This window comes from Bradyrhizobium sp. 215_C5_N1_1, assembly GCF_052075935.1.
Lineage (GTDB): Bacteria > Pseudomonadota > Alphaproteobacteria > Rhizobiales > Xanthobacteraceae > Bradyrhizobium > Bradyrhizobium barranii.
The window spans coordinates 4,009,632-4,460,847 of sequence record NZ_CP197228.1 but is presented as its reverse complement, the minus strand read 5'-3'; the positions used below and the strand labels follow the sequence as shown (position 1 = coordinate 4,460,847).

The 451,216-nt window shown below is 64.1% G+C and carries 436 protein-coding genes, 4 tRNA genes, 5 pseudogenes and 2 riboswitches (2 of these 447 only partly in view); of the genes and pseudogenes, 177 read left to right on the top strand and 268 right to left on the bottom strand.

From position 1 onward, the window contains the following. Positions 1–962: the 3' portion of a SagB/ThcOx family dehydrogenase gene (locus tag AB7G19_RS21510; RefSeq protein ID WP_283018873.1), read on the top strand. It extends 415 nt beyond the left edge of the window; the window shows 962 of its 1,377 coding nt (coding positions 416–1,377); the start codon falls outside the window, past its left edge; the stop codon is at positions 960–962. Between the two features lie 33 nt (positions 963–995). Here AB7G19_RS21510 and AB7G19_RS21505 read toward each other — a convergent pair whose 3' ends face one another. From AB7G19_RS21505 to pncA, 9 genes are all read right to left on the bottom strand, one after another. Continuing rightward, positions 996–1,856, bottom strand: coding sequence for an ABC transporter permease (locus AB7G19_RS21505; protein WP_283016512.1), 861 nt, complete (start codon positions 1,854–1,856; stop codon positions 996–998). Continuing rightward, positions 1,853–2,782: an ABC transporter permease gene (locus AB7G19_RS21500; protein WP_014495224.1), complete on the bottom strand. Its 930-nt coding sequence runs from the start codon at positions 2,780–2,782 to the stop codon at positions 1,853–1,855. Before AB7G19_RS21500 ends, AB7G19_RS21505 begins: the two co-directional genes overlap by 4 nt. Next, complete coding sequence (locus tag AB7G19_RS21495; RefSeq protein WP_208071328.1) at positions 2,782–3,774, bottom strand: ABC transporter ATP-binding protein; 993 nt, start codon at positions 3,772–3,774, stop codon at positions 2,782–2,784. The genes AB7G19_RS21500 and AB7G19_RS21495 overlap by 1 nt, the downstream gene beginning before the upstream one ends. After that, complete coding sequence (locus AB7G19_RS21490; protein ID WP_166105807.1) at positions 3,771–4,754, bottom strand: ABC transporter ATP-binding protein; 984 nt, start codon at positions 4,752–4,754, stop codon at positions 3,771–3,773. The genes AB7G19_RS21495 and AB7G19_RS21490 overlap by 4 nt, the downstream gene beginning before the upstream one ends. 3 nt (positions 4,755–4,757) lie before the next feature. Beyond that, on the bottom strand, positions 4,758–6,395 hold the full coding sequence (locus AB7G19_RS21485; RefSeq protein WP_208071326.1) for an ABC transporter substrate-binding protein: 1,638 nt from the start codon (positions 6,393–6,395) through the stop codon (positions 4,758–4,760). A gap of 30 nt (positions 6,396–6,425) precedes the next feature. After that, the gene (locus AB7G19_RS21480; RefSeq protein WP_063983251.1) at positions 6,426–7,241 is read right to left on the bottom strand and encodes a sugar phosphate isomerase/epimerase family protein; all 816 of its coding nucleotides are present in this window, start codon (positions 7,239–7,241) and stop codon (positions 6,426–6,428) included. 494 nt (positions 7,242–7,735) lie between these two features. Continuing rightward, the gene (locus AB7G19_RS21475; RefSeq protein ID WP_354233566.1) at positions 7,736–9,769 is read right to left on the bottom strand and encodes an NAD(+) synthase; all 2,034 of its coding nucleotides are present in this window, start codon (positions 9,767–9,769) and stop codon (positions 7,736–7,738) included. Between the two features lie 150 nt (positions 9,770–9,919). Then, positions 9,920–11,035, bottom strand: coding sequence for an alpha/beta fold hydrolase (locus AB7G19_RS21470; RefSeq protein WP_354123786.1), 1,116 nt, complete (start codon positions 11,033–11,035; stop codon positions 9,920–9,922). A gap of 16 nt (positions 11,036–11,051) precedes the next feature. After that, positions 11,052–11,678 carry a bifunctional nicotinamidase/pyrazinamidase gene (gene pncA, locus AB7G19_RS21465; RefSeq protein ID WP_354123785.1) on the bottom strand — a complete coding sequence of 209 codons (627 nt, stop codon included), beginning with the start codon at positions 11,676–11,678 and terminating at the stop codon, positions 11,052–11,054. Positions 11,679–11,935: 257 nt separating this feature from the next. Here pncA and glk point away from each other — a divergent pair, with 257 nt between their 5' ends. From glk to AB7G19_RS21450, 3 genes are all read left to right on the top strand, one after another. Further along, positions 11,936–12,922 (top strand): glucokinase, encoded by a 987-nt coding sequence (gene glk / locus AB7G19_RS21460; RefSeq protein ID WP_354123784.1) that lies wholly within the window; start codon positions 11,936–11,938, stop codon positions 12,920–12,922. 139 nt (positions 12,923–13,061) lie between these two features. After that, positions 13,062–13,265 (top strand): hypothetical protein, encoded by a 204-nt coding sequence (locus tag AB7G19_RS21455; RefSeq protein WP_014495215.1) that lies wholly within the window; start codon positions 13,062–13,064, stop codon positions 13,263–13,265. A gap of 146 nt (positions 13,266–13,411) precedes the next feature. Beyond that, positions 13,412–13,567, top strand: a complete 156-nt coding sequence (locus AB7G19_RS21450; protein WP_259257549.1) for a hypothetical protein — start codon at positions 13,412–13,414, stop codon at positions 13,565–13,567. Between the two features lie 94 nt (positions 13,568–13,661). On the opposite strand, the gene AB7G19_RS21445 is transcribed toward AB7G19_RS21450, so the two are convergent. After that, the gene (locus tag AB7G19_RS21445; protein ID WP_014495213.1) at positions 13,662–14,039 is read right to left on the bottom strand and encodes a response regulator; all 378 of its coding nucleotides are present in this window, start codon (positions 14,037–14,039) and stop codon (positions 13,662–13,664) included. Positions 14,040–14,150: 111 nt separating this feature from the next. Further along, positions 14,151–14,954 carry a Spy/CpxP family protein refolding chaperone gene (locus AB7G19_RS21440; protein ID WP_167767897.1) on the bottom strand — a complete coding sequence of 268 codons (804 nt, stop codon included), beginning with the start codon at positions 14,952–14,954 and terminating at the stop codon, positions 14,151–14,153. A gap of 483 nt (positions 14,955–15,437) precedes the next feature. On the opposite strand from AB7G19_RS21440, the gene AB7G19_RS21435 reads away from it, so the two are divergent. From AB7G19_RS21435 to AB7G19_RS21410, 6 genes are all read left to right on the top strand, one after another. Next, positions 15,438–16,778 carry an ABC transporter substrate-binding protein gene (locus AB7G19_RS21435; protein WP_283016516.1) on the top strand — a complete coding sequence of 447 codons (1,341 nt, stop codon included), beginning with the start codon at positions 15,438–15,440 and terminating at the stop codon, positions 16,776–16,778. Between the two features lie 148 nt (positions 16,779–16,926). Next, positions 16,927–17,865 carry a carbohydrate ABC transporter permease gene (locus AB7G19_RS21430; protein WP_063983244.1) on the top strand — a complete coding sequence of 313 codons (939 nt, stop codon included), beginning with the start codon at positions 16,927–16,929 and terminating at the stop codon, positions 17,863–17,865. Further along, positions 17,865–18,776 (top strand): carbohydrate ABC transporter permease, encoded by a 912-nt coding sequence (locus tag AB7G19_RS21425; protein ID WP_063983243.1) that lies wholly within the window; start codon positions 17,865–17,867, stop codon positions 18,774–18,776. The genes AB7G19_RS21430 and AB7G19_RS21425 overlap by 1 nt, the downstream gene beginning before the upstream one ends. Before the next feature lie 6 nt (positions 18,777–18,782). Then, positions 18,783–19,883 (top strand): ABC transporter ATP-binding protein, encoded by a 1,101-nt coding sequence (locus tag AB7G19_RS21420; RefSeq protein ID WP_283016517.1) that lies wholly within the window; start codon positions 18,783–18,785, stop codon positions 19,881–19,883. A gap of 34 nt (positions 19,884–19,917) precedes the next feature. Continuing rightward, complete coding sequence (locus AB7G19_RS21415) at positions 19,918–20,907, top strand: hydroxyacid dehydrogenase (protein WP_247309946.1); 990 nt, start codon at positions 19,918–19,920, stop codon at positions 20,905–20,907. Positions 20,908–21,075: 168 nt separating this feature from the next. Further along, the gene (locus tag AB7G19_RS21410) at positions 21,076–21,576 is read left to right on the top strand and encodes a hypothetical protein (protein ID WP_283016518.1); all 501 of its coding nucleotides are present in this window, start codon (positions 21,076–21,078) and stop codon (positions 21,574–21,576) included. Here the strand turns inward: AB7G19_RS21410 and AB7G19_RS21405 are convergent. After that, entirely contained in the window at positions 21,573–22,076 is a 504-nt protein-coding gene (locus AB7G19_RS21405) for a DUF1993 domain-containing protein (RefSeq protein ID WP_135213857.1), read from the bottom strand. The genes AB7G19_RS21410 and AB7G19_RS21405 overlap by 4 nt on opposite strands. Positions 22,077–22,189: 113 nt before the next feature. On the opposite strand from AB7G19_RS21405, the gene AB7G19_RS21400 reads away from it, so the two are divergent. Beyond that, positions 22,190–22,972, top strand: coding sequence for a transporter substrate-binding domain-containing protein (locus tag AB7G19_RS21400; RefSeq protein ID WP_283016519.1), 783 nt, complete (start codon positions 22,190–22,192; stop codon positions 22,970–22,972). 16 nt (positions 22,973–22,988) lie between these two features. Here the strand turns inward: AB7G19_RS21400 and AB7G19_RS21395 are convergent, their stop codons facing one another. Next, positions 22,989–23,975 (bottom strand): alpha/beta hydrolase family protein, encoded by a 987-nt coding sequence (locus AB7G19_RS21395; RefSeq protein WP_441268059.1) that lies wholly within the window; start codon positions 23,973–23,975, stop codon positions 22,989–22,991. A gap of 224 nt (positions 23,976–24,199) precedes the next feature. Here AB7G19_RS21395 and AB7G19_RS21390 point away from each other — a divergent pair, with 224 nt between their 5' ends. Together AB7G19_RS21390 and AB7G19_RS21385 are read left to right on the top strand one after the other, a co-directional pair. Beyond that, complete coding sequence (locus AB7G19_RS21390; RefSeq protein WP_283016521.1) at positions 24,200–25,087, top strand: DUF2147 domain-containing protein; 888 nt, start codon at positions 24,200–24,202, stop codon at positions 25,085–25,087. 180 nt (positions 25,088–25,267) lie between these two features. Continuing rightward, positions 25,268–25,624, top strand: a complete 357-nt coding sequence (locus AB7G19_RS21385) for a hypothetical protein (RefSeq protein WP_283016522.1) — start codon at positions 25,268–25,270, stop codon at positions 25,622–25,624. A 143-nt stretch (positions 25,625–25,767) separates the two neighbouring features. Here the strand turns inward: AB7G19_RS21385 and AB7G19_RS21380 are convergent, their stop codons facing one another. Together AB7G19_RS21380 and AB7G19_RS21375 are read right to left on the bottom strand one after the other, a co-directional pair. Further along, entirely contained in the window at positions 25,768–26,172 is a 405-nt protein-coding gene (locus AB7G19_RS21380) for a (R)-mandelonitrile lyase (RefSeq protein ID WP_135213661.1), read from the bottom strand. Between the two features lie 18 nt (positions 26,173–26,190). Further along, complete coding sequence (locus AB7G19_RS21375) at positions 26,191–26,889, bottom strand: ribonuclease activity regulator RraA (protein WP_071913810.1); 699 nt, start codon at positions 26,887–26,889, stop codon at positions 26,191–26,193. A 258-nt stretch (positions 26,890–27,147) separates the two neighbouring features. On the opposite strand from AB7G19_RS21375, the gene pxpB reads away from it, so the two are divergent. Genes pxpB through AB7G19_RS21360 form a run of 3 tightly spaced genes read left to right on the top strand, consistent with a single transcriptional unit; the run spans position 27,148 to position 29,716 of the window. Next, on the top strand, positions 27,148–27,879 hold the full coding sequence (gene pxpB, locus AB7G19_RS21370; protein ID WP_071913808.1) for a 5-oxoprolinase subunit PxpB: 732 nt from the start codon (positions 27,148–27,150) through the stop codon (positions 27,877–27,879). Then, on the top strand, positions 27,876–28,913 hold the full coding sequence (locus tag AB7G19_RS21365) for a biotin-dependent carboxyltransferase family protein (RefSeq protein WP_283016523.1): 1,038 nt from the start codon (positions 27,876–27,878) through the stop codon (positions 28,911–28,913). The genes pxpB and AB7G19_RS21365 overlap by 4 nt, the downstream gene beginning before the upstream one ends. 32 nt (positions 28,914–28,945) lie before the next feature. Further along, entirely contained in the window at positions 28,946–29,716 is a 771-nt protein-coding gene (locus tag AB7G19_RS21360; RefSeq protein WP_039148406.1) for a LamB/YcsF family protein, read from the top strand. Here AB7G19_RS21360 and AB7G19_RS21355 read toward each other — a convergent pair whose 3' ends face one another. The 5 genes from AB7G19_RS21355 to AB7G19_RS21335 all read right to left on the bottom strand — a co-directional run bounded on the left by AB7G19_RS21355 (position 29,717) and on the right by AB7G19_RS21335 (position 35,671). Next, a complete protein-coding gene (locus AB7G19_RS21355; protein ID WP_283016524.1) occupies positions 29,717–29,869 on the bottom strand; it encodes a hypothetical protein in 153 nt (50 codons plus the stop codon). 332 nt (positions 29,870–30,201) lie between these two features. Next, positions 30,202–31,809, bottom strand: a complete 1,608-nt coding sequence (locus AB7G19_RS21350) for a sulfite reductase subunit alpha (RefSeq protein ID WP_247309962.1) — start codon at positions 31,807–31,809, stop codon at positions 30,202–30,204. Beyond that, complete coding sequence (locus AB7G19_RS21345; RefSeq protein WP_283016525.1) at positions 31,806–33,587, bottom strand: NirA family protein; 1,782 nt, start codon at positions 33,585–33,587, stop codon at positions 31,806–31,808. The genes AB7G19_RS21350 and AB7G19_RS21345 overlap by 4 nt, the downstream gene beginning before the upstream one ends. 333 nt (positions 33,588–33,920) lie before the next feature. Further along, positions 33,921–35,084, bottom strand: a complete 1,164-nt coding sequence (locus AB7G19_RS21340) for a CmpA/NrtA family ABC transporter substrate-binding protein (RefSeq protein WP_166096613.1) — start codon at positions 35,082–35,084, stop codon at positions 33,921–33,923. Next, positions 35,081–35,671: an ANTAR domain-containing response regulator gene (locus AB7G19_RS21335; protein WP_027536156.1), complete on the bottom strand. Its 591-nt coding sequence runs from the start codon at positions 35,669–35,671 to the stop codon at positions 35,081–35,083. The genes AB7G19_RS21340 and AB7G19_RS21335 overlap by 4 nt, the downstream gene beginning before the upstream one ends. A gap of 111 nt (positions 35,672–35,782) precedes the next feature. Here AB7G19_RS21335 and rimO point away from each other — a divergent pair, with 111 nt between their 5' ends. Continuing rightward, positions 35,783–37,108, top strand: coding sequence for a 30S ribosomal protein S12 methylthiotransferase RimO (gene rimO, locus AB7G19_RS21330; RefSeq protein WP_441268058.1), 1,326 nt, complete (start codon positions 35,783–35,785; stop codon positions 37,106–37,108). A 206-nt stretch (positions 37,109–37,314) separates the two neighbouring features. On the opposite strand, the pseudogene AB7G19_RS21325 reads toward rimO, so the two are convergent. From AB7G19_RS21325 to AB7G19_RS21305, 5 genes and pseudogenes are all read right to left on the bottom strand, one after another. Next, positions 37,315–37,440, bottom strand: a pseudogene (locus tag AB7G19_RS21325) (hypothetical protein); the annotation flags it as partial. Further along, positions 37,437–37,856 (bottom strand): carboxymuconolactone decarboxylase family protein, encoded by a 420-nt coding sequence (locus tag AB7G19_RS21320; RefSeq protein WP_014495189.1) that lies wholly within the window; start codon positions 37,854–37,856, stop codon positions 37,437–37,439. The gene AB7G19_RS21320 and the pseudogene AB7G19_RS21325, both read right to left, overlap by 4 nt. Beyond that, a complete protein-coding gene (locus tag AB7G19_RS21315) occupies positions 37,789–38,220 on the bottom strand; it encodes a MerR family transcriptional regulator (protein ID WP_283016527.1) in 432 nt (143 codons plus the stop codon). The genes AB7G19_RS21320 and AB7G19_RS21315 overlap by 68 nt, the downstream gene beginning before the upstream one ends. A gap of 142 nt (positions 38,221–38,362) precedes the next feature. Beyond that, the gene (locus tag AB7G19_RS21310; RefSeq protein ID WP_441268057.1) at positions 38,363–39,130 is read right to left on the bottom strand and encodes an SH3 domain-containing protein; all 768 of its coding nucleotides are present in this window, start codon (positions 39,128–39,130) and stop codon (positions 38,363–38,365) included. A gap of 42 nt (positions 39,131–39,172) precedes the next feature. Beyond that, a complete protein-coding gene (locus AB7G19_RS21305; RefSeq protein WP_225048847.1) occupies positions 39,173–40,123 on the bottom strand; it encodes a hypothetical protein in 951 nt (316 codons plus the stop codon). A gap of 115 nt (positions 40,124–40,238) precedes the next feature. Between AB7G19_RS21305 and AB7G19_RS21300 the strand changes: the two genes are divergently transcribed. Both AB7G19_RS21300 and AB7G19_RS21295 read left to right on the top strand, forming a co-directional pair. Beyond that, positions 40,239–41,396, top strand: coding sequence for a tetratricopeptide repeat protein (locus AB7G19_RS21300; RefSeq protein ID WP_225048849.1), 1,158 nt, complete (start codon positions 40,239–40,241; stop codon positions 41,394–41,396). A gap of 285 nt (positions 41,397–41,681) precedes the next feature. After that, a complete protein-coding gene (locus AB7G19_RS21295; protein WP_283016528.1) occupies positions 41,682–42,872 on the top strand; it encodes an acetylornithine transaminase in 1,191 nt (396 codons plus the stop codon). A 148-nt stretch (positions 42,873–43,020) separates the two neighbouring features. On the opposite strand, the gene AB7G19_RS21290 is transcribed toward AB7G19_RS21295, so the two are convergent. The 3 genes from AB7G19_RS21290 to pcsA all read right to left on the bottom strand — a co-directional run bounded on the left by AB7G19_RS21290 (position 43,021) and on the right by pcsA (position 45,575). After that, positions 43,021–43,995 carry a quinone oxidoreductase family protein gene (locus AB7G19_RS21290; protein ID WP_014495182.1) on the bottom strand — a complete coding sequence of 325 codons (975 nt, stop codon included), beginning with the start codon at positions 43,993–43,995 and terminating at the stop codon, positions 43,021–43,023. Between the two features lie 81 nt (positions 43,996–44,076). Further along, positions 44,077–44,811 (bottom strand): TerC family protein, encoded by a 735-nt coding sequence (locus tag AB7G19_RS21285; RefSeq protein ID WP_071913788.1) that lies wholly within the window; start codon positions 44,809–44,811, stop codon positions 44,077–44,079. Further along, entirely contained in the window at positions 44,808–45,575 is a 768-nt protein-coding gene (pcsA, locus tag AB7G19_RS21280) for a phosphatidylcholine synthase (protein WP_283016529.1), read from the bottom strand. The genes AB7G19_RS21285 and pcsA overlap by 4 nt, the downstream gene beginning before the upstream one ends. A gap of 87 nt (positions 45,576–45,662) precedes the next feature. Between pcsA and AB7G19_RS21275 the strand changes: the two genes are divergently transcribed. Next, a complete protein-coding gene (locus AB7G19_RS21275) occupies positions 45,663–46,847 on the top strand; it encodes a UbiH/UbiF family hydroxylase (RefSeq protein WP_283016530.1) in 1,185 nt (394 codons plus the stop codon). Positions 46,848–46,853: 6 nt separating this feature from the next. On the opposite strand, the gene AB7G19_RS21270 is transcribed toward AB7G19_RS21275, so the two are convergent. Then, entirely contained in the window at positions 46,854–47,807 is a 954-nt protein-coding gene (locus AB7G19_RS21270) for an AEC family transporter (RefSeq protein WP_354123781.1), read from the bottom strand. Positions 47,808–47,913: 106 nt separating this feature from the next. Between AB7G19_RS21270 and hspQ the strand changes: the two genes are divergently transcribed. Next, complete coding sequence (hspQ, locus tag AB7G19_RS21265) at positions 47,914–48,246, top strand: heat shock protein HspQ (RefSeq protein WP_014495177.1); 333 nt, start codon at positions 47,914–47,916, stop codon at positions 48,244–48,246. 97 nt (positions 48,247–48,343) lie between these two features. Here hspQ and AB7G19_RS21260 read toward each other — a convergent pair whose 3' ends face one another. After that, on the bottom strand, positions 48,344–49,168 hold the full coding sequence (locus AB7G19_RS21260) for an invasion associated locus B family protein (RefSeq protein ID WP_063983219.1): 825 nt from the start codon (positions 49,166–49,168) through the stop codon (positions 48,344–48,346). A gap of 272 nt (positions 49,169–49,440) precedes the next feature. Here AB7G19_RS21260 and AB7G19_RS21255 point away from each other — a divergent pair, with 272 nt between their 5' ends. The 3 genes from AB7G19_RS21255 (at position 49,441) to AB7G19_RS21245 (ending at position 54,103) form a co-directional block, all read left to right on the top strand. After that, on the top strand, positions 49,441–51,288 hold the full coding sequence (locus AB7G19_RS21255; RefSeq protein ID WP_441268056.1) for an extracellular solute-binding protein: 1,848 nt from the start codon (positions 49,441–49,443) through the stop codon (positions 51,286–51,288). Positions 51,289–51,292: 4 nt separating this feature from the next. Further along, positions 51,293–52,795, top strand: coding sequence for a class I adenylate-forming enzyme family protein (locus tag AB7G19_RS21250; protein WP_354123779.1), 1,503 nt, complete (start codon positions 51,293–51,295; stop codon positions 52,793–52,795). An 84-nt stretch (positions 52,796–52,879) separates the two neighbouring features. Continuing rightward, positions 52,880–54,103 (top strand): GGDEF domain-containing protein, encoded by a 1,224-nt coding sequence (locus tag AB7G19_RS21245; RefSeq protein WP_354233586.1) that lies wholly within the window; start codon positions 52,880–52,882, stop codon positions 54,101–54,103. A gap of 55 nt (positions 54,104–54,158) precedes the next feature. Here the strand turns inward: AB7G19_RS21245 and AB7G19_RS21240 are convergent, their stop codons facing one another. From AB7G19_RS21240 to AB7G19_RS21230, 3 genes are all read right to left on the bottom strand, one after another. Next, positions 54,159–55,289 (bottom strand): acyl-CoA desaturase, encoded by a 1,131-nt coding sequence (locus tag AB7G19_RS21240; RefSeq protein ID WP_354123826.1) that lies wholly within the window; start codon positions 55,287–55,289, stop codon positions 54,159–54,161. Positions 55,290–55,595: 306 nt separating this feature from the next. Further along, positions 55,596–59,114 (bottom strand): transcription-repair coupling factor, encoded by a 3,519-nt coding sequence (mfd, locus tag AB7G19_RS21235; RefSeq protein WP_441268055.1) that lies wholly within the window; start codon positions 59,112–59,114, stop codon positions 55,596–55,598. Then, on the bottom strand, positions 59,111–59,401 hold the full coding sequence (locus tag AB7G19_RS21230) for an FAD assembly factor SdhE (protein WP_028147879.1): 291 nt from the start codon (positions 59,399–59,401) through the stop codon (positions 59,111–59,113). Before AB7G19_RS21230 ends, mfd begins: the two co-directional genes overlap by 4 nt. A 185-nt stretch (positions 59,402–59,586) precedes the next feature. On the opposite strand from AB7G19_RS21230, the gene recG reads away from it, so the two are divergent. Then, positions 59,587–61,695, top strand: coding sequence for an ATP-dependent DNA helicase RecG (gene recG / locus AB7G19_RS21225; protein WP_135213676.1), 2,109 nt, complete (start codon positions 59,587–59,589; stop codon positions 61,693–61,695). Here the strand turns inward: recG and panE are convergent. Then, on the bottom strand, positions 61,692–62,621 hold the full coding sequence (panE, locus tag AB7G19_RS21220) for a 2-dehydropantoate 2-reductase (protein WP_354123825.1): 930 nt from the start codon (positions 62,619–62,621) through the stop codon (positions 61,692–61,694). The two genes, recG and panE, sit on opposite strands and share 4 nt — an antisense overlap. A gap of 299 nt (positions 62,622–62,920) precedes the next feature. Here panE and AB7G19_RS21215 point away from each other — a divergent pair, with 299 nt between their 5' ends. Then, positions 62,921–63,358 (top strand): AAA family ATPase, encoded by a 438-nt coding sequence (locus AB7G19_RS21215; protein WP_224580756.1) that lies wholly within the window; start codon positions 62,921–62,923, stop codon positions 63,356–63,358. Positions 63,359–63,386: 28 nt separating this feature from the next. On the opposite strand, the gene AB7G19_RS21210 is transcribed toward AB7G19_RS21215, so the two are convergent. The 3 genes from AB7G19_RS21210 to glmS all read right to left on the bottom strand — a co-directional run bounded on the left by AB7G19_RS21210 (position 63,387) and on the right by glmS (position 67,036). Next, positions 63,387–64,244 carry an NAD(P)-dependent oxidoreductase gene (locus AB7G19_RS21210; RefSeq protein WP_354123777.1) on the bottom strand — a complete coding sequence of 286 codons (858 nt, stop codon included), beginning with the start codon at positions 64,242–64,244 and terminating at the stop codon, positions 63,387–63,389. 105 nt (positions 64,245–64,349) lie between these two features. Continuing rightward, positions 64,350–65,120 carry a DUF502 domain-containing protein gene (locus AB7G19_RS21205; protein WP_354265908.1) on the bottom strand — a complete coding sequence of 257 codons (771 nt, stop codon included), beginning with the start codon at positions 65,118–65,120 and terminating at the stop codon, positions 64,350–64,352. A gap of 89 nt (positions 65,121–65,209) precedes the next feature. After that, the gene (glmS, locus tag AB7G19_RS21200; RefSeq protein ID WP_063983209.1) at positions 65,210–67,036 is read right to left on the bottom strand and encodes a glutamine--fructose-6-phosphate transaminase (isomerizing); all 1,827 of its coding nucleotides are present in this window, start codon (positions 67,034–67,036) and stop codon (positions 65,210–65,212) included. Positions 67,037–67,255: 219 nt separating this feature from the next. On the opposite strand from glmS, the gene AB7G19_RS21195 reads away from it, so the two are divergent. Next, the gene (locus tag AB7G19_RS21195) at positions 67,256–67,474 is read left to right on the top strand and encodes a hypothetical protein (protein ID WP_028158733.1); all 219 of its coding nucleotides are present in this window, start codon (positions 67,256–67,258) and stop codon (positions 67,472–67,474) included. A 9-nt stretch (positions 67,475–67,483) separates the two neighbouring features. Here AB7G19_RS21195 and AB7G19_RS21190 read toward each other — a convergent pair whose 3' ends face one another. Both AB7G19_RS21190 and glmU read right to left on the bottom strand, forming a co-directional pair. Beyond that, positions 67,484–67,669 carry a hypothetical protein gene (locus AB7G19_RS21190; RefSeq protein WP_187387697.1) on the bottom strand — a complete coding sequence of 62 codons (186 nt, stop codon included), beginning with the start codon at positions 67,667–67,669 and terminating at the stop codon, positions 67,484–67,486. Positions 67,670–67,681: 12 nt separating this feature from the next. After that, positions 67,682–69,049: a bifunctional UDP-N-acetylglucosamine diphosphorylase/glucosamine-1-phosphate N-acetyltransferase GlmU gene (gene glmU / locus AB7G19_RS21185; RefSeq protein WP_063983208.1), complete on the bottom strand. Its 1,368-nt coding sequence runs from the start codon at positions 69,047–69,049 to the stop codon at positions 67,682–67,684. Between the two features lie 171 nt (positions 69,050–69,220). On the opposite strand from glmU, the gene AB7G19_RS21180 reads away from it, so the two are divergent. The 3 genes from AB7G19_RS21180 to AB7G19_RS21170 all read left to right on the top strand — a co-directional run bounded on the left by AB7G19_RS21180 (position 69,221) and on the right by AB7G19_RS21170 (position 71,998). Next, positions 69,221–70,591 carry a hypothetical protein gene (locus AB7G19_RS21180; RefSeq protein WP_063983207.1) on the top strand — a complete coding sequence of 457 codons (1,371 nt, stop codon included), beginning with the start codon at positions 69,221–69,223 and terminating at the stop codon, positions 70,589–70,591. 41 nt (positions 70,592–70,632) lie between these two features. Next, entirely contained in the window at positions 70,633–71,508 is an 876-nt protein-coding gene (locus tag AB7G19_RS21175) for a hypothetical protein (RefSeq protein ID WP_063983206.1), read from the top strand. Positions 71,509–71,617: 109 nt separating this feature from the next. After that, positions 71,618–71,998, top strand: coding sequence for a hypothetical protein (locus tag AB7G19_RS21170; RefSeq protein ID WP_028147889.1), 381 nt, complete (start codon positions 71,618–71,620; stop codon positions 71,996–71,998). On the opposite strand, the gene AB7G19_RS21165 is transcribed toward AB7G19_RS21170, so the two are convergent. Beyond that, complete coding sequence (locus AB7G19_RS21165) at positions 71,958–73,622, bottom strand: glycoside hydrolase family 17 protein (RefSeq protein WP_187387696.1); 1,665 nt, start codon at positions 73,620–73,622, stop codon at positions 71,958–71,960. The two genes, AB7G19_RS21170 and AB7G19_RS21165, sit on opposite strands and share 41 nt — an antisense overlap. 222 nt (positions 73,623–73,844) lie before the next feature. Between AB7G19_RS21165 and AB7G19_RS21160 the strand changes: the two genes are divergently transcribed. From AB7G19_RS21160 to AB7G19_RS21145, 4 genes are all read left to right on the top strand, one after another. After that, a complete protein-coding gene (locus AB7G19_RS21160) occupies positions 73,845–74,441 on the top strand; it encodes a beta-1-3, beta-1-6-glucan biosynthesis protein (protein WP_354265910.1) in 597 nt (198 codons plus the stop codon). Positions 74,442–74,655: 214 nt separating this feature from the next. Beyond that, the gene (locus AB7G19_RS21155) at positions 74,656–77,325 is read left to right on the top strand and encodes a glycosyltransferase (RefSeq protein ID WP_354112882.1); all 2,670 of its coding nucleotides are present in this window, start codon (positions 74,656–74,658) and stop codon (positions 77,323–77,325) included. 327 nt (positions 77,326–77,652) lie between these two features. Next, positions 77,653–77,728 (top strand) — tRNA-Lys (locus AB7G19_RS21150). 71 nt (positions 77,729–77,799) lie between these two features. Further along, positions 77,800–78,078 carry a hypothetical protein gene (locus AB7G19_RS21145; protein ID WP_354123755.1) on the top strand — a complete coding sequence of 93 codons (279 nt, stop codon included), beginning with the start codon at positions 77,800–77,802 and terminating at the stop codon, positions 78,076–78,078. A gap of 14 nt (positions 78,079–78,092) precedes the next feature. Here the strand turns inward: AB7G19_RS21145 and AB7G19_RS21140 are convergent, their stop codons facing one another. Beyond that, the gene (locus AB7G19_RS21140) at positions 78,093–78,290 is read right to left on the bottom strand and encodes a hypothetical protein (protein ID WP_354123754.1); all 198 of its coding nucleotides are present in this window, start codon (positions 78,288–78,290) and stop codon (positions 78,093–78,095) included. 474 nt (positions 78,291–78,764) lie between these two features. Here AB7G19_RS21140 and AB7G19_RS21135 point away from each other — a divergent pair, with 474 nt between their 5' ends. The 3 genes from AB7G19_RS21135 to AB7G19_RS21125 all read left to right on the top strand — a co-directional run bounded on the left by AB7G19_RS21135 (position 78,765) and on the right by AB7G19_RS21125 (position 80,094). Then, a complete protein-coding gene (locus AB7G19_RS21135; RefSeq protein WP_166096630.1) occupies positions 78,765–79,037 on the top strand; it encodes a hypothetical protein in 273 nt (90 codons plus the stop codon). A gap of 188 nt (positions 79,038–79,225) precedes the next feature. Beyond that, on the top strand, positions 79,226–79,513 hold the full coding sequence (locus AB7G19_RS21130; RefSeq protein ID WP_166096631.1) for a hypothetical protein: 288 nt from the start codon (positions 79,226–79,228) through the stop codon (positions 79,511–79,513). Positions 79,514–79,935: 422 nt separating this feature from the next. Beyond that, positions 79,936–80,094 (top strand): hypothetical protein, encoded by a 159-nt coding sequence (locus AB7G19_RS21125; protein ID WP_244623041.1) that lies wholly within the window; start codon positions 79,936–79,938, stop codon positions 80,092–80,094. 421 nt (positions 80,095–80,515) lie between these two features. Here the strand turns inward: AB7G19_RS21125 and AB7G19_RS21120 are convergent, their stop codons facing one another. Next, a complete protein-coding gene (locus tag AB7G19_RS21120) occupies positions 80,516–81,184 on the bottom strand; it encodes a hypothetical protein (RefSeq protein WP_441268054.1) in 669 nt (222 codons plus the stop codon). Between the two features lie 271 nt (positions 81,185–81,455). On the opposite strand from AB7G19_RS21120, the gene AB7G19_RS21115 reads away from it, so the two are divergent. Further along, positions 81,456–81,626, top strand: a complete 171-nt coding sequence (locus AB7G19_RS21115; RefSeq protein WP_354123752.1) for a hypothetical protein — start codon at positions 81,456–81,458, stop codon at positions 81,624–81,626. A 101-nt stretch (positions 81,627–81,727) separates the two neighbouring features. Here the strand turns inward: AB7G19_RS21115 and AB7G19_RS21110 are convergent, their stop codons facing one another. Then, positions 81,728–82,096, bottom strand: coding sequence for a hypothetical protein (locus AB7G19_RS21110; RefSeq protein WP_354123751.1), 369 nt, complete (start codon positions 82,094–82,096; stop codon positions 81,728–81,730). 217 nt (positions 82,097–82,313) lie between these two features. Here AB7G19_RS21110 and AB7G19_RS21105 point away from each other — a divergent pair, with 217 nt between their 5' ends. The 3 genes from AB7G19_RS21105 (at position 82,314) to AB7G19_RS21095 (ending at position 83,817) form a co-directional block, all read left to right on the top strand. Next, positions 82,314–82,484 (top strand): hypothetical protein, encoded by a 171-nt coding sequence (locus tag AB7G19_RS21105; protein WP_167541702.1) that lies wholly within the window; start codon positions 82,314–82,316, stop codon positions 82,482–82,484. 673 nt (positions 82,485–83,157) lie between these two features. Beyond that, on the top strand, positions 83,158–83,400 hold the full coding sequence (locus tag AB7G19_RS21100; protein WP_208086959.1) for a hypothetical protein: 243 nt from the start codon (positions 83,158–83,160) through the stop codon (positions 83,398–83,400). 177 nt (positions 83,401–83,577) lie between these two features. Then, positions 83,578–83,817 carry a hypothetical protein gene (locus tag AB7G19_RS21095; RefSeq protein WP_441268053.1) on the top strand — a complete coding sequence of 80 codons (240 nt, stop codon included), beginning with the start codon at positions 83,578–83,580 and terminating at the stop codon, positions 83,815–83,817. A gap of 138 nt (positions 83,818–83,955) precedes the next feature. Here AB7G19_RS21095 and AB7G19_RS21090 read toward each other — a convergent pair whose 3' ends face one another. From AB7G19_RS21090 to AB7G19_RS21080, 3 genes are all read right to left on the bottom strand, one after another. After that, complete coding sequence (locus AB7G19_RS21090; RefSeq protein WP_028152127.1) at positions 83,956–84,348, bottom strand: NUDIX hydrolase; 393 nt, start codon at positions 84,346–84,348, stop codon at positions 83,956–83,958. A 97-nt stretch (positions 84,349–84,445) separates the two neighbouring features. Continuing rightward, positions 84,446–85,531: an AI-2E family transporter gene (locus AB7G19_RS21085; protein ID WP_063983192.1), complete on the bottom strand. Its 1,086-nt coding sequence runs from the start codon at positions 85,529–85,531 to the stop codon at positions 84,446–84,448. Between the two features lie 190 nt (positions 85,532–85,721). Next, positions 85,722–86,447 carry an outer membrane protein gene (locus AB7G19_RS21080; RefSeq protein ID WP_354123749.1) on the bottom strand — a complete coding sequence of 242 codons (726 nt, stop codon included), beginning with the start codon at positions 86,445–86,447 and terminating at the stop codon, positions 85,722–85,724. Between the two features lie 229 nt (positions 86,448–86,676). Here AB7G19_RS21080 and AB7G19_RS21075 point away from each other — a divergent pair, with 229 nt between their 5' ends. The 3 genes from AB7G19_RS21075 (at position 86,677) to AB7G19_RS21065 (ending at position 88,116) form a co-directional block, all read left to right on the top strand. Next, positions 86,677–87,066 carry a hypothetical protein gene (locus AB7G19_RS21075; protein ID WP_063983190.1) on the top strand — a complete coding sequence of 130 codons (390 nt, stop codon included), beginning with the start codon at positions 86,677–86,679 and terminating at the stop codon, positions 87,064–87,066. Between the two features lie 4 nt (positions 87,067–87,070). Further along, complete coding sequence (locus AB7G19_RS21070) at positions 87,071–87,736, top strand: hypothetical protein (RefSeq protein ID WP_231142044.1); 666 nt, start codon at positions 87,071–87,073, stop codon at positions 87,734–87,736. Positions 87,737–87,888: 152 nt separating this feature from the next. Further along, positions 87,889–88,116, top strand: coding sequence for a hypothetical protein (locus AB7G19_RS21065; protein ID WP_063983188.1), 228 nt, complete (start codon positions 87,889–87,891; stop codon positions 88,114–88,116). A gap of 66 nt (positions 88,117–88,182) precedes the next feature. Here AB7G19_RS21065 and AB7G19_RS21060 read toward each other — a convergent pair whose 3' ends face one another. After that, complete coding sequence (locus AB7G19_RS21060; RefSeq protein WP_354123748.1) at positions 88,183–88,683, bottom strand: hypothetical protein; 501 nt, start codon at positions 88,681–88,683, stop codon at positions 88,183–88,185. 204 nt (positions 88,684–88,887) lie between these two features. Between AB7G19_RS21060 and AB7G19_RS21055 the strand changes: the two genes are divergently transcribed. After that, entirely contained in the window at positions 88,888–90,933 is a 2,046-nt protein-coding gene (locus AB7G19_RS21055; protein ID WP_441268052.1) for an acetoacetate--CoA ligase, read from the top strand. Positions 90,934–90,939: 6 nt separating this feature from the next. Here the strand turns inward: AB7G19_RS21055 and AB7G19_RS21050 are convergent, their stop codons facing one another. Then, positions 90,940–91,155, bottom strand: coding sequence for a hypothetical protein (locus AB7G19_RS21050; protein ID WP_245344255.1), 216 nt, complete (start codon positions 91,153–91,155; stop codon positions 90,940–90,942). Between the two features lie 204 nt (positions 91,156–91,359). Here AB7G19_RS21050 and AB7G19_RS21045 point away from each other — a divergent pair, with 204 nt between their 5' ends. Beyond that, entirely contained in the window at positions 91,360–91,662 is a 303-nt protein-coding gene (locus AB7G19_RS21045) for a hypothetical protein (protein WP_063983186.1), read from the top strand. Positions 91,663–91,667: 5 nt separating this feature from the next. Here AB7G19_RS21045 and AB7G19_RS21040 read toward each other — a convergent pair whose 3' ends face one another. Together AB7G19_RS21040 and AB7G19_RS21035 are read right to left on the bottom strand one after the other, a co-directional pair. Next, entirely contained in the window at positions 91,668–91,901 is a 234-nt protein-coding gene (locus tag AB7G19_RS21040) for a hypothetical protein (RefSeq protein ID WP_441268051.1), read from the bottom strand. 335 nt (positions 91,902–92,236) lie between these two features. Further along, on the bottom strand, positions 92,237–92,521 hold the full coding sequence (locus AB7G19_RS21035; RefSeq protein ID WP_354123747.1) for a hypothetical protein: 285 nt from the start codon (positions 92,519–92,521) through the stop codon (positions 92,237–92,239). A gap of 189 nt (positions 92,522–92,710) precedes the next feature. Here AB7G19_RS21035 and AB7G19_RS21030 point away from each other — a divergent pair, with 189 nt between their 5' ends. The 3 genes from AB7G19_RS21030 to AB7G19_RS21020 all read left to right on the top strand — a co-directional run bounded on the left by AB7G19_RS21030 (position 92,711) and on the right by AB7G19_RS21020 (position 94,341). Further along, positions 92,711–93,298, top strand: a complete 588-nt coding sequence (locus tag AB7G19_RS21030; RefSeq protein ID WP_063983185.1) for a formyltransferase family protein — start codon at positions 92,711–92,713, stop codon at positions 93,296–93,298. Positions 93,299–93,506: 208 nt separating this feature from the next. Next, positions 93,507–93,851 carry a hypothetical protein gene (locus tag AB7G19_RS21025; protein ID WP_014495138.1) on the top strand — a complete coding sequence of 115 codons (345 nt, stop codon included), beginning with the start codon at positions 93,507–93,509 and terminating at the stop codon, positions 93,849–93,851. After that, on the top strand, positions 93,796–94,341 hold the full coding sequence (locus tag AB7G19_RS21020) for a hypothetical protein (RefSeq protein ID WP_167767902.1): 546 nt from the start codon (positions 93,796–93,798) through the stop codon (positions 94,339–94,341). The genes AB7G19_RS21025 and AB7G19_RS21020 overlap by 56 nt, the downstream gene beginning before the upstream one ends. 59 nt (positions 94,342–94,400) lie before the next feature. On the opposite strand, the gene AB7G19_RS21015 is transcribed toward AB7G19_RS21020, so the two are convergent. Next, a complete protein-coding gene (locus AB7G19_RS21015) occupies positions 94,401–94,799 on the bottom strand; it encodes a RidA family protein (protein ID WP_071913733.1) in 399 nt (132 codons plus the stop codon). A 147-nt stretch (positions 94,800–94,946) separates the two neighbouring features. On the opposite strand from AB7G19_RS21015, the gene AB7G19_RS21010 reads away from it, so the two are divergent. Further along, positions 94,947–95,822, top strand: a complete 876-nt coding sequence (locus AB7G19_RS21010) for a DMT family transporter (RefSeq protein WP_135213695.1) — start codon at positions 94,947–94,949, stop codon at positions 95,820–95,822. A gap of 205 nt (positions 95,823–96,027) precedes the next feature. Further along, positions 96,028–97,455: a caspase family protein gene (locus AB7G19_RS21005; RefSeq protein WP_135213696.1), complete on the top strand. Its 1,428-nt coding sequence runs from the start codon at positions 96,028–96,030 to the stop codon at positions 97,453–97,455. Between the two features lie 67 nt (positions 97,456–97,522). Here the strand turns inward: AB7G19_RS21005 and AB7G19_RS21000 are convergent, their stop codons facing one another. Then, positions 97,523–98,482 carry a LysR family transcriptional regulator gene (locus AB7G19_RS21000; RefSeq protein ID WP_354123746.1) on the bottom strand — a complete coding sequence of 320 codons (960 nt, stop codon included), beginning with the start codon at positions 98,480–98,482 and terminating at the stop codon, positions 97,523–97,525. Positions 98,483–98,607: 125 nt separating this feature from the next. Between AB7G19_RS21000 and solA the strand changes: the two genes are divergently transcribed. The 5 genes from solA (at position 98,608) to AB7G19_RS20975 (ending at position 103,111) form a co-directional block, all read left to right on the top strand. After that, positions 98,608–99,777, top strand: coding sequence for an N-methyl-L-tryptophan oxidase (solA, locus tag AB7G19_RS20995; protein WP_441268050.1), 1,170 nt, complete (start codon positions 98,608–98,610; stop codon positions 99,775–99,777). A 76-nt stretch (positions 99,778–99,853) separates the two neighbouring features. Next, positions 99,854–100,666, top strand: a complete 813-nt coding sequence (locus AB7G19_RS20990) for a transporter substrate-binding domain-containing protein (RefSeq protein ID WP_028152112.1) — start codon at positions 99,854–99,856, stop codon at positions 100,664–100,666. 98 nt (positions 100,667–100,764) lie between these two features. After that, positions 100,765–101,508 carry an amino acid ABC transporter permease gene (locus AB7G19_RS20985; RefSeq protein ID WP_085404709.1) on the top strand — a complete coding sequence of 248 codons (744 nt, stop codon included), beginning with the start codon at positions 100,765–100,767 and terminating at the stop codon, positions 101,506–101,508. Beyond that, positions 101,505–102,347: an amino acid ABC transporter permease gene (locus AB7G19_RS20980; protein ID WP_283016562.1), complete on the top strand. Its 843-nt coding sequence runs from the start codon at positions 101,505–101,507 to the stop codon at positions 102,345–102,347. The genes AB7G19_RS20985 and AB7G19_RS20980 overlap by 4 nt, the downstream gene beginning before the upstream one ends. Before the next feature lie 11 nt (positions 102,348–102,358). After that, positions 102,359–103,111 (top strand): amino acid ABC transporter ATP-binding protein, encoded by a 753-nt coding sequence (locus AB7G19_RS20975; RefSeq protein ID WP_085404707.1) that lies wholly within the window; start codon positions 102,359–102,361, stop codon positions 103,109–103,111. Positions 103,112–103,154: 43 nt separating this feature from the next. On the opposite strand, the gene AB7G19_RS20970 is transcribed toward AB7G19_RS20975, so the two are convergent. Continuing rightward, complete coding sequence (locus AB7G19_RS20970; RefSeq protein WP_028152108.1) at positions 103,155–103,394, bottom strand: BrnA antitoxin family protein; 240 nt, start codon at positions 103,392–103,394, stop codon at positions 103,155–103,157. Between the two features lie 3 nt (positions 103,395–103,397). Further along, positions 103,398–104,375: a cysteine synthase A gene (cysK, locus tag AB7G19_RS20965; RefSeq protein WP_283016563.1), complete on the bottom strand. Its 978-nt coding sequence runs from the start codon at positions 104,373–104,375 to the stop codon at positions 103,398–103,400. Positions 104,376–104,599: 224 nt separating this feature from the next. On the opposite strand from cysK, the gene AB7G19_RS20960 reads away from it, so the two are divergent. Further along, positions 104,600–104,818 carry a hypothetical protein gene (locus AB7G19_RS20960; protein ID WP_085404705.1) on the top strand — a complete coding sequence of 73 codons (219 nt, stop codon included), beginning with the start codon at positions 104,600–104,602 and terminating at the stop codon, positions 104,816–104,818. Here AB7G19_RS20960 and tgt read toward each other — a convergent pair whose 3' ends face one another. After that, complete coding sequence (gene tgt, locus AB7G19_RS20955) at positions 104,819–105,967, bottom strand: tRNA guanosine(34) transglycosylase Tgt (protein ID WP_283016564.1); 1,149 nt, start codon at positions 105,965–105,967, stop codon at positions 104,819–104,821. 243 nt (positions 105,968–106,210) lie between these two features. Here tgt and AB7G19_RS20950 point away from each other — a divergent pair, with 243 nt between their 5' ends. The 4 genes from AB7G19_RS20950 (at position 106,211) to AB7G19_RS20935 (ending at position 110,358) form a co-directional block, all read left to right on the top strand. After that, a complete protein-coding gene (locus AB7G19_RS20950) occupies positions 106,211–107,365 on the top strand; it encodes a patatin-like phospholipase family protein (protein ID WP_283016565.1) in 1,155 nt (384 codons plus the stop codon). Between the two features lie 135 nt (positions 107,366–107,500). Beyond that, a complete protein-coding gene (locus tag AB7G19_RS20945; protein WP_283016566.1) occupies positions 107,501–108,247 on the top strand; it encodes a TetR/AcrR family transcriptional regulator in 747 nt (248 codons plus the stop codon). 252 nt (positions 108,248–108,499) lie between these two features. Continuing rightward, on the top strand, positions 108,500–109,102 hold the full coding sequence (locus AB7G19_RS20940; RefSeq protein ID WP_283018876.1) for a PepSY domain-containing protein: 603 nt from the start codon (positions 108,500–108,502) through the stop codon (positions 109,100–109,102). A gap of 218 nt (positions 109,103–109,320) precedes the next feature. Beyond that, complete coding sequence (locus tag AB7G19_RS20935) at positions 109,321–110,358, top strand: aspartate-semialdehyde dehydrogenase (RefSeq protein WP_441268049.1); 1,038 nt, start codon at positions 109,321–109,323, stop codon at positions 110,356–110,358. Between the two features lie 114 nt (positions 110,359–110,472). Here the strand turns inward: AB7G19_RS20935 and queA are convergent, their stop codons facing one another. The 5 genes from queA to coaD form a co-directional block, all read right to left on the bottom strand. Beyond that, positions 110,473–111,546: a tRNA preQ1(34) S-adenosylmethionine ribosyltransferase-isomerase QueA gene (gene queA / locus AB7G19_RS20930; protein ID WP_283016568.1), complete on the bottom strand. Its 1,074-nt coding sequence runs from the start codon at positions 111,544–111,546 to the stop codon at positions 110,473–110,475. Positions 111,547–111,689: 143 nt separating this feature from the next. Beyond that, a complete protein-coding gene (locus AB7G19_RS20925; RefSeq protein WP_071913717.1) occupies positions 111,690–112,154 on the bottom strand; it encodes a peptidylprolyl isomerase in 465 nt (154 codons plus the stop codon). Beyond that, entirely contained in the window at positions 112,151–112,561 is a 411-nt protein-coding gene (locus AB7G19_RS20920) for a hypothetical protein (protein WP_283016569.1), read from the bottom strand. Before AB7G19_RS20920 ends, AB7G19_RS20925 begins: the two co-directional genes overlap by 4 nt. 9 nt (positions 112,562–112,570) lie before the next feature. Then, the gene (locus AB7G19_RS20915; protein WP_063983168.1) at positions 112,571–113,146 is read right to left on the bottom strand and encodes a peptidylprolyl isomerase; all 576 of its coding nucleotides are present in this window, start codon (positions 113,144–113,146) and stop codon (positions 112,571–112,573) included. 37 nt (positions 113,147–113,183) lie between these two features. After that, positions 113,184–113,681, bottom strand: a complete 498-nt coding sequence (gene coaD, locus AB7G19_RS20910; protein WP_085404698.1) for a pantetheine-phosphate adenylyltransferase — start codon at positions 113,679–113,681, stop codon at positions 113,184–113,186. Positions 113,682–113,930: 249 nt separating this feature from the next. Between coaD and AB7G19_RS20905 the strand changes: the two genes are divergently transcribed. The 5 genes from AB7G19_RS20905 to AB7G19_RS20885 all read left to right on the top strand — a co-directional run bounded on the left by AB7G19_RS20905 (position 113,931) and on the right by AB7G19_RS20885 (position 120,365). Continuing rightward, the gene (locus tag AB7G19_RS20905; RefSeq protein ID WP_283016570.1) at positions 113,931–114,188 is read left to right on the top strand and encodes a hypothetical protein; all 258 of its coding nucleotides are present in this window, start codon (positions 113,931–113,933) and stop codon (positions 114,186–114,188) included. A gap of 192 nt (positions 114,189–114,380) precedes the next feature. Next, entirely contained in the window at positions 114,381–116,234 is a 1,854-nt protein-coding gene (locus AB7G19_RS20900) for a potassium transporter Kup (RefSeq protein ID WP_283018877.1), read from the top strand. 468 nt (positions 116,235–116,702) lie between these two features. Continuing rightward, complete coding sequence (locus AB7G19_RS20895; RefSeq protein ID WP_441268048.1) at positions 116,703–119,006, top strand: TonB-dependent siderophore receptor; 2,304 nt, start codon at positions 116,703–116,705, stop codon at positions 119,004–119,006. A gap of 4 nt (positions 119,007–119,010) precedes the next feature. After that, positions 119,011–120,174 (top strand): PepSY-associated TM helix domain-containing protein, encoded by a 1,164-nt coding sequence (locus tag AB7G19_RS20890; RefSeq protein WP_441268047.1) that lies wholly within the window; start codon positions 119,011–119,013, stop codon positions 120,172–120,174. Further along, the gene (locus tag AB7G19_RS20885; RefSeq protein WP_283016573.1) at positions 120,171–120,365 is read left to right on the top strand and encodes a hypothetical protein; all 195 of its coding nucleotides are present in this window, start codon (positions 120,171–120,173) and stop codon (positions 120,363–120,365) included. Before AB7G19_RS20890 ends, AB7G19_RS20885 begins: the two co-directional genes overlap by 4 nt. Before the next feature lie 88 nt (positions 120,366–120,453). Here AB7G19_RS20885 and gyrA read toward each other — a convergent pair whose 3' ends face one another. The 3 genes from gyrA to AB7G19_RS20870 form a co-directional block, all read right to left on the bottom strand. Further along, positions 120,454–123,192: a DNA gyrase subunit A gene (gyrA, locus tag AB7G19_RS20880; RefSeq protein ID WP_283016574.1), complete on the bottom strand. Its 2,739-nt coding sequence runs from the start codon at positions 123,190–123,192 to the stop codon at positions 120,454–120,456. 168 nt (positions 123,193–123,360) lie between these two features. Next, positions 123,361–123,759 carry a DUF2306 domain-containing protein gene (locus AB7G19_RS20875; protein ID WP_354097581.1) on the bottom strand — a complete coding sequence of 133 codons (399 nt, stop codon included), beginning with the start codon at positions 123,757–123,759 and terminating at the stop codon, positions 123,361–123,363. Between the two features lie 202 nt (positions 123,760–123,961). Continuing rightward, positions 123,962–124,459 (bottom strand): single-stranded DNA-binding protein, encoded by a 498-nt coding sequence (locus tag AB7G19_RS20870; RefSeq protein WP_283016576.1) that lies wholly within the window; start codon positions 124,457–124,459, stop codon positions 123,962–123,964. 449 nt (positions 124,460–124,908) lie between these two features. On the opposite strand from AB7G19_RS20870, the gene AB7G19_RS20865 reads away from it, so the two are divergent. The 9 genes from AB7G19_RS20865 (at position 124,909) to AB7G19_RS20825 (ending at position 134,837) form a co-directional block, all read left to right on the top strand. Continuing rightward, complete coding sequence (locus tag AB7G19_RS20865; RefSeq protein ID WP_354099707.1) at positions 124,909–125,670, top strand: outer membrane protein; 762 nt, start codon at positions 124,909–124,911, stop codon at positions 125,668–125,670. 233 nt (positions 125,671–125,903) lie between these two features. After that, entirely contained in the window at positions 125,904–126,593 is a 690-nt protein-coding gene (locus tag AB7G19_RS20860; RefSeq protein WP_085404689.1) for an outer membrane protein, read from the top strand. A gap of 223 nt (positions 126,594–126,816) precedes the next feature. Further along, positions 126,817–127,563: an outer membrane protein gene (locus AB7G19_RS20855; protein WP_208086988.1), complete on the top strand. Its 747-nt coding sequence runs from the start codon at positions 126,817–126,819 to the stop codon at positions 127,561–127,563. 228 nt (positions 127,564–127,791) lie between these two features. After that, a complete protein-coding gene (locus AB7G19_RS20850; protein ID WP_441268046.1) occupies positions 127,792–128,517 on the top strand; it encodes an outer membrane protein in 726 nt (241 codons plus the stop codon). Between the two features lie 145 nt (positions 128,518–128,662). Then, positions 128,663–129,418 carry an outer membrane protein gene (locus AB7G19_RS20845; RefSeq protein WP_441268045.1) on the top strand — a complete coding sequence of 252 codons (756 nt, stop codon included), beginning with the start codon at positions 128,663–128,665 and terminating at the stop codon, positions 129,416–129,418. Between the two features lie 304 nt (positions 129,419–129,722). Then, on the top strand, positions 129,723–132,701 hold the full coding sequence (gene uvrA, locus AB7G19_RS20840; RefSeq protein WP_354097584.1) for an excinuclease ABC subunit UvrA: 2,979 nt from the start codon (positions 129,723–129,725) through the stop codon (positions 132,699–132,701). Positions 132,702–132,746: 45 nt separating this feature from the next. After that, positions 132,747–133,079, top strand: coding sequence for a hypothetical protein (locus AB7G19_RS20835; protein ID WP_135213712.1), 333 nt, complete (start codon positions 132,747–132,749; stop codon positions 133,077–133,079). A gap of 144 nt (positions 133,080–133,223) precedes the next feature. Continuing rightward, positions 133,224–133,865, top strand: coding sequence for an HAD-IA family hydrolase (locus AB7G19_RS20830; RefSeq protein WP_354097585.1), 642 nt, complete (start codon positions 133,224–133,226; stop codon positions 133,863–133,865). A 36-nt stretch (positions 133,866–133,901) separates the two neighbouring features. Beyond that, entirely contained in the window at positions 133,902–134,837 is a 936-nt protein-coding gene (locus AB7G19_RS20825; protein ID WP_354097586.1) for a nucleoside hydrolase, read from the top strand. An 82-nt stretch (positions 134,838–134,919) separates the two neighbouring features. Here the strand turns inward: AB7G19_RS20825 and AB7G19_RS20820 are convergent, their stop codons facing one another. The 3 genes from AB7G19_RS20820 to AB7G19_RS20810 form a co-directional block, all read right to left on the bottom strand. Further along, positions 134,920–135,873, bottom strand: a complete 954-nt coding sequence (locus AB7G19_RS20820) for a YVTN family beta-propeller repeat protein (protein ID WP_135213715.1) — start codon at positions 135,871–135,873, stop codon at positions 134,920–134,922. A 2-nt stretch (positions 135,874–135,875) separates the two neighbouring features. Beyond that, entirely contained in the window at positions 135,876–136,445 is a 570-nt protein-coding gene (locus tag AB7G19_RS20815; RefSeq protein WP_063983150.1) for an SRPBCC family protein, read from the bottom strand. A gap of 955 nt (positions 136,446–137,400) precedes the next feature. Beyond that, positions 137,401–138,168: an AAA family ATPase gene (locus tag AB7G19_RS20810; protein ID WP_354097587.1), complete on the bottom strand. Its 768-nt coding sequence runs from the start codon at positions 138,166–138,168 to the stop codon at positions 137,401–137,403. A 265-nt stretch (positions 138,169–138,433) separates the two neighbouring features. Between AB7G19_RS20810 and AB7G19_RS20805 the strand changes: the two genes are divergently transcribed. Next, positions 138,434–140,506 carry a DUF1217 domain-containing protein gene (locus AB7G19_RS20805; protein WP_354097588.1) on the top strand — a complete coding sequence of 691 codons (2,073 nt, stop codon included), beginning with the start codon at positions 138,434–138,436 and terminating at the stop codon, positions 140,504–140,506. A gap of 16 nt (positions 140,507–140,522) precedes the next feature. Here AB7G19_RS20805 and AB7G19_RS20800 read toward each other — a convergent pair whose 3' ends face one another. The 3 genes from AB7G19_RS20800 to AB7G19_RS20790 form a co-directional block, all read right to left on the bottom strand. Next, positions 140,523–141,383, bottom strand: coding sequence for a PCC domain-containing protein (locus AB7G19_RS20800; protein WP_354097589.1), 861 nt, complete (start codon positions 141,381–141,383; stop codon positions 140,523–140,525). Between the two features lie 9 nt (positions 141,384–141,392). Continuing rightward, positions 141,393–143,000, bottom strand: coding sequence for an acyl-CoA synthetase (locus AB7G19_RS20795; protein ID WP_441268044.1), 1,608 nt, complete (start codon positions 142,998–143,000; stop codon positions 141,393–141,395). A gap of 105 nt (positions 143,001–143,105) precedes the next feature. Next, entirely contained in the window at positions 143,106–143,603 is a 498-nt protein-coding gene (locus AB7G19_RS20790) for a hypothetical protein (protein ID WP_354097591.1), read from the bottom strand. 94 nt (positions 143,604–143,697) lie between these two features. On the opposite strand from AB7G19_RS20790, the gene AB7G19_RS20785 reads away from it, so the two are divergent. From AB7G19_RS20785 to AB7G19_RS20775, 3 genes are all read left to right on the top strand, one after another. Further along, entirely contained in the window at positions 143,698–144,060 is a 363-nt protein-coding gene (locus AB7G19_RS20785; protein ID WP_354097592.1) for a hypothetical protein, read from the top strand. A 92-nt stretch (positions 144,061–144,152) separates the two neighbouring features. Further along, the gene (locus AB7G19_RS20780) at positions 144,153–144,668 is read left to right on the top strand and encodes a DUF3828 domain-containing protein (protein WP_441268043.1); all 516 of its coding nucleotides are present in this window, start codon (positions 144,153–144,155) and stop codon (positions 144,666–144,668) included. 11 nt (positions 144,669–144,679) lie between these two features. Beyond that, positions 144,680–144,955 carry a GNAT family N-acetyltransferase gene (locus AB7G19_RS20775; protein WP_354097594.1) on the top strand — a complete coding sequence of 92 codons (276 nt, stop codon included), beginning with the start codon at positions 144,680–144,682 and terminating at the stop codon, positions 144,953–144,955. A gap of 49 nt (positions 144,956–145,004) precedes the next feature. On the opposite strand, the gene AB7G19_RS20770 is transcribed toward AB7G19_RS20775, so the two are convergent. Continuing rightward, positions 145,005–145,403: an SPW repeat protein gene (locus AB7G19_RS20770; protein WP_166341913.1), complete on the bottom strand. Its 399-nt coding sequence runs from the start codon at positions 145,401–145,403 to the stop codon at positions 145,005–145,007. Between the two features lie 201 nt (positions 145,404–145,604). Continuing rightward, complete coding sequence (locus tag AB7G19_RS20765) at positions 145,605–146,540, bottom strand: tetratricopeptide repeat protein (RefSeq protein WP_354099711.1); 936 nt, start codon at positions 146,538–146,540, stop codon at positions 145,605–145,607. A gap of 104 nt (positions 146,541–146,644) precedes the next feature. On the opposite strand from AB7G19_RS20765, the gene AB7G19_RS20760 reads away from it, so the two are divergent. Further along, positions 146,645–146,914, top strand: a complete 270-nt coding sequence (locus tag AB7G19_RS20760; RefSeq protein WP_354097596.1) for a GNAT family N-acetyltransferase — start codon at positions 146,645–146,647, stop codon at positions 146,912–146,914. Positions 146,915–146,969: 55 nt separating this feature from the next. Here AB7G19_RS20760 and AB7G19_RS20755 read toward each other — a convergent pair whose 3' ends face one another. Then, positions 146,970–147,368 carry a DUF3597 domain-containing protein gene (locus tag AB7G19_RS20755; protein WP_028156132.1) on the bottom strand — a complete coding sequence of 133 codons (399 nt, stop codon included), beginning with the start codon at positions 147,366–147,368 and terminating at the stop codon, positions 146,970–146,972. A gap of 332 nt (positions 147,369–147,700) precedes the next feature. Here AB7G19_RS20755 and AB7G19_RS20750 point away from each other — a divergent pair, with 332 nt between their 5' ends. Next, on the top strand, positions 147,701–148,609 hold the full coding sequence (locus tag AB7G19_RS20750; protein WP_441268042.1) for a DUF2189 domain-containing protein: 909 nt from the start codon (positions 147,701–147,703) through the stop codon (positions 148,607–148,609). Between the two features lie 135 nt (positions 148,610–148,744). Beyond that, positions 148,745–149,569, top strand: a complete 825-nt coding sequence (locus AB7G19_RS20745; protein WP_063983140.1) for a lytic murein transglycosylase — start codon at positions 148,745–148,747, stop codon at positions 149,567–149,569. A 60-nt stretch (positions 149,570–149,629) separates the two neighbouring features. Here the strand turns inward: AB7G19_RS20745 and AB7G19_RS20740 are convergent, their stop codons facing one another. Next, positions 149,630–149,956, bottom strand: a complete 327-nt coding sequence (locus AB7G19_RS20740; protein WP_441268041.1) for a hypothetical protein — start codon at positions 149,954–149,956, stop codon at positions 149,630–149,632. Positions 149,957–150,596: 640 nt separating this feature from the next. Here AB7G19_RS20740 and AB7G19_RS20735 point away from each other — a divergent pair. The 4 genes from AB7G19_RS20735 to AB7G19_RS20720 all read left to right on the top strand — a co-directional run bounded on the left by AB7G19_RS20735 (position 150,597) and on the right by AB7G19_RS20720 (position 154,061). After that, on the top strand, positions 150,597–150,749 hold the full coding sequence (locus AB7G19_RS20735) for a DUF1127 domain-containing protein (RefSeq protein WP_007590701.1): 153 nt from the start codon (positions 150,597–150,599) through the stop codon (positions 150,747–150,749). 126 nt (positions 150,750–150,875) lie between these two features. Continuing rightward, the gene (gene trmFO, locus AB7G19_RS20730) at positions 150,876–152,303 is read left to right on the top strand and encodes a methylenetetrahydrofolate--tRNA-(uracil(54)-C(5))-methyltransferase (FADH(2)-oxidizing) TrmFO (protein WP_354097597.1); all 1,428 of its coding nucleotides are present in this window, start codon (positions 150,876–150,878) and stop codon (positions 152,301–152,303) included. A gap of 8 nt (positions 152,304–152,311) precedes the next feature. Further along, positions 152,312–153,406, top strand: coding sequence for an AMP-binding enzyme (locus AB7G19_RS20725; protein WP_354097599.1), 1,095 nt, complete (start codon positions 152,312–152,314; stop codon positions 153,404–153,406). A gap of 91 nt (positions 153,407–153,497) precedes the next feature. Beyond that, complete coding sequence (locus AB7G19_RS20720) at positions 153,498–154,061, top strand: CAP domain-containing protein (protein WP_085404753.1); 564 nt, start codon at positions 153,498–153,500, stop codon at positions 154,059–154,061. Between the two features lie 12 nt (positions 154,062–154,073). Here the strand turns inward: AB7G19_RS20720 and AB7G19_RS20715 are convergent, their stop codons facing one another. The 5 genes from AB7G19_RS20715 to AB7G19_RS20695 form a co-directional block, all read right to left on the bottom strand. Next, a complete protein-coding gene (locus AB7G19_RS20715) occupies positions 154,074–154,547 on the bottom strand; it encodes a VOC family protein (protein ID WP_063983137.1) in 474 nt (157 codons plus the stop codon). A 122-nt stretch (positions 154,548–154,669) separates the two neighbouring features. Then, the gene (locus AB7G19_RS20710) at positions 154,670–156,004 is read right to left on the bottom strand and encodes an MFS transporter (protein ID WP_354099712.1); all 1,335 of its coding nucleotides are present in this window, start codon (positions 156,002–156,004) and stop codon (positions 154,670–154,672) included. A 39-nt stretch (positions 156,005–156,043) separates the two neighbouring features. Beyond that, entirely contained in the window at positions 156,044–156,985 is a 942-nt protein-coding gene (locus tag AB7G19_RS20705; protein ID WP_354097601.1) for a hydroxymethylglutaryl-CoA lyase, read from the bottom strand. Next, positions 156,982–158,175, bottom strand: a complete 1,194-nt coding sequence (locus AB7G19_RS20700) for a CaiB/BaiF CoA transferase family protein (RefSeq protein ID WP_354097602.1) — start codon at positions 158,173–158,175, stop codon at positions 156,982–156,984. The genes AB7G19_RS20705 and AB7G19_RS20700 overlap by 4 nt, the downstream gene beginning before the upstream one ends. A 113-nt stretch (positions 158,176–158,288) precedes the next feature. After that, positions 158,289–159,245, bottom strand: coding sequence for a LysR family transcriptional regulator (locus tag AB7G19_RS20695; RefSeq protein ID WP_441268040.1), 957 nt, complete (start codon positions 159,243–159,245; stop codon positions 158,289–158,291). A 201-nt stretch (positions 159,246–159,446) separates the two neighbouring features. On the opposite strand from AB7G19_RS20695, the gene AB7G19_RS20690 reads away from it, so the two are divergent. Further along, entirely contained in the window at positions 159,447–160,616 is a 1,170-nt protein-coding gene (locus AB7G19_RS20690) for an aminotransferase class V-fold PLP-dependent enzyme (protein WP_354097604.1), read from the top strand. 13 nt (positions 160,617–160,629) lie between these two features. Here AB7G19_RS20690 and AB7G19_RS20685 read toward each other — a convergent pair whose 3' ends face one another. From AB7G19_RS20685 to yajC, 6 genes are read right to left on the bottom strand one after another with little or no spacing between them, the layout of a single operon-like run. Continuing rightward, positions 160,630–161,874, bottom strand: coding sequence for a threonine ammonia-lyase (locus AB7G19_RS20685; RefSeq protein ID WP_354097605.1), 1,245 nt, complete (start codon positions 161,872–161,874; stop codon positions 160,630–160,632). A gap of 45 nt (positions 161,875–161,919) precedes the next feature. After that, on the bottom strand, positions 161,920–162,783 hold the full coding sequence (locus AB7G19_RS20680) for a phytoene/squalene synthase family protein (protein ID WP_135213736.1): 864 nt from the start codon (positions 162,781–162,783) through the stop codon (positions 161,920–161,922). Next, positions 162,780–163,163: an Mth938-like domain-containing protein gene (locus AB7G19_RS20675; RefSeq protein WP_028152342.1), complete on the bottom strand. Its 384-nt coding sequence runs from the start codon at positions 163,161–163,163 to the stop codon at positions 162,780–162,782. The genes AB7G19_RS20680 and AB7G19_RS20675 overlap by 4 nt, the downstream gene beginning before the upstream one ends. Positions 163,164–163,223: 60 nt before the next feature. Beyond that, positions 163,224–164,243, bottom strand: coding sequence for a protein translocase subunit SecF (gene secF, locus AB7G19_RS20670; protein ID WP_283016594.1), 1,020 nt, complete (start codon positions 164,241–164,243; stop codon positions 163,224–163,226). Positions 164,244–164,254: 11 nt separating this feature from the next. Continuing rightward, positions 164,255–165,859 (bottom strand): protein translocase subunit SecD, encoded by a 1,605-nt coding sequence (gene secD / locus AB7G19_RS20665; protein ID WP_283016595.1) that lies wholly within the window; start codon positions 165,857–165,859, stop codon positions 164,255–164,257. Between the two features lie 46 nt (positions 165,860–165,905). After that, positions 165,906–166,280, bottom strand: coding sequence for a preprotein translocase subunit YajC (yajC, locus tag AB7G19_RS20660; RefSeq protein WP_071913636.1), 375 nt, complete (start codon positions 166,278–166,280; stop codon positions 165,906–165,908). 181 nt (positions 166,281–166,461) lie between these two features. Between yajC and AB7G19_RS20655 the strand changes: the two genes are divergently transcribed. Continuing rightward, positions 166,462–167,463 (top strand): ATP-binding protein, encoded by a 1,002-nt coding sequence (locus tag AB7G19_RS20655; protein WP_283016596.1) that lies wholly within the window; start codon positions 166,462–166,464, stop codon positions 167,461–167,463. Between the two features lie 131 nt (positions 167,464–167,594). Here the strand turns inward: AB7G19_RS20655 and AB7G19_RS20650 are convergent, their stop codons facing one another. Beyond that, entirely contained in the window at positions 167,595–168,611 is a 1,017-nt protein-coding gene (locus AB7G19_RS20650) for a SphA family protein (protein WP_283016597.1), read from the bottom strand. Positions 168,612–169,108: 497 nt separating this feature from the next. Here AB7G19_RS20650 and AB7G19_RS20645 point away from each other — a divergent pair, with 497 nt between their 5' ends. Together AB7G19_RS20645 and AB7G19_RS20640 are read left to right on the top strand one after the other, a co-directional pair. Then, entirely contained in the window at positions 169,109–169,291 is a 183-nt protein-coding gene (locus AB7G19_RS20645; protein ID WP_283016598.1) for a hypothetical protein, read from the top strand. A 214-nt stretch (positions 169,292–169,505) separates the two neighbouring features. Further along, on the top strand, positions 169,506–170,948 hold the full coding sequence (locus tag AB7G19_RS20640) for an outer membrane protein (RefSeq protein ID WP_283016599.1): 1,443 nt from the start codon (positions 169,506–169,508) through the stop codon (positions 170,946–170,948). Positions 170,949–171,150: 202 nt separating this feature from the next. Here AB7G19_RS20640 and AB7G19_RS20635 read toward each other — a convergent pair whose 3' ends face one another. The 3 genes from AB7G19_RS20635 to AB7G19_RS20625 all read right to left on the bottom strand — a co-directional run bounded on the left by AB7G19_RS20635 (position 171,151) and on the right by AB7G19_RS20625 (position 173,361). Continuing rightward, complete coding sequence (locus AB7G19_RS20635; protein WP_283016600.1) at positions 171,151–171,804, bottom strand: MarC family protein; 654 nt, start codon at positions 171,802–171,804, stop codon at positions 171,151–171,153. Positions 171,805–171,816: 12 nt separating this feature from the next. After that, positions 171,817–172,626 (bottom strand): MIP/aquaporin family protein, encoded by an 810-nt coding sequence (locus AB7G19_RS20630; protein ID WP_283016601.1) that lies wholly within the window; start codon positions 172,624–172,626, stop codon positions 171,817–171,819. A gap of 114 nt (positions 172,627–172,740) precedes the next feature. Next, the gene (locus AB7G19_RS20625; protein ID WP_283016602.1) at positions 172,741–173,361 is read right to left on the bottom strand and encodes a ParB-like protein; all 621 of its coding nucleotides are present in this window, start codon (positions 173,359–173,361) and stop codon (positions 172,741–172,743) included. 361 nt (positions 173,362–173,722) lie between these two features. On the opposite strand from AB7G19_RS20625, the gene AB7G19_RS20620 reads away from it, so the two are divergent. Continuing rightward, positions 173,723–173,974 carry a hypothetical protein gene (locus tag AB7G19_RS20620; protein WP_283016603.1) on the top strand — a complete coding sequence of 84 codons (252 nt, stop codon included), beginning with the start codon at positions 173,723–173,725 and terminating at the stop codon, positions 173,972–173,974. Between the two features lie 163 nt (positions 173,975–174,137). On the opposite strand, the gene AB7G19_RS20615 is transcribed toward AB7G19_RS20620, so the two are convergent. From AB7G19_RS20615 to AB7G19_RS20590, 6 genes are all read right to left on the bottom strand, one after another. Further along, the gene (locus AB7G19_RS20615) at positions 174,138–175,175 is read right to left on the bottom strand and encodes an HAD family hydrolase (protein ID WP_283016604.1); all 1,038 of its coding nucleotides are present in this window, start codon (positions 175,173–175,175) and stop codon (positions 174,138–174,140) included. Between the two features lie 77 nt (positions 175,176–175,252). Beyond that, positions 175,253–176,962 carry an arylsulfatase gene (locus tag AB7G19_RS20610; RefSeq protein ID WP_428841227.1) on the bottom strand — a complete coding sequence of 570 codons (1,710 nt, stop codon included), beginning with the start codon at positions 176,960–176,962 and terminating at the stop codon, positions 175,253–175,255. A 161-nt stretch (positions 176,963–177,123) separates the two neighbouring features. Continuing rightward, positions 177,124–178,800: an arylsulfatase gene (locus tag AB7G19_RS20605; RefSeq protein ID WP_283018879.1), complete on the bottom strand. Its 1,677-nt coding sequence runs from the start codon at positions 178,798–178,800 to the stop codon at positions 177,124–177,126. 114 nt (positions 178,801–178,914) lie between these two features. Beyond that, positions 178,915–179,910: a formylglycine-generating enzyme family protein gene (locus AB7G19_RS20600; RefSeq protein WP_283016605.1), complete on the bottom strand. Its 996-nt coding sequence runs from the start codon at positions 179,908–179,910 to the stop codon at positions 178,915–178,917. A gap of 401 nt (positions 179,911–180,311) precedes the next feature. Next, positions 180,312–181,691 (bottom strand): LysM peptidoglycan-binding domain-containing M23 family metallopeptidase, encoded by a 1,380-nt coding sequence (locus tag AB7G19_RS20595; RefSeq protein WP_283016606.1) that lies wholly within the window; start codon positions 181,689–181,691, stop codon positions 180,312–180,314. A 109-nt stretch (positions 181,692–181,800) separates the two neighbouring features. Continuing rightward, complete coding sequence (locus AB7G19_RS20590) at positions 181,801–182,451, bottom strand: protein-L-isoaspartate(D-aspartate) O-methyltransferase (protein WP_283016607.1); 651 nt, start codon at positions 182,449–182,451, stop codon at positions 181,801–181,803. 237 nt (positions 182,452–182,688) lie between these two features. Between AB7G19_RS20590 and AB7G19_RS20585 the strand changes: the two genes are divergently transcribed. Then, complete coding sequence (locus tag AB7G19_RS20585) at positions 182,689–183,060, top strand: response regulator (RefSeq protein ID WP_028152469.1); 372 nt, start codon at positions 182,689–182,691, stop codon at positions 183,058–183,060. Positions 183,061–183,063: 3 nt separating this feature from the next. Here the strand turns inward: AB7G19_RS20585 and surE are convergent, their stop codons facing one another. The 12 genes from surE to AB7G19_RS20525 form a co-directional block, all read right to left on the bottom strand. Beyond that, complete coding sequence (gene surE / locus AB7G19_RS20580; RefSeq protein ID WP_283016608.1) at positions 183,064–183,831, bottom strand: 5'/3'-nucleotidase SurE; 768 nt, start codon at positions 183,829–183,831, stop codon at positions 183,064–183,066. Positions 183,832–183,935: 104 nt separating this feature from the next. Continuing rightward, a complete protein-coding gene (locus AB7G19_RS20575; RefSeq protein ID WP_283016609.1) occupies positions 183,936–184,286 on the bottom strand; it encodes a hypothetical protein in 351 nt (116 codons plus the stop codon). A 197-nt stretch (positions 184,287–184,483) separates the two neighbouring features. After that, positions 184,484–185,815, bottom strand: a complete 1,332-nt coding sequence (gene serS / locus AB7G19_RS20570) for a serine--tRNA ligase (protein ID WP_283016610.1) — start codon at positions 185,813–185,815, stop codon at positions 184,484–184,486. Between the two features lie 193 nt (positions 185,816–186,008). Further along, positions 186,009–186,821 (bottom strand): twin-arginine translocase subunit TatC, encoded by an 813-nt coding sequence (gene tatC, locus AB7G19_RS20565; RefSeq protein WP_063983113.1) that lies wholly within the window; start codon positions 186,819–186,821, stop codon positions 186,009–186,011. Then, on the bottom strand, positions 186,818–187,363 hold the full coding sequence (gene tatB, locus AB7G19_RS20560; protein WP_283016611.1) for a Sec-independent protein translocase protein TatB: 546 nt from the start codon (positions 187,361–187,363) through the stop codon (positions 186,818–186,820). Before tatB ends, tatC begins: the two co-directional genes overlap by 4 nt. Positions 187,364–187,449: 86 nt before the next feature. Further along, positions 187,450–187,686, bottom strand: coding sequence for a twin-arginine translocase TatA/TatE family subunit (locus AB7G19_RS20555; RefSeq protein ID WP_028156107.1), 237 nt, complete (start codon positions 187,684–187,686; stop codon positions 187,450–187,452). A gap of 167 nt (positions 187,687–187,853) precedes the next feature. Beyond that, a complete protein-coding gene (gene scpB, locus AB7G19_RS20550) occupies positions 187,854–188,603 on the bottom strand; it encodes an SMC-Scp complex subunit ScpB (RefSeq protein ID WP_283016612.1) in 750 nt (249 codons plus the stop codon). Between the two features lie 21 nt (positions 188,604–188,624). Continuing rightward, positions 188,625–189,464 (bottom strand): segregation and condensation protein A, encoded by an 840-nt coding sequence (locus AB7G19_RS20545; RefSeq protein ID WP_063983110.1) that lies wholly within the window; start codon positions 189,462–189,464, stop codon positions 188,625–188,627. After that, complete coding sequence (nagZ, locus tag AB7G19_RS20540; RefSeq protein WP_283016613.1) at positions 189,461–190,489, bottom strand: beta-N-acetylhexosaminidase; 1,029 nt, start codon at positions 190,487–190,489, stop codon at positions 189,461–189,463. Before nagZ ends, AB7G19_RS20545 begins: the two co-directional genes overlap by 4 nt. Positions 190,490–190,535: 46 nt before the next feature. Next, the gene (locus AB7G19_RS20535; protein ID WP_283018880.1) at positions 190,536–192,137 is read right to left on the bottom strand and encodes an SPOR domain-containing protein; all 1,602 of its coding nucleotides are present in this window, start codon (positions 192,135–192,137) and stop codon (positions 190,536–190,538) included. A gap of 141 nt (positions 192,138–192,278) precedes the next feature. Continuing rightward, positions 192,279–194,069 (bottom strand): arginine--tRNA ligase, encoded by a 1,791-nt coding sequence (gene argS, locus AB7G19_RS20530; RefSeq protein ID WP_283016614.1) that lies wholly within the window; start codon positions 194,067–194,069, stop codon positions 192,279–192,281. Positions 194,070–194,078: 9 nt separating this feature from the next. Continuing rightward, positions 194,079–195,287, bottom strand: a complete 1,209-nt coding sequence (locus AB7G19_RS20525) for a deoxyguanosinetriphosphate triphosphohydrolase (RefSeq protein ID WP_283016615.1) — start codon at positions 195,285–195,287, stop codon at positions 194,079–194,081. A gap of 123 nt (positions 195,288–195,410) precedes the next feature. Here AB7G19_RS20525 and erpA point away from each other — a divergent pair, with 123 nt between their 5' ends. Beyond that, positions 195,411–195,740: an iron-sulfur cluster insertion protein ErpA gene (erpA, locus tag AB7G19_RS20520; RefSeq protein ID WP_014495044.1), complete on the top strand. Its 330-nt coding sequence runs from the start codon at positions 195,411–195,413 to the stop codon at positions 195,738–195,740. Between the two features lie 242 nt (positions 195,741–195,982). Further along, complete coding sequence (locus tag AB7G19_RS20515; RefSeq protein ID WP_283016616.1) at positions 195,983–196,885, top strand: hypothetical protein; 903 nt, start codon at positions 195,983–195,985, stop codon at positions 196,883–196,885. Positions 196,886–196,953: 68 nt separating this feature from the next. On the opposite strand, the gene AB7G19_RS20510 is transcribed toward AB7G19_RS20515, so the two are convergent. Beyond that, positions 196,954–199,284, bottom strand: a complete 2,331-nt coding sequence (locus AB7G19_RS20510) for a hybrid sensor histidine kinase/response regulator (protein WP_283016617.1) — start codon at positions 199,282–199,284, stop codon at positions 196,954–196,956. 133 nt (positions 199,285–199,417) lie between these two features. Between AB7G19_RS20510 and xth the strand changes: the two genes are divergently transcribed. Next, entirely contained in the window at positions 199,418–200,215 is a 798-nt protein-coding gene (xth, locus tag AB7G19_RS20505; RefSeq protein WP_283016618.1) for an exodeoxyribonuclease III, read from the top strand. Positions 200,216–200,297: 82 nt separating this feature from the next. On the opposite strand, the gene AB7G19_RS20500 is transcribed toward xth, so the two are convergent. From AB7G19_RS20500 to AB7G19_RS20440, 13 genes are all read right to left on the bottom strand, one after another. Continuing rightward, positions 200,298–201,128 carry a tetratricopeptide repeat protein gene (locus AB7G19_RS20500; RefSeq protein WP_071913596.1) on the bottom strand — a complete coding sequence of 277 codons (831 nt, stop codon included), beginning with the start codon at positions 201,126–201,128 and terminating at the stop codon, positions 200,298–200,300. Further along, positions 201,115–202,839 (bottom strand): dihydroxy-acid dehydratase, encoded by a 1,725-nt coding sequence (gene ilvD / locus AB7G19_RS20495; protein WP_247305303.1) that lies wholly within the window; start codon positions 202,837–202,839, stop codon positions 201,115–201,117. Before ilvD ends, AB7G19_RS20500 begins: the two co-directional genes overlap by 14 nt. 412 nt (positions 202,840–203,251) lie before the next feature. Next, positions 203,252–203,710 (bottom strand): GNAT family N-acetyltransferase, encoded by a 459-nt coding sequence (locus tag AB7G19_RS20490; protein WP_283016619.1) that lies wholly within the window; start codon positions 203,708–203,710, stop codon positions 203,252–203,254. 75 nt (positions 203,711–203,785) lie between these two features. Continuing rightward, entirely contained in the window at positions 203,786–204,940 is a 1,155-nt protein-coding gene (locus AB7G19_RS20485) for a ribonucleotide-diphosphate reductase subunit beta (protein ID WP_283016620.1), read from the bottom strand. Between the two features lie 10 nt (positions 204,941–204,950). After that, on the bottom strand, positions 204,951–207,854 hold the full coding sequence (locus AB7G19_RS20480) for a ribonucleoside-diphosphate reductase subunit alpha (protein ID WP_441268039.1): 2,904 nt from the start codon (positions 207,852–207,854) through the stop codon (positions 204,951–204,953). Between the two features lie 122 nt (positions 207,855–207,976). Then, a riboswitch (cobalamin riboswitch) is annotated at positions 207,977–208,194 on the bottom strand. A 113-nt stretch (positions 208,195–208,307) separates the two neighbouring features. After that, positions 208,308–208,886, bottom strand: coding sequence for a hypothetical protein (locus AB7G19_RS20475; RefSeq protein ID WP_283016622.1), 579 nt, complete (start codon positions 208,884–208,886; stop codon positions 208,308–208,310). 60 nt (positions 208,887–208,946) lie between these two features. After that, positions 208,947–209,957 carry a DUF6925 family protein gene (locus AB7G19_RS20470; protein ID WP_441268038.1) on the bottom strand — a complete coding sequence of 337 codons (1,011 nt, stop codon included), beginning with the start codon at positions 209,955–209,957 and terminating at the stop codon, positions 208,947–208,949. Between the two features lie 20 nt (positions 209,958–209,977). Then, positions 209,978–212,095, bottom strand: coding sequence for a TonB-dependent receptor domain-containing protein (locus tag AB7G19_RS20465; RefSeq protein ID WP_283016624.1), 2,118 nt, complete (start codon positions 212,093–212,095; stop codon positions 209,978–209,980). Between the two features lie 114 nt (positions 212,096–212,209). Further along, positions 212,210–212,423: riboswitch (cobalamin riboswitch) on the bottom strand. A gap of 75 nt (positions 212,424–212,498) precedes the next feature. Then, a complete protein-coding gene (locus tag AB7G19_RS20460; protein WP_063986347.1) occupies positions 212,499–212,720 on the bottom strand; it encodes a hypothetical protein in 222 nt (73 codons plus the stop codon). A 112-nt stretch (positions 212,721–212,832) separates the two neighbouring features. Beyond that, positions 212,833–213,090 (bottom strand): hypothetical protein, encoded by a 258-nt coding sequence (locus AB7G19_RS20455; RefSeq protein ID WP_283016625.1) that lies wholly within the window; start codon positions 213,088–213,090, stop codon positions 212,833–212,835. Between the two features lie 102 nt (positions 213,091–213,192). After that, the gene (locus AB7G19_RS20450) at positions 213,193–213,405 is read right to left on the bottom strand and encodes a hypothetical protein (RefSeq protein ID WP_063983092.1); all 213 of its coding nucleotides are present in this window, start codon (positions 213,403–213,405) and stop codon (positions 213,193–213,195) included. Between the two features lie 152 nt (positions 213,406–213,557). After that, positions 213,558–213,734: a hypothetical protein gene (locus AB7G19_RS20445; RefSeq protein WP_166341944.1), complete on the bottom strand. Its 177-nt coding sequence runs from the start codon at positions 213,732–213,734 to the stop codon at positions 213,558–213,560. Positions 213,735–213,860: 126 nt separating this feature from the next. Then, positions 213,861–215,597: an adenylate/guanylate cyclase domain-containing protein gene (locus AB7G19_RS20440; protein WP_283016626.1), complete on the bottom strand. Its 1,737-nt coding sequence runs from the start codon at positions 215,595–215,597 to the stop codon at positions 213,861–213,863. Between the two features lie 326 nt (positions 215,598–215,923). On the opposite strand from AB7G19_RS20440, the gene AB7G19_RS20435 reads away from it, so the two are divergent. Then, positions 215,924–218,110, top strand: coding sequence for a lytic transglycosylase domain-containing protein (locus tag AB7G19_RS20435; protein WP_354097608.1), 2,187 nt, complete (start codon positions 215,924–215,926; stop codon positions 218,108–218,110). 90 nt (positions 218,111–218,200) lie between these two features. Here AB7G19_RS20435 and AB7G19_RS20430 read toward each other — a convergent pair whose 3' ends face one another. From AB7G19_RS20430 to AB7G19_RS20420, 3 genes are all read right to left on the bottom strand, one after another. Next, on the bottom strand, positions 218,201–218,503 hold the full coding sequence (locus AB7G19_RS20430) for a hypothetical protein (protein WP_175618423.1): 303 nt from the start codon (positions 218,501–218,503) through the stop codon (positions 218,201–218,203). Between the two features lie 68 nt (positions 218,504–218,571). Then, entirely contained in the window at positions 218,572–218,760 is a 189-nt protein-coding gene (locus tag AB7G19_RS20425) for a hypothetical protein (RefSeq protein ID WP_084795121.1), read from the bottom strand. Then, positions 218,757–219,155, bottom strand: coding sequence for a hypothetical protein (locus AB7G19_RS20420; protein WP_014495024.1), 399 nt, complete (start codon positions 219,153–219,155; stop codon positions 218,757–218,759). The genes AB7G19_RS20425 and AB7G19_RS20420 overlap by 4 nt, the downstream gene beginning before the upstream one ends. A gap of 701 nt (positions 219,156–219,856) precedes the next feature. Between AB7G19_RS20420 and AB7G19_RS20415 the strand changes: the two genes are divergently transcribed. The 3 genes from AB7G19_RS20415 to AB7G19_RS20405 all read left to right on the top strand — a co-directional run bounded on the left by AB7G19_RS20415 (position 219,857) and on the right by AB7G19_RS20405 (position 223,431). Continuing rightward, the gene (locus AB7G19_RS20415; protein WP_354100070.1) at positions 219,857–222,283 is read left to right on the top strand and encodes a PAS domain S-box protein; all 2,427 of its coding nucleotides are present in this window, start codon (positions 219,857–219,859) and stop codon (positions 222,281–222,283) included. After that, complete coding sequence (locus AB7G19_RS20410; RefSeq protein WP_085404624.1) at positions 222,280–222,957, top strand: response regulator transcription factor; 678 nt, start codon at positions 222,280–222,282, stop codon at positions 222,955–222,957. Before AB7G19_RS20415 ends, AB7G19_RS20410 begins: the two co-directional genes overlap by 4 nt. An 87-nt stretch (positions 222,958–223,044) precedes the next feature. After that, on the top strand, positions 223,045–223,431 hold the full coding sequence (locus AB7G19_RS20405) for a response regulator transcription factor (RefSeq protein ID WP_208087041.1): 387 nt from the start codon (positions 223,045–223,047) through the stop codon (positions 223,429–223,431). Positions 223,432–223,510: 79 nt separating this feature from the next. On the opposite strand, the gene AB7G19_RS20400 is transcribed toward AB7G19_RS20405, so the two are convergent. The 17 genes from AB7G19_RS20400 to eno form a co-directional block, all read right to left on the bottom strand. Then, entirely contained in the window at positions 223,511–224,482 is a 972-nt protein-coding gene (locus AB7G19_RS20400; protein WP_354097610.1) for a tripartite tricarboxylate transporter substrate binding protein BugD, read from the bottom strand. Positions 224,483–224,609: 127 nt separating this feature from the next. Further along, positions 224,610–225,851 carry a threonine synthase gene (locus AB7G19_RS20395; RefSeq protein ID WP_354097611.1) on the bottom strand — a complete coding sequence of 414 codons (1,242 nt, stop codon included), beginning with the start codon at positions 225,849–225,851 and terminating at the stop codon, positions 224,610–224,612. 183 nt (positions 225,852–226,034) lie between these two features. Next, positions 226,035–227,456, bottom strand: coding sequence for a dihydrolipoyl dehydrogenase (gene lpdA, locus AB7G19_RS20390; RefSeq protein ID WP_208087044.1), 1,422 nt, complete (start codon positions 227,454–227,456; stop codon positions 226,035–226,037). Between the two features lie 17 nt (positions 227,457–227,473). After that, entirely contained in the window at positions 227,474–227,707 is a 234-nt protein-coding gene (locus AB7G19_RS20385; RefSeq protein WP_354097612.1) for a hypothetical protein, read from the bottom strand. Positions 227,708–227,715: 8 nt separating this feature from the next. Next, positions 227,716–229,059: a pyruvate dehydrogenase complex dihydrolipoamide acetyltransferase gene (locus tag AB7G19_RS20380; protein ID WP_354097613.1), complete on the bottom strand. Its 1,344-nt coding sequence runs from the start codon at positions 229,057–229,059 to the stop codon at positions 227,716–227,718. 57 nt (positions 229,060–229,116) lie between these two features. Continuing rightward, positions 229,117–229,569: a nucleoside deaminase gene (locus tag AB7G19_RS20375; RefSeq protein ID WP_014495015.1), complete on the bottom strand. Its 453-nt coding sequence runs from the start codon at positions 229,567–229,569 to the stop codon at positions 229,117–229,119. 2 nt (positions 229,570–229,571) lie between these two features. Continuing rightward, positions 229,572–229,874, bottom strand: coding sequence for a DUF5076 domain-containing protein (locus AB7G19_RS20370; protein WP_028149595.1), 303 nt, complete (start codon positions 229,872–229,874; stop codon positions 229,572–229,574). Between the two features lie 3 nt (positions 229,875–229,877). Beyond that, complete coding sequence (locus AB7G19_RS20365) at positions 229,878–231,278, bottom strand: pyruvate dehydrogenase complex E1 component subunit beta (protein WP_354100069.1); 1,401 nt, start codon at positions 231,276–231,278, stop codon at positions 229,878–229,880. Positions 231,279–231,307: 29 nt separating this feature from the next. After that, positions 231,308–232,330: a pyruvate dehydrogenase (acetyl-transferring) E1 component subunit alpha gene (gene pdhA, locus AB7G19_RS20360; protein WP_063983080.1), complete on the bottom strand. Its 1,023-nt coding sequence runs from the start codon at positions 232,328–232,330 to the stop codon at positions 231,308–231,310. Between the two features lie 254 nt (positions 232,331–232,584). After that, the gene (locus AB7G19_RS20355) at positions 232,585–233,937 is read right to left on the bottom strand and encodes a glycerophosphodiester phosphodiesterase family protein (protein ID WP_441268037.1); all 1,353 of its coding nucleotides are present in this window, start codon (positions 233,935–233,937) and stop codon (positions 232,585–232,587) included. 206 nt (positions 233,938–234,143) lie between these two features. Next, positions 234,144–235,661 (bottom strand): aldehyde dehydrogenase, encoded by a 1,518-nt coding sequence (gene adh, locus AB7G19_RS20350; RefSeq protein WP_441268036.1) that lies wholly within the window; start codon positions 235,659–235,661, stop codon positions 234,144–234,146. Between the two features lie 309 nt (positions 235,662–235,970). Next, positions 235,971–236,930: a helix-turn-helix domain-containing protein gene (locus tag AB7G19_RS20345; protein WP_354097616.1), complete on the bottom strand. Its 960-nt coding sequence runs from the start codon at positions 236,928–236,930 to the stop codon at positions 235,971–235,973. Between the two features lie 216 nt (positions 236,931–237,146). Beyond that, entirely contained in the window at positions 237,147–237,464 is a 318-nt protein-coding gene (locus AB7G19_RS20340; RefSeq protein WP_354097617.1) for an FtsB family cell division protein, read from the bottom strand. A 170-nt stretch (positions 237,465–237,634) separates the two neighbouring features. Next, positions 237,635–238,186, bottom strand: coding sequence for an NADPH-dependent FMN reductase (locus AB7G19_RS20335; protein ID WP_354097618.1), 552 nt, complete (start codon positions 238,184–238,186; stop codon positions 237,635–237,637). Positions 238,187–238,376: 190 nt separating this feature from the next. Further along, on the bottom strand, positions 238,377–239,372 hold the full coding sequence (locus AB7G19_RS20330) for an MBL fold metallo-hydrolase (protein WP_354096050.1): 996 nt from the start codon (positions 239,370–239,372) through the stop codon (positions 238,377–238,379). 111 nt (positions 239,373–239,483) lie between these two features. Next, entirely contained in the window at positions 239,484–240,623 is a 1,140-nt protein-coding gene (locus AB7G19_RS20325; RefSeq protein WP_354097619.1) for a zinc-binding dehydrogenase, read from the bottom strand. A 34-nt stretch (positions 240,624–240,657) separates the two neighbouring features. Continuing rightward, entirely contained in the window at positions 240,658–241,941 is a 1,284-nt protein-coding gene (eno, locus tag AB7G19_RS20320; protein WP_028149603.1) for a phosphopyruvate hydratase, read from the bottom strand. A gap of 174 nt (positions 241,942–242,115) precedes the next feature. Between eno and AB7G19_RS20315 the strand changes: the two genes are divergently transcribed. The 3 genes from AB7G19_RS20315 to AB7G19_RS20305 all read left to right on the top strand — a co-directional run bounded on the left by AB7G19_RS20315 (position 242,116) and on the right by AB7G19_RS20305 (position 244,496). Further along, on the top strand, positions 242,116–243,093 hold the full coding sequence (locus tag AB7G19_RS20315; protein ID WP_247305205.1) for a Vgb family protein: 978 nt from the start codon (positions 242,116–242,118) through the stop codon (positions 243,091–243,093). Between the two features lie 112 nt (positions 243,094–243,205). Beyond that, on the top strand, positions 243,206–243,682 hold the full coding sequence (queF, locus tag AB7G19_RS20310; protein WP_041960296.1) for a preQ(1) synthase: 477 nt from the start codon (positions 243,206–243,208) through the stop codon (positions 243,680–243,682). A 16-nt stretch (positions 243,683–243,698) separates the two neighbouring features. Further along, on the top strand, positions 243,699–244,496 hold the full coding sequence (locus AB7G19_RS20305; protein ID WP_441268035.1) for a substrate-binding domain-containing protein: 798 nt from the start codon (positions 243,699–243,701) through the stop codon (positions 244,494–244,496). 63 nt (positions 244,497–244,559) lie between these two features. Here the strand turns inward: AB7G19_RS20305 and AB7G19_RS20300 are convergent, their stop codons facing one another. Continuing rightward, on the bottom strand, positions 244,560–245,234 hold the full coding sequence (locus AB7G19_RS20300; protein ID WP_354096053.1) for a GntR family transcriptional regulator: 675 nt from the start codon (positions 245,232–245,234) through the stop codon (positions 244,560–244,562). Between the two features lie 102 nt (positions 245,235–245,336). Here AB7G19_RS20300 and AB7G19_RS20295 point away from each other — a divergent pair, with 102 nt between their 5' ends. The 5 genes from AB7G19_RS20295 to AB7G19_RS20275 are packed head-to-tail and all read left to right on the top strand — an operon-like array spanning position 245,337 to position 251,428. Next, entirely contained in the window at positions 245,337–246,455 is a 1,119-nt protein-coding gene (locus AB7G19_RS20295) for an ABC transporter substrate-binding protein (protein WP_354096054.1), read from the top strand. Next, complete coding sequence (locus AB7G19_RS20290; RefSeq protein WP_354096055.1) at positions 246,445–248,184, top strand: ABC transporter permease; 1,740 nt, start codon at positions 246,445–246,447, stop codon at positions 248,182–248,184. Before AB7G19_RS20295 ends, AB7G19_RS20290 begins: the two co-directional genes overlap by 11 nt. After that, the gene (locus AB7G19_RS20285; protein ID WP_354096056.1) at positions 248,177–249,280 is read left to right on the top strand and encodes an ABC transporter ATP-binding protein; all 1,104 of its coding nucleotides are present in this window, start codon (positions 248,177–248,179) and stop codon (positions 249,278–249,280) included. Before AB7G19_RS20290 ends, AB7G19_RS20285 begins: the two co-directional genes overlap by 8 nt. After that, a complete protein-coding gene (locus tag AB7G19_RS20280) occupies positions 249,264–250,526 on the top strand; it encodes a CaiB/BaiF CoA transferase family protein (protein WP_028156065.1) in 1,263 nt (420 codons plus the stop codon). Before AB7G19_RS20285 ends, AB7G19_RS20280 begins: the two co-directional genes overlap by 17 nt. Then, the gene (locus AB7G19_RS20275) at positions 250,523–251,428 is read left to right on the top strand and encodes an HpcH/HpaI aldolase/citrate lyase family protein (RefSeq protein WP_354096057.1); all 906 of its coding nucleotides are present in this window, start codon (positions 250,523–250,525) and stop codon (positions 251,426–251,428) included. Before AB7G19_RS20280 ends, AB7G19_RS20275 begins: the two co-directional genes overlap by 4 nt. Before the next feature lie 62 nt (positions 251,429–251,490). On the opposite strand, the gene AB7G19_RS20270 is transcribed toward AB7G19_RS20275, so the two are convergent. The 4 genes from AB7G19_RS20270 to AB7G19_RS20255 form a co-directional block, all read right to left on the bottom strand. Then, a complete protein-coding gene (locus AB7G19_RS20270) occupies positions 251,491–253,584 on the bottom strand; it encodes a methyl-accepting chemotaxis protein (RefSeq protein WP_441268034.1) in 2,094 nt (697 codons plus the stop codon). Between the two features lie 138 nt (positions 253,585–253,722). After that, on the bottom strand, positions 253,723–254,934 hold the full coding sequence (locus AB7G19_RS20265) for an MFS transporter (protein ID WP_085404603.1): 1,212 nt from the start codon (positions 254,932–254,934) through the stop codon (positions 253,723–253,725). Continuing rightward, the gene (gene kdsA / locus AB7G19_RS20260; RefSeq protein WP_354100063.1) at positions 254,934–255,785 is read right to left on the bottom strand and encodes a 3-deoxy-8-phosphooctulonate synthase; all 852 of its coding nucleotides are present in this window, start codon (positions 255,783–255,785) and stop codon (positions 254,934–254,936) included. The genes AB7G19_RS20265 and kdsA overlap by 1 nt, the downstream gene beginning before the upstream one ends. A 128-nt stretch (positions 255,786–255,913) precedes the next feature. Further along, positions 255,914–256,240, bottom strand: coding sequence for an NIPSNAP family protein (locus AB7G19_RS20255; protein ID WP_063983065.1), 327 nt, complete (start codon positions 256,238–256,240; stop codon positions 255,914–255,916). Between the two features lie 184 nt (positions 256,241–256,424). On the opposite strand from AB7G19_RS20255, the gene AB7G19_RS20250 reads away from it, so the two are divergent. The 3 genes from AB7G19_RS20250 (at position 256,425) to AB7G19_RS20240 (ending at position 259,244) form a co-directional block, all read left to right on the top strand. Beyond that, positions 256,425–257,099: a response regulator transcription factor gene (locus AB7G19_RS20250; protein WP_028156062.1), complete on the top strand. Its 675-nt coding sequence runs from the start codon at positions 256,425–256,427 to the stop codon at positions 257,097–257,099. Next, a complete protein-coding gene (locus tag AB7G19_RS20245; protein ID WP_354100062.1) occupies positions 257,096–258,472 on the top strand; it encodes a sensor histidine kinase in 1,377 nt (458 codons plus the stop codon). Before AB7G19_RS20250 ends, AB7G19_RS20245 begins: the two co-directional genes overlap by 4 nt. A 109-nt stretch (positions 258,473–258,581) precedes the next feature. Beyond that, positions 258,582–259,244: a class I SAM-dependent methyltransferase gene (locus AB7G19_RS20240; RefSeq protein ID WP_354100061.1), complete on the top strand. Its 663-nt coding sequence runs from the start codon at positions 258,582–258,584 to the stop codon at positions 259,242–259,244. Positions 259,245–259,248: 4 nt separating this feature from the next. On the opposite strand, the gene AB7G19_RS20235 is transcribed toward AB7G19_RS20240, so the two are convergent. The 3 genes from AB7G19_RS20235 to tpiA form a co-directional block, all read right to left on the bottom strand. Further along, the gene (locus AB7G19_RS20235; protein WP_014494987.1) at positions 259,249–260,880 is read right to left on the bottom strand and encodes a CTP synthase; all 1,632 of its coding nucleotides are present in this window, start codon (positions 260,878–260,880) and stop codon (positions 259,249–259,251) included. 166 nt (positions 260,881–261,046) lie between these two features. Next, positions 261,047–261,433, bottom strand: coding sequence for a preprotein translocase subunit SecG (gene secG, locus AB7G19_RS20230; RefSeq protein ID WP_063983061.1), 387 nt, complete (start codon positions 261,431–261,433; stop codon positions 261,047–261,049). Between the two features lie 140 nt (positions 261,434–261,573). Then, entirely contained in the window at positions 261,574–262,329 is a 756-nt protein-coding gene (tpiA, locus tag AB7G19_RS20225; RefSeq protein ID WP_354100060.1) for a triose-phosphate isomerase, read from the bottom strand. Between the two features lie 223 nt (positions 262,330–262,552). Here tpiA and AB7G19_RS20220 point away from each other — a divergent pair, with 223 nt between their 5' ends. Genes AB7G19_RS20220 through moaC form a run of 4 tightly spaced genes read left to right on the top strand, consistent with a single transcriptional unit; the run spans position 262,553 to position 266,825 of the window. Beyond that, positions 262,553–264,451, top strand: a complete 1,899-nt coding sequence (locus tag AB7G19_RS20220) for a SurA N-terminal domain-containing protein (protein WP_354130219.1) — start codon at positions 262,553–262,555, stop codon at positions 264,449–264,451. Positions 264,452–264,465: 14 nt separating this feature from the next. Then, positions 264,466–265,479: an anthranilate phosphoribosyltransferase gene (gene trpD / locus AB7G19_RS20215; protein WP_063983057.1), complete on the top strand. Its 1,014-nt coding sequence runs from the start codon at positions 264,466–264,468 to the stop codon at positions 265,477–265,479. Between the two features lie 7 nt (positions 265,480–265,486). Beyond that, entirely contained in the window at positions 265,487–266,305 is an 819-nt protein-coding gene (trpC, locus tag AB7G19_RS20210; RefSeq protein WP_231142079.1) for an indole-3-glycerol phosphate synthase TrpC, read from the top strand. A gap of 1 nt (position 266,306) precedes the next feature. Beyond that, positions 266,307–266,825 (top strand): cyclic pyranopterin monophosphate synthase MoaC, encoded by a 519-nt coding sequence (gene moaC, locus AB7G19_RS20205; RefSeq protein ID WP_354096066.1) that lies wholly within the window; start codon positions 266,307–266,309, stop codon positions 266,823–266,825. Between the two features lie 12 nt (positions 266,826–266,837). Here the strand turns inward: moaC and AB7G19_RS20200 are convergent, their stop codons facing one another. Next, positions 266,838–267,431, bottom strand: a complete 594-nt coding sequence (locus AB7G19_RS20200) for a CGNR zinc finger domain-containing protein (protein ID WP_063983054.1) — start codon at positions 267,429–267,431, stop codon at positions 266,838–266,840. A gap of 139 nt (positions 267,432–267,570) precedes the next feature. Between AB7G19_RS20200 and AB7G19_RS20195 the strand changes: the two genes are divergently transcribed. Together AB7G19_RS20195 and AB7G19_RS20190 are read left to right on the top strand one after the other, a co-directional pair. Next, the gene (locus AB7G19_RS20195; RefSeq protein WP_354096067.1) at positions 267,571–268,986 is read left to right on the top strand and encodes an amidase; all 1,416 of its coding nucleotides are present in this window, start codon (positions 267,571–267,573) and stop codon (positions 268,984–268,986) included. After that, positions 268,983–270,239, top strand: coding sequence for an MFS transporter (locus tag AB7G19_RS20190; protein ID WP_441268033.1), 1,257 nt, complete (start codon positions 268,983–268,985; stop codon positions 270,237–270,239). The genes AB7G19_RS20195 and AB7G19_RS20190 overlap by 4 nt, the downstream gene beginning before the upstream one ends. Here AB7G19_RS20190 and AB7G19_RS20185 read toward each other — a convergent pair. Beyond that, the gene (locus AB7G19_RS20185) at positions 270,220–270,384 is read right to left on the bottom strand and encodes a Flp family type IVb pilin (RefSeq protein WP_028149628.1); all 165 of its coding nucleotides are present in this window, start codon (positions 270,382–270,384) and stop codon (positions 270,220–270,222) included. The genes AB7G19_RS20190 and AB7G19_RS20185 overlap by 20 nt on opposite strands. A 311-nt stretch (positions 270,385–270,695) precedes the next feature. Here AB7G19_RS20185 and AB7G19_RS20180 point away from each other — a divergent pair, with 311 nt between their 5' ends. Beyond that, positions 270,696–273,428: a bifunctional diguanylate cyclase/phosphodiesterase gene (locus AB7G19_RS20180; protein ID WP_354100142.1), complete on the top strand. Its 2,733-nt coding sequence runs from the start codon at positions 270,696–270,698 to the stop codon at positions 273,426–273,428. A gap of 91 nt (positions 273,429–273,519) precedes the next feature. Here the strand turns inward: AB7G19_RS20180 and AB7G19_RS20175 are convergent, their stop codons facing one another. Further along, entirely contained in the window at positions 273,520–274,857 is a 1,338-nt protein-coding gene (locus tag AB7G19_RS20175) for a S41 family peptidase (protein WP_085404589.1), read from the bottom strand. 307 nt (positions 274,858–275,164) lie between these two features. On the opposite strand from AB7G19_RS20175, the gene AB7G19_RS20170 reads away from it, so the two are divergent. The 8 genes from AB7G19_RS20170 to AB7G19_RS20135 all read left to right on the top strand — a co-directional run bounded on the left by AB7G19_RS20170 (position 275,165) and on the right by AB7G19_RS20135 (position 281,827). Further along, on the top strand, positions 275,165–276,298 hold the full coding sequence (locus tag AB7G19_RS20170) for an alpha-hydroxy acid oxidase (protein WP_135213795.1): 1,134 nt from the start codon (positions 275,165–275,167) through the stop codon (positions 276,296–276,298). Between the two features lie 13 nt (positions 276,299–276,311). Continuing rightward, entirely contained in the window at positions 276,312–276,938 is a 627-nt protein-coding gene (locus AB7G19_RS20165) for an HAD family hydrolase (protein ID WP_208087075.1), read from the top strand. Between the two features lie 155 nt (positions 276,939–277,093). Then, the gene (locus tag AB7G19_RS20160; protein ID WP_354097626.1) at positions 277,094–277,288 is read left to right on the top strand and encodes a hypothetical protein; all 195 of its coding nucleotides are present in this window, start codon (positions 277,094–277,096) and stop codon (positions 277,286–277,288) included. Positions 277,289–277,519: 231 nt separating this feature from the next. Then, positions 277,520–278,731, top strand: coding sequence for a molybdopterin molybdotransferase MoeA (locus AB7G19_RS20155; RefSeq protein ID WP_354097627.1), 1,212 nt, complete (start codon positions 277,520–277,522; stop codon positions 278,729–278,731). A gap of 176 nt (positions 278,732–278,907) precedes the next feature. After that, on the top strand, positions 278,908–279,609 hold the full coding sequence (gene lexA, locus AB7G19_RS20150) for a transcriptional repressor LexA (protein ID WP_014494969.1): 702 nt from the start codon (positions 278,908–278,910) through the stop codon (positions 279,607–279,609). A gap of 207 nt (positions 279,610–279,816) precedes the next feature. Continuing rightward, positions 279,817–280,035 carry a hypothetical protein gene (locus AB7G19_RS20145; protein WP_354097628.1) on the top strand — a complete coding sequence of 73 codons (219 nt, stop codon included), beginning with the start codon at positions 279,817–279,819 and terminating at the stop codon, positions 280,033–280,035. A gap of 192 nt (positions 280,036–280,227) precedes the next feature. Beyond that, a complete protein-coding gene (locus AB7G19_RS20140) occupies positions 280,228–280,662 on the top strand; it encodes a hypothetical protein (protein ID WP_063983046.1) in 435 nt (144 codons plus the stop codon). A gap of 223 nt (positions 280,663–280,885) precedes the next feature. Next, positions 280,886–281,827 (top strand): GAF domain-containing protein, encoded by a 942-nt coding sequence (locus AB7G19_RS20135; protein WP_354097629.1) that lies wholly within the window; start codon positions 280,886–280,888, stop codon positions 281,825–281,827. Between the two features lie 9 nt (positions 281,828–281,836). Here the strand turns inward: AB7G19_RS20135 and AB7G19_RS20130 are convergent. Then, a pseudogene (locus AB7G19_RS20130) lies at positions 281,837–283,213 on the bottom strand (ComEC/Rec2 family competence protein); the annotation flags it as partial. A 625-nt stretch (positions 283,214–283,838) separates the two neighbouring features. Between AB7G19_RS20130 and AB7G19_RS20125 the strand changes: the two are divergent. From AB7G19_RS20125 to AB7G19_RS20110, 4 genes are read left to right on the top strand one after another with little or no spacing between them, the layout of a single operon-like run. Further along, positions 283,839–284,126 (top strand): hypothetical protein, encoded by a 288-nt coding sequence (locus tag AB7G19_RS20125; protein ID WP_441268032.1) that lies wholly within the window; start codon positions 283,839–283,841, stop codon positions 284,124–284,126. Then, positions 284,123–284,416 carry a hypothetical protein gene (locus AB7G19_RS20120; RefSeq protein ID WP_354113710.1) on the top strand — a complete coding sequence of 98 codons (294 nt, stop codon included), beginning with the start codon at positions 284,123–284,125 and terminating at the stop codon, positions 284,414–284,416. The genes AB7G19_RS20125 and AB7G19_RS20120 overlap by 4 nt, the downstream gene beginning before the upstream one ends. Beyond that, positions 284,413–284,568: a hypothetical protein gene (locus AB7G19_RS20115; protein ID WP_354102181.1), complete on the top strand. Its 156-nt coding sequence runs from the start codon at positions 284,413–284,415 to the stop codon at positions 284,566–284,568. Before AB7G19_RS20120 ends, AB7G19_RS20115 begins: the two co-directional genes overlap by 4 nt. 49 nt (positions 284,569–284,617) lie before the next feature. Beyond that, positions 284,618–284,857 (top strand): hypothetical protein, encoded by a 240-nt coding sequence (locus AB7G19_RS20110; protein ID WP_283016418.1) that lies wholly within the window; start codon positions 284,618–284,620, stop codon positions 284,855–284,857. Between the two features lie 641 nt (positions 284,858–285,498). Here the strand turns inward: AB7G19_RS20110 and AB7G19_RS20105 are convergent. From AB7G19_RS20105 to AB7G19_RS20045, 13 genes and pseudogenes are all read right to left on the bottom strand, one after another. Continuing rightward, positions 285,499–285,692: pseudogene (locus tag AB7G19_RS20105) on the bottom strand (hypothetical protein). A 478-nt stretch (positions 285,693–286,170) separates the two neighbouring features. After that, on the bottom strand, positions 286,171–286,446 hold the full coding sequence (locus tag AB7G19_RS20100) for a hypothetical protein (RefSeq protein WP_441268031.1): 276 nt from the start codon (positions 286,444–286,446) through the stop codon (positions 286,171–286,173). Next, positions 286,443–286,919, bottom strand: coding sequence for a hypothetical protein (locus AB7G19_RS20095; protein ID WP_441268030.1), 477 nt, complete (start codon positions 286,917–286,919; stop codon positions 286,443–286,445). The genes AB7G19_RS20100 and AB7G19_RS20095 overlap by 4 nt, the downstream gene beginning before the upstream one ends. Then, on the bottom strand, positions 286,916–288,223 hold the full coding sequence (locus tag AB7G19_RS20090) for an AAA family ATPase (RefSeq protein WP_441268029.1): 1,308 nt from the start codon (positions 288,221–288,223) through the stop codon (positions 286,916–286,918). The genes AB7G19_RS20095 and AB7G19_RS20090 overlap by 4 nt, the downstream gene beginning before the upstream one ends. Further along, entirely contained in the window at positions 288,220–288,507 is a 288-nt protein-coding gene (locus AB7G19_RS20085) for a transcriptional coactivator p15/PC4 family protein (RefSeq protein ID WP_441268028.1), read from the bottom strand. The genes AB7G19_RS20090 and AB7G19_RS20085 overlap by 4 nt, the downstream gene beginning before the upstream one ends. After that, positions 288,504–288,785: a TSCPD domain-containing protein gene (locus AB7G19_RS20080; RefSeq protein WP_441268027.1), complete on the bottom strand. Its 282-nt coding sequence runs from the start codon at positions 288,783–288,785 to the stop codon at positions 288,504–288,506. Before AB7G19_RS20080 ends, AB7G19_RS20085 begins: the two co-directional genes overlap by 4 nt. A gap of 132 nt (positions 288,786–288,917) precedes the next feature. Continuing rightward, positions 288,918–289,139, bottom strand: coding sequence for a helix-turn-helix transcriptional regulator (locus AB7G19_RS20075; protein ID WP_441268026.1), 222 nt, complete (start codon positions 289,137–289,139; stop codon positions 288,918–288,920). A 92-nt stretch (positions 289,140–289,231) separates the two neighbouring features. Continuing rightward, the gene (locus AB7G19_RS20070) at positions 289,232–289,621 is read right to left on the bottom strand and encodes a hypothetical protein (RefSeq protein WP_441268025.1); all 390 of its coding nucleotides are present in this window, start codon (positions 289,619–289,621) and stop codon (positions 289,232–289,234) included. Continuing rightward, the gene (locus tag AB7G19_RS20065; protein ID WP_441268024.1) at positions 289,618–290,913 is read right to left on the bottom strand and encodes a tyrosine-type recombinase/integrase; all 1,296 of its coding nucleotides are present in this window, start codon (positions 290,911–290,913) and stop codon (positions 289,618–289,620) included. The genes AB7G19_RS20070 and AB7G19_RS20065 overlap by 4 nt, the downstream gene beginning before the upstream one ends. 98 nt (positions 290,914–291,011) lie before the next feature. Further along, positions 291,012–291,938 (bottom strand): annotated as a pseudogene (locus AB7G19_RS20060) (ComEC/Rec2 family competence protein); the annotation flags it as partial. Positions 291,939–292,033: 95 nt separating this feature from the next. Further along, positions 292,034–292,267 (bottom strand): DUF2171 domain-containing protein, encoded by a 234-nt coding sequence (locus AB7G19_RS20055; RefSeq protein WP_028149639.1) that lies wholly within the window; start codon positions 292,265–292,267, stop codon positions 292,034–292,036. Positions 292,268–292,446: 179 nt separating this feature from the next. Beyond that, positions 292,447–292,833, bottom strand: coding sequence for a nuclear transport factor 2 family protein (locus tag AB7G19_RS20050; protein ID WP_354097655.1), 387 nt, complete (start codon positions 292,831–292,833; stop codon positions 292,447–292,449). A 13-nt stretch (positions 292,834–292,846) separates the two neighbouring features. Beyond that, the gene (locus tag AB7G19_RS20045) at positions 292,847–294,523 is read right to left on the bottom strand and encodes a glutamine--tRNA ligase/YqeY domain fusion protein (RefSeq protein ID WP_354097656.1); all 1,677 of its coding nucleotides are present in this window, start codon (positions 294,521–294,523) and stop codon (positions 292,847–292,849) included. A 143-nt stretch (positions 294,524–294,666) separates the two neighbouring features. Here AB7G19_RS20045 and gltX point away from each other — a divergent pair, with 143 nt between their 5' ends. The 9 genes from gltX to AB7G19_RS20000 all read left to right on the top strand — a co-directional run bounded on the left by gltX (position 294,667) and on the right by AB7G19_RS20000 (position 304,441). Then, positions 294,667–296,094 carry a glutamate--tRNA ligase gene (gltX, locus tag AB7G19_RS20040; protein WP_354097657.1) on the top strand — a complete coding sequence of 476 codons (1,428 nt, stop codon included), beginning with the start codon at positions 294,667–294,669 and terminating at the stop codon, positions 296,092–296,094. Between the two features lie 169 nt (positions 296,095–296,263). Continuing rightward, the gene (gene gltA / locus AB7G19_RS20035; RefSeq protein WP_071913479.1) at positions 296,264–297,568 is read left to right on the top strand and encodes a citrate synthase; all 1,305 of its coding nucleotides are present in this window, start codon (positions 296,264–296,266) and stop codon (positions 297,566–297,568) included. A gap of 169 nt (positions 297,569–297,737) precedes the next feature. After that, a complete protein-coding gene (locus AB7G19_RS20030) occupies positions 297,738–298,142 on the top strand; it encodes a GFA family protein (protein WP_354097658.1) in 405 nt (134 codons plus the stop codon). Positions 298,143–298,265: 123 nt separating this feature from the next. Then, positions 298,266–299,444: an ROK family transcriptional regulator gene (locus AB7G19_RS20025; protein ID WP_441268830.1), complete on the top strand. Its 1,179-nt coding sequence runs from the start codon at positions 298,266–298,268 to the stop codon at positions 299,442–299,444. 59 nt (positions 299,445–299,503) lie between these two features. After that, positions 299,504–300,790 carry an ABC transporter substrate-binding protein gene (locus AB7G19_RS20020; protein ID WP_014494953.1) on the top strand — a complete coding sequence of 429 codons (1,287 nt, stop codon included), beginning with the start codon at positions 299,504–299,506 and terminating at the stop codon, positions 300,788–300,790. Continuing rightward, complete coding sequence (locus AB7G19_RS20015) at positions 300,787–301,707, top strand: carbohydrate ABC transporter permease (RefSeq protein WP_063983039.1); 921 nt, start codon at positions 300,787–300,789, stop codon at positions 301,705–301,707. The genes AB7G19_RS20020 and AB7G19_RS20015 overlap by 4 nt, the downstream gene beginning before the upstream one ends. Next, positions 301,700–302,557 carry a carbohydrate ABC transporter permease gene (locus AB7G19_RS20010; RefSeq protein WP_014494951.1) on the top strand — a complete coding sequence of 286 codons (858 nt, stop codon included), beginning with the start codon at positions 301,700–301,702 and terminating at the stop codon, positions 302,555–302,557. Before AB7G19_RS20015 ends, AB7G19_RS20010 begins: the two co-directional genes overlap by 8 nt. A gap of 10 nt (positions 302,558–302,567) precedes the next feature. Next, positions 302,568–303,677 (top strand): ABC transporter ATP-binding protein, encoded by a 1,110-nt coding sequence (locus tag AB7G19_RS20005; RefSeq protein ID WP_441268023.1) that lies wholly within the window; start codon positions 302,568–302,570, stop codon positions 303,675–303,677. Next, positions 303,674–304,441 (top strand): SDR family NAD(P)-dependent oxidoreductase, encoded by a 768-nt coding sequence (locus tag AB7G19_RS20000; protein WP_354097662.1) that lies wholly within the window; start codon positions 303,674–303,676, stop codon positions 304,439–304,441. Before AB7G19_RS20005 ends, AB7G19_RS20000 begins: the two co-directional genes overlap by 4 nt. A 101-nt stretch (positions 304,442–304,542) precedes the next feature. Here the strand turns inward: AB7G19_RS20000 and lpxB are convergent, their stop codons facing one another. From lpxB to lpxA, 3 genes are read right to left on the bottom strand one after another with little or no spacing between them, the layout of a single operon-like run. Beyond that, positions 304,543–305,721, bottom strand: a complete 1,179-nt coding sequence (gene lpxB / locus AB7G19_RS19995) for a lipid-A-disaccharide synthase (protein ID WP_354097663.1) — start codon at positions 305,719–305,721, stop codon at positions 304,543–304,545. Continuing rightward, complete coding sequence (locus AB7G19_RS19990) at positions 305,718–306,575, bottom strand: LpxI family protein (protein ID WP_085404739.1); 858 nt, start codon at positions 306,573–306,575, stop codon at positions 305,718–305,720. The genes lpxB and AB7G19_RS19990 overlap by 4 nt, the downstream gene beginning before the upstream one ends. Positions 306,576–306,594: 19 nt before the next feature. Further along, the gene (gene lpxA, locus AB7G19_RS19985) at positions 306,595–307,389 is read right to left on the bottom strand and encodes an acyl-ACP--UDP-N-acetylglucosamine O-acyltransferase (protein ID WP_354097664.1); all 795 of its coding nucleotides are present in this window, start codon (positions 307,387–307,389) and stop codon (positions 306,595–306,597) included. A gap of 272 nt (positions 307,390–307,661) precedes the next feature. Between lpxA and AB7G19_RS19980 the strand changes: the two are divergent. Next, positions 307,662–307,984: pseudogene (locus AB7G19_RS19980) on the top strand (KTSC domain-containing protein). A 24-nt stretch (positions 307,985–308,008) separates the two neighbouring features. Here the strand turns inward: AB7G19_RS19980 and fabZ are convergent. From fabZ to AB7G19_RS19905, 15 genes are all read right to left on the bottom strand, one after another. After that, complete coding sequence (gene fabZ, locus AB7G19_RS19975) at positions 308,009–308,470, bottom strand: 3-hydroxyacyl-ACP dehydratase FabZ (protein ID WP_028151691.1); 462 nt, start codon at positions 308,468–308,470, stop codon at positions 308,009–308,011. Continuing rightward, complete coding sequence (lpxD, locus tag AB7G19_RS19970) at positions 308,467–309,534, bottom strand: UDP-3-O-(3-hydroxymyristoyl)glucosamine N-acyltransferase (RefSeq protein ID WP_085404573.1); 1,068 nt, start codon at positions 309,532–309,534, stop codon at positions 308,467–308,469. The genes fabZ and lpxD overlap by 4 nt, the downstream gene beginning before the upstream one ends. Before the next feature lie 128 nt (positions 309,535–309,662). After that, positions 309,663–312,203 (bottom strand): outer membrane protein assembly factor BamA, encoded by a 2,541-nt coding sequence (bamA, locus tag AB7G19_RS19965; RefSeq protein ID WP_354097665.1) that lies wholly within the window; start codon positions 312,201–312,203, stop codon positions 309,663–309,665. 174 nt (positions 312,204–312,377) lie between these two features. Then, complete coding sequence (gene rseP / locus AB7G19_RS19960) at positions 312,378–313,529, bottom strand: RIP metalloprotease RseP (RefSeq protein ID WP_028151694.1); 1,152 nt, start codon at positions 313,527–313,529, stop codon at positions 312,378–312,380. Positions 313,530–313,573: 44 nt separating this feature from the next. Further along, positions 313,574–314,797: a 1-deoxy-D-xylulose-5-phosphate reductoisomerase gene (gene dxr, locus AB7G19_RS19955; protein ID WP_063983032.1), complete on the bottom strand. Its 1,224-nt coding sequence runs from the start codon at positions 314,795–314,797 to the stop codon at positions 313,574–313,576. A gap of 4 nt (positions 314,798–314,801) precedes the next feature. Continuing rightward, positions 314,802–315,644, bottom strand: a complete 843-nt coding sequence (locus AB7G19_RS19950) for a phosphatidate cytidylyltransferase (RefSeq protein WP_354097666.1) — start codon at positions 315,642–315,644, stop codon at positions 314,802–314,804. Then, entirely contained in the window at positions 315,641–316,399 is a 759-nt protein-coding gene (locus AB7G19_RS19945) for an isoprenyl transferase (protein WP_014494938.1), read from the bottom strand. Before AB7G19_RS19945 ends, AB7G19_RS19950 begins: the two co-directional genes overlap by 4 nt. A 94-nt stretch (positions 316,400–316,493) precedes the next feature. Next, positions 316,494–317,057 carry a ribosome recycling factor gene (gene frr / locus AB7G19_RS19940; protein WP_014494937.1) on the bottom strand — a complete coding sequence of 188 codons (564 nt, stop codon included), beginning with the start codon at positions 317,055–317,057 and terminating at the stop codon, positions 316,494–316,496. 63 nt (positions 317,058–317,120) lie between these two features. After that, a complete protein-coding gene (gene pyrH, locus AB7G19_RS19935) occupies positions 317,121–317,837 on the bottom strand; it encodes a UMP kinase (protein WP_028151698.1) in 717 nt (238 codons plus the stop codon). 60 nt (positions 317,838–317,897) lie between these two features. Beyond that, positions 317,898–318,821 (bottom strand): translation elongation factor Ts, encoded by a 924-nt coding sequence (gene tsf, locus AB7G19_RS19930; RefSeq protein ID WP_028169462.1) that lies wholly within the window; start codon positions 318,819–318,821, stop codon positions 317,898–317,900. Positions 318,822–318,955: 134 nt separating this feature from the next. Further along, entirely contained in the window at positions 318,956–319,951 is a 996-nt protein-coding gene (locus tag AB7G19_RS19925; RefSeq protein ID WP_028151700.1) for a 30S ribosomal protein S2, read from the bottom strand. Positions 319,952–320,170: 219 nt separating this feature from the next. Next, positions 320,171–322,672, bottom strand: a complete 2,502-nt coding sequence (locus AB7G19_RS19920; RefSeq protein ID WP_354096072.1) for a caspase family protein — start codon at positions 322,670–322,672, stop codon at positions 320,171–320,173. Between the two features lie 174 nt (positions 322,673–322,846). Further along, positions 322,847–323,617, bottom strand: a complete 771-nt coding sequence (locus AB7G19_RS19915; protein WP_063983030.1) for a carbonic anhydrase — start codon at positions 323,615–323,617, stop codon at positions 322,847–322,849. A gap of 325 nt (positions 323,618–323,942) precedes the next feature. Then, the gene (gene dnaE / locus AB7G19_RS19910; protein ID WP_354112910.1) at positions 323,943–327,446 is read right to left on the bottom strand and encodes a DNA polymerase III subunit alpha; all 3,504 of its coding nucleotides are present in this window, start codon (positions 327,444–327,446) and stop codon (positions 323,943–323,945) included. A 484-nt stretch (positions 327,447–327,930) separates the two neighbouring features. Further along, complete coding sequence (locus AB7G19_RS19905) at positions 327,931–328,650, bottom strand: outer membrane protein (RefSeq protein WP_071913456.1); 720 nt, start codon at positions 328,648–328,650, stop codon at positions 327,931–327,933. Between the two features lie 254 nt (positions 328,651–328,904). Here AB7G19_RS19905 and AB7G19_RS19900 point away from each other — a divergent pair, with 254 nt between their 5' ends. Both AB7G19_RS19900 and AB7G19_RS19895 read left to right on the top strand, forming a co-directional pair. Then, positions 328,905–329,225, top strand: coding sequence for a DUF3551 domain-containing protein (locus tag AB7G19_RS19900; protein ID WP_063986338.1), 321 nt, complete (start codon positions 328,905–328,907; stop codon positions 329,223–329,225). Position 329,226: 1 nt separating this feature from the next. Then, positions 329,227–329,481, top strand: coding sequence for a DUF3551 domain-containing protein (locus AB7G19_RS19895; RefSeq protein ID WP_135213820.1), 255 nt, complete (start codon positions 329,227–329,229; stop codon positions 329,479–329,481). 89 nt (positions 329,482–329,570) lie between these two features. Here the strand turns inward: AB7G19_RS19895 and AB7G19_RS19890 are convergent, their stop codons facing one another. The 4 genes from AB7G19_RS19890 to AB7G19_RS19875 form a co-directional block, all read right to left on the bottom strand. Beyond that, complete coding sequence (locus tag AB7G19_RS19890) at positions 329,571–330,221, bottom strand: hypothetical protein (protein WP_283016661.1); 651 nt, start codon at positions 330,219–330,221, stop codon at positions 329,571–329,573. 29 nt (positions 330,222–330,250) lie between these two features. Next, on the bottom strand, positions 330,251–330,811 hold the full coding sequence (locus tag AB7G19_RS19885; protein WP_071913450.1) for a papain-like cysteine protease family protein: 561 nt from the start codon (positions 330,809–330,811) through the stop codon (positions 330,251–330,253). A 113-nt stretch (positions 330,812–330,924) separates the two neighbouring features. Further along, entirely contained in the window at positions 330,925–331,779 is an 855-nt protein-coding gene (locus tag AB7G19_RS19880; protein WP_283016662.1) for a phosphatase PAP2 family protein, read from the bottom strand. Positions 331,780–331,828: 49 nt separating this feature from the next. Continuing rightward, positions 331,829–333,706, bottom strand: a complete 1,878-nt coding sequence (locus AB7G19_RS19875; protein ID WP_135213824.1) for an adenylate/guanylate cyclase domain-containing protein — start codon at positions 333,704–333,706, stop codon at positions 331,829–331,831. A 666-nt stretch (positions 333,707–334,372) separates the two neighbouring features. On the opposite strand from AB7G19_RS19875, the gene AB7G19_RS19870 reads away from it, so the two are divergent. Further along, entirely contained in the window at positions 334,373–335,674 is a 1,302-nt protein-coding gene (locus AB7G19_RS19870) for an MFS transporter (protein WP_283016663.1), read from the top strand. 8 nt (positions 335,675–335,682) lie between these two features. Here AB7G19_RS19870 and AB7G19_RS19865 read toward each other — a convergent pair whose 3' ends face one another. Both AB7G19_RS19865 and AB7G19_RS19860 read right to left on the bottom strand, forming a co-directional pair. Beyond that, positions 335,683–336,321, bottom strand: a complete 639-nt coding sequence (locus AB7G19_RS19865; RefSeq protein ID WP_166341989.1) for an HD domain-containing protein — start codon at positions 336,319–336,321, stop codon at positions 335,683–335,685. A gap of 50 nt (positions 336,322–336,371) precedes the next feature. After that, positions 336,372–336,833 carry a carboxymuconolactone decarboxylase family protein gene (locus AB7G19_RS19860; RefSeq protein ID WP_259257335.1) on the bottom strand — a complete coding sequence of 154 codons (462 nt, stop codon included), beginning with the start codon at positions 336,831–336,833 and terminating at the stop codon, positions 336,372–336,374. 109 nt (positions 336,834–336,942) lie between these two features. Between AB7G19_RS19860 and pdxR the strand changes: the two genes are divergently transcribed. Together pdxR and AB7G19_RS19850 are read left to right on the top strand one after the other, a co-directional pair. After that, positions 336,943–338,352: a MocR-like pyridoxine biosynthesis transcription factor PdxR gene (gene pdxR / locus AB7G19_RS19855; RefSeq protein ID WP_441268022.1), complete on the top strand. Its 1,410-nt coding sequence runs from the start codon at positions 336,943–336,945 to the stop codon at positions 338,350–338,352. 138 nt (positions 338,353–338,490) lie between these two features. After that, positions 338,491–339,762, top strand: coding sequence for a hypothetical protein (locus tag AB7G19_RS19850; RefSeq protein ID WP_283016665.1), 1,272 nt, complete (start codon positions 338,491–338,493; stop codon positions 339,760–339,762). 51 nt (positions 339,763–339,813) lie between these two features. On the opposite strand, the gene AB7G19_RS19845 is transcribed toward AB7G19_RS19850, so the two are convergent. Then, the gene (locus tag AB7G19_RS19845) at positions 339,814–341,427 is read right to left on the bottom strand and encodes a winged helix-turn-helix domain-containing tetratricopeptide repeat protein (protein ID WP_283016666.1); all 1,614 of its coding nucleotides are present in this window, start codon (positions 341,425–341,427) and stop codon (positions 339,814–339,816) included. 287 nt (positions 341,428–341,714) lie between these two features. Here AB7G19_RS19845 and AB7G19_RS19840 point away from each other — a divergent pair, with 287 nt between their 5' ends. Next, entirely contained in the window at positions 341,715–342,716 is a 1,002-nt protein-coding gene (locus AB7G19_RS19840; protein WP_283016667.1) for a Bug family tripartite tricarboxylate transporter substrate binding protein, read from the top strand. Between the two features lie 327 nt (positions 342,717–343,043). On the opposite strand, the gene AB7G19_RS19835 is transcribed toward AB7G19_RS19840, so the two are convergent. From AB7G19_RS19835 to AB7G19_RS19820, 4 genes are all read right to left on the bottom strand, one after another. Then, complete coding sequence (locus AB7G19_RS19835; protein WP_441268021.1) at positions 343,044–343,637, bottom strand: DUF6647 family protein; 594 nt, start codon at positions 343,635–343,637, stop codon at positions 343,044–343,046. 330 nt (positions 343,638–343,967) lie between these two features. After that, positions 343,968–344,483, bottom strand: coding sequence for a hypothetical protein (locus tag AB7G19_RS19830; RefSeq protein WP_283016669.1), 516 nt, complete (start codon positions 344,481–344,483; stop codon positions 343,968–343,970). Between the two features lie 61 nt (positions 344,484–344,544). Continuing rightward, positions 344,545–345,006: a YybH family protein gene (locus AB7G19_RS19825; RefSeq protein ID WP_283016670.1), complete on the bottom strand. Its 462-nt coding sequence runs from the start codon at positions 345,004–345,006 to the stop codon at positions 344,545–344,547. A gap of 194 nt (positions 345,007–345,200) precedes the next feature. Continuing rightward, complete coding sequence (locus AB7G19_RS19820; protein ID WP_283016671.1) at positions 345,201–345,866, bottom strand: hypothetical protein; 666 nt, start codon at positions 345,864–345,866, stop codon at positions 345,201–345,203. A 982-nt stretch (positions 345,867–346,848) separates the two neighbouring features. Between AB7G19_RS19820 and AB7G19_RS19815 the strand changes: the two genes are divergently transcribed. Further along, positions 346,849–348,282 carry a DUF1254 domain-containing protein gene (locus tag AB7G19_RS19815; protein WP_283016672.1) on the top strand — a complete coding sequence of 478 codons (1,434 nt, stop codon included), beginning with the start codon at positions 346,849–346,851 and terminating at the stop codon, positions 348,280–348,282. Positions 348,283–348,488: 206 nt separating this feature from the next. After that, the gene (locus tag AB7G19_RS19810; RefSeq protein WP_063983013.1) at positions 348,489–348,788 is read left to right on the top strand and encodes a hypothetical protein; all 300 of its coding nucleotides are present in this window, start codon (positions 348,489–348,491) and stop codon (positions 348,786–348,788) included. Positions 348,789–348,871: 83 nt separating this feature from the next. Here the strand turns inward: AB7G19_RS19810 and AB7G19_RS19805 are convergent, their stop codons facing one another. Next, positions 348,872–349,651, bottom strand: coding sequence for a helix-turn-helix transcriptional regulator (locus AB7G19_RS19805; protein ID WP_283016673.1), 780 nt, complete (start codon positions 349,649–349,651; stop codon positions 348,872–348,874). A 109-nt stretch (positions 349,652–349,760) separates the two neighbouring features. Here AB7G19_RS19805 and AB7G19_RS19800 point away from each other — a divergent pair, with 109 nt between their 5' ends. Next, the gene (locus AB7G19_RS19800) at positions 349,761–350,840 is read left to right on the top strand and encodes a zinc-binding alcohol dehydrogenase family protein (RefSeq protein ID WP_283016674.1); all 1,080 of its coding nucleotides are present in this window, start codon (positions 349,761–349,763) and stop codon (positions 350,838–350,840) included. A gap of 130 nt (positions 350,841–350,970) precedes the next feature. On the opposite strand, the gene AB7G19_RS19795 is transcribed toward AB7G19_RS19800, so the two are convergent. From AB7G19_RS19795 to AB7G19_RS19745, 11 genes are all read right to left on the bottom strand, one after another. Next, a complete protein-coding gene (locus tag AB7G19_RS19795; RefSeq protein WP_028153958.1) occupies positions 350,971–351,675 on the bottom strand; it encodes an ABC transporter ATP-binding protein in 705 nt (234 codons plus the stop codon). Positions 351,676–351,682: 7 nt separating this feature from the next. After that, entirely contained in the window at positions 351,683–352,963 is a 1,281-nt protein-coding gene (locus AB7G19_RS19790; RefSeq protein WP_014494909.1) for a lipoprotein-releasing ABC transporter permease subunit, read from the bottom strand. Between the two features lie 73 nt (positions 352,964–353,036). After that, positions 353,037–354,356, bottom strand: coding sequence for a proline--tRNA ligase (gene proS, locus AB7G19_RS19785; RefSeq protein ID WP_283016675.1), 1,320 nt, complete (start codon positions 354,354–354,356; stop codon positions 353,037–353,039). Positions 354,357–354,507: 151 nt separating this feature from the next. Then, positions 354,508–356,082: a copper resistance CopC/CopD family protein gene (locus AB7G19_RS19780; protein WP_354112911.1), complete on the bottom strand. Its 1,575-nt coding sequence runs from the start codon at positions 356,080–356,082 to the stop codon at positions 354,508–354,510. Further along, on the bottom strand, positions 356,082–356,603 hold the full coding sequence (locus AB7G19_RS19775; protein WP_283016677.1) for a YcnI family copper-binding membrane protein: 522 nt from the start codon (positions 356,601–356,603) through the stop codon (positions 356,082–356,084). The genes AB7G19_RS19780 and AB7G19_RS19775 overlap by 1 nt, the downstream gene beginning before the upstream one ends. Positions 356,604–356,623: 20 nt before the next feature. Further along, complete coding sequence (locus tag AB7G19_RS19770; RefSeq protein WP_283016678.1) at positions 356,624–357,058, bottom strand: hypothetical protein; 435 nt, start codon at positions 357,056–357,058, stop codon at positions 356,624–356,626. Further along, positions 357,058–357,579: a copper chaperone PCu(A)C gene (locus AB7G19_RS19765; RefSeq protein ID WP_063983006.1), complete on the bottom strand. Its 522-nt coding sequence runs from the start codon at positions 357,577–357,579 to the stop codon at positions 357,058–357,060. Before AB7G19_RS19765 ends, AB7G19_RS19770 begins: the two co-directional genes overlap by 1 nt. Positions 357,580–357,607: 28 nt before the next feature. Further along, a complete protein-coding gene (locus tag AB7G19_RS19760; RefSeq protein ID WP_071913412.1) occupies positions 357,608–358,105 on the bottom strand; it encodes a TlpA family protein disulfide reductase in 498 nt (165 codons plus the stop codon). Then, entirely contained in the window at positions 358,102–359,313 is a 1,212-nt protein-coding gene (locus tag AB7G19_RS19755; protein ID WP_354123704.1) for a sialidase family protein, read from the bottom strand. Before AB7G19_RS19755 ends, AB7G19_RS19760 begins: the two co-directional genes overlap by 4 nt. Before the next feature lie 26 nt (positions 359,314–359,339). Next, a complete protein-coding gene (locus AB7G19_RS19750; protein WP_441268020.1) occupies positions 359,340–361,745 on the bottom strand; it encodes a TonB-dependent receptor family protein in 2,406 nt (801 codons plus the stop codon). 84 nt (positions 361,746–361,829) lie between these two features. Continuing rightward, the gene (locus AB7G19_RS19745; RefSeq protein ID WP_028155966.1) at positions 361,830–362,204 is read right to left on the bottom strand and encodes a DUF2946 domain-containing protein; all 375 of its coding nucleotides are present in this window, start codon (positions 362,202–362,204) and stop codon (positions 361,830–361,832) included. A gap of 498 nt (positions 362,205–362,702) precedes the next feature. Between AB7G19_RS19745 and AB7G19_RS19740 the strand changes: the two genes are divergently transcribed. The 4 genes from AB7G19_RS19740 (at position 362,703) to AB7G19_RS19725 (ending at position 366,819) form a co-directional block, all read left to right on the top strand. Next, complete coding sequence (locus AB7G19_RS19740; RefSeq protein WP_283016681.1) at positions 362,703–363,107, top strand: globin; 405 nt, start codon at positions 362,703–362,705, stop codon at positions 363,105–363,107. A 139-nt stretch (positions 363,108–363,246) separates the two neighbouring features. Next, positions 363,247–364,269: a sugar ABC transporter substrate-binding protein gene (locus AB7G19_RS19735; RefSeq protein ID WP_283016682.1), complete on the top strand. Its 1,023-nt coding sequence runs from the start codon at positions 363,247–363,249 to the stop codon at positions 364,267–364,269. Between the two features lie 6 nt (positions 364,270–364,275). After that, positions 364,276–365,778 carry a sugar ABC transporter ATP-binding protein gene (locus AB7G19_RS19730; protein WP_283016683.1) on the top strand — a complete coding sequence of 501 codons (1,503 nt, stop codon included), beginning with the start codon at positions 364,276–364,278 and terminating at the stop codon, positions 365,776–365,778. A 12-nt stretch (positions 365,779–365,790) separates the two neighbouring features. Further along, positions 365,791–366,819, top strand: coding sequence for an ABC transporter permease (locus tag AB7G19_RS19725; protein WP_071913403.1), 1,029 nt, complete (start codon positions 365,791–365,793; stop codon positions 366,817–366,819). 250 nt (positions 366,820–367,069) lie between these two features. Here AB7G19_RS19725 and AB7G19_RS19720 read toward each other — a convergent pair whose 3' ends face one another. From AB7G19_RS19720 to AB7G19_RS19705, 4 genes are all read right to left on the bottom strand, one after another. Beyond that, on the bottom strand, positions 367,070–368,113 hold the full coding sequence (locus AB7G19_RS19720; protein WP_166096979.1) for a medium chain dehydrogenase/reductase family protein: 1,044 nt from the start codon (positions 368,111–368,113) through the stop codon (positions 367,070–367,072). A 196-nt stretch (positions 368,114–368,309) separates the two neighbouring features. Next, entirely contained in the window at positions 368,310–369,014 is a 705-nt protein-coding gene (locus tag AB7G19_RS19715; protein WP_283016684.1) for an L-2-amino-thiazoline-4-carboxylic acid hydrolase, read from the bottom strand. 41 nt (positions 369,015–369,055) lie between these two features. After that, entirely contained in the window at positions 369,056–369,442 is a 387-nt protein-coding gene (locus AB7G19_RS19710) for a RidA family protein (protein ID WP_166096980.1), read from the bottom strand. Position 369,443: 1 nt separating this feature from the next. Then, positions 369,444–370,421 carry a VOC family protein gene (locus tag AB7G19_RS19705; RefSeq protein WP_283018882.1) on the bottom strand — a complete coding sequence of 326 codons (978 nt, stop codon included), beginning with the start codon at positions 370,419–370,421 and terminating at the stop codon, positions 369,444–369,446. A 20-nt stretch (positions 370,422–370,441) separates the two neighbouring features. Between AB7G19_RS19705 and AB7G19_RS19700 the strand changes: the two genes are divergently transcribed. Further along, positions 370,442–371,068: a LysR family transcriptional regulator gene (locus tag AB7G19_RS19700; protein ID WP_208087122.1), complete on the top strand. Its 627-nt coding sequence runs from the start codon at positions 370,442–370,444 to the stop codon at positions 371,066–371,068. 108 nt (positions 371,069–371,176) lie between these two features. On the opposite strand, the gene AB7G19_RS19695 is transcribed toward AB7G19_RS19700, so the two are convergent. Further along, the gene (locus AB7G19_RS19695) at positions 371,177–371,452 is read right to left on the bottom strand and encodes a hypothetical protein (protein WP_167767920.1); all 276 of its coding nucleotides are present in this window, start codon (positions 371,450–371,452) and stop codon (positions 371,177–371,179) included. Between the two features lie 362 nt (positions 371,453–371,814). On the opposite strand from AB7G19_RS19695, the gene AB7G19_RS19690 reads away from it, so the two are divergent. Beyond that, complete coding sequence (locus AB7G19_RS19690) at positions 371,815–372,216, top strand: methyltransferase family protein (RefSeq protein ID WP_346283363.1); 402 nt, start codon at positions 371,815–371,817, stop codon at positions 372,214–372,216. 1,050 nt (positions 372,217–373,266) lie between these two features. On the opposite strand, the gene AB7G19_RS19685 is transcribed toward AB7G19_RS19690, so the two are convergent. The 6 genes from AB7G19_RS19685 to AB7G19_RS19660 form a co-directional block, all read right to left on the bottom strand. Next, positions 373,267–373,485, bottom strand: coding sequence for a hypothetical protein (locus AB7G19_RS19685; protein ID WP_063982993.1), 219 nt, complete (start codon positions 373,483–373,485; stop codon positions 373,267–373,269). A gap of 208 nt (positions 373,486–373,693) precedes the next feature. After that, positions 373,694–374,746 (bottom strand): ABC transporter ATP-binding protein, encoded by a 1,053-nt coding sequence (locus AB7G19_RS19680; RefSeq protein ID WP_283016686.1) that lies wholly within the window; start codon positions 374,744–374,746, stop codon positions 373,694–373,696. Beyond that, positions 374,739–375,719: an ABC transporter ATP-binding protein gene (locus tag AB7G19_RS19675; protein WP_208087124.1), complete on the bottom strand. Its 981-nt coding sequence runs from the start codon at positions 375,717–375,719 to the stop codon at positions 374,739–374,741. The genes AB7G19_RS19680 and AB7G19_RS19675 overlap by 8 nt, the downstream gene beginning before the upstream one ends. Next, positions 375,716–376,537, bottom strand: coding sequence for an ABC transporter permease (locus AB7G19_RS19670; RefSeq protein ID WP_283016687.1), 822 nt, complete (start codon positions 376,535–376,537; stop codon positions 375,716–375,718). The genes AB7G19_RS19675 and AB7G19_RS19670 overlap by 4 nt, the downstream gene beginning before the upstream one ends. After that, positions 376,534–377,457 (bottom strand): ABC transporter permease, encoded by a 924-nt coding sequence (locus tag AB7G19_RS19665; protein ID WP_063982990.1) that lies wholly within the window; start codon positions 377,455–377,457, stop codon positions 376,534–376,536. The genes AB7G19_RS19670 and AB7G19_RS19665 overlap by 4 nt, the downstream gene beginning before the upstream one ends. 60 nt (positions 377,458–377,517) lie before the next feature. Then, positions 377,518–379,107, bottom strand: coding sequence for an ABC transporter substrate-binding protein (locus AB7G19_RS19660; RefSeq protein ID WP_094184000.1), 1,590 nt, complete (start codon positions 379,105–379,107; stop codon positions 377,518–377,520). A 252-nt stretch (positions 379,108–379,359) separates the two neighbouring features. Between AB7G19_RS19660 and AB7G19_RS19655 the strand changes: the two genes are divergently transcribed. Next, positions 379,360–380,235, top strand: a complete 876-nt coding sequence (locus AB7G19_RS19655; protein WP_283016688.1) for a hypothetical protein — start codon at positions 379,360–379,362, stop codon at positions 380,233–380,235. 13 nt (positions 380,236–380,248) lie between these two features. Here the strand turns inward: AB7G19_RS19655 and mtnK are convergent, their stop codons facing one another. The 26 genes from mtnK to AB7G19_RS19525 form a co-directional block, all read right to left on the bottom strand. Continuing rightward, positions 380,249–381,535 carry an S-methyl-5-thioribose kinase gene (mtnK, locus tag AB7G19_RS19650; RefSeq protein WP_354112914.1) on the bottom strand — a complete coding sequence of 429 codons (1,287 nt, stop codon included), beginning with the start codon at positions 381,533–381,535 and terminating at the stop codon, positions 380,249–380,251. A gap of 89 nt (positions 381,536–381,624) precedes the next feature. After that, a complete protein-coding gene (locus tag AB7G19_RS19645; RefSeq protein WP_014494873.1) occupies positions 381,625–381,972 on the bottom strand; it encodes a hypothetical protein in 348 nt (115 codons plus the stop codon). 36 nt (positions 381,973–382,008) lie between these two features. Next, the gene (locus tag AB7G19_RS19640) at positions 382,009–382,284 is read right to left on the bottom strand and encodes a DUF1467 family protein (RefSeq protein ID WP_063982987.1); all 276 of its coding nucleotides are present in this window, start codon (positions 382,282–382,284) and stop codon (positions 382,009–382,011) included. 11 nt (positions 382,285–382,295) lie between these two features. Next, positions 382,296–382,700 carry a methylmalonyl-CoA epimerase gene (gene mce, locus AB7G19_RS19635; protein ID WP_028149063.1) on the bottom strand — a complete coding sequence of 135 codons (405 nt, stop codon included), beginning with the start codon at positions 382,698–382,700 and terminating at the stop codon, positions 382,296–382,298. A 41-nt stretch (positions 382,701–382,741) separates the two neighbouring features. After that, positions 382,742–384,412 (bottom strand): ribonuclease J, encoded by a 1,671-nt coding sequence (locus tag AB7G19_RS19630; protein WP_135216789.1) that lies wholly within the window; start codon positions 384,410–384,412, stop codon positions 382,742–382,744. Continuing rightward, a complete protein-coding gene (locus AB7G19_RS19625) occupies positions 384,412–385,218 on the bottom strand; it encodes a biotin--[acetyl-CoA-carboxylase] ligase (RefSeq protein WP_283016690.1) in 807 nt (268 codons plus the stop codon). The genes AB7G19_RS19630 and AB7G19_RS19625 overlap by 1 nt, the downstream gene beginning before the upstream one ends. 1 nt (position 385,219) lies before the next feature. Beyond that, positions 385,220–386,656 carry an NADH-quinone oxidoreductase subunit NuoN gene (gene nuoN, locus AB7G19_RS19620; RefSeq protein ID WP_283016691.1) on the bottom strand — a complete coding sequence of 479 codons (1,437 nt, stop codon included), beginning with the start codon at positions 386,654–386,656 and terminating at the stop codon, positions 385,220–385,222. Positions 386,657–386,678: 22 nt separating this feature from the next. After that, positions 386,679–388,187, bottom strand: a complete 1,509-nt coding sequence (locus tag AB7G19_RS19615; RefSeq protein WP_071913375.1) for an NADH-quinone oxidoreductase subunit M — start codon at positions 388,185–388,187, stop codon at positions 386,679–386,681. Further along, entirely contained in the window at positions 388,188–390,260 is a 2,073-nt protein-coding gene (gene nuoL / locus AB7G19_RS19610; RefSeq protein ID WP_283016692.1) for an NADH-quinone oxidoreductase subunit L, read from the bottom strand. It abuts the gene before it with no gap. A gap of 8 nt (positions 390,261–390,268) precedes the next feature. Further along, complete coding sequence (gene nuoK / locus AB7G19_RS19605; protein ID WP_008547737.1) at positions 390,269–390,577, bottom strand: NADH-quinone oxidoreductase subunit NuoK; 309 nt, start codon at positions 390,575–390,577, stop codon at positions 390,269–390,271. Then, the gene (locus AB7G19_RS19600) at positions 390,574–391,212 is read right to left on the bottom strand and encodes an NADH-quinone oxidoreductase subunit J (protein WP_028149057.1); all 639 of its coding nucleotides are present in this window, start codon (positions 391,210–391,212) and stop codon (positions 390,574–390,576) included. Before AB7G19_RS19600 ends, nuoK begins: the two co-directional genes overlap by 4 nt. Positions 391,213–391,221: 9 nt before the next feature. Further along, positions 391,222–391,716 (bottom strand): NADH-quinone oxidoreductase subunit NuoI, encoded by a 495-nt coding sequence (nuoI, locus tag AB7G19_RS19595; protein ID WP_014494864.1) that lies wholly within the window; start codon positions 391,714–391,716, stop codon positions 391,222–391,224. Positions 391,717–391,724: 8 nt separating this feature from the next. Continuing rightward, entirely contained in the window at positions 391,725–392,792 is a 1,068-nt protein-coding gene (gene nuoH / locus AB7G19_RS19590; RefSeq protein ID WP_063982981.1) for an NADH-quinone oxidoreductase subunit NuoH, read from the bottom strand. A 4-nt stretch (positions 392,793–392,796) separates the two neighbouring features. Beyond that, positions 392,797–394,872 (bottom strand): NADH-quinone oxidoreductase subunit NuoG, encoded by a 2,076-nt coding sequence (nuoG, locus tag AB7G19_RS19585; RefSeq protein ID WP_283016693.1) that lies wholly within the window; start codon positions 394,870–394,872, stop codon positions 392,797–392,799. 5 nt (positions 394,873–394,877) lie between these two features. After that, entirely contained in the window at positions 394,878–396,203 is a 1,326-nt protein-coding gene (gene nuoF, locus AB7G19_RS19580) for an NADH-quinone oxidoreductase subunit NuoF (RefSeq protein ID WP_014494861.1), read from the bottom strand. A 15-nt stretch (positions 396,204–396,218) separates the two neighbouring features. Beyond that, positions 396,219–396,419, bottom strand: a complete 201-nt coding sequence (locus AB7G19_RS19575; protein ID WP_028149053.1) for a hypothetical protein — start codon at positions 396,417–396,419, stop codon at positions 396,219–396,221. Further along, a complete protein-coding gene (gene nuoE, locus AB7G19_RS19570) occupies positions 396,419–397,030 on the bottom strand; it encodes an NADH-quinone oxidoreductase subunit NuoE (RefSeq protein ID WP_028149052.1) in 612 nt (203 codons plus the stop codon). Before nuoE ends, AB7G19_RS19575 begins: the two co-directional genes overlap by 1 nt. A 10-nt stretch (positions 397,031–397,040) precedes the next feature. Further along, positions 397,041–398,003, bottom strand: a complete 963-nt coding sequence (locus AB7G19_RS19565) for an FkbM family methyltransferase (RefSeq protein WP_441268019.1) — start codon at positions 398,001–398,003, stop codon at positions 397,041–397,043. Next, entirely contained in the window at positions 398,003–399,199 is a 1,197-nt protein-coding gene (locus tag AB7G19_RS19560) for an NADH-quinone oxidoreductase subunit D (RefSeq protein ID WP_441268018.1), read from the bottom strand. The genes AB7G19_RS19565 and AB7G19_RS19560 overlap by 1 nt, the downstream gene beginning before the upstream one ends. Positions 399,200–399,201: 2 nt before the next feature. Then, the gene (locus AB7G19_RS19555) at positions 399,202–399,813 is read right to left on the bottom strand and encodes an NADH-quinone oxidoreductase subunit C (RefSeq protein WP_085400362.1); all 612 of its coding nucleotides are present in this window, start codon (positions 399,811–399,813) and stop codon (positions 399,202–399,204) included. A gap of 11 nt (positions 399,814–399,824) precedes the next feature. Next, positions 399,825–400,412, bottom strand: a complete 588-nt coding sequence (locus AB7G19_RS19550; protein ID WP_014494855.1) for a NuoB/complex I 20 kDa subunit family protein — start codon at positions 400,410–400,412, stop codon at positions 399,825–399,827. Further along, the gene (locus AB7G19_RS19545) at positions 400,403–400,768 is read right to left on the bottom strand and encodes an NADH-quinone oxidoreductase subunit A (protein ID WP_007603535.1); all 366 of its coding nucleotides are present in this window, start codon (positions 400,766–400,768) and stop codon (positions 400,403–400,405) included. The genes AB7G19_RS19550 and AB7G19_RS19545 overlap by 10 nt, the downstream gene beginning before the upstream one ends. 248 nt (positions 400,769–401,016) lie before the next feature. After that, positions 401,017–401,247 carry a hypothetical protein gene (locus AB7G19_RS19540; protein WP_063982974.1) on the bottom strand — a complete coding sequence of 77 codons (231 nt, stop codon included), beginning with the start codon at positions 401,245–401,247 and terminating at the stop codon, positions 401,017–401,019. Beyond that, on the bottom strand, positions 401,247–402,383 hold the full coding sequence (locus tag AB7G19_RS19535; protein WP_135216781.1) for a PepSY-associated TM helix domain-containing protein: 1,137 nt from the start codon (positions 402,381–402,383) through the stop codon (positions 401,247–401,249). The genes AB7G19_RS19540 and AB7G19_RS19535 overlap by 1 nt, the downstream gene beginning before the upstream one ends. A gap of 22 nt (positions 402,384–402,405) precedes the next feature. Then, on the bottom strand, positions 402,406–404,658 hold the full coding sequence (locus tag AB7G19_RS19530; RefSeq protein ID WP_208089450.1) for a TonB-dependent siderophore receptor: 2,253 nt from the start codon (positions 404,656–404,658) through the stop codon (positions 402,406–402,408). A gap of 175 nt (positions 404,659–404,833) precedes the next feature. Then, entirely contained in the window at positions 404,834–405,349 is a 516-nt protein-coding gene (locus tag AB7G19_RS19525) for a MarR family winged helix-turn-helix transcriptional regulator (RefSeq protein WP_038943030.1), read from the bottom strand. Between the two features lie 183 nt (positions 405,350–405,532). Between AB7G19_RS19525 and AB7G19_RS19520 the strand changes: the two genes are divergently transcribed. The 6 genes from AB7G19_RS19520 (at position 405,533) to pepT (ending at position 410,587) form a co-directional block, all read left to right on the top strand. Then, complete coding sequence (locus tag AB7G19_RS19520; RefSeq protein WP_135216779.1) at positions 405,533–406,723, top strand: aromatic ring-hydroxylating dioxygenase subunit alpha; 1,191 nt, start codon at positions 405,533–405,535, stop codon at positions 406,721–406,723. A gap of 116 nt (positions 406,724–406,839) precedes the next feature. After that, positions 406,840–408,135: a spinster family MFS transporter gene (locus tag AB7G19_RS19515; RefSeq protein ID WP_354112917.1), complete on the top strand. Its 1,296-nt coding sequence runs from the start codon at positions 406,840–406,842 to the stop codon at positions 408,133–408,135. A gap of 142 nt (positions 408,136–408,277) precedes the next feature. Further along, positions 408,278–408,481, top strand: a complete 204-nt coding sequence (locus AB7G19_RS19510; protein ID WP_028149044.1) for a hypothetical protein — start codon at positions 408,278–408,280, stop codon at positions 408,479–408,481. 159 nt (positions 408,482–408,640) lie between these two features. Beyond that, a tRNA-Asp gene (locus tag AB7G19_RS19505) sits at positions 408,641–408,717 on the top strand. A gap of 185 nt (positions 408,718–408,902) precedes the next feature. After that, positions 408,903–409,232 carry an HU family DNA-binding protein gene (locus AB7G19_RS19500; RefSeq protein ID WP_063982968.1) on the top strand — a complete coding sequence of 110 codons (330 nt, stop codon included), beginning with the start codon at positions 408,903–408,905 and terminating at the stop codon, positions 409,230–409,232. Positions 409,233–409,336: 104 nt separating this feature from the next. Then, entirely contained in the window at positions 409,337–410,587 is a 1,251-nt protein-coding gene (pepT, locus tag AB7G19_RS19495; RefSeq protein ID WP_014494845.1) for a peptidase T, read from the top strand. A gap of 175 nt (positions 410,588–410,762) precedes the next feature. On the opposite strand, the gene AB7G19_RS19490 is transcribed toward pepT, so the two are convergent. Next, positions 410,763–411,479: a cation transporter gene (locus AB7G19_RS19490; RefSeq protein WP_259257325.1), complete on the bottom strand. Its 717-nt coding sequence runs from the start codon at positions 411,477–411,479 to the stop codon at positions 410,763–410,765. 187 nt (positions 411,480–411,666) lie between these two features. Here AB7G19_RS19490 and AB7G19_RS19485 point away from each other — a divergent pair, with 187 nt between their 5' ends. Genes AB7G19_RS19485 through AB7G19_RS19465 form a run of 5 tightly spaced genes read left to right on the top strand, consistent with a single transcriptional unit; the run spans position 411,667 to position 418,515 of the window. Continuing rightward, positions 411,667–412,029 carry a hypothetical protein gene (locus AB7G19_RS19485; protein ID WP_354112918.1) on the top strand — a complete coding sequence of 121 codons (363 nt, stop codon included), beginning with the start codon at positions 411,667–411,669 and terminating at the stop codon, positions 412,027–412,029. Positions 412,030–412,084: 55 nt separating this feature from the next. Then, entirely contained in the window at positions 412,085–413,359 is a 1,275-nt protein-coding gene (gene ihpA, locus AB7G19_RS19480) for a divalent metal ion exporter subunit IhpA (RefSeq protein ID WP_354112919.1), read from the top strand. Beyond that, positions 413,356–414,333 carry a divalent metal ion exporter adaptor subunit IhpB gene (ihpB, locus tag AB7G19_RS19475; protein ID WP_354112920.1) on the top strand — a complete coding sequence of 326 codons (978 nt, stop codon included), beginning with the start codon at positions 413,356–413,358 and terminating at the stop codon, positions 414,331–414,333. The genes ihpA and ihpB overlap by 4 nt, the downstream gene beginning before the upstream one ends. Further along, positions 414,326–417,538, top strand: coding sequence for an efflux RND transporter permease subunit (locus tag AB7G19_RS19470; protein ID WP_354112921.1), 3,213 nt, complete (start codon positions 414,326–414,328; stop codon positions 417,536–417,538). Before ihpB ends, AB7G19_RS19470 begins: the two co-directional genes overlap by 8 nt. Positions 417,539–417,540: 2 nt before the next feature. Beyond that, a complete protein-coding gene (locus AB7G19_RS19465) occupies positions 417,541–418,515 on the top strand; it encodes a cation diffusion facilitator family transporter (RefSeq protein ID WP_354112922.1) in 975 nt (324 codons plus the stop codon). Between the two features lie 124 nt (positions 418,516–418,639). On the opposite strand, the gene AB7G19_RS19460 is transcribed toward AB7G19_RS19465, so the two are convergent. After that, on the bottom strand, positions 418,640–419,500 hold the full coding sequence (locus AB7G19_RS19460) for a class I SAM-dependent methyltransferase (protein ID WP_354112923.1): 861 nt from the start codon (positions 419,498–419,500) through the stop codon (positions 418,640–418,642). A gap of 180 nt (positions 419,501–419,680) precedes the next feature. Then, positions 419,681–419,872 (bottom strand): hypothetical protein, encoded by a 192-nt coding sequence (locus AB7G19_RS19455; RefSeq protein ID WP_441268017.1) that lies wholly within the window; start codon positions 419,870–419,872, stop codon positions 419,681–419,683. Between the two features lie 433 nt (positions 419,873–420,305). Between AB7G19_RS19455 and AB7G19_RS19450 the strand changes: the two genes are divergently transcribed. After that, positions 420,306–420,382, top strand: a tRNA-Val gene (locus AB7G19_RS19450). Between the two features lie 93 nt (positions 420,383–420,475). Here AB7G19_RS19450 and AB7G19_RS19445 read toward each other — a convergent pair. The 6 genes from AB7G19_RS19445 to AB7G19_RS19420 all read right to left on the bottom strand — a co-directional run bounded on the left by AB7G19_RS19445 (position 420,476) and on the right by AB7G19_RS19420 (position 428,086). Beyond that, positions 420,476–420,880: a GFA family protein gene (locus tag AB7G19_RS19445; RefSeq protein WP_354112924.1), complete on the bottom strand. Its 405-nt coding sequence runs from the start codon at positions 420,878–420,880 to the stop codon at positions 420,476–420,478. A 70-nt stretch (positions 420,881–420,950) separates the two neighbouring features. After that, positions 420,951–423,374, bottom strand: a complete 2,424-nt coding sequence (gene lon, locus AB7G19_RS19440; protein WP_354112925.1) for an endopeptidase La — start codon at positions 423,372–423,374, stop codon at positions 420,951–420,953. A gap of 324 nt (positions 423,375–423,698) precedes the next feature. Next, entirely contained in the window at positions 423,699–424,970 is a 1,272-nt protein-coding gene (gene clpX, locus AB7G19_RS19435) for an ATP-dependent Clp protease ATP-binding subunit ClpX (protein WP_014494834.1), read from the bottom strand. Between the two features lie 461 nt (positions 424,971–425,431). Beyond that, the gene (locus AB7G19_RS19430) at positions 425,432–426,064 is read right to left on the bottom strand and encodes an ATP-dependent Clp protease proteolytic subunit (RefSeq protein ID WP_063982958.1); all 633 of its coding nucleotides are present in this window, start codon (positions 426,062–426,064) and stop codon (positions 425,432–425,434) included. A 401-nt stretch (positions 426,065–426,465) separates the two neighbouring features. After that, positions 426,466–427,827 carry a trigger factor gene (gene tig, locus AB7G19_RS19425; protein ID WP_208087147.1) on the bottom strand — a complete coding sequence of 454 codons (1,362 nt, stop codon included), beginning with the start codon at positions 427,825–427,827 and terminating at the stop codon, positions 426,466–426,468. Positions 427,828–428,001: 174 nt separating this feature from the next. After that, positions 428,002–428,086, bottom strand: a tRNA-Leu gene (locus tag AB7G19_RS19420). Positions 428,087–428,240: 154 nt separating this feature from the next. Here AB7G19_RS19420 and AB7G19_RS19415 point away from each other — a divergent pair. Further along, complete coding sequence (locus AB7G19_RS19415; RefSeq protein WP_354112926.1) at positions 428,241–429,569, top strand: multicopper oxidase family protein; 1,329 nt, start codon at positions 428,241–428,243, stop codon at positions 429,567–429,569. Between the two features lie 5 nt (positions 429,570–429,574). Here the strand turns inward: AB7G19_RS19415 and AB7G19_RS19410 are convergent, their stop codons facing one another. Further along, on the bottom strand, positions 429,575–430,012 hold the full coding sequence (locus AB7G19_RS19410; protein WP_354112927.1) for a GNAT family N-acetyltransferase: 438 nt from the start codon (positions 430,010–430,012) through the stop codon (positions 429,575–429,577). Further along, positions 430,012–431,511: an NAD(P)H-hydrate dehydratase gene (locus AB7G19_RS19405; RefSeq protein WP_354112928.1), complete on the bottom strand. Its 1,500-nt coding sequence runs from the start codon at positions 431,509–431,511 to the stop codon at positions 430,012–430,014. Before AB7G19_RS19405 ends, AB7G19_RS19410 begins: the two co-directional genes overlap by 1 nt. A 383-nt stretch (positions 431,512–431,894) precedes the next feature. Here AB7G19_RS19405 and AB7G19_RS19400 point away from each other — a divergent pair, with 383 nt between their 5' ends. Then, positions 431,895–432,233 (top strand): P-II family nitrogen regulator, encoded by a 339-nt coding sequence (locus AB7G19_RS19400; protein WP_007603495.1) that lies wholly within the window; start codon positions 431,895–431,897, stop codon positions 432,231–432,233. A 152-nt stretch (positions 432,234–432,385) separates the two neighbouring features. Continuing rightward, the gene (gene glnA, locus AB7G19_RS19395; RefSeq protein ID WP_063982953.1) at positions 432,386–433,795 is read left to right on the top strand and encodes a type I glutamate--ammonia ligase; all 1,410 of its coding nucleotides are present in this window, start codon (positions 432,386–432,388) and stop codon (positions 433,793–433,795) included. A 114-nt stretch (positions 433,796–433,909) separates the two neighbouring features. Here the strand turns inward: glnA and AB7G19_RS19390 are convergent, their stop codons facing one another. The 4 genes from AB7G19_RS19390 to AB7G19_RS19375 form a co-directional block, all read right to left on the bottom strand. Then, a complete protein-coding gene (locus AB7G19_RS19390; protein WP_354112929.1) occupies positions 433,910–435,046 on the bottom strand; it encodes an asparaginase in 1,137 nt (378 codons plus the stop codon). Positions 435,047–435,127: 81 nt separating this feature from the next. Next, positions 435,128–435,889, bottom strand: a complete 762-nt coding sequence (locus tag AB7G19_RS19385) for a slipin family protein (RefSeq protein ID WP_063982951.1) — start codon at positions 435,887–435,889, stop codon at positions 435,128–435,130. Continuing rightward, the gene (locus AB7G19_RS19380) at positions 435,886–437,289 is read right to left on the bottom strand and encodes an NfeD family protein (protein WP_441268016.1); all 1,404 of its coding nucleotides are present in this window, start codon (positions 437,287–437,289) and stop codon (positions 435,886–435,888) included. Before AB7G19_RS19380 ends, AB7G19_RS19385 begins: the two co-directional genes overlap by 4 nt. A gap of 170 nt (positions 437,290–437,459) precedes the next feature. After that, positions 437,460–437,717: a tautomerase family protein gene (locus tag AB7G19_RS19375; RefSeq protein WP_354112931.1), complete on the bottom strand. Its 258-nt coding sequence runs from the start codon at positions 437,715–437,717 to the stop codon at positions 437,460–437,462. A 151-nt stretch (positions 437,718–437,868) separates the two neighbouring features. Between AB7G19_RS19375 and AB7G19_RS19370 the strand changes: the two genes are divergently transcribed. Beyond that, a complete protein-coding gene (locus tag AB7G19_RS19370) occupies positions 437,869–438,846 on the top strand; it encodes a GlxA family transcriptional regulator (RefSeq protein WP_354112932.1) in 978 nt (325 codons plus the stop codon). Positions 438,847–438,895: 49 nt separating this feature from the next. Here the strand turns inward: AB7G19_RS19370 and AB7G19_RS19365 are convergent, their stop codons facing one another. Both AB7G19_RS19365 and AB7G19_RS19360 read right to left on the bottom strand, forming a co-directional pair. Continuing rightward, positions 438,896–439,669 carry a gamma-glutamyl-gamma-aminobutyrate hydrolase family protein gene (locus AB7G19_RS19365; RefSeq protein ID WP_354112933.1) on the bottom strand — a complete coding sequence of 258 codons (774 nt, stop codon included), beginning with the start codon at positions 439,667–439,669 and terminating at the stop codon, positions 438,896–438,898. A gap of 90 nt (positions 439,670–439,759) precedes the next feature. Then, positions 439,760–440,476, bottom strand: coding sequence for a hypothetical protein (locus AB7G19_RS19360; protein WP_354112934.1), 717 nt, complete (start codon positions 440,474–440,476; stop codon positions 439,760–439,762). Between the two features lie 137 nt (positions 440,477–440,613). Between AB7G19_RS19360 and AB7G19_RS19355 the strand changes: the two genes are divergently transcribed. Next, positions 440,614–441,747, top strand: coding sequence for an AI-2E family transporter (locus AB7G19_RS19355; protein ID WP_354112935.1), 1,134 nt, complete (start codon positions 440,614–440,616; stop codon positions 441,745–441,747). A gap of 70 nt (positions 441,748–441,817) precedes the next feature. Here AB7G19_RS19355 and AB7G19_RS19350 read toward each other — a convergent pair whose 3' ends face one another. The 6 genes from AB7G19_RS19350 to AB7G19_RS19325 form a co-directional block, all read right to left on the bottom strand. Further along, complete coding sequence (locus tag AB7G19_RS19350; RefSeq protein ID WP_028155908.1) at positions 441,818–442,114, bottom strand: antibiotic biosynthesis monooxygenase family protein; 297 nt, start codon at positions 442,112–442,114, stop codon at positions 441,818–441,820. A gap of 99 nt (positions 442,115–442,213) precedes the next feature. Next, positions 442,214–442,450 (bottom strand): hypothetical protein, encoded by a 237-nt coding sequence (locus tag AB7G19_RS19345; RefSeq protein WP_014494818.1) that lies wholly within the window; start codon positions 442,448–442,450, stop codon positions 442,214–442,216. 70 nt (positions 442,451–442,520) lie between these two features. Continuing rightward, positions 442,521–443,741, bottom strand: coding sequence for a GGDEF domain-containing protein (locus tag AB7G19_RS19340; protein ID WP_135215988.1), 1,221 nt, complete (start codon positions 443,739–443,741; stop codon positions 442,521–442,523). Positions 443,742–443,971: 230 nt separating this feature from the next. Next, the gene (rpsI, locus tag AB7G19_RS19335) at positions 443,972–444,451 is read right to left on the bottom strand and encodes a 30S ribosomal protein S9 (protein ID WP_007611021.1); all 480 of its coding nucleotides are present in this window, start codon (positions 444,449–444,451) and stop codon (positions 443,972–443,974) included. A 1-nt stretch (position 444,452) separates the two neighbouring features. Continuing rightward, positions 444,453–444,917, bottom strand: coding sequence for a 50S ribosomal protein L13 (rplM, locus tag AB7G19_RS19330; protein ID WP_008137961.1), 465 nt, complete (start codon positions 444,915–444,917; stop codon positions 444,453–444,455). 158 nt (positions 444,918–445,075) lie between these two features. Further along, the gene (locus AB7G19_RS19325; RefSeq protein ID WP_135215987.1) at positions 445,076–445,504 is read right to left on the bottom strand and encodes a PaaI family thioesterase; all 429 of its coding nucleotides are present in this window, start codon (positions 445,502–445,504) and stop codon (positions 445,076–445,078) included. Between the two features lie 86 nt (positions 445,505–445,590). On the opposite strand from AB7G19_RS19325, the gene AB7G19_RS19320 reads away from it, so the two are divergent. From AB7G19_RS19320 to AB7G19_RS19305, 4 genes are all read left to right on the top strand, one after another. Beyond that, entirely contained in the window at positions 445,591–446,415 is an 825-nt protein-coding gene (locus tag AB7G19_RS19320) for an enoyl-CoA hydratase (RefSeq protein ID WP_135215986.1), read from the top strand. Positions 446,416–446,538: 123 nt separating this feature from the next. Next, complete coding sequence (locus tag AB7G19_RS19315; protein WP_135215985.1) at positions 446,539–447,123, top strand: CoA-binding protein; 585 nt, start codon at positions 446,539–446,541, stop codon at positions 447,121–447,123. A gap of 127 nt (positions 447,124–447,250) precedes the next feature. Next, positions 447,251–448,531 (top strand): O-acetylhomoserine aminocarboxypropyltransferase, encoded by a 1,281-nt coding sequence (locus AB7G19_RS19310; protein ID WP_028149015.1) that lies wholly within the window; start codon positions 447,251–447,253, stop codon positions 448,529–448,531. A 118-nt stretch (positions 448,532–448,649) separates the two neighbouring features. Beyond that, a complete protein-coding gene (locus tag AB7G19_RS19305) occupies positions 448,650–448,994 on the top strand; it encodes a hypothetical protein (RefSeq protein ID WP_063982941.1) in 345 nt (114 codons plus the stop codon). A gap of 5 nt (positions 448,995–448,999) precedes the next feature. On the opposite strand, the gene AB7G19_RS19300 is transcribed toward AB7G19_RS19305, so the two are convergent. Continuing rightward, positions 449,000–450,082 (bottom strand): COX15/CtaA family protein, encoded by a 1,083-nt coding sequence (locus AB7G19_RS19300; protein ID WP_354112936.1) that lies wholly within the window; start codon positions 450,080–450,082, stop codon positions 449,000–449,002. A gap of 110 nt (positions 450,083–450,192) precedes the next feature. Here AB7G19_RS19300 and AB7G19_RS19295 point away from each other — a divergent pair, with 110 nt between their 5' ends. Beyond that, a complete protein-coding gene (locus AB7G19_RS19295; protein ID WP_014494810.1) occupies positions 450,193–450,408 on the top strand; it encodes a DUF2842 domain-containing protein in 216 nt (71 codons plus the stop codon). Here the strand turns inward: AB7G19_RS19295 and AB7G19_RS19290 are convergent. Further along, positions 450,405–451,216, bottom strand: partial view of a polysaccharide deacetylase family protein gene (locus tag AB7G19_RS19290; RefSeq protein WP_354112937.1) — the 3' portion only. Its footprint extends 232 nt past the window's final position; only the last 812 of its 1,044 coding nucleotides appear in the window; its start codon lies off the right edge, out of view; it ends in the stop codon at positions 450,405–450,407. The genes AB7G19_RS19295 and AB7G19_RS19290 overlap by 4 nt on opposite strands.

Below are 451,216 nucleotides of genomic sequence, written 5' to 3'. Positions count from 1 at the left end.
CGCTGTCGCAGCCCCGGAAGATCGGCAAGCTCAACCAGAAGGTGGCTTCCTCCACCCTCCATCTGCTCGAACTGTTGCTGGACAGCCAGATCCTGCTCAAGCTCGATGCGAAAGACGGACAAGGCCTGCGGGTGAACGAAGGCGACGGCAACCTCGTACTCTGGGATTTCCACGATCTGGTGTTTCACACGCGGAGCACGGAGGGTCGGCAAGCCAATCCGGTCGGCGCCGCCTTCACCTATGCCGGCATCGTTCCGCCGTCGCCAGCGGTGCGTCCGCCCTGGGCCGGCAGCAAGATTGACCTGCGCAAATTCTCCTCCCCGGAGCCGAACTCCCGCTTCCCGAAGCTGTTGCGCGAACGCCATTCAACGCGGGATTTCGACGACAAGAATCCGGTCACGCTCGGCGAACTCGCGCAGTTTCTCGACACCAGCGCGCGCGTCTTGTCCGAGTGGAAGAGCGAGCCGTATTTCGAAGGCGGTTCCGACGTCACCTACAGCACAAGGCCTTATCCGTCGGCGGGCAGCGCGTACGAGCTGGAATTGTACCTTACCGTCGCGAACTGCGACGGGCTTGCGCGCGGGCTCTACCACTACGATGCAGGGAGCCACGCGCTAGTCGCGATCAGCGCCTCCCCCCAACAACTCCAGGCGCATTTGGCGGCTGCCCAGTTCGCCATGGACGCGCCGGGTCAGCCACAAATCCTCATCACGATCGCGGCGCGTTTTGGGCGGATCTCCTGGAAATACAGCTCAATCGCATATTCGCTGATCCTGAAGGATGTCGGCAGCCTGATTCAGACGCTCTACCTGACGGCAACCGATATGGGCCTCGGCGGCTGCGCCATTGGCAGCACCAACATCGATCTGTTCGCGAAAATGACGGAGTTGGAATTCCATATCGAGGGCCCGGTCGGTCAATTCGCGCTCGGGCGCGGCAGGACGCCGGAGGTCCAAGGCTAGAAGCGGGTGTCCGACGGCGTCAGGCCAGTCGCCCTATTGCAAGGTCGGATCGAGCCGGTCGCGCAGCCAGTCGCCGATCACGGAGACGGCCAGCGTGGTGATCACGATGGTGGTCGCCGGCGCCAGCATGATCCAGGGCGCCCGGGTCAGGTACTCCCGGCCATAGCCGACCATGTTGCCGAGGCTGGTCATCGGCGGCTGCACGCCGAGGCCGAGGAAGGACAGGCCGGATTCCATCAGGATCACCTCGGGGAAAACCAGCGTGGTCGAAACGATCAGGGTCGAGGCGATGTTGGGCAGGATGTGGCGCAAGTAAATCCGCGACGGCGTCGCACCGAGCTGGCGGACGGCCGCGGCATAGCCTTGCGCATTGGCGGAGATGGCGAGGCCGCGGGCGATGCGGGCATAGCGCTCCCAGCCGAACAGCCCCATCAGGCCGATCAGCAGCGGCAGCGAATTGCCGAAGAAGGCGAGCACCGCGAGCGCCATGATCAGGAACGGCATGCTGGCCTGGAAGTCGGTCAGCATCAGCACGAACTGCTCGACGGCCCCGCGGAAATGCGCGGCAAGGAAGCCGAGCGTGGTGCCGACGATCGCCGAGATCGCGGTCGCGCCGAAGGCGATCAACAGCGAGATGCGGATCGAGACGAGGAGCCGCGACAGCACGTCGCGGCCAAGCTCGTCGGTGCCGAGCCAGTGCGCGACATTGCCGGGAGCAGCCAGCCGGTTGCGCAGGTCGAGCTGGGTGAAGCTGTAAGGCGCGATTTTCTCGGCGAACGCCGCGATCACTAGCATCGCCACGATCCAGGAGATCGCTAGCCCGACCGAGACTGGAATGGCCGGCAGGCTGATGCGGCGGCGGACAGCCGTATCCTTCAGCGTCGCATCGGTCATGCGTGCGCTCCCTTGGCGCGGAGGCGCGGATCGAGGAAGCCGTAGAGGAAATCGACGATCAGATTGGACGTGACCATGGTCATCGCGACCAGCAACAGGATGCACTGCACGACGGCGAGGTCGCGGTTGGCGACGGCGACGACCAGCAGGCGCCCTACTCCCGGCCAGGCAAACACGCTCTCGACCACGACCGCACCGGCGATCAGCGTGCCCACCATGAAACCGAGAATGGTGACGGTCGGGATCGCCGCGTTCGGCAGCGCATGCGACGTCACCACCTTGCGCCACGGCACGCCCTTGGCCGAGGCGGTGCGGATATAGGGCTGGCCCAGCACCTCCAGCATGGCGCTGCGGGTGAAGCGCGCCAGCACCGCGGCGCCGCCGAGGCTGAGTGTCACGATTGGCAGGATGGCGTGACGCCAGCTGTCCTGCCCGCCCGACGGCAACCAGCCGAGCTGAACGGCGAAGACGAGCACGAGCAGCAGCGCAAGGACGAAACTCGGCACGGTGAAGCCGGCGACCGCCGTCATCATCACGGCGCGATCGATTCCCGAGCCGCGGTGCAGCGCCGCGTAGATGCCGGCGGGAATGCCGAGGGCGACCTTGAAGAAGAAGGCCGGCAGCGTCAGCGCCAGCGTTGCCGGAATCCGCTCCAGCACGAGCTCGATCGCCGGTCGCCCGTCGCGCATGGAGCGGCCGAGCTCGCCCTTGGCGATGGCGCCGAAGTAGTCGAGGTACTGGAACCAGATGGGATCATCGAGCCCCCAGGCCTTACGGAAAGCAGCGAGCACTTCCGGCGGCGCCTCAGGTCCCAGGATCATCAGCGCGGGATCGCCGGAGAGGCGCAGCACAACGAAGGCGAAGGTGACGACGAGCACGATCGTCAGCGCCGCGCGTCCAATCCGAATGGCAAGGTAGCGTCCCATCAGGCCGCGTCCCGCGTCTCGGCCTGCGGCCCCGTCACGAGATGGCAGGCGACTTGCCTGTCACCGCTGACGGCCGACAGCGCCGGGACCTCGCTCGCGCAGCGCGCGATAGCGCGCGGGCAGCGCGGATGGAAGGCACAGCCTTGGGGCCGCGCCGCCGGGTTCGGCGGATCGCCTGCCAGCACGATGCGGCCCGCGCTGCGGCGGCCGGGCGCGGGTGACGCCGAGACCAGCGCCTGCGTATAGGGGTGTTCGGGACGCGCGAAGAGATCATCGGCGCTGCCGATCTCGACGATGCGGCCGAGATACATCACGGCGACGACATTGCTGATCTGCCTGACAACGCGTAGATCGTGGCTGATGAACAGCAACGTCAACCCGAGCTGCGCCTGGAGATCGCAAAGCAGGTTCACCACCTGCGCCTGGATCGAGACGTCGAGCGCACTGACCGGCTCGTCGCAGACGAGGAAATCGGGCTTTGTCGCCAGTGCCCGCGCCAGCACAATACGCTGACGCTGGCCGCCGGAGAGCGCGCCCGGATAGCGCGCGCCATGCGCCGGCGTCAGCTCGACGGCGCGCAGCAATTCGCGGACACGCTCCTCGCGTTCGGCCGGCGTGCCGAGACCGTGAATGTCCAGGGGTTCGCGGATCTGGGCTGCGACCGGCAACCGCCGGTCCAGCGCCCCCAGCGGATCCTGGAAGATCATTTGCATGCGCGCCCGCTGCGCGCGCCACGCCTTCGTGCCTGGCGCGGCCATCATCTTGCCGTCGAACCGCACCTCGCCGCGATCGGGCGGCTCGAGGCCAAGCACGATACGACCCGTGGTCGATTTGCCCGAGCCGGACTCGCCGACGAGGCCCAGTGTTTCGCCCTTGCGGATCGCAAGTGACAAGCCGTCGACCGCGTGAACCGCTGTGCTGCGGCCGAACATCCCGGAGCGCATCGCGTAGCTGCGCGAGATCGAGGACATCTCGACGAGCGGCCCGCTCATTCGGCGGCGATCCCGAGCAGCGCACGGCGCGAAGCTTCAGCCCGGATGCAGGCGACCACGCGATCATTCGCGATCGGCGCCAGGCTCGGCACGGCAAGTCCGCACGGCTCGGCCGCCAGCGCGCAGCGCGGCGCGAAGGCGCAGCCGCTTGGCATGTGCGCGGGATCGGGAACGGTCCCCGGAATGGCCGTGAGACGTCGACGCGGTCCGTCGAGCGGCGGCAGTGCGCCGATCAGGCCCTGCGCGTAGGGATGCACCGGATCGGCAAAGAGCTGATTGGCGGGCGCCTGCTCGACGATGCGGCCGGCATACATCACGGCGACGCGGTCGCAGTTTTCCGCGACGACGCCGAGATCATGGCTGATCAGCACCATCGCCATGCTCATCTCGCGGCGGATGGTCGAGAGCAGCTCCAAAATCTGCGCCTGGATGGTGGCGTCGAGCGCCGTGGTCGGCTCGTCCGCGACGAGGAGATCGGGATTTCCGGCCAGCGCCATCGCGATCATGATGCGCTGGACCTGGCCGCCCGAGAATTCGTGCGGATAGGCTTCGAGCCGCCGCGCCGCATCGGGAATGCCGACGAGATCGAGCAGCCGCCGCGCTTCGGCTCTCACCGCCTCGCCCGAGAGAGCGCGATGCAGCGCCAAAGCCTCGCAGAGCTGCTTGCGAATGGTGAGCACCGGATTGAGTGCGCTTGCGGGGTCCTGAAAAATCATGGCGACCCGCCCGCCCCGCACCCGGTCAAGCTCACCCGTGGGTGCGCCGAGGATTTCGCGTCCGTCGAGCCGCACGGAGCCCGAGACTTTTGCATGCCGCGGCAAGAGGCCGAGCGCAGCAAGCCACGTCACTGACTTGCCGGAGCCGGACTCGCCGACGAGGCCGAGAGCCTCGCCCTTCTGCAAGGTGAGATCGACGCCGCGCAGGACCGGGACGCCGTTGAAGGCGACGCTGAGGCCCTGGATGCTGACCAGCGGCGTCACCACTTACGCCTCGAAATTGCCGGCGCGGAAATCCATCGCGAATGCCGGCGACGCCTTCCACTTGATCGACTTCGGCTTCGCGGTGAAGGTCGCGTTCTGGTGCAGCACCGTATAGGCGGGATCCTCGCGCTCGGCGATCTCCAGCATGCGGCGGAACGCCTTCTTGCGGGCGGCCCGGTCGGTCGAGGTCTCCAGGAACTCCGAAAGCTTGTTCAGTTCGGCGTTGGTCCACTCGCCGATCTGCTGCTGCTGGCCGTTCGGGCCGTGCTGGGCGACCAGCGACGAGACGGGATCGTTGAAGGCAGCCGAGTTCGACCAGTCGCGTACCGCGCGGGTCGGCGCGCGTTCCATGATCTGCGACCAGTTCTCCTTGGTCTCGATCTGGACGTTGAGGCCGACCGACTTCCACATCTCGACCAGCACCTGGGCGGTCGCAACCTGGTTGGTGTAGTAGTTGTTGAGCAGGCGATAGGGAATCGGATCGCCCTTGTAGTTGGCCTGCTTCAACAGATCCTGCGCGAGCTTCGGATCGTAGGCCGGCACGCTCCAGTCGGCGTTGAACATGTCACCGTAGAATTCCCACTGCAGGCCCTTCGGCACGCGGGTCCGGCCCGCCCACAGGCTGTCGACGATCGCCTGGCGGTCGATCGCGTGGGTGAAGGCGCGCCGCACCAGGGGATTGGCGAGCACGGCGTGGTTCTTGTCGAATACGGTCAGGCGGTGATTGAGGATGGTGCCGCCCTGCACTTCGAACGCTGCGTTCTTCTCGATTCCGGCAATCTGGTCCGGCGGGATGTCGCAGGCGAACTGGTATTCGCCCGACAGCAGGCCGTTGATGCGGCTCGCGACCTCGGGCACTTCGAGGAAACGGATGCGCTTGAGCGGCGGCCGGCCACCCCAATATTCGTCATGCGCCTCGAGGGTCAGCGACACGTCGGGCTTGAGTTCGACGACCTTGTACGGGCCCGTCGTGATCGGCTTGCGCGCCCAGTCGAGATAGCTCGCGGACTGCTCCCAGGCGCGGCGGTTCATGATGTCGGAGCCGTAGCGCGACAGCCGGCCCTCGATCGTGACGTCGGGCGTCGCGTTGTAGAAGCGCACCGTGTACTTGTCGACGGCATCGACGCGCACGAGGTCCGGCCAGATGCGGCGGGCAACCGCCGGCACATCAGGCGGCAGTTCCTTGCCCGGGCGCGGCGTCGGGATCTTCTCGAAGGCCTGGATGGTGGAACGGCTCTTGGCCTCGGTCTCGCCGAACATGCGCTCGCGGCTGAAGGTGAAGACGACGTCTTCGGCCGTCAGCTCGTCGCTATTGTGGAACTTCACGCCCTGGCGCAGCTTCACCTCGACGGTCTGGTCGTCGATGCGACGCCACTCGGTGGCGAGGCCCGGCACGGCCTCCAGGCTGCCACGCCAGTTCTTGGAGATCAGGCCCTCCCAGATCGAGGAGAAGAACACGCGCTCGCCGACGTTCGATTGCTCGCGCAGCACGTCGAGCACGTTCGAATTCGTCACCTTCTGCACGGCGATCGTCACCGACGGACGGTTGTCCGCCTGCCCGATCGCGAAGCGCGGCAGGAGAAGCGTGCCCGCGGCAGCGCCGCCGGACTTCAGGATGGTGCGACGGGTGAGTTTGCTCATGACGATAAGCCCTGACCTTTGTGATGCCGGTTATTCAGCGAGACCGAGCGCGGCCAGATGGGCTGCGCCGGCGCGAACGTCGTCGTGATTGCGGAGTTCGAGGATCAGCCGCGGGTTGGAGGTCAGCCGGCCCAGAGCGCGGAACACGGCCACCCACGGGATGTTGCCTTCGCCCGGCGCCCAGTGCCGGTCGGCAAAGCCGTCGGTGTCCTGGAGGTGCACATGCGTCAGCATGTCGCCGGCGGTCTCGACGTAGTAATCGACCGGCGGTGCGCCGGTGGAGATGTGGGCGTAGTTGGCGTGGCCGGTATCGAGGGAGACGCGGACCTTGTTGCTTTCGAGCGCCTTAGCGAGGCGCACGCGGTCGCGCGGATCCTTGTCCTCGATGTTCTCGATGACGACCTCGCAGCCGATCGTCTCGGCGCGCGCGATCACCTCGGCAAGCGTCGTCTTGACGCGTTCGACGAGATTGCCGCGGTTATCGGGATAGAGGTCGAGATTGTTGTGGTCCCAGGTCGTGAACGGTGAATGGATCACCATCTGCGTCGCACCGAGGAATTCCGCGGCATCGAGGCCCTGGAGCAGGCGCTTCGTCACCGCCTTGCGGATCAAGGGATCATGGCTGTCGATCTTGAAGCCCCAGAACGGGCCGTGAATGCCGAGCCGGCCGGTATGGCCCGAGAGCATCTGCTTGATCTCGCTGGCCGCACTCCGCCAATCGCCGTCGAGCAAATCCGCGCGGAAAAAATCCTGGATTTCGAGATCGCGCTGCCGTTCCAGAAGCCAATCTCGGTGAGCAGGGATCGATTTGATGGACAATGCTGCGCCCAGCACCGGCTTCGACATGGCTTGCTCCTTGACCGTCAGCGATGACGGGAGCAGCGCTAGACCAGTTAAGTGACAGGCCCGTGAAATGCAGGTGCCGGGGCGATGCGCTGATGTGGACATCCCCGCCGATCGCCTGCATCGAATTCAGGCAGCAGTGATCGCAGCAGATGCGGACGAATGCACCAGCGTGCAGCATCAAGCGCGTTCGTGTCCGTAGTGATCCGGAATGGAATCCTAACCATACTTCGCGTACATCGCGCGCATCGATCGGCGGCCTTCCAGGGGCATCACCTTCTGATCGCGCTACATGGGGTTGGGGGACCGCATGGGGCGGGGGGATCAAAGGCTGGGGCAAGGTGACGAGGTCCGGACTCCTAGGCACTCCGGACCTCGGCACTTTCTAGATTGAACGCAATTTCGCGCCGCCGGCCTTATGGGCCGCGCGGCGCGAAGTCGTTCTGGAGCTACCCTGCCCGCGTTCTGGAGCTACCCTGCCCGATCAGCCGTCTCAATCACTTCGGAACGTTCCGCTCGAGATCCTCAAGCCATGCCGCAGCGCTGGAATCCGACGGCGCGCGCCAGTCGCCACGTGGCGACAACGAGCCGCCGGCCGAAACCTTCGGCCCGTTCGGCATCGCCGAGCGCTTGAACTGGCTGAAGGCGAAGAACCGGCGCAGGAACACCTCCAGCCAGCGCCGGATCTCCGGCAGATCATAGGCCCTGCGCTTATCGGTCGGGAACGCCGGCGGCCATTCGCCCTTGGCGACATCATTCCAGGCGTGCTGCGCCATGAAGGCGATCTTGGAGGGCCGCATGCCGAACCGCAGCGTGTAGAACAGGTTGAAATCCTGCAGCTCGTAGGGCCCGACGGAAGCTTCCGTGCTCTGCGGCTTCTCGCCGGGCTTGACCGGAACCAGCTCGGGCGAGATTTCGGCCGACAGGATCGACGTAAGCGTCCGGTTGACGTCGTCGCTGAACTGTTTTGAGGCGATCACCCAGCGGATCAGGTGCTGGATCAGCGTCTTCGGCACCCCGGCGTTGACATTATAATGCGCCATCTGGTCGCCGACGCCGTAGGTGCACCAGCCGAGCGCGAGCTCCGAGAGATCGCCGGTTCCAATGACGATGCCGCCATGATGGTTGGCGAGCCGGAACAGATAGTCCGTGCGCAGGCCCGCCTGCACGTTCTCGAACGTGATGTCGTAGACCTTCTCGCCCTTGCCGAAGGGATGACCGATGTCCTTCAGCATTTGCGTCGCCGTGGGACGGATGTCGAGCTCCTGCCACTCCGTCTGCAACGCCTTCATCAACGCCAGTGCGTTGGTCTTGCTCTCGCTGCCGGTGGCAAAGCCCGGCATCGTGTAAGCCAGGATGTTGCTGCGCGGCAGTCCGAGCAGGTCGACCGCCTTGGCGGCGACGATCAGGGCGTGGGTGGAGTCGAGCCCGCCCGAGACGCCGATCACCACGCGCTTGGTTCCGGTCGCGCGCATGCGCTGCACGAGGCCGGCGACCTGGATGTTGTACGCCTCGTAGCAATCCTGCTCGAGCAGGGCTTCGTCGCTCGGCACGAACGGGAAGCGCTCGATCTGGCGCAGGAAGCCGATGTCGGTGGCCGGCGGCTTCAGGGCGAAGGTGATCCTCCGGAAAAAGGCTTCGCGTTGCCGGCGATTATCGTCGAACGTGCCCATCAGCGCGCGTTCCTGTCTGAGCAGATCGAGATCGACGTCGGCCAGCGTGATCTGGCCGTCCTGGCGGAACCGCTCGCCCTCGGCCAGCAGCACGCCATTCTCATAGATCGAGGTCTGGCCGTCCCAGGCCAGGTCCGTGGTCGATTCCCCTGCTCCGGCGGCTGAATAGACGTAGGCCGCAAGACAACGCGCCGACGTCGATTGGCACAGCAGTGCGCGCGAGCGCGCCCGGCCGATCGTGATCGGGCTGCCGGATAGGTTGATCAGCACGCTGGCGCCGGCAAGCGCGAGTTCGGATGCCGGCGTCACCGGAATCCACATGTCCTCGCAGATCTCGACGCCGATGATCAGGCCTGGAACATCCTCGGCCGCGAACAGGAGGTCGACGCCGAACAGTGCATGCAGCCCGCCAAACGCGATCGTCTCTCCGGCGATGCCGGCGCCGGAAGCGAAATGCCGTCCCTCGTAGAATTCGCGATAGGTCGGCAGATAAGACTTGGGCACGACGCCAAGGACGTTGCCGCGATGAATGACGACGGCGCAATTGTAGATGCGATGACCAAAGCGCAGCGGCGCGCCGACGATCAGGACGGTCATCAGCGCCGAGGACGCCTCGACGATCGTGACAAGGCCGCGCTCGACCGCATCGAGCAGCGGGTCCTGCTTGACGAGATCCTCAATCGCGTAGCCGGACAGGCACAGCTCCGGAAAGACGGCGACCGCCACCGACTGTTCATGGCAAGCGCCTGCCGCTGCCAGGATCGCCTTCGCATTGGCCGTGGGATCGGCCACGTGGGAGGCGGTGACACAGGCCGCCACGCGCGCAAATCCGTGGGCGTAGATCGAGTGGAAGCTCATCGAGCGCGGTACCCTTAATCTTGTCGCGGCCGCAGCCGCCAGTTCCGGATGATATGTAACCCATCGACCGGGCCCCGTGCAGGCCATCCGCCGTCATGCATAACGGATTTGCGTGTTCGCCGGCCCGGCCGGGCCAAGGTACTGACAAGGTCAGGCGCTGCGGGCCAGCACTCCGGAGAGGTCGTTGCGCAGCCACTCGGCGATCCGGGGCCAGGCATGGGCGTGGGTGCGCGCCCCCATGAACAGGCCGAGATGATTGCTGGGCTCGGAGGCCGCGGCAATGAAGGCCGGCGGTGTTCCGAGCAGACCGGCGGTCGCAAGCGCCTGTCTGGCCGGCACGACGTCGTCATCGAGTCCGGCCAGCAGGAAGACCGGCGCCTTGACGTCCCTCAGATCAACCTCGCGGCCGAGCGCCGTGAAGTTGCCGCCGGCAATCCGATTCTCCCGGAAGATTCGGTTGACGATCTCCAGATAATAGGTGCCGGGCAGGTTGAGCGTCTCGGTATTCCAGCGATCGAAACGCGCGAGCAGTGCCGCGCCCTCCTCGTCCGAGAGATCCCTCTGCAATGCCGCCGCAATGTCGTCGCGGCTCGGCGCCTTCGTCCAGAAGCGCAGCATCTCGTCGCCGCTGACATTGCCGCCGCCGCGCGCCACGAGCTGGTCGTAGAGCGCCTCAGGCGCATTGCGAGCTAGCTGGGACAGCGCGGAATCGATCGAGAGATCGACGGGCGCCCCCACCAGCACCAGCCGCCGCACCTTGGCGGGAAAGCGCGCCGCATAGAGCAGCGACAGCCAGCCACCCTGGCACAGGCCGACGAGATCGACCGGCGCGCCGATTTCGTCGACGGCGACGTTGAGATCGCCGAGATAGGCGTCGATCGAGAGATAGCGCATCTCCGGCGAGGCCGAGCGCCAGTCGGTGAGGTACACCCGATCGATGCCGCCATTTTGCAGGGACTGCACCACGCTGTGGCCGGGCGCGAAGTCGGCGATCAGGGCCCGATGCAGCGCATAGGGCGCGCAGACCAGTGCCGGCTGGCCGGATTGCGTCCGCGTGCAATCGCGCAGGCGCATGGTCGCAAGCTCCAAGGCGACTGTGTTGGGCGTCGTCCACGGCAGATTGCTCTCGTCCTGTTCCGGCGGACCGCGTTCCAGCCACCAGAAGCAGGCGTCCATCGCGAGCCGCGCTGCCGCAAACGGCCATAACAGCGGATCATCCGGAGGACGGTCCGACCCACCCAGCGGTTTGCCGCTCTTCTCCACCATGACTATCTCAGGGTCCTCACAGCAAGGCCTCCAGGCTGACGATCGAAATACCGCGCTCGCGAAAACTCCGATGGGTCGCGGCCACAGAGCCGTCGAGATCGATGCCGCGGCATGCGTCCTCGATGACGGCGACCTCGAACCCCGCCTTGCGGGCATCTTCCGCCGAGAAACGAACACAGAAATCCAGCGCCAGACCGGCGATGAAGACGGTCTTCAGCTCGCGCTCGCGCAAATAGCCGAGCAGCCCGGTCGGCGTCCGGTGGTCGTTCTCGAACAGCGCCGAATAGGAATCGATGCCGCGACGAAAGCCTTTGCGCACCACGAGGTTTGCCCTGGTAATTTCGAGCTGCCCATGGAATTCAGCGCCCGCCGTGCCTTGCACGCAGTGCGTCGGCCACAGCACCTGAGTGCCGTAGTCGAGCTCGATGGTCTGGAACGGCTGCTTGCCCGCATGGTTCGGTGCGAACGAGACGTGGTCGCCCGGATGCCAGTCCTGGGTCAGCACCACATTGGTGAATTTTGCGGCAATTCGGTTGATGGCCGGGACAACCTTCTCGCCGCCGGGAACGGCGAGCGCTCCGCCGGTGCAAAAGTCGTTCTGCACGTCGATCACCAGCAGCACGTCGCGGTCGGAAATCTGCATCGCAAGGTCCCGTTCCAGCCGTCCGGCGCGACGGGCGCCGAACGCTCCGTCCAATGTCGATCTTCCCGCGCGGCTTCGCAACCATCGACACATGCGGCGATATCGCGCCCGTCGCACCTGGGATGCAACGGTTTGGCGTTGTCCGAGTTGACTAGGCTCACCCAAGGACGGATTCTAGAGACGTTCGCAAATTGCGGATCTGATGGAGCGGAGGGAACGGTTCCCGCGAGCCTGCAGGGCGCGGCAGCCACAAGGTCATGAGTATCGGCAAGACAGGACAGATTCTTCTCGCCGATATCGGCGGCACCAATGCGCGCTTTGCGCTGAGCGAAAGCGCATCGGACAGCGGCGACCAGGCCGGGCCCATCGACTATGTGAAGGTCGCGGACTTCCCGACCGTCCGGGAAGCCATCGCCGACGTCCTTGCGCGCCGGTCCGGCGGCAAGCAGCCCAAACGCGCCGTGCTGGCCGTCGCGGGTCCCGTGACCAATAACCGCTGCGTCATGACCAACAGTCCGTGGGTCATCGACGGCAACGAGCTCCAGCCGGCCCTCGGCTTCGAGAGCGTGCATGTGCTCAATGATTTCGAGGTCGTGGCCTGGTCCCTGCCCGCCTTGAAGCCTGACGATTTGATCCCGCTCGGGGGCCAGGACGGCCTCCCCGGAGAACCGCTGCTGGTGGTTGGGCCTGGAACCGGCTTTGGCGTCTCCTGTCTGGTCGAACGCCACGGCGCCCGGCTGGCGGTCGTCACCGAGGCAGGCCACGCGACTTTGCCGGCGGAGACCGAGCGCGAGGAGCGCGTGATCGCGGCCATGCGCCGACGTCTCGGTCATGTCTCCATCGAGCGCGGCGCGCTTTCGGGCTCCGGCCTGCAAAACCTCTACGAGGCGCTGGCGGAGGTCGACGGCGCCCAAGTGCCGCACCGCGACGCCGCCGCCATCACCAAGGCCGCCCTGGAGGGCAGTTGCGAACTGAGCCGCGCGACGCTGGAGATGTTTTGCGCCATCCTCGGCTCGGTCACGGGCAATCTCGCGGTGACCTTCGGCGCCCGCGGCGGCGTCTACATCGCCGGCGGGATCGTGCCGCGCTTTCCGGAGTTCCTTGCCGCTTCCGCGTTCCGGGCACGCTTCGAAGCCAAGGGACGCTTCCAGGACTATTTGCGCAATATCCCGACCAGGCTGGTGACGAAACCCGACGCGAGCTTCGTCGGCCTGAAGATGTTCGCCGACCACAATCCGGATTGATGAGCCGCGATCGGCTCCGACGCCGTCCAGTCCGTTAACTATACACAGCTGATTGCAGCCAAGGCGCGGTTCCACGCAGGATCGTGCTTGCCCGACTGTGTCCGATGGGAAACAATTCCCGTAGTTGCGGGGGCGTGACATGCGTAAGCAGGACTTCGGTTTCGACTATCACCGCTATCACCGCCTGCTGACCGAGGCGGACGACGATGACAAGCGGCTGGCCCTGATCGAGCTCCTGATCGAGGAAAAGGCGCGCGACCGGCTGGCCGCGCAACGCGCCTCTGATCGCGCCGCCATGACGGCCCATACCATCGCCACTGTGCTGAAGAACGGCCGCAACTGAGACTTGCGGGACCGCTTGCTACTCGCGCAAACACGCGAGCGATGGCGATTCCGTTAACGATCCCTCGCAAGCTCGCGTCAAACTTTTTGCTCTAAGAGCTTCCCCTACCTGATGCAATTCAGGGGTCAACAAAGGGGGGAATGAACATGAGCATGATTTCGCTTGCCGCGATCCCGGCCGCCGTCGAAACCCGTTTTGCCGATTCTTCGTTCAAGATCATCTTGCTGTTCTGCTGCATGGGCCTGGTCGCCTCGTTCGGCGTGATGGCGCGCGGCATCGACCTCAGCGCCGGCCTGATCTGAGACGACGAGACATTCTTTCGCCAAATGGCCGCCCCTCACGGGCGGCCATTTTCGTTGGCGATCTCAGTACGGCGCTTCTCAGTGAGGAGCCTTCTCAGTGAGGAGTTTTGGCGACCGCGTCCGGAAACAGCGAATCGATCATCACCTTGAGCTGGTCGAGGGAAATCGGCTTGCGCAGGATAGGCCGCCGCCGGAGCAAGGACGGCAGCAGCTCCGGCCCGTAGCCGGTGGCGAACAGAAACGGCTTGCCGCGGCGCTCGATCAGGTCGGCGACTGGATCGACGTAGAGGCCCTTCAGGTTGATGTCGAGGATGGCGAAATCGTATTGCGCGGTCATCGCAAAGGCGCTCGCGTCCCGGACATTGTCCGCTTCCGCGACGACATGATGGCCGAGTTCCTCCACCATGTCGGCGATCATCATCCGGATCAACGCCTCGTCTTCGACCAGGAAAACGGAGAGTCCGTCCGCCATATCAACCCCGCAGTCAGCTTACGAAGCTAACCATACCCGAAATGCGGAGAGGATTCACGAATTCGTGGCGGGCGCCGTTAATTCAGACGCCCGCGATCGGATTCAACTTGATTAATCCAGCCCGCGCTCGTGGCTGAGGCGCACCATCTCCTGGATGAAGACCTGCTTCTGCTTGTCGTCGAGGCTCGAATAAAGCGGCTCGGCGGCATCGGCGACATTGCGCTGGTCGGCGGCGCGGTCGATCAGGAATTGCGATTCGTTGCGCATCTGCTCGATGATGTCGTCAGGCGGATCCCGCTTGGCGCGGGCGATCCGCAGGTTGAGCCGCTCCGCGCCATTATGCCCCAGATAGTGCATTGCGCTCGAGAAGCCGAACCAGTGCTTCTCCTGATCGGGCGTCAGGTTCAACTCGGTCTTGATCCGCTCGATATAGGAATCGCTGTTGGCGACGATCTGCTCGGCGGACTGTTGCGGCGCGCCGGGCTGGGTGAGGACGGTGACGTCCTTATTGTCCTTGTTGTCCTGCGGCGCATTCCTGGCTTCCTTGCTCGCCTTGGCGCCCTTGCCCGCCTTGGCGGTCTCCTTGGCGCCCTTGTCCTTGCCGGCGCCCGGCTGCTTGGAATCCTTGCTCGCGTCCTTGCTGGCATCCTTGCTCGCGTCCTTGGCAGCCGGAGCCGGCTGGTTGTTGACGCCGAGCACGCCGGTGAAGACACCGACCACGCCGCCGATCGCACCGCCCAGCACGCCGCCAACGGGTCCGGCCGCCTTGTTGCCGGCCGCAGCTCCATCCTGAACGCCCTTGACCAGGCCTTGCGCCTGCGCAACGGCGGCGGCGCCCAGCAGCACCGCGAGCACGGAGCCCAGCGCGAACCATCGCCGCAGGTGAAGCCGCGCAGGCGGCGCCGGGTTGATCATTCTGGTCTCCATCGTCGATCCGATTGTCCTGTCCGGGTGGGGGCCACCCGCCGGTTGCAACTCTATCGTTTTCGCCGCTTCGCGGTCCAGCCGCAGCCAATTGCTGTCCACGCCCGAACACTGTTTGGCGCGAAGCGGTTATGAAGGCTTATTCGAAACTGCGGCGTAATTGCGCACGAGATGTCCTGCGGTCCTTGACCCGAAGTGTGCGTCGCAAAATGCGCCTCCGAGGTTCACCGCTGGCGCGCGTCGCGCGACGGCGCCGCCGCGTTCCCGGACGCAACGTTAGTTCTAGACGGCGAGTCGTTCGGCTTCCTCGACAGACGGGATCAATCATGATCTGATCGCGCTACCAATTTGCTGCGCTTCGCGCGATTTCACGGCGAGGCGGTAGCACCAAGAAACGCGAACAAAAATCAAAAACAAAACTCGGAATGCCAGAGGAAACGCGAAAACAATAAAACATCCAGGTGAGGAAACGAGATGTCACGCAAGACACTGACGCGACGTCAATTTGTAGCCGCCACTGCAATGTCCTCCGCCGCGCTGATCACAGCGCCCTATGTCCGCGGCGCTTACGCCGCCGGCAAACTCTCGATCGGCTTCTGGGACCACTGGGTGCCCGGTGCCAACGACGCCTCCACCGCCATGGTCAAGGAATGGGCTGAAAAGGAGAAGGTCGAAGTTTCCATCGATTACATCACCAGCAACAACAAGAAGATCGAGTTGACGGTCGCGGCCGAAGCGCAGGCCAAATCCGGCCACGACATTCTTCAGATGTACACCTGGTGGCCGCATGCGTATGCCGAGCAGTTTGAACCGGTGAACGACGTGGTCGAGGAGGCGATCAAGCAGAACGGTGAGGTCAACGACACGGTCAAATATCTCGGCAAGGCCAACGGCAAATGGCTTGCGGTCCCGGCAACCCCGGGGAGCCAGATCAAGGGGCCCTGCTCGCGCATCGACCTCATGAAGAAGCATGCGGGGATCGACGTCCAGGAACTGTACCCCGTCGGCGCGCCGCCCAAGGCCGATAGCTGGAATATGGATACATTCCTGAAGGCGGCGGAAGCCTGCCAGAAGGCCGGTTTCCCATTCGGAATCGGTCTCGGCGAGACCACCGACAGCGTCGATACCGCGGGCGCCATCTTCCAGTCGTTCGGCGCCGAACTCGTCAACGCCAAGGGCGATGTCACGGTGAAGACCGATGAGGTTCGCCAGGCGCTCGAATATTACAAGAAGCTGATCGCCTTCCTGCCACCGGACGCGCCGTCCTGGGATGATGCGTCGAACAACAAATGGCTGATCTCCGGCCGCGGCGCCCTCATCATGAATCCGCCGAGCGCCTGGGCGGTCGCCAAGCGCGACGCGCCGCAGGTCGCCGAGCAATGCTGGACGCACGGCTTCCCCTCCGGTCCTAAAGGCCGGTATGCGCCGTTCCTGCCCTATTTCTGGGGTCTCTGGAATTTCTCCAAGAACAAGGCATCGGCCAAGAGCCTTCTGGCTTTTCTGTCACAGCCGTCATCGATCGAAAAGTTCGTCGCGGCGAGCGGCGGCTACGATTTGCCGGCCTATTCGAAGATGACGACCCTGAAGACCTGGGCCGAGGTAGGCCCGCCGAAGGGCACGCTCTATCACTATCCAAATCCCTACAATCATCAGACACTGTCGATTGCGGCCTCTCCGGCGCCGCCGAAGATCGCCCAGCAGATCTACGCGCAGGCCACGCTGACCAAGATGGCGCTGCGCTTTGCGCAGGGCGAAAAGTTGGAGACCGCACTCGCCTGGGGCGAAGGCGAGTGTGAAGGCTTCATGCGAACCTAAGCCGGGGTGTGCCACGGCGGTTCACGCATCCCCGCGTGAGCCGCTAGGGCACCCCACCGTTCGATGGAATGAGCAGATCGAGCCGACACGCGGGTGCCGGCTCCGCCGTTGGACATTCCGCAAGGAAGCTTGACCCAAGGACACTGACATGGCCGATGTCGTCGTTGAGGACGGTCGCGTCGCCCGCACGGCGAGCGCGCGCAAACGGACGGGCCTGCACAATGCGTTGAAGCGGAAATCGACCGTGGCGTTCTTCCTGACGCTGCCGCTGATCCTGCTGATCGCGCTGTTCGTGCTTTACCCTGCCCTGTTCTCGATCCACCTCGCGACGCTGAACAAGTCGATGCAAAAATTCGTCGGCTTCGGCAACTTCACCTTCCTGTTCAAGCGCGAGACGTTCTGGATGGTGGTGGAGCAGTCCTGCATCTTCGCGATCACCGCCGTGTTCTTCAAGGCGCTGATCGGCTTCATCGTCGCGCATTTGGTGCACAACATACCGGCCAAGGGCCAGCGCAAATGGCGCGGCATGCTGCTGGTGCCCTGGGTGATCCCGCCGGCGATGAGCACGCTCGCCTGGCTGTGGCTGTTCGACCCCTCCTACAGCGCCTTCAACTACACGCTCTCCTTCTTCGGCATCGGTCCCATCAACTGGCTCGGCAATGCCGCCTGGGCGCGCTTTTCCGTCATCCTCGTCAACGTCTGGTACGGCGCGCCGTTCTTCCTGATCATGTACCTGGCGGCGCTGAAATCGGTGCCGGACCAGCTCTACGAGGCCGCCGCAATCGACGGCGCCAATTGGTGGCAGAAGATGTGGTACGTGACGCTGCCGATGATGCGCAACATCATCGCGATCACGACGCTGTTCTCGCTGATCGTCACCTTCGCTAATTTCGACATCGTCCGCATCCTGACCTCAGGCGGGCCTCTCGACCAGACCCAGATCTTTGCCACCTATGCGTTCCGGGTCGGCATCGAGAGCAACGACATTCCGCTCGGCGCCAGCGTCTCGCTGTTCATGGTCCCGATCCTCGCCGTCGCAGCGATCTTCATCCTGCGCGACGTCAATAAACGCGGGAACGAATCCTGATGAGCACAATAGCGATCGACAAGGCCGGCCCCCGGCGCAAGGTTAAATATGGCAGCATGAGCCGCGACCGTACCTGGGCGCTGCGCTGGTCCTATTTCTTCCTGGTGCTGTTTGCGATCTTCTTTCTGACGCCGCCGCTCTACATGGTGATCACCTCGCTCAAGAGCAGCGCGGAGATCTCGGCTGCGACCAATCCGTGGTGGGTGTTCCACCCGACGCTGGCGAACTATGTCGAACTACTGACGTCGAACCAATTCCTCCGGTTCTTCTGGAATTCGACCATCGTGTCGCTGGTGGTTGTGCTCGTCACGATGCTGATCAGCATCCCTGCCGCCTTCGCGCTCGCGCGGATGAAGTTCTGGGGCTCGACGACGCTCGCCACCGGCGTGTTCCTGACCTACCTGGTTCCGGACAGCCTCCTCTTCATCCCGCTGTTCAAGATGCTGGCGCTGGTTCAGGACATCACCGGCATCACGCTCCTGAACCGATGGTACGTGCTGCTATTCGTCTATCCGACGCTGACGGTGCCGTTCTGTACCTGGATCATGATCGGCTATTTCGCCTCGATCCCGAAGGAGCTCGACGAGGCCGCGATCATCGACGGCGCCTCGTGGCTTCAGACCCTGACGCGGATCTTTATTCCGGTCGCGCTGCCGGGCCTGATTGCCGCGACCATCTTCGCCTTCACGGTGTCCTGGGCGCAGTTCCTCTATCCCCTGGTGTTCACGACGTCCATCGACCAGCTCGTGCTCCCGGTCGGCATCACCACCACCCTGATCAAGGGCGACGTCTTCAACTGGGGCCAGATCATGACCGGCGCGCTGCTCGGCGCAGCTCCGCCGCTGGTCATCTACGCCTTCCTGATGGACTACTACATCGCCGGCCTGACCGCCGGCGCGACAAAGGGTTGATGTCTCATGGCTGACGTTGCATTGCGGAAGGTGGTCAAGCGTTACGATGATGTCGAAGCCGTGCGCGGCATCGACTTGGACATCGCCGACCATGAGTTCATCGTGCTGGTTGGGCCTTCGGGCTGCGGCAAGTCGACGACGCTGCGCATGATCGCGGGCCTCGAGGACATCAGCGACGGCGACATCATGATCGGCGGCGACGTCGTCAATGACGTACCGCCGAAGGATCGCGATATCGCCATGGTGTTCCAGAACTACGCGCTCTACCCGCACATGACGGTCGCGGAGAACATGTCGTTCGGGCTGCGCCTGAAGCACTTTCCCAAGGCCGAGATCAAGGCGCGGGTCACGGAAGCCGCCCGCCTCCTCGACATCACCGACCTGATCGACCGCAAGCCGAAGCAGCTCTCCGGCGGCCAGCGCCAGCGTGTCGCGATGGGCCGCGCCATCGTGCGCAATCCGAAAGTGTTCCTGTTCGATGAGCCGCTGTCCAATCTCGACGCCAAGCTGCGCGTGCAGATGCGGATCGAGATCAAGAAGGTGCACCAGAAGGTACGCACCACCACGGTCTACGTCACCCACGACCAGGTCGAGGCGATGACGTTGGCTGACCGCGTCGTTGTGATGAACAAGGGCCGCATCGAGCAGATCGGCACGCCCAACGAGCTCTACCACAAGCCGGCGACGCGCTTCGTCGCCGGCTTCATCGGCTCGCCCGCGATGAATTTCATCCCGTGCCGGCTGGAGGATGTCGGCGGCGCGCTCCAGATCCGTTTGACCGACCGCATCGCCTTTGCGCTGCCACAGGCTCGCGCCGCGCGCTACAACGCGCTGCCGCGCACCGACAAGCTGCTGCTCGGCCTCCGGCCGGAGCACCTCACCGAGTCGCATGCGCATCTCGGGCCCGGCGTCGAGACCTTCGACACCGTGCTCGACGTCACCGAGCCGATGGGGATGGAGACCCTGGTCTATTTCGGCCTCGACGGCACGCCGATCTGCGGCCGCGTCGATCCCAACGCCGGCGCCAAGGACGGGGCACCCATGCGTTTGGCGATGGACCTCAACAATATGCACCTGCTAAACGAAGACACCGGCGTCGTGTTGTGACGCCGTCTCAAGAAACGCAAGCAGGCGGGGAGCGATGGCGACCAACAAGAAGAAGATTTTCGTTACACAAACTTTGTCGCAAGGGGCACGCGCCCTCCTCACCCAGCGGGACGATATCGAGCTCGTCGAGTTTCCGAACCTGATCTCGGCCAAGGATTTCGAAGCCTTGCTGAAGAACCACGCGCCGGTTCACGGCGTGGCGCTGGGTGCCACCGCCTTCGGTGAGACCGAGCTTGAGGCCTCGAAGGACATGAAGGTGGTGACCCGCATCGGCGTCGGTTACGACGCCGTCGACGTGCCCGCCCTCTCCCGCCGCAAGGTGCCGCTGATGGTGGCGGGCAGCGCCAACTCGCCCTCGGTCGCCGAGCAGGCGCTGTTCATGATGCTGACGCTGGCCAAGCGCGCCAATGAGATGCACGCCTGCGTCAAGGATGGCCAATGGGCCAACCGGCTCGGCATGCTGCCGTTCGACCTCTACGGCAAGACCGTGCTGATCATCGGCTTCGGCCGCATCGGCAGTCGCACCGCCAAGCGCTGCCAAGCGATGGAAATGAAGGTGCAGGTCTACGATCCCTACAAGCCTGCCGCCGAGATCAAGGCCGCGGGCTGCGAGCCCGTCGCCGATCTCGACGCAGCGCTGCCCAACGCCGACTTCGTCACCATCCATTGCCCGAAGACGCCGGAAACCGTCGGGCTGTTCGATGCGGCGCGGATCGGCCGGATGAAGCCGAAATCCTATCTCATCAACACTGCACGCGGCGGCATCGTGAAGGAGGCCGCGCTATACGACGCCCTGGTCTCCGGCAGGATTGCCGGTGCCGGGATCGACGTGTTCGAGGTGGAGCCGCCGCCGGTCAGCAACGCGCTGTTCGCGCTGCCCAACGTCATCATGGCCCCGCACGTCGCCGGCGTCACCGTCGAGGCGGTGAGCCGCATGAGCGAGCAGACCGCTCGCAATATCCTGAGTGTGCTGGACGGCGATCCCATCCGGCAGAACATCATCAACCAGGACGTGCTCGGCTGAGCCGACCTCCGGGCGGGCGGTTATCCGCCCGCCTCCGGAACGCCAGAATGCGTCCCATTTTGGTGCAGATCGAGCCCCAACTCAGCCTTAATCAAACCCGCGTAATAAGTCCGGCCGCGGCGGCAGTGGGACAGACTTGCCGGCCGCGTCGAGCTGGAGGATGAACCCTTGTCAGAGATCGACCCGACCGACCACGCGCTGGCAACCATCGCCAGCATTTTGGAGCACCCCGAGCCCGTCCGCGAGACCGAGACCGAAATGGTGGTCGACGGTGAGCAGGTCGTCGCCGACGAGCATCCGATCGCCGACGAGCATGTGGTGGTCGACGAGCATGCGATGGTCGACGAGCACGAGCATCCTCTGGTCGAGGAGCAGCCGCTGGTGCCGGAGCACACCGATGCCGATGGCTACAGCAAGGTCGGTCCGGGGCCGATGGTGGCGATCCGTCTGAAATGGACGGTCCATCGCGGCGATGACGGCCAGTTCTACGTCCACGAGACCATCGGCGAGCAGTCCGCGCCCGTGGTCAGCGGCCCGATGACGAGCGAAGCCGCGGTGCATTTCGTCGACGCGCACGAGGACGAGGCACATCGGCGCTTCGAGGAGCTGCGCAGCGAGATCGCCGGCCGCAGCTCGCTCGCCGATTACGAGCGCAAGGGCGAAGCCTAGCGCTCGCGGGGGCCGAGAAAATCCCGCTTCACGAGCTCGACCCCGGCATGCCGGAGCAGGTCGTAGGACGTCGTGACGTGAAAGAAGAATTGCGGGACGCTGAACGTCAGCAGCAGCGTCCGCCCGGTGAAGGGCAGCTCGGTCCCGTTTTTCAGCCTGAAGAAGACATTCCGTTCCGCCGCACTATCGATCTCGGCGCGCGACAGGCTTTCGATGAACTCGATTGACGTCGCAATGCGCGCCTGAAGCCCGGCGATGTCGTGCTCCAGCGCCGGCAGCGTCACCGGCTCCTGGTCGGCCAGCAAGGCCGGCGCGACCGTGGCATGGCGGCACGCCTCCCCTATCTGCTGCGCCAGATCGTACATATTCGGCGCCATGCGCATGCCGAGCAGGACGGCCGGATTGAACTTCCGGCTTTCGGCATAGGCGACGCCCTTGTCCAGCAGTGCCGACAGGTTGCGCAGATATGGCACGAAGACGCCGACCGAGGCGTCGTACATCGAGATCGTCACCCTAATTTCCCTTCAATTCCGCCTCGCCAGTGACGGGCATCTGGTCTAAATCCAAGTTTCAAGAGCTGCACAATGACAGCTCGGGCATGGGTGGAAAAGAGATGATCGTTCGAATCGTGGCGGCTTTGACCGCGGTCCTGCTGGCGAACTTTTCGGCATATGCGCAGCAGCCGGCGCCGTCGCGCCTCGACGAGATCGTCAAGCGCGACACTTTGCGCGTCGGTATGACCGGCGACTACAAGCCTTTCACCTACCTGGACAAGGCGACGCAGCAGTTCAGCGGCTTCGACGTCGACATGGCGGAGGCGCTCGGCAAGGCGCTCGGCGTCAAGGTCGAATTCGTGCCGACGGCCTGGCCGAAGCTCATGAAGGACTTCGAGGCCGACCAGTTCGACATCGCCATGGGCGGCGTCTCGGTCACGCTCGATCGGCAGAAGAAGGGCTTCTTCTCGATGCCGATCATGCGCGAAGGCAAGACGCCGATCGCGCGCTGCGCCGATGTCGGCAAGTACCAGACCATCTCCGACATCGACAAGAAGGGCACCCGCGTCATCGTCAATCCCGGCGGCACCAATGAGCGGTTCGCGCGCGCCAACATCAAGGACGCCGAGATCAACGTCTTCCCCGACAACACCGTGATCTTCGACGAGATCGCCAAGGGCAACGCCGATTTGATGATGACGGACGCCTCCGAGACCCGCTACCAGCAGAAGCAGCATTCCGGCGTGCTCTGCGCGGTGCATCCCGAAAAGCCGTTCGACTTCTCGGAGAAGGCCTACTGGCTCCAGCGCGACATGGCGCTGAAGGCTTTCGTCGACCAGTGGCTGCACATCTCGATGGAGGACGGCAGCTACAGGAAGATCTACGCCGCCTGGTTCGACTAGCGACCGATCTTGTCCGTCACTCCAGATGCTTGCGGAAGAAGCTCACAGCCGCGTCGTTGAAGGCGCTGTGAAACGCTTCCCTGTCGAACCCGGGCGGATCAGTGCACAGGATCGGCGCGGCTTCGGCCAGCTTGGGCGGACATGGCGCAAGAAAGGAAAAGTGCGACGAGTTCGGCACGATCCGGAAGTCAGGGCGCGCGGGAAGCATTTGTTCCAGCGTATCGACTGAAGCGGGCACGACACCGTCGCCGCCGAGCGCCGAACGCCATAAGAGAATTGGGATCGTCACATTGGCGAGGCGCTCCCGGTTGAAAAGGCCTTCATAAAGGGGCGGATCCGCCAGCACGGCAGCTCTGATGCGGGGGTCGTGTACGGCCGCCTCTGTTGGCACAAGGCCATCGCGAATGGCCTGGCATTTTGGCGTCGTGGCTCCATCTCTATCGCAGAGCGGAGCGAGCGCTCCGAAATCGGGATTGCCGCCGATCACGACGAGACCGGTATAGGCGCCGCGCGAGAACCCGAACAAGCCAACCCGCTTGGGGTCCAGGACCGCCGCTTCCTTCCAGGCGCCGAGCATGAAATCCGTAAGCCGCTTCATGTCGGCGAGGCGCTCGACCAGGACGGAGAATTCATCGGTCCGGCTGCTGTCTCTGGCAGTGTCGCCTGGGTGATTGATCGCGGCGACCACGAAGCCGGCATCGGCCAATGCGGTCGCCGTGTCGACGTGGCCCAAAAACGAGCCGCGCCGTCCGTGCGACACGACGATCAGCGGCAGTCGATTGCCCGCTACCGGACAGTCCTTCACACCCGGCAGGAAGACACCGCCGCCCAAAGCGACCTCGGAGGGCGCCGCCGCACAAGGTGTCCACACCATGCCAGTGAGCGCGGAGCGGCCGGCGTCCGCCGGCACTTCGATAAATCCGAGCCCGGCCGCGTGCGCCAGTGTCGCAGCAAGGCAAGCGACTACGATCAGAACAAGTTCGCCAAGGCGCGGCCATAGCATTTGCGTGTGCTTTCGGAAGCTTCAACCACAACGGTTTTACTTGCCCATCCCATACCCCGTCCAGAGCTGCGCCGCGCCGCCGTCCAACTCTGGACGGAGTTCAGCGTTATTGAACCCGCAACCGCCGGACCACGACTCATACGGTGACAGTGATCTAGATCACTTTTTGCGATCGAACCGACGCGTAAGCGTTGGTACGGGGACCAGCTGTTCAGGAGACGGAAATGAGGAAGCTGTTGGCCACGGCCGCATTCCTTTTGGCGAGCACCGCTGCTCAGGCGCAGTACACTTTCGAGTATGGCGGGCGCACCATCCGCATCGATCCGGACCGCGGCACGGTGCAGATCCCCGGCGTCTACGACAACACCGGCCAGGGCAAGGCGAAGAAAGCCAAGAAGAACGAGACGACCCCGGGCCAGCAGGCGCCGCAACAGGCCAAGGTTGATCCGCAACCGCCGGCCGCTCCGGCGCCAGCTCCCGCCCCTGTCGCAGCGCCGCCCGCAACCGAACAGGCGCCAGCCGCTGCAGCGCCGCCGCCAGTTCCGCCCCCGCCCGCTCCGCCGCCGTCTGCAACCGCCAGCAACGCGCCGGCTGAGGCGGCCGTGTTGCCGCCACCTGCACCGCCTCCGGCGCCCGCTCCGGTCGAGCAGCAGGCAGCCCCCGCCGTGGCGCCGCCGCCGGCCCCGACTGTGGCCGCTGTACCCCCGGCGCCGCCTCCAGCCCCCGCTCCGGCCCCCGCACCCGTTCAGGCGGCTGCCGTCGCACCGCCGGCTCCTGCAGCCGCGCCCGCGCGCGATCTCAATTCACCACTCGGCATCTGGCTGACCGAGGAGAAGGAAGGCAAGGTCCGCATCGAGCAATGCGGCAGCAATCTCTGCGGCTATTCGGTCGACAGCAAATCGAACCAGAACGGCGAACAGGTCCTCATCAACATGAAACCCGCCAAGGACCAGAACAAGGATCAGAAATGGTCCGGTCGCATCCTCGATCTCAACTCCGGCTCGACCTACGATTCCACGATCGCGATGAAGGGCACCGACCGCCTGCGCGTGCAGGGCTGCGCCTTCGGCGGCATGTTCTGCGGCGGCCAGACCTGGACGCGCGTGAACTGAGTCCGACTTCGACGTTCGAACCGAGACGAGGGGCCCGCGATCCGGGCCCCTTTGCTTTTGTCCGCGATCTCTTTGCGGAGTGCGCCACCTCACGGAGCCCCTTGCGCACGTGACAGCCCTCACATCGCGGGTTCCGCGCTCATGCCACGATCCCCCCATGGTCAACCAACGGGGCGTGTCATGAACGGATTTCGCAAAGGTCTCTTCGCCAGCATTGTCGCCATCGCCGTCCCGCTGACGCAGGCGGGCGCGGCGACCTCCACCTTCGACGGCGCATGGAATGTCCGCATCTCATCAACGAGCGAGACTTGCGGTAACGGCGCAACGGTCTCGATCGGCATCAGCAACGGTCAGATCGCATCGAGCAGCGCTGTGGTTTCAGCATCCGGCCGCGTGGCCGATGCCGGCAGCATCAACGTCACCTTGAGCACCGGGATCAAACGCGCCGTCGGCTTCGGCCGGCTCAGCGGCACTTCAGGCTCCGGCACATGGCGCGGCCCCCTGTGCACGGGCACGTGGACGGCGGAGCGGATGTGATTTGCCGCGTCCCGGACGCGCTGCAACGCGCAGCGTTGCTGCACTGAGCCGGGACCCAAGGGCACTTGCTTTGAGGAAGCTTGTGGGCCCCCGGATCGGCAACGCAGCGCTTACGCGCTGCATTGCATCCGGGGCACGAGAGATTAGCCGAGCGGCGCGCCGTACTCCGTGTCGGTCACCGGCTCCAGCCAGGTCGAATAGACGCCGTCGAGCGCCTCCTGCATGGCGATGTGGCACATGCTGTTGTTTGGCGAGGCGCCGTGCCAGTGCAGTTCACCCGGCGGAATCCAGACGGTGTCACCGGGACGGATCTCCTTGACAGGGCCACCCTTGGTCTGGACGCGGCCGACGCCCGAAATCACGTAGAGCGTCTGCCCAAGCGGATGGTGGTGCCAGTTGGTGCGCGCGCCCGGCTCAAAGGTGACGCGCGAGCAGTTCAGCCGCGCCGGCGCCGGCGCCATGATCACGGGGTCCTGCAACACGGTGCCCGTAAAATTTTCCTTGGGCGCGCGGCGGGTCGGCCGCGTGCCTGCGACGGTGATTTCCATGGGATACCTCGTTTCCTGTTACTTCTTGCTGGCGGCGTAGCGCGCCTTGGTTTCGGCGTTCATGGGATAGAGGCCCGGCAGCACCGCGCCGTTGTTCACCTCGTTGACGATCCAGGCTTCCATCCGCTCCTGCTCGACGCTCTCATTGAGCACGTGATCGAGCATCGCCTGCGGGATCAGCACGCAGCCGTCCTGGTCGGCGACCACGATGTCGTTCGGGAACACCGCAACGCCGCCGCAGCCGATCGGCTCGCCCCAGCCGACGAAGGTGAGGCCTGCAACCGACGGCGGCGCGGCATAGCCGTCGCACCACACCGGAAGATTGGTGCCGAGCACGCCCTCGACGTCCCGCACCACGCCATCGGTGACGAGTGCGGTCACGCCGCGCTTCATCATGCGCGCGCAAAGAATGTCGCCGAAGATGCCGGCATCGGTGATGCCCATGGCATCGACCACGGCGATGCAGCCATCCGGCATCGCCTCGATCGCGGTGCGGGTCGAGATCGGCGACGACCAGGATTCCGGCGTCGCCAGATCCTCGCGCGCCGGCACGAAGCGCAGCGTGAAGGCCGGCCCGACCAGGCGCGGCAAGCCCGGACGCAGCGGACGCGCGCCGCGCATCCAGACGTTGCGCAGGCCCTTCTTCAGCAGGACCGTGGTGATGGTGGCAGTGGTGATGCCGGCGAGGGTCTTGCGGGCTTCGGGGGACAGCGACATGGACGAGAACGAGCTCCGGATGGGCGGGAAAGAACGCGCGCATCTTGCGAGCCGCAGCCCTTGCGTCAAGGGCCAAAGAGCCGGCAAGAACGCAGGGCCGCTGGGCTGTTATGCGACGCGATAACAACGCTTTATCGTTTCCCCTTGCATTAATTTATTGGACTTGCGGGCGCATTTACGCGAAGCAAGGAAAAGCGGAACTCAAGGCTGAGCCCGCATTTCCTGAGAAGCCCGATTTCGACAGCCCTTCGACAGCTCATGGCCGCGACGCTTCCCCCGCCCCGCCTTCTGCCCAGTGGCGACAGCGCCGTCACGGTCGAATTCAGCCGCACCATCGATGACGCCGCCAACGAGCGCGTGCTCGCGCTGGACAAGGCGCTCGCAGCAAGCCCCATCGACGGCATCACCGAGACCGTTCCGACCTATCGCTCGCTGCTGGTGCATTACGATCCCGGCAAGATCGGCTTCGACGCGCTCGGCGAAAAGCTGCTTGCGCTCGCCAGCCAGCCGCTGCCGCCGGCCGCGAAGGCGCGGCGCTGGCGCATTCCCGTCGCCTATGGCGGCGAACACGGCATCGACCTCGAGGATGTCGCGAAGGCGCTGAACACAACGCCCGACGACATCGTCGCCCGTCACGTCGCCGGCGACTACCGTGTCGCCATGATCGGTTTCACCCCGGGCTGGTCCTATCTCAGCGGCCTCGACAAATCCCTGCACATGTCGCGGCGGCAGAGCCCGCGGCTGTTCACGCCCGCCGGCACGATCTCGATCGGCGGTATCCAGGCCGGAATCCAGTGCCTGGCCGCGCCAAGCGGCTGGCACCTGCTCGGCCGCACGCCGGTCAGAACCTATCAACTCCACCGGAATCCGACCTTTCTCACCGAACCCGGTGATCGCGTGACGTTTTTCGCCATCGACCACAAGACCTTCGAGGAACAGGATCGCGCCGCCGAGGCTGGCGAGATCATCGCCGAGCAGGTGGTCGCATGAGCCGGCTCGTGATCGCCAGCATCGGTCCCGCAAGCTCCGTTCAGGACGGCGGCCGCCACGGCGCGCAGCGCTACGGCCTGACGGTCAGCGGGGCGATGGACCGTCTGTCGCTGGCGGCAGCGAACACGCTGGTCGGCAATGAGCCGTTCGCGGCCGTGGTCGAGATCGGCCCTTTCGGCGCCACGTTCACTGCCAAAGACGGCGCCGTGCGCGTCGCGATATCAGGCGCGCCGCGCAATGCGGACGTCGCCGGTAAGCCGGTGGCCATGGACACGTCAGTGACGCTCAAGGACGGCGAGACGCTGACGCTGGGCTTTGCCCGCGGCGGCGCGTTCACTTATCTGGCGATCGAAGGCGGGATCAAAGGCGAACTGGTGTTCGGCAGCCTTGCGGTGAACGCCCGCGCGGGCCTCGGCAGCCCCTACCCGCGCCCGCTGCAGGCCGGCGACGAGTTCACGGTCGATGCCGCGCGCGGCGCGCCCGAGCTGCGCATCGAGTTGCCGAAGCCTGCAACAGGCCCGATCCGCGTCCTGCTCGGCCCGCAGGACGACGAGTTCGACGACGCCAACAAGGCGCTGTTCCTCGATAGCGAGTGGAAGATCTCGGCGACCTCCGACCGCATGGGCTACCGGCTCGAGGGCCCGGCGATCAAGCATCTGCATGGCCACAACATCGTCTCCGACGGCACCGTCAACGGCAGCATCCAGGTCCCCGGCAACGGCTCGCCGATCGCGCTGATGATGGATCGCGGCACGTCCGGCGGCTATCCGAAGATCGCAACCGTGATCACGGCCGACGTCGGCCGCCTCGCGCAGACCTCGGCGGGAACCGCGTTCCGCTTCCTCGAGGTCACCATGGCCGAGGCGCAGGAGGAGGCGCGCAAGTTCGCGCAACTCATCCGCAACCTGCCCGATCGCCTGCGCTCTTCCGACACCGTCGAGCTGAACATCGAGGCGCTCAGCGATGCTAATGTCGCGGGCTATGCGGTGAGCGCCATGGATGCCGGGACCTGGCAGGTCACGGCGGAGCCGTAAGCGACAAGACGACCAGAGGCGGAGAGCACCCCATGAAGACGATCGATCTCAATTGCGACCTCGGCGAAGGTTTTGGCGCGTGGGAGATGGGCAACGACGCCGCGATGATCGACCTTGCCAGCTCGGTCAACGTCGCCTGCGGCTTCCATGCCGGCGACCCCGACATCATGCGCCGGACGGTCGAGCTGGCGAAGGCGCGCGGCGTCTCGGTCGGCGCCCATCCCGGCTACCGCGACCTGCACGGTTTCGGCCGCCATCCGATCGCGGGCCTGAAGGCCTCCGAGATCGAGAACCTCGTCGCCTACCAGATCGGCGCGTTGCAGGCGATCGCGACCGCAGCCGGCCACAAGGTCACGCATGTGAAGGCGCATGGCGCGCTCTCCAACGTCGCCTGCGAGGACGACATGACGGCCAAGGCGATCGCCGCCGGCATCAGGGCGGTCGATCCCAATCTCATCTTCGTCGTGCTCGCCAACTCAAAACTGGTGAAGGCCGGCGAAGACGCCAATCTGCCGATGGTGCACGAGGTATTTGCTGACCGCGCCTATGAGGACGACGGCAACCTCGTCTCGCGCAAGAAGCCCGGCGCGGTGCTACACGATGCCAAGGCAATCGCCGATCGCGTGGTGCGCATGGTGCAGGATGGCGCAGTGGTTTCGGTGACGGGCAAGGTGATCAAGATGCGCACGGACACGGTGTGCATTCACGGTGACACGCACGGCGCCGTCGAGATCGCGCGCACGCTGCGTCAGGCGTTGAAGGATGCGGGGATCGAGGTCGCGCCGTTCAAGCGCGGGGCGTAATCAGAACGGGTGCACCGAGAGCGTGCCGAACACGATGGCCGCGATGACCGCGAAGGCGCTGTAGAGCCCAACGTGGTGCATGCTCGCCCCGGTCCGACGCGAGATTGAGCGCGCGTAGAAGTGCAGCCTGGCTTCCGCCGATAGTTCGCGCATGGTCGATCTCCAACGCCCCATTTGTGGGAGTATGAAGGATCAACCCTGGCGGGAGGCAAGATGGCGGAGAAAATAGCGATGGAGGTTCTCTGAAGGCGCCCCGTCGCAGGTGCAAATTCTCTGCACCCAAGGGTTCCGAGAATCTTATTCGTTAAGATCCGAGCCAGCTGGAACCGGCCCGGATGACGCTGGGATGACAGCCGGGCGGAGGCATTCAGACCCCCTTCCAAACAAAATTCTCGAAAACAACCCCATGCACAGTAGAAACGGCCCAGCGGCGCGACGCCCGGCGGTTGCGCCGCCGGGACGATTTGCGCTGATCGGCTCGCGCCTTAGTAGACGTCAGCCTGGAAGCGGCCCGTCTTCTTGAGCTCGGCGACAAAACTGACGGCCTCATCCGTCGAACGCGCCCCGAACTGCGCGACGATGTCGACCAGTGCGCGCTCGACGTCCTTGGCCATGCGCTTGGCATCGCCGCAGATGTAGAGATGCGCGCCTTCGGCGAGCCAGGTCCACACCTCGCGGCCGACCTCACGCATGCGATCCTGCACGTAGAACTTCTTCTCGCCGTCGCGCGACCAGGCCAGCGACATGCGCGTCAGCAGCCCCGAGGTCTTCATCGCGTTGAGCTCTTCCTGGTAGAAGAAATCGCAATCGCTGCGCTGGTGGCCGAAGAACAGCCAGTTCTTGCCGGGCGCGCCGGTTGCCTTGCGGTCGAGCAGGAAGGCGCGGAACGGCGCGATGCCGGTGCCGGGGCCGATCATGATGACAGGTGTCTTCGGATCCTGCGGCAGGCCGAAACCATGCGCCTTCTGCACATAGACCTTGAGCTTCTCGCCCTCGGCGATGCGTTCGCCGAGGAAGGTCGAGGCCACGCCGATCCGCTTGCGCTTGCCGATGACGTAACGCACGGAGTCTACCGTCAGCGACAGTTTTCCCGGCGTCGCATTGTGCGAGGACGAGATCGAGTAGAGCCGCGGCTGGAGCGGCTCCAGCGCCTCGACGAAGGCTTCGGGATGCGGCCGCGTGCCCGAAAACTTCTGGAGCGCCGCCATGACGTCGAGCGTGGCGGCGTCGCCATCGGGATCCTCGCCCTGTGCCAGCGCCCGCGCCTTCTCGCGCTGCGCGCCGCCGGTGATGAAGGAGATCAGCTCGAACAGCGTGTCGGGCGCCGGCGACAGCGAGACGTCGTCGATCAGCACCTCGCGCAACGTCTTGCCGTTGACCTTGGTGGTGTGGGAGGCGCCCAGCAGCGCGATGATCTGATCGACGAGGCCGACCTCGTTGCGTGCGAACACGCCAAAACTATCGCCGACGACATAGTCGAGCTTGCTCTCGGCGAGATCGAACTCGACGTGATAGGTCTCTTTCTCCGACTTCCCCTTGTTGAGCAGGCGCCGCGACAGGAATGTCGCCGCGATCGGATTGTCGCGCGAGCGGCCGGGCTCGGCGATCGTCACCGTCACGGCCGGCGCCGCCACCGCATCCACCTTGTCGGCCGCCTTGGCCGCCGGCGCCTTGTCCAGCTCCTCGTACAGCGACTTCAGCATCCGCGCGGTTTCCTTGCCGCCGGGGACGCAGAGATTGAGCCGTGCTTCGCTACGGGTGGCGATCGCCTCCGAATAGTCGTGACAATTGTAGCCGCACTGCCCGCAATCCTGCTGCGCCATCGCGGCCATCATCTTGCGGCGCACGGGACGGCCTTCGGCGAGCTTCATCCGGTCCGCAATCGGCATGGTCTGGTCGTGCCACGGCGCTTCACCGTCGTCGCCGTCGCCGGCTTGCATGACGGCTGCGCCCTGCTCCGCCGACAGCGGCGTGGCCACATCAGGCGACAACAGCCCGGCGAAGAAGCCGTTGAGCCAGGAGCGCTGCGCGTCGGAGAACGGGGCGCTGGCGGGAATGATGTCGAGTTTCGGCGGAGGCGTGATCTGGTTCATGCGGACACCTGTGCATCGGCAAGCTTACGCAGCGTTTCGCCGTCATGGCGGCGCGCAAAGGACAGGAAGGTCTCGTCGGGCGACGAGCGGTGGGCGATATAGGCCTTGAGCAGTCCCTCGACCGTCTTCGGCGCGTCCTCGGCCTTGAGGTCGTGATAAACCTCCTGCCCGACATCCGCATCGGGACCGAACCCGCCGCCGGTGAAGAGGTGATAGCCGTCCACCGTGTCTTCGTCGTTGATCGGCACGCGCGCTCCGATCAGGCCGATGTCGCTGATGTAATGCTGCGCGCAGGAATGATGGCAGCCGGTGACGTGGATGTTGACCGGCTTGTCCATGGCGACGCGCGGCTCGCACCAGTCGCCGATCTCGGCGGCATTGCGCTTGGTATTGGAAGCCGCGAAACGGCAGCCGGCACTGCCGGTGCAGGCGATCAGGCCGGCGCGGATGTGCGAGGCCTCGACCGCGAGCCCGATCTGCTTGATCGCTGCAATGGCGAGCTCGACATTCTCGTCGCGCACGCCCGATATCAGCAGGTTCTGCCAGACGGTCAGGCGGATCTCGCCGTCGCCGAGGTCCTGCGCCACTTTGGCCAAACCCCGCATCTGATCGCAGCTGATCTTGCCGAGCGTCAGCGAGACGCCGATCCAGTTCAAGCCGTCCTGCTTCTGCTTGTGCACGCCGATATGCGCCATGCGGTCCGCGGCTGGCCGCGGCGCAAACGCCTCTTCCGGCACGCGCGTGAACGGCGTCTTCAGCCGCTCCTCGACGAGTTTAAGGAAACCGTCGTGGCCCATGGCATCGAGCACGTATTTCAAACGCGCCTTGTTGCGGTTGGTGCGGTCACCGTGATCGATGAACACGCGCACGATGGCGTCGGCGACGGCGGTGGCCTGCTCCGGCTTGACGATGATGCTGGAGTATTTTGCAAAGTCCTTGTGGCCGGTGATGCCGCCGAGGCCGAGGCGGAACCAGACACCGGGCTCGACGCCAAAACCGTCCTTCACCTCGAACGCGGTGAAGGCGATGTCGTTGGTTTCCTCCAGCACCGCGATCCTGCCGGCGCCGTCGAAGGCGACGTTGAACTTGCGCGGCAGCCCGTAGAGCGAGCGGTCGTTGAGGATGTGGTAGTGCCACTCACGCGCATAGGGGCGCGTGTCGATCAGTTCCTGCGGGTCGATGCCGGCCGTCGGCGTCCCCGTCACGTTGCGGATGTTGTCGGCGCCAGAGCCGCGCGAGGACAGGCCGAGGTCCTGGATGCCCTCGATCAGCTTGATCGCGTTCTTCGGCGGGATCTCGCGGAGCTGGAGATTGGCCCGCGTCGTGACGTGACTGTACGGGCCGCAGAGATCGTCGGCGAGATCGGCAAGGCCGGACAGCTGCCAGTGCTTCATGATGCCGTTCGGGATGCGCAGCCGGCACATGTAGGAGTCCTGCGTCGGCGCGACGTAGAAGATGCCGTAATAGCGCCAGCGGAAATTGTCCGCCGGGCTCGGCGGCGCGTTGTCGAGCGCCTGCTGCCGCAGTCGCGGATAGGCATCGAAGGGATGCTCGTCGCGCTTGAACTTCTCCTGGTCGGCGAGCTTCTTGCCAGCTGCGATGACCTTGTCCTGCGCCTTGATGTGGACGGCGTCGGGGCCCGTGGCCTCGGTATTGGCCTTGCTGGCGCTGCCGCCGAGACCGCGACCGACCCGGCTGATCTGCAAACCGGTCGTGAAGCCTTCGAGATAGCGTTTCTGCTCGTCGGAGAAGTCGACTGAGAGCGTATCGATTTTCATGGTCGGTAACGAAGCTCCTGCAGCCACCGGGTGGCATCGACGGAAAATTGCGCGACCCGCGAGGAACTCGGCTGGCTCAAGAAGCCGGCTGCGCACCCAACGGTCCGGTCAGCTTCGTTGCTGCGGGACTTGGCTCAGCAGGCGTCTGTGACAAGCTGGCCGCACTGCAACATACAAGTTGCGTGCCAGCTTCAATGAAATGAAAATTTCTTTGATTTCAGATGGATACAGACGAGCCCGGAAAATCGCGGTCCGGAACTCTCATGAAATTCGAGCAGGCAGCCCAAAGTTTAGCCGATGATCTCTTCCGCCCAAAAACGATGCAGGACCGAATCAGGCCTTCCAGCGTCCGACCTCGAAGGCCTCCAGATGCCCCCGGATGTTGCCGGGATCGAAGGCCGGGCCCGCAAATGCCCCGAACGCCGCGGGGGCTTCAGCGGGCGATTGCTGACCGAGGGCTGCGTCGTAGAGGTCGGGCCTGAACACGGCCATCGCCGTCTTGACGCCGTCAGGCGTCAACGCCGTTTGCCCCCAGCGCACCATCTGCGCATAGAGCCAGGCCGCCTGAACCGGATCGGGGCGCCCTGCCCCTTCGCGTCCGACCAGGAGATAGCGACCGCTCTCGCGGAGGGTGCCGTCGGGAGAAATCTTCAGGCGCCCCGTGAGGGTTCGCTGGATAACTTCGGCATCGACGCCGATCCGTTCCGGCTGCGCCAGGATCCGCGCCGCCTCAGACAGGTTCGCGGGGTTCTCGATGAACTCGGCGCCCTTCACGGCCGCGCGCACCAGCGCTGCCACCACATCCGGATGCTTGTCGGCCCAGACCTGGCGAACCGCCAGCACCTTCTCAGCCGCGCGCACGAGAATGTCGGAGACGAAATGCAGGATGTGACCGATGCCGAGATCGACCGCGACCGAGTTCCAGGGCGCGCCGACGCAGAACGCATCGACATGGCCATTGGCGAGGCTATCGACCATGTAGGGCGGCGGCAGCACCACGAGACGCACATCCTCATCCGGATCGACGCCGGCCGCCGCCATCCAGAACCGCAGCTGGTAATTGTGGGTCGAGAACGGGAAGGTCATGCCGAAGGTCAGCGGATCGGCACCTAGCTTGCGACGCTTCGCGACGACCTTCGCCAGCGCTTTCGCCGTGACAAGCGGATCGAAGCGGTCACCGTCGATCTCCTCCATCAGCGCGGCATGGAGCGCCGGCGAGACCGTGATCGCGTTGCCGTTGATACCGAGGTTGAAGGGCGCCGCGATCGGCACCTTGACGTGGCCGAGCCCAAGCGAGGACGCGATCGCCACCGGCGCCAGCAGATGCGCGGCGTCGAACAGGCCGATATTGAGCTTGTCGCGCACGTTGGACCAGGAGACCTCGCGCACCAGCTCGACCTCGAGCCCTTCGGCGGCGGCAAAGCCCTTGTCGACGGCGACGATCAGGGCGGCGGCGTCGACCAGCGGGATGAACCCGATGCGGAGGGGACCGGTCATTTCAGCATCTCCGACGCGGTGATGATCGACTGCGCGATCTCGCCGATTTTCTTCTTCTCGCGCATCGCCGTGGAGCGCAGCAGCACGTAGGCCTCGTCCTCGGTGAGGCCCTTGACCTTCATCAAAATTCCCTTCGCCTTCTCGATGATCTTGCGGTCCTCGAGCTGCGACTTGGTGCGCTCCAGCTCCTCCTGGAGTTTTGCGAAGGCGTTGAAGCGGGACACGCAGAGGTCGAGGATCGGCTTGATGCGCTCCTTCTTCAGCCCGTCGACGATGTAGGCGGAGACCCCCGCTTCCACAGAGGCCTGGATCGAGGATGAATCACTCTGGTCCACGAACATGGCGATCGGCCGCTTCACGGCGCGGCTGACCTGGAACATCGCCTCCAGCACGTCGCGACTGGGGTTCTCCAGATCGATCAGGATGATATCAGGGTCCACCGCATAAATACGGGCAAGCAGGCTCTGCATCTCGCGGATATGGACAATCTGCGTGAATCCGGCCTCGCGCAACCCCTCCTCGAGGATCGCAGCCCGGATCGGGCTTTCGTCGACAATCACGATTTTAGGCGACTGTTCGGCGCTCATGTCCCACTCACGTCAAGCGATTCATCCATAGCATGCCGGAGGGCGATGCAAAGGGTTGTAATTATGGGCAATTGGGACTAGCTCAGGCCTGTCAATCAGGCAGATTTGGATATGGATCAGACGGCTGCGCCCAAGGTCAGCTTCGTGTCGCTCGGGTGTCCCAAAGCATTGGTGGATTCCGAGCGCATCATCACGCGCCTGCGCGCCGAGGGCTACGAGCTCGCCCGCAAGCATGACGGGGCTGACATCGTCATCGTCAATACGTGCGGCTTCCTCGACAGTGCCAAGCAGGAATCGCTTTCGGCGATCGGCGAGGCCATGGCCGAGAACGGCAAAGTGATCGTGACCGGTTGCATGGGCGCGGAACCCGAGCAGATCGAGCAAGCCTATCCCGGCGTGCTCTCCATCACCGGCCCGCAGCAATATGAGAGCGTGCTGGACGCCGTGCATCGCGCGCTGCCGCCCGCCCACAATCCGCATCTCGATCTGGTGCCGCCGCAGGGCATCAAGCTGACGCCGCGCCACTATGCCTATCTGAAGATCTCCGAGGGCTGCAACAACCGCTGCACCTTCTGCATCATCCCGAAGCTGCGCGGCGATCTCGTCTCGCGTCCGGCCAATGACGTGCTGCGCGAGGCCGAGCGCCTCGTCGGTGCCGGCGTCAAGGAGCTGCTGGTGATCTCGCAGGACACCTCGGCCTACGGCGTCGATCTCAAATACGCCGAGAGCCCGTGGAGGGATCGCCAGGTCCGCGCCAAATTCCTCGACCTCGCGCGCGAGCTCGGCGAACTCGGCGCGTGGGTCCGGCTGCAATATGTCTACCCCTACGCTCATGTCGACGAAGTCATCGCGCTGATGAACGAGGGCAAGGTGCTGCCCTATCTCGACATCCCGTTCCAACATGCAAGCCCCGAGGTGCTGAAGGCGATGAAGCGCCCCGCAGCACAGGACAAGACGCTGGCGCGGATCAAGCGCTGGCGCGAGGAATGTCCCGATCTCGCTTTGCGTTCGACCTTCATCGTCGGCTTCCCCGGTGAGACCGATGCCGATTTCGCCTATCTGCTCGACTGGCTGGATGAGGCCGAGATCGATCGCCTCGGCTGCTTCAAATACGAGCCGGTTGCCGGTGCGACGTCGAATGCGATCGAGAACCCCGTGCCCGAAGAGATCAAGCAGGAGCGCTACAACGCGCTGATGGCCCGCCAGCAGAAGATCTCCGCGCGCCGGCTGAAGCGCAAGGTCGGCACGCGCCAGCAGATCATCATCGACGAGGTCGGCCCGACGGTTTCAAAAGGCCGCTCCAAGGCCGACGCGCCCGAGATTGACGGAGCGGTCTATCTCTCCAGCCGCCGCCCGTTGCGCGTCGGCGAGATCGTCACCGCAAAGATCGAGCGCGCCGACCAATACGACCTGCACGGCAGCGTCGCGGGGTTCTGACGGCGCCAACGATCGCGTCACCTCTCTTGCGGGTCGCTGCAACCGGATATGAAGAAGGTCGTCATGCCCGGGCTTGTCCCGGGCATCCACGTTCTTCGTGCCACTGGGCAATGCGTGGATGGCCGGGACAAGCCCGGCCATGACGCTGTGGAAGCCTCTGTGCCTCAAGCTTGCAGGGAGCAGACCGTCGCTGGGCTACAGCTCCGTCAAACCAGCCATTTCGGCACCCAGCGCTCCGGGCGTCGGGCGCGGGCGAGATCGGCCTGGGCTTCGGTCAGCTTGGCGGGCTCGCCGTCGATGGTCGGGCGCACAACGTATTCGAAGTTCGTCATGTCGCTTCTCCCGATGCCTGCCGTCCGTCATGCGCGGAAAACACCTCCTTGGCTGCGAACAGCCCGTTCACCGCCGCCGGGAAGCCCGCATAGACGGCCATCTGCATGATGATCTCCACGATTTCGTCGCGAGACAGCCCGACGTTCAGACCCGCCTCGATATGCACTTTGAGCTGAGGCGCGGCATTTCCGAGCGCCGTCAGCGCGGCGATCGTCGCGATCTCTCGATCGCGCAGGCCGAGGTCCGGGCGGCTGTAAATGTCGCCGAAAGGAAACTCGATCACGTATCGTGCGAAATCCGGAGCGATGTCGGCGAGTGAGGCGACGACCTTTTCGCCGGCTCGGCCGTCAATGCGTGACAGGGCCCGCTGGCCGCGATCGAAGCGGCTTTCGGCTTGTGTTTGGGCGTGCGTCATTTTCCTTCGTCCTCTGTTCATCGCCGGCATAACCGGAGATCTTGGTATCAAGGACGAGCAGGCATTCCTGGAGTTCGGCAATCTGCGTGCGAACCTGTTCCCGGTGAATTTCCAGCATCTGCCGCCGGGCTGGCCCGGTGGCATCGCCTTCATCACGAAGCGCCGCATAACGCAACATGTCCCGGATCGGCATTCCCGTGGTCTTGAGCCGACCGAGGAATGCGATCCATGTGAGGATCGATGCGTCAAAGTAACGCTGGCCGGAACGATCCCGGTCTGCGTATGGCAGCAGCCCGACGCGCTCATAATAACGCAACGTGTGCGTCGACAAGCCGGTTCGTTTTGCGAGGTCGCCGATCTTCATGTTTGCCCGTTCTCGTACTGACGCACGTACAGATACCCCTTCGAGCGCACTCTAAGTCAAGGGGGATCGCAAGGGGGATCGAAGGTGCCGTTCCCGCGAGGTCAAGATGGCACGACAGCAGAAGAATACCGGTTCGACGCGACTAGTCGCCGGCAAAAAAGATTTCCTCGATGTCTTCCGCTTGCTGACCTCCGGCCAGACTGACCCAACCAGTCAGTCCATTCTTGTTCCGAACGAGGAAATGGTAGCGCTCGGACGAGTCCTCCTCACGTCGGTCGCTTGCGACGAGCACCTCAACGAACTCACCCTTCGGAATGGTGCCGACCGCATTCGTCGCAGCCTTATCGAAATAGAACGTCAAGTCATGCAGCGTCTTTGACTTGAGGCCGACGTAATGAAACGGCTGGTTAACCTCCTTCAACCGGTCGTCGTCAAGGCAGTACTTGCGTCGATGGTCGAACATCGTATTGACGTGACCGGAGGCGTAGACGCAACCGTCGCCGGGTATCTCGAATCGGAGGCCTTCGATCTGGTCTTGATAGAGATCGCCCGCGCCTCCAATCAGGTTAAATACGCAATTGTAGTCGGCACTACCGCCGGAGCTGCAGACAACCAGGAAGTACCTCTCCGACCGAAGGCGAAGCTTCGTTTCAAAAACGTAGGTGAGAATAACGCCGCCAGCATCGGCCTCATCGCTGTTTTTCTTTTCGTCCGGTGTGATCACGTGGGGCCGCGTGAGCGCGGGATCGGTGGCCAGCACGATCGGAAGGTCGGCAACGGCGCTTTCCACGAGCTCGGTTTGCGCGTCCGCGGCCGAGGCCGCTGACATCAGCAGGATCGCGACAATCAACCGGTGACAAAGGCCGCGCATCAGCGAACTACCCCGACGAGAAGCTAATTCAATCAGCAACCTGATTGCACGGCTCCGTGACGGGATTCTGACGGTGTTCCGTCACGCCAGCCATTTCGGCACCCACCGCTCCGGGCGCGGGGCGCGCGCGAGATCGGCCTTTGCTTCGGAGAGCTGCGCCGGCTCGCCGCCGATGATCGGACGCACATCGTATTCGAAGTTCGGCATGACGCGGCCGTCGACATAGAGGCCGAATTTCATCGCGTGCCACAGCCCGAGTTCGGGCTGTGCCTTGCGCATCTCCTCGCGCAGATCGCGCAGCAGCGATTCGATCGAGGCGGCCTCCTCGAACGGCTGCGGGCCGAGGGTCAGGACGCGGGCCTCGTACTGCTTGCCGACGATCGCGACCTCGAAGCGGGTCTTGTCCCAGGGCTTCTTGCCCTTGGGCAGATGCGCGGCGAGCCGCCAGCCGAGCTCGGCCATCAAGCGATGATTGGCCCAATAGTCTTCGCGATCCCGGCTCCATTTTTCCACGAAGCCGCGGAAATCGGGAAGCTCCGCGGCGCCGTCGTCACATGCCGCCTTGTCGCCGATCGGCTGCCCGGCAAGCCATTTCGCGAGCTCGTCGGTCTGGCACTCGACCTCGTCATGCGGCTTGAGATCGCTCCAGGCCTTGTCAAATTGCTGCGACGTCAGCTTCGCCAGCAAGCCGTCGAGGCTCGGCGCGAGCAGCTCGTAATCGCCCTCGGAGCCCAGCCCCACGATCGGCGGATTGTCGCGATCAAGACCCGCGCCATACCAGCCGCCGACGGCCGAGCCATCCGGCAGCCGCATGAACAGTGAAAACCTGTCGCGCAAGGGACTGCCGTCGAAGATCGGCGCCTGATCGGAGAACTGGCCTTGCAGGGAGAAACGGCCGACGCTGCCCCAGGGGCGCCCGTTCAGCCAATCGGCAAAGTCGACCAGCAGGGATGGCGCCTCGATGCCCGGCGGAAACGCGCCGCGAATGCTGTCGAGGTCGATCGGGTAAGGCGTATCGGACAAGGTCTTCAAACTATCTGGTTGGTCCCGCCTTCTTGGTCTGACCCGTGATGCATTCGGTTCGAACCAAGTCGCGTCCTTCGATCACAAACGCGCTAGAGGCGCAATGGTTTCGATGTGGAAAACAATGAAACACACTGAAACGTCAAGGATTCTCTTCAAGCTGTCTGCGATCGGCATCGCAATGGCCGTGTTCGCCCTGTCCGCCCCCGCCACCGCGCGATCGCCGTCAGCCGCGCAGGCACGCCAATGGTGCTATAGCGACGACGACGGGGACCGCGAGGACCAGCGCATCGCCGGCTGCTCGGCCGTGCTCAAGGCCGATCCCTCGAATGTGCGGGCGCTGGCCAATCGCGGCGAGATGTTTCGGCGAAAAGGCGACACGGAGCGTGCCCTGGCGGACTTCAACCGTGCCATCGATCTCGATCCGAAAGACGCCGACCTCTGGTACAATCGCGGCATCGCCCATGACGATCTCGGCGACACCGACCACGCCATTGCCGACTACACGCGCGCGATTCGGCTGAATTCCCGCGACGCGCTCTACTACAACAACCGCGGCAATTCCCACATCCACAAGAACGACTACGAGCATGCGATGGCCGACTACGATCAGGCCATCAAGCTCGACCCTAAATTTGCGCTGGCCTATTTCAATCGCGGCACTGCCTATCGCAACCATGGCGACGACGCTCGCGCACTGGCGGATTTCGATCTCTCGATCAAGCTCGACCCGAATTACGGCCCGGCCTACGGCAACCGCGCACGAGTCTTCCGCGACCGCGGCGACCGTGCGCGTGCGCTGGCCGACTTCGCAAAATCGCTTCAGCTCAGTCCGAACAACGATCGCGATTTCTTTGCGCGCGCGAACATGTATTTCGACACCCACGACTATGCGCAGGCGCTGGAGGATTACGATCGCTCGATCAAGGCCAATGCGAGCTATCCGGGCGTGTTCAATTCGCGTTGCATGACGCGTGCGATCCTTGGCCGCCTGCAGGAGGCGCTGGCCGATTGCGAGCAGTCGCTGCGGATGGCTCCCAACGACCCCTATACGCTGGACAGCCGCGCCCTCACGTATCTGAAGCTCGGCAATCTCGACGCGGCGATTGCGGATTACGACGCGGCGCTCAGCGCAAAGCCTGAGCTCGACGGCTCCCTCTACGGCCGCGGACTGGCGAAGCGAAAGAAGGGCGACAGCGAAGGCGCTGAGCAAGACATCGCGGCCGCCAAGGCAATCAACGCCGGCATCGCGGACAGTTTTGCGCGCTACTGCGTTCAGTGACGTGCTCCCATCTCGCCGATGCACGCCGGACGGGTGTTCTTCAAAACGCCCGCTTGACAAGCCCTGCCCTTCGGCTGTAGGGACCCGCCCCATGATCAACGCTCGGACCCATCAGCGCACCGAAATGCTCCGCCGTCGCTTCCGCGACGACGAGAGGGTGCGCCATGTCCGACGACGCCGCTGAACCACTGAATTCAGCTGAGTTTTCGAGAAAGGCCGCACCCGCAAGGTGCGGCCTTTCTGCTTTTTGCGCTCCATTTCCACCCGCCTCCAGAGGAGTTCGACATGACCACGCATCCGTTTGACGCGCTGATGGACATCACCGCACGGCCCAAGGCGGTGTTCGTCCGCGGCGCGGGCTCCTACCTCTGGGACGACAGCCGCAAGCGCTATCTCGATTTCGTGCAGGGCTGGGCCGTGAACTGCCTCGGTCACTCCCCGCCCGCGATCGCCGATGCGCTTTCCGCGCAGGCCAAGCGGCTGCTGACGCCGAGCCCGGCGTTCTACAACGAGCCGAGCCTGAAGCTTGCCGAGCGGCTGGTCGCAAACAGCGCGTTCGACCAGGTGTTCTTTGCCAACTCGGGCGCGGAAGCCAACGAGGGCGCGATCAAGCTCGCGCGTAAATACGGCAGCCTGCACAGGAACGGCGCGTTCGAGATCATCAGCTTCGCAGGCGGCTTCCACGGCCGGACGCTGGCGACGATGTCAGCCTCGGGCAAGAAGGCGTTCGAGCCGCTGTTCGAGCCGAAGGTCGCCGGCTTCAAGAAGGCGAAGCTGAACGACATCGCCTCGGTCGAAGAGCTGATCAACGACAACACCGTCGCGGTGATGCTGGAGCCGATCCAAGGCGAGTCCGGCGTGTGGCCCGCGACCGATCAGTTCCTGAAGGAACTGCGCGCGCTCACCGACGCGCACGGCCTGCTGCTCATTTTTGACGAGATCCAGACCGGCATGGGCCGGACCGGAAAACTCTTCCACTACGAGCACACAGGCATCGCGCCCGACATCATGACGCTCGGCAAAGGCATCGGCGGTGGCGTGCCGCTCGCAGCCCTGCTCGCAACCGAACGTGCCTCCTGCTTCGAGCACGGCGATCAGGGCGGGACCTTCAACGGCAACCCGATCATGTGCGCGGCGGGGCTCGCGGTGCTGGAAGAGATCAGCAAGCCCGACTTCCTGAAGACGGTCACCGAGACCGGCCTGCTGCTCGAAAGCGAGTTGCAGAAGGTCTCGGCCCGGCACGGCCTCGGCGGCGTGCGGGGACGCGGCCTCCTGCTCGCGCTCGACCTCAAGCTGCCGATCGCGCCAGGCATCGTCGCGCAGGCGTTCGAGGCCGGCGTGCTCCTGAACGCGCCGCAGCTCGACACGCTGCGCTTCATGCCGGCGCTGAACGTCACGCGGGCCGAGATCGTCGAGATGATCGATTGTCTCGACGGGATTTTGACCAGGGCCGGCGCGGCAAGACGCGTCGCGTGAGGCCAGTCTCGTGCCCCGGACGCAGCGCAGCGCCCCTTCGGCGGTGCGCTGCAGAGCCGGGGCCCAGCCGGGGAGATGGTCCCGGCCCTGCGCAGCAGCGTTTCACGCTGCGGCGCGTGCGGGACACGGGAGCAGAGGATGACGAAGACTACGGCTTCAGAATCGACGCGCCGGTGGTCTTGCGGCTTTCGAGATCGATATGCGCCTTGGCGGCGTCCTTGAGCGCGTAGGCGTGGTTGATCGGCACGTGCAGCTTGCCGTTGATGACGGCGGCGAACAGCGTGTCGGCGCCTTCCAGCAGCTCCTTGCGCGTTCCGACGTAGTCATTGAGCTTCGGCCGCGTCGCAAACAGCGAGCCGTGATTGTTGAGCTCGGCGATCGAGAACGGCGGCACGGGCCCCGAGGCATTGCCGAACGAGACGAACATGCCGCGCGGCTTCAGGCAGGACAGCGAGCCCGGGAAGGTCGCCTTGCCGACGCCGTCATAGACGACGTCGCAGCCCTCGTTGCGGCTGATCTGCTTCACGCGGGCGACGAAATCCTCCTCGTTGTAGAGGATGACGTGGTCGCAGCCATTTGCCTCTGCAAGCTCCGCCTTCTCGCGCGAGCCGACGGTGCCGATGACGTGGGCGCCGAGCGCCCTCGCCCATTGGCAGGCGAGCAAGCCGATGCCGCCGGCCGCGGCATGGATCAGCACGCGATGATGCGGCTCGACCTTGAAGGTCTTGTGCAGGAGATACCAGACCGTCAGCCCCTTCAGCATCAGCACGGCGCCCTGCTCGTGCGTGATGTGGTCGGGCAGCTTGACCAGCTTCTCCCAGGGGATGTTGCGCTCGCCGGTATAGGCGCCGAGATTGTGGTAGTAGGCCACGCGATCGCCGGGATGGAAATGCGTCACGCCGGGCCCGACGGCGATGACCTCGCCCGACGCCTCGTTGCCGGCGATGAAGGGCAGCCCCGGCGCCTTGTAGAGGCCGGTGCGATAGTAGACGTCGATGAAGTTCAACCCGACCGCATGCTGGCGGATGCGCACCTCGCCGGAAGCCGGCGCCGGGACATCGACGCTCTCATAGACCAGGGCTTCGGGGCCTCCGACCTTGTGCACTCGGACGGCTTTGGTCATCACCTGACCTCCTCTCGGTCTTCTCGCCGCTGAGCGAAAGACATCGCGCCCGCCTTGTCAACTCGACCCAGATTGGAACGGCTAAACGGACGACTTGCGGACTTTCCTGCGGTTGCGCTTCGCCAGCACGTTGAAGAATTCCACCGCCGCCGAGAACGCAATTGCGAAGTAGATGTAGCCGCGCGGAATGTGGAATTGGAATCCGTCCGCGACCAGGGCGACGCCGATCAGCACCAGGAACGCCAGCGCCAGCATCTTGGTGGTCGGATGCTCGGCGACGAATCGCGACACCGGCCCCGACGAAATGTACATGATCAGGCAGGCGATCACGACCGCCGCGATCATGATCTCGATGTCCTGCGCCATGCCGATCGCGGTGATGATCGAGTCCAGCGAGAACACGATGTCGATGACGATGATCTGGACGATCACCCAGAAGAACGCGCTGCCGCCGGACTCCCGGTCACCCCCGCCGTCATCGGCTTCGACCTCGGCGTGGATCTCATGCGTCGCCTTGGCGATCAGGAACAGGCCGCCGCCGATCAGGATGAGATCGCGCCAGGAGAAGCCGTAACCTGAAAATGAAAACACCGGCGCGGTCAGGCCGATCAGCCAGACCAGCAGGCTGAGCAGGATGATGCGGAAGATCAGCGCCAGCGCGAGCCCGATCTGGCGGGCGCGGTGGGCCTGCTTCTCGGGGATGCGCGAGACGATCACCGACAGGAAGATGACGTTGTCGATGCCGAGCACGATCTCGAGCGCGGTCAAGGTGAGCAGCGCGGCCCAGGCTTCAGGACTAGTGAGGAGGTGCATCATGCGAAGGATCTTGCCAGGCGGATCAAGGCGTCGCTGAAGCTGATCCAGAGCGCGATGGCGCAGAGCACGATTGTCACGCCGGTGCCGACGCGAAAATCCATCTCCAGCACATAGAGGCCGAGCACGGCCCAGATCGCGATCAGCGACATCGTCAGCCAGCGCAGCCGAACCACCCGCACCGGATGCAGCACGTGGAACGGCACGAAGGTCAGCACGACAAGCGCCGCGACCAGCAGCGTCGATACTAGCGGCGGCCAGTGCAGCAGGAACAGATAGAACGCCGCCGCATTCCACAGCGCCGGAAAGCCGCGGAAATGATTGTCGTCCGCCTTCATGCGCAGATCGGCGAAATATAACGCGCTGGTGACGATGATGGCGATGCCGAGCAGCGGCGCGGCCACCGGCAGCAACAGCCCGCTCGCCACGATCGCATAGGCCGGCACGAACACATAGGTGACGAAGTCGACCACGAGATCGAGCACGTCTCCCGACCAGTTCGGCTGCACATCCTTGACCTTCAGCAGGCGGGCGATCGGCCCGTCGATCGCATCGATGATCAGGGCAACGCCCAGCCACTGAAACATCGCCGCCCAATGCTCGCGCACGGCCTCCAGCATCGCCAGCAGCGCGATGGCCGCGCCGAATGCGGTGAAGATGTGCACCGAGAAGGCCGCGGCGCGGATCGCCGGTCTCGGCTTCAGGGAATCCTCTTGGGTATCCATGGCTTCTGCTATCAGAATGGGACCGGTTTGCACATCCGCCATTGCGGCGCGCGGTCGCACAATTCGCCACAAAATCAAGGAAATATAGCCGGGCTTGAATTTGCCGCGCAGCATGTCAATTGTCGTTCCATGACAGATGCATCGACACTCCATGACGCGGCCGTGATCGGCGGCGGACCGGCGGGACTGGCGGCCGCCATCGCACTGGCGCAGGCCGGCGCGCGGACCGCGCTGGTGGCGCGGCGCATGCCCTACGCCGACAACCGCACCACCGCCCTGCTCGGCGCCTCCATCGATCTCCTGGAGAGCCTCGACGTCTGGCCGCGCTGCAAGGGCAAGGCGGCCGCGCTCGAAATCATGCGCCTCGTCGACGACACCGGCCGGCTGTTCCGGGCGCCGGAGGTCCGGTTCTCCTGCCACGAAATCGCGCTCGACGCCTTCGGCTACAATATCGACAACCGCTCGCTGATGCTGGCGATGGAAGAACGCGCGGCCGAGTTGCCTAACCTCGTCCGTTGCGATGACGAGGCCGAAAGCGTCGTCATCGAAGCCGACGACGTCGCGATCCGCACGGCGTCCGCTCAATTCCTCACGGCCCAGCTCGTGGTCGGCGCCGACGGCCGGCACTCGCTGTGCCGGGAAGCCGCCGGCATCGCGGTGACGCGACGCGACCTGACGCAGACCGCGCTGACCTTCAACGTCGGCCACGCGCGCCCGCATCGCAACGTCTCGACCGAGTTCCACACGCCGCATGGCCCTTGCGTGTTCGTGCCCCTGCCCGGCGACCGCTCCAGCATCGTCTGGGTCTCGGCCCCCGCCGAGGCCGAGCGGCTTCGCGGATTGAGCGACGCGGAGCTGTCCGCCGCGATCGAGAAGCAGTCGCATTCCATTTTGGGACGCATGACTGTCGAGCCGGGCCGCAACCTATTCCCGCTGACGATCGAACGTCCAAAATCCTTCGGGCGCGACCGCATCGCGCTGGTCGGCGAAGCCGCCCATGTGGTCCCGCCGATCGGCGCCCAGGGCCTCAACCTTGGTCTGCGCGATGCCGCTGACATCGCCAGGCTCGCGGGCGAAGCCATCGCCGCGGGCCAGGATCCCGGCGCACCCGACGTGCTCAAGCGCTACGACCGGGCGCGGCGTCCGGACATTCTGAGCCGCACGTTTGCGATCGACATCGCCAACCGCTCCCTGCTCAACGATTTCCTGCCGCTCCAGCCGGTCCGCGCGGTCGGCATGCACCTGCTCGGCGCCATCGGCCCGCTGCGGCGCTTCGCCATGCGCGAGGGCCTGACCCCGACGTGGCGGCGGTAGGCTCGCTTACGGAAACGCCAGCCGGCCGGTCTGGATCGCCCACATCACGCCGGTCAGCGTGACCACCGACGCGAAGGTCCCGAGCAGCACCGCGACAGAGGCGGATTCGATCCACGCGTCGTTCTGCCGCGCGATCACGAACACGTTGAGCGCCGGCGGCAGCGAGGCCATCAGCACGGCGGTCGCGGCCCAGGGCTGCGCGAACGGTCCGAACGCCAGCATCAGGCCGAACGCGGCGAGCGGGTGAATCAAGAGCTTCACTGCGATCACGCCCGGCACCTCCCACGGCACCCGGTTGAACGGGCGGAGCGCCACGGTCACGCCGAGCACGAACAGCGCGGTCGGTGCGGCTGCGTTCTGAAGGAACGTGATGGTGCGATCGAGTGCGACCGGTAGCTCGATATGAAGCGCCGCCACGGCCGCGCCAAAGCAGGCCGACATGATCAGCGGGTTGAGCACGATCTGTTTCAGCACGACGCCGAAGGCATGGACCAGCGAGGGATGGTCGCGGTCGGAGAGCTCGATCAGCAGCGGCACGATCGTGAACAGGAAGATGCTGTCGCAGCAGAAGATCAGCGCGGTCGGCGCCGAGGCCTTCGGCCCAAGCACGGCGAGCGCCAGCCCCGGCCCCATGTAGCCGATATTGCCATAGCCGCCGGAGAGGCCCGCAAGCGTCGCCTCGCGCAGCGTCAGCCGTCCCAAAACCTTGCCGACGACCAGCGCCAGGGTGAACGCCGCAACCGTGGACAGCGTGGTCGCGACCAGGAACGGCGGGTTGTTCAATTCCGCAAACGGCGTCTTCGACATGATCGCAAACAGCAGCGCCGGCAGCGACACGTAGAGCAGGAAGAAGTTCATCCAGGCGAGGCCTGATTCCGGCAGGGACTTGGCCTTGCCGCAAGCGAATCCAACAAAGATCAAGCCGAAATAAGGTAGCGCCAGATTGAGGATATCGATCATTGATGAAGTGTTTTCTGAAGATTTGGGGGCTATCCACCCCTTAGTCGAAGGTCAATTCCAGGTCAGGGCACTAGCATCGGCCACAATCCTGGTCTATCGACGGGGAATGATTAAAGCGAGGACCGCCAAATTCCAGATCGGACAGGTCGTTCGCCACCGGATCTTCTCGTTCCGGGGGGTGATTTTCGACATCGATCCGGAATTCAACAACACCGAGGAGTGGTGGCTGTCGATTCCCGAAGAGGTGCGGCCTCACAAGGACCAGCCGTTCTACCACCTGCTCGCGGAGAACGCGGAGTCGGAATACGTCGCCTATGTCTCCGAGCAGAATCTGGTGCCTGACGATTCCGGCGAGCCGATCCGCCATTCCCAGGTCGCCGAGATCTTCATCAAGGACAAAACCGGCGGCTATCGCCCGCGCAATCCGTCGCTGAACTGAGCCGACCGCGCTTGAAGTGAGTTTTGCCGCCATCAAGCGGCCAGCAAAAAAGGCGCTCGAACCGAGCGCCTTTTTCATGTCCGGGATTTTAGCCCGCTTACTTCTGACCGGTCGGAGCCGCGCCGGGCGCGCCACCGTTCTGCTCGAGCTTCTTGCGCTGCTCGTCGGCCTTCTTCTGAAGCTCTTCCTGAAGCTTCTTCTGGGTTTCCTCGAACACCTTCGGATCAGTCGGCGGACCGTCATAGGCCTTCTGGAATTCGCCAGCGAGCGGCAGCGGCAGCGTCAAGGGCGCACCGTTGGCATTGATCGCCTGGACAACGAGGTTCTGGCCCTTCTTCATGTTGCCGATGAGCTCGGGCGTGGCCTCGTAGTCGGACATGCAGCCATTCTGGAAGCAGATCACGTAGGGGCTCTGCAACGGCGCATTGTTGTCCACGATGATGCGGGTGCCGTGCACGAGCTGCATGCCGAGCGGCAGCGTCACGCGCAGGATCTTCTTGGGCTCACCTTCGGGCTCGATGATCACGGCCGCGATGACCGGCTGGCCCGACTCGATGCGGCCGTCCTTGCCGGTGAAGCAGACCTGCTTGGCGTTGGCGTCCTGGCCCTTGAGGCAGAACTTGGTCCAGGGGGCGTAGATCAGCTGGATCTGCTGATCGGCCGGCTGGGCCGCGGCGCCCTGCTGCGCCGGAGCGCCCTGCGCGGGAGCCGGCTGGGCGGGAGCCTGGGCAGCCGGCGCCGGAGCCTTGGGGGCAGCCTTCGGAGCGGCTTTCGGGGCCGCCTTGGGCGCGGCGGGGGCACCGGGGGCCGGCGCCGGGGTCTGGGCCTCAGCGGCAAACGGAACGGCCAATGCCGTCGCCGTCAACAAGGCGAGAAGTCGCCCGCGCGGCCGGACGGACGCGGCCAAGTAACGGAAATTCATTGCGGAAAACCCTTTCTGAACGGGAAGTGCCCGAACCGCTCCGAAGCGACGAACCTGGCCGCGTTGGGCGCGGCTCTCTCCCCGTCAATTGAGGCGGATAAGTGACGGGCTCGACGCTCTTGCGCGATTGCGTGCCTTCTTAACGTGGCCGACGAAAAGATCAATGCCGACAAGCGTCTTTGACCACGCCTTGAACCGCTCCCTGGCCTGCGATCCGTGAAATTCCTTGTGATAGGATTCAGGCCCGCAGGTCCTCGAATCAACGTGTGCCGATGTCCATGTTCCAGCGCCTTCTCGAGGGCCTTCGTGAGGGCCTTGACACCCGCCTCTGTCTTCTCGCCTTCGTCGTCGCCTCCGCGCTCTCCGCAAGCGGCGCACGGGCTGGGGAAGCCCATGCCATCGCGATGCACGGCAAGCCGGCGATGCCGGCCGATTTCACCCACATGCCCTACGCCAACCCTGATGCCCCCAAGGGCGGCCGGCTCACCTGGGGCATTCTCGGCACCTTCGACAGCCTCAATCCCTTCATCGTCAGGGGATTGGCCGTGCAGCCGGTGCGGAACTACGTGGTCGAGAGCCTGCTCGCACGCGGCAATGACGAGCCGTTCACGCTCTACGGCCTGCTCGCCAGATCGGTCGAGACCGATGACGCGCGGAGCTTTGTCACGTTCCGCCTCGATCCCCGCGCCCGCTTCTCCGACGGCAAGCCGGTCCTGGCGGAGGATGTGCTGTTCTCCTGGCAGCTGCTGCGCGATCACGGCCGCCCCAACCATCGGCAATATTACGCCAAGGTCGCCAAGGCCGAGGCGCCCGACCCTCTCACCGTCCGCTTCGACCTGGCTGGCGCCAACGACCGGGAATTGCCGCTGATCCTCGGCCTGATGCCGATCCTGGCGAAGCATGCAGTGGATGTCGCGACCTTTGAGGAGACGACGCTGACCGGCCCGATCGGCTCGGGCCCGTATCGGATCATGGCGGTAAAGCCCGGCGCCAGCGTGACCTTGACCCGCAATCCCGACTATTGGGGCCGCGACCTGCCCATCAATCGCGGGCTCTACAATTTCGACGAGATCAGGCTCGACTATTTTCGCGAGGCCAACGGCCAGTTCGAAGCCTTCAAGCGCGGCCTCTATGATTTCCGCGTCGAGCACGAGCCGCTGCGCTGGCACGACGGTTACGACTTTCCAGCCGCCAAAAGCGGCGAAGTGATCCGCGACACCATCAAGCCCGGCGTGCCGCAGCCTTCCGAATTCCTGGTGTTCAACACGCGCCGTCCGATCTTCGCCGACATCCGCGTGCGCCGGGCACTGACGCTGCTGTTCGATTTCGAGCTGGTCAACCGCAACTACTTCTTCGGACTCTATTCGCGCGTTGCCGGCTATTTCGCCGGCTCCGACCTGTCGGCCTATGGCCGGCCTGCGGACGCGCGCGAACGCGAGCTGCTGAAGCCCTTCGCCGCGCAGATCCCGCCCGACGTCATGGACGGCAGCTACCGCCTGCCCGTCACCGACGGCTCGGGGCGCGACCGGACGACGCTGCGCGCGGCACTCAAGCTCCTGTCGGACGCCGGCTACGATCTCGACGGCACCGTGCTGCGTAACCGCGCGACAAAGGCCCCCTTCACCTTCGAGATGCTGGTGACGACCCGCGACCAGGAGCGCATCGCGCTCGCGTTCCAGCGCGACCTCAAGCGCGCCGGCATCGAGCCGAGCGTTCGCGCGGTCGATCCCGTGCAGTTCGACCAGCGCCGGCTCGGCTACGAGTTCGACATGATCCAGAACCGCTGGGACCAGTCGCTGTCGCCCGGCAACGAGCAGTATTTCTATTGGGGGAGTGCGGCCGCCGACAATCCGGGCACCCGCAACTACATGGGCGCCAAAGATCCCGCCGTCGACGCCATGATCGACGCCCTCCTCGAGGCCCGTGATCACACGGCCTTCGTCTCGGCGGTGCGGGCGCTCGACCGCGCCTTGATCTCCGGTTTCTATACAATCCCCCTGTTTAACGTATCCGAGCAATGGATCGCGCGCTGGAATCGGATAGAACGGCCAAAGGCCACCGCGCTGTCCGGATACCTGCCGGAGACCTGGTGGTCGAAGGGGCAGCCGCAAGCGAAGTGACGCCGTGAATCAGCCAGCCGTATCGCCGACGCTCGACACGCTGTTTCAGCGCACGCTGATGCGGCAACCGCACGCGCCCGCTCTGCTCGATCCCCTCAACAAGGCCCGCGTGACCGGCCACCAGCCGCGGCGGATGACCTATGCCGAGGCCGACACCACCATCGAGGCCCTGTCGGCGCATTTCGTCGAATCGGGCCTGCCGGCCAATTCCGTCATCGCGATCCAGCTGCCTGCTACGGTCGAGTTCGTGCTGACAGTGCTCGCCGCGCATCGCGCCGGGCTCGTCGTCGCCGTGCTGCCGCTGCTCTGGCGCCATGCGGAACTGACCGCCGCGCTGAACCGCACCGCCGCGCGCGCCATCGTCACCATGAGCAAGGTCGACGGCGTCAGCTATTCCGACCTCGCAATGCACGCCGCCGCGGAGGCCTTCTCGATCCGCTACGTCTGCGGTTTCGGCGCCGACCTGCCCGAGGGCATGGCCTCGCTCGACGACGTGCTGGCCCGCCCGCCGGGCACCACGCGCGCCGTGATCCAGGACGGCCGCAAGGCGGCGATGATCTCCTTCGACGTCACCGCGGAAGGCTTTCGCCCGGTGCCGCGGCCGCATTTCAGCCTGATCGCCGGCGGGCTCGCGATGTCGCTGGAAGCCGACATCAAGCAGGGCGCGACCGTGATGGCAGCGTTCACGCCGATGTCGTTCGCGGGCCTCGCCTCCTCGCTCGCGGTGTGGCTGCTCTGCGGCGGCACGCTGGCGCTGCATCATCCCTTCGAGAATGACGTGCTGGAACAGCAAATCAACGCGCACGAATGCGAGGTGCTGATCGCCCCCGCGCAGCTCGCGCTGCGGCTCGGCGATGCCGATCTCGCGGCGCGGATGCCGAGCTTGCGCAACGTCATCGGCCTCTGGCGCGCGCCCGAGCAGGTGGCGGCGAGCGATGCCTGGATCGCGCCGCATGCACCGCTGACCGACGTCTATCTGTTCGGCGAGGCCGGGCTGTTCGGCGCCCGCCGCGGCGAGGACGGCATGCCTGTTGCGGTGATGCCCGGACCGCACGGCGCCCCGCGCGAGCAGTCCGGTTCCTCCATCGCCGGCGAGATCCTGCTGACGCCCAGGGGCACGCTCGGCCTGCGCGGAGCGATGGTGCCGATCGCGGCCTACGCGCCGCCGCAGCCGGTCGGCGACACGCTGACGGCGCAGCCGCCGCGCGATTATGTCGACACCGGCTATGCCGCGCGGCTCGACCGTCCGAGCGGCGCGATCTGCATCACCGCACCGCCCTCCGGCATCATGGCCGTCGGCGGCTACCGCTTCCTGTCCAACGACCTCCAGGAATGGGCGCGCCGGCTCGGCCAGGGCGCCCTGCTCACCGCACTGCCCGACCGGCTCTCGGGTCACCGGCTCGCAGGACGGGCGCAAGACAATGCCCGCGCCCGCGAAGCGCTCAATGAACTCGGGCTTAACCCCCTGATGGTCGAGGCTTTTCGCGACCGCTCCGGGCCGGTTTAAGCCCAGTTTCGACCCATCCATTGACGCTGCATTAAGGCAACCGGACTAGATTGCGCAGCATCTGTTGCGTGATCAGAGTTTGCGATGTCCCAGGCGGGCCCGATCCTGTTTGTGTCCAACGCCCAGCGGCCGCCTTTCATTGCGGCACTGGACGAGGCCCGTCTGTTTCCCGTCGTCGACACCGACTGGGCCAGCGCGGCGCGCGCGGTCGAGCAGGTGCAGCCGTCCGCGGTTCTCGCCGCGATGCATGTCGGGCACGAGCCCCATCTGGCGACGCTCGCCAGGAAGATCGCGGACCAATCGCCCTACCTGCCGTTCGTGGCGCTCGATGCTGCGGGCACGCTGCCGCAGAACGCCCTGCCCTTCTCCTCGCGCGGCGGCAATTCCGACCGCCTCGTCGCGCGGCTCCGCGCGGCGCTGCGCGTACGGACTCTCCATGCGACGGTTCTGCGCCGGCTGCCGGACGCGAAAGTCGGTTTGCCGGAGGGGGATCCGGCACGCGATGCAACGGTGCTCCTGATCGGCCGCGGCGCAGCTTATCCTGCGCTCTCCGTCGCGTTCGGCGAACGCGTCGGGGTCGTCGGCGCGCTCTCGATCGAGGCCGCGGCCAAGCATCTCAACACCCGCGATATCGATGGCGTCGTGCTCGCCGAAGGTTTTACCGCGCGCGTCACCGACGCCTTCCTCACGGTGCTCGCGGAAGACACCCGATTCCGCAGCCTGCCAGTGGCCGTCACCGCGCACCAGCTCGCGCAGACTTACGACCTGCCCAATCTCGAGCTGATCCCGGGCGAGCCGGCGATGGTCGCCGCCAACGCGCTGCCGCTAATCCGCCAGCACGCGATGGAAGCGCAACTGAGCCGCACGCTGCGCTCGATCGATGCCGGCGGCTGGCTCGACCCGCGCAGCGGCCTGCTCACGGTGGAAGCTTTTGCCCGCGATTTCGCCAAGGCGGTCGAGCAGGCTCTTGCCCGCGGCGGCGGCCTCTCCGTGGCGCGCTTCGCCTTCGAGCCCGGCAATTCCCGTGCCCAGCTCGACGCCGCGCGGATCCTGAGCCGCCTGATGCGGCAGATGGATTTTGGCGTGGCGCAGAAAGACGGCTCCGTCGTCGTCGTGTTCGCGGAGACCGACTTCCGCACCGCCCACATGATCGCCCGCCGCCTGTCGGCGGTGATGCGGCACACCTCCAATGGCAAGCACGAGATGCGCAGCGATCCCGTCGTCAGCGTGGACTCGCTGTCGCCGTCGGATACGGCGCGGTCGCTGCTCGGGCGTCTCTCAGCCGACGCGTCGCGCGCGGCGTCGTAGTCGCGCGTCAGCAATCCCCTATCACGAGCGCGCCCCTTGTACGGGGATCGTCGCGCTAAGCGCCGCCATTCGCGCCCGATTTCGGGGCGGTCGCCAGAGCGGGAGTGGCCAGGAGAAAGCCGACAGTCTCGTTCAGGAGCTCGTGGGCCCGGTCGACGATGTCGTCCAGCGACATCGTCTTTGCGAACATGCGCTGCGCTTCGGCCAGCAACTGGTCGCGAGTCGGCATGCTGGACAGACGCAAATCGGCACGCTGCTGCAACAGAATGATCGCGTCCCGGACCGACAATTCGGTCTCATGAATCGACGTCTTGATCGCCTGTGCGATGTGTTCAGGATTGAAGCGAGCGGCGAGCTGCTCGGCCGCTTGCTTGATCGCGCGTGATCCCAACCGATGCTCATTGCGCAGGACCTGCTTGGGCGGCATCTTCAGATCCCGGACAATCCCGAGCCAGGACAAGGCCACCAGGATATAATAGGTGAGATCAATCTCGTACCAGTGGAAGCCCTGTCGAGCACTGGCCTGATAGGCGTGGTGATTGTTGTGCCACCCCTCACCCATCGTGACGAGCGCGAGCAGCCAGTTGTTGCGGGAATCGTCGCCGGTCACATACCGCCTGCGGCCGTGAACATGTGCAAGGGAGTTGATGCAGAACGTGCCGTGATACACGAGCACCGTGCTCCAGAGGAAGCCGACCACGAGCCCTGACCACCCCGCAATGAGGAAGCAGAGGCCCGCGAGCACGAACGCCGGCAGAAGTTCCAGTTTGTGCAGCCACATCAATTCGGGATACGACGCCAGATCCGATACTTTCACCAGGTCGGTTGCATCGTGCTGCCGGTAGAAGATCCAGCCGAGATGACTGTAGAGGAAGCCCTTGTGCCGGGGCGAATGCACATCCTGCGCCGTATCCGAGTGAAGATGATGATGGCGATGTTTGGCAGCCCACCAGAGGACGCTTTTCTGAGCGCTGCTCTGGGCCAGGAAGGCCAGGATGAACTGAAACACCCGGCTGGTCGCGTAAGCCCGATGCGAGAAATACCGGTGATAGCCGGCGGTGATCGCAAACATGCGCAACCAGTACAGAACCGCGCAAATGGTAACGGCTTGCCACGAGACGCCCGACCAGATCGCCGCGAAGCATCCCGCGTGGACCAATATGAACGGCAGGACCTGCGGATACATGACGTCGTCGTGTTCGTCACCGTGTTCCTGGCCTGAATCGATATTGATAGACACGCTCGCGACCTCAGAAGTTCCAATGGGCGGGCAGCCCCGCTTTGCGGTACAAAAAACCCGCGGCCGGTAAACCAGTCGCGGGTCACACGAATCAGGTCATTAGTCAGGCACGCTATCAGCGGCGAGGCCAAGTCGGAGGCCAAGTCGTCGGCCCAACTCGACGAATCGAACATGGCTGTCGTTCGATCATTCCGCAAGTGGCCATATGCCGCTGTTTTGTATCCAAGTACCGCTCGGTGGCGCTCGGAACAATTACGCCGCCTTCTTGCTCTGCGCGAGCTGTGCCAGCTGGCGCATGATCTCCGTGGTGCCGGCGAGCCGCTCTTCCGGCGTCTCCCAGTCTTGCAGGAACACCACCTTCATGTCGGGCCGCACCTTGGCGGCCTGGCCGTAGCTGCGGATGAACGACACCAGGCGGTCGGGATGGGCGAACGAATTATCGCGGAAGGCGATGACGGCACCCTTCGGGCCGGCGTCGATCTTCCCGACATTGGCCGTGCGGCAGAACGCCTTGATCGCGGCGACCTTGAACAGATAGCGCACCTCGTCCGGTAACACGCCGAAACGGTCGCGCATCTCGGCGCCAAAGTTCTCGATCTCCTCCTCAGTGTCGAGATCGGCGAGCCGCCGGTACAGCGACAGCCGTACCGAGAGGTCGCCGACATAGTCTTCCGGAATGAGCACGGGCATGCCGATGGTGATCGAGGGCGACCAGCGGTCGGCGGCAGGCTCGGACACGCCGGCCTTGAGATTGACGATCGCCTCCTCCAGCATCGACTGGTAGAGCTCGAAGCCGACCTCCTTGATGTGGCCGGACTGCTCCTCGCCGAGCAGGTTGCCGGCGCCGCGGATGTCGAGATCGTGCGAAGCGAGCTGGAAGCCCGCGCCCAGCGTCTCCAGCGATTGCAACACGGTGAGCCGGCGCTCGGCCTGCGCGGTGATCTTCTGCTGCGCCGGCAGCGTGAACAGCGCATAGGCTCGCAGCTTGGAGCGGCCGACGCGGCCGCGGAGCTGATACAGCTGCGCCAGGCCGAACATGTCGGCCCGGTGCACGATCAGGGTGTTGGCGTTGGGAATGTCGAGGCCGGATTCCACGATGGTGGTCGACAGCAGGATGTCGAACTTGCCGTCGTAGAAGGCGGTCATGATGTCCTCGATCACCGCGGGCGGCATCTGGCCGTGCGCGACCGCGACCTTCATCTCCCGCACGTTCTTGTCGAGGAAGTCCTTGACCTCGGCGAGGTCGTCGATGCGCGGCACCACGTAGAACGCCTGGCCGCCGCGATAGCGTTCGCGCAGCAGCGCCTCGCGGATCATTAGCGGATCGTGCGGGGCAACGAAGGTGCGGACCGCGAGGCGATCGACCGGGGGCGATGCGATGATCGAGAGCTCGCGGACGCCGGTCAACGCCAGTTGCAGCGTGCGCGGGATCGGCGTCGCCGACAGCGTCAGCACGTGCACCTCGGAGCGAAGCGCCTTCAGCCGTTCCTTGTGGGTGACGCCAAAATGCTGCTCCTCGTCGACGATGACGAGGCCGAGATCGCGGAACTTGATCGCCTTGCCGAGCAGCGCGTGGGTGCCGACGACGATGTCGACCGAGCCGTCGGCAATGCCCTTCTTGACCAGGTTCAGCTCTTTGGTCGGGACCAGGCGCGAGGCCTGCGCCACGTTCACTGGAAAGCCCTTGAAGCGGTCGGTGAAGGTCTTGTGGTGCTGGCGGGCGAGCAGCGTGGTCGGCACCACGACCGCGACCTGCTTGCCTTCGAGCGCGACGGCAAAGGCCGCGCGCAAGGCCACCTCGGTCTTACCGAAGCCGACGTCGCCGCAGATCAGCCGGTCCATCGGACGGCCGAGCTCGAGGTCCTTCAGCGTGGATTCGATGGCCCCTAACTGGTCCTCGGTCTCGTCGTAGGGGAAGCGCGCGCAGAACTCGTCATAGAGGCCCGGCTGCACCGGCAGCTTTGGCGCCTCGTGCAAATGGCGCGCGGCGGCGATCTTGATCAATTCGCCCGCGATCTCGCGGATGCGATTCTTGAGCTTCGCCTTGCGGGTCTGCCAGCCGCTGCCGCCCAGACGATCCAGCTCGACCGCGGTCTGGTCGGAGCCGTAGCGCGACAGCAGCTCGATGTTCTCGACCGGCAGAAACAGTTTTGCGTCGGCGGCGTAATGCAGCTCAAGACAGTCATGCGGCGCGCCGGCGACGTCGAGGGTTTGCAAGCCGATGAAGCGGCCGATGCCGTGGTCGGCATGGACGACGATGTCGCCGGCGGTGAGGCTCGTCACCTCCGAGATGAAATTGTCGAGCTTGCGGCTGGCCTTGCGCGGCCGCACCAGGCGGTCGCCGAGGATGTCCTGCTCGCTGATCAGCGCGATCTCATCGGTCTCGAACCCGGCCTCCAGGCCGAGCACGGCGAGCATGGTCTCGTTGCGCGGGGTCGCCTGCACCGTCCGCCAGGCGTTGACGCTGGTGGTATGGGTCAGCTTGTGGTCGCGCAGCATCGAGGTCATGCGGTCGCGCGATCCCTCGCTCCAGAGTGCGATCACGACCTTCTTGCGCTGGGCATGCAGCGCCATCACGTGGCCGACGACGGACTCGAACACGTTGACGGTGGCGTCGTTGCGTTCGGGTGCGAAGTCGCGGCCCTTGCGCGCGCCGGCATCGACGATCGACGCACCATCGGCCGGAACCGAAAACTGCGTCAGCCGCACCAGCGACATCTCGCTTTCGCGCCTGGTCCATTCCTCGTCGGTGAGATAGAGCCTGTCGGGCGGCAGCGGCTTGTAGATGGCACCGCCGCCGGGATGCTCCATCGCATCGCGGCGGGCTTCGTAGTAATCCTGGATCTGCTTGAAACGCTCGCGAACGGCGTCCTCGGCCTGCGGCTCGATCGCTATGGCTGCGCCTTGCAGATAGTCGAACAGCGTGTCCATCCGGTCCTGGAACAGCGGCAGCCAGTGCTCCATGCCGGGATGGCGGCGGCCCTCGCTGACGGCCTCGTACAGCGCGTCGTCGCGCTCGGGCGCGCCGAACTCGGCGACATAGCCCATGCGGAAGCGGCGGATGGTGTCGGTGACGAGCTGGAATTCCGAGATCGGCACGAGGTCGAGCGAGCGCATGTCGAGCATCGTGCGCTGGGTCTCGGCGTCGAAGGAGCGGATCGATTCCAGGCTGTCGCCGAAGAAGTCGAAGCGGACCGGCTGGTCGAGGCCGGCCGGAAACAGATCCAGGATACCGCCGCGCACGGCATATTCGCCGGGCTCGCGCACGGTCGAGGAGCGGTTGTAGCCGTTGTGCTCGAGCCAGGCGATGATGGTGTCCATCGGCACCACATTGCCCGGCGCAACCGACAGTGCCTGCGCGGCGACGAGTTCGCGCGCAGGGACGCGCTGCACGATTGCGTTCACCGTGGTCAGCACGATCAGCGGCTTGTCGCTGCCGGTCAGCGGCGCAAGCCGCGCCAGTGTGGTCAGGCGCTGCGCCAGGATGCCGCCATGCGGCGAGACGCGGTCATAGGGCTGGCAGTCCCAGGCCGGAAAGGTCAGCACCGGCAAATCGGGCGCGAAGAATTGCAGCGCGCGCTCGAGCTGCTGCATTCGCGCACCGTCGCGGCAGACCACGGCGAGGCTGACGGCCGGTTTCTTCGGCCGCGCCGCGATGGCGCGGGCCAGATCGGAGATGACGAGGCCCTCGGCGCCCTCGGCAACATTGGCAAGCGTCAGCGCGCGGCCGGGCGTGAGCAGCTCGGCCGGCGACTTCATCCCCTGTTTCATAAATCGCCGTCCGTAATCGGGAACGCCTTGATGCGGGCAAACAGCGCGCCGGTGACATCAGCTGGCAGCACCTTGTCACCGGTGATGGCGGCATAGAGATCGGGATCGGACTCCTCGAGCAGGGTCTCGAGCTCGGTCAGCTCGTCATCGGACAGATTGCCGATCTCGGCATCCGCGAAGCGGCCCAGGATCAGGTCCATCTCGCGCGTGCCGCGGTGCCAGCAGCGGAACAGAAGCCGCTTGCGGCGATCGTCCAGCCCGTTGCTCGATCGTGTCGTTCCCGTCATGTCTCAGATCCAGTCAAACGCAGAAAGCCCGGACGTGCCGGGCCGGGGTGATATAGCCACTCGGACCGCCCCTGTCAGCCCTCGATTTGGCATGGCCCGCTGCCCGCGCGGGCGCCGCGAAAAAAGCCGTGGATGCCCGGCATAAAGCCGGGCATGACGGGCCGAAACGATCCTAGATTCGCCTGATGCGCCCCAGCCTGCTCAATCCGCTGTTTGCTCCCGTGACCAGCCTGCCCGGCGTCGGTCCGAAGCAGGACAAGCTGCTGCAGTACCTGCTCAGCCGCAATGAGACGCCGCGCCTGATTGACCTGCTGCTGCATTTGCCGAGCCAGGTCATCGACCGCCGTGCGCGGCCAAAGATCCGCGACGCCGTCCAGGGAACCATGGTGACGCTGGAGGTCACCGTCGATCGCCATCGCCCGCCTCCGCCGCGCAACGCCCGGGCGCCCTATCTCGTCTACGCCAGCGACGACACCGGCGACGTCGTGCTGACCTTCTTCCGCGCCAAGCCCGGCTATGTCGAAAAGCTGCTGCCGATGGGCGAGAAGCGCTACGTCTCGGGCACACTGCAGATGTATGACGGCATCCCGCAGATCGTGCATCCCGACCGCGTGCTCGACGAAGAGGCGATCTCGAAGCTCTCGGGCATCGACCCGGTCTATCCGCTGACCACGGGTCTGGCGCTCGGCTCGCTGCGACGCGCGGTCGCGCAAGCGCTGCAGAAGCTGCCCGCCCTGCCGGAATGGATCAGCCCGGAGGTGATGCGCCGCTGCAGTTTTCCGACGGTCACCGAGGCGCTCAGCCGCGTGCATCAGCCGGTCGAGCTCACCGACATCCTGCCCGAAAAGCCCTACTGGTCGCGCCTCGCCTTCGACGAGCTTTTGGCCGGCCAGCTCGCGCTGGCCCTGATCCGCGCGCAATTGCGCCGCCCGGCCGGCGTCCGCAACGCCGGCGACGGTCACTTGCGCAACAAGATCATCGACGCCCTGCCCTATGCATTGACGTCGTCGCAGCGAGAAGCGACCGCCGCGATCGCGAACGATCTGCAACAACCCGTGCGCATGCTGCGCCTGCTTCAGGGCGATGTCGGCTCGGGCAAAACCGTGGTGGCGCTGCTGGCGGCCGCCGCCGTCGCCGAAGTCGGCAAGCAGGCCGCGCTGATGGCGCCGACGGAAATTTTGGCGCGGCAGCACATCAAGACCATCGCCCCGCTCGCGGAGCGCGCAGGGCTGCGCGTGGCCATCCTCACCGGCCGCGAGAAGGGCAAGGAGCGGCGCGAGCTGTTGGCACAACTCGAAGCCGGCGAGATCAATCTCCTCGTCGGCACCCATGCGCTGATCCAGGACGACGTGATCTTCAACGATCTCGCCCTGGCCGTCGTCGACGAGCAGCATCGGTTCGGGGTGCGCGAACGCCTCGCGCTGACCTCGAAGGGCGCCGCCGTCGATGTGCTGGTGCTGAGTGCGACGCCGATCCCGCGCACGCTGGTGCTAACCTATTTCGGCGACATGGACATCTCCGAGTTGCGCGAGAAGCCCGCCGGCCGCCAGCCGATCGAGACCCGCACCATATCGATGAGCCGCCTCAATGAGGTCACGGACAGCATCGGCCGGGCCTTGGAGGCGGGCAAGCTGGTCTACTGGATCTGCCCGCTGGTCGAGGAATCCGAGGCCGAAGGCACCGAGCACCTGACCAATGCGACCAAACGCTTCGAGAGCTTGCAAAAGCGTTTCGGCGACCGCGTCGGCCTCGTCCACGGCCAGATGAAGGGCACCGAGAAGGACCGCGTGATGGGCCAGTTCGCCGCCCATGAGATCGGCCTTCTGGTTGCGACCACCGTGGTCGAGGTCGGCGTCGACGTGCCGGCCGCGACCATCATGGTGATCGAGAACGCCGAACGGTTTGGCCTTGCCCAGCTGCACCAGTTGCGCGGCCGCATCGGTCGCGGCTCGGAAGCCTCGACCTGCCTCCTTCTCTACTCGGAGCCGCTTGGCGAGATGTCGAAGGCACGTCTGAAGGTGATCCGCGAGACCACCGACGGTTTTCGCATCGCCGAGGAAGATTTGAAGCTGCGCGGCGAAGGCGATGTGCTCGGCGTGCGCCAGAGCGGCCTGCCGGGCTACCGCATCGCGCGGTCGGAGGTGCACGGCCAGCTCATCACCCAGGCTAGAGACGAGGCGCTGCGGATCCTCAAAGACGATCCGAAGCTGAAGGGCGAGCGCGGCGAGGCGCTACGGTGCCTGCTGTATCTCTACGAGCGGGACGAAGCGATCCCGCTGATCGGGGCGGGTTAGCCTGCTGCTCTTCGGCGTCCGACCTCATAAGCCGCCACATGCGCGCGGGCCAGATCCAGCAGCGGCGTATCGATACCGAGCGTGCGGGCGCGATTGGCCATATCGCCCAGGATATGCTCCGCTTCGGTAACCGAACCACGCTCGATATCGCGCAACATCGAGGCCTTGAGCGGCGAGTCCAAGGTGGTGAAGAGCTTTCGGTCAAACTCGATGAACGGAGCGCGCGGCTCAAAACCCGACGCCGTTGCAACGGCACAGCATTCCGCGAACAGCCGGAAAATGGACTGCTCGCCGTTCGGCACCGCCAGGATGTCGCCGATACTTGCGCGCATCAGGCAAGTGATGCCAGCGAGCGTGCTGAGCTGGACGAACTTTTCCCACATGTCCTGCATGATCGCTTCGCTGGCGCGCACGTCGATGCCGGGGACATGGAGCAATGTTTCCAGCGCGAGCGCACGCTCGCTCAGCGCCCCGTTGGTCTCGCCGAAGACGATGGTCTGATTGGCCATGAACTGAACGACACGACCATCCGCATCGAGGCCGGCGCTGACGTTCGCCAACCCGCCGAGGACGCGCGCTGCACCGAACTTCGCGGTCAAGGTGTCGATATGTTTCAACCCGTTGAGGATCGGCAGGATCATCGTATCGGCGCCAACTGCCGGGGCAAACTGGGCCATCGCATCGTCGAGCGAGTAGGATTTCACCCCGACGAGCACGACGTCGAATGTCTCCTTGAGATCGTCTGCCAAGATGATCTTCGGCTGTACGGCAAAGTCGCCATGCGGACTCGCGACCTGCAATCCATTCCGCCGCAATTGCTCGGCACGCTTCGCTCGCACCAGAAAGGTCACGTCGCCGCCCGCTCGGACCAGGCGAGCTCCGTAATAGCCTCCAAGCGCGCCTGCGCCGATCACCAGCACTCTCATTCGAACTCCGATGCATCCATCTGTCTCCGCAGAAACGATAGCAGACGGGGCGTGCGGCGTCTCCTCCCCGTCATTGCGAGCGCAGCGAAGCAATCCAGAATCTTCCCACGGAGACAGGCTGGATTGCTTCGCTGCGCTCGCAATGACGAAGTGGATAGAGCCGCTTCAGAAGACTCACCCTTTCGCCGCGGTCGACTTTATGAAACCTTGCGCTCATGCGCAGGGTCATCGTCGTCGGTTCTCAGGGAAGCGGAAAGACGAGCCTCTCCCGAAGTCTCGGGCGGAAGCTTGGACTGCCCGTGGTGCATCTCGACGTGCTCTACTGGCGGCCGGGATGGAAGCCATCCGACAAGGCCAGCTTCCGTCTACGCGTCGCGGAGGAGATCGCGGGCGACGCATGGGTCATCGACGGCAGCTTCTCGGGGCTCGCCTTCGATCTCACGCTTGCGCGTGCCGACACCCTGGTCGTCATCGACCGCCCACGCTGGCTCTGCCAGTGGCGCATTCTCTGGCGCTCCGCGTTCGATCGCGACACGACGCGACCCGATCTGCCCGAGGGATGTCCGGAACAGTTCGACTGGAAACTGATGAAGGAGGCGTGGCGCTACGACACCGAGCGCGTGCCCGTCATCGAGGCCGAGCGCCTTCAATATGGCCCCGATGTCCCGGTCGTGCGCCTGAGACGCGACCGGGACATCCAGGGTTTTCTGGAGTCGGTTTCAGTGCACGGCGAGTGATCCATCGCCGTGACGTCGGACTGGACGGTCAGGCCTTCTTCTGCGCGACACGCGCTGCGAAGGCCTTCAGCAGTGCCGCATCCACCGCTTCGCCATTCGCATCCGCGGCGAGGTGCTCGAACCAGCGTGCAAAGCCTTCGTAGATCTGGCTCGCCGGATGGTCGGGCCCGAGGAAACCCGAGATCTCCCGCATCTCCGCGACCCAGCGATAGGCCTTCGGGATCATGTCCGGCAGCGCGACTTCGAGCCGGGCCAGGACCGCGGGCTGGCTCAGCGCGAGCTCGTCGCGCAGCGCGTCGGCCGCGCCCGCTTTCGTGGCCGCGACCACCATGGCCGAGCCGATGCCGGCCAGGCCCTTGACGATGCCGGCATAGGACATCTTCAGCGCGGAGGCCGCGCCGACGGGTCCCTCGACAATCCGCACGTCGAGCCCGAGATCCTTCAGCACCGCGAGATCCCCAGCGTACTCGCCGGACAGGTAGAAGGCCGGGCTCTTGCTGCCGGGCTGCGGCGGGAAGCCGATGATGCCGCCATCGACGAACGGCGCCTGCGCCGAGCCGATGATCTCCTCGATTCTTTGAACGGTATCGACATTGACCGCGTTGCAGTCGACGACGATGGGTTTCTTCTCGCGCCGGACGATCAGCGCCGCCAGGCGTTCGGCCAAAGCCACGGCTTCGCCCGGCGGCACGATCGAAAGGATGATGTCGGCCTCCGCGATCGCGTCGTCCTCGGCGCCGATCATGCCGGCATCCGCGGCGCGCTTTTGCGTCGCCTCGCTGCGCCCCTTCAACGACGTCAGCACGCGCGCACCGTTTTCGCCGAGGCGGCGGGCCACGGCGCTGCCCATGGCGCCGGGCGCGAGGATCGCAATGGTCTTCGTCATCATGCACTCCAGGTCGAATTCCGAGCGAGGTGCTCGATTCAACCGGAAGACTAGCAGAGGACGAAAGTGCTTGCGTGAATGCGGCCATCCGAAACGGGAATGGCCCTACTCCACCTTCGCAGGCTGGGGCTGGAGCGCGGACGCGTTGGCAATGCGCGCGGCGTTCGCCATGCCCGTGAGCGCGGCGGCCTTTTTCGGGTCGGGCGCCGAGCCCGGCTGCACAACGCCGGCCGACATGATCAGGGTCGCGGCATCTTCGGTGCTCATGTCAACCTCGACGATCTTGCTCTTGGGCACGTAGAAGAAGAAGCCCGTGGTCGGGTTCGGCGAGCACGGCAGGAACACGGAGACGTGCTCCTCCTGCCCCGGCAGGCTGCGCGCGACCTCTTCGTTCGGCGACTGCGAGATCAGCACGATCGACCACATTCCCGGCGACGGAAACTCGACCAGGCCGACTTTGCGGAAGCTCGAGCCCTTGCCCGAGAACAGCGTCTCGAACACCTGCTTCAGGCCGCGATAGATGGCGCGCACCGCCGGAATCCGGCCGAGGAAGGTCTCGCCGATATCGACCAGCGTCCGGCCGATCAGATTGGCGGCGAGGAAGCCGACCAGCGTCAGCGTGAAGAATGCGACAATCAGTCCCCAACCTGGAACGACATACGGCAGATAGGTTTCGGGCCGGTAGGCCAGCGGCACGAACGGCCGCACCACGCCGTCAACCCAGGTGACGAACCACCAGACCAGATACAGCGTGATGGCAATTGGCCCCGTCACGACGAGGCCGGTCAGAAAATAATTGCGGAAGCGGCCCATCAGGCCGGTATGCGGTTCCGGGATGGGATCAAGCGGCGCAGGCGCGTCGTCGCGGGGGGTCATTCGGGTTCCAGGTCGGTCGCTGCACTCAAGCTAGGGTCTTCTAGCAGGTTTTGGAAGACTACCTAGCGTTCCGGCCTGATCCCTTCTGCCTATTCCACGGTCACCGATTTCGCGAGGTTGCGCGGCTGGTCGACATCGGTGCCCATGATGACCGCCGTATGATAGGCGAGCAGTTGCACGGGGACGGCATAGACCATCGGCGTGAACGCCGCCGCCATGTCGGGCATGACGATGGTGACGAGGGACTCGACGGTCGCCTCCTCCGCGCCCTTGGCGTCGGTCATCAGGATGATCCTGCCGCCGCGGGCGGCAACCTCCTGCATGTTGGAGACGGTCTTTTCGAACACGCGGTCGTAGGGGGCGATGACGACGACCGGCATGGTCTCGTCGATCAGCGCGATCGGCCCGTGCTTCAGCTCGCCGGCGGCATAGCCCTCGGCATGGATATAGGAGATCTCCTTCAGCTTCAGCGCGCCTTCGAGCGCGAGCGGAAAGCTGGTGCCGCGGCCGAGATAGAGCACGTCGCGCGATTTGGCGATCTCACGCGCGAGCTTCTCGATCTGGAGCTCGGTGGTGAGCGCGTCCGACATCAGGCGCGGGATCTCGACGAGGCCATGAACGAGCTTGGTCTCGTCCTCGTCGGACAATTCGCCGCGGGCCTTGCCGGCCGCGATCGCTAGGTTTGCCAGCACCATGAGCTGGCAGGTGAAGGCCTTGGTCGAGGCGACGCCGATCTCGGGACCGGCCAGCGTCTGCAGCACGGTCTCGCTCTCGCGCGCGATCGTCGAGGTCGGCACGTTGACGACGGCCACCGTGTGCACACCCTCGGCCTTGGCATAACGCAGCGCGGCCAGCGTGTCGGCGGTCTCGCCCGACTGCGAGATGAAGATGGCGAGATCGCCCTTGCGCAACGGCGCCTCGCGGTAGCGGAATTCGGAGGCGACATCGACCTCGACCGGCACGCGCGCAAAGCGTTCGAACCAGTATTTCGCGACGAAGCCGGCATAGCTCGCGGTGCCGCAGGCGGTGATGTTGATGCGCTGGATGCTCTTGAAGTCGAAGGGCAGCTTGACCGGCAGCGAGACGCGCTCGGTCGCCATGTCGACATAGCGCGCCAGCGTGTGGCCGACCACTTCCGGCTGCTCGTGAATTTCCTTCGCCATGAAGTGGCGGTAATTGGCCTTGTCGACCAGCGAGGTCGAGGCGGCGTGCTTGATCTTCTCGCGCTGGACGGCGTGGCCGTCCTTGTCGAAGACCGTGGCGCCCTTGCGCGTCAGCACGACCCAGTCGCCGTCTTCGAGATAGCTGATCGTGTCGGTGAAGGGGCCGAGCGCGATGGCGTCGGAGCCGAGATACATCTCGCCGTCGCCATATCCGATCGCGAGCGGCGGGCCATTGCGGGCGCCGATCATGAGATCGTCGTCACCGGCGAAGATGAAGCCGAGCGCGAAGGCGCCGCGCAGCCGCGCCAGCGTCAGCTTCACCGCTTCCACGGGCTTGTTGCCGCGCGTGAGCAGATCGTCCACGAGATGCAGCACGATCTCGGTGTCGGTCTCGGTGTGGAACACCGTGCCCTTTTTCTCGAGCTCCTCGCGCAGCTCGCGGAAATTCTCGATGATGCCGTTATGGACCACGGCAACGCGTTCGGTCGCGTGCGGATGGGCATTGTTGACGGTCGGCTTGCCGTGGGTGGCCCAGCGGGTGTGGCCGATGCCGGTCGTGCCCTTCAACGGCTCGGCTTCCAGCCGCTTCTCCAGGTTCTTCAGCTTGCCCTCGGCGCGGCGGCGCGCGAGATGCTTGCCTTCGAGCGTGGCGACGCCAGCGGAGTCGTAGCCGCGATATTCAAGACGTTTGAGCGAATCCACCAATTGCTCTGCAACCGGCGTGCGCCCGAGAATGCCGACAATCCCGCACATGCGGATCAATATCCCCCAAATCGTCGAAAAATCGCCTAAACGATCCGCTCGGTCTTTAGCGAAGTTCCTAAGGAACCAGATACTCAATAATTATTGCGGATTGAGACAGCGCCGGTTCGCTTCCGATTTCGACTGCGTCGAATTGGCCGGCCTTAAACCGCGCGAATTAACTTGTTGTCAATAAGTTTGACCAACGATTCCCGGCCAGGGAGTAAGGTCATGAAAAGCTCGTCCGGCCGCAAAGGCCTGTCATCGATGTATGCCCACGCCAGCGAGACCACTGGCACGCACCTTGCGCATTGGCCGCCGCCCCAGCGCGGCAAGGAAAGCAAACCCGTCTTCGTCAAGCACGCTGCCGGAGAACCTGCGAAACGGGCCAAGCCGCGCGGCTGGCGCCTGACGCGCGCGATCTTCTCGGAATTCTCCGACGACGAATAGCGGCGCGCCCTACCACCCCAGCATCACGGCCCAGACGAGGAAAATGAGGAGCGCCCAGAACGCTAGCCCGATGACGAGGGCCAAAATCTCGGGCGGATCGTACTCGTTCATTTCCCGCAGCAGCAGTCGCCCCATCCCCGTGACGAATGTGTCAATCAGAAAACTGCTCAGATCGCGCACAAAGCGAGAGGACACCGCAGTTGGCGCTCAGTTCTCCGGCTTCTTTTCCGGCTTCTTGCCGCCGGTCTTCATCTCGCGATAGCGCGCAGCGCCGCCTTCCCGGATGGTCTGCTGATTGCGCTCCAGCGCCATGGCGTCGTCGGGCACATCGCGCGTGATCACCGAGCCTGAGCCGATATAGGCGCCGTTGCCGATCTTCACCGGCGCGACGAGAGAGGAGTTGGTGCCCACGAAGGCACCCTGCCCGATGATCGTCTTGTGCTTCTTGAAGCCGTCGTAGTTGCAGGTGATGGTGCCGGCGCCGATGTTGGAATTGGCGCCGATGGTGGCGTCTCCGATGTAGGAGAGATGGTTGACCTTGACGCCGGCCTCCAGCGTCGCGGCCTTGGTCTCGACGAAATTGCCGATGCGCGCGCCGTCGCCGAGCGAGGTGCCGGGTCGCAGTCGCGCATAGGGGCCGATCGAGACGTTCTTGCCGAGCGTGGTCTGCACGATATGCGAGAAGGAATGGATCACCGTGCCGTCGGCGATCGACACGCCCGCACCGATCACCACGAACGGCTCGATGGTGACGTCATTGCCGAACACGGTATCGGCGGACAGATAAACGGTCTCGGGCGCGATCAGCGTGACGCCTGCTTCCATCGCCGCTTTGCGCAAGCGCGCCTGCATCACGCCTTCGGCCTCCGCGAGCTGCGCCTTGGTGTTGATGCCGCGCACCTCGTCCTCGCTGGTCTCGATCACGACGGACTCCCATCCCTGTTCACGAACGACGCCGACCGCGTCAGTCAGATAATATTCGCCCTTCGAATTCGCATTGCCGATCTTGTCGAGGATCGCGAGTGCACGGCGCCCGTCGATCGCCATCAGGCCGGCATTGCACAGATCGATCTTGCGCTCGTCCGCGCTGGCATCGGCATGCTCGCGGATCGCGACCAGACGGTCGCCCTCGACGATGAAGCGGCCATAGCCGGTGGGATCGGCGGCGCGAAAGCCGAGCGCGGCGATTGCTGCGCCCTTCGCGAGCGGCGCGCGCAGCCGCGCAAAGGTCTCGGCTGAGATCAGCGGCGTGTCGCCGAAGGCAATCAGCAGATCGTCCGCGCCCCGCGCAATCGCCTCGCGCGCCGCCAGCACCGCATGCGCGGTGCCGAGCCGTTCTGCCTGCACGAAGGTGAGCGCATCGGGACGGATGCGTTTCGCCTCGTCCGCGACCGCCTGATGGTCGGGGCCGATCACGACGGCGAGCGAGGTGCCGGTTCCCTTCGGTGTGGCGGCGAGCACGTGCGCGAGCAGGCTCTGGTGGGCGACCGGATGCAGCACTTTCGGCAGGTTCGATCGCATGCGCGTGCCTTCGCCGGCGGCGAGTACGATCGTGAGGCTGGAACGGGCGGTCATCGAAATCCTGTCAAACATGGCCGAATCAACGGGCGGCGGCAGGCCGACGCCGTCATGAGCTGTCGCCTTGCTACCCCCGCAAACGCCCGGAATTCAAGTGCGACGGGGTTTTCCTGTTAATGTTCCCTGATTGATTCGGGGAAGCAGTTCGGGGCTGGGCACTTAACGTTCATGGCAAAGGATTCCGACCCACTGGCGGACGCCTTCGGGGCCAAGGAGACCGGCGGGCTGTTCTCCGGACTTCTGGCCGAGGAAAGCGCGGTCGACCGCAGCACGATGTGGCGGCTGGGCGCGTGGGGCGTGGTTGCCGTCGGCGCCGTCGTGATGGCCGTGATGGCCAATCAGGCCCAGCTCGGCTGGCGCCGTGACCAGGTTGCGTCGGCCGATCTGTCGCGCCAGGCCGACCGGCTCCAGATGCTGACCAAGGAGAGCCAGAACGAGGCCCGCCGCCTCGCCTCCGCCATCGAGACGCTGAACACCGATCGTGACCGGCTCTATTCGCGCGTCACCGTGCTCGAGCAAGGGATGGATTCCGTCACCGGCGCCATCGCCAAGCAGAGCGCGAAGCCGCAGGACGCGCCGGCGCCTGACACCCAGCCCGCGGCGCCGACCGTCGCGCCGGTCGCCTCGACGCCGGCTCCCCCAAGTGACAAGCCGCGCGCGGCAGCCGCGAAGGACCAGGCGAAGGAGCCGACAAAAGACGCCCTGAAGGAGGCCGCAAAGGATCAGTTGATCCCGCCGCCGCAGAACGCCGCCATGGCCTCGCTGGTATCGCAGTCGCCGCTGACAACGTCGGCACTGCCCATGCTTCCGCTGGTGCCATCCAAGTCGATCATGGCGCCACCCGATCCCGCCGCATCGAAGCTGACGCAGCCCGAGACGACGGAGAAGGCCGCCGAGAAGAAGCCCGAACAGGCGCCCGCCCCGACCGAGGTCGCCGCGGCGCCAGCCAAGCCGCCGGAGACGGCCGAGAGCGAGGCCCCTGCAATCGCGGTCCAGCAGACGCGCTTCGCCATCGACCTTGGCGGCGCCAACTCGCTCGACGGCCTGCGCGCGCTCTGGCGCGGCCTGACCAAGTCCAATCCCGAGATCGCGGCGCTGCGGCCGATCATCATGATCAAGGAAGGCAATGCCGGCCTCGGCATGCAGCTCCGCTTGGGGGCCGGCCCGCTGATCAATGCCGCCGCCGCCGCAAAGCTCTGCGCGGGCCTCGCCGAGAACGACCGCCATTGCGAGACCACCGTGTTCGACGGCCAGCGGCTGTCGATGCGCGGCGGATCGGAGAAGGGACAAGAGAAGACTCAGGACCGGGTTCAGGAGAAGAACGCGGACAAGAACCAGGACTCCGTCCCGCAAGCCGAGACTGCGCCGGCGCCCGCTCCGGCCGCCAAACCGGAGAAGCGCCGCCGCAGCTACTCCTCAAAACGCTCGTCGAAGCGCGAGGAGCCCGCGCCTGCCCCCGCGCCTCAGCCGCCGGCCGCACCGGCGAAGCCGGAGACGGCCTCGACGGGATCGACGCTGTCGTCGTTCTTCAGGCGGTAGGAACGCTCAAATAACAAGCATCAACGCAGGGGTGATCGACAATGGTTGATGCTGGAATCCGAGCGCGCGTTGTTCGTTTCCTGAACGGAGACTTTGTGCCGGAGGATCTGGCGCGTATTTTTCTATTTGCCAGAGATCGCTGCGATGGAAGAGAACCTGTTCAGGAAATCGGCGACTTCGTCGCTCATAAGGCCGAACGCAACAAAGGGATAGTTACTCGGGAAGTGCGCGATTGGGCTCTGATCGCCTTCTTCATGTCTTTCTTCAATAGACACCCGCCTGGGGCCAATCCGTACATCACGAACAGATCACTGCCATCCCAGTTCGTGCCTTGGCTGCACGCGACCCTCAGACGCGCTCCGCCGCGCCTCCGAAAATTCCCGATGGCGAAGGCAAAAAAGCTAGTCGAGACGATCGAACAAAAGATCGTCCGCACTAACTTCGGAACGATAAGCGTGGAACGGCTCAACGCGGAAGAGCTGGATTATATTGACAAATTGACGAGTAGCTTTGTCGTCCGGCCTGCATTTACGTCTGATCGACTGTTCACCGATCTGAAGGCAACCCTGAGAAGCAGCGGAGTGCTCGAACCCAAGGAAAGCAACGCTTTCGATCAACAAAAGCGCCTGACTGAGCTCTTCGCGGTAACGCTCATGCACGGTTGCGCTGTCGATCTAGGAGACGGCTTGAACACGACTCTGATGGCATCCGATCCAATAAATGGCGGCCCAATCAGCGTTGATGCCGGAATTCCAGTGCCCAATCCAGGGGGAGTCCCACTGGCCATCGCGACGGCGATGTACAAGACTGAGCTTTCGCCTCAGGGCAATATGGAGGAGGACCTGATTAACGCACCACAACCTTGGGCATTCGAGCTGGAATTGAGGCCCAATGGTCTCCTGTGTCGCTTGGGTTAGCCACAGCGCGCGCGAGCTCGGTCTCATCGCCTAATTGGCGATTATGCAATGGGCAGAAATATCCACCTCGCCTGTTGCCCCCTCCCGTCATCCCGACCATATTGCGCCCATGACAAAAAAGCCCTTCCGCCTCACGCCCTACCAGGTGCAGTTCCTGATCGTCGTCGGCTTCGTGTCCGTCGGCTACGCGATCTATCTGCGCTATCTCGGCATCGAGAACTCGACCGTTGGCCTCGCCTGTGACGCCGGCCTGCAGACTCTAATCTGCAAGGCGCGCACAGTCTCGACGGTGCTGTTCAAGAATTCGGTGTTCGGCATCGTCGCGCTGGTGGTTGCGACGCTGAACCTGATGCGGCCGTCGATCGTGCTGCTGACCGTCGGCATCGTCGCCGCCGGCCTCGGCATCGTGCTCTACAATGTCGTGCTGTCGGGCCTTGCGATCGGCCTGTTCATTCTTGGATTTGCTCGGCCCGCGCCCGCCACAGCGTGAACGCGAACAGCAAGTAGATCGCGCAGGTCCACAGCGACTGCCAGTTCTCGCGGCCCTCGTTGAACAGCACATAGGCGGCCGCCAGCGTGAGCAGGCCCGCGAATACCGATTCCGCAATCGGACGCTGGCCGATCTGCGGCCGGTTCAGCATCAGCACCGCGAACGGCACCACCGCCATCGTCAGCGAGGCGTAGGGGAAGTCGTGGTAGCGCGAGTCGAACACGAAGGCGAGCGCGGTCTGCGCCGCGATCACCGCGGTCACCGCCAGCGTCAGGCCGAGCACGGCGGTGAGCTTCGACCATTTGCGGCCCTCGCGCGGGCCGAGCAGATCGAGGAAGGTCGGAAGGCTGCGGCCGATCACCATCGCCTGCGCGCAGAAGATCGGCGACAGGATGCCGGCCAGAAGCAGCGCGCCCCAGTGCAGCCAGCCGCCGATGCCGTAGCTCTCATAATACATCTTGTCGACGCCGATCCCGAGCAGGGTGCCCGCTGACGTCGCCGAGATCGCGACGCCGAGCCAGGCCGAGAAGCGCGGCGTCCACGGCCGCCTGCGCAGCGTGAGGCCGGCGACCGCGAACACCAGCACGCAGAGGCCCATGCCGGCGCCCATGTACCATTTCCAGTACGGGAAATTGCTGATCGGCTGGCCCGGCGGATATTTCAGGTTCCGGCGCACCGAGTCGTACAGGCCCCAATAGCCGCCGACGGTGCCTTCCAGCTTGCGCTTCCAGGGCTGGTCATAGGACTCGATCAGATTGACGCGAAACTTGTTCGCTTTCGCCAGGCCCAGGATTTCCGAGACGACGCGCGCCTGGTTGGTGCGCGACGGCAGCGCGCCCTCGCGCATGCGCCCTTCGCTGGGCCAGCCGGTTTCGCCGATCAGGATCTCCTTGCCGGGGAACGCGACCGCCATGCGCTCGCGGATCGCCTCGACATGGCTCGCTGCGAACTTCGCCTTCACCGGAACATCCTCCCAATAAGGCAGGATGTGGATCGTGACGAAGTCGACGGCGTCATAGACCTCGCGATTCCTGAGCCAGAACTCCCAGACGTCGGCATAGGTGACGGGCACGCTGACCTGCGCCTTCACCGAGCGGATGATGGAGACGAGGTCCGCGGTCGTCATCTCGCCGCGCAACAGCACCTCGTTGCCGACGATGACGCTGGTGATGATGCCGGGAAATTCCTTGGAGAGGCGGACGGCGAGCGCGGCCTGCTCAAAATTCTTGGCGCGGTTGCTGGAGAGCCAGATGCCCTGGAGCACCTTCAGCCCGCCGACCTTGGCGGCGATCGCCGGCACCTGGTCGAGCCCGTTCTCCATCGAATAGGTGCGGACGCAGTCGGTGATCTCCTTGAGCTGGCGCAAATCCTGCTCGATTTGGTCGGCCTCGATATGGGTCCACGCGTTCAGCGGCGACTGTTCCCCGCGGAACGGCGCATAGGAGACGCATTGGACCTTGTCGGCCGGGTCGATCGGGGCGCGCGCGAGCGTGATTGGCGTGGCCAGCCACCACCACACGGCAGCAATCGCACCCAGTGAAACGAGCAGAAGCGCCAGTGGCGTACGAAGAGAAATCGGTTCCGTCCTCCGCGAGGTGCCGTCGATTACCTGCTCACGCGCCATCTGCCAAGGGGTGTGTCCGGGATGGATCCTTCCCTCCCCCGAGGAATTTACCTGCGGCCGTTCGACAGAGGCCTAGGATCGTGACTTTGCTGGACAAAATTTCAAATTCAGGTCATGGACTCGGCAGGACTTTGCCGCCGCATTGGGGACCCATTTGGACGCCATCACCGGCGAGTCCGCGAGGTCCTGGCGCGGGCGGTCAGCTGATATATTGGGGAATTCATGCGGCAACGGGTGTTCGAGTTACGAAATGCGGTCCTGCGGCAGTTCGCCGCCACCTTGGCCGTCGCCTCCCTGGTCGTGATGGTCGGTCTCGGTGGCGCCTCCGCCCAGAGCGGCACGCCCGCCCCGGACCAGGGCAAGGCAGCCGCCCAGCCCGCCGATGCCGCCGCCAAGGACGCCGCCCAGAACCAGCGCCGCACCGACGAGTTCGCCGAAGCAGCCCAGGTCATCAACGGCCCGGCCGGCAACCCCGAATGCGTCTGGCTCGGCCGGCGCGTGGTGCGGCTGATGTGGCGCGACGACCTCGATACCGCGTTCCGCCATCTCGACCTCTACGACCGCTTCGGCTGCCCCGGCGGCCACATCCAGGCCGCCTTCCGCTGCCTGACCCGCTTTGGCGGCCAGATCGATCCCAAGGTCGCCGAGACCCTGGACAGCCGCGTGCACGCCTGCTGGATCAACCCGGCATCCCAGCCGCAGCAGGCGTCAGCCAGCGCCTCCCAGCCGGCGGCGCCAACCACGGGCAATTCGCAGGCCCCGCAGCCGGCCGCGAGCCCCGCGCCTGCGGCAAGCCCGACACCGGCGCCCTCGAAATAGCCGCGATCGTTTCAGCCGCCGTTCAGGAACGATCGGCGATAGAAGCGGTTGGCACTGCCGCACATTCCGAAACTGTCATGCCCTCATACGGTCATGAGGCCATGACAGTTGTGAAACCGCGCGGCAGAGGTATGCTCCATTTGCCGCGGACTCGGTCGGATCTCGGGGTCGGATCCGCTTCCCTGCCACCTCAGCCCCTTTTGGTTTAGCCGCGATGCGCGTTGTCGCCGCCGTTCTGTTGCTTGTGTCCGTGCTTCACGCCGGCATCTGGGGAGTCCTGCGCGACAAGGAACCCGCGCCCGACTTCAAGGGCCTGCTGCCCAGCGTCTCCTACGCCCCGTTCGAAGGCGCGGCGCACCCCGACATCGACAACATCCCCACCGTCGAGAAAATCCGCGCCGACCTGAAGACGCTGTCGACGATGACGCGCGCGATCCGTCTCTATTCGTCCACCGGCGGCGTGGAGCTGGTGCCGCCGATCGCGGCCGAGTTCGGCCTCAAGGTCACCGTCGGCGCCTGGATCGACAAGGACAAGGATCGCAACGAGCGCGAGATCAAGGCCGCCATCGAACTCGCCCGCAAGAACAGCAACGTCGTCGGCGTCGTGGTCGGCAACGAGGTGATCTACCGCGGCGAGCAGAAGGTCGAAGACCTCATCGACATGATCAAGAAGGTGAAGGGCTCGGTCCGCGTGCCCGTCACGACCGGCGAGATCTGGAACATCTGGCGCGACAATCCCGACCTTGCCTCCAACGTCGACTTCATCGCCGCCCACGTGCTGCCCTATTGGGAAAACTTCCGCTCGGACCAGGCCGTCGACCAGGCCGTCGATCGCTACAACCTGCTGCGCAACCTGTTCCCGGGCAAGCGCATCGTGATCGCCGAATTCGGCTGGCCGAGCCAGGGCTACAACCTTCGCAACGCCGACCCCGGTCCGTTCCAGCAGGCGCTGACCCTGCGCAACTTCGTCAGCCGCGCCGAAGCCATCGGCATGGAATATAACATCGTCGAAGCCATCGATCAGCCCTGGAAATATTTCGAGGGCGGCGTCGGCCCGTACTGGGGCATCCTCAACGCCAGCCGCGAGCCGAAATTCGCCTGGACCGGCCCGGTCGAGAATCCCGACTACTGGAAGCTGATGGGAATTGCGCTGCTGGTCGGCATCCTCCTGTCGCTGCCGATCCTGCGGCTGGAGCAACCGACCGCCAGGCAGGCGTTCCTGCTGTCGGCGACCGCCAACGGCGTCGGCGCCTGGGCCGCGACGGTGTTCGCGTTCTGGAACGACCACTATTTCATCTTCGGCTCGGCCTTCGCGCTCACGCTCGGCATGATCCTGCTTGTTCCCCTGGTCCTCATCGCGATGGCGCGCGTCGACGAGATCGCGGCGGTGGCCTTGGGCCGGCCGCCGCAGCGGCTGCTCTCCAAGACCAAGCCGGTCGAGAACGTTCCCGAGAATTACTACCCGAAGGTCTCGATCCACATCCCCGCCTATTTCGAGCCGGTCGAGATGCTGAAGCAGACGCTCGATGCGCTGTCGCGGCTGAACTATCCGAACTACGAATGCGTCGTCATCATCAACAACACGCCCGATCCCGCGTTCTGGCAGCCGATCCAGGACCATTGCCGCGCGCTCGGTGAACGCTTCAAGTTCATCAACGCCGAGAAGGTGCAGGGCTTCAAGGCCGGCGCGCTGCGGATCGCGATGGACCGCACCGCCGTCGATGCCGAGATCATCGGCATCCTCGATGCCGACTATGTCGTCGATCCCGACTGGCTGAAGGACCTCGTGCCGGCTTTCGCCGACCCGCGCGTCGGCCTCGTGCAGGCGCCGCAGGAGCATCGCGACGGCGACCTGTCGATCATGCACTACATCATGAACGGCGAATATGCCGGCTTCTTCGACATCGGCATGGTCCAGCGCAACGAAGCCAACGCCATCATCGTGCACGGCACGATGTGCCTGATCCGCCGCGCCGCGATGGACATGGCCGGCGGCTGGTCGTCCGACACGATCTGCGAGGACAGCGATCTCGGCCTTGCGATCCAGGAGCTCGGCTGGACCACCCACTACACCAATCACCGCTACGGCCAGGGCCTGCTCCCCGACACCTACGAGGCCTTCAAGAAGCAGCGTCACCGCTGGGCCTATGGCGGCCTCCAGATCGTGAAGAAGCACTGGCGGCACTTCCTGCCCGGCCGCAGCCGGCTGACGCCCGACCAGAAGCGCGAATATGGCTTGGGCTGGCTGAACTGGCTCGGCGCCGAAAGCCTCGGCGTGGTGGTGGCGCTGCTCAACCTCATCTGGGTGCCGATCGTCGCTTTCGCCGACATCGCCATCCCCGACAAGATCCTGACCCTGCCGATCATCGGCGCCTTCATCGTCTCGCTCGCGCACTTCCTGTCGATGTACCGCGCGCGCGTCGCGATCAAACCCGGCCAGATGATGGGCGCGATGATCGCCGCGATGAGCGTGCAATGGACGGTGTCGCGCGCGGTGGCACAAGGTCTCATCACCGAGCACATCGCGTTCGCGCGCACCTCCAAGGGCGGCCTGTCCAGGATGTCGATCGAGTTCCAGGCGTTCTGGGAGGCCGTCATCGGCACCCTGCTGGTGATCGGCGCCGGCGTGCTGATCGCCTCCAACAGCTATCGCCAGATCACCGAGATCTACATCTTCGCCGGCGTCCTGGTGCTGCAAAGCCTGCCGTTCCTGGCCGCGGTCGCGATCGCGATCCTCGAGCTCAGCCGCATCAACTCGTTCCAGTTCTGGCGCGACAGCGCGATCCGCACCGCCGAGCTGATCGGCCTGCGCCCGGTTGCGCTGCCGACCCCCGCCGGCACGCCGCAACCGGTGCCGAGCGAGGTCCGGCGGGAAGCGAACTGACGAACGAACGGCCTCTCGGCGCGGGTGAAACCTCCGCGCCGGCAAGCCACCGGCGCTGTTCGGCGTGGATAGCGGGCCGCCAATCGAGTTGAAAATTCTGGCCTAAGCGGCGGAAAGCGCGAGCGAATCCCCGCCTCCGCCAAGAGTTTGGGCCGCCACTCGCACTATTGACCTCAGCGCCCCGTCCCCCTACACAGCGCGGGCCGAAAGCATGATCCGGAAACAGCCGGTTTTTCCCCGCGACGCCAGTTGAGGCAGCGGCAAGACATGCTTCTCGAATGTCCGAAGACGATGGCGATCGATCTTGAAAGCCATCAGCGGCCATGGGAGCGCGTAGCTCAGCCGGTAGAGCACGTGACTTTTAATCACGGGGTCCTGGGTTCGAGCCCCAGCGCGCTCACCAAGCCGAAACAATAACTTAAGCGAAATCACAAGCCGACCGAAAAAGCCGTGTGAGGGCACTGTGTTGGCAAATTGATTGCCGATCAGAGCGTCGAGGATGGCAGCGCGGCAATTGCGCGCGATCGCCATGAGGCCGGCGCGCTCAAGCGGCAGCGCGCCCTCCCCGTCCGCCAGATCCGGGCAGATGCGCTCCATGCGCGCGAAAGAGCCCCACTAGGGCCGGCGCAACACCCCAAGCAGGTCGGCGACATCGATCACATCAAGGTCTTCGCGACGGTGGGCGCCGCGGAACGATGGTTTGAGGAGAACGACCCGGAGGGCGTCGCCTTCGAATACGATGTGATCGAGTGATGTGGAGCGGATAATCAGCGCCACATCGTTGGTGGGCTCAGGGCCTTGCGACCCGCTGCTTTCAACGCGTCGGTTGAGAACTGTCCATGTGCCGCGGCATCGAGCAGCTTCGAAGCAACGTACGCTCTGGCGCCCGTCTCGCTTACAGGAATATTTTCGCAAACTTCATCGAGCACCGCCCTGAGCAGCGCAGTCATTTCAGCATCAAACACGCCGAACTCCCGAAATTGAGAGGATACTGAACGCTGCACAAGCGGAATATATTCGCTTGGCAGCGTTCGCCGCGTATTCCGGTCTGGGCTCTGAAATCCCAGCGCCTTCCAAATTGGCACCTGTCTGTCAAAGTAATGTGACAGCTTCCTCGGCCACATCAACAGGAGTTTGCAGGGCCTGCCAAGGCCCGCCAGCGTGAACCGGCAGCCTGAAACCTTCCCAGGTTTCGTACGTAAAATCTCTATCCGAGGTTTTTGTTAGTTCCCATCTCGGGGCTGGAAATGAACACCGCCGCCGGGACAATGTATTAGAGCCCGGCGGCGTATTTGTTAGCGCCTGAACCGGCGCGCGCCTCGAGCGGCGGCTTCCACCTGAATTTGTAGGGCAGATTTTTTTCTAACCTGAGTTAGTTTTTTCTATGCCCAGCGTCGACTACCCCAATTTTTCTGCGCGTAGAGCAAGGGGTCGACCGGGTGGTTCAACAACTGGGACTGGAGGATTGGGCCTGGCAAATCGCCGCCGACGTGTATCGCTTGAATCTGTATAGCCGACTCACCGGACGAGCGGCCCCGGGAGACGCCGTTTCAGACGAACAGCTTGCCAGAGCAATCCACGAAAGCTTCACTCAAACGAACGACGGCGCCTATCGAGAAATGGTTGAGTTAGCGACCGATGCCGCTTTATCGGCCTACGATCGTGTCGTCTCACGCAATGTCAAACAGGCGCGCGCTCAACTAGCGAACTAACGGCTCGTCGGCGGATGATGACTAGCCTGCCCCGCAAGAGAACCCCGCCGACCTTGTGAGTCGGCGGGCTTATCTCTACCGCTTCAACCGGCGGCGATGCGTCATCAGCCGTTACCGGACGCCGCTCCGATGCATTGATGCCGCAATCGGCGCGATGTTATGCTAGTCACAGAACCGGGAGTTTCTCGATGCGCAAAATCGCCGTCGCTGTCATGTTCGCCCTGATCGCACAGACCGCATTGGCTCAGGACCATGTTCCAATGTACGGCGAGTCCAAGGACAAGACGGAGGCCGAGAAGGCGGACGACATTCGGGCCGAGCGCGCCTATCAACGCTCCCTCGGCAATGTTCCCAACCAGAAGGCAGTCGATCCGTGGGGAACTGCCCGCGGCGACGAAGCGAAGAAGCCGGCCACGCCGGCCAAACCGGTAGTGAAACATTCGTCCAAGGCCAAGAGCGGCAGCCCCCCCAACTAGCGAATTCTAAAGGGGGGCCGCCAGCGCGAACCGGCGGGTCAGCGCTTCGCTGCGTTGCCAGCTAATTCCATCGCGAGATCTAGGGCTGCGATTCCAATTTGGTCGGTCGGACGGGATCTACAGCGCTGTAAAGTCACCGCCTCCAACAATCGCCTCTATCATAGAGCGACGGCCGGCGAGGCTGCCATCGAGCATCCAGCCAAAGCTTATGCCGTGGCGACGGCAATAGCCGGCCAATTCTTGTGAAGCGCAGAAGCCTGGTGCGTGCGGAGCCGGATCCTGAGCGCGGTGGCTCAAGGGCTACGAGTGTTGGTCCACGGGTCTGCAACCTTGGGGAAAACGCTCCCTAGGTCAGTCGGACTGCATTTTCCGAATCAACCAGATGTGCGCGCCCTCGTGTGTGATCTTGCTTGGGGGTATGCGTGAGCCAGTTTCTGTCGGTGCTGCTATTGCTGACGACATTGACGCTGACGGTGTGTTTCGGCGTGGCGGCCTGGCGCCAGTCCGCCGGCAGAGACGTCGATATCACCGCCACCATTTCACATCGGGAAACCGGCTGGAGGTCGGAACGGAGCAACTGAGACCCCGCGCTCGCTCTCGCGAGAGAGTTTTGAAGTCACCGTTGGCGCGCGCCAGCTCGATTGCGATGCCCCCCGGGCTTGATCTCGAAAATGCATCGGGGCGCAGCAGCCCCTGTTGCGGCCTCTAAGTGGAGCGGCCCCTCACGGATAACGTCTCGGTGAATGAAACCGTTCGCCGCATCACGCGAAGCACTCAGGAAACAATCCGGGTCCAGTGTCTCGTCACCCACGAGGGGATCTCAAAATGATTATTCTCAAGGTCTCTGCTGTTGTTCTTGGCGCTGGCATCCTTTTCACGATGTACTCAGGGGAGCTAAGCGCAGACGTCGTGCTTGCCATCGTGTCCTGCTTGGCATGACAAGAAGACCGGCCAACGTGAACTCGAGGGCCAGTACTGCCAACTGCTTCGCTTGAACTATCTTCAGCTTTCCGGAGCCGACGTCGCAGCCGGCACACTCAGCGGCGCTCCCCCAACTGAAACCGGCCCGACAGACTTCGACTGCCGAACCATCCGCTTCCGCATCGCGGCCGACAGTCCATAGCGCGCGTTCGCTTTTCGGATCGAGGACGTGACGTCCGACATCATTGCATTCTGCAGCGTGTCGACCTTCGCGATGAGCGTGGACAGCTGTGAAGATATCTTCCTCACATCCACCCGTTCGTCCGTGATGCTCTGTCGCAGAGACAACAGCACCATTGAATCCTGCTGCAGCAGGGCTGCATTTTGCTGCAAGGCGTGGTTGTTCTCCTGCAGCGAAGCCGTGTGTTGCTGCTGGGCCGACTGAATGTCCTTCAAGGCAGCGACAACCGGATCCGCCTTTGGCGCGGAAGCTTCCCGGCGCGGAAGCAGTTCAGCCAGACTGCTGAGATTCGGCGACGGAAGATCGGCCGGCAATGTATGGATCGCCGCCGCACCATTGATGGCCAAGGCACACACCGACAGTGCCAGGACCGATTTCCGGCTGGACCGCTTGCTCGATGCCGGAGCTTCCGGGGCTGCGGGCTCGAGTGCTGCGACTGCGAGCGCGAGCGCCGCGGGGTCGAGTTGTTCGACGAGGCCTTGCGCCTCGGATGTCGTGGTCATGTCCATTGACCTCAAATGAGCGAGCAACAGGAAGCCGACGCCGGAACGTCCTCGCGACGGCTCCTCTACGCAGCACCCACCTACAACTGCCTAAAATTGTGGGCATTTTGGATTAATTCCACGTTAGCGACATGGCCGCCTGGCAGGCCCGGCCGCCCCGGCCGATTACGGGGGGCGAAGGGACGGAATGAGTCACGCGGCAGCCTGCTTCGAAGCACCAAAGCCGAGAGACAAGGCCCCTGAAAGGTGTAAGATTCACGAGAACCGGAGGAACGGCATGTTTGAAATCAGCGGTTTCGACACGGCAGGCGTCGTCAGCCTCAAGCGGCTGTCACTCGCGGTCGCCCTCAAGAAGGCCCGAGAGCTTGTCGAAGACGGGTGCTGGGACGTTCAGATCGTCGATCCAACCGGGCGCGTACACACCTCGTTTGAGGAGCAGGCCGCTTAGCGTAGCGCTGGACCGGCTCCGCGGCTAGCTCATCAAGAGCACGCTGATCAGGAGCACACTGATCCGGAGCACACCCGGTCTCACGCCTGACGGCCCGTCTCTCAGTACCGCCGATAATAATTCTCTGGCCGGTCCTGGAATTGTAGTGGAACCGTGCCGTTGGGGTAGCAGACACCGTCGCGGATATCGACGTCAGCGCGGTGGCCGCATGGCACCGGACGCCGGCGCATTCCATAGTAAGGCCGCGGGCCCTGATAGTATCCCTGCAGCGCCGCCTGGTCTTCGGGACGGAGATAGCCGTTGGGATAGCACATCCCGTCGCGGGCGCTCTGATCCCAATGATCGCCGCACGGCGGCGGATGCCTCGGTACGCCGCGATACTGCACCTCGAGCGGGCGTTCGACAGCTGCGGCAGGCGCCGTTGCACCGCCATGAAGAGCAAGGATTGTCGCAATAGTGGTGATCAACATCGAAGCGGTCCTCCAAGGCCGCAAGATAGACAACCCCTCGGAATGACGCCTGAACGCGACGAGAGCGCCACGACCATCAGGGTCGGCCGATGGCACGACGGCGGCCACCGCGCTGCACTGGACGCTGCAGCTGTCTGCAGTTCCAAGGGCCTTGCCACAAAAGCCGGGAGACAACGCCCTCGAAAGGTGTAAGATTCAGGAAAACCGGAGGAACGGCATGTTTGAAATCAGCGGTTTCGACACGGCAGGCGTCGTCAGCCTCAAGCGGCTGTCACTCGCGGCCGCCCTCAAGAAGGCCAGAGAGCTCGTCGAAGACGGGTGCTGGGACGTTCAGATCGTCGATCCGGCTGGGCAGGTCTACACCTCGTTCGAGGAGCAAGCCGCTTAGTCGCGCCCGCCCCTCGGCACTTTTCAGAAATCATCCGCCCGATCACGCTTCGCGAGCCGTGGCCGTGACCGCGATCGAAATGAAAACCCCAGCGCCTGGTAGGGAGCGCTGGGGCGTTTTCAAAATATCAATCGGTAAAAGCAATGAGGCCTTCATAGCACCGGTCTCGAAGCGCGAGTGTGAACTGGTTCACACGGCTCCGCCGATCTTCGCGTACCGCGTCCGGGTATAGCTATCCGCCTCGGCCGACGTTGGACGAGGCATTATTGAGCCAGCGCGCCGTTGCTTCATCGCTCCAGCCGGGGACCGCGAAGCGCACGCGAGGATTCGCTTCCGTGCCGAAACGATCGACCGGAGGATGGCGTGTCGCAGGACTGTGCGCACGAGCGTGGTGCGCGGCGTCTGCAGACGTGCACAAGACGATCAAGAGGCCCAGGGCCAAAACTAGACGCATCATATCGGCTCCAATCGAGTCCGCTTCCGCTGATGTAGTACGCCGACCGTCCCACCGCGATCTGACGCGGCTTCACAGCTAGGAGAGCGAAGCGCGAACGCGACGCTCTTGCGATGGAGCGAACCGCCGCTCAACTCCCGCGCGCCGCACCGTTGCCAACCAATTCGTTTGGGAGCACGCTCTCTCCAGGCGCTCAAGACGCCGCACAGGGAGAACCACATGAAGGAACCGGGCCTGGACGGCCGCCATCGGGACAAGGATGGCGCGATCAGCAAGAAGCATGGCAACACGCTGGTCGGTACGTTGCGGAAGATCTACGGAAAGGCATTTGCGGCCGGTTATCCCGATGCGACGCCGCTCAGCGAGGTCTTGCATCAATTGAACGAGACCTCGCTGAGCCAATTGCGTCGCGATCACGACACCGGGCATCTCGTGCACAAGATCGACCACGCCTCGAAGTGAATGGACTTCACTGGCCGATTTCGCTTGGCCGATTTCACATAGCCGACTTCAGGTCGTCGAAACCGACTCCGCCGACAGCCTCTCGGACGCAGGCTGCGCGATCTGTCGCCTCACCGTACTTGCCGTTTGAGCCCTCGCTACCCTCGCGCTAGCATGAGCCCTTTTACGGAGGCTCATTTGAAGCAGCTCATTATCATCGCCGCCATCGCGCTCGCCGTGACCGCTCCCGCCCGCGCGCAGGCGCTGGTCGATCCCAACAAGGTTGCCCCCGAATATCGCGAGGCGGCCGAGAAGCGCCGGGCCGAGCAGGTGCGGCAACGCGAATGCGCACTGAAGGCGGATCTCGACAAGGTGCTGCCCAGGGATCGCACCGTCTATCTCAACCACTGCCTGGACACGCTGGCGGTCAAGCAATAGCAGCGAGCTGGGGCCGTCTCGATCAGACCACGACCGTAGGCCGACCTGACCGCACGATGATCTGTCGATTTCGGGCTCGTGTTGTGGACCAGCGGGCGATTTGTCGCACCGGCGCCGCGAAGACGCGGCCCCCCCTCCTCACTGGCGCCGCGGCTTGCTCGGAAACAGCCGATCGCGGATGTAGCGCGAGGTCGGCGTCAGGCGGATGCCGCGCGGCTTCTGCCAGGCGGCGCGGTCGATCTCCTTCTTGTCGCCGATCTCGAGCCTGCCCTTGGCACCCTTGGCGATGAAGATCGCGTCGCTCATCTTGCGACCGGAGCGCTTATTCCTGGCCGTCACTTCCTTCCACAGGCTGATCCGGCCGAGCTTCAGCTTGGGCAGCTCCTCCTTGATCTCCCGCCGCAAGCAGTCCTTGTCGGACTCGCGCGAACGCTTGCGGCCGCCCGGGAACATCCACAGGCCGTCCGACCGCCGTCTGACCAACAATACCTTGCCGCGTTTTGCGGCAACCAGCTTGGAAGACTTCGCCATTACTGCCGTAGATCGAAAACAGAATCGCCCTATCGTAACTTGTCTAGTTGAATAGACAAGTTCGCGGGGCGCTTTGACCACAGCCCGTGCGAGCAGCTCAGCTTTCGCTCGCCGCCGCCCGGTCCTCGGTCCTGATCCAGGCCATCATCAACTCCCAGGCCACCGACAGGATGATCGGCCCGATGAACAGGCCGACGATACCGTGGGCGAGCGTGCCGCCGATCACGCCGACGAAGATCACGATGGTCGGCGTGGTGAGGCCGCGCCCCATCACCAGCGGCTTCAACATGGTGTCGATGAAGCCGACGAGGACGAGAAACACGGTGAGCAGCAGCGCCGTGGTGACGTCCTTGGCGGTCCAGATCCAGATGATCACCGGCAGGATCACCAGGAACGCGCCGATCTGCACGATCGACAGCAATAGCACGATGAAGGCGAGCAGGCCGGCGCTCGGCACGGCTGCCATCTTGAAGCCGATGCCGGCGAGCAGCGCCTGCACGATGGCGACGCCGATCACGCCTTGCGCCACGGCGCGGATGGTGGCGCCCCCAAGCTCGAGAAAATGCTCGCTCTGCTCGGGCACGATGCGAAACAGGAAGCCGCGCCCGGCCGCAACCAGCCGCGGCCCATGCGGAAACAGGAAGCCGGCGACGAACACCGAGACCAGAAACTGGAGCGTGCCGAGGCTCGCATCGCCCGCAAGCGACAACAGGGGTCCCGCCAGCGGCTGGAGATAGGGCGCGACCTCGCGCAGCACCGCACGGATGTTGTTATAAGCCTGATCCCAGAGATCGTAGAGCCAAGGGCCGACCACCGGCCACGACTTGAGCTGCTCCGGCGCCGACTGCAGCGCGAGATCGCCGGTGCCGAGCTGCTTCGCCAGCTCGCGCGCACCGTCCACCGCGCTGAGGCCGAGCCAGGTCGCCGGGCCAATGACGATGCCGAGCGTGATCAGGGTGAGGATCGCGGCCGCGGTCTTCGGGCGGCCGCCGAGGATCTTGGCGACCCAGCTGAAGGCCGGATAGAACGCGACCGCGAGCACGGCGCTCCAGGCCAGGATCGGCACGAACGGGCGGATGATCAGGAAGGTCCAGATGATCAGCAGGCCAAGCAGGCCGACCCGGATCAGGAGCTGGATGATGTCCTCTCCCGTCAGGAGCTGACGGAGACTTTTCACGGGCACGCCTTTCCTTGCGGCATTGACGCGGGTTCCGGCACTTGCGCGGCAAAGCGTTATTGCCAGCCGCGCATCCGGCGTCAAGACGACCGGGCCTGCGGCGGCCCAAGGGATCGGACCGCTGCGCCGCCCGGCGCGGCATCAGCTGTCGTCGAACGGGTTGGTCCAGTCGGCCGAGCGGTGGCGCTCCGTCCGCTCAGAAGTGATAGTTCACGCCCACCGTGCCGGTCTGGATGTTCAGCTTCACATTGGCTGGAGTCGCCACCAGATTGCCTGTCGTCACCAGCTGCTCGGTGATCGTGCCGAAGCCCATATAGTTGTACTCGGCCCGCACCGACCAGTTCGGCATGAACATCCACTCGATGCCGCCGCCGGCAAGCCAGCCGGTGCGATTGAAGCTGCCCGAGGCGGAACCGGCGAGCGGGCCGGCAAGGCCGTTGTTGACGCTATACTTGTCGCGGGTGAAGGCCGCGCCACCCTTGGCGTAGAGCAGCACGCGGTCGAAGGCGACGCCGAAACGGCCGGCGACCGTGGCGATGTAATCGTTCTTCAGCGACAGGTTGAAGCCGGCACCGCCACCGAACGGGCCGCCGGCATTGAGTGTGACGCTGGACCAGGCGCCGGTGCCTTCGAGACCGATCACGAAATTGCTGATCTGGTAGTTGCCGCCGATCTGGCCCCCGACGATGCCGCCGCTGGCCGTGGCCGAGCTCCAGGTCGCCGTCGGATCGGTCGGGTCGATGCCGGTCCATTTGCTCCAGGCGCCGCCGCCATGCGCGCCGATGTAGAAGCCGGTCCAGCTGAAGATCTGGGCCGGCACGATCGGCGCCTTCACCACCGGCGCAGGTTCGATGATGTCGGCCGCAAAGGCCGGAGTTGCCAGCGACAACAGCGCAGCTGTCAAAATCAGTTTCTTGCTCATGATCCCACCCCCAATGACTTTTGCCCTGCTCGACCAGGGCGATGGGGTGAAATCTAGCTGTCCGATCAAGGGGGCGCTTGGACCGACCGGCGGCGCGATTTGGACTGACGGGCGCTCGTCGCAAGCTTAACCGGCTCCACTGGGGGGCCAGGCCTTCGCGCGGGATAGACGCCATTGATACAACTAAAGGTAAATATTATACTCGGACATTTCCAAAGGGGAGGATACCGTGGATCCTTTACTCGCGCAGTCATACTTCAAATTGTTCATGAATTACGACACGAGGAACATAGCTGTTCTCGATCAAATCAAAGCCGCCCTACTGCAAAACCAAATGTCCACATTTCGATCTGACGCTTTGCTCTGCGTGCTGTCGCTTTTCGACCAGATGATCGTTCAACCCTACCAGGATCGATTGAGCCAGGGGAATCTCTCGTCTCCAAATAGCACCGTCGTTCTCACAGCACAGAACCTGGATGCCCAGGTGATGGATAGCTTCTATGAGTTGGTAAAAACAACGAACAACAACAAGCGCGAGTCACTTGCATCTTCCCACGACGTCATCAAAGCGATCGACGCAGCCTGGGGTACCATCTCAACTTATCTTTTGTGGGGGTGACGCCGTGCCAGCTTTCGATCCTCTGACTGCAATTGCACATTTGGAGGCCAACAAAGCGACGATTTGGCCCGACGTCACGACGCAAGATGCCTTTCTATCGGAGGCGAAGGCTCGCCTTGGCGGCCGAAGTTCGGACGACAAGAAGGAAGCGACGAAGCTGGCGGTCGAGACTGCTAAGACGCTTCTCACAATTGCTGTCGCGCTTCTGGTTGCTTCAGGGACATTGCTTCAGTTCACGCGCTCTAATGGCGTTCCGTGGCTGTCTTGGACCGTCGCCTTCTTCACCTTCAGCGTGATCCTCTTGTTCATCAGCATGAGCGCCGGCCTCTCTGCAATCAGCGGGGTCTATAAGCGTGCCGACGGACGAACGTTCCCAACCGAAACCGCTTGGTCAACGCTCCCCGTCTCGAAACGCTTGAACGTGCAGTCTCTAACGGGGGTTTTTGCTCTTCTAGCCTTGCTGATCGGGCTAGGACTTTCGGCGCACAGTACACAAACACCGGGACTGAGCCTCACGATCCCCGGCACTCCACAGTCCGCGCTGCCAGCGGGCCCCCTCATGATCGACGGAACATGGACCGAACTGCGCCTAAAAACGGCAGGAAACCAAGAGCTAAAACTGCCGCCGAACTCACCAACTAGCGGCCCGCTCGCGATCAACTGCAAATAGCCTTGCCATCGTGCCAGTCCTATTTCCGTGGCAGACGGCAAGTCGCCAACTTGGCTAATCGGAATTAACGGATTTTGCGTCATTCGGTTTACTTCGAAGCAAATGCTGAATCCTACGCTGGTCAGCGTGACCTAACCTGTGATTGCGGTGCAATGGCCAACAGCATCTGGACGATCGAAGAATTCACCTGCCCCGGTTGCAGCATGAACTACATTGCGACAAGGGAAGAGCACGCCGAGCCGCATTCGGGCCACTTCAAATGCAGCATCTGCAGTGGCGTGGTGCACTCCTGGTCGGGGAAGCATCACTTCTTCGGCTGGTCCGCGGTGAAGACCAAGCCGCCGGTGTTCGGGAGACGGTGGGCGGGAGTGGGTTGGTAGGCCGAGGCAAGGTTCTCACTGCCGTCGCCTGGATGGAGCGAAGCGAAATCCGGGACCAGTGTCGCTCTATTGCACGAACCCCGGATTGCGCTTCGCTCCATCCGGGCTACGAAACCCCATCGCCACTCTCGCCGTCATTGCGAGGAGCTCTTGCGACGAAGCAATCCAGAGCGCCTCCGCGGAGGGATTCTGGATTGCTTCGCTGCGCTCGCAATGACAATGTTGAAGCAACGACGCACAATGCATCGACGGAGTTCGCAGTGACACCTTGCCCGTCGTCGGGCAAAACACTTCACGCAAAATTCCCACTGCGATTGTCAGCCCTGCCGCTGTGCGGAACAATAGCGATCCTTTGATCATGGCAACTGCTGCGACATAAAAAACCCGCGGCAGGTTTCCCCGCGCGGGTGTTACGAATTTCCGATGATGCCACTCTGCCAGAGTTTTGCCCGACGTGTCAAATCCGGACGAGGCGATGCGTCGCGCCATCGAGATATCGGTAGGCTGTTCGCGTTGGACAAGTCCGAAAAGGACCTGCTTGGCACCAACTGAAAACGACGAATGCATTCAATAGCTCCGCTACTGTGTATGGGGTTGTTTTTCAGCTTTTGCTTTGAGGGCGTTTGAACGCCAGCTTCAGCGCCGGCCGCGCGGCATCAGGCCGGGATCGGCGGCGAGCGCTTTGCCGTGACGCAGGGATGAGGAACTGACGCTTCTGCTCAGCCGCGACACCGGTTAGACTCCCCTCCCCGCAACAGAATCCGACACGCAATGACCGCACCCTTCGTTCCCCAGATCGCTCTCTACCGCAACTGGCTCGCCGAGCAGCGTGGCCTTTCCTTCGCGAATTACGAGGAGATGCGGCAGTGGTCGGTGCGCGATCTCGACGGCTTCTGGCGCAGCATCTGGGACTATTACGATCTGCAATCGCCGACGCCGTTTGCGGCCGTGATCACCGAGCGCAAGATGCCGGGCGCGGTGTGGTTTCCCGGTGCGCAGGTCAACTATGCGCGGCAGGTGTTCCGGCATGTCGAGGCCGCCGACGCCGCCGGCCTGCCCGCGGTCGTCAGTAGCGGCGAGGACGGCAAGCTCAACGAAACGAGCTGGCCGGAGCTGCGGCGCAAGGCGGCGGCGCTCGCGCTGCATCTGAAGGATCGGGGTATCAAGCCCGGCGACCGGATCGCGGCCTACCTGCCCAACATCCCCGAAACCATCATCGCGTTTCTGGCGAGCGCCAGCATCGGCGCGGTCTGGAGCGTCTGCGCGCCCGACATGGCTGCGCCCGCCGTGATCGACCGCTTCAAGCAGATCGAGCCGAAGGTGCTGATCGCCTGCGATGCCGTCACCTATGCCGGCCGCCGGCATGATCGCAAGGACGTCGTCGCCGAGCTGCGGCGATCGCTGCCGACGGTCGAGCACGTCATCCTGCACAGCGAGACCGCGCCCGCAGCACCGGACGCCCTGCTCGTCGACATCGTCGCAAGGACAGGCGCCGCGATCGACGCGTTCGAGCCGGCCTGGCTGCCGTTCGATCATCCGCTCTGGATTGTCTATTCCAGCGGCACCACCGGCCTGCCGAAACCGATCGTGCACGGTCATGGCGGGATCGTCATCGTGGTGCTGGCGCTGCTGGGCCTGCACAACGACCTCGGCTGCTCCTACCACGCGAACTCGTTCGGCGAGCGCTATCACTGGTACTCTTCGACCGGCTGGATCATGTGGAATTCGCAGGTCGGCGGCCTGCTCAGCGGCACCACCTGCTGCATCTTCGACGGCAGCCCGGGCGGCACCAAGGACAAGCCGGACTGGACCACGCTGTGGCGGTTCGTGTCACAGTCGAAAGCGACCTTCTTCGGCGCCGGCGCGGCGTTCTTCGCCAACTGCGCCAAGGCCGAGATCGATCTCACTGCGGCCGGCGATCTGTCGCGGCTGCGTTGCCTCGGCTCGACCGGCTCGCCGCTCAGCGCCGATACGCAAGCCTGGTTCAACGATCGCTTCGCGGCGTTGTCGAAAATCAACGGCAGCAAGGCGCAGGCCGACATCTGGTGGGCGAACATCTCCGGCGGCACTGATTTCGCCGGCGCCTTCATCGGCGGCAACCGCGAATTGCCGCAGACGCCGGGCGCGATGCAATGCCGCCTGCTCGGCGCGGCGGTCGAAGCCTTCAGCGAGCAGGGCCGCGCCGTCATCGACGAAGTCGGTGAGCTCGTCTGTACCGAGCCGATGCCCTCGATGCCGCTCCGTTTCTGGAACGACAAGGGCGATGCGCGCTATCGCTCCAGCTATTTCGAGACCTATCCGGACAATTTCGACGGCAGCGGCCGCGGGCCGGTGTGGCGGCACGGCGACTGGCTCAAGGTCAATCCGGACGGCTCCTGCATCATCTATGGCCGCAGCGATGCGACCATCAACCGGCACGGCCTGCGCATGGGCACGAGCGAGCTCTATTCCGCGATCGAAGCGCTGCCGGAGGTGCTGGATAGCCTCGTCGTCGACCTCGAATATCTCGGCCGCGACAGCTACATGCCGCTGTGCGTGGTGCTGCGCGAGGGGACAGCCTTCGACGCTGCAATGCAGGCCAGGATCAACAAGGCGATCGAGGCCGGCCTGTCCCGGCGATTCCTGCCGAACGAGATCTTTGCCGTCGCCGAGATCCCGCGCACGCTCTCGGGCAAGAAGCAGGAGCTGCCGATCAAGAAGCTGCTGCTGGGCCAGCCCGTCGAAAAGGTCATCAACAAGAAGGCGATGGCCAATCCCGCCTGCCTCGACTGGTATCTCGCCTTCGCCCGCGATTATCTCGCCCGAACCGCGGCGTAGCTTCGATCAACCGCCGCCGAAATTGGAGGGATCGAGATTCCTGTTCTCCGACGGCGGGATCGGCGGCCACCCGGGAAATTTGTACCAGCCGGGCGGGACCGGCGCGTCCTCGGGCAGTCGGACGGCGACGTGATGGCGCGGGCGGGCATGATGCGCCGGCGCGGCAGCCGCCGACGCGCATGTTGCAATCAGGAGGACCAAAGCCAGGATAGACCGCATCATACGTGCTCCAGACGTCCACCCGGAGCTCCATGTGGTGCGGGAACCACGCTGGGACGACGCATCGCACCGTCACGATGTCTCACATCGGCGGCATCGCTGCTGCCGGGAGACGCCGGAGATCAACCCAATTGCGCCAATGGCGTTTGGATTCCGTTCACCGATCGCCGCTAGATCAGGATGGATCCTCCGCGACGAACAGCAGCTATGGCCGATCTCAACGCAGTCCTCTCCAGGCTCAACGACCGCCTGCTCCGCCTCGAAGGCGAGCTGTTCGTGCTGCGCTCGCTGGCGCGCGCGACGCTGACGGCGGGCGACGACCATGCGGCGCGCATGCGCAAGCTGGTCGAGGCCGCAAAGGTCGCGCTCGACGACGAGGCCAAACGTGAGCTCGACAAACCGACGCGCAAATATGTCGATGCGGCAACCGCGCTGGTGGAGGAACTGCTGGTCGAGCCGACCCAGGCACGGCCGCTGTTCACCGTCATCGACGGTGGCCGGCGCGACTGAGCGCGTCAGATCGGACGTATCCCGCGGGGATCCGGAGACTGAGCCTTCAGCCGGCTGAGCCCCTCCTCGATGATCGCGATCTCCTCGTCGATCTTGCCGATCGGCAGGCTGAAATCATAGCCGGACCTGTTCTTCAGATCGACCGCGAGCCGCTGCCTGTGCATCATCAGCTCGTCCAGCCCACGGCGGTTCTTCAGCCGCACATAGGCGTCCACGATCTGCTCAATTGCGCTCGGCATGAAATCGGTCCCGGCAAAAAAGCCCGCGGCGCACCCACGCCGGCGGGACATTTTTGGTGTCGCGGTACGCAATACAAATCCGCGACGGATTCGTCGATACGACAGGCAGGTTGAGAACGCGTTACCGTTTGATGATTTCGTGATGGCGCCGGCATGAAAAGCCGCTGGCGATCACTCGCCAGCGGCCAAAGCCGGGTTCGAAAACGGATTCGGAATCAAATTTGGCCAGCCCCGGTTGGTGCATTCTAGCGGCACACGGGGGCTGCTTATGTTAGAAATGAAACAGAGGAACCGGCGGATACATCATTTGCTATCGATGTGGCCGCCCGGCAACGCTAGTCCGTGACGCAAAAATACTTGCGCGGCAGCCTGCGGTAGGCGCTGTAGCGGTAGTACGACCTGTAGGCGTAACCGCGATAGAGCGCGGGCGGCTCCTCGCCGTAATAGGCGCCGTGGTAGAAATTATAGACCGGCCCTTCGGCGCAACGATAGGCATCCCACGTCGGACCGATGAACGGCGCCACTCCGACCTCGGGCGGGACCGCCGGGTACGGCCCGCCGGCGCGCGCGGGCGTGGCTACGCTCAGTGCCGCGAGAAGGAAAAACCACGCACTTCGCATGCGCTCGCTCCTGAAACGGTGCAATACGCGCATGGAAGCACCGGAACGGCCGGCTGCGCAATCGCGGAGTCCGTCGCGCCCCGCGCCCGGTGCATAGTTGATAACCGGCACAAACCGCCCGCGGCTGGTGACAGGACGCACCGACGTGTTATCGGGGGATGACGCAGTTGCGAGACGGATCGGACACCCATGCGCATTACCCTCGTCGGCTCCCGCCATTTCGGCGTGACCACCCTGAACATGCTCCGGGAGCACGGCGTCCCGATCGTGCGGGTCGTCGTGGCCGACGCCGAGGATCGCCTCGCCGCGAGCGCCAAGGCGGCCGGCATCGAGGTGACAGTCCAGGCCAATCCGAAGCTGGTGGTCGCCTCCGAAATCGGCCCCGACACCGACCTGATCATCACCGCCCACAGCCACGCCCGGATCGGCAAGGACGCCCTGGCCGCCGCGAAGTACGGCGGGATCGGCTATCATCCCTCGCTGCTTCCGCGTCATCGGGGCAAAGCCGCCGTGGAATGGACCATCAAGGAAGGCGATCCGATCGCCGGCGGCACGATCTATCATCTTGCCGACCGCATGGACGCCGGCGCCATCGCCGCCCAGGACTGGTGCTTCGTCAGGAAGGGCGAGACGGCTCGCGAGCTCTGGGAGCGTGCGCTCGCTCCGCTCGGCCTCAAGCTGCTGGCCGACGTGATCGACTACGTCAAGGTCCACAAGGCGCTGCCCTCCAAGGTTCAGGACGAGCAGTTCGCCACCTTGGCGCCAAGTCTTTCGTGAGTCCCTTCCGCAGTCCTTCCCCTGAGTCTCTCCTGACGTTTACCCTTAACGTGAAGGCGCGTTGATTCTGCTTCGAAAATTGGAGCCGGAAACACAAATAAACTATTGTTTCCACTGGAACAATTTTCGCTTTGGCAATGCAACAAATTTCCGTCACATTTGGGCCGAATAAGCGTCAGCATATCAGACAGATTCAAGGACGGAATTCATGCGTTTTGGTCGCATTACGGCATTCTGTGCCGCTTCAGTTATCACCCTCGCCGCTCCCGCTTTCGCCCAGACCCCCTATGACGGCAACTGGCATGTCACCATCGTGACCAAGAGCGGTACCTGCGAGCCGACCGCGAGCTCCATGCTGACGGTTGCCGACGGCAAGATCACCGCGCCCGGCGCTAACGTTTCCGGCACCATCGGCAGCGGGGGACTTGTGAAAGTTTCGATCAATGGTGCATATGCCAACGGTCAACTCAGCGGCAACGCCGGATCGGGGAAGTGGAATGGAGCATCTGCAGGCATACCGTGCAGCGGGCGGTGGGAAGCATCGCGCCAGTAAGAAATTCGGGATCAGCGTCGTAAGCCGGCGGCTGCTGATCGCGGCCGCCGTTTTGTTTGCGGCGGGGATCGCCAACTCTGAGAGCAAGGCCCAGTCCGGCCCGTTCGCCCCGCTGGCGGGGAGCTGGAGCGGTGCCGGCACCGTCACGCTCGATGACGGCTCGACCGAGCGGATCCGCTGCCGGGCCAGATACGCCCCGATCGGACCGACGATGGAGATGTCGCTGACCTGCGCCAGCGACGCCTACAAGTTCAATCTCGGCGCCAACGTCAGGGCTGAAGGCGGCACCATCGCCGGCAGCTGGTCCGAGGCCAGCCGCAACATCTCCGGCTCGCTCCAGGGCCGCGGCGCCGGCGGAAACTACGACCTGGTCGCCTCGACCGCCGGCTTCAACGCCAACATCTCGCTGAAGACGTCCGGCAACAAGCAGAGCGTCACGATGCGCGCGGACAGCCAGTTCCGCGGCGCCAACATCTCGCTGTCGCGCTAAGGCGGACCGCGTTCAAGCCAAAAGCCCCGGCGATTCCGCCGGGGCTTTTTTTATCCGTTTTATACGTTCGGCACGAACGCCGTGACCTCGATTTCGACCTTGGCGCGCTCGTCCACGAGACCGCCGATGTAGAGCAGCGTCGAGGGCGGAAAATTGCGCCCCAGCGTTTCCTTCCAGGCCGCGCCGATGCCGGCGCCCGCGGCCTCATATTCGCTGCGGCTGGTCAGGTACCAGGTCAGGCGGACGATGTGCTCCGGACCGGCTCCGGCCTCGCCAAGGAGCTTGATGATCCGCTTCAGCGCGGTTGCGACCTGCGCCGCCATGTCAGGCGCGTAATTGCCGGTCTCGTCGCCGCCGGTCTGCCCGGCCAGCACCACCCAGCGGCCCGGCCCTTCGGCCACCACGCCGTGAGAAAAGCCCCGCGGTTTCTTCCATTCGGCCGGCTGCAAGATTTGCATGAGCGAAGATCTCCCTTTTCTTGTTGTTCAATGATGCCTTAGCACGCCGCCCTGCATCGCTGCATCCGCAGTTTTGGCCGTTGCAAACGCCGGCGATGTCGCCGATACCGGCCCTCCCCTCGGGCTCGATCACCCGCACCAGCAACGATGACCGCGACACCGTCCAAAACGATGGCTGCACTGTGGATGGCCGGCTGGCTGGCGCTGATGCTGGTCATGGCGGTTGCCGGCCGCGAGACCACGCGCGAGCTGAACGTCTTCCAGATCATGGAAGTGCGCTCGGTGATCGGCTTCACGCTGCTGCTGCCGATCATCTACCGGGCCGGCGGTTTCAAGGCGGTCGCGACCAAACGCCTGCCCCAGCACCTCGCGCGCAACGGGGTCCATTATTTCGCGCAGCTCGGCTGGTTCTACGCACTGACGCTGATCGGGATCGGTCAGGTCGTCGCGATCGAATTCACCATGCCGATCTGGACTGCGGTGCTGGCCGCAACGTTTCTGTCCGAGCGCATGACCGTTTGGAAGATCGCCGCCATCGCGCTCGGCATCGTCGGCGTCGTCATGATCGTGCGGCCCGCCACCGGCGAGATCAATCCGGGCCAGTTGATCGCACTCGGAGCCGCGATCGGCTTCAGCATTTCCATGATCTTGGCGAAATCGCTGACCCGGACCGAGAGCGCATTGTCGATCCTGTTCTGGATGATCGTCGTGCAGATGGTCGTGGGCCTGCTGCCGACGCTCTATGTCTGGACCTGGCCGTCAACCACTCTCTGGGGATGGCTCTTCGTCATCGGGGTCTGCGGCACATTCTCGCACTATTGCCTCGCCAGCGCGCTCCGCTACGCGGATGCAACCATCGTGGTGCCGATGGACTTCCTGCGGGTGCCGCTCACCGCGACTGTCGGCTGGCTGCTGTATTCGGAGCGGCTCGACGCCTGGACCGTGCTCGGCGCGACGCTGATCCTGTGCGGCAATCTCCTGAACCTGAAGCCGACTGCCCCGGTTCCCGCCCGCGCGCAGTGAACCCGCGCGCAGCCTCACGCGACAAAAACGAAGTGGCCGTGTGATCTGGATCACGTTGGAGGGTCTTTCCATCGTGCACATTCGGCCACACAGCAGCGGGTTGAATACGACGTACTGCCGTTTTGGTGGCGCGAAGTCGGGCACTTCGTGTAGGTTCGTTGCCAATTTGTTGCTGCCTGCAATTCGATTCTGTTGGGGATTTCAGATGCGCACTCTCACCCTGCTCGTTTCGCTGATGTGCATGGCACTGTCGGTCAGTGCCGCGAAGGCCGACCGCCGTGTCGCCTTCGTCGTCGGCAACGGCTCCTACAAGAACGTCGCACAATTGCCGAACCCGCCGATCGACGCCAAGGCGATGGCGGCGACCCTGCGCAATGTCGGCTTCGAGGTGATCGAAGGATCCAACCTCACCCGCGACCAGATGACGGAGAAGCTCCTGGACTTCGGCCGCAAGGCGCAAGGCTCCGATGTCGCAGTGTTCTATTACGCCGGCCACGGCATCGCCGTCAGCGGCAGCAACTACCTCCTGCCCGTCGACGCCGACATCAAGTCGGAGATGGACGTCAAGCTCGGCGCAGCCATCAATATCGACCTGACGCTCGAGCAGACCATGGGCGACGCCAAGGTCAAGCTCGTCTTCCTCGATGCCTGCCGCGACAATCCGTTCGCCGCCAAGATCAAGTCGAACTCGGCAACGCGCAGCGTCAACGTGCAGAGCGGTCTTGCCGAGATGAAGTCGGGCGAAGGCACGCTGATCGCGTTCGCCACCGGCCCGGGCCAGACCGCGCTCGACGGCCAGGAGGGCAACAACAGCCCGTTCACACGCGCACTGATCGACAACATCACCAAGCCCGGCGTCGAGATCCAGCAGGCGATGACGTCGGTGCGCGCCCAGGTCAACGAAGAGACCCGTAAGGGCCAGCTTCCCTGGGGCCACACCAACCTGATCGGCGCGGTCTATCTCAACCCGTCGCAGCAGACGCAGGTTGCCAACGCAGCCCCGACCGCTTCCGGAAACGTGCCGGCGGCAGCGAGCAGCTCCGACGGTGTCGAGCTCGAGTACTGGCGCTCGGTCAAGGAATCCAACAAGCCGGAAGAGCTCAACGCCTATCTCTCGGCCTATCCGAACGGCCAGTTCAAGGCGCTGGCGCTGGCGCGGCTTGCGGCGATCAAGAGCGGCCCGTCCACGGCGACCCGCAATCTGAACTCCGGGATCGATCCCGCCACCTTCACCGACGACTCCACCCAGCTCACCGAGGACCAGATCGGCCTCGACAAGGGCCAGCGCCGCGACGTGCAGCGCCGCCTGACCGGGCTCGGCTTCGACACCAAGGTGACCGGTGCCTTCACCGACGAGACCCGCTCGGTGCTGAAGCGCTGGCAGGCCGCCCGCGGCTATCCGTCGACCGGCTACCTCAACAAGCTCCAGCACAAGGCCCTGCTGTCCGAGATCGTGGCGGCCGCGCCGGCCACCGCGAGCGACGACAGCGCGAAGCCGGCCCGGCGTGCTGCCCCGGCCCAGGCCCAGAGCGGCGCACCGGTTCAGCATCGCAACAGCGGCGGCGGCGATGCCGGCGCGGCCTTCGTCGGCGGTGTCGTCGGCGGCATGATGGGCGGCATGTTCCGCCGCTGAGGCGGGACCCGGCTCCAAAACGCAAAAAGGCCCGGCGAGAGCCGGGCCTTTTTCGTGGTGGCAATGGCTAGTAATCTTGGGTGAACCAAGGCACTAGCGTCCGGATCCGCGGCATCGCCTGCATCGTAATGCTCGTCCGAGCCATCTCCGCGATGCGCGGCGCCAGTGATGAGAGATCGCCACGGCGGGTCACCAGAAGCAGCTCACGAAAAAATCCGGGGCCCGGCAGAGGGAGAGCGCTGACTTGACCAGCGTGAGCGAGCCCCTGCAACAGACACAGCGGCGTGGTGATCGCTACGCCCATCCCGGTGGCGACCATGGCGACCAGGCTGTCCGAGGTGTCAAACTCAAAGGCCCGCGGTGGGCGAATGCCCAAACGGCTCAGGTGGCGCTCGACCTGAGCGCCTGCATAGGAGCGTTCGCTGTACCGGACCAGGCGATGCCGGGTCAGGATCTCCCGCAAATCAAGGTCAGCAAATTCGGCTTCCAATCCGCGCGGCACCACCAGCAGATTTGGCTCGCGGAAAAACGGGAAGCGCTCGATATCATACAGGTCATCCATCGCATCGCATGTGATCGCCGCGTCGATCGTTCGGTGGACCAGCGCCTCGGCATGCGAGTGAGCAAGGCCCGACCAAACGGACAGACTCAGTGCGACCTCGCCCGTCATGAGCTCCTTGACGAGGTGTGCGCCGACCGTGGCGGCATAGGAGTCGATGAGGCCGAGCCTCAGATCGACACGCTCAGGCAGTTTCGCTGCGTCCCGGAGTGCGCTGAGTAACGTGTCAAAGTCGCGATTCAGATCGCGAACACGGCCAGCAAGGATGCGACCCGCCCGCGTCAATGTAAGCGGCCTCCGGCTACGGTTGAAGAACGCGACGCCGATCGAGGCCTCGGCCCGCCGCACAGCCTGAGAAACCGCTGATTGCGTCATCCCGAACTGACGGGACGCCTGAAGCATGCTGCCGGACTCCGCGACGGCAGCGACAATCTGCAAGCTTCGCAAGTCTGGAACAGGTGGCGTCATATCCATAGCTTAAGCGGAAGTCATATTAACATGCAAATTGCCTTCATTATATGAATTATCCTTGTAGGAGAGCCGCATCCGAAAGCAGACTTCGGATCGTCCTAACAATTGAGCAGTCCCGATCCATGAGCGAGCAAGCGGATATTCTGGTGATCGGCCTCGGTGCCATGGGCAGCGCGGCCCTCTATCAACTGGCCAAGCGAGGGGTAAAGGCGGTTGGCCTCGATCGCTTTGCCCCGCCCCACACGATGGGATCCAGCCACGGCGAAACCCGCATCACCCGGCAGGCGGTCGGCGAAGGCCGCGATTACGTGCCCCTGGTGCTGGATACGCACCGGATCTGGCGTGAGCTCGAAGCCGAGACGTCTGCCGAGCTGCTGAACCCATGCGGCCTCGTCGTCATAGCGCCCGGTGTCGGCGAGACGTCGCACCACGGCAAGCCGGATTTCGTCGCGCGCTCGATTGGGGCCGCGCGTGACTTCGGCATCGCGCATGAAGTGATCGACGGGCGAGAGGTGGCTCATCGCTTCCCGCAGTTCCTGAATCTCCAGGGCAACGAGAAGGCCTATTACGAACCCGGCGGAGGGTACGTTTTTCCGGAGCGCTGCATCAAGGCGCAGCTGACGCGCGCGGAGCAGCTCGGCGCAACGATCCGCACGGGAGTCGAGGTTCTCTCGATCGCGCAGCGCGGCCCCGCCGTTCGGGTGGAAACGTCCTCGGGCACATTCGAGGCGGACCAGGTGGTGGTGTCGGCAGGCGGCTGGAATTCCCACCTGCTCGGCGCGCCGTTTGATCGCGTGCTCACGGTGAAGCGGCAGGTGCTGCATTGGTACGAGCTCGACGATACCAGCGCGTATCGCGCCGACGCCCCTGTGTTCATCTGGATGCATGGCGCGACGGATGTCGACTACCTCTACGGCTTCCCGCCGCTGCCTGGCGATCGTCGTCTCAAGGTCGCGACCGAGCAGTACGAGACCAACACGACGGCCGACGCCATCGACCGCACCGTCGATCCCGCGGAATCGGCTGAAATGTACCGGAAGCACGTCGCGGGGCGGCTCGCCGGCGCCACGCCGCGCGTCGCGCAGGCGGCTGCCTGCATCTACACGGTGACGCCCGATCGGGGCTTCATCATCGACCGCCATCCCGACCAGGACCGGATTTGTGTCGTCTCGGCGTGCTCGGGCCACGGCTTCAAGCACTCGGCAGGTATCGGCAACCTCGTCGCCGGGATGGTGACCGGCGGTCGAAGCGCGATCGACCTCAGCCCATTCTCCATCTCCCGTTTTTCGTGACGTTTGGCACGAGCCTTGTATCTTGAACAAGCGCGCTCAACGCGCGTCGTGATCACAATCCTGGAGGCGTCATCCGATGAGAGACATTGTCCGTTCCATGATGACAGGCATCGCGGCGCTGCTGATGCTTGGCAGTGCCCAAGCCGCCGATGGCGTCGATGCCATCAAGCAGCGCGGCACGTTGAATGTCGGCGTCAAGGCTGACTACAAGCCCTTCGGCTTCCGCGATCCCACGGGAAACGTGGTCGGCATCGAGCCGGATCTCGCCGCAGACATTGCCAAACGCCTCGGCGTCAAACTCGAACTCGTTCCGGTCGCGGCCTCCAACAGGATCGAATTTCTTCAGCAGGGAAAGGTCGACCTGCTGATCGCGACCATGTCGGACAGGCCGGAGCGCCGTCGCGTGGTTCAAGCCATCGAACCGCTATACTACTCGGACTATGTGAACATCCTTCTCAACAAGAAGTCCGGCATCAAGGACTGGGCCGAGCTCAAGGGAAAACCCGTCTGTGCAACGTCGGGGGCCTGGTACAACAAGGACGTTGCCAAATCCTACGGCCCCGAAATCGTTGCGTTTGACGGCTCGGAGAAGCCTCTGTTCGCCATGAAGCAGGGCAACTGCATCGGCTATGTCTACGATCAGACCTTCCTGCAAGGCAAGCTGCTCGAGGACGAGTGGAAGGCGGACTACGACTTGCCCCTGAAAGGTATTTTGCCATCGCCATGGATGATCGCTGTCGCGCTCGACAATGCCAGCCTTCAGAAGCTGCTCGAAGATACGACAAAGGACTGGATGAAGACCGGCTTCATCGTGGCAGCGGAAAAGAAGTGGGGCATTACGCCGACCGAGTATTCGCTGCTCATGCACGAGCAATACAAGGACAAATAGACGCGTAAGGCGGAGCGCCAGATCCGTCTTGCGCTCCGAGCAGGTCGAGCCAATGCACTGATACGAGGCATCGCCTCAACAGTTTGGTGTCGCGCAAAATGCACGAAATCGGCGACTGGTTTCAACGGCTCTACGAAACGACGGGGCTGAATTTCTCCGTATTCTACGATGCCTACGATTGGGACCGCTATTTCGGCGGGCTCAAGATGACGTTGCTTCTGAGTGTCACGACCATCCTGCTGAGCCTGATCATCGGCGCGGTGGGCGCCTTGCTGCAGGGCAGTCCGTCGATGCTGTTGCGGTTGCCCGTCAATGCTTTCGTGGTGGTGTTCCGCAACACGCCGCCGCTGGTCCAGATCTTCTTTTTCTATTTCGGCCTCGGCACCATGCTCCCAGCCGTCGAGGCGGCGGGCATGCGCGTTCCGCTGCTGAGCAACGTCCAATGGGCCATCATTTCGCTGTCGCTGTTCGCGGGCGCCTTCAACGTCGAAATCTTCCGCTCCGGCATCGAGGCGGTGCCGAGGACGACGCTGGAAGCCGCGGAGGCGCTCGGATACACGCGCCTCAAGGCTTACGTCCATATCGTCCTTCCGCTGGCCATTCGCGTCTGCCTTCCCGCACTGAACAACAACCTCGTCAACCTGCTCAAGACGACCACCCTCGCCTACGCGATCGCCGTTCCCGAGACGCTGTATGCGGTCAAGCAGATCTGGTCGGAATCGCAGAACGTCTTCGAAATGATGGTCGTATTGCTGGCGACCTACGGCATCCTTGTCGGCGTCCTCGTCTGGCTGATGCATCGCTGGGAGCGGGCGATGCGCATCCCGGGATATGCCCGATGAAAGGCGCCCAGCCCGAGCACAGGCTTGCCGTCCTTCTGCCGTACCGTCCCGCGCCGCCCCGGATGTCCGTGCGGATCGGCCCGCTGGCCGCCGCGATCCTTTGTTTCTGCGCCATCATGGCCGCGTCCACCGCGTGGGCGCAGACCGGTCCGGCGGTGCTGTCCCCGCTGCAAATCATCGTGAAGTGGTCGCCGCTGCTGCTGCGCGGGTTCGCCTTCAACATCTTGATCTCCCTGCTCGCCATGCTGCTGGGGACCGTCGCCGGGCTTGGCCTGGGTCTGGGGTTGTTGTCGGAGTTTCGACCGCTCGCCGCCGTCAGCTGGCTCCTGACTCAATTCTTCCGCAACGCGCCCTGGCTGGTGCTGCTGTTCTTCGTCATGTTTCTGGTGCCCTTCCAGGTCACCCTCTTCAAGACGACCATCCCCTTGCCGGACTGGATCAAGGCAACGGTCGGCTTCGCATTGCCTGTCATGGCGAATGTCGCCGAGGTCGTGCGCGGTGCCGTCCGCTCCATTCCGTCGACGCAATGGGAGGCGGCGGAATCGCTCTCGTTCACACGGCGCCAGACGATGTGGCTGATCATGCTGCCACAGTGCATCAAGCGCATGCTGCCGCCCTGGATGAACGTCTATGCGCTGGTCGCGATGTCGACGGTGCTGGCATCGATCGTCGGTGTTTCGGAGATGCTCACGCTGACGGCGCAGGTGCATGCCGCCGAAGGCGGCAGGCCGGAGCTGTTCGCGCCGCTCTACGGTTTCGCGCTGCTGTGTTTCTTTCTCTACTGTTATCCGATCAACCTCTGGACCGCTCGTCTCGAGCGTCGGTTCCGCATACGCTGAGGAAGCAGAGCATGGCCACGAGCTGGACTCCGGATCAGCCCATCGTCCAATGCGTCGACGTCAGAAAGTCGTTCGGAGCTCTCGAGGTTCTGAAAGGCATCAGCCTGTCGGTCAAAAAGAGCGAGGTGATCTGTATCATCGGCCCGTCCGGATCAGGAAAATCCACGCTGATCCGCTGCATCAATGCGCTCCAGCCGATCACGTCCGGCAGCATTCAGATCGAAGGCATCGAGGTGTCCGATCCCAGGCTCGACAAGCTGGCGCTTCGCCGCAAGGTCGGGATGGTCTTTCAGCAGTACAATCTTTTCCCGCACAAGACCGCGCTCCAGAACGTGATGATGGCGCCGATCCATGTTCTCGGCCAGAAACGTGCCGAGGTCGAAGCGCGCGCCCGGGCGCTGCTTGCCAAGGTTCGGCTCGCGGGGAAGGAGGATACCTATCCCGGCGAGCTCTCCGGCGGACAGCAGCAGCGCGTGGCTATCGCCCGCTCGCTGGCGATGCGACCGGACATCATGTTGTTCGACGAAGTCACGGCCGCCCTCGATCCGGAAACGGTCAAGGAGGTCCTGGTCACCATCCGGGAGCTTGCCGAGGATGGCATGACATGCCTCCTCGTCACCCATGAGATGAACTTCGCGCGTGAGGTCGCCGATCACGTCTACTTCACCGACCGCGGTGTGATCGTCGAGCACGGGCCGCCGGAAGCCTTGTTTACGGCGGCCAAGGACGAGCGAACGCAGCGGTTTCTGTCGCAGGTCCTCTGAGTTCGCCGGCGCGCCGCCCTTCGGCGCCCCTGGGCAGGAGGCGCTACTTCCCCGCCGCCTTGCGCAACGCCTCGTTGATGCGGTCCTGCCAGCCCGGACCGCCCTGCTGGAAGAACTCCAGCACATCCTGGTCGATGCGCAGCGTGACCTGCTCCTTGATTCCCGGCGCTACGTTCGGCTTCGGTGGCGCCACGGCGACCTTGGCGGTCACCTTCTTGAACGCCGCCTCGGCCTCCGACCGCGCATCGCCAAGCGTGCGCGGCCGCCTCGGTTGATCCGTCATGTCCTAGATTCCCTCAAATAGAGCCGTCGAAAGATACCGCTCGGAGAAGGACGGCACTATAGCCAGAATGGTTTTTCCCGCAGCTTCCGGCCGCTTGCCGATCTGGAGCGCAGCTGCGATCGCCGCGCCCGAGGAAATGCCGCCGGGGATGCCCTCATGCCGCGCCAGCGCCCGGGCGGTCTCGATCGCGGTCGTCGAGTTGATCTTCACGATCTCGTCAATCACCGAGCGGTCGAGGATGTCGGGCACGAAGCCGGCGCCGATGCCCTGGATCTTGTGCGGCGTGTGCTGGCCGCCTGAGAGCACCGGGCTTTCCTCCGGCTCGACCGCCACGACCCGCAAGGACGGCTTGCGCGGCTTGAGCACCTGGCCGACGCCGGTGATGGTGCCGCCGGTACCGACGCCGGCGACGAAGATATCGACGTTGCCGCCGGTGTCGTTCCAGATCTCCTCGGCGGTGGTGCGGCGGTGCACCTCGGGATTGGCGAGGTTCTTGAACTGCTGCGGCATGACCGAATTCGGCGTCGTCTTCAGGAGCTCCTCGGCGGTTGCGATCGCGCCCTTCATGCCCTGTGCCGCCGGCGTCAGCACCAGCTCGGCGCCGAGAAAGGCCAGCATCTTGCGCCGCTCGATCGACATCGATTCCGGCATCACCAGCTTGAGCCGGTAACCGCGCGAGGCCGCGACGAAGGCGAGCGCGATGCCGGTGTTGCCCGAGGTCGGCTCGATCAGCACGGTGTCGGGCTTGACGATGCCGGCCTTCTCCATCGCGATGATCATGGCCGCGCCGATGCGATCCTTCACGCTCGCGGCGGGATTGAAATATTCAAGTTTTGCCAAAATCGTCGCGTTGACGCCGTGCATGCCCGGCAGCCGCTGCAAGCGCACGATCGGCGTGTCGCCAAAGGCCTCGACGATCGAAGAGTAGATCCGGCCGCGGCCGGGCTGGTGCGCTGCACCCGTGTTGGACGATGCGTCCATGATGAACTCCCTGTGACGACAATTTCTGTTTCTGCAGCGTCTCTTGTGCAGTAACGGACAGCTTGGGACGACACGCAAGCGACAATGCGGCACATGTTAAATACGCTGCATCGCAAAATCGCGTGAGCTGTAATTATCAGAAAACCAACGCATTTGTGTTGCGACCTCGTCAACTGATTCGGTCTATGTTAGACTTAGGTCTCAAAGCCAGAGAGGTCACCACGATGTCAGCAGTCGCTGAAGTGTTGTCGACCGTCGCACATCACCGCGCCCCGCGTTGCAGCGAGTTGCCGACCTGCCCGGTCTGCGCCGACTCGATGGTCGCCGCCGAAGCATCCGCCTACATCTCTGACCATATGATCAGCTATCTCTGGACCTGCGACAATTGCGGCTATGGCTTCGTGACCAAGCACGCCGTCAAGCAGCGGATCGTCTGCAACTGACTAGCGCGGGGCGATGTCGCCCCTCGCCCAGTCTTGGCGCGTACGCTGGTAGAACTCGTCGAACGTTCCGTGTGCGATCGCGTCCCTGATGCCCTGCATCAGGAACTGGTAATAGGCGATATTGATCTCGGAGAGCAGCATGGCGCCCAGCGTCTCGCCCGCCTTGACGAGATGATGCAGGTAGGCGCGCGCGTAGTTGCGCGCCGACGGCCAGGAACTCTCTTCGTCGAGCGGACGCGGATCGTCGGCGTGGCGCGCGTTGCGCAGATTGACCTGACCGAAGCGGGTGAAGGCGACGCCGTGACGGCCATTGCGCGTCGGCATCACGCAATCGAACATGTCGATGCCGCGCTTCACGGCTTCGAGGATGTCATCAGGCGTGCCGACCCCCATCAAATAGCGCGGCCGCTCTTTCGGCAGCAGCGGCGCGGTCTCGTCGATCATCGCCAGCATCACCGCCTGCGGCTCGCCGACGGCAAGGCCGCCGATCGCATAGCCGTGAAAGCCGATTGCAACGAGGCCCTCGGCGCTGGCGTGACGAAGCTGCGGCACGTCGCCGCCCTGCACGATGCCGAACAGCATGTAACCGTCGGGCGCACTCTCGAATGCGCGCTTGCTTCGCTCTGCCCAGCGCAGCGACAGCCGCATCGCCCGTTCGATGTCGTCCCGCTCGGCCGGTAGCCGCACGCATTCGTCCATCTGCATGGCAATGTCGGAGCCCAGGAAGCGCTGCACCTCGATCGAGCGCTCCGGTGACAGCTCGACCTTGGCGCCGTCGATATGCGAACGGAATGTGACGGCGTTCTCGGTGACCTTGCGCAGGTCCGACAGCGACATCACCTGGAAGCCGCCGGAATCCGTCAACATCGGCCCGTTCCAGCCGGTGAACCGCTGCAGGCCGCCGAGCGCCGAGATCCGCTCGGCGCCGGGACGCAGCATCAGATGATAGGTGTTGCCGAGCACGATGTCGGCGCCGGCCTCGCGCACCTCGCGCCAGTGCATGCCCTTCATGGCGCCGGCGGTTCCGACCGGCATGAAGGCCGGCGTCCGCACCACGCCATGCGGCGTGGTCAGGCGCCCGGTGCGCGCGGCGCCATCGGTGGCGAGCAGCTCGAAGTGATTGGGTAGACCGACGTCAGGAAGATTCATGGTCGTGCTTATTGCGTGTCGGAAGAGGCTGATCAACCCGCTCGGACCACGCCAGAGCCGGCTTGTGGCTCAGAGCGGGACACATTTGACGCCGACTTGATCGCCCGGCGCGCTTGCCAAACAAAACGATACAGTGTAGTTTTTGCGCGGGGCTGGACGAGATGCCGCGGTGAATTTTGCCGGCGGCAGTATTTGCGTGATCGCCAGCCACCGACAATGCCCTCCGCTTCATGTTCGACCAAAATGTCCGGCCCCTCGCGCGGCTGGATCAGACAGACAGGCGCCCGCCTGACCGGATTCCTGGTTCTGGCGTGCAGCCTGGCACTCGGCGCCTGCACCTCCCTGCCCCGCACGCCCTATGCGGCCGCCGAGGCCAGCACGTCGCGCGTGCTCGATATCGACGGCTTGCGCCGCTACGCCGACGAGCCCGTCACGAAATTCAGCTTCGAGAAGGACACCAGCACCGCGACGAAGTCCTATCTGGCGCTCTCCGGCGGCGGCGCCGATGGCGCCTATGGCGTCGGCGTGCTGAGCGGTTGGACCGCTGCCAGAACCCGTCCCACCTTCTCGGTCGTCTCGGGCGTGAGCACCGGCGGCCTGATCGCACCCTTTGCGTTCCTCGGCTCGCAATATGACGACACGCTCAGGGAGGTCTACACCAGCGGCATCGCGGAGAGCCTCCTGAACGATCCCAGCATCATGCGTGTGCTGTTCGGATCCGGCCTGTTCGGCAACACGCGGCTGCGCGAGCTCGTCGCCCGCTATGTCGGGCCGGAGATCATGGCGCAGGTCGCGCGTGAAAACGCCAAGGGCCGAAAGCTGCTGGTGGTGACCACCGATCTCGACACCCAGCGGACCGCCATCTGGGACATGGGCAAGATCGCAGCGGTCGGAACACCCGAGGCGCTAAAACTGTTTCGCGACGTGATGGCGGCCTCCGCCAGCATTCCCCTGGTGTTTCCGCCTATCATGATCGACGCCGAAGGCCAGGGCCGCAGATTTCAGGAGATGCATGTCGACGGCGGCGTGACGGCGCCGGTGCTGACGCTGCCGGAAGCCCTGCTCTCCCAGGACCGCCTGCCCGGCAACGCGCGGATGAACATCTACATCCTCGTCAACAAGAAGATCGAACGCAATTTCGAGCTCGTGTCCAACAGCACCATCGACGTCGCCTCGCGCAGCCTGTCGTCGATCACCCAGTCGCAGACGCGCTCGATCATCTTCTCGACCTATGATTTCGCCAAGCGCAACAATCTCGGCTTCCACCTCTCCTACATCGCGCGCGATTATCCCGCGCCGCCTTCGGAAGGGTTCGACACCGCCTATATGCGGGCGCTGTATCAGTACGGATATGAGAAGGCTGCCTCCGGCCAGGCCTGGACTTCGAAGCTGCCGTGATCTCTCGTGACGGAACGAGACCGCGCCGAAACCGTTGACGATATGGCCAATTCGGCCAGATTCGCGATGACGCCCCCGCTCCCGCGCGATATAGAGCAAATGACGACGATTAGAAGCGCGCAGGAATCATTGGGCATGGGATTGACTGCGACCAGGACAAAACCGGCAGCGCCACGGCGCGAGTTGCCGAAATCACGCGGCGGCCGCCCGACGAAAACCGCCGCGATCGAGCGCGATCAGCGGCTGATCGAGGTTGCCACCCGCCTGTTCCTGGATCGCGGCTTCGACGCGACCTCGCTCGACGCGGTCGCGGAAGCGGCCCGGGTCAGCAAACCCACCGTCTATTCCCGTTACGGGGACAAGCGCGGCCTGTTTGCCGCCGTGCTGAGGCGCGAAATCGCGCGCTGGCTTGCGCCGCTATCGGCAGCCGCCGAGACCCAGCTCTCCAGCGCCTCGGACATTTCGGTCGAGCAGCGGCTGGTCGAGATCGGGCGCGAGATGCTGACCTTCACCTGCGGGCCCGATGCCGTCGCATTCAGCCGCATGATGACGTCACAGGCCATCAACTTCCCCGACATCGCCAAGCTCGGCAAGGAGGAAGGCTGGCTGAAGGCCGTCGCCACCACGGCCCGCTTCTTCGACCGTCTGGTGGCGCAGGGCGCACTCGACGTCGACGACACCACGATCGCGGCAGAGGTGTTCCTCGACGTCGTCGTCGGTCACACCCACCGCCTGGCGACGTTCGGCACGGCGCTGGAATTGAAGGCCGCCGAGAAGCGCATGCGCGCGGCGATCAAGCTGTTCCTGGCCGGCGCGCTGGGACCAGCAGACCGCATCCAGAGCGCCGCAAAGGGCACACCGCGGCGGCGCCCGTCCCGTTGACAATTCCGTGAGGTAGCGACGTTTCCCCCTTCGAGATTACGCCCGCGTCATTGACCAAAACAAAACGATACGGTATGGTTTAGTTATAAGCGATACGGACCGCTTTTTCACCAGCCCCAAAGGGGTCCGTACCGCCCAAGATCGCCGTGCCGGGTCCAGCCCGCTGCGACGCTCCGCGGCCGGCCGATGCCCAAGGTCGGCCGCGAATTCTTTACGATCATCCGGCACACTCGCTGGCCGAGGGTTTCGAGCATGACGACAGCCAAACGATTGACCGCGCGATTACTTGCGATCGCATTGCCCGCGCTGCTCCTTGCCGCGCCGGCGCAGGCGATCGTCACCACGGGCACGCCAACCGCGGTTCACGGCGACACAGATGGTGATGCCGAAGCAGACCGCCAAGCGGTCAGCCGCGAAATCGAACGATTCCGCAGCTCGTCGATCTCGATCAGCCAGGCCATGGCGATTGCGGAAGCCCGTCATGCCGGCGCCACGACGGCGGATGTGAGTTTCGACGGAGCCTCCGGCGTGCCGGTCTACCGGGTGAAGACCCTGCATAACGACCGTATCTGGCGCCACACCATCAATGCCGCCACCGGCGAGCTCGTCGGCGGCGAAGCCGCCCTCCCCCTCGCCGAACTCGATCTCGACGACCGCAGCAACCTCGCGGCGCTCGGTGCGATCAAGCACCGCCTTGCGGATGCCGTGCACGTCGCCGAACGTGCGGCCTCGGGCAAGGCGATCAGCGGCGGACTGGTGCGCGAACGCGGCCGGCTGAATTTCGCGATCGTCGTCATCAGCGGCGACAACCTCAAGGAGGTCATCCTGGAGCCGCCGGGCGCCCGGGCGAAATAGCGGCGGCCACAATCCCGCCGAAAAGCCATTGACGGGCGCGAAACTCTCACGCATAAGTCGCCGCCATGTTCACGACCACCAAACGCACGACTAAAACCACCACGGCCTTCGGGGCCCGGGGAGGCGTGCGCGCGTAGGTCGTCGACTTAAACGCAATCCACTCTACCGAAGCTCCGACCTCTGGTCCGGGGCTTTTTTGTTGTCTTCAGCTCAATGCAATGGAGGAGAATGTGAGTAACGATCCCGTCGTCGCGATTGTCGGCGTCACCGGTGCGGTGGGCGCCGAATTCATCGCCACCATGGACAAGCGCGGCTTTCGCGTCGGCAAGCTCAAGGCGCTGGCCAGCGCCCGCTCGGCCGGCAAGACGGTGTCGTTCCGCGGGCAGGACGTCGTCATCGAGGAATTGACCGAGCGCGCTTTCGAGGGCGTCGACATCGCGCTGTTCTCGGCCGGCGGCAGCATCTCCAAGAAGTTCGCGCCAATCGCTGTCAAGGCCGGCGCCGTCGTGGTCGACAACTCCTCCGCCTTCCGGATGGACCCGAACGTCCCGCTGGTGATCCCCGAGATCAACGCCAACCGGATCCGCGACCACAAGGGCATCATCGCCAACCCGAACTGCGCCGCCATCACCGCACTGGTGCCGCTCTGGCCGATCCACCAGACGAACCGCATCAAGCGCGTCATCATCTCGACCTACCAGGCGGCCTCGGGCGCCGGCGCCGCCGCGATGGACGAGCTCGTCGAGTCCACCCGCGCCAGTCTCAACGGGCAGGTCTATACGCCCAACGTCATGCCGCACCCCTACGCCTTCAATCTCTTCAACCACAACACCGCCGTCGACCCTGAAACCGGCTACAACGACGAAGAGACCAAGGTCATCAAGGAAACCCGCAAGATCTTCGAGGACGAGAAGATCGCGATCGGCGTCACCTGCGTCCGCGTGCCGGTGCTGCGCGCCCATTGCGAGGCCATCACCTTCGAATGCGAGAAGCCGATCAGCGAGGACCAGGTCCGTGCCATCATGGCGCAGGCGCCCGGCGTGAAGCTCGTCGACGACCGCGTGAAGAACTACTTCCCGATGCCGATCGACGCTTCGGGCCAGGACGACGTCCTGGTCGGCCGCATCCGCAAGGATCTCAGCGATCCCTCAGGGCATTCGATCTCGATGTTCGTGGCGGCCGACCAGCTGCTCAAGGGCGCCGCGCTGAACGCGGTGCAGATCGCGGAGCTGTTGCCGCAGCGCGTGATGGCGTAACGGAAGGTGCCGTAGGGTGGGCAAAGGCGCGCAAGCGCCGTGCCCACCACTTCTCTCGCGCATTTGAGAAAGATGGTGGGCACGCTTCGCTTTGCCCACCCTACGACGCCGAAATTAGTCGCGCGCCCGAAACAACAAGCACGCATCGCCGTACGAATAGAACCGGTACCCTTTCGCGATCGCGTGCGCATACGCCTGCTGCATCGCCTCGAGCCCGGAGAACGCCGACACCAGCATGAACAGCGTCGACTTCGGCAAATGGAAATTGGTCAGCAGGATATCGACGGCACGGAAGCGATAGCCGGGGGTGATGAAGATCGACGTCTCGGCCGCGAACGGCTGGATCGTGCCGTCCTCGCCGGCCGCGCTTTCCAGCAGCCGCAGTGACGTCGTGCCCACGGCGATGATGCGGCCGCCGTTCTGCCGTGCGGTGTTGAGCCGCTCCGCCGTTTCGGCCGAGATCGTGCCCCACTCGGCATGCATCTTGTGGCCTTCGGTGTCGTCCACCTTCACTGGCAGGAACGTCCCTGCCCCGACGTGCAGCGTGATGCGGTTGATGCCGACGCCGCGGTCGCTCAGCGCCTGCTCCAGCGCCGGGGTGAAATGCAGGCCGGCGGTAGGCGCCGCGACAGCGCCTTCATTCGCCGCGAACATGGTCTGGTAGTCCGCGAGGTCCTGATCGTCGGGCGTGCGCTTCGAGGCGATATAGGGCGGCAGCGGCGGGCTGCCGAGATCTTCGATCGCCTGATCCAGCGCCGGGCCGTGAAACGAGAATGACAGTGTCACTTCACCATCGGTGCCCTTGGCCTCGACCTCGGCGTCGAGATGGCCGAGCAGGCAGACCTTGCCCTCGTTGCCGAAGCGGATGCGGTCGCCTGCCACGAGCTTTTTTGCCGGCTTCACCAGCGCCTGCCAGCGCGAGCCGTCGAGGCGCTTGATCAGCGTCGCCTCGATCTTGGGCTCGGTCTCGCGGCCAATGCGGCGGCCCTTGAGCTGCGCCGCGATCACCTTGGTGTCGTTGACGACGAGCTGGTCACCGCCCTTCAGCCATTGCGGCAGCTCGGAAATGAGCTGGTCGCGCAGCGCGCCACCTTCCACGACCAGCATCTTCGCGGAGTCGCGCGGGCTCGCCGGGCGCAACGCGATGCGCTCGGCGGGCAGTTCGAAATCGAAGAGATCAGTGCGCATGTCGAGCTCTGCGCCACGCAGTCAGACCCTCATGGTGAGGAGGCGCGTAGCGCCGTCTCGAACCATGAAGGCCGAGCTGCAACAGCGGGGCCTTCATCCTTCGAGGCGCGCGTTCCGCGTTCCTCAGGATGAGGGTTGAGCGGTTACTCCGCGTCCGCGGCCATCCGCGCCTTGACGATCTTGTCGGGGTTCTGGACGGGCTCGCCGCGCTTGATCTTGTCGACGTTCTCCATGCCCTCGGTGACCTTGCCCCACACCGTGTACTGGTTGTCGAGGAAGCGGGCGTCGTCGAAGACGATGAAGAACTGGCTGTCGCCGGAATCGGGGCTGGCGGCGCGGGCCATCGAGGTGGTGCCGCGCACATGCGGTTCCTTGTTGAATTCCGCCTTCAGCTTCTTGCCGGAGCCGCCGGTGCCGGTGCCCTGCGGGCAGCCGGTCTGCGCCATGAAGCCCTCGATCACGCGGTGGAACACGATGCCGTCGTAAAAGCCCTCGCGGACCAGTTCCTTGATGCGCGCGACGTGGCCGGGCGCGAGATCGGGCCGCATCTCGATGGTGACGGGGCCCTGCGTGGTCTCGAGGATCAGGGTGTTTTCGGTGACGCTCATGCTCGTCTCTCTTGCGTTGGGGGTGAAGTCTTCCGGTTACGGAACTGGATCGCGAATGGACGTCCCGCGGCGGCGCCGGCCATTGCATCGGTAAATGGCATCGGCGTGCAGCGTTGCAGCGCCTCCATCACCGCGACCCGGTATTGCAGCCGGTCATTGTCGGAGGCCTCCGCGGATTCATAGGTAATCCTCGGGTGGCCCAGAATGTTTCCGGCCCGGTTAAAGCTCACGACGACGGTGATGTCGATAGGGCGAGCCTTGCTGAGCGGCGGCGGCTTCCAGCAGGTCCGCAAGTGCTGGAAGATGTCCTGGATGGTGTTGACCTCTGCGTCTCCGGCGGCCGCGCCGGAAACGCCTGAAAGCAGCAGCGCGGCAGCCAGCAGAAGCCTATTGCCATAGCGCGCCATGGCCCCATCCTATTTGATGTCGGAAGCGACCTGGACCTTCACCATCTTGTCGGGATCGGTGACGGCACCGCCGGCCGAACCGGGCGGTGCCTTCTTCAGCTTGTCGACGACGTCCATGCCCTGCACGACCTCGCCGATCACGGTGTACTGGTTATCGAGGCTGCCGCCGTCCGCGAACATGATGAAGAACTGCGAGTTGGCGCTATCGACGCTGTCGCCGCGCCGCGCCATCCCGACGATGCCGCGGGCGAAATGAACCTTGGAGAATTCCTGCTTCAGGTTCGGATATTTCGAGCCACCGGTGCCGTTGAATTTCTCGCCGTCGCCGGTCTGCGCCATGAAGCCGTCCATGACGCGATGGAACGGCACGTTGTTGTAATAGCCCTCGCGCGCGAGCTGCTTGATGCGCTCGGCATGCTGAGGCGCAATGTCGGTCCGCAGCTTGATGACGATGCGGCCCTTGGTGGTGTCGATGACGATGGCGTTGGCCTTGTCGAGATTCGCCGGCAGCTGCTGCGCCACCGCCGGGACCGCGCTGAAGAGCGCGGCAAAGATCGTGGCAAGAATTGCGAGACGACGGATCATGAGAACTCCGGATCAGGTAGGATGGAGAATTGCGCCGTTATCCGGCGAATTTGGCCTTGAGCAGGTTGGCGACGAGCGGCGGCACGAAGGTCGAGATATCTCCGCCCATGGCCGCGATTTGACGCACCAACGTGCCGGTAATTGGGCGGACGGCCGGAGAGGCCGGCAGGAACACGGTTTGGACGTCGGGCGCCATGGCGCCGTTCATCCCGGCGAGTTGCATCTCGTAGTCGAGGTCGGTGCCATCGCGCAGACCCCGAATCATGACAGTCGCGCCGTGCCTGCGTGCCGCGGTGACCGCAAGATCGTCGTAGGTCACGGCCTCAAGCGTACAGCCGACCTGGGCCGCGACCGGCCCGCAGACGTCATGGAGCATCTTGAGCCGCTCCTCGGTTGAGAACAGCGGCTTCTTGCCGGGATGGACCCCGATCGCGACCACGAGCCGATCGCACAGGGGTACACTGTTCCGGACCACGTCCAGATGGCCGTTGGTGATGGGGTCAAAGGAACCCGGATAGAAGGCGATACGCGGCATGCCCCCGTCCTACCGCGCCCGGCCCGGCCCGGCAAGCCAGACGGGTTCCCTGCCGGTTTTTCGGCGGCGCCGAGTCGGAATCCCCCGAATTGTTTCGTCCTCGGGACGGCCATGAAACAAAACGAAGTGCGAACGAAACCATTTCGGGCGTCCGCGAAGACGTCCGGAAACTGGCCATGGTTACTAATCCACCCAACGAATGACGGGCCGCACAACTGGGCGTAGCGGCCGCATCACAGGGGACCGTCAATGATCAAGACCATCTCGGCCGTCGCTATTGCCGCGTTTGTTGCCGCCGCTCTCACCGTCCTTCCCGGTTTCGCTCCGTCCGTCGAAGCGAGCGTCCCGCAGCCGCTGGCCAAGAGCGACCGCCTCGATATCCGCACCGTCGGCAAGGACTGCTCGCAGCATGCCTGGCCGAACTTCGAGGCGTCTTGCCTGCGTCAGGCCGGCACCAAGGCCAATATCCGCGAGGCGCGTCTCGTGACCGCCGACCGGACCCCGTAGTCGAACCTGTCAGCTTCGCGTCATATAGACCCCGAGATAAATCCCATGGATATTTGCGACGTCTCGTCGCAGACTGTCTGATATTCGCGCCCGTCGGAATGGCCCGGCGGGCGCGATCCCATCGGGGGGTCGACCTTGTCCAGTACGCCCGCAGTCGTTTCCGGCCATCACCCTGACCCTCTGCCAATTGCCATGACCATGGGCGCCCTCGGGGTGGTCTATGGCGATATCGGCACCAGCCCCCTCTACGCCCTGAAGGAAGCCGCCAAGGCGGCCGCCCATGGCGCTACGCTGACTCCCGAAGCTGTCCTGGGCGTTGCCTCGCTGATCCTCTGGGCCCTGCTGCTGATCATCTCGCTGAAATATGCGCTTCTGATCCTGCGCGCGGACAATCGCGGCGAAGGCGGCATCGTCGCGCTGCTGGCGCTGCTCCACGCCCGCCACGCCCAGTCCGGCACCTGGCGCGCGCATCTCCTGGTGGTCGGCCTCGTCGGCGCCGCCCTACTCTATGGCGACGGCGCGATCACCCCGGCCATCTCGGTGCTCTCAGCCATCGAAGGCCTCAAGGTCGATGCGCCCTCGCTCGCGCCGGTCGTCGTGCCCATCACCGTCGCCATCCTGATCGGGCTGTTCATGATCCAGAAGCAGGGCACGGGCTTCATCGGCCGCATCTTCGGGCCGGTGATGCTGGCCTGGTTCTTCGTGCTGGCCGCGCTCGGCGTCCACGGCATCGTCAAGGCCCCGGCCGTGCTCGCGGCACTGAGCCCGCTCTATGCCTTCAACTTCCTGATCCACCAGGACTTCCACATCTCCTTCGCGATCCTCGGCGCCGCCTTCCTGGCGGTGACCGGCGGCGAAGCCATGTACGCCGACATGGGGCATTTCGGCCGCTTCCCGATCCGGCTCGCCTGGTTCGCGATCTGCCTGCCCGCGTTGGTGCTGAACTATTTTGGGCAGGCCGCGCTGCTGATCACCGATCCCGCGATGATCGAGAACCCCTTCTTTCAGCTCTGCCCGGACGCCCTGCACTATCCGCTGGTCGCCTTCTCGGCGCTCGCGACCGTGATCGCCTCGCAGGCGATTATCTCCGGCGTGTTCTCGCTGACCCAGCAATCGATCCAGCTCGGCTTCCTGCCGCGCATGCAGATCCGCCACACCACGAGCCATGCGATGGGCCAGATCTACGTGCCGCTGGTGAACTGGCTGCTCGCTGCCGCAACGCTCGGCGCGGTCCTGAGCTTCGGCACCTCGGAAGCGCTCGCCGGCGCCTACGGCATCGCGGTGTCGCTGCTGATGGCGATCACCACGCTGCTCGCGGCCCTGGTCGCGATCCAGTGGGGCTATTCGCCGTGGATCGTGGTCGCCGTCAACGGCTTCTTCTTCGTGATCGACGTGATCTTCTTCTCCGCCAATTCGATCAAGCTGTTCGAGGGCGGCTGGTTTCCGCTGCTGCTCGCGGCCCTCGTCGCCTTCATGATGCTGACCTGGCGCAGCGGCGTGAAGCTCGTCGAGGCGGCGCGCGCGAAGCTGCGCCAGCCCGAGGAGGACCTGATCGAGACCGCGGTCAACAAGTGCCGCGCCAGACTGCCCGGGACCGCCGTCTTCCTGGCCTCCGCGCCGCGCGGCGTGCCGCTGGCGCTGACGCAATTCGTCAAGCACAACCACGTGCTGCATGAGCGCATCGTCCTCGTCACCGTGCTGATCGAGGAATCCCCGCACATCACCGATGAAGACCGTGCCGAGGTGATCGAGATCGTTCCCGGCATCACCCGCGTGGTCCTGCATTACGGTTTCATGCAGAATCCGACGATCTATGCGGGCCTGACGCTCGCCTGCCGCCAGGGCAAGCTGCCCGGCATCGACCTCTCCGACATCACCTACTATGTCGGCCGCGAGACCATCATCCCGAGCGAGGACATTCCGGGCATGTGGGTCTGGCGCGAAGGCCTGTTCGCCTTCCTCCAGCGCAACGCCGAACGCTCCGCCGCGTTCTTCGGCGTGCCGACCAGGCAGGTGGTGGAGTTCGGCACCGAGCTGGAGATCTGATCGTCGTGCGGATCGCCCATTCAGGGCAAGGCAGGCTTCGCACCACGCGTCTCGATGAGATGCCGATCACCGACAGGTAGAGCTCGTCACGCCCGCTTACCCGGGAGTGTGCGACATTCGCGCGCACCTCAATCTTGTCTGGCCCATCACCAGACATACGCAGCAACAAATTCCAATGCTTTGTCGATCAGTTAGCTTCGCTTTTTTAGAAGTTCTAAGAATGCTTCCAATTATGACGTTTCGAGTGATTCAAAATTCGTCCAACTCGACGCTCGCAATGTCGCGATCTAACACGCGCGAGGGTGCGAAGTCGCGTGAGGTCAGAAGGATCATCCCGCCGGCGCGGCGATCGCCGGATGGGGCGCTGACATGGAATGCGATGGACACGACCTGCGTGGTCGTGCGGACTATTTTTTAAGGAACACTTTCAAGAGCACAGCCAGCGCACTCGCGCTTGGCTGCTTGCTGATGGCCGTCACGCCGGTGAACGCGCTGACCGCCGGCCAGTCCGGTGCATCCGCGTTGCCGCCGGTGACGGTCGACGCACCCGTTCAGCGCGCGCAACGTCCGGTCCAGGTCCGGCGCAACGCATCGGCGCGGCGCAGTGCGAGCCAGCGGTCCGCTCAACAGGCCAACCGTTCGACAGTACAGCCGGAGCCCCAAGCGCTGGTGGGAACAGCAGCGCGCGTCAACGCCGGCACCAACGGGTTCGTCGCCACCCGCGCCTCCGGCGCCACCAAGACGGATGCGCCGATCATGTCGACGCCGGCATCGATCGCCGTCATCACTCGCGACGAAATGAATGTGCGGCAGGCGCAGAGCATCCGCGACCTCTTGCGCTACGCGCCAGGAATCTATTTCAGCAACGATACCGATTTCCGCTTTCAGAACGTCAGCGCTCGCGGCTTCAGCCTCGAAACATATCTGGACGGGCTGCGGCTCCAGGGCGGACCGTTCGGTGCGCCGCGGGTCGATCCCTATTTGCTCGAGCGCGCCGAGGTGATCACCGGGCCGGCATCAATTCTCTACGGCGCCGCCTCGCCCGGCGGCATCCTCAACCTCGTCAGCAAGCGCCCGACTGAAAATCCGTTCGGAGAAGTCTCCCTGCAAACCGGCTCGTTCAACCGGATCCAGGGCGCCTTCGATGTCGGCGGCCCCGTCGACAAGGACAAGACGCTGCTCTACCGCGTCACCGGTATCGGCCTCAACGCCGACACCCAGGTCGACAATATCGGCGAGCAAAGATTTTCGATCGCGCCGGCCTTGACGTGGCGTCCGAGTATCGACACCACCATCACCTTCCTGACGAGCTACCGGCAGGACCCGAAGGGTGGTGCCTTCGCGCTCTTGCCGATCCAGGGCACGCTGGTGCCGGGGACGTTCGGGCAGATCCCGCGCAATTTCTTTGCCGGCGATCTCAACTACGAGACTCTCAAATACAAGCAGGCAACCGCAGGCTACGAGTTCGAGCATCGTTTCGACGACGTCTTCACGGTGCGCCAGAACGTACGCTACCTGCACAATGAGCTCAGCTATGTCGAGGTGCAGCCCGGCGGGTTCACGACGACGGGCGCGGGCGGCACGCTCCGGCTGGTCGACGGCCGCACGATCAACCGGAGCTACTTCTCGACCAACGAGAACCTCGACACATTCGCTGCCGACAACCAGCTCCAGGCCAAGTTCAACATGGGACCGCTGCAGCACACGGTGCTTGCCGGCCTCGACTACCAGCGGTTCGACTTCAACAATCTCGCCCGCTTCGCGGCCACCAACACGCTCGACATCCTGGCGCCGAATTACACGCAGAACATCGCCGTCCCCACGGCGCTCTTCCAGAACCTCGACCAGCACCTGTCGCAGCGCGGCCTCTACGTCCAGGACGAGGCCAGGCTCGGCCGGCTCACCGTGCTTGGCGGAATCCGCTACGACTGGGCCGAGGGCAATACGCTGGCCCAGAACACCGGCGTTCGCGTCCTGAACGACGACCAGAAGCCAACCGGCCGCATCGGCGCGATCTACAATTTCGACAACGGCATCGCGCCCTATGTCAGCTACTCGACCTCGTTCCAGCCGACCTCGGTCGGCACGCTGCTCAACGGTCAGCCCTTCAAGCCGACCACCGGCGAACAGTACGAAGGCGGCGTGAAGTATCAGCCGGTCGGGACCAATCTGATGTTCACGGCCGCGGTCTACGACTTCAAGCAGCAAAACGTCGCAACCGTCATCAGTGGCCCCGGCATTCCGGCCAACACAACGGCGCAGGTCGGCGAGGTCAGCTCGCGCGGGTTCGAAGGGTCCGTCGTCGGCAGCCCCCTGCCCGGCTTGAGCCTGCGTGGGCAGTACTCCTATCTCGACAACCGGATCAGTTCGCCCCAGGACGTCAATTTCGGCAAGCGGCTCGCCAACGTCCCGATGCACACCGCCTCGCTCTGGGCCAACTATCTGGTGCAGGGCGGTCCTGCCACCGGCTTCCGCTTCGGCGGCGGCGTCCGCTACGTCCACGACATGTACACGACCAACGCCAACAATCTGACGGTTCCGACCATCGTGCCGGGCGTCTTCCTGCCCGCCGCCACGGTGCCGGCCAGCACGGTGTTCGATGCGGTGCTGTCCTATGATTTCGGGATGCGATATCAGCAGTGGAAGGGCCTCAGTGCGGCGGTGAACGTCAACAACGTGTTCGACAAGACCTATGTCTCGTTATGCACCGCCGGCGGCTGCCGCTGGGCGCTGGGGCGCACGGTGCTGGCGACGCTGACCTACCGGTGGTGAGAGGATGACAGCACAGTCAGTCAAATGGTGGTCGCTGGTCCACAAATGGACCAGCCTGGTCTGCACGCTATTCCTCCTGATGCTTTGCATCACCGGGCTCCCACTGATCTTTCATGACGAGATCGACGAGCTCTTCAAGTCGGAAGCCTCGGCCCGAGAGCTCCCGGCGGATACTCCGCAGGCTCCGCTAAGCCGGCTGGTCGACGCCGCCAAGGCGCGCTATCCGCAGCGCTACCTCCAGGTGCTCGGCTGGGACGACGATCGCGCCAACGTCGTCAACGTATTCCTCTCGGCTACGCCCGAAGCTCCCCCCGGCCAACGTTTCCTGAAGCTGTCATTCGATTCCAGGACCGCGGAACTGATCGGCGAAGACACGCAGCAGGGCGGCCTGATGAGCGCCATCCGCATATTCCACCGCGACATGTTCTTGGGGTTGCCGGGTGAACTGTTTCTCGGCGTCATGGGCCTGCTGTTTGTCGTCGCGATCGTTTCCGGCATCGTGCTCTACGCGCCCTTCATGCGCCGGCTCAACTTCGGCACGGTGCGTCGTATCGGCGCGTCGCGGGTCAAATGGCTCGACCTGCACAATCTGATCGGCGGAGTGACTCTCATATGGCTGCTTGCCGTCGGCGTCACCGGTGTCATCAACACGATATCGTTGCCGCTGTTCTCCGCCTGGCGCGCGGAGGTGATGCCGGAGCTGATCGCGCCGCACTTGGGCAAGCCGCCGCTTGCGAAATGGGCCGACGTCGACGACGTCATGGCCGCAGCACGTCGGGCGCTCGACGGCAATACGCCGGCCAGCATCATCTTTCCGACGGTCGCACGGTTCGGGACACCACGGCACTTCATCGTCTGGACCAAGGGCACGACGCCGATCACCTCGCGCCTGTTCACGCCCGCGATGCTCGACGCCGAAACCGGGCAGCTCGTCACCGCGCGTGGCCTGCCGTGGTATCTCAGGGCGTTGCAGGTATCGCGCCCGCTTCATTTCGGGGACTACGGCAGCCTGCCGCTGAAGATCATCTGGGCGCTGCTCGACCTCGCCGCCATCGTCGTGCTCGGAAGCGGCGTCTATCTCTGGCTCGGCAAGCGCAAATCGCCTCGCCTCACCGCGCACGCGCAGGACCGGCCGCCCGTCGTCGCGACATCCGGGCTTCGCCCATGAAACGCGAGCGTCACACCGCGGACGAGATCTTTCGCTGGCCGTTCCTGCTCGGGGTGCTCACCCTCGTCGGGCTGGCGTCGGCGCTGCTCGGGGACGATGGCTGGGACGCGCTGTCCTGGGCGGCACTGGCCGTTCCGCTGGCTGTGCTCGGCTGGAAGGCATCGCGCCGGCCGCAGCTTCCGGGATCATAGGCCCGCAGCGGCGCGTTGTGGCACGCCGGTCCTGTCCGATCGACAGCAACCGTCAGCCGGAGACGGCACCCGACAGGAGCGGCTCGATCTACGAGCCGTTCCCGTTCTCGCCATTGCCGCTCTCGGCCTCTTCCGTGATGTGCTCGACCGAGACGACGTGCTCGTCCTCGGCGGTGTCGAACACGATCACGCCCTGGGTCGAGCGACCGGCGACGCGGATGCCTTCGACCGGGCAGCGGATCAGCTGGCCCTTGTCGGTGACCAGCATGATCTGGTCGGCGTCTTCCACGGGGAAGGAGGCCACCAGATTGCCGTTGCGGTTGTTGACGCTCATGGCGACGATGCCTTTGCCGCCGCGGCCGGTGGTGCGGTACTCGTAGGACGAGGTCCGCTTGCCGTAGCCGTTGACGGAGACGGTGAGCACGACCTGCTCGGCCGCCGACATCTCGATATAGCGCTCCTGCGGAAGCTGGAAGCTGCCGGAGGTCTCCTCGGCCTCGGCATCCACTGCGGGCTCCTCGGTCGCGGCCTCGCCAGCGACGGCGCGGCGCATCTTCAGATAGGCCGAACGTTCGTCCGAGGTGGTCTCCATGTGGCGCAAGATGGCCAGCGAGATCACCTTGTCGCCTTCGGCAAGTGCAATGCCGCGCACGCCCATCGAAGTGCGGCCGGTAAACACGCGCACGTCGGGGACAGGGAAGCGGATGCACTGGCCGCCGGCGCCGGTCAGCAGCACGTCGTCGCGCTCGGTGCAGATCTGCACGTCCACGATCGCTTCATTCTCATCGAGCTTCATGGCGATGATGCCGGAGCGGCGGACGTCGACGAAGTCGGACAGCTTGTTGCGCCGGACGTTGCCGCCGGTGGTGGCGAACATCACGTCGAGGTTGCCCCAGGTCGATTCATCCTCCGGCAGCGGCATGATGGTGGTGATGCGCTCGCCCTGCTCCAGCGGCAGGATGTTGATGAGCGCCTTGCCGCGCGCGTTCGGCGCGGCCATCGGCAGGCGCCAGACCTTCTCCTTGTAGACCTGGCCGCGCGACGAGAAGAACAGCACCGGCGTGTGCGTCGACGCCACGAACAGGCGGCTGACGAAATCCTCGTCGCGGGTCTGCATGCCGGCGCGGCCCTTGCCGCCCCGGCGCTGCGCCCGGTAGGCCGACAGCGGCACGCGCTTGACGTAGCCGGCGTGGGAGACGGTGACGACCATGTCCTCGCGCTGGATCAGGTCCTCGTCCTCGACCTCGCCCTCCTGCTCGATGATCACGGTGCGGCGCGGGGTCGCGAACTCGGCCTTCACCTCGGCGAGCTCGGTCTTGATGATGCCCAGCACGCGCGCGCGCGAGCGCAGGATGTCGAGATAGTCGGCGATCTCGCCGGCGAGCTTGTCGAGCTCGTCGCGGATTTCGTCGCGGCCGAGTGCGGTGAGGCGCTGAAGGCGCAGGTCGAGAATGGCCCTCGCCTGTTCCATCGACAGCCGGATCGTGCCGTCCTCGCTGATGCGGTGGCGCGGATCGTCGATCAACGTGAGCATGTCCTCGACGTCTCGTGCCGGCCAGTCGCGCGACATCAGGGTGTCGCGGGCAGTGGTCGGGTCGGGCGAGGTCCGGATGACGCGGATCATCTCGTCGATATTGGCGACCGCGATCGCCAGACCGACCAGGATGTGGGCGCGATCGCGCGCCTTGGCGAGCAGGAACTTGGTGCGCCGCGTGACGACCCGTTCGCGGAAGTCGACGAAGATCGCCAGCAGGTCCTTCAGATGCATGATCCGCGGACGGCCGCTGTCGAGCGCCACCATGTTGACGCCGAAGCTCGTCTGCAGCGGCGTGAATCGGTACAGCTGATTCAGCACCACATCCGGCACGGCGTCGCGCTTCAATTCGATGACGACGCGGTAGCCGTCGCGGTCGGATTCATCGCGCAGGTCGCCGATGCCCTCGATCTTCTTTTCCTTGACCAGCTCGGCGATGCGCTCGACCATCGTCGCCTTGTTCACCTGGTAGGGAATCTCGGTGATGATGATCGCCTCGCGCTCCTTGCGGATGGTCTCGATCGCGACCTTGCCGCGCATGACGATGGAGCCGCGGCCGAGGTGGTAGGCGGCGCGGATGCCCGCGCGTCCGAGAATGACGCCGCCGGTCGGGAAATCCGGTCCCGGAACGATGTTGATGAGTTCCTCGATGGTGAGCGCAGGATTGTCGATCAGCGCGACGCAGGCGTCGATGACCTCGCCGAGATTGTGCGGCGGGATGTTGGTGGCCATGCCGACCGCGATGCCGCCCGCCCCGTTGACCAGGAGGTTCGGGAACTTGGCCGGCAGGACCGACGGCTCGGTTTCGTTGTTGTCGTAGTTCGGCTGGAAGTCGACGGTGTCCTTGTCGATGTCGGCCAGCAGAGCCAACGCCACCTTCGTCAGTCGCGCTTCGGTGTACCGATAGGCGGCCGGGGGATCGCCGTCGACCGAGCCGAAATTGCCCTGGCCGTCGATGAGCGGCACGCGCATCGAGAAGTCCTGCGCCATCCGGACCATGGCGTCGTAGATCGACTGGTCGCCATGCGGATGATATTTACCGATCACGTCACCGACCACGCGCGCCGACTTGACGTACTTCTTGTCGGGCGTGTGCCCCTGCTCGTTCATCGAGTAGAGGATGCGACGATGAACCGGCTTCAACCCGTCGCGCGCATCAGGCAGCGCACGCGCCACGATCACGCTCATCGCGTAATCGAGGTAGGACTTCTTCATCTCCTCGTAGATGGAAACGGGACGAATGTCCGAGGGTTGCGCCGGCTGGTCGCCGGGCTTGTTGTCGTCGTCAGCCAAGGGGAAATCCGGTGAGATTTTATCTGGGAATCATATAGCGCATCGCCCCCCTGATAACCACCCTTGCGAGGTCTGGGGAAGCGGTTTTTCCGACTGTTTTTCCAGAGACTTACGAGCTCAGCACGATCGCTTCGAACGGAGCTGGAATGAGCCATTGGGAACCACGTCTCAGGCCCCGAAAATCACCCGGTGCATGATGCGGCCGGGCACCAGCGTGAACAGGCCCGCCACGACCAGCGCCCCCGTGAACAGGAGGATCATGGCGCGGCGATGATCGGTGATGCGATGGGTATGCGCCCGCCACACCGCGAGCGGTAGCATCACCAGCGTGAAGATCGACAGGAGATGGATCGGGCTGAACGGCCCGACCAGGCGGATCTGGTGGATCCAGAACGACGAGGCCGCCACCACCGCCATCAGCGCCACCCAGATCCAGCCGATCGTCCGGTGCGGCAGCGTGCCCTTGGGGGCGGCAAACTGAACGAGGCCGAGCACGAAGGCGGCCATGGCGGCAAAGGCATGCAGCGGGATCGCCGGAGCAGCCTCAAGCAGTGGCGCAACGCTCATGCAGGGCTTCCTCTAATCGACGGCCGACCCATGTGAATAGGATTAACATCAAGTTAATACCATTCACATCACTCCTCGTCAAAGGCTTGAGGCAGCACATGAGGCAAGCCCGGAAAAACCGAGCTTTGCCCGCCAATTGGTAAGAAATCCTGTCGTTTCAAGCGAGCAAGGTGACATCAGGGGCGAAGCGCCCCCGCCCGCCTCAGAACGGGATATCGTCGTCCATGTCGCTGTTGCGGCCACCACCGCCACCGCCGGCGGCAACTGCGCGGCGCGGCGCGCTGCTGACGGGACCGGAGGAGCCGAAATCGCCGCCCGGCTCGTCGCCGAAGCTGCCGCCTCCACCGCCGCGGCCGTCGAGCATCGTCAGGGTCGAGTTGAAGCCCTGGAGCACGACCTCGGTGGAGTACTTCTCGGCGCCGCTCTGGTCGGTCCATTTGCGGGTCTGGAGCGCACCCTCGATGTAAACCTTCGCGCCCTTCTTCAGGTACTGCTCGGCGACCTTGCAGAGCCCTTCATTGAAGATCACGACGCGATGCCACTCGGTCTTTTCCTTGCGCTCGCCGCTGTTCTTGTCGCGCCAGGTCTCCGAGGTGGCGATGCTCAAATTCGCGATCGGCCGCCCGTCCTGGGTGCGGCGGATTTCGGGATCCTTGCCGAGATTTCCAACCAGAATGACCTTGTTGACGCTTCCCGCCATCGCCGCTCTCCACTCCGAATGCCACTGAATTTTAGAAGGCCCGGGACGCGCCCGCGTCCTCTGCAACCTGTTGACGCGACCCTATACGCTTGCGCGGACGGATCGGCCCGTCACCCCTCCACTTATCCCCATATATAGCACCCCTGGCGGGTTCGTTCCAGATTTGTTCTTATGACACCCCTCACCTTGTTGCGTTGGCAAGACGACACCGCGCTGCACAAAGACGGCCTGCGCCAAATGGAATTTCCCCGAATTCCTGAGGACGGCGAAACAGCTTAACATTCATCAAGTTAGAAGCAGTTCAGATGCCGCCCGACTGTTGCATTCCGGAGACGGACTCCGCCTCCCGCCTAAGCTACGCTTGCCGCGGAATTAGATTCTTATAGGCGTCGCGCCTGATCAGCCGCTTCGGGGACTTCGAAAAGCGGTCAGAAACTGGGGGGACTGCAATGAATAAGATTTTGATTGGTACTATTGGTGCAATCGCGTTGGGGCTGTCGGCTCCCGCAATCGCGGCAGATCTCGCTGCGCGTCCCTACACCAAGGCTCCGGCACCGATGATCGCGACCATCTACGACTGGAGCGGCTTCTACATCGGTATCAACGGCGGCGGCGGCACCAGCCACAAGTGCTGGGACGTCGATATCGGCGGTGGCGTTCTCGTAGGCGAAGGCTGCCACAACGCGACCGGCGGCACGGTCGGCGGCCAGGTCGGCTACCGCTGGCAGTCAGCCAACTGGGTGTTCGGCTTCGAAGGCCAGGGCAACTGGGCCGATTTCTCGGGTGACAACATCAGTGCGATCAGCGGCCTGCGCGATCGTTCGAAGATCAACGCCTTCGGCCTGATTACCGGTCAGGTCGGTTACGCATGGAACAACGTCCTGGTCTACGTGAAGGGCGGCGGCGCCGTCGTCAGCGATCGCTACCGCAGCTTCGACGTCGCCAGCGGCCTCGAGTTCGACCGGGCCAACGAGACCCGTTGGGGCGGCACCGTGGGTGCGGGCGTCGAGTTCGGATTCGCCCCGAACTGGACCGTGGGCTTCGAGTACGACCACATCTTCCTCGGCAACCGCACCATCGGCTTCACCGGATCCGGCAATTTCGCCCCGCTCGGCGTTGCCACACGCTCCGATCGCATCAGCCAGGACGTCGATATCGGCCTCGTCCGCGTGAACTATCGCTGGGGCGGTCCGATGATCGCAAGATACTGACATCCCTCTGAAATCGCTTGGAGATCAAAGGCCGGCCTCGCGCCGGCCTTTTTGCGTGGGCAACGGGAATTATAGGTCAGTCACCGTTACGTTTTGCGATTATTGTGGCTTTTGGGAGACGCAACTTGCGGCTTTGCTCGTGTAAGCACGACATCAGTTGGACCACGGCGTCCGATGTCCTTCCGAACGCACGGAAGGCAAAAACAGAAACCGGGACTGGGATTAGTTTGAAAATGAAGAAGGTTTTGTTGGCTTCGGCCTGTTTGTTCGCTCTCGCTGCTCCGGCTTCGGCCGCTGATCTCGCGGCGCGCCCCTACACCAAGGCTCCGGTGGCGGTGGCCTCGGTCTACAACTGGACCGGCTTCTACCTCGGTATCGTCGGCGGCGGCGCCTGGGAAAACGGTTCCGGCGACCCGAAGATGAAGGGTGGCTTCGTCGGCGGCACCGCCGGCTACAACTGGCAGACCGGCAACGTCGTGTTCGGCGTCGAGGCTGATGGTTCCTGGGCTGACGTCAGCGCTTCGGCGACCGGCGCCACTGTTGTTCCCGGATTCGGCGTTGTGACCGCAACGGCGAGCTCGAAGACCGATGCCATGGGCACCGTGCGCGGCCGTATCGGCTACGCCGTCAATCAGGTCCTGTTCTACGGCACCGGCGGCTACGCCTGGATCGACAACAAGATCACCCTCTCCGCTCTCGGCCTGACCGCGTCGGACAGCAAGTGGCACTCCGGCTGGACCGTCGGCGCGGGCGTCGAGGCGTTCTTCGCTCCGCAGTGGTCGGTCAAGGGCGAGTACCTCTATCGCAGCCTCGGCGGCGAGACCTACTTCTCGGGCGCCCTGCCCACCGGCACGCTCAACTTCCACACCGTGCAGGTCGGCGTGAACTATCACTTCGGGGGCCCGGTGGTCGCGAAGTACTGAGCTTCGCTTCCAACGCACCGCGTTACGAAAGGCCGGCCTTGCGCCGGCCTTTTTGTTTTCGCGCGTCCAGATCCAGGCCAACCGATTCCCAACGTTTTCGGGGAAAGCTGTGGTATCCCGGCGACACAACCTTCGGCTTTAATGGTGTAGAGCAATGACATCGGTTGGGTCATTGGGTCGGCCGTTTTTGGTCGACAAAGAGAAACGAAACTGGGGAATTGAAATGAAGAAGGTTTTGCTGGCCTCGGCCAGTCTGTTCGCACTCAGCGCGTTGGCTCCCGCCTCGGCGGCCGATTTGGCGGCCCGCCCCTACACCAAGGCGCCCATTGCTGTGGCCTCGATCTACAACTGGAGCGGGTTCTACCTCGGCATCAACGGCGGCGGCGCTTCGAGCCGCAACTGCTGGGATGTCAACAATATCTTCGGCGTTGCGGGTCCGGACACGGCTGAAGGCTGTCACAATGCGACAGGCGGCGTCGTCGGTGGCCAGGTCGGTTATCGCTGGCAGTCGGCCAGCTGGGTGTTCGGCCTTGAAGCCCAGGGCGACTGGGCCAATCTGAAGGGCTCGAATACGAGCGTGGCGCTTGCTCCGCTGGTCAACGAGACCAAGATCGACGCGATCGGCCTGTTCACCGGCCAGGTCGGCTATGCCTGGAACAATGTGCTCTGGTACGTGAAGGGTGGCGCGGCGGTCACGCATGCCAAGTACAACGGCACGGTCGTCGGCGTGGTCCTCGACAGCGCAAGCGAGACGCGCTGGGGCGGCGCGGTCGGCACCGGCCTCGAATTCGGCTTCGCGCCGAACTGGTCCGTTGCGATCGAATACGACCATCTGTTCATGGGCAAGCGCAACAACTCGTTCACGATTCTCGGCATCAACGACCGCATCGACCGTATCAAGCAGGACGTCGATATGGGCACGGTCCGCGTGAACTACACCTTCGGCGGCCCGGTTGTGGCGAAGTACTGACCTTCGCCATCAACGCCATCGCGTTACGAAAGGCCGGCTTTGCGCCGGCCTTTTTGTTTTCGCGCGTACGGCGCGAGCGCTTGCGGACAAGTTCCATTTTTCGGCGCGCTGTGACCCTCCGGTGACAGACTGTCGCACCTCAAAGGTTGTATCGAAGATCGCAACAACTTTGGCCTTGGGGGGTCCGTCTTGAACAAGTTTATGCTTGCCGCCGCCGGCATAGTCGCGATGACCACTTCCGTTTCGGCGGCCGATCTGGCGGCGAGGCCCTACACCAAAGCTCCTGCCCCGATGATCGGCGCGGTCTACGATTGGAGCGGCTTCTACATCGGCGCCAACGGTGGTGGCGGCTGGAGCCATAATTGCTGGGACATCGTCACCAACATCCTCGGTGCGCCGATCACTCCCCCCGCATCGGAGGGCTGCCACACCGCGACCGGCGGCGTGGCCGGCGGCCAGGCCGGCTTTCGCTGGCAAAGCGCGTCGTGGGTGTTCGGCGTGGAAGGCCAGGGCGACTGGGCTCACCTTAGCGGCTCCAATGGACCGAGCTTGGCTGCCGGCGGCGTCGGCTCAGACCGCTCGAAGATCAACGCCTTCGGCCTCGTGACCGGCCAGGTCGGCTACGCCTGGAGCAATGTGCTGTTCTACGCGAAGGGTGGTGCGATGGTTGTGAGCGACAAATACGAGGGCTTCACCACCGCCACCGGCTTCGTGTTCGACAGGGCGAATGAAACGCGCTGGGGCGGAGCGGTTGGTGCTGGCCTCGATTTCGGCGTAACGCCCAACATCGTGGTCGGCGTCGATTATGTGCACGGCTTCATGGGATCGCGCGACAACCGCTTTACGTTCAACAACGGCACGTTCTCGCGCGCCGATCGGATCCGCCAGGACGTTGACATTGCAACGGCCCGCGTCAGTTACAGGTTCGGCGGCCCCCTCATCGCCAGATACTGATCTTCGTCTCCAACGCCATCGCGTTACGAAAGGCCGGCCTTGTGCCGGCCTTTTTGTTTTCGCGCGAGGGTGCACCCAACCGTCTTGGAGTCGTGAGGCGCGCGCAATGCGTCCGCGAATGGCTTTGGCGAGTTGGGGACGTGACATGAAGACGTGGATGCTGGCTGCGGTCAGCCTGTTCGCACTCGGCGCGGTCGCGCCGGCTACCGCCGCCGATCTCCCACTCTACAAGGCGCCGGCGGCCGCCGTTCCCGTCTATGACTGGAGCGGCATCTATGCCGGCATCAACGGCGGCGGCGGCTTGGCCCATGCATGCTGGGGCGTGACCCGCGCGCTCGGCATCGCTGTCGATCCGGCCGTTGGCGAAGGCTGTCACAATGCGGACGGTGGCACGGTCGGCGGACAACTCGGCTATCGCTGGCAGAAATCGCGCTGGGTGTTCGGCATCGAGGGCCAGGGCAACTGGGCCGACTTCAAGGGCAGCAATGTCAGCGTGGCGCTGCCGCTGTTCACCAACCAGACCAAGATCGACAGCTTCGGCCTGTTCACTGGCCAGATGGGCTACGCCGTCAACAACCTGCTCTTCTATGGCAAGGCTGGCGCCGCGGTGGCGCACGACAAGTACGACACCTTCGTCCCCGGCGTCCCGGCCGCGGTGTTCAACAGTGTCAACCAGACCCGCTGGGGCTACGCGATCGGCATCGGCGTGGAATGGGGTTTTGTGGAGAACTGGTCGGTCGGCGGCGAGTACAACCATGTCTTCCTCGGCCATCACAGCGCCGACTTCGCAACTCTCGTCGGCGGCTTCGCCCCGCGCACCGACAGGATCGGCCAGGATATCGACATGGGCCTGATCCGCATCAATTACCGCTGGGGCGGCCCGGTCGTCGCCAAATACTGAGACAAAGCTTCCCTCAGGAACCTCCAAGTCCTGATCACGTGCGGATTGCCCCAAATCCGCATTCAAACGCGAACGAAGGGCTGGCCTCGCGCCGGCCCTTCGCATGTTCCGGGCGCCCCGCTCCTGCCAGATGCCGCCAGCGCGCCAACAATCCGTTGACGATTCGCACACGCCACTGGAAATCCGTCCCCGTTCTTCCTACGTTCGCTGCCATACCCATCGGCGCCGATCCCGGTTCCGGGCGACGCGCGCCTTTTTTGTTGGCGCGATCGCGCACCTTTGGGATTCGTTGAGGGCAACTCGGATGGATGAAGTGATCAAGGCGAAGCGCCAACAGCAGAACGCGGGATCCAGCCTGCGCGCAATTACGATCCGTGGCGCGCGCGAGCACAACCTCAAGAATGTCGACGTCGAGATTCCCCGCGACAAGCTGGTGGTGTTCACGGGGCTGTCAGGCTCCGGCAAATCCTCGCTCGCCTTCGACACCATCTATGCCGAGGGCCAGCGCCGCTACGTCGAATCGCTGTCGGCCTATGCGCGTCAGTTCCTGGAGATGATGCAGAAGCCTGATGTCGACCAGATCGACGGCCTGTCGCCGGCGATCTCGATCGAGCAGAAGACGACCTCGAAGAACCCGCGCTCGACCGTCGGCACCGTCACCGAGATCTACGACTACATGCGCCTGCTCTGGGCGCGCGTCGGCGTGCCCTATTCGCCCGCCACGGGCCTGCCGATCGAGAGCCAGACCGTCTCGCAGATGGTCGACCGCGTGCTGGCGCTGCCCGAAGGCACCCGCCTCTATCTGCTCGCCCCCGTCGTGCGCGGCCGCAAGGGCGAGTACCGCAAGGAGCTCGCCGAATGGCTCAAGAAGGGCTTTCAGCGCGTCAAGATCGACGGCACCTTCCATGAGCTCGCGGAGGCGCCGACGCTCGACAAGAAATTTCCGCACGACATCGACGTCGTGGTCGACCGCATCGTGGTGCGCGCCGACATCGGCCAGCGTCTCGCCGAGAGCTTCGAGACCGCGCTTAAGCTCGCCGAGGGCCTTGCCGTCGTCGAATTCGCCGACGCGCCCGCCGCCGCTGCGCCTGCCGAAGAGAAAAAGAAGACCGCAAAGATCCACGACAAGAGCGGGCCCGAGCGCATCCTGTTCTCGGAAAAATTCGCTTGCCCCGTCTCCGGCTTCACGATTCCGGAGATCGAGCCGCGCCTGTTCTCGTTCAACAATCCCTACGGCGCCTGCCCGGCCTGCGGCGGCCTCGGCGTCGAGCAGCATGTCGACGAAGACCTCGTCATCCCCGACAAGGAGCTCGCCATCGGCAAGGGCGCGATCGCGCCCTGGGCCAAGTCGTCGTCGCCCTACTACGTGCAGACGCTGACCGCGCTCGGCAAGCACTACAAGTTCACGCTGACCACCAAATGGAAGGATCTGCCGAAGAAGACGCAGAACGCGATCCTCCTTGGCTCGGGCGAGGACGAAATCAAGTTCTCCTACGAGGACGGCGTCCGCTCCTACGACACAAAGAAGCCGTTCGAGGGCGTCATCACCAACATCAACCGCCGCTATCGCGAGACCGAGAGCGAGTGGGCGCGCGAGGAGCTCGCAAAATATTTTCACGACGTCCCCTGCGAGGGCTGCAAGGGTTTCCGGCTGAAGCCCGAGGCGCTCTGCGTCAAGATCGGCGGCAAGCACATCGGCGAGATCTCGGAGCTGTCGGTCAGGAAGGCCGGCGAATGGTTCGAGACCGTGCCCGAGGCGCTGAACACGCAGCAGAACGAGATCGCAGGCCGCATCCTCAAGGAGATCCGCGAGCGTCTCACCTTCCTGCTCGATGTCGGCCTCAACTACCTCACCCTGTCCCGCTCCTCCGGCACGCTGTCCGGCGGCGAGAGCCAGCGCATCCGCCTCGCCTCGCAGATCGGCTCGGGGCTGACGGGCGTGCTCTACGTGCTGGACGAGCCCTCGATCGGCCTGCACCAGCGCGACAACGCACGCCTGCTCGATACCCTCAAGCGCCTGCGCGACCTCGGCAACACCGTGATTGTGGTCGAGCATGACGAGGACGCGATCCTGCTCGCCGACTACGTCCTCGACATCGGCCCCGGCGCCGGCATGCATGGCGGCAACATCGTCGCCGAAGGCACGCCCGCCGAGATCATGCGCAACCCGAAATCGCTCACCGGCAAATATCTCACCGGTGAGCTCGAGGTCGAGGTGCCGGAGCGGCGCCCGCCGAACCATCGTCGCACCATCAAGGTGGTCAACGCGCGCGGCAACAATCTCAAGAACGTCACGGCCGAAATTCCGCTCGGCCTGTTCACGGCCGTCACCGGCGTCTCCGGCGGCGGCAAGTCGACGCTGCTGATCGACACGCTCTACAAGGCCATCGCCCGCAAGCTGAACAACGCCAGCGAAGGCGCCGCGCCCCACGATCGCATCGAGGGCCTCGAGCACATCGACAAGATCATCGACATCGACCAGTCGCCGATCGGCCGCACGCCACGTTCGAATCCCGCGACCTATACCGGCGCCTTCACGCCGATCCGCGAATGGTTCGCCGGCCTGCCCGAAGCGAAGGCGCGCGGCTACGAGCCCGGCCGCTTCTCCTTCAACGTCAAGGGCGGCCGCTGCGAGGCCTGCCAGGGCGACGGCGTCATCAAGATCGAGATGCACTTCCTGCCCGACGTCTACGTCACCTGCGACGTCTGCAAGGGCAAGCGTTACAACCGCGAGACGCTGGAGGTCCTGTTCAAGGGCAAGAGCATCGCCGACGTGCTCGACATGACCGTCGAGGAAGCCGCCGACTTCTTCAAGGCGGTGCCGCGCGTGCGCGAGACCTTCCAGACCCTGCACCGCGTCGGGCTCGATTACATCCATGTCGGCCAGCAGGCGACGACCCTGTCGGGCGGCGAAGCCCAGCGCGTCAAGCTCGCGAAGGAGCTGTCGAAGCGCGCCACCGGCCGCACGCTCTACATCCTGGACGAGCCGACCACCGGCCTGCACTTCCACGACGTCAAGAAGCTGCTTGAGGTGCTGCACGAGCTCGTCGCACAGGGCAACACGGTCGTCGTCATCGAGCACAATCTCGAAGTCATCAAGACGGCCGACTGGGTCATCGACCTCGGCCCCGAAGGCGGCGACGGCGGCGGCGAGATCGTCGCCTGGGGCCCGCCGGAGGACATCGCGAAAGCGCCGCGGAGCTACACGGGGAAGTTTCTGGAGCCGGTGCTGAAGAAGGCACGGAAGCCGAAGCGGAGGAGCACGAGCGAGGCGGCGGAGTAGAGTTCATTCCGCCTCGTCCGCGGGATCATCGGGGAAAGGCTGCAAGTGTCCGCGATGCCCAGCCGCACCTACATGCTCTTCCGCAAGGCAATCCTCGCCGAGCAGCAGGTAACCTGCATCTACGAGGGGCGTTATCGCGAGCTCTGCCCCCACATCATCGGCACCAACAAGATGGGTGAGGAAGCCGTCCTCGCCTGGCAATTTGGCGGCGAGAGCAGCGGACCGCTGCCGCAATGGCGATGCCTGAAGCTCGCCAATATCACCAACGCCCGCACGCGCGATGGCCCCTGGCACGAGGGCGGCTCTCACCGGACTACTCAGACCTGCGTCAGCAACATCGATCTCGACATCAATGTTCACGTGCGCAGGTTGCGGTGACGCACATGCGTCCCACGGCTGACGGGCTTGCCGGCCATGATCGCAGGGTTGATTTCAATGCGCTCGTGTCGCATGGGTGTCCTCGAATTCTTCTAAATAATAGCCGCCACGTCTCGTTTGTCAGCGAACTCCAAAACCTCCTCCATGCACTACTCCCTCGCCATCTTCGATCTCGACGGCACACTGGCCGACAGCTTTCCGTGGTTCCTGCGCACCATCAACGATGTCGCCGATCGCTTCAATTTTCGCCGCGTCGCGGATGACGAAATCGAAGCGCTGCGACATGCCTCGTCGCGCGAGATCCTCGCCCGGCTCGAGGTGCCGCTGTGGAAGCTGCCGGCGATCGCGCGGCATGCGCGGCGGCTGAAGGCGGAGGCGGCGGCGGAGATTCCCCTATTCGCCGGCGTCGAGACGATGCTGCAGACGCTGGCCGGGAACGGCGTGCAGCTCGCGCTGGTGACGTCGGATAGCGAAGCCAATGCGCGCGAGAAGCTTGGCGAGTCCGCCGCCCTGTTCGCGCATTTCGACTGCGCGGCGTCGCTGTTCGGCAAGCCCGCGAAATTCCGCCGCGTGATCCGGCGCGCGGGCGTGGAGCCAGGCCGCGTGATCGCGATCGGCGACGAGGTCCGCGACATCGAGGCGGCGCGCGCGATAGGGATTGCCTGCGGCGCGGTGAGTTGGGGCTACGCCGCGCCGGCGGCGCTGCGGGCGCTTGCGCCCGATCACATGTTCGCGCAGATGGATGAGATCGCAGACGTGGTCTGCCGGATTTCGCTCAAGGCCTGATCCGCAATCGGCCCCCCCCGGCCCAAGGAGACGGTGATGACACTCTCGGACGCAGCCCGCCTCAAACTCCTGGAGCCGCCGGTCGGCAAGGTGCGCGTGGTGCTCGACACCGACACCTACAACGAGATCGACGATCAGTTCGCGCTGGTGCAGATGCTGCTGTCGAAGGACCGGTTCGACGTCGAGGCGATCTACGCCGCGCCGTTCTTCAACACACGCGCCGACAGTCCCGGCCACGGCATGGAGCTGAGCTACCAGGAAATCCTTCGCCTGCTGGAGCGCCTCAACGTCGCGCCGGACGGCCTCGTCCATCGCGGCGTCACCGACTATGTCGGTCCCGGTAAGACGGCGCAGGCGGCCCCCGCCGTCAACGACCTCGTGGCCCGGGCGCGCGCAGGCTCCCCTGACAATCCGCTCTACGTCATTGCCATCGGCGCCATCAGCAATGTCGCCTCGGCACTGCTCGAGGCCCCCGACATCATCGACCGCGTGGTGGTGGTCTGGCTTGGCGGTCACGCGCTGGAATGGCCGCACACGATCGAGTTCAACCTCAAGCAGGACGTCGGCGGCGCGCAGGTGCTGTTCGACAGCGGCGTGCCGCTCGTGCTCGTGCCATGCAAGGGCGTCACCTCGCACCTTCACAGCACGGTGCCGGAGATCGAGCGCTACGTCGAACCGCATGGCAGCATCGGCGCATTCCTCGCCATGCGCTTCAAGGACTATTCGTCCGACCATCTGGGCTGGGCCAAGGAGATCTGGGACATGGCGCCGGTCGGCTGGCTTCTCAATCCCGATTGGGCGCCGAGCGTGATCGTGCCGGCTCCGGTTCTCACGGATCAGATCACGTGGAGCATCGATCGCCGGCGGCATCCGATCCGCTACGTGACCTATGTGGATCGCAACCCGATCCTGAAGGACTTTTTCCTGAAGTTGAAGGCGTTTGCCGGATCTAAGAGTGGTTTAGCGCCGTAGCCCGGATGGAGCGAAGCGCAATCCGGGAAAGTGTCCCCGCATTCCGCTTCGCTCCATGCAGGCTACAGATGCTCCGCGCCCCCTACTCCGTCCTACGCAGGAACGCCCCGAACGCGCGCGGGCCGTCGCCGGTCTTGACCTCGCCGATCACCTTCAGCTCGGTGGCATCGATGATGCTCAATGTGTTGCTCTCCCAGCAGGCGACGATGACGCGCTTGCCGTCGGCGGTCACATTGATGCCTTCGGGATAGTCGCCGACATTGATCCGCTTGACCGGCTTCAGCGTCGCCAGGTCGAACACGCTGACGGTGCCGCCATATTGGTCGGTGACGAAGCCGCGCCCTTGCGTCAGCGCCACCGCATAAGGACGCATCCCGACCGGCACGCGGCCGATCTCTTGGCTCGCGGCGATGTCGATCACCGAGACGTCGTTGGAGCCGACATTGGCGGTGTAGGCGCGTTTTCCCTCGGCATCGATGGTGACGCCGAACGGACGGGTCCCGACCTTGATGGTCGCCCTGCGCTCACGCGTCGCGGTATCGACCACCGAGACGCTGTCGTCGTCGCGGTCCGCCGAGAGCAGCAGCCTGCCATCAGGCGTCACCGCGAGGCCGGACGGGGATGCGCCGACCGCGATGCTGGCCGTGATACTGCGCGAGGCCGTATCGATCACCCGCACTGCCGCCGCATACCAGTCCGCGACGTAGACCGTCTTGCCATCGGGCGTCACGGCAATGCCGAGCGGCCCGCCGCCGACCTCGATCCGCCCCGAGACCTGCCGCGTTGCGGCGTCGACCACGGTCACCGCCTTGGCGTCGGGGCTCGTGACATAGGCAAAGCGCCCATCCGCGCTGACGGCCACGCCGGCCGGCTTGCCGCCGATCGGGATGGTCGCGACGCTGCGCGATGTCGCGAGGTCCACGACCATCAGATCGTCGCTGAGCTGGTTGGTGACGAACGCCTCTTCGGCGGACGCGCTGCCAATACTGGCAGCGCAAAGGCTGGCGGCGAGCGCCGCCAGGATCCGCGCCCGCACGGTCAGCTTCCGCTCTCGATCTTCTTCTTCAGCGCTTCGAGGCCGGCCTGATAGAGCCCCTTCACCGCCTTCACCGCGGCCTCGTCGCTGAGCTCCGGCGGCGGATCGTTGTTGGGGAAGCCGCGGTAGAACGCGCCCGCCCATTCCAGCGTCGCGCCCTTGCCGTCGGCGCTCGGCGTCACCGTCAGCGTCGAGGAATAATTGGTGACCGGCAGCACCTTCACGTCCACCTTGGTGATCCGGTAGGAATAGGTCATCGCGGCAGCGTCGAACTTGTAGAGTTCCTCATCGACGGTGGCGCCTCCCGTCAGGGTCAGCCGCCGCGTCGCTTCGATCTCATTGCCCTTCTCGCCCTCGGTCTTGGTGACAGGCGGCAGCCAGCTCATGTCCTGGAAATTGCCGATCGCGGCCCACACCTTGGCCGGCGGCGCGTTGATCTCGATGGATTCGCGCACCTTCTGCCGGGTCGGCCCATGTGCCCAAGCCGGGCCAAACGCCGCCGTCAAAGCCACCGCGCCCGCGGCAGTCAGCACCGCGCCCATGACCATGCGCCGTCCAATCGTCACCCTCATCTCGTTTCCTCATGCGTCTCGTGGATCGTGCGCGACTTGAGGCGCGCTGCGATCATGGTAGCGCATTTTGCGGCCGTGGGGAGACCTGTTCATGGCGGCGTTGCGGCGCGCGCTCGCGCGTCCCACAACCCCTTGCGCCGCCCGTCGGGCAAAACACCCAATGGGCGGGTCAACCGCACCACGCAGAAATAATTCTCTTTATCCGCATTTCGGATTATCATATAGAAAGCCATCCCACCCCGGGCCGAGGGGCGTTATCGCGATCGTCACGACACGCGGGGTGGGACGTGGTGGACGCAGGCGGCGTCGGCGCGAAGGTGGTTTGCAGGGCGGGCAACCGTGAGCGAACGCCGCGCGCACACGACCGGTGCAGCCTGTGTACGGTAAAACCGTGCCGTCCTGGCGCCCGGAGCCTGTGCGCCAAGTCTTGCGGTGATGTGGCGGCCCGACCGGGCCCGCACATCAGTCATCCGCAAGGCGACGGGGGCAATAGTGCATCGCTCCCCGGGGGAGAGCTCGGCATAAGCCGTAAAACCACTGCGCAGGGAAGGCCGGATGTTTGGCTTCACCTGTATGCCACTGTGCAAACTTCGTAGCGCAATTTCCGCACAGTGGACCGCGGGTGCCAGCCGGCACCCGGCCTTCCCCGCGCCCTCGGCACTTTTGGGGGCGATGAATACAGCAGAGCTCGGGCAGATCTTGCCGCGAGGATGCGAATCCGTCCGTGCGATTTGAATTCGAATGCAAAGATAGAAGCTGCTCGCGTGCCCCGGACGCAGCGCAGCGCTTCCCTGGCGATGCGCAGCATCGTCCAGTGCGGCGGTGCGCTGCAGAGCCGGGGCCCATGCATCAGCGAGCGTGTGACTGCGTGAGTCCCTGCTCTGCGCCGCACCGCTACGCGCTGCAGCGCGTCCGGGACACGAGAAGAGCGAGTGCCGTGGGAGCGCGCCCTCGCCTACTCCGCCAGTGTCGCCTCCACGAACCCGCGCGGATCGTCACAGAACTCGCGCATCACCCGGTAATGATCGGTTTGCTCCACCGTCGTCGGCTCCAGGCCGTATTTGCCCAACCGCAACAGTCTCGCGTTTGGATAGGCCATCAGCAGAGGCGCATGGGTTGCCATGATGACCTGGCAGATGCGGGACTCGTCCATGCGTCGCAAGAGCTTCAGGAATTCGATCTGACGCGCCGGCGACAGCGCCGATTCCGGCTCGTCGAAGATGAAGATGCCCTGGCGCTGGCAGCGCTCCTCGAAGAAGCGCAGAAAACCTTCGCCATGGGAATGCGACAGGAAGTCGGGGCCGGCCTGGCCGGCATCACGTGCGGCCTCGTCGAGATATCGCGCGACCGAGAAAAAACTCTCGGCGCGAAAAAAACAGCCGTTGGCGATCTTCGGCAGCCAGCTTGCGCGCAAGGCCCTGGAAAGCTGGCCGCCCATCTTCTCCCGCGCTTCGGAATGGTCGACGGGCATGTAGCCCTTGCCTCCACCCGCATCGTCGTAGCCGGCAAGCGCTGCGATACCCTCGAGGATCGTCGACTTCCCGGTGCCATTCTCTCCGACGATGATCGTGATGGCGGCGTCGAAGTTGAGCTCGAAATCATCCGGGAAGATGGGCAGGCAAAACGGATATGCCTCGCGATCGTGAACTCGCGACGGATCGAGCCAGACCCGCTTCAGATACGGCGCCGGCAGGTTGATGGTGCGATTGCTTCGTCGGCTCATGCTCTGCTTCCAACCCACTCCGGTCGATATTTCGACTGGAACATATCAGGAACACAATCCTCGCGAAAGCAGCACCTGAGAAACATAAAGCAACAAAACCCGGCATGCGTCACTTGGACGCAAATTAAAACCTAAGATTGCAGCGAAGAATCGCCTTAAGAAAACGTTGCTGCGAGACAGCTTGCTGGCATGAGGCCAGCCCCCACCCCGCGACCCGGCAATGATTGACGGAAGTCCAGGACCGTAGAGCCGCGAGGAATGCGCGATGGTATCAACGTATTTCAGCTACAACTACATTGCGCACCATCTCAAGCAGTCCCTGACGCGGGTTGAACAGCAACCCGATGTCGCGCGAGAATCCGCCTATTACAAAGCCAACATCGGCAAGGTGCGGACCGTCGATGATCTTATGAAAGATTATCGCCTGTATCATTATGCGATGAAGGCATATGGCCTGGAAGACATGGCCTACGCCAAGGCTTTCATGAAGAAGGTGCTTGAGAGCGACCTCTCCGACCCAAAGAGCTTCGTCAACAAGTTGGTAGACAAGCGCTACCGGGAGTTTGCCGCGGCATTCTCCTTCAATGGCAGTGCCACGCCAGTTGCGCAATCGGGAGACCAGACCGACGAGATGATCGGTCTGTACACGACGACCAAGAAGAGCCAGGTCGATGCGCTTGCCGCAGACTCGAATTACTACAGCGCTGAAATCGGCAAGATCAGCAGTGCAGACCAACTCCTGAACAACGACCGTCTTCGCAACTATGTCTACTCGGCATACGGGATCGATCAAAGCAAGTGGCCGGGTGACACGATAAGTCAGGTCTTGCGCAGCGATCCGTCCGATCCAAATAGCTACGTCAACACCACCTTCGCTTCTCAGTTGACCGGCCTCAACGCCCAGCTTGCTCAAGCCAAATCGGACGCCAGCGCCGCTGATCTAAAGATAACCGGTTACAAGGCCCAACTATCGCAACCGGGCGCCGACGTGACCCAGTTGAACATCCAGATCCTGGTCGAAAAAAGTCACCTGGAGTCATATACGAAAAGCATTTCCAGCCTCAGTGACCAGATAGCGACGATTGGCGGGTTTGTAGACCTGGCCGGCGCGTTCGAGTTCTCGCCCGACGGGTCGCTTCCGTCAGGCGTGTCCGCCCAGACTGCCGCAAATGTCGCGATCACGAAAAAGCGGTTCGACGACAGCAAGGCCGCCGTCTATTCGGCGGCAAGCCCGATATACGAAGCTTTGGCGATCAAGCAATTCAGAACGGACCTCAGCAAGATCAATTCAGTCCAGGCGTTCGTATCGACACCTGGCGTGTATGATTTTGCGCTGGGCGCCGTCGGCCTCGATCCCGGAATGGTCTCGAAGGCGACGATCAAGGCAGTCCTCGAAAGCGACGTCAACGACCCCAAGAGCTACGTCTATACCCTCAAGGACAATCGGTACGTAGAGCTCGCACGCGCCTTCAACTTCGACGCAAAAGGCAATCTGACGACCCCCTTGGTGGCTCAAGACTCGGCTCAGGTCCTCCAGATCGCGAGAGAATACGTCGTTGCCGCGCTGAAACAGGCAAGCCCTCAGCAGGAGAAGGCAATTCGGGCACTAGCCACGAAAGATGCGACGGCTTATCAAGAGGCAATCGCAGGCATCGACAGCGTTTCCGAGCTTCTCGCAAACAGGCCGATGGTCGATTTCATTCTCTTGGCCAAGGGTTTGGACCCTAAGAAGGTCAGCACCGAATTTCTCAAGAAGATCTTCAGCTCCGACCTGAACAACCCAAAGAGCTTCGCGAACACGCAGAGCGATCCTCGCTTTGCCGAAATCGTTGCGTCGTTCAACTTCGACAGCAAGGGCAACGTCGCGCGCCTCCCGATGATGGGTCCTCAGAAGAGAGATCAATTCCGGGAAACACAGGCGAACTATCTCCAGCAAAGCCTGGAGCAGCAGCAGGGGGATACGAATCCCGGCGTACGCCTTGCGCTCTATTTCCAGCGAAAGGCGGGAGAAATCACGTCCGCATACGACATCCTTGCCGACAAGGCTCTTTCAGAGGTGTTCAGAACCACCTTCGATTTGCCTGACTCGATGGCCTCGATGCAGATCGATCAGCAAGCCAAGGTCGTGGACAAATTCATGAAGATCAAGGATCTTTCCGATCCGGCGAAGGTTGAAAAACTGTTGAGCCGGTTCTCCGCCATGTATGACGTCAGAAACGGCGAGAGCATCGGCCAGGGTCAATCTCCCTTGCTCAACCTCTTTCAAGGATCGAGCTCGGGCATATCAGGGATAAGTGAATCCACGTTCTTGGCCATCGCCAAGCTACGTGCTCACTGATGATCGCTCGCCGATACTAGCCCAACACCTCGAGCGCCAGCTCCATGGTCATCAGCACGGGATTGTCCCCACGGATCAGACGGCCCTCAGCGATGCCGCCAGTGTAGTCGATCAGGGCAATGTCGAGCGCCGCCTCCGGTGCACCCGAACTGCCCTGTACAATCGTCCCCGCTGTCACAGCGAGCTCGGTCGCGAACGGTTCGGTCACGCCGCCATGGGTGAAGCGCGCGCCGATGGTCGAGCCGACGCCGCCGTGAATCTTCGCGCGTGCGATGCCATGCGCGCGGCAGAACGCTTCGAGGCAGCCGGCAAAATCCTGGTTGGGCCGCAGCCGAAGTGAGAAGGCGCGGCTCGTGGTGCGCGCGCCGGTGCTCACACCAGGCACCGGCCCGAACAGCTTGAAATTGGTCTCGGGATCGGGCTCCGCGGTGAACATCGCGCCGTCGATGCCGAACGCTTCGACCTCGAACGGCTCGGCGACAACCGTCTCGTCCGGGAGCATGTGGCCGCCGCTTGCCTTGCCGTCCGCCTCCGTCCAGAGCCCGTGGCAATGAAAGAACGGGGCGCCATCGCGCATACCGAGCGTCATGCTGCCGAGTTTCGTGCGCATCACGCCGCTGGGGCGAAAAGTGTCACTGTAGAACGCTGCGTTCTCACCTGTCTTCGACAGCGCCGGCATCACATATGCGAATGGTCCGAGCGCAGCGCTGCCAAAATTCAGCACGCCACTGGCAAACCCCTCCGCCGCAAAACCACGCCGCGCGGCTTCGAGCAGCGGCAGACCCGCTTCGAGCCTGAACGAGAACGCGCGCCCCCTCGCCTCGACCCATTGGATGCGTTCGGCGACAGGCGCGCCCGGCTGCTTGATACTTCGCATCGCGTATGCTCAGCCCGCCTGCTTGTTGTCGAGATCGAGCAGCCCGCGCGCCTCGAGCTCATCGCGCACCATGCGCTTCGGGATCTTGCCATAGCCGGACTTCGGCAATGCATCCCAGAAGAAGAACCGCTTCGGCATCTTGTAGCGCGGCACCTTCTGCAGGAGGAACGCCGCCATCTCGGCTTCGCTCACCGGCGTCTCGCCTTCGCGCGCGACGCAGACGGCGACGCCGACCTCGCCCCAGGTCGCGTCGGGCACGCCGAGCACGGCGACCTCGCCGACCGCGGGATGCGTCAATATCTTCTCCTCGATCTCGCGCGGATAGATATTGGAGCCACCGGAGATGTACATGTCCGAGGCGCGTCCCGTGATGTAGACAAACCCCTCCTCGTCCATGTGTCCGAGGTCGCCGGTGCGGAACCAGCCGTTGCGGAACGCCTTCGCATTGGCCTCGGGGTTGTCGTAGTAGCCGGCGAGCACGGCAGGCCCGATCACGCAGATCTCGCCGCTCTGGTTGGCGGCCAGCTCGCAGCCCTCGTCGTCCTGGATCGAGACCTGCATGGCCGTGCGCTCGAAGCCGCAGGTGCCGATCTTCGCATAGGGCCCGTCCTCGGGATCATGCAGCGCCGCCGGCAGCACGGTGATGTTGCCGGTGACCTCGCCGAGGCCAAAATACTGCACGATGACCTTGCCGAGCTTCTTCAGCGCGGCCTTCTGGTCCTCGCGGTACATCGGCGCGCCGGCATAGATCACGTGACGCAGCGAGGAATGATCGTATTTGTCGGCGGCCGGATGCTCGACCATCATCTTCAGGATCGTCGGCACCGTGAAGAGATTGCTGACCCGATGCGCCGCGATCAGGCGGAACGCCTCGTCGATGTCGAATTTCTCCGTCGGCAGCAGCACGGTGCACACACCGCGGGCGGTCTGCACCAGCTGATGGACGCCGGCGCCATGCGACAGCGGCGCCACCACCAGCGACGCATCCGCTTCCGTGACGCCGGGGGTGAGATCGGCGAGATGGTTGGTGACGACAAAACCCATCTGGCCGTGGGTCAGCACCGCGGCCTTGGAGCGGCCGGTGGTGCCGGAGGTGAAGAAGAACCAGCAGGGATCGTCGTGCTCGACGGCGACGTTCGCAACACTTGCACCGGCCTGCGAGGCGATGGCTTCCGCCACCGAGCGCTCGCCGAACGAGCCCTTGCCGTCGACGCTCCAGGTGAACTCGAGCGCACCGCCCTTCACGGCTGCAGCGTGCTCGGGAAAATCGACGTGGCACAGGAATGCCTTCGCGCCGGAGGCCTGCGCGAGATAGGTGACCTCATCCGGCATCAGGCGGAAATTGGTAGGCACCCAGACCGCACCGAGCCGGAACGCGGCGAACATCGAGAAGAACATCTCGTCGCCGTTCTTGGAATGGACGAGGATGCGGTCGCCCTTGGCAATGCCGCGCGCGGCGAGTGCGGCGGCCAGCGCCGAGACCTGCGCATCGATCTCGCGCCAGGTCCAGGATTTGTCCCCCCATACGAAACCGGGACGCGCCCCATGCCGCCGCGCATTCTGGGTCAGCATGTGAGCGAGATTCATGACGCGGCGGGACATGCGCAGGGGCTGCATCGGGCTTCCTCTTCGACGGCGGACGGCGCACGAGCCGCCCGCTCCTTGCAGCCCATTTATCGCCATCGAATGCGGTGTAGCAAGGCCGCCGGTCGCGCATCTGCCCTACGGCTGCTTGAACGCAAAGGGCGTCGCCGTGATGGCCTTCTCCTTCCAGCAGGCCTGCGCACCGAAACCACCGCAATAGCTACCGTGCAGATCGAAGCGAATGGTGCGCGCCGCGCCACGCTTCATCGCCGGCGGCAAAATCTTGTAGCCGCGGACAGAGCCGTCGAACACGGGGCGCACGCTGCCGTCGGGCAAAGTCACCAGGACGTTCATGACGCAGCCGCCGGTTCCGCAATAGGTGGTCTCGCGCTCCCCGCATTTGGTGTCGCGGAAATCGACGATGTAGTCCTCACGGCCGTCGCCGGTCAGATCGATCTTGCGCACGGTGTCCGGCGCGAAGGTCACCAGGCCACCATCCTGGCTGTCGCATTCCTCATTGGCGTAGCGCAGCGCCTGCTGCACGGCGGGCGGATAATCGGAGGGATTGAACGGTTTTGCATCGTCGGCGCGCGCAGCGGTGGCGAGCAGTATGAGCAGGAGGATCAGATAGCGCATTCGCGTTTGTCGCCGGCGCAGCCGCGACCGTTCAGGGAATTTTAAACATGATCGGCGCAACCTCAGCCAGTTCTCGCGTACAGAGTGCCGCATCATGGTCAAAGCGCCCGCCTTCCTCCTGTTGTCGCTGGTGCTCGCCGGATGTGCCGTGGCGCCTCAGGCGCACCTCTCCGCCGACCCCGCCTTCAAGCCCGCGCGCTATGCCTGGGATGGCGCCGGCGAGGATCCCAACCAGCCACGTTCCGGGGCTCCGCGTGCCACGCGCGCCGACGCCGGCTCCGAGCGCAACAGGTCGCAAGCCGGACTTCAGCCCTATTCGAAGGAATGGTGGCAGGCCCAGGACGGCATCGAGGCCGAGCAGGACGCCAGGGTCACCCGCTCCCTCGTCATCTGCCAGGGTTGCCTCCGCCCGCAGCCGCAATCTGAAGATTCCAGGCTCGCCAAAGCGACCGATTGAACCGAGCGGCCGCGCCATCGGTCTACAGAGATACGCGCTGACGCCGGCCGCTCCGGCCCTGCGATCGCACGTCATTATCTCAGGGACATTTCATGCTCACCCGTCGGACCTTCGTCGCCGCCTCTCTGCTTGCCTCCGCCGCTCCGGCATTCGCCGTGATGCCTGCCTCCAGCGACCCCGTCGCGATCCTGACCGCCATCTACACGCGCGCAGCCAAGGGCAAAGGCGATGGCGGCGGCGCCTTCGTCATCGAGAACAAGGCGGCCAAAACAAAATATCTCTCCAGGGCGCTGGTCGCGCTGTGGGCCAAGGCGGATGCGCATACGCCGAAGGGCGACGTTGGTCCGGTCGATTTCGATCCTGTCACCAACTCGCAGGAACCGGACGTGAAATCCTTCAAGGTTGACGCGGAGAAGGTGGAGGCCGACAAGGCGACGATCGCGGTGACCATCACCGGCCACCGCAACGACCGCAAACCCGCCGACCAGATCGTGCGCTATGACTTCGTGCGCGAGGCGAACAGCTGGCGGATCGACGACATCAAGGGCTCGTCCGACGGCGAGGCCTTGTCGATCCGCAAGATGCTGACGGACTCGTTGAAGACCTGACGGGAGACACCATGAGCGACGTCATCGATAACAAGGCCGATCATCGCTTCGAGCTGGAGGTGGAGGGCCATCTCGCGACCGAACACTACAAGCTCGACGGCAACGTCATCACCTTCGAGCATACCGGCGTGCCGAAGGAGCTCGGTGGCAAGGGCGTCGGCTCGAAGCTGGTGCAAGCCGCGCTCGACCAGGTCCGCGCGGCCGGCTTGAAACTGATCCCGCAATGTCCGTTCGTGAAGGCGTGGATCGAGAAACATCCGGAGTATGCGGATTTGGTGAAGAGTTAAGCGAGCGCAGGCCCGCCGAGCGCACGGCAGGCCTGCTCAAATCTACCGCCTATTGCCCATGCTTCAGCATATCCTGGTCACTCAGACCCCAGTCCTGCCACAGCTGGAGCACGCCGAGGATCACCGCCACCGCTCCGAGACTCGTATGGTAGATCCGGAGAAAGCCTTCGCCGGAATAACCGAACACATAGGGCGAGACGATAAGCCACAGCCCGACCAGGATCGTCGCCACCTCCTGCCAGCGCTGCAACGCGACATATTCGAGCTGGCTCAGGCCGAATACGACGAGGCCGATTGCGACCGTGTTCAGGATCATCGTCTGGCGTTCGACGATCGGCGAGTGATCCTGGATGGGGAACCACGGCGATGCGACAATCAGCGCGCCGAGCAGCATCCCGCACCAATCTTCCCATGTTCGATGAGTCTTGATGAAACTAAAGTCCGACATCGTACCCTCCTCCAAAAGAGGCATACGTCAGCGGCTGGCGATCATGACACTCCGAATGTCTAGCGACCGTGCCGGCCGCATTCGGGCGTATGTCCTGTAACGAGACGTGGGGAACCGGGTGCACGATTGCAAGACGGACTGATGTTTTTTGCCAGCGAGGCGGCATTAGGAATTATGGCTCACGCGTTGATCGAACGCTCGCTACAGAGCCCCAAGCTTCTGCAGTGCATCATGGGCGGACGGCAGGCCTGGACGCAATTCCAGCGCCTTCCGGAAATCGGCAATCGCGCCCTGCCTGTCGCCGAGGCGCAGCCTGGCCTGGCCGCGGTTGTTCCAGGAGAACACGTCGGAGGGATCGTATTGCAGCGCCTTGTCGTAGTCGGCAAGGCCGCGCTTGTTGTCGCCCCGATAGAGCCGGATCATGCCGCGATTGCGCCAGCCGCGTGCGTCGGTCGGCGCGACGCGGATCGCCTCGCCGTAGTCGGCGGCGGCCCGGTCGAGCTGCTCGCTGTCGCGGTAGACGTTGCCGCGGTCGATATAGGCAATCAGATCCGGCGCCAGCCTGATCCGCATGCTGTAGTCGGCGAGCGCATGCGCCGTGTCATGCTTGCGGGCATAGACGAAGCCGCGGTTGGCGTAGGCGGTAACATAGTTGGGATCGCGCTTGATCGCCGCGTCGAAATCGGCAATGGCGCCGTCGAGGTCGCCCTTGTTGAAACGGGACTCTCCGCGGTTGCTGTAGGCCAGCGTCAGCGACGGATCGAGCTTGATGGCTTGGTCGTATTCGGCGATGGCACGATCATAGTCGCGCTTGAAGCTGTAGACGCGGCCGCGATTGTTGTAGGCGCAGGCATAGCCGGGAGCGAGCCGGACCGCCTCGTCGAGATCGGACAACGCGGCGTCGAGCTCGCGTTTCTCGGTGAGCCCATGGCCGCGATTGCAATAGGCGCCGGCAAGCCTCTGCCCGCTCTCGCTCCTGGTATCGATCACGGCCGAGCAGGCTTTGATCCGCGCGTCCGGCGTACTGGCCAGCCCGACGCAGGCATCCCAGGCCGGGGCGCCTTCGGCCGCAGCCGACACCGGCGCGGTCGAGACGAGCGCCGCAAGCAGCGCCAAGAGGCTGAGCGGGACACGCATTTTCCGGATATCTCCCCTGCGGCAACCTCCCTTGGTCGCACCTTGGCAAGGGCCGGTTCAGGCGCCTAGATCAGAGAACACGCAGCGCTTCGAAGGGATCTGGCATGGCGGTACGGGACAACAAGGACAGGAGTCGCTTCGAGCTCGATACGGGCAACGAAATCGCCTTCGCCAATTACCGGCTGACGCCGTCGGCCGTGATCATCACCCATACCGAGACGCCGCGCGCGCTGCGCGGCCGCGGCATTGCGTCCGAGCTGATCAAGGGTGCGCTGGACTTGATCCGCCGCGACGGCAAGAAGGTGATCGCCGGCTGTGGCTTCGTCGTCGACTATCTCGACAGGCATCCGGAGGAAGCAGACCTCGTCGCCTGAATGCAAAAGGGCCCGCGAGATCGCGGGCCCCCTTGGCTTACGACCGAACAATCGGTCAGTGCTTGATCTCCGGCGGCAGCTTGCCGCCATTGGCGGCGAGCTTGGACATCACCTGCTTGTGCAGCCAGACGTTCATGCTCGCCGAGTCGTTCATGTCACCGCTGTAGCCGAGCTCCTTGGCGAGGTCCTTACGCGCGGCAAGGCTGGAGTCGATGTCGAGCGCCTTCATGAGGTCGACGATCGAGGTGCGCCATTCCAGCTTCTCCTTCTGGGCAGCGACCAGCTTGTCGACGATGGCCGCAACGTCCACGGTTGCCATCGGCGCGGCAGCAGGCGCCGATCCGCCCGGCGCGGCGCTGGCGGGTGCGCTACCCGAGGGTGCGCCACCTGCGGGCGCGGCGGAAGCCGGATGGCTGCCGAAGATCGCGCCCATGATTTTCCCGAAAATGCTCATGTCTTCTCCCCGAAAAGGATCCGTTGGAAGGGCCTTGAGTGGCACTTATAAACGAAGTTACTGCGTTACGCCCGCGAAGTTCTGCGAACCGACAACCAGCATCAGCTTATCTGCGGCGAAATGACGACCGAATGACATCGTTGAGGTTGCGGTGCGGCATCGAATCTCAACCAAGCGTGTGGGACAGGACTCGGAAATGGGCGTACGCTCCACTTTCAGTTCGCGATGACGTCCGGAATTCGCGTCTGGCCGGAATCGCGAAACTCAGAAAAGCGGCCGCTTGCGCCGTTGCCGGCGCCGAATTCGGCTGCATGGCAAGGGAGCTAGCGACCATGGCCACACTCTACCCGGGCAATGTCCCCACTGTGGCCCAGCCCGCGGATGCGGCTGGACCGGTGATCCGAACCATCCAACTGTCCGATCTGCACGACGCGCTCAGGCGCGGCTGGGAAGATTTCAAGGCGGTGCCGAGCCACGCCATGATCCTCTGCGTGATCTATCCGGTGCTAGGCCTCGTGCTCGCCCGCGCGGTGATGGGCTATTCGGTGCTGCCGCTGTTGTTCCCACTGGCCGCAGGCTTCGCGTTGATCGGCCCGTTCGCCGCGCTCGGTCTCTATGAGCTCTCCAGCCGGCGCGAACGTTATGAGGAGGCCAGCGCCTGGAATGCCATGGAGGTGCTGCGCTCGCCTTCGTTCGGCGCCATGCTCGGTCTCGGCACCCTGCTGCTCGCTCTGTTCGTGACCTGGGTTGCGACCGCTCAGGCGATCTATGTCGCGGCGTTCGGCTATGAGGGCGCGACCGGTATCTCTGATTTCATGACGCGCGTTCTGACGACCCAGCAAGGCTGGTGGCTGATCGTGGTCGGCTGCGGCACCGGCTTCCTGTTTGCGCTTGCCGCGCTCTGCATCAGCGCCGTGTCGTTCCCCTTGATGCTCGACCGCCATGCCGGCGCGTTCGAGGCCATGGTGACGTCCCTGCGCGTCGTCGCCAAGAACCCGGTGCCGATGGCGGCCTGGGGCCTGATCGTGGCGGTGCTGCTGGCGCTAGGTACGATTCCGGCGTTCCTTGGCCTTGCCGTGGTGATCCCCCTGCTCGGCCACGCCACCTGGCACCTCTACCGCAAGGTGATCGTCTCGGAGCCCGGTGCACGTCCGGTGCCGCCCCCGCCGCATCGCCCGCGCAAGCCGGCCGCCGACTTCCCCGCCAACCTCTTCCCCTGGCGCAATCGGACGGACGCCTGACGATATCGTGACATGCGATCCTGCCCGGGCTCGGCTCGGGCAGGATTGCGTGCTGTCATACGCCTTGCTTTGGCCGCGGTTACAATCGAAATTGCGCCCGCCGGTCAGATCACTTCACGGAATCCATTTCATCTGATGACCCCGACGATTTCTCGTCTCGCTCTCGCAGCCCTCGCCCTCTCCGCGTCAATCCTAACCGCCCAGCCAGCCCTCGCCGCTGTTGCCTGCGGCTCGGGCAATTTCGACGCCTGGCTCGCGGACTTCAAAGCCGACGCCGCGGCCAAGGGCGTCTCGCAGCAGGCCGTTGCCGCCGGGCTTGCCGGCGTGACGCTCGACCAGAGCGTGCTCAACCGGGACCGCTCGCAAAAAGTCTTCACCCAGACCTTCGAGGAGTTCTCCGGCCGCATGGTGCCGCCGCGCATGCAGCGTGGCTCCAACATGATGAAGCAATACGGCTCGGTGCTGTCCCGCATCGAACAGACCTATGGCGTGCCCGGCGAGGTGCTGGTCGCGATCTGGGGTCTCGAGACCGATTTCGGCGTCAACACCGGCAAGTTCGCCACCATCCGCTCGCTGGCAACGCTGGCCTATGATTGCCGTCGCTCCGACCAGTTTCGTGCCGAGCTGCTGGATGCGCTGCGCATCGTCCAGCGCGGTGACCTCGCCCCCGCCGACATGAAGGGCGCATGGGCCGGCGAGCTCGGCCAGACCCAGTTCATGCCGTCGTCCTGGATGAAATACGCCGTCGATTTCGACGGCAACGGCAAGCGCGACCTCTTGCACAACGCGCCCGACGTGCTCGCCTCCACCGCCAATTATCTCGCCGGCTACGGCTGGCAGCGCGGCAAGGATTGGCAGCCGGGCAGTCCGAATTTTGCGGTATTGCAGCAGTGGAATAAGAGCGAAGTCTACTCCAAGACCGTCGCCTATTTCGCGACCCAGCTCGCACGCGCCCCTTAAATAGCGCCCGACAGGACGCGTAGGGCCGATCGCCCGGCGATCGGCCCTCTCTTGGTGCGTTTACTTCCCCATGGTGGCGTTCATCGCCTTGTTCAGGTGCGCGCCGCACACACCCATTTTGCCGTTGAGAAGCGCGTCCTGCGCAGCCGCGATCTCCTTCTGCGCCACGAACTTGCTGTCGCCGTCGGCCATGTTCTCGATCGCGGTCTCCGTCTTCTCCAGATTGGCCGAGCTGCAACCGCCCATGGCGTGCTTGGCAGCCTGGGCCGGCGCGACGGCGAACGCAACGGCGGCAATTGCGATAACCCCGAGTAACTTCGTCATGATGTTACTTTCCTTCTCTTGTTCTTGGGACAGAACCAGCAACATTGCCAGAATCTGCGACATGACTTTCCTCCGGGCGCGGCAACTTGCCGCAATAAATTCCTCGCGAGAATTGCGTGATGTTGCGTGCGGCGCAGAGGCACCATGCAAAATTTCTGATTTTCATTACACCCTTGTAATGAACGCCACACGTTCGGCGTGTGTGCACCGCACCAGAGAGGCGGTTGCGGTCTGAAACGAGGCTTGGTGGGTTTCGGCAGGCTTCACGCCTGGCCGTCTGGTGATCCGCCAGCCCAAAGCGAGTTGGATCGTCGGGACCCGGTCGCATAGTGCCCCACATATGAATGAATTTATATTCATATCTATAGTTCCGCTATCATGCGATTCGCGCATGCGAGACTTGGGCGCAGGCGCTGACTGATCGCCTTAAGAACAGTTGGAACCCTACCTATTTCCATTTCACCGGTAGCGAGAGTGGTTGCAGTAAACCCGTGAATTCACGGTGATTTCTGGCAAAGCATTCCCTATTTCGCCTACCCTTTAGGCGAGAGTGTTCCCGGGTTAATCGTCCGTTACCACCGCTATGCACCTCGCGCTTAGCTGCATCGCAACATCGGAACTTTCGCACTGCACCACTCTCACCTATATTCATTTCAACGATGAGGCTCGGGCAAGGGCTGAATCGAACTACAGGAGACTACCAATGCTGCTCTCGCTCATCCGCATGATCCAGGCTTTCCGGGACTATCAGCGCAATGTTGCCGAGCTGTCCCAGCTCAGCGATCGCGAACTGGCCGACATCGGCCTCGATCGCTCGGACATCCCGCGCGTTGCCGCCGGTCAGTATCAGGGTTGATTCCGTTCAGCCCTTCACCGGACGAACCGATAGCGCCCGCCTCGTGCGGGCGTTGTCGTTTCTGATGGCAGAAAACTCCATCTCGGCGATTCCACTGACCGCCGAAAAGCGCTACCTGTCCGCCCCATGACAGGACCCCAATCCAACATTGTCCACGTGATCGGCGCTGGCCTTGCCGGTTCCGAAGCCGCCTGGCAGGTCGCCAAATCCGGCGTGCCCGTGGTGCTGCACGAGATGCGGCCGGACCGCATGACCGAGGCGCACCGCACCGATGGGCTCGCCGAGCTCGTCTGCTCCAATTCGTTCCGCTCGGACGACGCCGCCAACAACGCCGTCGGCCTGCTGCACGCTGAAATGCGCCGGCTCGGCTCGCTGATCATGCGCGCGGCCGACGCCAACCAGGTGCCCGCCGGCGGCGCGCTCGCGGTCGACCGCGACGGCTTCTCGGCGGCCGTCACCAAGGCGCTCAACGACCACCCCCTGATCGAGATCGCCCGCGGCGAGATCGCAGGCCTGCCGCCGGCCGAGTGGAGCAACGTGATCGTGGCGACCGGTCCCCTCACCTCCGCCCCGCTGGCCGACGCCATCCGCGAATTGACCGACGAGAACGCTCTCGCTTTCTTCGACGCGATCGCGCCGATCGTGCATCGCGAGTCCATCGACATGTCAGTGGCCTGGTTCCAGTCGCGCTATGACAAGGTCGGCCCCGGCGGCACCGGTGCCGACTACATCAACTGCCCCATGACCAAGGAGCAGTATGACGGCTTCGTCGCCGCGCTGATCGCGGGCGAGAAGACCGAGTTCAAGGAATGGGAGACCAACACGCCCTATTTCGACGGCTGCCTGCCGATCGAGGTGATGGCGGAGCGCGGCCCCGAGACGTTGCGCCACGGCCCGATGAAGCCGGTCGGCCTCACCAATCCGCACGATCCCACCACGAAGGCCTACGCGATCGTGCAGCTGCGCCAGGACAACAAGCTCGGCACGCTCTACAACATCGTCGGATTCCAGACGAAGCTGAAATACGGCGAACAGCAGCGCATCTTCCGCAGCATTCCGGGGCTGGAGAAGGCCGAATTCGCCCGCCTCGGCGGCCTGCATCGCAACACCTTCCTCAATTCGCCAAAGCTGCTCGACGGCCAGCTGCGCCTGCGCGCGCAGCCGCGGCTGCGCTTTGCCGGTCAGATGACCGGCTGCGAGGGCTATGTGGAATCCGCCAGCGTCGGCCTGATCGCCGGTCTCTATGCGGCAGCGGATGCGCGCGGCGAAACGCTGGCGAGCCCGCCTGCTACGACAGCACTGGGATCGTTGCTCGGTCACATCACCGGCGGCCATATCGAGACCATTGAGCCCGGTACGCGCTCGTTCCAGCCGATGAACATCAATTTCGGCCTGTTCCCGCCGCTTGCGAATGCTCCGACGAAGAAGCCCGACGGCAGCCGCCTGCGCGGCAACGAGAAGACGGTGGCCAAGAAGCAGGCGATGAGCGCGCTGGCGCTCGCCGATCTCGATCGCTGGATCGCCGATCACCTGCGCATCGCCGCAGCAGCGTGAGTTTTTCGATGAGTCTTCCCAAAGACGACGCCGCGACACTGTCGGCGCGCTGGACCGAGGGCGTGCTGCTCAAGCGCGACGTGTTCTCGACCGTCGAGCGCGGCCGCTTCCGCGGTGACAGCGGCGAGGTCGACGCCGTGCTGCGCCGGCTCGACGAAGTGCCGTGGTGGTCATTTCCCTTGGCGCGCCACCTGTTCGCGCGTGAGAAGCACGCGCTGGCACTGGCCAAAGGCCTCAATGTCGGCCCCGATTTGCTGTGGGCCGGCCGCCGGGCGCTCGTGCGCGGCTTTGTCGACGGCGTCGCGCTCCATCTCGCCAAGCCGCATGGCGACCTCGCCTATTTCCGCTCGGCCAAGGTGGCGCTACGCCGGTTGCGTCGCGCTGGCATCTGCCACAACGATCTCGCCAAGGAGCAGAACTGGCTGGTCGGCCGCGACGGCCGCGCCTATGTGACCGACTTCCAGCTCGCGGCCTGCTTCAACCGACGTGGCCGGCTCTACCGCATCCTCGCCTACGAGGACCTGCGGCATCTGCTCAAGCACAAGCGTTCCTACGCACCCGAGGCGCTGACGCCCCGCGAGCGCAAGATCCTGGCGAAGAAATCATTCGCCGCCAGCCTGTGGCTCGCGACCGGCAAGAAGGTCTATCGCGCGATCACGCGCGGCCTGTTCAACTTCACCGACCGCGAGGGCGGCGGCCGCCGGCTGGTCAACGACGCGCCGGTGCTGGCCGAGCTGATACGCAAGAACCCGGCCGTGCGCGACACCGCCATCGTCGCCTTCGCCGACCGCCGCTCCGGCGTCGGGCTTTATGCCTTCGTCGAGGCCGATCAGGCCACGCTTGAAGGCGAGCTTCGCAGCGAGCTTTCGGCCGCCAAGGGCCCAAAGCCGCCGGAACACATCCAGGTCGTACACGCGCTGCCCCGCGATACCAGCGGCAAGCCGCGAACCGAGATCCTGCAACTGGTCGCCATGAACCAGCTCGACCTGATCGAACCGATGATGAAGAACGACCAGGACCGCGCCTTCCTCAAGGACATCCTGGAACAGCGGAAAAACCTGCGCGACCGCTTCAATTTCGAGGCGGACCTGCCGGCGAGCTGACGGGCTGCTCGCGCCTTGAAGCGTCCACATTGGCGATAGAGAACCGATCGGATCATTCGGGCGGCGGGTCATGGGCATTCGGGGGATGATGATGCATCGTGTGGTTGGCGGCGTGATCGCTGGCCTTCTGCTGCTCGCAGCTGCGCCCGCGATGGCCGAATCCCCGGCCGAGCTGATCTCCGGCTTTCGCCTCAAGAACGGCGAAGTCCGCGTCGTCCGCGATTCAACCCTTGACCGCATCGCCATGGACCAGGCCCGCGCGATGGCGGCGAAGGACGACCTTAGCCACGACGCGCTCGGCCCGTTCAACCGGCGCGTCGCACCGGCCGGCGCGGGCCGCGCGGCCGAGAACATCGCCTACGGCTACGACAATTTCGAGAAGACGCTGGGACAGTGGATCGACTCGTCCGGGCATCGCAAGAACCTGCTGCTGCACAACGCCTCCCGCGTCGGCATCGCAAGCGCCAAAAATGCCAGTGGCAAGCGAACCTATTGGGCCATGGTGATCGCGGGCGACTACGAGCCGAAGGGCAAGGGCAAAGGTAAAGGCAAGAAGGACGAGGAGCCGCTGGTTGCCGTGAAGCGCGAGGCCGCGCCCGCCAGCAAGCCGAAATCCAGCGGCTGCCACGTCAAGCTGCTCGGCCTCTGTATCTGAGGCGAGATGATTTCAGCCGCGGCGCGCGGCCTCGATCGCGGCGACATCGATCTTCGTCATCCCCATCATTGCATCGAAGGCGCGCTTTGCCTCGGCACCGCCGGCCGCCAGTGCCTCGGTCAACACCCGCGGCGTGATCTGCCAGGAGAGGCCCCATCTGTCCTTGCACCAGCCGCAGGCGCTCTCCTGCCCGCCATTGCCGATGATGGCGTTCCAGTAGCGGTCGGTCTCCTCCTGATCGTCGGTCGCGATCTGGAACGAGAAAGCCTCGTTGTGCTTGAAAATCGGACCGCCGTTGAGGCCGAGACAGGCAACGCCGGCAACCGTAAACTCGACGGTCAGCACATCGCCCGCCCTGCCGGAGGGGTAATCGCTGGGCGCGTGATGGACGGCGCTTACGGCGCTATCGGGAAATGTTTCGGCATAGAAGCGGGCGGCCGCCTCGGCGTCCTTGTCGTACCAGAGGCAAATCGTGTTCTTCGCCATTGCGCGTCCCCTTCGGTTCCGGGCCATCACACCGCCATCCATTGAGAATGGACGGCGGTGTGATGTCTTTCGCCTAGATACCCTCTTGAATGCGCCTCACCAAGGCGCGCCAATGCCGCGGCCTATGCGACCCGGGGTTCCGCCACGTCCCTGGCTTTCAGGTCTCGCGGAAGCACCGTCAGCAGCAGCAACGCACAGAGCACGCACAAGCCGCCAATGACATAGAGCGCGGGTGTCGTGCTGCCGGTCACATCCTTGACCGAGCCAACCATGACCGGGCTGACGATGCCGCCGACCTGCCCCAGCGTATTGATGAGTGCGATCCCGCTCGCCGCCCCCGCACCGGTGAGAATTTTCGGAGGCAGCGTCCAGAATGTCGGAATGGCCGCAACCACGCCGGCACCAAGAATGGCAAGCGCGCCAACCAGCGTGACGACATTCCTGTCGAATGCACCGGACGCGAAGAATCCCACGGCCGCGGTCAGAATCAAGGCTGCGACAAATTTCGGGCGCTCGCCCGATGCATCCGACAATCGGCCTACGATAATCATGCAGATGGCGCCGCAGATATAGGGTACGGCGGTCAGGAAGCCGATCGCGGCTGCACTGCCTCCGCCGGCCGCCTTGATCAGGTCGGGCGCCCAGAAATTGAGGCCGTAGGAAGCGATCTGGATCAGGAAGTAGATGAATCCAAGCAGCAGGACGCCGGGCATGAGCAGCGAGCGCCATGCCGAATGCTCGCCGATCTCGGTCTTCTGACGGTCCAGCTGAACCGAGATCAACCGGCGCTCGTCGTCGCTCAACCATTCGGCGTGCTCGATCCCGTCGTCGAAGCGCAGCAGCACGACGAAGCCAAGCGCAACGCAGGGAATGCCGCCAGCCAGAAACAGCCATTGCCAACCGGCCAGACCGTGCAGCCCGTTCAGATAGTTGAGGATGAGACCCGAGATCGGCGAGCCGATGATCCCCGAGAATGCAGTGGCGAGAAAAAACACGGACGTCATGCGGCCGCGATGCGATTTTGGAAACCAGAGTGTCAGGTAATAGAGAATGCCGGGCGCAAATCCCGCCTCCATGGCGCCGATCACAAAGCGCAGCGCATAGAACTGCCACTCGCTATGAACGAAGACCATCGCCGCCGTCGCCAGCCCCCAGGAAATCATGATGCGGGCGATCCAGCGCCGCGCGCCGAAGCGATAGAGCAGCATGTTGCTCGGCACTTCCAGCAGGACGTAACCAACGACGAACAGGCTGGCGCCAAATCCGTAGGCGGTGTTGCTGAGGCCGAGATCGGCCTGGAGCGCAGCCTTGGCGAAGCTGATGTTGACGCGGTCGAAGAACGCAAAGAAGTAGCAGACAATGATCAGCGGCATCAGCCGCCACGCAATCTTCTTGATGACCTGATGCTCTGTGAGTCCAGTATCGAGGTCGGCAGTCGCCGCCGTGGCAATCGTCATGGTTTCCTCCAATGTGTTTTGAATTTTGATAGCGGTCGATCAGCCCGAGCGTCGCAGCCGCTCGGGTATGGGATGCAGATCGAGGGGACGGCCGGCCTTGGCGACCTGCCCCGGCACCTCGTGTCCGATCAGTCCAGGCAACCGGAACGAGAGATCGATCAAGCGCTGCAGGTCGAGACCGGTCCGCAGGCCCGTCTCGTGGCAGAGATTGACGAGGTCTTCGGTACAGACATTGCCGGTGGCACCCGGCGCAAATGGACATCCGCCGAGGCCGCCCAGCGCGGCGTCAAAGCGGCGCGCGCCGGTGTCATAGGCCGCGAGGACGTTAACCAGCCCGAGACCGCGCGTGTTGTGGAAGTGAAGCGTGAGCATATCAGCAGGGACCAGCATCAAGACCTCGGCAACCAGCTGCGAGACCTGATTGGGATTGGCCATGCCCGTGGTATCGGCGAGCGTGACGCCATCGACCCCGAGATCGAGATAGCGCGTGACGATGTCGAGCACCTTCTCGAAAGGCTGCAGGCCTTCGAACGGACAGCCGAACGCCGTCGCAACCGTCGCGTTGACCAACGCGCCGCCTGCATGGGCTGGCTTCACGATCTCGCTGAGCGACGCCAGCGACACCGCATGCGTCATGTTCATGTTGGCACGGTTGTGCGTCTCGCTCGCCGACATCACGAAATTGAGCTCGTCGGCGCGTGCGGCCAGCGCCAGCTCAGAACCCTTCCGGTTCGGGATCAACGCCGTGTAGATCGCGCCGGGCCGCCGCTCGATGCCGGCGAAGACGTCCGCGGCGTCGCGCAGCGACGGCACGGCCGCCGCTGACACGAATGACGAGACCTCAATGCGGCCGAAGCCGATCGCAGAGAGCGAATTGATCAGCCGGATTTTTTCGCTGGTTTCGACCCATTTCGCTTCGATCTGAAGGCCGTCGCGCGGAGCGACCTCCTGGATCAGGACGTCCGGTGGCGTTGCCGTCATTGCACCGCTCCGCTCCGGCGCAGCTGCGCGATATCGCCTGCCTGCAAGCCGAGGCCCGCGAGCACCTCGTCGGTATGCTGTCCCAGCGTCGGGCCAGGCCATTTGACCGCGCCCGGGGTGTCGGAGAGCTTCGGCGCGATGCCCGGCATCTTTACGGTGACGTCGCCCGGCAGCTCGGTCGGCAGGATCATGTCGCGGGCGGCGTAATGGGGATCGTCGACAATATCGGCGACGGAATAGATCCGGCCCGCGGGGACGTCGGCCGCATCGAGGCGTGCGAGGATCTCGTCCATCGTTCGCTCCGAGGTCCATGCAGCGATGGCAGCATCGAGCAAGGCGTTGCCGCGGACGCGCCCATCATTGCTTGCGAACGCTGGATCGTCTGCAAGGTCCGGCCGCCCGATGACCAGCATCAAGCGCTTGAAGATCGCGTCGCTGTTGCCGGCGATCACGACATGGCGCCCGTCGGAGCTGGGATATGTATTGGATGGACTGATGCCCGGCAGGGCGCCGCCGGTGCGGGTCCTGACATGACCCATGAGGTCATATTCGGGGACGAGACTCTCCATCAGGTTGAACACGCTCTCGTAGAGCGAGACGTCGACCACCTGCCCTCGCCCCTGCCCTGTCTTGACTCGGAGCAGCGACATCAGCGCGCCGATCACGCCATGAAGCGACGCAAGGCTGTCGCCGATACTGATGCCGACCCGGGCCGGCGGGCTGTCGGGATCGCCGGTGGTGAAGCGCAGCCCACCCATAGCTTCGCCGATCGCGCCGAACCCGGAGCGATCGCGGTAAGGGCCGGTCTGCCCGTAGCCGGAGATGCGGACCAGTGTCAGGTCCGGATTGAGCTTTGAGAGCACATCCCAGCCGAGGCCGAGTTTCTCGAGGCTCCCTGGCTTGAAATTCTCGATCACGACGTCGGCTTGCGCGGCCAGCCGCAGCGCGACGTCGCGGCCGTCAGGCGATTTCAGATCGATCGCGATCGACTTCTTGTTGCGGGATTGCAGGTACCACCAGAGCGAGGTGCCCTGATGCAGCTTGCGCCATCTGCGCAGGGGATCGCCACTGCCAGGTTGCTCGATCTTGATGACCTCGGCGCCGAACTCGGCAAAGAGCCGCGCGGCAAATGGTGCCGCGATCAAAGTTCCGAGCTCGACGACTCGTATTCCGGATAATGGTCCGTCCACGTCTGGCGCTCCTCGATCGTCTTTGATCGTGGTGTCGCCGAGCGCAGGGCCTTAAGTCCAATATCCTTTGATGAACACGCGTTCGCGGATGACGAACGACACGAAGGCCGTCATCAGTGAGGTTTGGTTCCGGGCAATCGCAGATGATCGAGCATCAACTGGCTCGTCGCCGACAATCCCGCGGGATCCCTGGCCACCAGCACCAGTTCGCGATCGGCCCAGTCGTCGCTTAACTCGACGGCCGTCAGATTCATGCCGTGACTGAGGACCTCGAACGCTCGGTCGGGAATGAGGCCGATGCCCATGCCGGCCTGCACCATCCGGCACACCGCATCGAATCCCGGGACGTGGACCCGCAACCGGATCGACTTGCCGATCTGCTGCGCGGTGTATTGCGAGCGCAGATAGATCGAGCTGGTCGCAAACAGGCCGACATGGTCGTAGTCGAGCGTGTCGGCGAACGAAACGTCTCTTGCCGACGCAAGCGGATGATCGGATCGCACCACGATGACGAGGCGGTCCCGCCGATAGGAGAACCGCTCCAGCCCGCGGGTCGACACGTCGGCCGAGCAGATGCCGATTTCGGCCACACCCTCCTCGACGCCGCGAACGACATCTTCGCTGGGGCGCTCCTGCAGATCGAGCCGCACCAGCTCGTGGGAGCGAAAGAAGCCGGGCAGATCGTCGGGAAGGAATTCGACGATCGACGACAGATTGGCCAGCATCCGCACATGCCCGCGCACGCCGCGCGCATGCTCGGCCATGTCGACGGCGATCTTCTCGACGTTGAGCAGCGTCACGCGCGCATGATGCAGCAGCGATTCACCGGCCGGCGTCAGCGCCATGCCGTTCGGATGCCGCTCGAACAGCGCGACCTCGAGCACCTCCTCGAGATCATGCATGCGCTTGCTGACAGCAGAGGGCGCGATCGCTTCGCGCTGCGAGGCGCGCGTCAAATTGCCCTCCTCACAGATGGCGATGAACAGCCTGAGGGTCGTGAGGTCGATCCGTCGGGTGATGTTGGTCCTGGGCGTCCCGGTCATTGAGCGGGATTGCGTCTTCTCTTGCATGGTCTGTTTCCCGATCCGGGAAGATATAACGTCCGAAGTCACCGGGTTTCTCAAAATCCGGGGAGAAAGGCCGCCGATTTGGAATCCGATACCAAGACGAGGCAATAATCCGCCATTTTGTTCCAAGCAGCACATAAGCTTGCTCGCGCTCGTCAACGCGCCTAATTCATGGGATCGGGACAGCAGAGGCGGAGACCAGCATTGATCGACATCGACCGGATACGTTCCGACACCCCGGCCGCCTCCCGCCTCGCTTATCTCCACAATGCCGGCGCGGCCCTCATGCCAACTGCCGTCGTCGCGGCAATGAAGGACCACATCGACCTGGAGAGCGAGATCGGAGGTTATGCCGCTGCCGACCGCGAGTCCGATCGGCTCGATGCGGTCTATGGCTCCGTAGCGCACCTGCTGAATGCCGCCCCCGATGAGATCGCCCTCATGGAGAACGCGACAATTGCCTGGCAGATGGCGTTCTACGCGCTTCCGTTCCGCCAGGGCGACCGGATCCTGACCGCCGAAGCGGAATACGCTGCCAACTACGTCGCGTTTCTTCAGGTCGCAAGGCGCACGGGCGCGATCATCGATGTCGTGCCGAGCGATGCCAGCGGCGAGCTCGACGTCCACGCGCTCGAGCGCATGATCGACGAGCGCGTGAAGCTGATCGCGGTTCCGACCAATGGCGGATTGGTCAATCCCGCGGCGGCGATCGGCAAGATCGCGCGGGCGCACGGGATTCCCTATCTGCTCGACGCCTGCCAGGCGGTCGGCCAGATGACGGTCGACGTCGAAGCCATCGGCTGTGACATGCTGTCGGCGACGGGGCGCAAATTCCTCCGCGGCCCGCGCGGCACGGGCTTTCTCTACGTCCGCCGCGAGATGTTGCAACGGCTCGAGCCGCCGATGATCGATCACTTCGCCGCGCCCTGGGTCTCGCGAGGTGAATATCGGCTCCGTGACGATGCCCGCCGTTTCGAGACATGGGAGAACAATTACGCGGCACGTCTCGGTCTCGGCACTGCCATCGATTATGCCCTCGCGATCGGCCTCGGCCCCATCGAGCAGCGCTGCCGTCTGCTTGCGGACCGTCTTCGCGGCGGCCTCGCCTCGGTTCGCGGCGTGACCATTCGCGACCTCGGACGCGCACCGGGCGCCATCGTCAGCTTCACGCTGGATGGGTATGGGGCGGACGCCATCGTCAGCAGCGCCGCTGCGGCGGGCATCACCATCGGCGCTTCAGATCCGGGGAGCACCCGTATCGATGCCGAGATCCGCTCGCTGCCGCCAGTCGTGCGGGCGTCGCCGCACTACTACAACACGGAAGCCGAGATCGACCGGCTGATCGGCCACATCGCGGGTTTGGCGCCGCGATAGCGGCGCGCGCCACTCAGGTGCAGCGCGCGCTCAGTCCGGATGCACCAAGCTTGGCCATGACCTCGTCGAGATGCGCGTTGTCGCGGGTCTCGATGACGAGCTGAAGCAGCGTCGCCTTGGCCGGCAGGTCGGAGAAGGTCCGCTGATGCGAGACCTCGATGATGTTGGCACCGGCCTCGGCCAGCAGTGAGGCGACGGCAGCCAATTGCCCAGGCCGATCGGGGATGTCGAGCGACAGCTGGGTCAGCCGACCCTCGCGCGCCAGCTCACGCGTCAGAACGGAGGCGATCAGCCGCGTGTCGATGTTGCCGCCGCTCAGGACGAGACCGACCTTCTGGCCGGCAAAGCGGGACGTATCCGACATCAGCGCGGCAAGTCCGGCGGCGCCGGCGCCCTCGACGACGGTCTTCTCGATCGAGATTAGGGTCGCGACCGCACGCTCGAGCTCGGCTTCGTTCACCAGCGCGATGTCGTCGACGAGGCGGCGGACGATCTCGGTCGTGATCTTGCCCGGCGATTTCACCGCGATGCCTTCGGCGAGCGTGTCGCCGCGCGCCGGCAGATTGCCGTCATGGATGGCGTTGTACATCGAGGGGTAGAGCCAGGCCTCGACGCCAAGAATCCGCACCGTCGGCTTGATCGATTTCGCGGCAATGCCGATGCCGCTGATCAGGCCGCCGCCGCCGATCGGGACCACCAGCGTATCGAGCTCCGGCACCGCCTTCAGCATCTCGAGCCCGACAGTGCCCTGCCCCGCGATGACGAGCGGGTCGTCGTAGGGGTGGACGAAGATCATGCCGCGGGCCTCGCCATGGCTGCGCGCATAGGCGGCCGCCTCCTCCAGCGTCGCGCCCGTCACCACCACCTCGGCGCCGTGGTGCTTGGTGTTCTCGACCTTCACCATGGGCGTGCCGACCGGCATGACGATGGTGGCGGGAATGCCGAGCCGCTTGGCGTGATAGGCGACGCCCTGCGCGTGGTTGCCCGCCGACATCGCGATGACGCCGCGCGCACGCTCCTCCGGCGTCAGCGCGGTGAGCCGGTTGAGCGCACCCCGCTCCTTGAACGAGGAGGTGAACTGGAGGTTTTCGAATTTCAGCCAGATGTCGCAGCCGCAGATGTTGCTCAGCGTGCGGCTGTAGCTACAGGGCGTCTCGACGACGGCGCCGCGGATGGTGTCGGCGGCGGCAAGAATGTCACCCAGAGCGACCGGCAAGCCGCTGAGATCGGAGGACGTGTTTTGGGACAACTCAGCCATAGGACAGCATAGAGCATTTGGCCGTTTGAGGCGATAAGCCGGCCGCTATTTGGTAAATTCCCGGGAACGTGAAGCCCGCCACAGCGTCCATAGCGTGCGCAGCCGCGACGGGGGCTGCGGCGCAAACGGATTGCGCCCGGGTTGCGACAGGCGCTTGAGGTCACCCCGCACCTGGCTCAGCAGCAGAAACGCTGGCCGTGCCGGCGCCGGCACCTCCGGCAACAACGACAAGGCCGTCGTCAAATGCTGCTCGGCTTCGCCCACGAGCTGGCCCAGCACCGCATGCAGATTTGGCGTCTCCTTGCCGGCGAACACGTCCTCCATCTGGCAGCCATGGGCCGCCAGCAGCTGCTGCGGCAGGAACAGTTGCCGGTGCGCCGAGTCGCGCGGCAGATTCGCAATCACCTGCGCGATGCCCTGGGCGAGGCCGGCATGCCTTGCGACATGCTCGGCCGCCTCCGAAGGTGGCGCCATGACCCGCGCCGCGAGGGCAAACAATGCCGAACAGGTCGCGTCCAGATAGCCCTCCAGAGCCGCCATGGTCGGCATCGGATCGTTGTAGAGATCGAACTGATGCTCGTCGGCGAGCAGCGACAACGGCTCGACCGGCAGGTCGAAATCGCTGATCGCACGCAATAGCTCCGCCGCCACGGGGTTGCCCTCGGCGCTGCCGTGGACGTGGCCGGACAGCATGTCGGTCCACCATTGCAGGCGGATTTCGCCGGGCAAGGGCTGGCTCACCTGGTCGCGGACGCGGACGATCTCGACATTGAAGGCATAGAGCGCCAGCAGCGCCTGGCGCTCGGCGGCCGGCGCAAACAGCGTTGCGGCATAGCGCGGAAAGTCATGGCTGCGCACGAGGCCGGCGCAGAAGGCGACGGAATCGGCCGGAGGCGCAGCGCTGCTCATGGCACGGCGATCAGCGCGGCCGCGACGCGGCGCCGCTCGCCGATCATGATGTTGTAGGTGCGCACGGCGGGACCGGTCTGCATCGTATCCAGCACCACCCTCACCGCCTTCAGCGCCTGCCGCAGGTCCGGCGGCGGCAACCAGACGCCGGTTCCGGTACCGATCAGAAGCGTGTCGATGCTGTTGGCCGCCGTGAAGACGCGATCCAGCGAATAGCGGTCGATCTTCGTCGGGTCCGTCACGTCCCAGGCCCAGATCGCGTCGGGCAGGCAGAGCAGCGATCCCCGATGCGACATGCCGGCAAAGGCGAAGCCGCCCTTGCCATAGGCTTCGATCGGCGCCGAGCGGGGAAAATGCGGTGCGTTGGGATCGCCGGCCATGTGCTTCGTCCGAATGAGCTTACTGCCCTCGCAAACGCCTGCGAGGGCATGCGGTTCGGATCATGCCTTGTTTTTCTTCGCCGGCGTAGCCGTATCGGGCGCATCTTCGCGATGCTCGCCGACGCCGAGATAGATCAGGATCGGGGCCGCGATGAAGATCGAGGTATAGGTGCCGACCAGCACCACGCCGAACATCATCACCGCGGTGAAGCTGTGGATGGCATGGCCGCCGAACAGCAGCAGAGCCAGCAGCGCCAGCGTCACGGTGAAGTGGGTGATGATCGAACGCGACAGGGTCGAATTGATCGACTCGTTGAGCAGCTGCGGCATCGGCATCTTCTTGTAGCGGCGCAGCATTTCGCGGATACGGTCGTAGATGACGACGGTGTCGTTGAGCGAATAGCCCAGAATGGTCAGAAGGGCCGCGATGCTGGTCAGGTCGAAATCGACCTGGCTGATCGACATGAAGCCGATCGTCAGCACGATGTCGTGCACGTTGGCGATCATGGCACCCAGCGCGAACTGCCATTCGAAGCGGAACCAGAGGTAGATCAGGATCGAGACGATCGCGAGCATCAGGCCGAGCATGCCGTAGGCCAGCAGCTCGCCGGACACGCGCGGTCCCACCACCTCGACGCGGCGATATTCGACGGTATCGCCGAGCGCACCGCGCACCTTCTGCACTGCCTCCTGCTGGGCAGCGTCGCCGCCCGGCTGCTCCGCGACGCGAATCAGGACGTTCTCGGGGCCGCCGAACTGCTGCAGCTGGACTTCGCCGAGATGCAAGGCATCGAGCGTCGTGCGCATCGCGGCGATGTCGGCGGCGCCGGACTTGGCCTGCACCTCCAGCAGCGTGCCGCCGCGGAAGTCGATGCCGAAATTCAGGCCGTGGGTGAAGAACAGTGTGATCGCGACGATCGACAGCGCCGCCGAGATCGGGAAGCTGATCCGGCGGAAGCGCGTGAAGTCGAAATGCGTATCGTCCGGGACGATGCGCAGCGACGGCAGCAGCCCGAGCGCTGCGACCACGGTGAGAACGGCAATGAGAATGCCAAGCCCGATGAGAACGTAGTGAGTCACGGTCTTAGCTCCTAGATCGGCACGCTCTGCGGCCGCTTCCACCGCACCCACCAGGCTACGATCAGCCGGGTCAGCGTGAAGGCGGTGAACACCGTGGTGATGATGCCGATGCCGAGCGTCACGGCAAAGCCGCGCACCGGACCGGTGCCGATGTAGAACAGCACGGCAGCGGCAATGAAGGTGGTGATGTTGGAATCGAGGATGGTCGCAAGCGCCCGCTTGAATCCGGCGTCGATCGCCGAAATCGCATTGCGGCCACCGCGCAGCTCCTCACGGATGCGCTCGTAGATCAGCACGTTGGAGTCGACCGCGATGCCGACGGTGAGCACGATGCCGGCGATACCGGGCAGCGTCAGCGTGGCGTTGAGCAGCGACAACAGGCCGAAGATCATGGCGACGTTGATCGCCACCGCGATGTTGGCGAACACCCCGAACAGCCGGTAGGTCAGCAGCATGAAGACGATGACGAGGATCGAGCCGACATAGGCTGCCAGCTCACCCTTCTCGATCGAGTCCTGGCCGAGGCCCGGACCGACGGTGCGCTCTTCGACCACCGTGAGCGGCGCCGGCAGCGCGCCGGCGCGCAGCAGGATCGCGAGGTCATTGGCCGATTGCACCGTGAAATTGCCGGAGATCTGGCCCTGGCCGCCGGTGATGGGCTCGCGGATGACGGGCGCCGAGATCACCTTGTTGTCGAGCACGATCGCGAAGGGCAGCCCGACGTTTTCCTGCGTGGCCTGCGCGAACTTGCGCGCGCCCGAGGTGTTGAACTTGAAGCTGACGACCGGCTCACCCGTGCGCTGGTCGAAGCTCGCCTGGGCGTCGGTCAGGTCACCACCGGCTACCAGCACCTGCTTCTTGACCACATAGGGCGTGGGCGGCGGCGAGGCGCTCATCAGCAGCTCGGATTCCGGCGGCAACCGTCCCTGCTGCGCCTGATCCGGCGGCACGGACGCATCGACCATGCGGAATTCCATCTTCGCGGTCTTGCCGAGCAATTCCTTCAGGCGGGTTGGATCCTGAAGTCCGGGGACCTGCACCAGGATGCGGTCGTTGCCCTGGCGCTGGATGACGGGCTCGACGGTGCCGAGCTCGTTGACGCGGCGCTCGACGATCTGGATCGACTGCTCGATGGTCTTGCGCATCCGGTCGAGCATCGCAGCCTGCGGGATCGCCAGGCGGATCACGCCGCCGCCGGCATCGGTCACCTCAAGGTCGCGCTGACCGCTGGATCCCATCAGTCCGCCCAGTGGCTGGGACAGCTCGCGAAGCTTGGCGAGCGCCGGCTGCACGTCGGATTCCTTGGTGATGCGAACCTCGGCCGCGTCGTTGCGCACGGTCACGCCGCCGGTGAATCCGATCTTGGCATCGCGCAGCGTCCGGCGGACGTCGTCGCGGACCTGGTCCAGCCTCTCCTTCTTCACATAGCTGGAATCGACCTCGAGCAGCAGATAGGAGCCGCCCTGGAGGTCGAGGCCGAGCACGAGCCGGCGCTGCGCCCAGGCGGGCCAGGTCTTGACCTGCGCTTCGGGGAAGAAGTTCGGCACCGCGCAGAGGCACACGATCAGCGCCGTCAGGATAATCCCGAGCGCCTTCCACCGCGTGAAATACAACATCGACTGGACCTGTCAGATCAGGAGATTGGGATGCTCGCGGAAGCGCTCACTTCGACGCGGCGTCGTCCTTGGCGGCTTCCTTGCTATCCTTGGATTCCTTGGCCGGCTCGCCCTTGGCGCGCACGCCGGAGATCATCTGGCGCATCTGCCGCACGCGCACGCCGTCGGAAATCTCGAACTCGATCTGGTCGTCGTCGACGACCTTGGTGACCTTGCCGACGAGGCCGCCCGAGGTCACCACGGTGTCGCCGCGGCGGATGTTCTTCACGAGGTCGGCGTGGTCGCGGACCTTCTTCTGCTGCGGACGCAGAATCAGGAAGTACATGATCACGAAGATCAGGGCGAACGGCAGCAGCGACATCAACATGCTGTTGGTGTCGCCGGCGCCCGCGGCCTGGGCATACGCAGGGGTAATGAACATTCGGACGATCCTCGTGGAAACGGGGGAAAACCGGTCAGGCCCTCAAAGGCGACCGGTTCGGTCAAATTCGCGCGGACTATAGCGGCCATTGCCCCAATTGCAACGCTGCCAGACCGTCGATTTGGCCACCTTGCGGCGCGGCCTCAGGCCCGATAAGGCTGCATTCTCAGGAACTTCGGACATGCCCAAAAAACCAAGCAAAAGCCCGGCCGGCAAAGGCCCCCGCACCCCTGCCAGGACGCCTGCCCGCGTCGCGGCAAAACGTCCCAAGGCACCCTCCAAGGTCGATAAGGCAGTCGCTAACCCAGCCCCGGACCTCCCCCAGGATCGCATCGTCCGCGCGCTGGAGACGATCGCGGCGCACCTCGCCGCCCAGGGCAAGCCGGCCGTCGAACGCGAATCGTTCGAGCGGACGGACGCCTATGTCTGGCACCCCGACGGCCGCCTCGCTGCGGTGCCGCGGGTCAGCCGCGTCGAGCTGTTCCTGCTGAAGGGCGTCGACCGGATGCGCGACATCCTGATGGAGAACACCGAGCGTTTCGCCAACGGCCTGCCGGCCAACAATGCCCTGCTCTGGGGCGCGCGCGGCATGGGCAAGTCGTCGCTGGTGAAGGCGGCGCATGCCAGCATCAACGCGGAGCGCAAACCGTCCGACAAGTTGAAGCTGATCGAGATCCACCGCGAGGACATCGAGAGCCTGCCCGCGCTGATGGAGCAGCTTCGCGCCTCGTCCTTCTACTTCATCGTGTTCTGCGACGACCTGTCCTTCGACGGCAATGATGCGTCCTACAAGTCGCTCAAGGCAGTGCTCGAAGGCGGCATCGAGGGCCGCCCCGAGAACGTCATCCTCTACGCCACCTCCAACCGCCGTCATCTGCTGGCGCGCGAGATGATCGAGAACGAGCGTTCGACCGCGATCAATCCCGGCGAAGCGGTCGAGGAGAAGGTCTCGTTGTCGGATCGCTTCGGACTGTGGCTCGGCTTCCACCGCTGCAGCCAGGACGAATATCTGGCCATGGTGCGGGGCTATTGCAGCCATTTCGGCATTGAGGTCGACGACGAGGCGCTGGAGCGCGAGGCGCTGGAATGGTCGACGACGCGCGGCTCCCGCTCGGGCCGCGTCGCCTGGCAGTTCGTGCAGGAGCTTGCGGGGCGGCTCGGCGTAAAGCTGACGGTGAATTAGCGGTCGGATCGCAACCCGGCTACGTACCGCCCTTCCCCGAAGGCGGGGGTCAACGCGTGCCTTGCTGCCACCGGTTGCCCGCGCGTTGCAAAGAATGATCAGCAAACTGACAAGCCGCGGCTTGATTGCTGCTAATATTTTCTGACGATGGGTTTTGTCGTCGGAGGTGCTCCGGGCGCGGGCGGCGAGATAGAGAAGGTGACCCAGGTATTCCAGCCTGATGGCCGGTTTTCCGCAGCGAACTCGCCGTAAGCTTTCAAATTGAGATAACCCTGCAGGTCGCCGACCGGAAACAGGAATCCAATCTGGGGGCCGATGCCGACCACCTGGGACTGAAAGCAGCCGACGCGGTCGCCTGAACCACTGTCGCAGCCGAGCTCCTTGTAGACATAACCCACGAGGCCAACCATGACCTGCTTCGACAGGAATTGCGATGCACCCCAGTCGAAGTGCATGTCGACGCCATTCTGATACTGCGTTGCAGTGTTCTTGAAATTGTAGGTGAAGCCGAGCACGCCGGAGAATTCGTGGCCGGTCTGCGGATTGAAATAGGTGTAGCCGCCGCCGACGTCGATCGCGGCGTGTCCGATGCCTATATTCGACAAGCGATCGGATTGGTAAGCGCCAATCGGGATGTCGCCCATGATATAGGTCATGTAATTGTGGACGCCGGCGTTCCAGCGCAATTGGAATACCGGCGCCACATCCCCAAAGCCCCATGTCGTGTCGCTGATCGTGTCAGACCGCGCGAAGGGGACGTTGTTGCCGAGCGGGCCCGTGAGCACGCCTGACAAGGTGCCTGCCAGGCTGGTGCCGACGACGCCATAGGCTGCTAACAGGGACACGGACGCCTGGCCGCCGAGCACCGGCGTTTGGAATACATAGGACGGGATCACAAAGCCAAGATTGCCGGTGGCGTTGACGTTCAAATTCAGTTTTGCGTCGACGGTAACATTGGCCGGGACTCGGTTGAGCGTGAACTCGCGCGCACGCGCGACGTCGGCGCCGGCGGAGACAGAGGTGTGATAGTAGATGTTTGCCAGCGACCAACCCGGCTGCAGCGGCGTAGCCGCCAAGCTTCCAAAAAAACCGGGGACCCAGAAGCTGACGCCGCCTTCATCGGCCGATGCACAATGGGAAAAAAACATGATCGACGGCGCCAAGACGAATGCAGCAACGCCAAGTCTGCGCCGACGTGCTGATTTCGGTCGCTCACTCCCCGCCGCAGCCAGTGCAACTTCCGCTGTCATGTCGTGCCTCGTAAGATGTGTCGCCTCCGAATACAACTCGGCGACAGCGTACCTCCCGAGGCGACCGGGCTCATCATGTAAAATTCAACGGGGATAGATCTGTCGTAAAAAAGATTAACGCTGCGACCAAAGAGCCACATTCGGTAACCCAAGTCCGATCGGGTGCCACGGCAGACCTACTGCAACCCTCTCATAGCTGGAAATGTTGAGTATGCAGTTTGTGCCACTGATTCCATTTTCGGCCCCCCACCACCGGGTGAGAAAAAAGCAAGCTCGCGTTACCGTTCGCCGGCGTCTCTTGCTGCAACGCGATGCCAGCCGATGTTAGGTCGCATATTGAACCTCACGACTGCTTATTGGTAATCGAGTGTGACCAAGAGCAAAGTTGCCAGACGATGAACCTCAAACTCACGCTCGTCGGCGTCGTTCTAGCGTCAGCCTTCGCCGCACCTGTGGCCGCTGGCCCATTCGAGGATGGAGTCGATGCTCACGCCAGAGGCGATTACGCCAAGGCACTGCGCCTTATTCGTCCGCTGGCCAATGATGGTGACGCCGCAGCCAATTCAATCTTGGGTTAATGTATGTGGCGAGCCACGGAGTGCTGAGTTTGCGAGGCATCGCGAACTGAGGCATGCGGCGCGGTTAGGGAGAGGGACTCAACCTCGTTGTTGCCGGAATGTCACCGCATCAGAAATTGCACGAATGGTTTGATCTGCATCAAACAAGTCGGTTGGCCGCAGAGTGCCTCTGGGAATAAGTTTCGGACTTGTGGCCTACCTTGAGGAGGCGACAGTGCAGAAAATTTTCCTTGCAGGTATTGCTGCTGCAGGATTGTTGAGCGGCTCTGCTCTTGCATCCGACTTGCCCACCAAAGCTCCCCTGTACCAAGCGCCGATCGTCGCGCCACCCTATAATTGGTCAGGGTTCTATGTGGGCGCCAACTTCGGCGGTGCATGGTCCAACGGCGGCCTGAACATTCCCGGCAACAATCTTTATGGCGGGCTCAGCGAATTCGTTGGAGGCATGCAGGCGGGCTATAACTTCCAGGCCGGTCACTTTCTGTTTGGTGTCGAAGGTGAGTTCGATGGAGCCGGCTTCGGACATCCGGTCCTTCCTGCTCCGACATTAGGCTTTGTAGACCAGCACTGGATCGGCACCGTGGCGGGCCGTGTCGGCCTCGTGGATGATCGATGGCTCGTATTCGCCAAGCTTGGCGGCGGCTGGGTCAACAGCAGCGCTACTTTGAACCTCCCCGGCGCCGCTTGGAACGGGACCAGCACGAACACCGGCTGGTTGGCGGGCGCTGGCATCGAATACGGATTCAAGTCGCATTGGACCGTCAAACTCGAATACGATTATCTTGGGCTATCGAACTGGCGTTCTCCCACCGTCCCCTCGGTCGCTTTGAACCGCGACCTTCAAATGGTCAAAGCTGGCATCAATTATAAATTCGAAAGCGGCCTTCCCGCGGAGGCCGAGGCGCCAAAGCATTCCCACGAGCCTTCAGACGACGAAGATCTACAGAAGAAATCACAAAATCCGATCGCGGATTTGGTCAGCGTGCCGTTTCAGAGCAACACCAATTTCAATACCGGACCATTCAATCGCACCCAGGAAGTACTCAACATTCAACCCGTCGTGCCCATGCATCTAAACGACGACTGGAACGTGATCTCACGTACTATCATTCCGTTGGTGAGCCAGCCGAGTCCGTTCTTCGACAGCAACACCAACGGGATTGGAGACATTACTCAGTCGTTGTTTCTTTCCCCGACGAACCCGGGCAAGCTCATCTGGGGCGTTGGTCCAGTCTTCACTGTTCCGTCCGCCAACGATCCTATCCTCGGGACCGGTCGATATCTGTTCGGCCCGACGGCCGTGTTAGTGGTCACGCCCCCGCATTGGGTGATCGGCGTACTGCTCAATAACCAGTGGTCGGTCGGTGGCAATCCACTGCGACCGCCCGTGAACGCCTTCCTCGCCCAGCCCTTCGCCAACTACAACATGCCGCACGGCTGGTACCTGAACACATCACCCATCATCACCGCGGATTGGCTCGCGGCGTCCGGGGAGCGGTGGACAGTGCCGGTCGGCGGCGGTATCGGTCGGGTTTTCAGAGTGGGTGATCAACCGGTCAACGCATCGATTCAAGCCTATTACAACGCGATACGTCCGACTGGCGCTCCGGCCTGGTCACTGCGAACTACCGTCGCGCTTCTGTTCCCGGTGAAATGACGGGGCAACCTGGCGCGCAACGAGACGTGTGTCTCGGTTTCCGAAGTGGATGATCGCGTCCCTTGTACTGTGGGCCGACAACTTCCCGACGCCGCGTAATACGGTCCACCTCGGACTCGGTTCGGTTCAGACCAAATCTCCGATTGGCAGAATGCATCCGCGGTCAAGATCGCCCCGGAATTTGCGTGGCGCCACCAACAGCTCAACGCAGAATCGTCACACCATGCGTCTGCAGTGCCTCGATGACACCGTCGAAGATCAGCGCAACGCCCATCGCAGAGACGAAGAAGCCAACTATTCGGGTGATAGCATCGATCCCCATTGCGCCGAGCTTGTCGAAAAGTTTCCCGGCATATGCCAGACACAGGTAGGTGACGACCATCGTCGCGAAAATAGCCACGACGATCGCTACGAAAGAGGCCAGTTCCGCTGATGATCGCTTAATCGTGGCAGTCATGCCGAGGATGGTGGCGATGGCGCCTGGTCCGCACATGAGCGGCATCGCAAGCGGCACGAAAGCTATGTTGCCGCTTTGATCCGCACCGCTGGCTGGAATCACGCCACCGGAAGCGGATGGTGAAAATAGCTCAAAGCCGATCTTCATCAGGATGATCCCGCCGACGATGCGGACCATGCTCAGCGGCACGCCGAACAAGCGTAGGATCAGCGTTCCGAAGATCAAAAAAAAGAGCGATAGGAGCAGCGCATAGAGGCAGGCTTTCCATGCCACTTGGCGATGCGTGGCGGCGTCCTTGCCTTCCAACATCTTCAGATAGACCGGCAGGACCTCGAACGGATTTATTATCGCGAGCAATGTCGCGAACGTACCCACGAACAGCGAGAGTTCATGACCCATTATGCCTGCGCCTCACCCCTTCCCCGGGTGTTCGACTTCGGTGAAAAGGCTTCCCTGGGCGGCGCCTGAGCCTGCGCGGCCGCCGCCGGCACCGCGGAGCACCCATGCCGCACCCACTGCGAGAACTGCACCCACGAGTGGGCCTGCGACATACACCCAGTAGCTCATGAAGTCGGTTGCGACTAAGTTCGGGCCGAACGTGCGCGCGGGGTTCATCGACGCTCCCGAGATAGGGCTCCCCCACAGCCCGGCGAGCGCAATGTACGCGCCGACGCCGATCGCGCCCAATATCCCGATGTTCTGGGCGCCGGACGCCGTGCCGAGAATGACGCTGACGAGACCGAAGGTCAGCACGGCCTCCATCAGGAACGCATCGGACGCCGAGTATCCCGACGCGGGATAGTTCGACCCGTAGCTGGCCGACACGTTGATCACGGCGTGCAGGAACAGTGCCGCGAGCGTCGCCCCGATCAACTGCACGGCGATGTATCCCGGCACGCGACGCCACGGGAAGTCGCCACGCAGCGAGAACGCGATACTGACCGCGGGATTGAGGTGAGCGCCGGACACCTTGCCCATGAAGAGGATGATCGCCATCACCATCAGACCGGGTGCGACGACCGCAGCGGCACGGCTGATCGTGCCGGGAAAGGCCTGCCCCATCATGCCGCCACCGGCGGCCACGAGGACGAGGAAGAACGTTCCGAGCAGCTCCGAGAAGAGGCGGCGCCACTCTTGGCTCGGATCGTGGAAGTCGTTTAGCGATGCGACAAGCTCGTGATCCAGATGGCTCAGTGCTCTGTCGGCCTCTGCTTGCGCCATGATTGCTCTTTCCTCTGGTCGATGCCGCTGTCCGTTAGCCTCTCGCACCGGGCCAGCACGGCTCCTCGGGTCCTCGGCGGGCTTGCGGATTTTTCGAGCGGGCCAGGCATGCCTTCAATCCTCCAGGACGGGACCACACCAGCCGGGCAGGTAGCTCGCCTCCTCGTTTTTGGACAATTCCAGGGCTTGCTCGAGCGCGGCCTCGAAGTGGGTCTCTACGGTTTTGCGCTTGACCCGTCGACGCAAAAAGTCCGCCCACAAGAACTCGCTGAACGGCGTCGTGTCTTTGGCGTACCCCCCGGCGCGCCGCAGTTCTCCCGCCAACGAGCGGAACGGATCGTCAACAAGCCCGGCCACGGTCTTCGGTAAATCCTTGTAAGGGCGCAGACGGCCCTCGTCGTCGTACGAATGCATCCAGCTGTGATTGTCCAGGACGAACCAGAACGAATCGGGCTCCAGCGTCCTGAGGTTTTTCACCACGGTAACCAGTACCTCTTCGACCCCTTCTTCATGGAGCGCACGCGCCAGGTGGTGATGATCGATGACGTAGTGGCGGTCCTTCGGGCCAAGCACGACCGGGATCATGTGCTTGCCCAAGAACTCGGCTCCTTTGTTTTTACTCTCGTCACGCCAGCGCTTGCGCTTCTCCTTGACCTCCCGAATGCCGACCGTCATCTGGGTCGGGCGCAGGTCTGCGATCGCAACGGGCTTGAGAATGGGTTCGCGAACCGACATCGTGCAGACTTCTTTGATCACTAGTCCGGAAATGTTCGCTTTTAGAAGAAGACGTCGTCGCCTCGTCAGCAACCCACCGCGGGGCCAGCCGCGTCCGGTCGGTCCCGATCACCAGACATTCTCAGCGCCCGTCGGCAAAGCCCGCCTTTCTAACAACGACCCTTCATTGTGCTCACGGTGGACTATTCCATTGATCTGGATCAACGGTCGGCCAAGACCCTTGACGCGCGCCCGTACCGGGGCGACACGGACATGATGGCGCTTCGTGATTGTGGTCGATGACGATGCGGCCATCCTGAAGCGTATGACGAATGCTGTTCGCAGGTTTAGCTTCGAATAGTCAATTCGAGGGAGTCTGACCATGAACATCACTCCCACCATGCGCGCATTGGTATGGTCGACCTCCGTTCTGGCTCTCAAAATTGGTCCGACCTTCGCCCAGCAGACCTCGGGAGCGCCGGGCTCACCCAGCGCCACGACGACGATAGACGGCAAATATCTCCCAAACCCGCCCGCGCCGTTCGGCGGAACGATCAATATGGATGCCAAGGATTCCAAACCCTATTGGCCACCGACCGTGGTGCCGCCCAAGGGGCGCCCAACGTCCTGCTGATGTCCGCCTTGCGTTAACAGCGGACGTCCGCGCCTCGAACGCGGTGCCGCAGGCGACAAAGATGGTCGGTGTGCAAATCCGGAATGCGTTGCGTGCCTCATGCCGGCAACCATGTCCACTGGCTATAGCCGTCCAGATAGCGCTTATGGGTCCTTAGAGGATGTCAGTCGAAGGCAAAGATGCGCTTCCAGTCCTTCTTCATGTCGACGACGGTCCACTTGTTGACGGCCGCGGCGTCCAGCGCGACGTCGAGTTTCCCGAAATGCGAGTCGCGGTCGTAGGCATATTCGCGTTCCGCATCGGTATGGTGGACGATCAGGCCGAACCGCGCGCCACTGGCGCCGAGCGTCGTCCATTGCAGCATTTCGAGATCGCCGTCGGAATTGCCGAAGGCGGCGATCGGACGCCGGCCGATGTGCTCGTTGATGCCGATCGGCTTTCCCGTCTTGTCATCGATAAAATTGATGTCGGGCAGCCGGAAGAGCGTTGGCGCACCGTCCTTGATCTCAAATCGGGTCTTGATCGACGATCCGACAACCTGTTCCGGCGGTATTCCGTAGATCCGCTCGGTCCAGGGCCGCATGAATTCGATGCCGCCTCCTGACACAATGAAGGTCTTGAAGCCGCTGGCCCGGAGATAAGCGAGCAGTTCGAGCATCGGCTGATAGACCAGTTCGGTATACGGCCGCTTGAAGCGGTGATCGTGCGCGGTCGCCAGCCAATCCGTGACAATCTTCTCAAACTCCGCCGTGGTCATGCCAGCATGCGTCACCGCAATCAGTTCGACCAATCCCTTTTCGCCGGATGCCATCACCGCCTTCAGATCACCGTCCAGCACCCCCGCGAACGGTTGCTTGGTCTTCCATTCCGGATTCATTGGCGCCGTAGCCTTTACGCGGTCGAGTACGAAGGCCAGTTGCACGTACATCGGCTGCTCGATCCAAAGCGTCCCGTCGTTGTCGAAGGTCGCGATGCGTTGGTCGACCGGTACGAAGAAGGGCCCGCCTTGCATCGTGACGCGGGCGACGAAGTCAAGAATCGAAGCCTTGGTCGCTCCCTCGTTCCAGGACGGCAGAGGATCGCTCTGCCCTTGTGCCACCGCGGAGGTGGAACGGAGTGAAACGGACAGTACCGGAAGCATCGCCAGGGACGAGAGAAGGACGCGACGATCGATAGCAGGTAAACGGATGATCGGCTTCATGGTCGACACCTTTCCATTGCCCAGCGGGCGCACGGAAATTCGGCGCGCCGGCCATAAATCAGTCGAAGCCCTGGCGACTACCTACTCACTGCCGCCCGGGCCGCCTCGATTTTCGCCTTCACGGCATCGAGGTTGAAGCTCGCGCCCTTTTGCATCGGCGGAAACTCGATCGCCGTCATCGCCAGCTTTTCCACCTGCTGCTGAACAAACACAAAGCGCCAAAATTCGTATTTGAACCAGTCGAAGTACTGTTGCGCGCCTTCTTTGGTCCCATTGTCGGGCCAGCCCGTGCGCTCGAACGGATCGAGGCGAAGGTTGGTCAGGTACGGCACGTCAGCCTTGGTCTTTTCGCCGAGCCAGCCTCTGGGCTGGTCGATGAAACGATACTTGAAGTCGTCGATGCGAACGGCACCGAGTTCGCTCTCGCCGAAGTAAAAGATTTCGTGCCGGTTCGACGGTCCCTTGCCGGTAATCATGTCCATCTGGTTATAGCCGTCCAGATAGCACTTATAGGTCGTGTCACCGATCTGTTTGCCCTTCTTCAGTTCCTCTGCAATGTTCGGGTTGCCGGCCGCCGCCAGGAAAGTCGGAAACCAGTCCAGACCGGAAATGATGCCGTTTTCGACCTTGCCGGCCGGCACCTTGCCCGGCCAACGGATCATGCAGGGTACGCGGAAGCCACCTTCCATGACGGTGCCTTTGCTCTGCGCGAAGGGCGTCTGTCCGCCATCAGGCCAGGTGAAGACCTCGGTGCCGTTGTCGGTGGTGAAGACCACGATGGTGTTGTCGTCCACGCCCATATCCTTGAGCTTCTGCATCACGAGGCCGACGTCGTCATCGAGCTGCGCCATGCCGGCTTCATGTATCGACCAGCCGTTCTTGGAGTTTCGTAGGGCCTGGTATTTGGGGGCGAGGTGGGTGACGATGTGCATCCGGGTGGGATTGAGCCACAGGAAGAACGGCTTGTTGTCGGCCTTGGCCTTCTCGATGAACTTGATCGCCAGGTCGCGAATTTCGTCATCTACGGTTTCCATCCTCTTGGGATAGAGCGTTCCGGCATCCTCGATCCTCTGTTTACCGACCTTGCCCCAGCGCGGATCGACCGCCGGGTCATCCACGTTGGTCGCATAGGTATGAAGCATGTTGCGCGGACCAACGACGTTCAGCAGGTCCTGCGGGTAATTGGGGTGCGCGGGGTCTTCCATTGCATCGAGGTGATAGAGATAACCGAAGAACTCGTCGAAACCGTGCATCGTCGGCAAGAATTCATTCTTGTCGCCAAGGTGATTCTTGCCAAACTGGCCAGTGGCGTAGCCCATTCCTTTCAACGCCGTGGCGATGGTCACGGCCTGCGCGGGTATCCCGATCGCTGCGCCGGCCTGGCCGACCGTGGTCATGCCGGTGCGGATTGGCAATTCACCGGTGATGAAGTTGGCGCGACCCGCCGTGCAACTTGCCTCGGCATAGTAATCGGTAAACAGCATGCCTTCGGCGGCGAGCTTGTCGAGATTGGGCGTCCGCCCCGCCATCAGGCCGCGGTGATAGGCGCCGATATTCCACATCCCAATATCGTCGCCCATGATGACGACGATGTTCGGCCGCTGCCCCGCTGGCGCGGGTGACGGTGTTGGCTGCTGCGCCTGCGCGGAACTTGTCAGCCCGACCGCGGCGAGTGCCGAGGCGGCGACAAGAGAACTCCCGCTCAGCAAGAGATCGCGGCGTTTCATTCCACTGCCCGATTGCGGAGTAGCGTCGTGGGAATCTCCAGGCGGAAGCTTGTTGCTCATGACGCGCTCCTCTTTGTTGTAATGCAATTGGTTCTGTTCGCTTAACGTGTCGGAAGCGGACGTGGCTCGCGGAGGTGCCGCGGGCCTTTATCGCTTTGCTCGCTATTCCGTTGGCGGGCGCCCCTTCGTGAGGCGCCCGCTTCGTCAGATCACGCTCGCGGCTAGTCGCTGCGACCGGCAGTTTTGGCCTGCTTGATCTGTTGCAGCACCTGATCGAGGTTATAGCTGGCCGGGTCCTGGAGCGGCGGGTACGCCTGATAGGTCTCCAGTTCCTTCAGCCAGAGCGCCTGGCCGATGGGCAGCATGTTCCAGTCATAGACGTAGGCGGTAGAAGGGGAGCCGATTACGCCGCCGAGGCCCATGAGCGTCTTGTATTGTGAACCGATCGAGGTCTCGAACGGGTCTCGCTTGATATTGACGACCTGGGCCCAGTGATAGGGAGCCGCTCCAGAAATAAAGCCCTGCGGGGCGTCGGACACCATCGTGAAGTAGATCTTCCAGTTCTTGTACCGCACCGCCGACGGGTCCTTGCCCGAATAGTAGAAGAAGGTGTCGCGCGCCGACGTTTCCGAACGTCCGGAAAGGTACTCGGTCTGATCGACGCCATCGAGCGTCGTCTTCACGATGCCGGGATATTGGCCGGCCTCGATCCGCTTCTTCAGCGCGTCTCCCTTTGCGCCGCCAGCGATGTTGACAAACGTCGGCAGCCAGTCGAGTGACGCGAAGATGTCGTTCTTGATGGTGCCGGGCTTGATGACGCCCGGCCAGCGAATGAGCGCCGGAGCGCGCATACCGCCTTCCCAGGTGCTCAGCTTGCCGCCCTTGAACGGAGTCGTGCCGCCGTCCGGAAAGGTGATGGTCTCGGCGCCGTTATCGGTCGTGAACACGATGATCGTGTTGTCGAGCTGACCCATGTCCTGGAGCTTCTTCAGCACATAGCCGATATTGTCATCCAACTGCTTCATGCCGGCCTCGTTGAGGCCCCAGTCCTTGCCGCCGGGCTCGCCGACCATGGCCGCGTACTTGTCATTCAGCACGGTCGTGATGTGCATGCGCGCGGGGTTGTACCAGACGAAGAAAGGCTTGCCCGTCGTCTTCGGATCATTGCGATCCATGAAGTCGATGACCTTGGACGAGATTTCCTCGTCGACACCCTTCGATCGCTCAAGCGTTAGCGGGCCCTGGTCGATGCATTGCTGAGTCCTGGATGTTCCATCGGACTTGCAGAACAGGACGTTGCGCGGAGGCGTCAGGCAAACCGTCGTTTTCGGATCGACCGCGCCCGGTACCTCCGGGATGCCGGGGATCGGCGTATTCTTGCAGGGCGGGGCAACCGACTGCTGGCTCGGAGTCTTGTTGATGTCCGGGAAGCTCACGCCCTGCATGGCGTCGAGGTGATACAGATAGCCCCAGTATTCCTGGAAACCATGCGCGGTCGGCAGCGCGTCGGTGTGGTCGCCGAGATGGTTCTTGCCGAACTCGCCGGTGTTGTAGCCGAGATCGAGCAGGAACTTGGCGAGCGCCGGGGTACCGGGCCGCAGATAGGACGGGCTGCCGGGCAGTTGCGGAGGAATCATGCCGGTGCGCAGCGGATGCATTCCGGTGAAGAAGGCGTTGCGACCGGCCGTGCAACTCTGCTCGGCATAGTAATGCGTGAAGATCGCGCCTTCATTGCCGATGCGATCGATGTTGGGCGTCTCGCCGACCATCAACCCGCGATGGTAGATGCTTGGCTGGTAGAGGCCGATGTCGTCACCCATGATAAAGAGGATGTTGGGCTTTTGCGCCGGCTGGGCGGCCACCGGCGTGCTGATCAATCCCGCCGACGGTATCATCATCGTCGCACCGAGCAGCGCCGCGCTGGACCGCTTGAGCCACCCTTGCTTCTTGCGTGGCATTGTGACCGAAAGCTCATCATTGAATACGCAATTCAACATGGCATCGCTCTCCCATTAAGATGCGTCAGAGGCTCCTCGCCTGATGCACCGAAATCCAAGATGACTTGTGGAAGTGTCGACCGGCTCCGCATGCCGCGCAGCCGGCCGGTAGCGTCGGCAGTAATTCGGCGCGCACAAATGCGAGCCGCCTTTGATGACCTTGCGTGGAATCTTGACGTTGGTCGTTCTTGGGTCGTAGCTATCGGCCTCGCGGCCGCCGCGCGGGTTCTCCGGAATGCAGCAGGCTTTTGCGGCGTCGGCTTCATGCTGAGGCGAGTACCAGTCGGACGTCCACTCCCAGACGTTGCCGATCAGATCGTGCAGCCCGTAACCGTTCGGCGGGAATGCCGTGACCGGCGATGTCCGTTCGAAGCCGTCGTCCCGGGTGTTCTGGCGCGGAAATTCACCCTGCCAGGTGTTGGCCATATGACGGCCGTCGGGCGTAAACTCATCTCCCCATGCGAACTCGGCGCCGTCCAGTCCGCCGCGCGCCGCAAATTCCCATTCGGCTTCGGTTGGCAAATCCTTGCCGGCCCATTTTGCGTAGGCGACCGCATCGCTGAAGGCCACATGCACGACGGGATGATCGTCCAGCCCACGGATATCGCTGCCCGGCCCGTAGGGATGCCGCCAGTCCGCGCCCTTGGCGAAGGTCCACCACTGGCTGAAATCCCGGAGACTGACCGGATACGCGGGCGGCGAGAACATCAGGGAGCCCGCATAGACCATGTGCGGAAGCATTCCCGGATAGTCCTTTGGATCGGGCACGATCTCGGCAACGGTGACGTGGCCGGTAGCCTTGGCGAACGCCTTGAATTGCCGGTTGGTCACTGGATGGCGATCCATCCAGAACGCATCCACGGTGACGCGGTGGACCGGCGCTTCCTCCGGATAGTGCCGATCCGAACCCATGCGAAACGTGCCGCCCGGCACATACAGCATCCCCTCGCCTGCAGGATGCTGGAGCGATTGCCCGCGATCAGGCGACGATTTCGTATCAGCCAGCTTCATGCCGATCTCCGGACCCGTGCGTCATTACCCAGCGCTGACACGGAGCCGGAACGGCAGATTTCAGAATTGATCCAAATCAAAGAGTCCTGGTCGCGTCCCTCATGACGGAGCTGGGCCACCAGCAAGCCCTGCCATGTCCGCTGCGCCATCGAAACCGAAGCAGCTTCAGGACATTAGGACATCTCCCCGGCAGCCATCGGCTACTTTGCATGGGGTTGTTTTTCGAAAATTGATTGTCCGGACACAAAAGCCTCAGTACGCCACGGTTCGAGGCAGCTTCTCGGCTTGGCGACCGCCGCCTCTGGAATACTGGATCGCCCGCACCAGTGCGCAATGCGCGCAAGGCGGGCGATGACAGCATACTCGTGGTGATTGCGTGCCCTACTCTGTGGGCCCGCGCGTCACGCCCCGTTCAGGAATTGAAGCGGGTCAACCGGGCTCGATCCCTTACGGATCTCGAAGTGGAGCTGCGGCGACGCCACCTCCCCGGATTGACCCGACTTGGCAATGACCTGACCGCGCTTGATGGTATCGCCGCGCTTCACCATCAGCTCACTCGCATGGGCATATGCGGTGACGTAGCCGTTGGAGTGCCGAACCAGGACCAGATTGCCGTAACCTTTGAGCTCGTTGCCTGAATAGGCGACGACGCCGTCTTCTGCCGCCTTGACCGGCGTACCCTCGGGCACCGCGAGATTGATGCCGTCATTGGACTTGCCATTGGTCTTGGCGCCGTAGCTCGTGACCACCTTGCCGCGCACCGGCCAGCGGAAGGTCGGCAGCGCGCTGGTGGTCTCCGCAGCTTTCGCCGGAGCCTCGGCGGCCTTCTCTTCGACATTGGCCGTGGCCTGGGCCAGACGCGCGCTTTGCACGGGTGCGGCGACAGCGGCCATCTTGGTGGCGGGCGCGGGAGCAACTGCAACGGGCTGCAGCGTGCCCGCGACAGGGGCCGCAGCAACCGGCGCCGCGACGGCGGCGGTCTTGGCACCCGGCACGGTCAGCCTGGTGCCGAGCTTGAGCTTGGCCGACGGAGCGAGACCGTTGGCACGGGCAAGCTCAGCCGACGAGATGTGGTTCTTGCGGGCAATGCTGGCGAGCGTGTCGCCGTGGTTGACGAAGTGCGTGCTCGGCGGCGCGGCGGCTGCAACCGGCTTCGCAGCAGGCGCCATCGCGGGAGCCGCCGCGACAGGAGCCATCGCCGGTGCGGGCGCAGCCGCTGTGGCCGGATGCGGGATGATCAATTGCTGGCCGGGCGAGAGCGCGCGCGGGCCCTTGTAGCCGTTGGCGGCGAGGATCGCCTGCGGCGTGACGCGATAGCGCTTGGCGAGCACGTCGAGCGTGTCGCTGGTGCCGACGATGATTTTGGTCCCGCCGGCCGGCTGGGCGGCCGCGACCGAGCGCGGCGGCACGGTGGCCGTGGTCTCCAGATGCGGCTGCGCCGGGGGCGCGTAGGAACTCACGCCGCGACCACCTCCGGACACCCCGCCACCCGCCGCAACCGGATAGGATTGCGGCGCGGAGACCGCCGGCGGCGGCAAGGGCTGTGACTGATAATAACCGGGCTGCGTCTGCGGCCGCGAATATTGCGGCAGCTCACGCTGCGGCGGCGGTGCCTGCTGCACCGAGCCGGTCTGCTCAGACGCGAAAGGATTGGAGAAATTCGACTGGGACAGCCGCGACTGCATGTCGGCGCTGCACCCTGCGAAGCTGAACGAGATCAGCGCCAAGACCGCAACCTGCGGCACGCGGCGCGAGTAAAGCAACTCGGCGACTACAGACATGGTTACTCACTCGTACGCAACAGAACTGGTCTTTTAAGTAAACACGTCGCGAGTAAATAACGGCTTAACCCTCCCAATAAGATGTTGGCGGCACAACCGATCCGGAAATCTACAGCTCCCGCGCCACCCCGGGCAGCGCCGGCACGAAGCGGACCTCGACGAGTTCCTTGCGCTCGATCCCGGCTTCGGTCCGGCTGAAGCGGACCAGCGTCTGCACACCATGGTGCGGGCCGATGGGTGCGATCAGGATGCCGCCGACCTCCAGCCGCTCGACCAGGTTCTCCGGAAGCTGCTCCATCGCGGCGGTCACGATGATGCGGTCGAACGGGCCGATATTGGCCGGCAGGTTGAGGCCGTCGCCGAGCATCACCTCGACATTGTGACAGTCGAGCTTTTCGAGCCGGGCGCGTGCCGCCTCCGCGAGCTTGCGGTAGCGCTCGACGGTCAGCACCTGGCCTGCGAGCCGCGACAGCACGGCGGCCTGATAGCCTGAGCCGGCGCCGATCTCGAGCACGCGGTGCTTCTTCTGGAGTTGGAGCTGCTCGGTCATGTAGGCGACGACGAAGGGCTGGCTGATGGTCTGCCCGCAGGCGATCGGCAGCGCGCTGTCACGATAGGCGGCGTCGCGATCGGTCTCCTCCACGAACAGATCGCGCGGCACCTCCTCCATGGTCCGCAGCACCGCCTGATCGCTGATGCCCCGGCGCCTCAGCGAGAGCTGAAACATCATCTTTTCCGGCGGGTGCTGATCGGAGGTCATCGCTGCTTATCGTCTCGTCGGGTCCGGGGCCACGTGTCTCGTTAAGACCCGGGGCAGGAATCCTGTTCCTACCCAGGAACCCATGATAGCCGTTCGGGCGCGATATTGGACCATAAATCGGCTTGCAACGGGTTGGCTGCAAAGAGCATTTTCGGGTGTCCGCTCGCCGAAACGCGCATTGCGTCGATTCGCGTTATCTGCGAACGTTTTCCGCAAATGGGCAAGGACTCAACGACTATGACCGCGACCGGACCTTCGGGCCGCTCTGTATTCCTCGTCGAGGACGAGGTGATGATCAGGATGATGGTCGCGGATATGCTCGAAGAGCTCGGCTACAAGGTGGCCGCCGAGGCCGGCGATATCACCGAGGCCCTGCGGCTCGCCCAGGCGACCGAGTTCGACATCGCCATTCTCGACGTCAACGTCAACGGCAAGGTCATCTCTCCGGTCGCCGATGTCATCAGGGCGAAGGGCTGCCCGTTCATCTTCGCCACCGGCTACGGCTCCTCCGGCCTGCCCGAGCAGTACCGCGACCGGCCGGCCCTGCAGAAGCCGTTCCAGCTCGACGCGCTCGGCAAGACCATCGAAGCCGCCCTTCGCGGCGGCTAGCGATTACTTCAGCGTCGCGCTCAGCGCTTCGGAAAACGCCTCATTGGTGCGGTCGAGCCGGAGCGGCGTGACGGAGACATAGCGCTCGCGCAGCGCCGCCAGATCGGTGCCTTCGGCAGGCGTGTCCATCATCGCGGCGCGCTCGAAGCCGATCCAGAAATAGGGATTGTTGCGGCCGTCCCTGCGCTCGTCGATCCTGAGGAAGCCGAGATTGCGCTTGCCCTGGCGGGTGACGCGGATGCCGAGCACCTCCTCCGGCGTACAGGCCGGAAAATTGACGTTGATGACGGTGTCCTTCGGGATGCCGGCGGCGATCACCTTGCGCAGGATGTCGGGTCCGAATTTGAGCGCGGTATCCCAAAGCGGGCGCTCGCGCGCCTCGACGCTGAACTCCTGCGACAGGGCGAAAGACGGCAGCCCCAGGATGGTGCCCTCCAGCGCGCCGGCGATGGTGCCGGAATAGACCACGTCCTCGGCGACGTTGCGGCCCTTGTTGACGCCGGACAGTACGAGGTCCGGTGGCTTGGTGCCGAGGATATGGCGCGCGCCCATGATGACGCAGTCGGTCGGCGTGCCGCGCACCGCGAAGTGGTTTGGTCCGACCTCGCGCAGCCGTAGCGGATCGTTCAGCGAGAGCGAATGCGACACGCCGGACTGGTCGAGCTCGGGCGCAACGACCCAGACGTCATCGGACAATGCGCGCGCGATCTCCTCGACGACCTTGAGGCCGGGGGCGTGAATGCCGTCGTCATTGGTGCAGAGAATGCGCATATTAAAAATCGTTCCTGAAGCGGGTCTGAGCCGTCTTATCCGGCCGGGGCCGATCAGGCAAACCGGCCGACTGGGTCCGGCGGCGGGTTCCCAGCCTAGTCCTGCTACCTGCGGATGCGCCATTGCGGCAGGAAGCGTGCGAGCCTGCCTTCCGCGCGCAGCTTCATCGCCGGCACCACCGGAGCCTCGATCATCCCGAGCGCCTCCAATTGCGCGAGGATCGGGTCCGGCTCCGGCGTCTGCGGAAAGCGTTCGCGCGCCACGGTCAGCGCCTTGTCGAAATCCGCAGCATTCACGCCGGGCTTGGCCCGCCGGCTGCACACGAGATCGTCATCCCAGAGCCGCGCGATCGCGATGTCGAGCACACCACGCAGACGCTGATCGACAGCCTGGATACCGGCACCTGTCACCGCCCATTGTCTGCCGACCCAGAAGATGTCGCGGTGCAAGGCCATGAACAGTGAGTTCGCATTGTCGGATGGCCGGCAGAATAACCAGCCGCCCGATCTTCGCAACCAAACGTTTCTGCGTGACAGCCGGGCAACACGCGCCGGGTTCGCGTTCCGATAGAATCGGAACGGGACTTCAGATTTTTATCTTGTTTGACGCGCTTTCTCGACGCGAACCGGTATCCACTCCGCTCGAAAACGCCCTACTCGCGCGCGACCACCTTCAGCCCGCCCATATAGGGCTGGAGCACGTCGGGGACGGCGATCGAGCCGTCCTCCTGTTGATAAGTCTCCATCACGGCGATCAGCGCGCGGCCGAGCGCGGTGCCGGAGCCGTTCAGCGTGTGCACGAATCGTGGCTTGCCGTCCGGACCGCGCGAGCGGGCGTCCATGCGGCGGGCCTGGAAGTCACCGCAGACCGAGCAGCTCGAGATCTCGCGGAATGCGCCGCCCTCGCCCTGCCCGGGCATCCAGACCTCGATGTCATAGGTTTTTTGCGACGAAAAGCCCATGTCTCCGGTGCAAAGCGTCATCACGCGGTAGTGCAGATCGAGCCGGCGCAGCACTTCCTCGGCGCATGCCAGCATCCGCTCATGCTCGTCCTTGCTGGTCTCCGGCGTCGTGATCGACACCAGCTCGACCTTGGTGAACTGGTGCTGGCGGATCATGCCTCGGGTATCACGTCCTGCGGCGCCCGCCTCCGCGCGAAAACACGGCGTCAGTGCAGTCAAGCGCATCGGCAGCTGCTTCTCATCGAGGATGGATTCTCGAACGAGGTTGGTGAGCGCTACCTCCGCTGTCGGAATGATGCCGAGACGCTCGGTCCGCAGCCGCTCCAGATCGGGTGCGGCGAGCAACTCGCCCTTGATCGCCCAGAACTGGTCGTCCTCGAATTTCGGCAATTGTCCCGTGCCGAACATGATCTCGTTGCGGACCAGCAGCGGCGGATTGATCTCGGTATAGCCGTGCTCGTCGATGTGCAGATTCAGCATGAACTGGCCGAGCGCGCGTTCGAGCCGCGCCAGCCCCTTCTTCAGCACGACGAAGCGCGCGCCGGAGAGCTTGGCCGCCGTCTCGAAATCCATGTCACCGAGCGCGCCGCCGAGATCGTCATGGGGCTTGGGCGCAAACGCGTAGTTGCGCCGGTTGCCGAAGACATGGCGTTGCACATTGCCGTGCTCGTCGACGCCGTTGGGCACTTCGCCGAGCGGCAGATTGGGGATCGCCGACAGCGCCGTGGCAAGCTCTTCGTCGGCGGCTTTCGCAACGGCTTCGAGCTGCGGCATAGTGGTCTTGAGCTCGGCGACCTCCGCCATCAGCTTGGCGGCGCGCGCGTCATCCTTCGCCTTCTTGGCGTCGCCGATCTCCTTGGAGGCGGTGTTGCGCCGTGCCTGCGCCTGCTCCGAGGCCAGGATTGCCGCCCGCCGCCTCTCGTCGATCGCGAGCAGCGACGCCGACAACGGCTTCAGGCCACGCCTGGCGAGGCCGGCGTCGAAGGCTTGCGGATTGTCGCGGATCGATTTGATGTCGTGCATGGCGGTGGTCCTGGATCAGCGCATAAACCTACAACGGCGAACGTTGTACGTCAGCGCGTTCCCCCTAGCACAGCTGTCATCGCCCGCGAAAGCGGGCGATCCAGTATTCCAGAGGCGCCCGTGATTCCCCGAGAGGCTGCGGCGTACTGGATTCCCCGCCTTCGCGGGGAATGACACCGGTGGACGTGGCGCCCTACTCTGCCGGATTGGCCGGCGTCGACACGTCGGTGCCGGTGGCGGCCTTCGACGCCGCCGCCTTCTTCTCCACCATACCGACCGCGATGATCGAGCCCTCGTAGAGCAGGAGCAGGGGAATCGCCAGCGAGCACTGGCTCAGCACGTCGGGCGGGGTCAGCACGGCTGCGATGACGAAGGCGATGACGATGAAATAGCGGCGCTTCTCACGCAGCATTTTCGAGGTCACGATCCCAATGCGGCCAAGCAGCGTCAGGATCACCGGAAGCTGGAAAGCGATGCCGAAGGCGAAGATCAGCGACATCATCAGCGACAGATATTCGCCGACCTTGGGCAGCAGCTGGATCTGCGCGGTCTCGTCGCTGCCGGCCTGCTGCATGCCGAGCGAGAAGCGGACCAGCATCGGCAGCACCACGAAATAGACCAGCGCCGCGCCCAGCACGAAGAAGAACGGGGTTGCGACCAGGTACGGCAGGAAGGCCTGCTTTTCGTGCTTGTAGAGCCCGGGCGCGACGAACTTGTAGATCTGCGTCGCGACGATCGGGAACGAGATGAAGCCGGCGCCGAACAACGCGAGCTTGAGCTGGGTGATGAAATATTCCAGCAGCGCCGTGTAGATGAACTTCGAATTCTCGGGACCCGCGACCCACACGAACGGCCAGACCAGCACGTTGTAGATCTGCTTGGCGAAGAAGAAGCAGAAGATGAAGGCCACGCCAAAGCCAAGCAGCGCCTTGATCAGCCGCGATCGCAGCTCGATCAGGTGGTCCATCAGAGGGGCTTTGCTGGCCTCGATATCGGCGTCGCTCATGACGCTTTGACGTCCTTGATCGCCTCAGGTGGCGCAGTGTCTTGCATAACCTGGGCCTGCTCGACCTCGCGGGTGATCGCGAGCGGCTCGTTCGCGGCCGCATGCGCCTCGGCTTCCACGAAGGTCTCGGGCGTCGGCGCTTCCGGCGTGGTCGGTGTCGCCGGCGTTTCGCTTGAAATCGCCAGCGCTTCGCTTGAAGTCGCCGGCGCTTCGACGGCGGTGGTCGTGGTGGTCTCGGCCGGCTTGTCCAGCGCATCGACGCGGAGCGCGTCGCTGACATCCTTCTGGAGCGAGGTCATCAGATTGTTGCCGGCAAAGCCGGAAGCGGCTTCCTTGACCTCGTCAAAGCTCTTCTTGAGGTCGGCCATTTCGGCCTCGCGCATCGCTTCCTGGAACTGGCCCTGGAATTCGGCAGCCATCTTGCGGGCCTTGCCCATCCACTGCCCGACCATGCGCAGCACGCCCGGCAGCTCTTTCGGGCCGATGGCGACCAGAGCCACGACCCCGATCAGGACCAGTTCACTCCACCCGATGTCGAACATGAGGCCTTCCGTTCACGCCAGCCGCGACCGGCCCAATCCTTCGCGCTTAGGATCGGCGCCGTCACCCGCGTCTCGCGTACGCTTACTCAGACGGCCTTGCTGCCGACGTCGGACCGGGCCGCGGTCGGCGGCGCGGCGGCGTGCTCGATCGACTTGGCCGGCTCGGGCTTGTCGGCGACCTTGTCGTCGTCCTGCATGCCCTTCTTGAAGGCCTTGATGCCCTGGGCCACGTCGCCCATCAGATCCGAAATCTTGCCGCGGCCGAACAGCAGCAGGACGACTGCGATCACCAGGATCCAGTGCCAAATGCTAAGCGAACCCATCCTGCAACCCTCCAAACACACCTGGCCGGGGACCCGGCCGATCTTCCCGGAAACGTAGGCTTGGCAGGCCTCAAAAACAAGGACCAAGGCAGCGCCAATTCGCTGTTGGCGCTACGTAATCTTGCCAGTGTTAACTGGTCGCAGGGAGCCTCTAAACGGCCGGGACGTCAGTCCTCGCTGCCACCCTCGCCGCCCTCATTGCCGCCTTCCGGCGTCTCGGGCTCGACCGCAGGCGCCAGCGCCAGATCCAGGTCCTCGCCCGGTTCCAACGGATCCTCGTCCTCGCGCAGCTGCGGGTCATCCGACGGGGTCGGCACGCTGAATCCGGTCGGCAGGCGCGAATCCAGCAGGCCCGTGCCCTTCAGCTCCTCCAGGCCCGGCAGATCGCCAAGCTGTTCCAGGGTGAACTGCGACAGGAAGTCCTCGGTGGTTCCGAAGGTCAAGGGGCGGCCGGGCGTCTTGCGACGACCGCGCGGCTTGATCCAGCCGGTCTCCAGCAGCACGTCGAGCGTGCCCTTCGAGGTGACGACGCCGCGGATCTCTTCGATCTCGGCGCGCGTCACCGGCTGGTGATAGGCGATGATCGCCAGCACCTCGATCGCGGCACGCGACAGGCGGCGGGTCTCGGTGCTCTCCCGCGTCATCAGCCAGGCGAGATCGCCGGCCGTGCGGAAGGTCCATTTGTTGGCGACGCGCACGAGATTGACGCCGCGCAAGGCATAGTCGGCCTGGAGCTGTTCGAGCGCAGCCTTGACGTCGACCCCATCAGGCATGCGCTTGGCCAGCGTCGCGGTGTCCAGCGGTTCATTCGAAGCAAACAGCAGCGCTTCCAGCAGCCGGAGCTCTTCAGGACGTGCCTGGGACTCGTTCCCCATCGGCTCGGCCTCTTCTACCCGCACTTCAGCCAGGCTTGCCATGGTAGCTTCTCCTTCTTGCACTTAACCGACCGGCGCATCAGGCGCAGGAGCTGCGTCCACGACCGGTTTCGGGCGCCCCTTCCGGAAATAGATGGGCGCGAACGCCTCTTTCTGGTTCAGCTCGAGCTGACCTTCACGCACCAGTTCGAGCGCAGCCGCAAAGCTCGAGGCGAGCACCGTCGCGCGCTGCGTCGGATCGGCAACGTGCCGGAGCAGAAAGTCGTCGAGAACGCCCCAGTCGTCCTGTTCGCTGATGCTGCCGACAAGCCGCTCCAGCGTGGCGCGCGCCTCGGCGAGCGACCACACCGTGCGCTTGGCCAGATGCACGCTCGCAAGCACGCGCGACTGGCGCTGCGCGGCATAGGCGGTGAGCAGGTCGTACAGCGTCGCGGTGTATTTCGGGTGCTTGATCTCCGCGATCTGCTCGGGCTCGCCGCGCGGAAAGATGTCGCGCAGCAATTGCTGCCTGTTCATCAGCCGGTTGGCGGCTTCGCGAATGGCTTCCAGCCGGCGCAGGCGGTTGGCGAGCGCGGTCGCCATCTCTTCTGCGCTCGGGCCTTCCGCACTCGGCGGCTCCGGCAGCAGCAGGCGCGACTTCAGGAAGGCAAGCCAGGCCGCCATCACGAGATAATCGGCAGCAAGCTCCAGCCGGATCTTTCGCGCGGCTTCGATGAAGTGGAGGTACTGGTCGGCCAGCGCCAGGATCGAGATCTTGGCGAGATCGACCTTCTGCTGCCGCGCCAGCGCGAGCAGCAGGTCGAGCGGGCCCTCATAGCCCTCGACGTCCACCACCAACGCCGGCTCACCCTCGGCGAGCTCTGCAGGCCGCCCGGTTTCAAACGATAGGATTTCTGCGGTCATGCGGATGCCGTGTTTGCCCGTGCGATCAATGCGTCCAGTTCGGCGCGTGCGGCCGCCCGGTCGAACGGCTGCGGTGCCTTGCGCGACGCAAGTGCGGCCTTCGCGCGCGCCAGCGCCGTGCCGGACAGCTCAGATGTCTGGCCGGCGACCTCGCGCATCTCTTCAATGTTGCCGTTGCAATGCAGGGCCATGTCGCAGCCGGCCGCGAAGATGGCGCGGGTCCGTTCGGCGATATTCCCCGACAGCGCGTTCATCGACACGTCATCACTCATTAACAAACCCTGGAACCCGATCACGCCGCGAATCACCTGAGTGATCATTGTCGCAGAAGTCGTCGCCGGATGGGCGGGGTCGACCGCGCTAAACACAACATGTGCAGTCATGGCCATCGGCAGGTCGGCCAGCGGCTTGAATGCCGCAAAGTCGGTCCGGTCGAGCTCGTCCCTCGGAGCATCGACCGTCGGCAGTTTGAAATGGGTGTCGGCGGTGGCGCGTCCATGTCCGGGAATGTGCTTCAGAACCGGCAGCACGCCGCCCTGCTCCAGGCCCTCGGTGACCGCGCGCGCGATCGCGGCGACCTTGCCCGGCTCGGTGCCGTAAGCCCTGTTCCCAATGACGGCATCGGCACCCGGCACCGGCACGTCAGCCAGCGGCAGGCAATCCACGGTAATGCCGAGATCGGCGAGATCCGACGCAATCAGCCGGGCGCTGAGGCGCGCAGCCGTCAATCCAAGTACCGAATCAGCGTCGTACAAGGTCGAGAAAATCGCGCCCGGCGGATAGACCGGCCAGTGCGGCGGGCCCAGCCGCTGCACCCGGCCACCCTCCTGGTCGATCAGGACAGGCGCGTCAGCTGCGCCCGCAGCCGCCCGCAATTCCTCAACCAGCGCAGCAACTTGAGCCGGCGCCTCGACATTGCGCTTGAAGAGGATGAAGCCCCATGGGCGTTCGGCACGGATAAACTCCCGCTCGGCGGCTGTTAGTTCCGTTCCGGATACACCGGTAATGAAGGCCCGCGTGCTCATAACGGCCGATTAACCCTGCCCCGCGAGGGGGTCAAGGAAACGGCCGTTAATTCCTCTGGACGAAGCAGGCGGACAGGCCAGCGGACTTCAGGCTGTTGCAAGCCTGCGTCGCTTCCTCGGCCGAACCATAGGGTCCGGCGAAAGCGCGATAGACGACCCCCTTGCCCTTGTCGGTCAGATCAACCCGCTTGATCACCGGCGAGCGCGATCCGAGCACGCTGCCATATTTGCTCTGAAGCACCCGGTAGGACGCGGCTGCGCTGTCCTCGCTCTGCTGCGAGGAGACCTGCACGACGTAGCCGCCACCACCATTGCTGGCGGGCGTGATTTGAGTCGGGTTGGTCGCAGCCATCCGCTGCGGCACCTCCGCAACCGGCGTCGATTGCGGCGCAAGCGAGAGCGGCTGGGTGGCACTGGCATTGGCCGAAGTCGGCGGATTGCGCGGCGCAGGCGGTGCGGCGGGCGCGGCAACGGGCTTCGGCGCGGCTGCCGCCGACTTGGCGGCTGCGGATTGCGGCGCGGTGCTATCGGTCTGATCGCCCCTCACGGCCACAGTCCTGATCGAGCGTGGCGTGTTGGCCGGCAGCGTGCCGTTGCTCGGGATTGGACCCGCGCTTGGCGGCGGGATCGTGGACGGCGCGACGCTCGCCACCGACGGCGGGTTCGCGTTCTGGTTCAGTGGCGGGAACACCACACGCGGACCGCCCGCCTTGGCAGCGACGTCGACAGGTGCCTCTTCACGCGGCACGATCTTCTCGGAGCCATCGCCGCTCGCCATGCGATCCGGCACCTTGGCCGAGGAGTCGGTCGGCGCCGGCACGATCTTGGTCGGCGTGTTGTCCGCCTTGATGATCGGCGGCTCGCCGCTGCGGGGCGAACCGACATAGGTCTTGTAGGCGAAGGCCGCGCCAGTGCCGACCACGGCAAGCGCGAGGATCGCCGCGACCGTCATCATGCCGCCGCGCGGCTTCTTCGGCTCGTCGAGATCGGCCTCGGGATAGTCGCTCTGGAACGCGTAAGGATCATCCGGATAGGCGGGATCGCGCTGATAATCCTGCTCGCCACCCTCCAGCCGTCCATAGAGCGCGTCGTCGTAGCGTGCCGGATCGGGCGGCTGATGCGGCTCCTGATAGGCTTGCTCCTGGTAAGCCTGATCATGCTGCTGGTGAGCGCGGCCCTGATGGGCCTGATCCTGATAGGCCTGCGCTTGATGGGCCTGATCCTGGTAAGCGTGGTCCTGATAGGCCTGCGGCTGATGGAAATCAGGCTCGGGCGCGGTCGGCTGGGCTGAATAGCGGTGCAATGGATGAACCGGGTTCACAGAAACGGGATAGTCGGGCTGCTCGGGCGCGGGCTGCGGCTGCACGTTGGCGCGCCGCATCCATGAGGGCGGCCCGGGTTGAGCCGGCGGCGCCTGCTCGGCATAATCCTGCCGATAGTCGTCCTGCGGATAGTCGTGGTCCTGATAGCTCTGCGTTGGCGGTGCCGGCGGCTGCGCGCTCGGCCGTCCCTGCGCTGCAAATGGATCGGTCTGTCCGATCAGGCGGGCGAGTTCGGCCAAGGGATCGTTTTCCGCCTTCCCATGCTGATCGCCACCGCGACCATAGCCATCGGAAGGAAACGTTCTGTCCTGATATCGTTCGGCCATCGTGATGATGCGTCCCTTCGGGAAAGCCGCGCGCCCCTCGACCAAGGCGCGGCTTTCGACCCACAAGGCATTCAACCAAGTCTAAGCGGTCCGGCTTCTGCCGGTTACCCCCAAAATTCCCCTTAAGTAGTTCGCCCCAAACTACCGCATCTCGTCCGGAGCATGGACGCCGAGGATGGCGAGGCCCGATGCCAGGACAGAGACGACGCCCTGGACCATGGCCAGTCGCGCCTTTGTAAGATCTGCATCATTATTGATAATGAAGCGTAAATAGGGCAAATCGCGCCCCTTCGTCCAAAGTGCGTGAAATTCGCTCGCTAAGTCATAGAGATAGAAGGCAATTCGGTGCGGCTCATGGGCCGCGGCGGCGGCCTCCAGCATGCGCGGAAAAATTGCGAGGCGCTTGAGCAGCTCGAGCTCGACCGGGTCCGATAGTCGTTCCACCGCCGACTCGCCCAGCCACGCGATGCGCTTGCCGGTATCCTCAGGCAGTTCCGGGAACACTTCGGCCCGGGCGTTGCGGAAGATCGAGTGGCCGCGAGCGTGGCCGTACTGGACGTAGAATACCGGGTTGTCGCGCGACTGTTCCATGACCTTGGCGAGGTCGAAGTCGAGCACCGCGTCGTTCTTGCGGTAGAGCATCATGAAGCGGACGGCGTCCTGACCGACCTCATCCACCACCTCACGCAAGGTGACGAAGTCCCCGCTCCGCTTCGACATTTTCACCGGCTCGCCGTTGCGCAGCAACTTCACGAGCTGGACGATCTTGACGTCGAGCGCGCCCTTACCTGATGTCGTCGCCTTCACCGCCGCCTGCATGCGCTTGATGTAGCCGCCATGGTCGGCGCCCCACACGTCGATCATCTCGGCAAAGCCGCGGTCGAACTTGTTCTTGTGGTAGGCGATATCCGAGGCGAAGTAGGTATAGGAATTGTCCGACTTGATCAGCGGACGATCGACGTCGTCGCCGTAAGCGGTCGCCTTGAACAGGAGCTGCTCGCGGTCTTCCCAATCCTCGACCGGCGCGCCCTTCGGCGGCGGCAGGCGGCCCTCGTAGATGTCGCCCTTGGCCTTCAGGAAATCGATGGTCTCGGCGACCTTGTTGTTGCCGGTCTCGATCAGCGAGCGCTCCGAGAAAAACACGTCGTGGCGGATGTTGAGGGCTGCGAGATCGTCCTTGATCTCGTCCATCATCATCGCGATCGCCTTGGCGCGCACCGTCGGCAGCCACTCGGCCTCGCTCATCGCACGGAGCTTGTCGCCGTGCTCCTTCGCCAGCGCCGCGCCCACCGGCTTCAGATAGTCGCCGGGATACAGCCCTTCCGGGATCGCGCCGATGTTTTCGCCAAGTGCCTCGCGATACCTGAGGAAGGCGGAACGCGCGAGCGCGTCGACCTGGGCGCCAGCATCGTTGATGTAGTATTCGCGGGTGACGTCGTGGCCGCCGAACTGAAGCAGGCTCGCCAGCGCGTCGCCGAACACGGCGCCGCGGCAATGGCCGACATGCATCGGTCCGGTCGGATTGGCCGAGACATATTCGACATTGACCTTGGTGCCGCCGCGGACGCGGCCGTAGTCAGCTCCCTCGCGCAGCACGGTGCGCAGCGCCTCCGCCCAGGCGGCGGGCTTGAGCGTCAAATTGATGAAACCGGGACCGGCGACATCGACCTTGGCGATCAGCGCATCGGCGCGCAGCCGCTCGGCGATCTGCTCGGCGAGATCGCGCGGCTTTGCCTTTGCCTCTTTTGCAAGCACCATCGCGGCGTTGGTTGCCATGTCGCCATGGGAGGCATCGCGCGGCGGCTCGACCACCACGCGCGAGAAATCGATACCCTCGGGCCAGTTGGCGTCCGCCGCAAGCGTACGGCAGGCGGCGTGCACGCGTGCGAGCACGTCGGCGAACAGGTGCAGTGCTGAGGATGTGTCGGGCATGGCCGCCGCCTAACGCAAATCCGGGGTCGAGTCAAAGAGCCGCTGGTGCTCGGTCAGGGCGAAACGGTCGGTCATTCCGGCAATGAAATTGCCGATCCGGCGGGCCCGGTCGCCCTCATTGTCCGCCTCCGCCCCCAGCAGCCATTCCGGTGGCAGCTCTCCGGGCGATGTCAGGTATTTTGCGAACAGGTCGAACAGGATCTGTTCCGCCTCCCCCATCACCCGCATCACCCGCTTGTGACGGTACATGTGCTGATAGAGAAAGCGCTTGATGGCGGCCTCCTCCTCGGCAACCGCCGCCGGGAACGCGACCAGCGCCCGGCTCTGCCGGCGCACGTCCTGGGCCGATTGCGGTTTTACGACGGCGAGGTTCTTCTGCGCCTCCGAATACACCGCACCGATCAGGTGCGAGATCAGCTCGCGCACCAGCTCGGCGCCGCGCCTGACGTCTTCGAGATCGGGATAATGCGCCGAGGTCTCGGCAATGATCTCCGCGGTCAGCGGCATCACCTTGAGATCATCGAGATGGAACAGGCCGGCGCGCAGACCGTCATCGATGTCGTGGGCATCATAGGCGATGTCGTCGGCGATCGCGGCAACCTGCGCCTCCAGCGAGGCGAAGCTCCACAATTCGAGATCGTAGGTCTTGACGTAGTCGGCGATGCCGACCGGAATGCCGTGCTCGCGATAGGGCCCGACCGGCGCGCCGCTGCGATCCGTCAGCGGGCCGTTGTGCTTGACGATACCCTCCAGCGACTCCCAGGTCAGGTTGAGACCGTCGAACTCCGGATAGCGGTGCTCGAGCGACGCAACGACCCGCAAGGTCTGGGCGTTGTGGTCGAAGCCGCCGAAATCCTTCAGGCAGGCATCCAGCGCCCGCTCGCCGGCGTGCCCGAACGGCGGATGGCCGAGATCATGAGCCAGCGCCAACGTTTCCGTGAGGTCCTCGTCCAGTCCGAGCTGCCGGGCCAGGGCGCGAGCGATCTGCGCCACCTCCAGCGAATGGGTCAGCCGGGTGCGGTAGTGGTCGCCCTCGTGGAACACGAAGACCTGGGTCTTGTACTTCAGGCGGCGGAACGCAGTGGAATGGATCACCCGGTCGCAATCCCGCCGGAACGGGCTGCGGGTCCGGCTCGGCGGCTCCACGACCAGCCGGCCGCGGCTGCGGTCGGGGTCGCAGGCATAGGGCGCACGGGGGGCTGCCATTCCGACGGACACGACGAATTTAGTCCCTATCCATTTGATTCTGCGTATGCTTGCACTTAACTATGCCGGACGCGGGATACCAAATGAATTGGGCAAGTGAACTTGGTATGACCGCGGGACTATCGGAGACGAGCAATGACGACTGACGTGACCATCAGTGACCGCGCCGCACGCCGGATTGGGGAGATCCTCAAGGGCGAAGGTTCTGGCGCGATGCTGCGCATCTCCGTCGAGGGCGGCGGCTGCTCGGGCTTCCAGTACAAGTTCGACATCGACCGCGACCGCACCGACGACGATCTCGTGATCGAGCAGGAGAATGCGGTTGTGCTGGTCGATTCCGCCTCCCAGCCGTTCCTGGCGGGCTCGCAGGTCGATTTCGTCGACGATCTGATCGGCGCCTCGTTCCGCGTCAACAATCCCAATGCGACGGCGTCCTGCGGCTGCGGGACCAGCTTCTCGATCTAGCCCGACTTAAAATCTGAAAAACAACCCCATGCAAAGTAGCCGGGAGCCGGCACGATGCATTTCGGATTTTACGAAAATCGTTTGACGCGTCGGGCAAATCAGGGGTAATTTGTGATCATCGCGAGGTCCCCAAGGGGGGCTCGGCGGGTCCGATACAGTCTGACGCCGAAGCGGCCCCTGTCCAATCATTCTAGAAAGCTTAAATCTCGTCAGCGGCGCCAGTAGCGGTATTAAATTATCGAATGCGCATTTTCGATCGTCTGTTCTCTTGCCTCGCTCTATTCCTTGCAATCGCAGCCGTCCCGGTGCTTCCCGCGCGCGCGGCCGAAACCTGCCCGTTCATCAGCGCCCAGGAGCTCGCCCGCGCGATGCCGGCGCTCAAATGGTCACTGATTTCAAATCAGGACGGCCGCGGCTGCATCTACCAGGGCGGGCGCGGCGACACGATGATGTTGACCGTGTTCCGCAATCCCGACAAGGACCGCGCCAGGGAATTGTACGCGACCTTCGTCAAGACGCTTGGTGAGCGCATGCCGCTGAACGCGGTCGCGGGGATCGGCGACGAAGGCCAGGGCGGAACGAGCGCCGCCGGCGCGGAACGCCAGGAAGCCTCGGTCGTCGCCTTGTCCGGCGATTACATTCTGCAGATCAGCGTCTATCCGATCGGCCGCCGTGCCGACGACGCGCTGCTCGGACCGCTCACAGATGCCGCGCGCGTTGCCATCGCCAACGTGAGCAAGAGCAGCGAGCGGTTTGGCAATTGCGAGTGGCTCACGGCCGCCGATGCCGACGGCTTTCTCGACAAGAGCACGCTGACGGTCCAGCGGACCGGCGCCGGCAGCTGCATGATGTTCGATCGCGAGGCCAATACCATGACCGTCGCGGTGATCGCGATCTCGCGCGACACGGTCATCAGCATGATGAAGCGCTCGGGCCCGTGCAAACATTTGGCGATACCCGAGCTCGGCAGTGAAGCGTTCGGCGAGCATTCCTGCACCAAGGGCAACGGTAACGCCGTCAACATCTATGTTCGGAAGAACGGCAGGCAGGCTTCGATCCTGTTCGCGCCGGTCAAGCCGCATCCCGAGTCCGGCTCGGTCGAGCGCCTGAAGGCGGTCGCCGGGCGCGTCTATGGAAAACTGTAGCGGCGCCGCGTTACATTGCCGGCGCACGCGCCAGTAGCTCAGCGGGACCAGCTTCTCGATCTGACCGGCTAGACGCCGGTCATCTGCCTTTCCTCGTCCGTCCACGCGACGTCGATCGGCGTCAGCTCCGGCTGAAGCGGCGCGTCCTCCGACATCGTGTGGCCGTCGAGCGCGCGCAGCAAGACGGCGGCGAGCGCGGGCTTACGCAGCGGCTTTGCCAAAAAATCCGACATGCCGGCCTCGCGGCAGATCTTGACGTCCTCGGGGAAGGCGTTGGCGGTCAGCGCGACGATCGGCAAGGCTTCGAAACGCCCGCCCTGCGCGCGGATCGCCCGCGTCGCGGCAAGGCCGTCCATGTCCGGCATGCGCACGTCCATCAGCACGACATCGTAGTCGCTCTCCGAGGCAGCCTCGACCGCCTGGACGCCGTCGGTGACGACGCGCAGCTCGACCTCGAACGCCCCCAACATCTTGGTCACGACCATGCGGTTGACGGCATCGTCCTCGGCCACCAGCACCTTCAGCGGCCGGTCGAGCCCTGCGATCCGTGCCTTCAGCTCGTCGGCTTCATCGCTGCCCGCCGCCTGGTCGGAGACCTGCGCCTGGCTCCAGGGCAGCACCAGCGTGAAGCGGAAGGTCGAGCCCTCGCCCGGCGTCGAGGTGACGCCGATGGTGCCGCCCATCTGCTCGATGATGCGTCGGGAGATCGCAAGCCCAAGCCCGGTGCCGCCAAAGCGGCGGCTGATCGAGGCGTCGGCCTGCGCGAAGTCGGAGAACAACTCCCCGAGCTTCTCGGGCGCGATGCCGATGCCGCTGTCGGTCACGGTCCATTCGACGGTCGCAAGCAGATCGCGGCGCGCCTGGCAGGTGGCCTTGATCGTCACCTCGCCTTCGTCGGTGAACTTTACCGCGTTGGAGGCGAGGTTGAGCAGCACCTGCCGGATCCGCGCGACATCACCGCGCAGCGTCGGCGGCAGGTTCGGATCGAGCTCGACCTTGACGGCGAGCCCCTTGCTCTTGGCGCCTGCGCGCACGACGGTCGCAACCGTCTCGACCAGCGCCTGCGGCGCAAAGTCGATCGCCTCGAACGCGAAGCGTCCGGCCTCGAGCTTGGACAGATCGAGGATATCGTTGAGGATGCGCTGGAGATTGTCGCCGGACTCGCGGATCGAGGTGACGGCCTCGTGCTGCTCCGGATCGAGCTTGGTTTCCAGCAGCATGCTGGCAAGCCCGAGCACGCCGTTCATGGGCGTGCGGATCTCGTGGCTCATCACCGCGAGGAAGTCGGACTTGGCGCGGCTCTCGGCCTCCGCCTTTTCCGCGCGCCAGCGCTCGGTGACGTCGCGGCCGAAGCCGCGATAGCCGAGGAACAGGCCGTCGCGGTCGTAGGCCGGCTTCGCGGTGAGCGACCACAGCCGCGCTTCGCCGCCGGCGACGACCTTGAGGTTCATCTCGTGCAGCGGCTCGCTCTGCTCCATCAGGCCGACGACGTTGTAGGCTGCGCTCTTGTCGTCGGGACAGAGCATGTCGAGCACGTCGACGAAATGCGAGCCCTTCAGCAATGGAAGCGGAAGCTGCGCCACTTCGGCGAAGCGTTGGGGCACGTCGACGAGATGCCCTTCGGCGTCGGTCTGCCACAACCAGTCGCTGGCGTTCTCCTGAAAGTCCTTCAACAGCAGCGAGATGATCTCGGTCTGACGTTCGAGCTCGAGCCGGGCCTTGAGATTGCCGAGGAACAGATTGCCCTGCGAGACGATGTTGCGCGCCATGAAGAACGCGAACAGCAGCAGGAACACCGCGGTCAGCAGATACGGCCCGGTGCCGCAGAGGAACAGCGCGCCGGCACAGGCCATCGTCACGGTCGCGAGATAGACGAGGCCCGCGCGCGGGAAGGTCGACAGCGTGAAGGCGCCGCCGGACATCATGCCGACCATCAGGCAGGCCAGGATGAGCTGACTGGTCGGCTCGACCCGGCTGAACAGCGCGAGCGGAAGCGTGCCCCAGATCGCCGCGAGGAAGAACGCCTGCCGCAGCATCTGCCGCGCGGCGCGCGGTGATGCTTCCTGCGGCGGGTTTTGATGCGACCGCCGCCACGCGCGCACGGCAAGCGAGGCGGTGACGGCGAGGGTCATGCCCCAGATCGCGAGGAAATCGTTCCAGCCCCTGCCCCAGAACAGGATCAGCACGATGGCGACGTTGAGCATGGTGACGGCCATGGTCACCGGGATCGCGCGCATCACCGCGTCGATCTGCTTGGCGCGGATGCGGCGCAGCTCGCGCTCGCTGAGATCGGCGGTCAGGCCGTCCTCGATCTCGAAGCCGCCGAGCCAGTACAGGAACGCGCCGATCAGGCCGTCGCGCGGCTCAGCTTGCTTCATGGATTTGTCCGGCCATCCCATTCGAAAAACCTTTTCGGCATCAATGGCCCGAGCCCGGCTTAAGCCGGGTTAATTTTGTGGGAGATTTTGCGGCGTCCTTGACGGGCGCGTTTGCAGTTTGTTCTAACCATGGCCCCTGCCCGGAGCCCCACCAATGCCCATCAGAATTGCTACCTGGAACGTGAACTCGGTCCGGCAGCGGATCGACCTGCTGCTGACCTGGCTGAAGGAATGCCAGCCGGACATCGTCTGCCTCCAGGAGATCAAATGCGTCGACGAGGCCTTCCCGCGGCTGGAGATCGAGGCGCTGGGCTACAACGTGGTCACCCACGGTCAGAAGACCTTCAACGGCGTTGCTTTGCTCTCGAAGCTTCGCTTCGACGAGACCAAGTCGGGCCTCGCCGGCGACGACGAGGACGCCCATGCCCGTTTCCTCGAGGGCGTGGTCACGCTCAAGCACGGGGTGCTGCGCATCGCCTGCCTCTATTTGCCCAATGGCAATCCGGTCGGGACCGAGAAATATCCCTACAAGCTCAAATGGATGTCGCGGCTTCTTGAGTATTCGAGGGAGCGCCTCAAGGCCGAGGAGCCGCTGATCCTCGCAGGCGACTTCAACGTCATCCCGCATGCCCGCGACGTCCATAATCCCGCCGCCTGGACCGAGGACGCCCTGTTCAAGGCCGAGACGAGGGAGAGCTTTCAGTCCCTGCTGGGCCTCGGCCTCACCGACGCCCTGCGCGCGGTCACCGACGAGCCCGGGCTCTACACCTTCTGGGACTACCAGGCCGGCGCCTGGCAGAAGAACCATGGCTTGAGGATCGACCATCTGCTGCTGTCGCCGCAGGCCAGCGACCGGCTCGCCAATGTCGGCATCGACAGCTATGTGCGGGCTTGGGAGAAGCCGTCGGACCACGTGCCGGTATGGGCGGATCTGAATCTGGAGGCGGCTTAAGCTGGTGCGCGGAGGTGCTGGATGGAGCTTGCGGACTGCGCTTTGCGCAGCCGCGGGCTAACCTACCCGGCTGGGGTACCTACTACCGGCGGCCCTGAACGCCCTGCACCCACTGTTCCAGCATTTGCAGGCACATAGCGCGGTCGTCGTCCGAGGCCTTGGCGAAAGCGCGATTGTAGCTTTCCTTGATCCAGGTTTCCTCGATACCGGCGCTGTCACGCGCCAGCGTCAGCCACATCAGGCCGCGCGCGGCCTGCCGCGGCAGGCGGTCGCCATTGAACAGCATCTGGCCGAGCAGCGCCTGCGCCTCGTGCTGGCCCTTCTGAGCGGCAAGGCCAAGCCAGCGCGCGCCATAGCGGAAATCCTCGCGTGAAGCGTCCGGAGTCTTCAGATACAGCCGGGCGAGATCGTACTGCGCATCCGCATTGCCGAAATAGGAGGCCGCATAGGAGAACATCTCCCGCGCCCGGTCCGGATCCGACTTGATCTTCGAGTTCGGGATACCGCTCAGATAGTAGCGGCCGAGCGCGACGAAGGCGTTGGCCACGACCTGCGCCTGCGGCGCCGACGGGCTGTCCTCGGCATGCGCATTGGCGATGCGGCTGAAATATTCGAAGGCGCGCACATCGTCCTGGGCGACGCCGTCGCCATCGGCATACATGCGGCCAAGCTTGAACTGAGCGCCGGGATGACCGCCTTCGGCGGCATATTGCAGGGCGCTGAGCGAGGTTTCCTGGGGCGTGGTCGCCGGTGCCGCCACCTTGCTGCGCACGGCACCCGCGGCGCCCGGCAAGGTGGTCACGACCGGGAGGGCCGCATCCTTGCTGGCCGAGCCGTCAAAGGCGAGCGCCGGCGCGGCCAGCGCACCGACCCCCAACACAAACGCAACTATGGCACGCCTAGATGTCCGCATAGCACTGTTTCTCGTGCGCGCCGCCCGGATGGGTCACTGCCCCACCGACCGCTGGTCCAACCTGCTGAGCATACTTCCAGAGCGCACCCGACGTGTGGTTAGTCGCGCGAGCGCTCCATTTGGTCTTGCGCTGGGCGAGCTCTTGGTCGCTCAATTTTACGTTAAGGGTACCTACGACCGCGTCGATCTCGATGATGTCGCCATCCTCGAGCAGCCCGATCGGGCCGCCGATGGCGGCTTCCGGCCCGACATGGCCGATGCAGAAGCCGCGGGTGGCGCCGGAGAAGCGGCCGTCGGTGATGAGCGCGATCTTGCCGCCCATGCCCTGGCCGGTCAGCGCCGCGGTGGTCTGGAGCATTTCCCGCATGCCGGGACCGCCCTTGGGGCCCTCGTAGCGGATCACGATGACTTCGCCTTCGCGGTAGGTGCGGTTCTGGACGGCCTCAAAGGCGTCCTCTTCCCGGTCGAAGCATCGCGCCGGACCGGTGAACCTCAGGTTAGACATTCCCGCGACTTTCACGATCGCACCTTCTGGCGCCAAATTGCCCTTCAGACCAACCACACCACCGGTGACGGTGATCGGCTTGTCTGCCGGGTGCACCACATCCTGGTGCGGATTCCACTTAACGCTTTTGAGGTTTTCGGCGATCGTTCGACCGGTGACCGTAATGCAGTCACCGTGGAGAAATCCGTTGTCGAGCAGCGTCTTCATCAGAAGCGGTATGCCACCTACTTCAAACATGTCTTTGGCGACATAACGGCCACCCGGCTTCAAATCCGCGACATATGGTGTCTTTTTGAAGATTTCGGCGACGTCGAACAGGTCGAACTTGATGCCGCACTCATGCGCGATTGCCGGCAGGTGCAGTGCAGCATTGGTCGAGCCACCGGACGCCGCGACCACGGCGGCGGCGTTCTCAAGCGCCTTCCGTGTCACGATGTCGCGCGGCCGGAGGTTGGAGGCGATCAGGTCCATGACCTTCTCGCCCGCGGTCATGCAGAAAGCGTCGCGGATCTCATACGGTGCCGGGGCGCCGGCCGAGTACGGCAGCGCCAGGCCGATCGCCTCGGAGACGGTCGCCATGGTGTTGGCGGTGAACTGCGCACCGCAGGCGCCCGCCGAGGGGCAGGCCACGCGCTCGATCTCGTCGAGGTCCTCGTCCGACATGGCGCCGACCGAGTGCTTGCCGACCGCCTCGAACATGTCCTGCACGGTGACCTGCTGTCCGCGGAAATTGCCGGGCAGGATCGAGCCGCCGTAGATGAAGATCGAGGGCACGTTGAGACGGACCATCGCCATCATCATGCCCGGCAGCGACTTGTCGCAACCGGCAAGGCCCACGAGCGCATCATAGGCGTGGCCGCGCACGGTCAGCTCGACGGAATCGGCGATGCACTCGCGCGACGGCAGCGACGAGCGCATGCCGTCATGGCCCATGGCGATGCCGTCGGTGACGGTGATGGTGCAGAATTCACGGGGGGTGCCGCCGGCCGACGCGACGCCCTTCTTCACCGCCTGGGCCTGGCGCATCAGGGAGATGTTGCAGGGGGCGGCCTCGTTCCAGCAGGAGGCGACGCCGACGAAGGGCTGGTGGATCTGCTCGGTAGTCAGACCCATGGCGTAGAAATAGGACCGGTGCGGCGCGCGCGTCGGGCCTTCCGTCACGTGACGGCTCGGCAGCCTCTGCTTGATGTCGGTCTTTGCGTCCATCGCAAACCAGTTTCCCCGGCCAACCCTTTCAGACCCGAAAAATCAGAGCCAAGATTTGAATCGACCTTGGGATTTTCCGTCCTTCGAAGACCGCCGATGCCCTTCAAACTTTAGAGCGATTTTATTCATGTTCGGGTGTGGCTAAAAAGCGGCGCTGATGCGAACGGACGGAGATAAGGGTTTAATCCAAGATGAGTGTTGCAGAGACAGCACAATCGTTACCGGGAAGACACGGGTTGGCTTACTGTAATACCCTCGTGATTATACCAATCCACAACTTGAGATTTCAAAGCCGCTCCGGCGCGCCCCAGCGCGGGTCTCGGGAACGGAGCGTGCCTCACCTGAGTCGCGGCGGCCCACAGTACCAACCCCGTCATCCTGAGGCAGGAGTGATGAGCGCGAAGCGCCCAGTTCAATCCGTCAGGTCGAGCCGCATGAACTGGTTGTGCGGGCTTGTCTCATAGTCAGCGAACGGCGCGCAGGAGACGAAACCGGCGCTGCGGTAGAGCGAGATGGCGGGCGCGTGCAGGGCTGCCGTGCCGGTCTCCAGGCTGAGGTGCACATAGCCCCGCTTGCGGGCTTCAGCGATGATATGGCTCAGCAGTGCGCGCCCTACCCCGGTGCCCCGCGCAGCCGGCGCGGCACGCATCGACTTCACCTCGCCATGCGTATGATCCAGCTCCTTCAGCGCACCGAACCCGAGCAGGACATCGTCCTGCCAAGCCGTCCAGAAGGTCACGGTGGCAGCCGAAAGGCCGGTGGCATCGAGAGCGAACGCGCGCTCGGCCATCACGCTGCGCAGCTCCTCGAGATGATGTGCCAACAAGTCGGCGACATAGGGCGCCGTCGGATCGTCTCGTCGGATCTCCACCTCATCCCCCTGCTGTCGCACGCGTGCCACCGTTTAAGCACAGGTGACACGCCCGCGGCATAACCATGATCGGTGCTATTCCCAAGTCAGCGCACCACCATTCTGGTATTCGATGACGCGGGTCTCGAAGAAGTTCTTCTCCTTCTTCAGATCCATTGCCTCGGACATCCACGGGAACGGGTTCTCGACCTCGGCGAACACCGGAGCGAGCCCGATCTGCGCACAGCGGCGGTTGGCGATGAAGTGCATGTACTGCTCGCACAGCGCCGCGTTGAGCCCAAGAAAGCCGCGCGGCATCGTATCGCGTCCGTAGGCGGCTTCCAGCTCGGCCGCATCACGGATCATGCCGCGAACCTCGTCCTGGAATGCCGCCGTCCACAGATGCGGGTTCTCGATCTTGATCTGGTTGATCACGTCGATGCCGAAGTTGAGATGGATACTCTCGTCGCGCAGGATGTATTGATACTGCTCGGCGATGCCGACCATCTTGTTGCGGCGGCCGAGCGACAGGATCTGCGCAAAGCCGGTGTAGAACCACATCCCCTCGAACACGACATAGAAGGCGACGAGATCGCGCAGGAAGGCGCGGTCGCTATCCGGCGTCCCCGTCTGGAACGACGGATCGTCCAGGTGCTGCGTGTGCTTGAGCGCCCAGGCCGCCTTGTCCGTGATCGACGGCACCTCGCGGTACATGTTGAACAGCTCGCCCTCGTCGAGGCCGAGGCTTTCGACGATATACTGGAAGGTGTGGGTGTGCACCGCCTCCTCGAAGGCCTGCCGAAGGAGGTACTGCCGGCACTCCGGATTGGTGAGGTGACGGTAGATCGCCAACACGATGTTGTTGGCGACGAGCGATTCAGAGGCTGCGAAGAAGCCGAGATTGCGCTTGATCGCGCGCCGCTCGTCCTCCGTTAGCCCGTCCCGCGACTTCCATAGCGCGATGTCGGCCTGCATCGAGACTTCGGTCGGCATCCAGTGATTGTTGCAGCCTGAAAGATACTTCTCCCAGGCCCATTTGTACTTCAGCGGAAGCAGCTGGTTGACGTCGGCGCGGCAGTTGATCATCTGCTTCTCGTCGACCGAGACGCGGCCGCCGGCGCGATCGATCGCACCTAAGCCGGTCGGGTCGGCCGGCTCGAGCTTGAGCTGGGTCTGCGGACGCAGTGCGGTGGCGAGACTTGAGACGGCCGGAGCGGCCGCTGTGGTTTCGGTATCGGACCAGTCAAGCATCGTCATCTCCTCACTGGCACGCTTCGCATTCGGGATCGTCGATCCGGCAGGCCTTGATGCCGTCGAGGTCCGGCACCGCAGAGGTCGGTATCATGATCGGCGCGTGCGACACCGCCACAGACGCGGACACCGCATTGAGCTTTCCGTCGGTGCCCTTCAACGTCGATTTCTCGACATGCGTGGCGCTGTGCGAGCGCAAATAGTAGGTCGTCTTCAAGCCGCGCCGCCAGGCCAGCCGGTAGAGCGCATCGAGCTTCTTGCCGGAGGGATTGGCGATGTAGAGGTTGAGCGACTGCGACTGGTCGATCCATTTCTGCCGGCGCGCGGCCGCCTCGATCAGCCAGGCGCTGTCGATCTCGAAGGCGGTGGCGTAGAGCGCCTTCAGATCGTCAGGAACGCGGTCGATCTGGCCGACGCTGCCGTCGAAATATTTGAGGTCGGAGACCATGACCTCGTCCCAAAGCCCCCTCGCCTTGAGGTCGCGGACCAGGAACTCGTTCACGACCGTGAAGTCGCCGGACATGTTCGATTTCACGAACAGGTTCTGATAGTTCGGCTCGATCGACTGCGAGACGCCGCAGATGTTGGAGATCGTCGCCGTTGGCGCGATCGCCATGACGTTCGAGTTGCGCATGCCGCTGGACGTGACCTTCTTGCGGAGGCGATCCCAGTCGAGTGTTGCGGAGCGATCGACGTCGAGACCACCGCGCGCGTCGGCGAGAAGCTGGATGGAGTCGAGCGGCAAGACGCCCTTCGACCACAGCGAGCCCTCGAAGCTCGGATAGCGTCCGCGCTCCGCGGCGAGATCGGACGACGCTTCGATCGCGTGGAACGAGATTGCTTCCATGCTGGTGTCGGCAAACATCACGGCAGTGTCGGACGCAGTTGGAATGCGCTGGACCTGAAGCGCTTCCTGAAATCCCATCAGGCCGAGCCCGACGGGACGATGACGCATGTTGGAGCGGCGCGCTTCGGGGATCGTGTAGAAATTGATGTCGATGACGTTGTCGAGCATCCGGACGGCGGTGGTCACCGTCCGCTTCAGCTTGGCCTGGTCGACACCATCGGGCCCGACATGGTTGAGCATGTTGATGGAGCCGAGATTGCGGACCGCGACCTCGTCGGCCGAGGTGTTGAGCGTGATCTCGGTGCAGAGGTTCGAGGAATGGATCACGCCCACGTGGCGTTGCGGCGAACGCAGATTGCAGGGGTCCTTGAAGGTGATCCAGGGATGACCGGTCTCGAACAGCATGGTCAGCATGCGACGCCAGAGGTCGCTCGCACGCACGGTCTTGAAGACGCGCATGCCGCCGGCTTTCGCCCTGGCCTCATAGGCCTCGTAAGCCGTCTTGAACGCCTCGCCATAGAGATCGTGCAAATCGGGCGTCTCGTCAGGCGAGAACAGCGTCCATTCGCCATCGGCATCGACGCGCTGCATGAACAGGTCCGGCACCCAATTGGCGGTGTTCATGTCGTGGGTGCGGCGGCGGTCGTCGCCGGTGTTCTTGCGCAGGTCGAGGAATTCCTCGATGTCGACGTGCCAGGTCTCCAGATAGGCGCAGACCGCGCCCTTGCGCTTGCCGCCCTGGTTGACGGCAATCGCGGTGTCGTTGGCAACCTTCAGGAACGGGATGATGCCCTGGCTCTCGCCGTTGGTGCCCTTGATGTGGGCGCCGAGACCACGCACCGGCGTCCAGTCGTTGCCAAGGCCGCCGGAATATTTTGCCAGCAGTGCGTTGTCCTTGATCGACTTGAAGATGCCGTCCAGGTCGTCGGACACCGTCGTGAGGAAGCAGGACGACAATTGCGGACGCAGCGTACCCGAATTGAACAGCGTCGGCGTCGAGGCCATGAAGTCAAACGATGACAGCAGATCGTAGAACTCGATCGACTTGGCCTCTCGGTCGATCTCGCGAACCGCAAGACCCATCGCTACGCGCATGAAGAAGGCCTGCGGCAATTCGATCCGCTTGCCTCGGACGTGCAGGAAGTAGCGGTCGTAGAGCGTCTGAAGCCCGAGGAACTGGAAGTTCAGGTCGCGCTCGGGCTTGAGTGCAGCCGCGATCCGGCCGAGGTCGAAGCGGGCCAGTTCAGGATCGAGCAGTTCGGCAGCGATGCCGGTCTTCAGATAGGCCGGGAAATATTCGACGTAGCGCATCGTCATGTCGGCCTGCGAGGCGGACGTCGGCACGCCATGGACGTAGGACAGCACCTCGCCGCGCAGCTTGTCCAGCAGCAGGCGCGCGCTGACATAGGCGTAGTTCGGCTCCTGCTCGACCAGCGTGCGCGCGGCCATGATCGAGGCCAGTGCCAGTTCGTCCTGGCTGATGCCGTCGTAGAGATTGCGGGTGGTCTCGGTGAGCACGGGTGCCGCGGAAACGCCGTCGAGGCCGGCGCAGGCTTCGCCGATAATCAGCGCGAGCCGCTTGGTGTCGAGACCAACGCGCGAACCGTCGGCGAGCGTGACATGAAGTGCCGGCGCGACAGCGGGCGTCGCTTCCGCGGCCGCCTCCTCGGCGCGCTGGCGCGACCGCTCCTCGCGGTACAGCACATAGGCGCGTGCGACCTTGTGGTGCTCGCTCCGCATCAAGGCGAGCTCGACCTGGTCCTGCACGTCCTCGATATGGAAGGTGCGTCCCTCGCCTGCCCGCCGCATCAACGCAGTGACGACTTCGGCCGTCAGCTGCTCCACGCTCTCATGGACGCGGCGCGAGGCGACCGCGCTGGTGCCTTCGACCGCAAGGAAAGCCTTGGTCATGGCGACCGCGATCTTGGCGGAATCGAACGGCGAGACCTTGCCGTTGCGACGGATGATCTGCATCGCCGGCTCGCTCGAAGCAAGCGCAAGCGATTGTGGACGCAAATGAACGATGGGTGCGGAAGCGGTGTCCGCGTCGTGCAGGTTCAGTGACATCAATGGGCCCCGTGATGCGCGCGTTGTGTTTGAACGGGGCTGTAAGGAAGGACGCTGCAGAAACGCCGGCGGCAGAGTTGCCGGGCGGTGCATGCAAGCGACCGCCGGACACCCCGCCCGTGGACGTTCAGATCGTCGCGGCAGGTCTCCTGGCTCGCAGGTCGTCGCCCACTTCCCGTCTTCCCGGCGCGAAAGGCACCAGTGACGATTGTTCGGAAGCAGCTCGCTGCTGACAGTTGCGGGGGCAGCGCCGGAATTCCACGCTCTCACGCGGTTCACCGGCTTCCCTCTTAGCCACTAAATCTTGCGATCCAGCGGAACCGTGACGCCCACATGTGGTGACATATGCAGCCGGGTGTCAACGATTCGTTGCGGGTCATGAGCCCTGTTCCCTGTGGAATGCGGGAATTCCCGCCGGGCTCGCGCAACCCTTGGGATGACGCACATCCAGCATTACGCGTTCCGCATCGCGCGCCCGAACGGATCGACCAGGCGGACGATCTCGCAGGCGGCGACGAGGCCGGCGAGCCAGACGGCGCTGGTCAGCCCGATGCGCGTCACGATGGCCGCAGTGAACGCGCCCTCTCCGCCAAGGAACGGCGTCGCGGCAAGCAGCGCGAGCTCATAGGCGGCGTAGGCGGCGACGAGCGCGATGGCCAGCATCAGCGGCGTGCGGCCCTGCGGCAGCAGGCGGAGAACGGTCGATGCCGCTGCCGTCGACAGCAACGCGGCAGCACCGATGACAAAGCCCCAGGCGATGGTGCTGCCATCGATGGGATAGTGCAGCACGCCGAAGCCGATGGTCTGGTTCACGAGCCAGGCGCCGGTGACGACGAGCAGCGCCGGACGCATCGGCAGCATCGCGGCGGCGACGACGGCGAACGCCGCAAACGGCGTCGCGCAGGCAAGCGCGAAGCTCGCGAGCGCGCATGACACCGTCAGCAGCGCAAAGCAGAACATCGGCGCAAGGCGCGAGGTGACCGGATGAAGGCGGAAACGGTCGGCGTGGGGCGGCAGGATGGTGACAGTCATGGAACGATCTCCTTATGGGATTTGTAGCACATTTTGTTGGAACGCGGCATCACGTCTGACTCAGTGAAGAGCCTCCATGGGATCTTCAGTCTCGGCTGGATCGCGACGGTCGTAGGCGGCAAGCCAGGCGGCGAGTGTCGCGGTGTGCGGCTCCATGGCCGCCAATTGGCGCAAGGCCACGCGAACAGTGGCGCGCGCCGTGCGATCGGGCGGAAGCGTCGCCATCTCAGGTCCCCGCCCCTTCTCGATCGCTTCGACCGCGGCCCTCTTGCACGCCGTCAGCTCCGGCAGCCCATAGAGTTCGAGCAGCGCCTGGAAGGCTGCGTGAAGATCCGGCCGAAAAGCGCGCTTGCGGCCGAGCTGATCGCGCAGCGGATGGGCCGGATAGAGATGCGCGCAGGGGATCCACCCCTCAGGCAGCGGCTCGGTGGCGGCATGGGTGCGGCGATGCGCGAGCAGCTTTGGCAGGACGTGGGTGTGCGGGCCGTCAGGGCTTCGCCCGCCCGGCGGCGGGATCGGCTGGAATACCTCGGCGCGCCCGATGCGGCTGATGAAGACGCGGTGCGGATTGGCGGCCAGAATGATCCGCATGGCGTCGCTTTCGGGCGCGAACACGGATTTGCCCGTGCGGCTCCTGAGCGCGGCGACGGCATCGGCATCGCTGACACGGATGCAAGCGTCGACCTGCAACGTTCCGAGGCCAAGGTCGAACAGGATGCCGCTGCGATCCCTCGTCAGGAGCGCCTCGACATCCGGGCCGAGCTCGGTCAGCACGGTACGACCGCTCATGGCGCTGGCTTCATGCGGGAGACACAGCGCGATGCGGTGGCTCCAGCTCTCCGTGGTCGGCGATTCCGATGCGATCAAGCGCAGGCCCGGGTGGAAGACAACGCGCATCCCACCCTTCTGCGTCACGACGCTGACCCCGTTGCGCGACTGCTCCATATCGAAGGCCTCACCGGGCTCGCGTGTGAACTCGGCAATGGCACCGAACGTGCCGACGCTCCAGCCGGCCTCAGCGTCGGCAAGCTGGCTTGCGATCAAGTCCATGAGCGGATCGGCCGTCGTCATGAGGCTCTTTCTCTCTCTCGCTATCTGACGTCGTAATTCGCCAGGCGAATGCCGCCATAGACGCCCAGTCCCGGCTGCAGAAAGCCGGTCGGATTTTGATAGTGCACATTGGCGAGATTATCGACCCGGCCAAACACCTTCACCTGGTCGGTGACCAGATATTCGGCTGCGACGTTGACGACGGTGTAGGCCGGAGCCAGCAGACGCGGAATGCTGAAGTCGCGGTTACCATCGACGAAACTCCCGACGTGCAACACGGTTGCGGAAAGTGTCAGTGGATCGATCGGATTCCAGATGACATTTGCGCTCCACTTCTCCTTCGGACGCCTCAGCAGCTCCAGTCCCGCCGTCGCATCGACCGCGCGGGTAAAAGTGTAGTCGGCACGAACGCGAAGCCGGTCCGTGATCGCAGCCGCGACGAAGCTCTCCGTGCCCTCCGTGATCGCCTTGCCGATATTGGTGTTGGTGCTCGTGAATGTCACGGGATCGAACGTGCTCTGGATCAGGTCCGTGATGTTGTTGCGGAAGTAGGTCGACCCGAAGCGAACGCGATCGCCAAACAAGGGTTGCTCGAAGCCGGCGTCGTACCCGACGCTTTCCTCCGGCCTGAGGTTGGGATTTGCAAAGAAGAAGAACGCGGGAAAGCTGACGTAAAGCTGGTTGAGCGTCGGCGCCTTGAACCCCGTGCCGTAGCTTCCCTTGAACTTCGTATCCGTGACCGGCACGATCACGGCAGACGCCAGACGAAAGGTCGGATGCTCTCCAAACCGCTCGTTGTCGTCCTGCCGGACATTGGCCGTGAAGAAGATGCGATCCCGGAACTGGGACTGCAGCTCCATATATCCGGCCTTGTTAACGTTTTGCGCCGAAACCGTCGCCGTTTGCAGTGTTTCGGTCTCATGCTCCGCGCCAATGATGACATTGTTGTTGGGCGCGAGCTGGGTCGTGGTGTGCCAATCATACTTGACGCGGTCGCCGGTCGTGATCGTGGCCATCGCGTCGCCGGGCGAGATGTTGTAGTTCCAGTGATTGGTGTAGTTGACGCCGAAATAGCTCTTCATCCGGTCGTCGAGAGCGGACCAGACCGCCTCCCCGCGCGTGAAGAGCTGGTGCACCGTCTGCGTGCTTTGCGCGGCCGCGGGAAAGCTCGCGGATGTGACGGGATCGAAGGTGTCTCCGGTAAAGCGCAGGGTGGCGTCGGTGTACCGCGCCACGCTATTGAGCGTCAGGTTTTCGCTCAATTCGACGCCAAGCTTCGTCGAATAGGTCATGTTGTCGTAATAGTTGCCGATCGCCTTCTGCCCCGGCGGCAGCAATTCGACCGGTGTCACCGGCACGTCGTTCGCGTGGAAATGCGCAACGTTGAAGGCATAGTTGAAGTGGTCCTGTGAACCGCTCAGGCCTGCGGTCTGGTTGAACGTTCCGAACGAGCCTCCCTCGACCGAGCCGGTCGCGCGGGCGGGACCGTCACCCTTCTTCGTCACGATGGAGATCACGCCACCCAGCGCGTCTGCGCCGTAGAGACCGCCCTGCGGACCGCGCAGGACTTCGATCTGCTGAATGTCGGAGGTGAGCAACTGGCCGAAATCAAACGAACGGTTCGGGTTGCTGGGATCGCTGACGTCGATGCCGTCGATCAGGACCTTGGTGTGGTTGGAATTCGTTCCGCGCATGAAGATCGACGTCTGTCCGCCGGGGCCGCCGGTCTGCACGAGGTTGAGGCCGGGAACCGCGCTCAGTGCATCGGATGCGGTCCGGCGCTGATCGCGCTCCATGTCTCTGGCGGTCAGAACCGTCACCGAGCTCGCAACCAGATTGGTCGGAGTGACGATACCCGTCGGACTGACGACGACCGTCGGAAACAGGTTGGCGGCGGATACCCCGGCAACCGGGGGCGACGCCGGCACCAGCCCGGGCTTCGGCACCCGAGCGACGCGCCGCTGCTCGGGCTGGTCGGGCGCAGGCCGCGCGGCTCGCGGCTTGGCCGGACGCTCGGTCGGCGCGACCTCGACCGGCGGCAGCAGATCGGGCGATGCCGACTGCTGGGCCTGGGCAATGGACAGATCGAGCGAATACAGGGAAACGAACGCGACAAGGCCGGCGCGGAAGCGCCTGGCGGCAAAGACATTACGGGACACTCTTGTAACCTCGGTATGACGTCAGTGGCACGTCACAGCGAACGAGGTTTCACGGCGGAGCGTTCGATTGCTCCGGTGAAGCTAATGTCTGTACTCCCCGACCGACATCTTCGCGTGTGACCACGGCTGACGGCAGGTCTCCTGGCTCGCGGGTCGTTACCTTACGTCGCCTTCCCAGGACCGAGATTCCCAGTGGCATATGACGAAAGATTCACCGCTTACAGTTGCGGGGGCAGCCGTGGCGTTGAGAATATCCCGGTATCGGGAAAACCTCGCACCACGTTCCCTTTTGATCTCCGTGAGGAGAACCGTCACCGACCAATCTAGGGGGCAGGCAAGCGGAGAGTCAATCGGCCGGTTGCATGGCGGTCAAAGCACCGCACCGGAGATTGAGCTGGCGCAATCAGGCCGGCTCCCGCTCCGAACGCGTCCTGATCATCGCCCGCTCGCCGGCATCGACGAGTTGGCCGATGCCGGTGCGGCCCGTGAGCGCGCAGCGGATGATGTTCTCGGCAACGGACCTGCGAAAGCAATGGTCCTCGCCGACCGGGCGATTGCGGCAGACCCGATCCAGCGCCAGCTTCATGTTGATCCGGGTGCGGGTGTCGAAATGCTCGCTGATCATTCGCAGGGCCTCGATGCGTTGATGTCGGAGCGGAAACGCGTCGGCGTAGGCCGGGTTCCAAAACTTGCGCAGAGCTGACTACGCCCGCCCTCTTGGCCCTGTGACGGGCGGGCTACGCCCGACCTCTTGGCCGCTGGGCCTGAGCCCAGGCCGCGGTGACGTCGCGCAGCGGAGCGTCGATGCGTCGGATCGGGGTCAGCTCACCGGAGGCCGAGATGATGGCGGTCTCCTCGCAGCGACAGCGCGGGCATACGAAGCGGACCTCGTGCGGCGACGAAGACCAGCTCGAACGTTTGACGTTGGCCGCCATCGGGCTTGCATCGCAATGCGAGCACGACACCAGGAACCGACCGGGATCGAGCATACCCATTCCATAGGACTCCGCGTCCTGCCTGCCGCTTCAATGACTAACCCATGTGAATCGTTCCGGTGCCCGAGCACCCTCAGCGCTAGCTCCAGCCAGCGCCGCCGCTCAGTGGGCACCCTTGAGGGTGCATGACGTGGTGCAGGTGACGGTGTTGCCGTGGTCGCACGCCTTGCAGGCGGCAACGCACTGGTTCATGTCGCGGGGATTGTAGGAGCTGTAGTTCCGCATCGCACAGACCGGGGTCGAGCCGGTGATGTCCTGCTCCTGGTTGCAGGCGGCCGTCATGAGCGCGAAGATGAGGACTGCGAGAAGGCGCATGGGATTGCCCTGGTGAGGAGCGGCAAAGCGACGTCAGCGAGATGCGCTGCACCGCAACGGACCTCGGCATTCCCAATGCGAGCAATCATGATCGCGACGCTCGCATCCTCAAAGGATGCGCGCCAAACATTAAGAACGGATTGCAGGCGGCGTCAGGCCGCGGCCTTGGTCGCGATCGCCTTCCGCATATCCACCGCCAGCTGACGATACTGCTCCGAGAGTCTCAGATAGAACTCGCGCTTGGTGCTGTCGGTGGCGAGCTTGGCAATCAGCTCGCATTCGGCGGTGAGCGTCTCGAACCGTTCCAGCCTGTCATGAAGTTCTGTCATCGGCGTGTCCCCATCAAACGCCACAAGGGACGTCAAACCTAAGCCTGAGAAATAGGTCACGGCGAACATCGTTATCGAGTAGAAACGTTTTTTCCAGCAAGGGCGGTGCAAGCCCAGCAAGAACGGCTATTTCTGCTCCAGCCGCCAGGCACCATCCCAAGCTGCGTCCGGCGGATTGGCCTCGAACTGCGCGATGCGGCCGAGCAGCGTGCGCGAGGGACCGTCGCCGGGCACGGCTTCGAGCGCTGCATTGAACGCGGCGCGAGCCTCGTCGAAGCGCTGCGCGCGGTAGGCGGCGAGGCCTTCGGCGTAGCGCGCGCGCAGGCTCTCCTGCGGGACGCTGAGCCCGTGCGCCTTGCTCATCACCTCGAAAATGGCCTGCGATGCGCTTTGGCCGGCCACCGCCAGACGATCGATCTCGCGCAGCTCGAGGTTCGAGCCGATCGCGTCCGCCGTGGCCTGCGCGATCAGGATCCGCGTGCCGTAGATCTTGTTGACCAGCTCGAGACGCGAGGCGAGGTTCACGGCGTCGCCCATCACCGTAAAGCTCATCATCAGCTCGGAGCCGATGCTGCCGGTCAGGACCTCGCCGGTGGCAATCCCAATGCGCAGATCACAAGGGCCTGGCATGGCGCGGATGCCGAGCAGGTCAGGCAATTGCTTCTGCAACGCCGGCACCTCATCGGCCATATCGATGGCGGCGTAGCAGGCGAACAGCGCCGGCTCGTCCTCCTCAATGAAGGGAGGGCCCCAATAGGCCATGATGGCATCGCCGATATATTTATCGATGACGCCGCGATGGCTCCGGATCGGCGCGGACATCACCGTGAAATAGTGGTTCATGACCTTGACGAGGCCGCGCGGGGTCATGCCCTCGCTCATCGAGGTGAAGCCGCTCATGTCGGAGAACATGATGGTCATCACCCGGCGCTGGCCGTCGATGGCGACCTCCGGGCGGTCGATCAGCCCCTGCGCCACCTTGGGATCGATATAGCGGCCAAAGGTCTCACGGATCCGCTCGTTGTGCCGCAGCTGCTCGATCATGCGATTGAAGGCGGCGGCGAGTTCGCCGATCTCGTCCTGGGTCGAGACCGTGATGGTCTTGTCGAAGCGGCCCGCCTCGACCTCGCGGGTGCCGGCGAGCAACAGCCGCACCGGTCGCGTGATGCCACTGGAGACGAGGAGCGCGAAAGCAAATCCGACCACCGCCGCGAGGATGGTGACGATGCCCGAAATGATCATCGCCTGGTGCTGGCGACCGATCACTGTCGCCGTACTGGCGAAGACCTGCTTCAGCATGTCGGCGCGGATCGCGTCGATCTTCTGGTTGAACTGGTCGCGTATGGTGTCGAGATGCTCCAGGGTCCCGCGCGCCTCCGTCATCTGCTTGCCTTCGACCTGCTTGAGGAGTTTTGCGTGGTCCTCATTCATGTCGTGACGCAGCTCGGTGAGAGCGGTTTCGATGCGGGTCTCGATCCGCGCCAGCCCGGCATTGTCGGAAGGCGTCCTCTTGTCGTCGATGATCGCGTTGATGTGCGTGCGCGCGGCCTCGGCTTCCTCGTCGATCTTCCGATCGGCCTCCTCGAATTCGCGCAGGCGCGCCGCGTAGGCCTCCTCCTCCGAGGGGGCCTGCATCTTCATCATGACCATCCGCCGCAGCGCCACCGAGCGCTCCAGCGAGCGGATGTTGGCGCGCGCCAGATGGCCATAGGCCGGAATGTAGCGATCGGTCAGCTCGTCGAGCAGGACACCGACCTGGCTCGACATCACCATCGAAAGAATCGCGGTGACCAGCATCAGGACGATCAATCCGAGGGCGATCCCGACGATCTTGCGCCTGATCGACTGGTTGAAAAGTGGCATGAGCGGTGGGGGTAAGAGCTGAAAGGACCGGTTGGGAACTCAATACACCGGTTTTGGCGGCGGGAACACGCGCAATCTGGCCCGTGCGACGCCCCTGACCGCGCGCAACCGTCGCGCGAGCCCTATTCGTTAACAAAGATTGAAGGCATTGCCCTTCCCGCCTTTTCGGAAGTTCCCGAGTTCCCATCGGTATTTTGCCGCATTGTTGAAGGAGCGTGAGGACTGCGAAACGATGTCGTGGCATCGTTTGGGGTGTCGTCTTTGATTCTCAAGCCGCATGTCGTCGCGGACCTTGGTTTGTAGTGGTTTCGCAGGGGGACCATCGAATGAACCAGTGCCTACGCTCGCTCGCGTGTGTCGTTGCCGTGGCCGCATTGGCCCTTCTTCCTGCCGAGCTGGCAGCGAAGAGCAGTCACAAATCGTCGGCGTCAAAGAAAACGCATGAGACGAAAGCCGGCGGCAAGCAGCGTCACGCTGCCGCGAAGTCGCGCCACGGCAAGCATGCCGACGCCAAGCGCAAGTCCAAGAAGGACGACGAGCCCTCGGACAAGCCGGCGCCGCCGCCGCTCACCGGCGACCTCGCCGCGCTGAAGGACGCCATCGATCTCGCGCGCAAGGGCAAGACCGACGATGCGAGCGCGGCGCGCGACCGCATTGCCGACCCGGCCGGACAGAAGCTCGCCGACTGGTTCATGCTGCGCCATTCCGAGAGCACGGCACCATTCAAGCGCTACGCCGGCTTCCTGGCCGCCAATCCGGACTGGCCGAGCAGCGCCCTGCTCCGCCGCCGCGCCGAAGCGCGGCTGTGGCAGGAGAAGAGCGACGCGGCGACCGTGCACAAGTTCACGATGGACCGGCCGACCAGCGCCAAGGGCAAGTTCGCGCTCGCCCGCGTGCTCCTGAGTGAAGGCGACAATGACAGGGCTACGCGCCTGGTGCGCGAGGCCTGGCGCACGGACGAATTGTCCGAGCGCAGCGAGGAGGATTCCTACGAAGCGTTCCGCGATCTCCTGACCGCTGACGATCATCGCGCCCGCATGGACAAGCGCCTCGGCGCCAAGGACTATGCAGGTGCGCGTCGCGCGGCCAAGCGGCTTGGCGAAGATGAGCTCGCGATCGTCAAGGCCTGCTCGGCGGTCACCGGCAAGGCCAACAAGGCCAAGGATTATCTCGAGGACGTCTCGACCGAAGCACGCCGCGATCTCGGCTACGTTCTCTGCCGCGCGCAGTGGCATCTCCAGAACGACCGCATCGACGACGCCGCCGAGGTGATCCTCGCCGCCGCGCCCGACACGATGGCGGCCCAGGACACCGATGCCTGGTGGCGCGAGCGGCGCCTGCTCGCGCGAAAGCTGCTCGACCAGGGCAAGTTCAAGACCGCCTACGACGTGGTGCGTGCGGCGGCGGTGCCCGCGATGGAAGTCTATCGCGTCGACTACCACTTCATGTGCGGCTGGATTGCGCTGCGCTATCTCGACGATCCCAAGGCGGCCATGGTGCACTTCGCCGCGATCGACGAAGGCTCGGCCAATCCGATCGCGCTGTCGCGGGCGCATTACTGGCGCGGCCGCGCGGCCGAGGCGATGGGGGCGACGGTGGATGCCCGCATGAGCTATCAGGCGGCGGCGCGCTATCCGACCGCCTATTACGGCCAGCTCGCACGCGCCAGGCTCGGCCTCGACGGGATCGAGCTGCGCGCGCCCTCGCCCGTGCTGGCCGCGGCCGATACACAGCCCGCGGACGAGCGCGTCCGAGCCGCCGAGATGCTCTACGGCACCGGCGAGCGCGACATGGTGTTCTATTATGCCGAGGATTTCGCCAAGGAGAGCACCGACGTCGCAGCGCTGGAAGCGCTCGGCGAGCTCGCCGGCCGGCGCAACGATGCGCGCGTGATGCTGGAGGTCGGCAAGTCGGCGCTGGCGCGCGGGCTTGCACTCGACCATTACGCCTTCCCGACCATCGGCATTCCCGAGCACAAGCAGGTCGCGCCCGCAATCGAGACCAGCGTGATCTATTCGGTGGCGCGCACCGAAAGCTCATTCGACCAGCGCGACAAGTCACCCGCCAACGCGGTCGGCCTCATGCAGGTGACGCCGGAGGCGGGCCGCGATACCGCAAAGCGCTTTGGCCTGACCTATGACTGGGACAGGATGGTGTCCGATCCCGTCTACAACACGCAGATGGGCGCGGCCGAGCTCAGCGCGCTGCTGTCGGAATATCGCGGCGACCAGATCATGACCTTCGCGGGCTACAATGCCGGCCGCGGCCGGGTGCGCGAATGGGTGCAGGCGCGCGGCGACCCGCGCGACCCCAAGGTCGATCCGGTCGACTGGGTCGAGCGCATCCCGCTGTCGGAGACGCGCAACTACGTCCAGCGCGTGATGGAGAATGTGCTGGTCTACCGCGCCCGGTTCGAGGGCAGCGGCACAGCCACGGCGAAGTCCGAGCAACGCGTCACGACGCACGAAGTCAGCGCGGCACCCACGGCAGCGGCCGCAGCCGCCGCGCCCTAGCTTCGCAACGCCGGGGCTGGACGCGGCGCGAAGCTGGATGCAGTGACTGCGGCCGCCGACTCTGCGCGGCCCGCATCGTTAGGCTAGCCGTCACCTCCTTCCGTGGTCAGAAGGTTCGTGCGCGCGCAGAAATGCTTCCGTCAGCGCGCCCGAGAGCGCGCCGAATTGCATCATCCAGCTCCAGCTCGAAATGGCCGCCAACACCGTGACCATCTCGAGCGAACTGCGGTAAGGCCAGAGCGCTTCCATGCTCGTCTGCTGATATCTGCGGTAGCAATCATACTCGCAGTACTGCCGTTGCGTGGACACATGCCGGACGTAGCTCGAACCGAGCGGCCGGGCGCACGCGCTGCAAGTGACGCCATGGCGCGGTTGGTCCTGGTTGACGAGCATGAATTTCAACGTCCTGTCCTCCCCTGCCAGCAGCCGCGTCGGCCGATGCGCCTCGCCCACCCGTCAGCTCAAGACGCCGCTTGCGCTCGCCTCTCGATCAACGGCGCCGCTTCGTGATGGAGCGCGTAACACTCGTAGCCGCAATAGGGCAGCAGCGTCTTCGCGTCGCGCAGATAGCCGCCGCTGATCTCCTCGCAGCACCATAGACAGAATGTCTTGCGGAAAGGGGTCCTGCCGTTCACCAATATGAATCTCACGTGGCACCTCCCAACGCGAAGCAGTAGACCGTGTCGACCAGAGAGGCGGACGGCGGCGGCGCGCAAAGATGGTTGCGGCCGTCGGGATTGTCCCTGTTTCGCTCGACCTTCTGGGATGGAATGAGGATGTACTTCCCGTCCTCCCGGCGCCGCGCGTAGATCCGGCCGTCGACATATCGCACCTCGGTCGGGTAGCAATCCGCGCTGTTGCAGCAGCTGAGCACGGGATTATCGGGCATGTGCCAGCTGGAATAGAACTTCTCGTGCAGGAGCTGATCCTGGAGCGGATGATGACGATGTGCACCATCCTGTCCGAGCTCGTCGGCCTTCACTCCCGTTACCAACGGAAGCGGCAGCGCGATCATCAAGAGGAGCTTGCAAGCACGGTTCAGCACGCAGCCTCCGGTTCAGAATTGCCGAATGGAGCCGATCGAAGGGCTAATCCTCATGCCGCCTGAAATCGAAACAACCATCGGCGGTCGCGTTCGCGGCGCGCCCTGAAGCGATCGAGACATTTTCTGGAGCACAGCGGCGCTCGCCAGGAATAATATCGGATCAGGCCAAACTTGCCGCTACAGACAGCGCAAGCTTTTACGGCAGGGCCACGCTCGGAGTGTTCAGGCGTATCGCACATCATGCTCTCCTCCCGGCTCTCATGGTCGTGGCTTCGCGCGTACGCTGACGCCCGGCCATCCACGCTCGTTAGTGAAATGCGGCCTCTCAATCGCGACCAGCCAATCGTGCGGCAAGTCGGGCAATGGACGGGGAGCCATCAGCAGCACATCGAGCTAATCGCCGGCTTGTGGCCTTGCACATCGCGTCCCTTCGATGGTTGTGAGACTAATCCGCATGCAACGGACGACTCAATTGTACGGAGGTAAATGTGCGCTATGACTTGGGATGCGCGAGCTATACGTAGGTTTGTCCCGTAGTTTTCCGGGCCTTCGCCGCACCTTCGCAACGAGACGGCGCAAGGCCGGCAGGCTGCACGGCTGCCGCGAGTTTCGGCGCAGAGTCTACTTTGGTCGGAGGGAATTGCTCCCCTGATTGCAAAGTGCTCTACTTGCTTCGACCCCTGCGAGCCGGGACGCCCGCGATGATGCCTGGCCAAATCGCGAAATTTGGTAATTCGGCCGCACAATTGCTGCTCGGCGGCCTCGCGGCGCTTCGATCTTTCGGCACCGGCGAGAAGGACAGTTCCGCGGTCGGTGATGACTCGCGACAGGACATCGTCGATCTACGCGACGCCGTGAAGCAGTGGCGCGAGGTGTTCGAGCATAATCCGGTCATGTATTTCATGGTCGATCCGGCCGGGACGGTGCTCAACGTGAACACGTTTGGCGCCGCACAATTGGGTTACACGGCGACCGAGTTGACCGGCCAATCCGTGCTGAACGTCTTTTTCGAGGAAGACCGCGACTTCGTCCGTCAATGCGTAGGGTTGTGCCTGGAAACCGTGGACCAGTCGCACACCTGGGAGATTCGCAAGATCCGCAAAGACGGCTCGGTTCTCTGGGTCCGTGAAAACGCCAAGGCGATGCTGCGCGGCGACGGCACGCCGGTCGTGCTGGTCGCCTGCGAAAACATCACCCAGCGCAAGGAGGCGGAGGATGCGCTGCGGCAGAGCGAGGCCTACCTCGCCCAGGCTCAGGAACTGAGCCGCACCGGCAGCTTCGGCTTGAGCCCCACGACCGACGAGATCTTCTGGTCGAGGGAAACGTTTCGCATTTTCCAATGTGACCCGGCCATGCAGCCGAACCTGGGCTTCGTGTTTCAGCGCATCCATCCGGAGGACCGCGATGCGGTCCGCAAGACTCTTGATCGAGCCTTCCGCGAGGCGGAGGATTTCGACCATGAATATCGCCTGTTGATGCCGGATGGATCCATCAAATATCTCCATTCCGTGGCACGCGCGGTGAGACGTGCATCCGGGCGCATCGAGTTCGCCGGCGCTGTCACCGATGTCACGATTGCAAAGGAAACAGAGAAGAGGCTGCGCCGCAGTGAGGCCTATCTGGCCGAAGCCCAGCGCCTCAGCCATACGAGCAGCTGGGCCTGGGACGTGCGTCGTCAGGAGTTTGCCTACCGATCGGCTGAGCTCTACCGCCTGTTCGGATTTGAGCCGGACCAGATCGATGTCCCGGCGCGGGCTTTCCAGCAACGGATCCTCGCCGATGACTTTCGACGAATTGCCGACGTGGAACGTCGCGCAATCCACCAAGGGGAGCCCTTCGAAATCGACTTTCGGATTGCACGTCCGGACGGTTCGATACGACGTGTCCATACGGAGGGACATCCTGTCAAAGGCGGCGATGGCGATGTGATGGAAATCATCGGCACGCACGTGGACGTCACCGAGCAGTTCGCCGCAAAAGAATCACTGCAAAAGGCCTTTGACGAGCTCAAGCAATCCGAGCAGCGCTTCCGCGACTATGCCGAAACCGCATCGGACTGGTTTTGGGAGACCGGGCCGGATCACCGCATCACCCGGATATCGGAACACGCCGACACGGCCAGTCCGGTGCCGACGGGCTTGATCGGGCTGACCCGTTGGGACATTCCGCCCGATGCCGAGTTCGAGCCCGAGAAGTGGGAGCAGCATCGCGCGGCGCTCGATGCCCACCTTCCGTTCCGCGACCTGGTTTACCGCAGCAGGGATCGCAACGGATCTCAGATTTACGTGCGCACCAGCGGCAAGCCCTTCCATGACGAGAATGGTAACTTCCTCGGCTATCGTGGCGTCAGCAGCGATGTGACGGCGGCAATCCGCACCGAGCAGGCCGAAGATGCCCTGCGCAAAGCGCAAGCCGAGCTCGCGCATGTCACGCGCATCACGACGCTCGGCGAGCTCACCGCCTCGATTGCCCACGAAATCAATCAGCCGCTCGCCGCCGTCATTTCCAATGCCGACGCCTGCATCGGTTGGCTCGGCCGCGACCCGGCCGATCTCGATGCTGCGCGCCGTTCCGTCGAATGGATCGTGGAGGACGCCAATCGGGCCAGCGAGGTGATCCGCCGGATCCGGGCGCTCGCGAAAAAGACCGAAATCGAGATGGTCCCACTCGACATCAATCAGGTCGTGAGGGAGGTGATGGCCCTCGTTCGGCGCGAGCTCGCTACCCATGCCGTGTCGGTGCGGATGGAGTTGTCGTCGGGCCTGCCCAACATTTGCGGCGATCGGATCCAGCTCCAGCAGGTGCTGATCAACCTCGTCATGAACGGGATCGAAGCCATGCAAGCCAATGTCGAGCTCCCGCGCGAGCTGGCAATTCGCTCCAGTCGAGACGGCGACGAGCACCTGCTTCTTACCGTGACGGATCGCGGTCTCGGCCTTGACAGCGACGTGACAGACCGCATGTTCATGCCGTTCTTCACCACAAAGTCGAGCGGCCTGGGGATGGGACTATCGATCTGCCGATCGATCATCGAGGCTCACGCGGGCCGGCTTTCGGCATTCCCAAATGAGGGGAGCGGTGCAACATTCCAGATTGCCCTGCCCTTCCCACACGAGGCCGCGTCGTGACCGACCACGCCAAGCCAACGCAGGCGCAGGCACAGGCGGGGGCCGATGATCCGATCGTCCTGATCGTCGATGACGATCCGTCGATGCGGCGTGCGCTCACCAATCTCTTCCAATCGGTCGGCCTCAGGGTGGAGGCCTTCGGCTCGGCGGCGGAGGTCATGGAAGCCAAGCCGCCGGTGGTCCCCAGTTGCCTCGTGCTCGACATCCGCCTGCCCGGCTCGAGCGGCTTCGACCTCCAGGCGGACCTCGTGAAGGCCGACATTCGCACGCCCATCATCTTCATCACCGGTCATGGCGATATCCCCATGACCGTCCGGGCCATGAAGAGTGGCGCCATCGATTTTCTGACCAAGCCGGTGCGCGACCAGGACATGCTGGACGCGGTCCAGGCTGCGATCGAACGCGATCGCAAGCGGCGCGATGCCGAGAAGTCGGTGTCGAGCGTGCGGACTCGCTTCGAAGGCCTGACGCCGCGTCAACGCGACATTCTCGCCCTGGTTGCGTCCGGCCTGATGAACAAGCAAGTCGCTGCCGAGCTTGGATTGGCTGAGATTACCGTCAAGATCTATCGCGGGCAGATCATGCGGAAAATGGGTGCGAAGTCATTGGCCGATCTCGTCAGAATGACCGAGGTGCTCGGAATTCCACGCCCGGGGGGAAAGGTGCAAACCTAAGTATGCTTTCCAAGGTCGCTCCGGGGGCCCATTTTCCGATGGGCGGCTGCGCCGCGCGCGGCCGCTCCCCGATCAGGAGCGATCATCTTGTCAGTCCCTTCGGTCATTTCCGTCATTGACGATGATCCATCCGTCCGCCTTGCGACCAACAATCTGCTGACGTCGCGGGGATACACCGTCTACATCTTTGGCTCCGCTCTCGAATTTCTCCAGTCGGCCGAACTGAGGACGACGTCCTGCGTGATCGCGGATGTGCAGATGTCGGTCATGAGCGGCGTTGATCTCCTGATGCATATGCGCGGCCTTGGTCACCGCACGCCGTTTATCTTCATGACCGCCTTTCCCGACGATGCCGTGCGCGACCGCGCACTGAAAGCTGGCGCCATCTGCTTTCTCGCGAAGCCGTTTTCCACGCCGGCTCTGATCAATTGTCTGGAGACGGCCCTGTCGAAGCACAGCGAAGCCAAGACGTAACGCGGCGCCGCGTGAACCTGATTGTTCCACAGGGTGCGGCCACTTGACGTTGTGGCCCCATCCGAAGAGGCAATCCGCCTCAATCCACCTTGATGTCGGCGGCCTTGATAATCGGCCACCATTTTGCGATTTCCGCCTTCTGGCGCGCGCCGAGCGCTTCGGGCGTGAGCTGATCCTTGGGCGTCATCTCGAGGCCCTGGCTTTCGAGCTGCTTCTTCACGGCGGGATCGTTCAGCGCTTCCACGGCGGCCGCATTGAGCTTGGTGACGATCTCCTTCGGCGTGCCCTTCGGCACCCACAGGCCCGACCACAACGTCATGTTGAAGCCTTTCAGCCCCGCCTCGGCTGCCGTCGGAATGTCCGGCGCCGACGAGAGCCGCTTGTCGTCGGTAATGGCATAGGCGCGGATCGTGCCGGCGCGGACCTGGTTGATGGAGTTGGAGGTCTGATCGATGATGACGTCGATCTGGCCGGCGATGAGATCGTTCAGCGCGGGAGCCGTGCCGCGATACGGCACATATTGCAGCTTGATGCCGCTGACGCTCTCGAAATAGACACCGGCGATATGGCTGCCGGAGCCCGCGCCGGCGGTGCCGGCGGTCGGCGGCGACGGCCGCGACTTCAGCCACTCGATGAGCTCCTTCAACGAGGTCGCGGGCACCGCGTTCTTGCTCACCACGATCATCGGATTGCTCGGCAGCAGCACCACCGGCTCGAGATCGGCGACGAGGTCGTATTTGAGCTTGTAGACGGCGCCGTTGGCAACATGGGTGCCGAGATGACCGAAGGAAATGGTGTAGCCGTCCGGCGCCGATTGCACGGCGCGACCGACGCCGATCGAGCCGCCCGCGCCGGTGACATTCTCGATCACCAGCGGCTGGCCGAGCGTCACCCGCATGCGCTCGGCGAGCACGCGCGCCATCGCATCCGACGGGCCGCCGGCGGCGAAGGGAACGATGACGGTGATGGGATGCGAAGGATAGTCGTCGGCGCGCGTGGCGCCGGTCACAGCGAGAATACCGAGCAGCCCGGCCCAGATGGCCTTCTTCATTGTCTTCTCCCCAGCGATGTCTTTGTTGTTTTTTGTGCCCTCCCGCGTACGGGAAGAGGGATCGGTCGTGACGAGACGAAATGACGCGCCAGAGCGCGATCATCGCGCTCCGGCGGTCTGGTCGTGCCTAGAACTGCGTGTAGTCGATCGGCTTGTGGCGATCGAGCGTGCGGGTGACCGGCGGCAGCGGGTATTTCAGGCCGGTCGCGCAGTTGAACAGCATCACGCGGTCGGTCTTGCTGACGCGGCCGTCGGCGAGGCTGTCCTTGTAGGCGGCGTAGGTGGCGGCGCCCTCGGGGCATAGCAGCAGCCCCTCCTCGCGCGCGACCTCGTTCAGCGCCGACGAGATCTTGTCGTCGTCGACCGCGATGGCAAAACCCTTGCTCTCGCGCACCGCGCGCAGGATCAGGAAGTCGCCGATCGCCTGCGGCACGCGGATGCCCGACGCAATCGTGTGGGCGTCCTCCCAGCGCGTCGCATGCTCGGTGCCGGCGTCGTAGGCCCGCACCATCGGCGCGCAGCCCGACGCCTGCACCGCGACCATGCGCGGGCGCTTGGAGCCGATGAACCCGATCTTCTCCAGCTCGTCGAAAGCCTTCCACATGCCGATCAGGCCGGTGCCGCCACCGGTCGGATAGAAGATCACGTCGGGCACGTCCCAGCCGAGCTGCTCGGCGAGCTCCAGGCCCATCGTCTTCTTGCCCTCGATGCGGTACGGCTCCTTCAGCGTGGACGTGTCGAACCAGCCGACTTTTGCCTTGCCTTCGCCGACGATCTTGCCGCAATCGTCGATATAGCCGTTGACGCGATAGACGGTCGCGCCCTGAAGCTCGATTTCGCTGACGTTCACCTCCGGCGTGTCCGCCGGGCAGAAGATCGTGGTCTTGATGCCGCAGGAGGTCGCGTAGGCCGCGAGCGCTGCGCCGGCATTGCCGTTGGTCGGCATCGCCATGTGCTTGATGCCGAGCGCCTTGCCCATCGACACCGCCATCACGAGGCCGCGCGCCTTGAACGAGCCGGTCGGCAGGCGTCCCTCGTCCTTGACGATGATCTCGCCGCCGCCAAGCTTGGTGCCGAGCTTCGGTAGCCGGATCAGCGGCGTCGTGACCTCGCCGAGCGAGACGATGTCCTTGCATTTGCGCACGGGCAAGAGCTCGCGGTAGCGCCACATGTCGCCAGGACGCTGGGCAAGCGCGTCCTTGGTCAGCGCCTTCTTCACGCCCGCGAGGTCGTAGCGCACCAAAAGCGGCTTGCCGGCCTTGGAGAGATTGTGGACCTGGTCGGCAGCGTAATGATCGCCTTCCATCGCGCATTCGAGATGAGTGACGAAGGTCGGGCGTTCGATGGTGAGATTGTCGTTATCGTGCATGGGTTGACCCCTCTTGTTGTTCTGCTTGGTTACTATTGAACTCGTCACCCTGAGGTGCCGGAGCGAAGCGGAGGCCTCGAAGGGCGACGAGCCCGGCTGCTGCATCTCGGCCGTTCACCCTTCGAGGCTCGCTTTGCTCGCACCTCAGGATGACGGATCGGGCACGGCGCCGCCGTCCAATCCTCAAATATTCAACACCCTTCCATACGCATCGAGCACGGCTTCCTTCATCATCTCCGACAGGGTCGGATGCGGGAACACCGTGTGCATCAGCTCTTCTTCGGTCGTTTCCAGGTTCATGGCGACGACGTAACCCTGGATCAGCTCGGTGACTTCAGCACCGACCATGTGGGCGCCGAGGAGCTGACCGGTCTTCTTGTCGAAGATCACCTTGACCAGGCCCTGATCCTCGCCCAGCGCAATCGCCTTGCCGTTGCCGACGAAGGGGAAACGGCCGACGCGGATCTCTCGGCCACTTTCCTTGGCCTTGGCTTCGGTGAGGCCGACGGAGGCGACCTGCGGCTGGCAATAGGTGCAGCCCGGGATCAGGTTCTTGTCCATGGGATGCGGATGCAGGCCCTTGATGGCCTCGACGCAGATCACGCCTTCATGCTCGGCCTTGTGCGCCAGCATGGGGGGACCGGCGACGTCGCCGATCGCGTAGATACCGGGGACGTTGGTCTTGCCGTAGCCGTCGATGACGATACAGCCCCGGTCAGTCTTCACACCGAGCTTTTCGAGGCCGAGATTCTCGATATTGCCGACGACGCCGACCGCCGAGATCACCCGCTCGAACTCGGTGGTGACGGGCTTGCCCTTGCCGTCGTCGATGGTGGCGACGACGCTGTCGGCCTTCTTCTCCAGCTTCGTGACCTTGGTCGAGGACATGATCTTGATGCCCTGCTTCTCCAGACGCTTGCGGGCGAGGCCTGCGATCTCGGCGTCCTCGACGGGCAGGATCTGCGGCAGCACCTCGACCACGGTGACCTCGGAGCCCATGGTGTGGAAGAACGAGGCGAACTCGATGCCGATCGCGCCGGAGCCGACGACCAGCAGCGACTTCGGCATCTTCTCCGGGACCATCGCTTCAAAATAGGTCCAGATCAGCTTCTTGTCAGGCTCGAGCCCGGGCAGCACGCGCGGCCGCGCGCCGGTTGCAATAATGATGTGCTTGGCCTGGTAAGCCCCCTCGCCCAGCGCGCCCTTCGGGCCCTCGACGTCGGACTTCTTCACGGTGACCTTGCCGGGCGCGTCGATCGAGGCCGCGCCCCAGATCACGCTCACCTTGTTCTTCTTCATCAGGAAGCCGACGCCGTCGTTCAGCCGCTTCGAGACGCCGCGCGAACGCTGCACCACGGCCTTCGGGTCGAACGAGACCTTCTCCGCCGACAGGCCGTAATCCTTGGCGTGCTGCATGTAGTGGTAGATCTCGGCGGAGCGCAGCAACGCTTTGGTCGGGATGCAGCCCCAGTTCAGGCAGATGCCGCCGAGATAGGACTTCTCGACGATCGCGACCTTGAGGCCGAGCTGGGCGGCGCGGATCGCGGTGACATAGCCGCCGGGGCCGGAGCCGATGATGATGACGTCGAAGGATGTATCGGCCATGGCGGCTCCCGTTCAACTCAAGCGGTCGTTGCGCCGCGGGCGCGGCGATTGCGGATGTAGCTTCTGATCAGCCATTCCGAGAGAATGGCGGCCGCCACGACGGCGAAGATGGTGAGCGCGATCGGCGCCCAGATGTTGCGCGACAGCGCCTCGCCGGCGAAGAAGGCGGCGTCAACGATGTCGCGGCCGAGCGGGCTGAGCGTGAGGATCAGCGAGACCAGCATCGAGATCCAGGGCCAGCGCGTCCTCATGCGCCATCTCAGACCATCATCATGACGGGATTTTCGATCAGCTGCTTGAACGCGCCGATCAGCTCGGCGCCAAGCGCGCCGTCGATGGCGCGGTGATCGCAGGACAAGGTCACGCTCATCATGTGCGCAATCTCGATCTTGCCGCCACGGACGACGGGCCGCTCCTCGCTGGTGCCGACCGCGAGGATCGTCGCATGCGGCGGGTTGATCACGGCGGTGAAGTGGCTGATGCCGAACATGCCGAGGTTGGAGACCGCGGTGGTGCCGCCCTGGTATTCCTCCGGCTTCAGCTTGCGCGAGCGGGCGCGCGCGGCAAAATCCTTCATCTCGTTGGAGATGGTGGAGAGCGTCTTGGTCTCTGCCTTGCGGATGATCGGCGTGATCAGGCCGCCGGGCATCGCCACGGCAACACCGACGTCGGAATGGTGGTGCTTGACCATGCCGCTTTCGGTCCAGCTGACGTTGCAGTTCGGGATTCTCTGGAGCGCAACGGCCATCGCCTTGATAACGAAGTCGTTGACCGAGATCTTGTAGAGCGGCTTCTTCTCCTTGTCCTTGGGAGCAGCCGCATTGATCTCCTCGCGCGCGGCGAGCAGCTTGCCGATATCGCAGTCGATGGTGAGGTAGAAGTGCGGGACGTTCTGGATCGACGCAGTCAGGCGCTGCGCGATCGTGCGGCGCATGCCGTCATGCGGCACGATCTCGTAGGAGCCGGGCTCGAACAGCGACAGGATCTGCTTGTCCGACATGGTCGGCGCGATCGAGGGCGCCCCGGACGGCGCAGCGGCAGGCGCCTTCAGGCCCTTGCCGGACTTGGCTTGCTCGACGTCACGCGCCACCACGCGGCCGTGCGGGCCGGTGCCCGTCACCATCGACACGTCGATGCCTGCATCCTTGGCGAGACGGCGCGCCAGCGGCGATGAGAACACGCGGCCGCCATGGCCGTTGCTCTGCGCGGCCGGAGCTGCGGCCTGCGGCGCCGGTGCAGCGGCAGGCGGCGGTGCTGCCTTGGGCGCGGCAGGCGCAGCCGCGGCGGCGGGCGCCTCAGGAGCTTTCGGAGGTGCGGCCGAGGCGCTGGGCTTGGCGGCACCAGCCGCCTTCACGTCCTCGCCCTCGCCGGCCAGCACGGCGATCACGTCGTTGACCGGGACGTCCTGCGTGCCCTCGGGCACGAGGATCTTGGCGATCGTGCCTTCGTCGATCGCCTCGACCTCCATGGTCGCCTTGTCGGTCTCGATCTCGGCGATGACATCGCCGGATTTGACCTTGTCGCCTTCCTTCTTCAGCCACTTGGCGAGGTTGCCCTTCTCCATTGTCGGCGAGAGAGCGGGCATCAGGATGTTGATGGGCATGCTGACCTCAAGAAGAACTTTGCAATACGTCGTCTCCGACAGCGAAGACGACCAGGTTTAGTTGCCGATGTCGCCCTGCCAAAGGCGCTCGTTGGCAGGGATGGAACGCCAATTCTTCATCATGGTGATGGAGCGGTCGTCGGCAAGGTCGATCCAGGGGATGCCGAACTTGTCGAGGATGTCCTTGGAGCCCGGGAAGGTGACGGATTCTCCGATCACCACCAGCTTCACCTTGAACAGAGCGAGTGCGCCGGCACACATCGAGCATGGCGACAGCGTGGTGTACATGACGGTGTCGTGGAACGAGATCACGCCGGCTTCGCGCAGGCAGCTCATCTCGCCGTGGAGGATGACGTTCTTTTCCTGCACGCGGTTGTTGTGGCCGCGGGCGATGATCTCATTGCCGCGCGTCAGCACGGCGCCGATCGGCAGGCCGCCCTGCGCGATCGAGGCCTCCGCCTCACGGATCGCCTCCAGCATGAAATCGAAATGATGGGCTTCGATCGCCACGATCAGTGCCCCTTCCCGCGCGGTGTCGTCGTGCCCGTATCGGTTGGCCGTTCAATCTCCGCCTGGAACATCTCGAGGATCCGGCTCAGCGCATCCTCCTCGGTGTATTCGCTCTCGCGCGCATAGGCGCGCGCCGCGTGACGGGCGAGATCGACGAGCAGGAGGCCCCACATGTCGGGCTCCTCGAAGGCGCGCTGGAACGCCATTGACAGCCCGCCGTCCAGCACGAATACGCGCAGGATCTCGACCGCATCGTCGCGGGCGAGGACGTCGGGTGGCAATGGCTGCTCCTTCGGGCCCGCCATGATCTACCTGTAGCAGACGGCTTTGGCGGCCTCGACCACTTCGGCTGCCGACGGCAGCGCGAGCTTCTCCAGGTTCGCGGCATAGGGCATCGGCACGTCCTTGCCGGAGACGCGCGCGACCGGCGCGTCGAGATAGTCGAAGGCGTTCTCCATGATGCGCGCGGCGATCTCGGCGCCGACGCCGCTCTGTGCCCAGCCCTCTTCCACCGTGACCGCACGACCGGTCTTCTTGACCGAGTTGACGATGGTCTCGGTGTCCATCGGCCGCAGCGTGCGCAGGTCGATCACCTCGGCTTCGATACCGTCCTTGGCGAGTTCGTCGGCGGCCTTCAGCGCATAGGTCATGCCGTTCGACCAGGAGATGATGGTGACGTGGCTGCCCGAACGCACGATGCGCGCCTTGCCGATCGGGATCACGAAGTCATCGAGCTTCGGCACTTCGCCGGTATGGCCGTAGAGCACCTCGTTCTCGAGGAAGATCACCGGATTGGGATCGCGGATCGCGGCCTTGAGCAGGCCCTTGTAGTCCGCTGCGGAGAACGGCGCGACCACCTTGAGACCCGGGACGTTGGAATACCAGGACGAGTAGTCCTGGCTGTGCTGGGCGGCGACGCGCGCGGCGGCGCCGTTCGGGCCGCGGAACACGATCGAGCAGCCCATCTGGCCGCCGGACATGTAGAGCGTCTTGGCAGCCGAGTTGATGATCTGGTCGATCGCCTGCATGGCGAAGTTGAAGGTCATGAACTCGACGATCGGCTTCAGCCCGGTCATGGCAGCGCCGACGCCGATGCCGGCAAAGCCGTGCTCGGTGATCGGCGTGTCGATGACGCGCTTGGCGCCAAATTCCTGCAACAGGCCCTGGGTCACTTTGTAGGCGCCCTGATATTCAGCGACTTCCTCGCCCATCACGAAGACGTCGGCGTCGCGGCGCATCTCTTCGGCCATGGCGTCGCGCAGCGCTTCGCGGATGGTCTGTGTCACCATCGCGGTGCCGGCGGGCACTTCGGGATCGGGTTCGGCGACGGCCTGGGGTGCAGGCGCGGCCTTCGGCGCCGAGATCATCGGCTTGCCTTCGCCGACCGGCGAGCGGGATTCGGCGACTTCCTGCGCGACGCTCGGCGCGGGCGCGGCCGGCGCCTTGGCGAGATCGGCGGCCGTCTCGCCATCGGCGAGGATGGTCGCGATCGGCGTGTTCACCGCAACGTCGGCGGTGCCCTCGGGGATCAGGATCTTGCCGAGCGTACCTTCATCGGTCGCCTCGACCTCCATGGTCGCCTTGTCGGTCTCGATCTCGGCGATGACGTCGCCGGACTTGATCGTCTCGCCCTCTTTCTTCAGCCACTTGGCAAGGTTGCCCTTCTCCATCGTGGGCGACAACGCGGGCATCAGCACTTGAATTGGCATATCGACTCCAAAAGAAAGCTTGCGCGCGTTCAGCGATAAATGTCGGTCCAGAGCTCGGCGGCATCCGGCTCGGGATCGTGCTGGGCGAAGTCGGCGGACGCATTGACGATGTCGCGGACCTCGGCGTCGATCGCCTTGAGATCGGCCTCGCTCACCTTGGCCGCGAGCAGGCGGTTGCGCACCTGCTCGATCGGGTCCTGGTCGTGGCGGACTTTTTCGACCTCTTCGCGCGTTCTGTACTTTGCGGGGTCGGACATCGAGTGGCCGCGATAGCGGTAGGTCTGCATCTCCAGGATGAAGGGGCCCTTGCCGGCGCGGCACCAGGCGGCCGCCTCCTCGCCCGCGGCCTTCACGGCGCGGACGTCCATGCCGTCGACCTGCATCCCGGGGATATTGAAGGACGCGCCGCGCTTGGAGAAATCCTGCTGCGCCGAAGCACGCGACACCGAGGTGCCCATGGCGTAGCGGTTGTTCTCGATGACGTAGATCACCGGCAGCTTCCAGAGCTCCGCCATGTTGAAGCTCTCATAGACCTGGCCCTGGTTGGCCGCGCCGTCGCCGAAATAGGTGACGCTGACATTGTCGTTACCACGATAGTGGTTGGCGAAGGCCAGACCCGTGCCGAGCGAGACCTGGGCGCCGACGATGCCGTGGCCGCCGTAGAAGTGCTTCTCCTTGCTGAACATGTGCATGGAGCCGCCCTTGCCCTTGGAATAGCCGCCGCGCCGGCCGGTGAGCTCGGCCATGACGCCGTTGGCCTCCATGCCGGTGGCAAGCATATGACCGTGATCGCGATAGCCGGTGATGACCTGATCGCCCTGCTTCAGGGCCATCTGCATGCCGACCACGACGGCCTCCTGGCCGATATAGAGGTGGCAGAAGCCGCCGATCGCGCCCATGCCGTAGAGCTGGCCGGCCTTTTCCTCGAACCGCCGGATCAGGAGCATGTCGCGGAGCGCTTTGAGCTCCTGCTCTCTGGTGAATTCCGGGGGCGAACCGCCGTCGGTCTTGTCCTGTGGAGTGCTTGCGGCGGCTTTCTTGGGTGCGGCCATGGGAATTCCGGGTCAGAGAAAACTTCAGCCCTCTCTAACCCAAGTCAAACGCCCTTGGAAAGGACCGCGGCGGCATGGCGCGACTTTCATTATGCCGCACTGCAACGTGACCGAAACTTTGCAAAACCTTTGGCGCCGATCGGGCAACTTTAGCTCACCGGTCAGCGAAGGGAACGTGAGCAGCCAACGCAGAGAAATCGGACGCGCTGTTTTGTATCCGAAATCCCACGCGCGTCCGATTCGCCGTACCGGCCTTACCAGCCCAACTCGCGCAAATACGCAGCCCGGGCGGCAACGCCGGTATGCGTGAAGTCGCTGAAGACCCCATCGACGCCGAGCCGGTAGAATTTGAGATATTCAAGGCTCGGGTCGCCGCGATAGTCGGCGGCAAGATATTTCTTCTCGTTCCGAAACGTGAAGACATGGACGAAAAGACCGAGCTTGTGCGCGTCCGCGACAAGGCTGGTCGCGTCCTGCGTCGAAGCCTCCGGCGTCGATCCCTTGTAGGGCGTGCCATCGGCGTTGCTGTCCTTCCACGGCGCGATCTTGAGCGGAACGATATAGGCCTTCCACGGACCGATGCCCTCGGCATAGGTCTTGATCTCGGCAAGCCCCTCGGGCGTCAGCATCGCATCGTACAGGCGGGCCTCACCCGCAACGGTCCAGTCGAACGGGCGCGAATTCGTGATGTTGTTGAGGAGAACCTTGCCGGTTTTGAAGTCGATTCCGTTGCCGTCGACGAGTTGGACCTGCCGCGTCTGAAGGCCGTGGCTGCGCATATATTTCAGGCTGCCGGGCTCGAAGCTCTGAACCAGGATGGGAGCGTCCTTGGTGTTGAGGCCGTTATCCCCGATGATCTTGATCAGGGCATCCTCGAGCGGACGGCTGCCGGCCGCACCGCAGCCATTGGCGATCGCCTGGGCATTGTTCCAGGTCGGGTTCTTGGTTTCGGGATAGACGAGGATGGACCGCCCGGTCTCCTTGCTCTTGACCTTGGCGATGTCGATGACGTCCTGGAAGCTGATGATCGGGAGTTTGCCGTTGAAGACTTTCGGCCGCTCGTTGGCCGCGTCATAGGTGGTGCCGCCGATCCATTGCTTCAGCTCGGCCATGGTGAAATCGCTGATCGACCAATCGTTGGTATGATCCTCGCCGTCGACGATCAGCGACTTCAGCACCGATTTGGGATCGGCCGGGTCGCTGAGATCCGTCAGGTAGTCGGCAGGCACGCCGGTGGCCGACGGCGCCTTGACGCGCACACCGGGCACGGTCCGCTTGCGGGCAGCGACGGCCGCATTGATCTTCGCCACCTCGGCAATGTTGGTGTTGTCGCTCAGCCAGGGGTTATGGCGCACGACCAGAACGCAATCCTTGGTCAGCTGCAAATCCTCTTCGAGCGCATCGGTCCCGAGCGCAGCGGCGAGGTCGTACGACGCCTCGGTCTCTTCAGGTACCAGGCCCGGCAGGCCGCGATGGCCAAGGACCAGCGGCGCCTTTCCATCGACGGTCAGGAAGGGCTTGGCGCCGGCTGGCGCCGGGCCGGACTGTGCGAAGGCCATCGACAGCGGCAGCACCGCCGCGCCGAACAGCATCGCTGCGACACCCATTGTCCGTCCTGAACGACTGTTCCGCATCACCGAGCCTCCGTCTTTGCGCGGCATCGCTTCGAATGCTGCGGGCGCCGAACCGGATACGGTCGGCGCTGTCGTCTTGTCTCAAGACTCTGACAGACAGATGACGGCGGAGAGGGCAGCGCAAGGTTGCGCCGCCCTCTCCTGCCCGATCAGATCTTGCCCCATCAGATCTTGCCCGATCAGAAGAAGCCAAGCTTCTTCGGGCTGTAGCTGACCAGGAGATTCTTGGTCTGCTGGTAGTGATCGAGCATCATCTTGTGGGTCTCGCGACCGACGCCCGACTGCTTGTAGCCGCCGAACGCGGCATGCGCGGGATACGCATGGTAGCAGTTGGTCCAGACCCGGCCGGCCTGGATAGCCCGGCCGAAGCGGTAGCAGCGGTTGGCATCGCGACTCCAGACGCCGGCTCCCAGGCCATAGAGCGTGTCGTTGGCGATCGCGAGCGCTTCGTCATCGGTCTTGAAGGTCGTGACCGAGACGACGGGACCAAAGATCTCCTCCTGGAAGATTCGCATCTTGTTGTGGCCCTCGAACACCGTTGGCTGGACGTAGAAGCCGCCGGACAGATCGCCGCCGAGCTCGGCACGACCGCCGCCGGCCAGCACCTTGGCGCCCTCCTGCTTGCCGATGTCGATATAGGAGAGGATCTTGGCGAGCTGCTCGCTAGATGCCTGCGCGCCGATCATGGTGTCGGCCGCACGCGGGTCGCCCTGCTTGATCGCGGCGACGCGCTTCAACGCCCGCTCCATGAAGCGGTCGTAGATGTCGGCGTGGACAATCGCCCGGCTCGGACAGGTGCAGACCTCGCCCTGGTTCAGCGCAAACATCACAAAACCTTCGATCGCCTTGTCGAAGAAGTCGTCGTCCTCTGCGGTGACGTCGTTGAAGAAGATGTTCGGCGACTTGCCGCCGAGCTCGAGCGTGACCGGGATCAGGTTCTGGCTGGCATATTGCATGATCAGCCGGCCCGTCGTGGTCTCGCCGGTGAAGGCGATTTTCGCGATCCGCGGGCTGGACGCGAGCGGCTTGCCGGCTTCGAGGCCAAAGCCATTGACGATGTTGAGGACACCGGGCGGCAGGAGATCGCCGATGATCTCGGCCCAGACCATGATCGAGGCCGGCGTCTGCTCGGCCGGCTTGAGCACGACGCAATTGCCGGCGGCAAGCGCCGGCGCGAGCTTCCAGCATGCCATCAGCAGCGGGAAGTTCCAGGGGATGATCTGGCCGACCACGCCGAGCGGTTCGTGGAAATGATAGGCGATGGTGTCGTGGTCGATCTCGCCGATCGAGCCTTCCTGTGCGCGCACCACGCCGGCGAAATACCGGAAATGATCGATCGCGAGTGGCAGGTCGGCGGCGCGGGTCTCGCGGATCGGCTTGCCGTTGTCCCAGGTCTCGGCAATCGCAAGGCGCTCCAGATTCTCTTCCATCCGGTCGGCGATCCGGTTCAGGATCGCGGCGCGCTCGGCGACGCTGGTGCGTCCCCAGGCGCCCTTGGCGGCGTGCGCCGCATCGAGGGCGGCCTCGACGTCCTGCGCGTCGGAACGCGCGATCTTGCAGACGATCTGGCCGTTCACCGGCGAGGCGTTGTCAAAGTACTTGCCGGAGATTCGCGCGACGAATTTGCCGCCGATGAAATTGTCATAGCGTTCGGCGAAGGGAACCTGGGTGACGCCGAGGAATTCCACCTTGTTCATTGATCACTCCCGATGTTTGCTGTTTGCGCAATTCGTCGCGTGTTCACGACTTGCGCCGACGATGTCGCGGGAGCGTTTTTCTGTCAGCCCGGGCGTGAGCGATGGCCGGGGTAACCTGTCGCAGTTCTGCGACAGGTGACGCAGCTCCCCCCACACACTCAGCCCTCATCCTGAGGAGCGCGCTCTTGCGCGCGTCTCGAAGGATGGCCGCGGGCACAGCCAGGCCTGCATGGTTCGAGACGGCCGCTTCGCGGCCTCCTCACCATGAGGGTCGAGTTGGTGGGCGCGGAAGAAAAATAGAGCCGCAGCTCAGTGCTTCAGCTCGAACCGCTTCAGCTTCCTGTGCAGCGTGGCGCGGCTGACGCCGAGGGCTTTGGCGGCGGCCGAAACATTGCCGCCCGCGCGCAGCAGCGCCCGCTGCAGCACCGCGCGCTGGCCGCCCGCAAGATGGTCATGCGCGGGTTCGCCGCCGAGGAGGTCAGCCGCGGGAACAGGCTGCAAGAGACGGCCGGGCGCAATCCCGAGTCCCACCCGCGCGGACCGGGTCGCGCCGATCACGAGATCATCCGCATCGACCGCGACGAGGCCGCCGGTCTGGCCGTCGGCGCCTTGCGTCAGCACGATGCGGGCATGGGCGAAGGCGCGGCGAAACAGATCAGCTTCGATGCGCCTCGCCGCCTCACCTGCCGCGAGCGCGATCAGATTGGAAAACGCATCGGTCCGGTCGGCGCGGCAGGAGGAGACATCGAGCACGCCCGCAAACGCCGCCTCGTGGTCGTAGATCGGAACGGCGGTGCAGCTCAGAAGCGTGTTGCGGGTGAAGAAATGCTGGTCGCGGTCGATCGTCAGCGGGCGCTGCTCGACGACGCAGGTGCCGATGCCGTTGGTGCCTTCATGATCCTCGCTCCAGAGCGCGCCGGTCCACAGGCCCCAGGATTGGAACGTCGCATCGTCCACCGCTGTGCCGCGGCGGTCGACCGGCACGCCCGCGCCGTCGGCGAGCAGCACGCAGCAGCCGCTCGCGCCGACCGCCTGATAGAGCCGGTCCATCGCGCTTTGCGCGGCGGCGAGCAACGGCGCGACGCGCTCGCGCGCCTGCCGCAACTCGACATCACTCAGCCGCATCGGCGCACTGCGGCCGGCGGGATCGAGATGATGCAATCGGGACGAACGGCGCCATGAGGCCACCAGCGCGGAGCGCGCGGCCTGGCCTGACGCAATGGCGGCCTCGACGCGGGCCGCGTGATGCCGGGACATTGGCCCATTCATCACTGTTTCCTCCGGGTGGCAGTCTAGGCTGCGCCGGCACGGCCCGGTTGATCTGCGTCAACTCAGGCAGACGGCGGCAGAAGCCATGGGGCCGTTGCCGCGTTGCCGTCAAGGCGGCAGCCCGGTTCCAAGCCTAAGACTTTCGGTAGAATTGCTACACGGTTGCGGGATTTCGGCAGCGGCTTTCGATGCCGGTTTCGAATGCAGCGAAAAGCGCTACTTGGCCGGGATCATCCGAACGAGATCGCGCGGATTGACATAGTCGAGCTGATAGCGCGCCCGCTCGTCCAGCATGTCAGGATCGATCCGCGATGTCCGCAGCAGCGACACGCGCTGCTCGCTCTTCGCGCGCTCGCGCTTGAGCTGGGCCAGCTCGCTCGTCAGCGCGATGATCTCCTGGTCGAGTTCCTGACGGGCGTTGAGGCCGTATTTGCCGGTGTAGGCGTTGACGCCGAAATAGCCGACGATAGCGGCCGCCATCGCATAGAGGGCAAGGCCGGTCAGGATCGATTTCAGGCGCGCGCGGGAGACCATCTTGGGAAGATGCGGCAGGTTGGTTAAGGGAGTGCTAATCGCCCCCCTTCGCGTTCCAATCCCTACTCCCAGCCGCCATGCCCGGCCTTGTGCCGGGCATCCACGTTTTTCGTCACCGCGAGCCAAGACGTGGATGGCCGGGACAAGCCCGGCCATGACGAAGAAAGACGTCAGCCGTGGTGTTTGGCCACGTGCGCAGCAAACGCGTCGATATAGGCCTGGAGGACGGGCTTCAGAGATTCCTTGATCAGGTTCCCCTCCGCATCGAAGGCATCGCCGACCGCGTTCAGATAGATCTCCGGCTGCTGCAGGATCGGTCCGGCAATGCCCGGCAGGATGTTCTGCAGCGTCTTGGCGGCGCTGACGCCGCCGAGCGGGCCCGGCGAGTTCGAGATGATGCCGACCGGCTTGCCGTTGAACGAGCTCTTGCCATAGGGGCGCGAAGCGACGTCGATGGCGTTCTTGAGCACGCCCGGGATGGCGCGGTTGTATTCGGGGGTGACGAAGATCACGCCGTCCGACTTCTGCAGCTTCTCGCGGAAGGACAGCCAGTCCGCGGGCGGCGCGCCCTCGAGGTCCTGGTTGAAGAACGAGATGCCTGCCAGCGTGATGACCTCGAGCTTGAGCGAGGCCGGCGCGAGCTTTGCGAGCGCGTTGGCGACCTTTAGCGAGAAGCTGTCCTTGCGCAGGCTGCCGGCGATCACGACGATGTTGTAGGCCATGGATTGTCCTTGAGGGCTTGAGCGGAAGTTCCGGGGCGGCACTTAAGCGATCCCGACCGATGGATGCAAGTGCATGAACCGGTCCCGTTTGGAAACGCTGAGTTTCTCGAAAGCAGATGGTCGCTACGATCCAAAAACAATCAGGCCGCCCGAAGGCGGCCTGATGTTTCTCGCAAACCCCTGGCCCGGTTCAGATCGTCGGATTCCAGGCCGACGGGATCAGGCGGTATTTCGCGCCGTCCTTCTCGACATGCCCCACCGAGGGGAAGGTGAAGTGGAATCCGATCACGGTCGCTTTCTCGGCTGCTGCCATGTCGTAGAATTTGTGGCGGGTGGCCTGCGCCAGTGCCGGATCGTTGTCGAACGCCACGTGCCAGTCCGGATTGCGCAGGAAGAACTCCGGAATGTTGGTGACGTCAGACTGGATCAGCACCTTCTTGTCGCCGGAGGCCACCGCGAACGAGGTATGACCCGGCGTATGGCCGGGCGTCGCGATCGAGGTGATGCCCGGCGCGACCTCCTTGCCCCACTCGTACTTCGTGACCTTGGATTCGAGGCCGGCAAAGGTCTTCTTCACGTTGGCGAAGTAGTTCTTCGTCATGTCGTTCGGAGCCTTGGCCGCGTTCTCGTCGCTCGCCCAGAACTCCCAATCCTTCGCCGGCACCATGATCTCCGCATTCGGGAACGCCAGCGCGCCGTCGGCCAGACGAATGCCGTTGGTGTGATCGGGATGGAGATGCGACAGCAGCACGATGTCGATGTTCTTCGGGTCGACGCCGGCAGCGGCGAGGTTCTGCAGCGTACGGCCGACCGCGCCCTTGCTCGGCTCGAGATTGGCAACGCCGTTGCCGGTGTCGATCAGGACCAGCTTCGAGCCGGTGTTGATGAGCTGGGGGTTGAACGGCACCGTGACCATGCCCTTCGGCATGTACGCCGCCTCGCCTGCGGCCAGCGCTTCCTCCTTCGGCAGGTTGACCACGAACTTGTCGGGCATCGGGAAGGTGCGCGCGCCGTCGTTGATCGAGGTGCACTCGTAGCTGCCGACCTTGTAGCGATAGAAGCCGGGCGCCTGCGCCCCGCTTTGCGGCACCGAGGCACTGGCAGTGGTCGGTCCAAGTCCGGTTACGGCCGCCGCGCCCATAGCGGCAGCGCCCGCGAGCAAGTCGCGGCGATTCAGATCAGTCATGGAAGTGTCCCCTTCTGTGCTTTGCGGTTGCCCCGCTTTCAATTGCGGCGCGAATGTTCCCGCGCTTCGCTCAGAAGGCAAGTCCTTCTTTGGATGGTGTGCCGTGGCACATCACGAAGATTTATTCGGGTTGATGAGGAATTTTTCGCCGGTGGCCCGTTTGGCATAGACCGCGATGTTGGCGGGATCGAGCGCCTCGGTCAGCGACACCACCTTGGTGTAGTGGCTGGCGAAGGTCGTCTTCAATTCGTCGACGACGCGCTGGCGCAGCCTGGCTCCGTCCGCCTGCCCGATCTTCATCAGGAACGGAAACAGCAGCCAGCCGCCGACGCCCCAGGCCATGCCGAAGCCGCGCGGCAGCTCGATCGGGCGGATATCGAGCGCGCCGTAGACGTAGACCTGCTTGTGCACGTTGGAGCCGTAGCGGCTGTATTCCTTGGCGGTCTTGTTGATCGCGGCTTCCATGCAGTTGAGGATGTCGCCGGCCAGCTTGCCGCCGCCGATGGCATCGAAGGCGATGGTGGCGCCGGTCTCGACCAGCGCATTGGTGAGATCGCCGAGGAAGCTCGGTGCGGTGGAATCGACGACGTATTTGGCGCCGATCTTGTGCAGGATGTCGGCCTGCTCCTTGCTGCGCACGATGTTGACCAGCGGAATGCCGTCCTTGATGCAGATCTTGTTCAGCATCTGGCCGAGATTGGAGGCGGCCGCAGTATGCACCAGCGCCTTGTGCCCCTCGCGCCGCATGGTCTCGGTCATGCCGAGCGCCGTGAGCGGATTGACGAAGCAGGAGGCGCCTTCGGCCGGCGTGGTGCCCGCCGGCAGCGGCAGGCACTCGCGCACTTTCAGCGTGCGGTACTGCGCGTACATCGCTCCGCCGATCATCGCGACGGTCTTGCCCATCAATGCTTTCGCGGCATCGGACGAGCCGGTCTTGATGACGACGCCCGCGCCTTCGTTACCAACCGGCATGGCTTCGTCGAGCCGGCCGGCCATCGCCCGCATCGCGCCCTCCGGCACCTTCGCGGTGATGACGGGAGCGTCCTTGGTGCCGGACGCTTTCGCCGTGCTCATATCGGCCGCGCCGACGAGGAGGCCGAGGTCGGACGGGTTGATCGGCGCCGCCTCGACGCGGACGACGACCTCGTCCGCCGCGGGCTCGGGAGTCGGCACGTCGACGAGCGAGATTTCCAGTTCACCGCTCTTCTTGATCAGCGAACGCAGTTGCAGTCCGGTCTTGCCGTCGCTCATGTCGATCCTCCCCTGTCCTAGCTGGAGCGCCGGCTTATGCCAGCGCCTTCAATGCCGCCTTACCGCCGTAGAGTGCCTGCTTGCCGAGCTGTTGTTCGATGCGCAGGAGCTGATTGTATTTGGCGGTGCGGTCGGAACGCGCAAGGGAGCCGGTCTTGATCTGCCCGCAATTGGTGGCGACCGCGAGGTCGGCGATGGTCGAATCCTCGGTCTCGCCGGAGCGGTGCGACATCACCGAGGTATAGCCGGCCTTGTGCGCCATCTCGACGGCAGCGAGCGTCTCGGTCAGCGTACCGATCTGGTTGACCTTGATCAGGATCGAATTGGCGCGGCCGGCCTTGATGCCTTCGGCCAGGCGCTTGACGTTGGTGACGAAGAGATCGTCGCCGACAAGCTGGCACTTCTTGCCGATGAGGTCGGTGAGCTCCTTCCAGCCGTCCATGTCGTCTTCCGACATGCCGTCCTCGATGGTCACGATCGGATAGCGCGACACCAGGTCTGCGAGGTACTTGGCCTGCTCGGAGATCGAGCGGGTCTTGCCCTCGCCTTCATAGACGTATTTGCCGTCCTTGAAGAACTCGGTCGAGGCGCAGTCGAGGCCGATCACGATGTCGGTGCCGGCCTTGTAGCCGGCCTTGCCGATCGCGTTCATGACGAATTCGAGCGCGGCGTCCGCCGACGGCAGGTTCGGGGCGAAACCGCCCTCGTCGCCGACATTGGTGTTGTGGCCGGCCTTCTTCAATTCCGACTTCAGGGTGTGGAACACCTCCGCGCCGTAGCGCAGGCCCTCGGCAAAGGACGACGCGCCCACGGGGAGGATCATGAACTCCTGGAAGTCGATCGGATTGTCGGCATGAACGCCGCCATTGATGATGTTCATCATCGGCACCGGCAACAGACGCGCCGAGGTGCCGCCGACGTAACGATAGAGCGGCATGTCGAGCGAGTTTGCGGCAGCCTTGGCGCAGGCAAGCGAGACGCCGAGGATGGCATTGGCGCCCAGCCGGCTCTTGTTCGGCGTACCGTCGAGGTCGATCATGATCTGGTCGATCTGGGCCTGCTGCTCGACATCGAGGCCGCTCAGGGCCTCGAAGATCTCGCCATTGACGGCGCCGACGGCCTTGGTGACGCCCTTGCCGAGATAGCGGGCCTTGTCGCCATCGCGCAGTTCCACCGCCTCATGGGCGCCGGTGGAGGCGCCCGACGGCACCGCGGCACGGCCGAGCGCACCATCTTCCAGCACGACGTCGACCTCGACGGTGGGATTGCCACGGCTGTCGAGAATTTCGCGGCCGATGATGTCGATGATGGCGGTCATGATGTGCACTTCCGTTCGTTAGGGCTGATCGGTGCCGGGGGTCTTACACGGGCCGCAAGCAAATGTGAACGCTTGGACGGCGTGCTTCGACTGACGCGTGAGCGGGCTCGGACTATCCTTGAAGTCGCCTGCTCTGCGCGTCCAACCTCAATCTGAAACAGTCGGGGTAACGCCATGAACCGCCGCCAGTTTCTTGCCTCGAGCGCCGCCCTCCTCGCCGTTCGCCCAAGTTTTGCGCAGGAAGGCCTGTTCCGGACAAAATATTTCCCCATCAGCGCCGGCATCGGCCTGCACGATCTCGCCCCCGCTCGCGACGGCACGGTCTGGTTCACGGCGCAGGGCAAGGGCATGCTGGGTAGGCTCGACCCCCGGGATGGCAGTTTCAAGACAGTCAGCCTCGGCCAGGGCGCCGCACCGCACGGCGTGACGATCGGCCCCGACGGTGCCCCCTGGATCACCGAGGGCGGCCAGAACGCGATCGCCCGGGTCGATCCCGGCGATCTCAAGGTCACGCTGTTCCGCCTGCCCGAGAAATTCGCCTCCGCCAATCTCAACACCGGCGTGTTCGACAAGGACGGCACCTACTGGTTCACCGGCCAGTCCGGCTATTACGGCCGGCTCAAGCCGGGATCGGGCGAGATGGACGTGTTCAGGGCGCCCAGGGGTGTTGGCCCCTACGGCATCGCGGTGACGCCCAAGGGTGAGGTCTGGTACGCCTCGCTGGCCGGCAGCCATATCGCGAAGATTGATCTTGCGACCGGCAATGCCGCCATTGTCGAGCCGCCGACGCCGAGCCAGGGGTCGCGGCGGGTCTGGTCAGATTCGCAAAGCCGGATCTGGGTCAGCGAGTGGAACAGCGGTCACGTCTCGGTGCACGATCCCGCCAACGGCTCCTGGAAAACCTGGAAGCTGCCGGGCGATCGCCCTCGCACCTATGCCGTCTATGTCGACGACAAGGACAAGGTCTGGCTGACCGATTTCTCCGCCAATGCCATCGTCCGCTTCGATCCCGCGACAGAGCGGTTCAACGTTTTCGCCAGCGACAAGGCCAATGCCAATGTGCGCCAGCTCGACGGCCGCCCGGGTGAGCTCTGGGGCTGCGAGTCCGGCAACGACCGGATCGTCATGATCCAGACGATCGCGGCTGGTTGACGACGGCGACATTTGCGTCCATCCCGGCACCCTCTGGAGCGCGATCTTATCGCGCTCCGGTTTTTTAGTTGAACATGATCTTTCGGAAAACCGGTGCCCACTTTTCCGGATCATGCTCGAACAGGATGTGACGACGATGGCGAAGAAATCCCTCCAGCTCGGCCGCGCGGTCGAATGGCCGCACACACCGGAAGAAGCCCAGCTCGACCGCGTGCCCAATCCGCAAAAGGGCACGGACTATCTGGTGCGCTTCACCGTGCCGGAATTCACCTCGCTTTGCCCGGTCACGGGACAACCGGATTTCGCGCATCTGATGATCGACTACGCGCCCGGCCCGTGGCTGCTGGAGTCGAAGTCGCTCAAGCTCTACATCGCGAGCTTCCGCAATCACGGCGCATTCCACGAGGACTGCACCGTCATGATCGGCAAGCGCATCGCGAGCGAGATCAAGCCGAAGTTCTTGCGCATCGGCGGCTACTGGTATCCGCGCGGCGGCATCCCGATCGACGTGTTCTGGCAGACCGGCCGCGTACCGAAGGGATTGTGGGTGCCGGAGCAAGGCGTCGCGCCGTATCGTGGACGGGGTTAGTTGGAGACGAATGACGATGACATCGATATCAGCAACATTCCGCAACATTGCCTTCGGCGTTCTAACCGTCCTGTGGCTGACCGGCGTGGCCGAAGCTGCCGAGGTCCATGTGATGATCTCGGGCGGATTGACGGCTGCCTACAAGGCGCTCGTGCCGGAATTCGAGAAGGCCACCGGCAACAAAGTGCTGACGGAATATGGGCCGTCGATGGGGACGACCACCAATGCGATCCCGGTCCGGCTGGAGCGCGGCGAACCCGCCGATGTCCTGATCATGGTGGGCTATGCCCTCACTGACCTCGCCGGCAAGGGCAAGGTCGTGGCCGGCAGCCAGGTCGACCTCACCAGATCGCCGATCGGCGTTGCCGTGAAATCGGGTGCGCCGAAGCCGGACATCGGCTCGGTGGAGGCGGTCAAGCGCGCGCTGCTGGCGGCGAAGACGATCGCCTATTCCGACAGCGCCAGCGGCGTCTACGTTTCGACCGAGATGTTTGACAAGCTCGGCATCGCCGACGTCATGAAGGACAAGGCACGAAAGATTCCGGCAACGCCGGTCGGCGAGATCGTCGCGCACGGCGAGGCCGAGCTCGGCTTCCAGCAGATCAGCGAGCTGAAGCCCGTGAAGGGCATCGACATCGTCGGACCGCTGCCGAACGAATTGCAGAAGATCACGATCTTCTCGGCCGGAATCGCGGCCGGTTCGAAGGAGCCCGAAGCCGGCCGTGCCCTCATAAAATTCCTCGCCTCCCCCGCCGCGCGCGAAGCGATCATCGCAAGCGGGATGGAGCCGATCCCGGCGGGGGGCGCGAAGTGAGGCAGGCCTACTCCACGCGCTGCTCCTGACACGCCCTCAACAGATTGGCTTCGCCACTCTTAGTCAATCGGAGGCTGCTGAGGTCTTCTTGACCGGACCGAGATCGCGCGCCGGATAGTTGGCGCCGGATTCGACGATGTGTCGTCGCACTGCTGCAACGAGCGCGGCGAGATCGCGAGACTCGATCGCATCGACGATCTCGACATGGTGTGCAGCACTTCTCTGCAGCTCGGCGTTCGAGGGCCACAAAGCAATCGGCCCTGGTCTGGCGCGATTTCTGATTTCCACGATGAGGCTGGCGAGCGATTGGTTCGTTGCATGGCGATAGATCTCGTCGTGAAAGGCTGCGTTGGTATTTGCCTGATCCGCCTTGCTGCCGCGCGCCACAGCATCTTCGAAGATTTGCTGAGCCTGCTTGATCTTCTCGAGTTCGTCGGGACCGATATTCGGTAGCGCCTGCCTTGCCGCTTCAACTTCGAGCAGCGTGCGGATCGCCAATATCTCGCGAACGACGTTCAAGTCGGGTTGCGCGACCCGGTATCCACGATTTTCGACGTGCGTCACCATCCCGCTTGCGGCGAGCTGAGTCAGCGCACTGCGAACGTCAAACCGTTTGGCAGCGAAGGCTTCCTCCAGGTCGATCTGGCGCAGCCATTCGCCGGGCCGGTAGTCGCCTTGCAGGATGGCGGCACCGATTTCCGCCGCCAACAGCCTCTTCTGCTCCTTCCGTACTTTCATGGCTGCTTCCCTTTTTGGAGCGCTTGACTCACCGCAACTATTGCGCACAAATTGGCGCCAATAAATGTACATAACAAATCGCGGCGGCCGGAGGAACAGTAGATGTCGAGCATCGATCGTAGAAGCTTAATGGTGATGTCGGTTCTCGGCGCCACGATGGGGCTCCGGGGCACGGCCCAGGCGGCGCCGAACGGGTATCCCGAGAATTATCAGAAGATCATCGACGACGCTCATAACGAGGGCAGCCTCCTCATTTACTCGATTATGTCGCCGGAAAACTGGCGTCCCGTGATCGAGGGCTTCAACAAGCTCTACCCGAAGATCAAGGTCGAGACCCTGGATCTCCCCGCCTCCCGCGAGAGCTTCGAGCGATATCTGGCCGAGCGGAGCACCAACAGCCGCACCTGCGACCTCATCGCGACGGCCGATCCGGGCGGATGGATCGATTTCCAGGAGCGCGGTGAAGTCCTCGACTACGTATCGCCTGAAGCGAAGGCCTGGCCGGATTGGTCAAAGCCGTTTCCCGGCGTCTACACCGTCTCGTCCGACCCCATGGCGCTGATCTGGAACAACACGCTGGTGGCCGACGGCAAGCGTCCCAAGACACTTGCCGAGTTCGTCGAACTTGCGGTCGCAAACGAGAAAACCTGGCGCAACCGCATCACCAGCTACGGCGTGCATCAAACAACTTTCGGCTACGGCATCAGCTACGCGTTCGTGAAGAAGCACGGCGAAAAGGCCTGGGACTGGTTCGCCCAACTTGCAAAGCTTTCGCCCCGATTCGAGCGTTCCGGCGGCCCAATGACCGAGAAGGTCACCTCCGGCGAATACACCATGGGCTTCTTCGTTTCGGCCATCACCTTCTGGCCGCGCCTGAACGATCCGGCGCGGGCAAAGATCCTCGGCTGGAGCTTCATCGGAGACGGTCAGCCGGTCGTGCTGCGTGGCATCGCGATTCCGAAGGGATCGAAGAACGTCAACGCAGCAAAACTGATGCTCGACTACGTCGTCTCGGAGGACGGTCAGCGCGCATTCGGACGGGGCGGCCTGACGCCGGCACGCCCCGGTGTGAAGCCGGGTGACGGAATCCGCCACACCTACTCGTCGATCGTGGAAGCCGTCGGCGAGCAGAACATCTGCTACATCGGCTACGATCGGGACGCGGTGCGGGACTACGACAGCTTCCTCGCGCGCTGGAAAAAGACCTTCAATGTCGCTTGACGCAAGCAGCGCGCTGGGGTCGTCGGCCGCGGACGCCCTGCCGAAGCCGCTGCCCGGCCGCGATACCGTCATCCAGTACGGCATGGCGCTGCTGACAATTGTCCTGATCGCAGCGCCTCTCCTGCCCGTTCTCTATCAATCCTTCCTGGATCGTGCGCTCTACGATTCCGGCCAGCAACTGACGCTGGGCAATTTCGGGCGCCTGCTTCGCACCGACGGCTTCGCGCTCGTCATCTGGAACACGTTCGTGTTCGCCACCCTCACCACTGTGATTTCGCAGACGCTGGGCACGCTGGCGGCGGTGCTGTTCGGCCGCACCGACATGCCGTTTGCCCGGTTGTTCGGCGAGCTCTTCCTGTGGCCGATCTATCTCTCGGCGCTGGTACTGTCGTTCGGCTGGTACACGATCTACGGACCGGCCGGCTACCTCACGCTTCTGGTTCAGTCGATCTTCGACGGCGCGCCCTGGAATCTCTACTCGCTGCCGGGCATGGCGATGATCGCGGGCGTCTCGCAAGCACCAGTCGCTTACATCTACTGCATGTCGTCGGCCTCGATCACCGATCCGACTTTGGAGGAAGCCGCGCGCGTGACCGGCGCCGGCACCTTGAGGACCTTGTGGCGGATCACGCTGCCGCTCCTCATGCCGGCAATCGCCTATAGTGCCGTGCTGAACTTCACTGTGGGACTGGAGCTCCTCGCAATTCCGCTGGTGTTCGGAGATCCCGCCGGCATCACTGTGCTGACCACGTTCCTCTACAACAACGGCGTAGCGTCGGCCCGCCCCGACCACGGGCTGGTGGCAACGGCTGCCGTGCTGATGCTTGCCGTCGTCTGCGTGTTGGTGTGGCTACAAGGACGCCTGCTCGGCAATACAAGGCGCTTCGTCACGCTCGGCGGCAAGGCCACGCGACCGCGCCCTTTCCGCCTGAACAACCTGCGCTGGCCGCTTTGCATCGTCTCGGCGATCTACATCACCGCAACTGTCGTGATGCCGATCGGCGCGCTGCTGCTGCGCGCCTTCACGAGCCTGCTGTCGCCGATGGTGCCGATCAGCGAGGTGCTGACGCTCGGCAACTTCGCCAACATGCTCGAATACCCGGTCTACCCGCGTTCGATCTGGAACTCGCTGATCGTCAGTTCGGTCGGTGGCGTCGTCGCCACTGCGATGGTCGCCCTGATCGCCATCATCGTGCTGCGGTCCGACTTCCGCTGGCGTGGCGCGCTACACTACGTCGCGCTGTTTCCCCGTGCCGTGCCCGGCGTCGTCGCCGGCATCGGTTTCTTCTACGCGTTTGCGCTCGTGCCTGGCCTGGGCGGCCTCCGAAACACGATCTGGATTCTGGTTGCCGCCTTCACGATGCACTTCATTCCTGTGGGGCTCGGTGCGGTTGCTCCGATGTTGTTGCAGATGAGCCCGGACTTCGATCGCGCCGCCCGTACGCAGGGCGCGGATTGGTGGACGACGAGCCGGCGCATCGTTTTGCCCTTGCTGCGCCCGGCGCTGGTGGCCTGCTTTATCATCCTCTTCATCACGTTCTTCAAGGAATACACGACAGCGATCTTCCTGTTCGCACCCGGCAGCGAAGTGATCGGGACCACGCTGCTCCAGGCATGGACGCAGGGCGAGGTCGGTCTGGTGTCCGCGCTGGCGACCGTCCAGATCCTGGTCATCGGAGTCTGCGTCACGGCGGCGCGCGCTTTTCTCGGAGTGAAGCTTTATGGCTGATTTGCTGATCGAGAACCTGCACAAGCGGTACGGACCGGTCAAAGCGATCGACGACGTCAACATCCACGTTGCCGATGGCGAGTTCGTCACGCTGCTGGGGCCGTCAGGGTGCGGCAAGTCAACAACGCTCGGCGCCATTGCCGGACTGGATCAACCGACGAGCGGACGCATCCGCGTCGGCAACAAGACCTATTTCGACGGCGAAAAAGGAATCTTCCTGCCGCCGGAAGCGCGCCATTGCGGGCTCGTGTTCCAGAGCTACGCTTTGTGGCCGCACATGACGGTCTATGACAACGTCGTGTTTCCGCTCAAGCTGCGCAAGGTATCGACTGCCGACTGCAAGCGCCGCGTCGAGGAGAGTCTCGCTCTCGTCGAGATGGAGCGCTTTCAGGACCGCTATCCGCATCAGCTCTCGGGCGGCCAGCAGCAGCGTGTCGCGCTCGCACGAACGCTGGTCTACCAGCCCGAAATCCTCCTGCTCGACGAGCCCCTGTCGAATCTCGACGCAAAGCTGCGCGATCGCGCCCGGACCTGGCTTGCCGAACTGCGCACGCGCCTCGGCCTGACGACGATCTACGTGACGCACGACCAGGTCGAAGCGCTGGCACTGTCCGACCGCATCGTGGTCATGAATGGCGGCCACATCAGCCAGATCGGCTCGCCCCAAGAGATCTACACGCGGCCGGCAGACAGTTTCGTCGCCGACTTCATCGGAACGACCAATTTCCTGAACGGCGACGTGGTCGGGGCGCCCGACGGCGATGGACAGACACTGGTCAGTCTCGCCGATGGTCAGCGCGTTCTGATCAAGTCCGACAAACGTCCATCCCTGGGCGACAAGGTCACGTTTGCCTATCGCCCCGAGCAGATGCGCCTGGCGGCGGCCAACGATCAGGCGATCGGAGGTTCGATCGTTGAAGCCGACGTGGTCAGCCATTCCTATGTTGGCGGCCGATGGCAAATCGGATTGAGCGTCGGCGGAAATCAGATCCGCATCGAAACCCAGGAGGCAACGACTGACCGCCAGTTGCGCCTGTGGCTGCCTGTCACCGGCGGCATCCTGTTTACAGAACGGAACCATGGCAAATCCCACTGACGCCACCTCTCCCGAAAGCGGACTGCATCAGGCCGATTACACCCCCGGTGTCCGCGGCCCGCTGACAGGGCTCCGCGTCATCGACCTCTCGAGGCTGGTCGCAGGCAATCTGCTCACCCAGCATCTCGCCGACTTCGGCGCCGACGTCATCAAGGTCGAGCCGCGCGAAGGCGATACGCTGCGCGGCTGGCGCACCAAGGGTGTCGAGACCAACTGGAAGATCCATTCGCGCAACAAGCGCAGCATCTGCCTGGAATTCCGTCACGACGAAGCGGTGCCGCTGATCCGCAAGATGATTCCCGGCGCCGCGATGCTGGTCGAGAGTTTCCGTCCCGGCACGCTCGAGCAGATGGGGCTCTCGCCGGAGGAACTGCTGCGGCTAGAGCCCAAACTCGTGATCGTTCGCATATCGGGATGGGGGCAGACCGGCCCCTATCATCGCCGGCCCGGCTTTGGGACGCTGGTGGAGGGCTTCTCCGGCTTCGCCGAGATGAACGGCTTCCCCGATCGTGAGCCGGTATTGCCGCCTATGTATCTGGCCGATGCCCTGTCCGGTCTCACCGGAGCGTTCGCCGCGATGGCGGCCCTTCGGGAGGTCGAGATCAACGGCGGAAAGGGACAGGTGATCGACCTGCCGCTGCTCGACCCGATCGTCAACTCGCTCGGGCCTCAGGCGGCAAATTACCGTTTGACCGGCGTGGTCAAACCGCGCAGCGGGAGCCGCTCGAGCGGCTCGGTACCGCGCAATGTCTACCGCACGCTCGATGGCGGCTGGGTTTGCCTGTCGGCATCCACGCAAGGCATGGCGATGCGGGTGCTGCGTTCGATCGGCCGCCCGGAGCTCTGCGAGGATCCAAAGTTCAAGACCAACGAGCAGAGGCTCGTCCATGTCGCCGAACTCGACAAGATCATCGGCGATTTCATCGCGACACGAACGGTCGACGACAACGTCGCCTTCTTCGAGGCGGCCGAGGTCACGATCGGTCCGGTCAACGACACCGTCCGCTTGATGAACGATCGCCACGTGCAGGCCCGGGGACTGCTGGCCGACTATCCCGACGAGGACATGGGAACGTTCCCGATGCACGCCGTCCCGGTTCGCCTGTCCGAGACGCCCGGAAGCATCCGGACGCCTGCGCCACGCCTCGGTCAGCACAGCCGCACCATCCTGGCCGAAGCCGGCCTCAGCCCTGACGACATCGATGCCGCCCTCGCCTCGGGCGTTGTGAAGGAAACCAGCACATGACAGTTGAACGAAAATTCCCGGTCTGGCGCTCTGCGCTGTTCGTACCCGCGAACGTCGAGCGGTTCGTGGTCAAGGCCGTCGAGCGCGGCGCGGACGCGCTGATCATCGATCTCGAGGACAGCGTGCCGCTGGCTGAAAAGGCCAACGCTCGAAAGCTGATCCCGGGCATCGTGAAGCGCTTTCGCGACACCGGAAGTTCGGATGTCATGGTGCGGATCAACCAGCCGCTCGAATTGGCGGTGCCCGATCTGGAAGCGGCTGTCATCGCCGGCGTGGACGCGATCAAGATCACCAAGGTCGAAGGCGCCGAGCATCTGCGCCTGCTCGACGAGATGGTGACCAGACTGGAGATCGAGCGCGGATTGCCCATCGGCAATATCTGGTTTGTCGGCCTGATCGAGGCGCCCGGTCCTCTCTGTAGGGCTCACGAGATCGCGCGATCGATCCCGCGGCTGGCCGGCATTTCACTGGGTGCGGAAGATTATGCCACCGCCATCGGCGCCAAGCCGACGGAGGAAACCCTGTTGATGCCGAAGCAACAGGTCGTGCAGGCAGCCCGCGCCGCCGGCATCATGCCGCTCGGCACCATCGGCTCAGTCGCCGATTTCTCCGATCTGGAAGGATACACAAGGATAGTCAGGCGCTCTGCGGACTTTGGCTTCGTGGGCTCTGCCTGCATCCATCCGTCGCTGGTGCCGATCCTCAACGAGGGTTTCAGTCCCTCCGCCAAGGAGGTAGCGGACGCCGAGCGTGTCGTTGCGCTCAACAAGCAAGCGGCCGCCGAGGGACGCGCATCCTTCGCCATCGACGGCAAGATGATTGATATTCCGATCGTGCAGCGAGCCGAAGCGCTGCTCGAGCGCGCGCAAGCAATCGCCGCCCGCGCGCATCGCCCTCGTTGATTGTGCTACCCCAGCGCGGCGCGAAGCGCCGTCTCTGGTGGCCAAGGAGAGCGCGCGCCAGCTTACGCCACCGCCCTCACCTTGCTGATAAAGCCGTCGACCTCCGACGTCAGCGAGGTCGACTGGCTCGACAGGTTGGCGGCGGCCTTCAGCACGCCGGACGCGGCGCGGCCGGTCTCGTTCGCCGCTGACGACACGGTTGCGATGTTGCGGGTGACAGTCGAGGTCGCTTCCGCCGTGTGCTGCACGGTGTTTGCGATCTCGGCGGTGGCCTTGTTCTGCTCCTCGATGGCGGCGGCGATGACGCGGTTGATGCTCGAGACCTCCTCGATGGTCTTGACGATGCCGTCGATCGCCGAGACCGCCTTCTGCGTCGCCCCCTGGATCTCCGTGATCTGGGCGCTGATCTCTTCGGTCGCCTTCGCCGTCTGGGAGGCCAGGTTCTTCACCTCGCTCGCCACCACCGCAAAACCCCTGCCGGACTCGCCGGCTCGGGCTGCCTCGATCGTTGCGTTCAGCGCCAGCAGATTGGTCTGGCCGGCGATCGAGGTGATGAGGCCGATAACCTCGCCGATGCGATCGGCGCCGTCGGCAAGCGCGCGCATGGTGCTGTCGGTTTCCTTGACGGTGACGACCGCCTGCTCGGTGGCGCGCGTCGCCTGCTCGACCTGACGGTTGATCTCGCGGATCGAGGCGTTGAGCTCCTCCGCCGCGGCCGCCACGGTCTGCACGCCGCCGCCGACCTGGTCGGCCAAGGTCGAGGCCGAGCCGGCCTGGGTCTGGGCCTCGGCCGCCGTGCCCGACATCGAGCGCGCGGTCGTCTCCAGCTCGCCCGACGCGCTCGACAGCGTCTGTACCATCTGGCCGATGCGGCTTTCGAATTGCCGCACGAGGCCGGACAATTCGGCTGCACGCTTCTCCTTGTCGGCGCGCTCGACGGCCTGGTCGCAGGACAGGCGCTCGGCGTTGATCATGGCCTCCTTGAACACCTGGAGCGCCGCGGCCATGCGGCCGATCTCGTCGTTGCGGCCGAGACCCGGCACCTCGCCGGCGAAATCATGCGCCGCGAAACGGGTCATGACACCGGTGATCGCGGTCAGCGGCTGGGTGACGCGGTTGCGCATCAGCATCAGCCCGCCGACCGTCAGCGCCAGCGAGGCCGGCACCAGCAGGCCGAACAGGATCAGGCTGACGCGGGCGCGCGAGGCACCGTCTTCGGCCCGCGAGATCATGTTGGCGAGCGCGGTTTGTGTGACGATCACGACATTGTTGGCGCCGACAAGCTGACGATCGCGGTAGTCGATGCCTGCGACGCCGGCGGGCTCGCCGGCGAGCAGCTTGGTCGCAATGGCATTGCGTTCGTCGCTGAGCGCGCCGGAAATTTCCGGCTCGGCGTTACGGATCGCCTGCAACAGCTCGGGCGAGGCCACATTCGGGCTGAGATCGCGCACGACCACCCAGGACTGCTGGATGCGGCCGCGCAGATCGGCGAAGGTGACACCATCGGCCGCGGTCCAGGTCTTGTTGGCGAGGATCGAGGAGAACTGGATCAGAATGGTTTGGCCGGCATTGGCGCGGGCCTGCCAGGAGGCCTGCTTGGCGATCAGGAGGCGATCGACCACGGGATCGATCAGCGTCATCGCGTTGTCGACATGGGCGGTGACGTCGCCGATCGCGTCCATATAGGCGTCGCTGATCCTGGCCCAGCTCGGTTGCAGGTTCGCGTCACGCGCCGCCTTCTCCTGCTTCAGGGCAGTGACCGCGCGCGGCCGCAACTCCTCGAGCTGCGCCCAGATGCCGCGGAGCTTGTCGAGCTTTTCGGCAAGACCGGGCGCTTCGGCAGAGGCGAGGCTCTGCAAGGCCTGCGCGCAGTTCTTTTGCACCGTGGCTCGCTGCTCGGCGAGGCTGCTCATGACGCTGTCGGGCGCGGGGGCAGCCGACGCCAGATAGCTCAGCGTGTCACCGCGCTCCAGGCGGAAAATCACGAGCGTATTGGTCAGGTCGCGGCTGGCGACCGCGAGCGAGACGATGCGGTTGCTGTCCGAGTAGCGGGTGACCGCGAGCTTCAGCGCATAGGCGCAGATGACGACGAGGACGAGACCGAGAGATCCAACCACCGCCCCGAGGATGCGGGCGACCGAACGCTGCTTTTGCATCGACTGATCCATATTGCCGCCAAGACGCGGTTCGCGGGCAATCTACGGAGCGAACGATGAGATTTGATTTAAGATTGAACGGCTTTGGCTACCAATCTCTTCCGGGAAAATACGGAAACCGGTAGTTCGATACTCCCCTCAGACCCGTGCGTCCGAGGGTGCCCGCTGCTTGAGCAGCCGGGCGCAGACGAGACCAAGCGCCACCATGATCGCGGCGCTCGTGAGCAGGGTCGAGACCTTGCCACCGTGCTGGAGGCCAAGGCCATAGGCGATCGGGCCAACGGTCTGCCCCATGAAGAAGAAGAACGAATGCAGCGACATCGCCGTTGCCCGCGCCCCGATCGACAGCTCGCTGGCAAACACCTGCAGGCAGCCGTGGATCATGTAGAACCCCCAGCCCATCGCCAGCATGCTGGCGAATTGCAGCTTCCATCCGGGACCGAAGGCGAGCACGCCGAGCTGCAGTCCGACGAGGCCCGCGCCCGCAATCATCATGCCTCTCACGCCGAGCCACGGCAGGAAGCGTGAGACCGTGAAGGTGTAGAACAGTCCGCCGATCGCAAAGCCCGCGATCACGATGCCCGCGATCGACGGTGACTTCTCGCCGAGATCGAACAGCAGCGCGGCGATGAACGGAAACAGGCCGAATACGCAGCAGCCCTCGACGAAGACCGCCGAGTAGCAGTAGCGCGTGTTGGGGTTGGCGAAGATGGTCCGGTAGCCCTGCCGCAAGGCCTTCAGATCCGTCTTCGGCGGCGCCGTCAGCGCGGCACCGCGAAAGCCCGCCGCCACCGCAACGGCCGCGATCAGGCCGAGCGCGCCGAGCATCATGAGCACACCGCGCCAGCCGATGAGTTCACCGATGATGCCGGAGGCGGTCGCACCGAGCAGATTGCCGGTCATCGAACCCGCAAGCGTGCGGCCGATCGCGACCTGCCGCTTGGCGGGAGCAACGAGGTCGGCGGTCAGGCCGAGAGCAACCGGAAACACGCCACCGGAGGCGATACCAGCGAGGATGCGGCTCGCGAACAGGCCCGAGAAGGTGGTCGCGACCGCGCCAAGAATGCAGGAGACGCCAAGCAGCGCCAGGCACAGTGTCATCAACCGCGCCTTGCCGAACAGATCGGCGGCCGCTCCGATCACCGGCTGAACCAGCGCGTAGATCAAGGCGTAGCCGGCCGCGATGCTGGCGGCCGTCGTGATACTGATCGAAAAATCTTCCGCGACATGCGGCAGGACGGGATCGAGCGCGCGCGTGGACAACGCCGCCGAGAAGCTCGCGAGCGCGATGATATTGATCGCGGGCGGAAACTTCTGGTCGGACGATGGCCCGGTCGCAGGCTGGGACATCAGCGCGTTGTGCTTTTCGTCACCGCGTCGAATGCCATCAGCGTGCGGATCAGTCCTTCGAAGTCGCGCAGCGGCACCATGTTGGGCCCGTCCGAGGGCGCGCGATCAGGGTCGGGATGGGTCTCGATGAAGACGCCGGCAACGCCGACCGCGACGGCTGCGCGCGCCAGCACCGGCACGAACTCACGCTCGCCGCCGGAGGACGTCCCCTTCCCGCCCGGCTGCTGCACCGAATGGGTGGCGTCGAAGATCACGGGCGCACCGGTGGTGCGCGCCAGGATCGGCAGCGCGCGCATGTCGGAGACCAGCGTGTTGTAGCCGAACGAGGCGCCGCGCTCGGTGACGAGCACGTTGGGATTGTTCGCGGTCGTGATCTTGGTCACGACATTGGCCATGTCCCAGGGCGCGAGGAATTGCCCCTTCTTGACGTTGACGACCTTGCCCGTCGCGGCGGCCGCCAGCAGCAGATCGGTCTGCCGGCACAGGAAGGCCGGGATCTGGAGGATGTCCACGGCTTGCGCCACCTCGGCGCACTGCGCGGCGTCATGTACATCGGTCAGGACCGGCAAGCCGAGGGAGGCGCGGATCTCGGCGAAGATCGGCAGCGACTGTGCGAGCCCGAGACCGCGTGCCGCCGACGCGCTGGTGCGGTTGGCCTTGTCGAACGAGGTCTTGTAGACGAGTCCGATCTTCAGCCGCGCGGCGATCTCCTTCAGCGCGGAGGCCACCTCCAGCGCATGTTGGCGGCTTTCGAGCTGGCACGGCCCGGCAATGATCGAGATCGGCAGATCGTTGCCGAACCTGACTGTGCCAATGGTGACGACCGGCGCCGCTGAATTCGAAGAGCTCAAGGCCAATGTCCCTCGTTTCGGCGCGACCATAGCCGCCATCAGGGTCGGATCAACCCCATTCGCCCCGGGCCACCCGAATATCAGGGTTGCGCCGGGGTTCCGTGCGAGGCCCTTGCGCCGGCGGCCCCTTACTTCACCGCCGAGAAGGCGGTCGGCGTCAGGAGCTGGCTGACGATGTTGCCGACGATCTGGCCGTCCGCTTCGCTCTCGGCACGCGCCTTCATCCAGTCCGGGTCGGTCATGAACTTGCCCCACTTCGCTTCGCGGTCGGCGAGCGAATCCCACGCCAGGAAATAGGTCAGCTCCTGGTTGGATTCGCCGATCAGCGTGGTGAAGAAGCCGGCCTGCTTGATGCCGTGCTTCTCCCAGAGCTTCAGCGTGACCGTCTCGAACCGCTTCAGGAGCGCCGGCAGGCGGCCGGGCACGCAACGGTAGATGCGCATTTCATAGATCATTCTTGTTCCTCCCTGATGACGTCGGGGGTTATAACGGCTGGCCGTGACGGTGTCTTCGGCCCTGCCCGATACCGCCCGCGGCGTCTAGCGCATGGCTTGCCGGCCCCGATCGCACCCGGTTCCCGTAATGCTGCCGCAATGATACTGCCGCTACAACGCCTCGGTTGAGGCTCAGGTGCGGATCATGCGGATTTTGCTCGTCGAGGATGAAGCGGAGATGGCCGGAGCGCTGGCCTCGGCGCTCAAGCGGTACGACATGATCGTCGATCACGTGCCAACGCTCGCCGAGGCCGAAGAGGCCATTTCCGCCGACGTGCACGCCGCCGTGCTGCTCGATCGCCAGCTGCCCGACGGCGACGGTCTTGCCCTGATTCCGAAACTGAGAGCGCGCGCCGACGGTGTGCCGATCATCGTGTTGACGGCACGCGGCGAGCTCGCCGATCGCGTCGCCGGGCTCGACAGCGGGGCGGATGATTATCTGGCAAAACCGTTCGCGGTGGAGGAATTGCTGGCGCGCCTGCGCGCGGTGTTGCGACGGCCCGCCGGGCTTCAGCCCGACATCATTCGCGCCGGCCGCCTCGCCTTCGACTTCGGCCATCGCGAGGCGAGCGTCGACGGGGCTCCGCTCGAACTGCCGCGGCGGGAGCTCCTTGTGCTCGAAGCCCTGGTCCGCCGCATGGGCCGGACCGTGCTGCGATCGGCGCTGGAGGAAGCGGTTTACAGTTTCGACGACGAGATCCAGTCGAACGCACTCGATACGCATGTCTCGCGGCTGCGCCGCAAGCTTGCCGAAGCCGACGCGCACGTGGAGATCCACGGCATCCGCGGCGTCGGCTATCTGCTGAAGAAACTGCCGTGAGCAGGCACTCCGACCCATATTGCCTGCGCTCTCGGCTGAGCTGGCGCCTGCTTTCGCTCCAGGCCGCGCTGTTCGTCGCTTTGGTCGTCGTCATCATCGGCGCACTGTGCGCTACAGGCTTCGTGCTGGTCCAACGGGACGAAGACCGCGTGATCGACGTCGTGCAGAGCGCGCTCGCGCGCGACGCAGCCGGCGGCCTGACGCTGCGGCCGACGGCTGAGCTGAAAGCCTTGCGCGAGGAGACCCCCGACCTCTGGTTGCTGGTTCGCGACAGGCAGGGGCATTCGCTCAGTGAAGGCTCCGTACCGGCTGAATTCGCCGGGATCGGCGGCGCCCTCGACCAGATCAGCCAGGCGCGGCTCGGCTGGCAGCTCTTCGAGGACGATCCACGCAAGCCGGCGGCGCGGTTGAAACGCATCGACACGGCCGTCGGCAACGTGCAGGTCATCACGGCGACGCAGGGGAAGCTCAGCGGCGCCAAGGCGGTGTTCACGACGTCGCTCGTGTTGCTGGGCATCGCGCTCCCCGGCCTGCTGTTGATGGGGACCGCGACGTTCATCGCGACGCCGATGGTCGTGCAGCGCGCTTTCAGAGGATTGGACGCGACCGCAGACCAGGCCCGGCGGATCGATATCCATCAGCGCGGCGCGCGGCTGTCAGTGGAGCAAATTCCGCTTGAAGTCGTACCGCTCGTGGCCGCGGTCAATGACGCTCTGGCGCGGCTCGATCAGGGTTACGCCCGCCACAAGCGCTTCGTTGCCGACGCCGCGCACGAGCTGCGTACGCCGATCGCGATCCTGAACACGCGCCTGGAGTCATTGCCGTCGGGACCGGACAAGACCCGCCTGATCGAGGATGCGGCGCGGCTCGCGACGCTTGCCGAACAATTGCTGGATATCCAGCGGCTCGACCGTTGCGGGCATCCATTCGTGCCGGTCGACCTGGTCTCCGTCGCGCAAGGCGTTGCCGCCGACCTCGCACCACTGGCGATTGCGGCTGGCTATGAGCTGTCCTTCGACGCGCCTGCGGCGCGGATCGACGTACTCGGCGACGCGGCCGCGCTCGAACGCGCGCTGACTAACCTCGTGCAGAATGCCATCCAGCACGGCCCTCGCCGCGGCACGATCGTCATTCGTGTCAGCCGTCCCGCCAGCATCGAGGTCACCGACGAGGGCGCGGGCATTCCGGCCGATCAGCGCGAGCTGATCTTCGAGCCGTTCTACCGGCTCACGCCGCTCGATCGCGGCGCCGGCCTCGGCCTCAACATGGTGCACGAGATCATGCTCCTCCATGGCGGTCACGTTTCGGTCCTGGACGGACCGAACGGCGGTGCGTGCTTCAGGATGACGCTGCCGCCCCTGCAACAGGGCTGATTCAATTCGTCTCTGCGTCTCAAGCGCAATGCTGTCGCAATGCGCTCAGGCGACTCTTCGACCGCCTCACCTCTGCTTTGCGAGGCGCAATCGAAATGCCGGAGTGCGCATGCCCAACGATTTCCTCTCATTCTTCCTGTCCTGGATGTCGGCCCCGCGGCGGGTCGGCGCGATCGCGCCTTCGGGCGCAGCCCTTGCCGATCTCATCACCCGCGAGATCACCGCAACGACCGGCCCGATCCTCGAGCTCGGCCCCGGCACCGGCGCTTTCACCTACAAGCTCCTGAAACGCGGCGTGCACCAGCAGGACCTCACGCTGATCGAATACGGCTCGGACTTCACCAAGCTCCTGCAAATCCGTTTTCCCGGCGCGCGCGTGTTGTGGATGGATGCAGGACGGCTCACGACGGAGCGGCTCTATGACGGCGCGCCGGTCGGCGCCGTGGTCAGCGGCCTGCCGCTGCTCAATATGTCGACGCGCAAGGTCGTCTCCATCATCGGCGGTGCGTTCCGTTACGTCCGCCCGGGAGGCGCGTTCTATCAGTTCACCTACGGGATGAGCTGCCCGGTGCCGCGGCCGGTGCTCGACCGGCTGGGCTTGCGTGCAAAGCTGGTGGATCGCGCCTTGCTGAACGTGCCGCCGGCCGCCGTCTACAAGCTGACGCGACGGCCGCAGATGAAGATCGTCACGGGAACGCTTGCGCCCGATGCCTCAATGCCGGTCGCGCCGGCGCCGATGCACCTCGTGCGCGACTACACCGCTGCGCCCTGAGACATCACACCAGCCGCGACTGCACCATCGCCGCCTGAATGAACGAGGCGAAGAGAGGATGAGGCTCAAAAGGCCGCGACTTCAGCTCGGGGTGGAACTGAACGCCGATGAACCAGGGATGATCCTCGTACTCGACGATCTCCGGCAGCACGCCATCGGGCGAGAGGCCGGAGAATTTCAGCCCGTGCTGCTCGAGGCGGTCCTTGTAGGCGGTGTTGACCTCGTAGCGGTGGCGGTGGCGCTCAGAAATCTCGGTCGCGCCGCCATAGACCTGCGAGACGCGGCTGCCGCGGTTGAGCGCCGCGGGATAGGCGCCGAGACGCATCGTGCCGCCGAGATCGCCGGCCTTGGAGCGCTTCTCGAGCTCGTTGCCGCGCAGCCATTCGGTCATCAGGCCGACCAGCGGCTCCTTGGTCGGGCCGAACTCGGTGGAGTTGGCGTCCTCGATGCCGACGAGGTTTCGCGCGGCCTCGATCACCGCCATCTGCATGCCGAAGCAGATGCCGAAATACGGCACGTCGCGCTCGCGCGCGAACTGCGCCGCGCGGATCTTGCCTTCGGCGCCGCGCTGGCCGAAGCCGCCCGGCACCAGAATGCCATTGACGTGTTCGAGGAACGGCGCGGGATCTTCCTTCTCGAAGATCTCGCTCTCGATCCAGTCGAGATTGACCTTCACCTTGTTGGCGATGCCGCCATGCGAGAGCGCCTCGATCAGCGACTTATACGCATCCTTCATGCCGGTATATTTGCCGACGATGGCGATGGTGACGTTGCCTTCGGGATTGCGGACGCGCTCGTTGATCTGCTGCCAGCTTCGCAGCTCCGGAGGAATCCGCGAGCCGATGCCGAAGGCGGCGAGCACTTCGTCGTCGAGGCCCGCGTTATGATAGGCCTCGGGCACGGCGTAGATGTTGTCGACGTCGCGCGCCTCGATCACGGCGCTTTCGCGCACGTTGCAGAACAGCCCGAGCTTGCGCCGCTCTTCCTTCGGGATCTCGCGGTCGGTGCGGCAGAGCAGGATGTCCGGCTGGATGCCGATCGAGCGCAGCTCCTTCACCGAGTGCTGCGTCGGCTTGGTCTTCAGCTCGCCCGCGCTCGGGATGTAAGGCAGCAGCGTCAGATGAATGTAGACGGCATGATCGCGCGGCAGCTCGTTCTTGAGCTGACGAATCGCCTCGAAGAAAGGCAGGCCCTCGATGTCGCCGACGGTGCCGCCGATCTCGACCAGCACGAAGTCGTAATCGTCATTGCCGGAGAGGACGAATTCCTTGATGGCGTTGGTGACGTGCGGAACCACCTGGATGGTCGCGCCGAGATAATCGCCGCGCCGCTCCTTGGAGATGATGTCCTGGTAGATGCGCCCGGTGGTGATGTTGTCCTGCTTGGTCGCAGGCCGGCCGGTGAAGCGCTCGTAGTGACCGAGATCGAGATCGGTCTCCGCGCCGTCATCGGTCACGAACACTTCGCCGTGCTGATACGGCGACATCGTTCCGGGATCGAGGTTGAGATAGGGGTCGAGCTTGCGGAGGCGGACCTTGTAGCCCCGGGCTTGCAACAGGGCACCGAGTGCCGCTGAAGCCAGACCCTTGCCGAGCGAAGAGACCACGCCGCCGGTGATGAATATGTACCGCGCCATGGGACTTAACCTCTAATCCCTCGAATTCGATTCGCCAAAGCGATTCGTATTCCGCCCCAAATATTTTGCGGGCCTGTGGGTGAGCCAAAACTAAGAGTGGTGACAGAGCCTTGATGGGGATTCTTGATGCAGGACGGTAGAAGCCGCCCTGCATGGCCCCCCTGCTTTATTGCGAGCGCGGCACCTGCGGGCCGGCTGGCGCCTGGTTCTGCTGCTGTTCGTCGGCCTTCTTCAGCGAATCCAGGATGCCGCCCGAGGTCGGCGGCGCGATCGGGGCGCCTCCGGCCGGCTGGGTCTGGGACGCCGGCGCGCCGATGATCGACGAAGGCGCCCGGTTGTAGCCGGCATGCCAGGACAGGAACAGGCTGGTGAGGAAGAAGCCCCCAGCCAGGATCGCGGTGGTCCGCGTCAAAAGGTTCGCGGTGCCGCGGCTCGACATGAAGCCTGCGCCTCCGCCCATGCCGAGGCCGCCGCCTTCCGACTTCTGAAGCAGGACGGCGCCGATCATGACGGCGACGATCATGAGGTGAATGACGATGACAACAGTCTGCATAGTGTCCTTCCGTCACAAGCCGACAGCGCCGAGACGGCGGCCGATCGCGCTTCGCGGGTTTTCCTGAAGTTGCGCGGTGTTACACGATCGGAAGAGGCATTGCCACCCCCCGATCGGCCACGGCCGCGCTTTGAGATTAGCTAGGGGCAGCCCTTCGCAATCGCAAGGAAATCGGCCGCCTTCAGGCTGGCGCCGCCGACCAGCGCGCCGTTGACGTTTTTCACGGACATCAGCTCGGTCGCGTTCGACGGCTTGACCGAGCCGCCATAGAGGATGCGCATCCTGGCCCCGTCCGCCCTGAACCGGGAGGTCAGGAGTTCCCGGATAAAGCTATGAATCTGCTCGACATCCTGGGCCGTCGGGGTCAGGCCGGTGCCGATCGCCCAGACCGGCTCATAGGCCACGACCAGGTTGGCGGCGGTCGAGCCGTCCGGCAGCGAGCCGTCGAGTTGGCCGCGCAGGATGTCCAGTGTCTGGCCGGCATCGCGCTGGCCCTGCGTCTCACCGATGCAGACGATCGCGGTGACGCCGGCGCGCCAGGCGGCCTCGGCCTTCTGCCGGATCAGGGCATCGCCCTCGCCGTGGTCGGCGCGACGCTCGGAATGGCCGACGATGATGGCGGTCGCACCGGCATCGGCCAGCATTTCGGCAGCGATATCGCCGGTATGGGCGCCGGAGGCCTTGGGGTGGCAATCCTGCGCCCCCACCGCGACCTTGCTGCCGCGCGCCTTGTCGGCGAAGGCCGCGATCAGGGTCGCCGGCGGGCAGACCAGCAGGTCGGCCTTGGCGGCCACCTCTGCCGCGCCTTTGAGCATGGCGTCGAATTCGGCAGCCGAGCCCTTGAGGCCGTTCATTTTCCAATTGCCGGCGATCAGCGGTCGGATGGCGTCGGTCATGTCAATTTCCAGCAAAATGAGGTTTGTGCATCCGCTAGCAGAGCTGTCGCGGCAGTTCCAGAGAGCCCAGGGCTTTTAACCGCAGCGTCGAGGGACCGCGTGGCCTGAGGTTGCGGGGGGAAAGCCACCACTTTATGATGATTGATCAATTTGGTGACGCGCTTTTGCGGAATCTGCATTAAGACGCGCTCCCGTTCCCCTCCTGCCAAACAAGTTGGACCAAATGCTTCGAGGAATGCGCAAGGCCTCATCAAACTGGCTCGGCAAGACCATTATGGCCGTGGTGATGGGCGTGTTGATCATCAGTTTCGGCGTTTGGGGCATCGCCGACATCTTCAAAGGCTTCGGGCAGTCCACGGTGGCCAAGGTCGGCAGCACCGAGATTTCGTTGAACGAGTTCCGGCAGACCTATACCGACCGGCTGCAACAGATCAGCCGCCAGTTCGGCCGGCCGCTGACGCCTGACCAGGCGCGTGCCTTCGGCCTCGACCGCCAGGTGCTCCAGCAGACGATCGCGGAAGCCGCCCTCGACGAAGAAGCCCGCCGGCTCGGGCTCGGCCAGTCCGACGAGCAGATCCGCCAGGTCATCATGAACGACCCCAACTTCAAAGGCGTCGGCGGCAGCTTCGATCCGAACCGCTTCCAGGCCGTGATCCGCAATTTCGGCTATACCGAGCAGCGCTACGTCTCCGAGCAGCGCAAGGTGTCGCTGCGCCGGCAGATCACCGGCACGATCGGCGCCGGCCTCGAACCGCCGAAGGCCATGATCGACGTGCTGACGCGCTTCCAGAACGAGCAGCGCGCGATCGAATTCGTCAGGCTCGACGCCGCGCAGGCCGGCACCATCGACGCTCCCTCGCCCGAAGCCCTCGCCGCCTATTTCGAGGATCACAAGGTCCAGTTCCGCGCGCCCGAATATCGCAAGATTTCCTTTGTCGTGGTCTCGCCGGAAGAGATCGGCAAATGGAGCGAGGTCTCCGACGGGGACGCCAAGAAAGTGTTCGACCAGCGCAAGGACCGGCTCGGCACGCCGGAGAAGCGCCAGATCCATCAGATCGTATTCCCCAACGTCGCCGAGGCGCAGGCCGCACGCGAGCGTCTCGCCGGCGGAATGTCGTTCGAGGACCTCGGCAAGGAGCGCGGGCTGAGCAGCTCCGATGTCGACCTCGGGCTCGTGACCAAATCGTCGCTCGACCCCGCGGTCGGCGATGCCGCCTTCGCGCTTCCCGCGGGCGAGATCAGCCAGCCGATCCAGGGCCGTCTCGGCACCTCCATCGTCAAGGTCGACAAGATCGAACCGGGCAGTGAAGCGAACTACGCCAGCCTCGCCGGCGACATCAAGCGCGAGATCGCCACCGAGCGCGCCCGCGTCAAGGTCAACGATCTCCGCGACAAGATGGAAGACGAGCGCGGCGGCGGCGCCAGCGTGATCGACGCGGCGCAGAAGCTCGGCCTCACTGCCGTGACCATCGACGCCGTCGACCGCTCCGGCCGTGCCCCGAACGGCCAGCCAGTCACCAGCATCCCGCAGGGCCTCGACGTGGTGTCGCAGGCCTTCAACACCGATGTCGGCGTCGACAACGACGCGATCTCGTTCAAGGGCGGCTATGTCTGGTACGACGTGCTCGCCATCACGCCCTCGCGCGACCGCAATCTCGACGAGGTGCGCGACCAGGTCGAGGCGCGCTGGCGCCAGGACCAGATCGCCGCCAAGCTGAAGACCAAGGCGACCGAGATGGTGCAGAAGCTCGAACAGGGCGGCAAGCTCGCTGACGAGGCCGCCGCGATCAACGCCAAGGTCGAGACCGCCTCCGGCTTCAAGCGCGACGACTCGCCCGCCGGCGTGCCCGCCAGCGTCGTTGCGGCCGCCTTCCGCACCGCCAAGGACGGGGTCGGACAGACCGCGGTGAGCGGCGGCAGCGAGGTGATCGTCTTCCGCGTCACCGACATCGTCGAACCCGCGGTCGACGCCGCGTCCGACGCGGTGAAGAAGCTGAAGGACAGCCTCGACCGCGCGTTGACCGACGAGCAGGTCGCCTCCTACGTCAACAAGCTTGAAACCGACATCGGGACCACCATTAATCAGGCCGCCTTCGCGCAGGTGACCGGCGCGAACCAGTGAATTGAAAGCACGCGATGGACGACCTGAAATCGATCATTGGAAAAGTGGCGACCGGCGCCAGCCTGTCGCGTGACGAAGCGGCTTCCGCCTTCGACGCCATGATGTCCGGCGAGGCCACGCCCTCGCAGATGGGTGGCCTCCTGATGGCGCTGCGGGTGCGCGGCGAGACCGTGGACGAAATCACCGGCGCGGTCTCGGCGATGCGTTCCAAGATGCTCACGGTCGACGCGCCCGCGGACGCCGTCGACATCGTCGGCACCGGCGGTGACGGCTCCGGCTCGGTCAACGTCTCGACCTGCGCGTCCTTCATCGTCTCGGGCACCGGCCTGCCGGTGGCCAAGCACGGCAACCGTGCGCTGTCGTCGCGCTCGGGCGCCGCCGACGTGCTGGCGTCGCTCGGCGTGAAAATCGACCTCAGGCCCGAGCAGGTCGGCCGCTGTGTGCGCGAATGCGGCATCGGCTTCATGTTCGCCCCTGCCCACCATCCGGCGATGAAGAACGTCGGCCCGACCCGGGTCGAGCTTGCGACACGCACGATCTTCAATCTGCTCGGCCCCCTGTCCAACCCGGCCGGCGTCAAGCGCCAGATGGTCGGCGTGTTCTCGCGGCAATGGGTGCAGCCGCTTGCGCAGGTGCTGAAAAACCTCGGCTCGGAATCCGCCTGGGTGGTGCATGGCTCCGACGGCCTCGACGAGATCACCCTCACGGGCCCGACCTTCGTCTCCGCGCTCCATAATGGCGAGATCCGGAATTTCGAGGTGACGCCGGAGGACGCCGGCCTACCGCGCTGCGATCCCGGTGCGCTCAGGGGCGGTGACGCCGACGCCAATGCGATCGCCTTGCAGAGCGTGCTCGACGGCAAGCCGAGCCCCTACCGCGATGTCGCGCTGATCAACGCCGCCGCAGCGTTGGTCGTGGCCGGCCGCGCCAAGGATCTCAAGGAAGGCGTTGCGATCGGTGCGAAGTCGCTCGACAGCGGCGCCGCGAGCGCGCGGCTGAAGCATTTGATCGCGATCTCGAACGGCTGAACCTGACATGTCTGACATCCTGACCAAGATCGAAGCCTACAAGCGCGAAGAGATCGCAGCCGCCAAGCGCGCGCAGCCGCTCTCGGAAGTCGAGGCCAAAGCCAAGGCGCAGGGAGCCCCACGCGGCTTCGTGCGCGCGATCAAGGCCAAGCACGCCAATGGCGACTACGCGCTGATTGCCGAGGTCAAGAAAGCCTCGCCGTCGAAGGGGCTGATCCGCGCCGATTTCGATCCGCCGCTGCTCGCCAAGGCCTATGAGGCCGGCGGTGCGGTCTGTCTGTCGGTCCTGACCGACACGCCCTCGTTCCAGGGCCATCTCGATTTCATGGTGGCGGCGCGCGCGGCAACGTCGCTCCCGGTGCTGCGCAAGGATTTCATGTTCGACACCTATCAGGTGATTGAAGCGCGTGCGCATGGCGCCGACTGCATCCTGATCATCATGGCCGCGCTCGACGATGCCACCGCCAAGGATCTCGAGGACGCCGCCCTCGCCTACGGCATGGACGTACTGATCGAAATCCACGACCGCGCCGAGCTCGACCGTGCGCTGAAGCTGCGTTCGCCGATGATCGGCGTCAACAACCGCAATTTGCGCACCTTTGAGACCACGCTCGCGACCAGCGAGACGCTGGCGCCGCTGATCCCAGCGGAACGGCTGATGGTCGGCGAGAGCGGCATCTTCACGCCCGCCGATCTCGCCCGGCTCGAGCGCGTCGGCATGTCGACCTTCCTGGTCGGCGAGAGCCTGATGCGGCAGGCCGACGTGACCGCCGCCACGCGCACGCTGCTCGCGCGTGAGACTGCGCGCGCGACGAGTACGCGCTGACATGGCGCGCAAGCCCGCCAAGGCCAGGCAATCCAAGACGAAAGCCGGCCCTGCCCTCACCCATATCGGCGCCTCCGGCGAGGCGCGGATGGTGGACGTGTCGGACAAGCCCGCGACCGAGCGGCTCGCGGTCGCCGAAGGCCACGTCATCATGACCAAGGCGACGCTTGATCTCATCGTCTCGGGCAACGCCAAGAAAGGCGACGTGCTCGGCACCGCGCGCATCGCCGGCATCATGGCCGCCAAACGCACCTCGGAGCTGATCCCGCTCTGTCATCCCCTCGCGCTGTCGAAGGTCACGGTCGACATCGAGCCCGACGCGAAACTGCCAGGCTGCCTCGTCCGCGCCAGCGTGAAGGTGACGGGCCCGACCGGCGTCGAGATGGAGGCGCTCACGGCGGTGTCGGTCGCCTGCCTCACCATCTACGACATGATCAAGGCGGTCGAACGCGGCGTGCGCATCGAGGGCATCCATCTGGTCGAGAAGCTCGGCGGCAAGTCGGGCCACTACCGCGCCTGAACGCCGCGTGATCTATTTCGCCTCGCGCTGCCGCTCGCGATAGGCGCGCGTCTTCATCCGGTTGCCGCACAGCGTCGACATGCACCACCGCCGCGTCGATGGTTTCGAGCGGTCGAAGAACACCCGGCGGCATTCCTCCGACGCGCACATCTTCAGCCGGTCCAGCGTTCCCACAAGCGTTGCGTCATGAAGCTCGATCGCGATGGCCGAGAGGCCTGCGAGCGCATCCTCGCGCGCTGCCGACAGCATCGCGCCACGGCCTGCGCGCGCCTCCACCCGCAACGGAAACGGCGCGAGCGCCTCATTGAGCGTGCCGAGAACGCTCCTGTTCCGGGGCCGCTCGGCGGGCTCACATTGCAGATAGGCGCGCAAGGCGCCGCGCAGTCGTAGCGCGGTCTCAAACATCGCGGGCGTGACACGCCCGCCCTCGGCGCCAAGGCCGCGTTCCCGCATCCAGTCCGCAAGTTCCTTCGGCCCGCCAAGCTCATCGCTCTCCGGGTGCTCCACGCCGAAATGCATGAAGTGGCGAACATCGAGCGTGTTGGCGAAATCGTAGACGTTTGCCAGCGTGTCGGGAACCTGGAATTTGCGAGACTCTTTCGACATCGGGACACCAAAGATTTGAACACCAGTAAAACAGATTTACTGGTTGACAGCAAGCGACACCTGTATCCTAATTATACTAGTGTCGAATCCTTCGGGATCGAGCGCCCATTGCGATCACCAGAACGGAGACCCCGAACCGATGGCCGACGCCCTGCACTATCTCGAACTCACCGCGCTCGCAGCACGCCTCAAGGCGCGCGACATCTCCGCGCTGGACGTGACGCGCGCGCAACTCGACCGTATCGACGCCATGGACCGGGATCTCGGCAGCTACGTTCACGTGATGGCAGAAACGGCCATCGCCGAGGCAAAAGCCGCGGACGCCGAAATCGCACAGGGTCGGTATCGGGGGCCGCTGCATGGCGTGCCGATTGCGCTCAAGGACCTGTTCTGGACCAAGGGCATTCCGACGGCGGCCGGCACCATGCTTCATCGCGACTTTCGTCCCCACGAAGACGCAACCGTCGTGCGCCGGCTCAAGGACGCGGGCGCCGTGATACTCGGCAAGCTGCAACTCACCGAGGGCGCCTATTCCGATCACCATCCGTTGGTGACGCCGCCGAAGAATCCGTGGAATGCGAGTTACTGGCCGGGCATTTCGTCCAGTGGCTCGGCGGTCGCAACCGCTGCCGGGCTTTGCTTCGGCTCGCTCGGCTCCGACACCGGCGGTTCGATCCGCTGGCCGTGCGCCGCCAACGGGCTGACCGGATTGAAGCCGAGCTGGGGTCGCGTCAGCCGACACGGCGCCTTCGAGCTGGCCGCGACGCTCGACCATGTCGGACCGATCGGCCGCAGCGCGGCCGATGCGGGCGCACTGCTCGGCGTCCTTGCCGGACACGACCCCAACGACCCGACCTCGGTATTCGATCCGGTGCCCGACTATCTGGCCGCGGCCGCACAGGACGTGCGGGGCTTGCGGATCGGCGTCGATGCCGCCTGGAACAGCGACGACGTGGACGTTACGACACAGCACGTGCTGGCAGACGCCATCGATGCGTTCCGCGCGCTAGGCGCCGGCATCGTCGATGTCAGATTTCCCGACGTCATGCAGGCGATTGCCGACTGGACACCGAATTGTGCGGTAGAAGCTGCGGTCGCGCACGAGGCGACCTATCCTGCCCGCAAGAACGAGTATGGCCCGATGCTCGCCTCGCTGATCGAGGCCGGTCGCGCGCTCTCCGCTCTCGATTATCAGAAGATCCTGCTGCGGCGGCTGGCGCTGCGCGGCCGCGTCACCGCGCTGTTCGAGACCATTGACCTGCTGCTGATCCCGGTACACCCGTTCCCGCCGGTGACGCTCGCCATGACCCAGACGCTCGGCGAGCAGCCGGATCTGATCGCGAAGCTGCAGCGATACACCTGCCCGTTCGACGTGACCGGTCATCCCACGATCGCGCTACCGGGTGGTGCATCAGCAGACGGACTGCCGATCGCGTTCCAGCTCGTCGCCGCTCATCTCGACGAGGCCATGCTCGTGCGCGCCGGCGCGGCGTTCCAGCGTGCCACGTCCTGGCATCGTCGCCATCCTTCCCTCAGCTCGCGGAGGCAGCATTGACCGTTCAATCCACGCTCGCTCAGCGAAGCATTTTCCATGGCTGGTTCGTCGTCGCGGCGGCATTTGCCGTCATGTTCGTCGGCTTCGGCTCCGCCTACACGTTCAGCGCATTTCTGGAGCCGCTCCAGCACGATTTCGGCGCCTCGCGCGGTTCGATCTCGCTCGTGTTTTCCATTGCGGGCTTTCTGTACTTCGCGCTCGGACTCGTCAGCGGTCCCCTCGCCGACCGGTTCGGCTCGCGTCCGCTGGCCATCGCCGGCATGATCCTGATCGCGGTCGGACTTGCGGCGGCGAGCGCGGCACGTTCCCTTGTCGAGGTCTATCTCGCCTACGGGCTGGGCGTCGGCCTCGGCCTCGGCTGCGCCTATGTTCCCGCGATCGGCGCGGTGCAACGCTGGTTCGTCAAGCGCCGCGGCTTTGCCTCCGGGCTCGCGGTGAGCGGCATCGGGCTCGGTACGCTGGCGATGCCGCCGCTGGCCTCATTGTTGATCGCATCGGTGGGCTGGCGCGGCGCCTATCTGGTGCTGGGCGCGATCGCCCTGGTGCTGGGCGGCGGAGCGTCGCTGCTGATCGAGAACGATCCGAAGCACCGCGGCCTCGGACCCGACGGCGATCCGCCTCGCGAGGCCGCGGGCGCAGGCAATGCCGGCGGCGCTTCGGTGCGCGAGGCCGTCCGGTCGACGCGGTTTGTCGCCCTCTACGTATCGTGTCTGGTCTGCTCGTTCGGCGCCTTCGTCCCGTTCGTCCATCTGGTGCCTTACGCGCGCGACCACGGGGTCACGGCGTCCTCTGCGGTGCTGCTGCTCGGCGTGATCGGGGCCGGCAGCACCGCAGGCCGCTTCTTTCTCGGCGCGCTCGCCGACCGGATGGGCCGCGACCGCTCGCTCATCATGGTCCTGGTCGGAATGGCGTTCGCGATGGCGATCTGGGCCATCGCCGCCGATGTCTGGACCCTCGCCGCTTTTGCCTTCGTCTACGGCGTGTTCTACGGCGGCTGGGTCGCGGTGCTGCCCGCTGTGATCATGGATTATTTTGGCGGACGCAATGTCAGCGGAATCATCGGTATTCTCTACACCAGCGTGGCGTTCGGCACGCTGGTTGGCCCGAGTGCGGCCGGCTTCGCCTATGACGTCAACCACAGCTATACGTTGCCGATCTTGATCAGCGCCGCCGCGAACGTCGTCGCGGCGCTGATCGTGGCGGCGATATTAGCGCGCAGCGGAGCCCACGCGATCAGCGCAGCGAAGAGCTGATCGACCCGAATTTGGCGTTAAGCTTGGAGCCCATGCCGTTCACGACGGAAATGATGGCCAGCGCGATGCCGGCGGCAATCAGGCCGTATTCGATCGCGGTCGCACCACGCTCGTCGGCGAGGAAGTTCTTCAAGGTGTTTGTCATCGTCGTGTCCTCTCTGTGTCGTCGGCAGGCATGTTCGCAAGTCACGTGCCAATGCCGACTCGAGGATCGCCAACATCTTAGATGGTTAAGCCTTGGTTGACCGTGGCACGACCGGCAGGAATTGACCGGCATCGCGAGAGAGTCCGGCAATTCCTGCACGTCTTGCGTCGCGCGCATCGATTGCTTTTGTACGCGGCCGTTCATGTCGCATTAACTGCGCTTCCTAACTTCGCCTCCATATCGTTTCCGTAAACCAACGGATGTTCTCGGGATCAAGAAGCGATCCTGACGTGTGCGCGGCAACGATCGACATGATGACGAAATACGGCAGTCGCCTCTTTGACCAGGTCTTCGTGCGCAGCGGACCGATCCGCTGGCTGGTGGTGGGCGGCACGTTGCTGATCGCGGCCATCGCCATTGGCTCGGTCCTGATGGCGCAGAATTTCCGAGAGCGCGCGCTGCGCAACAGCGGCCGCGAGCTGGAAAACACCGTCCTTCTGCTCGCTCATCATTTCGATCAGCAGTTGCAGGATTTCGCGGTCATCCAGAAGGATTTCGTCGACCACGTCCGCGCAACCGGCATCGCAAGCGCCGAGGACTATCGCAAACGCCTCTCCGGCCAGGACGTCCACCGGATGCTGCGCTCGAAGATCGAGGCGCTGCCCTACATGGGCGGCGTCAACATCAGCGATGCCGAAGGCAATCTCATCAACTCGTCGACGGCGTGGCCGGCCCCCAAAGTGAACGTCGCCGATCGCGCCTATTTTCGCACTTTCAAATACGATCCTTATTCGCCGAACGTGCTGATCGAGCCGGTGCACAGCCGCGTCTCCGGCGCCTGGACCATCCTGATCGTGCGCAAGATCGTGGGACCGAACGGCGAGTTCATGGGCGTGGTCGGACGCGGCATCGAACCGGCCAATTTCGAGAAGTTCTTCGCCTCCGTCGTGCTCGGCGAAGGCGCCACGATCTCGATGCTGCATCGCGACGGCACGCTGCTCGCTCGCTATCCCCATTCCAGCGAGCAGATGGGCAGAAATTTCAAGACCGGCCCGTTCGAGCAGCAGAGGATCTTCGGGCTCGATCACTTCGCCGGCCGCATCATGAGCCCCGTCGACGGCGAAGACCGTCTGATCTCCTCGCGTGCCCTGCCCCACTTCCCGATCCTGATGATGGCAACCACGACGCGCGCGGCGGCGCTAACGGACTGGCGCGAGCAGATCGGCATCCTGATCTCGGTTGCGGGCGCCTCCGCGCTCGCCATCGCGGGCGTGCTGATCGCGATTGTGCGCAAGCTGCTGGAGCAGCACCGCGCCTCTCGCGAGCGGCTGACGCTGGAGAAGCAGCGCCTCGACCGCGCCGTCAACAACATGACGCAGGGCCTGCTGCTGTTCGATGCCGAGCGGCGGCTGGTGATCTGCAACCAGCGCTACATCGAGATGTACGGCCTGTCAGCCGAGGTGGTGAAGCCCGGCTCCAGCTTCCACGACATCATCGCCCACCGCAAGGCGACCGGCTCGTTCACTGGCGACATCGGCGACTATGTCGTCCGTGTGCTGCGCGACATCCATGTGCGCAACTCCATGGTGGTCGACACCTCCGACGGGCGCTCGATCCACATCCTTAACGAGCCGCTCGCGGACGGCGGCTGGGTGGCGACCCACGAAGACGTCACTGAGCGCCGGCGGACCGAGGAGCGCATCACCCACCTCGCCCATTACGACGCGCTGACCGACCTGCCCAACCGCACCATGTTCCACGAGCACCTACGCGCGGAGCTCGCCGCCATCGCCGGTGGCGAAGAGATCGCGGTGCATTACATCGACATCGACGAGTTCAAGGGCGTCAACGACGCGCTCGGCCATCTCGTCGGCGACGAGCTGTTGAAATCGATCGCGACGAGCCTCAGCCGCTGCGCGGGTCTGCAGGACTTCGTGGCGCGGCTAGGCGGCGACGAATTCGCCATCGTACAGAGCGCGGTGACGTCGCTGGAGCAGGTCAACGAACTCGTCGCGCGGGTCTTCCAGGCCATCCGCGCGCCGTTCGACTGCATGGGCCATCATCTCACCACGGACGCCAGTATCGGCATCGCGCTGGCGCCACGACACGGCACCGCGCTGGACCAGATCCTGAAGAACGCGGACATGGCGATGTATGCCGCCAAGGCCGCCGGACGCCGCACCTATCGCTTCTTCGAGCCGGAGATGGACGCCAAGGTCCGCGAGCGGCGGCAGCTCGAGATCGATCTGCGCCACGCCATCGCCCAAGGTGGGCTCGAAGGAGGGCTCGAGGTCTACTACCAGCCCTGCCTCGCCCTGAAGGACGACCGCATCACCGGCTGCGAGGCGCTGGTGCGCTGGCGCCATCCCGAGCGCGGCATGGTCTCGCCCGCCGAGTTCATCCCGATCGCCGAAGACACCGGCCTGATCAACGAGATCGGCGAATGGGTGCTGGCCACGGCCTGCCGCGATGCCGCCAACTGGCCCGACGACATCCGCCTCGCCGTCAACGTCTCGCCGGTGCAGTTCAAGAGCGGCACGCTGGCGCTGAAGATCATGGCGGCCCTTGCCGCCTCCAATTTGCCGGCGAGCCGGCTCGAGCTCGAGATCACCGAGGCTGTGCTGATCCGCGACGACGACACCGCGCTTGCGATCCTGCATCAGCTCCGCACCATCGGCGTGCGCATCGCGCTCGACGATTTCGGCACCGGCTACTCCTCGCTGAGCTATCTGCACCGCTTCCCGTTCGACAAGATCAAGATCGACCGCTGCTTCGTCAGCGACATCGCCGGTCCCGACGGCTCCGCGAGCATCGTGCAGGCCGTCGTCAACCTGGCTGCCGCCCGCCGCATGACCACCACAGCCGAGGGCGTCGAGACCGAGGAGCAGCAGCGCCTGCTCCGTGCGCTCGGCTGCTCCGAGATGCAGGGCTATCTGTTCAGTGCCGCAAAACCGGCCGACAAGGTGCTGGAGCTGTTCGCGCTGCACCGCAGCCGCCTCGCCCAGCGCGGCGGCGAGGAAAGCCGGCACCGCGAGGCCAGCTAGGGCGGTCTTCCCAACAATTGGAAGCGTCACCGCACGAATTCGCCCGGGAGCGGTCATCCGCTCCCGGGCGATATCTGGACGTCGTAAGGTTTTAGTTCGGTACCGCCGCCTTCGGCGCGGGCTTGGCGGCGACCGCATTCGCGGTCACGCCGTGCAGGAAGTCGTAGGCCGCATGCAGGGCCTTGTCGTCCTTCTCTTCCGGCGGGACGTAGGACTGCGATCCGGTCTGCTCGGTGCCGTCGGCGGCCTGCAGATGGCCGCGCATCTGCGACTCCGCCATCGTATCCATCCGGCCCTTCAGCTCGGGTGGCACGTCCTGCAGGATCTCGATGTCGGGCGCGATGCCCTGGGCCTGGATCGAGCGGCCCGACGGCGTGTAATAGCGCGCCGTGGTCAGCGCCAGCGCGCCATTGCCGGCGCCGAGCGGAATGATGGTCTGCACCGAGCCCTTGCCGAACGAGCGCGTGCCGATGATCGTGGCACGCTTGTGGTCATGCAGCGCGCCGGCGACGATCTCCGAGGCCGAAGCCGAGCCGCCATTGACCAGAATCACCAGCGGCTTGCCCTTGGTGAGGTCGCCGCCATGGGCGGTGAAGCGCTGGGTCTCTTCGGGATTGCGGCCGCGGGTCGAGACGACCTCGCCGCGCTGAAGGAAGGCGCTCGACACCGAGACGGCCTGGTCGAGCAAGCCGCCCGGATTGTTGCGCAGGTCCATCACGTAGCCGACCAGCTTCTCCGGCGGAACGTCCTTGGAGATCGACGCGATCGCCTTCTTCAGGCCGTCGGTGGTCTGCTCGTTGAACGAGGTGACGCGGATATAGCCGATGTCGCCGTTCTCGACGTGGAAGCGCACCGGACGCACATGGATGATCTCGCGCTTGATCGCGACGTCGAGCGGAGCGTCGGCGCCCTTGCGCACGATGGTGAGCTTGGTCTGGGTATCGACCGGCCCCTTCATCTTGTTGACGGCCTGCTCGAGCGTCATGCCCTGCACGGCATCGCCGTCGATCTTGCTGATGAGGTCGCCGGACATGATCCCGGCCTTGGACGCCGGCGTGTCGTCGATCGGCGAGACGACCTTGACCAGGCCGTCCTCCATCGTGACCTCGATGCCGAGCCCGCCGAACTCGCCGGAGGTGGTCTCCTGCATCTCGGTCCAGGCCTTGTCGTTCATGTAGCGTGAATGTGGGTCGAGCGAGGTCACCATGCCGGTGATCGCACCCTCAATCAGCTTGGAATTGTCGGGCTTCTCGACATAGCTCGCCTTCACCCGCTCGAACACTTCGCCGAACAGATTGAGCCGGGAATAGGCATCATCCGCGCTCGCTGCCGCCCGTGCCGCCCATACTCCACCGTGCGGGCTGGCGACCAGAAGGGTTAGACACGCTCCCGTGAGTGCGCCCAGGGGGAACAGCAGGTTTTTCCGCATGGATAGACTGGCCTTCTTGCTTGGAGCTTTGCTTTGGGCTTGTGAGGCGCCATGCAAATGGCGATCCAGCCCGCTGTTCACAATACCATTCTGGTTTCTTCAAGGCCGGGACGCCACGCTGGCGGGTACATCGTAAAAATCTCTTCGCCCGGGCCTAAACTTTTGGCAACGTTCCGAAACCGTTTCGCGCAACGCGGGAATCGGCCGGCCGGCCCACGCCTCTCAGCTATGCGATTTTAGGATGGTTTTGGAGGGCCGGACACGATAGGCGATGACAATAACGCTTCAAATTCTCGGGAGGACAACAATGAATGACGCGCCCCGCATCCGGCCGGAAAGGAACGTCGAACTCGGCGCCAGCGCCGAGCCATTCCAAAACCTGCACGAATTCATCCGCAAGGCGCGCGCCAACCTCAACCAGAACGCCTGGGACTATATCGTCGGCGCCGCCGAGACCGAGACCACGATGCGCCGCAACCGCATGGCGCTGGACGAGATCGCCTTCCGGCCGCGCGTGCTGCGCGACGTCCGCGAGGTCGACGGCTCGGTCGAGCTGTTCGGGCGCCGGATGCGGCTGCCGGTGGTGCTGGCCCCTGTCGGCGCACTGGAGATCTTCGATCCGGATGGCGCGGCGAGCGTCGCCCGCGCCTGCGGCACCTTCGGCGCGGCGCACATGCTGAGCTCGGTGTCCGAGCCCGGCCTGGAGAAGACCGCCGAGGCCGCCCCTGATGCGCTGCGGCTCTATCAACTCTATGTGCGCGGCGACGACGATTTCGTCGCCGATGTCGTCAGCCGGAGCGAGAAGAACGCCTACGCCGCCTTCTGCCTGACCGTTGATACCGCCCATTACAGCCGTCGCGAACGTGACATTGCCAAGCGCTATGTTCGCGAGAGCCGCCTGCGCGCCACCGGCGGCGATTACCAGAAGGGCCTGGAGTGGCGGACCGTGAAGATGATCAAGGACAAGTTCAAGATCCCGCTCATCCTGAAGGGCATCGCCACCGCCGAGGACGCCCGGATCGCGGTCGACCACGGCGTCGAGTGGATCTACGTCTCCAACCATGGCGGCCGCCAGCTCGATCACGGCCGCGGCGCCATGCATGTGCTGCCCGAGATCGTCGACGCCGTGAAGGGACGCGCCAAGATCATGGTCGACGGCGGCTTCTGCCGCGGCACCGACATCGTCAAGGCGATCGCGGCGGGCGCGGACATGGTCGGCATCGGCCGGCTGCAATGCTGGGCATTGGCCGCAGCCGGCGAGGCCGGCGTGAGGCGAATGCTGGAGTTGCTCGAGGACGAGGTGCTGCGCTGCCTAGGCCTCTTGGGCGCCACCTCGTTCGCCGAGGTCGACAAGTCCTGCCTGCACCAGGCGACCGCAACGAATGCGCCGAGCGTGTTCAGCGCGTTCCCGCTGTTCGACCATGACCCCTATCGATATTGAGTGAAAGGATGCAATGAGCTCGCTCTCTCCCGGCAGCGCGGACGCGCTCCTGTTCGATCTCGGCCGCGTCGTGCTCGACATCGATTTCTCCAAGGCGATCGCCTGCTGGGCGGGACATGCCGGCTGCAAGCCGGAAGCCATCGTCGCGCGCTATGTACGGGACAGCGAAGCCTATCGGCTGCACGAGGTCGGCAAGATCAGCGACGAGGCCTATTTTGACTCGCTGCGCGTCTCGCTCGGGATCGGCATCTCGGACGCGCAGTTCCTGGAGGGCTGGAACGCGATCTTCGCCGGCGAGATGCCCGATATCGCCGAGCTGCTGCCGCGTGCGGCCAAGCAGTTGCCGCTCTACGCCTTCTCCAACACCAACCGGCCGCATGTGGACCACTTCTCGAAGGAATATGCCGCCCTGCTCGGCCATTTCCGCGAGCTGTATCTGTCGTCCAGCATCGGCCTGCGCAAACCCGATGTGGAGGCCTTCGACCATGTCGTGGCGGCGATCGGCGTGCCCGCGAACCGTATCGTGTTCTTCGACGATCTTGCCGAGAACATCGAAGGAGCGCGGTCGCGCGGCCTGACCACGGTCCACGTGACCTCGCCCCGCGACGTCGGGAACGCCCTCAAGGCGCTCGGAATCTGATCTCTGGCCGGCAAGCCGACGGGCCGCGAATGGAACTATTTTGCCTGGGGGCGAGGAACCAAAACCCTTTGTGCATTTTTATACGGAGTTCCCGGAACGATTGCCCCTCTCAGGACTCATGAGTCCGTTGGGAATTCTACATCGGGCTTATCGTCGTGTTGGGCAAAACCTACCTCACCAAGCAGGCCTCTCTGCTGATGAAATTCGCCAGGACCACATCGGATTCTGAGCTTTCCGCCAAGCTGATCAGCAAGGCCGCCGACCTGAAATCCCAGGCCGACCCGCTGCCTGACAGGGATCAGGGCCCCGCAGCGCCGGACGTCAGTCCGTACAAGCAGCCGGGGGGCTGACCGATGCTGGCCGTGGCTCTCGTCTTTCTCGTCCTCGCCATGGCCATCCTCGTACCGGTCTGTCTCGCCTTCTGGATCATGCCGCGGCGGACTTGATGCTCACCCTTCATCGCAGAGCGGATGACGCAGGATAAATCATCCTGCGCGGCCACTGTTTTGCCTCTGCGCCTGCACTCGGCTAGAACTCTCGCCGCCGATTTGCCCGAACGGGCCCAGCAGGAGTTTTCACCCGTGGCCCTGATGCCGGTTTCCGACGCGCTCGCTGCGGTGCTGGCGGGCGCAGAGCCGCTGCCTGAAGAGATGATCGCGCTCGACGCAGCCTTCCACCGCGTGCTCGCGCGCGACGTCGCCGCGCGGCGCACGCAGCCGCCGCAGGCGATGTCGGCAATGGACGGCTATGCGGTGCGCGCGGTCGATGCGGCGAAGATCGAATCCCAGCTCACCCTGATCGGCGAGGTCGCGGCGGGCCGCCCGTTTGCGGGATCGATCGGCGCCGGCGAGGCCGTGCGTATCTTCACCGGCGGTGTCGTTCCCGATGGCGCTGATGCGGTCGTGATCCAGGAGGACACGATCGCGGACGGCAAGCGCATCACCATCAAGGAAGCCGCCGTAACGGGGCGGCACATCCGCCCCGCCGGCGTCGACTTCTCGGAAGGCGACGTGCTGCTGCGCAAGGGAGCCCGGCTCACCGAGCGCGACCTCGCGCTCGCCGCCGGCATGAATTACCCGCAATTGCCAGTCCGGCGACGCCCGAAGGTCGCGATCCTCGCGACCGGCGACGAGCTGGTGATGCCGGGTACGACGCCGGGCCACGGCCAGATCGTCTATTCCAACGGCTACGCCCTGCACGCGCTCGCCCGCAGCGAGGGCGCCGATACCATCGACCTCGGCGTTGCCGCCGATACGCTGGAGGCCACCACGGCCGGCATCGGCCGCGCGCGGGAGAGCGGCGCCGACATCCTGATCACGACCGGCGGCGCGTCGGTCGGGGACCACGATCTGGTCCAGCAGGCGCTGAGGGACGAAGGTATCTCGATGGCGTTCTGGAAGATCGCGATGCGGCCGGGCAAGCCGATGATGAACGGGCGGCTCGGCGCGATGCGCGTGATCGGCCTGCCCGGCAATCCCGTGTCATCCTACGTTTGCGGCTTCCTGTTCATGGTGCCGTTGATTCGCGCGCTTTCGGGCCGTTCGATGATTCATCACCGCCGCGAACGCGCGGTGCTCGGCCGCGATGTCGGCGCCAACGACCAGCGCGAGGATTACCTGCGCGCACGCCTCGAGCTGCGCGATGACGGCACGCTCGTCGCCCTTCCGGTCAATCACCAGGATTCCTCGCTGCTTGCGAATCTCGCTGCGGCACAGGCACTTCTCGTGCGCGCGCCATTCGCGTCGAAGGCCGAAGCCGGCACGCCTTGCGAGGTCTTGCGGCTGCCCGTCTGAGCGCTTCGTTCGCGTGCGTTCCGCGAACTTTGTCGCGTTCACGGTAAATTAAGCAGTTGCGGAACATGTATCGAACATATAGTGTCCGTTCATGATTTGTTTCGAGAATGTAGCGGCTTACTGCTGAATTCAGCGTCTCGGAATCGAACGACATCAACCGGGGGATTTTGGTCGAGATGTTAACGCGCAAACAATACGAGCTCCTGCGGTTCATCAGCGAACGGCTGAAGGAAAGCGGCGTGCCGCCCTCCTTCGATGAGATGAAGGACGCGCTCGACCTGCGCTCGAAATCGGGCATCCATCGCCTGATCACTGCGCTCGAGGAGCGCGGCTTCATCCGGCGCCTGCCCAACCGGGCCCGCGCCATCGAGGTGATCAAGCTGCCCGAGCTTCAGGCCGCTGCCGGCAGCCGCCGCGGCTTCACGCCGAGCGTCATCGAAGGCAATCTCGGCAAGGTCCGCACGACTTCGAGCCCGCCGGCGGACGAGGGCGAGCGCCCCGTCGCGGTCCCCGTGATGGGCCGCATCGCGGCCGGTACGCCGATCGAGGCCTTGCAGACCCGCAGCCACACCATCAGCGTACCGCCTGACATGCTCGGCTCGGGCGAACATTACGCGCTCGAAGTGCGCGGCGATTCCATGGTCGAGGCCGGCATTCTCGACGGCGACATGGCGCTGATCCAGCGCAACGAGAGCGCCGATACCGGCGATATCGTGGTGGCGCTGATCGACGACGAGGAGGCGACGCTCAAGCGCTTCCGCCGCCGCGGCGCCTCGATCGCGCTCGAGCCCGCCAATGCGGCCTATGAGGTCCGCATTCTGCCGCCCAACCGGGTGAAGATCCAGGGCAAGCTGATCGGGCTGTACCGGAAGTATTGATACCGGACGTGCCGGTATCGGTTATTTGGCGCCCCGCGCGCTTTGGATCGGCATCGCCGATCCGAGATTGGAGCGGACGATTGTCCGCTTCCGCTGGATAGTCTTTCTGGTTTCGCGCAGATTATCCGGCCCCTCCTCCAGCGGTAAATCCTCGGCACGCCGCACGAAGCAGCTCTGCTTCGCGGCCTTCAGGTTCGAGGAGAAGTCATGCGCCGGATCGTTCTGAGCACAATTGCTGTGGCGCCGCTGATCGCAGCATCAGCGTCGCAAGCCTTGGACGTACAAACCTTAGCCGCGCAATCGCGGCCCCATGTCCGCAAGGACACCGCCGTTAGCGAGCAAGTCCGCAAGGCCCTCGACGCCGTCGACCAACCGTCGCGGCCGGGCTGGCAGTATTCCGGCTGGTCGGCGCCTGCGGGGCGCTGACACGCGCCTGCAGAATGCAAAGGGGCGGGCTTTGTTCCTGGTGGATTCGGGAAAGTTAATGTGATTGCGGCCTGCGGCGGCGAGCCGTAGATTTGCCTACAACCCGGCAGAACGTTTGGTATTTCCACTCTGATAGAGGCCTGCGCCTCGATTAAGAGACGTGGGTCGCTATCCCTGCATGAGGAGCACCCGATGTGTGACTACAGCCTGCATGCCGTCGCGTCGCGTCCCGCCGAAGTCGGCGAGACGATCGTCACGACAACCTTCCGCGGCACCTCGACGCGCGGCTTTGCCTCCGCGGCCGATCCGACCGTCGCGGTCTGCCTGCTCCCGGGGACGGAGCTCGCCTTCGCCGACAACGTCCGCTACGACAATCGCTGGATCTGGACGCGCACCGTCAATTCGCGCGTCGGCAAGTTCGGCAAGATCGATCCGCACATTCCCGATCGCCATCATGATGCGATCGAATTCCCCGACGGCAAATCCGTGCTGGTGACGCAGCTGGTCGAAGGCCAGCGTGCGACCGTGCTGCAGCTACCGGTGACCCAGCCGCTCGGCGAGCGCGAGCACAAGCCGCAGACCATCACCGACAGCCGGACAACCATCACCCGCCTGCCGATCGGCTGATGCAGCCATTCCCGGCCGACAGGTCGGGCCAGGATTGAAATCGCCATCGCCGGCCGAGGCCGGCGAGATGGTGTCGTTTGTGTCCCGCGAAACTCCATCGGGCGGACCAAGCCGTGGCGTCTCCCACCGCACGAAGTTTGCGCTGTCCTGCCTGAATTTTGAACGTCCGTTCCGCAGCCAAATGGCCGATGCTTGGTGCGGCTTGAGACGGCGGGCACGTTCGATGAAGACCTTCATTCGCGTCGTTGAACTCTGGGTGCCTGACCGCACGCGCATGCGGCTGGAATTCGGCGGCGGCCTCTACGGCGAAGGGTTGTCCGCGTTTAGGGACGTGAGCGAGGATCTGCACTTCGGATATGACGAGGGACTTCCCGGCAAGGCCTGGGCCGGCGGCCACCCCGTGATCCTCACTAGATTCACCGATTCCTATTTCAAGCGGACCGATCAGGCCATCGCCGCCGGGCTGACCTGCGGCGTGGCGGTGCCGGTGTTTTCAGGCGAATTCCTGCAAGCCGTCATGGTGCTGTTCTGCGGCGACGACGAGGCCCATGTCGGCGCGATCGAACTCTGGCACAACGATGCCGAAACCTCCCACGAGATGGGGCTCGTCGACGGCTATTACGGCACCGCCGACATGTTCGAATTCAACTCCCGCCACACCAGATTTCCGCGCGGCTTCGGCCTTCCCGGCCGCATCTGGAAAGCCGGCCTGCCGCTGATCATCAAGGACCTGCACGATGCCAGGAGTTTTCTGCGCTGGGAGGACGCCGCCAAGGTCGGAATCAATCTCGGCGTCGGCGTTCCCTACCGGACCGGCACCGATCAGACCTGGGTGCTGACATTTCTCTCCGCGCAGGCGACCCCGATTGCGCGACGCTTCGAGATCTGGGTCCCGGACGAGGCCCGTTCGGCGCTGGTCTTCCGCGCCGGCGATTGCAGCGCGCAGACCGACCTCGCCGCGCTCTATGCGACGAAATCCATCGCCAAAGGCGAAGGCAGCATCGGCGGGGCCTGGGCCACCGGCATGCCCGCACTCAACGACGATCTCGCGCGTGACGTCTCGGTCGCGGCCTTGCAGGCCAGCGCCTCTGGGCTGAGCCAGATGGTCGTCCTTCCGGTGATCGGCAACGCCAGGCTCGACGCCGTGCTGGCCTGGTATCTGTAACCCGTCCGCTCAATCCTCGGCCTGCAGGTCGGCTTCCGATGGCGTCGCGTCGCGGTTGCGGGGAGCCGCCGCCTGCGGCGCAAGGCTCGCGCTGAAATCCGCCTCGCCGGCCGCCGCCGGCGACCACGGACGGTCTGTCCCCCTCGTCTTCGCCGCCTGAACCGCAAAACCGTCGCCGCTTCGCGTCAGCGCCAGCGCGCCTTGCCTTGCGAGACGCTGACGGTCGACAACCATCGCCGCGCAATCCGGCGGCGCCGGCCGCGCCGTCACCACCAGCGCGGCACGGCTGCAATCGTCAGCCAGTGAATCGATGCGCAAGGCCAGCGCGACCAGGCGCCCGTCGGCGAGCGGCGTCACGCAGCCGGCTTCGTCGCACGACACGCCGGCGGCCAGTGAGGCACTGCCGGCGTCGCGCGGATCGGCGTCGGCGGCGAGCCATTCCTTCAGAAGAAAACTGTCCTTGCTCGACCTGATGAGATGCAGGTGCCCATCCCTGCCCCGCACCGCGACGCTCTGGCCGTCACCGGCGATCAGGATATCGGGCTGGCGCGCGCACAGTCCCCAGAGGATCGCGGCCAACAACACCACCGCGCCGGCCCAGCGCAACGGCGTGCGCAACAAGCCCATCACGATGATTCCCAAGCTTGCCGCGATCAGCGGTGCTATGCCGAAAGCCGAGATGCGGCCGACCGCGCCCGGCAAAGCGGCCACCCAGCGCGACACCGCAACCATCCAGTCGATGCCGATCCCCATCAGCCACCAGAACGGACCATCGAGTCCGAACGGCGCTGCAATCAAGCCCAACAGGCCCGCGGGCATCACCAGGGCCGAGACCACCGGCATCGCCCCGAGGTTGGCGAGCACGCCGAACGGCGTCACGCGGTGAAAATGGAAGGCGGCATAGGGCGTGGTCGCGAGCCCCGCAATCAGCGAGGCCAGGAACAGCATCGCGATTTCGCGCCCGCCCCACATTGCAATCCGCGCGGTCGCGGAATGATCGGGCGACGCAAACAGGTTCGGCATGCCGATCTGCACCAGCGCCACCAGTCCGAGCGTCGCGGCGAAGGACATTTGAAAACTCGGATGCACAAGTGCTTCCGGTGCGACCGCGAGCACGATCAGCGCGGCCACCGCCAGCGTGCGGAAGGTGATGGCACGGCGATCGACCATGACCGCGATCAGCACCACCGCCGTCATGAAGAACGAGCGTTGCGTCGCGACCTCCGCGCCCGACAGCAGCAGATAGAACGCGGCTGCGACCAGCGCCGCGGCCGCCGACCATTTCTTGATGGCAAAGCCGGCCGCCATTCCAGGGATCAACGCCAGCAGCGCGCGCACCGCGAAGAAGACCACGCCGGCGACGACCGCCATGTGATAGCCGGAGATATGTCAACTGCGGGGAAACATGAGCTATTTCAATATATTAATACAGGTTCGCTTCCCAAATTGTGAGCGCGGGAAGCACCTGGTCACGCCTCAGACAGAGGGGGCGTGAGATGGGCTGGATCCTGTTGGCAGTGGTGGCGGCGCTGCTCGCCGCTTTCGTCCTGTGGTTCAGGCAGGTGACGCGCGACGCTGACGCCGAGTATTGAGTGGCCTGTCAGCCTCAGACATGCTCCATGCGCGCGAGCTCGTCGATGTCGTGCTGATCCTGCCCCATGCGGCGGATCAGACTCCGGCGGGCCGCCTGCCGTCAAGAGTCCACGCGTCAATTGAGATGTCGGCGGAGCTTCCTGATGATCTCGCGCAGGCTGTCCGCATATTCCTCAATGATGCGTCGAGCCTGCTCCTCGCGCGAGGGCTGAGGCTCTGGCGCCTTTCTAGGCGGGCTTGGCTCATCCGATGAGCGCATGGTTAAAGCATTGCCGAGCGACACCGGTGAGCGTTGAGATGGATCAAGCGGGACGGCTGCCCACTTTTTCCACACACGACGCGCAGTAGCCCGGGCGCGTCCCGGGCCCCAAGGGATTGATAATTTGCGACGCGCTTAGGATGCCGCTTTGATCGCGGCATGCCTCGCCCTGTCCGACGCCACACGCCTACGCACACCGACGGGCGGCCGCTCAAGATCACCTTCGGCGAGATGCGCGAGATGGGCGTGCGCGGCGTGCTAGTCTACTGCCATTGCGGTCATCACGTTGCTCTGAACGCCGACCGCTGGCCGGACGATGTAAGGCTCTCCGATCTCGAGCCGCGGTTCGTCTGTGGGGGTTGCGGTGGTCGCGGCGCCGACGTTCGGCCAGACTTTGAGCGGGGCAATCCGCAGCTCGCAATCATGGGGTACCGAAACACGCAATGACCAAGGGCTGGGGGCGGCCTTTCGAGGAGCCGATCGAGGTGGACGGCGGCAAGCTGGTGACGCTGCTGGATGCCGGCGAATACATTGCGGCATTGCCGAAGAAAGAGCACGCCGCGCTAGAATGGCAAGCCGCGATGGAAGCCTTGATCCTGGTGGCGGAAGGCGGCGGCCCGGCGATGTTTGCCCGCATCGGGGTCATGCGGGCGTTGAACCGCCACCACGTCCCGGAGTTTAACCCGAAGGGAAAGGGGCCCCATTGGGGCCGGCGCAAACTGAAGAGGGATCAATGACCGTCTTCGTGTACGTGAATACTGCCAAACGGGTCGGCGACGCCGATCACATCAAGGTCTTTTCCACCATCGATGCTGCGGAAACGTGGTTCGAGGAGAACGATCCCGAGGGAGTGGCATTCGAATACGACGTGATAGGCTCACCAGCTTGATCCGCGGCGCAAGCTGCCGTGCACTTTCATCATTTGAGGATTCGAGATTATGCCCAAGGAAAACTGCCTGATCGTCCGTGCGGCTGGAAAACAGCTCGATCTACTGCGCGGAGAAGCTTCCCGAATTGCGAAGGAGAATAAGGTCGACTGGTGGATCGATCGGGCCGACGTCGGCATGGTCTTCTGCTTTGAAGACTCGAAGGCGAAAGATGCTTTCGCGCTCACTTGCGACAGCTTCGGCGTTCCATGTCAAGACGGGTTAGCCAAAAAGAAACCCGCGGCCAGCTGAGGCGAACTGGCGCGGAAGCATTGCCAACTAAGGCGGCCCTACGAGAACCGACCCATCGCCCAACGCGCGTTAGACGATGGGCGGTTCCGGGTGGATGGCGCGAACCTAGGAACGCGCCACAGACCGATTGCTCAATCTTTCTGTCGGACGATCGTTCCTATTGAATGACCAACCTCGGGATCCAACTGAACGGCCTTACAGGAAAAAGAGGCCAATGGCGGCAGCCGCTACCGGCAGCATCCCCAGCACAATCACAACGCCACGATAGACCCATTCGTTACGCATCGGGAAAAAGTAGCACGTCTGGAAGCAGCATGATGAGCAAAATTGCTCACTCCCAGCGCCAACTGAGGCGGCCTTTATTTTCTGTCTTGAGCAAAATTGAACAGGCGCGATTGTCGATGCGGTTCAGTGTGAGGGATGGCCCGGGAAACAGAAGCCCTAACCGCAGAAGAGTTCGCTTCGCTGCTTCTGGTTGGCAATGTGCCCCCAAACGGCCGCGCGCCCATAATCCCCCCCGCACACAGCGATCGGCTCATTGCTTTGGGCTACATGGTCTTTCTATCGGGTAGGCTGCGAATGACCACAAATGGCCGCGTTCGGATATACGCGGGGCAACTCGCGGCTGCCTGAAGGACCTTCTATTCCGGCGGCTGTAGGCCGGGCGATCTCAGCCAGTCGCTGATGTGAGAGCCGGTCTCGGCTTGGCGGGCTCTGCGAATTGCATGCTCCCGCTCGATTCCTGGGGGAAGCGTTTCAGCCTTCTCACGGAGGCGCTTGGCCTCTTCGGCAAAGCGCTCTTCAAGGGGGTGGTCTGCTTGGTTCGGCGTCGCATGGCGCTGGCTCCTATCCAGAGGAAGGAGGCGGGAGCGCGAGATGGCGTTCTCATCACCGATAAAAGCCAAGGGCCGCGCGGTGATGATTTAGTGTGCGCTCTTCGACATAGGAACGCGAGTCATAATCCTGGCGGGGTCGAGCAGCAGCGGCTCCAACTGAAATGCCGCAAAATGGGAAAAGCCGCAGCGTGGTTCCAGCCCCACTGCGGCCATCCCGGGTAACTTGAAATCGGTTGGTACTTAAATCGGGCCGGTGTTCCTTTAATAGAACACCCCGTTCCGAAAATGGAGTCCGGGCAACTACCGGAGTCCGGTTTTCTACGCATTGTCACTTGGAGGGCAGACATGGCACGGCATGTCATTCCAGCCCCAACTGCTCCCGGCTGCCGATCCAATTGCGGATTAGAGCGCCGGGAGTGCTAGGCCCGTCAGCGTGAACCGGCGGGCCCTGGTATTATCGCCTCAGCCGCCGGCGCTTCATGGCGCACCCCGCTGCGTCTCGTCGTTCCACGCTGCGTAATAGCTCGTCTTGAACTCGCGCAGCATGTCCGCGAGGTGCTGGACCGCGAAGTTGGCAAGCTCCAGACATCGCTCGTTGGTCACGTCTTGGCACCAGTCGGCGACCAAATGCTCTGTGATCTCGCCCATCCGATCGAGATCGCCGACCTTTTGCTCCAGATTGCGGAAGGCCTTTGCGTGAAGTTTCTCGACGGCCGCTCGGTCGGGTCGCGATAGCTCAATCACGTTGCTCATGCTGATCGCTCCCGGTTCTCGCAATCTCGCTCGACCAGCCGAAACAATGATCGCAGGAAAAGGATCTCGAACGGTTGAAGATTGCGGCCCGACTCCTCGTCGCCGGACTGATCCATTACGACGTCGGCGACGCTGGCGAGCGACCACAGTTCAACCGTCCGAACCTTGCTCGTCTTACTCATGAGGCGCGTAAGCCTGCGCAGCGCTGCGTCCCGCCGCTCGGACGTGCCCTCAATGACGATCTCGGCAACGGTCGAATTGCCGGTGTGCTCGGCGCGCCAGGCACCGTTGATCGCGCCATTGATCGACGTATACGTAACGGCTGCGCGCATGATCGCGGAGGCTCGGTCGAGCTCCTCCTCGCTGTCGAGCCGGCTGGGCGGTGTCAGGATTTCGGCGACGTTCTCTGTAGGTAAGGCGGCGGGAGAATTCGCCCCAGCGCGCGCGGCAGACAGATCGATGATGTTGCTCATGCCATTGCCCCTTGCTGCCAGTCCTGCGAACCAACCTGCTCGAGGTGGAGACGCGCCCGGGTCGCATTCTGCCAATCCATGCTGCCACCGCGGCCCGTGCCGCTGGTGATGCCGGACAAGCTCGGGTGATCCAGCAGCAGAACCGCGCAGCCCGCGTCCTGGGCGAGCCGCCGGAACAGGCTGACAAAGGTGCGGGCGTGCACGCGGTCATTCTGGTTGCCACCGAACGTCGCGGCGATGCTGTCCACCACGATCAGCGCGGGCCGCACCTTGTCGACCAACATGGCGAGCGAACCAAATAGCGGGGTCGGCCACATGGTGCCGTCGGCGTGTGCATAAGCCAGAAGGCAATTCTCAGGGCTGGCGAAGTAGAAATGCAGGCCTTCGATCTCGTCCGGATCGATGCCGCGTTTCCTCGCAACGCGCACCAGCCGCCGGCGCATTTCGTGGTCCGGTTCCTCGGCGCTGAAGAAGATTACGGGTCCGGCCTCTACGGTGGTGCCGAGCCAATCACCGAGGCCGCGCTCGACCGACACGGCCAGCTGCAGCGCAACGGTCGTCTTTCCACCACCACCATCACCCGAAAGGATCGTGGCGTCGTCCGCGGGGATCCGGTGGGTCGCGATCCACCGCATCTCCGGCAACGGCACACCGCGCCAGGCGGAAGGACGAACGGCCGGCAGAGGCGGCTGATGGCCAACCAGGGAGATATAGGTCTCGATCGGCCTTCTGATTTCTGCGGCACCTGCTGCTGCCGCAGCCAATACGCCCTGCACTGCAGGCACCGACAGGCCGATGCGCAGCCCAAGCGCGTGCAGGCCGTCAATAACACTGATCCTAGCCTCGGGTGATCCGGCCAACCTCAAGGCCCCGGTGGCACCGCGGACGAATTCCAGCGCGCGCGCCTCCGGTTTGAGACTGAGCAGCGCTCGCTCCAGATGCTCCGGCGGTGCGGCGGCCGCGGGCGAAACAGGCTCCTCGTCGGCAACATTCTCCGGGGTGATCGACGGCTCGGTGCCGTCGGGCCCAAAGATCGGTTCTTCATCGGAACCAGTTTCTGGGTCCATCGTGTCCGGCCGGGCGATCTCGCTGATCTCGACGAGCTCGGCCAAATTGTGAAGCTCGGCAACTTCGATGATGCGATCGCTGACAGCCACAGCGTTAAGCCGGCCCGCGGCGACGTGCTGCCGCAACCCGCCGGCCGCCGCGAGCAGCGCAGGCAATTTCTCGGGCGCCATCGCCACGTCGCGCGCTATGAGCGCAAATGCGCGCTCGGCTTCACCTGGTGCTGCGGCGATGTTCATTCGGTCGCCTTCGCGTCGTCCGCGATCAAACCGAGTTCGCGGGCCTTGGCTTCAGCCTTTGCCAACCCGGCCGCCAGCGCCGGCAACTTATCGACGCCCATTGAAATGCCCTTTGTCGTAGGCCGGTCGATGCCGTCGTCACCGGTGGAGTAGACGCGGACGTTGATGAGGTCGTGCCCCTCGTATTCGCTCAAAGTGACGTGCACGGACTCGTTGCGCCGGCGGTTTTTCCAGAACTTGGAAATGGTCAGCGGCACGGCGCGCAGGGACGTTTTCTCGCTCATCGGATTTGCTCCAGCGCTGCGCCGATCGGGCTGGCGGCGATGCCGCGCGTGTCGCGCTTGAGCGCGTGCATGATTTCGTCGAGCGGCGCGCCGTACTGCAGGGCCAAACTCGCGAGGATTGCCGCATCGCTCATCAGGAAGTCGAGCAACGAATTGGCGCGATCGGCATTGAGAAACACTTCACCGACGCGCCCGTCGGGATAGTAGCCGACGGTCATTTCGAACCGGGCACCGTCGCGCTCGAACGTAATGGTCTCTGCGCGGCGCTTGTTCGGCAACCGCTGGCGACTTGGGACGTTGCTGGCCGGTGATGCTTGGCCTAAATCCATGGCTGTGATCTCTGTCGAAGGTGATCCGAAAACGAAAGAAACGCCGTTCCCTGCCTGGGTGGGCAGAGGGGCGGCGTTTTGCTATGCGGCTATTTCGATTTGACGAGATGCCTGCCAGCGGCGGTTTTCCGCGACAGTGACGCCGATCCGACGTTCCGAGAGTTTGATGAAGCGAGGTCCCTTGCCGCTCGCCATGAGACGCTGGGCTGTTGCCCGCGAAAACCCGTTCAGCTCGTGCCACTCAGCGAATGACAGAACCCGATCGCCCTCGATGTCGTTGCCCAGTTCAGCGTTGATAGACATTTTGATCCTCTAAGCGGCGTTGAGATGCCGCTAGAGGTACCGCTGATTTGGACTGTCACGGCGCGACAGATAGGGAAGCGAATTGCTGCCCCCTATTTGTCTCGGTTCAGGAGCCGATCAAGTCTACGCACCAATGAGCGCGGGGAGATTTTTTGCGCTCTAACCTTTCCTTTGGATTTCAGCGCGTGATTTTCGAGAGCCATTCTTGCCCAAGCTGTTTTGCTCGACCCATTGAATGTCTTCCAGCTCGCTACCAGCATGCGATCTCCGACCGGATCATGGCTTCCCTTGCGCTTGCGCGGCGGTGCTGTGCGCATTCGTGGTGCCATCTTGGGCGCCGTTCTTGCTTGAGCTCGGAACATTTTTGCTGCGGCGTCGGCACCAAAAATCGCACATCCCTCGGCGAACAGCCATGCCAATCGCTGGTGGTACGCATCCCGCGACCTTTCCGTCAGCCCGAGATCATCCGCGATCGAGTTCATCTCGCCGCCCCGGGCTGGACGATCTTCAGCAAATGCAACTCCCACGTCGCCAGCGCCGCGGAGATCTCCGGCTCATAATCATGGTGATCGTAGACACCGCCAATGCCTGACTTGTGGCCTGCATGGTTGAGCACGCGTTCGGCGATATGCGGCAGCACGCCGAGTTTCCCGAGCCGCGTGCGAACGGTGCGGCGGAGATCGTGAAGCGTCCAGGCTGCCAGCGCTTTTCCTCCGGCCGTTGTGATGCGCGCGTTGAGAGCCAACGTGGCATAGGACCACGCGCAAAATCCGCTCGCGCCACCGCCGAACAACGTGTCTACGCTGTTGCGCCGACGAACAGATTTGATGATCTCGATCGCCGTTGCCGGCAGCACGAACTCGTGCGGCCGCTTGCTCTTCGTTCGCTCCTTCGGCAACAGAAGCTTGCCGGTGCTCAGGTCGAGCTCAGTCCACCGCAGGCCACCGATCTCGTCGCGCCTGCAAGCGGTGAGCAGCAATAGCCGAACGATCTTGCCGAAGTCGTCATCTAGGCAATGAAGCCAGATGCTGCGAATCTCGTCGTCATTGAGCACGCGATCGCGCGGCGGCTTTCCGAAGACTGGGTTATCGGTGCCGATGGTCGGGTTGGCTTTCACGCCCATCCCTTGCCGCATGCACCACCCATAGAAGGTCGAGATCGCGCCGCGCGCGCGAGCCGCCGACGTCGGCCCGTGATCACGCACCAGATCCCGGATCAGTTTGGCAACGTCCTCGAACGACACCTTCGACACAGGCTTCTTCTGCAACGGCCCGCAGTGCCGCCGCAGGTATCGCTCCTCGGCGATGAACGTGTTCCGCCGAAGTGTTCCGGCCGACAGCTTGGCCTCTTGGGCCGCGATATACTGTTCCGCTGCCTTTTCGAAGGTCAGCGCGTCCGCGGCCTGCTCCGCCCGCCTGTTGGCCTCCTCGGCGTCGGGATCGATGCCGAGCTCAACCTGGGCGAACCGCTTACGAGCGATGCCTCGGGCGTCCTCCAAGGTGACCTTCCGGACGTCCCCAAGGCCCTTGCGGCGCTGATCCGTGCCGACGCGGTATTGGACAATGTAGGACGCCTTTGAAGGCCTCAGCCGCACGCCAAAGCCGGGCAGGTCCGGGTCCCAGGCGATGTGGTCGGTCTTACCTGTTGGCAGCGCCAACTTGCGCACGTAGGCATCGGTGAAGCGGATGCGGTCGTCGGAAATTTTCAGCATTGGGAAGCAGTCCCTTATTTTGGGAAGCACCGGGGACGCAAACTGTTGACCGATAGTGACCACTGGCGATCAAAACAGCCACGTGCTTTTGGGGCTAAGCCGTTGTAAACTGTGGATGTTGAAGCCTAGTGAGAGCTTCTGACCGGTTAGGCTATCTGCTAGCCGGAGATCGAGAGCACATGTCCGAGCCCCGAGATGAACATGGCGTCGTTGACGGGCGTGGTAATCGCATCGCGCCGGCCCGTGAGCAGCGCGGTCGCAATCGCCCGGTTGTCGCCCTCGAGCGTGGCTCGGATGCGCGCGTCTATCGCATCGCGCAGACCCTGCATGAAGGCGGCATAACGCAGCCGCAAGCCACCGGCATCCGGCGGCACCGATGCCGCAATCGTACCCATCACGAAGCCGGAGGCGCCGATGCCCTGGAAGAACATGTCGCGCGAAAAGTCATAGCTGCCGGGGCGCACCGGCGACAACGGCGGCAACAGCCGCGCCTTCAACTGCACGAAGCTGCCGACCTCGGGCGCAGTCCCCTTGCGCACGGAGAGGCGCACGCGCTCGAGCTTGACGTCGCTGCGCTGCGCCTCCATCGCGGTGACACGCAGCACGAAGCGGTCGGTGCGCTCACGGATGTCGCGGGTCTCGACGAAGCCCGACAGCGAGACGGAATAGAGCGGCTTTGCCAGCACCGTGTGCGCGATCCGCGCCGTCTTCCAGGTCGCCATGGCAAAACCGGCCGCCACCGCCGCGATCATGATCGCCGGAGCAAACAACCGGCTCCGACGCAACAGCAACGCGCCAAGCATGAGCACGATGGCCGTCGCAGCAACGACCCACAGCACCGGTTCATGATCGACGGCAAAATAGAGTGCGATACCGCCGCCGAACGCGACCGGCACCCACGGCAACAATCGCCCGGCGCCGGCCTCGGCGCGCGCCCATTCGCTCAGGGTCCCGGCCAGCGACGTCCAGACATCGAACCCAGCCGGCGCGAGGCCGCCCGCGGATGCAGCTCGGCCGACGGGCCAAGTCCCCGCAATCCAAGTCCCCGCGATCCCCTGGGACCGAACTGGCCGGCCCGGCTCCGCCATTCCCTGCACCCTACGATACGCGACAGGCCTGGAGGCTACCGGAACGTGCGGCTGCGCGAATAGCGGTACGGATCAGGAACGGAGCGAAGGTCCCCCTACTTTTCCTCTTCCATCGTCACGGCGACGTCCGCCTTGGCTGAGAGCCGAACCTTGTTGCCCTCGACACCGGCGACGAGGCCCTTGTCGATGAAGTGATGGTGGCCCTTGTGGCTGCCCTCGCCGCTGTCCTTCTTGGTCAGCTTGATGCGATGGCCCTCGACCTTGTCGACCGTGCCGATGTGGACACCATCGGCGCCGATGACTTCCATATGCTCTGCGATGTTCTGCATGGTGGGTTCCTTGTTGGACCCACCCCAACGCGCGGGGGCAGCGTTCGTTGCTATCGCCATTCCGGGGCGCGCCACTTGGCGCGAGCCCGGAATCCATAACCACAAGCCGGGGTTATGGATTCCGGGCCTGGCCCTTCGGGCCATCCCGGAATGACGACAGAGGCGGAGTAGCGCGACGGCTAGATCAACGGCGCGCGCGCCGAGGCGTGATGATTGACGATCTTCCAGTCGCCGTCCTCGCGGATGATGACCCAGCTCATCTTGACGACGAGATCGTCCCGCTCGCCGGCGAGGTCGAACGTGATGGTCGCGCCCATATTGATGAGATCAGGACCGGCCTGTCCCGCATTCACGTCGGAAAAGGCCGCGCTCGGCTGGCGCCAGCGCGGCAGGCCGTTGAAGTAGTCGGCGACGCCGTCCCTGCCCCGATAGAGTCTTGGATTCGAGCCGAAGAAGAACGCGTTCTTCGCGTAGAGCGACGACAGCGCGGCCGCATCGAGTGTCGCGAAGCCGGCGCACCATTTCGCGATGATGGCGGAAACGATCGCGTCGGCTTCACTGCTCATAGGCCCAATCCCCTCAGCCCTTGGCGACTTCCTTCGCGAACGTATCGCGCAGGCCAATGGTGCGCGAAAACACCGGCTTGCCCGGCCTCGAGTCCTTGTCGCGCACGAAATAGCCCTGACGCTCGAACTGCATCGGCTCGGTCGAATTGCTCTCCGCAACCGATGCCTCGATCCGCGCATTGGAGAGAATCTCCAGCGACTGCGGATTGAGATCGGCCGCGAAGTTCGAGGCGTCCGGGCTCGGGTTGGAGAACAACTGGTTGTAGATGCGGATCTCCGCCGGCACCGAATTCGCCGCCGGCAGCCAGTGCATGGTCGCCTTGACCTTGCGGCCGTCGGGCGCGTTGCCGCCCTTGGTCGCGGGATCGTAGGTGCAGCGCAGCTCCACCACTTCGCCCGCGTCGTTCTTGATCACGCCGGTGCACTTGACGAAATAGGCGTAGCGCAGCCGCACCTCGTTGCCCGGCGACAGGCGGAAGAACTTCTTGGGCGGATTCTCCATGAAGTCGTCCTGCTCGATATAGAGCTCGCGGCCGAACGTGATCTTGCGCGTGCCGGCCGAGGGATCGTCGGGATGGTTGATCGCCTCGAGCTCTTCAGTCTGCCCTTCCGGATAGTTCTCGATGACCACCTTGAGCGGTCGCAGCACGCCCATGCGCCGCTGCGACGTGCGGTTCAGCTCCTCGCGGATGCAGAACTCCAGCATGCCGACATCGACGACGCTGTTGGCCTTGGCAACGCCGATGCGCTTGACGAATTCGCGCAAGGCCGCCGGCGGCACGCCGCGGCGGCGCATCCCCGCTACAGTCGGCATGCGCGGATCGTCCCATCCGGCGACATGGCCGTCGCGGACGAGCTGGGTCAGCACGCGCTTGGACAGCAGCGTGTAGGTCAAATTGAGCCGCGCCATTTCGTACTGGTGCGGCTTGGACGGCACCGGCAGCTTTTCGATGAACCAGTCGTAGAGCGGCCGATGGTCCTCGAACTCCAGCGTGCAGATCGAGTGCGTGATGCCCTCGATCGCGTCCGACTGGCCGTGCGCATAATCGTAGCTCGGATAAATCGACCACTTTGTGCCGGTGCGCGGATGTTGCGCATGCAGGATGCGGTACAGCACGGGGTCGCGCAGGTTGATGTTGCCCGCGGACATGTCGATCTTGGCCCGCAGCACGCGCGCGCCGTTCGGGAATTCACCGGCCTTCATGCGGCGGAACAGGTCGAGATTCTCGTCCACGCTGCGGTCGCGGAACGGCGAGTTCTTGCCGGGCTCGGTCAGCGTGCCGCGCGCTAGGCGAATCTCCTCCTGGGTCTGGTCGTCGACATAGGCGAGCCCGTCGCGGATCAGCTTCTCCGCCCATTCGTACAGACGGTCGAAATAATCCGAGGCGAAGAACAGGTTCTTGCCCCAATCGAAGCCGAGCCAGTGCACGTCGGCCTGGATGGAATCGATGTATTCCTGCTCTTCCTTGACCGGGTTGGTATCGTCGAAGCGCAGATGGCAGCGGCCCGGAAACTCCTGGGCGATGCCGAAATTGAGCGCGATCGACTTGGCGTGGCCGATATGCAGGTAGCCGTTCGGCTCCGGCGGGAACCGGGTCACGATCTCCTGGTATTTGCCCTGATCGAGGTCGGCCTGGATGATGTCACGAATGAAATCGCGCCCAACCTCGTTCGCCACCGGTTCTGTCATTACGAAAATCCTGTAGGGAAATCAGCGGCCCTTCTGCCAAATTCGCTTGGCTGAGCCAAGAGCTTAGCGGTCCACTGCCGGGCTTTAGTTATGCTCCGGTCCTGTTATATACCACCGCCTCCAATGCATAGGCCCTGCCAAGAATGACCGATTCCGTCGTCACCCGCTTTGCTCCCTCGCCGACCGGCTTCCTCCATATCGGGGGCGCCCGCACGGCGCTGTTCAACTGGCTCTATGCGAAGAAGCACGGCGGCAAGATGCTGCTCCGGATCGAGGACACCGACCGGGAGCGCTCCACAGAGGCTGCGATCGGCGCCATCCTCGACGGCCTCAAATGGCTGGAGCTCGGCTGGGATGGCGACGTCATCTACCAGTTCAGCCGCGCCGCGCGTCACCGCGAGGTCGCCGAGCAGCTGCTCGCCGACGGCAAGGCCTATCGCTGCTACGCGACCGCAGAGGAGCTCACCGCCATGCGCGAGAAGGCGCGCAGCGAGGGCCGCACCCGCCTCTATGACGGCCTATGGCGCGACCGTGACCCGGCAACAGCGCCTTCCGACGTCAAGCCCACCATCCGCCTGCGCGCGCCGCAGACCGGCGAGACCGTGATCGAGGACCAGGTCCAGGGCCGTGTGGTCTGGCAGAACGAGAACCTCGACGACCTCGTCCTGCTGCGCGGCGATGGCAATCCGACCTACATGCTCGCAGTGGTCGTGGATGACCACGACATGGGCGTCACCCATGTCATCCGCGGCGACGACCATTTGATCAACGCCGCCCGCCAGAAGCAGATCTACGACGCCATGGGCTGGGCGCTGCCGAGCATGTCTCACATCCCCCTGATCCATGGCCCGGACGGCTCGAAACTGTCGAAGCGCCACGGCGCGCTCGGCGTCGATGCTTACCGCGCCATGGGGTACCTCCCGGCCGCGCTCCGCAATTATCTCGTCCGGCTCGGCTGGAGCCATGGCGACCAGGAGATCTTTTCGACCGAGGAGATGATCGCCGCGTTCGACCTCGCCAGCGTCGGCCGCGCCGCCGCCCGCTTCGATTTCGCCAAGCTCGAAAACCTCAACGGCCACTACATCCGCCACGCCGACGATCAATCACTCGTGAAGATGTTCGAGGATGTGCTCGACCACGTCGTGCCCAGCCGCAACGAGCTTAAGGCCAAGTTAAACGACGCGACGCGGGCGCAGCTTCTCAAGGCCATGCCGGCCCTGAAGGAGCGCGCCAAGACGCTGATCGAGTTGATCGACAGCGCCTGTTTCATCTTCGCCGACCGGCCGCTGGAGCTCGATCCCAAGGCGGCAGCGCTGCTGACGCCCGAGAACCGCAAGCTAATCGGCCAGCTTCATTCCGCGCTGGAGAAAGTCGAGACGTGGAGTGCGGCGAATGCGGAGGCCGCGCTGCGCGCCTTTGCCGAGGAAAATAGTCTCAAGCTCGGCGCCGTCGCCCAGCCGCTGCGGGCGGCGCTGACGGGACGGTCGACATCGCCTGGTATATTTGAGGTTTTGGACGTGCTGGGACGCCAGGAAAGCCTGGGCCGGCTTAAGGACCAGGCCAAGGACTAGGCCAAGGACCAGGCTACGACGTAAGTCGACCATGCGTGCGGCGATCTTGCAGCGCACACAGCAATAATATACCCATCTCACCCGTACCTTCTGGAATATCCGGCCTGCCCCACCAAGTCATTGGGGCCTTCCGGGTCCGGCCCGTTTCACCACACATCGGGGACCTCTGATGGACGCAAAAGCAAGCAATAAGACCGCCACGCTGACGGTCGGAAACAAGAACTACGATCTCCCGATCCACAGCGGCAGCGTCGGGCCTGATGTCGTCGATATCGGCAAGCTCTACGCCCAGTCCGGGCTGTTCACCTACGATCCCGGCTTCACCTCGACCGCAAGCTGCGAGTCCAAGATCACCTATATCGACGGTGACGCGGGCGTGCTGGAATACCGCGGCTATCCGATCGAGCAGCTCGCCGAGAACGGCGACTTCCTCGAGACCTGCTATCTCCTGCTCTACGGGAACCTGCCGACCGCCGCGCAGAAGAAGGATTTCGACGACCGCGTGATCCATCACACGATGGTGCACGAGCAGATGGCCCGCTTCTTCCAGGGCTTCCGCCGCGACGCCCATCCGATGGCGGTGATGGTGGCCTCCGTCGGCGCGCTCGCCGCGTTCTACCACGACTCCACCGACATCAACGATCCGAAGCAGCGCATGATCGCGTCGATGCGCATGATCGCCAAGATCCCGACGCTGGCGGCCATGGCCTACAAATACACGATCGGCCAGCCCTTCGTGTATCCGAAGAACTCGCTGAAGTTCGCCGAGAACTTCCTGCACATGTGCTTCGCCGTGCCGTGCGAGGAGTACAAGATCAATCCGGTGCTCGCTGACGCGCTGGACAAGATCTTCATCCTGCACGCCGACCACGAGCAGAACGCCTCGACCTCGACGGTGCGCATCGCCGGCTCCTCCGGCGCCAACCCGTTCGCCTGCATCGCCGCCGGCATCGCCTGCCTCTGGGGCCCGGCGCATGGCGGCGCCAACGAAGCCGCGCTCGCGATGCTCGCCGAGATCGGCTCGGTCGACAAGATTCCGGAATTCATCGCCAAGGTGAAGGACAAGAACAGCGAAGTCCGCCTGATGGGCTTCGGACACCGCGTCTACAAGAACTACGATCCGCGCGCCAAGATCATGCAGAAGATGTGTCATGCCGTTCTCAAGGAGACTGGCCATGGCGACGATCCGATGCTGAAGGTGGCGCTCGAGCTCGAGAAGATCGCGCTCAGCGACCAGTACTTCATCGACCGCAAGCTCTACCCGAACGTCGACTTCTATTCGGGCATCACGCTGAAGGCGATGGGCTTCCCGGTCTCGATGTTCACCGTGCTGTTCGCGGTCGCCCGCACTGTCGGCTGGATCAGCCAGTGGAGCGAGATGATCGAGGACCCGCAGCAGAAGATCGGCCGTCCGCGCCAGCTCTACACCGGCGTCACCCGCCGCGACTACGTCGCGATCAAGGATCGCAAGTAAGATCCGCCATTGCGGCTTTTGGAAACGGCGCCATCCTGCGATGGCGCCGTTTTTGTTTTGGAGGACGCCGTAGGGTGGGCAAAGCGCAGCGTGCCCACCACCTCTCCGAGACCGAGCCAGAAACGGTGGGCACGCTGCGCTTTGCCCACCCTACGATATGGAGAACCTGATGCTGAGCGGAAGCTGCCTCTGCGGAGGCGTTGCCTACGAGGTCGATGCGACCCCGGGCACCATCATGCACTGCCATTGCCAGACCTGCCGGAAGACGCACGGATCGGCCTTCTCCACCGTCACCAACGTCCCGCGCGACCGCTTCCGCTGGACCAAGGGCGAAGATTTGCTGCGCGGCTTCGAATCCTCGCCCGGCAAAACCCGCTATTTCTGCTCGCAATGCGGATCGCACATCGTCGCCTCGCGCGAGGGCAGGAACACGGTTCTGCTGCGGATGGGCTGCCTCGACACACCGATCGCAGAACGGCCCGAGGTGCACATCTGGCGATCGGACGCCGCCAACTGGTACGACCCGAAGGCTGAATTACCGGAGTGGGCCGAAGGCACCGCACCGAAAGCCTGACCGGTTCTTCGCCTCATCTTGCTGCCACGCACAACAACAAGTCGACTCATCGCGTCCGCAATCGCTTGACAGTCGAAACGCTCCGCGCGCAAATTCTTACACTAAGTAAGAATGACGACAGGGATGGAAATGCCGGAGCAGCCGAGAAGTCGGCGGCAGACGCGCGCTGCCATTTTGACTCACTTGCTCCAGTCCGGCGGCTCGTTCCGGCCGCCGCTGGCCAAGGCCGTGCGGCTGTCCGAGGCGAGCCTGTCGCGCATCCTGTTTGACCTGAAAGCCGAAGGCCTGATCGAGGAAGTCCGGCGCCCTGCCCCTTATGTCGGCGGTCCGACAGGCCTCGTGTCGCTCGATGGTTCCGTGGCGCTTGCGGCCCTCGAGCTGACCGGCCAGTGGCTCAGCGTGGGCGTTGGCGGCATGTCGGGCGAAATGCACTACACCGAGCGTGTTCCGTTGCTGAAGAAGCCGACCGTCGAGACCGTCGGCCGGGTGTTCCGCGAAGCCCTCACCTTGCTGCGCGACTGGACGCGCCGCCGCCGCATCAGTCTTGCGCAGATCGGCATCACCATTCCCGGCCTCGGCCGCCTGAGCGCCGCGGGCAATCCGATCATTCCGTGCGACGTCGAACGCATCGGCGACATGCTCGGCGGAATGTTTGCCGGCGTGCCGGTCGAGTTCACCAATTCGGTCGTCGCACACGCCACGTTTCACCGCTGCCGTACGCAGGACTATCCCTTCAGTGGCGCACATCTCTTCGTCTTCGTCGGCCAGGGCGTTGCCGGCGCCTGGATGGACGATCCGCTGGAGGCCGATGCCCCGCAGCCGGTTGAGCTCGGCCATATGGTTTTCAATGCCGACGGGCCGCGCTGCCGCTGCGGTCATCATGGCTGCGTCGAGGCCTATACGTCGCTTCCGGCCCTCGCCGAGCTCCTCGGCGTAACCGAGGCCGAATTGCTCCAGCTCGGCAGTGAATGGGTGACCGCGATCCCGCTCACCTCGCGTGTGCGGCAGGAATTGCGACAGCGGCTGTTCAGGCTGGGCCTTGCGATCGGCAACACGCTCAACGTCAAACCATGCCGCGGCGTCGTCGTCAGCGGTTGGCCGTCGGCTCTCTCTGAGGAGGATCGCAAAGCGGTGGTCGATGGGATCGACGCCTGCCTCCTCGGCGGGCGGAAACTGGCGCAGGTGTCGCTCGCCTTCGTGCCGCCCTCGAACGGCAATGATCCGCAAGCAGCTCTCGCCTTCGCCGCCTTTTGTCTCGCCAGCCGCGGCGGGATGCCCGCGGCTTCGACGGAGGCCGCCTGACATGCCCTGAGCCGCGTGGCTCAACGCGCCAAGAAAGTTTCACACCGGGAGGAACTGCCATGCCGATCACGACAACAAGGCGCCGTCTACTCGCTGGATCTGCGGCCGCACTCGCATTACCGGCATTCGCCCGCGCGCAAGGCGCGGCCAAGCCGCGCCTGACCGCGATCTCGCAATGGTCCGCAGGCAGCGATGGGGCGGCGATCACCGCACTCGGCAAGAAATTCGAGGAGAAAGGCGGCGTCTGGCAGCACTCGCCCGTCCCCGGCTTCACCACCGAGATGATGAACAAGCTGCGCGCTCAGATCATCGCCGGCGATCCGCCGGCCTGTTCGCAGCTCAAGGGCCCCGAGATTGCGGCCTGGTCGAAGATCGCCCCGACCGTCGATCTCGACGCCCTCGTCGCGGCCGCCGGTTACGAAAAAGTTGTCGCTCCGGACCTCGCAAAATTGCACAAGCCGGGCGGCAAGTGGATTGCGCTGCCGTTGCAGATCTACAGCACCAACATGCTGTTTCTCTCCAAGCGCGCGATGGACAAGGCAAAGGCCGACAAGGTCCCGGTCACCTGGGCCGACTTCAACGATCTCGCCGACAAGATGAAGGCGGGCGGCATCACCTACCCCATCGCCAACGGCGGCACCCGCCCCGATGACGGGCAGAAATTCGAGGCCTCTTTGGCCGGCATCAGTCCCACGGCATACCGTGCGGCCATCATGAATCTCGACAAGAAGGCCCTGGAGGGCCCCGAGATCAAGGCTGCCTTCGTCCAGGTCCGCAAGATCGCCAACTGGATGGACCCCAACGTCGGTGCCCAACCCTACGCCACCAATTTGAAGCGCTTCGTCGACGGCGACATGGGCATGATGATCATGGGCGGGTGGGCGCAGGGCGTGTTGCGCAACGCCGGTTTCAAGTTCGACGACTTCATGATCACGCCCGGCCCGAGCGACAATGGCAAGCCGGTCTTCCTGTTGAATGCCGACGCCTTCATCTTCTGGCAGCGCAAGGAGCCCGACCTCCAGGCCGGTCAGACGTTGATGGCCCAGCTCGTCATGGATCCGGCGATCCAGACCATGTACTCGCAGATCACGGGATCGATCCCGGTGCGCACCGATGTCGACCTCTCCGGTGAGGGCTGGTCGGACGGTCAACGGCGGACCGCAGCCGCGCTCAAGGACGCTGTCGCCAACAATCAGGCCGTCTTGAGTCTTGCGCACAACATGGCGCAGGAAAACGGCCTGACGGCGGCGATGATCGACGTGCTCACCGAGTATGTGAAGAACAAGACGATCACGCCGGAGCAGGCGGTCACCCGCCTCGCCGAGGCCGTCGAGGGTTCGCGTTGACCGACACCGTCTCCACAGCAACGCGGCCGGCGACGTCTGATCTCGTGCGCCGGCTGCCCGAATATCTGATGATCTGGGTGCCACTGCTGTTGTCGGCTGCGCATCTCATTTCGTTTTCGCTGTGGACGATCTGGATTTCGTTCACGCCCTCCACGCTTGTTCCTGTTACGGGCTGGGTGGGTTTGCGCAACTACAACGCGGTCCTGGCATCGCGGAACTGGCAGATCGCATTCGACAATCTGCTGCTGTTTGGCAGTGCTTTCGTGCTGCTGAGTTTGATCACCGGCCTTATGCTTGCGATCCTGCTCGATCAGCGCATTCGCGGCGAGAATGTGCTGCGATCCATCTTCCTGTATCCGCTTGCGGTGTCGTTCGTCGTCACCGGCACGGTCTGGAGCTGGCTACTCAATCCCGGCATCGGGATCCAGAAGCTCGTCCACGACCTCGGCTGGACCTCCTTCCGGTTCGACTGGCTGATCGACCGCGACATGGCGATCTGGACGATCGTGATTGCCGCGATCTGGCAATCCTCCGGCTTCGCCATGGCGCTCTTCCTCGCCGGCCTTCGCTCCGTCGATTCCGACATCATCAAGGCCGCCCAGATCGACGGCGCCGGACCGGTCCGAACCTATTGGCGGGTCATTCTGCCGACGCTCTGGCCGATCACCATCACCGTCATCGTCGTCCAGTTGCAGTTCGCGATCTCGGCCTTCGATCTCGTCCGTGCGCTCACCAATGGCGGGCCGGGAATCGCGACCCAGCTGCCGGCCCTTGTCGTCTACGACCTCATGTTCCAGCGCAGCCAGCTCGGCCGGGGTGCCGCGGCGGCGGTGCTCATGCTGCTCATTCTGCTCGCGGTGCTGCTGCCCTATGCAGCGTGGCGCTATGTCCAGCGAAGGCAGGCCACCCATGCGTGACCGCAGCTTCGCACCGAGCCGAATTCTGATCTATCTCGTCGTGACATTGTTCGCTGCGGCCTATCTCGCGCCACTCGTTGTTGTCGTCCTGAACTCTCTCCGCACCAACGAGGAGATCGCGCAGGGTTCGATGATCGGCTGGCCGCAACACTTGGCCTGGAGCAACTACGCCAAGGCCTGGAGCGGTTTCTGCGTCGCCGAGACCTGCGCCGGCATCCGGCCATACATGCTGAACTCCGCGCTCGTCACCATCCCGGCGACGATTTTCTCGACCCTGCTCGGTGCTGTCGCCGGTTACGCCGTGTCGCTCTGGCGCTTTCGCGGCGATAGCTGGATCTACGGCATCGTGACCCTCGGCCTCTTCCTTCCCCAGCAGATGCGCCTGCTTCCCTGGACCATCGTGCTGCGGGACACCGGTCTCATCAACACGCTGACGGGCCTCGTGCTGATTCACACGATCCAGGGGCTCTCCTTCACCACGCTGTTCTGCCGAAACTACTATGTCGCCATTCCACACGAGCTGATCAGGGCCGCACGCATCGATGGCGCCGGGTTCTTTCGTATTTTCTGGCGCATCATCCTGCCGCTCTCGGCTCCTATTCTGATCGTCACCGTGATCTGGCAGTTCACGCATATCTGGAACGAGTTCCTCTATGGCGTGACATTCACCACCGGCCAGCAGCAGCCCGTCACGGCCGCGCTCATCGCGCTCTCTGCCGCAATTGCGGACATTCCGCAGCATGGCGTGCAGAGCGCGGCGGTGATCATCGCGGCGCTACCCACTTTGTTGATCTATCTCCTCGGCGGACGGTACTTCGTGCGCGGCCTGACCGCCGGCGCAGTGAAATGATGGGGTCGTCATGGCAGCACTGAGCATTCGCACCCTGTCCAAGCGCTACGCCAATCTGGAGGTGCTGAAGGGGATCAACCTCGACATCGAGAGCGGCGAGTTCACCGTGCTGGTCGGGCCATCCGGCTGTGGCAAGTCCACCCTGCTCAACATCGTCGCCGGGCTCGATCGTCCGAGTGACGGAACGATCGAGATCGGCGGACGCGTCGTCAACGACGTCCCGCCCAAGGATCGCGACATCGCCATGGTGTTCCAGTCCTACGCGCTCTATCCGTCGATGACGGTGCGCCAGAACATCACCTTCGGCATGGAATGCCGTCACGTTCCGAAGGCGGAGCAGGAGAAGGCGCTGGCGAATGTGGCGCGCCTCCTCCAGATCGAGCCCCTGCTCGGCCGCAAGCCGTCGCAGCTGTCCGGCGGGCAGCGCCAGCGCGTGGCGATGGGCCGGGCGCTGGTGCGCGATCCCCTGCTCTTCCTGTTCGACGAGCCACTCTCCAACCTCGATGCGAAGCTGCGCGTCGAGATGCGGATGGAGATCAAGCGGCTGCACCAGCGCATCGGCGCCACCATCATTTATGTCACCCACGACCAGATCGAGGCGATGACGATGGCGACGCGCATCGCCGTGATGCATCGGGGCGTGGTGCAGCAGTTCGCCGATCCGGACACCGTGTACCGCTATCCGGCCAATCTGTTCGTCGCCCGCTTCATGGGTTCGCCGCCGATGAACACCATGCCGGGGCGGCTCGAGGCCGATAGCGGCGGACCTGTGGCCGTAATCGGCGCGGGGCGACCCGACGAGGTTCGTCTGCGCCTGCATGGACACGACGCGGCAACATCTTATCTCGGCCGCGAGGTGGTCGTCGGGATCAGGCCGGAATGCATCGCCGAGGCCAGCCGCGTCTTTTCCGGCGAGGCGCCCGTCCTCGTCGACGCGCCGGTCGAGATGATCGAGCCGACCGGCGCCGAGACAATCGTGCTGCTGCGTCTCGGCGGCGAGACTGCACTGGCGCGCATCACCCCGGATATCCGTCCGGCGCCCGGCGCGACCGCCACCTTTGCGCTCGACACGCGGCGCATTTGCCTGTTCGATCCCGAAACGGAGCGGCTGATCGCATGACCCGGACCATCTATCCCAGCCTTGCCGGCCGCGTGGTGTTGATCACCGGTGGCGCCAGCGGCATCGGTGCCGTCTTCGTACGCGCCTTCGCGACCCTGGGCGCCCGTGTCGCCTTCCTCGACATTGATGCGAGCGCCGGCGAAGCGCTGGTGCGGGACGTCGCGGCCACATCCGGCTCCACGCCTCTGTTTGTGCCCTGCGACCTCCTCGACATCGGCGCCTTGCGCGCTGCGATGGCGCGGGTGCACGGATCGCTCGGCGATGCCGCAGTCCTCGTCAACAATGCCGCCAACGACCAGCGTCAGGTGCTGGCCGAGGTGACGCCGGCCGAATTCGACTGGACGATCGGCGTCAATCTCAAGCACGTCTTCTTTGCGGCCCAGGCGGTGGTGCCGCAGATGCAGGCGCGCGGCGGCGGCTCGATCATCAACATGTCGTCGGTGGCGTGGATCCGCGGCGCGCCGGCGCTGCCGGTCTATGCCGCGGCGAAGGCGGCGATCGTCGGCTTCACCAACTCGCTGGCCAGGTCAGTCGGCCCCGACCGCATTCGCGTCAACGCGATCGCGCCCGGCATGGTGATCACCGAGCGCCAGCGCCGGCTCTGGTTTCCGGATGAGCAGAAGATCTCCGAGCTGCGCACCCGCCAGGCCGTTCCCGATGCGGTGACGCCGGAGGACATCGCCAGCATGGCGCTGTTTCTCGCATCGGACGAGAGCCAGCGTATCACCAGCCAGTGTTTTCGCGTCGATGGCGGCCTCGCCTAGGACCGTAGGGTGGGCAAAGCGCAGCGTGCCCACCACCTCTCCGCAACCGAGAAAGAAATGGTGGGCGCGCTTTCGCTTTGCCCACCCTGTGAAGCCGTCTGTTACCGCCTGCCCTTGCGCATCGTCGCGAGCACGATGTCGGCAGCGAGTACGCTCGGCGATTTGTTGCCGGTGGACATGATGGTGTCGAGCCGTGCGAAGGCCTCAACCTGTCGTTTGCGCAGCGGCGTGTCCGTGAGCAGCTCCGACAGTGCCGGCGCCAGCTTCTCCGATACGCAGTCCTCCTGCAAGAACTCCGGAATGACATCCTCGCCGATCACGAGATTGGCGAGGATCACCGAGGAGACGCGGATCGCGCGGCGCAGGATGAAGGCTTCGATCGCGCCGACGCGATAGGCCGTCACCATCGGAATGCCGGACAGCGCAAGTTCCAGCGTCACAGTGCCGGATTTGGCCAGTGCCGCGCGCGCGGTTCGGAACGCGGCGCGCCTCTCGGTTTCGCCGACCACGATTTGCGGCTTGACCGGCCAGCTCGCGGTGCCTTCGCGGATGGTGGCTTCGAGATGCGGCATGGTTGGCAGCTTCAGTTCGAAGGCGCGGCCTTCGGCCTGGAGCCGTCCGAGCGTCGCGCCAAACACGTCAAGATGGTGCCTGATCTCGCTGCGGCGGCTGCCGGGCAGCACCAGAAGAACCGGCGGCTCGGCATCGCGGCGCCGCTGCTCCTCCGCGTTTGGCCGCAGCAACGGCAATTGCTCGATCAGGGGATGGCCGACATAGCTGCATGGCGGTCCGCTCAGCTTGCGGTATTCCTCCGGCTCGAACGGCAACAGGCCAAGCACATGATCGACGTAGCCGAGCATGGTCCGCGCCCGTCCCGGCCGCCAGGCCCAGAGCTGCGGCGAGACATAGTCGACGACTGGGATCGCGGAATTCTTCGCACGCACGCGGCGGGCAACGCGATGGGTGAAATCGGGGCTGTCGATGATGACGAGCGCGTCGGGCGCAGCCTCCAGCACGGCATCCACGGTCTGGCGGATCAGCCGCAATATCTTCGGCAATTGCTGCACCACTGCGGCAAAGCCGACGATCGAGAGCTCCTCGATCGGAAACAGCGTCTCGAGCCCCTCGCGCGCCATGGTCCGGCCGCCGACACCCACGAACTGCACGCCGTCGCCGAGCCGCTGGCGCAACACTTTCATCAAGGCGCTGCCGAGCCGGTCGCCGGATTCCTCCGTCGCGATCAGGAAGATCTTCCGCTTGGGATCGCGGCTCTGCATCATGCCGTCAGGCCGATGACGAAGAGATATTTGGCGTCGGCGAGCGAGATCATCGCCTGCGGCTCGGCGGCGATGGTGTTGCCGGCGACGACGGCGATGCCGGCCAGTCCAGCGCGGGCGACGCCCTCGAGGGTACGCGGGCCGATCGTCGGCAGGTCGAAGCGCAAATCCTGCCCGCTCTTCGGCACCTTCACCAGCACCCCGCGTCCTGTCGCAGCGCGGATGCGACCTTCCTCGCGCAGGCGTGCCACGCGCGAGAGCAGCGCGTCGGTGCCCTCGATATCCTCGATCGCCACTACATGGCCGTCGATCACGACCGCGGCCTGGCCGATGTCGAACGGGCCGAGCGCGGTCAGCACCGCGCGGCCGCGCTCGATGTCGGCCTTGCTGTTGTCGTTCGGCCAGGCGCGGCTGATGCAGCCCTCGGGCATCAGCAGATCCGGCGCAACATCCTTGATGCCGACCATGCGAAAGCCGCCCTGCTCGAGAATGCGCCCGACCCCGGACAATAGATGATCGTCGCCGCCGCGGAAGGCACGGATGACGTTGCCGAGCAGGCGCAGTGTCGTGACGTCGAACCTTATTTCGGACAGCGCGGGCCGCACCAATGTGCCGATGAAGATCAGATCGCGGCAGCCCTCCTCGCGGAACAGCCGCATGGCGCGGCCGAGCTGGCCGACCGAGATCCAGCGATGGCGGAATTGCTCCACCCGCGTCGGATCGCAGGCACCGCGCAGCGGGAACAGCACCGGCGTGATGCCGCGCGCGGCAAGCGAATCGGCGACTGCGAACGGCATGGCGCCGCCGCCGGCGACGACGCCGACCGGCGACGAAATCTCCGAAGCCGCCGATGTCATGCCCGCGGCCATCCCGAAATCACTTCTCGATGGCGGGAAGACAGATCGGGCGATGCTTGCGCTTGCCGATGAAGTCGAGGATCTCGGCAATCGCGGGGTCTTCGCCCGCGAGCGGCTGGGCCGCCGCGAGCCGCTCGGCGAACGTGCCGGGGCCGTGGAAGAGTTTTTGGTAGAACGATTGCACGGTCGCGCGCCGCTGCTTGGTGAACTGCCGCCGCTTCATCCCGATGAGATTGAGGCCTTCCAGCGCCGCATACTGGCCGTTGGCGAGGCCGAACGGAATGATGTCGTCGCGCACGCCCGAGAGGCCGCCGACCATCACCTGCGGGCCGATGCGCGTGAGTTGATGCACCGCCGACAGGCCGCCGATATAGACGAAATCGCCGATCTCGCAGTGGCCGCCGAGCGTCGCCGAGGTCGCGAAGATCACGCTGTTGCCGACCATGCAGTCATGGCCGACATGGCTGTTGTTCATGAAGTAGCCGCCGTTGCCGACGCGCGTCAGCCCGCCGCCCTTGATGGTGCCGACATTCATCGTCGCGCCTTCGCGGATGGTGCAGCCGGAACCGACCTCCAGCCTGGTCGGCTCGCCCTTGTAGCTGAGGTCCTGGGGCGCGCCGCCCAGCACCGCGAAGGGCGAGATCACGCAGCCGTCGCCGACCGAGGTGTGGCCGATGACCGTGACCTGTCCGATCAGCTTGCAGTTAGCGCCGATCACGGCATTCGGACCGATGATGCAGAAGGGTCCGATCTCGGTACCCTCGCCGATCACGGCGCCGTCCTCGACCCGTGCGGTGGGATCAATCTTACTCATCAAGCAATCTGACTCATCAAGAAGGTCTGATTATGTGTTGAAGTCGCTCGGTTTTCCGGTGGTTAGCGCGACTATGCCCGATCTGTCCAGTGACGTATCATCTCGGCCTGTTTCAGGCACCGGATGAGCCGGCCGTCTTAAAGCCCGATGAGATTGGGATGAATCGTCATCGCGCTTCAGGCTATTGTTTGAGCATGATCCTTTCGGAAAACCGCTGCATTCCGGATCATGCTCTAGCCCTTCAACGCCTTCATGTGGAGCTTGAAGTCATCGTGGTCAGGGCCCTGGCAGTTCTGCTTGCACAGCTCGTAGCTGCCCCGATCGTCTCCGAGACGGTCGAGACCGGCGAACGCCGCTTCGTCGATCTCGGGACGTTCGAGTGCCGCGACATCACCCGCAGCACAGTGCTTCAGCGGGTCTGCTACGACCGCGCGCGGCGGGACCTCATCGTCGCGATCGACGGCCAATATGACCGCTATTGCGGGGTTGCGGCCGAGACGGTCGACAGCCTGCTCGGCGCGCCGTCCATGGGCCAGTTCTTCAACCGGAATATCGGACGCGAGACGCCGGCGGCCGTTACGGCTGCGGCGCATAATCCATTTCCGCTGGCCTGAGCCGCTCAGTCCGTCAGCATGGCCCCGACGTCGGCTTCAGCAACGATCTGTCCGTTGACCTTGGCGTCGCCGTGAAACCACCACATCGCCTTGCGGCGGCCGATCGAACGCATGTGATATTCGATGGTGTCGCCGGGCAGCACCGGCTTGCGGAACTTGCACTTGTCGATGGTGAGGAAATACACCGCGCGCGGCTTCTCGGTGCCCTCGACCGAGGTGATGCCGATCACGCCCGCGGTCTGCGCCATCGCTTCGATCATCATCACGCCGGGATAGACCGGGCGCTCCGGGAAATGCCCCTGGAAGGCCGGCTCGTTGAAGGTGACGTTCTTGATGCCGATGCCGCTGTAATCGGCGCGGATATTGATCACACGGTCGATCAGCAGCATCGGGAAACGGTGCGGCAGAGTCCGGAGGATCGCGTTGATATCCACCAGCTCGAATTTGATCGGTGATTCCTCCGTCATTCCCGTCCCTCGTTCTTCGGATCGGCCCTGCTGTCGCGTACCAGGCGCTCCACCGCGATAATTTCCTTGAACCACTGCTTGGTCGGCTTGGCGAAAAAGCCGCCCCAGCGCCCGTTCGGCGGGATGTCGTCCTTGACGCCGCTCATCGCGGTGACCTGGGCCCCATCGCCGATCTTGAGGTGATTGTTGATGCCAACCTTTGCTCCCAGCGCCACGTTGTCGCCAATCGTCAGGCTGCCTGCGAGCCCGATCTGGGCCGCCAGCAGGCAGTTCCGACCGATGGTCACATTGTGGCCGATCTGGACCTGGTTGTCGATTTTGGTGCCCTCCCCGATCACGGTGTCGCGCAGGGAGCCGCGATCGATGGTGGTGCCGGCGCCGACTTCCACATTGTTCTGGATCAGCACGCGGCCGGTCTGGGGCACCTTGAGATGGCCCTCGGGGCCGAAGAAGATGAAGCCATAGCCGTCCTGGCCGATCGAGCAGCCGGGATGGATCAGCACGTTGTTGCCGATCAGCGCGCACTGGATGGCCGTGCGGGCGCCGACATTGCAGTCCCGGCCGATCTTGACGCCGGGACCGATGACCACGCCGGCCCCGATCACGGTGCCACTGCCGATCTCGACGTCAGGGCCGATGACGGTCAGGGGATCGACGATGACGTCGTCCTCCAGCCGGGCCGAGGGATCGATGATGGCCGACGGGGCGATGCCGTCATTACCGACCCAGGACTGCGGGCGCAGCGCATCGCCGTGCCATTCCCGGGCGAGCCCGACAAAGGCGCGGAACGGCTGCGCCACCCGCAGCACGGCCACATGCGCGGGCACCTGGGCCTCGAAGCGCGGACTCACCAAGCAGGCCCCGGCCTTGGTCGCCTTGAGCTCGTCGGCATATTTGAGGTTGTCGAAGAACGCCAGATGCATCGGGCCGGCTTCGTCGAGCGAAGCAAGACCGGTAATGACGTGACCGCCCCTGGCAGGGTCGACGAGCTGCGCCTTGGTCAGCGCGGCAATGTCAGCCAGCGCCGAGGCCGGCGGCTTTTTGAAGAAGGTCGGCTGCGCCATTCCACCCCATCGCGGTCCGGCTTCGGCATGAAGCGGTCAGGCCGCATCATGCCTTATCTCACGGATTGAGCACGATCTTTTTGGAAACCGGCCCCAACAAGGGGCCGGCTCATGCCCTGCTGATCGAATTAGAACGAGGTGCCGCCGCCGAACCTGAACTGCTGCACGCGATCGAACTGGCCCTTGGTGAGCGGCACGGCGTAGTCGAAGCGCAGCGGACCGAACGGCGACTGCCAGATCAGGCCAATACCAACCGACGAACGGACGACATTGCCGTTGTCATACACCAGGCCGGTACAGGTTCCCGCCGAGGGCGGGTTGACGGTCGACGGCGTACAGTTCGAGTTCCTGGTCGTGGTCATTTCGTTGGTCAGCGACCACGTCGTCGGGCCCTGATAGTCGAAGAGGCCGCCGGCGTCGGCGTAGACCGCGCCCTTCAGACCCACTTCCTTCGGCAGGAACCAGAACGGCATCTGCAATTCGAACGAAGCGCCCCAATATTTGGTACCGCCAAGCGCGTCTTGCGTGCCAAAGGGATTCAAATCGCGCGGACCGATGCCGTTCGGAGCAAAGCCGCGGACCAAGTTCGGGCCCATCTGGAACTGATCCAGCATGCGGATATCGTTGTTGCCGATCTTGTTCAGCATGCCGCCCTGAAGGTGAACGAGGCCGACGATGTCGGACACCAGCGGAGCGTAGTACTTCGCGTCGACGACGGACTTCAGGTAGGTGACGTCGCCGCCCACGCCGGCGAAATCCTGACGGAAGTCGACGAGCAGACCGTCGGTGGGGTTCTTGTTGTTGTCCAGCGTGTTGTAGGTCAGCGTGTAGCCGAGCGCCGAGGTCAGGGTCTTGCCGCCGGCAAGCTCCTTGCGGACCGGCAGCGAGGCTTCGCCGTCGGAGTAGCAGCCGAGACCGCCGGTCGAGGTCAGATCGATCGGCGGCGTTTGCGATGCGGCAAAGGCCGGGCTCGGGTTGAAGGCCGACGAACCGAGGACGTTGTTACAGTTCGCCAGGTAGGACGGCAGCGTGATTTCCTGCTGGTAGATCGAGTAGCGCAGCTGGAGCGACAGATCTTCACGCAGGGAGAAGCCGAGGCGCGGCGAGAAGCCGAGCGTCTTGGTGCCGTAGGAGATGTAGCTGTTGGACAGCTGTTGGCGCTGATAGAGGTCGAGACCGAGCGCGACGCGGTAGTCGAGCAGATACGGCTCGACGAACGACAGCGAATAGCCGCGCGCATACTGGCCGTAGGTCACCGACGCCTTGGCGAACAGGCCGCGGCCGAGCAAATTGCGCTCGGAGATCGAGACTTCGGCGAGCGCGCCGTCGGTCGTGGAGTAGCCGCCCGAGACCGAGAAGTCGCCGGTCGATTTCTCTTCGAGATCGACGATCAGGACCACGCGGTCGCTGGAGGAGCCCGGCTCCGTCGTGATCTTCACGCTCTTGAAGTAGTCGAGGTTCTTCAGGCGGCGCTCGGCACGGTCGACCAGCGCGCGGTTGTAGGCATCGCCCTCGGAGATGTCGAACTCGCGGCGGATCACGTAGTCGCGCGTGCGGGTGTTGCCGCGGACGTTGATGCGCTCGATATAGGTGCGCGGGCCCTCGTCGATGTTGAACACGACGGCGACGGTGTGCGCCTCGAAATTGCGGTCGCCGCCGGGACGGACCACGGCGAAGGCATAGCCGCGACGCGACGCCTCGATCTGCATTTCCTCGACCGACTTCTCGACCGATTCGACGTTGTAGAGCGCGCCGACATTGACGCGCGAATAGTTGCGCATCGTGGTCGGATCGAAGTTCGGAATAGAGGAGCGGAAGTCGACGGTGCCGACGCGGTACTGCGAGCCTTCCTCGATCTTGAAGGTGACGTTGAAGCCCTTCTTCTCCGGATCGTATTCGGTGAGCGCGGCGACCACCTGGACGTCGGCGAAACCGTTCTTGAGATAGAAACGGCGAATCAGGTCACGGTCGGCCTCGACGCGATCGGGATCGTAGAGGTCGTTGCTGGCGAGGAAGCTCAGCAGGTTCGATTCGTGCGTCTTGATGACGTCGCGCAGGCGGTAGGACGAGAACGCGTTATTGCCGACGAACTCGATCGACTTGACGCCGGTCTTGGCGCCCTCCTCGACCGTGAAGATCAGGTCGACGCGGTTGTTCGGCTGCTCGATGATCTCGGGCGTGACGCGGACGTCATAGCGACCCGAGCGGCGGTAGATTTCGGCGATTCGCAGGGTGTCGGACTGCACCATGGCGCGGGAAAAGGTGCCGCGCGCCTTGGACTGGACTTCAGCGGTGAGCTGCTCGTCCTTGACCTTCTTGTTACCTTCGAACGCGATGCGGCCGATCACCGGGTTTTCCACCACGGAGACGATGATCTGGCCACCGGAACCGCGATTGATTCGCACGTCCTGGAACAGGCCGGTCTCGATCAGGGCCTTCAGGCCGTCATCGATGGCACCCTGATCCAAGCGGCCACCCGGGCCCGGCTTGAAATAGGAGCGGATCGTCTCCACCTCGACACGGCGATTTCCTTCGACAGAAATCGACTGGACGGTCTGAGCAAGCGCAGACGAAGACACAAAAGCAGCCCCAACCGGGGCAAGCACCGGCGCGCCGAACAAGATCAGGGATGCGAGCAAGCCCCCCCGGAGTCGCAGTCCAAACTTCATTGCGCAACGCGCCCTTATCAGTACCAGACCCAACCCCAACGCCGGTCCGGGAGATTCCCCAAGTTCGAAGCCGCTTGTAGCCAATTTCCCCGATGTCGCAAACGGCCGCTGACACCGTAATTTCAATTTCATTCCAAGACGTTGCTCATGAGCAACGCCACAAAAAAGCCCGTATCAGGAAGCTGCCATCCGCAAGATGTCGTTATAGGTGGCAAACACCATCAGCATCAGCACCAAACCGAGCCCGATTCGGAACCCCATCTCCTGAGTCCGCTCGGACAGGGGGCGGCCCCGGACCACCTCCGCCGCGTAGAACATCAGGTGACCGCCATCGAGCAGCGGGATCGGGAACAGGTTCAACAGCCCGATCGACACCGACAGCACCGCGCACAGATTGATCACGAACTGGAACCCGGCGCTGGCCGCCTGCCCCGACATCTTGGCGATGCCGAGCACGCCGCTGACCTCGTTGGGATTGCCTTGTCCGACAAACAGCGAGCCAAGGAACTTGAAGGTGCTGGTGATGATGAACCAGACCTGCTCGACCCCGATCTTGAGCGCTTCGCCGACGCCGACCGGCGTGGTCGAGGCCTCGCCGGCCTGGGACTTGTGCTCGACGCCGAGCACGCCGAGGCGGTGGCTGTTGCCGAACGGATCCTTGCGCTCGAGCAGCGCCGGCGTCGCGGTCAGGGAGACGATGGCGCCGTCCCGCTTGACCTGGAAGGCAAGCGCCGAACCCGCATTCATCGCAACGATTCGCTGCATGTCGGCAAAGCTCTCGATCGGCTTGCCGTCGATCTGCACGACGACGTCGCCGATCTTGAAGCCGGCCGTGGCCGCAGCGCCGTCGGCGACGACGCCATCGACGCGGGCGATCGTGCTCGGCTTGCCGTAATAGAGCGCCATGGCGGCGAAGATCAGCGCGCCCAGGATGAAATTGGCGATCGGTCCGGCCGCGACGATGGCGGCGCGCGGGCCGACCTTCTTGTGATGGAAGCTGCCGGCGCGCTCCTCGGCCGTCATGGCCGCGAGCGTCTCGGCCGACGGGGTCGAAGCCTCGCTCTCGTCGCCGAAGAACTTGACGTAGCCGCCGAGCGGGATCGCCGAGATCTTCCAGCGGGTGCCATGGCGGTCGTTGAAACCGACCAGCTCCGGTCCGAAACCGAGCGAGAAGGTCAGCACCCGAACGCCCGCCCAGCGCGCGACCAGGAAATGGCCGAGCTCATGGAAGAACACGACGATCGTCAGGACGAACAGGAAGGGAACCGCGTAGCCGAGGAGCCCATGGCTCAACGTATTGAAACTATGGACGAAAAAGTCGATCATCGAATTCCCTCATCCAGCGCCGCAAGGCCCTGGCCCCGTGCCATCTAGGATGCCTTTAAGGCAATTTGAGGCAATAGGGCGGCAGCTCTATTTCGCGCAACATGGTCAACAGAGATTGCATCGTCGGCGGACGTCAGGGGAGCCTGGTTCCCGCCGCGAATCCAGTCGTCCAGCGTCGCCTCGACCAGCCGCGCGATCGCGCCAAACCGGATCTTGCCGGCAATGAAAGCGGCGACCGCAACCTCGTTGGCGGCGTTGTAAACGGTGGTCGCCCCCTTCCCGGTCCGGAGCGAATCGAAGGCCAGCCGAAGCCCAGGGAAGCGCTCGAAGTCCGGCGCCTCGAAGGTCAGCTGGCCGATCTTGGCCAGATCGAGCTTGGCCGCCGGCCCCTTGATGCGATCGGGCCAGCCGAGGCAGTGCGCGATCGGCGTGCGCATGTCGGGAGAACCGAGCTGGGCCACCACCGAACGGTCGGAGAACTCGACCATGCCGTGGATGATCGACTGCGGATGCACGAGGACGTCGATCTCGTCGGGCGAGAGCGCGAACAGATAGGATGCCTCGATCACCTCGAGGCCCTTGTTCATCATCGAGGCGGAATCGATCGTGATCTTCTGGCCCATGCTCCAGTTCGGATGCTTCAGGGCCTGCTCGAGGGTCGCCTGCTCGATGTCGGCAGGCTTCCATGTCCGGAACGGCCCGCCCGAGGCAGTGATGATGACGCGGACGAGTTCGTCGCGGTTGCCCGAGCCGAGCGCCTGGAACAGCGCATTGTGCTCGGAATCGGCCGGCAGGATGCAGGCGCCCGCTTTCGCCGCGCGCTGCATGAAGAAATCGCCGGCGCAGACGAGACATTCCTTGTTGGCGAGCGCGACATGCGCGCCGCGATCGACCGCGGCCAGGGCCGGCTTCAGTCCGGCGGCGCCGCTTACGGCGGCCATCACCCAATCGGCCGGACGCGCGCCGGCTTCGATCACCGCGCTTTCGCCCGCGCCGCATTCCGTGCTCGTTCCCGCGAGCGCAGTCTTGAGCTCGGCGAACTTGGACGTGTCGGCGATCGCGACGTAGCGCGCGGAAAACTCCTTGGCGAGCTTGGCCAGCGCTTCGACATTGCCGTTCGCCGTCAAGGCTTCGACGCGATAGCGCTCGGGAGAGGCGCGCAGCAGATCCATCGTGCTGTCGCCGATCGAGCCGGTGGCGCCGAGAACCGTGACACTGCGGACGGTCGACGCCGCAGCCTTGTTGTTACGCAATGGGACCGCGCTCATATCCTCACCAAACCATAAGACCGCTTCCGGCGCTATGCACACCATGGCGGAGAAAGCCGATAATCCATGCCATCAGGATGGCGGCAACAAAACCGTCCAGACGGTCCAGCAGCCCGCCATGGCCGGGAATCAAGTGACTGGAATCCTTGACGCCGAAGCGCCGCTTCACCGCGGATTCGAACAGATCGCCCGCCTGCGATACCACCGACAGGATGGCGCTGACGAGCAGCAGTGGAACCGCCTTTCCGATCCCGCACGCCGCAAAGCCGGCCGCAACCAAAAGGCTCGCCGCAAAGCCGCCGAGCGCCCCGGACCAGGTCTTCTTCGGGCTCACGCGCGGCCATAGTTTCGGTCCGCCAATGCTGCGTCCGGCGAAATAGCCGCCGATATCGGTCGCCCACACCACGAGCAGCACGAACATCAGCGCGGCGAAGCCGTTGACGAGATCCTGCCGCACCAGGATCGAGGCCAGCAGCGCCGCCGATGCGTAGGCGAAGCCGGTGGCCGCCCAGATGAACTTGGCCCGCGCGATCAGCGTCACGATCGCGCCGCCGATGAGGCCGGTGATGATCGCGGTCTTGAGCGCGCCGAAGGCGACGCAGGCCCCCATCATGGCAATGACGATCGTCCCTGCCCCGGTCAGTGCAGCAGACCCCGCGCCCACCACCATCAGCCATTCCGCGAACAGCCCGATCGACACCAGGGTGACGAGAAGCGCCCACAGCCAGCCGCCGGCATAAGCGATTGCAATAGCGAGCGGCGCCAGCACTAGCGCTGCGAGGACTCGCATCACGAGATTGCTCGGGGCAGGCTTCTCGCCCGCCGATGCGGCGTCGGGTTCGCTCACGAGGCGTTTTTCGCGACCAGACCGCCGAAACGGCGCTCGCGTCTGGCGAATTCGGCGATCGCGCCTTCCAGCGCCGCCTTGTCGAAATCGGGCCAGTGGATCGGCACGAAGACCAGCTCGCTGTAGGCGGCCTGCCACATCAGGAAGTTGGACAGCCGCTGCTCGCCGCTGGTGCGGATGATGAGATCGGGATCGGGAATGTCGGGCGCATCGAGATGAGCCCCGATCGTCTCGGCATCGATCGTTTCAGGGGCGCGCTTGCCGTCTGCGACTTCCCGCGCGAGCTTCTGGGCGGCTTTCGCGATCTCCTGCCGCGAACCGTAATTGAAGGCGACGACCAGCGTCAGGCGCGTGTTGTCGCGCGTCAGCTCCTCGGCCTCGTTGAGGAGTGCGCAGATGTCGCTATCGAGTCCGTCGCGCTCGCCGATGATGCGGACCTTGACGCCATCGCGGTGCAGGCTCGCGAGATCGTTGCGGATGAAGCGACGCAGGAGACCAAACAGATCGCCGATCTCGCTCGCCGGGCGCGACCAGTTCTCCGAAGAGAAGGAGAAGATGGTGAGATAGCGGATGCCGAGCTCGTGCGAGGCACGCACCACCCGGCGCAGCGCCTCGACGCCGCGGCGATGCCCTTCGGCCCGCGGCAGGCCGCGCGCGGCGGCCCAACGCCCGTTGCCATCCATGATGATGGCGACATGCGCAGGCGCGTCGGACCGGTCGGGTCCTTCGGTTGCTGGCGCGGCGGCGTTGGACATGAAGGCGGCCCCAAAAGCATGATCCGGACAAGTGCGACGCGGTTTTCCGAAAAGACCATGCGCGAACAATAACCTAAAGCGCGATGATCGCGCTTTAGACGGTGAGGATTTCTTTTTCCTTGGCAGCCAGCAACTGGTCGATCTCGGAGATGGTGCCGTCGGTCGCCTTCTGCACCTCGTCGGCGTGACGCTTCTGATCGTCTTCCGACATCTCGTGATTCTTCTCGAGCTTCTTGAGGACGTCGAGGCCATCGCGGCGGACGTGACGCGCGGCGACCTTGGCCGCTTCCGCGTATTTGTGCGCGACCTTGACGAGCTCCTTGCGACGCTCCTCGTTGAGCTCGGGGATGCGCAGGCGCAGCACCTGGCCTTCGGTCGCGGGCGACAGGCCGAGATTGGAATCGACGATCGCCTTCTCGACCGGCTTGACCATCGACTTGTCCCAGACCTGCACCGAGATCAGCCGCGGCTCCGGCACGCTGACCGTGGCAAGCTGGTTGAGCGGCATGTGGCTGCCGTAAGCCTCGACCTGCACCGGGTCGAGCATCGAGGCCGACGCGCGCCCCGTGCGCAGGCCGCCAAGCTCGTGCTTGAGGGCCTGGACGGCGCCCTGCATGCGACGCTTCACTTCGTTGAGGTCGAAATTACCCGTGGCCATCACGTTTCTCCTTCAAAATCCCGGCGACCCACTCCGCGCCCCTCAGGCGCGACCGGCGAGCCGTCAGCCGGCGACGACGGTTCCGTGGCCGCCGCCACGCAGCACAGCGCCGATCGAACCCGGCTCCGCGATCGAGAATACGATGATAGGCAGCAACGTCTCGCGGGCAAGCGCGAAGGCGGTCGCATCCATCACCTTGTAGCCGCCCTCGATCGCCTGCGAATGCGTCAGCCGGTCGAATCGCGTGGCGGTCGGATCCTTTTTGGGGTCGGCCGAGTAGACGCCGTCGACATTGGTTGCCTTCAGCACAGCCTCGGCTCCGATCTCGGCGGCCCGCAGCACCGCGGTCGTATCGGTGGTGAAGAACGGATTGCCGGTTCCGCCCCCGAGCAGCACGATCCGGCCCTCGGCGAGGTATTTGTGCGCCGCAGTGCGGGTGAACAGCTCGGAAATCTCGGGCATGACGAAGGCCGACAGCGTACGTGCCGGCGTGCCCTTGCGCTCGATCGTCGCCTCCAGCGCGAGGCAGTTCATCATGGTGGCGAGCATGCCCATGGTGTCGCCGGTGGTGCGCGACACCCCTTGCGAGGACACTTCGACACCGCGCACGATGTTGCCGCCGCCGATCACCACCGCAACTTCGGTACCGAGCTGGCGGGCGGCGATCAGATCGTCCGCAACCCGGTCGAGGGTCGGCTGATCGATGCCAAAACCCTGCTGCCCCGCAAGATACTCGCCGGACAGCTTGATCACGACGCGACGATAGACCGGATCAGTCATGAGCACTTTCCCCGTCCGGGCGCCGCTTCCGGCGGCAAGCCGGAAGGAACGTACCGGCGCTTACTTCTTGCCGCTGGCCGCTGCGACCTCGGCCGCGAAGTCGCTTTCCTGCTTCTCGATTCCCTCACCGAGAGCATAGCGCACAAAGCCCGCGATCTTCACCGCGCCGCCGACCTTGCCTTCGGCTTCCTTCACCGCCTGCGCCACCGACTTGCCGGTGTCGTGGATGAAGGCCTGCTCGAGCAGGCAGACTTCCTTGTAATAGGTCTTGAGGCCGGACTCGACGATCTTCTCGATCACGTTCTCGGGCTTGCCCTGCTGGCGATATTTGTCGGCGAGCACGTCCTTCTCGCGCTTCACGACCGCCGGATCGAGGCCGGACGGCTCGAGCGCGAGCGGGTTCGTGGCCGCGACATGCATCGCGATCTGGCGACCGAGGGCTGCGAGCTCATCGGCCTTGCCGGGCGATTCGAGCGCGACGATCACGCCCATCTTGCCGGCGCCTTCGACGACGGCGCCGTGGACGTAGCTCGACACGACGCCCTGCGTCACTTCGAGCGAAGCTGCGCGGCGCAGCGTCATGTTCTCGCCGATGGTGGCGATCGCGTCGTTGATCGCGGCTTCGATGGTGACGTCACCGACCTTGGCGGCCTTGATCTTCTCGACATCGGCGCCGACGTCGAATGCGACCTGCGCGACCATCTTGACGAGGCCCTGGAACTGACCGTTGCGCGCGACGAAGTCGGTCTCGGAGTTGACCTCGACCACGACGCCCTTGGTGCCCTTGGTGAGCGCGCCGATCAGGCCTTCCGCGGCGACGCGGCCGGACTTCTTGGCGGCCTTCGACAGGCCCTTCTTGCGCAGCCAGTCCTGCGCCGCTTCCATGTTGCCGTCGTTTTCGGTGAGCGCGGCCTTGCAGTCCATCATGCCTGCGCCGGTGGACTCGCGCAGATCCTTGACCATCGCAGCTGTGATCGTTGCCATCGTTGAAAATCCTTCTTGCCTGCCGGTTTGCCGCGGCGTGGCATCAAACAGCCCCGCCGCGGTCCATCTCAGGAATTCGCGTCAACTGAAATGGTGGCCGGACTTATATCCGGCCAACCCATCGCTCTTTTTGACTATTCCGCTTCTGCGGTCAGCGCCTTGGCCTTGGCCACCCAGGCATCCGCACGGCTCGGCAGACCGACTTCTTCGCCGATCTTGTGCGCGGTGTCGTGATCGAGCTCGGCGAGCTGCCAGAAGTGGAAGATGCCGAGGTCGTTGAACTTCTTCTCGATCGCGCCCGACACGCCCGGGAGCTTCTTGAGGTCGTCGGCGGTGCCGCGCGGACCGGCGAGGCCCTGGAAGCCGCTCGAGGAAGCGGCCGGCAGCTCTTCGGCAACCGGACGAGCCGAGGCGCCGATGTCGATGCCCGAATCGCCCTGGGCGCGCGAGATGCCGTCGATCGCCGCACGTGCGATCAGGTCGCAATACAGCGCGATGGCGCGGCCGGCGTCGTCATTGCCGGGGACCACATAGGTGATGCCCTTGGGATCCGAATTGGTGTCGACGATCGCGGCGACCGGGATGTTGAGCCGCTGGGCTTCCTGGATCGCGATGTCTTCCTTGTTGGTGTCGATCACGAAGATTAGGTCGGGCAGACCGCCCATGTCCTTGATGCCGCCGAGCGAGCGATCGAGCTTGTCGCGCTCGCGCTGAAGCGTCAGGCGCTCCTTCTTGGTGTAGGAGCTGGCGTCGCCGCCGGACAGCACGTCATCGAGATGACGCAGGCGCTTGATCGAGGCCGAGATCGTCTTCCAGTTGGTCAGCGTGCCGCCGAGCCAGCGCGAATTGACGAAATACTGCGCGCAGCGCTTGGCAGCGTCCGCGACGCCGTCCTGCGCCTGGCGCTTGGTGCCGACGAACAGGATGCGGCCGCCCTTGGCGACGGTGTCGCTGACCGCCTGCAAGGCGGTGTGCAGCAACGGCACGGTCTGCGCGAGGTCGACGATGTGGATGTTGTTGCGGGCGCCGAAAATGAACGGTGCCATTTTCGGATTCCAGCGGTGAGACTGGTGACCAAAGTGCACGCCAGCTTCGAGGAGCTGACGCATGGTGAAATCGGGTAGCGCCATAGTTTCAATTCTCCGGTTGGTTCCTCCGGAAACGTGTGAGCAAAACGGAGCGTTCTCGCCCCGGTTGCCACCGGACGGCCTTGTGAGCCATGTTTCCGTGTGAGATGGGGCGCTATATAGCGCCATTTCGGCCAGAAGCAAGGAAATAAGGGCCTTTCGGGGGCTGTTTTCGCCTCCCGAAGGCCCTCTTCCGTAAAGACCACGCCAGCCCGCAAAGACCTAGCACTTGGGCTGGTTCGGCGGGCACTTTTTCGCCGCCGGCGCCGCTGGGCGCGCCGGAGGTGCCGCTGGACGCGGCGGGGGCGCGACGGCCATCCGCGGCGGCGGCGGTGGTGCTGGCCGGGCGACCGGCGGTGGCGGCGCGGGCCGCGCCACGGGTGGAGGTGCAGGCCGGGCCATGGGCGGAGGCGCCGGCCGTGCAACGGCCACAGGCGGAGCCGCGCGGGCTGGCGGAGGCGATGCGACATGCGGCGGCGGTGCCGGGCGAGCGGCGGGCGGTGGCGGCGTCGGCCTCGCCACGGCCTGCGGCCGCGATGCTGGAGTTGACGGCGACGGCCGGGCGGCCTGCGCTGGAGGGGTCGCGGGCAAGTTCTGCGGTTTGACCGGCTCGCGCGCGGCCGAGGGCGGCGGCGTGACCGGCTTGCCCGCGGCGCCCGAGGGCGTGCCGGGCGGTGTGCCCGCAGCGCCAGCCGGCTCACGGGTTGCAGACTTGCCGCCAGCGGGCGCGCCGACAGGCGGGGTCTGAGCAACCGGCGGCTTCGCCGGTTGGCCGGGCGCAGCCGGATTCGCGGTGGGCGCAACGGTCGTCGGAGTGCCGGCCGTTGGCGCGCCAGGATGGGACGGCAGCGTTGTGCCGGGCACAGCCGTGGTCGGCGCCCCCGGATGCGTCGGCGGGGGCGCACCGGGTGCATTTGCCGTCGGCGCCAAGGGCCTGCCGCCAGGCGACGTCCCTGCCCCGGCCGGCGGCGCTGGCGGCCCGCCTTGGGCGCCGGGAACCGGCAGCGTGTTGGTCTGTGGCAGCTTGGTCGGCGGTGCGGCGGGGGGCGTGCCGGTCGGCGCGACATTGGCCGGCGTCCCCGGAGGTATCCCCGGTCTCGCCGTCGGCTGGACCGTCGCGCTCGGCGGCATCGGCGCCTTGCCCTGCTGGATCAGCGCGGCGCGCTGCGTAGCGGCTTGCGGCAACATTGGCGCTACCGGGTTGGCGCGGTCGGCAATCGCCGGCCTCAGATTGCCAGGCCCGGTCCCTCCTCCCGCTCCCACGGGCGGGGCGGGCGGCCGGTTGATCACGGTGTTGATGACCGTGGTGTTATGGATGTTGTTGAAGACGATGTTGTTCGGCGGCGGCGCGACATAGACCGGCGGCCTGACGAACACCGGGATCGGCACGAACAGCGGCTGCGGCAGCACGAACAGGCCGACCACGGGCAGCGGCGGCTCCAGCACTATGAAATCCGGCGGCGGCGGCGGCAGATAATAGACCGGCGGCGGCGGTGGCGGCGCGAAGCCGAACACGGGGTCGCCGAACAGCAGCACGGGACGGTCGACATAGACGATCTCCTCCGGCGGCGGCGGCGGCACGTCATAGTCCATCATCGCGAAAGTCGGCGGCGGCTCGAGCGGCGCGGTCAGGATTGCAAGCCTGCGCCGTGCATCGCCGGCATGCGGACCGCGCGAATAACGACGCAGATACGACCAATAGGCCTCCGGCGTATCGTTCCGGTAGGTCCGCCGCCAGGTGATCGCCTCGCGGCGCGCCGCGACGATCGCCATCACGCGCTTCGACATCGGGTCACCGGGATAGGCCGCGAGAAATTCTTCGTAGGCCGGCAACGTGTCGCGCTCGAGCGCGGCCGCATAGGCGTCCTGCACGCCGAGATCGCGGATCGGCTTGTTGCGGATCGCGGCAACCTGGTCGGGCGCTGCCTCCGGCGGCGGCGCATCGGGCCCGCGCTCGAAGAACGAGAAGGGCGCCGATATCTTCGCCTCGTTCCACGGCACCTGCGCGCCCTTGCTGGCCTCGTTGACGCGGAGGCGGACGCGGTCGAACACCTCGGCCAGCGGCAGACCGCCGGTACGGATCATCTCCGCCAGCGATTGCGCATAAATGCCGTACGGGCCGGGCTCTTCCGGCGCGACCGTGCCGGGCGCGGCGTTGAAGGCGATCAGCATGTTCGGATCGGGCTCGACCAGCGCCAGTCCGCTCGCGATCTGCTGGCCGCCCTCGATGAAGGGCTGCGCGCGCGCCGCATCGAGCACGACGATGTTGGCCTTGAGCGGAATGGACGCGAGCTGGCGGGCGTAGTCGCTGATGCGCAAGCCTTCGGTCGGAATGTCGGTGTCGCGGATGATGTTGGAATCGACCGGGATGAAATAGTTCTCGCCCGCGAGCTGGACGCCAAAGCCGGCAAGATAGATCATCGCGACGGTGCCGGGACCCGAGGCCTGCGCCTTCTGGATGAAATCGCGCAAGCTCTTGCGCAGCGTGTCGCCGTCGAGATCGCGCGCGCCGACCACGTCGAAGCCCGCCGCTTGCAGCGTCTGCGCGATCAGGCCGGCATCGTTCGCGGTCGTCGCCAGCGGCGACTTGGCGTAGGCGCCGTTGCCGACCACGAGCGCGATGCGCTTTTCCTGCTGCTGCGCGCGCGCCGGATCGGGCGCGGCCGCAGCGAACGCCAGGATCGGCAAGAGAAAACAGATGAAGGCCTTGTAGGTCCCACGCATGGCTTGCTTGCCCGCTATCGTTGTTGAGCTGCCACCGTACATGAGACGCGCGGCCGGCTGAATGGCTCTTGAACGAAAAGCGCGGATTGAGGCGGCGGCATGGCGCCCCGCCCCATCAAGTCCCTGCGTCAGGCCCGCGTAAGCCTCGCGACCGCGCTGTGGCGCGAACCTCGTTCAGCCCTGCGCGATCAGATCGACTGTTCCCGTGGTGAGCCGATAGATGCCACCGACGACCTTCAGCTTGCCCTGCTCCACGGCCGCATTGAGGATCGGCGCGGCCGATTTCAGCTTCGCGACGTTGTCGATCACGTTCTGCCGGATCGCCTTGTTGAGCACGTCCCCGCCCTGCTGCATCGCAGCCTTTGCGGCGGGCGCGATCGCATCGACCAGCGAGGGAATGTGTCCCGGCGGCGACGTGTTGTCCTTGATTGCCTTCAGCGTCGCATCGACCGCGCCGCAGGCATCATGGCCAAGCACCAGGATCAGCGGTGCGTTGAGCACGGCCACCGCATATTCCATGCTGGCAATGGTTTCGGTGCCGGCAAAATTTCCGGCGACGCGGCAGACGAAGAGATCCCCGCGGCCGCTGTCGAAGGCATATTCCGGCGCGATGCGTGAATCGGCGCAGCTCAGAACCGCCGCGAACGGATTCTGTCCACCGGCCAGCGCCTCGCGCTCGTGCTTGAAATCGTGGCGCCGCGCCACACCGTCGACATAGCGCGCATTGCCCTCCATCAGCCGCTTCAGCGATGCGTCGGGCGACAACACGTTCTGCGGCTTGGGTGGCTGCTTGGCCTCCTTTGCCAAGGCACCGCTCGCGAAAGCTCCGCCGGCGAAGGCCATGCCGAACGCAGCGGCGCCAAACAGCATCGCGGATCGCCGCGACGGCGCGATGTCTCGATGCAGAGATTCATGATGCAGAGATTCAGAGCACTTGTCGCACATGTGACGTTTCCCCGGGTACAGTGGACGAATGGAAGCGTCGCGATGATAGGTGCATCGATGTGAAGAAATCACCAATGATAAATGATGCAACTGATGATTGCTGCAACGCGAACCATGCTGCAAAGCCGAAGCGATCGCTCGCCTCACGCGCAACGACCGCACAGAGCTGCGTCCATCTGCATATATTCGAGATCGGCTGCCAAAGCATGATCCGGAAAAGGGCAGCAATTCTCACTCACCACAAACGCGGCACGCGTTTGTGGTGAGATCATACGCCAGCGCCGATCCCCAGCACGATGACGATTCTTCCGGATATCATCGTGCTTTAGAGCTGCTGCACGTCCACGACGCCCGCGACCGCCTTGATCGCGCCGGCGATCTGCGGCGAGACCTTGAAGCGGCCCGGCAGCTTCATCTCGACCTCGGTCTCGAGGTCGAGCATCATCACCAGCGAGACCTCGCCGTCGCCGTTCGAACGCGGCGCGATGCCGGGACTGCCGACTTTTGGCGCGGCGCCGTTCGAGGCCGCCATGTCGGGTCCGGCCAGTCGCTTGGCGATCGACTCCAGCGGCTTGGTGTCGCGCACGAAGATGCGCAGGCCCTTCTGCGTCTTGGCGGCAGCGTCATCGAGCGGCTCGGCATGCAGCACGCGGGCACGAACGTCCTCGCCCTGCAATTCCGCGCCCAATTGGAGCAGCACGGCGGCGCCCGGCTCGAGCACATCGCGGTATTGCGCGAGGCCTTCGGAGAACAGCACCGCCTCGAAATGGCCCGTGGGATCAGACAGCCCCATGATGCCCATCTTGTTGCCGGTCTTGGTGCGCCGCTCCATGCGCGACACCACGGTGGCCGCGACCTTGCCGGCGGTGGCGCCGGTCTTCACCGCACGCGAGAACTCGGCCCAGCTCTGCACCCGCAGGCGCTTCAGGACCATCGCGTAATCGTCGAGCGGATGGCCCGACAGGAAGAATCCGATCGCGTCATATTCGCGGCGCAGCCGCTCGGCCGGCAGCCAGGGCTCGATCTGCGGCAGCATGATGGTCGGAGCGTCCGCCGACATGCCGAACATGTCGTTCTGGCCGATGGTCTCGGCCTGATGCGCACGCTGGCAGGCGGCCAGGATCGAGTCCGCGCCGGCAAAGACCCGCGCCCTGTTCGGCTCCAGCGTGTCGAAGGCGCCGGCAGCGGCGAGGCTCTCGATGATGCGCTTGTTGATCGCGCGTGGATTGACCCGCGCGGCGAAGTCGGCGAGCGAGGTGAACAGCCCTCGCCTGGTCCGCTCCTCGATGATCTGCTCGATCGCCTGGATGCCGACGCCCTTCAGCGCGGCGAGCGCGTAATAGATCGTCTTCTCGCCGACCTCGAAGGTCGGGCCTGAGCGGTTGATGTTCGGCGGCTCGACCTTGATGCCGAGGCGCTGCGCCTCGGAACGGAATTCGGAGAGCTTGTCGGTGTTGTTGAGATCGAGCGTCATCGACGCTGCGATGAACTCCACCGGGTAATGCGCCTTCATATAGGCGGTGTGGTAGGACACCAGCGCGTAGGCCGCCGCGTGGCTCTTGTTGAAGCCGTAGTCGGCGAACTTTGCGAGCAGCTCGAAGATGGTCTCGGCCTGCCCCTTCGGCACGCCGTTCTTGACCGCGCCGGCGACGAAGATGTCGCGCTGCTTGTCCATCTCGGCGCGGATCTTCTTGCCCATGGCGCGGCGCAGCAGGTCGGCGTCGCCGAGCGAATAGCCCGACATGACCTGCGCGATCTGCATCACCTGTTCCTGGTAGATGATGACGCCGAAGGTCTCCTTCAGGATCGGCTCCAGCACCGGATGCAGATATTCCGGCTCCTCGTCGCCGTGCTTGCGCGAGCAATAGGTCGGGATGTTCGCCATCGGGCCCGGGCGATAGAGCGCGACCAGCGCGATGATGTCCTCGAAACGGTCGGGGCGCATGTCGACCAGCGCGCGCCGCATGCCCTGGCTTTCAACCTGGAACACGCCGACCACCTCGCCCCGCGCCAGCATCTGGTAGCTTTCGGCATCGTCGATCGGCAGCGTCGCGAGATCGATGTCGATGTTGCGCGGCTTCAGGAGCTTCACCGCGACGTCGAGCACGGTCAGCGTCTTCAGGCCGAGGAAGTCGAACTTCACGAGCCCGGCCGGCTCGACCCATTTCATGTTGAACTGGGTTACCGGCATGTCGGACTTGGGATCGCGGTACATCGGCACGAGTTCGCTCAAGGGGCGATCGCCGATCACGATGCCGGCCGCGTGCGTCGAGGCGTGGCGGGTCAGGCCTTCAAGGCGCTGCGCGATGTCGAAGGCGCGCGCCACCACCGGGTCTTCATCGCGGAACGCCTGAAGCTTCGGCTCGCTCTCGATCGCGGCGGCCAACGTCACCGGCGCGGCCGGATTCTGCGGCACCAGCTTGGTCAGCTTGTCGACCTGGCCATAGGGCATCTGCAGCACCCGGCCGACGTCGCGCAGCACGCCGCGCGCCTGCAGCGTACCGAAGGTGATGATCTGCGCGACCTGGTCGCGACCGTAGCGCTCCTGGACGTACCTGATCACCTCGCCGCGGCGGTCCTGGCAGAAATCGATGTCGAAGTCCGGCATCGAGACGCGTTCCGGATTGAGGAAGCGCTCGAACAGCAGGCCGAACTTGATCGGGTCGAGGTCGGTGATGGTCAGCGCCCAGGCGACCAGAGAGCCGGCGCCCGAACCGCGCCCCGGTCCGACCGGAATCCCCTGGCCCTTCGCCCATTTGATGAAATCCGAGACGATCAGGAAGTAGCCCGCGTATTTCATCCGCATGATGACGTCGAGCTCGAACGCCAGGCGCTTGTCGTAGTCCTCTTCCGTAGTGCCCTGCGACAGGCCGTGCACGCGCAGGCGGTTGGCGAGCCCCTCCTCCGCCTGGCGCTTGAGCTCGGCCGCCTCGACCGACGCGGCGTCGGAGCTTGCGGCGGCGCCGACCGTGAAGAACGGCAGGATCGGCTTGCGCGTCATCGGGCGGAACGAGCAGCGCTCGGCGATCTCCACCGTCGAGGCCAGCGCCTCCGGAATGTCGGCGAACAGCACCGCCATCTCGGCGCGGGTCTTGAAGCGGTGATCGGGCGTGAGCTGAAGGCGATCGGTCTCGGCGACCAGCCGCCCGCCGGCGATGCAGAGCAGCGCATCGTGCGCCTCGTAATCGTCGTTCGAAGCGAAATACGGCTCGTTGGTCGCAACCAGCGGCAGGCCTTTTGCGTAGGCGATGTCGATCAGCCCGCTTTCGACGCGGCGCTCCTTGTCGATGTTGTGGCGCTGCAATTCGACATAGAGGCGGTCGCCGAACAGGCCGGCGAGACGCTCGCAGCGCGTCGCCGCAATTTCGGCCTGCCCGCTGGCAAGCGCGAGCGAGATCGGCCCGTCAGGGCCGCCCGTGAGTGCGATCAAACCTTCGGTCTCACCGTCAAGCCAATCGAACTTGATGAACGGCGCGTGGCTGTCAGGCGATTCGAGGAACGCGCGCGAGTTCAGCCGCATCAGGCTGCGATAGCCGCGCTCCTGGGCCGCCAGCAGCACCACACGCGACGGCAGCAGCGCATTGCGCGCATTGGGATCCTGGTCGCCGAAATCGATCGCGAGCTCGCAGCCGACGATCGGCTGGATGCCGGAGCCCGCCATCTTGTCGGAGAACTCCAGCGCGCCGAACATGTTGTCGGTGTCGGTCAGCGCCAGTGCGGGCTGGTGGTCTTTCTTCGCAAGCTCGGCGAGCTTGGCGATCTTGATCGAGCCCTTGAGCAGCGAATAGGCCGAGTGAACGTGAAGGTGGACAAATCCGGCGCTCGGCATGGTCGCGTGACGGCCTCTTGCAGATGAGATGGAGCGGTCGCCGGCTCCAGGGGGATCATGAGGACATCTTCCGCCCACCCAGCCGACTCGCCTCACAATGGTGGGGCGTCACCGCTTCAGAGTCCACGCCGGAGCGGCCGATCGGCCGCGTCGTCCCGCTTTTCCCCAAGGGCATGACCTGGGGGTACTGAGGGGATCTGGCGAGCCGCGGCCTAGAGCTGCGGAATCACCTGCGCCCAGATTGCGATCATCCCGACGAACAGCGAGATCGAGGCGAGTGCGGCGGCTTCTTCAACGAAAATCCTGAACATGGCTTGCTCCATCACCAGAACGTATGAAGAACATTGTTCTCATTTCGTTCTAGAGAGTCAAGCCGTGTGAGCTCTCTCGAAAAGTGATGGTTAACTCGCTGAATTCACGCAACAAAAAAGCCCCGGCGCAAGGCCGGGGCTTTTCGACGATCGCTCGAAATGAGCGACCAGTCTCAGTAGCGACCGATCATCGGGCCGCCGAACTTGTAGTTCAGGCGGACGAGACCCATGTCGACGTCCTGGCGGATGCGCTCCGAGCCGGCGAAGCCAGCGAAGGTCACGTCCTTGTCGGACAGGAAGATGTGGTTGTACTCGACGCCAACCGACCAGTTCGGCGCGAAGCCGTACTCGAGGCCGGCACCGACCGTGCCACCCCAGCGGCTGTCGCTGGACGAGGAGAGCAGCGCGCCCGCCGTGCTGGAGATCTCGTACTTGTTGCTGACCACAGCCGCACCGCCCTTGACGTAGACCAGGACGTTGTTCCAGGCGTAGCCAACCTGACCGGTGATCAGGCCAAACGCATCGATCTTGGTGCGGTTGCGGGAGGCGAACAGCGCGCTGTTGTTGTCGCCCGAGAAATCGGCCCAGTTGCCCTGGCCTTCCACGCCGAACACCCACTGGCCGGACTGCCAGCGATAGCCGATCTGACCACCGACCGTGCCGCCGGTCGCATCGTGCGAGCCTTCGCGACCCACGCCAACGAAATCCCAGGTCGCGTGCGACGAACCGCCGCCGCCGTTGATGCCGATGTAGAAGCCGCTCCAGTCATAGACGGTCGCGATCATCGCAGGCGCCTTGGTGTAAGGCCGCGCAGCGAGGTCAGCAGCCAGCGCCGGCGCAGTCGCGCTCAGCGCGACAAGGCTCACAGCAGCAAGCAACAGATTCTTGTTCATTTGATTCCCGTTCCAGTTTCGTCGTTAGGCCCCCGGGCCGTAGGGCCGTCATATCAGCGCTCGACGGAATTGCTGTAACCCCGACGCAACAGTCGGGGCCAAAGGGCTGTGCTGCGTTAATGAATGTTTAGCAGCGCGCGCGCGAAACCCTTTGAAACAAGGGTTTTCATGAGTTCCAATGTCGACTACACGACGTATGTTGCATCTGTGCCTGGACATCTGATGCACGCACGATTGTGTGATTGGAGATTGAGATGCGCAGACAGATTGCCCTCCCCATTGTCGCCACATTTTCGCTCGCAATCGCCACATTCGCGCTCACGCTGAGTGCAAGCACGCCCGCACGCGCATTCGGCACGCATCACGCGTTCTGCCTGACCGGCCAGGAATGGCCGGGGCTGAGCAATTGCACGTTCGACAGTTACGCACAGTGTCAGGCAAGCTCGTCGGGCCGCGCGCTGACCTGCATCGCGAATCCGTATTTCACGGGCCAGAGCGACGATCCCTACGCCTATCAGAATCGTCCGCGCGCCCAGACACCGGGCTATTCACCCGGCTACTACCCACCGCGCTGAGATGCGCAGCGCCCGCTTCGTGCTCGTCGCCACCGGCCTGCTCTTCTCGGGCGTGCCGGCGCACGCGCAGACCTACGATCCCAGCTATCCCGTCTGCATGCAGATCTACGGCCCGGTCGGCTATTTCGACTGCCGCTACACTTCGCTCGAACAGTGCAGATTTCTCGCCGTCGGCCGCTCCGCGAGCTGCGCCGTGAACCCGTACTTTCCGCAGAAGCGGTCAAAGGCTCCCCGGCGGCCGAAGCAGGCCGACTAGGCGTGCTCCCATGCCGGGACTTGCCAACTTTGACGCCCTTACGAGCTTAACGCACTTGCGAGCTTTTCCATCCCGCCGACATTGCCCGCTCACCCCCTCGTCGCGTATTCGGAAGTTACTTTCCGAGCGAGGTCTTGCACGACAGCCAAGAACGCAGCCGACGCCATCGGCCGATACGGCTCCAAGGCCTGGTCCGAGGGCGGTAACGTCAGCAGCAGGTCCGCATCGCCATGACAATCTTGATAATCTTGCAGCCAGAGCGCTGTCACATGGACCGCCGGCACGGTGAGCAGGAAAGCCTCGAAGCGTCCTTCCCGAACTTCAGGAAGCTTCTCGGCACGACGGATCGCCTCCGACGTCGCTGCCACAAACGGCCCTTCGTTCAGGTCACCCAGTTCATACGTCGTCTCATACGTCGTCGCTGCCGACTTCACGATTGTCGCAGCAGCGATCGGCTCCTGTTCCTCTCCTCCACCATCATCAGCGGCGGTGCGCCGCTTCGCTTCAATCACAAGAAATCTCCAATTGCCTAGCTTCGCAGCCGCTCTGAGTTTGTCTGCGCGGCGGATCTTGCCAAAAGCCAGATAGGCAATGCGATGCGGCAGGGAAATGAAGACCGCGTCGCGCTTGGCAGTGGAAAGCCTTGATCGCGGGAATTTCGGGTTGCCCACCCGGCTGGCCACCGCTCGCTTCACAGCTACGACCGCAGCCGCCGGAGGATCGCTGGGATGAATTGCCATCTTTTCTCTCCTTTCACGGTGGCGAGGTTCTAGACCGGGGCCTTGGTGAAGTAAGTGTCCGTCCAGACACCTTTGGCGTCCTGATAGTTTGAGCAAAATCGATCAAACTGGATCTCCGGTGTTAGGCCGAAAAGGGGATCCTCGATGACCAGGCTGTCGGTATCCTCCAGATATCCGACGATCGCGACGAAGTGCGCCGGTCCCTCCTCATCTTCGTCTCCCGACCAGACCGTGCGAACACAAATGGGTCGCCCTGCACTGATCTCCTGCTGCACCTCCATTCGTGTCGCTCGTTGGTCGAGGGCCAACACGGCGAGGCAGCGGACTCGGTTGAGCGGTGATCCGAGAGAATGCGTCACATCGAATTCCAGGCCCGGCGTGCCGCAAGGGAAATCACAGCAATCATGCCGGTTCAATTCAAGGTCGGCGATGCGGCACTGCGTGAAAGTACTGGTCTCGTCGTAATAGCGCGAGATGCTGGAAGCGACGGCTGCCCAGCACCAATTGATGTGACACTGATGTTGCATCGTGAAATCTGGCGCCAACTGAATCCGTGTCCTTTCGATGACGGAAATTTCTTCCACACCCATTGCAATACCTCGTGGTTGAGATCGATTGGTCCAACTTCAATTCCTTGTGGCCGTGCGGAGCGCATCCTTGCAAAATCCAAGGATGCGATCTCGGCTGCGGCATTAGGCACTGTTCAATGCTCTTGTTTTGCCGCCTCGGTCACCGCATGGAAGGTGCTGCATTGCTGGAGGTACGGAAACACGGCTTCAGCAATGGCCTTCCCGGCAGCCGTGTCACTCGGGTAGTGGACGCCAGCGATCTCGCGATTCTTCCCGATCCGCGCGGCCAGCGCCCTCAGTGCACTCTTCGCACCGGGGATAATCTCTCCCAGCGCCAGTGCCATCAGGTGACTCTCCAGCGAATGTCCGCTCGGATAGGAGGCGTGCCAGGGCGACGCGACCATCGGGAAAAGCGCCGGACACACCTGTTGCGGCCGACCGCGATTGAACCTGAGCTTGTAGTAGACGGCGACCATCAGCCCAACATGATCGGCCATCTCCAGAATCTTGATCGTATTTGGATGCGCCGACGGCGAAAGCATGAGGACCTGCGCAAAATAGCCGACAAGCCTCACGTCCTGATCGACGATCTCATCTGCCAACCTCTTGCGACGATCCATCGACGCCCCAAGCAGTTCATCGATCTCGCCGAAAATCACATCGTGATCCGTTGGCGGGCCGGCGACAGTGATGGTTTGCCAATCGGTCTTGGCAAATTCGAGCAATGCGATCTGGGCAAAAAAGTCAGGGCGCCAGGCAGACAGCGGGAATGTCGCCCCGTAATTCAAGCTACCGGGCAGGACTCCGACGAAACTCTCGAAGATCGGGAAAGGACGCGGGGGAATTCCACCACCAACGTAACCGCCGCTGACTGCGCCGTTTCCGCCACCACCGCCGCCTCCGCCACCGCCGCCGCCGCCGCCGCCGCCACCGCCACCGCCGCCGCCACCGCCACCGCCGCCACCGCCTCCTCCTGCAACACCAGGCATTGTGCTCTCCATCGAGGGGCTAATAATTTGAACCGGGCTCCTGGCCCCATCAATCCGGCAACCCAGCTGCTCCTAATCGCTCGACATACAAAGACCCCTGGGGCTCCTTGAACGGACAACGGCGCGCATAGTCCGATACTCTGAAGCCGGGCAGGATGTTCTTATGGTGCTGCGAAACCTGCCGCGCTTCCTCCAGGCGACCAACCGCGACGAGGCTTGCGGCGAGGACGCGCGCGGCGTTTCCAAAACGCGGGCTGAGGGTCAAAGACTTCTTCGACCAGCGAATGGCATCGTCAAACGTTCCGTTCAGATAATGATTTTGGCCGAGCAGGCAGAAATTGAAAAAGGCCTGTTGGCCAAGTGGTGAAAGCCGGATGGCGCGCTCCGCACGGGCAATTCCTGTTGAAGCATCGCCGATGAACCCGGGGGTCCCGCTCCCGAACACCCATGCCCACGAATTGCTGGGGGATATGGCAAGAGCCCGCTCACACAGGTCCAATCCGCTGTCGTAGTCACGAAAGAACATGCTCTTGCCGTGCCCCTGTATCGCGAGCGCGAGAGCATTTTGCGGGTCTCTTTCGATGGCACAATTGGACAGCCGGATCACGTCGGCCGAATCCGCATCGAAATCCGACGACCACCCCTCCGCGATCTTGAAATTGTGCCACTTCGCAGCGAACGCGTACGGCGCCGCGTATTCGGGGTCTTCCTCGCTGGCTTTCTCGAGCAGCCCTTTGGCGCGCGAGAAGCTCGCGAAATCGAATTTGTAGAGCAGCTCAAGCGCCCGCAGGAGATAGTCATACGCATTGAGGCTCTTCGGCGGCTTTCGCAGCGCCCGCTTGATCTCCGCGCGACGCACATAGGCGGCGATCTTCTCAACGACACCAATGGCGATCTCGTCCTGGACTTCGAAAACGTCCGCGAGGTCCGTGTCGTATTTCTCGGCCCACACCACGGAGCCAGTCGCTACATCGACCAGCTCAACCGAAAACCGGAATCGCTTGCCCGATCGGCGAACGTGACCGCTGACGTAATAGCGAACGCCAAGCTTCTCGCCGATTTCGACGGGATCGATCTCGCGCTGACGAAACGGCATCGTCGACCCGCGAGACACCACCAGAAGCTCCTGAATATTACTCAGGCTGACAATGATGTCTTCGACGAAGCCTTCGGCAAAATAGCTGTCGTCGACCTCCGAAGAGCTGTTCGCAAACGGAAGAACGGCGATCGAGGGCAGTTTGGTTCGTCTCGAGGATTTGGTGGAAGCGCCGATCACCGTGCGGCGGTCCACTCCCGGCGAGAGCAGGAGAAAGGCATGAACCGGCCGCGACAGGTTCTTGAGATGAAGCTCACCCAGGTCGTCAAACTTGAATTCGCTCAGATCGGCGACTACTCGCAAAAGGGCCGACGACACCACAACGCCGCCCGCGGGAGCGACAGACTGCAAGCGTGCTGCGATATTGACGCCATGGCCGTAGACATCGTTCAGATCAAAGATGACAGGCTCCCAATGGACGCCGATGCGAAAGGCTATGCGGCGCTCGGGAGGTTGCAAGGTTTCAAGCCCGGTGACTTCACGCTGCAACTCGGAGGCACAGCGAAGGGCATCGAGCGGGCTCTCGAACACCGCGACGAAGCCGTCGCCGGTGTTCTTCACGATCTCGCCTCGTCGACCGATCAAGGCGGGATCGATGACGCTCACGCGAAGAGCCCGATAGCGACTATGCGTCTCGACCTCAGCAGCTTCCATAAGTCTGGTATAGCTGACGACGTCCGCCACGAGGACGGCGCGGAAAGGTCTTTCGAATTCGAGGATCGTACCGACTTGGGAATTAAAGTCCTGTTCGGCAGCACCAACCAACCTCGCACCACTGTCGTTGGCGGTGTTCGGCGACGACGGGGGGACGCTCGTAGGCTCCGACTTCATTGATCCCTCAGCGGCGAATAAAGCCTCTTGCCGAGCAGAGTCTCGTCGTTGAACCAATCTGCAACACGCTAAACGCAATTCGGTTGAGGCGCTACCAAAATCACCCGAATGGCTTGGAGCGGCAGCGCCACAACAAGTCGCGGCGGAGAGTAAAAGGGGTTCTTCGGATTACCTCATCTTGGCGATGAGCGGCTCGCACTGGAATAAGGCACCCAATCAATGCACTCTACCTTTCGAATTCCTTTTGAATTCCTTATGTATTCCTTTTGAATTTCGACAGCATTCGCGAATTTCCACTTGCGCCGGGCCCCGACATGGAAGCCCTCGCGCCGGGCGCGATGGCAAAAGGTCGCGCCGACCGCTTCAACCGCCAATACACTTTGCTGCAGCTATGCAACTGTTTTGCCCTCAGGCGTGTCGACCCCATCTGTAGAGTGGATAGCGAAGGTCGCGGGAAGGCCGAAGCGCACCGATGAGGCCACAGGCCTCATGCGCGACGCGTCCAGATGGCGCCACACTTAAATCGGGACGCTGATATGCGGCATGCCTTGCATCGCGCCTCCGATGTTGACGCGGGCTGGTGCGGGTTTAAGTACGACGACAAATCTTGCAGGGGTGGCGACGTTCGCTGGGCTGATTCCCGTTGACGCCACCAATGCAGGACACATGACGACCTCGCCTCACGCGACCTCGCCCCGCGCCTCAGCGCCCCCTCACCTCGCCATCGTCCTGTTCTCGCTCGCGATGGGTGGCTTTGCGATCGGAACCACCGAATTCGCATCGATGAGCTTGCTGCCGTTCTTCGCTGCCGACCTCGGGATCGACGAGCCGACCGCGGGGCACGCGATCAGTGCCTACGCGCTCGGCGTGGTGCTGGGCGCGCCGCTGATCGCCGTGCTTGGCGCGCGGTTCGCCCGGCGCACCCAGTTGCTGGCCCTGATGGCCGTGTTCGCGCTCGGCAACGCGCTCACCGCGCTCGCGCCGGGCTTCGGCTGGATGATCGCGGCGCGATTTCTGTCGGGATTGCCGCATGGTGCCTATTTCGGCATCGCCGCGCTGGTCGCGGCCTCGCTCGTTCCGCAGCACCGCCGTTCGCAGGCGATCGGCCAGGTGATGCTCGGCCTGACCTCTGCCACGATCATCGGCGTGCCCCTGGCCAATCTGATCGGCCAGGCGGTCGGCTGGCGCGCGAGTTTTGGCTTCGTGTCGGTGCTGGCGTTGATCACGGTCGTGCTGTGCGCCCTGTTCGCGCCGCGCGATGCGGCCGGCCGGTCCGACCCGCTGCGCGAGCTCGGTGCGCTCCGAAACGGCCGCATCTGGATCACGCTGGCGATCGGCGCCATCGGCTTTGGCGGCATGTTCGCCGTCTATACATATCTCGCGACGACGCTGATCGAGGTCACCAAGGTCAGCACCGCGGTCATCCCGTTCTTCCTCGCCGTGTTCGGCATCGGCGCCACGCTCGGCAATCTGTTCGTGCCGCGCTTTGCCGACCGTGCCTTGATGCCGACGGCAGGCGTCATCCTGCTGTTCGCCGCGGTCGCGCTGCTGCTGTTTCCGCTTGCCGCCGGCAATCCCTGGCTGCTCGCGGCCGACGTCTTCGCGATCGGCGCCAGCGTCTCGCTCGGCGCCGTCCTGCAGACGCGGCTGATGGACGTCGCGGGAGACGCGCAGGCGCTCGCTGCTGCGCTGAACCATTCGGCGTTCAACACCGCCAATGCTCTCGGCCCGTTCCTGGGTGGCATCGCCATTCGCGAGGGGCTCGGCTGGACCTCCACCGGCCCGGTCGGCGCCGTGCTCGCACTGCTCGGCTTCCTGATCTGGATCGTCGCCTGGCGCGACGCCAGGTCTGTACCGGTCGCGGTCACCGCGAGCAGGCACGCCGCTCCGCCGGCGAACGCGCCCGCGCGCGCGGCGCCGCCGCTGGCGCCGGATCACCGCAGCCGCGCGAGCGACCCGGTGGCTTGAGCGGCAGCTCAGCTTTGCCAGGGCGTGTTGCGGATGCGCGTACACACGTTTGGCTTGTGGAAGCTGGGATCGTGATCCTGGATATAGTCGAAATTGACGGTCCCGAATGTCGTCTGCGGCTTCTTCAGCGCTGAGCAGGTCTGCACCTTCAGAAACTCGTTCTTGAAATCGCCGCGCGGGAACGCAGCGATCACCTGATCGCGCTGCTCCGGCGTGTACTCGTCATATCCAACGGCCCCGACGTCCACCACAACTCCTGCCCTCGTGAGGGCGATTTCCGGTCTCATATATTCCGGAATACCGGGTGTGGTGTGCAGCGCAATCGCCTCCCAGACCAGATCGGCCTGCGGCTCGGCGATGCCGCGTGCCCGGAGAAAGTCCCGCGCGGCGTCGGCACCGTCGACCTCAAATCGCTTTGTTTCGGTGTGGTAGTGATCGACCAGGCCGAGGTCGTGAAACAGCGCCGCGACATAAAGCAACTCGGAATCGAATTTCAGCTTCTGACGCAGCCCCTTCATCGCGCCGAACACGTAGACGCGGACCGAATGGTTGAACAGCATCTCGTCTTCGTAGCTGCGCACCAGCTCGGCGGCCTCGCGCGCCAGCTTGCTGTCGGGAATTTTCACGCCGGAAATCACGCTCGTCATTTTCTAACTCCTGCCTTGCATTGACGTCGGCCGATGCCGTTCGTGGCCCGTCAGGCTGTCTTCTCGACGGCGGCCTGCGGCGTCTTACGGAAGCTGATCGCCATACGATTATACGTGTTCATCAGGCCGATCGCGATGGTGAGATCGACGAGTTCGCGCTCCTCGAAGACCCCGCGCGCGGCTTCATAGGCCTGATCCGGCACGCCGGTATCCGCGACGCGGGTCACCGTTTCGGCCCATGCGAGGGCGGCGCGCTCGCGCGCGTCGAACAGATTGCCGGCTTCCTCCCACGCCTGCAGCAGAGCGAGCTTTTCGATCTTCACCCCGCTCTTGAGCAGATCGCGCATATGCATGTCGAGGCAGTAGGCGCAGTTGTTGATCTGGGATACGCGCAGATAGACGAGGTTGATCAACCCCGCAGGAAGATTGCTCTGCATGATGTAGCCGTACACGCCGCCCAGCGCTTTCACACCCGCCGGCGCGATACGGTCGTAGTCGAGACGCCCTGTCATTGTCCTGCTCCTTGATGATCAATGCCCGGCCCTTGTCTCCGCCATAAATGGCCCTGCCCTGGTCCACAAAAAAGCACCAAGAATGCACGAAAATCGTGTACCAAGGGGCATGACCAAACCGCTGCGGCTCGAACTGGATCGATCTGCGAAGACGCCGCTGGCCGAGCAGATCCATGGGGGCATCAGGGCCGCCATCGAGAACGGCGTGCTCGCACCCGGAGCGCGCCTGCCCTCCTGGCAGGATCTGGCAGCCCAGCTTGGCGTCGCGCGGGGCACTGTGCGCGCGGCGTATGAAAAGCTGTCCTCCGCCCAACTGATTGTCGCGTCACGCGCGACCGGCACGCATGTCGCGGATCGGCCGTCCTTTCCCGTTCGCAAGGACAAAGCCCCGGCTCCCGGCTCGTTCATGGAGATGTACCAGGAGCTCACGGCGGGGCCGGCAATTTTCCAGATGGGCGTGCCTGCGCAAGAGACCTTTCCTGCGACGCTGCTCTCAAGGATGCGCGCGCAGGCGGTTCGCGCCGAAATGAGCGCGCCGGCGATCTATCCGGATCCGCGCGGCGAGCTCGACTTGCGGCGCGAGATCGCAGCCTACCTTGCGCTGGCGCGCGGGATCGCGTGCGCGCCGTCGCAGATCATCATCACCAGTGGTTTCAGCGGCGGCCTCGGATTGGCGCTCCGTGTCCTCGGCCCCGAGCCAAAGACGAAGGTCTGGGTGGAGAATCCGGGCTTTCCCTTCACGCGGCACGGTCTCGCGCTTGCAAGACTGTCGATCGCGCCGATCCCGGTCGACGCTGACGGCATCGATGTCGATTACGGCGTGAAACATGCTCCCGACGCGGCGCTGGTTGTCGTGACGCCCGGACAGCAGGCGCCACTCGGATCCACATTGTCGCTGAGGAGGCGTTCGCGCCTGCTCGACTGGGCCACCCGACGCAAGGCGTGGGTGATCGAGGATGACTATCTCAGCGAGCTTCAGCTCAAGGGCCGGGCCACGCCGGCGCTTGCCTCGCTCGATCGCGCGGGCCGCGTCATCCACATCGGCTCTTTCAGCAAGACCGTGACCCCTGCCTTGCGGCTCGGCTTTGTCGTTGCACCGGCGGCTCTGGCGGCGCGATTTGCCGAAGCCGCGGCTTGCCTCGCACCGGCGCCCGGGCCCGCGGTGCAGCTCGCGACCGCCGATTTCATGAGCGAGGGCCATTATCTGCGGCATCTCCGGCGCACGAAGCGGGTCTACGCCGCGCAAGGCGATGCATTGCTGAAACAGCTTCGGACGCGCACCGCGAACGTTGCGCTTGCCGGATTGGCAGCGGTCCTGCGGCTGCCGGATGGAGCGCCCGATCTCGCCATCGCCAGGGAAGCGGCATCGTTCGGACTGGCGCCTACCCCGCTGTCGCTGTGGTATGCGTCAACGGCTTCGGCGCGCCCCGGTCTGTTGCTGGGTATCGCCACATCTCCGCAAAAGCGGATCGAGGCTTCCTGCGAGAGGCTCTTCGAAATCATCGATCGTCTGACGTGACGAACGCTGTATTTCGAGACAGCACGATGTGCCGCCCGGCCGAATAAACGCGGGCCGGCATGCCACCGAAAGTTGTAAGCGCGCCGATCATCATGTAACATCGACGTCTATCCTCACCGCGCGTGGCCCAGTCGTTACATGCTTGCCCGTATTTTGTTTCTCGTGGCCATGCTGCTTCCATGCGCGCTGCATGCCGAGGAAACGCCGGCCGAAAATCCCGGATTTGCGCATAGGCTGACGATCTATCTTGCCAAGGGGGCACCGGACGCGTGCGGGCCGGGCTGCGACCGCTGGATCGCCATCGAGGGCGAGATCGATGGGGACGCAAGCCAGCGCATTCGCCGCTTCCTGGCCGGCGTCAAGGACACCCAGCGTCCGATCTACCTTCATTCGCCCGGCAAGAACGTGGAGCAGTCCTACGTCATCGGCCGGCTGCTGCGCAGTCGCAAGGCGGTCGCGCGGGTCGGTCGGACGATCGCGACGGCGTGCGCCGCCGGCACACAGGTGGACGCCGCATGCCTGAAGACCAAGGCCGCAGGCGGCGAGGTCGAGGCGGAGCTCACGACCTACCATGCGATGTGCAACTCGGCCTGCGGTTACCTGTTTCTCGGCGCGACATCACGCGAGGTCGCTCCCGACGCCGCCCTGGCGGTCCATAACTCCAGGCTGGTCCTCGTCTTTCACGGGCATCCGGCGCCGCAGGCGGTCGCGGAATACAGGCAGCGCCGGATCGCGAACGCCGACCGCGACCGCGCTGCGTTCATCGCGGCGATGGGGATCAGCCGCGCGCTCGACGGTCTCATCCGTATCGTGAAGTTCGAAAACCTACATATGCTGACGCGAGCCGAGCTCTATCGTTTCGGAATCGACACGCGACCGTTTGCCGAAGGGATGTGGAGGCTGGAGAAGGCAACGCGGCCGTTCATCAGCAAGATCGCGGTGATGAAGAAGGAAAGCGGCTCTTCGTTCCGGACGATGGAGTGGCGCATGTTTTGCGAAACCAGGAATCGCGTGCCGCTGCTGTTCGCGGGCGAGATCGACGAGGCGAGCGTCGGCAAAAGTACGATCATGATGACGGCGGACTCCGACAAGGACCAGGAGGCCGGCGGGTTTCCGGTGCGAGCCGCGAAGTACGAGATGTGGAGCGGCAGCATCGACCCTGACATGGTCAAGGCGATCATCGCGTCCCGCTCCCTCCATGTCCGGCGGACCACGCCGATGCCGGACGAAAAGGTGGACGTCGCGAAATTCGACATCGACCTGACGGGCCTGGCGTCGATGCGGACGCAGCTTGCGGCGGCGTGCTCGTCGGTCGACGCCAAGCCGAAAGGTCCCTGGCCGGCAAGCCCTTGGCCAGCAACTCCGCTGCCGAACGTCACCGCGCCGCCCTCGGCCGTGCCGTCGCCGTAAGCGCAGGAGCGCCCGATCCTTGTTGGGCGCGCACCGGCAACCTCCTGCCGTTCATCCCTCCGGCACCCCGGCCATGCGCATGCCCTCATACACACGCTCGCGCCCGGCGAGATAAGCCGGATGGTCGCTCGTCACGCGGCCCCGGTAGCGGCGGAGAGTGAAGGTCGGATTGAGCACAAGGCCGGCCTGTGCGGCGGCCCGCGCCTCGTCCGGTGAGCCGAGCAGCGACAGCGCAGCGGCGAGATAGTAATGCGGGAGGGGATGATTTCGGTTGGCCTCGATGCTCCGGCGCAGCCAGGCAACCGCTTCCACGTCGGCGCCGAGAAACAATTTGGCGAGACCGACAAACATGAACCACCGGTAGGCGTAGGAATCGCGAGGAGAGAGGCGAAGCGCCTCGCGGATATGGGCCTCGGTCTCGCTACTGCGACCGAGAAAAAACTTGGCGAGACCGATGAAGGCATGAGCGTCGGCCAAATTGTGATCCAGTGCCAACGCCCGCTCGCATTCAGCGATGGCTCGGGCCGGGTTGCTAAATGATTGGACCAGACCCAGGATGCTACGGGCCCGAGCATGGTTTGGCGCAAGGGACAGAGCCTTGGTTGAGGCTGCCTCGGCCGCCGCCAAGTGCGCTTTCCAGTCGTCGGTGACAAGATTGGCCCCAAGCGCCGCTTCAACCCGCGCCGAGCCGACCAGCGCCTCGATATTGTCGGGATCGAGTGCCAGGGCGCGGTCGAAAAAGGCCTGCGCTTGCGTCATGTATTGCGGGGTCGTCCCATTGTTCTCGTAAGCCCAGCCCTGGAAATACAGGTCCATTGCATCGGGATGGGTTGAACGTTCCGCTCGCCGCGCTTCAACCTGAATGAGCTGGGCATTTAGCGTGTTTGCGAGCCGCGATACGATCTCGTCCTGCATGTCGAACAGGTCGGCGACGGGTTTCTCGAACCTCTCGGCCCATAGGTGATTGCCGGTTTCGGCATCGATCAGCTGAACATTCACCCGAAGCCGATTGCCGCCTCGTTGCACGGAACCTTCGAGCACATAGCGGACTTTCAACTCGCGTCCGACTTGCTTTACATCGACGGCTTTGCCTTTGAAGGTGAAAGCGGTGTTACGCGCGATCACGAATGAGCCACTGATGCGCGAAAGGTCCGTGGTCAGGCTGTCGGTCACGCCATCAACGAAATAGTCCTGCTCGGGATCGCCTCCGAAGTTCGCGAACGGCAGTACGACGATGGAAAGGCGTGGCGCAGGAATCGACATCGCAACTGTCGCGGCATCGGACCGATCTGGATCAGCGGTACCCTGAAACTGTTCACCAGAATCGGCTGTGGGCGCCGCGTCTGCGGACCTCTGCACTTCCTGCACCGTTCCAACGAAACGGAAGCCCTTGCGCTGCAGGGTTTTGATGAGACGCTGTTTTTCGCCGGAATCGCCAATCACACTCCGAGCGACGTTCAGCCGCGTCGTCAGTGCCGCATCGGACACGACACGGCCGTTCCAGATGGTCTTGATGAGGTCGTCCTTGCTTACGACCCGTTCCCTGTTGCGGATCAGGTAGTCGAGCAGGTCGAACACCTGCGGCGCAACCGAGACCACGTGCGCCCCGCGGTAAAGCTCGCGAAGGTCGGTGTCGAATGCGTACTCGTCGAAGAGATACCGCAAGCTGGCAATTCCCTGGGTGGCTTTCCCCCGTCGAACTCTCGCGCCGGTTGCAGCGCAAGAATAAGCCGGCGGTGAAGAGAATGTAAGCAGAATGTCAAGAGCGCCCGCCCATGGCCTGCTACCATCCTCGGGACGGCACAATTTGCTCAGGAAGCAATCCATGAGCACGACCAACGGCTTGCCGTACCGCGCAGCAGTGCCCCGAGCAGCGGCTCAGGATTCAACGTAGGGCCGTCCGCTTGAAGGACTGGCAGCAACGCCACGACGCGCGTCCTCGGAATACAAACATGATGGAGACCGTGATGGCATTGAAGATCACGCGCCGCGCCTTCATCGCAACCGGCGCAGCCACCATCGCTTTGTCGTATCATGATAGCGGGTGGACGCAGACCTGGCCCTCCCGGCCGATCAAGATTGTTTGCGCCTATCCCGCCGGCGGACTTGCGGACACCCTCGCGCGCGTCTACGGCGAATACCTCTCCCAGAAGCTCGGCCAGCCGGTGATAGTTGAGAATAAGGCGGGTGCCAGCGGTTCGATCGCTGCAGCAGCCGTGAAGCAATCGCCACCGGACGGTTACACGTTACTCCTCGCCATCACCGCAACTCTGGTGCAAAGCCGCGTGCTATTTAAGACTTTGCCATACGACGCCGACAAGGACTTCGCGCTCATTTCCAGCATGTCGGCAGGATATCTGCCATTGGTCGCCTATAAGGCGACCAACGCCACCAATTTAAAGGAGTTCGTCGAATACGCCCGCAGGAACGTGACCAACGTCGGGACCTTCGGCGCAGGCTCCTACCCTCATATCGTCGTTGCAGAGCTCAACAAGCAGTACGGGCTGCAGATGAAAGCCGTGCACTACCGCGGCGAAGCGCCGATGTGGCAGGACCTCGCGGCCGGCGTGCTCCAGGCGGCGATGGGGAGTTACGCCAATGCCGTCAACGCGCTGGAATCCGGAGTTGGGAGGGCAATCGCCGTGCAGACGAGGACGCGGAGCAGAAAGCTTCCCGACGTTCCCACATTCTTCGAGCAGGGTGCCGAGTCCGAGCTCTTTGCTATGACCGGTTACGTCTTTCTTGCCGGTCCCATCGGCATGCCGCAGGACATCGTGGAGCGTGTTTCCGGCCTGATGGTAGAAGCTGGCAAGACCGACAAGATACAGAAGCTGCTCGACTCGTACGGCATCGATGAGTCCGCTCAAGGACATGTCGCGTTCAGAAAGCTGTACGACAGCGAAACGCCTCCTTTGTTGGCTGCCGTGAAGGCATTGGGGCTGACGCCTGAATAGCGTGCGGATGCCGGCGCCCGTCCGCCTTGCAGATCGCCGCGGGCCACGAGCGGACCTGTGCGCCACCGGCTGAATGGATGAACCCGTCACCTCAAGAGAACTCAGGGAACAAGCACCGCTGGCATTAGTCCTGTCGGCAGCGGTACAAACTGATTCTGCTGCCCCCGAGCCATCGCCAGGATCGCCAATGCAATTGCGAGGACCGCCAAGAGTCTGGCCATCAATCAAATCCGCTGAAGATCTTGTTGGTACGTACGAGATGAGCTTGGCTTTGCGCTCCTTTGGAAAGGCAACCGTTCGACAGCGACTTGGATCGACCGGTCACACTCAATACATGCATGCTGAAGTAATCAGCACCGTGAACATGTCGACGTCGAACTCGATCTCCAGGCTAAGCCCGAACCGCTCCAGCCATTTATCCTGAGCCAGGTAGGCCAACTTCTCTCGCGCCTGTGGGCAGACAAATTTGAGCCCTCCAACATTCTGAAGGTGATGGACCATTTCGTGTACCAGGACCGATTGATCGGCTGGCGAAGTGCCGCCCCAATCATCAGGAAGCAGGATCGTTCTCGTCTCGTTGTCGTAAAGTGCAACGACCTCGCGCTGAGCTAGTTGCCCATCGCTTTCCATGAAGCCTTGCGAAGAAGTACGGTCCCTTGCACGCAACCTCGCAAGCTCCATCTTCGACGCAAATTCAACGACGGGACGCTGCTTGATGGCAGGCAGGTCGAAATTCGATGAGAGCCAAGTCACAATGTCATCCAACAGGGCTTCCGCAAGTTGAGCTGCATCAGAATGCAACGAAACCGAACGCGACTCGGCGGACGCGCCGCGCTCCAAAGCATATTCGCAATCGGCTTTAGAGGATGTGGCTAACGTTAGGGAGGCTATCGCCGCGACCAAGAGGAATTGCTTGAACATGACCCTCTCCTCAGAGGCTGTCCGAAAAAGACACTCTTCAAAAAATCAGTCGGCAATTGAATGGCTGGAACATAGCATTCGCCTGGCCATGTCGTTGTGAACCCATTCACACCCAAAGAACTCACAACGCCGCCGGTCACCGAACATGCGGGCGAGCGGCGTGCCTCGTACTTCACCGGGACACCGGCCGGCCGTTCAGCAGACGACGGAACCACGTCGCTAGGGCGTGGTAGCGGACGTGGGCGCCGGGCAAACCGTTCAGAAGACGTTGCTGCCTTCGGCATCCCGAACTGCAGCAATCGAGGCCGTTCGCGGCTGCTGGAAACGAACCTAGTTCGTCTTGACGAACTTGTACGTCCCCTTCTTGTGGCCAATGACCTGACTGATGCCATCGAAGTTGCTCTTGAGAGGGTCGATGGTGACGACGAGCGCGGCCTGGAGACCTTCGAATTTGCCGGTCCCACCCGTTATGTTGCAATTGTTGGGGGATGCGGGCATCCAGTCGCATTGCTCGAACAACTGGTCGCCGTCCTTGTCGACGTAAGTACAGAACCCGCGAATTTCGGCGGTCTTCGCAGACGGATCCGTCAGGCGGCTGAGCTGACAACGTCCACCCATGTTGTTGAGTACAGGATTTCCCGCCTCGTTTGAGGCTGCCATGGCTTGGTTCATGACAGCAAATTCTCTGCCGCCGCCGATCGCCATCGGCTTGGGAGCAGGAATCGGCGTCGCGGTGAATATGACCGAGACGGGGCCCTCCGGCGGCATGCTCTGAGCCTGGACACTCGTCGTTGCCAGAACCGATGCGACTGAAAGCAATGCGAGGCTTGCGTGCAAAATGGCCATCGTTGACTCCCTTTGAGGTGGCGCAGAGAACGATTGCGGGCAGAGCAGGCTATGCCTTGAGTTATTTTGCGGCCTGCTGCGGCTGGGGCGGCGGCGGTTTGGGGACCGACGTGAGCATGCGAATCTTCCATTGCCCGTCTTCACGAACATCGAGAGCGGTCCAAACAACGGTGAAGTCTATAGGAGCGCCTGTCTCGCTGTTGCCGGTAATGCGAGATTCGCCGGTGACCAGAGCCATGCTTTCTGACAATGACTGAACCTCGGTCGTCTTGACCTCGAGGCGACTAACTCCCGCCTTGAAAGCGTTCTCATAGTATCTGGCATTGTCCACGACGCCGTCTTCCGTCACACGCATATAGTTCTTGGTGTAAAGCGAAGTAATCCCGGCAGCGTCCTTGTTGCTGAAGTACTGCTCGTATGCTGAACCTATCTTTCCAAGTTCTTCCTTGAGATTTTGATCTGACGCAGTCGCAGGAATTGCCGATAGTAACAGCGAGATACAAACAGCTCCGAATCCGCGCATGATGTCACTCCCTACTGTTGACGCCGCTCCAGACGAGACTTGAGACGAGGCCTGCCTCCATCCCCGTGAACTCCCGACGCCGCTGCACTTGAGCCGGCAGCCTCGTTGTTCTCCATGGACAGGAAGTCTCCCTTGATCTGACGCAAGGAATTTTTCTCCGCAGTCAGCGCTGCTCGAAACTTGGTTGTTCGTCTTCATGGTGGCAGCAGAGCGGCCGCGATTCCGCCGCTAAGGTCAGGCGGCCGCACGAAAAGAAAACGGGAGGTCGCCGGTATTTCAGCGTCATCTCGGCCGTCCTGGCCGATCAGGATCAATCCGGCTCCGCCATTTGCCACGTTGAGAACCACGGGCTCTCCGCTCCACGTCTTGATCGGCTGCATTCCCACGATGAGGAATTCACCCATGGGCTGATCGAGATATTGAAGGCGCAATTGCGGACCGACCTCCGCTGCCGCAAGTTCAAAGCCAAGTTGCCGGGCCCGCGCGTAAACGACGGCCAGAGGCACGCTATCGGTTTTAAAGCCGAGCTGGACCGCGGATACCGCCAAAAGCTCCACGTCCATCTTGTTAGAACTGACGGTAAATGCCGGTCGAGCGAGAACTTCCGCGGCCAACCCGCCGATATTGCAACCCACGGCATCCAATGCATTGCGCAACGCGAAGGAGTTGCCAAAAGTGCCGACCGCAATCGTCTTCCAAGTCGGAACGTCGCGGGCGGACCCGATGAGTTTTTGCGGCAAATCAACTGCACGAACTTTGCCGAGTTTCAGTTGATTCTGTAACACGTCGCGCGCCGAGCATTGTCCCCACGCCCTGGGCGCGAACTGAAACAAGGAAGCGGCACAGAGCAATGCAACCATCAAGCAATGGCTGCCCCACCTCGCGTTCAGATGGTGATGTGGTGCGGCACGATCCGCGTGGCTTGTCAGTATGCACATGTCGAAGATCGACTTACTGCAAAATTCAACTGAAAAAAGCCCGCCTCCGAGTCAATGGGAAGAACGGAGGCCAATGAAAAACATCGTCCGACCGCACTCAAAAGGGGGGCCGGAGGCGGGACACGATTGGCTCAACTATTCCAACTTCAAATAAACGGGCGGCGGTCCGTAAGCCCGATCGCCCGCCGCATCAAACCGAAACGGAATGACGTGCTCAAACGTAGCACCACGAGTCCCTCGGTACAATCAGCAACTCCGCCCACCAGCGTGCATTGCGATCACTCGATCGCGCTTCGCCGCGAACACCACTCTGAGGCCGCAGTCGTTTGTCATAGGTCACAAGCCGCGACTGTTCGCCGCAAGCTCATCGGCGACAATCGCGCGATCGCGCCATCGCGCGTCCGTCGGCCGCGCCCTCGCCCGCATCGCCACTCCGTATTTCACCGGGCAACGTGACGATCCCTGTGCCTATCACAATCGACCGCGCGCAGACGCCGGAGTATTCATCGAGCTATTCTCGGCAGATGGGCTCACATCGTCAGCGTCCGACCTCAAGACGATGAATCATCGGATGAAGAGCTGCTCCATTTCGAGCACACGAGGTTGCAATCCAATGACGATCCGGCGCTGAATCTCGTCATCTAAACGCCGGTCTCGGGCGTCGGCTCAAGATCGCCTGGCGTCCGCTTTTGAGGGCCAAGCGGAGCGCAGCGATTCGTCAGAGCAACGCCGCTCGTGACCCGTCGGCGGACGTCCCTTGATCTAGATCAACCAGAACGCGGGGCTTCGCCGCTTAGCTGGCTCATCCTCCTTTGCCTGAGTTGGAAGGAGATAGGAAAACACCCGCAGTGGGGCACTACATCGCCCCACTCGGCCAATGCAGCGAATTTTCAGGAGTACCCTTATGCAAAAGCATCTGTTGTCGCTTGCTGCGATCCTGTCGGGTTTGAGTCTCATCGTATCGACATCGACCCCGAGCGCCGCTCAATCGATTTCTGCGGAAGAGGCACAAGCGATCGCTGCAGAGGCGTATGTTTACTTCTATCCGCTTGTGACGATGGACCTGACGCGCAAGCAGCTCATCAATTCCGATCCCAAAACTGCGGCAATAGGCGGCCCTCCCAACACGTTCGACAATATCCAGGCCTACCCGACCGCAGACATGAAGGCGGTGGTGCGGCCCAATTTCGACACGCTGTATTCGAGCGCCTGGCTCGACCTAACCCGCGAACCCATGGTCGTTTCGGTTCCTGATACCGGTGGCCGCTACTACCTGCTGCCGATGCTCGACATGTGGACCGATGTGTTCGCGTCGCCGGGATGGCGTACGACAGGCACCAAGGCAGCGAATTTCCTGGTCGTGCCGCCGGGCTGGAACGGAAACGTGCCGGCGGGCTTCGCGCGTATCGACGCGCCGACGCCTTATGTCTGGATCATCGGCCGCACCAAGACCGATGGTCCTGCCGACTATGCTGCGGTTCACGAGGTACAGAAGGGGTACAAGATCACACCGCTATCTGGATGGGGTAAGCCCCCGGTCGCCGTGACACAGACCATCGATCCCAACGTTGACGTCAAGACGCCGCCGAAGCTGCAAGTCGACACGATGGCAGGCGATAAGTTTTTTGCCTATGCGGCGGAGCTATCCAAAGTCCACCCGCCACACATCACAGATGAGCCGATCATCGCGCGCATGGCGCGGATAGGTCTCGAACCGGGCAAGAACTTCGATATGACCAAAGCCGATGCCACGGTACGGAAAGCTATCGAGGATGCGCCGGCTCAGGCGCAAAAACTGATGGCATGGAAAATCCCAACGCTGGCACGCGTCGCAAATCACTGGTCCATGAACACGGACACGATGGGCGTTTACGGGAACTACTACTTGAAGCGCGCGATCGTCGCGCAGCTCGGACTCGGCGCTAATCTGCCGGAGGACGCGATCTACCCGAACAGTGTTGGCGATGAAAACGGCAAGCCGCTCGACGGCGCAAACAAATACATCGTCCGCTTTGCCAAGGACGCGGTGCCGCCGGTCGAGGCATTCTGGTCAATCACCCTGTATGACGATGAAGGCTTCCAGGTTGCCAATCCACTCAATCGCTTTGCGGTGAGCAGCTGGATGCCGTTCAAGCGCGACGCCGACGGATCGCTCACGCTCTACGTCCAGAATGACAATCCGGGCGGCGATCGCGAAGCCAACTGGCTGCCCGCGCACAAAAGCCCGTTCAACCTCACCATGCGTCTTTATGCGCCAAAGTCGGAGGCATTGACCGGCGTGTGGAATCCACCCGCCATCAAGCGGGTCGATAGTGAAACCGTTGGCCGGCAGCAATGACAATGCCAAGGGAGCCCGGCTGGGCAAGGCACGCGCGGCGCATTTAAAGCGCCCGAGAAGGGGCAGAGTTGATTCCGCTCGCGAAGCCTGAACCAGGATCACGCCGCCGAAGACGAACCTTCATCGAGATCGAACGGGAGGTTCGCTCCTCAAACGTCGCTCGATACATGCCTCTTGGACAGTTTACACAGCTATGGAGGTAGCCCATGCCGATCGTTCAATTTACTCGCTTCAAAACCGACAAGGTCGAGGAAACGGTCCAGATCATCCGGCAGGCGAAGAAAATCTTTGAAAAACACGGTGCCGAGTTTCTTCGGCTCTCCCGTTTCCACACCGGTCACTGGGCAGGAGAGTTGCTGGTTACGACGCGCTACTCCAATTGGGAAGTCTACGGCAAGGTGCAGGAGGCCGTGGCAAAGGACCCGGAGTTCGCGCAGCTGCAGGCTGATGGAATGAAGATTGCCGAACTGCAGGGCCGCAACATCGCCGTCAGCATCGATCTCTAGTCGGGGCGCCGCCCCGCAAACCACAATAAGCGCGGAGGCCGCCGGACATATGCCGGTGGCCTTCCCGATCTGATGACTGCGTTCTACGCCCCGACCGGCGTATAGATCACGAGCTTCAGCGCGGGATCGTCGTTGGCCTGAAAACTCGTGTGCTCGAAATGGAGCACGCCCAGAGTTGGATGAGACATCGTCTTGAGGCCCGAGGCGGTGCTGCGTATCTCGTGGGCTTCCCACCATTTGACGAATTCCGGGCTGCCCTGCCGCAGCCGTGTCAGCAACTCCGCAAAGGCGGGATCGCCGGCCCAGACGTCGTGGGTGGCGCGAAACATCGCGACCATGCGCTTGGCGACCTCCGCCCAGCCCGCGCCGTAAGCCTTGCGCGTCTGCTTGTTGGTCATCATCAGGAGCATCGTGTTGCGATCCTCCTCCGGCAACCGGCCGAACGCAAAGACCTGCTCGGCGGCCTCGTTCCAGGCCAGCACGTCCCAGCGCCGCCCGGTGATATAGGCCGGATGCGGCAGGCTCTCGATCAGCCGCAGGATCGGCGGCGGCACGATCTCGCGCGTGAAGGTGCGCCTGTCGCCGTCGCGCGCCAGGGCCTTCAGGTGCGCGTGCTCGGTCTTGCTGAGGCGAAGTGCGCGCGCCAACGCATCGACGGTGGTGATCGAGGGGCTGACGGTGCGGCCCTGCTCGAGACGGATGTACCAGTCGACACCGATGCCGGCGAGCTGGGCGACCTCCTCGCGGCGCAGGCCCGCGGTGCGCCGGCGGCTGCCCGTGGGAAGACCGACCGTCTTCGGCGTCAGCTTTTCGCGGCGGGACCGCAGGAAGTCGCCGAATTCGATGCGGCGCGGGTCGGCCATGATGTTGTGCTCCGATAGAGGGCCTTTGTAATACTAGGATAATACCAGGCCTTCCTGACCTTTCCAGGGCGGCGCATATGCCTTTTCACCCTACTTTGAGGTGAACATCATGAAAGCTGCAATACTCAAATCCTTCGGATCGCCGCTGGTGATCGAGAATGTGCCGGAGCCGGTGCTCGGCACCGGCGAGGTCATCGTCGACGTCGTCGCCACGCGCGTCCTGTCCTACATGAACGAGGTTTTCAGCGGCGAACGAAACTACGCGCTCGACCTGCCGATCATCCCGGGTCCCGGCGGCATCGGCCGGGTGCGCGCGATCGGCCCGGACGCGACCAAGCTCGCCGTTGGCGACTGGGTGTTCTGCGACCCGACGGTGCGTTCGCGCGATGACATCGTGGCGCCCGATATCGCCCTGCAAGGGCTCACGGCCGCCGGCCCCGGCGGTATGCGTCTGCAACGGCATTTTCGCCACGGCTCCTATGCCGAGCGGATGCGCGTGCCGACCGAGAATGTGAAGCGGCTTGGCGCGATCACGTCCGCGGAAGCCACGCAATGGTGCGCGCTGGGCACGCTGCTGGTGCCCTATGGCGGCTTCCTCGCCGCCAACCTTCAGCCCGGCGAGACCGTGCTGGTAAGCGGCGCCACCGGCAATTTCGGCAGCGCGGCCGTCTCGGTCGCGCTTGCGATGGGCGCGGCCTGCGTGGTCGCGCCCGGTCGCAACGACAGGATTTTGGCCGACCTCGTCCGCCGCTTCGGCGATCGGGTGAAGCCGGTGAAACTCACCGGCAACGAGAGCGACGACTGCGAAAGCATGAAGCGCGCCGCACCGGGGCCGATCGATTGCGTGTTCGACATCATGCCGCCCTCGGTCAGCACGACCGTCGTACGCGCGGCGATCATGACGGTACGCGCTTACGGCCGCGTCGTGCTGATGGGCGGCGTCGGCATGGCGGGCGGCGCGGGCCTCGATCTGCCCTACCCCTGGATCATGCGCAACTGCATCAGCATCCACGGCGTCTGGATGTATCCGCCGGATGCAGCGAGCCGCCTGATCGCACTGGTGCGCGCGGGATTGTTGCGGCTCGACGAATACGCGACGACGGATTTCGACCTCGACCACGTCAACGAGGCGGTGGAACACGCCGCGGCCAATGCGGGACCGTTCAAATTGACGGTGATCAGGCCGTAACGGCCCCTCCGCTGCGGCGATGCGCCGTCGCAGCCGATAGGTCCGACATGTCAAATGGCTGAAAGGCGTCACCCCGATCGCAGCCGGCCCGGGCCGGCTACTGTGCATGGGGTTATTTTCGCAGTTTTTATTATTCGAGCTCGACGACCTGGCCGTTCGACAGCGACACGCGCCGGTCCATGCGGCCGGCGAGCTCCATGTTGTGGGTCGCGATCAGCATGGAGACCTTGGTCGCCTTGACCAGCTGCATCAGGGCCTGGAAGACGTGATCGGCCGTGTGCGGATCGAGGTTGCCGGTCGGCTCGTCCGCGAACAGCACGCGCGGCGCGTTGGCGACCGCGCGCGCAATCGCGACGCGCTGCTGCTCGCCGCCCGACAGTTCCGCGGGCCGATGGGTGATGCGGTCGCCGAGGCCGAGATAGCCAAGGATCTCCTTGGCGCGCTTGACGCTCTCCGACTTCTTCAGGCCGCGGATCATCTGCGGCATCATCACGTTCTCGAGCGCCGAGAACTCCGGCAGCAGCCGGTGCGACTGGTAGACGAAGCCGATATCGGTGCGGCGGAGCTGGGTACGCTCGATGTCGGGCAGCTGCGAGGTCGGCGCGCCGTTGACGTAGACCTCGCCGGAATCGGGCGCCTCAAGCAGCCCTGCGATGTGCAGCAACGTCGATTTGCCCGAGCCCGACGGTGCGACCAGCGCCACCGATTGCCCGGCCCACAGCGCGAGCTTGGCGTTGTCGAGGATCGTCAGCGGCACCTCGCCCTGCAAGTACTGCCGCTTTATCTCGTGGAGATAAATGACCGGTACATCTTCCGCCCCCTGCTGGCTCTCCATCAGCCCCTCACTCGTACCGCAGCGCTTCGACGGGATCGAGGCGCGCGGCGCGCCACGACGGGTACAGCGTCGCAAGGAACGACAGCGTCAGCGCCATGATGACGACCGCCGTGGTCTCGCCGACGTCGATCTCGGCGGGCAGCTTCGACAGGAAGTAGAGCTCCGGCGAGAACAGCTCGGTGCTGGTCAGCCAGGACAGGAATTGCCTGATGGACTCGATGTTGAGGCAGATCACGAGGCCGACAAAGAAGCCGACCAGCGTCCCGACCACGCCGATCGAGGCGCCCGTGATCAGGAAGACGCGCATGATCGAGCCTTGCGAGGCGCCCATCGTGCGCAGGATCGCGATGTCGCTGCCCTTGTCCTTCACCAGCATGATCAGGCCGGAGACGATGTTGAGCGCGGCGACCAGCACGATCATGGTCAGGATCAGGAACATCACGTTGCGCTCGACCTGGAGCGCGTTGAAGAAGGTCGAGTTGCGCTGCCGCCAGTCGACCAGGAACACCGGCCGGCCCGCGGCCTCCGTCACCGCCTTGCGGAAGGCGTCGATCTTGTCGGGGTTGGTGGTGAACACCTCGATCGAGGTGACGTCGTTGCTGCGGTTGAAATAGGCCTGAGCTTCAGCCAGAGGCATGAACACGAAGCCGAGATCGTATTCGGACATGCCGATCTCGAACACCGCCACGATCTTGTAGGGTTTTATGCGCGGCGTCGTGCCCATCGGGGTGACCGCGCCCTTCGGCGCCACCAGCGTCACGCTGTCGCCGGCATGCAACGAGAGCTGGTCGGCCAGGCGCCGGCCGATCGCGACCCCCTGCCCGTCGTCAAAGCCCTCGAGCGAGCCCTGCTTGATGTTCTTGGCGATCGAGGTGAGGTTGTTGAGGTCGTCGGAGCGGATGCCGCGCACCAGGACGCCCGAGGCGTTCCACGGCGAGGACGCCAGCGCCTGGCCGTCGACCACGGGCGCTGCCAGCCGGATGCCCTGGACCTGGCTGAGGCGGTCGGCGACGTCCTTCCAGTCGGTCAGCGGCGATTCCAGCGGCTGCACCAGGATGTGGCCGTTGAGGCCCAAAATCTTGTCGAGCAGCTCTTTGCGGAAGCCGTTCATGACCGCCATGACGATGATCAGCGTCGCCACGCCGAGCATGATGCCGAGGAAGGAGAACCCGGCGATGACCGAGATGAATCCCTCCTTGCGGCGCGCCCGCAGATAGCGCGCCGACAGCATCCACTCGAATGGCGCAAAAGGCGCGGTTTGCTTGGTCTCGGTCATGGTCTCATCCATCGCTCGATAATCCCATGATTCGGGGTCAATTGTGGCCGGATTGGCGGCCGCGATATCGCGCGATGAACAATATTCAGCCGACCAGCCGGGCGACCGCGTCCGCAGGCGACATCGTCTCGCGGGAGCCGTCACTGCGCTTCTTGATCTCGACCTTGCCTTCGGCGAGGCCCTTCGGCCCGATCATGATCTGCCAGGGGATGCCGATCAGGTCGGCGGCGGCGAATTTGGCGCCGGCGCGCTGGTCGGTGTCGTCGTAGAGCACGTCGACGCCCTTGGCGGTGAGCTCGGCGTAGAGCTTCTCGCAGGCCGCATCGACCGCGGCATCGCCCTGCTTGAGGTTGAGAATCGACACGCGGAACGGGGCCACCGCCTCCGGCCATTTGATGCCGGCATCGTCATGGCAGGCCTCGATGATGGCGCCCAGCAGGCGCGAGACGCCGACGCCGTAGGAGCCGCCATGGATCGGCACATCGACACCGTCGGGGCCCGCAACCAGTGCCTTCATCGCATCGGAATACTTCGTGCCGAAATAGAAGATCTGCCCGACCTCGATGCCGCGGGTGTTCACCCGCTTGTCCGCAGGCACTTCCTGCTCGAAGCGCGCGGCGTCGTGCACGTCTTCCGTCGCCGCATAGACCGAGGTCCATTGCTTGATGATTGGTGTCAGGTCGCTGTCATAGTCGACGTCCTCGCCCGGCACCGGCAGGTCCAGCACGTCGCGATTGATGAAAACGCCGGATTCACCGGTCTCCGCAAGTACGATGAACTCGTGGCTGAGATCGCCGCCGATCGGGCCGGTCTCGGCGCGCATCGGGATCGCCTTCAGCCCCATCCGCGCGAAGGTGCGCAAATAGGCGACGAACATCTTGTTGTAGGAGATCCGCGCAGCCGCCTCGTTGAGGTCGAAGGAATAGGCGTCCTTCATCAGGAACTCGCGGCCACGCATCACGCCGAAACGCGGACGCTGCTCGTCGCGGAATTTCCATTGGATATGATAAAGGTTGAGCGGCAGGTTCTTGTAGGACTTGACGTAGGCGCGGAAGATCTCGGTGATCATTTCCTCGTTGGTCGGCCCGTACAGCAGCTCACGCTTGTGGCGGTCGGCGATGCGCAGCATTTCCGGGCCGTAGGCGTCGTAACGGCCGCTCTCGCGCCAGAGGTCGGCCAGCTGGAGCGTCGGCATCAACAGTTCCAGCGCGCCGGAGCGGTCCTGCTCCTCGCGCACGATCTGCTCGATCTTCTTCAGCACGCGGAAGCCAAGCGGCAGCCAGGCATAGATACCGGCCGCCTCCTGCCGGATCATGCCGGCGCGCAGCATCAGCCGATGCGAGACGATCTCCGCCTCTTTCGGATTTTCCTTCAGGATGGGCAGAAAGAATCGCGACAGCCGCATGGCAATACTCTGGGAATCAGTGATCGCCTGCAGTGAAAGCGGATTGGGAACGAAAACACAAGACCGGGAATGAGGAAAAGCCGCTAAGGCGACGAAATTCCTGTCATTTTTCCGTTGCCTTCAGGTTCAGCATGAACTGCACCGGCGCGCTTTAAGGTAGCCCCAGATCGAGCTCGTCCTCCAGCGTGACCTTCTCGAAATCGGTCACCAGCGCGTCGATCCGCACATGCCAGCGGCCCGCGAAGGGAAGCTCGACCTTGCGCACGTGCCAGTAGCCGTCCGGCTCGAGCGAGGCGCCCCGCTCCATCGGCTCGATGCCGCGCTCCGGCAGGCTCAGGGTCAGCGTCACCTCCTTCGCGATCAGCGGCGTGGCCTCGCCGGTCATGAGCTGGAGCACGAAATCGTCGACGCCGGGTTTCCCAGGAGACACCAGAACCTGGAACATCGCCTTGTCGCTGTGGATGTGGATCGCCAAAGGCGTCTCGGGAATGATCGTCCGCGGCGGCGGGGTGAAGCGCCAGCCGGCGACGACGGCAAGGATGGCGAGTGCGATCGCGCCTTCCAGCAGGATCGAGCGCTTGAGCGCGGGCGTCCCTGTCTCGTCCCGGGCCAGGGCCAGGGCCAGGGCCGGTGTCAGCCTGAACCGATTGAGCGCGGCAAGGGCCAGCAACCCCGTGACCAATGCAAGCTTGATCGAGAGGATGAGTCCGTAGCGGGTCTCGACCAGCGCGACCGGCTTTTCGAGTTGAACGATCGCGAGTGCGAGGCCGGTCAAGGCCAGCACGCCGACCGCCAGCGCAGCGATGCGGGAAAAGCGGTTCACGACGGGGAGCGTCGCAGTCGTCGGCTTCGACACCAGCGCGACCAGCGGCGCGAGAGCACCGATCCAGATGGTGACGCCGAGGCCGTGGAGAAAGATCGCCGGCCGGGTCAAAGCCTCCGGCGGGGCCGTTGCGGCGTGCCCGGTCATGGCAAGCGACAGGCCGACGCCGACCAGCGCGATGATCGCAAGAGCGCGCGCGTACCATGCGCTGCGCAGCGCCATCAACGCGAACAGCATCGCAGCAATCGCAACCAGCAGCGCGGGGCCGGCACTGGTCGCGAACGCGACTTTCCAGGGGGCGGCCGTCGCGAGAGCCGCTGGCGGCAGCCCGAGAAGATCCAAGCCTAACACCCCGAGAGAGACAGCGGCGCTCGGAATGCCGATGGCGAGCGCTACGCGTGGAACGGTCATGCCCGTCGTCGACCACGCAACCCAGCGCGCAAAGAACACGCCTCCGACACCGACGAACAGCCCGAGATAAAGACCGACCCGCGCAAGCCAGATCAGCACGTTCAACCCGCGATCGGCATTGGCGGGAGGTTGCGTCCCCGTCGGCATGCCGATCGAGAAGATCACCGATCCCGCGACGGGATGGCCGTCCTGCGAGATCACGCGGTAGCTGACGACCGCAGTGCCCTGCGGCAGGTCTGGCGGCATCACGACCGAGATCGTTTCGCCCGACGCGCTGACGCGCGCATCGTCCCGCGCCCTGCCCGCGCCGTCGATCAAGCGGATTGCACCAGGCGTCACCGCCTCGTTGAAGCGCAGCTCCACCGCCTTCGGCGCGCTCGCAAGCATGCTGCCGCTCGTCGGTTCGACTGCGACCAGCGCCGCATGCGCAGACGCGCCGGTCGTGAAGCCGACAACGCAGAGGAGCGTCGCGAGCGCGGCGAGAAAGCGCATCAGGGCTTTGGCAGGAGCTTCACGCCCGGTGCCGGCGACTTGCCCTCATGCGAATGCCCTGCCCCGTCCGCCGGGATCTCGATCCAGCGGCTGACGCCGGTCTCGCACTCCTGGACGACAGGGAAATACAGCGTCGTGTTCGGCTTCAGGCTGTCTGTCAGGAAGCTGCTGATGACGAACTCGTCGTAATTGTGGTCCGGCAGCTTGCCGCCGGACCAGGCGACCTCCCTGACGCCGGAGGCAAGCTTGTTGCCGTGATAGTCGTATTCATTGGCGTACTTGCCTTCGACGACATCGACGCTCCAGCCCGCCTTCGGCATCGGCTTCACCGCAATCACGCCTTCCGGAATCTGCACCCTGATCTTCACCGTGGGCGAACCCGCGCAGCCGTGAGGCACGGCGAAGACGGCCTTGTAGTAGGAACCAACCGTCGCCTGCTTGGTCTCGAGCGTGATATGCGCCGATGCAGGCGGCACGGCCAGCGCGGCGGCGATCAGGAACAGGCAGGATTTCTTCGACATGTTTGGCCCCTTCGACTTCGTCATTTGATCAGGATCGGCGATTCCACGTTGACATGATCGGCCTCGGAGATCGAAATTCCGAGACCCAGCATCCAGCGTCCGGGCGTCAATTGCGCGACCTTCACGTGCCAGCCGTCCTCGCCGTCGCGCGAAGCCTCGACCGGCGCGAGCTTCCGGCCGGACTGCGTGTCCACGAGCGTCACCGACACGGCTTTGGCCGTGAGTGGCGTCTCGTCCGTGGTTTCGAGCTGGATGGCGATCTCGACCGGGCCGGCGCGGCCCGGCGAGACCGTGACATTGGCCATGGCCTTCTCGGTGTGCAGGTGCGTGAAAAAGCTGTCGTCGTCCGTCGCCGCCGCAAGCGGTGTGGCGGCAACCGACAGCAACGCAGCCATCGCGAGCGCAAGGCCTGTGAGGGATCGACGCGAGGTCATCGGAGACTTGATCTGTTTCATCACATCTTCATTCCCGAATGATCCGGCATTTTCTTCATCATGTGCCCGCCGTCACCGGGCGCCTGCGCACCGACGCCCTGGACGTCGAGGGAGACGGCGACCTTGCCGGCCTTCTCGAATTCCAGCGTCACCGGTACCTTGTCACCCTGCTTGAACGGACCCTTCAGCTCCTGGAGCATCAGATGATTGCCGCCGGGCGCGAGCTTCACCGTCTTGCCGGCATCGATCACGAGCCCCTTGTCGAGCGGACGCATCTTCATCACACCGTTGTCCATCGCCATCTCATGGACCTCGGTCTTCCCCGCGATGTCGGCGGAAACGCTGACCAGCCTGTCCGCCGTTGTCCCCTTGTTCTCGATGGTGAGATAGCCGCCGGCGACCTTGGCGCCGCCCGGCGTCGCCCGGCTCCAGGCCTGCGAGATGACGAGATCGCCGGCCTTGACGTCCTCGGCCGCCGCTGGTGCTGCGCAGAGTGCGAGAGCGAACGCTGCGAGCAGCACATCTTTCAACATGGTCTTCATATCGGTATTCCCGTTTGCAGATTGAATTTCAGTGTGTGGCGAGCTGTTGGCCCGACCATTTTTCGAGATCGGCCATCTCGGCCGAGCCTTCGATCGTCGTGATTGTCCCGTCGCGGGAGATGAGCATGGTCCGGGGAATGTCGCCCTGCCAGGCGGGGTCGATCTCGAACCTCAAACGCTCGACAAAACCGTCGTTGAAGATGAAGTTCTCGGTCGACGACAGCCCCGCCTTGTCAAGCATCGACTGCGTTGCCGCCGGCAAGTTCGGCACGAGATCGGCGCTGATCGTGACCACGTCGATCCCGGGATGGTCCTTCGCAAACTGCCCGAGCAGCGGCAGCTCGACCTTGCAGGGCCCGCAGGTCACGCCCCAGAAATGCACGAGCGTCGGGCGGCCCGCATGACCCCTAAGGACGCCTTGCCAGGTGCCGCGCTCGAACGGTTTCAGGGCCGGCGCTGCTCCCAGCGTAGCCGTTGACGCGATCAGGAGACCCAGACCCAGAATGCCTGCAAATCGACGTCTCATGGCTGGTCCTCGATTGCTGTGAGCCGATAGCCATCCGCTTTCGTCATCCATGACAAATAGACCTGTTGGCCATTGGAAACGAGCAAGGGATGATCGGATGTGTCGGTCGTGCTCGATATCGTCTTCGGCGGCGACCAGCTTTCGCCATCGTCGCGGGAAATCATCATCTGGACCGAGGTCTTCTCGCCGTCGAACTCCTTCCAGACCATCACCGTTCCCACAGCACTTGCGAGCACGTAAGGACGCGTCGGATTGCGGCCCGGCTGCCCCAGCGCCATGGGTGCAGAGAAGGTGCGGCCTTCGTCGCGCGAGTGGGCGTAGAACAGTCCCTTGCGCGCCTTGCCGTTCGTGTACCAGGCGACGTGATAGGTCCCGTTCGGCGCAACGGTGAGGCTCGGTCCGTGATGCGGGCAGGCGTTGATCTGCCAGTCGTCATTGCTGACCCGATGGATTTCCCCCGGCGTCGAGACGTCGGCGAAGGTCATGACCGCGTGATCGCGCACGCCGCCCTCGAAGATATTTCTGAAGATCACGGCCGGCCGCCCGGGCGCCGCGAATGTCAGCCCCAACCGGCAGCATTCGCAAGTGTTGTCACGCGCAAGCTTCGCCTCCGCGTAGGTGGCGCCGCCATCGCGCGACGAGGCGAAGAACAGCCCCGCTCCCTCGTACCTCCGTCCCGCCTCCTTCGCGGGAACGCGATTGCGCTTGTCCAGCCATGCCGCAAAGACCGTTCCGTCCTGATCGAGCGCCAGCGCCTCAAAGCGCTGGCTCTCATTGTTGGCGGTGATGGGCCTCAGCTCCGCAAAGCTCTTCCCGCCGTCGCTGGATCGCGTGTAGAGCACCTGTCCGTTGAAGGCCTCATCCCTGAAGATCGAAAATGCGAGCGCGATGCCGCCCTTGCGGTCGACCACGATCTTAGGCCGCGCATCCGGTCCCCAATCAAGGTTCAGCCGCTTCGTCGTGACCTGGGTGGGCGCCGAGAAACTGCGCCCCGCATCCGGCGAACTCGCAACCGACACCTGCCCGCCCGCCATCCAGGCCAGCCACAGCGTTCCGTCCGGTCCGAATGCGGGCGTCACCTTGGTTGCGCAGCGCAGCGTCGGCTCCTCGCACGCCGCTTCGGAGGCATGTTGGCCGTGCATCTGCGCGAGCGCCGCCCCTTGCAGGAATGCAAGAGCGACTATCCCAAGCAAGCCACTTCGGACCATGGCCCTATTCCCTTCGAGAGCCCGGATCATCTGAATGCCACCTTCATACCCGCAACGAACAGGCGCGGCGAGCCCGCGTAGATCGATCCCGTCGTGTTTGCGAGCACGCTCGCAGGATTTTGAAGGCCGGCCGCCGTCACCGTATTGGCGATGTTGTTTGCCGACGCGACGTAGGTGCGGTCGAAAACATTCCTGACTTCGAGGAACAGGTTCAGGGATCTGAAAGTGTCGGACACCAGATCGGTCTTGTAGTGGACGTTCAGATTGACCAGCTCATAACCCGGCGCCTTCAACAGATTTGCATTGTCCATGTAGAAGGAGTCCTTCCACTGGACCTCAACAAAGCCACCGAGACCTGCCAGTGGCCCCGCAAACTCGTCGTAGCCAACGCGGGCTGTCAGCTCGTTGGGCGAAATGCCGGGGATCTTGTTGCCGGCCCGGTTGAAGCTGAACACTGCGCCATTGGTGATGTTCTCGACATACTCGGTATAGACCTCGTCGAGGTAGGTGTACGCCGCCGTGAACCTCCAGCCCGGATAGAACTTCCAATCGGCCGCAAGCTCGATGCCGCGATGCTCCGAGCGCGGCGCGTTGAACGTGTAGCTCGGGTTAGGTGAATTGACAGGTGTTGCCTGCGATACAAGTTCGTCGCGGAAGAACTCGTAGAAGCCCGTCGCGCTGACTTTGAGCGTGTTGTTCGGTGTCCAGTCGAAACCGAGGTCGTAGCCCAGATTTTTCTGAGCCTGGAGCTGGGTATTGTTGCCCGACAGCCCACTCGGCAGGACAAACAGGTTCGAAACCTGCGGAGTGCCGTACCCCGTAGCAACCCGCCCCCTGAGCACCCACTCGTTGTTCACCGTATAGAGCAACGCTAGTTCAGGCGCAGTGTTCTGGAATTGCCTGTCCGCGGTCGTCAGCGTCGTCGTGGTAATGCCAGTGGGGCCAGCGTACGCATACGCAGTGTTGATCCCCTTGAGAACGGTAGTTTCCCAGCCGATGCCTGCGACAGCCGTCAAGGATGTCGTCAGCTTGAGCTCTTCCCGCGCGCGAACGCCGTAATTGGTCGTCTGGCTATAAAGATTGCTCGACAGACTGCCGAGTGTGGCATTGCCCCCCGGCATGACGTTCCGCGTGTCGCTCGAGGCCGTCAGGGTGTTGTAGAAGGCACCGAAGAACGTGGTCGATTCCAGGCCGAGAATCTCGCCCCGCTTGGTGACGTCGCTCATGAAATTGTACGAGGGAAAATCTCCGATCGCGCTGGTCGTGCCGGTCGGCTGATTGATGTTCCTGTCGTCGAACACGAACTGGTTGCGCCAGGTCGTGGTGTTGTCGAAATCGTGCTCCCAGCGGCCGCCGACGATGGTGCGGCGGTCGTTGCGGCCAAGCCCGGCCTGCACGGCCGTCTCCTTGTCGGTTCCAGCGGTTGCATTGAAGCCGTTGTTGAACAGTGTGACCGTGCCGCATCCGGCGGCGGCCGAGACGCCGGTCGCACAGCCCTGCTGGAAAGGGTTTTGATAGTACTGGTTCAGCGACTGCCGGATCGGCAGCCGCGTGCTGAGATCGTTGTTGATGATCTTGACCGTGAAACGATCGTCCGGCGTCGCCTTGAGCGTGCCGAGGAAGTTGACGGTCTGCGTATTGAACCAGCTATTGCCGATATAGCCGTCGCCTCGCGTGTCGCTTGCGAACAGCGAGCCCTCGAAGTTCCCGACCTTTTTGCCGGCCGCGAGATAATTGTTGAGATAGCCGTAGCTGCCGCCGTCGACGCCATATTCGACGCCGTCGATCGCGCCGCCCGGCCGTGTGCGGAAATTGAGCGCGCCGCCGGTCGCGTAATTGCCGTAGAGCGCCGACGAGGGGCCGCGGATCACGTCGATGGCGGCATAGGCGCGCGGATCGATCAGGTCACTGCGCGACAGGCCGTCCGGCTGCGTCACCGGAAAACCGTCGTCGAAGATCACGAGATTGCGGATGCCGAAGCCATTGCGGGCGTTGGAGCCGCGGATCGAGATGCCGATATCGCGGGGTCCGTTGCCCTGCTTCACCGATATGCCGGGGCTCTCGCGCAGCACGTCGGCCACGGTAACCGCCGGCCGGTTGTCGAACTGGCTGCGATAGATGGTCGTCTCGGTCTGGCCGGTTGGCGCCTGATTGAGACCGTCTCGCGCCGCGCTGGCCGTCACGGCCCGGTTTGGGGTCGACGCGCCGACGCTCGCACTCGGCGAAACGGGCCTCGCTACGCGGCCGGCCGAAGCGGATCGCGGTTGCGAAGGCCGGGTGACTGGTTTGGCACGGGCAGTCTGCGGCGCCTCAACGGTCACCGCCGGCAGCTCCGTGTTCGTGCTTTGGGCAAAGACTCCGCTCGACGACGCAAGCAGCGCGGCCTGGACCGCGACGACGCTCACGCCACGGCGGGCATGACAACGTAACATGGGGCATTCCTGACGCCGGCTTTCTCTCCGGCCCTTCGACAGCATCGATCGCCAGCGGACGGACCGCGGCAATCACGAGGGTCGTCAGGAAAATTGAGGTGGTGCGCGCGCCTGGGCGCTTGTGCCCTTATGGATCGCGACGGCGGATACATCCGCCGCATGCCACACCACGCGCGCGGCGTGGCGGAAGGGAATGGCGAGTGCAACGTGCGGCGGCGAATCGAGCGATGCGCCTGCCTGCGCCAGGCAGCACAGCGCGCACGCGGCGCCATGTGCGGTCGGCGCGCCGGTCTGGTCGTTCAGACCGCCCTGCTCGCTGGCGCTGTGGCAGATGACGCCGGCAGACAACGGATCGGCCACGGCCTGGCCGGCCGCCAGACAGGCGGCAATCGGCGCCAGCACCTGCATCGCCAAAGCGAGCAGGACCAGGGGTAGGAATTTTTGCAGCCGTGCGCGCATCCGCCGAGCCATTCGTTCGCCTACGAACTAAACACCTCGCCGAGACCTGAGTCGAGGTCAGTTCCGCCGGCTTCTTGGCGCAGCGCAAATTTCTCGAAAACTGTGCTCCTGCCGCCCCACGGGATGGGACGTCCGGCATTTGAGGCAGTCCGGCAACCCGCCTCGTCCACAGATTTCTTATATTTGTCATATGCTTACGGGGCAAACAGCCCGATCATTTCGTCAGCTGCTCTAATTTTGAACAATCGTTGCCGAAAATGATGACAAGTGAGAAAAGTTGATCTAGCATCCCTCTTGCTCAGGCTGGCCGCGAGGTCGAAGTCTGGTGGTCCAAGTCTCGGGAGGAGCCCCTGGCGCGCAAAACGCAGCGTCGCCCCGTCAATCAAGAGCAAATCTTAGAATCGGGGATAATAGGGTCGACACAATTTTCGAGCGGGGCTAGGGCCCCGCTCTTTTTTTGCCCGCAAGGCTTCTTTTGCCCGCATGGCTTCGATGCCGATGAGCGCTCCCTCTAATCCAATCGAAAACAGCTTCGAACTCGCAGCCTCGCGTTGCGCGGATCTCACGCCACTCGTCTACCAACGGCTGTTCGAACAGCATCCCGAAACGCAGACCATGTTCCGCTCGCACGGCAGCGAGCTGGTGATGGGATCAATGCTTGCGCTGACGATCGAGGCGATCCTCGACTTCGCCGGTGAGCGTCGGGGCCATTTCAGGCTGATCGCCTGCGAGGTCACCTCGCACGATGGCTACGGCACCCCGCGCGAGCTGTTCATCGCGTTCTTCGCCGTCATCAGGGATGCGCTGCGCGACCTCCTCGGCGACGAATGGTCGCCGGAAATCGCACGGGCCTGGGACCAGCTGCTCGTCGAGATCGACGCCTTCGCCACCATTCCGGCCTGACGCTTTGCGCTGCACCAACACGAGCTGCGGCGATCTCGCGATCGATTGCAGATTGAGTGGCAGGAACTCTTGTGAGAGACTTTCGGACATCGGTCGCGCAATCAATGACGCGCCGACGAAAATTTTATGGGAGCGAGCGATGTCCGGGACGAAAGATTTCTCGACGACGAGGCGCGATCTTCTTCAGGCGGCGGCGACCGCCGGCGCCGGGGCTGCCCTTCTCGGCAGCATGGGCATAAACCCCGCCCTTGCAGCTGAGGTCGGACGATCCGAGAAGCCGCTGAAGGCGGCCTTCTCCAATGCGGGCCTCCAGGCCACCTGGTGCGCCCAGGGCAAGCAGGCGGCGGAATTCTGGGGCAAGCTGTTCAATGTCGAGGTGACCTGGTTCGATGGCCAGCTCGATGCGGTCAAGCAGCGCGCGGCGATCGACAACATGGCCTCGCAAAAGTGGGACTTCGTCGCGATCCAGGCCTTCGGTATCGGCACCCTCACCCAGCCCGTGCAGAAGATGATCGATGCCGGCACGCCGGTGATCGACATGGACACGCTGATTGCCCCGCTCGACCAGATCAACGTCCACTCTTTCCTTGCCCCCGACAACGAGTTCATGGGCGCCTCGGTGACGCAGGCGCTGTGCAACGCCATGGGCGGCAAAGGCAAGATCATCATGACGCAAGGCGCGCTCGGCCATACCGGGGCGCAAGGGCGGGCCAAAGGCTTCAATACCGTCGTCAAGCAGTTCCCGAACATCGAGGTGCTCGACACCCAGCCTGCCGACTGGGACGTGTCGAAAACCGCGCGCCTCTGGGAAACCTACCTGACCAAATATCCTCAGATCGACGCGGCGTTCTTCCACAATGACGACATGGCGCTCGCCGCCGCCAACATCATGAAGGCGCGCAATCGCACCAACATCCTGATCGGCGGCGTCGACGCGATGCCACCGGCGATCCAGGCGGTGAGCGAGGGCCGCATGTTCGCGACCGTGCGCAATCCGTCCTGCCGCATCCATGGCGGCGCGATCATCGCGGGTGTTTCCGCCGTGGTCGGCGGCGAGAAGAGCGGACAGGGCATTCCCAAGCACGTCATCACCGACGGCCCGGTCGTGACCAAGGCCAACGCCGCCGGCATGCAATGGATGGAAGATCACTTCCTGATCTGAGCCTCCATGCCTGAGGTTCGTTCGCCCATCCTGGAACTGCAAGGCATCACGAAGAGCTTCGGCGGCGTCGAGGCGCTTCGTGGTGTCGACTTCGCGCTTTCACCCGGCGAGATCCACGGTCTCGTCGGCGAGAACGGCGCCGGCAAAAGCACGCTGATGAAGATCATCGCCGGCGTGCACAGCGAATTCTCCGGCCGCTTCCTGATCGACGGGAAGGAGACGCATTTCCGCTCCGCCCGCGATGCACACGCGGCCGGTATCGCCATGGTGCATCAGGAGCTCAGCGTCGCGCCCGATCTCACCGTCGCCGAGAACGTGTTCCTGGGCAACCAGCCGACCAACCGGTTCGGCCTCGTGCAATGGCGGCGCATGGCGCGTGAGGCCGGCGAGCAGCTCGCCCGCTTCGGCATCGACGTCGATCCGATGTCCAGGCTCGGCGACCTCCCGATCGGGCTCCAGCAGCTGATCGAGATCGCCCGCGTGCTGTTCTCCGGCGCCCGCATCGTCATCCTGGACGAGCCGACATCCGCCCTCTCCCCGCCCGAGGTCGAGCGGCTGTTCGCGACGCTCCGGCGGCTGCGCGAGGAAGGCACTGCAATCGTCTTCATCTCGCATTTCATCGAGGACATCCTGCTCGTGTCCGACACGGTGACCGTGTTCCGCAACGGGCGGAAGGTCGCCGAGACGGCCGCGACTGCGACCAGCAAGGGCGCTCTGATCGAGGCCATGATCGGCCGCGGCGGCGAAGCGCTTGAGCACAGCTACACCGATGACCTCATGCTGCCACGGCCGAGCGACAGCTCCGTGGTTCTGAAGGTCGACCAATTGTCGCTGGCCCGCAGCCTGAAGGACATCTCCTTCGAGGCGCGCGCCGGCGAGGTGCTCGGCATCTACGGGTTCATGGGCTGCGGCCAGCAGGAGCTGTCGCGCATCCTGTTCGGCAAGCTGAAGCCGGACGGCGGCACGCTCGCGGTCGAGGGCAAGCCAAAAACCTTCGCCAGCACGGCGGCGGCGCGGCGCGCCGGCGTGGCGCTGGTGCCGGAGAGCCGGCGTGCCATGCTGTTCCACCAGGAGCCGGTCTACAAGAACATCTCGATCAGCATCCTGGACCGCATCTCGTCGCTGCTGCTCAAGCCGGCGCGGGAGCGCGACATCGCCAAGCGCCAGGTCGAGCAGTTGCAGATCAGGCCGCCGGTGGTCGGTCTCGACCTCGGCATGCTCTCCGGCGGCAACCAGCAGAAGGTCGCGCTGGCAAAATGGCTGACCTATCCGCCGAAGCTGCTGGTGCTGTGCGAGCCGACCCGCGGCATGGATGTCGGCGCCAAGAACGACGTCATCAACATCGTCCGCGATCTCCGCGCCAAGGGGCTCGCGGTCATCGTGCTGTCGACCGAGCCGGAAACGGTGCTGTCGCTGGCCGACCGCATCCTCGTGCTCAAGCGCGGCGCATTGGTGCGGGAATTCAAGAACGAGCCGGTCAGCAAGGACCGCCTGCTGGAAGCGGCGTGACGGAGAAGCACCATGGCGAGCAGTGAGACGGCTTTGGCGGCGGGTCAGCGGCCGCGCGGCGTTGCGCCCTTCCTGCGCTCGCAGATGCGCAACATCGCGCCGTTCCTCACCCTGATCTTCCTCTCCGCCTTCTTCGCCCTTGCCAGCCCCTCCTTCGCGACGCTGGACAACCTCGGCAACATCCTGACGCAGGTGTCGGTCACCGGTATCATCGCGGTCGGCCTCACCTTCGTGATCCTCTGCGCGGAGATTGACCTCTCGATCGCCAGCATCGCCAACGTCACCGGCATCGCGGTCGCCTACTTCACGCTGCAGGAATCCTACGTCAACATCGCCAACATTCCCCTGCCCGGCGCGGTCGCGATCATCCTGTCGATCCTGCTCTGCGCGCTGCTCGGCCTCGTCAACGCGCTCGGACTGACCGTGATCGGCATCCCCTCCTTCATCATGACGCTGGCCATGATGCAGATCGCGGCCGGCGTCTCGGCGCTGCTGGTGCGCGGCCAGATCGCCTACAAGGTGCCCGGCCTGATCACCACGCTCGGCTCGGGCTCGATCGGCGGCATCCCCTGGATCGTCATCGTCGCGGCCATCATGCTGCTCGGCGGCCATCTGGTGCTGACCTACACGCGCTTCGGCCGCTACGTCTACATGGTCGGCGGCAACCGCGAGGCGGCCGAATATTCCGGCCTCAACGTCAAGCTCATCCTCGGCGCCGTCATGGTGATCTCGGCGGTCTGCTCGGGCATCGGCGGCATGCTCGGCGTCGCCCATTTCGGCAGCGCGCAGCAGAACGAGTTCGACACCTATTTGCTCGACTCCATCGCCGCCGTCGTCGTCGGCGGCACCAGCCTGTTCGGCGGCCGCGGCGGCATCGGCAACACCATCGTCGGGCTGTTCGTTCTCGGTGTCCTGAATAACGGCCTCGACCACGTCAACATCGACAGCTTCCTGAAGATCCTGATCCGCGGCCTGATCCTGCTGGCGGCGCTGGTCATCAACGTCTACGCGCAACGGCTCAGGGAAAAAGCAGCGGAGTAGGCAGCCCTCAAAACAAAAAACGCGAAAACAACCCCATGCACAGTACAAATCATTGAAGAATTTGGCGCGAGGTGGCTTGAGCCCCCGCCGCAACGACGTTTGACACGTCGGGCAAAACAGGAGCACAACGTCATCATGGCGCCGTGCCTTTAAGGCCGATGGGCTCAGGACCGCGACCCAAACTCCGTCATTGCGAGCGCAGCGAAGCAATCCAGGAATCTATCCGCGGATACATGTCTGGAGCGCCGTTTCAGGCGGCGCGCTGGTTGTGTCGCGACGAGAGATCCGGGCACAGCACGAGCTTGCCCTCGAGGCCACCAGTCTCGAGGCGACGGTGAGCATCGGCGACCTCGTCGAAGGAGATCCGCTCGGCGATGCGCGGCCGGATGGCACCAGTTGCCAAAAGCCCGAACAGACGCTCCAAGTCCTCCTTGAACCAGGTGGGATGTCGCGCCCGCATGGCATTTACCGAGTAAAACCGGGCCCGCTTGCCGCCGGGCAACAATCTCCACAGGTAAAGGCGCGCGATCTCCATCACGATAGGGAGCATGCGACGCTGTGCTTGCACGCTCGCCGAGAAACCGATGGCACAGAGCAGGCCGCCTGGCTTGAGCGCCGCGTATGAGCGGCGATAGCCGTCTTCGCCAACGCCGTCGACGATAACGTCGAACCCGCCCGGCAGGACCCGCGTGAAGTCATCATGCTTGTAGTCGATCGGCGTTGCCCCTAGCTCTCGGACGAGCGCCATGTGCTCGCCGCGCGCGGTGCCCCACAGCTCGATGCCGGCCAATCTCCCGAGCATGAGCAGCGCCTGGCCGACGGCGCCGGCGGCGCCGTGCACGAGCACGCGCTGGCCTCGCTGGACCCGGGCCGCGCGGTGCAGAAGCTGGTACGCGGTCGTCCAGCTCAAGATCAGTGTGGCCGCCTCCGCCGCGTCTACGCCCTCCGGCACGCGGGCCACGTCGTTCGCCCGAAGCGTGCGGTAGTCAGCGTTTGACCCGACCACCGTCATGTCGGCCACGCGGTCGCCAATCTGAAAGTCATGCACGCCTTCACCGAGCTGATCGATTGCCCCGACCACGTCGTAGCCCATTACGAACGGCGGCCGGAGGCCCATCGTTTGCGGGTATAGATGGCGCCTGATCAACACCTCGGTGTAGTTGAGGCTCGACGCAAGTACACGGACCCGCAGCTCGCCCCGGCTGGCGGTCGGCAAGGGAGCGTCGACCACCTCCAGCCTCTCGGGATCACCGAAGAGGCTGACTTGAACAACTCGATTGCGCGGCTCCATCATCGGCGATCTCCTTGCAATGTCGTGATCCAGCGCAAGGACGGGCACTCTTTTGCAGCTATTTTGCATCGCCACGTCGGCAAGCATTGAGGATATGGCCGGCCTGGAGTTCTACCTTGATCTGGCTCAAAGCATGCGATGCGCAATTTGATCGCTACCGGGGCATAGCGGAGTTTCGCGAGCCGTCAGCGCGGCCGATTTATGGGTTCGCGGCCTCATCCGGCGGGAGCCGCGAGAAGCGGAAATTGCAGTGGCTCGCGCCGCCCGCCAATGTTTGTGTCCGCTCCAGGCGGATGCCGCGCGCTGCGTAGGCGACGAAATCGAGGCCGCAGATATTCGGCAGGATGTCCTTGTCCCCGTGGCGCGCTGCGAGCTTGCAGAAGCCGCAGGCCTTGTAGTTGATGCCGAATTCGAAGCTGTCTTGCGGACCCGGCTCGACGAAATCGTAGACGAAGTCTTCCGGAAACTCTTCCTGATGAGCTTTTGTAACGCTCCTTGCCGCCTGCTCGCGCAGCAAGGCCTGGTTCTCCGGCGACATGAATTGTCGCCCCGAGGCGAGACGCTCCGCTTCTGATACGGTCAGCAATTGCGCCTTGTAGGTGTCTCGCTCGATCTCGCCAATCACAGGCACCGGCACGCCGTGTCGTCGCAGCACCCGGCTGATGGCCATGAACCCCATCAGGCGCATGAAGAAATCGCTCATGCGGCTTGCCGCGCCGCCGACATAGGGCATTTGGGTGAGGACAATCTCGAATTCCTCCATCACCTCCCGCCTGATCCCGTCGATGTCGGTGAGATGCGTGCGCTCGCGCAGCATCGCTTCGGCAAGGTCGAGTCGATCGCGCATGGCGACCTCCATTGCGCTCCGATGCGTGTGGTAGAAGGGATGGATGTTCTCAGCCATTGGACACCTGAGGGCTCATTGCAGGGTTGGCGAAGCTGCCTTCATTCCGCGGCAATCGCCTCGATCTCGAGTAGCCATTTGCTGTCAACGGTCTCGACGACCACGACCGTCAGCGCGGGCCGATGTTCGCCGAGCACCTTGCTGCGAATGGTGCGGTTGGTCACGACTTGAGTCCGGTCAGTCAGGAACGTGGTGACCTTGACCAGATGCTCGACGCCAAGCCCCGCGGCGGCGAGCACCTCGATCACGTTGCGCCAGGCCTGCGCGCATTGCGCCTCGAAACCTTCGGGCACGGTGCCGTCGGTTTTCTCGGGCACCTGACCACTGATGAACAACAGACGGCGATGCTGCGTCAATTCAAGTCCCATGCTGTAACCGCCGGCGGGAGGATGGACCGTTGCGGGATTGTGGTTGACGATGTGAGCCATGTCAGTTTGCCTCCTGTTCGACGAATTCGAGCGCCAGACCATGCGCGGTGGCGGGTGGCACCAACAGCACGGCACCGGTCATCGCAAAGCCGACGCCGTTGTGTTTCAGTGTTCGCCCTGTCGCATCCAGATCAGCGACCGCCAGACGCGCCGCGCAAAAGCGCGGCGAAGCGCTGTTCGCGAGGCCCGGTAGCCGGCGCGCCAGTTCGGACGGGCCGAGCAAGGTGATCTGATTGCCGCGCTCACCAATCGTCAGCCGCCCGGGCGCAAGCTCGGCCGTGCCTTCCGTGAGGCGCTCGAGGAAATCGCGGTGCGCCGCCGGCTCCGCCGCCGACATCACCACCTCGACCACGCGGAGGGCGCCGTTGGGATGACGCTGATACTGCGCCTTCCAGAACAATTCCGGCTGGTGACGCTGCTGGCAGGTGAAGAACGCGATCCCGGGCATGGCGGGATCGGTGGCAAAGGCCAGCGAAAACGCGACGCGCGCCGTGCCTCCGCCCGGGAGCACCGCGTCGCGGCCGAAATCGAACGGCGCATAATCGCCGATGCGGTCGGCCCTGAAACGCACGGCATCGGCATGGGCGTCGGTGCTGTGCAAGACCAGCATCGACATCCCCTCGGCGGTCTCAAGAAAATCGCGGTTGTGGGCCGCGAAGCTGAAATGGCCCGGCGTGGCTGGCGGCACCAACGCATTATCGGTGACGGCCAGCAACTCCAGAAAATTGTCGGCGAACTGCGCCAGGCGGTTGCTGGTTCCGAACGGATGCACACCGGTCGGTGTGAGGTTGAAGCCAAGCCGCTGCCAATCCAGCGCAGCCTGCTCCAGATCGCGGACGCAAATGACGAGATGATCTAAACGACGGGGCATGGGGAGTCTCCGGATTGCGGGCCGACCGTATCCGGCGATGACGGCGCCGATCAAAGCATTGTTGCTGCGGTTCAGCGCAAGAAAATCTATTGCAAGGCCAAGGCCCATCGGTGTCAAACTGTGCTGCGATGACCTACGCCCTTCCCCCGCTCAACGCGCTCCGCGCTTTTGAGGCCGCCGCCCGGCATCTCAGCTTCAAGCTGGCCGCGCACGAGCTGCACGTGACACCTGCCGCCGTGGGACAGCAGGTGAAGGCGCTGGAGGCACGCCTCGGCGTGCAGCTGTTCGAGCGGCTGCATAAGCAGCTCATTCTCACCGCGGCCGGTCAGGCCTATCTGCCCGGGGTCTCCGAAGGTTTTCGTCACATTGCGGAGGCTACCTCGCAGTTGAAGCCGGCGGGCGCGGTGCTGCTGCAGTTGGGGGTCCATGGCAGCTTCGACCTGCGCCGGCTCGAATTGGCGGAGTTTCGCAGCGCGCATGCGGAGATCGGTTTGCGGGTGCTGCAGCCGGCCGGCCTGCACGAATTGGTCGAGGGCAAGGTCGACCTCTTGATCGCCCGCGGTCTCGGCCGCCATCCAGGCTATCGCTGCGACCGGGTCAATGAGGGATCAGGCCTCGGTGATTGGCTGATCGCGCCTGAAGGCACCGCGGATTGCCCCGAGATCGTCAGCTTCCGCGACTGGCTGCGCGCCCTGCCAGCCGAGAACCCGCTTGCAAACCGCCGCCCGCGTCTGGTCGGCATCAGCGGAAGCTAAGGCGACCGTGAGGCATGGCTTGAGCCCTCGCCGCTAGGACGTTTGAGACGTCAGGCAAAACACCGGCACAAGTCCATCATGGCGCTGGTCCCGTAGAGACCACCGAGCTCACGGCAGCGGTTCGACCTTCGCCGCCATATCGGGAACCCGCGTGATCTTATACATGGCGTTGCTGCATCTAAGAACCCAAACGTCGCGATCAGGTCGAGACGCCTTCGTGTTCTTCTTTGCGCCGAGTGGCTTTTCGCAAGTGAATCCTTGCGTGCGTATCTGGGCCGCAAGCATTCCCTGAACGGTTTCGGCCGGAATCTGCTGCGCCCGCACTTGCGGAGCAAATAGAATAAAAACGAAGGCAAGTAGTAATGATCCAGATGCTCTGTGCATGATTTCAACCCTTGAAGCAGCCGCCCCGCAAGTTCGAACATCGCACTATAGCAGAAACACCGGTGTTGTCCGCGCCGGGCCTTCCGCGCCGTAGCGCGCTAGCTGCACTCATTGTCAGGACAACGAGCGCGGATTGGTGGCAATTTGCCCGAAAGCAGACCTATTGTGCTCAGTTCAAGCTTTGTCGTTCATGACCCAAGGCGGACCTGACGCGCTCCCGGTGCGGTGTGTTAAAATAGCAGGGAACGGATCGTGTCTATGCCAAGAACTGCTGCTGTCATCGGCACCGCATCTTCTTCGTGTTCGCGCCCTGCGTGGTGGCTGGGGTGGTCCCGTGGTGGATTTCACGCTGGGAGTTCAGGTTGCCGTTTCTCGGCGTCGAGCTCACGCGCTTCGTCGGCGCCGCGCTAATTCTTGCCGGCTTAGCCGGGCTCGTGGATTCATTCGCGCGTTTCGCACTGCAGGGGCTCGGCACGCCGGCGCCGATCGCCCCGCCCCAACATCTCGTCGTTACCGGCCTCTATCGCTATGTGCGCAATCCAATCTACGTGGCGGTCGCCGTCGTCATTTTCGGCCAGGCGCTCCTGTTCGGCGATTGGGGGCTATTCGCCTACGGCGCAGTCGTCTGGCTCGCTTTCCACCTTTTTGTCGTGGGCTACGAAGAGCCGACGCTGAAAAGGTCATTCGGCGCGGAATACGAAGCGTTCTGCATCAATGTGCCGCGTTGGATCCCGCGCCTAACTGCGTGGCGAGGCGGTCGGTAGCTGCCGTAGCGCATGACCTCGGCGCTGATTTTTGATGAGCTTCTCGAAGGCTCCTCAACAAAGCTTGTCTGCAATTGGGCCCATCAGCGAAGTGACGGCACGCCTCATTGAGGTCCGATCAATAGGGCATAGCGGACTGAATTTGCTCAGGTTGAGTTTTTCGTAGTTTGACCCAGAACGGTCATCAGCCGCCGTATTCGGGCGAAGTTGATATAGATCAACCTTGATGATGTGCATAGTCGATACCGCCAAATGTTGCTTGCAGTCTCTTCGGTAGGAATGAGCCGCAAAGGATAGTCAGTCGTTCAATCATTGACACATAAGGAGACGCGCAAATGAGGAAGCTTGCTTCGGTAGGACTGATCGCCGCGGCCATGTTCGCTAATCCGGCCATGGCCGCGTGGTACGACCAAAACGGCGCAGCCGTCCATCCGTCCCGCGTCGTTCACTGCATCCGGGCTCCAGACGTTGGCAGTTTTGCCGGAGGGCCGTTCAATAAGCCTCCCTGCGAACCGGCAAGCTGGCGTAGGTCGGCGTGGCGCGACAAAAGCGGTGCAGTCGTCCCTACCTCCAACGTCGTTCACTGTGTCCGGGCTCCAGACGTCGGCAGTTATGCCGGAGGTCCGTTCAATAGGCCTCCCTGCGAACCGGCAACCTGGCGCTGAGGCGAGCGGCAAGATGCCGCCAACGTTCCCTGCGAAGCGAACGTTCAATGTCGGGACGGTTCGTTGACGCTGCGCGCCGGTCCCAAAATCACCGAGCGTAGACAAAGAGAGCAACTGGCCGCCTGCGAGTGGCCAGTTCTCGCTTTACATCCGCGTCTACTGGGCGGGAGCAACATCCTCGATGGTCAGTGGAGACCGCCGTTTGTCAAGCGAATACAATCGAGCAGTTAACTACGGCGTCCGCGACGCGGTTCCGAGATGCGAACGGACGATATATCGAACGTCGGTTGTTGGCCCTTAACGGACCTATGGACGCTGTCGTGGATTTGTCTGCTGCTGACCCAGCTGAGACATCGGCGCGGGGCTTCTGTCCCGCGTTTTGTGTTTAGGACCACGGCGGCTCTTCGCTCTTCCCGACCGCCTCGTGGTGGGTCGTGACACCCGCCGAACGCAAGCCGGTCAGCAATACGGTTCTCACAGAGGCCGGATCGAATCCAATATCTTTGGCGTTTGGTGGATGTGCTTCGCTGCCCTTCAACCGGAGCGCCAAGTGCAATTGCTCGCAAAGGTGCTGAACGACGAGATTGACCTGATCGTCAGTCATGATCTGCCTTTCCTGCTACATCTTGCTACCCAACCATGTAGCACACATGAAAATGGGGCGGTATGCGATTGGACCGCGCCAAGGATCAACCCCCAGGCGATGGCCTATGGGCGGATCCCAAAAATCGTCCGCCTGTCAGGACAGACCGGACGTGACTAGCGGCCCACTGGAGCGACGCTTTTGACCTCGACGGACGCGTCTTCCATCCCTAGGGATGCCCGCCTCCGGTCGAGGCCAATGCCGCCTGCCCCGCAATCTCGTCAGCCCGCCAGCACCTCACCTCATGTCCATCGGCGCGCGTTTCCAGCACCGGACCGGGCTCGTGGCGACACACGGCCTCCGCGTACCGGCAACGCGGGCTGAAGGCGCATCCGTTCGGCGGATTGAGCGGGTTGGGAAGGTCGCCCCCTGTCGTTGCTAGCGGCGCATGACGCAGCGGATCGGGGATGGCCGCGATCAGGGCTTGCGTATAGGGGTGCGCCGGCCGCTCGAAGATTTCGCGCCAGTGGCCGTTCTCGACGATGCGGCCAAGATACATGACGGCGACGCGGTCGCTCATGTGCTCGACGACGCCGAGGTCGTGGCTGATCATGATGTAGGAAAGACCGAGCGTGTCCTTCAATTCCAGCAGCAGGTTGATGATCTGGGCGCGGATCGAGACGTCGAGCGCCGACACGGGCTCGTCGCAGATGACGATCCTGGGATTGAGGATCAGGGCGCGCGCAATCCCGATGCGCTGGCGCTGGCCGCCGGAGAATTCATGCGGATAGCGGTCGGCCTGTTCCGGCCGCAGGCCGACGTGCCGCAGCATCGTCGCAACACGGTCCTCGATCTCACTTTTTGCGGTCACGCCATGCACACGCAGGGGATCTTCCAGCGTGCGGCGGACGGTCTGGCGCGGATTGAGCGAGGCGTAGGGATCCTGAAAGACGATCTGCACGGTGCGGGCCAGCGACTTTCGGTCGCCGGATTGCCTGTTCGTCACCACCTGCCCGTCCAGCACGATGCGGCCGCGCGTCGGCGTCAACAGACCCAGGATCGACAATGCGACCGTCGACTTGCCCGAGCCGGACTCGCCGACGAGGCCGAGGCATTCGCCTCGTCTCAGCCTGAGATCGACACCGTCGACGGCACGGAGCACCCGCCGGCCGCGGCCGAGCCAGCCGCCCCCCATCGGAAAATGAACCGCGATATCCTCGACGCTGAGAATGAGATCGTCGTCCGGCCTCGCTTCCCCTTGCATGGCTTGCGGCTCATGCATGGTGGTAACACCGGACGAAACCGCCGGCCTCCAGCAAATCCGTTTGCGGCGCAACCGTGCGGCAGATCTCGGTGGCCTGCGTACAGCGCGGATTGAACCGGCAGCCATCCGGGAAATTCGTGATGGCTGGAACCACGCCCGCGATCTCCTTGAGCCTGGTGCGGCCAAGCGCGGCCCGACTGCCCAGCCGCGGCAGCGAGGCGACCAGGCCCTGCGTATAGGGATGCGAAGGCGCCCGGAAAATATCGGCAGAGCCGCGCTCCTCGACGATGCGGCCGGCATACATGACGGCGACACGGCGGCAGACATTGGCGACGAGGCCGAGATCGTGGCTGATCATCAGGATCGCTGTCCCCCTCTCGGCGCACAGATTGCGCATCAGCTCGATGATTTCGGCCTGCACGGTCACGTCGAGCGCGGTGGTCGGCTCGTCGGCGATCAGGAGGTCCGGACCGCATGCGAGGGCGATGGCGATCATGACACGTTGGCGCATGCCACCGGACAGCTGGTGCGGGTAATCGTTGACGCGCCGCTCCGGTGCGGGGACGCGGACGCTCGCCAGCGCCTCGACCGCGAGCTGGTTGGCTTCCCGCCAGCTCTTGCCCTTGTGCAGCACGAACATCTCGGCGATCTGCCGCCCCACCGGCGAGACCGGGTTCAGCGCCGTCATCGGCTCCTGGAAGATCATGGCGATGCGATTGCCGCGCAGCTCCCGCTGCCTGGCCGCGGAAAGGTGCTGGATCTCCCGTCCCTCAAACCGGATGACGCCGCCGCCGATGGACAACGGCTGCCGCAACAGGCCGATCAAGGCGAGCGCCGTGATGCTCTTGCCGCAGCCGGATTCGCCGACGAGGCCGAACGTCTCGCCGCGATCAATGCGAAATGAAATGCCCTCGGCCGCCGCAACGCGCCTCGATCCATCGTCGAGATCGATGCGCAGATCCTCGACTTCGATCAGCGGCGCGCCGGTCATGTCCGCCGGCTCCGCGACTGGGGATCGAGAATGTCGCGCAGGCCGTCGCCGAGCAGGTTCAGGCCGAGCACCGTCAGGAAGATGGCAAGGCCCGGAAAGACCGAGAGCCACGGCGCCGTCGTGATCTGCTCGCGCGCATCCGACAACATGCTGCCCCAGCTTGGAAACGGCGGGCGGACGCCGAGGCCGAGGAACGACAAGGCGGCTTCGGACAGCACCGCGCTGCCCATGCCGAGCGTGCCGATGACGACGATCGGCCCTAACATGTTCGGCAAGAGCTGCGTGACCATGATCCGCAGATCGCCGTAGCCGAGCACGGTCGCCGCCTGCACATAGCCCTGGCTCCTCAGCGACAGCGCCGAAGCCCGTGCGATCCGGCAGGTAAAGGACCAGTTGGTCAGGCCGAGCGCGATCAGCAGGCTCGTGAGGCCGGGGCCAAGCACTGCCATGATGGCGAGCGCGAAGATCAGCGAGGGGATCGCGAGCATCAGGTTGGTCAGGCCGTTGACGACATCGTCCCACCAGCCGCCCCAATAGCCCGCGCTCAAGCCCAGCGCGACGCCGATGACGCTGTTGATGAGCTGCGAGACGATACCGACGGTCAGCGAGACGCGCGCGCCGTAGACGACGCGGGAATAGATGTCGCGGCCCTGGTCGTCGGTGCCGAACCACCAGGTCCAGCTCGGAGGCTCCTCCGCGTTCATGAGGTTGGCGTCCAGGACGGGATCGGTGTGCGCCAGCCAGGGCGCGAGCAGGCCGACCAGGATCGCGAGCGCGAACAGCGCGCCGCCGATGATGAGATTGGCGCGGAGCTTCATGCGTATCTGATCCTGGGATCGATCACGCCGTAGAGCACGTCGATCAGCAGATTGATCGCGAGAAAGGCCAGCACCACCACGAGAATGGAGCCCTGGACGGCGGGAATGTCACGCTGGAGCACACTGTCGACCAGCAGCGAACCGATGCCCGGCCAGGAGAACAATTTCTCGACCACGACCGCCTGCCCCATCAACCCGCCGAACTGAAGGCCGACGGTGGTGAGAATGATGACGAGCGCGTTGCGCATCACATGCCACTTCACGACACGCGTCTCGCTCATGCCCTTCGAGCGCGCGGTGCGGACGAAATCAGCGGTCATGATCTCGAGGACCGCGGCGCGCGTCGTGCGGGCAAATAGCGCCATCGGCGAGACGCCGAGCGTCACGGCTGGGAGAAGCAGATATTTCAGCCCTCCATCGCCATAGCCGAAGCTCGGCAGCCAGCCGAGCTTCAATGCAAACAGATACATCAGCACCAATCCGAGCCAGAATTTGGCAATGGAAAGGCCCGACACCGCCAGCACCATGGCGAGCGTATCGACGATTCCCCCGGGTTTCAGCGCCGCGATGAAACCAAGGGGAACCCCGATCAAAATCGCAAACGTCATGGCCGTGAAGATGAGCTGCAGCGTCGGCCAGGCCCGTTTGGCGATCATGGTCGTGACAGGCTCGCGGGTCCGGAACGAGGTGCCGAAGTCACCGGTCGCGAGCTTGGCGATGTAGGCGCCGAAACGCCAATACAGGGGATCGTCGAGGCCGAGCTGCTTCTTCATGCGCAGCTCGACCTGGGGATCGCTGTCGTCGCTCATGCTCGAGACAATGCTGCCGGGAACGACGCTGAACAGCACGAAGACCAGCAGCACGACAGCGAGCACGGTCGGAATGGTTTGCAGAAGACGGCGGAGCAGGAACGAGAGCATCCAGGCTTTTCCTCTCTCCCCCCACCGCTCGTCGCGATGGAGGGAGCGCGAGAGCGCGTGTCACTTCGCGGGCGAGGTCTCGTCGACCCAGAGGTCTTCGACGTTCTGGTGGGTCAGCTCCGTCGCATTGAGCTGAACGCCCTTGAGCCACGGCTGCACCGCCATGACCGCCTTGTTGTAGTTGAAGAACCAGACCGGCGCTTCCTCATAGAGCAGCGCATTGGCCTTTTGCAGCAGCTCGGTGCGCTTTGCGGGATCGTCGGCCTGCCCTGCCGCATCGATCAGCTTGTCGAAATCGGCATTCTTGTAGTTCATGTAGTTGCAGGCCGGCTGCGGCGTCGAGGAGTGGAAGCATTTGAGCGCGGCCTGGGGATCCGGGCCGGTCGCCTGGGAATAGATGAAGGCCTGATAGTCGCCGCTGCGCACCACCTCGGCCAGCACCGCGGTCTCGACCTGCTTGACCTTCGCCTTGATGCCGACCTTGTCCAGCATCGGGATCACGGCCGAGACGATGGGCAGGCCCCAGCTTTCATTCTGGCTGGTGGTCCATTCGAATTCGAAGCCCTGGGGATAGCCGGCCTCCGCGAGCAGCTGCTTGGCCTTGGCGGGATCGTAGGGGTACGGCTTCATCGCCTTGTCGTAGGCTGGAGATGTCAACGGCAGCCAGCTGGTGGCGCGATAGGCTTTGCCCTTGACCAGCTTGTTGATGATCAGGTCGGTATCGATCGCGTAATTGATCGCCTGCCGGACGCGCTTGTCCGTGAACGGCTTGAACGAGGGATTCATACCCATATAGCGCGTGAAGACCTCGGCGACCTCGACGATGGTGCCTTTGAGGTCGGCGTCTGACTGATAGGCGACATACTGGGCGGGCCCGAGCACCGAGGTGTCGATCTCCTTGTTGCGGAAGGCGACATCGCGCGCCGCGGCCTCACCCATGATCGACACGATGACCTTGTCGGCGTAGGGCTTGCCGGGCTTGTAGAACCGGTCCCACCGCTCCAGAACGATACGCGATCCCGGCACGTGCTCGACGAATTTGAACGGCCCGAGACCGATCGGCTTCTGGATGAAGCTCTCCTTGGCGGCCTCGTCGGCGGGATAGATCGAGGTCAGCGCGGTGAAGAAGTAGAATCCCGGATCGACTTTCTCGGTCAGCTTCATTTCGAGGGTGAAGTCGTCGATCTTCTTCAGGCCGGAGATCTCCTTGGCCTGGCCCTTCTCGACCGCGGCCGCGCCCTCGATCATGCGGACAAAGCGCGCGCCGGGATAGGCCTTGGTGCCGTCCATGATGCGGTTGTAGGACCAGATGACGTCGTCGGCCGTCATCTTGCGGCCGTTGTGGAAATAGGCGTCGTCGCGCAGCTTGAAGGTGTGAACGAGACCGCCGCCCGAGACCACGTCCTCCTTGGCGAGCTCCAGAACCGGCTTGCCCTCCGCGGAATTCCAGATGTAGAGCGACCGGTGCAGCGCCTTGGCGTAGATCTCGTCCTGGGCGCGCTGCGTGGTGTGAATATCGAGGCTCGTGAAACTCGAACCGTAGGGCGCCGTCATGCGGATGGTTCCGCCCTTGCGCGGCGCCTGGGCCTCCGCCGAGGTGGCGAGCGCCAGCCCCAAACCAGCGACGATCGCGATCATCCTGAACATCATGTGTCCCCCAACAACGCAGGTATTCCGATTAGGGATTTGATCATTCGTAACCCGTCGAACGCAAGCTTCGTTTTGATGGCGACGGGTTCCGGAACGCGGCGCTCGCGAGACCCTCGGAGGCCAGGTTGCGTCCCAAGCGGTGCAAGCCGCCGATTGCGGTGCATCATGAGCGACCAAGAGCAGTGAACATTTTTCGCGATCAACGCGACCAAGTTCAGGATCATTATCTGAGCCCCAGGGATCGCGGAAAAAATGAATCGCCGAACGCTAGGTATCTTGCTCGCGGGCGGACTGGTCGCCGCCACGGCGGTGCTGGCAAGCCCGGTCGCGGCCAGCCTCGGCCGGTACAGCGAGGCGGACAGCATCCGGTTCAGCTGGAGCCGCACCACCGGCGTGAACGACTATCTTGACGAAACGTGGTGGGCGGTCCGGGGCCATGACACTCCGGATAATTTCGTCGAACGACTGCTCAGCATCCCTGTCGGAGCGGTCGCACGGGGCGCACGTACGGGTTTCGAAGCCAGGGTTTCCCAGGGCACCGGCCTGCCACTGCCCGAGAGCTGGAGCATCGCTACGGCGAAGAATTCGCCGTTCATCGCGTCAGTCTACGCCGAGACCCCGCGCGATCTCACGGCGGTGCTCGGCTTCTATCGCGCCGAGCTCGGCAAGCGTGGCTGGATCGAGACGGTGGTCGAACCGGACCGGGCCGTGATCACCTTCACGACGGCCCGTGGACCGGTCCTGGTCCGGCTTTCCCGTCAGGACGACAGGACAATCGCCGAACTTTCGCTGCGCAAGCCGGGTATCGCGAATGCCGGCCTCCTGCCGAGGCCGAGGCAGGCAAAGCTGATGCTCGGCAACAAGTCGGACGAGGTGGCGGTCATCACCGTCGCCGACCAGACCATCAAGCTGGCGGCGCACGCCGGCGAGAAACTGGCGCACTCCGACTCTGCCGCAGCCGAAATACCTGACGGCCAAAAGATCGATCTGCCGCCCGGCAAGTACAAGGTCACCCTCAAGGTCGAGGGCGGCACGGTCCAGAGCCGGGAGTTCGAGGTCGCGGCCAACGAGACCTGGGGCCTGCTGGCCGGCACGGACGGCGTCCTGCTGCCGATGCGGCTTTATTGATGCGCATCGCCCCCTAGCCGTTCGCAAACTCAGGCATCCAGTCCCGCAGTTTTCGCGCTGCGCCGGTGACGTCCGAGATGTTCGGAAATGCCCCCGCCTCCACCATCATCGCCCTCGCCAGCCGCACCGCGCGCGCCTCGCTGATCGCCCGCCTCCGCGGGTCCTCGATCAGCTCGAAGTCGATGTTGTGGGCCAGGCCGAAGATACGGCGGAGGGTTTTGGCGGCAGCGAAGCCGACGGTGTCAGTGAATAGCCGCTGCATGTAAGCCTGCCGCTCGGCTTCCAGGCATGCAGCGCCCTTCTCGCCGGCAAAGAGCGATGCCGGATAGGCATCGCCGGTGGCGCCAGCGCGCCAGAGATCGAGGAACTTGCGGGCGAACTCGTTCCAGACCTGCTCGACCGTCTCCAGTACCCAGCTTTCGAACGCCTGCCGCTCACCCGGCGTGCGCTCGTGGCCGGCGGAGGCGAAATAGGCCATCAGGAGGTTCGCAAGCACGGCGCCGACGTCGAATCCCATCGGGCCGTAGAACGCGAATTCGGGGTCGATCACCCGCGTTTGGCTCTCCGTCACCATGATCGAGCCGGTGTGGAGATCGCCGTGGAGCAGCGCCTCGGGACTTGCCATGAACTTCAGCTTCAGCCGGGAGATCGCGACATGCAGCTCCATGTCATCGCGCAGCCCTGCGGCCAGGCGGTCGAGATAAGGCGCAGTCCACCGGTTCTGCTCGGCAATGCGGTAGGGATCGGTGAAGATCAGGTCCTCGGTGATCTTGCAGAGCGCGTGGTTGCCGGCAAAGGCGGCGATGCCCTGCTTCTTCTCGGCCGCCGACAGCGCGAGGTCGGAGGTGAAGAACAGGGTGCGCGCCATGAAGGTGGTGATGTCGTCCACGAAACCGGGATATTGCGTTGCGGCGACCATCCCCTTGCGCATGATGATGTGGGGCTCAAGCAGCTCCATTACCGTCAGCGCCAGCGTCTCGTTGTGGTGCAGCAGCGCCGGCACGAGACCGGGCGCGAGCTGGGCCTGCTTCGACAAGGCGAGATATTCGTAATGGGCCCGCGACAGCGGCAGCGGCCAGCTCTCGCCGACGAGGCGGACGTAGGGCAGCGCCTGCTTCACGGCGACGCCGCCGCGCGCGCCCTTGACGATGAAGACGAGATTGAGATTGCCGTCGCCGACCTCGGTGATGCCCCAGGCGGCCGGCTCGCCACCGAGTAGTGCCTTCAGGTCGGAAATACCCGCGAGATGGTCCCGCAAGGCCGCCTCATGCAGAATCCGGTAGTCCCCCGCGTCGGCCATGACGATCCCACCCCATGATATTTGAGCACGATCTTATCGGAAAACCGCTTCGCACTTTTCCGGATCATGCTCTTGGCATGGCCGGATCGTTACTCCCGCTCCAGGAAGCTCGAGCCGATCTCGGCCTTTCTTTTGATGGGATCGTAATCACAATAGACGCTGTCCGCCACCAGCGTGTAGCTGGCGCTGACGGTGTATTTGTCCAGCTTGACCGAGTTCAGGCCGATCACCGAGGTGCTCTTGCCCCCGTTCCACTTGAACGGCGTCGAGCTCTTGGCCTGCTCGCAGGCCATCACGGCTTCGTTGAAGACAGAGCCCTCGACGAACGCCTTCAGCGTTCGGACCTGCACGGCCATCTTCCATTCGAAATAGCCGATGGCGCCAAGGCCGGCGACGATCAGCACCAGAAGCGCGATGACGATCCGCTGAAAAGTCATTCGTTTCCCCCAAAACAATATTGCCGGCAAAAACGTCTAGAACGGCATTCCCATCAATCTGGACAAGCGCTCGATCGAAAGATAGCCGGCATGATAGGCCGCGATGCCGATCCCGTAGATGATCGCCGAGATGATCGTGGTCCAGATCAGCTTGCCTCTCATCCGCGTCAGAACCGGTGCGCCGGGGTCGGTGCCAGGCGCGCCGACGCCGTCCTCGTGCTGGCTGCGCACGCCGAACGGCAGCGTCAGAAACAGCGCGATCCACCAGATGACGAAGTAGATCGCAAGCGCGGTCGATATCTGGATGGCCATGATCCGGCGCCCTACGCCTGCTCGATTTCGACCAGCGCCCCGGAAAAATCCTTCGGGTGCAGGAACAGCACCGGCTTGCCGTGGGCGCCGATCTTCGGCACGCCGTCGCCGAGCACCCGCGCGCCCTCCTTCACCAGCGTGTCACGCGAGGCGATGATGTCGACGACCTCGTAGCAGATATGGTGGATGCCGCCGTCGGCATTGCGCTCGAGGAACTTCGCGATCGGCGAGGCCTCGCCGAGCGGCTCGATGAACTCGATCTTGGTATTGGGCAGCGTCGCGAACACGGTGGTGACGCCATGCTCGGGCAGCGCGACCGCCTCCGAGATCTGCGCCCCGAACGCCGCGCCATAGATCTTCGCGGACTTGACGGCGTCCTTGGTCGCGATCGCGACGTGGTTGAGGCGACCCAGCATGTTTCTTCTCCCTCAGCGCATGATCCGAAGACCATGCTCAACTACACCGTCAGGACGTGTACCAGACAGGGGGGCTTTTTGCCCCAATGTTCGTTGATGACGGCCCGGACAGCGCGTCGCACCGACTCAGCCAGGGCATCCGCATCGCGGCGGCGCGCCTTTGGCAGGCCCTCGATGGTGGAGACCACGGCGTCGAAGACGAGGTCGTCGAAGGGCTCGCCGTCCCGGTTCTTCTCGGGAATGCCGACGAGATCGACCTCGGGATCGTCGGCAAGCTCGCCCTGCTCCGTCATCGCGACCGCGACGAAGGCGCAGCCGGAGAAAGCCATGCGGCGGCGCTCGACCACGGCGCGGGACTTGGAGTCCTCCAAGATCGTGCCGTCCTTGTAGATCCGGCCGGAGGGCACCTCGCCGATGATGCCGGGATCACCCGGGCCGAGCTTGATCAGGTCGCCGTTGCGAACGACCAGGACGCGCGGCACGCCGGCGGCGCGCGCGAGCTTGGCATGCTCGTTCAGGTGCAGCGCCTCGCCATGGACGGGGATCAGGAGCTGCGGCTTGGTCCAGGCGATCATGTCGCGCAATTCGTCGCGGCGGGGATGGCCGGAGACGTGGACCAGATGGTCGCGGTCGGTGAGGACCTCGACGCCCTGCAGCACCAGATTGTTGATGATGGAGCCGACGGCCTTCTCGTTGCCCGGGATGGTGCGGGAGGAGAAGATCACGCTGTCGCCGCGGTTGAGCGTGATCTCGGGATGGTCGTCATTGGCGATGCGCGCCAGTGCCGCGCGCGGCTCGCCCTGGCTGCCGGTGCACAGCGCCAGCACCTTGTCCTGCGGAAGATGGCCGTAGACCTCGGGCGAGCGGAAGTTCTGCACGCCGTCGAGATAGCCGGTCTCGCGCGCGACCTGCACCACGCGCTCCATGGCGCGGCCGACCACGACGACCTCGCGATCGGCAGCCCTGGCCGCGGCGGCGACGGCCTTGATGCGCGCGACGTTGGAGGCGAAGGTCGTCACCGCGACGCGGCCCTTGGCGGCCTTGACCAGATCGATGATGGTTCGCGCGACCTCGGCTTCCGAGGGCGAGCGGCCGTCACGCACGGCGTTGGTGGAATCACCGATCAGGGCGAGCACGCCCTCCTCGCCCAGTTCGCGCAACCGCTTCTCGTCGGTCGGGCTCCCGAGCGTCGGGGTCGGGTCGATCTTCCAGTCGCCGGTGTGCAGCACCGTGCCGACGTCAGTGTGGATCGCCAGCGCGTGCGCCTCGGGAATCGAATGCGCGACGGGAATGAACTCGACGTTGAACGGGCCGATATCGACGCGGCCGCCCGACGGCACCACCGTCACCGGGATTTTCGGCGCATTGCGCTCGGCGGCGCATTTGGCCTCGAACAGCGCCGCGCTGAACTGCGTGGCATAGATCGGGCATTTCAGCTTCGGCCAGAGGTCGATGATGGCGCCGAAATGGTCCTCATGGGCATGGGTGAGCACGAGGCCCATCAGATTCTTGCGTTCCTTCTCCAGGAAGCTGATGTCGGGCATGATCAGGTCGATGCCCGGCAGATGCTCCTCGTCGCCGAAGGAGACGCCGAGATCGACCGCCAGCCAGGCGCGCTGCTGACGGTTGCCGAGGCCGTAGATCGACAAGTTCATGCCGATCTCGCCGACGCCGCCGAGCGGCGCAAATACCAGTTCGTCAGGCTTCGCCATCACGCAGCTCCCACGGAGGCGGCCGAGCCGAAGAACACCTCGCCGGCCGCCACCGGGAGGCGTCGGCCGTCAACGGTGCGGACGATCAGGCAGCCGGTGTCGTCGATGGTGTCGAAAATGCCTTCCAGCGTCATCGTTCCCGTGTTGATCGCGACCCGTTCGCCGAGGCCGCAGGCGCGCTCTAGCCAGAGTTTGCGGATCTCCGCAAAGCCGCGGCCATTGTCCCAGATGCCGAGGAACTCGACCCAGGCGTCGGACAGCGCCGAGAACAGCTCTTCCGCGCTGATCTGGACGCCGAGTGCGGCCAGCGACACGGCCGGCGTCGGCGTCCTCTCCGGCGCCGCCACGACGTTGGTGCCGATGCCGACGACGACGGCGAGACGATCGCCGACGGCCTCGGCTTCGAGGCCAATGCCGACCAGCTTCTTGCCGCCCGCGAGGACGTCATTCGGCCATTTCAGGGCGTATCTGGGTCGCTCAGGACCAAGCCGGAGCGCGGCCTCGAGGCTGACCTTCTCCAGCGCCGCCTCTTCCGCAAGCCCCGCCGCAAACCCGATGGTGGCGGCAACTGCAGGCGCAATATCCAGCACCTCGAGGACGCTCGCGGCGAGATTGCCCTTTGGCGCGATCCAGGCGCGCTGGCGCCGGCCACGACCGGCGGTCTGGTCGGAGGTGACGAACCACATCGGGCCGCGTTCGCCGGCCCGCGCGTGCTCGATGGCGTCGGTGTTGGTCGAGCCGGTCCGTTCGAAAGCCGCGAGCTTGTAGCCCGCCGAGAGTGCGCGAGGACCGAGCGCGAACCCCATCCTAAAACAGCGACTTTGCCGCGGCGGAGGCGACGCTCACCACCGGGCCCGCGAACAGCGCGAAGAGGATGTTGAACAGGCCAAAGACAGCCAGCACAGTCTTCACCTCGACGCGCACCGGATCGACCTGACCGGCCGGCTCGTCGAAGTACATCGTCTTGACGATGGTCAGGTAGTAGTAGGCGCCCACGACGCTGGTCAACACGCCGATGACGGCGAGCGTGAACAGGTTCGCCTTGATGGCGGCGACGAAGACGTACCATTTGGCGAAGAAGCCGGCGAGCGGCGGGATTCCGGCGAGCGAAAACAGCAGCATCGCGAACATGAAGGCGAGCAGCGGATTGGTCCGCGACAGACCGGCGAAATCGCTGATCTTCTCGACGGCCTGGCCGTTGCGCTTCATCGCCAGAATGACCGAGAACGAGCCGAGCGTCATCGCCACATAGATCACGATGTACATCAAGACGCCCTGCGCGCCCTCGACCGTGCCGGAGGCGAGGCCGACCAGGGCAAAGCCCATGTGGCCGATCGAGGAATAGGCCATCAGGCGCTTGATGTTGGTCTGGCCGATCGCGGCGAAAGAGCCGAGCGCCATCGAGGCGATCGCCACGAACACCAGGATCTGCTGCCACTGCGAGACGATGCCGGGGAATGCGGTCAGCGTGACGCGGGTGAAGACCGCGAGCGCGGCCACCTTCGGCGCCGAGGCGAAGAAGGCAGTCACGGGGGTCGGGGCGCCCTCGTAGACGTCAGGCGTCCACATGTGGAACGGCACGGCCGAGACCTTGAAGCAGAGGCCGGCGAGCAGGAAGACCAGGCCGAACACCAGGCCGATATTCGAGACCGTCGCGGCCGCCGCGATGCCGGTGAAGCTGACCGTGCCGGTGAAGCCGTAGACCAGCGAGGAACCGTAGAGCAGCATGCCCGAGGACAGCGCGCCGAGCACGAAGTACTTCAGGCCGGCTTCGGTCGACTTGGCGTTGTCGCGGTTCGAGGCCGCCACGACATAGAGCGCGAGCGACATCAGCTCGAGGCCGAGATAGAGCGAGATCAAGTCGCCGGCCGAGATCAGCACCATCATGCCGAGCGTCGAGAGCAGCACCAGGATGGCGTATTCGAAGATCCGGCGCGACGGGTCCGACAGGAACTCGGTCGACAGCACCAGCGTCACCGCCGAGCCGATCAGGGCCAGGATCTTCATGAAGCGGGCAAAATCGTCGACGATGAAGCTGCCGCCGAAGGTGACGTGCTTGCCCGCAGGCTGTGCGTAGACGAGCACGCCGACCACGACCAGCAGCAGGACCGAAAGCGTCGTGACGGTCTTGGTGGTCTCCTGCCCGCGATAGGCCCCCAGCATCAAGAGTGCCATGGCGCCGACCGCGAGCACAATCTCGGGCAGCACCGGCGCCAGTTGATAACCTGCAGTCTCAAAGCTCATGGCGATATCCTGACCTGCCCGATCACTGGAGCAGTGCGGCGGCCTTCACGGCCGTCACAGCGGTGTTGTAATTATTGACGAGTTGCTGGACCGAGACGGCCGACATGTCGAGCACCGGCTTCGGATAGACGCCGAACAGGATCGTCAGCGCGATCAGCGGGAACAGCGTCACGCACTCGCGGAAAGTGAGATCCTTCATGCTCGCCAGCGACGGCTTGACCAGCGCCCCGAACACGACCTTGCGGTACAGCCACAGCGCGTAGCAGGCCGACAGGATCACGCCGAAGGTCGCGAAGAACGCGGTCGGGATCGAGACCTTGAAGGTGCCGAGCAGCGTCATGAACTCGCCGACGAAGCCGGAGGTGCCGGGCAGACCGACATTGGCCATGGTGAAGATCATGAAGGTCAGCGCGTAGAGCGGCATCCGGTTGACGAGGCCGCCATAGGCCGCGATCTCGCGGGTGTGCATGCGGTCGTAGACGATGCCGACGCAGAGGAACAGCGCGCCGGAGACGATGCCGTGCGAGATCATCTGGAACATGCCGCCGGCGACGCCCTGCATGGTGCCGGCGAAGATGCCCATGGTGACGAAGCCCATATGCGCCACTGACGAGTACGCAATCAGCTTCTTCATGTCCTCCTGCATCAGGGCGACCAGCGAGGTGTAGATGATGGCGATGGCCGAGAGCGTGAAGATCAGCGGCGCGAAGTCGTGCGAGGCCAGGGGGAACATCGGCAGCGAGAAGCGCAGGAAGCCGTAGCCGCCCATCTTCAGCAGGATCGCAGCCAGAACCACCGAGCCCGCGGTCGGCGCCTCGACGTGGGCGTCGGGGAGCCAGGTGTGCACCGGCCACATCGGCATCTTCACCGCGAACGAGGCGAAGAAGGCGAGCCACGCCCAGGTCTGCAGGGAGCGCGGCACGGCGGTGTGCATCAGGGTCGGGATGTCGGTGGTGCCGCCATTCCAGTACAGCGCCATGATGGCGAGCAGCATCAGCACCGAGCCGAGCAGCGTGTAGAGGAAGAACTTGAACGACGCGTAGACCCGGCGCGGACCGCCCCAGACGCCGATGATCAGGAACATCGGGATCAGGCCGCCCTCGAAGAACAGGTAGAACAGCACGAGATCGAGCGCCGAGAAGGTGCCGATCATCAGCGTTTCCAGGATCAGGAACGCCATCATGTATTCGCGGACGCGGTTGGTGATCGCCTTCCAGCTCGCGATGATGCAGAACGGCATGATGGCGGTGGTCAGGATCACCAGCGGCAGCGAGATGCCGTCGACGCCCATGTGGTAGGTGATGCCGGTGGCGAGCCAGTTCGCCTTCTCGACGAACTGGAAGTCGGCGCTCGACGGATCGAAGCGCATCACCAGGATCACCGACACCGCGAAGGTGATCAGCGTGGTCCACAGCGCGATCCAGCGCGCATTGCGCCGGGCCGCCTCGTCATCGCCTCGGCTGAGATAGACGATCAGCGCGCCAACCAGCGGCAGGAACGTCGTGACCGAAAGGATTGGCCAGGTTGTCATTTACTGGCCTCCAAAGCCGAACATGAACCAGGTGATCAGGCCGGCGGCGCCGATCAGCATGGCGAACGCGTAGTGATAGAGATAGCCGGTCTGGATCTTCACCACGTTGCGGGTGACGTCCAGCACACGGGCCGAGATACCGTCGGGGCCGAGGCCGTCGATGATGAAGCCATCACCCTTCTTCCAGAGCTGATAGCCGATCCACTTCGCCGGGCGGACGAAGATGAGATCGTAGAGCTCGTCGAAGTACCATTTGTTGAGCAGGAACTGGTACAGCATCGGCTGCGTGTTCGCGAGCTCGACCGGCAGATACGGCCGGCGGATGTAGAACAGGTACGACACCAGGAAGCCCAGCACCATCATCACCGTCGGCAGGATGGCGATGGTCTCGGGGATGTGGTGCATCTCCTCGATGATGTGCGGGTTCATCTTCACGGACTCGCGGAAGAACTCCTCGACGCCGTGACCGGCGAACAGCTCCTTGAACGGGAAGCCCGCGACGATCGAGCCGACCGCGAGAACGCCGATCGGGATCAGTATCCAGAGCGGAGCCTCATGCGCGGCCTCGTAGTGATGCTCGTCATGGGGCTCGCCGTGGAAGGTCTTGAAGATCAGGCGCCAGGAGTAGAACGAGGTCAGGCCGGCGGCGACGACCGTCATCAGGAAGCCGTACATCGCGAACGGATTATGCGAGGCGTAGGCGGACTCGATGATGGCGTCCTTGGAGAAATAGCCCGCCGTGAGCGGGAAGCCCGTGAGCGCCAGCGTGCCGATCACCATCACCGCATAGGTGTAGGGGATCTTGCGCCAGAGGCCGCCCATGTTGCGGATGTCCTGCTCGTGGTGCATCGCGTAGATCACCGAGCCGGAACCCAAGAACAGCAGCGCCTTGAAGAAGGCGTGCGTGAACAGGTGGAACATGCCGACCGAATAGGCCCCTGCTCCCATCGCCACGAACATGTAGCCGAGCTGCGAACAGGTCGAGTACGCGACGATGCGCTTGATGTCGTTCTGGACGAGGCCGATGGTCGCGGCGAAGAACGCCGTGGTGGCGCCGAAGAACATCACGACGGCCTGCGCGTTCGGGGCGAGCTCGAACAGCGGCGACAGCCGCGCCACCATGAACACGCCGGCGGTGACCATGGTCGCGGCGTGGATCAGCGCGGAGACCGGGGTCGGGCCTTCCATCGCGTCCGGCAGCCAGGTGTGCAGCAGGAACTGCGCCGACTTGCCCATCGCGCCCATGAACAGCAGCAGGCAGGTCAGGGTCAGCGCATCGGCATGCCAGCCGAGGAAGTCGATGGTCTTGCCGGTCAGGCTCGGCGCCTGGTGGAAGATGGTCTCGAAATCGGTCGAGGCGGTCAGCATGAAGATCGCGAAGATGCCGAGCGCGAAGCCGAAATCGCCGACGCGGTTGACCACGAAGGCCTTGATCGCCGCCGCGTTCGCCGACGGCTTCTGGTACCAGAAGCCGATCAGCAGGTAGCTCGCCAGACCGACGCCTTCCCAGCCGAAGAACAGCTGCACGAGGTTGTCGGCCGTCACCAGCATCAGCATGGCGAAGGTGAACAGCGAGAGATAGCCGAAGAAGCGCGGCCGGTACGGATCCTCGTCCATGTAGCCGATGGAATAGAGGTGCACGAGCGAGGACACGGTCGTCACCACCACCAGCATCACGGCGGTGAGCGTGTCGACCCGCAGCGTCCAGTAAACCTGGAGGTCGCCCGACATGATCCAGGGCAACAGCGGAATCCGCATGTCGTGGTGCATGAAGCCGACATCGACCAGCGTCATCCAGGACAGCGCTGCCGAGACGAACAGCAGCGCGGTCGTGATCAGCTCGGCGCCGCGCGAGCCCGCGGCCGGCGGCTCGACCGGGCCATGGTCGTCATGCGCGTGATCGTCGTGGCCATGATCATCATGGGCGACCGCCGCGTGGGCGTCGCCGTGGCCATGATCGCCGTGATGCTCGACCTCGTCACCCGAGGGGTTGCGGGCATGGGCGCCGAACAGCGCGATAAGCCCGGCCAGAATGGCGCCCAGCAGAGGCAGAAAGACAATTGCCTGAACCATGACTGAGCTCAGCCCTTCATCAGATTGACGTCCTCAACCGCGATCGAGCCGCGGTTGCGGAAATAGACCACCAGGATGGCGAGACCGATCGCGGCTTCCGCAGCCGCAACCGTCAGCACCAGCAATGCGAAGACCTGGCCGACGATGTCGCCGAGGAAGGTCGAGAATGCCACGAGGTTGATGTTGACCGAGAGCAGGATCAGCTCGATCGACATCAGGATGACGATGATGTTCTTGCGGTTCAGGAAGATGCCGAGGATCCCGAGCGTGAACAGGATCGCGCCGACCGCCAGATAATGTCCGAGCCCGATCGTCATTTCACCCACTCCGCCGCGTCGCTGTCCTGGAGCCCCTGCCCCGACGCCACCTTGCGCATCGCCATCGCCATCTCGGGCGTGCGTGCATTCTGAACGTTGATGTCCTGCCGCTTCACGTTCGCCTTGTGGCGCAGCGTCAGCACGATGGCGCCGATCATGGCGACCAGCAGCACCATGCCCGCGAGCTGGAAGTAGTGGATGTACTTCGTATAGAGCACGAGCCCGAGCGCCTCGGTGTTGCTGACATTGGTCGGGATCGCCGCCGTGATCGTCTTGGAGACGCCGGGGTTGATGACCCAGAAGCCGACGGTGAGCAGCAGCTCGAACAGGAAGATGCCGCCGATCACGAGGCCCACCGGCAGGTACTCGATGAAGCCCTCGCGCAGCTCGAGGAAGTCGACGTCGAGCATCATGATCACGAACAGGAACAGCACCGCGACGGCGCCGACATAGACGACGATCAGGATCATCGCGAGGAATTCGGCGCCCATCAGCACGAACAGGCCGGAGGCGTTGACGAAGGCCAGGATCAGGTACAGCACGGAGTGCACGGGATTGCGCGAGACAATCACCATCACCGCCGAAGCGACGCAAACGCCGGCGAAGAGATAGAAGAACAGCGCGGGAAGGATCATGCTCTCATCTCACCGGTACGGCGCGTCGAGCTCGATCGCTTTCGCGATCTCGCGTTCCCAGCGGTCGCCATTGGCGAGCAGCTTGGCCTTGTCATAGAACAGTTCCTCGCGGGTCTCGGTCGCGAATTCGAAGTTCGGACCTTCGACGATGGCGTCGACCGGACAGGCCTCCTGGCAGAGGCCGCAATAGATGCACTTCACCATGTCGATGTCGTAGCGCACGGTGCGGCGGGTGCCGTCGTTGCGGCGCGGGCCGGCCTCGATGGTGATGGCCTGCGCCGGGCAAATGGCTTCGCACAGCTTGCAGGCGATGCAGCGCTCTTCGCCGTTCGGATAGCGGCGCAGCGCATGCTCGCCGCGGAAGCGCGGCGAGATCGGGCCCTTCTCGAAGGGATAGTTCAGCGTCGGCTTCGGCTGGAAGAAATAGCGCATGGCGAGGAAGAACGCCGAGACGAATTCCGACAGCAGGAGCGAGCGTGCAGTGGCGTTGACATTGATACCCATGACGGCCCTCACTTCGGCGCGATGCCGGCGAAATGCAGCACACCGGCCACCACGACCACCATCGCCAGCGACAGCGGCAGGAACACCTTCCAGCCGAGGCGCATCAATTGGTCGTAGCGGTAGCGCGGCACGATCGCCTTTGCCATCGCGAACAGGAAGAACATGAAGAACACTTTGAGCGAGAACCAGATGATCCCCGGCACCCAGTTGAAGGGCGGCAGATCCACCGGCGGCAGCCAGCCTCCGAGGAACAGGATCGTCGCCAGCGCGCACATCGTGACGATCGCGACATACTCGCCGAGCATGAACAGCAGATACGGCGTCGAGCCGTATTCGACCATGAAGCCGGCGACGAGCTCTGATTCAGCTTCCACGAGGTCGAACGGCGGACGGTTGGTTTCCGCCAACGCCGAGACGTAGAAGATCACGAACATCGGGAACAGCGGCCACACATACCAGTTCAGGATGGTGAGCTGCGGCAACCCGATCAGGCTGGCAAGGCCACGGGCATGCTGGGCCTCGACCACGGCCGACAGGTTCAGCGTGCCGGCGCAGAGCAGCACGGTGATGATGACGAAGCCGATCGAGACCTCGTAGGACACCATCTGCGCCGCCGAGCGCAGCGCGGCCAGGAACGGGTATTTCGAGTTCGACGACCAGCCGGCCATGATGATGCCGTAGATCGACAGCGACGAGATCGCGAAGATGAAGAGCACGCCGACATTGATGTCGGAGATCACCCAGCCGAGATTGGTCGGGATCACCGCCCAGGCCGCGAGCGCGAGCACGCATGAGACCAAGGGAGCAAGGAGGAACACGCCCTTGTTGGCGCCGGACGGGATGATCGGCTCCTTCAGCACGAACTTCAGCAGGTCCGCGAAGGACTGCAGCAGGCCCCAGGGGCCGACCACGTTCGGGCCGCGGCGGATCTGCACCGCCGCCCAGATCTTGCGGTCGGCGAGCAGGATGTAGGCGATCGCGACCAGCAGGACGACGAGCACCAGGACGCTCTCCGCGACCATGATGATCAGCGGCCAGAGGAAACCGGTCCAGAATGCGCTTTCGAAGAATTCCATCGGCTCACTCCGCTGCGGTCAGCATCTGCCCGGAGGCAAGCCGCGAGCATTCCGCCATCACGGCGGATGCACGCGCGATTGGGTTGGTCAAATAGAAGTCCTCGATCGCCGGCTTGAACGGCGCCTTCTCCGGCGAGCCGCCCTTCCCCGCCAGCTTCTTGATCTGGTCGGCGGCGCCGGCTTCGATCTGGTCGAGACGCATCAGGTGCGGCGCGGCCTTGAAGATCGCCTGGCGGAGTGCCGACAGCGAGTCGTAGCCGAGCTTCTTGCCGAGCGCCTCCGACAGCGCCCGCACGATCGCCCAGTCCTCGCGGGCTTCGCCCGGCGGGAACGCGGCACGGCCGGTCATCTGCACGCGGCCTTCGGTGTTGACGTATATCGCGGACTTCTCGGTGTAGGCGGCCGCCGGCAGGATGACGTCGGCGCGATGCGCGCCGCGGTCGCCATGGGTGCCGATATAGACGACGAAGGTGCCGTCCGACGGCTTGATCTCGTCGGCGCCGAGCAGGAACAGCAGGTCCAGCGTGCCGAAGGTCGTCATCTGCGCGGCGTTCAGCCCGCCCGCACCGGCGACAAAGCCGATGTCGAGTGCGCCGACGCGCGAGGCGGTCTCGTGCAGTACGCCGAAGCCGTTCCAGCCGTCCTTCACCGCGCCGACATCGAGCGCGAGCTTGGCGGCGGCGGCGAGAATGGCGGCGCCGTCGTGACGCGAGGCTGCGCCTGCGCCGACCAGGATGATCGGGTGCTTGGCGTTCTTCAGCACATCCATGAAGGAATGCTTGCCGGCCGCGAGCTCGCCGAGCGTCTCGGTGCCTGCGCCGAGGTGGTCATAGTCGTAAGTGAGATCGACCTTGGCGCCGATCACGCCGACCTTGAAGCCGCCGCCGCGCCAGCGCTTGCGGATGCGGGCGTTGAACACGGCCGCTTCCTTGCGCGGATTGGCGCCGATGATGAGCAACGCGTCGGCCTGCTCCACACCGACCAGCGTCGGATTGAAAATGTAGGAGCCGCGACCGAGCGCGGGATCGAAGGCGTCGCCGCCCTGCACTGCCAGATTGTTCGAGCCGTACTTGGCCAGCAGGTCCTTCAGCGCGAACATCTCTTCGACGCCGGCGAGGTCGCCGGCGATCGCGCCGATGCGCTTGCCGTCGGTGCGCGCCGCTTTCGCAGCGATCGCGGCAAAGGCTTCGGGCCAGCTCGCCGCCCGCAGCTTGCCGGCTTCGCGGATATAGGGCCGGTCGAGGCGCTGGGTGCGCAGGCCGTCAACGACGTGACGGGTCTTGTCGGAGATCCACTCCTCGTTCACGGCCTCGTTGATGCGCGGCAGCACGCGCATCACCTCACGACCGCGGGTGTCGACGCGGATCGCCGAGCCGAGGCCGTCCATCACGTCGATCGACTGGGTCTTGCCGAGCTCCCACGGGCGAGCCGCAAAAGCATAGGGCTTCGAGGTCAGCGCGCCGACCGGGCAGATGTCGACGAGATTGCCCTGCAATTCGGACGTCAGCGCGTGCTCGAGATAGGTTGTGATCTCCATGTCCTCGCCGCGGCCGGTGGCGCCCATCTCGGGCGCGCCGGCGACTTCCGCCGAGAAGCGGACGCAGCGCGTGCACTGGATGCAGCGGTTCATCGAGGTCTTGACCAGCGCGCCGAGGTACTTGTCCTCGACGGCGCGCTTGTTCTCGGCGAAGCGGCTGGTGTCGACACCATAGCCCATCGCCTGGTCCTGAAGGTCGCACTCGCCACCCTGGTCGCAGATCGGGCAGTCCAGCGGATGGTTGATGAGAAGGAATTCCATCACGCCTTCGCGTGCCTTCTTCACCATCGGCGAACGCGTGGAGATTTCCGGCGGCTCGCCCTTGGGGCCCGGACGGCAATCGCGCACGCCCCAGGCGCAGCTTGCGACCGGCTTCGGGCCGCCCTTCACTTCGACGAGGCACATCCGGCAATTGCCGGCGATCGACAGCCGCTCGTGATAGCAGAAGCGCGGAATCTCGGCGCCCGCGGCTTCGCACGCCTGGAGCAGCGTGTACTCGGCGGGGACATCGATCTCTTTGCCGTCGATGATGAGCTTGGTCATTCTCTCTACTCCGCCGCGACCATGTTCACGGGATCGCGGACGCCGATATCGTCGATGTCAGCCTTGTGCGAATACTGGTCGATGCGCGCTTCGATCTCGTGACGGAAATGCGCGATCAGGCCCTGGATCGGCCAGGCGGCTGCGTCGCCGAGCGCGCAGATGGTGTGGCCTTCGACCTGCTTGGTGACTTCGAGCAGCATGTCGATTTCGCGCTTGTGGGCGCGGCCATCGGCCATGCGGGTCAAGACGCGCCACATCCAGCCGGTGCCCTCGCGGCACGGCGTGCACTGGCCGCAGCTCTCGTGCTTGTAGAAATAGGAGATGCGAGCGATGGAGCGGATCAGGTCGGTCGACTTGTCCATCACGATCACGGCCGCTGTGCCGAGGCCCGAGCGCAGCTTGCTCAAGCTGTCGAAATCCATCGGCGTGTCGATGATCTGCTCGGCCGGTACCATGCGCACCGACGAGCCGCCGGGGATCACGGCCTTGAGGTTGTCCCAGCCGCCGCGGATGCCGCCGCAATGCTTCTCGATCAGCTCACGGAACGGAATGCCCATGGCCTCTTCGACGTTGCAGGGCCGCTCGACATGACCCGAGATGCAGAACAGCTTGGTGCCGACATTGTTCGGACGGCCGATGCCGGCGAACCAGGCCGCGCCGCGCCGCAGGATGTCGGGCGCAACCGCGATCGACTCGACGTTGTTGACGGTGGTCGGGCAGCCGAACAGGCCGACATTGGCCGGGAACGGCGGCTTCAGGCGCGGCTGGCCCTTCTTGCCTTCGAGGCTTTCGAGCAGCGCGGTCTCCTCGCCGCAGATATAGGCGCCGGCGCCGTGCGCGACGTAGATGTCGAACGGCCAGCCGTTGACATTGTCCTTGCCGACGAGCTTCGCCTCATAGGCCTGGTCGATCGCGGCCTGGAGATGCTCGCGCTCGCGGATGAACTCGCCGCGGACATAGATGTAGCAGGCATGCGCGTTCATCGCGCAGCTCGCGATCAGGCAGCCTTCGATCAGGAGATGCGGATCGTGCCGCATGATCTCGCGATCCTTGCAGGTGCCGGGCTCGGATTCGTCGGCGTTGACGACGAGATAGCTCGGGCGGCCGTCGGTCGATTCCTTCGGCATGAACGACCATTTCAGGCCGGTCGGGAAGCCGGCGCCACCGCGCCCGCGAAGGCCCGACGCCTTCATCTCGTTGATGATCCAGTCACGGCCCTTGTCGATGATATTCTTCGTACCATCCCAGGCGCCGCGGCGCCGCGCGCCCTCGAGCCCCCAGTCGTGGAGGCCGTAGAGGTTCTTGAAGATGCGGTCCTTGTCCTCGAGCATTTCAGTGCTTTCCGATCAACGATTGGACTGCTTGTAGGCAAGTCCGGCGGCGCAGACGGCGAAGGTCAGCGCCCAGAGTAGGCTGCTCTCCTGCGTCGCGTTCATCACGAAGCGCTGCAGCAGGAACATGAAGGCGGCCGCGACCGCGGCGTGCATGGCGACGAAGCCCCATTTGTTCACGGCTTCGTTCCCTCCAATTGCGGGGAGATCACGCATCAGGTGATCTCCTTCAGCGTGGTCGGCCCACCCGTCGGCGCCGAGAACTGGCGGCCGTTCTGCGGACCGGGCTTCGGCGGATTGCCCGAGGCGAAGCCGTCGAGCACCTTGCCAAAGGTTTCCTTGGTCAAATCCTCATAGGTGTCCTTGCCGATCAGCACCATCGGCGCATTCACGCAGGCACCGAGACATTCCACCTCTTCCCAGCTGAAATTACCGTCCTTGGAGAGATGGAACGGCTCGTGGTGAATGCGGTGCTCGCAGACGTGGATGAGATCCTCGGCACCGCGCAGGCGGCACGGCGTGGTGCCGCAGACCTGGACGTGGGCCTTCTTGCCGACGGGGGCGAGCTGGAACATCGTGTAGAAGGTCGCGACTTCGAGCACGCGGATATAGGGCATGTCGAGCAGATCGGCGACGGCGCGGATCGCGGCTTCCGACACCCAGCCGTCGTGCTGTTCCTGGACGCGCCAGAGGATGGCGATGACAGCGGAGGCTTGCCGGCCGGCCGGATATTTCGCGATCTGCTGCTTGGCGAACGCGAGGTTCTCCTCCGTGAACGCAAAGCTCGCGGGCTGGACTTCCTTCGGTGCTAATCGGCGAACGGACATCTCTTATCTCTCACTGCATACGGCGCGCGGTTTTCGCATTCAGGGCATCGATCCTGCCCTGCCAGAATGCGCTTGCGGTGCCGAAAACGTTGTAGCCGACGTGTGTCGAGACCTTGATGCGGTCGAGGATCGACAGCTCGGTCACGGTCTCCATCCGGTTGCTGCGCGGATCGAACACGATCAGCTTCAGCGGCGTCTGTTCGAGGATAAAGCGCGACACCGCGTGGCTGCGATCGCTGCCGTGCTCCTCGCACATGATGACGCTGTCGGTCTCAAGCAGCCGTGCGCCGCCCTTGATCGCCTCGATCTCGACGCCCTCGACGTCGAGCTTGATCAGGTACTTGCCGTGGGCCGCCACCTTGCCGTCATCGATGAGATTGTCGAGCGCGAGAACCGGCACGTCCTCGCCGCCCGCCGACGGTGCGCCGGCGATGCTGAAGGCCTCATGCTTGGTGCCTGACAGCCGCGCGGTACCGCGCGCCGCGCCGATGGCGCATTTCAGCGTCTCGAAGCGGTTGCCGTTGACGCGGGCGTTGTTGGCAAGCTTCGGATAGTTCTGCCCCGACGGCTCGATCGCGATCGCCTTGTGCGATCCGAACGGCTTGCTCGAGACCAGCACCGACCAGTAGCCGTAATTGGCGCCGCAATCGAGCAGCGTGTAGTCGACGTCGAGGGAGTCGGCGAACAGGACCTCCAGCTCGTCCTCGTAGTTGTAGGAGCGGTTGAGCAGCTTGCTCCAATAGCCGTCGCCGTAGGGGAATTCGAACACGGCATCGGGATTGAGCCTGATCGCGATGTTGCGCTCGGGCAGCGTCTTCCGCAGCAGGTTCGCGCAGGCGATGTAGCCCATGTGCGAGAAATGCGAGGAGATCTTCGATCCCGTCACCAGCGCCAAGGCAGCCGTCCGCTCCCACAGGTTGGCCCCTTCAAGGGCCCCCGAGGCACGGTCAAACTGGATTGGCGCCTGCGCCATCACCGATCGACCTCTCCGAACACGATGTCGAGCGAGCCGAGGATCGCCGAGACGTCGGCAAGCAGATGGCCGCGGCAGATGTGGTCCATCGCCTGAAGATGCGCAAAGCCCGGCGCGCGGATCTTGCACTTGTAGGGCTTGTTGGTGCCGTCGGAGATCAGATAGACGCCGAACTCGCCCTTCGGCGCCTCGACCGCGGTGTAGACCTCGCCGGCCGGCACGTGGACGCCTTCGGTGTAGAGCTTGAAGTGATGGATCAGCGCTTCCATCGAGCGCTTCATCTCGCCGCGGCGCGGCGGCGCGACCTTGTTGTCTTCGACGACGACAGGCCCCTTCCCGTCGGCTGCGTTCAGCTTCTGGATGCACTGCTTCACGATGCGCACGGACTGGCGCATCTCTTCCATGCGGATCAGGTAACGATCGTAGCAGTCGCCGTTCTTGCCGATCGGGATGTCGAAATCCATCTCGGCGTAGCATTCATAGGGCTGCGACTTGCGCAGGTCCCAGGCCGCGCCCGAGCCGCGCACCATGACGCCCGAAAAACCCCACTCCCAGGCTTCCTTGAGCGGCACCACGCCGATGTCGACGTTGCGCTGCTTGAAGATGCGGTTGGCGGTGAGGAGACGATCGAGGTCGTCCACGACCTTCAGGAACGGATCGCACCAGGCCTCGATGTCGTCGACCAGCTTCTGCGGCAGATCCTGATGCACGCCGCCGACGCGGAAGAAGGCTGCGTGCATACGGCTGCCGGAGGCGCGCTCGTAGAACACCATCAGCTTCTCGCGCTCTTCGAAGCCCCACAGCGGCGGGGTCAGCGCGCCGACGTCCATCGCCTGCGTGGTGACGTTGAGGAGGTGCGAGAGGATGCGGCCGATCTCGCAATAGAGCACGCGGATCAGCTGGCCGCGGCGCGGCACCTCGATGCCGAGCAGCTTCTCAGCGGCGAGGCAGAAGGCGTGCTCCTGGTTCATCGGCGCGACGTAGTCGAGCCGGTCGAAATAAGGGATCGCCTGGAGATAGGTCTTCTGCTCGATCAGCTTCTCGGTGCCGCGGTGAAGCAGGCCGATATGCGGGTCGACGCGCGCGACGATCTCGCCGTCAAGCTCAAGGACCAGACGCAGCACGCCGTGCGCAGCCGGATGCTGGGGCCCGAAGTTGATGGTGAAATTGCGAAGCTGTTCGGGTTGCTCGTTCATGATCAGACCTTCGGTCCCGCCTTCTCGTCACCGGGAAGCGGATAGTCCGCCCCTTCCCACGGCGAGAGGAAATCGAACTTGCGGAATTCCTGGTTGAGCCGGACAGGCTCGTACACCACCCGCTTCTCCTGGTCGTCGTAGCGAACCTCGACGAAACCGGTGGTCGGGAAATCCTTGCGCAGCGGATGGCCCTCGAAACCGTAGTCGGTCAGCAGGCGGCGCATGTCGGGGTGACCGACGAAGAACACGCCATAGAGGTCGTAGGCCTCGCGCTCGAACCAGTCCGCGCCGGGGAACACGTCGATCAGCGACGGCACCTGCGTGGTCTCGTCGGCCTGGGCCTTGAGCCGGATCCGCGTGTTCAGGGTCGGGGACAGGAAGTGATAGATCACGTCGAAGCGTTTCTCGCGCGACGGATAGTCCGCGGCCGTGATGTCGGTGAAGTTGATGAACCGGCATTTCGGATCGTCGCGGAGGTACTTGACCACCTCGACGATCTTGCTGACCTCGACATCCACCGCGAGCTGGTTGAAGGCAACCGAATGACCGATGGCGGCGCCCGGAAGCGCGCTAACGATCGTCTGCCCCAGGGCGTCGAGCTTGGCGTCGTCCATGACGTAAAACCTTAGCGTTCGATGGTGCCGGTGCGGCGGATCTTCTTCTGCAGCAGCAGCACGCCGTAGAGCAGCGCTTCCGCCGTGGGCGGGCAGCCCGGCACGTAGATGTCGATCGGCACGATGCGGTCGCAGCCGCGCACGACCGAGTAGGAGTAGTGGTAGTAGCCGCCGCCATTGGCGCAGGAGCCCATCGAGATGACGTAGCGCGGCTCCGGCATCTGGTCGTAGACCTTGCGCAGCGCAGGCGCCATCTTGTTGGTCAGCGTGCCGGCGACGATCATCACGTCGGACTGGCGCGGCGAGGCACGCGGCGCGAAGCCGAAGCGCTCGACGTCGTAGCGCGGCATCGAGACCTGCATCATCTCGACCGCGCAGCAGGCGAGACCGAAGGTCATCCACATCAGCGAGCCGGTACGGGCCCAGGTGATGAGGTCGTCGGTCGCGGCCACGAAGAAGCCCTTGTCGGACAGCTCGGAGTTGACCTCGAGGAAAAACGGATCGTTGGCGCCAACCGGCCTGCCGGTCGACGGATCAAGGATGCCCTTGGGGGCCGGCGCGACGACCGGGCCAGAGGACGTTGCAGGGTTCAATCCCATTCCAGTGCTCCCTTCTTCCATTCATAGGCGAACCCGACCGTCAGCACGCCGAGGAACACCACCATGGACCAGAAGCCGGTCGCGCCAAGCTTGCCGAACGCCACCGCCCAGGGAAACAGGAACGCCACCTCGAGGTCGAAGATGATGAAGAGGATGGCGACCAGATAGAAGCGGACGTCGAACTTCATGCGAGCGTCGTCGAAGGCGTTGAAACCGCACTCATACGCCGACAGCTTTTCCGGGTCCGGCTGCTGGAACGCCACGATGAAGGGCGCGATCAGCAGCACGAGGCCGATGAGGCCCGCTACCCCTATAAAGACGACGAGTGGAAGATAGTTCTGCAGAATGCCGCTCATTGACGAGCCCTTTTTCCCGCAGCCTCGGGACAGCCACGGATTCGTCCAGTTTGGAATTGTTCTGAGCCTTAGCGCAGTGCACCAATGGGCGCAAGACACGCTCTTTTTAGGCCCTTTACCGCCCCCAGAACGATAGAAATCCCGGAATCGCCCCGCGGCTGGTATGGAGCAGATCGCCAATCCCAGCAAGGGCGGCCACAGTTTTGCAGGGCAGCCGTTCGAGGATTGCGGCACACGGGCCGAGGCAGCTATTTGCCGCGTGTCGTCCGCGATAATTGCCCGGTTTTTTGGGTGCGGCAGCGCACCCAAACCCAGGCAATGACCAGCACCGGGGCTCCCACCGTCACCCAGGCGACATACTGGCCGACCGTTCCCCAGAGTAGCGCAGCCAGCAGGCCGGTGATGGTCGCAGCCGCGAGCAGGATGGGTGCAGCAAAGACACGTATCCACAGGCCCGAGCGGTCAGAGGAGCCATGCATCACGACGGGACCGGGGTTCGTCTGGCGAATGCGTCGCTCCGGGCGGGCGCGCGCTTGCGCCGCCGTGCCAGCCAGAGATAGAGGCCACTGCCGATCACAACGATCGTGAGAATGTCGAGCACGGCCCAGATCACCTTGAGCGGCATCCCGCCATAATCGCCGAAATGCAGCGGCTGCGAGATCAGGAGCGCCTGGAGATAGACCGGCAGCGCCCGGCTGTCGGCGACCTCCCCTGTTTCGCCGTCGAGCAGGACCGGCTTGAGCAGCCGCGCCGTCAGCGCCGTGTCGCCGCGCATGAAGGCGGCGAAGTGGTGCGAGGAGGTGAACGGCGTTCCCGGAAACGCGATGAAGGCAACCTCCATCCCGGGCGCCGTCTGCCTCGCGCGCGCCACAACATCGTCGAGCGAAGCCAGATGCGACGGCGGCGGCTTGCCGGCATAGGGCGCGACCATGCTGGCAAGCTCGGTGGCCTTCCACTGGTTGAGCATCAGCTCGGCCCAGGTGTTGACGACGCCGGTGAGGCCTACCACCAGTGCCCAGGCCACCGTCACGACGCCGATCAGATTGTGCCAGTCGAGCCAGCGCACGCGGCGCGAGGCGTGGCCGCGAATGGTGGCAAAGCGCAGCCGGCGGGTGAACGGCCAGTACAGCACCACGCCGGAGATGATGGCGATGGCGAACAGCAGGCCCATCCCGCCGAGGAACAGTTTTCCGGGCTGGCCGGCAAACATGTCGGTATGCAGCTTGAGCATGATCAGCATCGGCCCGATGCCGACCGGTCCGAGCAGCTTGGTCGACATCGCATCGAACGCGCGCACGGTCGTGTTGTCGGGCAGCCCGTTGACGGCGCTGTTGGTGAACGCGGTCACGATCCCGGGCTCGTCCTTGTCCCAGGCGATATATTGCAGCACCCGGCCGGGATCGGCGGCGAGCGCGGCGTCGGCGACGGCTTGCGTCGTCGCACGCGCCGCGCCCGCATGAGCTTCGGGCTGGGGGGCATAGCCCAGGAGCTCATCGATCTCGTGATGGAAGATCAGCGGCAGGCCGGTCAGGCAGAGCAGCAGCAGGAAGACGGTCGAGATCAGGCTGGTCCAGGTGTGGACCACGGACCAGAGCCTGACCGTGCGCGCCTTCACGAGGCCCTCCCCTCGCCGGTGCCTACCACTTGTAGGAGACGCTGGCGGTGACGCGCCGGCGGTCGCCGTAGAAGCATGACGAGGCCGCCGCGCAGCTTGCGACATAGATCTTGTCGGTCAGGTTGATCACGTTGATTGCCGTGCGCCAGTTCTGCCACTCGTAGTGGACCGCGAGGTCGCCGAGCACGACCGCGGGAACCTCGAGGGTGTTGGCGGCGTCCGCCCAGGAGGCGCCGACATAGCGCACGCCGCCGCCGAAGCCGAATCCCGCAAGCGGTCCGTCCTTGAATGTGTAGTCGGCCCAGCCCGAGACCAGGAGCTCAGGCGTGTTGGTCGGCGTCTTGCCGACCAGCGCCGGGTTCAGGTCCCTGCTGGTGAAGAGATGATAGGCCGTGAAGGCGCCGATGAACTTTAACTCCTTCGTCGCATTTGCGACCGCTTCGAGCTCGATGCCGCGCGAGGTCACCTCGCCGGTTTGGTTCTGCAGCGTGGTGATGATCGGATCGGTAGTGGGTACATTCTGGCGCTTCAGGTTGAACACCGAGGCAGTGAAGTAGCCATCAAATCCCTTGGGGGCGACCTTGACGCCGATTTCGGCCTGCTGGCCGGTCTCCGGCTGGAACAGCTGATTTTGCGCGTTGAGCCCGATAATCGGGTTGAAACTCGTCGCGTAGGAGATGTAGGGCGCGATGCCGTTGTCGAAATTGTAGATCAAGCCTGCGCGACCGCTGAACTGGCTGTCATTGTTGCTGGCGAGCGTCGCCCCAGTGTCACGGGCGGCCTGCGTCGTCTCGACCCAGTCGTTGCGGCCGCTCAGCACCAGCGTGAAGTTACCGAGCTTCATCTGGTCCTGGAGGTAGGTGCCGGCCTGCTTCTGCGTGATCAGGAAGTTACGGAACGGCGGGCCTGTGAGCGGGATGTTAATGCCGTAGACCGGATTGAGCACATTGATCGGAGGAACGGTGCCGAAGTTGAAGGCCTGATAGTCGTCGATCTGATAGCCCTTCAGATCGACACCGAACAGCATCGTGTGCCTGACAGGACCGGTGTTGAAGCGATATTCCAGCTGGTTGTCGAGATCGGCCTGGTTGGCGGTATCCTTCGCATACCAATTGTAGCGACCGAGAGAGGCCGCATTGATATTGTCCCAGCCGTTGCCGATGTAACCGCGATAGGTCAGGTCGATATGCGCAAATCGCGCATTCTGCCGGAACGTTAGATCGTCGGTGACATTGCGCTCGAACTGATAGCCGAGCATCTCCTGCTCGCGCGTGAACTTGTCGACGCTGGGATCGCCGGCGAAGAAGCTGGTCGGGATCTTGCCGAACGGCGCGTTGGTCACCGTGCCCTGGTAAGGCAGGAAGTTGATGCCGCGGGTGTCGGTCTTCGATGCCGACGCCAGAACCGTGAAAGTCGTATCGGCATCCGGCTTCCAGGTGAAGGACGGCGCAATGAAGTAGTTGTTGTCCGGCGTGAAGTTGACCTGCGTGTCGCCGTTCCTGATCTCGCCGACGACGCGGTAGAACAGCTTGCCGTCCTGGGGCTGCGTTGCAACGGGCCCGCCGACATCGAAGCCGACATAGGCGTTGCCGAAATTGTTGACGCCGGTCTCGATGTAGCGGATCGGCTCGGTCGGCGGCATCTTGCTGATGACATTGACGATGCCGCTCGGGCTCGATCCACCATAGAGCACCGCCGACGGGCCGCGTAACACCTCGACTCGCTCCATATTGGACGGCGGAAGCCGCCAGCTCGCATAGGCCGTGTAGAACAGCTGCGTGCCGTCGAGAAACAGTCCGATGTCGTCGGACTTGAAGCCGCGGATCAGCCACCAATCGTTGCGCGTGTCCGCACCGAAGGTGCCAGCCCGCACGCCGGCGGTGTAGCGCAGAACCTCGTCGAGCTTGGTCGCCTTCTGGTCGCGGATCTGGTCCGCGCCGATCACCGACACCGATTGCGGCGTCTCCATGATCGGCGTGTTGGTCTTAGTGCCCGACGAGCTGCGGTTGGCGACGTAGCCGTTCACCGGACCGCGCGGCGTCTCGACGAAGCCGACATTGCGCTGCTGAAGCGGTCTGCGGCTGGCGGCGGTCTCTACCGACGGCCGCGCCACGCGGCGGGCGGCCGCAGCAGGTGCGCGGCGTCGTGCTTCCGGCGCGTTGACGGTGACCGACGGCAGGTTTTGCGCACCGCCTTGCGCCGAGGACTGCGCAAGCGATGCCTGCGGTACCACTGCGAAAGCAGACGCGGTCGCCAAGACGACCGACCGCAGCATACGAAGACTGTTCAACGCGCACCCCAACATGTCTGTTTGCTTGCGTCATGCCGTCGTTCCCCCAACGGCAGGCGCTTGCAGTGACGCTTAGGTGAGCGCGCGCGAATTCCCTAATTGAAAACCTCTTAGAAGGGTTCTTAGAAATGATCCAACATTCCCGGAGATTTCCGAGAGATCAGCGTGAAACTTTCTCGGCTTCGAGCATCTTCTCGGCTGTCGCCGTGAGACGGTCGATCTGCGCCAGCAGCGTCTCGAACTCGTCCTTGCTCAACTGTTCGAGCAATTGCCGATTGCGCTCCTGCGCGCCTTCGACGATCGCATCATGCGCAGCGAGCCCTGCCGCTGTCAGCGCGACCAGCACCTCGCGGCTGTCCTTCGGGTTCGCCGACTTCGCGATCAGCTTGCGCGAGACGAGCTCCGCGAGCGCGCGGCTGATCTGGCCCTTGTCCTGGCCGACGGCTTCGGCGAGCCGCGCCACGCTCATCGGCGGACGGCGACCGAGCGAGGCGACGAGACCGAACTCGACCGAGGACAATCCGGCGAGGCGTTTGTAGCGCAGGATGGCGCCGCGCTTGAGCAAATTGGCGAGCACCATCAGCCGTGACGACAGCATCACGGTGATCGGCGCCGGCGAGTGGCTTTCGTCCGCATCGGGCGATGCGTGCCCGTCCCTGCTCGATGTCTGGCTCATGATCCACCTCTGCCAAGAAAGCCGGGGCGTGCCAAGCGCTGGTAGCGCAACCTCCCCAACCTGATTCCAAATGCGATTAAGAGGCATTCTGGAATATCGTTGACATTGTCATCGAATTATTTTTCACTGGGTCACCGCATCAAAACGACCCGGCCACCTAAGGCCAGCGGCGGGAGGAACAGCATGACGATGACCCAGCGGGATCGCGATCTCGGCACCGCCTATGCGATGAAGCCGGCGCACACGCGCACCGAACTCACCTCGGTCGTTCGCGGCACGCCGATGGGCGAGCTGCTGCGCCGCTACTGGCATCCGGTCGCGCTGGTCAGCGATGCCACCGACAGGCCGAAGAAGGTCCGCGCGCTCGGCGAGGATCTGGTGCTGTTCCGCGACAAGCACGGCCGTGTCGGCCTGCTCCATGCACGCTGCTGCCATCGCGGCACCACGCTCTATTACGGCAAGGTCGAGGAAGACGGCATCCGCTGCTGCTATCACGGCTGGAAGTTCGACGCCGAAGGCCATTGTCTCGAGCAGCCCTGCGAGCCCGACGGCGGCCAGTTCAAGGACAAGGTGCGCCAGCCCTGGTACCCAGTCGAGGAGCGCTATGGGCTGATCTTCGCCTATATGGGCCCGGCCGAGAAACGCCCGGTGCTGCCGGCTTACGAATGCCTGGAAAACATGGACGAAGGCGAGTTCGTCGAAGCCGACGATTCCTCGATCGGCGGCGGCGGCCCCGCGATCATCCCCTGCAACTGGCTACAGCATTTCGAGAACGTGGTCGATCCCTATCACGTGCCGGTGCTGCACGGCTCGTTCTCGGGGCCGCAATTCACTGACATGATGGCCTCGATGCCGGAGGTGAGGTTCGACAAGACGCCGCGCGGCATCGCCGTGCGCTCGATCCGCAAGCAGGACGACGGCAAGGTGTTTTATCGCGTCACCGAAGCGGCCCTCCCCACGCTCCGTGTCGTGCCGAACCCGCGCGTGGCGCAATTCGCCCGCGTCGAGTCGATCGGCTGGACGCTGCCGATCGACGACACCTCGTTCCGCATCTACGTCGCCGGCCGCGTCAAGACTTCCGGCGACATCGGCCGCATGCGCTCGAAGTTCAACGGCAAATTCTGGTGGGACATGACGGAAGCCGAGCACCAGCAATTCCCGGGCGATTACGAGGCCCAGGTCGGCCAGGGCCCGCAGACCATCCACTCCGAGGAGCATTTCGGCCAGAGCGACCGCGGCATCCTGATGATCCGGCGCATGCTGAGCGAGCAACTGGAGGCGATGGAGGCAGACCGCGATCCGATCGGCGTATCGTTCGACGCAAGTGCTGCGCCAGTCGAATTCGAAGCGGGGAATTACATCCGCGAAGGCTGAGTTTTTGGCGCGTTTTCTTCACGCAAACCGGTATCCACTTCGCTCGAAAACGCTCTCGACCAGCCTCACGAAGGGCTGGACCGGCAACGATAACAAAGACAAATTGGGGGGATGCGATGGTCGATGTGACGTCACAGATGTCGGTGCAGACGACTGCGGCGGCAAAGCCCCCGGCGCGGCGCTATTACGTGCTGGGCCTGCTCACCATCATCTATGCGCTGAACTTCCTCGACCGCACGATCTTCAACGTCCTGATCGAGCCGATCAAGAAGGAGTTTCAGCTCAGCGACACCATGATGGGTCTGCTCGCGGGCTTCGGCTTCGCACTGTTCTATTCCCTGCTCGGCATTCCCATCGCGCGCGTCGCCGACCGGCTCAACCGGCGCAACATCGTCGCGGTGGCCCTTGCGTTCTGGAGTGCGATGACGGCGCTGTGCGGGTCGGCCTCGAGCGTGACCTCGCTGGCGCTGGCGCGCATCGGCGTGGGCATCGGCGAATCCGCGGGCTCGCCCGCCTCGCAATCGATCGTCGCCGATCTCTTCACCAAGAACGAGCGCCCGCGCGCGCTCGGCATCTACGCCATCGGCACCTATCTCGGCGTCTTCCTCGGCTATTTCATCGGCGGCTACGTCAACCAGCACTATGGCTGGCGGATGGCGTTCTACGTCGCCGGCCTGCCCGGCATCCTGCTCGCATTGATTCTGTGGCTGACGATCTCCGAGCCGAAGCGCGGCGCGATGCAGGAGAGTTTTGTGCCCGAGCCGCTCGGGCCGACACTGCGCTTCCTGGCCTCGCAGCAGAGCTTCATCATCGTGCTGGTCGGCTTCTGCCTCACCACCTATACGAACTACGCAACGGCGGCCTGGATCCCGCCGTTCCTGGCACGCGTGCACCATCTGTCGAGCGCCGAGATCGGCACCTATGCCGGGACCTTCAAGGGGCTCGCCGGCATGGCCGGCACCCTGCTCGGCGGCTTCGTGGTGGCGCAAATCAGCCGCCGCGACGACCGCTGGAAGCTGTGGGCGCCGGCGATCACCTCGGGGCTCGCCGGCCCGGTGTTCGCGCTGTGCATGCTGACGCAGGATTTCGCGATGATGGTCGCGATGCTGGCGCTGACCTCGTTCCTGGTCGGCTTCCATCTCGGACCGATCTTCGCGATCGCGCAGACGGTCGCGAAGCCGAGCATGCGGGCGCTCGCCTCCGCCCTGATCGCGCTCACCGCCACCTGCTTCGGCCAGGGCGTCGGCCCGCTTGCCGTCGGCATGGTCAACGACGCCCTCAAGGGCACTTACGGCGCGGACGCCGTGCGCTATTCCCTGCTCTCGGCGGCGGTCACGACCACACTGGGCGCCCTGCTGTTCGTCTGGGCAGCCCGTTCGATCCGGGACGATATCGGCCGGGCGGCCGCCTGAGACCTGTTCCGGCCGCCAGCCCGGCGAAACCAAGCGGGCGTATTAATGAAACCATTTTGCGGAACCCGCGAAACCATCCGGAAACAGATGGTCCTTAAGACATGAGCCCATAGACGGCGGCTAAGCCCGTCGGGAGGCTTATATGAACCACTCAATTCACTCGGCTGATCGTGGCACCCACCTGAAGATCGTGGTGGTGGCGCTGGTTGCTGGTATTCTGGTCGCCGGCTTCGGGATCGCAGCCCGCACCAATGCCGATTACAGCCAGACCGCCCAATCGGCCCACGTGATCAAGGCCGGGAAGCCCGTTGCCGTGACCAGCGCAGGCACGTCGGAGATTCGCTGACACGCCCTGTTTCGGGCTGACAGAGGCCGCCGCCTGGCGGCCTTTTTCGTTTTCCAGAGCAATGCTTAGCCGATGCGTCCTGACAAAGCGCAACGTCCTTGACTTCACCAAGCCCCGCCTTTAAGTCCCCCCTCGTTCCGCGCGCTTTCAGCGAACCACGCGGGAGTAGCTCAGTTGGTTAGAGCGCCGGCCTGTCACGCCGGAGGTCGCGGGTTCGAGCCCCGTCTCTCGCGCCATTTTGGCAATCCCTTCATAGTCTTAGCCCGAACTTCTCGATGCCTTTCGCGGCATTGCCGGCGTCCGCCGGGAACTCGTGGCATAGTCAGCCCGCGCCCGAATCGTCTACGCCTTCCAGGACTTGGAGGGATCCCCACGCTTGACCGGCTTTTCCGGGGCTTCCCTGTCATTGAGGAGGCCAGACATGGCTAAGAAGGATTCGGCCAAGAAGGATTCGGCGAAGAAGGCAGCCGCTCCCGCCACCATCACGCTCAAGCACCTCGCCGCTGACGTCGCGGAGAGCCAGGACCTCTCGAAAAAGCACGCCGAGGCCGTCCTGACCGACATGGTCGATCTGATCGCCAAGCACCTCAAGAAGGGCGACCGCGTCCGCATCGTCGGGCTCGGCATCCTCCAGGTCCGCAAGCGCGCCGCCCGCACCGGCCGCAACCCCACCACCGGCGAGGCGATCCACATCAAGGCCAGCAAGAAGGTCGCCTTCCGCCCGGTCAAGGAGCTCAAGGAAGCGATCTAGCAGCTACGTTTCGTTAAGCCTGATCCGCTTCGTTCCGGCCGCATCACGGCCCGCTTTTCTGATATACCGCCTGCATCCCCCAAGACCCGGCGGTTTGACCAGAAATGTCCTCCCTCTCCTTTTCGCACACTGTGACCGAACGCTTCCTGCGCTACGTCACCATCGACACCCAGTCCGATCCGGAATCCCCGGCCTCGCCCTCGACCGAGAAACAGAAAGATCTCGGCCGCGTGCTCGCCGCCGAGTTGAAGGCCATGGGCGTCGCCGACGCGCATCTCGACGACTTCGGCTACGTCTACGGAACGATCCCGGCCAACACGACCAAGAAGGTGCCGGTGATCTGCTTCTGCTCGCACATGGACACCTCGCCCGACGTGACCGGCAAGGACGTCAAGCCGCAGCTGGTGAAGGACTATCGCGGCGGCGATATCACGCTGCCGGGCGATACCAGCCAGGTGATCCGCTTCACTGAACATCCCGCGCTGAAGAACCAGATCGGCAACGACATCATCACCACCGACGGCACCACGCTGCTCGGCGCCGACAACAAGGCCGGCGTCGCCGAGATCATGGATGCCGCGCATTTCTTCATCAACAACCCCGATGTGAAGCACGGCACCATCAAGATCCTGTTCACGCCGGACGAGGAGATCGGCCGCGGCGTCGACAATGTCGACCTGAAGAAGCTCGGCGCCGATTTCGGCTACACCATGGACGGCGAGAGCGCCGGCAGCGTCGAGGACGAGACCTTCTCGGCCGACGGCGCCACCATCACCATCAACGGCGTTAGCGCCCATCCAGGCTACGCCAAGGGCAAGATGGAGCACGCGATCAAGATCGCAGCCGCCATCGTCGAACGCCTGCCCAAGGAAGGCTGCTCGCCCGAGACGACGTCAGGCAAGCAGGGCTTTCTGCATCCGATCGGCATCGACGGCGCGCTGGAGCAGGCGACGCTCTCCTTCATCGTGCGCGACTTCACCGAGGAAGGGCTGAAGGAGAAGGAAGTCCTGCTGGAGAACATCGTCAAGGACGTGATGAAGGACTATCCGCGCTCGACCTACAAGTTCGAGGTCAGGGAGCAGTACCGCAACATGAAGCAGGTGATCGACCGTCACCCGCAGATCCTCGAATACGCGATCGAGGCGATCCGCCGTGCCGGCCTGCGCCCGATGCGCACCGCGATCCGCGGCGGCACCGACGGCTCGCGCCTGTCCTTCATGGGCCTGCCCTGCCCCAACATCTTTGCCGGCGAGCACGCGTTTCATTCGCGGCTCGAATGGGTCAGCCGGCAGGACATGGAAAAGGCGGTGCAGACGATCGTGCATCTCGCGATGATCTGGGAGGAGAAGGCGTAGGAACGCTGCTACCCCCGGCAGCAGGGCAAAATAATTCCGAGCCCTGCGGAACGATCCAGTGCGGGGCGCGTTAGCGCCTCAAGTCCCAAGGATGAGAATGTGAGCACATAAGGCCTCAGCCGGTCAGCCCCGGGCTGGGGCCTTTCCGCGTTTGGATCGGGCGCAAAGGCCCCCCTCAGGCAGTCACGGCAGCTTGCCCGCCGCGATACTCCGCCCATGCTTGCCGCAAGATTTGCAGCGAAGAGGTGAGGAAGATTCCAGCCATTACCGCGGCGACAGCCAGATCGGGCCATGCCGTCGCGGTTCCAAATACACCGATGGCAGCGACCATCACGATGACGTTGCCGATCGCGTCATTGCGCGAGCAGAGCCAAACCGAGCGCACGTTGGCGTCGCCGTCCTTGTAGCGCGCGAGCAGGAGAACCGAGGTCAGGTTCGCTGCCAGCGCGGCCAGGCTCATCGCTCCCATCAGCTCCGCACGCGGGAGCCCCAGGACCAGGGTCTGATAGAGCGTTGACCCGAACACCCAGGCGGCCATGGCACTGAGCGACAACCCCTTGAACAACGCGGCGGTGGCACGCGTCTTGATGCTCGCGCCGATCACCGAAAGGCTCAGGCCGTAGGTGACCGTGTCGGCGAGGAAGTCGAGAGCGTCGGCCTTGAGAGCCTGGGAGCCGGCCAAATGGCCCGCCGCCATTTCACTCACGAACATCGCCGCGTTGATGGCGATGACGGTCCACAGCACGCGCTTGTATCGCGGATCGAGCCCGTCGAAGACCGGAACGCCCGCCGAGCAGCAGTCGGCGCAGCCTGACGCAGCGACTTCCTCCACACGAGGTTTGGCGGCTTCCCCACAGCACGCATCATGCGAGCAGCAAGACTCTTCGGGCATTCCGAGCTCCCTCTCGTCGTTTCTATCTTACCATCGGACCGTAACGATGGCGATGAACGAACGACGCTGCTTGCAATCGCATGGACACATGCGGGTGCGACGTTCAGTTCCGCACACGTAACATTATTGCGGGTCGACACTGTTCCGGTCGCCATGCTACGAACCCGGACGTAACCAGAGTGACTTCGTGACTGCGATCCGCCGCCCGATCAGATTGTTTCGCCTGCGCAACTGGCGCGGGCTGTTGGCTGCGTGTCTCGCAATCAGCTATCTGCTGTCGGGCGTGTTGCATACGTGCCAATGCCTGGACGTGACCAATCCGTTCGGCCAGCTGGAAATCGCTGCGTCGCCGGGACCCCATTCCGGAGATACGGATAGCAAGACGCTGGCAGCCCATCACTGTCATGGCTGTTTCTCGGTGGTCTTCGCACAACTGCTGCTGCCTGACGCAATGTCGGAGTTGGTGGCCGCGTCAAATCCGCCTCGGCTGACTGTGCTTGCAGGCGTCGTGCCTGACACCGACTCTCCGCCCCCCAAACATCTGACCTGAACTGATCAGCCGGGCGCCCGTGCGCCTACGATGCTATTGTTCACAGGTCACCTTCATGTCTTGCAGACGGACTGCCGCGCGCCTTGCCTGCGCGATGGCGATTTTCGTTGGCCCCTGGCTGACGCAGCACGCGCACGCCCAGACGCTTACGATGCGGAGCGCGCTGTCGCGCGCGCTGGCCGCGAGCCCGCGGCTCACCGCAGCAGAACGCGACGTCGGCATCGCCACGGGGCAGCGCATCCAGGCCGGCGCGCTGCTCAATCCGGAACTGTCCTATGAACAGGACAATTCGTTCGGCTCCGGCATCTATCGCGGCACGAGATCGGCCGAGACCACACTCCAGATCAGCCAGGCCTTCGAGCTGTTCGGCAAGCGTGACGCGCGGATCGCCGCAGGCGCCGCCGGCATCGAGGTGGCCGCGATCCAGCGCAAGGCCGTCAGGCTGGAGGTGCTGTCGGAGACTGCGATCGCCTTCCTCAGCGTGCTCGGCGCGCAGCGGCGCATCCAGATCCTCGACGAGCAGATCGCCGCGATCGACCGGCTGACGCCGCTGCTGCGCCGCCGCGTCGAGGCAGGCGCCTCCTCGCCAGCAGAGACCGGCCGCGCCGAGGTCGCGTCCGCCCTGGTGAAGGCCGACCGCGAACGCTTCAAGGCGACGCTGGCGAGCGCCCGGCGCGAGCTTGCGGTGCTGATGGGGGATCCCGCGGTAAAATTCGGCGATGTCTCCGGCCGGCTCGATACCACGGGAAAGACGCCGACGTTCCAGTCGGTCGTGGCCGCCATCGATGCCAATCCGCAGCTGGTGCGCTGGATGGCCGTGTATGCCCAGCGCAACGCCGAGCTGTTGATGGCGCGCTTAAGGCCCTATCCCGACGTGCGGATCGCGGCGGGATGGCGCCATTTCAACGAGACCAATGACGACGCGGTGCGCCTCACCGTCTCGGTGCCGATCCCCGTGTTCGACCAGAACCAGGGCAACATCCTCTCGGCGCAGGAAAGCCTCGCCAAGACCAGGGCCGAGCGCGAGGCCAACCGCAACACGCTGATCGTGGTCGCCGGCCGCGCCTACGACTCGCTCCAGGGCTCGCTGCGTGAGCTCGCGGTGCTGCGCGAGACCGCGATTCCGAAAGCCACGGAAGCCTCGGAGGCGATCGCGCAGGGCTACGGCCAGGGCCGCTTCTCGCTGCTCGAAGTGCTCGACGCTCAGGCGAGCGTCACCCAGGCGCGGCTGCGCGAGCAGGAGGCGCTGCAGAACTTCCATGCCGGCGTTGCGACCATCGAAGGCCTCGTCGGCAATCCCTTTGCGCTGGCCCGGGAGAGCGCGCGATGAAGAAATCCTCCACCATTCTCGTCGCCATCGTGGCCGCAGCACTCGGCGCTTACGGCTATTCCCTGCTCGCCCCTGCCGGGGTCACGCACACCGAGCATGCCGCGGAGAAGAAGCCGGAGAAGCCGAACGACCATGTCGAGCAGGACGAGCACGGCGCCGACCGCATCCGCATCTCCGACGTCAAGCTGGCAGCTGCCGGTATCACGCTGGCGGAGGCCGGGAGTGCGACGCTGACCGATACGCTGTCCTTCAACGGCATCTTGCGCGCCAACCAGGAAGCGGTCGTGCAGGTGACGCCGCGCTTTCCGGGGGTCGCCAAATCGATCCAGAAGCGCATCGGCGACAGGGTCGGCAAGGACGATCTGCTCGCCGCGATCGAGAGCAACCAGAGCCTCACCGTCTACGAGCTCAAGGCGCCGATCGCCGGCACCATCATCGAGCGGCAGATCTCGCTCGGCGAATACGTCTCCGAGCAGAAGCCGGCCTTCGTGGTCGCCGACCTCTCGACGATCTGGGTCGACCTGTCGATCTACCGGCAGGACCTCCGGCGCGTTCGCCTCAATGACGAGGTGCTGATCGATCCCGACGACGGCCGCGGCGAGATCAAGGGCACGATCGCCTACATGGCGCCGATCGGCAGTAGCGAGACCCAGACCGCGCTCGCCCGCGTGGTGCTGCCAAATCCGGACGGGCGCTTGCGTCCCGGCCTGTTCGTCACGGCGCGGCTTGTGCTCGCAAAACGTCACGTCGCCGTGGCGGTACGCACAGGGGCGATCCAGATGCTGGAGAATAAGACGGTCGTGTTCGTCCGCGAAGACGACGACAAGATCGAGGCCCGCCCCGTGGAAACAGGCGATTCCGATGCGAAGTTCGTGGAGATCCGTGCAGGCCTCTCGGCCGGCGAACGCTACGTCGCCGAGAACAGCTTCGTGGTGAAGGCGGAGATGGGCAAGGGAGAGGCCGACCATGATTGACGCCCTCCTCGCCCTCGCCATCCGCCAGCGCTGGATGGTCATCCTCATCACACTCGCGGTCGGCGCCTTCGGCGCCTGGAACTTCACGCGTCTGCCGATCGATGCCGTGCCTGATGTCACGAACGTCCAGGTCCAGATCAACACCCGTGCGCCCGGCCTATCGCCGCTCGAATCCGAGCAGCGGATCACCTTTCCGATCGAGACCGCGATGGGTGGCCTGCCCAAGCTCGAATATACCCGGTCGATCTCGCGCTACGGTCTCAGCCAGGTCACCGTCGTGTTCCAGGACGGCACCGATATCTATTTCGCACGCCAACTCGTCAACGAGCGCATCCAGCAGGCACGCGACCAGTTGCCGGCCGGCGTCGAAGTTGCGATGGGGCCGATCTCGACCGGTCTCGGCGAGATCTACGTCTACTCGGTGGAAGCCAAGCCGGGCGCGAAATCTCCGACCGGCCTCGAATTCACGCCGACGGAATTGCGTACCATCCAGGACTGGATCATCAAGCCGCAATTGCGCACCATCCCTGGCGTGATCGAGGTCAACTCGATCGGCGGCTACGAGCGGCAATTCCACGTGCTGCCGATCCCCGCCCGTCTGATGGCCTACAAGCTCGGTTTCCGCGACATCATGACGGCGCTGACCGCCAACAACGCCAATGTCGGCGCCGGCTATATCGAGCGCAACGGCGAGCAATATCTCGTCCGAGCGCCCGGCCAGGTCGCCAATATCGACGACATCAAGGACATAGTGATCGGCTCGCGTGGCGGGGTGCCGGTACGTATCCGTGACGTCGCCGACGTGCGGGAAGGGCACGAGCTCCGCATGGGCGCGGCGTCAGCCAACGGCAAGGAGACCGTGCTCGGCACCACCATGCTGCTGATCGGCGAGAACAGCCGCACCGTGGCCCAGCGCGTGGCGGCTCGACTCAACGAGATCGCAAAATCGCTGCCTGAGGGCGTGATCGCGCACGCGGTTTACGACCGCACACATCTGGTGGAAGCCACCATCGAGACCGTCGAGAAGAACCTCGTCGAGGGCGCGGCACTGGTGATTGCAGTGCTGTTCCTGATCCTCGGCAACATCCGCGCCGCCCTGATCACCACCTGTGTCATTCCCCTCTCGATGCTGTTTACGATATCAGGCATGGTCGAGAGCAAGGTCAGCGCCAATTTGATGAGCCTGGGCGCGATCGATTTCGGCATCATCGTCGACGGCGCAGTCATCATCGTCGAAAACTGTTTGCGGCTGCTCGCCGTCGAGCAGAGCCGGCGCGGACGGCTGCTGTCGCTGGAGGAACGGCTGGAGACGATTCACGCGGGCGCGCGCGAGGTCATCAAGCCGAGCCTGTTCGGCACGTTGATCATCGCGGTCGTCTATCTCCCGGTCCTCACCCTGACGGGCACCGAGGGCAAGATGTTCACGCCGATGGCGCTGACCGTGCTGATGGCGCTCGCGGGCGCGGCGCTGCTGTCGGTCACGTTCGTCCCGGCTGCGGTGGCGATCTTCGTCACCGGCAAGGTCTCGGAGAAGGAAAACATCTTCATGCGGGCGGCAAAGCGGTTCTATTTGCCGCTGCTCGAGCGTGCCATCCGCTACCGCGGCAGCGTCGCGTTCGGTGCCGTCCTGATCGTCGCCGGCAGCATCTTCGCCGCGACGCGCATGGGTGGCGAGTTCATCCCGAGCCTGGACGAAGGCGACATTACCATCGAGACCATCCGAATTCCCGGCACCAGCCTGACCCAGAGCGCCGACATGCAGATTCGGCTGGAGAAGGCGCTCAAGCAGGTTCCAGAGGTGGCGACGGTCTTCTCCAAGATGGGCACCGCCGAAATCGCCAACGATCCGATGCCTCCGAATGTCGCCGACACCTTCGTGACGCTGAAGCCGCGTGAGGAATGGCCCGATCCCGCCAAGCCGAAGAACGAGGTGATCGAGGACATCGAGCGCACCGCCAACACCCTGCCCGGCACGGCCTATGCGATGACCCAGCCGATCCAGATGCGCTTCAACGAGCTGATCGCCGGTATCCGCAGCGATGTCGGCGTCAAGATCTTCGGCGACGATCTCGACGTGCTGGCCGGCATCGCCCAGCAGGTCAACGGCGTGGTCCGCGGCATCGAGGGTGCCGCCGACGTGAAGACCGAGCAGGTCGCAGGCCTGCCGATCCTCACCGTCAAGCTCGACCGCCAAGCGTTGTCGCGTTACGGACTCAGTCTCAGCGAGGTGCAGAACCTGGTCGAGATCGCGATCGGCGGCAAGCCGGTCGGAAAGCTGTTCGAGGGCGATCGCCGCTTCGACATCGTGGTGCGGCTGCCGGAAAACCTGCGCGCCAACCCCGATACGATCAAATCGCTGCCGATCCCGCTGCCGCCGGGCGACGATGTCCCCGCCGTCACCAAGACCGCCTGGCCGGGTGCATCGGGTTCGACGCCCCGCTACGTGCCCCTGTCCTCGGTTGCGACGATCGAGATCGCGCCCGGCCCCAACCAGATCAGCCGCGAGAACGGCAAGCGCCGCGTGGTGGTGATGGCCAACGTTCGCGGGCGCGACCTGCGCTCCTTCGTCGCCGAGGCCCAAGAGGCCGTGGCCGAGAAGGTCAAGCTGCCGCCCGGCTACTGGATCGGCTGGGGCGGACAGTTCGAGCAGCTGGTTTCCGCCACCAAGCGGCTGACGATCGTGGTGCCGGTGGCGCTGTTGCTGGTGTTCCTGCTGCTGTTCATGGGCATGGGATCGGCGGCGGATGCGGCGCTGGTGTTCTCCGGCGTGCCGCTGGCGCTGACCGGCGGGGTCGCCGCGCTGTTGCTGCGCGGTATTCCCTTATCGATCAGTGCCGGTGTCGGCTTCATCGCGCTGTCGGGCGTCGCCGTTCTCAACGGCCTCGTCATCATCGCCTTCATCGAGCGGCTGCGTAGCGAGGGGCGCCCCGTGGCCGACGCGGTGCGTGAGGGTGCATTGACGCGGCTGCGCCCGGTGCTGATGACCGCCCTGGTCGCCTCCCTCGGCTTCGTGCCGATGGCGCTCGCCACCGGCGCCGGCGCCGAGGTGCAGCGTCCGCTGGCGACCGTGGTGATCGGCGGCATCATCTCCTCGACCGTGCTGACGCTGCTGGTGCTGCCGGCGCTCTATGCGCTGTTCCGGCGTGACGCAGACACCGAAACGCCTACAATGGCGTCTGATTTGGCGGCGTCCGGGGAGCGCTAGATTTGGGCAGCCACGACCATCACGGTCATCACCACCATGATCATGCCGGCCACGGGCATGATCACGGGCATAACCACGGTTCTGGCCACGCGCATGTCCATGCGCCCGCCGATTTCGGCACGGCATTCGCGATCGGCATTTCGCTCAACACCGCGCTGGTCGTGGCCGAGGCGATCTACGGCTATATCGGCAACTCCACCGCCCTGCTAGCCGATGCCGGCCACAATCTCAGCGACGTGCTCGGCCTGGTCGTGGCCTGGTGCGCGTCGATCGCGGCAAGGCGCGCGCCGAGCGGCCGCTTCACCTATGGCTTTCGCGCCTCCACCATCCTGGCAGCGCTGGCAAATGCAGTGTTCCTGCTGGTCGCAACAGGCGCGATCGGCTGGGAGGCGATCTTGCGGCTGCGCGAGCCGGAGCCGGTCGCAGGCGTCACCGTGATGGTGGTCGCCGGTATCGGCATCCTCATCAACGGTTTTACGGCCATGCTGTTCGCGCGCGGACGCAAGGACGACATCAACATCGAAGGCGCCTATCTGCACATGGCGGCCGACGCCGCGGTCTCGCTCGGCGTCGTGATCTCGGCGGCGCTGATCATCTGGACCGGCTGGCTCTGGCTCGATCCCGTCACCAGCCTCGTCATCTGCGCCACCATCCTCTGGAGCACCACCAGCCTGCTGCGCGGCTCCATTGACATGTCGATGGCGGCGGCGCCCAAGGGCACCGACATCGCCGCGATCAAGATCTTTCTGCTGGAGCGGCCCGGCGTCTCGGGAATCCACGACCTCCACGTCTGGCCGATCTCGACCACCGAGACGGCGCTGACCTGCCATCTCGTCATGCCCACCGGGGCCGGCGATGCATTCCTGATGGAGACGGCGCAGATGCTGAGGGCGTCGTTCCGCATCGGCCACGCCACGCTCCAGATCGAGACGCATCCCGACAACGGCTGCGCGCTCGCGCCGGATGATGTGGTTTAGGACTCACAGGCCCAACCACGTCGTCATTGCGAGGAGCGAAGCGACGAAGCTAATCCAGGCTGTCTCCGCGGAGGCAGTCTGGATTGCTTCGCTACGCTCGCAATGACGGTGGGTAGAGCGCCGCCTACGCTGCCTTGGCCGTGACGATCCAGATCGCGCCCTGCAGCGCCACGCTTTGTCCCTTCATGAACGGCGCCAGCATCTCGCGGATTGAGGCTTTTGCGGCAGCATACGTCTCCGGCGGATGGCCCTGGAGCGCGCGGCTGGCCGGGCCGATCTGGAGCGAGCCCTCGACCGCGGCATCGAGACCACCGCCGATGGCGACATCCATCGCGAGATTGTGCGGCGCCATCGCCACGTCTACGAAGCCCGCGCCCTTCAGGATGCGCGTCACGCGCTCCTCTGAGGCGAAGGCGAACGGGCCCGGCTCTTCCGGCCCGACCGGTGGCATCTTCGGGACATGTTTGTAGACCGCCATCAGCGGCGCCATCATCCACGGATTTTCCTTCGGCTCGCGCCAGCAGGCGAAGGCGAGCCGTCCGGTCGGCTTCAGCGCGCGGCGGAGGTTGGTGAAGGACGCAATGGGATCGGCGAAGAACATCACGCCGAAGCGCGAGGCGAGCAGGTCAAAGCTCGCCGGCTCGAACGGATGCACCGTCGCATCCGCCAGCACGAAATCGAGCGGCAGGCCTTTTGGCGCAAACGCGCGCGCCTGCGACAGCATGGGATCGGAGACGTCGAGGCCGAGCGCGAAGCCATCGGGCGCGACAGCCTTCGCGAACGCGAACGTCGTCGCACCGGAGCCGCAGCCGACATCGAGCACGCGCTCGCCCGGCTTCGGCCTGGCGCGATCGATCAGCACGTCGGCGATGGGGCCGAGCAGGCTCTCCTGGGCCGCGTGCCGATCGGCCCAGCGCTGCCCGCTCGGACCGTTCCAATAGGCGATCTGGTCGGCATTCTCTGCGTGTCCGCTTGGCTGTTCCATGGATCCCCTCCGGCAGCTTGGTCGAAAGACCCCGATGCCGAAAAGCAAGGACGCCGTCAACTGAGGCGGCCTGTTCGGTCCACCTGTCAGCGAGACGTTCTTGCGTTCACGCCGCACGACACGGCGTCAGAGGTTGACGGACCGCCGAGGTCTTCAACTGCCGACCTGCGCTATGCCGGATCATCCGGCCGCGAGCGAAACTCCGGTTCGCTTGGCGAGGACGCGGCGAAAGTCGGCTGCCAGCTCGTCGTAATAGTTGGCAAGCTCCTCGTAGAAGGCCCGACCGGCCTCATCAGGAGCTTCTTGAGCCGCTTTCATGCAGTGGGCGGCTTTCGACTCGTACCTTTCCAGCTTGATGCGAAGATCACTCATCACGGCGATACTCCACGCTGCCACAGGGAGCCGTAACGTTGGTTCGGATGGCGATCAAAAAGATGACCGAAAAAGGGCAATTTTGGACCCTTGGAGGGCGGCTCGTGGGCGTCCGATGCCAGGCGCAACGAGGCAGGACAGCCGCCAGCGGCCAAATCGGCGCGCCGTCAGCCGGAACTACCAAATTGGAATGATCGAGCCGCGGCGGCTCATGCGTCGCGCTTCGCGCAAACACGCCCGGCAACAATGTCGGTAGATGAGGTCCAGCAGAGCACACATTGGCCACCCCTCCATCGTGAATTGCGGTGGACATTGGCCGACTCGCGGGCGGACGCCTGTGACAATCATCACAAAGGCGGTCTTGCTCGAGCCCTGTTTGCGATGCGTTCGGGCCTTGCTCGAACACCCGCGGGAGGGCTAAAGAGGCGCCTTGGGGCGGTTAGCTCAGCTGGTTAGAGCATCTCGTTTACACCGAGAGGGTCCGCGGTTCGAATCCGTGACCGCCCACCAGCCTGCGCTCGCGCAGCGACGCAGGCTGCCACGCCGAATCCCAACGGGCGAAGTCGGGCTTTTTGCGGCGAGCTTCGGCTTGGCAAGCCAGCCTTAATCCCCCGGCCTCCCCGGCAGCAGCGGCACCGCGTCGATCCACACCGCCGCCGACTGGCACCAGATCTGCCTGATGGGCCGCAATTTGTCGCGCTGGCGGATTGAGCCCCAGCGGATGCCCCAATCGTCGGCCTGATCACCCTCGCCGCTGGTGAACAGCGGGGAACCGCAGTCGGCGCAGAAGTGCTGGAAACGCATCCGGCCGTTGTCGCCGCGCTTGCCGTAGACTTTTGGCGTGCCGCTGGTCACGCGCACGTCGGCCTTGGTGCAGATCGCGGTCACCCGGAACGGCGATCCCGTCAGGGTCTGGCAATCCCGGCAATGGCAGACCGACACCGCCTCGGGGTCGACCTCGGCCTCAAAGGTGATCTGCCCGCAATGGCACTGCCCGTCGATCTGCATCGCCCTGATCCCCTGCCCCCAAAACAAAAACGGCGCCCGAAGGCGCCGTTTTATCATCTTTCGCTGAACCTTAGTGAGCGGTCAGTCCGCCAGCGGCCTCGTCCCCGTCCGGCTTCACCGTCACCTTGGTGTCCTCTTCCCAGACGATCGGCACCGGCTTCTTCACCAGCGCCCTGGCGACGACGTCGTCCAGACGCGACACCGGGATGATCTCCATGCCGCCCTTGATCGCATCGGAAATCTCCGTGAGATCCTTGGCGTTATCCTCGGGGATCAGCACCGTCTTGATGCCGCCGCGGGCAGCGGCCAGCAGCTTCTCCTTCAGGCCGCCGATCGGCAGCACGCGGCCGCGCAGCGTGATCTCGCCGGTCATCGCGACATCGTGGCGGACCGGAATGCCGGTCATGACCGAGATGATCGCGGTGGCCATCGCCACGCCCGCCGACGGACCGTCCTTCGGCGTCGCGCCTTCCGGCACGTGCACGTGGATGTCGCGCCGGTCGAACAGCGGCGGCTCGATGCCGTAGACGATCGCACGCGAGCGCACATAGGACGCCGCCGCCGAGATCGATTCCTTCATCACGTCGCGCAGATTGCCCGTGACCGTCATCTTGCCCTTGCCGGGCATCATGACGCCTTCGATCGTCAGCAGCTCGCCGCCGACATCGGTCCAGGCCAGGCCCGTGACGATACCGACCTGCGGCTCGCTCTCGATCTCGCCGAAGCGGTACTTCGGCACGCCGAGCAACTCTTCCAGAGTCTTCTCGGTGACCTTGACCGACTTCTTCTTGGAGATCATCAGCTCCTTCACCGCCTTGCGGGCGAGTGTGGAGAGCTCACGCTCCAGATTACGCACGCCCGCTTCGCGGGTGTAGCGGCGGATCAACAGCAGCAGCGCGTCGTCGTCGATCGAGAACTCCTTGGAGTCCAGGCCGTGCTTGGACACCGCGTTCGGGATCAGATGCTTGCGCGCGATCTCGACCTTCTCGTTCTCGGTGTAGCCCGCGATCCGGATGATCTCCATGCGGTCCATCAGCGGTCCCGGAATATTGAGCGTATTCGCGGTCGTGATGAACATCACGTTGGACAGATCGTAGTCGACCTCGAGGTAGTGGTCGTTGAAGGTCCCGTTCTGCTCGGGGTCGAGGACCTCGAGCAGCGCCGAAGACGGATCGCCGCGGAAATCGGCGCCCATCTTGTCGATCTCGTCCAGCAGGAACAGCGGATTGGACGACTTCGCCTTCCGCATCGACTGGATGATCTTGCCGGGCATCGACCCGATATAGGTGCGGCGGTGACCGCGGATCTCGGCCTCGTCGCGCACGCCGCCGAGCGAGACGCGCACGAACTCGCGCCCCGTCGCCTTCGCGATCGACTTGCCGAGCGAGGTCTTGCCGACGCCGGGAGGTCCGACGAGGCAGAGGATCGGTCCGGTCAGCTTGTTGGCGCGCGACTGCACCGCGAGATACTCGACGATACGGTCCTTGACCTTCTCGAGCCCGTAGTGATCGGCATCCAGAACCGCCTGCGCCGATTCCAAATCCTTCTTCACCTTGGACTTCTTGTTCCACGGGATCGACAGCAGCCAATCCAGATAGTTGCGCACGACGGTCGCTTCCGCGGACATCGGCGACATCTGGCGCAGCTTCTTCAATTCATGCTGCGCCTTCTCGCGCGCTTCCTTGGAGAGCTTGGTCTTGGAGATCTTCTCTTCGAGATCGGCGAGCTCGTCGCGACCGTCGTCGTCGCCGAGCTCCTTCTGGATCGCCTTCATCTGCTCGTTGAGATAATACTCGCGCTGGGTCTTCTCCATCTGGCGCTTGACGCGCGAGCGGATGCGCTTCTCGACCTGCAGCACCGAGATTTCGCTCTCCATCAGGCCCAGCACCTTCTCGAGGCGCGTGGTGACCGACAGCGTCTCCAGGATTTGCTGGCGATCCGCAATCTTGACGGCGAGATGCGAGGCAACGGTGTCGGCGAGCTTGGCGAAATCGGTGATCGCCTGCACGACGCCGACGACCTCGGCCGAGATCTTCTTGTTGAGCTTCACATAGCTCTCGAAGTCGGACACGACCGAGCGCGACAGTGCCTCCGCCTCGACCGATTTCGCATCGGTGTCGGCGAGCGCAATCGCGGTCGCTTCGTAATACTCGCTGCGATCAGTGTATTTCTGCACGCGCGCACGCTCGAGCCCTTCGACCAGCACCTTCACGGTGCCGTCGGGAAGCTTCAAGAGCTGAAGCACGCTGGCGAGCGTACCGGTCTCGTAAATGGCATCGGGCGCCGGATCATCGTCGGACGCGTTCTTCTGCGTCGCGAGCATGATCAGCGCGTCGTTCTTCATCACCTCTTCGAGCGCGCGGATCGACTTCTCGCGACCGACGAAGAGCGGAACGATCATGTGCGGGAAGACGACGATGTCGCGCAGCGGCAGCACGGGATAGGCGTGCGTCTCGCCATGGACGATGGTTGGCCGGGGTTTTGGATTAGTCATGGCCTTTTCCTTTTGCTTTACCCCCTTGCACGCAGCCCGCCATGCTCATGCGCAACCGCCACAAGGTGCCGAGGTGATCCACAAAACCGGCCTACCATTCTAAGGTTGGACCGGGCTTGCCGGATCGGAACTGAGGCGAATCTTGAAGAGAATTTTCGCTCGCCGTCGACATTAGGTGGCTATCGACCGGGGGGGTGTCAAGTCATTGAAAGACGCGCGCCATCAGGCGCTTACGCACGCGTATAAGCGACGCAACATCGGCTGCGGAGAACCATTCCGCAGCCGCTACTATCAAAGACGATTGGAGCGTTCCAGCGCCGTAAATCAGGCGCTGGCGTTCTCGACGGCGCGATCGGACCGATCGGCGTAGATGTAGAGCGGACGGGCCGTACCTTCCACGACTTCGCGCGAAATCACGACTTCTTCCACACCTTCCAGGCCCGGCAGGTCGAACATGGTCTCGAGCAGGATCGCCTCGAGGATCGAACGCAGACCACGCGCGCCGGTCTTGCGCTCGATCGCCTTGCGGGCGACCGCGCCAAGTGCCTCGTCGGCGAAGGTCAGCTCGATGTTCTCCATCTCGAACAGCCGCTGGTACTGTTTCACCAGCGCGTTCTTCGGCTCGGTGAGGATCTTCTTCAGCGAAGTCTCGTCCAGATCCTCGAGCGTCGCCACGACCGGCAGACGGCCGACGAATTCGGGGATGAGACCGTACTTCAGGAGGTCCTCAGGCTCGACGTGGCGGAAGATCTCGCCGGTACGGCGATCCTCCGGCGCGAGCACCTGGGCGGCGAAGCCGATCGAGGTCGACCGCCCGCGCGCCGAGATGATCTTCTCGAGGCCGGCGAACGCACCGCCGCAGATGAACAGGATGTTGGTGGTATCCACCTGCAGGAACTCCTGCTGCGGATGCTTGCGGCCGCCCTGCGGCGGGACCGAAGCCACCGTGCCTTCCATGATCTTCAGCAGCGCCTGCTGCACGCCCTCACCCGACACGTCGCGCGTGATCGAGGGATTGTCGGACTTGCGGCTGATCTTGTCGATTTCGTCGATGTAGACGATGCCGCGCTGGGCGCGCTCGACATTGTAGTCGGCGGCCTGGAGCAGCTTCAGGATGATGTTCTCGACGTCCTCGCCGACATAGCCGGCTTCGGTCAGCGTCGTGGCATCGGCCATCGTGAACGGCACGTCCAGGATGCGGGCGAGCGTCTGCGCGAGCAGCGTCTTGCCCGAACCGGTCGGACCGATCAGCAGGATGTTCGACTTCGCGAGCTCAACGTCGTTGTGCTTGGTCTGGTGGTTGAGGCGCTTGTAGTGATTGTGCACCGCGACCGACAGGACCTTCTTCGCATGGCTCTGGCCGATGACGTAATCGTCCAGGACCTTGCAGATTTCCTTCGGCGTCGGAATGCCGTCGCGCGACTTCACGAGCGAGGATTTGTTCTCCTCGCGGATGATGTCCATGCAGAGCTCAACGCACTCGTCGCAGATGAAGACCGTGGGACCCGCGATCAGTTTGCGGACTTCGTGCTGGCTCTTGCCGCAGAACGAGCAATACAGTGTGTTCTTGGAGTCGCTCGTGCCGACCTTACTCATTCATGTCTCCGTCCGCGGTTCGATCCCGCTCCGCTCGATCGCTCCATTCCGGCACGCATGCCGTATGAAGTTCAAATAGAGCAAATTCCGTACCAAAAAAGACCCTACGCGTTACATCCCGTGCGAATCACGGGCACTCGATTCTCCGCGATCATAGCCGATCAATCGTAGCCAACCATGCTGTCACCCGACTATCAAGAATTCGCTAATCGAGGGGGCGCTGGCTACCCGTGACAATACCGTGATTTCACGTCTTGGCACGGACGAAGTGATCGAAATCGCCCCGGAGTTGCTGGATTGCCACGAAAAACAAGCACGAAAGCGGAACTTTCTGCCTGTCGCGGGGCGCAAGACTGTTTTTTGCGCCGCCGCGTAGTGCGCCGTTAACGTGAACGTCGCCCTGACGATCCCGAGAAATCCCGATAGGTATTCCAGGGATCGATGTTGCAGCCCCGTTCGCGTTACTGCGGTTTCGCCGCCGGCTCTTCGGCGCGCTTGTCGATGACCCTGTCGACCAGGCCGAACTCCTTGGCGTCGTTCGCGGTGAGGAACTTGTCGCGTTCCAGCGCGTCCTCGATCGTCTTGTAGGTCTGACCGGTGTGCTTCACGTAGATCTCGTTGAGCCGCTTCTTCAGGTTCAGGATTTCCTGCGCGTGCAGCATGATATCGGTGGCCTGGCCCTGGAAGCCGCCGGAGGGCTGGTGCACCATGATGCGCGCGTTCGGCAGCGAGAAGCGCATGTCCTTTTCGCCGGCGCAGAGCAGCAGCGAGCCCATCGAGGCGGCCTGGCCCGTGCACAGCGTCGAGACCGGCGGGCGGATGAACTGCATGGTGTCGTAGATCGCGAGGCCCGACGTCACCACGCCGCCCGGCGAGTTGATGTACATCGAGATTTCCTTCTTCGGATTTTCCGCTTCAAGGAACAGGAGCTGCGCGACCACCAGCGTCGACATGCCGTCCTCGACCGGCCCGGTCAGGAAAATGATGCGCTCCTTCAACAGGCGCGAGAAGATGTCGTAGGCGCGCTCGCCACGGTTGGTCTGCTCGACCACCATGGGCACGAGGTTCATGTAGGTTTCAACCGGATCGCGCATGAGTCACCTAGGGTTTTAGGAGGCGGACATTGCCGGTCTTGGCTGCCAGTTTAGCTGGATTTGCCGGAAGGCCGATGGACGCCAGTGATGCAGGAAGTGGGTAGAGGTAGAACGCTTGGTATAAGACTTGGGTACAGGGCGTACCGACAGATATAGCCCAATTCGCGCCAGACAAGTGCGGAGCGAATTAAGGCTTAATCCACGGGGCACTTGAAGCTGATTCTCGCAAACAGGCCCAGCCAGCCAGATGGCTAGCCGGGCCTCTTCGCTGATCATCCTTAATGGAAGGCTTTCCTAGAGCCCCGTTCCGATGGAATCGGAACGGGGCTCTAGATTCTAAGTTTGACGCGTTTTCTTTACGCGAACCGGTATCCACTTCGCTCGAAAACGCTCTAGAGCCTTCAGGCTGCGGTCTTTTCCGCGTCCTCGTCCTTGTACAGGTCCTCGCGCGAGACCTTCTTCTCGGTCACGTTGGCGAGCTCGAGGATGAAGTCGACGACCTTGTCCTCGTAGATCGGTGCACGAAGCTGGGCCAGCGCCTGGGCGTTGCTGCGGTAATAGTCCCAGACTTCCTTCTCGCGGCCCGGCATCGAACGAGCGCGCTCGATCACGGCGCGACCGACCTCGTCGTCGGTCACGGTGATCTTGTTCTTCTCGCCGATCTCGGACAGCACGAGGCCGAGCCGCACGCGGCGGTCTGCGATCTTGCGGTACTCGTCCTTGGCCTTGTCTTCGGTGGTATCCTCGTCCGCGAAGGTCTTGCCGGCCGAATCCATCTCGGCCTTGACCGAGTTCCACATCAGATTGAACTCCTCGTCGACGAGCGACGGCGGCGCTTCGAAGCGATGCGCCTCGTCGAGGCGGTCGAGCAGCGCACGCTTGACGCGCTGGCGCGTCGCGCCGGCGAACTCGGCAGCCAGACGCTCGCGCGCGGCTTCCTTCAGCTTGTCCAGCGATTCGAGGCCAAGCGTCTTGGCGAACTCGTCGTCGATCGCGACGTCCTGCGGCGCCTCGATCGAGGTCGCGGTGGTCTCGAACTCGGCCGGCTGGCCGGCGAGCTTGTCGTTCATGTAGTTCTTGGGGAACGACACTTTCAGCGTGCGCGTCTCGCCCGCGCCGATGCCGGTGAGCTGCTCCTCGAAACCGGGGATGAAGGTATTGGAACCGATCGCGACCTGGATGCCCTCGCCGGTGCCGCCCTCGAAGACTTCGCCGTTGATGGTGCCCTTGAAGTTGATGGTGACGCGGTCGCCCGACTCGGCCTTGGCGCCCTCGGCCTTGGCCGCATAGCCGCGGTTGCTGTCGGCGATGCGCTTGATGGCTTCGTCGACATCGGCGTCGGACACGTCGGCGACAGGCTTCTCGACCTGGAAGCTCTTGAAATCGGCGAGCGCAATCGCGGGCACCACTTCGATCGCGACCGTGTAGGTCAGATCGGTTTTGCCGTTGAGCAGCTCCTCGACCTCGGCCTGCTCGGTCGGCATGGTGATCTTCGGCTCGGTCGCAAGGCGGAAACCGCGGTCGGAGAACAGCTGCGTGTTGGTGTCGCGGATGGTCTGGTCGATGGTCTCGGCCATCACCGAGCGGCCATAGACCTTCTTCAGGTGAGCGACCGGCACCTTGCCGGGGCGGAAGCCGTTGATGCGGACCTTGTCCTTGAGATCGACGAGTTTGGCACCAGCCTTGGCGTCGAGATCAGACGCGGGAACGCTGATCTTGAACTCGTGCTTCAAACCTTCCGAGAGGGTTTCTGTGACCTGCATGGCGTCCAATCTTCTTCTCGCTCGGCCCCGGCACGCATGCGTCGGGACGCTGTCATTAATCGAACCGGCGCGAGGCAAGACGCCTCAACGCCGGTGGTTCATCGGACCACTTCCGCCGGAAACACTCCGTGAGGAAGCAGCCCTTCGGTAATCCGTGCAAACGCTGAAAGCGCTTGGTGCGGGCGGAGGGACTCGAACCCCCACAACTTTCGTCACTGGAACCTAAATCCAGCGCGTCTACCAGTTCCGCCACGCCCGCGTGAATTTGCATCAAGACCGGCCGCGATGCCGCGGGCGGCCGGGCTTATAGCATGTGCCTGACTGTTCGCAGCAAAAAAATGGCCCGATAGAGACAGGCTTTAAGTAGGCGCGACGGCTGGACTTATCCAGCGCTTCATGGTCCGCATCGAGCCATGAAAACGCGGATCTCTGACCCGACCCGGCGTGAGGTTTTGGCCGGACTTGGAGCTGGACTTGCAGCCGGACTTGCAGCCCCCGCAGCCGGGTTGATCGCCGGCGGCGCGGCCCCCGCTGTCACCGCCCAGCTCGCCCTGCAGGCAAGGCCGGCAACCCTGGCGCTCAGGCCGGGTCAGCCGGCGACACCGATCTGGGAGCTGGCCGCCGTAAGCCATATCGGGAACGTCCGTCTCAAGCGAGGCGACCGCTGCGAGGTGGTCTTCCGGAACGACCTGCCTGTCCCGCTTGCGCCAGTCTGGTACGGCCTGAATGGCCCGGCCGCGGCCGACCCGTTGCGAGGGCGTACGCCGACTGCGCCGGATGTGACTGAAACCTCAATTGTTTCAATACCAAATGCAGGAACTCTGGCAGCCGACTTCCGTCTCTTCGAAGACGGTCTGAAGCTGCCCGCGCGCCCGCTTCCGATCATCGCCGGCGAGACAAATCGCGTCCCTGTCGACCGCGACGAGGTCCTGTTGATCGAGGAATGGCGCCTGCGGCCGGATGGGACCGCGCTTCCGCCCGGCCGCGTTCCCGAGGACACGACACCGCTCTTCACGCTCAATGGGCGGACTTCATTCGAACTCTCAGCGGCGGCCGGCGAGCGGCTGCGGCTGCGCTTTATCAACGGCTCGCAACGTTCTGTTCTGGCGATCAAATTGGAAGGCCACGAGGTCCAGGTGATGGCCCTCGACGGACAGCCGGCCGAGCCATTCCCGGCGCGCAACGGCGCCCTGGTGCTCGCCCCCGGCGCACGTGCCGACGCCTTCGTGGACGCGGCCACATCGGCCCCATTCCTGTTGCATGACGGCAAGGAGGCGCGCCAGGTCGGGAGCCTCACGATATCAGGCAAGCTCGAGCGGCGCGCGCCGCTGCTGCCACCACAGCCGCTCCCCCTGAACGACCTCCCCGAGAAGCTCGACCTCAAAGGCGCCCTGCGGTTCGATGTCGCGCTCGGCGCGCCCGAGGCCGGCTGGGCACGGCCTGCAAGCTTCTCCGTCTCCTCCAATCCCGCCTTCCGCGCCAGGACCGGCCGCACCGTCGTGCTGGCCCTCAAGAACCCCGGACCGGTCACGACCGTGTTTCACCTGCACGGCCACCATTTCCGCCTGCTCGACAAGCTCGACGACGGCTGGAAACCCTATTGGCTCGACACGCTCGCAATCGAGCCCGGCCAGACCCAGCGGATCGCATTCGCGGCGACCTCACCCGGACGCTGGCTGATCGAATCCGTCGTGACCGACTGGGCCGCGCCGCGGCTGGTGCGCTGGTACGCGGTGGAGTGAGCGACTTACCGGCGCGTCCAGAGGTAGCGAGCGTCGGGCTCCCGCTCCTCGTTCCGCGCCCCGTCGGTCTGCTCAACCAGTGCGAACCCGCGCGCCTCATAGAAGCGCCGCGCCGGCGCGTTGCGCTCGAAGGTCCAGAGCTCCAGCTGGTCGCTGGCCCGCTTGGCGACATCGAGGAGTTCTGTGCCGACGCCGCGCCCCTGGGCGGCGGGAAGCACATAGAGCTGCTCGACCCAACCTTCGCGGAAGGCGATGATCCCGCTCAGGACGCCATCATCGAACCGTCCCCACACACGGCACGTCGTGAAAACGCGCTCGCGGTAGAACCAGCTGTCCTCGTCAGGTGTGTGCAGCCCAACGAGCCACGGCATCGCCCGGTCAAACGCAATCCGATGGACCTGCGCGGCCTCGCCCATATCGGTGAGTGCGAGCAGCCTGAGCACTAATACTCCACCCCGAGCGCATTATAGATCCGCCGGTGCACGGCCGGCAGCGTCTCGGTCAGGTCCTCCGCGATCAGGCCGGGCCCCGCCTCGCTTCCCGCCTCGCCATGCATCCAGACGCCGATGCTGGCGGCTTCGAAGGCCGGCACGCCCTGCGCCAGAAGTCCTGCGATGATGCCGGCGAGCACGTCGCCGGCGCCGGCGGTGGCGAGCCAGGGCGGCGCGTTGGCGGCGATGGTGGCGCGCCCGTCGGGCGCGGCGATGGTGGTATCCGGCCCCTTCAGCAGCACGACCGCACCACAGCGCTCGGCGGCGGCGCGGACTCGCTCCAGCTTCGAGCGGCCCGGATGTTTGTTGCTGAGGTCGGAGAACAGGCGCGGAAATTCACCCTCGTGCGGCGTCAGCACGACCGCACTGTCCTCAGAGGACTTGATCGATTCAAACAGCCGCTCGGGGTTTGCGGCAAAGCTCGTCAGCGCATCCGCGTCCAGCACCAGATGCCGCTGCGCGTGAAGCGCCGTGTGGACCAGATCGCAGGTGCGATCGCGGACGCCCGCGCCGGGTCCGATCAGGCAGGTGTTGTAGCGTTTGTCGCCGAGCAACGCGCCGAATTCGACCGCTGTGTCGCAGGCGCGAACCATCACCGCGGTGAGCGCGCTGGCATTGATCGCGAGCGCATCGCGCGGGGTCGCCAGCGTCACGAGGCCCGCTCCGGCCCGCAAAGCCCCACGGGCGGCGAGCCGCGCCGCGCCGGTCGCGGCGGCATCGCCCGAGACCGCCAGCACGTGGCCCCGTGCGTATTTATGGCCGTCGATGCGCGGCACCGGAAAGGCGGTGCCCCAGAAATCCGGATCGTTCTCGAAGGTCCGCGGCGCGATCTCGTCCAGCACCTGTGCGTCGATGCCGATGTCGGCGACGCGCACGTGGCCGCAATGCATCCGGCCGGGCAGCAGCAAATGCGCCGGCTTCTTGCGGAAGAAGGTGACGGTCTCGGTGGCGTTCACCGCCGCGCCCATCACAGCTGCGCTGGTGCCATTGATGCCGCTCGGCAAATCGACCGCGAGCACCGGGGCGCCGTTGGCGTTGATCGCGTCGATCATCGCATGCGCCTCGCCGTCGACCGGACGACTGAGGCCCGCGCCGAACAGCGCGTCGATGATCAGCGCGGGCTTGCCGATCGCCTGCGGATTGAACGGCAGCACCGGGTGCTTCCAGCCGCGCGCCGCGGAGGCCGCGTCACCCTGGAGCTGGTCGCGCTCGCACATCAGGATCACCGAGACGTCGCGCCCTTGCGCGGCGAGCTCCGCGGCTGCGACAAAACCGTCGCCGCCATTGTTGCCGGGACCGGCCACGATCAGGATCGGCCCCTCCTCCACCAGCGCATTGGCGGCCTCCGCGACCGCCTGTCCCGCGCTGAGCATCAGCTTGAAGCCGGGCGTGCCTGCCGCAATACTGAGCTGGTCGGCACGCTGCATTTCAGCGTTGGTCAGAACTTCCATGCCACTTCCCTGGTCCAAACGCCTTTTCAACAGGCACGTTCCGTACCGACCCACCCGGCAGAACAACGATTTGCACAGATATTGAACCGATTGCCTATTTCGTAGTCTGCGGTATTTTGAGCCAGTCGGCTCCACCTATCAGAGATGCGCGTTAAAAGGCTGATAACGCTCCAATAATCAGGGCATTTGCAACTTGGCATAGACCCTGCTTTCGAGGAAGCCGCTTCGGTTCGTCGTGCTCACTGGCAATCTATCAGGGTGTGGCCGGCCGTTGTTGCCGGGCTGGTCAGGCATCCCGGCATAGCGAAGACAAGATCGTGCGTTAAGAAAAGCGCATCCTGACGAAGACGTTGCTATTTGATCGAAAGGCCGGGAGGCGCGCAGTGAAGAAAATCGAAGCCATCATCAAGCCATTCAAGCTCGACGAGGTGAAGGAAGCGCTTCAGGAAGTCGGCCTGCAAGGCATCACCGTGACCGAGGCCAAGGGCTTTGGCCGGCAGAAGGGCCACGCCGAGCTTTACCGCGGCGCAGAATACATCGTCGATTTCCTCCCCAAGGTGAAGATCGAGATCGTGATCGGCGACGATCTGGTCGAGCGCGCCATCGACGCGATCCGCCGCGCCGCGCAGACCGGGCGCATCGGCGACGGCAAGATTTTCGTCTCCAATATCGAAGAGGCGATCCGCATCCGGACCGGCGAATCCGGGCTGGACGCTATCTGAGCCGGGTGCTATCCCGCATTTTGCGACACTCCGACAAGAAAAAGGCTGCTTCGGCGGCCTGATTTTGTTTGTGCGCTCGCGCGCGAACTCGCCAAAAGCGAGAATAATCTTGCTCACCTGGAAACCGACCCGCAGAGCCAAAAGGGGTATGCATGAAGACCGCCAAAGACGTCCTGAAATCGATCAAGGACAACGACGTCAAATACGTCGACCTGCGCTTCACCGATCCGCGCGGCAAGTGGCAGCACGTGACGTTCGACATCAGCATGATCGATGAGGACATTTTCGCCGAAGGGACGATGTTCGACGGCTCCTCGATCGCCGGCTGGAAGGCGATCAACGAGTCCGACATGTGCCTGATGCCGGATCCGGTGACCGCGACGATCGACCCGTTCTTCGCCGAGACCACCATGGTCATCACCTGCGACGTGCTCGAGCCGACCACCGGCGAGCCCTACAACCGCGACCCCCGCGGCATCGCCAAGAAGGCCGAGGCCATGGTGAAGTCGATGGGCGTGGGCGACAGCGTGTTCGTCGGCCCCGAAGCCGAGTTCTTCGTGTTCGACGACGTGCGCTTCTCCGCCAACCCCTACAACACCGGCTTCCGTCTCGACTCCTCGGAGCTGCCGACCAACTCCGACACCGAATATGAAGGCGGCAATCTCGGCCACCGCGTCCGCACCAAGGGCGGCTACTTCCCGGTGCCGCCGCAGGACTCCGTGCAGGACATGCGCTCCGAAATGCTCGGCGCCATGGCCAAGATGGGCGTCAAGGTCGAGAAGCATCACCACGAAGTCGCGTCCGCCCAGCACGAGCTCGGCATGAAGTTCGACACGCTGACGCTGATGGCCGACCACATGCAGATCTACAAGTACTGCATCCACCAGGTCGCGCACATCTACGGCAAGACCGCCACCTTCATGCCGAAGCCGGTCTATGGCGACAACGGCTCGGGCATGCACGTGCACCAGTCGATCTGGAAGGACGGCAAGCCGGTGTTCGCCGGCAACAAGTACGCCGACCTGTCGGAGACCTGCCTTCACTACATCGGCGGCATCATCAAGCACGCCAAGGCGATCAACGCCTTCACCAACCCGTCGACCAACTCCTACAAGCGTCTGGTCCCGGGCTATGAGGCTCCCGTGCTGCTCGCCTACTCCGCGCGCAACCGCTCGGCCTCCTGCCGCATCCCCTACACCGCTTCGCCGAAGGCCAAGCGTGTCGAGGTGCGCTTCCCCGATCCGCTCGCCAATCCCTATCTCGGCTTCGCCGCGATGCTGATGGCCGGCCTCGACGGCATCAAGAACAAGATCGATCCGGGTCCGGCGATGGACAAGGACCTCTACGACCTGCCGAAGGAAGAGCTGAAGCAGATCCCGACGGTGTGCGGCTCGCTCCGCGAGGCGCTCGAAAACCTCGACAAGGACCGCGGCTTCCTCAAGAACGGCGGCGTGTTCGACGACGACTTCATCGACAGCTACATCGAGCTGAAGATGACCGAGGTCGAGCGCTTCGAAATGACCCCGCACCCGGTCGAGTTCGACATGTACTATTCGGGCTAAGCGGCCCAAACTCTCTGCGACAAGCAAAAGGCGCTCCGCGAGGAGCGCCTTTTCGTTTTGGGGAGTCGCAGGGTGGATTACGCTAACCCACCCTGCAGGATACGACCTGCCCAATCACCACGTTGCAGTGAAGGCGCGCTGGAGCTCGGCCGGAGCCGTCACCCCGCCCGCGATCAGCAATTGAGTGAGAACGCGGGCCTTCTGCGGATTGAGGTCCTCGGACACGACGAACCCGTTCTTGTCGTCGTCAACCTCGACATTCCGGGTGACGAAGCCGGATCGGACCCGCGTCGAGCGGACGACGATGACGCCCTTCTTCGCCGCCGCTTCGAGCGCATCGAGGGCCTGCTTCGACGTGTTGCCGTCGCCGACGCCGGCCAGCACGATGCCCTTGGCGCCGTGCGAAATGGCATCCTCGATCGGAACGGCGTCCATGTTGGCATGCGAATAGACGATCTCGACGCGCGGCAATTGCTCGCCTGCCGGGAGCGGATAGGTCGTGCGCTTGAAGCCGGCGGCCTGGGTCATGAAACGGATGCCGCCGGCGGTATCGACATAGCCGATCGGGCCGTCATTGGGAGAGCTGAACGTCTCGATGCTCGTGGTGTTGGTCTTGGTGATCGAGCGGGCGCTTTGGATCTTGTCGTTCAGCACGGCCATCACGCCGCGGCCGCGAGAGCGCGGATCGGCCGCCACCTGCACCGCTTCGTACAGATTGCCGGGGCCGTCCGCACTCACCGCCGTGGCCGGGCGCATCGACCCGACGATCACCACCGGCTTGTCGCTGCGCACGACATTGTCGAGAAAGAACGCGGTCTCCTCGAGCGTATCCGTGCCGTGGGTGATGAGGACTCCATCGGCTTCATTCTTGTCGAAGGCGTCCTGGATGCGGCGGGCCAGGGCAAACCAGACCTTGTCGTTCATGTCCTGGGATCCGATCGACGAAATCTGCTCGGCATTCAGCTTCGCGAGCTTGTCCAGGCCCGGCACCGACTGCATCAACTGCTCGCCGGTGATCTGGCCTGATTTGTACGCGCCGGTCGCGCGCGCGTCGGCCTGGCCTGCGATGGTACCTCCCGTCGCAAGCACGAGAATGCGCGGCAGGCTAGCCGCCGTCGCGTCCTTGCCCGGCTCTGCGGCCTGCGCCGCATCGATCCCCCACGACCAAAGTGCGAGGGCGACCAGCGGGACGGTGAGCATCAATGTCCGATTTCGGCGGCGGCTTGCTGGTCTGGCGGCATGCTTCGTCATCGAATTCTCCTCCCGTTTAAGTTGGGAGCGATATTCGACACCTCCATTTGGGCCGAAGATGGGTCATCCTGCCGCTGATGGCTACGGGTTGTCGCGCCGCGGCACAAAATGGTCGAGCAGGCCCGTCGGCAGCGGAAAGACGATGGTCGACGAGCGTTCGCCCGCGATGTCGTGCAGGGCGGCGAAATAACGTAGCTGCATCGCCTGAGGCTCCTGCGCGAGAATTCGGCCGGCCTCGACGAGCTTTTCGGCAGCCTGCTGCTCGCCCATCGCATTGATCACCTTGGCCCGCCGCAACCGCTCCGCCTCGGCCTGTTTGGCAATCGCGCGCACCATGGTTTCATTGAGATCGACGTCCTTGATCTCGATGCCGGTGACCTTGATGCCCCAGACGTCGGTCTGCTTGTCGAGGATCTCCTGGATGTCCGCGTTCAACCTGTCGCGCTCGGCAAGCATCTCGTCGAGCTCGTGCTTGCCGAGCACCGAGCGCAAGGTGGTCTGGGCGAGCTGGCTGGTGGCGGCCATGTAGTCGCCGACCTTGATGATGGCCCGCTCGGGGTCGACGATGCGGAAGTACAGAACGGCGTTGACCTTGACGGAGACGTTGTCCCGCGAAATCACGTCCTGCGGCGGCACGACCTGCACCATCACCCGCAGATCCACCTTCACGAGTTGCTGCACGATCGGAATGAGGATGATGAGGCCCGGGCCCTTCACGCCGGTAAAGCGGCCGAGCGTAAAGATGACGCCACGCTCGTATTCGCGCAGGATTCGAATAGCCTGGGACAGGAACATGATGACAAGCAACGCGAGCGCCGCATAGGTCAGATATTCCAGCATCATGATGTACCTCCCTCGCCTGTTGGTGCGCGCCGTATCAGCAGCGTCAGGTCGACGATGTTGGCGACTTCGACCGTCTCTCCGGGCCTGAACGTTTCGGCGCCGCGCGCCTGCCAGCGCTCACCATGGGCGAAGACATGACCTTCGTTCCCATTCCAGTCGAGAACCTCGGCGGGCAAGCCTCGCATGGCCTGCGCGCCGACCAGTGCAGGAGCCCTGCCGACGCGCCGAAGCGAACCGAGCACGACGAGCGCAAAGCCGGCGAACACTGCTGCGGTGATGCCGATCACCCACCACGACAGGTGGTAGCCCGGCGCCTCGCCCCTGAAAAGCATCAGCGCTCCCAGCACGAACGCGATGATCCCTCCGAGCCCGATTACCACGGTCGGGTTGAAGGCTTCGATGGTGAGAAGCACGAGTCCAACCAACATCAGGGCGAGGCCGGCATAATTGATCGGCAGCAGATTGAGCGCATAGAGGCCGATCAGCAGGCAGATCGCGCCGACGACTCCGGGGGCGACGGCTCCGGGAGACATGAACTCGAAGATCAAGCCGTAGATGCCGACCATCAGGAGAATGAACGCCACGTTCGGATCGGTGATCACCGCCAGGAAGCGGGATATCGGTCCGGGATCGATGGCTTCGACGACGGCATCCTTTGTCACCAGGCGTTGCGTCTTGCCGCCTGCGACCTCGACCACGCGACCATCGATCTGCCTCAGCAATTCAGCCTGATCGCGCGCGACGAGATCGATGGCATGAGCCTCCAGCGCGGCGTTGGCAGAGAGCGTGGCAGCCTCACGGACCGCCTTCTCCGCCCAGTCCACATTGCGGTTGCGCAGCTCCGCAAGGCTGCGGATGAAGGCAACCGCATCATTGGTCGCCTTTGCCGTCATCGCATCCTTGGGCTGATCCTTGGACTCGCTCTGCTGGTCACCGTCCTTCTTGTCCTTGCCGCCCTTGTCCGCCGGTCCGCTCGGAAGACCCGGCAGCGGCCCGCCGATCTGCACCGGCGTCGCGGCGCCAATATTGGTGCCCGGCGCCATCGCCGCGATGTGGGTCGCATAAAGGATATAGGTCCCCGCGCTCGCCGCGTGGGCGCCGGAGGGCGCGACGTAACCGACCACAGGGATCGGCGAGGCCAGCACATCCGCGATGATCTCACGCATGCTGGAATTGAGGCCGCCGGGCGTGTTCAGTCTTAGAATCACGACCTCGGCACGCCGTTCGCTTGCCTTGGCCAAAGCCTCCTTGACGTAGCTGGCCGACGCAGGGCCGATGGCTCCGTCGATCGAAACGACCAATGCAAGACGGCCGTTCTCCTCCGCTGAGCTGGGAAGGAGGCAGCAGATCAAAGCCACGACGCCAGTCGCCGCAACGAGGGCCGCCTTCATGGTCTGCACGGCAGGGCTCCCTTGCAGAACATATGGTGCGCGTCTTGCGAACCTCAATGCGGCCGCGTGCAGGCCATGATCGTGATTGTGCGATGCAATGGAGATCGCCCCGCAGATCGATTGAGCACGGGCGGTGGCGAACCATGCCTTGGGCTGGTCCGCCCGCGCACGCTGCGCTGCTACGGCCGTGGGACCCGCACGCCATCCGCGCCGATCGTGCCGAACATCCCGGCGATGATCTCAGGCGTCGGTTGCATGCCACCCAGCGACCAGTGCGCCGGCTCCTGCTCCTCGATCCTGACCCAGACGTTGTGGCGGAAGTCCGGATTGCCCTGCCCTTCGACCTCGACCAGGAGATCGGTGACGCGTTCGAGCAAGGTCTTCTTTTGCCCGGCATCCAGGATGCCGCGGACGGTGGAAATGGTGACGTAAGGCATGTCTCTCTCCAATGATGTCGTGTGACGACGGCACGAGACTGGACCTGACAGCGCCGGCAAGGCAGTGGCGGATAAGACAGAGATCGGGCAATTTCCGCCACGCAGCCCTGCGCCGATCGGCTAGGATCGCCGCGCCTGTCCTGGAGGTCTCATGAAGCTCGCAATTCTGGCGCTGGAAGGCTGCATGCATTCGGCGATCGCCGGGATCGCCGACATCCTGTCGCTTGCCAATCACGTGATGCAGCAGAGCGGTGCGAAAACGCGCTTCGCCTGGGAGGTGCTTTCGCTCGACGGCAAGCCGGTGCGTGCCGGCGGCGGCCAGATGGTCGCCGTCGATGGCGCGGTCGGCAAACGCGGTCGCTTCGACGCGATCCTCGTCCCCGGCAACCTCGTCGATCACGTCACGGCGGAACGCCTGCAACCGCAATATGCCCGCGCCGGCGCCTGGCTTCGGCAGCAGCATGCGAGCGGCCGGCTGATCGGCGCGTTCTGCAGCGGCGTGTTCCTGCTTGCAGGCAGCGGCCTGCTCGACCACCGCCGCGCCACCATCACCTGGTGGCTGCAAGGCGAGCTGCGGCAGCGCCACCCCACCATCGACCTCGCCGCCGACGCCGTCATCACGGTCGCGGACCGCATCGTCTGCGCGGCCGGACCGATGTCGTGGGTCGACCTCCTGCTCAGGTTGATCGAGATGGTCGACGGCAAGGCGATTGCGAAGCTCTGTGCGGATTACGTCGTCATCGACACCGCGCAACGCACCCAGTCGATCTTCATGCCCGTCGGCTATTTGCTGTCGCAGGACCCGCTGCTGACCCGGGCCGACCTCCTGGTTCGCCGCACCGGCAAGAGCCCGATGACGGTCAAGCGCCTCGCCGATGCGCTCGGCCTCAGCGAGCGCACGCTGAACCGGAAGTTCCAGGAGCTCACGCGCGAGCCGCCGCAAGCCTTCATCATGCGTCGCCGCGTCGAGCACGCGCGCACGCTGCTGGAGACGACGGCGCAGCCGATCAAGACCATCGCACGCACGGCCGGCTATGAGGACGAGAGCAGCTTTCGCAAGGCGTTCCGCAAGCTGACCCTGATGTCGCCCCAGGCCTATCGCGCGAGACGGATGGTGCAGACGGCGTAAGCTGCGAAACCAAGCGTCGCTCAGTGGAGAGCTGCGAGCGAGCTTCTTGTTACGCCGCCGCACGCTGGCGTACGACCATCGCCTCGCCGAACGCCTCGAACAGCTTGCGGTTGATCGGATTGCGCTGCGGGTCGTATTCGGCGTGCCATTGTACGCCGAGCGCGAAGGTCGGGGCTTCCGCGATGCGGATCGCCTCGATGGTGCCGTCCTCGGCGACGCCCTCGATCAGCACGCGCTTGCCGGGATCGAGAATGCCCTGGCCATGCAGCGAATTGACCCTGATCTTCTCGCAGCCGAGCAGCCGCGCGAAGGCGCCTCCGGGCGTGAGGTCGACGTCGTGACGGTCGGCGAACACCACGGTCGGATCGGGATGAATCTCGCCGTTCTCGAGCCTGGGCATGCGGTGGTTCATGCGGCCGGGGATTTCGCGGATCTCCGGATGCAGCGAGCCGCCGAAGGCGACGTTCATCTCCTGCAGGCCCCGGCAGATGCCGAACAGCGGAATGCCGCGGGACACGCAAGCGACCGAGAGCGCCAGCGCCACCTCGTCGCGGTGGATGTCGTAGGGCTCGTGCCGCTCGCACGGATCGACATTGAAACGGGTCGGATGGACGTTGGCGCGGGCGCCGGTGAGCACGATCCCGTCGACCACATCGAGCAGCGCGCCGATATCGGTGATGTCGGGCGCTCCCGCAAACATCATCGGCAGGCCGCCGGAAACCTCGGCCACAGCGCGCAAATTGCGCTCGCCGACCATCTGGACCTGAAATCGATTTTCGACGCGATGGGCGTTCCCGATCACGCCGACGACCGGCTTTGTCATCTCCCGTTCCGACCTCCCGCGTAAGAAGATTCTCTAAACATGCCCTTGGGATGGAACAAATTCAACAGAAGGGTACGCGGGACGGCAATGCTATTTTCGCGCAAATGCCTCCTGGGCCGCGGTTGTCCCCACGATGGGCAGGCCGGCGGCCTTCAGCGCGGTTGCCGCCGGATCGTCCGGCGTGGCCAGCCAGGGCAATTTCGCCTCGATTCCGCGCGTCACGGGCTCCCCAAGCACCCCGCCGAAATCGATCGGCCAAAAGCCGTTGGGCACCACCTCGGCGGTGAGGGCACGGACGGCGTAGCCATCGCCCAGAACCGCATCCGCATGGTCGCGGGCGACAAGGCGCGCGGTCTGGGGATCTCGGGGATCGCCAAAGCTCACGAGCACGGGGATCAGCTCCCCCTGCACCGGGACAATGCCGGCCTGCCGGCTGATATCGTTGAACGAGACGCGGTTACCGCGCGCGGCGCCATAGGCACGGAGCGCGACATAGTTGATGTCGTCGAGGTCGAGCTTGCCGCCCTGCTGATGCGCCAGCAATGCGACCAGGTTCTTGCCTTTGCCGCCGTCTTGGCCGAGATCGACGAACACGGCCTCCCCGCGCATCGTGGTGCGGCCGCCACGGTTATAGTTGCGGTCGGGCACGACGGCGAGAACGCCGGACCCCGTCTTGATCCCGTCAGGCGTCATCACCTCGACCGTGAGGCGGTATTTGTGGCCGGGCCGGTTGATCCGGATCTGGTCGCCGATCACGATCACGGCCAGAAGCCCGAGCAGACCGGCCCACTTGCTGATGAAACTCAAGCGCCCCCCACCTGTTTTCTCCTCATCGCTCTGCACCGTTCGCGCGACAGCGTCAAACCAGCGCGTTGACGCGGTCTTGATCGGAAGCGCGTTTGTCGAAAGAGTGCCCCGCCCGCAGCCGCCGAAAAGGACATGATGTGACCATCCTCGCAGACCAACGCCCCACGACCCGCACCGATCTGGCTTGGGCAATTTCGGTCGGCGGCATCGGTGTCGTGCTGTTCACGGCGATGCTGGTCTTCACCTGGTATTTTGCGACCACGCTGCTGCTGATCTTCACCGGCATGCTGCTCGGCGTCGGCCTCAACGCGCTGACCAACGCGCTCGGCCGCCGCGTGCACCTGCCGCATCCGGTCCGGCTCGCGATCGTCTGCGTCGTGCTTGCGGCGCTGCTCGCAGGCGTCGCCTATCTCGGCGGCGCCACCATCGCCGAGCAGGCCTCGCTGCTGAGCAAGACCATCAAGTCGCAGATCGGCAACGTGAAGACCTTCCTGGACAGCCACGGGATCGACACCAGCTTCTTCGATCTCGGCAACGCTGCGTCCGACACTTCGGCCAATCCACCATCGGACTCGACACCCTCGCCAGCAGCACCCCCGCGCGGTTCCTTGCCCGGCGCCGGCGCGCTGGCCTCCAGCGGTGGCGCGATCGTGAGCCAGACCTTCAAGCTCCTGCTCGGCACCATCCACGGCGTGGGAAACATCTTCATCGTTCTGTTCCTGGGGCTGTCCTTCGCCGCCCAGCCCGGCGTCTATCACGACGGCCTGTTGTTCCTGGCGCCGGCGAGGCATCGCACCCGCGTCACCCTGATCATCGACGGCATCAGCGAGACGCTGGAACGCTGGCTGATCGCGCAGATCGTCGTGATGATTGCGGTTGGCATCGTGACCTGGATCGGGCTTGCCATCATCGGCATCCCGGGCTCGTTCATCCTGGGGATTCAGGCGGGCCTGCTCGCCTTCATTCCGACCGTCGGCGCCATCATTGCCGGCGTCGTCGTGGTGCTCGCGAGCCTCGCCTCGGGCTGGATTCCGGCGCTGTCGGCCTTCGTCCTCTTCATGGGCGTGCACGCGATGGAGAGCTATGTGCTGACGCCGATCCTGCAGCGGCAGGCACTCGACATCCCGCCGGCCACGCTGTTCGCGTTCCAGATCCTGCTCGGCGTCGTGTTCGGCATCTGGGGCCTGGCGCTGGCGCTGCCACTGGTCGCCATCGCCAAGGTCATGATCGACCACTTCAAGACGTATGAGGCGCCGCCCCTGGCAGCATGATCCGGAAAAATGCGCAGCGGTTTTCCGGAAAGATCATGCTCAGGCGACGCGTAAGGCGTCGTGAAGTCGCTCAGGTCGTCAGCACGGTCTCGGTGTGCTCGACCTCCGGGGGTGAAGCAAAATACTGACCGACGAGGCCGCGCCATTCGGTGAAATTCTCCGAGCCGCGGAAATCGACGGTGTGGTTCTCCAGCGTCGCCCACTTCACCATCAGCCGGTAGCGCTGCGGCTTCTCGATCGACTTGTGCAGCTCGAAGCCGTGAAAGCCCTTCGAACCGCCGAAGGCGGCCTTGGCCTTGGCGACGGCCGCCTCAAAATCCTTCTCGCTGCCCGGCTTGACGTCGATTTGCGCAATCTCGGTGATCATCGGTTTCCACCCTGTTTGTTTGATGGGTGTGTCTACCGTAGACCGCAACGAAGAAAAAGGCACCGAATCGGCGCCCTGACCGGTCAAAAATGCGTGCTCTCAGGCGAACAGCAGAGCGGTGCCTGCCACGATGAGCGCGCAACCGATGAACAGCGCGAGCGGCCAGTAGCTACGGCTTTGCGTGTAGCGCCCCTGCGCGCGGCGCTCGGTGATCAGCGCGCGCTCGTATTCATCCGCAGTGGAGAACACGCAAGCGAAGCCGCCGCGTGCCGAGGCCGCAGCGGCTTCAAGCGACATCAGGGCAGCCTGCGGGTTCTGTCGACGGATCGATTCCATGACCGCAATGGTAGGGATCGAATGGTAAACAGCGGATTACCGAAGGCGCCTCTTGAGGCGCCTCTTGGCTTCAGGCGGTGGCCGGACGCGCCTGCGGCGCACCAACCCGCGCCGCGCTCTGGCGACGCCAGTTCTCCAGCGACAGCGGCAGCTCCTCCGCCGCCTCGACGCGGTTACGACCGCCGCGCTTGGCCTGGTAGAGCGCTGTGTCGGCCGAGGCCAGCAACACCTCGAGCTCGGTGCCGGCCGGACCGCCGGCAACGCCGATGCTGACGGTGGTGTCGACCGGGCCCTCATCGACCACGACGCCGGAGGTCTCGAACGCCTCGCGCACGCGCTCGGCAACCAGCACGCCCTCCTCCAGCGAACACGGCAGCAGGGCGGCGAACTCCTCGCCGCCGATGCGGCCCGACATGTCGGTCATGCGCAGGTTGCTGACGACGACGGTCGAGAACAGCTTCAGCATCTCGTCGCCGGCAGGATGGCCGAAGCGGTCGTTGATCGACTTGAAATGATCGATGTCGAAGATCATCACGGTCACGGGACGGCCGGCCTTGGCTTCGCGCTCGATCACGCGCCCGCAGGCTTCCGAGAAGCCGCGGCGGTTGAGCATGCCGGTCAGGGGATCGGTGGACGCGGCGGTCCGGTGCGCAGTCACCGTGCGCTCCGACACCAGCATGAAGATCACGAACACGGTGCCGACGGCATAAAGGATGAGCTCGACCGCAAACACGGTGACCCAGATGCTGCTGGAGAAGCCGGCATCGTTCGGACGCAGGAAGCTGCCGAGCACGATCGGCAGCATCAGCACGCAGCCGTGCATCACCGGCACCACGAAGGCCGGCCAGCGCCGTTGCAGGCTCTTGCGCCGCTCAACCCAGAGCTCGCTCGCCGTCAGTGCCGCATAGACCGAGACGATGCCGGCGCCGACGATCATGCGCAGCATGGACGCGGCGGGATCAAGCAGCGTCACGGCGGCGGCCCAGGCCAGCGCGCCGACAAGGAGACCCGGCCAATTCGGCTTGCGGCCGTGGAAGACGCGCGCCGCATTCCACACCATGCCGCAGGCGACGAAGCCGACTGCGTTCAGCGCAAGGTAAAGATGCGGGCCGAGCTTGTCGCCGGCCGCGGTCCATAGCGCGACGGACGCTGCGCCGAGGAGATACGCGGTGCCCCACCATTTCAGCGCGGGGCTGTTCTCCTGCTTGCCGAAAAACACCATCATGGCGCCGAGCAGTGCGGCAACCATGGTGGCGACCAAATAGAGCGTGATGCTATCGAGCGACATCATGTCGGCCCCCTTCTAGACATAGCAAGTTACGCGATCGGCCCAGCCGACTTGCGCGCCCTTCCAGATGCGACGCTATGTCCCGCGAGTTCCATTCAGGTTTTCACGCGAGGCCAAGTTTTCGGGAAACACGTCATCAATTTGCATACAAACGAACAACAAAAAGGGCGCTGAAATCAGCGCCCTTTTGCATCTCATTGAAGCCGCTTTCGCGGCGAATGTGACCGAAGCGATTAACGCTTCGAGAACTGGAAGGACCGGCGGGCCTTGGCCTTGCCGTACTTCTTGCGCTCGACCACGCGGGAGTCGCGGGTCAGGAAGCCGCCCTTCTTGAGCACGGTACGCAGCTCCGGCTCGAAATAGGTGAGCGCCTTGGAGATGCCGTGACGGACGGCACCGGCCTGGCCGGACAGACCACCGCCGGCAACCGTGCAGATCACGTCGTACTGGCCGGAACGCGCGGCCACCGAGAACGGCTGCTCGATCATCATGCGCAGCACGGGACGGGCGAAATAGACCTCGACCTCGCGCGAATTGACCGTGACCTTGCCGGCGCCCGGCTTGATCCAGACGCGGGCGACCGCGTCCTTGCGCTTGCCGGTGGCGTAGGCGCGGTTGAACTTGTCGACCTTCTTCTCGTGCTTGGGCGCGTCGGGCGCGGCCGCCGTCTTGAGCTGCGAGAGCTGGTCGAGCGACTGGATGGATTCGGCCATGTTATGCGGCCCTCGTGTTCTTGCGGTTCAACTTGGCGATGTCGATCTTCTCGGGCGTCTGGGCCTCGTGAGGATGATCGGCGCCGCCATAGACGCGGAGGTTGCCCATCTGGACGCGACCGAGCGGACCACGCGGGATCATGCGCTCGACGGCCTTCTCGAGCACGCGCTCGGGATGCTTGCCCTCGAGGATCTGGCGCGCGGTGCGCTCCTTGACGTGGCCGACGTAACCGGTGTGCTTGTAATAGGTCTTCTGCTCGCGCTTGCGACCGGTGAGGACCGCATGCTGCGCGTTGATGATGATGACGTTGTCGCCGCAATCAACGTGCGGGGTGTAGGTCGGGAGGTGTTTGCCGCGCAGGCGCATGGCGACGATGGTTGCGAGACGGCCGACGACCAGACCCTTGGCGTCGATCAGTACCCACTTCTTCGTCACCTCAGCCGGCTTTGCCGAAAAGGTTTTCATATCGGAGTTTCCGTGGACGGGAGATATCGGCGCGAACACCGCGCCGGACTGGGCGGTTTTCTAGAGAAGAGACGCGCAACGGTCAATGCCCCATAGCGGGAATTACAATAGCAAAATCAATATCTTAAAATTATGGTACTATATTACCTGCGAAAAGCTCAAACATTTGGAATGGAATAGGTCGAGGTGACATGGGCAATGGGATCGGGCGACGTGCCGGACAGCAGCTTCACCTCGCCGACCGCCAGGCGCTTGCCGAGCTTGAGCAGCCGCGCTTCCGCGAGCACGTCCTGTCCCGGTAGCCCCTTACGCAGGAAGTTGATGTTGAGATTGGTGGTGACCGCGAGCCCGATCGGCCCGATCGCGGACAGCAGCACCACGTACATCGCGAAATCCGCCAGTGCCATCAGCGTCGGGCCGGACACGGTTCCACCCGGCCGCAGCATCCTTTCGCTGTAGCGCTGGCGCAAAAGGCAGGTCTGGCCGTCGGCGCTCTCGATCGTGATGTCATCGCCGCTGAAGGCCTGGGGAAACTCGTCACGGAGAAACTGCTCGACCTCCGCCACGCTCATTTTCGCTAACGCCATGCTTCGCCTCACCCTCGCTTCGCATCCCCTGTTACATTAAGTTATCTGCGTCATCCAATTGCAAGAATCCAACCGGGAACGCTTCGATGTCCGCCCAGGCCGCCCGCGCCCCCTCCCCGCAACCGTCGAGCCTGCTGCGCGAGACCATAGGCCCCATCGCGGTCCTGACGCTGAACCGTCCGGCCGCGCGCAACAGCCTGTCGCAGGCGATGATCGCAAGCCTGCATGCCGAGCTCAATGAGATCCGCGACGACAAGGCGGTCCGCGGCGTGGTGATCGCCGCCAACGGCCCCGCCTTCTCCGCCGGCCACGACATGAAGGAGCTGACCGCGCGCCGCACTGACCCGGATCGCGGCCGCGCCTTCTTTGCCGAGATGATGACCGCCTGCAGCGCGATGATGCAGGCGGTCGTGCATTTGCCGAAGCCCGTGGTCGCGGCCGTCCAGGGCATTGCGACCGCGGCCGGCTGCCAGCTCGTGGCAAGCTGCGATCTCGCGATCGCCTCGGAAGCGGCGAGCTTCGCCACGCCGGGCGTCGATATCGGCCTGTTCTGCTCCACGCCGATGGTGGCGCTGTCGCGGAACGTGCCGCGCAAGCAGGCGATGGAAATGCTGCTGACCGGCGAGCCGATCGCGGCCACGCGCGCCCGCGAGATCGGGCTCATCAACCGCGTGGTCGCGGCCGGCACCGAGCGCGAGGCCGCAATTGCCCTCGCCGAACAGGTCGCGCTGAAGTCGGCCTACACCGTCAAGCTCGGCAAGGAGGCGTTCTATCGCCAGGCCGAGATGAGCCTTGCGGACGCCTATCGCTATGCGGCAGAGGTGATGACCGAGAACATGATGGCGCGCGACGCCGAGGAAGGCATCGGCGCGTTCATCGAGAAGCGCACGCCGACATGGCGGGATGAATAGTCAACTCCTCATCCTGAGGAGCCGCGGAACGCGGCGTCTCGAAGGATGGAGGCCCGACTGTGGCCTCATGGTTCGAGACGCGCGGGCCGCGCTCCTCACCATGAGGGTCAGAGAAAGAAAAAGATGAACCACGACGCCTATCCCGACAATTACATCCGCGGCATCCTCAACAGCGTGAAGTCGATCGCGATGGTCGGCGCCTCGCCCGTCAATGTGCGGCCGAGCTATTTTGCGTTCAAATATCTGGCGCAGCGCGGCTATGACATGATCCCGGTCAATCCCGGCCATGTCGGCAAGGATCTGCTCGGAAAGCCGTTTGTCGCCTCGCTCTCCGACATCGGCCGCCCCGTCGACATGATCGACATCTTTCGCAACTCCAGCCACATCATGCCGGTGGTCGAAGAAGCGCTCACGCTCGATCCGCTGCCGAAGGTGATCTGGATGCAGCTTGGCGCGCGCGAAGACGCAGCCGCGGCGAAGGCCGAGGCCGCCGGGATCAAGGTCGTGATGAACCGCTGCCCCAAGATCGAATATGGCCGCTTGTCGTCCGAGATTTCCTGGATGGGCGTCAATTCACGCACGCTGAGCTCCAAACGGCCGCCGGCGCCGACGCAAGGCATGCAGCTATCCCTCAATCGGATGAGTGTCGGCGGCGGCGACACCGCAGCTTCCGATCGCGCTGCAAAGAACAAGACCGAGCAAAGCTGACGCAATAAACTTCCGTTGCGCGAACGTGACAATCGTAGCGCCGTGATGTGAAGCGGCGCCTTGACGGCGGGCGCGTCGCCGATCAGCATGCCGCGCGATTTCAGATCACAAGAACAGGACGCCCTCAATGAGCGATCGCCTTCCGGGATTTTCAACCCTCGCCGTGCATGCCGGTGCACAACCCGATCCCACCACCGGTGCGCGCGCGACCCCGATTTATCAAACCACCTCTTTCGTCTTCAACGACGCCGACCACGCCGCCTCGCTGTTCGGCCTGCAGGCATTCGGCAACATCTATACCCGCATCGGCAATCCCACCAACGCGGTGCTGGAAGAGCGTGTTGCCGCACTCGAAGGCGGCACCGCCGCGCTTGCGGTCGCCTCGGGCCACGCCGCACAGGTCGTGGTGCTGCAGCAATTGCTCCAGCCCGGCGACGAATTCATCGCCGCGCGCAAGCTCTATGGCGGCTCGATCAACCAGTTCTCGCATGCGTTCAAGAGCTTCGGCTGGAACGTGGTGTGGGCGGATTCCGATGACATCGCAAGCTTCGAGCGCGCGGTGACGCCGCGCACGAAGGCCATCTTCATCGAGTCCATTGCCAATCCCGGCGGCAGCATCACCGACATCGAGGCGATCTCGACGGTGGCGCGCAAGGCGGGCGTGCCGCTGATCGTCGACAACACGCTGGCCTCGCCCTACCTGATCCGCCCGATCGACCATGGCGCCGACATCGTCGTGCACTCGCTGACGAAATTCCTGGGCGGCCACGGCAATTCGCTCGGCGGCATCATCGTCGACGCCGGCACGTTCGACTGGTCCACGGGCGGCAAATATCCGATGCTGTCGGAGCCGCGGCCCGAATATCACGGCATCCGCCTCCAGGAGACCTTTGGCAATTTCGCTTTCGCGATCGCCTGCCGCGTGCTGGGCCTGCGCGATCTCGGACCCGCGCTGTCGCCGTTCAACGCCTTCATGATCCTGACCGGCATCGAGACGCTGCCGCTGCGGATGCAGAAGCACTGCGACAACGCCAAGGCCGTTGCAGAATTCCTCGCCGGCCATCCGGCGGTGGCCTCGGTGAGCTATGCGGGCTTGGCAAGCGACAAGTACAACCAGCTTGCACGCAAATACGCGCCGAAGGGCGCAGGCGCCGTGTTCACCTTCAGCCTGAAGGGCGGCTATGACGCCGGCGTCAGCCTGGTGTCGAAGCTGCAGCTGTTCTCGCACTTGGCCAACGTCGGCGACACCCGCTCGCTGGTCATCCACCCGGCCTCGACGACGCACAGCCAGCTCGACGACGCCGCCAAGGTGAAGTCCGGCGCCGGCCCCGACGTGGTGCGGCTCTCGATCGGCATCGAAGACAAGGAAGATCTGATCGCCGATCTGGAGCAGGCGCTGGGGGCGTAGCTTTCCTGGTCATTCCGGGGCGTTGCCTCGCCCCGGAATGACAGCCCGCGTTAACAGTCATTAACCATATCTACCGCATACATCGTCCTTGGATCGCCCCTTTGATTCGGAGCCGACGATGCTGCGCTGGATGGTGCCTGCCCTTGCCGCCATGCTGACGGTCTCAGCTGCCGTTGCCGCCGATCTGCCGGCCACAGCGAGACGGCGCGCTGCCGTGCCGCCGCAGGACCCGCCACAGGTCTATGTCGAGACCGATCCGGATGCGCTGATCTCGCCGGCCTATGGCATCGGCAGCTACATCCGCAACCTGCCGGGCACGCCGCTCCTGCCCGGCTCCAGCACCTTGCCGGGCTATTATGGCCGGCCCTGGAGCTACGATTATCAGGGCCCGTACTACGGCGGACCACAGGTCGGCTATTTCTGGCGCCTGCCCTACGCGTGCGGCGTCTACGGCTATTGCTGACCTGATCAGCCGGCCTGACCGACCGGAACCGCGCGCGGCTGCGCCTGTGCAGATTGTCGCGAGGCCAGCCGCTCCACCTGCATCACTGCAAGCGTGAGCACCACGATCGCAACCGCTTGGTGCGAAAGCGCGAGATCGATCGGCACCTGGTTGAGCAGCGTGAGGATGCCGAGCACCGCCTGCAGGCCCACCGCGCCCAGCAGCAACAGCGCGCCGCTCGCAGCTCGGCCCGCGCGTGAACGCACCGCATCGAATGCGTGCAGCGCCGCCAGCACGAACAGCGCATAGGCCGTCATGCGGTGCTCGAACTGCACCGTCAGCACGTTGTCGAACATGTTGCGCCACCACGGCGTCTCGAACCAGAGCCGGTCGCCTGCGGGAATGAACGCGCCGTCGATCTGCGGCCAGGTGTTGTAGGCACGCCCGGCGCGCAGACCCGCGACCAGCGCGCCGAAATAGATCTGGACGAAGGTCACGATGAGTAGCAGCACGCTCGTGAATCTCAGCCGCGCGGGCGCAACGATCTGCGGACGCTCGGCGAGCCGCCGCACCGTCCAGACGATGCCGGCAAAGATCAGCAGCGCGAGCATCAGATGCGTCGCGAGCCGATATTGCGAAACCTCGACCCGTTCCGTGAGACCCGAGGCCACCATCCACCAGCCGACGGCGCCCTGGAGTCCGCCAAGCGCGAACAGCAGCCACAGCCGCCGTTTCAACTCGCCCGACAGGCCGCCGCGCCACAGGAAGAACAGGAACGGCAAGAGATAGGCAACGCCGATGAAGCGGCCGAGAAAGCGGTGGCTCCATTCCCACCAATAGATCTCCTTGAACTCGGACAGACTCATGCCGGCGTTGAGCTCGCGGTATTGCGGGATCTTCTTGTAGGCCTCGAAGGCCTCGGTCCACTGCGCCTCCGACAGCGGCGGCACGCTGCCCGTGACCGGCTTCCATTCGACGATCGAGAGGCCGGATTCCGTCAGCCGCGTCGCGCCGCCGACCAGCACCATCAGCGCGATGAGGGCGGCCACGGAAATCAACCACCAGCGCACGGCGCGATGCGGGTTGGTCGGAGCGAAAATCGTCGTCATTTCAGGGGCAAAACCAAGCCTTGTTGCAAAGAGACTTGAACCGGACTGCGTGCCCCTTATAGTCCCCCGCTCCCGCAGCGCAAGTTACGCGAAGGCCGCAGCATTCCGCCATGACGATCCGCACCCGCAAGTTCCTCGGCGCCATCCTGCTCCTGGTGCTGGCCACTGTCTGGGCCCTGCTCGGCATGGCGCTGGCGCAGATGCCGTGGATCGCCGAGTCCGGCTGGCGGCAGGCGATCTACTACGTGGTGGTCGGCATGGGCTGGGTGCTGCCGGCGATGCCGATCGTGAGTTGGATGCAGCGGCCGGATCGCGTCAAATCTTAATTCGTAACGCTGCCGGTCGGTTTCACCGGCGCGAAGGCAACACCGGACACCAGCACGCGCAGCATGCGCAGTGATTGTATCCGGCCGTCCCAGGAAATCCGCGGCAGTGCGTGCAGATTGGTGCGCCCCTCCGCGTCCACGATGCCAGAGATGGTCGAGACGGCGCTGGCAAAGCCGGCCTCTTCCGCCATGACGACGTGGCTGCGCCGGAAAGACGAGCGATCGCCGAACGGAAAGGCCAGATGCCTGATATCGCGGTCGAAGGCCGCTTCCGCGACCGCCTTGCCCATCGTCATCTCGCGCAACGCGGCGGCGTCCTTCATGTTGGCGAGAACGGGATAGTTCACCGTCGCGCTGCCGACCGTGACCAGCGGATCCGCCGCAAGCTTTACCAGATCCTCCCAATCCATCGAGGCTTCGCGCGTGAGCGCAGCGAGGTCGATCCGGTAGCGCGTGCAGAGATCGGCGATCGCGGCCGACAAATCCGCCGGCGGCAACGAGCGCAGCCAGCTCTCGACGAACGAAAACAGCGCCTGCTTCTCGGCGTTGCCCGTGACGGTGAAACGTTGCTCTTTCTCGCCCATCATCAGGTTGATGCGGCTCTCGCGCGCGATCATCCGCTCGAGCCCGAGCCACCAGCCATCGCCGACTCCATCGGGAAACGCGGTGGGCACATAGATCGTGAACGGCACGGCGTGGCGCGCCAGCACCGGATAGGCGAAGCTGATGAGGTCCTTGTTGGCGCCGTCGAAGGTCAGCGCCACGAAGCGCCGATTCTGCGGCAGCGTCACCGCGCGGCGGCAGACAT

Bases quoted from the DNA above. Each gene is read 5' to 3' on its own strand.
- AB7G19_RS21505 (WP_283016512.1), bottom strand. From the start codon at position 1,856: ATGACCGATGCGACGCTGAAGGATACGGCTGTCCGCCGCCGCATCAGC.
- AB7G19_RS21500 (WP_014495224.1), bottom strand. From the start codon at position 2,782: ATGGGACGCTACCTTGCCATTCGGATTGGACGCGCGGCGCTGACGATC.
- AB7G19_RS21495 (WP_208071328.1), bottom strand. From the start codon at position 3,774: ATGAGCGGGCCGCTCGTCGAGATGTCCTCGATCTCGCGCAGCTACGCG.
- AB7G19_RS21485 (WP_208071326.1), bottom strand. From the start codon at position 6,395: ATGAGCAAACTCACCCGTCGCACCATCCTGAAGTCCGGCGGCGCTGCC.
- AB7G19_RS21480 (WP_063983251.1), bottom strand. From the start codon at position 7,241: ATGTCGAAGCCGGTGCTGGGCGCAGCATTGTCCATCAAATCGATCCCT.
- AB7G19_RS21475 (WP_354233566.1), bottom strand. From the start codon at position 9,769: ATGAGCTTCCACTCGATCTACGCCCACGGATTTGCGCGCGTGGCGGCC.
- AB7G19_RS21470 (WP_354123786.1), bottom strand. From the start codon at position 11,035: ATGGTGGAGAAGAGCGGCAAACCGCTGGGTGGGTCGGACCGTCCTCCG.
- pncA (WP_354123785.1), bottom strand. From the start codon at position 11,678: ATGCAGATTTCCGACCGCGACGTGCTGCTGGTGATCGACGTGCAGAAC.
- glk (WP_354123784.1), top strand. From the start codon at position 11,936: ATGAGTATCGGCAAGACAGGACAGATTCTTCTCGCCGATATCGGCGGC.
- AB7G19_RS21455 (WP_014495215.1), top strand. From the start codon at position 13,062: ATGCGTAAGCAGGACTTCGGTTTCGACTATCACCGCTATCACCGCCTG.
- AB7G19_RS21450 (WP_259257549.1), top strand. From the start codon at position 13,412: ATGAGCATGATTTCGCTTGCCGCGATCCCGGCCGCCGTCGAAACCCGT.
- AB7G19_RS21445 (WP_014495213.1), bottom strand. From the start codon at position 14,039: ATGGCGGACGGACTCTCCGTTTTCCTGGTCGAAGACGAGGCGTTGATC.
- AB7G19_RS21440 (WP_167767897.1), bottom strand. From the start codon at position 14,954: ATGATCAACCCGGCGCCGCCTGCGCGGCTTCACCTGCGGCGATGGTTC.
- AB7G19_RS21435 (WP_283016516.1), top strand. From the start codon at position 15,438: ATGTCACGCAAGACACTGACGCGACGTCAATTTGTAGCCGCCACTGCA.
- AB7G19_RS21430 (WP_063983244.1), top strand. From the start codon at position 16,927: ATGGCCGATGTCGTCGTTGAGGACGGTCGCGTCGCCCGCACGGCGAGC.
- AB7G19_RS21425 (WP_063983243.1), top strand. From the start codon at position 17,865: ATGAGCACAATAGCGATCGACAAGGCCGGCCCCCGGCGCAAGGTTAAA.
- AB7G19_RS21420 (WP_283016517.1), top strand. From the start codon at position 18,783: ATGGCTGACGTTGCATTGCGGAAGGTGGTCAAGCGTTACGATGATGTC.
- AB7G19_RS21415 (WP_247309946.1), top strand. From the start codon at position 19,918: ATGGCGACCAACAAGAAGAAGATTTTCGTTACACAAACTTTGTCGCAA.
- AB7G19_RS21405 (WP_135213857.1), bottom strand. From the start codon at position 22,076: ATGTACGACGCCTCGGTCGGCGTCTTCGTGCCATATCTGCGCAACCTG.
- AB7G19_RS21400 (WP_283016519.1), top strand. From the start codon at position 22,190: ATGATCGTTCGAATCGTGGCGGCTTTGACCGCGGTCCTGCTGGCGAAC.
- AB7G19_RS21395 (WP_441268059.1), bottom strand. From the start codon at position 23,975: ATGCTATGGCCGCGCCTTGGCGAACTTGTTCTGATCGTAGTCGCTTGC.
- AB7G19_RS21390 (WP_283016521.1), top strand. From the start codon at position 24,200: ATGAGGAAGCTGTTGGCCACGGCCGCATTCCTTTTGGCGAGCACCGCT.
- AB7G19_RS21385 (WP_283016522.1), top strand. From the start codon at position 25,268: ATGAACGGATTTCGCAAAGGTCTCTTCGCCAGCATTGTCGCCATCGCC.
- AB7G19_RS21380 (WP_135213661.1), bottom strand. From the start codon at position 26,172: ATGGAAATCACCGTCGCAGGCACGCGGCCGACCCGCCGCGCGCCCAAG.
- AB7G19_RS21375 (WP_071913810.1), bottom strand. From the start codon at position 26,889: ATGTCGCTGTCCCCCGAAGCCCGCAAGACCCTCGCCGGCATCACCACT.
- pxpB (WP_071913808.1), top strand. From the start codon at position 27,148: ATGGCCGCGACGCTTCCCCCGCCCCGCCTTCTGCCCAGTGGCGACAGC.
- AB7G19_RS21365 (WP_283016523.1), top strand. From the start codon at position 27,876: ATGAGCCGGCTCGTGATCGCCAGCATCGGTCCCGCAAGCTCCGTTCAG.
- AB7G19_RS21360 (WP_039148406.1), top strand. From the start codon at position 28,946: ATGAAGACGATCGATCTCAATTGCGACCTCGGCGAAGGTTTTGGCGCG.
- AB7G19_RS21355 (WP_283016524.1), bottom strand. From the start codon at position 29,869: ATGCGCGAACTATCGGCGGAAGCCAGGCTGCACTTCTACGCGCGCTCA.
- AB7G19_RS21350 (WP_247309962.1), bottom strand. From the start codon at position 31,809: ATGAACCAGATCACGCCTCCGCCGAAACTCGACATCATTCCCGCCAGC.
- AB7G19_RS21345 (WP_283016525.1), bottom strand. From the start codon at position 33,587: ATGAAAATCGATACGCTCTCAGTCGACTTCTCCGACGAGCAGAAACGC.
- AB7G19_RS21340 (WP_166096613.1), bottom strand. From the start codon at position 35,084: ATGACCGGTCCCCTCCGCATCGGGTTCATCCCGCTGGTCGACGCCGCC.
- AB7G19_RS21335 (WP_027536156.1), bottom strand. From the start codon at position 35,671: ATGAGCGCCGAACAGTCGCCTAAAATCGTGATTGTCGACGAAAGCCCG.
- rimO (WP_441268058.1), top strand. From the start codon at position 35,783: ATGGATCAGACGGCTGCGCCCAAGGTCAGCTTCGTGTCGCTCGGGTGT.
- AB7G19_RS21320 (WP_014495189.1), bottom strand. From the start codon at position 37,856: ATGACGCACGCCCAAACACAAGCCGAAAGCCGCTTCGATCGCGGCCAG.
- AB7G19_RS21315 (WP_283016527.1), bottom strand. From the start codon at position 38,220: ATGAAGATCGGCGACCTCGCAAAACGAACCGGCTTGTCGACGCACACG.
- AB7G19_RS21300 (WP_225048849.1), top strand. From the start codon at position 40,239: ATGAAACACACTGAAACGTCAAGGATTCTCTTCAAGCTGTCTGCGATC.
- AB7G19_RS21295 (WP_283016528.1), top strand. From the start codon at position 41,682: ATGACCACGCATCCGTTTGACGCGCTGATGGACATCACCGCACGGCCC.
- AB7G19_RS21290 (WP_014495182.1), bottom strand. From the start codon at position 43,995: ATGACCAAAGCCGTCCGAGTGCACAAGGTCGGAGGCCCCGAAGCCCTG.
- AB7G19_RS21285 (WP_071913788.1), bottom strand. From the start codon at position 44,811: ATGATGCACCTCCTCACTAGTCCTGAAGCCTGGGCCGCGCTGCTCACC.
- pcsA (WP_283016529.1), bottom strand. From the start codon at position 45,575: ATGGCGGATGTGCAAACCGGTCCCATTCTGATAGCAGAAGCCATGGAT.
- AB7G19_RS21275 (WP_283016530.1), top strand. From the start codon at position 45,663: ATGACAGATGCATCGACACTCCATGACGCGGCCGTGATCGGCGGCGGA.
- AB7G19_RS21270 (WP_354123781.1), bottom strand. From the start codon at position 47,807: ATGATCGATATCCTCAATCTGGCGCTACCTTATTTCGGCTTGATCTTT.
- hspQ (WP_014495177.1), top strand. From the start codon at position 47,914: ATGATTAAAGCGAGGACCGCCAAATTCCAGATCGGACAGGTCGTTCGC.
- AB7G19_RS21260 (WP_063983219.1), bottom strand. From the start codon at position 49,168: ATGAATTTCCGTTACTTGGCCGCGTCCGTCCGGCCGCGCGGGCGACTT.
- AB7G19_RS21255 (WP_441268056.1), top strand. From the start codon at position 49,441: ATGTCCATGTTCCAGCGCCTTCTCGAGGGCCTTCGTGAGGGCCTTGAC.
- AB7G19_RS21245 (WP_354233586.1), top strand. From the start codon at position 52,880: ATGTCCCAGGCGGGCCCGATCCTGTTTGTGTCCAACGCCCAGCGGCCG.
- AB7G19_RS21240 (WP_354123826.1), bottom strand. From the start codon at position 55,289: ATGTATCCGCAGGTCCTGCCGTTCATATTGGTCCACGCGGGATGCTTC.
- mfd (WP_441268055.1), bottom strand. From the start codon at position 59,114: ATGAAACAGGGGATGAAGTCGCCGGCCGAGCTGCTCACGCCCGGCCGC.
- AB7G19_RS21230 (WP_028147879.1), bottom strand. From the start codon at position 59,401: ATGACGGGAACGACACGATCGAGCAACGGGCTGGACGATCGCCGCAAG.
- recG (WP_135213676.1), top strand. From the start codon at position 59,587: ATGCGCCCCAGCCTGCTCAATCCGCTGTTTGCTCCCGTGACCAGCCTG.
- panE (WP_354123825.1), bottom strand. From the start codon at position 62,621: ATGAGAGTGCTGGTGATCGGCGCAGGCGCGCTTGGAGGCTATTACGGA.
- AB7G19_RS21210 (WP_354123777.1), bottom strand. From the start codon at position 64,244: ATGACGAAGACCATTGCGATCCTCGCGCCCGGCGCCATGGGCAGCGCC.
- AB7G19_RS21205 (WP_354265908.1), bottom strand. From the start codon at position 65,120: ATGACCCCCCGCGACGACGCGCCTGCGCCGCTTGATCCCATCCCGGAA.
- glmS (WP_063983209.1), bottom strand. From the start codon at position 67,036: ATGTGCGGGATTGTCGGCATTCTCGGGCGCACGCCGGTTGCAGAGCAA.
- AB7G19_RS21195 (WP_028158733.1), top strand. From the start codon at position 67,256: ATGAAAAGCTCGTCCGGCCGCAAAGGCCTGTCATCGATGTATGCCCAC.
- glmU (WP_063983208.1), bottom strand. From the start codon at position 69,049: ATGACCGCCCGTTCCAGCCTCACGATCGTACTCGCCGCCGGCGAAGGC.
- AB7G19_RS21180 (WP_063983207.1), top strand. From the start codon at position 69,221: ATGGCAAAGGATTCCGACCCACTGGCGGACGCCTTCGGGGCCAAGGAG.
- AB7G19_RS21175 (WP_063983206.1), top strand. From the start codon at position 70,633: ATGGTTGATGCTGGAATCCGAGCGCGCGTTGTTCGTTTCCTGAACGGA.
- AB7G19_RS21170 (WP_028147889.1), top strand. From the start codon at position 71,618: ATGACAAAAAAGCCCTTCCGCCTCACGCCCTACCAGGTGCAGTTCCTG.
- AB7G19_RS21165 (WP_187387696.1), bottom strand. From the start codon at position 73,622: ATGGCGCGTGAGCAGGTAATCGACGGCACCTCGCGGAGGACGGAACCG.
- AB7G19_RS21160 (WP_354265910.1), top strand. From the start codon at position 73,845: ATGCGGCAACGGGTGTTCGAGTTACGAAATGCGGTCCTGCGGCAGTTC.
- AB7G19_RS21155 (WP_354112882.1), top strand. From the start codon at position 74,656: ATGCGCGTTGTCGCCGCCGTTCTGTTGCTTGTGTCCGTGCTTCACGCC.
- AB7G19_RS21130 (WP_166096631.1), top strand. From the start codon at position 79,226: ATGCGCAAAATCGCCGTCGCTGTCATGTTCGCCCTGATCGCACAGACC.
- AB7G19_RS21120 (WP_441268054.1), bottom strand. From the start codon at position 81,184: ATGGACATGACCACGACATCCGAGGCGCAAGGCCTCGTCGAACAACTC.
- AB7G19_RS21115 (WP_354123752.1), top strand. From the start codon at position 81,456: ATGTTTGAAATCAGCGGTTTCGACACGGCAGGCGTCGTCAGCCTCAAG.
- AB7G19_RS21110 (WP_354123751.1), bottom strand. From the start codon at position 82,096: ATGTTGATCACCACTATTGCGACAATCCTTGCTCTTCATGGCGGTGCA.
- AB7G19_RS21105 (WP_167541702.1), top strand. From the start codon at position 82,314: ATGTTTGAAATCAGCGGTTTCGACACGGCAGGCGTCGTCAGCCTCAAG.
- AB7G19_RS21100 (WP_208086959.1), top strand. From the start codon at position 83,158: ATGAAGGAACCGGGCCTGGACGGCCGCCATCGGGACAAGGATGGCGCG.
- AB7G19_RS21090 (WP_028152127.1), bottom strand. From the start codon at position 84,348: ATGGCGAAGTCTTCCAAGCTGGTTGCCGCAAAACGCGGCAAGGTATTG.
- AB7G19_RS21080 (WP_354123749.1), bottom strand. From the start codon at position 86,447: ATGAGCAAGAAACTGATTTTGACAGCTGCGCTGTTGTCGCTGGCAACT.
- AB7G19_RS21065 (WP_063983188.1), top strand. From the start codon at position 87,889: ATGGCCAACAGCATCTGGACGATCGAAGAATTCACCTGCCCCGGTTGC.
- AB7G19_RS21060 (WP_354123748.1), bottom strand. From the start codon at position 88,683: ATGCATTCGTCGTTTTCAGTTGGTGCCAAGCAGGTCCTTTTCGGACTT.
- AB7G19_RS21055 (WP_441268052.1), top strand. From the start codon at position 88,888: ATGACCGCACCCTTCGTTCCCCAGATCGCTCTCTACCGCAACTGGCTC.
- AB7G19_RS21050 (WP_245344255.1), bottom strand. From the start codon at position 91,155: ATGATGCGGTCTATCCTGGCTTTGGTCCTCCTGATTGCAACATGCGCG.
- AB7G19_RS21045 (WP_063983186.1), top strand. From the start codon at position 91,360: ATGGCCGATCTCAACGCAGTCCTCTCCAGGCTCAACGACCGCCTGCTC.
- AB7G19_RS21040 (WP_441268051.1), bottom strand. From the start codon at position 91,901: ATGCCGAGCGCAATTGAGCAGATCGTGGACGCCTATGTGCGGCTGAAG.
- AB7G19_RS21035 (WP_354123747.1), bottom strand. From the start codon at position 92,521: ATGCGAAGTGCGTGGTTTTTCCTTCTCGCGGCACTGAGCGTAGCCACG.
- AB7G19_RS21030 (WP_063983185.1), top strand. From the start codon at position 92,711: ATGCGCATTACCCTCGTCGGCTCCCGCCATTTCGGCGTGACCACCCTG.
- AB7G19_RS21025 (WP_014495138.1), top strand. From the start codon at position 93,507: ATGCGTTTTGGTCGCATTACGGCATTCTGTGCCGCTTCAGTTATCACC.
- AB7G19_RS21020 (WP_167767902.1), top strand. From the start codon at position 93,796: ATGGAGCATCTGCAGGCATACCGTGCAGCGGGCGGTGGGAAGCATCGC.
- AB7G19_RS21015 (WP_071913733.1), bottom strand. From the start codon at position 94,799: ATGCAAATCTTGCAGCCGGCCGAATGGAAGAAACCGCGGGGCTTTTCT.
- AB7G19_RS21010 (WP_135213695.1), top strand. From the start codon at position 94,947: ATGACCGCGACACCGTCCAAAACGATGGCTGCACTGTGGATGGCCGGC.
- AB7G19_RS21005 (WP_135213696.1), top strand. From the start codon at position 96,028: ATGCGCACTCTCACCCTGCTCGTTTCGCTGATGTGCATGGCACTGTCG.
- AB7G19_RS21000 (WP_354123746.1), bottom strand. From the start codon at position 98,482: ATGACGCCACCTGTTCCAGACTTGCGAAGCTTGCAGATTGTCGCTGCC.
- solA (WP_441268050.1), top strand. From the start codon at position 98,608: ATGAGCGAGCAAGCGGATATTCTGGTGATCGGCCTCGGTGCCATGGGC.
- AB7G19_RS20990 (WP_028152112.1), top strand. From the start codon at position 99,854: ATGAGAGACATTGTCCGTTCCATGATGACAGGCATCGCGGCGCTGCTG.
- AB7G19_RS20985 (WP_085404709.1), top strand. From the start codon at position 100,765: ATGCACGAAATCGGCGACTGGTTTCAACGGCTCTACGAAACGACGGGG.
- AB7G19_RS20980 (WP_283016562.1), top strand. From the start codon at position 101,505: ATGAAAGGCGCCCAGCCCGAGCACAGGCTTGCCGTCCTTCTGCCGTAC.
- AB7G19_RS20975 (WP_085404707.1), top strand. From the start codon at position 102,359: ATGGCCACGAGCTGGACTCCGGATCAGCCCATCGTCCAATGCGTCGAC.
- AB7G19_RS20970 (WP_028152108.1), bottom strand. From the start codon at position 103,394: ATGACGGATCAACCGAGGCGGCCGCGCACGCTTGGCGATGCGCGGTCG.
- cysK (WP_283016563.1), bottom strand. From the start codon at position 104,375: ATGGACGCATCGTCCAACACGGGTGCAGCGCACCAGCCCGGCCGCGGC.
- AB7G19_RS20960 (WP_085404705.1), top strand. From the start codon at position 104,600: ATGTCAGCAGTCGCTGAAGTGTTGTCGACCGTCGCACATCACCGCGCC.
- tgt (WP_283016564.1), bottom strand. From the start codon at position 105,967: ATGAATCTTCCTGACGTCGGTCTACCCAATCACTTCGAGCTGCTCGCC.
- AB7G19_RS20950 (WP_283016565.1), top strand. From the start codon at position 106,211: ATGTCCGGCCCCTCGCGCGGCTGGATCAGACAGACAGGCGCCCGCCTG.
- AB7G19_RS20945 (WP_283016566.1), top strand. From the start codon at position 107,501: ATGGGATTGACTGCGACCAGGACAAAACCGGCAGCGCCACGGCGCGAG.
- AB7G19_RS20940 (WP_283018876.1), top strand. From the start codon at position 108,500: ATGACGACAGCCAAACGATTGACCGCGCGATTACTTGCGATCGCATTG.
- AB7G19_RS20935 (WP_441268049.1), top strand. From the start codon at position 109,321: ATGGAGGAGAATGTGAGTAACGATCCCGTCGTCGCGATTGTCGGCGTC.
- queA (WP_283016568.1), bottom strand. From the start codon at position 111,546: ATGCGCACTGATCTCTTCGATTTCGAACTGCCCGCCGAGCGCATCGCG.
- AB7G19_RS20925 (WP_071913717.1), bottom strand. From the start codon at position 112,154: ATGAGCGTCACCGAAAACACCCTGATCCTCGAGACCACGCAGGGCCCC.
- AB7G19_RS20920 (WP_283016569.1), bottom strand. From the start codon at position 112,561: ATGGCGCGCTATGGCAATAGGCTTCTGCTGGCTGCCGCGCTGCTGCTT.
- AB7G19_RS20915 (WP_063983168.1), bottom strand. From the start codon at position 113,146: ATGATCCGTCGTCTCGCAATTCTTGCCACGATCTTTGCCGCGCTCTTC.
- coaD (WP_085404698.1), bottom strand. From the start codon at position 113,681: ATGCCGCGTATCGCCTTCTATCCGGGTTCCTTTGACCCCATCACCAAC.
- AB7G19_RS20905 (WP_283016570.1), top strand. From the start codon at position 113,931: ATGATCAAGACCATCTCGGCCGTCGCTATTGCCGCGTTTGTTGCCGCC.
- AB7G19_RS20900 (WP_283018877.1), top strand. From the start codon at position 114,381: ATGACCATGGGCGCCCTCGGGGTGGTCTATGGCGATATCGGCACCAGC.
- AB7G19_RS20895 (WP_441268048.1), top strand. From the start codon at position 116,703: ATGGCCGTCACGCCGGTGAACGCGCTGACCGCCGGCCAGTCCGGTGCA.
- AB7G19_RS20890 (WP_441268047.1), top strand. From the start codon at position 119,011: ATGACAGCACAGTCAGTCAAATGGTGGTCGCTGGTCCACAAATGGACC.
- AB7G19_RS20885 (WP_283016573.1), top strand. From the start codon at position 120,171: ATGAAACGCGAGCGTCACACCGCGGACGAGATCTTTCGCTGGCCGTTC.
- AB7G19_RS20875 (WP_354097581.1), bottom strand. From the start codon at position 123,759: ATGAGCGTTGCGCCACTGCTTGAGGCTGCTCCGGCGATCCCGCTGCAT.
- AB7G19_RS20870 (WP_283016576.1), bottom strand. From the start codon at position 124,459: ATGGCGGGAAGCGTCAACAAGGTCATTCTGGTTGGAAATCTCGGCAAG.
- AB7G19_RS20865 (WP_354099707.1), top strand. From the start codon at position 124,909: ATGAATAAGATTTTGATTGGTACTATTGGTGCAATCGCGTTGGGGCTG.
- AB7G19_RS20860 (WP_085404689.1), top strand. From the start codon at position 125,904: ATGAAGAAGGTTTTGTTGGCTTCGGCCTGTTTGTTCGCTCTCGCTGCT.
- AB7G19_RS20855 (WP_208086988.1), top strand. From the start codon at position 126,817: ATGAAGAAGGTTTTGCTGGCCTCGGCCAGTCTGTTCGCACTCAGCGCG.
- AB7G19_RS20850 (WP_441268046.1), top strand. From the start codon at position 127,792: ATGACCACTTCCGTTTCGGCGGCCGATCTGGCGGCGAGGCCCTACACC.
- AB7G19_RS20845 (WP_441268045.1), top strand. From the start codon at position 128,663: ATGAAGACGTGGATGCTGGCTGCGGTCAGCCTGTTCGCACTCGGCGCG.
- uvrA (WP_354097584.1), top strand. From the start codon at position 129,723: ATGGATGAAGTGATCAAGGCGAAGCGCCAACAGCAGAACGCGGGATCC.
- AB7G19_RS20830 (WP_354097585.1), top strand. From the start codon at position 133,224: ATGCACTACTCCCTCGCCATCTTCGATCTCGACGGCACACTGGCCGAC.
- AB7G19_RS20825 (WP_354097586.1), top strand. From the start codon at position 133,902: ATGACACTCTCGGACGCAGCCCGCCTCAAACTCCTGGAGCCGCCGGTC.
- AB7G19_RS20815 (WP_063983150.1), bottom strand. From the start codon at position 136,445: ATGAGGGTGACGATTGGACGGCGCATGGTCATGGGCGCGGTGCTGACT.
- AB7G19_RS20810 (WP_354097587.1), bottom strand. From the start codon at position 138,168: ATGAGCCGACGAAGCAATCGCACCATCAACCTGCCGGCGCCGTATCTG.
- AB7G19_RS20805 (WP_354097588.1), top strand. From the start codon at position 138,434: ATGGTATCAACGTATTTCAGCTACAACTACATTGCGCACCATCTCAAG.
- AB7G19_RS20800 (WP_354097589.1), bottom strand. From the start codon at position 141,383: ATGCGAAGTATCAAGCAGCCGGGCGCGCCTGTCGCCGAACGCATCCAA.
- AB7G19_RS20795 (WP_441268044.1), bottom strand. From the start codon at position 143,000: ATGCAGCCCCTGCGCATGTCCCGCCGCGTCATGAATCTCGCTCACATG.
- AB7G19_RS20790 (WP_354097591.1), bottom strand. From the start codon at position 143,603: ATGCGCTATCTGATCCTCCTGCTCATACTGCTCGCCACCGCTGCGCGC.
- AB7G19_RS20785 (WP_354097592.1), top strand. From the start codon at position 143,698: ATGGTCAAAGCGCCCGCCTTCCTCCTGTTGTCGCTGGTGCTCGCCGGA.
- AB7G19_RS20780 (WP_441268043.1), top strand. From the start codon at position 144,153: ATGCTCACCCGTCGGACCTTCGTCGCCGCCTCTCTGCTTGCCTCCGCC.
- AB7G19_RS20775 (WP_354097594.1), top strand. From the start codon at position 144,680: ATGAGCGACGTCATCGATAACAAGGCCGATCATCGCTTCGAGCTGGAG.
- AB7G19_RS20770 (WP_166341913.1), bottom strand. From the start codon at position 145,403: ATGTCGGACTTTAGTTTCATCAAGACTCATCGAACATGGGAAGATTGG.
- AB7G19_RS20765 (WP_354099711.1), bottom strand. From the start codon at position 146,540: ATGCGTGTCCCGCTCAGCCTCTTGGCGCTGCTTGCGGCGCTCGTCTCG.
- AB7G19_RS20760 (WP_354097596.1), top strand. From the start codon at position 146,645: ATGGCGGTACGGGACAACAAGGACAGGAGTCGCTTCGAGCTCGATACG.
- AB7G19_RS20755 (WP_028156132.1), bottom strand. From the start codon at position 147,368: ATGAGCATTTTCGGGAAAATCATGGGCGCGATCTTCGGCAGCCATCCG.
- AB7G19_RS20750 (WP_441268042.1), top strand. From the start codon at position 147,701: ATGGCCACACTCTACCCGGGCAATGTCCCCACTGTGGCCCAGCCCGCG.
- AB7G19_RS20745 (WP_063983140.1), top strand. From the start codon at position 148,745: ATGACCCCGACGATTTCTCGTCTCGCTCTCGCAGCCCTCGCCCTCTCC.
- AB7G19_RS20740 (WP_441268041.1), bottom strand. From the start codon at position 149,956: ATGTCGCAGATTCTGGCAATGTTGCTGGTTCTGTCCCAAGAACAAGAG.
- AB7G19_RS20735 (WP_007590701.1), top strand. From the start codon at position 150,597: ATGCTGCTCTCGCTCATCCGCATGATCCAGGCTTTCCGGGACTATCAG.
- trmFO (WP_354097597.1), top strand. From the start codon at position 150,876: ATGACAGGACCCCAATCCAACATTGTCCACGTGATCGGCGCTGGCCTT.
- AB7G19_RS20725 (WP_354097599.1), top strand. From the start codon at position 152,312: ATGAGTCTTCCCAAAGACGACGCCGCGACACTGTCGGCGCGCTGGACC.
- AB7G19_RS20720 (WP_085404753.1), top strand. From the start codon at position 153,498: ATGCATCGTGTGGTTGGCGGCGTGATCGCTGGCCTTCTGCTGCTCGCA.
- AB7G19_RS20715 (WP_063983137.1), bottom strand. From the start codon at position 154,547: ATGGCGAAGAACACGATTTGCCTCTGGTACGACAAGGACGCCGAGGCG.
- AB7G19_RS20710 (WP_354099712.1), bottom strand. From the start codon at position 156,004: ATGACGATTGCCACGGCGGCGACTGCCGACCTCGATACTGGACTCACA.
- AB7G19_RS20705 (WP_354097601.1), bottom strand. From the start codon at position 156,985: ATGACGGCAACGCCACCGGACGTCCTGATCCAGGAGGTCGCTCCGCGC.
- AB7G19_RS20695 (WP_441268040.1), bottom strand. From the start codon at position 159,245: ATGCAAGAGAAGACGCAATCCCGCTCAATGACCGGGACGCCCAGGACC.
- AB7G19_RS20685 (WP_354097605.1), bottom strand. From the start codon at position 161,874: ATGGCTGAGTTGTCCCAAAACACGTCCTCCGATCTCAGCGGCTTGCCG.
- AB7G19_RS20680 (WP_135213736.1), bottom strand. From the start codon at position 162,783: ATGAGCAGCGCTGCGCCTCCGGCCGATTCCGTCGCCTTCTGCGCCGGC.
- AB7G19_RS20675 (WP_028152342.1), bottom strand. From the start codon at position 163,163: ATGGCCGGCGATCCCAACGCACCGCATTTTCCCCGCTCGGCGCCGATC.
- secD (WP_283016595.1), bottom strand. From the start codon at position 165,859: ATGTTGTATTTCACGCGGTGGAAGGCGCTCGGGATTATCCTGACGGCG.
- yajC (WP_071913636.1), bottom strand. From the start codon at position 166,280: ATGTTCATTACCCCTGCGTATGCCCAGGCCGCGGGCGCCGGCGACACC.
- AB7G19_RS20655 (WP_283016596.1), top strand. From the start codon at position 166,462: ATGCCCAAAAAACCAAGCAAAAGCCCGGCCGGCAAAGGCCCCCGCACC.
- AB7G19_RS20650 (WP_283016597.1), bottom strand. From the start codon at position 168,611: ATGTTTTTTTCCCATTGTGCATCGGCCGATGAAGGCGGCGTCAGCTTC.
- AB7G19_RS20645 (WP_283016598.1), top strand. From the start codon at position 169,109: ATGAACCTCAAACTCACGCTCGTCGGCGTCGTTCTAGCGTCAGCCTTC.
- AB7G19_RS20635 (WP_283016600.1), bottom strand. From the start codon at position 171,804: ATGGGTCATGAACTCTCGCTGTTCGTGGGTACGTTCGCGACATTGCTC.
- AB7G19_RS20630 (WP_283016601.1), bottom strand. From the start codon at position 172,626: ATGGCGCAAGCAGAGGCCGACAGAGCACTGAGCCATCTGGATCACGAG.
- AB7G19_RS20625 (WP_283016602.1), bottom strand. From the start codon at position 173,361: ATGTCGGTTCGCGAACCCATTCTCAAGCCCGTTGCGATCGCAGACCTG.
- AB7G19_RS20620 (WP_283016603.1), top strand. From the start codon at position 173,723: ATGAACATCACTCCCACCATGCGCGCATTGGTATGGTCGACCTCCGTT.
- AB7G19_RS20615 (WP_283016604.1), bottom strand. From the start codon at position 175,175: ATGAAGCCGATCATCCGTTTACCTGCTATCGATCGTCGCGTCCTTCTC.
- AB7G19_RS20610 (WP_428841227.1), bottom strand. From the start codon at position 176,962: ATGAGCAACAAGCTTCCGCCTGGAGATTCCCACGACGCTACTCCGCAA.
- AB7G19_RS20605 (WP_283018879.1), bottom strand. From the start codon at position 178,800: ATGATGATACCGTCGGCGGGATTGATCAGCACGCCGGTGGCCGCCCAG.
- AB7G19_RS20600 (WP_283016605.1), bottom strand. From the start codon at position 179,910: ATGAAGCTGGCTGATACGAAATCGTCGCCTGATCGCGGGCAATCGCTC.
- AB7G19_RS20595 (WP_283016606.1), bottom strand. From the start codon at position 181,691: ATGTCTGTAGTCGCCGAGTTGCTTTACTCGCGCCGCGTGCCGCAGGTT.
- AB7G19_RS20590 (WP_283016607.1), bottom strand. From the start codon at position 182,451: ATGACCTCCGATCAGCACCCGCCGGAAAAGATGATGTTTCAGCTCTCG.
- AB7G19_RS20585 (WP_028152469.1), top strand. From the start codon at position 182,689: ATGACCGCGACCGGACCTTCGGGCCGCTCTGTATTCCTCGTCGAGGAC.
- surE (WP_283016608.1), bottom strand. From the start codon at position 183,831: ATGCGCATTCTCTGCACCAATGACGACGGCATTCACGCCCCCGGCCTC.
- AB7G19_RS20575 (WP_283016609.1), bottom strand. From the start codon at position 184,286: ATGGCCTTGCACCGCGACATCTTCTGGGTCGGCAGACAATGGGCGGTG.
- serS (WP_283016610.1), bottom strand. From the start codon at position 185,815: ATGCACGACATCAAATCGATCCGCGACAATCCGCAAGCCTTCGACGCC.
- tatC (WP_063983113.1), bottom strand. From the start codon at position 186,821: ATGAGCGACGCCGATATCGAGGCCAGCAAAGCCCCTCTGATGGACCAC.
- tatB (WP_283016611.1), bottom strand. From the start codon at position 187,363: ATGTTCGACATCGGGTGGAGTGAACTGGTCCTGATCGGGGTCGTGGCT.
- AB7G19_RS20555 (WP_028156107.1), bottom strand. From the start codon at position 187,686: ATGGGTTCGCTTAGCATTTGGCACTGGATCCTGGTGATCGCAGTCGTC.
- scpB (WP_283016612.1), bottom strand. From the start codon at position 188,603: ATGGCAAGCCTGGCTGAAGTGCGGGTAGAAGAGGCCGAGCCGATGGGG.
- AB7G19_RS20545 (WP_063983110.1), bottom strand. From the start codon at position 189,464: ATGACCGCAGAAATCCTATCGTTTGAAACCGGGCGGCCTGCAGAGCTC.
- nagZ (WP_283016613.1), bottom strand. From the start codon at position 190,489: ATGAGCACGCGGGCCTTCATTACCGGTGTATCCGGAACGGAACTAACA.
- AB7G19_RS20535 (WP_283018880.1), bottom strand. From the start codon at position 192,137: ATGGCCGAACGATATCAGGACAGAACGTTTCCTTCCGATGGCTATGGT.
- argS (WP_283016614.1), bottom strand. From the start codon at position 194,069: ATGCCCGACACATCCTCAGCACTGCACCTGTTCGCCGACGTGCTCGCA.
- erpA (WP_014495044.1), top strand. From the start codon at position 195,411: ATGACGACTGACGTGACCATCAGTGACCGCGCCGCACGCCGGATTGGG.
- AB7G19_RS20515 (WP_283016616.1), top strand. From the start codon at position 195,983: ATGCGCATTTTCGATCGTCTGTTCTCTTGCCTCGCTCTATTCCTTGCA.
- AB7G19_RS20510 (WP_283016617.1), bottom strand. From the start codon at position 199,284: ATGGGATGGCCGGACAAATCCATGAAGCAAGCTGAGCCGCGCGACGGC.
- xth (WP_283016618.1), top strand. From the start codon at position 199,418: ATGCCCATCAGAATTGCTACCTGGAACGTGAACTCGGTCCGGCAGCGG.
- AB7G19_RS20500 (WP_071913596.1), bottom strand. From the start codon at position 201,128: ATGCGGACATCTAGGCGTGCCATAGTTGCGTTTGTGTTGGGGGTCGGT.
- ilvD (WP_247305303.1), bottom strand. From the start codon at position 202,839: ATGGACGCAAAGACCGACATCAAGCAGAGGCTGCCGAGCCGTCACGTG.
- AB7G19_RS20485 (WP_283016620.1), bottom strand. From the start codon at position 204,940: ATGCTTGACTGGTCCGATACCGAAACCACAGCGGCCGCTCCGGCCGTC.
- AB7G19_RS20480 (WP_441268039.1), bottom strand. From the start codon at position 207,854: ATGTCACTGAACCTGCACGACGCGGACACCGCTTCCGCACCCATCGTT.
- AB7G19_RS20475 (WP_283016622.1), bottom strand. From the start codon at position 208,886: ATGACTGTCACCATCCTGCCGCCCCACGCCGACCGTTTCCGCCTTCAT.
- AB7G19_RS20470 (WP_441268038.1), bottom strand. From the start codon at position 209,957: ATGACGACGGCCGATCCGCTCATGGACTTGATCGCAAGCCAGCTTGCC.
- AB7G19_RS20460 (WP_063986347.1), bottom strand. From the start codon at position 212,720: ATGATCAGCGAGCATTTCGACACCCGCACCCGGATCAACATGAAGCTG.
- AB7G19_RS20455 (WP_283016625.1), bottom strand. From the start codon at position 213,090: ATGGGTATGCTCGATCCCGGTCGGTTCCTGGTGTCGTGCTCGCATTGC.
- AB7G19_RS20450 (WP_063983092.1), bottom strand. From the start codon at position 213,405: ATGCGCCTTCTCGCAGTCCTCATCTTCGCGCTCATGACGGCCGCCTGC.
- AB7G19_RS20445 (WP_166341944.1), bottom strand. From the start codon at position 213,734: ATGACAGAACTTCATGACAGGCTGGAACGGTTCGAGACGCTCACCGCC.
- AB7G19_RS20440 (WP_283016626.1), bottom strand. From the start codon at position 215,597: ATGCCACTTTTCAACCAGTCGATCAGGCGCAAGATCGTCGGGATCGCC.
- AB7G19_RS20435 (WP_354097608.1), top strand. From the start codon at position 215,924: ATGAACCAGTGCCTACGCTCGCTCGCGTGTGTCGTTGCCGTGGCCGCA.
- AB7G19_RS20430 (WP_175618423.1), bottom strand. From the start codon at position 218,503: ATGCTCGTCAACCAGGACCAACCGCGCCATGGCGTCACTTGCAGCGCG.
- AB7G19_RS20415 (WP_354100070.1), top strand. From the start codon at position 219,857: ATGATGCCTGGCCAAATCGCGAAATTTGGTAATTCGGCCGCACAATTG.
- AB7G19_RS20400 (WP_354097610.1), bottom strand. From the start codon at position 224,482: ATGAAGAAGGCCATCTGGGCCGGGCTGCTCGGTATTCTCGCTGTGACC.
- AB7G19_RS20395 (WP_354097611.1), bottom strand. From the start codon at position 225,851: ATGCACGATAACGACAATCTCACCATCGAACGCCCGACCTTCGTCACT.
- lpdA (WP_208087044.1), bottom strand. From the start codon at position 227,456: ATGGCCGATACATCCTTCGACGTCATCATCATCGGCTCCGGCCCCGGC.
- AB7G19_RS20385 (WP_354097612.1), bottom strand. From the start codon at position 227,707: ATGAGGACGCGCTGGCCCTGGATCTCGATGCTGGTCTCGCTGATCCTC.
- AB7G19_RS20380 (WP_354097613.1), bottom strand. From the start codon at position 229,059: ATGCCCATCAACATCCTGATGCCCGCTCTCTCGCCGACAATGGAGAAG.
- AB7G19_RS20370 (WP_028149595.1), bottom strand. From the start codon at position 229,874: ATGGCGGGCCCGAAGGAGCAGCCATTGCCACCCGACGTCCTCGCCCGC.
- AB7G19_RS20365 (WP_354100069.1), bottom strand. From the start codon at position 231,278: ATGCCAATTCAAGTGCTGATGCCCGCGTTGTCGCCCACGATGGAGAAG.
- pdhA (WP_063983080.1), bottom strand. From the start codon at position 232,330: ATGGCCGCACCCAAGAAAGCCGCCGCAAGCACTCCACAGGACAAGACC.
- AB7G19_RS20355 (WP_441268037.1), bottom strand. From the start codon at position 233,937: ATGGGTGTCGCAGCGATGCTGTTCGGCGCGGCGGTGCTGCCGCTGTCG.
- adh (WP_441268036.1), bottom strand. From the start codon at position 235,661: ATGAACAAGGTGGAATTCCTCGGCGTCACCCAGGTTCCCTTCGCCGAA.
- AB7G19_RS20345 (WP_354097616.1), bottom strand. From the start codon at position 236,930: ATGAATGGGCCAATGTCCCGGCATCACGCGGCCCGCGTCGAGGCCGCC.
- AB7G19_RS20340 (WP_354097617.1), bottom strand. From the start codon at position 237,464: ATGGTCTCCCGCGCGCGCCTGAAATCGATCCTGACCGGCCTTGCCCTC.
- AB7G19_RS20335 (WP_354097618.1), bottom strand. From the start codon at position 238,186: ATGGCCTACAACATCGTCGTGATCGCCGGCAGCCTGCGCAAGGACAGC.
- AB7G19_RS20330 (WP_354096050.1), bottom strand. From the start codon at position 239,372: ATGACTGATCTGAATCGCCGCGACTTGCTCGCGGGCGCTGCCGCTATG.
- AB7G19_RS20325 (WP_354097619.1), bottom strand. From the start codon at position 240,623: ATGAGCGACGGCAAGACCGGACTGCAACTGCGTTCGCTGATCAAGAAG.
- eno (WP_028149603.1), bottom strand. From the start codon at position 241,941: ATGACCGCCATCATCGACATCATCGGCCGCGAAATTCTCGACAGCCGT.
- AB7G19_RS20315 (WP_247305205.1), top strand. From the start codon at position 242,116: ATGAACCGCCGCCAGTTTCTTGCCTCGAGCGCCGCCCTCCTCGCCGTT.
- queF (WP_041960296.1), top strand. From the start codon at position 243,206: ATGCTCGAACAGGATGTGACGACGATGGCGAAGAAATCCCTCCAGCTC.
- AB7G19_RS20305 (WP_441268035.1), top strand. From the start codon at position 243,699: ATGACATCGATATCAGCAACATTCCGCAACATTGCCTTCGGCGTTCTA.
- AB7G19_RS20300 (WP_354096053.1), bottom strand. From the start codon at position 245,234: ATGAAAGTACGGAAGGAGCAGAAGAGGCTGTTGGCGGCGGAAATCGGT.
- AB7G19_RS20295 (WP_354096054.1), top strand. From the start codon at position 245,337: ATGTCGAGCATCGATCGTAGAAGCTTAATGGTGATGTCGGTTCTCGGC.
- AB7G19_RS20290 (WP_354096055.1), top strand. From the start codon at position 246,445: ATGTCGCTTGACGCAAGCAGCGCGCTGGGGTCGTCGGCCGCGGACGCC.
- AB7G19_RS20285 (WP_354096056.1), top strand. From the start codon at position 248,177: ATGGCTGATTTGCTGATCGAGAACCTGCACAAGCGGTACGGACCGGTC.
- AB7G19_RS20280 (WP_028156065.1), top strand. From the start codon at position 249,264: ATGGCAAATCCCACTGACGCCACCTCTCCCGAAAGCGGACTGCATCAG.
- AB7G19_RS20275 (WP_354096057.1), top strand. From the start codon at position 250,523: ATGACAGTTGAACGAAAATTCCCGGTCTGGCGCTCTGCGCTGTTCGTA.
- AB7G19_RS20270 (WP_441268034.1), bottom strand. From the start codon at position 253,584: ATGCAAAAGCAGCGTTCGGTCGCCCGCATCCTCGGGGCGGTGGTTGGA.
- AB7G19_RS20265 (WP_085404603.1), bottom strand. From the start codon at position 254,934: ATGTCCCAGCCTGCGACCGGGCCATCGTCCGACCAGAAGTTTCCGCCC.
- AB7G19_RS20255 (WP_063983065.1), bottom strand. From the start codon at position 256,240: ATGATCTATGAAATGCGCATCTACCGTTGCGTGCCCGGCCGCCTGCCG.
- AB7G19_RS20250 (WP_028156062.1), top strand. From the start codon at position 256,425: ATGCGGATTTTGCTCGTCGAGGATGAAGCGGAGATGGCCGGAGCGCTG.
- AB7G19_RS20240 (WP_354100061.1), top strand. From the start codon at position 258,582: ATGCCCAACGATTTCCTCTCATTCTTCCTGTCCTGGATGTCGGCCCCG.
- AB7G19_RS20235 (WP_014494987.1), bottom strand. From the start codon at position 260,880: ATGGCGCGGTACATATTCATCACCGGCGGCGTGGTCTCTTCGCTCGGC.
- secG (WP_063983061.1), bottom strand. From the start codon at position 261,433: ATGCAGACTGTTGTCATCGTCATTCACCTCATGATCGTCGCCGTCATG.
- tpiA (WP_354100060.1), bottom strand. From the start codon at position 262,329: ATGACCGACGCCATCCGACCGCTGATCGCCGGCAATTGGAAAATGAAC.
- AB7G19_RS20220 (WP_354130219.1), top strand. From the start codon at position 262,553: ATGCTTCGAGGAATGCGCAAGGCCTCATCAAACTGGCTCGGCAAGACC.
- trpD (WP_063983057.1), top strand. From the start codon at position 264,466: ATGGACGACCTGAAATCGATCATTGGAAAAGTGGCGACCGGCGCCAGC.
- trpC (WP_231142079.1), top strand. From the start codon at position 265,487: ATGTCTGACATCCTGACCAAGATCGAAGCCTACAAGCGCGAAGAGATC.
- moaC (WP_354096066.1), top strand. From the start codon at position 266,307: ATGGCGCGCAAGCCCGCCAAGGCCAGGCAATCCAAGACGAAAGCCGGC.
- AB7G19_RS20200 (WP_063983054.1), bottom strand. From the start codon at position 267,431: ATGTCGAAAGAGTCTCGCAAATTCCAGGTTCCCGACACGCTGGCAAAC.
- AB7G19_RS20195 (WP_354096067.1), top strand. From the start codon at position 267,571: ATGGCCGACGCCCTGCACTATCTCGAACTCACCGCGCTCGCAGCACGC.
- AB7G19_RS20185 (WP_028149628.1), bottom strand. From the start codon at position 270,384: ATGACAAACACCTTGAAGAACTTCCTCGCCGACGAGCGTGGTGCGACC.
- AB7G19_RS20180 (WP_354100142.1), top strand. From the start codon at position 270,696: ATGATGACGAAATACGGCAGTCGCCTCTTTGACCAGGTCTTCGTGCGC.
- AB7G19_RS20175 (WP_085404589.1), bottom strand. From the start codon at position 274,857: ATGCGGAAAAACCTGCTGTTCCCCCTGGGCGCACTCACGGGAGCGTGT.
- AB7G19_RS20170 (WP_135213795.1), top strand. From the start codon at position 275,165: ATGAATGACGCGCCCCGCATCCGGCCGGAAAGGAACGTCGAACTCGGC.
- AB7G19_RS20165 (WP_208087075.1), top strand. From the start codon at position 276,312: ATGAGCTCGCTCTCTCCCGGCAGCGCGGACGCGCTCCTGTTCGATCTC.
- lexA (WP_014494969.1), top strand. From the start codon at position 278,908: ATGTTAACGCGCAAACAATACGAGCTCCTGCGGTTCATCAGCGAACGG.
- AB7G19_RS20145 (WP_354097628.1), top strand. From the start codon at position 279,817: ATGCGCCGGATCGTTCTGAGCACAATTGCTGTGGCGCCGCTGATCGCA.
- AB7G19_RS20140 (WP_063983046.1), top strand. From the start codon at position 280,228: ATGTGTGACTACAGCCTGCATGCCGTCGCGTCGCGTCCCGCCGAAGTC.
- AB7G19_RS20135 (WP_354097629.1), top strand. From the start codon at position 280,886: ATGAAGACCTTCATTCGCGTCGTTGAACTCTGGGTGCCTGACCGCACG.
- AB7G19_RS20125 (WP_441268032.1), top strand. From the start codon at position 283,839: ATGCCTCGCCCTGTCCGACGCCACACGCCTACGCACACCGACGGGCGG.
- AB7G19_RS20120 (WP_354113710.1), top strand. From the start codon at position 284,123: ATGACCAAGGGCTGGGGGCGGCCTTTCGAGGAGCCGATCGAGGTGGAC.
- AB7G19_RS20115 (WP_354102181.1), top strand. From the start codon at position 284,413: ATGACCGTCTTCGTGTACGTGAATACTGCCAAACGGGTCGGCGACGCC.
- AB7G19_RS20110 (WP_283016418.1), top strand. From the start codon at position 284,618: ATGCCCAAGGAAAACTGCCTGATCGTCCGTGCGGCTGGAAAACAGCTC.
- AB7G19_RS20100 (WP_441268031.1), bottom strand. From the start codon at position 286,446: ATGAGCAACGTGATTGAGCTATCGCGACCCGACCGAGCGGCCGTCGAG.
- AB7G19_RS20095 (WP_441268030.1), bottom strand. From the start codon at position 286,919: ATGAGCAACATCATCGATCTGTCTGCCGCGCGCGCTGGGGCGAATTCT.
- AB7G19_RS20090 (WP_441268029.1), bottom strand. From the start codon at position 288,223: ATGAACATCGCCGCAGCACCAGGTGAAGCCGAGCGCGCATTTGCGCTC.
- AB7G19_RS20085 (WP_441268028.1), bottom strand. From the start codon at position 288,507: ATGAGCGAGAAAACGTCCCTGCGCGCCGTGCCGCTGACCATTTCCAAG.
- AB7G19_RS20075 (WP_441268026.1), bottom strand. From the start codon at position 289,139: ATGTCTATCAACGCTGAACTGGGCAACGACATCGAGGGCGATCGGGTT.
- AB7G19_RS20070 (WP_441268025.1), bottom strand. From the start codon at position 289,621: ATGAACTCGATCGCGGATGATCTCGGGCTGACGGAAAGGTCGCGGGAT.
- AB7G19_RS20055 (WP_028149639.1), bottom strand. From the start codon at position 292,267: ATGCAGAACATCGCAGAGCATATGGAAGTCATCGGCGCCGATGGTGTC.
- AB7G19_RS20050 (WP_354097655.1), bottom strand. From the start codon at position 292,833: ATGAGCAGTGAAGCCGACGCGATCGTTTCCGCCATCATCGCGAAATGG.
- AB7G19_RS20045 (WP_354097656.1), bottom strand. From the start codon at position 294,523: ATGACAGAACCGGTGGCGAACGAGGTTGGGCGCGATTTCATTCGTGAC.
- gltX (WP_354097657.1), top strand. From the start codon at position 294,667: ATGACCGATTCCGTCGTCACCCGCTTTGCTCCCTCGCCGACCGGCTTC.
- gltA (WP_071913479.1), top strand. From the start codon at position 296,264: ATGGACGCAAAAGCAAGCAATAAGACCGCCACGCTGACGGTCGGAAAC.
- AB7G19_RS20030 (WP_354097658.1), top strand. From the start codon at position 297,738: ATGCTGAGCGGAAGCTGCCTCTGCGGAGGCGTTGCCTACGAGGTCGAT.
- AB7G19_RS20025 (WP_441268830.1), top strand. From the start codon at position 298,266: ATGGAAATGCCGGAGCAGCCGAGAAGTCGGCGGCAGACGCGCGCTGCC.
- AB7G19_RS20020 (WP_014494953.1), top strand. From the start codon at position 299,504: ATGCCGATCACGACAACAAGGCGCCGTCTACTCGCTGGATCTGCGGCC.
- AB7G19_RS20010 (WP_014494951.1), top strand. From the start codon at position 301,700: ATGCGTGACCGCAGCTTCGCACCGAGCCGAATTCTGATCTATCTCGTC.
- AB7G19_RS20005 (WP_441268023.1), top strand. From the start codon at position 302,568: ATGGCAGCACTGAGCATTCGCACCCTGTCCAAGCGCTACGCCAATCTG.
- AB7G19_RS20000 (WP_354097662.1), top strand. From the start codon at position 303,674: ATGACCCGGACCATCTATCCCAGCCTTGCCGGCCGCGTGGTGTTGATC.
- lpxB (WP_354097663.1), bottom strand. From the start codon at position 305,721: ATGATGCAGAGCCGCGATCCCAAGCGGAAGATCTTCCTGATCGCGACG.
- AB7G19_RS19990 (WP_085404739.1), bottom strand. From the start codon at position 306,575: ATGACATCGGCGGCTTCGGAGATTTCGTCGCCGGTCGGCGTCGTCGCC.
- lpxA (WP_354097664.1), bottom strand. From the start codon at position 307,389: ATGAGTAAGATTGATCCCACCGCACGGGTCGAGGACGGCGCCGTGATC.
- fabZ (WP_028151691.1), bottom strand. From the start codon at position 308,470: ATGACGGAGGAATCACCGATCAAATTCGAGCTGGTGGATATCAACGCG.
- lpxD (WP_085404573.1), bottom strand. From the start codon at position 309,534: ATGGCGCAGCCGACCTTCTTCAAAAAGCCGCCGGCCTCGGCGCTGGCT.
- bamA (WP_354097665.1), bottom strand. From the start codon at position 312,203: ATGAAGTTTGGACTGCGACTCCGGGGGGGCTTGCTCGCATCCCTGATC.
- rseP (WP_028151694.1), bottom strand. From the start codon at position 313,529: ATGATCGACTTTTTCGTCCATAGTTTCAATACGTTGAGCCATGGGCTC.
- dxr (WP_063983032.1), bottom strand. From the start codon at position 314,797: ATGAGCGCGGTCCCATTGCGTAACAACAAGGCTGCGGCGTCGACCGTC.
- AB7G19_RS19945 (WP_014494938.1), bottom strand. From the start codon at position 316,399: ATGTCCAACGCCGCCGCGCCAGCAACCGAAGGACCCGACCGGTCCGAC.
- frr (WP_014494937.1), bottom strand. From the start codon at position 317,057: ATGGCCACGGGTAATTTCGACCTCAACGAAGTGAAGCGTCGCATGCAG.
- pyrH (WP_028151698.1), bottom strand. From the start codon at position 317,837: ATGACTGATCCGGTCTATCGTCGCGTCGTGATCAAGCTGTCCGGCGAG.
- tsf (WP_028169462.1), bottom strand. From the start codon at position 318,821: ATGGCAACGATCACAGCTGCGATGGTCAAGGATCTGCGCGAGTCCACC.
- AB7G19_RS19925 (WP_028151700.1), bottom strand. From the start codon at position 319,951: ATGGCGCTACCCGATTTCACCATGCGTCAGCTCCTCGAAGCTGGCGTG.
- AB7G19_RS19920 (WP_354096072.1), bottom strand. From the start codon at position 322,672: ATGCGTGGGACCTACAAGGCCTTCATCTGTTTTCTCTTGCCGATCCTG.
- AB7G19_RS19915 (WP_063983030.1), bottom strand. From the start codon at position 323,617: ATGTGCGACAAGTGCTCTGAATCTCTGCATCATGAATCTCTGCATCGA.
- dnaE (WP_354112910.1), bottom strand. From the start codon at position 327,446: ATGCCGAGCGCCGGATTTGTCCACCTTCACGTTCACTCGGCCTATTCG.
- AB7G19_RS19905 (WP_071913456.1), bottom strand. From the start codon at position 328,650: ATGAACAAGAATCTGTTGCTTGCTGCTGTGAGCCTTGTCGCGCTGAGC.
- AB7G19_RS19900 (WP_063986338.1), top strand. From the start codon at position 328,905: ATGCGCAGACAGATTGCCCTCCCCATTGTCGCCACATTTTCGCTCGCA.
- AB7G19_RS19895 (WP_135213820.1), top strand. From the start codon at position 329,227: ATGCGCAGCGCCCGCTTCGTGCTCGTCGCCACCGGCCTGCTCTTCTCG.
- AB7G19_RS19890 (WP_283016661.1), bottom strand. From the start codon at position 330,221: ATGGCAATTCATCCCAGCGATCCTCCGGCGGCTGCGGTCGTAGCTGTG.
- AB7G19_RS19885 (WP_071913450.1), bottom strand. From the start codon at position 330,811: ATGGGTGTGGAAGAAATTTCCGTCATCGAAAGGACACGGATTCAGTTG.
- AB7G19_RS19880 (WP_283016662.1), bottom strand. From the start codon at position 331,779: ATGCCTGGTGTTGCAGGAGGAGGCGGTGGCGGCGGTGGCGGTGGCGGC.
- AB7G19_RS19875 (WP_135213824.1), bottom strand. From the start codon at position 333,706: ATGAAGTCGGAGCCTACGAGCGTCCCCCCGTCGTCGCCGAACACCGCC.
- AB7G19_RS19870 (WP_283016663.1), top strand. From the start codon at position 334,373: ATGACGACCTCGCCTCACGCGACCTCGCCCCGCGCCTCAGCGCCCCCT.
- AB7G19_RS19865 (WP_166341989.1), bottom strand. From the start codon at position 336,321: ATGACGAGCGTGATTTCCGGCGTGAAAATTCCCGACAGCAAGCTGGCG.
- AB7G19_RS19860 (WP_259257335.1), bottom strand. From the start codon at position 336,833: ATGACAGGGCGTCTCGACTACGACCGTATCGCGCCGGCGGGTGTGAAA.
- pdxR (WP_441268022.1), top strand. From the start codon at position 336,943: ATGACCAAACCGCTGCGGCTCGAACTGGATCGATCTGCGAAGACGCCG.
- AB7G19_RS19850 (WP_283016665.1), top strand. From the start codon at position 338,491: ATGCTTGCCCGTATTTTGTTTCTCGTGGCCATGCTGCTTCCATGCGCG.
- AB7G19_RS19840 (WP_283016667.1), top strand. From the start codon at position 341,715: ATGATGGAGACCGTGATGGCATTGAAGATCACGCGCCGCGCCTTCATC.
- AB7G19_RS19835 (WP_441268021.1), bottom strand. From the start codon at position 343,637: ATGTTCAAGCAATTCCTCTTGGTCGCGGCGATAGCCTCCCTAACGTTA.
- AB7G19_RS19830 (WP_283016669.1), bottom strand. From the start codon at position 344,483: ATGGCCATTTTGCACGCAAGCCTCGCATTGCTTTCAGTCGCATCGGTT.
- AB7G19_RS19825 (WP_283016670.1), bottom strand. From the start codon at position 345,006: ATGCGCGGATTCGGAGCTGTTTGTATCTCGCTGTTACTATCGGCAATT.
- AB7G19_RS19820 (WP_283016671.1), bottom strand. From the start codon at position 345,866: ATGGTTGCATTGCTCTGTGCCGCTTCCTTGTTTCAGTTCGCGCCCAGG.
- AB7G19_RS19815 (WP_283016672.1), top strand. From the start codon at position 346,849: ATGCAAAAGCATCTGTTGTCGCTTGCTGCGATCCTGTCGGGTTTGAGT.
- AB7G19_RS19810 (WP_063983013.1), top strand. From the start codon at position 348,489: ATGCCGATCGTTCAATTTACTCGCTTCAAAACCGACAAGGTCGAGGAA.
- AB7G19_RS19805 (WP_283016673.1), bottom strand. From the start codon at position 349,651: ATGGCCGACCCGCGCCGCATCGAATTCGGCGACTTCCTGCGGTCCCGC.
- AB7G19_RS19800 (WP_283016674.1), top strand. From the start codon at position 349,761: ATGAAAGCTGCAATACTCAAATCCTTCGGATCGCCGCTGGTGATCGAG.
- AB7G19_RS19795 (WP_028153958.1), bottom strand. From the start codon at position 351,675: ATGGAGAGCCAGCAGGGGGCGGAAGATGTACCGGTCATTTATCTCCAC.
- AB7G19_RS19790 (WP_014494909.1), bottom strand. From the start codon at position 352,963: ATGGATGAGACCATGACCGAGACCAAGCAAACCGCGCCTTTTGCGCCA.
- proS (WP_283016675.1), bottom strand. From the start codon at position 354,356: ATGCGGCTGTCGCGATTCTTTCTGCCCATCCTGAAGGAAAATCCGAAA.
- AB7G19_RS19780 (WP_354112911.1), bottom strand. From the start codon at position 356,082: ATGCGCTTTCTCGCCGCGCTCGCGACGCTCCTCTGCGTTGTCGGCTTC.
- AB7G19_RS19775 (WP_283016677.1), bottom strand. From the start codon at position 356,603: ATGTCGAAGAAATCCTGCCTGTTCCTGATCGCCGCCGCGCTGGCCGTG.
- AB7G19_RS19770 (WP_283016678.1), bottom strand. From the start codon at position 357,058: ATGAAACAGATCAAGTCTCCGATGACCTCGCGTCGATCCCTCACAGGC.
- AB7G19_RS19765 (WP_063983006.1), bottom strand. From the start codon at position 357,579: ATGAAGACCATGTTGAAAGATGTGCTGCTCGCAGCGTTCGCTCTCGCA.
- AB7G19_RS19760 (WP_071913412.1), bottom strand. From the start codon at position 358,105: ATGAGACGTCGATTTGCAGGCATTCTGGGTCTGGGTCTCCTGATCGCG.
- AB7G19_RS19755 (WP_354123704.1), bottom strand. From the start codon at position 359,313: ATGGTCCGAAGTGGCTTGCTTGGGATAGTCGCTCTTGCATTCCTGCAA.
- AB7G19_RS19750 (WP_441268020.1), bottom strand. From the start codon at position 361,745: ATGTTACGTTGTCATGCCCGCCGTGGCGTGAGCGTCGTCGCGGTCCAG.
- AB7G19_RS19745 (WP_028155966.1), bottom strand. From the start codon at position 362,204: ATGCGCGCACGGCTGCAAAAATTCCTACCCCTGGTCCTGCTCGCTTTG.
- AB7G19_RS19740 (WP_283016681.1), top strand. From the start codon at position 362,703: ATGAGCGCTCCCTCTAATCCAATCGAAAACAGCTTCGAACTCGCAGCC.
- AB7G19_RS19735 (WP_283016682.1), top strand. From the start codon at position 363,247: ATGTCCGGGACGAAAGATTTCTCGACGACGAGGCGCGATCTTCTTCAG.
- AB7G19_RS19730 (WP_283016683.1), top strand. From the start codon at position 364,276: ATGCCTGAGGTTCGTTCGCCCATCCTGGAACTGCAAGGCATCACGAAG.
- AB7G19_RS19725 (WP_071913403.1), top strand. From the start codon at position 365,791: ATGGCGAGCAGTGAGACGGCTTTGGCGGCGGGTCAGCGGCCGCGCGGC.
- AB7G19_RS19720 (WP_166096979.1), bottom strand. From the start codon at position 368,113: ATGATGGAGCCGCGCAATCGAGTTGTTCAAGTCAGCCTCTTCGGTGAT.
- AB7G19_RS19715 (WP_283016684.1), bottom strand. From the start codon at position 369,014: ATGGCTGAGAACATCCATCCCTTCTACCACACGCATCGGAGCGCAATG.
- AB7G19_RS19710 (WP_166096980.1), bottom strand. From the start codon at position 369,442: ATGGCTCACATCGTCAACCACAATCCCGCAACGGTCCATCCTCCCGCC.
- AB7G19_RS19705 (WP_283018882.1), bottom strand. From the start codon at position 370,421: ATGGGCCTTGGCCTTGCAATAGATTTTCTTGCGCTGAACCGCAGCAAC.
- AB7G19_RS19700 (WP_208087122.1), top strand. From the start codon at position 370,442: ATGACCTACGCCCTTCCCCCGCTCAACGCGCTCCGCGCTTTTGAGGCC.
- AB7G19_RS19695 (WP_167767920.1), bottom strand. From the start codon at position 371,452: ATGCACAGAGCATCTGGATCATTACTACTTGCCTTCGTTTTTATTCTA.
- AB7G19_RS19685 (WP_063982993.1), bottom strand. From the start codon at position 373,485: ATGACTGACGATCAGGTCAATCTCGTCGTTCAGCACCTTTGCGAGCAA.
- AB7G19_RS19680 (WP_283016686.1), bottom strand. From the start codon at position 374,746: ATGCATGAGCCGCAAGCCATGCAAGGGGAAGCGAGGCCGGACGACGAT.
- AB7G19_RS19675 (WP_208087124.1), bottom strand. From the start codon at position 375,719: ATGACCGGCGCGCCGCTGATCGAAGTCGAGGATCTGCGCATCGATCTC.
- AB7G19_RS19670 (WP_283016687.1), bottom strand. From the start codon at position 376,537: ATGAAGCTCCGCGCCAATCTCATCATCGGCGGCGCGCTGTTCGCGCTC.
- AB7G19_RS19665 (WP_063982990.1), bottom strand. From the start codon at position 377,457: ATGCTCTCGTTCCTGCTCCGCCGTCTTCTGCAAACCATTCCGACCGTG.
- AB7G19_RS19660 (WP_094184000.1), bottom strand. From the start codon at position 379,107: ATGATGTTCAGGATGATCGCGATCGTCGCTGGTTTGGGGCTGGCGCTC.
- AB7G19_RS19655 (WP_283016688.1), top strand. From the start codon at position 379,360: ATGAATCGCCGAACGCTAGGTATCTTGCTCGCGGGCGGACTGGTCGCC.
- mtnK (WP_354112914.1), bottom strand. From the start codon at position 381,535: ATGGCCGACGCGGGGGACTACCGGATTCTGCATGAGGCGGCCTTGCGG.
- AB7G19_RS19645 (WP_014494873.1), bottom strand. From the start codon at position 381,972: ATGACTTTTCAGCGGATCGTCATCGCGCTTCTGGTGCTGATCGTCGCC.
- AB7G19_RS19640 (WP_063982987.1), bottom strand. From the start codon at position 382,284: ATGGCCATCCAGATATCGACCGCGCTTGCGATCTACTTCGTCATCTGG.
- mce (WP_028149063.1), bottom strand. From the start codon at position 382,700: ATGCTGGGTCGCCTCAACCACGTCGCGATCGCGACCAAGGACGCCGTC.
- AB7G19_RS19630 (WP_135216789.1), bottom strand. From the start codon at position 384,412: ATGGCGAAGCCTGACGAACTGGTATTTGCGCCGCTCGGCGGCGTCGGC.
- AB7G19_RS19625 (WP_283016690.1), bottom strand. From the start codon at position 385,218: ATGGGGTTCGCGCTCGGTCCTCGCGCACTCTCGGCGGGCTACAAGCTC.
- nuoN (WP_283016691.1), bottom strand. From the start codon at position 386,656: ATGAGCTTTGAGACTGCAGGTTATCAACTGGCGCCGGTGCTGCCCGAG.
- AB7G19_RS19615 (WP_071913375.1), bottom strand. From the start codon at position 388,187: ATGACAACCTGGCCAATCCTTTCGGTCACGACGTTCCTGCCGCTGGTT.
- nuoL (WP_283016692.1), bottom strand. From the start codon at position 390,260: ATGGTTCAGGCAATTGTCTTTCTGCCTCTGCTGGGCGCCATTCTGGCC.
- nuoK (WP_008547737.1), bottom strand. From the start codon at position 390,577: ATGACGATCGGGCTCGGACATTATCTGGCGGTCGGCGCGATCCTGTTC.
- AB7G19_RS19600 (WP_028149057.1), bottom strand. From the start codon at position 391,212: ATGATCCTTCCCGCGCTGTTCTTCTATCTCTTCGCCGGCGTTTGCGTC.
- nuoI (WP_014494864.1), bottom strand. From the start codon at position 391,716: ATGGGTATCAATGTCAACGCCACTGCACGCTCGCTCCTGCTGTCGGAA.
- nuoH (WP_063982981.1), bottom strand. From the start codon at position 392,792: ATGGAATTCTTCGAAAGCGCATTCTGGACCGGTTTCCTCTGGCCGCTG.
- nuoG (WP_283016693.1), bottom strand. From the start codon at position 394,872: ATGACCAAGCTCATCATCGACGGCAAAGAGATCGATGTCCCCGCCGAG.
- nuoF (WP_014494861.1), bottom strand. From the start codon at position 396,203: ATGCTCGAGGACAAGGACCGCATCTTCAAGAACCTCTACGGCCTCCAC.
- AB7G19_RS19575 (WP_028149053.1), bottom strand. From the start codon at position 396,419: ATGCGTGATCTCCCCGCAATTGGAGGGAACGAAGCCGTGAACAAATGG.
- nuoE (WP_028149052.1), bottom strand. From the start codon at position 397,030: ATGTCCGTTCGCCGATTAGCACCGAAGGAAGTCCAGCCCGCGAGCTTT.
- AB7G19_RS19565 (WP_441268019.1), bottom strand. From the start codon at position 398,003: ATGGCGCAGGCGCCAATCCAGTTTGACCGTGCCTCGGGGGCCCTTGAA.
- AB7G19_RS19560 (WP_441268018.1), bottom strand. From the start codon at position 399,199: ATGAACGAGCAACCCGAACAGCTTCGCAATTTCACCATCAACTTCGGG.
- AB7G19_RS19555 (WP_085400362.1), bottom strand. From the start codon at position 399,813: ATGGACGACGCCAAGCTCGACGCCCTGGGGCAGACGATCGTTAGCGCG.
- AB7G19_RS19550 (WP_014494855.1), bottom strand. From the start codon at position 400,412: ATGGGATTGAACCCTGCAACGTCCTCTGGCCCGGTCGTCGCGCCGGCC.
- AB7G19_RS19545 (WP_007603535.1), bottom strand. From the start codon at position 400,768: ATGAGCGGCATTCTGCAGAACTATCTTCCACTCGTCGTCTTTATAGGG.
- AB7G19_RS19540 (WP_063982974.1), bottom strand. From the start codon at position 401,247: ATGCATGGCTCCTCTGACCGCTCGGGCCTGTGGATACGTGTCTTTGCT.
- AB7G19_RS19530 (WP_208089450.1), bottom strand. From the start codon at position 404,658: ATGCTGCGGTCGGTCGTCTTGGCGACCGCGTCTGCTTTCGCAGTGGTA.
- AB7G19_RS19525 (WP_038943030.1), bottom strand. From the start codon at position 405,349: ATGAGCCAGACATCGAGCAGGGACGGGCACGCATCGCCCGATGCGGAC.
- AB7G19_RS19520 (WP_135216779.1), top strand. From the start codon at position 405,533: ATGACGATGACCCAGCGGGATCGCGATCTCGGCACCGCCTATGCGATG.
- AB7G19_RS19515 (WP_354112917.1), top strand. From the start codon at position 406,840: ATGGTCGATGTGACGTCACAGATGTCGGTGCAGACGACTGCGGCGGCA.
- AB7G19_RS19510 (WP_028149044.1), top strand. From the start codon at position 408,278: ATGAACCACTCAATTCACTCGGCTGATCGTGGCACCCACCTGAAGATC.
- AB7G19_RS19500 (WP_063982968.1), top strand. From the start codon at position 408,903: ATGGCTAAGAAGGATTCGGCCAAGAAGGATTCGGCGAAGAAGGCAGCC.
- pepT (WP_014494845.1), top strand. From the start codon at position 409,337: ATGTCCTCCCTCTCCTTTTCGCACACTGTGACCGAACGCTTCCTGCGC.
- AB7G19_RS19490 (WP_259257325.1), bottom strand. From the start codon at position 411,479: ATGCCCGAAGAGTCTTGCTGCTCGCATGATGCGTGCTGTGGGGAAGCC.
- ihpA (WP_354112919.1), top strand. From the start codon at position 412,085: ATGTCTTGCAGACGGACTGCCGCGCGCCTTGCCTGCGCGATGGCGATT.
- ihpB (WP_354112920.1), top strand. From the start codon at position 413,356: ATGAAGAAATCCTCCACCATTCTCGTCGCCATCGTGGCCGCAGCACTC.
- AB7G19_RS19470 (WP_354112921.1), top strand. From the start codon at position 414,326: ATGATTGACGCCCTCCTCGCCCTCGCCATCCGCCAGCGCTGGATGGTC.
- AB7G19_RS19460 (WP_354112923.1), bottom strand. From the start codon at position 419,500: ATGGAACAGCCAAGCGGACACGCAGAGAATGCCGACCAGATCGCCTAT.
- AB7G19_RS19455 (WP_441268017.1), bottom strand. From the start codon at position 419,872: ATGAGTGATCTTCGCATCAAGCTGGAAAGGTACGAGTCGAAAGCCGCC.
- AB7G19_RS19445 (WP_354112924.1), bottom strand. From the start codon at position 420,880: ATGCAGATCGACGGGCAGTGCCATTGCGGGCAGATCACCTTTGAGGCC.
- lon (WP_354112925.1), bottom strand. From the start codon at position 423,374: ATGACTAATCCAAAACCCCGGCCAACCATCGTCCATGGCGAGACGCAC.
- clpX (WP_014494834.1), bottom strand. From the start codon at position 424,970: ATGAGTAAGGTCGGCACGAGCGACTCCAAGAACACACTGTATTGCTCG.
- AB7G19_RS19430 (WP_063982958.1), bottom strand. From the start codon at position 426,064: ATGCGCGATCCGGTTGAAACCTACATGAACCTCGTGCCCATGGTGGTC.
- tig (WP_208087147.1), bottom strand. From the start codon at position 427,827: ATGCAGGTCACAGAAACCCTCTCGGAAGGTTTGAAGCACGAGTTCAAG.
- AB7G19_RS19415 (WP_354112926.1), top strand. From the start codon at position 428,241: ATGAAAACGCGGATCTCTGACCCGACCCGGCGTGAGGTTTTGGCCGGA.
- AB7G19_RS19405 (WP_354112928.1), bottom strand. From the start codon at position 431,511: ATGGAAGTTCTGACCAACGCTGAAATGCAGCGTGCCGACCAGCTCAGT.
- glnA (WP_063982953.1), top strand. From the start codon at position 432,386: ATGAAGACCGCCAAAGACGTCCTGAAATCGATCAAGGACAACGACGTC.
- AB7G19_RS19390 (WP_354112929.1), bottom strand. From the start codon at position 435,046: ATGACGAAGCATGCCGCCAGACCAGCAAGCCGCCGCCGAAATCGGACA.
- AB7G19_RS19385 (WP_063982951.1), bottom strand. From the start codon at position 435,889: ATGATGCTGGAATATCTGACCTATGCGGCGCTCGCGTTGCTTGTCATC.
- AB7G19_RS19375 (WP_354112931.1), bottom strand. From the start codon at position 437,717: ATGCCTTACGTCACCATTTCCACCGTCCGCGGCATCCTGGATGCCGGG.
- AB7G19_RS19370 (WP_354112932.1), top strand. From the start codon at position 437,869: ATGAAGCTCGCAATTCTGGCGCTGGAAGGCTGCATGCATTCGGCGATC.
- AB7G19_RS19365 (WP_354112933.1), bottom strand. From the start codon at position 439,669: ATGACAAAGCCGGTCGTCGGCGTGATCGGGAACGCCCATCGCGTCGAA.
- AB7G19_RS19350 (WP_028155908.1), bottom strand. From the start codon at position 442,114: ATGATCACCGAGATTGCGCAAATCGACGTCAAGCCGGGCAGCGAGAAG.
- AB7G19_RS19345 (WP_014494818.1), bottom strand. From the start codon at position 442,450: ATGGAATCGATCCGTCGACAGAACCCGCAGGCTGCCCTGATGTCGCTT.
- AB7G19_RS19340 (WP_135215988.1), bottom strand. From the start codon at position 443,741: ATGATGTCGCTCGATAGCATCACGCTCTATTTGGTCGCCACCATGGTT.
- rpsI (WP_007611021.1), bottom strand. From the start codon at position 444,451: ATGGCCGAATCCATCCAGTCGCTCGACCAGCTCTCGCAGCTCAAGACG.
- rplM (WP_008137961.1), bottom strand. From the start codon at position 444,917: ATGAAAACCTTTTCGGCAAAGCCGGCTGAGGTGACGAAGAAGTGGGTA.
- AB7G19_RS19325 (WP_135215987.1), bottom strand. From the start codon at position 445,504: ATGGCGTTAGCGAAAATGAGCGTGGCGGAGGTCGAGCAGTTTCTCCGT.
- AB7G19_RS19320 (WP_135215986.1), top strand. From the start codon at position 445,591: ATGTCCGCCCAGGCCGCCCGCGCCCCCTCCCCGCAACCGTCGAGCCTG.
- AB7G19_RS19315 (WP_135215985.1), top strand. From the start codon at position 446,539: ATGAACCACGACGCCTATCCCGACAATTACATCCGCGGCATCCTCAAC.
- AB7G19_RS19310 (WP_028149015.1), top strand. From the start codon at position 447,251: ATGAGCGATCGCCTTCCGGGATTTTCAACCCTCGCCGTGCATGCCGGT.
- AB7G19_RS19305 (WP_063982941.1), top strand. From the start codon at position 448,650: ATGCTGCGCTGGATGGTGCCTGCCCTTGCCGCCATGCTGACGGTCTCA.
- AB7G19_RS19300 (WP_354112936.1), bottom strand. From the start codon at position 450,082: ATGACGACGATTTTCGCTCCGACCAACCCGCATCGCGCCGTGCGCTGG.
- AB7G19_RS19295 (WP_014494810.1), top strand. From the start codon at position 450,193: ATGACGATCCGCACCCGCAAGTTCCTCGGCGCCATCCTGCTCCTGGTG.